General features: G+C 67.3%; 352 protein-coding genes, 4 tRNA genes, 1 pseudogene and 3 riboswitches. Of the genes and pseudogenes, 243 read left to right on the plus strand and 114 right to left on the minus strand.

Annotation, left to right across the window (positions count from 1 at the left end; translation table 11 throughout):
- From PJB24_RS00005 to PJB24_RS00025, 5 genes are all read left to right on the plus strand, one after another.
- Positions 1-737: L-lactate permease (locus tag PJB24_RS00005; RefSeq protein WP_273841344.1), on the plus strand; the 737-nt coding region annotated here is incomplete at its 5' end.
- Positions 738-772: 35 nt separating this feature from the next.
- Positions 773-1,345, plus strand: coding sequence for a DUF4126 domain-containing protein (locus PJB24_RS00010; RefSeq protein ID WP_273841346.1), 573 nt, complete (start codon positions 773-775; stop codon positions 1,343-1,345).
- Positions 1,346-1,386: 41 nt separating this feature from the next.
- Positions 1,387-2,337 carry a 2-phosphoglycerate kinase gene (locus PJB24_RS00015; RefSeq protein WP_273841348.1) on the plus strand — a complete coding sequence of 317 codons (951 nt, stop codon included), beginning with the start codon at positions 1,387-1,389 and terminating at the stop codon, positions 2,335-2,337.
- Between the two features lie 60 nt (positions 2,338-2,397).
- The gene (locus PJB24_RS00020) at positions 2,398-2,745 is read left to right on the plus strand and encodes a YtxH domain-containing protein (RefSeq protein WP_273841351.1); all 348 of its coding nucleotides are present in this window, start codon (positions 2,398-2,400) and stop codon (positions 2,743-2,745) included.
- A 35-nt stretch (positions 2,746-2,780) separates the two neighbouring features.
- The gene (locus tag PJB24_RS00025; RefSeq protein ID WP_273841352.1) at positions 2,781-3,422 is read left to right on the plus strand and encodes a hypothetical protein; all 642 of its coding nucleotides are present in this window, start codon (positions 2,781-2,783) and stop codon (positions 3,420-3,422) included.
- Here the strand turns inward: PJB24_RS00025 and PJB24_RS00030 are convergent.
- A complete protein-coding gene (locus PJB24_RS00030; RefSeq protein WP_273841353.1) occupies positions 3,410-5,296 on the minus strand; it encodes an ATP-binding protein in 1,887 nt (628 codons plus the stop codon). The two genes, PJB24_RS00025 and PJB24_RS00030, sit on opposite strands and share 13 nt — an antisense overlap.
- Before the next feature lie 12 nt (positions 5,297-5,308).
- Positions 5,309-6,016, minus strand: coding sequence for a response regulator transcription factor (locus PJB24_RS00035; RefSeq protein WP_273841355.1), 708 nt, complete (start codon positions 6,014-6,016; stop codon positions 5,309-5,311).
- Between the two features lie 197 nt (positions 6,017-6,213).
- Between PJB24_RS00035 and dnaK the strand changes: the two genes are divergently transcribed.
- The 6 genes from dnaK (at position 6,214) to PJB24_RS00065 (ending at position 11,555) form a co-directional block, all read left to right on the plus strand.
- A complete protein-coding gene (gene dnaK, locus PJB24_RS00040) occupies positions 6,214-8,124 on the plus strand; it encodes a molecular chaperone DnaK (RefSeq protein WP_273841358.1) in 1,911 nt (636 codons plus the stop codon).
- Between the two features lie 62 nt (positions 8,125-8,186).
- The gene (locus PJB24_RS00045) at positions 8,187-8,828 is read left to right on the plus strand and encodes a nucleotide exchange factor GrpE (RefSeq protein WP_273841361.1); all 642 of its coding nucleotides are present in this window, start codon (positions 8,187-8,189) and stop codon (positions 8,826-8,828) included.
- Between the two features lie 12 nt (positions 8,829-8,840).
- On the plus strand, positions 8,841-9,944 hold the full coding sequence (dnaJ, locus tag PJB24_RS00050; RefSeq protein WP_273841364.1) for a molecular chaperone DnaJ: 1,104 nt from the start codon (positions 8,841-8,843) through the stop codon (positions 9,942-9,944).
- Between the two features lie 15 nt (positions 9,945-9,959).
- Positions 9,960-10,361 (plus strand): heat shock protein transcriptional repressor HspR, encoded by a 402-nt coding sequence (locus tag PJB24_RS00055; protein ID WP_273841366.1) that lies wholly within the window; start codon positions 9,960-9,962, stop codon positions 10,359-10,361.
- Positions 10,358-10,843: a B-box zinc finger protein gene (locus PJB24_RS00060; RefSeq protein WP_273841368.1), complete on the plus strand. Its 486-nt coding sequence runs from the start codon at positions 10,358-10,360 to the stop codon at positions 10,841-10,843. The genes PJB24_RS00055 and PJB24_RS00060 overlap by 4 nt, the downstream gene beginning before the upstream one ends.
- 211 nt (positions 10,844-11,054) lie before the next feature.
- Positions 11,055-11,555, plus strand: a complete 501-nt coding sequence (locus tag PJB24_RS00065) for a hypothetical protein (protein WP_273841369.1) — start codon at positions 11,055-11,057, stop codon at positions 11,553-11,555.
- A 7-nt stretch (positions 11,556-11,562) separates the two neighbouring features.
- On the opposite strand, the gene PJB24_RS00070 is transcribed toward PJB24_RS00065, so the two are convergent.
- The 5 genes from PJB24_RS00070 to PJB24_RS00090 all read right to left on the minus strand — a co-directional run bounded on the left by PJB24_RS00070 (position 11,563) and on the right by PJB24_RS00090 (position 17,252).
- Positions 11,563-12,294 (minus strand): hypothetical protein, encoded by a 732-nt coding sequence (locus tag PJB24_RS00070; protein ID WP_273841370.1) that lies wholly within the window; start codon positions 12,292-12,294, stop codon positions 11,563-11,565.
- Positions 12,278-13,105, minus strand: coding sequence for an SAM hydrolase/SAM-dependent halogenase family protein (locus tag PJB24_RS00075; protein ID WP_273841371.1), 828 nt, complete (start codon positions 13,103-13,105; stop codon positions 12,278-12,280). The genes PJB24_RS00070 and PJB24_RS00075 overlap by 17 nt, the downstream gene beginning before the upstream one ends.
- A 28-nt stretch (positions 13,106-13,133) precedes the next feature.
- Entirely contained in the window at positions 13,134-14,099 is a 966-nt protein-coding gene (locus PJB24_RS00080) for a lipid II:glycine glycyltransferase FemX (protein WP_273841372.1), read from the minus strand.
- A 109-nt stretch (positions 14,100-14,208) separates the two neighbouring features.
- Positions 14,209-15,300 (minus strand): type IV pilus twitching motility protein PilT, encoded by a 1,092-nt coding sequence (locus tag PJB24_RS00085; RefSeq protein ID WP_273842026.1) that lies wholly within the window; start codon positions 15,298-15,300, stop codon positions 14,209-14,211.
- A gap of 371 nt (positions 15,301-15,671) precedes the next feature.
- Positions 15,672-17,252, minus strand: a complete 1,581-nt coding sequence (locus tag PJB24_RS00090) for a glycosyltransferase (protein ID WP_273841374.1) — start codon at positions 17,250-17,252, stop codon at positions 15,672-15,674.
- Positions 17,253-17,356: 104 nt separating this feature from the next.
- Between PJB24_RS00090 and PJB24_RS00095 the strand changes: the two genes are divergently transcribed.
- From PJB24_RS00095 to PJB24_RS00110, 4 genes are read left to right on the plus strand one after another with little or no spacing between them, the layout of a single operon-like run.
- On the plus strand, positions 17,357-17,638 hold the full coding sequence (locus PJB24_RS00095; protein WP_273841376.1) for an acylphosphatase: 282 nt from the start codon (positions 17,357-17,359) through the stop codon (positions 17,636-17,638).
- The gene (locus tag PJB24_RS00100) at positions 17,635-18,546 is read left to right on the plus strand and encodes a ribonuclease H family protein (RefSeq protein WP_273841377.1); all 912 of its coding nucleotides are present in this window, start codon (positions 17,635-17,637) and stop codon (positions 18,544-18,546) included. Before PJB24_RS00095 ends, PJB24_RS00100 begins: the two co-directional genes overlap by 4 nt.
- Positions 18,543-19,562 (plus strand): low-specificity L-threonine aldolase, encoded by a 1,020-nt coding sequence (gene ltaE, locus PJB24_RS00105; protein ID WP_273841379.1) that lies wholly within the window; start codon positions 18,543-18,545, stop codon positions 19,560-19,562. Before PJB24_RS00100 ends, ltaE begins: the two co-directional genes overlap by 4 nt.
- Complete coding sequence (locus tag PJB24_RS00110) at positions 19,552-20,016, plus strand: GNAT family N-acetyltransferase (RefSeq protein ID WP_273841381.1); 465 nt, start codon at positions 19,552-19,554, stop codon at positions 20,014-20,016. Before ltaE ends, PJB24_RS00110 begins: the two co-directional genes overlap by 11 nt.
- Here the strand turns inward: PJB24_RS00110 and PJB24_RS00115 are convergent.
- On the minus strand, positions 19,995-20,471 hold the full coding sequence (locus tag PJB24_RS00115; protein WP_273841383.1) for a GNAT family N-acetyltransferase: 477 nt from the start codon (positions 20,469-20,471) through the stop codon (positions 19,995-19,997). The genes PJB24_RS00110 and PJB24_RS00115 overlap by 22 nt on opposite strands.
- A 436-nt stretch (positions 20,472-20,907) precedes the next feature.
- Between PJB24_RS00115 and glmS the strand changes: the two genes are divergently transcribed.
- Entirely contained in the window at positions 20,908-22,746 is a 1,839-nt protein-coding gene (gene glmS / locus PJB24_RS00120; protein WP_273841384.1) for a glutamine--fructose-6-phosphate transaminase (isomerizing), read from the plus strand.
- A gap of 2 nt (positions 22,747-22,748) precedes the next feature.
- Here glmS and PJB24_RS00125 read toward each other — a convergent pair whose 3' ends face one another.
- Positions 22,749-23,642: a diacylglycerol/lipid kinase family protein gene (locus PJB24_RS00125; protein WP_273841386.1), complete on the minus strand. Its 894-nt coding sequence runs from the start codon at positions 23,640-23,642 to the stop codon at positions 22,749-22,751.
- 63 nt (positions 23,643-23,705) lie between these two features.
- Between PJB24_RS00125 and acpS the strand changes: the two genes are divergently transcribed.
- Genes acpS through PJB24_RS00150 form a run of 5 tightly spaced genes read left to right on the plus strand, consistent with a single transcriptional unit; the run spans position 23,706 to position 28,065 of the window.
- Positions 23,706-24,122 carry a holo-ACP synthase gene (gene acpS, locus PJB24_RS00130; protein ID WP_273841388.1) on the plus strand — a complete coding sequence of 139 codons (417 nt, stop codon included), beginning with the start codon at positions 23,706-23,708 and terminating at the stop codon, positions 24,120-24,122.
- A complete protein-coding gene (locus PJB24_RS00135) occupies positions 24,119-25,624 on the plus strand; it encodes an NAD(P)H-hydrate dehydratase (protein ID WP_273841390.1) in 1,506 nt (501 codons plus the stop codon). The genes acpS and PJB24_RS00135 overlap by 4 nt, the downstream gene beginning before the upstream one ends.
- A gap of 50 nt (positions 25,625-25,674) precedes the next feature.
- The gene (locus tag PJB24_RS00140; protein ID WP_273841393.1) at positions 25,675-26,172 is read left to right on the plus strand and encodes a CBS domain-containing protein; all 498 of its coding nucleotides are present in this window, start codon (positions 25,675-25,677) and stop codon (positions 26,170-26,172) included.
- Positions 26,173-26,188: 16 nt separating this feature from the next.
- On the plus strand, positions 26,189-27,424 hold the full coding sequence (locus tag PJB24_RS00145) for a CynX/NimT family MFS transporter (protein ID WP_273841395.1): 1,236 nt from the start codon (positions 26,189-26,191) through the stop codon (positions 27,422-27,424).
- Positions 27,424-28,065 (plus strand): pyroglutamyl-peptidase I, encoded by a 642-nt coding sequence (locus PJB24_RS00150; protein ID WP_273841397.1) that lies wholly within the window; start codon positions 27,424-27,426, stop codon positions 28,063-28,065. Before PJB24_RS00145 ends, PJB24_RS00150 begins: the two co-directional genes overlap by 1 nt.
- Positions 28,066-28,069: 4 nt before the next feature.
- Here the strand turns inward: PJB24_RS00150 and PJB24_RS00155 are convergent, their stop codons facing one another.
- The gene (locus tag PJB24_RS00155; protein WP_273841399.1) at positions 28,070-28,297 is read right to left on the minus strand and encodes a hypothetical protein; all 228 of its coding nucleotides are present in this window, start codon (positions 28,295-28,297) and stop codon (positions 28,070-28,072) included.
- 176 nt (positions 28,298-28,473) lie between these two features.
- Between PJB24_RS00155 and PJB24_RS00160 the strand changes: the two genes are divergently transcribed.
- From PJB24_RS00160 to PJB24_RS00175, 4 genes are read left to right on the plus strand one after another with little or no spacing between them, the layout of a single operon-like run.
- Positions 28,474-30,738, plus strand: a complete 2,265-nt coding sequence (locus tag PJB24_RS00160) for a xanthine dehydrogenase family protein molybdopterin-binding subunit (protein ID WP_273841401.1) — start codon at positions 28,474-28,476, stop codon at positions 30,736-30,738.
- Positions 30,735-31,607 carry an FAD binding domain-containing protein gene (locus tag PJB24_RS00165; RefSeq protein WP_273841403.1) on the plus strand — a complete coding sequence of 291 codons (873 nt, stop codon included), beginning with the start codon at positions 30,735-30,737 and terminating at the stop codon, positions 31,605-31,607. Before PJB24_RS00160 ends, PJB24_RS00165 begins: the two co-directional genes overlap by 4 nt.
- Positions 31,604-32,071, plus strand: a complete 468-nt coding sequence (locus PJB24_RS00170) for a (2Fe-2S)-binding protein (RefSeq protein WP_273841404.1) — start codon at positions 31,604-31,606, stop codon at positions 32,069-32,071. Before PJB24_RS00165 ends, PJB24_RS00170 begins: the two co-directional genes overlap by 4 nt.
- The gene (locus tag PJB24_RS00175) at positions 32,068-33,012 is read left to right on the plus strand and encodes an amidohydrolase family protein (protein ID WP_273841405.1); all 945 of its coding nucleotides are present in this window, start codon (positions 32,068-32,070) and stop codon (positions 33,010-33,012) included. The genes PJB24_RS00170 and PJB24_RS00175 overlap by 4 nt, the downstream gene beginning before the upstream one ends.
- Positions 33,013-33,018: 6 nt before the next feature.
- On the opposite strand, the gene PJB24_RS00180 is transcribed toward PJB24_RS00175, so the two are convergent.
- Together PJB24_RS00180 and PJB24_RS00185 are read right to left on the minus strand one after the other, a co-directional pair.
- Positions 33,019-34,089, minus strand: coding sequence for an AbrB family transcriptional regulator (locus PJB24_RS00180; RefSeq protein WP_273841408.1), 1,071 nt, complete (start codon positions 34,087-34,089; stop codon positions 33,019-33,021).
- A 32-nt stretch (positions 34,090-34,121) separates the two neighbouring features.
- Positions 34,122-35,084, minus strand: coding sequence for an SCO4651 family lipoprotein (locus PJB24_RS00185; RefSeq protein ID WP_475852780.1), 963 nt, complete (start codon positions 35,082-35,084; stop codon positions 34,122-34,124).
- A 182-nt stretch (positions 35,085-35,266) separates the two neighbouring features.
- On the opposite strand from PJB24_RS00185, the gene alr reads away from it, so the two are divergent.
- From alr to rimI, 8 genes are read left to right on the plus strand one after another with little or no spacing between them, the layout of a single operon-like run.
- Positions 35,267-36,364 carry an alanine racemase gene (gene alr, locus PJB24_RS00190; RefSeq protein ID WP_273841412.1) on the plus strand — a complete coding sequence of 366 codons (1,098 nt, stop codon included), beginning with the start codon at positions 35,267-35,269 and terminating at the stop codon, positions 36,362-36,364.
- Positions 36,357-36,698, plus strand: coding sequence for a hypothetical protein (locus tag PJB24_RS00195; protein ID WP_273841413.1), 342 nt, complete (start codon positions 36,357-36,359; stop codon positions 36,696-36,698). Before alr ends, PJB24_RS00195 begins: the two co-directional genes overlap by 8 nt.
- Position 36,699: 1 nt before the next feature.
- Positions 36,700-37,473 carry an HD domain-containing protein gene (locus PJB24_RS00200; RefSeq protein WP_273841414.1) on the plus strand — a complete coding sequence of 258 codons (774 nt, stop codon included), beginning with the start codon at positions 36,700-36,702 and terminating at the stop codon, positions 37,471-37,473.
- A gap of 59 nt (positions 37,474-37,532) precedes the next feature.
- Positions 37,533-37,733, plus strand: coding sequence for a PspC domain-containing protein (locus PJB24_RS00205; protein ID WP_273841415.1), 201 nt, complete (start codon positions 37,533-37,535; stop codon positions 37,731-37,733).
- 10 nt (positions 37,734-37,743) lie between these two features.
- Positions 37,744-38,376, plus strand: a complete 633-nt coding sequence (locus PJB24_RS00210; protein ID WP_273841416.1) for a uracil-DNA glycosylase — start codon at positions 37,744-37,746, stop codon at positions 38,374-38,376.
- On the plus strand, positions 38,370-38,846 hold the full coding sequence (gene tsaE, locus PJB24_RS00215) for a tRNA (adenosine(37)-N6)-threonylcarbamoyltransferase complex ATPase subunit type 1 TsaE (RefSeq protein ID WP_273841418.1): 477 nt from the start codon (positions 38,370-38,372) through the stop codon (positions 38,844-38,846). The genes PJB24_RS00210 and tsaE overlap by 7 nt, the downstream gene beginning before the upstream one ends.
- Complete coding sequence (tsaB, locus tag PJB24_RS00220; protein WP_273841420.1) at positions 38,840-39,526, plus strand: tRNA (adenosine(37)-N6)-threonylcarbamoyltransferase complex dimerization subunit type 1 TsaB; 687 nt, start codon at positions 38,840-38,842, stop codon at positions 39,524-39,526. The genes tsaE and tsaB overlap by 7 nt, the downstream gene beginning before the upstream one ends.
- Complete coding sequence (gene rimI, locus PJB24_RS00225; RefSeq protein WP_273841422.1) at positions 39,523-39,960, plus strand: ribosomal protein S18-alanine N-acetyltransferase; 438 nt, start codon at positions 39,523-39,525, stop codon at positions 39,958-39,960. The genes tsaB and rimI overlap by 4 nt, the downstream gene beginning before the upstream one ends.
- Here rimI and PJB24_RS00230 read toward each other — a convergent pair.
- Positions 39,935-40,183, minus strand: a complete 249-nt coding sequence (locus tag PJB24_RS00230) for a hypothetical protein (protein WP_273841423.1) — start codon at positions 40,181-40,183, stop codon at positions 39,935-39,937. The two genes, rimI and PJB24_RS00230, sit on opposite strands and share 26 nt — an antisense overlap.
- 47 nt (positions 40,184-40,230) lie before the next feature.
- On the opposite strand from PJB24_RS00230, the gene tsaD reads away from it, so the two are divergent.
- A complete protein-coding gene (gene tsaD / locus PJB24_RS00235) occupies positions 40,231-41,220 on the plus strand; it encodes a tRNA (adenosine(37)-N6)-threonylcarbamoyltransferase complex transferase subunit TsaD (RefSeq protein WP_273842028.1) in 990 nt (329 codons plus the stop codon).
- A 211-nt stretch (positions 41,221-41,431) separates the two neighbouring features.
- On the plus strand, positions 41,432-42,772 hold the full coding sequence (locus PJB24_RS00240) for a S53 family peptidase (RefSeq protein WP_273841425.1): 1,341 nt from the start codon (positions 41,432-41,434) through the stop codon (positions 42,770-42,772).
- A 57-nt stretch (positions 42,773-42,829) separates the two neighbouring features.
- Here PJB24_RS00240 and PJB24_RS00245 read toward each other — a convergent pair whose 3' ends face one another.
- Positions 42,830-43,090, minus strand: a complete 261-nt coding sequence (locus PJB24_RS00245) for a hypothetical protein (protein ID WP_273841427.1) — start codon at positions 43,088-43,090, stop codon at positions 42,830-42,832.
- A 123-nt stretch (positions 43,091-43,213) separates the two neighbouring features.
- Here PJB24_RS00245 and groL point away from each other — a divergent pair, with 123 nt between their 5' ends.
- The 10 genes from groL to PJB24_RS00295 all read left to right on the plus strand — a co-directional run bounded on the left by groL (position 43,214) and on the right by PJB24_RS00295 (position 53,375).
- Positions 43,214-44,830: a chaperonin GroEL gene (groL, locus tag PJB24_RS00250; protein WP_273841429.1), complete on the plus strand. Its 1,617-nt coding sequence runs from the start codon at positions 43,214-43,216 to the stop codon at positions 44,828-44,830.
- Between the two features lie 198 nt (positions 44,831-45,028).
- A complete protein-coding gene (locus PJB24_RS00255) occupies positions 45,029-45,508 on the plus strand; it encodes a universal stress protein (RefSeq protein WP_273841431.1) in 480 nt (159 codons plus the stop codon).
- Between the two features lie 31 nt (positions 45,509-45,539).
- Positions 45,540-45,851, plus strand: a complete 312-nt coding sequence (locus PJB24_RS00260; RefSeq protein WP_273841433.1) for a helix-turn-helix domain-containing protein — start codon at positions 45,540-45,542, stop codon at positions 45,849-45,851.
- A gap of 107 nt (positions 45,852-45,958) precedes the next feature.
- A complete protein-coding gene (locus tag PJB24_RS00265; RefSeq protein ID WP_273841435.1) occupies positions 45,959-47,164 on the plus strand; it encodes a 4Fe-4S dicluster-binding protein in 1,206 nt (401 codons plus the stop codon).
- Positions 47,161-48,375: a pyruvate ferredoxin oxidoreductase gene (locus tag PJB24_RS00270; RefSeq protein ID WP_273841437.1), complete on the plus strand. Its 1,215-nt coding sequence runs from the start codon at positions 47,161-47,163 to the stop codon at positions 48,373-48,375. Before PJB24_RS00265 ends, PJB24_RS00270 begins: the two co-directional genes overlap by 4 nt.
- 33 nt (positions 48,376-48,408) lie before the next feature.
- Positions 48,409-49,593 (plus strand): thiamine pyrophosphate-dependent enzyme, encoded by a 1,185-nt coding sequence (locus PJB24_RS00275; protein WP_273842030.1) that lies wholly within the window; start codon positions 48,409-48,411, stop codon positions 49,591-49,593.
- A gap of 124 nt (positions 49,594-49,717) precedes the next feature.
- Positions 49,718-51,283 (plus strand): Nramp family divalent metal transporter, encoded by a 1,566-nt coding sequence (locus PJB24_RS00280; RefSeq protein WP_273841439.1) that lies wholly within the window; start codon positions 49,718-49,720, stop codon positions 51,281-51,283.
- A 5-nt stretch (positions 51,284-51,288) separates the two neighbouring features.
- Complete coding sequence (locus tag PJB24_RS00285; protein WP_420541857.1) at positions 51,289-51,831, plus strand: hypothetical protein; 543 nt, start codon at positions 51,289-51,291, stop codon at positions 51,829-51,831.
- Between the two features lie 156 nt (positions 51,832-51,987).
- On the plus strand, positions 51,988-52,659 hold the full coding sequence (locus PJB24_RS00290; protein WP_273841443.1) for a TerC family protein: 672 nt from the start codon (positions 51,988-51,990) through the stop codon (positions 52,657-52,659).
- Positions 52,659-53,375 (plus strand): YjbE family putative metal transport protein, encoded by a 717-nt coding sequence (locus PJB24_RS00295; protein WP_273841445.1) that lies wholly within the window; start codon positions 52,659-52,661, stop codon positions 53,373-53,375. Before PJB24_RS00290 ends, PJB24_RS00295 begins: the two co-directional genes overlap by 1 nt.
- A gap of 5 nt (positions 53,376-53,380) precedes the next feature.
- Here PJB24_RS00295 and PJB24_RS00300 read toward each other — a convergent pair whose 3' ends face one another.
- Positions 53,381-54,325, minus strand: coding sequence for a quinone oxidoreductase family protein (locus PJB24_RS00300; protein WP_273841447.1), 945 nt, complete (start codon positions 54,323-54,325; stop codon positions 53,381-53,383).
- 229 nt (positions 54,326-54,554) lie between these two features.
- On the opposite strand from PJB24_RS00300, the gene PJB24_RS00305 reads away from it, so the two are divergent.
- Positions 54,555-54,752 carry a hypothetical protein gene (locus PJB24_RS00305; RefSeq protein ID WP_273841449.1) on the plus strand — a complete coding sequence of 66 codons (198 nt, stop codon included), beginning with the start codon at positions 54,555-54,557 and terminating at the stop codon, positions 54,750-54,752.
- Between the two features lie 51 nt (positions 54,753-54,803).
- Here the strand turns inward: PJB24_RS00305 and PJB24_RS00310 are convergent, their stop codons facing one another.
- The 3 genes from PJB24_RS00310 to PJB24_RS00320 are packed head-to-tail and all read right to left on the minus strand — an operon-like array spanning position 54,804 to position 56,336.
- On the minus strand, positions 54,804-55,307 hold the full coding sequence (locus PJB24_RS00310) for a hypothetical protein (protein ID WP_273841451.1): 504 nt from the start codon (positions 55,305-55,307) through the stop codon (positions 54,804-54,806).
- 3 nt (positions 55,308-55,310) lie between these two features.
- Positions 55,311-55,571, minus strand: a complete 261-nt coding sequence (locus PJB24_RS00315; protein ID WP_273841453.1) for a helix-turn-helix domain-containing protein — start codon at positions 55,569-55,571, stop codon at positions 55,311-55,313.
- Between the two features lie 27 nt (positions 55,572-55,598).
- Entirely contained in the window at positions 55,599-56,336 is a 738-nt protein-coding gene (locus tag PJB24_RS00320; protein WP_273841455.1) for a FadR/GntR family transcriptional regulator, read from the minus strand.
- 193 nt (positions 56,337-56,529) lie between these two features.
- On the opposite strand from PJB24_RS00320, the gene PJB24_RS00325 reads away from it, so the two are divergent.
- From PJB24_RS00325 to PJB24_RS00365, 9 genes are all read left to right on the plus strand, one after another.
- Complete coding sequence (locus tag PJB24_RS00325; protein WP_273841457.1) at positions 56,530-57,690, plus strand: GuaB3 family IMP dehydrogenase-related protein; 1,161 nt, start codon at positions 56,530-56,532, stop codon at positions 57,688-57,690.
- Positions 57,691-57,699: 9 nt separating this feature from the next.
- Positions 57,700-59,220 carry a glutamine-hydrolyzing GMP synthase gene (guaA, locus tag PJB24_RS00330; RefSeq protein ID WP_273841459.1) on the plus strand — a complete coding sequence of 507 codons (1,521 nt, stop codon included), beginning with the start codon at positions 57,700-57,702 and terminating at the stop codon, positions 59,218-59,220.
- Positions 59,217-59,768 carry a GrpB family protein gene (locus tag PJB24_RS00335; protein ID WP_273841460.1) on the plus strand — a complete coding sequence of 184 codons (552 nt, stop codon included), beginning with the start codon at positions 59,217-59,219 and terminating at the stop codon, positions 59,766-59,768. The genes guaA and PJB24_RS00335 overlap by 4 nt, the downstream gene beginning before the upstream one ends.
- Complete coding sequence (locus PJB24_RS00340; RefSeq protein WP_273841462.1) at positions 59,761-60,573, plus strand: endonuclease/exonuclease/phosphatase family protein; 813 nt, start codon at positions 59,761-59,763, stop codon at positions 60,571-60,573. The genes PJB24_RS00335 and PJB24_RS00340 overlap by 8 nt, the downstream gene beginning before the upstream one ends.
- Positions 60,574-60,704: 131 nt before the next feature.
- Positions 60,705-61,823 (plus strand): phosphate ABC transporter substrate-binding protein PstS, encoded by a 1,119-nt coding sequence (gene pstS, locus PJB24_RS00345; protein WP_273841464.1) that lies wholly within the window; start codon positions 60,705-60,707, stop codon positions 61,821-61,823.
- Positions 61,824-61,893: 70 nt separating this feature from the next.
- A complete protein-coding gene (pstC, locus tag PJB24_RS00350; RefSeq protein WP_273841466.1) occupies positions 61,894-62,841 on the plus strand; it encodes a phosphate ABC transporter permease subunit PstC in 948 nt (315 codons plus the stop codon).
- Between the two features lie 56 nt (positions 62,842-62,897).
- Entirely contained in the window at positions 62,898-63,707 is an 810-nt protein-coding gene (gene pstA, locus PJB24_RS00355) for a phosphate ABC transporter permease PstA (protein WP_273841468.1), read from the plus strand.
- Between the two features lie 118 nt (positions 63,708-63,825).
- Positions 63,826-64,608 carry a phosphate ABC transporter ATP-binding protein PstB gene (gene pstB, locus PJB24_RS00360; RefSeq protein ID WP_273841470.1) on the plus strand — a complete coding sequence of 261 codons (783 nt, stop codon included), beginning with the start codon at positions 63,826-63,828 and terminating at the stop codon, positions 64,606-64,608.
- Positions 64,609-64,613: 5 nt separating this feature from the next.
- Positions 64,614-65,297, plus strand: coding sequence for a phosphate signaling complex PhoU family protein (locus PJB24_RS00365; RefSeq protein WP_273841472.1), 684 nt, complete (start codon positions 64,614-64,616; stop codon positions 65,295-65,297).
- Here PJB24_RS00365 and PJB24_RS00370 read toward each other — a convergent pair whose 3' ends face one another.
- The 4 genes from PJB24_RS00370 to PJB24_RS00385 are packed head-to-tail and all read right to left on the minus strand — an operon-like array spanning position 65,298 to position 68,972.
- Positions 65,298-66,212: an AEC family transporter gene (locus PJB24_RS00370; RefSeq protein ID WP_273841474.1), complete on the minus strand. Its 915-nt coding sequence runs from the start codon at positions 66,210-66,212 to the stop codon at positions 65,298-65,300. It lies immediately after the preceding gene.
- Between the two features lie 48 nt (positions 66,213-66,260).
- Positions 66,261-66,884, minus strand: coding sequence for a glutathione S-transferase family protein (locus PJB24_RS00375; RefSeq protein ID WP_273841478.1), 624 nt, complete (start codon positions 66,882-66,884; stop codon positions 66,261-66,263).
- Positions 66,884-68,026 (minus strand): CaiB/BaiF CoA transferase family protein, encoded by a 1,143-nt coding sequence (locus PJB24_RS00380; RefSeq protein WP_273841480.1) that lies wholly within the window; start codon positions 68,024-68,026, stop codon positions 66,884-66,886. Before PJB24_RS00380 ends, PJB24_RS00375 begins: the two co-directional genes overlap by 1 nt.
- On the minus strand, positions 68,019-68,972 hold the full coding sequence (locus PJB24_RS00385) for an enoyl-CoA hydratase/isomerase family protein (protein ID WP_273841481.1): 954 nt from the start codon (positions 68,970-68,972) through the stop codon (positions 68,019-68,021). Before PJB24_RS00385 ends, PJB24_RS00380 begins: the two co-directional genes overlap by 8 nt.
- Positions 68,973-69,085: 113 nt before the next feature.
- Here PJB24_RS00385 and PJB24_RS00390 point away from each other — a divergent pair, with 113 nt between their 5' ends.
- The 16 genes from PJB24_RS00390 to PJB24_RS00465 all read left to right on the plus strand — a co-directional run bounded on the left by PJB24_RS00390 (position 69,086) and on the right by PJB24_RS00465 (position 86,703).
- Positions 69,086-69,823, plus strand: coding sequence for a GntR family transcriptional regulator (locus PJB24_RS00390; protein WP_273841484.1), 738 nt, complete (start codon positions 69,086-69,088; stop codon positions 69,821-69,823).
- A gap of 133 nt (positions 69,824-69,956) precedes the next feature.
- Complete coding sequence (locus tag PJB24_RS00395) at positions 69,957-71,054, plus strand: zinc-binding dehydrogenase (protein ID WP_420541858.1); 1,098 nt, start codon at positions 69,957-69,959, stop codon at positions 71,052-71,054.
- Between the two features lie 39 nt (positions 71,055-71,093).
- Positions 71,094-72,449, plus strand: a complete 1,356-nt coding sequence (locus PJB24_RS00400) for an MFS transporter (protein ID WP_273841487.1) — start codon at positions 71,094-71,096, stop codon at positions 72,447-72,449.
- 134 nt (positions 72,450-72,583) lie between these two features.
- A complete protein-coding gene (locus PJB24_RS00405; RefSeq protein WP_273841489.1) occupies positions 72,584-73,042 on the plus strand; it encodes an RrF2 family transcriptional regulator in 459 nt (152 codons plus the stop codon).
- Positions 73,043-73,060: 18 nt separating this feature from the next.
- Positions 73,061-73,711 (plus strand): class I SAM-dependent methyltransferase, encoded by a 651-nt coding sequence (locus PJB24_RS00410; protein ID WP_273841491.1) that lies wholly within the window; start codon positions 73,061-73,063, stop codon positions 73,709-73,711.
- A gap of 44 nt (positions 73,712-73,755) precedes the next feature.
- The gene (gene pcrA, locus PJB24_RS00415) at positions 73,756-75,867 is read left to right on the plus strand and encodes a DNA helicase PcrA (RefSeq protein WP_273841493.1); all 2,112 of its coding nucleotides are present in this window, start codon (positions 73,756-73,758) and stop codon (positions 75,865-75,867) included.
- A gap of 16 nt (positions 75,868-75,883) precedes the next feature.
- A complete protein-coding gene (locus PJB24_RS00420) occupies positions 75,884-77,506 on the plus strand; it encodes a putative manganese-dependent inorganic diphosphatase (protein ID WP_273841494.1) in 1,623 nt (540 codons plus the stop codon).
- 22 nt (positions 77,507-77,528) lie between these two features.
- On the plus strand, positions 77,529-77,810 hold the full coding sequence (gene gatC / locus PJB24_RS00425; protein ID WP_273841496.1) for an Asp-tRNA(Asn)/Glu-tRNA(Gln) amidotransferase subunit GatC: 282 nt from the start codon (positions 77,529-77,531) through the stop codon (positions 77,808-77,810).
- Between the two features lie 10 nt (positions 77,811-77,820).
- Complete coding sequence (gene gatA, locus PJB24_RS00430; protein WP_420541859.1) at positions 77,821-79,260, plus strand: Asp-tRNA(Asn)/Glu-tRNA(Gln) amidotransferase subunit GatA; 1,440 nt, start codon at positions 77,821-77,823, stop codon at positions 79,258-79,260.
- Between the two features lie 63 nt (positions 79,261-79,323).
- Complete coding sequence (gatB, locus tag PJB24_RS00435; RefSeq protein ID WP_273841501.1) at positions 79,324-80,781, plus strand: Asp-tRNA(Asn)/Glu-tRNA(Gln) amidotransferase subunit GatB; 1,458 nt, start codon at positions 79,324-79,326, stop codon at positions 80,779-80,781.
- 8 nt (positions 80,782-80,789) lie between these two features.
- Entirely contained in the window at positions 80,790-81,998 is a 1,209-nt protein-coding gene (locus PJB24_RS00440) for an IlvD/Edd family dehydratase (RefSeq protein ID WP_273841502.1), read from the plus strand.
- Positions 81,991-82,878 carry a dihydropteroate synthase gene (folP, locus tag PJB24_RS00445; RefSeq protein WP_273841504.1) on the plus strand — a complete coding sequence of 296 codons (888 nt, stop codon included), beginning with the start codon at positions 81,991-81,993 and terminating at the stop codon, positions 82,876-82,878. Before PJB24_RS00440 ends, folP begins: the two co-directional genes overlap by 8 nt.
- Positions 82,875-83,654 (plus strand): RibD family protein, encoded by a 780-nt coding sequence (locus PJB24_RS00450; RefSeq protein ID WP_273841507.1) that lies wholly within the window; start codon positions 82,875-82,877, stop codon positions 83,652-83,654. The genes folP and PJB24_RS00450 overlap by 4 nt, the downstream gene beginning before the upstream one ends.
- Positions 83,655-83,745: 91 nt before the next feature.
- Positions 83,746-84,903 (plus strand): pyridoxal-phosphate-dependent aminotransferase family protein, encoded by a 1,158-nt coding sequence (locus PJB24_RS00455; RefSeq protein ID WP_273841509.1) that lies wholly within the window; start codon positions 83,746-83,748, stop codon positions 84,901-84,903.
- On the plus strand, positions 84,900-86,480 hold the full coding sequence (gene serA, locus PJB24_RS00460) for a phosphoglycerate dehydrogenase (protein WP_273841511.1): 1,581 nt from the start codon (positions 84,900-84,902) through the stop codon (positions 86,478-86,480). The genes PJB24_RS00455 and serA overlap by 4 nt, the downstream gene beginning before the upstream one ends.
- A gap of 7 nt (positions 86,481-86,487) precedes the next feature.
- Positions 86,488-86,703, plus strand: coding sequence for a YjzC family protein (locus PJB24_RS00465; protein WP_273841513.1), 216 nt, complete (start codon positions 86,488-86,490; stop codon positions 86,701-86,703).
- Between the two features lie 10 nt (positions 86,704-86,713).
- Here the strand turns inward: PJB24_RS00465 and PJB24_RS00470 are convergent, their stop codons facing one another.
- Entirely contained in the window at positions 86,714-87,217 is a 504-nt protein-coding gene (locus PJB24_RS00470) for a YqhA family protein (RefSeq protein ID WP_273841515.1), read from the minus strand.
- A 60-nt stretch (positions 87,218-87,277) separates the two neighbouring features.
- Here PJB24_RS00470 and PJB24_RS00475 point away from each other — a divergent pair, with 60 nt between their 5' ends.
- Positions 87,278-87,769, plus strand: coding sequence for a hypothetical protein (locus PJB24_RS00475; RefSeq protein WP_273841517.1), 492 nt, complete (start codon positions 87,278-87,280; stop codon positions 87,767-87,769).
- Positions 87,770-87,809: 40 nt separating this feature from the next.
- Here the strand turns inward: PJB24_RS00475 and PJB24_RS00480 are convergent, their stop codons facing one another.
- The 9 genes from PJB24_RS00480 to PJB24_RS00520 form a co-directional block, all read right to left on the minus strand.
- Positions 87,810-88,562: an alpha/beta hydrolase gene (locus tag PJB24_RS00480; protein ID WP_273841519.1), complete on the minus strand. Its 753-nt coding sequence runs from the start codon at positions 88,560-88,562 to the stop codon at positions 87,810-87,812.
- An 11-nt stretch (positions 88,563-88,573) separates the two neighbouring features.
- Entirely contained in the window at positions 88,574-89,728 is a 1,155-nt protein-coding gene (locus tag PJB24_RS00485) for a uroporphyrinogen decarboxylase/cobalamine-independent methonine synthase family protein (RefSeq protein WP_273841522.1), read from the minus strand.
- 4 nt (positions 89,729-89,732) lie between these two features.
- Positions 89,733-90,668 carry a uroporphyrinogen decarboxylase/cobalamine-independent methonine synthase family protein gene (locus tag PJB24_RS00490; protein ID WP_273841524.1) on the minus strand — a complete coding sequence of 312 codons (936 nt, stop codon included), beginning with the start codon at positions 90,666-90,668 and terminating at the stop codon, positions 89,733-89,735.
- Positions 90,669-90,686: 18 nt separating this feature from the next.
- The gene (locus PJB24_RS00495; protein WP_273841526.1) at positions 90,687-92,537 is read right to left on the minus strand and encodes a bifunctional homocysteine S-methyltransferase/methylenetetrahydrofolate reductase; all 1,851 of its coding nucleotides are present in this window, start codon (positions 92,535-92,537) and stop codon (positions 90,687-90,689) included.
- Between the two features lie 57 nt (positions 92,538-92,594).
- Positions 92,595-92,705: riboswitch (SAM riboswitch) on the minus strand.
- A 19-nt stretch (positions 92,706-92,724) separates the two neighbouring features.
- Positions 92,725-93,681 carry a phytoene/squalene synthase family protein gene (locus tag PJB24_RS00500; RefSeq protein ID WP_273841529.1) on the minus strand — a complete coding sequence of 319 codons (957 nt, stop codon included), beginning with the start codon at positions 93,679-93,681 and terminating at the stop codon, positions 92,725-92,727.
- On the minus strand, positions 93,678-95,168 hold the full coding sequence (locus PJB24_RS00505; protein WP_273841532.1) for a phytoene desaturase family protein: 1,491 nt from the start codon (positions 95,166-95,168) through the stop codon (positions 93,678-93,680). The genes PJB24_RS00500 and PJB24_RS00505 overlap by 4 nt, the downstream gene beginning before the upstream one ends.
- Positions 95,169-95,334: 166 nt before the next feature.
- The gene (locus PJB24_RS00510; RefSeq protein WP_273841534.1) at positions 95,335-96,801 is read right to left on the minus strand and encodes an alpha/beta hydrolase family protein; all 1,467 of its coding nucleotides are present in this window, start codon (positions 96,799-96,801) and stop codon (positions 95,335-95,337) included.
- Positions 96,802-96,840: 39 nt separating this feature from the next.
- Entirely contained in the window at positions 96,841-99,405 is a 2,565-nt protein-coding gene (locus PJB24_RS00515; RefSeq protein ID WP_273841536.1) for an ABC transporter permease, read from the minus strand.
- Between the two features lie 5 nt (positions 99,406-99,410).
- Positions 99,411-100,163 carry an ABC transporter ATP-binding protein gene (locus PJB24_RS00520; protein WP_273841538.1) on the minus strand — a complete coding sequence of 251 codons (753 nt, stop codon included), beginning with the start codon at positions 100,161-100,163 and terminating at the stop codon, positions 99,411-99,413.
- Between the two features lie 129 nt (positions 100,164-100,292).
- Here PJB24_RS00520 and rpsF point away from each other — a divergent pair, with 129 nt between their 5' ends.
- The 4 genes from rpsF to dnaB all read left to right on the plus strand — a co-directional run bounded on the left by rpsF (position 100,293) and on the right by dnaB (position 104,095).
- Positions 100,293-100,631 (plus strand): 30S ribosomal protein S6, encoded by a 339-nt coding sequence (gene rpsF, locus PJB24_RS00525; RefSeq protein ID WP_273841540.1) that lies wholly within the window; start codon positions 100,293-100,295, stop codon positions 100,629-100,631.
- 30 nt (positions 100,632-100,661) lie between these two features.
- Entirely contained in the window at positions 100,662-100,910 is a 249-nt protein-coding gene (rpsR, locus tag PJB24_RS00530; protein WP_273841542.1) for a 30S ribosomal protein S18, read from the plus strand.
- A 16-nt stretch (positions 100,911-100,926) separates the two neighbouring features.
- On the plus strand, positions 100,927-101,376 hold the full coding sequence (rplI, locus tag PJB24_RS00535; protein WP_273841544.1) for a 50S ribosomal protein L9: 450 nt from the start codon (positions 100,927-100,929) through the stop codon (positions 101,374-101,376).
- Between the two features lie 70 nt (positions 101,377-101,446).
- A complete protein-coding gene (gene dnaB / locus PJB24_RS00540; RefSeq protein WP_273841546.1) occupies positions 101,447-104,095 on the plus strand; it encodes a replicative DNA helicase in 2,649 nt (882 codons plus the stop codon).
- Between the two features lie 3 nt (positions 104,096-104,098).
- On the opposite strand, the gene fabI is transcribed toward dnaB, so the two are convergent.
- Positions 104,099-104,878, minus strand: coding sequence for an enoyl-ACP reductase FabI (gene fabI, locus PJB24_RS00545; protein WP_273841548.1), 780 nt, complete (start codon positions 104,876-104,878; stop codon positions 104,099-104,101).
- Between the two features lie 152 nt (positions 104,879-105,030).
- Between fabI and PJB24_RS00550 the strand changes: the two genes are divergently transcribed.
- From PJB24_RS00550 to PJB24_RS00600, 11 genes are all read left to right on the plus strand, one after another.
- Entirely contained in the window at positions 105,031-106,593 is a 1,563-nt protein-coding gene (locus PJB24_RS00550; RefSeq protein WP_273841551.1) for a glycosyltransferase family 117 protein, read from the plus strand.
- A gap of 39 nt (positions 106,594-106,632) precedes the next feature.
- Entirely contained in the window at positions 106,633-107,187 is a 555-nt protein-coding gene (locus PJB24_RS00555; RefSeq protein ID WP_273841553.1) for a hypothetical protein, read from the plus strand.
- 89 nt (positions 107,188-107,276) lie between these two features.
- A complete protein-coding gene (locus tag PJB24_RS00560; RefSeq protein WP_273841554.1) occupies positions 107,277-107,966 on the plus strand; it encodes a zinc metallopeptidase in 690 nt (229 codons plus the stop codon).
- A 105-nt stretch (positions 107,967-108,071) separates the two neighbouring features.
- Positions 108,072-108,692 (plus strand): hypothetical protein, encoded by a 621-nt coding sequence (locus PJB24_RS00565; protein ID WP_273841556.1) that lies wholly within the window; start codon positions 108,072-108,074, stop codon positions 108,690-108,692.
- A gap of 103 nt (positions 108,693-108,795) precedes the next feature.
- The gene (locus PJB24_RS00570; protein WP_273841559.1) at positions 108,796-109,524 is read left to right on the plus strand and encodes a Crp/Fnr family transcriptional regulator; all 729 of its coding nucleotides are present in this window, start codon (positions 108,796-108,798) and stop codon (positions 109,522-109,524) included.
- 65 nt (positions 109,525-109,589) lie between these two features.
- Complete coding sequence (locus PJB24_RS00575; protein WP_273841561.1) at positions 109,590-110,204, plus strand: RNA polymerase sigma factor; 615 nt, start codon at positions 109,590-109,592, stop codon at positions 110,202-110,204.
- Positions 110,201-110,722, plus strand: a complete 522-nt coding sequence (locus tag PJB24_RS00580; RefSeq protein ID WP_273841563.1) for an anti-sigma factor family protein — start codon at positions 110,201-110,203, stop codon at positions 110,720-110,722. Before PJB24_RS00575 ends, PJB24_RS00580 begins: the two co-directional genes overlap by 4 nt.
- Positions 110,719-111,735, plus strand: coding sequence for a bactofilin family protein (locus PJB24_RS00585; protein ID WP_273841566.1), 1,017 nt, complete (start codon positions 110,719-110,721; stop codon positions 111,733-111,735). Before PJB24_RS00580 ends, PJB24_RS00585 begins: the two co-directional genes overlap by 4 nt.
- A 77-nt stretch (positions 111,736-111,812) precedes the next feature.
- Positions 111,813-112,772 carry an ABC transporter permease gene (locus tag PJB24_RS00590; RefSeq protein ID WP_273841567.1) on the plus strand — a complete coding sequence of 320 codons (960 nt, stop codon included), beginning with the start codon at positions 111,813-111,815 and terminating at the stop codon, positions 112,770-112,772.
- A gap of 61 nt (positions 112,773-112,833) precedes the next feature.
- The gene (locus tag PJB24_RS00595) at positions 112,834-114,519 is read left to right on the plus strand and encodes an ABC transporter substrate-binding protein (RefSeq protein WP_273841570.1); all 1,686 of its coding nucleotides are present in this window, start codon (positions 112,834-112,836) and stop codon (positions 114,517-114,519) included.
- Between the two features lie 21 nt (positions 114,520-114,540).
- A complete protein-coding gene (locus PJB24_RS00600; protein WP_273841572.1) occupies positions 114,541-115,458 on the plus strand; it encodes an ABC transporter permease in 918 nt (305 codons plus the stop codon).
- A 252-nt stretch (positions 115,459-115,710) separates the two neighbouring features.
- Here the strand turns inward: PJB24_RS00600 and PJB24_RS00605 are convergent, their stop codons facing one another.
- Positions 115,711-116,289, minus strand: coding sequence for a GNAT family N-acetyltransferase (locus PJB24_RS00605; protein WP_273841574.1), 579 nt, complete (start codon positions 116,287-116,289; stop codon positions 115,711-115,713).
- Between the two features lie 59 nt (positions 116,290-116,348).
- Here PJB24_RS00605 and PJB24_RS00610 point away from each other — a divergent pair, with 59 nt between their 5' ends.
- The 9 genes from PJB24_RS00610 to PJB24_RS00650 all read left to right on the plus strand — a co-directional run bounded on the left by PJB24_RS00610 (position 116,349) and on the right by PJB24_RS00650 (position 126,343).
- Entirely contained in the window at positions 116,349-117,080 is a 732-nt protein-coding gene (locus PJB24_RS00610; RefSeq protein ID WP_273841576.1) for a C40 family peptidase, read from the plus strand.
- Positions 117,081-117,866 carry a serine hydrolase gene (locus PJB24_RS00615; protein ID WP_273841578.1) on the plus strand — a complete coding sequence of 262 codons (786 nt, stop codon included), beginning with the start codon at positions 117,081-117,083 and terminating at the stop codon, positions 117,864-117,866.
- 377 nt (positions 117,867-118,243) lie between these two features.
- Positions 118,244-119,134 (plus strand): DUF1028 domain-containing protein, encoded by an 891-nt coding sequence (locus tag PJB24_RS00620; RefSeq protein ID WP_273841580.1) that lies wholly within the window; start codon positions 118,244-118,246, stop codon positions 119,132-119,134.
- 175 nt (positions 119,135-119,309) lie between these two features.
- A complete protein-coding gene (locus PJB24_RS00625; RefSeq protein WP_273841581.1) occupies positions 119,310-120,974 on the plus strand; it encodes a peptide ABC transporter substrate-binding protein in 1,665 nt (554 codons plus the stop codon).
- A gap of 96 nt (positions 120,975-121,070) precedes the next feature.
- On the plus strand, positions 121,071-122,030 hold the full coding sequence (locus tag PJB24_RS00630; RefSeq protein WP_273841582.1) for an ABC transporter permease: 960 nt from the start codon (positions 121,071-121,073) through the stop codon (positions 122,028-122,030).
- 14 nt (positions 122,031-122,044) lie between these two features.
- A complete protein-coding gene (locus PJB24_RS00635; RefSeq protein ID WP_273841584.1) occupies positions 122,045-122,950 on the plus strand; it encodes an ABC transporter permease in 906 nt (301 codons plus the stop codon).
- A 6-nt stretch (positions 122,951-122,956) separates the two neighbouring features.
- Positions 122,957-123,976 (plus strand): ABC transporter ATP-binding protein, encoded by a 1,020-nt coding sequence (locus PJB24_RS00640; RefSeq protein ID WP_273841586.1) that lies wholly within the window; start codon positions 122,957-122,959, stop codon positions 123,974-123,976.
- The gene (locus PJB24_RS00645) at positions 123,973-125,025 is read left to right on the plus strand and encodes an ABC transporter ATP-binding protein (protein WP_273841588.1); all 1,053 of its coding nucleotides are present in this window, start codon (positions 123,973-123,975) and stop codon (positions 125,023-125,025) included. The genes PJB24_RS00640 and PJB24_RS00645 overlap by 4 nt, the downstream gene beginning before the upstream one ends.
- A gap of 49 nt (positions 125,026-125,074) precedes the next feature.
- Positions 125,075-126,343, plus strand: a complete 1,269-nt coding sequence (locus tag PJB24_RS00650) for a S41 family peptidase (RefSeq protein ID WP_273841590.1) — start codon at positions 125,075-125,077, stop codon at positions 126,341-126,343.
- 168 nt (positions 126,344-126,511) lie between these two features.
- Here the strand turns inward: PJB24_RS00650 and PJB24_RS00655 are convergent, their stop codons facing one another.
- Positions 126,512-127,606, minus strand: a complete 1,095-nt coding sequence (locus tag PJB24_RS00655) for a sigma-70 family RNA polymerase sigma factor (protein WP_273841592.1) — start codon at positions 127,604-127,606, stop codon at positions 126,512-126,514.
- A 120-nt stretch (positions 127,607-127,726) separates the two neighbouring features.
- Between PJB24_RS00655 and PJB24_RS00660 the strand changes: the two genes are divergently transcribed.
- The 12 genes from PJB24_RS00660 to pth all read left to right on the plus strand — a co-directional run bounded on the left by PJB24_RS00660 (position 127,727) and on the right by pth (position 138,713).
- Positions 127,727-128,482, plus strand: a complete 756-nt coding sequence (locus tag PJB24_RS00660; protein ID WP_273841594.1) for a YcjF family protein — start codon at positions 127,727-127,729, stop codon at positions 128,480-128,482.
- Between the two features lie 15 nt (positions 128,483-128,497).
- Positions 128,498-129,769 carry a phospholipase D-like domain-containing protein gene (locus tag PJB24_RS00665; RefSeq protein ID WP_273841595.1) on the plus strand — a complete coding sequence of 424 codons (1,272 nt, stop codon included), beginning with the start codon at positions 128,498-128,500 and terminating at the stop codon, positions 129,767-129,769.
- 58 nt (positions 129,770-129,827) lie between these two features.
- Complete coding sequence (locus PJB24_RS00670; RefSeq protein WP_273841597.1) at positions 129,828-131,489, plus strand: single-stranded-DNA-specific exonuclease RecJ; 1,662 nt, start codon at positions 129,828-129,830, stop codon at positions 131,487-131,489.
- 24 nt (positions 131,490-131,513) lie between these two features.
- Entirely contained in the window at positions 131,514-132,449 is a 936-nt protein-coding gene (locus PJB24_RS00675; RefSeq protein ID WP_273841599.1) for an ROK family protein, read from the plus strand.
- Positions 132,450-132,453: 4 nt separating this feature from the next.
- A complete protein-coding gene (rsmI, locus tag PJB24_RS00680) occupies positions 132,454-133,260 on the plus strand; it encodes a 16S rRNA (cytidine(1402)-2'-O)-methyltransferase (RefSeq protein ID WP_273841601.1) in 807 nt (268 codons plus the stop codon).
- 55 nt (positions 133,261-133,315) lie between these two features.
- Positions 133,316-134,077: a TatD family hydrolase gene (locus tag PJB24_RS00685; protein WP_273841604.1), complete on the plus strand. Its 762-nt coding sequence runs from the start codon at positions 133,316-133,318 to the stop codon at positions 134,075-134,077.
- A gap of 3 nt (positions 134,078-134,080) precedes the next feature.
- Positions 134,081-134,851: a 16S rRNA (adenine(1518)-N(6)/adenine(1519)-N(6))-dimethyltransferase RsmA gene (gene rsmA / locus PJB24_RS00690; protein ID WP_273841606.1), complete on the plus strand. Its 771-nt coding sequence runs from the start codon at positions 134,081-134,083 to the stop codon at positions 134,849-134,851.
- Between the two features lie 54 nt (positions 134,852-134,905).
- Positions 134,906-134,979, plus strand: a tRNA-Gln gene (locus PJB24_RS00695).
- A 63-nt stretch (positions 134,980-135,042) separates the two neighbouring features.
- Positions 135,043-136,431, plus strand: coding sequence for a bifunctional UDP-N-acetylglucosamine diphosphorylase/glucosamine-1-phosphate N-acetyltransferase GlmU (glmU, locus tag PJB24_RS00700; protein ID WP_273841608.1), 1,389 nt, complete (start codon positions 135,043-135,045; stop codon positions 136,429-136,431).
- 14 nt (positions 136,432-136,445) lie between these two features.
- Entirely contained in the window at positions 136,446-137,438 is a 993-nt protein-coding gene (locus PJB24_RS00705) for a ribose-phosphate diphosphokinase (protein ID WP_273841610.1), read from the plus strand.
- 27 nt (positions 137,439-137,465) lie between these two features.
- Positions 137,466-138,143: a 50S ribosomal protein L25 gene (locus PJB24_RS00710; RefSeq protein ID WP_273841612.1), complete on the plus strand. Its 678-nt coding sequence runs from the start codon at positions 137,466-137,468 to the stop codon at positions 138,141-138,143.
- A 36-nt stretch (positions 138,144-138,179) separates the two neighbouring features.
- Positions 138,180-138,713 carry an aminoacyl-tRNA hydrolase gene (gene pth, locus PJB24_RS00715; RefSeq protein ID WP_273841615.1) on the plus strand — a complete coding sequence of 178 codons (534 nt, stop codon included), beginning with the start codon at positions 138,180-138,182 and terminating at the stop codon, positions 138,711-138,713.
- A 37-nt stretch (positions 138,714-138,750) separates the two neighbouring features.
- Here pth and PJB24_RS00720 read toward each other — a convergent pair whose 3' ends face one another.
- Positions 138,751-139,695: a GntR family transcriptional regulator gene (locus PJB24_RS00720; protein WP_273841617.1), complete on the minus strand. Its 945-nt coding sequence runs from the start codon at positions 139,693-139,695 to the stop codon at positions 138,751-138,753.
- 108 nt (positions 139,696-139,803) lie between these two features.
- On the opposite strand from PJB24_RS00720, the gene PJB24_RS00725 reads away from it, so the two are divergent.
- Positions 139,804-140,277 (plus strand): GNAT family N-acetyltransferase, encoded by a 474-nt coding sequence (locus tag PJB24_RS00725; RefSeq protein ID WP_273841618.1) that lies wholly within the window; start codon positions 139,804-139,806, stop codon positions 140,275-140,277.
- Positions 140,278-140,283: 6 nt separating this feature from the next.
- On the opposite strand, the gene PJB24_RS00730 is transcribed toward PJB24_RS00725, so the two are convergent.
- Together PJB24_RS00730 and PJB24_RS00735 are read right to left on the minus strand one after the other, a co-directional pair.
- Positions 140,284-141,465, minus strand: a complete 1,182-nt coding sequence (locus tag PJB24_RS00730; RefSeq protein ID WP_273841620.1) for a YbfB/YjiJ family MFS transporter — start codon at positions 141,463-141,465, stop codon at positions 140,284-140,286.
- An 85-nt stretch (positions 141,466-141,550) separates the two neighbouring features.
- Positions 141,551-142,444: a DMT family transporter gene (locus PJB24_RS00735; protein WP_273841621.1), complete on the minus strand. Its 894-nt coding sequence runs from the start codon at positions 142,442-142,444 to the stop codon at positions 141,551-141,553.
- An 82-nt stretch (positions 142,445-142,526) separates the two neighbouring features.
- On the opposite strand from PJB24_RS00735, the gene PJB24_RS00740 reads away from it, so the two are divergent.
- A complete protein-coding gene (locus tag PJB24_RS00740; protein WP_273841623.1) occupies positions 142,527-143,492 on the plus strand; it encodes a LysR family transcriptional regulator in 966 nt (321 codons plus the stop codon).
- Here the strand turns inward: PJB24_RS00740 and PJB24_RS00745 are convergent.
- The gene (locus PJB24_RS00745; protein ID WP_420541852.1) at positions 143,459-144,073 is read right to left on the minus strand and encodes a LysE/ArgO family amino acid transporter; all 615 of its coding nucleotides are present in this window, start codon (positions 144,071-144,073) and stop codon (positions 143,459-143,461) included. The two genes, PJB24_RS00740 and PJB24_RS00745, sit on opposite strands and share 34 nt — an antisense overlap.
- A gap of 180 nt (positions 144,074-144,253) precedes the next feature.
- Here PJB24_RS00745 and mfd point away from each other — a divergent pair, with 180 nt between their 5' ends.
- The 15 genes from mfd to PJB24_RS00820 all read left to right on the plus strand — a co-directional run bounded on the left by mfd (position 144,254) and on the right by PJB24_RS00820 (position 164,851).
- The gene (gene mfd / locus PJB24_RS00750; RefSeq protein WP_273841627.1) at positions 144,254-147,331 is read left to right on the plus strand and encodes a transcription-repair coupling factor; all 3,078 of its coding nucleotides are present in this window, start codon (positions 144,254-144,256) and stop codon (positions 147,329-147,331) included.
- Between the two features lie 79 nt (positions 147,332-147,410).
- Positions 147,411-148,430 carry a peptidyl-prolyl cis-trans isomerase gene (locus PJB24_RS00755; RefSeq protein WP_273841629.1) on the plus strand — a complete coding sequence of 340 codons (1,020 nt, stop codon included), beginning with the start codon at positions 147,411-147,413 and terminating at the stop codon, positions 148,428-148,430.
- Between the two features lie 80 nt (positions 148,431-148,510).
- Positions 148,511-149,803 carry a phosphopyruvate hydratase gene (gene eno, locus PJB24_RS00760; RefSeq protein WP_273841631.1) on the plus strand — a complete coding sequence of 431 codons (1,293 nt, stop codon included), beginning with the start codon at positions 148,511-148,513 and terminating at the stop codon, positions 149,801-149,803.
- 4 nt (positions 149,804-149,807) lie between these two features.
- The gene (gene pyk / locus PJB24_RS00765; protein ID WP_273841633.1) at positions 149,808-151,232 is read left to right on the plus strand and encodes a pyruvate kinase; all 1,425 of its coding nucleotides are present in this window, start codon (positions 149,808-149,810) and stop codon (positions 151,230-151,232) included.
- Positions 151,229-151,528 (plus strand): FtsB family cell division protein, encoded by a 300-nt coding sequence (locus PJB24_RS00770; protein ID WP_273841634.1) that lies wholly within the window; start codon positions 151,229-151,231, stop codon positions 151,526-151,528. Before pyk ends, PJB24_RS00770 begins: the two co-directional genes overlap by 4 nt.
- The gene (locus PJB24_RS00775; protein WP_273841636.1) at positions 151,512-151,949 is read left to right on the plus strand and encodes a DUF501 domain-containing protein; all 438 of its coding nucleotides are present in this window, start codon (positions 151,512-151,514) and stop codon (positions 151,947-151,949) included. Before PJB24_RS00770 ends, PJB24_RS00775 begins: the two co-directional genes overlap by 17 nt.
- Positions 151,950-151,997: 48 nt before the next feature.
- Positions 151,998-152,071 (plus strand) — tRNA-Leu (locus PJB24_RS00780).
- Positions 152,072-152,159: 88 nt separating this feature from the next.
- Positions 152,160-154,694, plus strand: a complete 2,535-nt coding sequence (locus PJB24_RS00785) for a glycoside hydrolase family 2 protein (protein ID WP_273841637.1) — start codon at positions 152,160-152,162, stop codon at positions 154,692-154,694.
- A 161-nt stretch (positions 154,695-154,855) separates the two neighbouring features.
- The gene (locus PJB24_RS00790; RefSeq protein WP_273841639.1) at positions 154,856-155,530 is read left to right on the plus strand and encodes an HD-GYP domain-containing protein; all 675 of its coding nucleotides are present in this window, start codon (positions 154,856-154,858) and stop codon (positions 155,528-155,530) included.
- Entirely contained in the window at positions 155,527-156,435 is a 909-nt protein-coding gene (locus tag PJB24_RS00795) for an alpha/beta hydrolase (protein ID WP_273841641.1), read from the plus strand. Before PJB24_RS00790 ends, PJB24_RS00795 begins: the two co-directional genes overlap by 4 nt.
- Before the next feature lie 16 nt (positions 156,436-156,451).
- Positions 156,452-158,203 (plus strand): bifunctional lysylphosphatidylglycerol flippase/synthetase MprF, encoded by a 1,752-nt coding sequence (locus tag PJB24_RS00800; protein ID WP_273841643.1) that lies wholly within the window; start codon positions 156,452-156,454, stop codon positions 158,201-158,203.
- Between the two features lie 3 nt (positions 158,204-158,206).
- Positions 158,207-159,253 carry a lysylphosphatidylglycerol synthase transmembrane domain-containing protein gene (locus PJB24_RS00805; protein ID WP_273841644.1) on the plus strand — a complete coding sequence of 349 codons (1,047 nt, stop codon included), beginning with the start codon at positions 158,207-158,209 and terminating at the stop codon, positions 159,251-159,253.
- A 243-nt stretch (positions 159,254-159,496) separates the two neighbouring features.
- Positions 159,497-161,203 carry an ABC transporter permease gene (locus tag PJB24_RS00810; RefSeq protein ID WP_420541860.1) on the plus strand — a complete coding sequence of 569 codons (1,707 nt, stop codon included), beginning with the start codon at positions 159,497-159,499 and terminating at the stop codon, positions 161,201-161,203.
- A 9-nt stretch (positions 161,204-161,212) separates the two neighbouring features.
- Positions 161,213-162,544 carry an ABC transporter ATP-binding protein gene (locus tag PJB24_RS00815; RefSeq protein ID WP_273841647.1) on the plus strand — a complete coding sequence of 444 codons (1,332 nt, stop codon included), beginning with the start codon at positions 161,213-161,215 and terminating at the stop codon, positions 162,542-162,544.
- A gap of 183 nt (positions 162,545-162,727) precedes the next feature.
- Positions 162,728-164,851, plus strand: a complete 2,124-nt coding sequence (locus PJB24_RS00820; RefSeq protein ID WP_273841649.1) for a transglycosylase domain-containing protein — start codon at positions 162,728-162,730, stop codon at positions 164,849-164,851.
- Between the two features lie 9 nt (positions 164,852-164,860).
- On the opposite strand, the gene PJB24_RS00825 is transcribed toward PJB24_RS00820, so the two are convergent.
- Positions 164,861-165,328, minus strand: a complete 468-nt coding sequence (locus PJB24_RS00825) for a MarR family winged helix-turn-helix transcriptional regulator (RefSeq protein ID WP_273841652.1) — start codon at positions 165,326-165,328, stop codon at positions 164,861-164,863.
- 154 nt (positions 165,329-165,482) lie between these two features.
- On the opposite strand from PJB24_RS00825, the gene PJB24_RS00830 reads away from it, so the two are divergent.
- Together PJB24_RS00830 and PJB24_RS00835 are read left to right on the plus strand one after the other, a co-directional pair.
- Positions 165,483-165,944 (plus strand): MarR family winged helix-turn-helix transcriptional regulator, encoded by a 462-nt coding sequence (locus tag PJB24_RS00830; protein WP_273841653.1) that lies wholly within the window; start codon positions 165,483-165,485, stop codon positions 165,942-165,944.
- A gap of 61 nt (positions 165,945-166,005) precedes the next feature.
- The gene (locus PJB24_RS00835; protein ID WP_273841655.1) at positions 166,006-167,862 is read left to right on the plus strand and encodes an MDR family MFS transporter; all 1,857 of its coding nucleotides are present in this window, start codon (positions 166,006-166,008) and stop codon (positions 167,860-167,862) included.
- A gap of 45 nt (positions 167,863-167,907) precedes the next feature.
- On the opposite strand, the gene PJB24_RS00840 is transcribed toward PJB24_RS00835, so the two are convergent.
- The 4 genes from PJB24_RS00840 to PJB24_RS00855 form a co-directional block, all read right to left on the minus strand.
- Positions 167,908-168,675, minus strand: coding sequence for an SDR family oxidoreductase (locus tag PJB24_RS00840; RefSeq protein ID WP_273841657.1), 768 nt, complete (start codon positions 168,673-168,675; stop codon positions 167,908-167,910).
- 15 nt (positions 168,676-168,690) lie between these two features.
- Positions 168,691-170,010 (minus strand): amylo-alpha-1,6-glucosidase, encoded by a 1,320-nt coding sequence (locus PJB24_RS00845; protein ID WP_273841660.1) that lies wholly within the window; start codon positions 170,008-170,010, stop codon positions 168,691-168,693.
- Between the two features lie 64 nt (positions 170,011-170,074).
- Positions 170,075-170,875: a PrsW family intramembrane metalloprotease gene (locus tag PJB24_RS00850; protein ID WP_273841662.1), complete on the minus strand. Its 801-nt coding sequence runs from the start codon at positions 170,873-170,875 to the stop codon at positions 170,075-170,077.
- Positions 170,876-170,943: 68 nt separating this feature from the next.
- Positions 170,944-172,056: a lysylphosphatidylglycerol synthase transmembrane domain-containing protein gene (locus PJB24_RS00855; RefSeq protein ID WP_273841664.1), complete on the minus strand. Its 1,113-nt coding sequence runs from the start codon at positions 172,054-172,056 to the stop codon at positions 170,944-170,946.
- 43 nt (positions 172,057-172,099) lie between these two features.
- On the opposite strand from PJB24_RS00855, the gene PJB24_RS00860 reads away from it, so the two are divergent.
- Both PJB24_RS00860 and PJB24_RS00865 read left to right on the plus strand, forming a co-directional pair.
- The gene (locus tag PJB24_RS00860) at positions 172,100-173,365 is read left to right on the plus strand and encodes an ArsB/NhaD family transporter (RefSeq protein ID WP_273841666.1); all 1,266 of its coding nucleotides are present in this window, start codon (positions 172,100-172,102) and stop codon (positions 173,363-173,365) included.
- Positions 173,366-173,377: 12 nt separating this feature from the next.
- A complete protein-coding gene (locus tag PJB24_RS00865) occupies positions 173,378-174,082 on the plus strand; it encodes an adenine nucleotide alpha hydrolase family protein (RefSeq protein WP_273841668.1) in 705 nt (234 codons plus the stop codon).
- A gap of 18 nt (positions 174,083-174,100) precedes the next feature.
- Here the strand turns inward: PJB24_RS00865 and PJB24_RS00870 are convergent, their stop codons facing one another.
- Positions 174,101-174,340: a glutaredoxin domain-containing protein gene (locus tag PJB24_RS00870; protein WP_475852781.1), complete on the minus strand. Its 240-nt coding sequence runs from the start codon at positions 174,338-174,340 to the stop codon at positions 174,101-174,103.
- A 71-nt stretch (positions 174,341-174,411) separates the two neighbouring features.
- On the opposite strand from PJB24_RS00870, the gene PJB24_RS00875 reads away from it, so the two are divergent.
- The 5 genes from PJB24_RS00875 (at position 174,412) to PJB24_RS00895 (ending at position 180,644) form a co-directional block, all read left to right on the plus strand.
- On the plus strand, positions 174,412-175,479 hold the full coding sequence (locus PJB24_RS00875; protein WP_273841672.1) for a magnesium transporter CorA family protein: 1,068 nt from the start codon (positions 174,412-174,414) through the stop codon (positions 175,477-175,479).
- Between the two features lie 53 nt (positions 175,480-175,532).
- Entirely contained in the window at positions 175,533-176,120 is a 588-nt protein-coding gene (gene plsY, locus PJB24_RS00880; RefSeq protein ID WP_273841674.1) for a glycerol-3-phosphate 1-O-acyltransferase PlsY, read from the plus strand.
- Entirely contained in the window at positions 176,113-178,359 is a 2,247-nt protein-coding gene (locus tag PJB24_RS00885) for an HAD-IB family hydrolase (RefSeq protein ID WP_273841676.1), read from the plus strand. The genes plsY and PJB24_RS00885 overlap by 8 nt, the downstream gene beginning before the upstream one ends.
- 4 nt (positions 178,360-178,363) lie before the next feature.
- Positions 178,364-179,569 carry a zinc-dependent alcohol dehydrogenase gene (locus tag PJB24_RS00890; RefSeq protein ID WP_273841678.1) on the plus strand — a complete coding sequence of 402 codons (1,206 nt, stop codon included), beginning with the start codon at positions 178,364-178,366 and terminating at the stop codon, positions 179,567-179,569.
- Positions 179,570-179,708: 139 nt separating this feature from the next.
- Positions 179,709-180,644 (plus strand): cysteine peptidase family C39 domain-containing protein, encoded by a 936-nt coding sequence (locus PJB24_RS00895; RefSeq protein ID WP_273841680.1) that lies wholly within the window; start codon positions 179,709-179,711, stop codon positions 180,642-180,644.
- Here the strand turns inward: PJB24_RS00895 and PJB24_RS00900 are convergent.
- Positions 180,641-181,936 (minus strand): cytosine deaminase, encoded by a 1,296-nt coding sequence (locus PJB24_RS00900; RefSeq protein ID WP_273841681.1) that lies wholly within the window; start codon positions 181,934-181,936, stop codon positions 180,641-180,643. The two genes, PJB24_RS00895 and PJB24_RS00900, sit on opposite strands and share 4 nt — an antisense overlap.
- The gene (locus PJB24_RS00905; RefSeq protein ID WP_273841682.1) at positions 181,933-182,949 is read right to left on the minus strand and encodes an aromatic ring-hydroxylating oxygenase subunit alpha; all 1,017 of its coding nucleotides are present in this window, start codon (positions 182,947-182,949) and stop codon (positions 181,933-181,935) included. The genes PJB24_RS00900 and PJB24_RS00905 overlap by 4 nt, the downstream gene beginning before the upstream one ends.
- A 302-nt stretch (positions 182,950-183,251) precedes the next feature.
- Between PJB24_RS00905 and PJB24_RS00910 the strand changes: the two genes are divergently transcribed.
- The 10 genes from PJB24_RS00910 (at position 183,252) to PJB24_RS00955 (ending at position 192,648) form a co-directional block, all read left to right on the plus strand.
- Positions 183,252-184,640 (plus strand): cytosine permease, encoded by a 1,389-nt coding sequence (locus tag PJB24_RS00910; protein WP_273841684.1) that lies wholly within the window; start codon positions 183,252-183,254, stop codon positions 184,638-184,640.
- Between the two features lie 83 nt (positions 184,641-184,723).
- Complete coding sequence (locus tag PJB24_RS00915) at positions 184,724-185,206, plus strand: GAF domain-containing protein (RefSeq protein ID WP_273841685.1); 483 nt, start codon at positions 184,724-184,726, stop codon at positions 185,204-185,206.
- Entirely contained in the window at positions 185,203-185,934 is a 732-nt protein-coding gene (locus tag PJB24_RS00920; RefSeq protein WP_273841688.1) for an MOSC domain-containing protein, read from the plus strand. The genes PJB24_RS00915 and PJB24_RS00920 overlap by 4 nt, the downstream gene beginning before the upstream one ends.
- Positions 185,935-185,964: 30 nt before the next feature.
- Entirely contained in the window at positions 185,965-187,542 is a 1,578-nt protein-coding gene (gene larAH, locus PJB24_RS00925) for an NPN-dependent hydroxyacid isomerase, LarAH14/15/16 family (protein WP_273841689.1), read from the plus strand.
- A 16-nt stretch (positions 187,543-187,558) separates the two neighbouring features.
- A complete protein-coding gene (locus PJB24_RS00930; protein ID WP_273841691.1) occupies positions 187,559-189,202 on the plus strand; it encodes an acyl-CoA dehydrogenase family protein in 1,644 nt (547 codons plus the stop codon).
- A 285-nt stretch (positions 189,203-189,487) separates the two neighbouring features.
- Positions 189,488-190,672: a glutathione-independent formaldehyde dehydrogenase gene (locus tag PJB24_RS00935; RefSeq protein ID WP_273841693.1), complete on the plus strand. Its 1,185-nt coding sequence runs from the start codon at positions 189,488-189,490 to the stop codon at positions 190,670-190,672.
- Positions 190,673-190,749: 77 nt separating this feature from the next.
- The gene (locus PJB24_RS00940) at positions 190,750-190,935 is read left to right on the plus strand and encodes a hypothetical protein (protein ID WP_273841696.1); all 186 of its coding nucleotides are present in this window, start codon (positions 190,750-190,752) and stop codon (positions 190,933-190,935) included.
- A 4-nt stretch (positions 190,936-190,939) separates the two neighbouring features.
- Positions 190,940-191,425, plus strand: coding sequence for a YbaK/EbsC family protein (locus PJB24_RS00945; RefSeq protein ID WP_273841699.1), 486 nt, complete (start codon positions 190,940-190,942; stop codon positions 191,423-191,425).
- A 61-nt stretch (positions 191,426-191,486) separates the two neighbouring features.
- A complete protein-coding gene (locus PJB24_RS00950) occupies positions 191,487-191,843 on the plus strand; it encodes a hypothetical protein (RefSeq protein WP_273841701.1) in 357 nt (118 codons plus the stop codon).
- Positions 191,844-191,898: 55 nt separating this feature from the next.
- The gene (locus PJB24_RS00955; RefSeq protein WP_420541861.1) at positions 191,899-192,648 is read left to right on the plus strand and encodes an SDR family NAD(P)-dependent oxidoreductase; all 750 of its coding nucleotides are present in this window, start codon (positions 191,899-191,901) and stop codon (positions 192,646-192,648) included.
- On the opposite strand, the gene PJB24_RS00960 is transcribed toward PJB24_RS00955, so the two are convergent.
- A complete protein-coding gene (locus PJB24_RS00960; RefSeq protein ID WP_273841704.1) occupies positions 192,641-195,040 on the minus strand; it encodes a glycoside hydrolase family 31 protein in 2,400 nt (799 codons plus the stop codon). The genes PJB24_RS00955 and PJB24_RS00960 overlap by 8 nt on opposite strands.
- An 11-nt stretch (positions 195,041-195,051) precedes the next feature.
- The gene (locus PJB24_RS00965; RefSeq protein WP_273841706.1) at positions 195,052-196,002 is read right to left on the minus strand and encodes an ornithine cyclodeaminase family protein; all 951 of its coding nucleotides are present in this window, start codon (positions 196,000-196,002) and stop codon (positions 195,052-195,054) included.
- Between the two features lie 39 nt (positions 196,003-196,041).
- Between PJB24_RS00965 and PJB24_RS00970 the strand changes: the two genes are divergently transcribed.
- Genes PJB24_RS00970 through otsB form a run of 11 tightly spaced genes read left to right on the plus strand, consistent with a single transcriptional unit; the run spans position 196,042 to position 205,300 of the window.
- The gene (locus PJB24_RS00970; protein ID WP_273841707.1) at positions 196,042-196,614 is read left to right on the plus strand and encodes an anthranilate synthase component II; all 573 of its coding nucleotides are present in this window, start codon (positions 196,042-196,044) and stop codon (positions 196,612-196,614) included.
- Positions 196,614-197,642, plus strand: a complete 1,029-nt coding sequence (trpD, locus tag PJB24_RS00975) for an anthranilate phosphoribosyltransferase (protein WP_420541853.1) — start codon at positions 196,614-196,616, stop codon at positions 197,640-197,642. The genes PJB24_RS00970 and trpD overlap by 1 nt, the downstream gene beginning before the upstream one ends.
- A complete protein-coding gene (locus PJB24_RS00980; protein ID WP_273841712.1) occupies positions 197,639-198,418 on the plus strand; it encodes an indole-3-glycerol phosphate synthase TrpC in 780 nt (259 codons plus the stop codon). Before trpD ends, PJB24_RS00980 begins: the two co-directional genes overlap by 4 nt.
- The gene (locus PJB24_RS00985) at positions 198,412-199,074 is read left to right on the plus strand and encodes an alpha/beta hydrolase (protein ID WP_273841714.1); all 663 of its coding nucleotides are present in this window, start codon (positions 198,412-198,414) and stop codon (positions 199,072-199,074) included. The genes PJB24_RS00980 and PJB24_RS00985 overlap by 7 nt, the downstream gene beginning before the upstream one ends.
- Before the next feature lie 5 nt (positions 199,075-199,079).
- Positions 199,080-200,057, plus strand: a complete 978-nt coding sequence (locus PJB24_RS00990; RefSeq protein WP_273842033.1) for a ring-cleaving dioxygenase — start codon at positions 199,080-199,082, stop codon at positions 200,055-200,057.
- A gap of 1 nt (position 200,058) precedes the next feature.
- Positions 200,059-200,679 (plus strand): phosphoribosylanthranilate isomerase, encoded by a 621-nt coding sequence (locus PJB24_RS00995; protein WP_273841716.1) that lies wholly within the window; start codon positions 200,059-200,061, stop codon positions 200,677-200,679.
- Positions 200,657-201,868, plus strand: coding sequence for a tryptophan synthase subunit beta (gene trpB / locus PJB24_RS01000; RefSeq protein WP_273841718.1), 1,212 nt, complete (start codon positions 200,657-200,659; stop codon positions 201,866-201,868). Before PJB24_RS00995 ends, trpB begins: the two co-directional genes overlap by 23 nt.
- Positions 201,858-202,655: a tryptophan synthase subunit alpha gene (gene trpA / locus PJB24_RS01005; RefSeq protein ID WP_273841721.1), complete on the plus strand. Its 798-nt coding sequence runs from the start codon at positions 201,858-201,860 to the stop codon at positions 202,653-202,655. The genes trpB and trpA overlap by 11 nt, the downstream gene beginning before the upstream one ends.
- A complete protein-coding gene (gene accD / locus PJB24_RS01010) occupies positions 202,651-203,496 on the plus strand; it encodes an acetyl-CoA carboxylase, carboxyltransferase subunit beta (RefSeq protein ID WP_420541862.1) in 846 nt (281 codons plus the stop codon). Before trpA ends, accD begins: the two co-directional genes overlap by 5 nt.
- Entirely contained in the window at positions 203,493-204,488 is a 996-nt protein-coding gene (locus tag PJB24_RS01015; protein ID WP_273841724.1) for an acetyl-CoA carboxylase carboxyltransferase subunit alpha, read from the plus strand. Before accD ends, PJB24_RS01015 begins: the two co-directional genes overlap by 4 nt.
- Before the next feature lie 2 nt (positions 204,489-204,490).
- On the plus strand, positions 204,491-205,300 hold the full coding sequence (gene otsB, locus PJB24_RS01020; RefSeq protein ID WP_273841726.1) for a trehalose-phosphatase: 810 nt from the start codon (positions 204,491-204,493) through the stop codon (positions 205,298-205,300).
- 36 nt (positions 205,301-205,336) lie between these two features.
- Here the strand turns inward: otsB and PJB24_RS01025 are convergent, their stop codons facing one another.
- The 5 genes from PJB24_RS01025 to thiE are packed head-to-tail and all read right to left on the minus strand — an operon-like array spanning position 205,337 to position 209,084.
- Positions 205,337-205,957, minus strand: a complete 621-nt coding sequence (locus PJB24_RS01025) for a thiaminase II/PqqC family protein (protein ID WP_273841728.1) — start codon at positions 205,955-205,957, stop codon at positions 205,337-205,339.
- A complete protein-coding gene (locus tag PJB24_RS01030) occupies positions 205,954-206,388 on the minus strand; it encodes a M67 family metallopeptidase (protein ID WP_273841729.1) in 435 nt (144 codons plus the stop codon). The genes PJB24_RS01025 and PJB24_RS01030 overlap by 4 nt, the downstream gene beginning before the upstream one ends.
- Positions 206,385-207,506: a glycine oxidase ThiO gene (thiO, locus tag PJB24_RS01035; protein ID WP_273841732.1), complete on the minus strand. Its 1,122-nt coding sequence runs from the start codon at positions 207,504-207,506 to the stop codon at positions 206,385-206,387. Before thiO ends, PJB24_RS01030 begins: the two co-directional genes overlap by 4 nt.
- Before the next feature lies 1 nt (position 207,507).
- Entirely contained in the window at positions 207,508-208,485 is a 978-nt protein-coding gene (gene thiS / locus PJB24_RS01040; RefSeq protein WP_273841734.1) for a sulfur carrier protein ThiS, read from the minus strand.
- Entirely contained in the window at positions 208,482-209,084 is a 603-nt protein-coding gene (gene thiE, locus PJB24_RS01045) for a thiamine phosphate synthase (RefSeq protein WP_273842036.1), read from the minus strand. The genes thiS and thiE overlap by 4 nt, the downstream gene beginning before the upstream one ends.
- 144 nt (positions 209,085-209,228) lie before the next feature.
- Positions 209,229-209,323: riboswitch (TPP riboswitch) on the minus strand.
- Between the two features lie 309 nt (positions 209,324-209,632).
- Between thiE and PJB24_RS01050 the strand changes: the two genes are divergently transcribed.
- Positions 209,633-210,466: a glycosyltransferase family 2 protein gene (locus PJB24_RS01050; RefSeq protein WP_273841736.1), complete on the plus strand. Its 834-nt coding sequence runs from the start codon at positions 209,633-209,635 to the stop codon at positions 210,464-210,466.
- A gap of 46 nt (positions 210,467-210,512) precedes the next feature.
- Here PJB24_RS01050 and PJB24_RS01055 read toward each other — a convergent pair whose 3' ends face one another.
- Complete coding sequence (locus tag PJB24_RS01055) at positions 210,513-211,562, minus strand: 6-phosphofructokinase (RefSeq protein ID WP_273841738.1); 1,050 nt, start codon at positions 211,560-211,562, stop codon at positions 210,513-210,515.
- Between the two features lie 647 nt (positions 211,563-212,209).
- On the opposite strand from PJB24_RS01055, the gene PJB24_RS01060 reads away from it, so the two are divergent.
- The 3 genes from PJB24_RS01060 (at position 212,210) to PJB24_RS01070 (ending at position 214,136) form a co-directional block, all read left to right on the plus strand.
- The gene (locus tag PJB24_RS01060) at positions 212,210-212,632 is read left to right on the plus strand and encodes a RidA family protein (protein ID WP_273841740.1); all 423 of its coding nucleotides are present in this window, start codon (positions 212,210-212,212) and stop codon (positions 212,630-212,632) included.
- A 171-nt stretch (positions 212,633-212,803) separates the two neighbouring features.
- Entirely contained in the window at positions 212,804-213,286 is a 483-nt protein-coding gene (locus PJB24_RS01065) for a low molecular weight protein-tyrosine-phosphatase (protein ID WP_420541854.1), read from the plus strand.
- Entirely contained in the window at positions 213,276-214,136 is an 861-nt protein-coding gene (locus tag PJB24_RS01070; RefSeq protein WP_273841744.1) for a fructosamine kinase family protein, read from the plus strand. The genes PJB24_RS01065 and PJB24_RS01070 overlap by 11 nt, the downstream gene beginning before the upstream one ends.
- Here the strand turns inward: PJB24_RS01070 and PJB24_RS01075 are convergent.
- Positions 214,133-214,618 (minus strand): DUF4126 family protein, encoded by a 486-nt coding sequence (locus tag PJB24_RS01075; protein ID WP_273841746.1) that lies wholly within the window; start codon positions 214,616-214,618, stop codon positions 214,133-214,135. The two genes, PJB24_RS01070 and PJB24_RS01075, sit on opposite strands and share 4 nt — an antisense overlap.
- Entirely contained in the window at positions 214,600-215,679 is a 1,080-nt protein-coding gene (locus tag PJB24_RS01080) for an isocitrate/isopropylmalate family dehydrogenase (protein ID WP_273841748.1), read from the minus strand. Before PJB24_RS01080 ends, PJB24_RS01075 begins: the two co-directional genes overlap by 19 nt.
- Before the next feature lie 139 nt (positions 215,680-215,818).
- Here PJB24_RS01080 and aceB point away from each other — a divergent pair, with 139 nt between their 5' ends.
- From aceB to PJB24_RS01095, 3 genes are all read left to right on the plus strand, one after another.
- Positions 215,819-217,435, plus strand: a complete 1,617-nt coding sequence (aceB, locus tag PJB24_RS01085) for a malate synthase A (protein ID WP_273841749.1) — start codon at positions 215,819-215,821, stop codon at positions 217,433-217,435.
- A gap of 141 nt (positions 217,436-217,576) precedes the next feature.
- Positions 217,577-217,867 carry a Sec-independent protein translocase subunit TatA/TatB gene (locus tag PJB24_RS01090; RefSeq protein ID WP_273841751.1) on the plus strand — a complete coding sequence of 97 codons (291 nt, stop codon included), beginning with the start codon at positions 217,577-217,579 and terminating at the stop codon, positions 217,865-217,867.
- A gap of 159 nt (positions 217,868-218,026) precedes the next feature.
- Positions 218,027-220,201, plus strand: coding sequence for a DUF6077 domain-containing protein (locus tag PJB24_RS01095; protein ID WP_273841753.1), 2,175 nt, complete (start codon positions 218,027-218,029; stop codon positions 220,199-220,201).
- Between the two features lies 1 nt (position 220,202).
- Here the strand turns inward: PJB24_RS01095 and PJB24_RS01100 are convergent, their stop codons facing one another.
- Positions 220,203-221,150, minus strand: coding sequence for an alpha/beta fold hydrolase (locus tag PJB24_RS01100; RefSeq protein ID WP_273841754.1), 948 nt, complete (start codon positions 221,148-221,150; stop codon positions 220,203-220,205).
- A 385-nt stretch (positions 221,151-221,535) separates the two neighbouring features.
- Here PJB24_RS01100 and PJB24_RS01105 point away from each other — a divergent pair, with 385 nt between their 5' ends.
- Positions 221,536-221,739, plus strand: coding sequence for a hypothetical protein (locus PJB24_RS01105; protein WP_273841756.1), 204 nt, complete (start codon positions 221,536-221,538; stop codon positions 221,737-221,739).
- Here the strand turns inward: PJB24_RS01105 and PJB24_RS01110 are convergent.
- Positions 221,703-222,473, minus strand: a complete 771-nt coding sequence (locus PJB24_RS01110) for a beta-ketoacyl-ACP reductase (RefSeq protein ID WP_273841758.1) — start codon at positions 222,471-222,473, stop codon at positions 221,703-221,705. The two genes, PJB24_RS01105 and PJB24_RS01110, sit on opposite strands and share 37 nt — an antisense overlap.
- 161 nt (positions 222,474-222,634) lie before the next feature.
- Entirely contained in the window at positions 222,635-223,381 is a 747-nt protein-coding gene (locus PJB24_RS01115; RefSeq protein WP_273841760.1) for a 3-oxoacyl-ACP reductase family protein, read from the minus strand.
- 202 nt (positions 223,382-223,583) lie between these two features.
- On the opposite strand from PJB24_RS01115, the gene phaQ reads away from it, so the two are divergent.
- From phaQ to PJB24_RS01165, 10 genes are all read left to right on the plus strand, one after another.
- The gene (phaQ, locus tag PJB24_RS01120) at positions 223,584-224,003 is read left to right on the plus strand and encodes a poly-beta-hydroxybutyrate-responsive repressor (protein ID WP_273841762.1); all 420 of its coding nucleotides are present in this window, start codon (positions 223,584-223,586) and stop codon (positions 224,001-224,003) included.
- Positions 224,004-224,048: 45 nt separating this feature from the next.
- Entirely contained in the window at positions 224,049-224,381 is a 333-nt protein-coding gene (locus PJB24_RS01125; RefSeq protein WP_273841763.1) for a hypothetical protein, read from the plus strand.
- Positions 224,382-224,483: 102 nt separating this feature from the next.
- Positions 224,484-224,837 carry a hypothetical protein gene (locus PJB24_RS01130; RefSeq protein WP_273841765.1) on the plus strand — a complete coding sequence of 118 codons (354 nt, stop codon included), beginning with the start codon at positions 224,484-224,486 and terminating at the stop codon, positions 224,835-224,837.
- Positions 224,838-224,882: 45 nt separating this feature from the next.
- Positions 224,883-226,091 carry a thiolase family protein gene (locus PJB24_RS01135; protein WP_273841767.1) on the plus strand — a complete coding sequence of 403 codons (1,209 nt, stop codon included), beginning with the start codon at positions 224,883-224,885 and terminating at the stop codon, positions 226,089-226,091.
- A 32-nt stretch (positions 226,092-226,123) separates the two neighbouring features.
- A complete protein-coding gene (locus PJB24_RS01140) occupies positions 226,124-227,257 on the plus strand; it encodes an ester cyclase (protein WP_273841769.1) in 1,134 nt (377 codons plus the stop codon).
- Between the two features lie 110 nt (positions 227,258-227,367).
- Positions 227,368-228,702 carry an extracellular solute-binding protein gene (locus PJB24_RS01145; RefSeq protein ID WP_273841772.1) on the plus strand — a complete coding sequence of 445 codons (1,335 nt, stop codon included), beginning with the start codon at positions 227,368-227,370 and terminating at the stop codon, positions 228,700-228,702.
- A gap of 18 nt (positions 228,703-228,720) precedes the next feature.
- A complete protein-coding gene (locus PJB24_RS01150; protein ID WP_273841774.1) occupies positions 228,721-229,656 on the plus strand; it encodes a carbohydrate ABC transporter permease in 936 nt (311 codons plus the stop codon).
- Positions 229,656-230,537: a carbohydrate ABC transporter permease gene (locus PJB24_RS01155; RefSeq protein WP_273841776.1), complete on the plus strand. Its 882-nt coding sequence runs from the start codon at positions 229,656-229,658 to the stop codon at positions 230,535-230,537. Before PJB24_RS01150 ends, PJB24_RS01155 begins: the two co-directional genes overlap by 1 nt.
- Before the next feature lie 11 nt (positions 230,538-230,548).
- The gene (locus PJB24_RS01160; protein ID WP_273841778.1) at positions 230,549-231,571 is read left to right on the plus strand and encodes a LacI family DNA-binding transcriptional regulator; all 1,023 of its coding nucleotides are present in this window, start codon (positions 230,549-230,551) and stop codon (positions 231,569-231,571) included.
- A 15-nt stretch (positions 231,572-231,586) separates the two neighbouring features.
- Positions 231,587-233,065: an alpha-N-arabinofuranosidase gene (locus tag PJB24_RS01165; protein WP_273841779.1), complete on the plus strand. Its 1,479-nt coding sequence runs from the start codon at positions 231,587-231,589 to the stop codon at positions 233,063-233,065.
- A 59-nt stretch (positions 233,066-233,124) separates the two neighbouring features.
- On the opposite strand, the gene phaC is transcribed toward PJB24_RS01165, so the two are convergent.
- The 3 genes from phaC to PJB24_RS01180 all read right to left on the minus strand — a co-directional run bounded on the left by phaC (position 233,125) and on the right by PJB24_RS01180 (position 235,549).
- On the minus strand, positions 233,125-234,198 hold the full coding sequence (gene phaC / locus PJB24_RS01170; protein ID WP_273841781.1) for a class III poly(R)-hydroxyalkanoic acid synthase subunit PhaC: 1,074 nt from the start codon (positions 234,196-234,198) through the stop codon (positions 233,125-233,127).
- A gap of 3 nt (positions 234,199-234,201) precedes the next feature.
- Entirely contained in the window at positions 234,202-235,158 is a 957-nt protein-coding gene (locus tag PJB24_RS01175) for an E3 binding domain-containing protein (protein ID WP_273841783.1), read from the minus strand.
- A gap of 88 nt (positions 235,159-235,246) precedes the next feature.
- A complete protein-coding gene (locus PJB24_RS01180; protein ID WP_273841785.1) occupies positions 235,247-235,549 on the minus strand; it encodes a muconolactone Delta-isomerase in 303 nt (100 codons plus the stop codon).
- Positions 235,550-235,699: 150 nt separating this feature from the next.
- Between PJB24_RS01180 and PJB24_RS01185 the strand changes: the two genes are divergently transcribed.
- Positions 235,700-236,995: a hydroxyacid-oxoacid transhydrogenase gene (locus PJB24_RS01185; protein WP_273841787.1), complete on the plus strand. Its 1,296-nt coding sequence runs from the start codon at positions 235,700-235,702 to the stop codon at positions 236,993-236,995.
- Between the two features lie 42 nt (positions 236,996-237,037).
- Positions 237,038-237,829, plus strand: coding sequence for an AttM family quorum-quenching N-acyl homoserine lactonase (attM, locus tag PJB24_RS01190; protein ID WP_273841789.1), 792 nt, complete (start codon positions 237,038-237,040; stop codon positions 237,827-237,829).
- On the opposite strand, the gene PJB24_RS01195 is transcribed toward attM, so the two are convergent.
- From PJB24_RS01195 to PJB24_RS01205, 3 genes are read right to left on the minus strand one after another with little or no spacing between them, the layout of a single operon-like run.
- Positions 237,820-238,518 (minus strand): anti-sigma factor, encoded by a 699-nt coding sequence (locus tag PJB24_RS01195; RefSeq protein WP_273841792.1) that lies wholly within the window; start codon positions 238,516-238,518, stop codon positions 237,820-237,822. The two genes, attM and PJB24_RS01195, sit on opposite strands and share 10 nt — an antisense overlap.
- 2 nt (positions 238,519-238,520) lie before the next feature.
- The gene (locus PJB24_RS01200; protein WP_273841794.1) at positions 238,521-239,120 is read right to left on the minus strand and encodes an RNA polymerase sigma factor; all 600 of its coding nucleotides are present in this window, start codon (positions 239,118-239,120) and stop codon (positions 238,521-238,523) included.
- Positions 239,121-239,129: 9 nt separating this feature from the next.
- Positions 239,130-239,633, minus strand: a complete 504-nt coding sequence (locus tag PJB24_RS01205) for a DoxX family membrane protein (RefSeq protein ID WP_273842040.1) — start codon at positions 239,631-239,633, stop codon at positions 239,130-239,132.
- A gap of 146 nt (positions 239,634-239,779) precedes the next feature.
- Between PJB24_RS01205 and PJB24_RS01210 the strand changes: the two genes are divergently transcribed.
- Positions 239,780-242,629: an FAD-binding and (Fe-S)-binding domain-containing protein gene (locus PJB24_RS01210; RefSeq protein ID WP_273841797.1), complete on the plus strand. Its 2,850-nt coding sequence runs from the start codon at positions 239,780-239,782 to the stop codon at positions 242,627-242,629.
- A gap of 5 nt (positions 242,630-242,634) precedes the next feature.
- Here the strand turns inward: PJB24_RS01210 and PJB24_RS01215 are convergent, their stop codons facing one another.
- Entirely contained in the window at positions 242,635-244,050 is a 1,416-nt protein-coding gene (locus tag PJB24_RS01215) for an HD-GYP domain-containing protein (RefSeq protein ID WP_273841799.1), read from the minus strand.
- 355 nt (positions 244,051-244,405) lie between these two features.
- On the opposite strand from PJB24_RS01215, the pseudogene PJB24_RS01220 reads away from it, so the two are divergent.
- A pseudogene (locus PJB24_RS01220) lies at positions 244,406-244,795 on the plus strand (RidA family protein); the annotation flags it as partial.
- Here the strand turns inward: PJB24_RS01220 and PJB24_RS15855 are convergent.
- A complete protein-coding gene (locus PJB24_RS15855; protein WP_420541855.1) occupies positions 244,795-245,907 on the minus strand; it encodes an FUSC family protein in 1,113 nt (370 codons plus the stop codon). The pseudogene PJB24_RS01220 and the gene PJB24_RS15855 sit on opposite strands and share 1 nt — an antisense overlap.
- A 169-nt stretch (positions 245,908-246,076) precedes the next feature.
- Between PJB24_RS15855 and pdxH the strand changes: the two genes are divergently transcribed.
- From pdxH to PJB24_RS01290, 13 genes are all read left to right on the plus strand, one after another.
- The gene (gene pdxH / locus PJB24_RS01230; protein WP_420541863.1) at positions 246,077-246,700 is read left to right on the plus strand and encodes a pyridoxamine 5'-phosphate oxidase; all 624 of its coding nucleotides are present in this window, start codon (positions 246,077-246,079) and stop codon (positions 246,698-246,700) included.
- A gap of 137 nt (positions 246,701-246,837) precedes the next feature.
- The gene (locus PJB24_RS01235; protein WP_273841805.1) at positions 246,838-247,662 is read left to right on the plus strand and encodes a fumarylacetoacetate hydrolase family protein; all 825 of its coding nucleotides are present in this window, start codon (positions 246,838-246,840) and stop codon (positions 247,660-247,662) included.
- Positions 247,662-249,035 (plus strand): FAD-binding oxidoreductase, encoded by a 1,374-nt coding sequence (locus tag PJB24_RS01240; RefSeq protein WP_273841807.1) that lies wholly within the window; start codon positions 247,662-247,664, stop codon positions 249,033-249,035. The genes PJB24_RS01235 and PJB24_RS01240 overlap by 1 nt, the downstream gene beginning before the upstream one ends.
- Before the next feature lie 9 nt (positions 249,036-249,044).
- Positions 249,045-249,446 carry a cobalamin B12-binding domain-containing protein gene (locus PJB24_RS01245; RefSeq protein ID WP_273841808.1) on the plus strand — a complete coding sequence of 134 codons (402 nt, stop codon included), beginning with the start codon at positions 249,045-249,047 and terminating at the stop codon, positions 249,444-249,446.
- 39 nt (positions 249,447-249,485) lie between these two features.
- Complete coding sequence (locus tag PJB24_RS01250) at positions 249,486-250,259, plus strand: enoyl-CoA hydratase/isomerase family protein (RefSeq protein WP_273841811.1); 774 nt, start codon at positions 249,486-249,488, stop codon at positions 250,257-250,259.
- On the plus strand, positions 250,256-250,705 hold the full coding sequence (locus tag PJB24_RS01255; protein WP_273841813.1) for an acyl-CoA thioesterase: 450 nt from the start codon (positions 250,256-250,258) through the stop codon (positions 250,703-250,705). Before PJB24_RS01250 ends, PJB24_RS01255 begins: the two co-directional genes overlap by 4 nt.
- A 67-nt stretch (positions 250,706-250,772) precedes the next feature.
- A complete protein-coding gene (locus PJB24_RS01260; RefSeq protein WP_273841815.1) occupies positions 250,773-251,036 on the plus strand; it encodes a CBU_0592 family membrane protein in 264 nt (87 codons plus the stop codon).
- A gap of 167 nt (positions 251,037-251,203) precedes the next feature.
- Entirely contained in the window at positions 251,204-252,118 is a 915-nt protein-coding gene (locus PJB24_RS01265; RefSeq protein ID WP_273841817.1) for an RNA polymerase sigma-70 factor, read from the plus strand.
- An 87-nt stretch (positions 252,119-252,205) separates the two neighbouring features.
- Entirely contained in the window at positions 252,206-253,540 is a 1,335-nt protein-coding gene (locus PJB24_RS01270) for a phytoene desaturase family protein (RefSeq protein WP_337958994.1), read from the plus strand.
- 135 nt (positions 253,541-253,675) lie between these two features.
- Positions 253,676-253,825 (plus strand): hypothetical protein, encoded by a 150-nt coding sequence (locus PJB24_RS01275; RefSeq protein WP_273841822.1) that lies wholly within the window; start codon positions 253,676-253,678, stop codon positions 253,823-253,825.
- A gap of 100 nt (positions 253,826-253,925) precedes the next feature.
- A complete protein-coding gene (locus tag PJB24_RS01280) occupies positions 253,926-254,846 on the plus strand; it encodes an NAD-dependent epimerase/dehydratase family protein (RefSeq protein WP_420541864.1) in 921 nt (306 codons plus the stop codon).
- Positions 254,843-255,328 carry a GAF domain-containing protein gene (locus PJB24_RS01285; protein ID WP_273841824.1) on the plus strand — a complete coding sequence of 162 codons (486 nt, stop codon included), beginning with the start codon at positions 254,843-254,845 and terminating at the stop codon, positions 255,326-255,328. The genes PJB24_RS01280 and PJB24_RS01285 overlap by 4 nt, the downstream gene beginning before the upstream one ends.
- Positions 255,325-256,074, plus strand: coding sequence for an SDR family oxidoreductase (locus PJB24_RS01290; protein ID WP_273841825.1), 750 nt, complete (start codon positions 255,325-255,327; stop codon positions 256,072-256,074). The genes PJB24_RS01285 and PJB24_RS01290 overlap by 4 nt, the downstream gene beginning before the upstream one ends.
- A gap of 71 nt (positions 256,075-256,145) precedes the next feature.
- On the opposite strand, the gene PJB24_RS01295 is transcribed toward PJB24_RS01290, so the two are convergent.
- From PJB24_RS01295 to PJB24_RS01305, 3 genes are all read right to left on the minus strand, one after another.
- Positions 256,146-257,288 (minus strand): thiolase family protein, encoded by a 1,143-nt coding sequence (locus PJB24_RS01295; RefSeq protein ID WP_273841827.1) that lies wholly within the window; start codon positions 257,286-257,288, stop codon positions 256,146-256,148.
- Positions 257,289-257,290: 2 nt separating this feature from the next.
- Positions 257,291-259,042: a CocE/NonD family hydrolase gene (locus tag PJB24_RS01300; protein WP_273841829.1), complete on the minus strand. Its 1,752-nt coding sequence runs from the start codon at positions 259,040-259,042 to the stop codon at positions 257,291-257,293.
- Between the two features lie 74 nt (positions 259,043-259,116).
- Positions 259,117-260,742, minus strand: a complete 1,626-nt coding sequence (locus PJB24_RS01305; RefSeq protein ID WP_273841831.1) for a long-chain fatty acid--CoA ligase — start codon at positions 260,740-260,742, stop codon at positions 259,117-259,119.
- Positions 260,743-261,032: 290 nt separating this feature from the next.
- On the opposite strand from PJB24_RS01305, the gene PJB24_RS01310 reads away from it, so the two are divergent.
- Positions 261,033-261,497 carry an RrF2 family transcriptional regulator gene (locus PJB24_RS01310; protein ID WP_273841832.1) on the plus strand — a complete coding sequence of 155 codons (465 nt, stop codon included), beginning with the start codon at positions 261,033-261,035 and terminating at the stop codon, positions 261,495-261,497.
- A gap of 6 nt (positions 261,498-261,503) precedes the next feature.
- Here PJB24_RS01310 and cysC read toward each other — a convergent pair whose 3' ends face one another.
- The 3 genes from cysC to PJB24_RS01325 form a co-directional block, all read right to left on the minus strand.
- Positions 261,504-262,085 (minus strand): adenylyl-sulfate kinase, encoded by a 582-nt coding sequence (gene cysC, locus PJB24_RS01315; protein ID WP_273841834.1) that lies wholly within the window; start codon positions 262,083-262,085, stop codon positions 261,504-261,506.
- Between the two features lie 9 nt (positions 262,086-262,094).
- A complete protein-coding gene (sat, locus tag PJB24_RS01320) occupies positions 262,095-263,276 on the minus strand; it encodes a sulfate adenylyltransferase (RefSeq protein WP_273841836.1) in 1,182 nt (393 codons plus the stop codon).
- A 66-nt stretch (positions 263,277-263,342) separates the two neighbouring features.
- Positions 263,343-264,068, minus strand: coding sequence for a sulfotransferase-like domain-containing protein (locus PJB24_RS01325; protein ID WP_273841837.1), 726 nt, complete (start codon positions 264,066-264,068; stop codon positions 263,343-263,345).
- Positions 264,069-264,219: 151 nt separating this feature from the next.
- On the opposite strand from PJB24_RS01325, the gene PJB24_RS01330 reads away from it, so the two are divergent.
- The 5 genes from PJB24_RS01330 (at position 264,220) to PJB24_RS01350 (ending at position 269,419) form a co-directional block, all read left to right on the plus strand.
- The gene (locus PJB24_RS01330) at positions 264,220-265,101 is read left to right on the plus strand and encodes a sulfite exporter TauE/SafE family protein (protein WP_273841840.1); all 882 of its coding nucleotides are present in this window, start codon (positions 264,220-264,222) and stop codon (positions 265,099-265,101) included.
- Positions 265,102-265,217: 116 nt separating this feature from the next.
- Positions 265,218-265,826: a 2-hydroxychromene-2-carboxylate isomerase gene (locus tag PJB24_RS01335; RefSeq protein WP_273841843.1), complete on the plus strand. Its 609-nt coding sequence runs from the start codon at positions 265,218-265,220 to the stop codon at positions 265,824-265,826.
- Positions 265,819-266,595, plus strand: coding sequence for a 3-hydroxybutyrate dehydrogenase (locus PJB24_RS01340; protein ID WP_273841844.1), 777 nt, complete (start codon positions 265,819-265,821; stop codon positions 266,593-266,595). Before PJB24_RS01335 ends, PJB24_RS01340 begins: the two co-directional genes overlap by 8 nt.
- A 50-nt stretch (positions 266,596-266,645) precedes the next feature.
- Entirely contained in the window at positions 266,646-268,628 is a 1,983-nt protein-coding gene (locus PJB24_RS01345; RefSeq protein WP_273841847.1) for an acetoacetate--CoA ligase, read from the plus strand.
- Complete coding sequence (locus PJB24_RS01350; RefSeq protein WP_273841849.1) at positions 268,625-269,419, plus strand: enoyl-CoA hydratase-related protein; 795 nt, start codon at positions 268,625-268,627, stop codon at positions 269,417-269,419. The genes PJB24_RS01345 and PJB24_RS01350 overlap by 4 nt, the downstream gene beginning before the upstream one ends.
- On the opposite strand, the gene tsaA is transcribed toward PJB24_RS01350, so the two are convergent.
- The 3 genes from tsaA to PJB24_RS01365 all read right to left on the minus strand — a co-directional run bounded on the left by tsaA (position 269,406) and on the right by PJB24_RS01365 (position 272,399).
- The gene (tsaA, locus tag PJB24_RS01355; RefSeq protein WP_273841851.1) at positions 269,406-269,855 is read right to left on the minus strand and encodes a tRNA (N6-threonylcarbamoyladenosine(37)-N6)-methyltransferase TrmO; all 450 of its coding nucleotides are present in this window, start codon (positions 269,853-269,855) and stop codon (positions 269,406-269,408) included. The genes PJB24_RS01350 and tsaA overlap by 14 nt on opposite strands.
- Complete coding sequence (locus tag PJB24_RS01360) at positions 269,845-271,134, minus strand: alpha-hydroxy-acid oxidizing protein (RefSeq protein WP_273841853.1); 1,290 nt, start codon at positions 271,132-271,134, stop codon at positions 269,845-269,847. The genes tsaA and PJB24_RS01360 overlap by 11 nt, the downstream gene beginning before the upstream one ends.
- Positions 271,135-271,415: 281 nt before the next feature.
- Positions 271,416-272,399, minus strand: coding sequence for a phosphotriesterase family protein (locus PJB24_RS01365; RefSeq protein WP_273841856.1), 984 nt, complete (start codon positions 272,397-272,399; stop codon positions 271,416-271,418).
- A gap of 131 nt (positions 272,400-272,530) precedes the next feature.
- On the opposite strand from PJB24_RS01365, the gene PJB24_RS01370 reads away from it, so the two are divergent.
- Complete coding sequence (locus PJB24_RS01370) at positions 272,531-274,198, plus strand: long-chain fatty acid--CoA ligase (RefSeq protein ID WP_273841858.1); 1,668 nt, start codon at positions 272,531-272,533, stop codon at positions 274,196-274,198.
- A 23-nt stretch (positions 274,199-274,221) separates the two neighbouring features.
- On the plus strand, positions 274,222-275,277 hold the full coding sequence (locus PJB24_RS01375) for a zinc-dependent alcohol dehydrogenase (protein WP_273841860.1): 1,056 nt from the start codon (positions 274,222-274,224) through the stop codon (positions 275,275-275,277).
- Here the strand turns inward: PJB24_RS01375 and PJB24_RS01380 are convergent.
- Genes PJB24_RS01380 through PJB24_RS01420 form a run of 9 tightly spaced genes read right to left on the minus strand, consistent with a single transcriptional unit; the run spans position 275,269 to position 284,405 of the window.
- Positions 275,269-276,819, minus strand: a complete 1,551-nt coding sequence (locus PJB24_RS01380) for an APC family permease (protein ID WP_273841862.1) — start codon at positions 276,817-276,819, stop codon at positions 275,269-275,271. The two genes, PJB24_RS01375 and PJB24_RS01380, sit on opposite strands and share 9 nt — an antisense overlap.
- Positions 276,820-276,835: 16 nt before the next feature.
- On the minus strand, positions 276,836-278,308 hold the full coding sequence (locus PJB24_RS01385) for an aldehyde dehydrogenase (RefSeq protein ID WP_273841864.1): 1,473 nt from the start codon (positions 278,306-278,308) through the stop codon (positions 276,836-276,838).
- Positions 278,305-279,114, minus strand: coding sequence for an acetoacetate decarboxylase family protein (locus tag PJB24_RS01390; protein ID WP_273841866.1), 810 nt, complete (start codon positions 279,112-279,114; stop codon positions 278,305-278,307). The genes PJB24_RS01385 and PJB24_RS01390 overlap by 4 nt, the downstream gene beginning before the upstream one ends.
- Positions 279,111-280,040: a VOC family protein gene (locus PJB24_RS01395; RefSeq protein ID WP_273841868.1), complete on the minus strand. Its 930-nt coding sequence runs from the start codon at positions 280,038-280,040 to the stop codon at positions 279,111-279,113. The genes PJB24_RS01390 and PJB24_RS01395 overlap by 4 nt, the downstream gene beginning before the upstream one ends.
- Entirely contained in the window at positions 280,037-281,272 is a 1,236-nt protein-coding gene (locus tag PJB24_RS01400) for a cytochrome P450 (RefSeq protein ID WP_273841871.1), read from the minus strand. Before PJB24_RS01400 ends, PJB24_RS01395 begins: the two co-directional genes overlap by 4 nt.
- Positions 281,273-281,282: 10 nt before the next feature.
- Positions 281,283-282,635 (minus strand): glutamine synthetase family protein, encoded by a 1,353-nt coding sequence (locus PJB24_RS01405; RefSeq protein WP_273841873.1) that lies wholly within the window; start codon positions 282,633-282,635, stop codon positions 281,283-281,285.
- On the minus strand, positions 282,632-283,330 hold the full coding sequence (locus PJB24_RS01410) for a type 1 glutamine amidotransferase (protein WP_273841874.1): 699 nt from the start codon (positions 283,328-283,330) through the stop codon (positions 282,632-282,634). The genes PJB24_RS01405 and PJB24_RS01410 overlap by 4 nt, the downstream gene beginning before the upstream one ends.
- Entirely contained in the window at positions 283,327-283,533 is a 207-nt protein-coding gene (locus PJB24_RS01415; RefSeq protein ID WP_273841875.1) for a ferredoxin, read from the minus strand. The genes PJB24_RS01410 and PJB24_RS01415 overlap by 4 nt, the downstream gene beginning before the upstream one ends.
- Positions 283,512-284,405: a fumarylacetoacetate hydrolase family protein gene (locus PJB24_RS01420; RefSeq protein ID WP_273841876.1), complete on the minus strand. Its 894-nt coding sequence runs from the start codon at positions 284,403-284,405 to the stop codon at positions 283,512-283,514. Before PJB24_RS01420 ends, PJB24_RS01415 begins: the two co-directional genes overlap by 22 nt.
- 104 nt (positions 284,406-284,509) lie before the next feature.
- Here PJB24_RS01420 and PJB24_RS01425 point away from each other — a divergent pair, with 104 nt between their 5' ends.
- Complete coding sequence (locus PJB24_RS01425; RefSeq protein WP_273841878.1) at positions 284,510-285,187, plus strand: GntR family transcriptional regulator; 678 nt, start codon at positions 284,510-284,512, stop codon at positions 285,185-285,187.
- Positions 285,188-285,211: 24 nt separating this feature from the next.
- Here the strand turns inward: PJB24_RS01425 and PJB24_RS01430 are convergent, their stop codons facing one another.
- Together PJB24_RS01430 and PJB24_RS01435 are read right to left on the minus strand one after the other, a co-directional pair.
- A complete protein-coding gene (locus tag PJB24_RS01430) occupies positions 285,212-285,826 on the minus strand; it encodes a class I SAM-dependent methyltransferase (protein WP_273841879.1) in 615 nt (204 codons plus the stop codon).
- The gene (locus tag PJB24_RS01435) at positions 285,823-286,344 is read right to left on the minus strand and encodes a PadR family transcriptional regulator (RefSeq protein ID WP_273841880.1); all 522 of its coding nucleotides are present in this window, start codon (positions 286,342-286,344) and stop codon (positions 285,823-285,825) included. The genes PJB24_RS01430 and PJB24_RS01435 overlap by 4 nt, the downstream gene beginning before the upstream one ends.
- A gap of 100 nt (positions 286,345-286,444) precedes the next feature.
- Positions 286,445-286,636, plus strand: a riboswitch (cobalamin riboswitch).
- Between the two features lie 122 nt (positions 286,637-286,758).
- Here PJB24_RS01435 and PJB24_RS01440 point away from each other — a divergent pair.
- Genes PJB24_RS01440 through PJB24_RS01460 form a run of 5 tightly spaced genes read left to right on the plus strand, consistent with a single transcriptional unit; the run spans position 286,759 to position 291,835 of the window.
- Positions 286,759-287,736, plus strand: a complete 978-nt coding sequence (locus PJB24_RS01440) for an ABC transporter substrate-binding protein (protein ID WP_273841881.1) — start codon at positions 286,759-286,761, stop codon at positions 287,734-287,736.
- A gap of 7 nt (positions 287,737-287,743) precedes the next feature.
- Entirely contained in the window at positions 287,744-288,730 is a 987-nt protein-coding gene (locus tag PJB24_RS01445) for a FecCD family ABC transporter permease (RefSeq protein WP_273841882.1), read from the plus strand.
- Positions 288,714-289,970 carry an ABC transporter ATP-binding protein gene (locus PJB24_RS01450; protein ID WP_273841883.1) on the plus strand — a complete coding sequence of 419 codons (1,257 nt, stop codon included), beginning with the start codon at positions 288,714-288,716 and terminating at the stop codon, positions 289,968-289,970. The genes PJB24_RS01445 and PJB24_RS01450 overlap by 17 nt, the downstream gene beginning before the upstream one ends.
- Positions 289,971-289,979: 9 nt before the next feature.
- Positions 289,980-290,780 carry a 2-phosphosulfolactate phosphatase gene (locus tag PJB24_RS01455; RefSeq protein WP_273841884.1) on the plus strand — a complete coding sequence of 267 codons (801 nt, stop codon included), beginning with the start codon at positions 289,980-289,982 and terminating at the stop codon, positions 290,778-290,780.
- 2 nt (positions 290,781-290,782) lie between these two features.
- The gene (locus PJB24_RS01460) at positions 290,783-291,835 is read left to right on the plus strand and encodes a phosphotransferase family protein (RefSeq protein WP_273841886.1); all 1,053 of its coding nucleotides are present in this window, start codon (positions 290,783-290,785) and stop codon (positions 291,833-291,835) included.
- On the opposite strand, the gene PJB24_RS01465 is transcribed toward PJB24_RS01460, so the two are convergent.
- Positions 291,832-294,573 (minus strand): EAL domain-containing protein, encoded by a 2,742-nt coding sequence (locus PJB24_RS01465; RefSeq protein WP_273841888.1) that lies wholly within the window; start codon positions 294,571-294,573, stop codon positions 291,832-291,834. The two genes, PJB24_RS01460 and PJB24_RS01465, sit on opposite strands and share 4 nt — an antisense overlap.
- Before the next feature lie 136 nt (positions 294,574-294,709).
- Between PJB24_RS01465 and PJB24_RS01470 the strand changes: the two genes are divergently transcribed.
- From PJB24_RS01470 to trmFO, 4 genes are all read left to right on the plus strand, one after another.
- On the plus strand, positions 294,710-295,156 hold the full coding sequence (locus tag PJB24_RS01470; protein ID WP_273841889.1) for a PaaI family thioesterase: 447 nt from the start codon (positions 294,710-294,712) through the stop codon (positions 295,154-295,156).
- A gap of 19 nt (positions 295,157-295,175) precedes the next feature.
- The gene (locus PJB24_RS01475; protein ID WP_273841890.1) at positions 295,176-295,952 is read left to right on the plus strand and encodes an SDR family oxidoreductase; all 777 of its coding nucleotides are present in this window, start codon (positions 295,176-295,178) and stop codon (positions 295,950-295,952) included.
- 8 nt (positions 295,953-295,960) lie between these two features.
- The gene (locus PJB24_RS01480; RefSeq protein ID WP_273841892.1) at positions 295,961-296,371 is read left to right on the plus strand and encodes a hypothetical protein; all 411 of its coding nucleotides are present in this window, start codon (positions 295,961-295,963) and stop codon (positions 296,369-296,371) included.
- 71 nt (positions 296,372-296,442) lie between these two features.
- Entirely contained in the window at positions 296,443-297,759 is a 1,317-nt protein-coding gene (trmFO, locus tag PJB24_RS01485; protein WP_273841894.1) for a methylenetetrahydrofolate--tRNA-(uracil(54)-C(5))-methyltransferase (FADH(2)-oxidizing) TrmFO, read from the plus strand.
- On the opposite strand, the gene PJB24_RS01490 is transcribed toward trmFO, so the two are convergent.
- On the minus strand, positions 297,743-298,897 hold the full coding sequence (locus tag PJB24_RS01490) for a helix-turn-helix transcriptional regulator (RefSeq protein ID WP_273841897.1): 1,155 nt from the start codon (positions 298,895-298,897) through the stop codon (positions 297,743-297,745). The genes trmFO and PJB24_RS01490 overlap by 17 nt on opposite strands.
- Before the next feature lie 419 nt (positions 298,898-299,316).
- Between PJB24_RS01490 and PJB24_RS01495 the strand changes: the two genes are divergently transcribed.
- The 4 genes from PJB24_RS01495 to PJB24_RS01510 all read left to right on the plus strand — a co-directional run bounded on the left by PJB24_RS01495 (position 299,317) and on the right by PJB24_RS01510 (position 302,865).
- Positions 299,317-299,937 carry a DUF1326 domain-containing protein gene (locus PJB24_RS01495; RefSeq protein ID WP_420541856.1) on the plus strand — a complete coding sequence of 207 codons (621 nt, stop codon included), beginning with the start codon at positions 299,317-299,319 and terminating at the stop codon, positions 299,935-299,937.
- Positions 299,938-300,004: 67 nt separating this feature from the next.
- A complete protein-coding gene (locus PJB24_RS01500) occupies positions 300,005-300,808 on the plus strand; it encodes a DUF2182 domain-containing protein (protein ID WP_273841905.1) in 804 nt (267 codons plus the stop codon).
- Positions 300,809-300,849: 41 nt separating this feature from the next.
- Positions 300,850-302,265 carry an FAD-binding oxidoreductase gene (locus PJB24_RS01505; RefSeq protein ID WP_273841909.1) on the plus strand — a complete coding sequence of 472 codons (1,416 nt, stop codon included), beginning with the start codon at positions 300,850-300,852 and terminating at the stop codon, positions 302,263-302,265.
- Between the two features lie 177 nt (positions 302,266-302,442).
- Positions 302,443-302,865: a hypothetical protein gene (locus PJB24_RS01510; RefSeq protein ID WP_273841911.1), complete on the plus strand. Its 423-nt coding sequence runs from the start codon at positions 302,443-302,445 to the stop codon at positions 302,863-302,865.
- 250 nt (positions 302,866-303,115) lie between these two features.
- Here PJB24_RS01510 and PJB24_RS01515 read toward each other — a convergent pair whose 3' ends face one another.
- Together PJB24_RS01515 and PJB24_RS01520 are read right to left on the minus strand one after the other, a co-directional pair.
- On the minus strand, positions 303,116-304,075 hold the full coding sequence (locus tag PJB24_RS01515) for a D-alanine--D-alanine ligase family protein (protein WP_273841913.1): 960 nt from the start codon (positions 304,073-304,075) through the stop codon (positions 303,116-303,118).
- On the minus strand, positions 304,075-305,397 hold the full coding sequence (locus PJB24_RS01520; protein ID WP_273841915.1) for an aminotransferase-like domain-containing protein: 1,323 nt from the start codon (positions 305,395-305,397) through the stop codon (positions 304,075-304,077). Before PJB24_RS01520 ends, PJB24_RS01515 begins: the two co-directional genes overlap by 1 nt.
- A 93-nt stretch (positions 305,398-305,490) precedes the next feature.
- Between PJB24_RS01520 and PJB24_RS01525 the strand changes: the two genes are divergently transcribed.
- From PJB24_RS01525 to fusA, 5 genes are all read left to right on the plus strand, one after another.
- Positions 305,491-306,045 (plus strand): non-canonical purine NTP pyrophosphatase, encoded by a 555-nt coding sequence (locus PJB24_RS01525; protein ID WP_273841918.1) that lies wholly within the window; start codon positions 305,491-305,493, stop codon positions 306,043-306,045.
- An 80-nt stretch (positions 306,046-306,125) separates the two neighbouring features.
- The gene (gene pdhA, locus PJB24_RS01530) at positions 306,126-307,175 is read left to right on the plus strand and encodes a pyruvate dehydrogenase (acetyl-transferring) E1 component subunit alpha (RefSeq protein WP_273841921.1); all 1,050 of its coding nucleotides are present in this window, start codon (positions 306,126-306,128) and stop codon (positions 307,173-307,175) included.
- The gene (locus PJB24_RS01535; protein WP_273841924.1) at positions 307,176-308,168 is read left to right on the plus strand and encodes an alpha-ketoacid dehydrogenase subunit beta; all 993 of its coding nucleotides are present in this window, start codon (positions 307,176-307,178) and stop codon (positions 308,166-308,168) included.
- 10 nt (positions 308,169-308,178) lie between these two features.
- Entirely contained in the window at positions 308,179-309,441 is a 1,263-nt protein-coding gene (locus tag PJB24_RS01540; protein ID WP_273842044.1) for a dihydrolipoamide acetyltransferase family protein, read from the plus strand.
- 156 nt (positions 309,442-309,597) lie between these two features.
- Complete coding sequence (fusA, locus tag PJB24_RS01545; RefSeq protein WP_273841927.1) at positions 309,598-311,643, plus strand: elongation factor G; 2,046 nt, start codon at positions 309,598-309,600, stop codon at positions 311,641-311,643.
- A 57-nt stretch (positions 311,644-311,700) separates the two neighbouring features.
- Here the strand turns inward: fusA and PJB24_RS01550 are convergent, their stop codons facing one another.
- Positions 311,701-312,897: a glucosyl-3-phosphoglycerate synthase gene (locus tag PJB24_RS01550; protein WP_337958995.1), complete on the minus strand. Its 1,197-nt coding sequence runs from the start codon at positions 312,895-312,897 to the stop codon at positions 311,701-311,703.
- Here PJB24_RS01550 and surE point away from each other — a divergent pair.
- Together surE and PJB24_RS01560 are read left to right on the plus strand one after the other, a co-directional pair.
- On the plus strand, positions 312,866-313,702 hold the full coding sequence (gene surE, locus PJB24_RS01555) for a 5'/3'-nucleotidase SurE (RefSeq protein WP_273841931.1): 837 nt from the start codon (positions 312,866-312,868) through the stop codon (positions 313,700-313,702). The two genes, PJB24_RS01550 and surE, sit on opposite strands and share 32 nt — an antisense overlap.
- A complete protein-coding gene (locus PJB24_RS01560; RefSeq protein WP_273841932.1) occupies positions 313,699-314,409 on the plus strand; it encodes an HAD family hydrolase in 711 nt (236 codons plus the stop codon). Before surE ends, PJB24_RS01560 begins: the two co-directional genes overlap by 4 nt.
- Here PJB24_RS01560 and PJB24_RS01565 read toward each other — a convergent pair.
- The gene (locus PJB24_RS01565; protein WP_273841934.1) at positions 314,406-315,515 is read right to left on the minus strand and encodes an aminotransferase class V-fold PLP-dependent enzyme; all 1,110 of its coding nucleotides are present in this window, start codon (positions 315,513-315,515) and stop codon (positions 314,406-314,408) included. The genes PJB24_RS01560 and PJB24_RS01565 overlap by 4 nt on opposite strands.
- 86 nt (positions 315,516-315,601) lie before the next feature.
- On the opposite strand from PJB24_RS01565, the gene PJB24_RS01570 reads away from it, so the two are divergent.
- Complete coding sequence (locus tag PJB24_RS01570; RefSeq protein ID WP_273841937.1) at positions 315,602-317,857, plus strand: transglycosylase domain-containing protein; 2,256 nt, start codon at positions 315,602-315,604, stop codon at positions 317,855-317,857.
- Between the two features lie 38 nt (positions 317,858-317,895).
- On the opposite strand, the gene PJB24_RS01575 is transcribed toward PJB24_RS01570, so the two are convergent.
- Both PJB24_RS01575 and PJB24_RS01580 read right to left on the minus strand, forming a co-directional pair.
- Positions 317,896-318,693, minus strand: coding sequence for an inositol monophosphatase family protein (locus PJB24_RS01575; protein ID WP_273841940.1), 798 nt, complete (start codon positions 318,691-318,693; stop codon positions 317,896-317,898).
- Positions 318,677-319,771 carry a sigma-70 family RNA polymerase sigma factor gene (locus tag PJB24_RS01580; RefSeq protein ID WP_273841943.1) on the minus strand — a complete coding sequence of 365 codons (1,095 nt, stop codon included), beginning with the start codon at positions 319,769-319,771 and terminating at the stop codon, positions 318,677-318,679. Before PJB24_RS01580 ends, PJB24_RS01575 begins: the two co-directional genes overlap by 17 nt.
- Before the next feature lie 225 nt (positions 319,772-319,996).
- Between PJB24_RS01580 and PJB24_RS01585 the strand changes: the two genes are divergently transcribed.
- From PJB24_RS01585 to pyrF, 7 genes are all read left to right on the plus strand, one after another.
- Entirely contained in the window at positions 319,997-321,454 is a 1,458-nt protein-coding gene (locus PJB24_RS01585) for a UDP-N-acetylmuramoyl-L-alanyl-D-glutamate--2,6-diaminopimelate ligase (protein ID WP_273842047.1), read from the plus strand.
- A 4-nt stretch (positions 321,455-321,458) separates the two neighbouring features.
- On the plus strand, positions 321,459-321,719 hold the full coding sequence (locus PJB24_RS01590) for a metal-sensitive transcriptional regulator (RefSeq protein WP_273841944.1): 261 nt from the start codon (positions 321,459-321,461) through the stop codon (positions 321,717-321,719).
- 6 nt (positions 321,720-321,725) lie between these two features.
- Positions 321,726-321,929, plus strand: coding sequence for a hypothetical protein (locus PJB24_RS01595; RefSeq protein ID WP_273841947.1), 204 nt, complete (start codon positions 321,726-321,728; stop codon positions 321,927-321,929).
- 31 nt (positions 321,930-321,960) lie between these two features.
- Positions 321,961-322,248, plus strand: coding sequence for a hypothetical protein (locus PJB24_RS01600; protein ID WP_273841949.1), 288 nt, complete (start codon positions 321,961-321,963; stop codon positions 322,246-322,248).
- Positions 322,241-322,759 (plus strand): orotate phosphoribosyltransferase, encoded by a 519-nt coding sequence (pyrE, locus tag PJB24_RS01605; protein ID WP_273841951.1) that lies wholly within the window; start codon positions 322,241-322,243, stop codon positions 322,757-322,759. The genes PJB24_RS01600 and pyrE overlap by 8 nt, the downstream gene beginning before the upstream one ends.
- A gap of 84 nt (positions 322,760-322,843) precedes the next feature.
- On the plus strand, positions 322,844-323,116 hold the full coding sequence (locus tag PJB24_RS01610; protein ID WP_273841952.1) for an HU family DNA-binding protein: 273 nt from the start codon (positions 322,844-322,846) through the stop codon (positions 323,114-323,116).
- 39 nt (positions 323,117-323,155) lie between these two features.
- Positions 323,156-324,007 (plus strand): orotidine-5'-phosphate decarboxylase, encoded by an 852-nt coding sequence (gene pyrF, locus PJB24_RS01615; protein WP_273841954.1) that lies wholly within the window; start codon positions 323,156-323,158, stop codon positions 324,005-324,007.
- Positions 324,008-324,136: 129 nt separating this feature from the next.
- Here pyrF and PJB24_RS01620 read toward each other — a convergent pair whose 3' ends face one another.
- The gene (locus PJB24_RS01620) at positions 324,137-324,658 is read right to left on the minus strand and encodes a TlpA family protein disulfide reductase (RefSeq protein WP_273841956.1); all 522 of its coding nucleotides are present in this window, start codon (positions 324,656-324,658) and stop codon (positions 324,137-324,139) included.
- Between the two features lie 114 nt (positions 324,659-324,772).
- On the opposite strand from PJB24_RS01620, the gene PJB24_RS01625 reads away from it, so the two are divergent.
- From PJB24_RS01625 to PJB24_RS01650, 6 genes are all read left to right on the plus strand, one after another.
- Positions 324,773-325,918 carry a D-alanyl-D-alanine carboxypeptidase family protein gene (locus PJB24_RS01625; protein ID WP_273841958.1) on the plus strand — a complete coding sequence of 382 codons (1,146 nt, stop codon included), beginning with the start codon at positions 324,773-324,775 and terminating at the stop codon, positions 325,916-325,918.
- A gap of 45 nt (positions 325,919-325,963) precedes the next feature.
- Entirely contained in the window at positions 325,964-326,926 is a 963-nt protein-coding gene (locus tag PJB24_RS01630) for a 1-phosphofructokinase family hexose kinase (RefSeq protein ID WP_273841959.1), read from the plus strand.
- A 73-nt stretch (positions 326,927-326,999) separates the two neighbouring features.
- On the plus strand, positions 327,000-327,311 hold the full coding sequence (trxA, locus tag PJB24_RS01635; RefSeq protein ID WP_273841961.1) for a thioredoxin: 312 nt from the start codon (positions 327,000-327,002) through the stop codon (positions 327,309-327,311).
- A gap of 114 nt (positions 327,312-327,425) precedes the next feature.
- Positions 327,426-327,695: a co-chaperone GroES gene (gene groES / locus PJB24_RS01640; RefSeq protein ID WP_273841963.1), complete on the plus strand. Its 270-nt coding sequence runs from the start codon at positions 327,426-327,428 to the stop codon at positions 327,693-327,695.
- Between the two features lie 129 nt (positions 327,696-327,824).
- Positions 327,825-328,895 (plus strand): N-acetylmuramoyl-L-alanine amidase, encoded by a 1,071-nt coding sequence (locus PJB24_RS01645; protein WP_273841966.1) that lies wholly within the window; start codon positions 327,825-327,827, stop codon positions 328,893-328,895.
- 41 nt (positions 328,896-328,936) lie between these two features.
- A tRNA-Pro gene (locus tag PJB24_RS01650) sits at positions 328,937-329,010 on the plus strand.
- A 13-nt stretch (positions 329,011-329,023) separates the two neighbouring features.
- Here the strand turns inward: PJB24_RS01650 and PJB24_RS01655 are convergent.
- Complete coding sequence (locus PJB24_RS01655) at positions 329,024-330,916, minus strand: ABC-F family ATP-binding cassette domain-containing protein (protein WP_273841967.1); 1,893 nt, start codon at positions 330,914-330,916, stop codon at positions 329,024-329,026.
- Here PJB24_RS01655 and PJB24_RS01660 point away from each other — a divergent pair.
- Together PJB24_RS01660 and PJB24_RS01665 are read left to right on the plus strand one after the other, a co-directional pair.
- On the plus strand, positions 330,915-331,718 hold the full coding sequence (locus tag PJB24_RS01660) for a class I SAM-dependent methyltransferase (RefSeq protein ID WP_273841969.1): 804 nt from the start codon (positions 330,915-330,917) through the stop codon (positions 331,716-331,718). The genes PJB24_RS01655 and PJB24_RS01660 overlap by 2 nt on opposite strands.
- Before the next feature lie 163 nt (positions 331,719-331,881).
- Positions 331,882-332,940, plus strand: a complete 1,059-nt coding sequence (locus tag PJB24_RS01665; protein WP_273841971.1) for a right-handed parallel beta-helix repeat-containing protein — start codon at positions 331,882-331,884, stop codon at positions 332,938-332,940.
- A 37-nt stretch (positions 332,941-332,977) separates the two neighbouring features.
- On the opposite strand, the gene dtd is transcribed toward PJB24_RS01665, so the two are convergent.
- Genes dtd through PJB24_RS01680 form a run of 3 tightly spaced genes read right to left on the minus strand, consistent with a single transcriptional unit; the run spans position 332,978 to position 334,551 of the window.
- Positions 332,978-333,418, minus strand: a complete 441-nt coding sequence (gene dtd / locus PJB24_RS01670) for a D-aminoacyl-tRNA deacylase (RefSeq protein WP_273841974.1) — start codon at positions 333,416-333,418, stop codon at positions 332,978-332,980.
- Positions 333,415-333,813, minus strand: coding sequence for a DUF2203 domain-containing protein (locus PJB24_RS01675; protein ID WP_273841977.1), 399 nt, complete (start codon positions 333,811-333,813; stop codon positions 333,415-333,417). Before PJB24_RS01675 ends, dtd begins: the two co-directional genes overlap by 4 nt.
- Before the next feature lie 6 nt (positions 333,814-333,819).
- A complete protein-coding gene (locus PJB24_RS01680; RefSeq protein WP_273841979.1) occupies positions 333,820-334,551 on the minus strand; it encodes a metallophosphoesterase family protein in 732 nt (243 codons plus the stop codon).
- A gap of 93 nt (positions 334,552-334,644) precedes the next feature.
- Between PJB24_RS01680 and PJB24_RS01685 the strand changes: the two genes are divergently transcribed.
- The 3 genes from PJB24_RS01685 to PJB24_RS01695 all read left to right on the plus strand — a co-directional run bounded on the left by PJB24_RS01685 (position 334,645) and on the right by PJB24_RS01695 (position 335,990).
- Positions 334,645-334,717, plus strand: a tRNA-Arg gene (locus PJB24_RS01685).
- Between the two features lie 119 nt (positions 334,718-334,836).
- Positions 334,837-335,661: an aldo/keto reductase gene (locus PJB24_RS01690; protein WP_273841982.1), complete on the plus strand. Its 825-nt coding sequence runs from the start codon at positions 334,837-334,839 to the stop codon at positions 335,659-335,661.
- Between the two features lie 14 nt (positions 335,662-335,675).
- Positions 335,676-335,990 (plus strand): MTH1187 family thiamine-binding protein, encoded by a 315-nt coding sequence (locus PJB24_RS01695; RefSeq protein ID WP_273841986.1) that lies wholly within the window; start codon positions 335,676-335,678, stop codon positions 335,988-335,990.
- Here the strand turns inward: PJB24_RS01695 and murJ are convergent.
- The 4 genes from murJ to PJB24_RS01715 all read right to left on the minus strand — a co-directional run bounded on the left by murJ (position 335,987) and on the right by PJB24_RS01715 (position 341,095).
- The gene (murJ, locus tag PJB24_RS01700; RefSeq protein ID WP_273841987.1) at positions 335,987-337,570 is read right to left on the minus strand and encodes a murein biosynthesis integral membrane protein MurJ; all 1,584 of its coding nucleotides are present in this window, start codon (positions 337,568-337,570) and stop codon (positions 335,987-335,989) included. The two genes, PJB24_RS01695 and murJ, sit on opposite strands and share 4 nt — an antisense overlap.
- A 38-nt stretch (positions 337,571-337,608) precedes the next feature.
- Positions 337,609-339,102: a xylulokinase gene (gene xylB, locus PJB24_RS01705; RefSeq protein ID WP_273841989.1), complete on the minus strand. Its 1,494-nt coding sequence runs from the start codon at positions 339,100-339,102 to the stop codon at positions 337,609-337,611.
- A 39-nt stretch (positions 339,103-339,141) separates the two neighbouring features.
- Positions 339,142-340,179 carry a zinc-binding dehydrogenase gene (locus PJB24_RS01710; protein ID WP_273841991.1) on the minus strand — a complete coding sequence of 346 codons (1,038 nt, stop codon included), beginning with the start codon at positions 340,177-340,179 and terminating at the stop codon, positions 339,142-339,144.
- Between the two features lie 91 nt (positions 340,180-340,270).
- The gene (locus PJB24_RS01715) at positions 340,271-341,095 is read right to left on the minus strand and encodes an HAD-IIA family hydrolase (RefSeq protein WP_273841993.1); all 825 of its coding nucleotides are present in this window, start codon (positions 341,093-341,095) and stop codon (positions 340,271-340,273) included.
- Positions 341,096-341,314: 219 nt separating this feature from the next.
- Between PJB24_RS01715 and PJB24_RS01720 the strand changes: the two genes are divergently transcribed.
- The 3 genes from PJB24_RS01720 to PJB24_RS01730 all read left to right on the plus strand — a co-directional run bounded on the left by PJB24_RS01720 (position 341,315) and on the right by PJB24_RS01730 (position 347,873).
- Positions 341,315-344,419, plus strand: a complete 3,105-nt coding sequence (locus tag PJB24_RS01720) for an ATP-binding protein (RefSeq protein WP_273841996.1) — start codon at positions 341,315-341,317, stop codon at positions 344,417-344,419.
- Positions 344,420-344,583: 164 nt separating this feature from the next.
- Positions 344,584-346,449 (plus strand): choice-of-anchor Q domain-containing protein, encoded by a 1,866-nt coding sequence (locus PJB24_RS01725; RefSeq protein ID WP_273841999.1) that lies wholly within the window; start codon positions 344,584-344,586, stop codon positions 346,447-346,449.
- Positions 346,450-346,646: 197 nt separating this feature from the next.
- Positions 346,647-347,873, plus strand: coding sequence for a hypothetical protein (locus tag PJB24_RS01730; protein WP_273842001.1), 1,227 nt, complete (start codon positions 346,647-346,649; stop codon positions 347,871-347,873).
- On the opposite strand, the gene PJB24_RS01735 is transcribed toward PJB24_RS01730, so the two are convergent.
- On the minus strand, positions 347,870-348,868 hold the full coding sequence (locus PJB24_RS01735) for a zinc-dependent alcohol dehydrogenase family protein (RefSeq protein WP_273842004.1): 999 nt from the start codon (positions 348,866-348,868) through the stop codon (positions 347,870-347,872). The genes PJB24_RS01730 and PJB24_RS01735 overlap by 4 nt on opposite strands.
- 4 nt (positions 348,869-348,872) lie before the next feature.
- Entirely contained in the window at positions 348,873-349,895 is a 1,023-nt protein-coding gene (locus tag PJB24_RS01740; protein ID WP_273842006.1) for an NAD(P)-dependent alcohol dehydrogenase, read from the minus strand.
- Positions 349,896-350,037: 142 nt separating this feature from the next.
- Here PJB24_RS01740 and PJB24_RS01745 point away from each other — a divergent pair, with 142 nt between their 5' ends.
- Both PJB24_RS01745 and PJB24_RS01750 read left to right on the plus strand, forming a co-directional pair.
- A complete protein-coding gene (locus tag PJB24_RS01745; protein ID WP_273842010.1) occupies positions 350,038-350,829 on the plus strand; it encodes a class I fructose-bisphosphate aldolase in 792 nt (263 codons plus the stop codon).
- Positions 350,830-350,940: 111 nt separating this feature from the next.
- On the plus strand, positions 350,941-351,885 hold the full coding sequence (locus PJB24_RS01750) for a 1-phosphofructokinase family hexose kinase (protein WP_273842012.1): 945 nt from the start codon (positions 350,941-350,943) through the stop codon (positions 351,883-351,885).
- Between the two features lie 4 nt (positions 351,886-351,889).
- On the opposite strand, the gene PJB24_RS01755 is transcribed toward PJB24_RS01750, so the two are convergent.
- The 7 genes from PJB24_RS01755 to PJB24_RS15860 all read right to left on the minus strand — a co-directional run.
- On the minus strand, positions 351,890-352,972 hold the full coding sequence (locus PJB24_RS01755; RefSeq protein ID WP_273842013.1) for a sugar phosphate isomerase/epimerase family protein: 1,083 nt from the start codon (positions 352,970-352,972) through the stop codon (positions 351,890-351,892).
- 46 nt (positions 352,973-353,018) lie between these two features.
- The gene (locus PJB24_RS01760) at positions 353,019-354,425 is read right to left on the minus strand and encodes a glycoside hydrolase family 5 protein (protein ID WP_273842015.1); all 1,407 of its coding nucleotides are present in this window, start codon (positions 354,423-354,425) and stop codon (positions 353,019-353,021) included.
- Positions 354,426-354,454: 29 nt separating this feature from the next.
- Entirely contained in the window at positions 354,455-355,327 is an 873-nt protein-coding gene (locus PJB24_RS01765) for a carbohydrate ABC transporter permease (protein WP_273842017.1), read from the minus strand.
- A 1-nt stretch (position 355,328) separates the two neighbouring features.
- The gene (locus PJB24_RS01770; RefSeq protein WP_273842020.1) at positions 355,329-356,219 is read right to left on the minus strand and encodes a carbohydrate ABC transporter permease; all 891 of its coding nucleotides are present in this window, start codon (positions 356,217-356,219) and stop codon (positions 355,329-355,331) included.
- Positions 356,220-356,226: 7 nt separating this feature from the next.
- A complete protein-coding gene (locus PJB24_RS01775) occupies positions 356,227-357,540 on the minus strand; it encodes an ABC transporter substrate-binding protein (protein WP_273842022.1) in 1,314 nt (437 codons plus the stop codon).
- A gap of 86 nt (positions 357,541-357,626) precedes the next feature.
- Complete coding sequence (locus PJB24_RS01780; protein ID WP_273842024.1) at positions 357,627-358,613, minus strand: ROK family protein; 987 nt, start codon at positions 358,611-358,613, stop codon at positions 357,627-357,629.
- Between the two features lie 19 nt (positions 358,614-358,632).
- Positions 358,633-358,783, minus strand: a 151-nt coding sequence (locus PJB24_RS15860) for an FCD domain-containing protein (protein ID WP_420541865.1), incomplete at its 5' end; no start/stop codon positions are given.

The following is a 358,783-nucleotide window of genomic DNA, read 5'->3' on the forward strand; positions in this document are numbered from 1 at the left end:
GCCTGTATGCGGTGCCCGAGCTTTCGGGGGTGGCGGGAGGGCTCGCGGTGTCGGCGGTGTTTCTCGGGTTGCGTGCCAGGAGGATAGGGAGGACGAGGGTGCCCGTAAGGGAGCTCGCGCCGTACGGGTTTTTGCTCGCCTCGCTCGCCTTTGCGAACGGGGTGGGGCCGGTGCGAGATTTTCTCGGTGGGTCCTTCGTGTTCGAGGGGCCGGGGCCGTGGCTGCTGCTCTCGTCCGCCTTCGCCGCGCTCCTGCTCGGGGTGGGGAGGAGGGCGTTCACCGGTGCCCTCGGGAGGGCTGCCGGCCAGTGGCTTCCGGTGGCCGGGACGATCTTCGCCTTCATTCTCGCCGGGGAGGTCGTCGCCGAGAGCGGGGCGGCGGCGCTGCTCGCGGGGGGTGCGGCGGCGTTGCTGGGCGGGGCTTACGCGGCGGCGAGCCCGCTCGTGGGGGCGCTCGGGGGTTTCCTGACCGGTTCGAACACCGGGTCGAACGCGCTCTTCATGCCGTTTCAGATCGGGGCCGCCCACGGCACGGGCGGACGGGAGGCGCTCGTGGCCGCCCTGCAGAACGTCGCGGGGAGCCAGTCGAACATGCTCGCTCCACAGAGAGTCGTGCTCGCGGCGACGGCGACCGGGTTGCTCGGGCAGGAGGGCAAGGTCGTCCGGATGGTCGCGCCGCCGGTGGCGGTCTCTCTGCTGGTGCTCGTCGCGGTCGGGGTTTTGAGAGTGGTCTTTTGAGGGCCCCGTGTCGTACAGGGGTTATAATGCCCGGCATGAGCGAGATTCTGGCGGTAGGAATAGGGGTCGGGCTCGCGGCGGCGGCCGGGGTCAGGGCTTACATCCCGGTACTCGTCGTCGGGGTTTTCGCCCTCATCGGCACGCTCGCGTTACACCGACCCTTCGGTGTGCTGGACGGAGGGGTGGCGCTCGGTGCACTGGTCGTGCTGGCGCTGCTCGAGGTGGGGCTCGACAAGGCTGGGCGGGCGAGCCGGGTTCTCGACTACGTGCAGTTTCCGGTCCGGATGGCCGCGGGCGCGGTACTGTTCGCGGTCGCGCTCGGGGTGGGCGTGGGTCAGGCGGCCGTTCTGGAGCTCGTCGCGGGGGGTGTCATCGCGGGTATCGTCGCCGCACTGAAGATGGTGTTGCGTCCGGTCGGGGGAGGGACCGGGGTCTCCGCGGGTTTCCTCAGCCTGTGCGAGGATCTCACCGGCCTCATAGGCGGGGTCGTCTCGGTGTTCGTGCCCTACATCGCCCTCGTGCCGGTCGCCTTTCTGTTGTTCTTCTACTATCGTGTGAAGCGCCGGCGGGGGAGGAAGTACCGGGGGCTGCGCATCCTCGGGGACTAGGGGACTGCCGGACGCAACCGCTCTCTCACGCGGGGGTGTCTATGGCGGAGCAGGAGATCACCATCGTCAAGGGGGACCGCAGGGCCGTGTTCTCGCGGGGTATCCTCGCGCAGGTGCTGGCCCAGGCCGGGGCCCGGATGGAGATGGCCTACAGGATCGCGAGCGAGGTAAGGGCCGAGCTTCTCGCCGAGGAGCGCTATCTGGTCGAGGAGGAGGAAGTCCTGGCCCGGGCCCGTGCGAAGCTCCAGATCTACGACGCACTGGTCGTCAGCCGCCTGGACAAGTGGCGCATCCTGAGGGAGACGACGGAGCCGGTCATCGTGCTCATCGGGGGTGCGACCGGGGTGGGTACCAGCACCCTTGCTGCGGACGTGGCGCGCCGGCTGAACATCCAGAGCGTCATCGGGACGGATTCGATCCGTGAGATCCTGCGGCGGGCGATAAGTCCGGATCTGTTGCCCACGCTGCACAAGAGCTCGTACAACGTGGCGCGGGAGGACATACGGGTCCCGGTCGACGACGAGGAGCTCGTACTCTACGGCTACCGCTCGCAGGCCTCCCAGGTCGCCGTCGGGGTCGAGGCGCTGGTCGAGCGGGGGCTCAAGGAGGGGACCAACCTGGTCATAGAGGGGGTGCACCTCGCCCCCGAGATCGTACTGGACAGGTATCGCGATCACCCGAACGTCTGCTCGCTGGTGGTCTACCTCTCGGACCCGGAGGTCCATCGCGACCGCTTCCACATCCGCGCGCTCGGTACCTCGATGCGTCGTCCGGCGGAGGAATACATCGCCCACTTCGAGCAGATACGCAGGATACACGACTACATCCGCGAGAGCGCCCGCCGGGTCGGGACCTACGCGGTTGAAAATATCTCGATAGAGACGACTTCTGATGCGGCCGTCGCGTTCGTGGCGAACAGGATCTCGGGGATGGCCGAGAAGGCCCGCGGCAAGAAGAGCTCCCTCCTGCTCGACGCCGGGGGCCGGGCGTGAGGATACCCCCGGCGCTTGAAGGTACAATACGCGGTGGCGAGCTACAGGAGGTAGCCGGAGATGTTGGACAGAGGGCGGCTCGGGACCTTTGTGCTCGGCACCGTTGCGGGCATCCTCACGGGGGTGTTCATCGCTCCCAGGAGTGGCAGGGAGCTCAGGAACGCCCTTGCCAACCGCGCCGGTGAGGTTCGGGAACGAAGCCGCGAAGGTTATTTCGAGACCCGGGAGAGGATGAGGGAGAGGTTCGCGAGTCCCCTGCCTCACGAGACGGGGGTGAGGGGCGGAGGTGATGGTGAGAGGCGTCTGCCGGACGAGACGGAGCTCTACGAGCGGGTGCGCAGGACGCAGGAACTCATAAGGTCCCGCCTGCGGCAGGAGGGTGCAGACCGCAACGGAAGGGGGCGCTGATCTTGCGTCGGGGTATAAGGCGCGCGTATCTCGCCTTGCCAGCGATCGAGGATCTTGACCCTGAGGACGTACGCTCGGTCCCTGGCCTTGCCGGGGCGATCTCCTACTGGTCCGGGGGCAGTGACGCTGGAGACTGGCTGCGAGCGGTGTTTGAGGAATGGGGTAGGGTCGGGTTCGTCATGAGGAAGGACGGCGAGGTTCAGGGGTTCGTGCTCTACGGTCCCCGCAGCCACCTGCCGCGGGTCGGGGAGTACCGGCTGGGGCATCTGGAGGAGGGACGGGTGTTCCTCGCGTACGCCAAGGGGGATGCGAGGGTGCGGCGTCACCTCATGGTGCACATGTTCAGGGATCTCAGAGGGCGCGGTATCGGGGATATCGACGCGATCGCCAGCGACTTCGGGACCGGCTGGCACCTGCCCACGCGCTTCCTGCTCGGGTGCGGGTGGCGGCCGGTGCGACAAGGCTGGAAGGGAGGGCAGCTCTACACGCTGGTCCGTACGGACCTGGCGAACACCGTGGAGGTCAGGGAGCTCGCCCGGGATCTCCTCGGGCGGGTCAGGATGCCATCGCTGAAGCCCTCGGGCGGCATCATCCCGGGCACGCTCACGCACAGCCGCCCCGCCCGCGAGCATTTCAGCGAGGCGGAACATCCTCCCGAGGGCTGCTACATCGCGTAGCTCGAGGAGCGGGGCAGGGGGGTCTTCGGGAGCTGGACGCTGAAGGTTGAACCTTCTCCGGGCCTGCTCTTCACCGAGATGTTGCCCCCGTGCAGCTCGACGATCTTCTTGCTTATGGCTAGCCCGAGTCCCGTGCCTCCGGTGGCGCGCGAGCGGGTCTTGTCCACCCGGTAGAAGCGTTCGAAGAGCTGTGGGATGTCTTCCTGGGGGATGCCGATGCCGGTGTCGCTCACGTGCACGATCAGGAAATGCTCCTCCTCCTCGACCGAGACGTGCACTCTGTCGCCCGTCTCCGAGTACTTTATGGCGTTGTCGAGCAGGTTCAGGAAGACCTGGTAGATCTTCTGGGCGTCGCACACGCAGGGGTGCGGGGAGTCGTTTTCAATGCTGAGGGAGATGCCGAAGCGCTCGGCCTTGGTCCGCACGCTGTCCAGCGAGTTGTGCAGGATGGCGCTGAGATCGGCCTGCCCCACTTCCAGCGAGTACTGCCAGGAGTCCATCTGGCTCAGGGTGAGAAGCTCCTCGACCATCGAACGGATGCGCTTGAGCTCGCCCTGCGCGAGCTCAAGCGCCCGGTGCTCCATCGGCCCGAGCTTATCCCTGGCCCCCCCCGAGACGAGATCTACCGCGCTCTGGATCGTCGTGAGGGGGGTGCGCAGTTCGTGCGAGACGTCGGAGACGAAATCCGTCTTGGTTCTCTCCAGGAGCCTGCGCTCCGTGATGTCCCGCACGGCGAGGATTATCCCCGACGAGCCTGCCTCCTCCCGGCTCATCTGTGCCGCGTAGGACCAGTAGATCTTGTCCCCGCAGGAGATCTCGCGCACCGCCACGCCGTTGGTCGAGGCTTCGTTTATGCACTGCATGATCTCTCCGGGCAGGCCTACCTCTTTTATGTTTCTGCCCACGTCGGACTTGCGCACGCCGAGCGTCCGGGTGGCCACCCGGTTGGTCATCGTGATGCGGCCGTCCAGGTCGGTAGAGAGGACCGCTTCCGGGGTGGCCTCAAGCACGGCTTCGAGCCGGCTCTTCTGTTCCTGGAGCTCGCCTACGTAGTGTTCGAGTTCCTCGGCCATGTAGTTGAAGGCGCGGGCGACCTCGCCGAGCTCGTCCCGCCGCTCCACCGGTATCCTGGTGTAGCTGCCCGAGGCGAGCTTTATGGCAGCGTCCCGGGTGTCGGAGAGCGGGCGGGTTATCCTGCGCGTGAGCATCAGACTCGCGGCTCCCGAAAACACAATGCTCCCGGCGACGGCCCCCATTATCCCGTAACGCAGGTAGGCGAGGGCCTTGTAGAGTCCGTCCCAGGGCGCCCTGTAGGCCATGACACCGTGCACCCGTCCTGCCGGATCTTCGAGCGGCCAGAGCGCCACGTAGCGGAACCCGTTCTGGACCAGACGCTCTTCCCCCTTGAGTTTTCCCCGCTCTGCTCTGGAGACCAACCCTGGGTTCAGGCCGAGCTCGGCGTAGGCGCGCCGCGGGGGGATGGCGTTGCCGGAGCTGTTGCGGGCCGAGAGCGGCTTGCCATCGGGCCCGATGTACAGCACCAGGAGGCCTGTCGGAGCAGCGATCTTGTCGACCAGCTCATCGGCATAGGAGCCAGGAGGGGGCAGGATGAAGTTGTCGGGCGAGATGGCCCCCGGAACCCGGGGGCGTATCATTTGTATGAGCATCCCCTCAGCCTCCTGGTTGGCGGCCTGAGAGCGCTGGAGCAGGAGCCGGCTCTCCACCTCGATCAGGCGGGCCTTGGCGAAGTAGTAGAAGGAGACCCCTATGATCAGGCTCGCCGCGGCCGATATGCCGACCAGGGCTACGAAGATCCTGGTCCGGAACGACGCGGCCCAGGAGGTCACCCTCCTGAGGATCTTCCAGGGACTCACCGCCAGGACCCCCTACTCACGCCTCTCCGGGGGATGCTTGGCCGCCCGGTAACCCACGCTCGGAACTGTCTGGATTATCTCCGGCCGCGAGGGGTTGTTCTCTATCTTGGAGCGCAACCGCGAGATGTGCACGTCTATGTAGCGGCTCGCCAGGTAGTGCGAGCCGGTGGAGACGGCGTTCGAGATCTGGGTGCGGGTGAACGCCTGCCCGGGACGCCGCATGAGGAGCGCCAGTATCTTGAACTCCGTGGGCGTGAGATCAACCGGTTTGCCGTCCTTGGTCGCCGTGTACCCTTCCAGATCAAGCTCTATGCCACCGTGCCGCAGCACCCCGTCGCGTACCCTGCCTTCCTGCCGGCCGAACCGGCGCAGGATGGCCCGGATGCGCGCCAGAAGCTCCTTGGTGTCGAACGGTTTGGTTATGTAGTCGTCCGCCCCGAGCTCGAGCCCCACGACCTTGTCCACCGACTGGCTCTTGGCCGTCAGCATGATCACCGGCACGTCGCTCTGCTGCCGCAGCTTCTTCAATACCTCAAACCCGCTCATCCTCGGCAGCATGATGTCCAGGATCACCAGGTCGAGCCTCTCCCGCCCCGCTATCTTCAGCGCCTCGGAGCCGTCCTTCGCCGTCAGAACCTCATAGCCCTCCGAGGCGAGCACTATCGAGATCACCTCGAGCAGGGCCTCGTCGTCGTCAACTATCAGAACCCGCTCTTCCAACCCCAGAGCGCCTCCCGCTTCTCCGAATGCTTCGAAAGATCCTCTCCGTCCCAAAGGTAACACCAGACCACTAGATACTACCCCAACATCCCTGCTCACACAGGTGACGATACAAGTGTAAACTTGAATGTATCACGCTAAGATTTTATAATCGTCGCCGACTGAGATCGAGGATATTTCCTGATGGAGGTGCTTGGATGGGCAAGAGCATAGGCATAGACCTTGGAACGACCAACAGCTGCGTGGCGGTACTCGAGGGTGGAGATCCCGTGGTGATTCCCAACGCGGAGGGTGAACGTACGACGCCCTCGGTGGTCGCCTTCGACAAGCGGAGCGGGGAGCGGCTGGTGGGGCAGCTTGCCCGCAGGCAGGCGGTGACCAACCCGGACCGGACGATCTACTCGATAAAGCGCTTCATGGGCAGGCGTTTTTCGGAGGTGAAGGCCGAGATCGAGCGGGTCGGGTATCCGGTGGTCTCCGGCAGCGGCGGGGACGTGCGGGTCAGGATAGGTGAGAAGGAGTACTCGCCGCCCGAGATCTCGGCGATGATCCTGCAGAAGCTCAAGCGGGACGCCGAGGAGTATCTGGGCGAGGAGGTCACCGACGCGGTCATCACGGTGCCTGCGTACTTCGAGGATGCGCAGCGGCAGGCCACCAAGGATGCCGGCCGGATAGCCGGGCTCAACGTCAAGAGGATCATAAACGAGCCGACGGCCGCTGCTCTCGCCTACGGGCTGGACAAGGAGAATGACCAGACGATTTTGGTCTTCGACCTCGGTGGGGGGACGTTCGACGTCTCCATCCTGGAGCTTGGTGACGGGGTCTTCGAGGTCAAGGCCACGAGCGGTAACAACCACCTCGGCGGCGACGACTTCGACGCCAGGGTCGTCGACTGGATGGTACAGGAGTTCAAGAAGGCCGAGGGGATAGACCTCTCACAGGACAAGATGGCGACGCAGCGGCTGGTGGAGGCGGCCGAGAAGGCCAAGAAGGAGCTCTCCTCGACCACCACGACGAACATCAACCTGCCGTTCATCACGGCCGATGCCAACGGCCCCAAGCACCTCGATCTCACGCTCACCCGCGCCAAGTTCAACGACCTGACCGCCGATCTTGTGGAGGCCACCGCTGGTCCGGTTCGCCAGGCGATGGAGGACGCGGGGCTCAGCAAGGGCGACGTCGATCAGGTGATCCTGGTCGGCGGCTCGACCCGCATACCTGCGGTGCAGGAGAAGGTCAGGGAGCTTACGGGGAAGGACCCTCACAAGGGCATAAACCCCGATGAGGTCGTCGCGATAGGCGCGGCCATCCAGGCCGGAGTGCTCGCCGGTGAGGTCAAGGACGTGCTTTTGCTCGACGTCACGCCGCTCTCGTTGGGCATCGAGACCAAGGGCGGGGTGATGACCAAGCTCATTGAGCGCAACACGACCATCCCGACGCGCAAGAGCGAGGTCTTCACCACCGCAGAAGACAACCAGTCCTCCGTCGAGATCAAGGTGTACCAGGGCGAACGCGAGATCGCGGCGCACAACAAGCTCATCGGCAACTTCCAGCTCGTCGGGATACCACCGGCGCCGAGGGGGGTGCCGCAGATAGAGGTGACCTTCGACATCGACGCGAACGGCATCCTCAACGTCAGCGCCAAGGATCTCGGCACGGGCAGGGAGCAGAAGATCACGATAACCGCCTCCAGCGGGCTCTCCGACGAGGAGATCGAGCAGATGGTGCGCGACGCGGAGGCGCACGCCGAGGAGGACCGGCGCCGCCGCGAGGAGGCCGAGGTCCGCAACAACGCGGACAACCTGGTCTACTCGATCGAGCGCAACCTCAAGGAACTCGACGGCAAGATCGACCAGCAGACCAGGGACGAGATCGAGAAAGCCCTCAAGGAGGCCAAGGAGGCGCTCGCCGGGGACGACATAGAGCAGATAAAGCAGAAGCAGGAGGCCCTGCTCACCGCCTCACACAAGCTCTCGCAGGTGCTCTACCAGCAGGCCCAGGAACAGCAGCAGTCCTCAAGCGGCCAGCAGGGTGGCTCCGACGAAGACGTCGTCGAGGACGCAGAGGTCATAGACGAGGAGGACGACGAGGAGAAGCGCAACAGATAGCGTCTGTTATCGCGGGGACGGCGGGTCTGCCGTCCCCCGCGTGCGTGGGAGGAAGGTTGGCTTTGAGCAGCGAAGAGAAAAACGAGAGAGAGAACGAGGTCCGCGAAGAGCCGCCGGCGGGTGGATCCGTGGGCGAGCAGCCCGCTTCCGCCGCGGAGAAGACCCCGCAGCAGGAAGCCGAGGAGGTACCTGCGGCGGACGCCGGGAAGGAGACTCCCGTCGTGGGCGGGGAGGGGCCCGGTGTCAAGGAGGAGATCTGCCGCCTGCAGGAGGAGCTCGAGGCTACGCGGCATGAACGGGACGAGTACCTGGATACCCTGAAGCGCCTCAAGGCCGAGTTCGAGAACAGCCGCAAGCGGCAGGAGCGTGAGCGGGCGAAGATCGTCGAGCTCGCCTCCGAGCGGCTGGTGAGGGAGCTACTGCCCGTTCTTGACAACCTCGAGCGGGCGCTGGAGTCTGAGGGAGACATCCGGGAAGGTGTCCGGGCCACCCGGGACCAGCTGCTGGGGGTCCTCGAGCAGGAGGGGCTCATCCCGGTCGCCTCCGACGGGCAACACTTCGATCCCAGCGTGCACGAGGCCGTCATGAGCCAGCCCTCTGAGGAGCACGAGGAGGGTGTGATAGTCCAGACCTTCCAGCGGGGTTATCTGCTCAACGGCAAGCCGATACGTCCCGCGAAGGTGGTGGTAGCGAGGCGGACCTGAGGTAAGAGGGAGATGGAGACCAAGGACCTCTACAAGATTCTGGGCGTATCCAGGGGAGCGTCGCAGGAGGAGATAAGGCGTGCCTATCGCAGGCTGGCGCGCAGGTACCACCCCGATGCCAATCCGGACGACCCGGAGGCCGAGGAGCGCTTCAAGGAGATACAGCACGCCTACGAGGTCCTCTCCAACCCCGAGAGCCGCCGCCGCTACGATCAGGGCCCGGCCACCTTCTTCGGTGGCGAGCGGTCCGCCGGCAACGGTGGTGGGTTCGGCGGCTTCTCGAACCTTTCGGACATATTCGATACGTTCGGGGACGTCTTCGGACGCGGTGGGAGGGGCCGTCGCTCTGCTTCCCGGGGGGATGACGTGACCGTTAGCGTAAACCTGGGTTTCAGGGAGGCTCTCAGCGGCGTGACGACCCGGGTGAGCGCACCGGTGGAGGAAGAATGCTCCACCTGCGGGGGCACCGGCGCCGCCCCCGGCACCTTCCCCAGAACTTGCCCGGAATGCGGTGGGCGCGGGACCAGCAGCCAGGACCAGGGGTTCTTCGCCTTCTCCTCCACCTGCCGGCGGTGCGGGGGTAGCGGCACAGTTATAGACCGGCCCTGCCCGACCTGCCGCGGCAGCGGGCGGGTGCGGCGCGCCCGCCAGGTGACCGTGCGCATACCGTCCGGGGCGAAGGACGGGATGAAGATCAGGATCCCAGGACGCGGAGGCGCGGGCCGGAACGGCGGGCCCCGCGGCGACCTGTACGTCGTAACCCGGGTGGCCAGCCATCCGGTCTTCGAGCGCCGCGGGGACGACTTCGTCGTGGAGCTACCCGTCAGCTTTACCGAGGCGGCGCTCGGCGCCCAGGTGGAGGTACCGCGCCCAGAGGGCGGCACCCTGCGGCTGAAGATTCCGGCCGGAACCCAGGATGGAAAGCAGTTCCGGGTGCGGGGCGCGGGGGCTCCGCGACCTCGTGGCGAGGGACGCGGGGACATGATCGTGAAGATCCGTGTTGTGGTGCCGGAGAGGCTCAACCGCAGAGAACGTGAGATACTCGAAGCGTTCGCCGACGTCCATGATGAGGACGTGCGTGAGGAACTCTTCCGCAGGGTCGGGGAGGTGCGCTAGGATGGTGATGAGGGTATGGAGATCAGGAAGAAACCGGTGTTCATGATCGGGGTCGCCGCCGAGCTCATCGGCGTACACCCCCAGACCCTGCGCATGTACGAGCAGAAAGGGCTTCTGGTACCGCGCAAGAGCATAAAGAACACCCGTCTCTATTCCCAGGAGGACATAGAGCGCGGCCGCTACATACAGAAGCTGACCCAGGAGATGGGAATGAACCTCGCGGGGGTCAGAATGGTACTGGACCTCGAGCGCAAGATAGAGCGGCTGGAGAAGGAGAACGCCCGTCTCGCCAGAAAGCTTGAGAGACAGCAGCGCGAGCATTTCCTGGCCATCCAGGAGGTCCACCGCAGCTACAAACGGGAGCTCGTCCTCCTTCCCCGAGGTGAGCTGGTCCGGCGCTCGGGCTCGCCTTCATGAGCGAGCCACTTCACTGCTACCGCCACCCCAGGCGTGAAACCCGGGTGACCTGTGCTACCTGCGGCCGGCCCATCTGCACCGAGTGCATGGTCCAGACCGAAGTCGGGATCAAATGCCCCGAAGACGCCCGCTTGCCCCGCCGGGCCCGGGCGGGCGTGATGAAGCCGGGACAGCTGCTGAAGAGCCTGCTCGCTGGTCTTCTGGTCCTGCTCGCGGGACTCGTCGTCGTCGACTTCATAACCGGCATACACTTCGCCAGCCTCTTCCTCTCCTTCATCGCTGGTTCCCTCGCGGGCACCTTCGTCAACAGAGCCGGCGGCCGTAACGGTGGGACCCCAGCCATGCTCATCGCCGGAGGCGCCGTGCTCATCTCCTACCTACCCTACCTCATACCACCCATGCTCGTGGGAAACCCACCTCTCTTCCTTATCCTCTCGGCTGCCATCGCCACCATCTCCGCCGCAGCCGCCGGCAACCACTAGATCAGAGATCCCTTACACTTCCTTCCTGCACGCGAAAGGCTGTTTGCAGGGGAAATACGGATTTCTTCACACCACCTATTCTTAACCTGACCTGGAGATTTACTTATACCTGAACTTAAGGTAAAGCTGCAAAAAATACTTCTAGAAATACTGGCATGCGTGATGGAGGCGTGTTAGGTTGGGGGTCATGATGAGAGGAGAGAAGAGGCGTGTGGAGAGGCTGCTGGACGAGATCGAGGGGACCTTCCGGGAGGCGTCGGTGCTGCCGGTAGGAGGGAGGAAGGCCGTCGTGGACCGGGCTGATCTTCTGTCTCTGCTGGAAGAGCTCAGGGCGGAGCTTCCCGGGGAGGTTGACGGGGCCAGCCTGGTGGACGAGGAGTGCAGGGCCATGATCACTGCTGCCCGGGAGGAGGCCCGGCGGATTCTGGAGGAGGCCCGGCAGGAGGCCCGGGAGCGGGCTCTGGAGACTAAGCTCTACAGGGACGTATTGAGGCGGGCCGAGGACTCCGTACGGGCCGCGCGCGGGTACGCGCGCGAGGTGGCCGGCCAGGCGGACGCCTACCGGGATCGCGTCATGGGGCAGCTGGAGGAGTGGTTCGCTGATTCCGTGGATGCCGCGTCCGGGGCCAGGAGGGAGCTGCAGATGCCCGTGCTGCAGAGGTCTTCCCGGCGTTTCGGAATGGAGAGCTGGCGGAGGGCGAACTCGGCGTAGGCGGGGATCAGCCGGTCGGGTGCCTATCTTCGTCCGGGGAGCGAAGGATCTCCTCCAGGGCCTGCAGTCTGAGGCGCATCTCGTCGAGGGAGGAGACGAGATGGTTGGTTGTCTTCCCGCCCCGTGAAGGATCCTGCATCGAGATGCGGACCACCTGCGCTCTCAGCGCGAAGAGGCGCTCGGATATCCCGGAGATCTCGGTGTCTGCGCGCCTGATCTTTTGCTCGATGTCCCTGAGTTCTGTTTCGGAGGTTCGGCCTTCCAGTTCGCGCAGTGTCTGGGCGGCCCGTTCCCTGGCCAGTGCGACCCCGACCAGGTGGTCTGCGACCTCGTCGAGCCTCGGGGCGGCGTCCCCGAGCAATTCCCTGGTTGTCTCGTCCGATTCTCTTATCGCGGTCATCACCTTCCGGCGGGCACCGAGCGCCTCCTCCACCCTGCGCCGGGTCTCGCCGCGCGGGAGCCAGCTGGCTCTGCGCTCCGGAGTGATCTCCCGACTCCCGGGCGTGGAGGTTCGACCGAGAGCCCGATCGCGGAAGAGAGGGTCCCGGTAGGCCAGGAACACGAGCAGTAGGTAGACCGCGATGGTGAGGGGCAGCATCCACCAGGTGAGGGTGGTGACGAAGATGCCGAGGCCGGTTACGAGCACCACCAGGTTCCAGGCGCGCAGGGCCGCTGCCCTGACTACCCTGCGCTTCTCTCGCGACGAGAATCCCGGTGTGTGTTCAACCTCCTCCGGCATCCTGGCGCTCCAGCAGCCTGACGTGCACCCGTTCACCGGAGCTCAGGGAGAGCGCCTGCGCTGCATTGCCCCTGTTTATGCAGAGGCTGAGGCGCCAGTGTGAGTCCGGGACCAGGACGAGCTCCCCCGGTTTCGCTGCCCCGAAGGTGTTCACGTAGCGCACCTTCATCTCTCCGTCTCCGACGTCCACGCCCAGCAGCGACCCGTAGCCGAAGTCTGCTTCCTCCTGCAACACGGAGAGCCTGGCGTTGCCGAAGCGGTCTATGGAGATGATCCTGGCCTCGAAACCGTCCTTTATGTCCTGGGCCCCGGTCTCCGGAAGCTCCAGGTCCACCAGCTCTGCCGGGGGGATGGAATCCCCAAGCTCGGTGAGACTGATGCCGGAGGCCAGATGGGCGGCCGCGGGAGAAAATATGTCCCTGCCGTGGAAGGTGTTGGAGAGCGGGTGCAGCCTGTAACGGGGGTTGTTGAGCACCACGCACTCCCTGACGCCGCCGAGAAAGCGCGCCGCCGGCAGCAGAAGCCCGTTGTCTGGTCCGACCATGAGTGCGCCGCTACCGGTGGAGAGTGCTATGCCGCGGCGCTCGGTACCCACCCCCGGGTCGATGACGGCCAGATACACCGTATCCGGCGGCATGTAGCGCGTCGCATGCTGCAGAATCTCCGCGCCAGCTTCGATCTCGAAACCGGGTACGTCGTGGGTGAGGTCTATGATGTGGGCCTCGGGGGCGATCGAGGCGATCACACCCTTGCACGAGCCGACGAAGTCGTCTGCTAGCCCGAAGTCCGAGAGGAAGCAGATCGGCCGCATGTAAAGAGTATAAACCGCGGTGCGGGATTCATCCCGCCACTGGTCCCTGGCTCCTGCCCCGCAAGCGCTGCAGGTGGTAGTAGGCATCGAGTGCCGTGTGGGTCAGCCGGGCGCGCAGCGGGTGCAGGGCTCTCTCGTGCGCGCCGACGTAGTGTTTCTCCTCACCCCCGAACTTCTTCTTGAACCTGTAGACCCCGAGCAGGGGGTCGCCCTCGGTCGGGCGGCACGGTCCCCACATGTCGTAGCGGCGAGCGCCGTGCCGGCGAGCGACCGTGAGCGCCTCGAACTGCACGAGGTAGGAGGCGTAGAGCCTCTCCGAAGAGGCGGAGGCGCCGTATAGGTAGTACGCTTCCTCACCGAAGCAGAGGATGATGGCGCCGCAGAGTAGCCTACCCTGGTGGCTGGCGCAGACGAGGGTCGCCGGAAGTTTCTGCATGAAGAGACGGTAGTATTCCCGGGGCCTTATGGCGAATCCCTGTCTCTCAGAGGTCTCCTCCAGAAGGTCGAGAAACCCTTCGAGTTCTCCCGAGGCTCCTCGATGGTTGCTGACCTCGACACCCTCCTTGCGGGCGCGCCTTACCGAGTAGCGGGCGTCCTTGGGCAGGGCCGAGAGCTGGGCATCCTCGTCGGGGAGAACGTCGAGGATGAAAGTGCACCTGGGCTGTACGGAGCTCGCGCTCTTCTCGAATCCTCTGGCCTCAAAGCCCTGCCCCTCTTCCACCCTCGGTTCGACGACGAGGAGCGAGGCATCGGTCTGGCCGAGCAGGTAACCTGCAAGTTCCTCGGCGGCTTGTCCCGCCAAATCCGCAGAGGAGCATACGGGACCGTGTGGGACGTAGGCGAACGAACCTAGCCCGAAAGCCATCCGCCGCAGCAGCACCTGCGCCGCGAAACCCCCATCTTCGTCCAGAAGCCTGAGCGGATCCCATCCTCCGGTGCGCCTGAACTCGCCCCATTCCCAGGACTGGAGTGCACCGCCGCCCAGGTTCTCCACCGCCGCGTTCCAGCGCTCTCGTTGCTCGATCTCTTCGAGGATCTCGGCGTACCTCCTTTCTTCTCTCGTCTGCCCGCATGGGCGATTATCCCGGAGGAGATGGATGTTATCAATGAGCGGTGCCCTGATGTAGGGCGCGCGCCATCAGCTGGAAATCCTGCGGCCGGCTTGATGCCTTCAGCGCTTCCTGGTAGTCGATCTGACCACTTCCCAGCAGCCCGAGCAGGGCCTGGTCGAAGGTCTGCATCCCATAGTAATCGCCCTCCGCGATCGCCTGCGGGATCTGACCGGTCTTGCTCTCGTCCAGAATGAAGTCCCTTATCCTCCCGGTGCCGATCATTATCTCACAGGCCGCGATCCTCCCGGAGCCGTCCGACCTCCTTATGAGCCGCTGTCCGACGATCCCGCGCAGGGTTCCGGCGAGCATCGCCCTTACCTGTCCCCTTTCGTAGGGAGGAAAGAGGTCTATGAGCCGGTTGACCGTCTCCGCCGCGTCGACCGTGTGCAGCGTCGAGAGAACCAGATGCCCGGTCTCCGCCGCCGAGAGTGCTATCTGGGCGGTCTCGGTGTCCCTTATCTCCCCGATCAGTATGATATCCGGGTCCTGTCGCAGCACCCGTCTGAGTGCCCGGGAGAAGGACGCGGTGTCCGAACCGACCTCCCGCTGGTTTATGATGCTCCTGTGGTCCCGGTGGAGGTATTCGATCGGGTCTTCTATGGTTACGATGTGCTTGGCCGTGGTGCGGTTGACGAGGTCGATCATCGCGGCCAGCGTTGTGGACTTGCCACTCCCCGTGGTGCCTGTCACCAGCACGATGCCACGCTCCTCGAGCGCCAGGCGCCTTACGGCTCTGGGTAGCCCCAGATCTTCCAGCCTCGGAACCTCAAATGGTACGAAGCGCATGACCACTGAGACCGAGCCCCTCTGCCTGAACGCGTTGACCCTGAACCTGCCCTTGCCCGCCAGAGCCAGCGAGAAATCCACCTCCCCCTCCCGCTCGAACTCCGGACGCAGCTTCTCCGGCAGGATTCCGTCCAGTATCCTCTCAGTGTCCAGAGGACTGAGCTTCATCTCACCCACGCGCTCGAGGTGCCCGTCCACCCGCCGCACCGGTGGCGACCCGACCTTCAGGTGCAGGTCGCTCGCTCCCCGCGTCACCACTCCCTCTACGAGATCCTCGAACCAGGATGTTCCCTCGATCTTGTCTCCTCTCTCTCCGCGGACTCTACCACCTGCTCTTCTCGGCGCTGGAACCCGGATCCTTTAACCCCACGACTGATGAGCCATGAATCTTTATGAAAGATTTATGTGGGAGCCGTGGCGTGAGATTTTCTCTTGGGTTGAAGATAACGGAGTCGGAGGGAGGGTGTCCCCAACATGTAGGGATCTGGAGGAGGGGCAGGAGGAGTACGATGCTTGCATGTCGGAACGTAAGGTGTTAAGTTGCGCAAAGCATGCCTCCGATCGGTCCGGTCGGAGCGTGCGCTGGTCTCCACCGATTGGGAGGGGTAAGGTGGAGTCCGGAAGCGGCCTGATAGCGGGCCGCGCGCCCGGGGTCTCTGCCGTCTTGTCTACTGTTGCGGCGGGGTTTCTCCGGGCACTTTTCGTCTGGTTCGCAGGTGAGATTCTTGGGGTGTGGCGCGGGGATGGCTGCGCAGGAGTGCCGGGGCTCCAATTGCGTAGGAAGTAAGCCACTGCAGGTCGTCCTCGGTGAAGGGTTCTGTGGAGCGCCTGGATGCGTAGAGAGCGCCCAGCACCTCTCCCCCCTCCACGACGGGCACCGCCAGGGTGTTGGCCCAGCGGGTGTTCGTGCGCGGCTGCGGACGGGTCGGGCCGGTCAGTGCGAGGATAGGGTGTCTCCTGCGGATGGCGAGCTCGATCGTCTCGAGGTCCTCTTCCTGCGGCTCCGGGGTGTGCTCTCCCAGCGGTCTCCTCTCCGGGAAGACGATCAGGCCGGCACGCTCGGCTCGGAGCTCGCGTTTTATCTCCGCGGTAGCCTGCTCCGGTGGAGCCTCCGGGTCGAGTGTCCGCGGGGAAGGAGGCCTGAATATCAACCTCGAGCTCAGGATGAAGTTTACTGCTGTCGCCGCCGCTATCCCGAAGAAGTTGAAGATGACGTAGTAGGGGAAGGCGTCGCTGACGTACTTTATCAGCGGATAGTAGACGGCGAAGTTGGCACCTATACCGATTATCGCGACCGGGTAGGCCAGGGCGCCGCGCAGCAGGAAGTGGATGCGGCTCGAGTGCCGCACGTCGCGCCAGGTGAACGCGTTGTTGAGCAGGAAGTTGCTCAGGATGCTCACACCTACGCCGAACATCCACGCGATCACCTTATCCGCGTGCAGGATCTCTGCGAGCACGATCAGGGTGACCATGTTGACCAGCACGCCCGAGGCACCCACGAGGGCGAACTTCCAGAAGCGTCCGGCTGAGGGCACGTACCAGAACAGGCTCGCGATGTGGGCCAGATAGTCGAACCCCTGGCGAACGGTGGCCTTGGAGACGCCGGCGTTGCGCGCCTGGAACCGGAAGGGGAGCTCCACCACCTTCAGGTCGGGAGCGCACACCAGGATCTCCAGGAGTATCTTGAAACCCTTGGGCCTGAACTGAATGCCGGAGATCGCCTCGTTCCTAAGCAGGAAAAAGCCGGTCATCGGGTCGGTGGTCTTGCGGGCCTCCTTGAAGATCATCCGGGCCAGGAACCTGCTGCCCCAGGAGACCCCCCGTCTCACCGGGCCGGAGAGGCCGGCGTAGTCGCCGCCGGGGGCGTAGCGGCTGGCAACCACCACGTCCGCCCCCGAGGTGCGCGCCACCTCCAGCATCTCCCGGACTTTCTCCGGCGGGTGTTGCAGATCCGCGTCCATGACGCAGGTGTAGACGCTCTCTTCCGCCGCCTCCATCCCGGTTGTAACGGCGGTCGAGAGGCCGCCCTCCCGCTCGTGTTCCTCGCGTCGGATGAGGCGTATCCTGGGGTCATGCCGGGACATCTCGAGGATGATCCCGGGGGTCTCGTCGCTCGAGTCGTCGACGAAGAGCAGCCTGTAGTCTATCCCGGAGAGGTTCTCGTCAAGCCTGCGCGCCAGCTTCCGCACGTTCTCGGCCTCGTCCCTGGTCGGCACCACGAGCGTGAGGAGCGGCTTCCCGTGCGCCACGGTTTCCGGGGGACGTTGTTCAGGGGATCTCATAGCGGCCAATAGGCTAGCATATATATTCTGAGAGGCTTCTGAGAGAGGGTTTGGAACTGGAGGTTCGCCGGTTGACCGAAGACGAACGTATCAGGGCTCACGTACGCGTTTCGGGAAGGGTGCAGGGGGTCTTCTTCCGCGATTCGGCGCGCAGCAAGGCTCGCTCGCTCGGGGTCGGCGGCTGGGTGCGAAACCTCCCCGACGGCAGGGTCGAGGCCGTCTTCGAGGGGGCCCGTGATGCGGTCGAAGAGATGGTCCGCTGGTGCGGCGAGGGACCGCCCCACGCCCGGGTGGAGAACGTCGAGGTCAGCTACGAGGAGCCCCGGGGAGAGCGGGGCTTCGAGGTGCTTTGAACCCCATCCCAAAGGACATAGCGCGCAGGCTCTCGGAGCACTCCATAGAGGTACTCGGGAGCCGGGAGCTTCCCCACGGCACCCAGTACCACCTGCGTCGGGACGGATACACCGCGAACCTCAACGTCTTCAGAACCGGCAGGATCTCGGTCGACGGCAAGCCCTCTCCCCTCAGGGAACAGCTCGAGGGCTGGTGGAGGGCACGTTCCGGAAGTTCACCCCGCCCGGCCGCCGGGATGCCCGAAGAGGATGCCACGCCCCGGCTCGGCATCGACGAGGCGGGCAAGGGCGACTACTTCGGGCCGCTGGTCTGCGCGGGGGTGCGGGTCGCGGGAGAAGGGGCAGCGCGTTCGCTCGCCGGGCTCGGCGTGCGAGACTCCAAGGCGCTCGGCCCGCGCAGGGTCAGGGAGCTCGCGAAGGAGATCGTCGGGCGCCTCGGGCCGAGGGAGGTGTGCGTCGTCGCGCTCTCCCCCCGGGAGTACGAACGCCTGAGGAGCCGCTGCGGCAGCGTGAACCGCCTGCTCGTCGAGCTCGACGGGAGGATAATCCGCGAGCTCGGGGTGGGTGTGGAACTCGTCGTCGTGGACGAGTTCTCGAGGACCCTCAGGGAGGAGCTCGCCTCCTGCATCCCCGGCGGGGTTAGGCTCGAGGTCCGCCCTCGAGCCGAGGACGATGCGGCCGTGGCCGCGGCCTCCGTGCTGGCCCGGGCCAGGCAGCTCGAGGAGCTCGACGCGCTTTCCGAGATGGTCGGCTTCACGCTGCCGCGGGGGGCCTATCAGGTCGTCCCGGCGGCGCGCCGGATCGTCCGGGAGCTGGGGGAGGAGGCGCTCGCCGAGGTGGCGAAGGTCAGCTTCGCCACCACGACGCAGGTGATGGAAGGATCGAAGGAAGAGGGTGAGATGGCGTGATAGACCTGCGCAGCGACACGGTGACCCGGCCCACCCCGCAGATGCGCCGCGCGATGTTCGAGGCCGAGGTGGGGGATGACGTCTACGGCGAGGACCCGACGGTCAGGCGCCTTGAGGAGTACGTCGCCGGCCTGCTCGGCAAGGAGGCCGCCGTCTACGCCCCCTCGGGGACGATGACGAACCAGATCGGGGTGTACGTCAACACCTCCCGCGGGGACGAGGTGCTGGTGCACCAGGACGCCCACGTCTTCAACTACGAGGCGGGGGCTCCGGCGCTCGTCTCCAGCGTGCAGGTGCGCCAGCTTCCGGGGGAGGGTGGTGTGATCTCGCCGGAGACACTCCGCGCCGCCGCCCGCCCGGAGAACGTCCACTTTCCCAGGCAGAGCCTCCTCTGTCTCGAGAACACCCACAACGCCTCCGGCGGCAGGATCTACCCTCTCGACGCCTTCGCTGCGGTCTGCGAGGAGGCCCGCGACCTCGGCCTGCGCGTACACCTCGACGGAGCCCGGCTCTTCAACGCCCAGGCGGCGACCGGCATCCCGGCCCGGGAGTGGGCGGCGCTCTGCGACACCGTTTCGGTGTGCTCCTCGAAGGGGCTCGGCGCACCGGTCGGTTCGCTGCTCGCCGGGGACTCCGGGACCATCGCGGAGGCCCGCCGGGCACGCAAGGCCCTCGGTGGCGGGATGCGGCAGGCCGGGGTGATCGCCGCCGCCTCGCTCTACGCCTTCGAGCACAACATAGACCGCCTCGCCGAGGACCACGAACGCGCCGCCCGGCTCGCCCGGGGACTCTCCTCGGCCGGCTACAGGGTCGTGCCCCCGGAGACGAACATCGTCCTCGTCGAGGTGGGGGATGTCCCCCGCTTCCTCGAGGCGCTCGCGGCCAGGGGGGTGCTCGCCACACCCCGCGACTCCTCGACCGTGCGCATGTGTACCCACCTCGACGTCTCCGACGAGGACGTCGAGCGCGCCGTGGAGGCGGCCGCCGGGATCGCGAGGTTCGGGGTTGCCGGATAGCGGGTTCCGGGCCGTCGAGTGCGGCCCGGGGGAGCTCGGGGAGGTTCTCTCCTTTTTGAGAACATCCCTGTACGGTATGCCACCCCCTCCCGCAGGATTCGTGGACCTGGTGCGCCGGGAGGTGCGGGCGCGCAGCGCCTCGGTCGTCGCGCTCTACGATCGAGTTGGGATCGCCGGGGCGGCCACGGTCCGCTATCGACCCAGCCTCTCGGGGGCCGCGCTCTTCGCCAGCGTGGAGGATCTGTGCGTGAGGCCCGACGTGAGGGACCGGGGGTTGGGCCGCGCCCTCCTTTCGGAAGTCGAGCGCCTGTGCGTCGCCAGGGGAATCTCCTACGTGGAGGTGCAGACGGAAGAGGTCGGGTTCTACCGCTCCTGCGGGTTCGAGGTCGAGCAGGGGGTTCTGGTGCTCTCGCGCGGGCTGCCCGCGCTCTCTCAGAACTCCAGCACCTCGTAGATGGAGACCTCGCGGAAGCCCAGGTTCTCGTAGAACTTGCGCCCGCGGCGGTTCGCCGCAGCCACCTGCAGCGACATGCCGGTGGCGCCCTTCTGCTCCGCCCAGGCGCGGGCCCGTTCGAAGAGCGCCCGGCCGACGCCCAGGCTCCTGTACTCGGGGAGGACGAAGATGTCGTCCACCGCGACCCACGTCCTGGGGCTGAACGCCGGGGACCCTTCCCTGATCTCCCCGGAGATGAAGCCTATGACCCTCTCTTCCGGCTCGGTGACGGCAACGATCAGGAAGGCATTTCGGCTCGCGACCAGGTCGAGCAGGAAACGGCGCATGGTCTTCTCCGATTGAGAGGACGTGGAGTAGACGCTGTCGTAGGCGGTATGCTCCTCCGCGCTCTGCATCCAGAGCCTCGCCGCTTCGATCGCGTCCTCCCTCCTGCCCGGGCGGATCGTGTACCGCAACTTCTCTCTGTCCACGTCCCCAATCGTAGCGCAGCGACCCCGTTTTGGCCGCCTCGTTGTCCGCTCCGCCGAGATGCAGTAGAGTAACGTCCCGTCCGGCGCATGAGAGAGGGGAGGTGATTCAGCCGGGATAGGACGAAAGTCCCGTAAGAGAAAACAGGCGGGATAGGGAGAAGACCGGCCCAGGCCGGATCTCCAGGAGAAAACGTTAGAAGCGCCAGGACTCCTCCAGTCTCCGGGGGAGTTGACGAGGGAGACGTTGATCGAGCTTTCGGCGGATGCGTCTCGGCCCTCGGGGTGGTCGTGAGGGCGGCCACAAAGCCCGGCGGCGACGCCGGGGACAAAAGGCCGTCCGGACCCCGCAAGGTCCGGCCCTGCCCTTCTCCGCCGTCTCGTCTGGTTCGTGGTGTGTCTTCTGACGGGAGGTGGTGTTCTCTTGTGCGGCATAGTCGGTTATGCGGGTGGTAAAAGAAGCGTGGAAGTCCTCATGGAAGGGCTCCGGCGCCTCGAGTACAGAGGCTATGATTCGGCAGGTCTCGCGGTACAGCTCGAGGACGGCGGTTTCGAGGTTCTGCGCCGGGTCGGACCGCTGAGGGAGTTGGAGCGGGCCGTCGCGGAGAGGGATGGCGGTTTTGGTCTGGTGAGGGCTGGTATAGGGCACACACGCTGGGCTACACACGGCCGTCCGAGCGAGCGCAACGCGCACCCACACCTGGGGAACGGGGGCAGGGTCGCCGTGGTGCACAACGGGATAATAGAGAATCACCAGAAGCTCAGGGGTGATCTGGAGCGGAGGGGCTTCGAGTTCCGCTCGGAGACCGACACCGAGGTCGTCGCCCACCTGCTCTCCGAGCGTCTGGAGGCGGGGATGTCTCTGCCGGAGGCTTTCGGCGAGGTGATGGGCTTGCTGGAGGGTACGTTCGCCATAGCCGCCATCAGCGCCGACGAGCCCGGGACGGTGGTCGCGGGGCGGCGCCAGAGCCCGCTGGTGGTCGGGCTCGGGGAGGGGGAGAACTTCCTGGCGAGCGGGGTGCCCGCGCTGCTCGGCTTCACGCACCGCTTCCTCGTCGTGGAGAGCGGTGAGATGGTGGTGATCAGCGGGTCGGAGGTGAGGCTTGCCGGACCCGGGGGAGAACCGGTGGAGAGGGAACCCTTCGAGGTCGAGTGGGATGCCGAGGCGGTCGAGCTCGGAGGGTTTTCGGACTACATGTCCAAGGAAATCCACGAGCAGCCCCGGGCAGTCAGGGCCACCCTCGACGGGCGTCTCGGGGAGGATGGGGTGGTGGACCTCTCGGAAGTCGGGCTTGATCTCTCCGGGGTGAGGCGGGTCGTGGTGGTGGCCTGCGGGACCGCATACCACGCCGGTCTGCTCGGAAAGTACTACATAGAGCGCTACGCGCGGGTTCCGGTGGAGGTGGCGGTGGCGAGCGAGTACCGCTACTCGGATCCCATAGGAGACCCCGGCACGCTCGTCGTGGCGATCTCGCAGAGCGGGGAGACCACCGACACACTGGCCGCCGTCGAGGCCGCTAGGTCGTTCGGGGGGAGGGTGCTCGCGGTGACCAACACGCGGGGATCGCTCATCACCCGCGAGGCCGACGGGGTGCTCCTTACCCGGACCGGACCGGAGATATGCGTCGCCGCGACCAAGACCTTCGTGGCACAGGTGGTGGCGCTCGAACTGCTCGCGATGGAGCTCGCCCGGTGCCGGGGCACCCTTCCGGACGAACGTTTGCAAGAGCTGGCGACGGAGTTGCGCCTCGCGCCGGAGAGGATACAGAACACGCTCGAGCTCGTCTCCTGTAGCCTGGAGCAGGCCGTCTCGCTCTTCGAGGAGGCGCGCTGTTGCCTGTTCCTCGGGCGTGGGATCGCCTACCCGGTCGCGCTCGAGGGGGCGCTGAAGCTCAAGGAGATCTCCTACCTGCCCGCTGAGGGCTATCCCGCGGGCGAGATGAAGCACGGCCCGATAGCACTCATCGACGAGACCTGCCCGGTGGTGGCGCTCTTCGGGGACGGCGTTCACCGCGAGAAGACCCTCTCCAACGTGTATGAGACGATGGCGCGCGGGGCGCGCGTCGTCGCCGTCGCACCGCCCGACGACCGGGAGGCCGCGCAGATGGCCTCTGCGGTGCTGCCGGTAGCGCGGGCGCCGGAGGCCGTTGTCCCGCTCGTGCTCACCGTGCCTCTGCAGATGCTGGCCCACGGGGTCGCCAGGGAGCGTGGGCTGGACGTGGACAAGCCGCGCAACCTGGCAAAGAGCGTCACCGTGGAGTGAGCCTAGCGGAACACGCGCAGCGCTCCGGCCCGGACGTCGAAGGTCATCGGCAGGTTCCCCCAGGGCTCGCCGTCGAGCTGTACCGGGATCACCCTCCCGTCCATGGACTCCGCCCGGGCCCGCGTGATGTCGAAGGAGCGCACGGAGAGGTCCAGCGGCAGGCGGGCCATGAACGGGATCAGGATGTCCGGGCGCAGGAGCGAGGTTATGCGCTCCATGACTACCAGGTCCAGCTCGCCGCTGCGCATCAGATCAGCGCGGGAGGAGACCCGGAACGGCCCCCCGTAGTGGGTCACGTTCGCGAGCACGGCGAGCCTGACCTCCTCGACGACCTTTTCGTAGCCTCCGTCGCGCTCGATGTGCAGCCTGCACGGCGGAAAGTAGCCCGTGAGGTAGAGTCGCACGGCGGTGAGGATGAAGGCCGCCTTACCGAGACGGTGCTTCATCTCTGGATCCACAGCCTGGACCACCCGGGCGTCAAAACCTATGCCGGCCATGCACGCGAACAGGCGGCTGTCGCCGCGCGCGTCCGTGGCCACCCCGAGGTCCATCACAGCGTGCCGGCGCTCTGCGATGCGCTCGCAGGCGGCCTCGGGATCGAGTGGGATGCCGAGTTCCTGGGCGAGCACGTTCGCCGTGCCCAGGGGGATGATGCCGAGCGTGGCGCCGGGTGAGAGGCCGTTGACCACCTCGTTCACCGTTCCGTCTCCCCCGGCGGCGACGACGAGAGTGTCCCCCGCGGCCGCGGCCAGCTCCCGCGCGTGCCCCGGGTATTCCGTGAACCAGAGCTCGACGCTGCCCAGCCGGCTGCGCAGCTGCTCCGCGCAGCGCTCCAGGAGCTTCGGGGAGCCTCGCTGCCCCGAGGTGGGGTTGCCGATTATGATCGCCGGGCCCATGCGCGTAACTATAGCCTCTCGCGACCCTTTTGCCGGGAGGCGGTCTGTCTTAAGATACGCTCCGTGAGCGAGAAAGGAGCACCTACGGACGGTTTCGTCGTACCCGGAATCGGGGTGGATGTTGTTGACGTGGGACGCATGGAGCTCGCTCTCCGGCGCACCCCCAGAATCCGACGCCGCCTGTTCACCGAGGCGGAGATAGCCTACTGCGAGAAGTACCGCTTCGCCGTGCGCCACTACGCTGGCAGGTGGGCGGCCAAGGAGGCGGTGACCAAGGCGCTCGGATGCGGTCTGATCCAGTGGAACGGCGTCGAGGTCGTCCGGCGCCCGCGCCGTCCCCCCTCCGTCAGGCTCTCGGGCAAGATAAAGGAGTTCGCCGATCGGGTCGGGGTCAGGGAGGAGGATCTCTCGATCTCGATAACCCACTCCGAGCTCTCGGCGGTGGCGGTGTGCATCGTGCACGGGAGGGGACCGTCTTGAGACTCTACACCGCAGCCGAGATGTCGCGGGCGGACGAGAACGCGCAGTCCCTCGGCATCCCCGGCGTCGTGCTGATGGAACGGGCGGGCTCGGCGATGGCCCGCCTCGCGCTCGAGAGGTTCTCGCCCGAGAGGGCCCTCGTCGTGGCCGGGGGAGGCAACAACGGCGGGGACGGGTTCGTCGTGGCGCGGGAGCTGCACCGCGCCGGGGTCGAGGTCGTGGTCTGCGCGACGAGAGAGGAATACCGGGGCGACCCGGAGACGAACCTCCGGACGCTGCAAAACCTCGGGGTGCGTTTCTGCGGGAGGGAGGAGCTTGCCGACGAGCTGGCCGCGGCGGACCTCGTGGTCGACGCGCTTTTGGGCACCGGATTCTCCGGGGAGGTGCGCGAGGACGCAGCACGGATCATCCGGGAGATCAACGCCTCCGGGGCGCGTGTGTTCTCGGTGGACGTGCCCTCCGGGGTCGACGGCTCGACGGGAGAGGTGGGCGGCGAGGCGGTGCGGGCCTGGCTGACGGCCTGCGCGCACGCGGTGAAGGTGGGTTGCGTGGTCTCGCCGGGCTGCGATCACGCCGGGGAGGTCGTGGCGGTGGACATCGGCGTCCCGGTCGAAGCGGAGGTAGAGCCCTCCGTCGTCCTGGGCGACCGCGAGGAGCTGCACGGGCTCGTGCCCCGCACCGCGCAGCCGGCGCACAAGTACTCGGCGGGGACGCTGCTCGTCGTCGCCGGCTCCCGTCGGATGACCGGGGCCGCGGTGATGAGCGTCCTCGGGGCACAGCGGGCCGGGTGCGGCATAGTCTTCCTGGTGGTGCCCGCGGGCGCCGCGGCGGCTGTGGACGCGCGCCTCACCGAGGCGATAGTCTCCGGCGCGCCCGAGGACGGGGAGGGGCACCTGACATCGGAGGCGCTCGGGGAGGTGCTCGAGAGGGCCGAGAGGGCCTCGGCGGTCGTCGTGGGGCCGGCGATCGGACGGACCGGGGAGAGCCGCCACCTGGTCGAGGGCATTCTGCGCGAGGTGGAGGTGCCGGTGCTCCTCGACGCCGACGGGGTGACGAGCCTGGCCGGCTCTGACGCCCTCGCCCGCCGTGAGGCTCCGACCGTGATCACGCCGCACGCCGGCGAGCTCGGTCGGATTCTCGATGTGGGGGCGGGGGAGATCTCCGCCCGCCGCCTCCACCACGCGCGGGAGGCGGCGAGGAGGTTCGGATGCTGCGTCCTCCTGAAAGGGAACGACACGATAGTCGCCGAAGGGGAGAGGGTCTCTGTGAACCCCACGGGCAGCGTCGCGCTCGCCACCGCCGGGACCGGGGACGTGCTCTCCGGGGTGATAGGGGCCCTGCTCTCGCGCGGGATGGGCGTCTACGATGCGGCCCGGGTGGGGGCCTGGGCGCACGGCCGGGCCGCGCACCTTTGGCTCGAGGAGACCGGATGGCCCGCCGAGAGCATGGTCGCCACCGATCTCGTACCCCTCCTCCCGCGTGCCCTACGCGAGCTCGTGTAGTATCTCTTGGTGCCGGAGGACGAAGGTTTATCCAGAGAGCGGGGGCGAGCATGGAAGAGCGTGATATCAGGGGCATGAAGGTCGGCGAGGTCATGCACGAGGACTGGCCGACGCTGAAGCCGGACGATACGGTCGAGGACGCCATAAAACTCTTCGCCCGGCGCAACGTCTCCGGGGTGCCGGTCGAGGAAGATGGAAGGCTCGTCGGGGTTGTGACGGAGGGGGACCTCATCTTTCAGGACGCGGACGTGAGGGCTCCCGGTTTCCTCGACATCCTGGGGGGTATGATCCCTCTCGGCAGCTGGTCCGAGTACCGCCGGGAGGCCCTGAAGAGCGCCGGGGTTACCATGGACGAGGTGATGACCCGCGACCCGGTGGTCATCTCCCCGGACGCGACGCTCTCGGAGGCGGCGACGGTGATGGCCGGGCGCAGGATAAAGCTCCTGCCGGTCGTCGAGGGCGATGTCTTGCGCGGTGTGATCACCAGGCGGGACATCCTGCTCCTTCACGTGCTCAACCCCGATCTCTCGGCCGAAGAGGAGGGCTGAGGGGACGGGCGGGCGCTTGAAGGAGCCGGACGGCCCGAGGAGAGGGATCCCCCGCCCGAAGACCACCGGGGTGCTCGCCGTCGCTGGTGTCTTCTTGATCGCCGCGAACATGCGCGCCCCCATAACCGGGGTCGGCCCTTTGCTCGGCGAAATCCGGCGGGATACCGGGCTCTCCAGCGGGGCGGCGGGGTGGCTGACCACGATCCCGCTCCTGGCCTTTTCGGTGCTCTCCCTGGCTTCTCCGGGGCTCGCCCGCAGGCTCGGTCTGGAGCGTTCGCTCTTCGTGGCGGCGGTTCTCCTGGCCGCGGGGCTCGTGGTCCGCTCCCTGCCCGCCGTCCCGACTCTCTTCCTCGGCACGGCGGTCGTGGGGACCGCGATAGCCGTCATAAACGTTTTGCTACCCGGCCTCATCAAGCAGGACTTCCCCCGCAGCGTCGGCGTCATGACCGGGGCGTACACGACGACGATGAGCTTCATGGGGGCGGTCTCCTCCGGCATCAGCGTACCCCTCGCCCAGCGGGGCGGTCTCGGGTGGCGCGGGGCGCTCGGCTGCTGGGTGGTTCTGGCGGCGGCCGCGGCGGTGGTGTGGCTGGTGCGGCTGAGGGACGGACGCCGCGCACCCGAGGGCTCCTCGCGCAGCATCCGCAGCCTGCTGCGAGCGCCGCTCGCCTGGCAGGTGACGATGTTCATGGGGTTGCAGTCGGTGATCTTCTACGTGATGGTGACCTGGCTTCCGGAGATACTCCGCTCCGAGGGGATGGATGCGGCGAGCGCCGGGTGGATGCTCTCGATCTTCCAGCTCGTCGGGCTCCCGGCGACCTTCCTCGTCCCCGCGCTCGCCGGCCGCCGCCCGAGCCAGCGCGGTCCCGTGGCGCTCACCGTCACGCTCTCCGGGCTCGGTTTACTGGGCCTGCTTCTGGCCGGCGGTGTCGCGCCCGCGCTTTGGGTGGTGTTGATGGGGATCGGAGGGGGGTCTTTCATAAGCCTCTCGTACACCTTCTTCTCGCTGCGCGCCCCGGACGCACAGAGCGTCTCCGCTCTCTCCGGCATGGCGCAGTTCTTCGGGTACCTGCTCGCGGCGATCGGTCCGGTTCTCTTCGGATACCTCTACGAGGCGACCGGAGGCTGGACGGTCCCCCTCGTGCTTTTGTTCCTGGTGATCGTCGCCCTGTTCTTCTCGGGGCTCGGGGCGGCGCGCGACGCCCGGATCGCGCCTGCAGACGGCGATCCTGGAGACGGGAGGAAAGGATAGTGGCACGGAAGATACTCGTATCCGGTTTCGAGCCGTACGGCGACCTCGGTCACAACCCCACCCGGGATCTCGCCGAGCAGGCGCCGGGACTCGGGCTCGGGGGCGCGGAGGTATCCTCCATCGTGCTCCCGGTCGAGTACGACCGGTGCGCGGAGATCCTGATCGGGGAGGTGGACCGCCTCCGGCCCGACGCGGTGATCGCCTGCGGGCTCGCCCCCGGCAGAACCGCCGTAACCCCGGAGCGCGTCGGCTTGAACGTCAAGGATACCGCTCCGGGACGCTCACTGCCGGACAACCGCGGGCGGGCGCCGCGGGACGAACCCGTAACCACTGACGGTCCCGACGCTCTCTTCTCGACGCTACCCTGCCGCAGGATCTCGGAGGCGTTGCTCTCCCGAGGGATCCCCTCCTACGTCTCGAACACCGCCGGAACCTACATCTGCAACAACACGCTCTACGCGCTGCTCGATCACGTGAGGAGCGAGGACCTCCCCACCCTGGCCGGTTTCATACACTTCCCGGCCTCGACGGAGCTGGCGCTGGAGAACCCTCTGCTGCCGAGCCTGCCCTTCGAGATGATGCAAGAGGCCCTCGGCGTCGCCATCGAGGTCGTGCTGAGAGCGGGTGTCCCCCGACCCTGACCCGCTACGCTCCGAGCCGGGATGCGGTCCGAAGCTCCTCGGCCGGCTGCACCTCCCTCTCCCTGAAGGCCGTGTGTATCGAGGTGTTGCCGTCTATCTCGACGTAGAGCGCCTCCTCGTGGAGCGTCGTGGGGATGACCCTCACGACCCTCCCCTCGCGGCCGGCGTACCTCCACGTCAGCGGCGCGTCCTCGCGGTAGACCACCACGACGCGGTCTCCTTCTCTCAACATCGCGTGCCATCCTCCCCTTGTTCGCCGCGATACTTGGCCGGATTCTAGACCATCTCCGGCTCCGCCGAAAGGGTGGATCGGGGGGAGATACGGGTATACAAAAGGAGTGTGCCCGCACGGGGTCTGGCTCCCCGCGGGCGGTTTGCGAAGGTGATTTTGCAGAACGGGGGTTCGTTTTGGGTCCGGAGCGGGATGGAGGGGGTTACGTGGGACGCCGGGTCGTCCGGGTCGAGGACGGGCGGCTGGTGCGCGGTGAGGGAACCTACGTCGCGGACATGAGGCCCGAAGGTTGCCTGGAGGCGGCCTTGGTCCGCAGCCACGTCGCGCACGGGCGGCTCGAGGGGGTGGACCTCGACGCCGCGCGGGCGGTGCCGGGGGTCGTCGGGGCATACTCGGCGGAGGATCTGCCCGACCTCCCGGCGGCGCGGCCGCTCTTTCAGTCCGACGTGCTCGAAGGCAGGGAGTGGCCGGCGCTCGCGCGGGAAAGGGTGCGCTTCTTCGGTCAGACCATCGCCGTCGTCCTCGCCGGGGACCGGTACGCGGCCGAGGACGGGGTGGAGGCCGCCGGGGTCGCGATTGAAGAGCTTCCCTGCGTCATCGACCCGACGGAGGCGGCCTCCACCTCGGCGCCGGAGCTCTTCGAGGGGCTCTCCAACGTCGTGGGGGAGTGGGAGGCGGGGGAGCCTGTCGGGGAGGATCTCTGGCGCGAAGCCCCGGTGGTCGTCGAGGCATCCTACCGCGTACCGCCGCTCTCGCACGCCTCGATCGAGGCGCGCGCGATCCTGGCCGAGCCCGGGGAGGGCGGCGCCCTCACGGTGTGGGTTTCGCACCAGGCCCCCCACCGTCTGAGGAGGGACCTCTCCGAGCTGTTCGGTATCCCGCAGGAGAAGGTTCGGGTCGTCGTCCCGGACGTCGGCGGGGCGTTCGGCGGGAAGAGCGAGACCTTCCCGGAGTACCTCGCCGTGGTCCACCTGGCGCTGCGGCTCGGACGTCCGGTGCGCTGGATCGAGGACCGGACGGAGGCGCTGACCGCCGCCGTGCACGGGCGGGGGCAGAACCAGAGGGTCCGGCTCGCCGCCGACCGCGACGGCAGGATGCTCGCGCTCGAGGTCGAGGCCGACGCGAGCACCGGGGCCTACCCGCACTACGGGGTGGCGCCCATCTTCAACATGCTCAGGCTCCTCTCCGGCGTCTACCGCATTCCCCGCATCCATGCCAGGGCGCGCGCCGTCGTGACCAACACCACCCCGACCGCCCCCTACCGCGGCGCGGGCCGGCCCGAGGCCGCCTACGCCGTCGAGCGCACGGTCGATCTCCTCGCCGCCAGGCTCGGGGAGGACCCGGCGGAGGTGAGGCGACTGAACATGATCCACCCCGGAGAACTTCCTCACGAGACGCCGGTCGGGGCCCGCTACGACAGCGGCGACTACCCGGCGGCGCTCGAGAAGGCGCTCGAGGCCGCGGACTACGGGGGCTGGCGCGCCGAGCAGGAGCGCCGCCGGAGGGAGGGCGGGCCTCCGCTCGGCATCGGGATCTGCTGCTACGTGGAGAGCGCCGGGGTGATGGGTGAGTACGGCGCGGTCGAGGTGCGGCCCGACGGGGAGATCCTGGCCCTCTCCGGCGCCTCCTCGACCGGGCAGGGACACGAGACGACCTTCGACCAGGTCGTCGCCTCGGTCCTCGGGGTGGAGGTGGGGAGGATCAGGGTCGTCGAAGCCGACACCGCCGCCGTTCCCCGCGGCGTGGGCTCCTACGCGAGCCGTTCGATGCAGGTCGGAGGGGCGGCGCTCCACCGCGCCTCGCTCCGGCTCATCGAGGAGGCCCGGCGCAGGATGGCCGGCCTCTGCGGCGTCTCCGTCGAGGAGGTCTCCTGCCGGGAGGGTGCCCTGCGTGCCGGGGAGGAGGAGATGGACCTCGTCCGTCTCGCCTCGAGGACCGGGGCGCTGCGGGTGGAGGAGGACTTCGAGCCGCCGCAGTCCTTCCCCTACGGCTGCTACGTCGCCGTGGTCGAGGTCGACCCCGAGCTCGGCGTCGTGCGCGTCCTGCGGCTCGTCGCCGCCGACGACTGCGGGGTCGCCGTCAACCCGCTCGTGGTGGATGGTCAGATCTACGGCTCCCTGATGCAGGGTCTCGGGCAGGCGCTCTACGAGGAGGTGCCCTACGACGCGCGGGGGCGGCCGCTCGTGGACCACGGCCTCCTCGACTACCTGCTTCCGACCTTCTCCGAGCTTCCATCAGTCCGCACGGTCGAGATGGAGACCCCGAACCCGAACACCCCTCTCGGCGCGAAGGGAGTTGGAGAGTCCGGATCCATCGGTGCGCCCCCGGCGGTGGTGAACGCCGTCGCGGACGCCCTCGGCCACCCCGACGGGCTCCAGATGCCACTGACGCCGCAGGCCTGCTGGATGAAGACGGGGGTCCGGGAGGGGGTGGGGAAGTGAAGCCCGCACCTTTCGACTACCTGGTCGCACGCAGCGTGCGGGAGGCCGTATCCGCGCTCGCGGAGCGCCCCTCCCAGGCGCGCGTACTCGCCGGCGGACAGAGCCTGGTGCTGGAGATGAACTACCGGCGCGAACGTCCGGCGCTGCTCGTGGACATAAACCACGTCCCCGGCCTCGATGGGATAGAGGTCGAGGGCGGTGAGCTACGGGTCGGTGCGCTCGCCCGCCACCGCGATTTCGAGGAACCGGTCGCGCGTGACCCCCTGGGCCGGCTGCTCGAGCGGGTGAGCCGCCACATTGCCCACCCCCCGATCCGGGCGCGGGGGACGATGGTCGGAAGCCTGGCCTACGCCCATCCGGCCGCCGAGTGGCCCGCCGTGGCCGTCGCCCTGGACGCCCGCCTGGAGCTGGCCGGCCCGGAGGGCGTGAGGACGGTTCGCGCCGGGGAGTTCTTCCGGGGGCCGTTCGCGACCGCCCGCCGGCCGGAGGAGATGATCACGGGTGTGCGCCTGCCGCTTCTCGGGGAGGGCAGCGGCGTGGGCTTCGTCGAGCTGCGTCGGACCGGGGCGAGCTTCGCGCTCGTGGCGGCGCTCGCCGCGATCACCGTCGAGGGAGGCGTAATCACCTCCTCCCGCGTCGCCCTCGCCGGGGCCGCGGACCGCCCGCTGAGGGTGAGAGGCGTGGAGGAGGCGCTCGCCGGAGATCCGCCGTCGGACGAGACGTTCGCCGGGGCGGAGAGGCGCGCCGCCCTCGAAGCCGACCCGGTCCCGGAGCCTCACGCGGGGGTGGAGTACAGGCGCCACGCCGCCGGGGTGCTGGTGCGCCGGGCGCTCGAACGGGCGGCGGAGGACCTGGAGGTGAACTCGTGAGGATCGAGATGGAGGTGAACGGGGAGAGGCGGGCCCTGGAGGTCGAGCCGCGCCGCACGCTCGCCGACGCTCTGCGGGAGGATCTCGGGCTCACCGGGACCCACCTCGGGTGCGAGCACGGGGTCTGCGGTGCTTGCACCGTGATCGTCGACGGCGAGGCCGTGCGGTCGTGCCTGATGTTCGCCGTACAGGCGGACGGGGGCCGGGTGAGGACCGTCGAGGGACTCGCCTCCGGGGCCGGGCACCCCCTGCAGCGGGCCTTCCGGGCCGAGCACGCCCTGCAGTGCGGCTTCTGCACGCCGGGGTTCCTGATGCTGCTCGCCGCGGCGCTCGAGAGGGATCCCGGCATCGTCCGCGACGAGGAGCGTCTGCGGGAGCTTCTCACCTCGAACCTGTGCCGGTGTACCGGCTACGAAGGCATCCGGAGGGCGGCCCTGCGGGCGGCGGAGGAGATGGGGCGATGAGGGTCATCGCGGTGGAGGAGCACTTCACCACCGGGGAGCTGCTGGAGGCGGACGGCATCGGAGGACCGGGCTATCCGTCGGAGAGGCTCCTCGACCTCGGCGAAAGACGGCTCAAAGACATGGACGCGGGGGGCGTCGACTTGCAGGTTATCTCGCTCGCCGCCCCTGGTGGGCAGCAGCTGGAGGTGAAAAGGGCCGTCCCGCTCGTGCGCCGGGCGAACGAGATGCTCGCTGAGGCGGTCTTTTGCCACCCGGACCGCTTCGCCGGCCTCGCCGCCCTTCCCACCCCGGACCCGGAGGCGGCCTGTGCGGAGCTGGAGCGGGCGGTGCGCGAGCTCGGTTTCAGGGGAGCGGTCGTCAACGGGCACACCCGCGGGCGCTTCCTCGATGCGCCGGAGTTCCGGCCGCTGCTCGAGCTCGCGGCCCACCTGAGGGTCCCGATCTACCTGCATCCGACCCCGCCTCCGGATGTAGTCAGGCGGGCGTACTACTCGGGGATCTCGCCGGAGGTGGACGGTGCGCTCGCGACATCGGCCTGGGGCTGGCACGTGGAGACCGGGCTGCACGCGCTGCGGCTCGTCCTCTCGGGGATCTTCGAGCGGCTGCCGGATCTCAGGGTGGTCGTGGGGCATCTCGGGGAGGCGCTGCCCTTCATGCTGCGGCGGGTCGACGCCCGGCTCTCCCCGGAGGTGATGGGGTTGAAGAGGCAACCCTCCTGGTACCTGAGGCACAACCTCTGGCTCTCGATCAGCGGGTTCTTCTTCGAGGCTCCCTTCCGGACCGCGATGGAGGAGTTCGGTGCCGAGAAGATCCTCTTCTCCGTCGACTACCCGTTCGCGTCGAGCGCCGAGGGATGCCGCTTCCTGGAAGGGCTCGGGTTCGGTCCGCAGGAGTACGCGAAGATCGCGCACCAGAACGCCGGGGAGCTCTTCGGGCTCTGAGCCTGCTCAGCGGGACCCGGATAGTTTCGCCAGCCTGCGGGCGAGCGGTGGCCCGAGCAGCACCACGGCGAAGACGCGGATCATCTGCACCGCGAGGACCAGCGAGACGTCTGCCCCTCCGCCGAGCGCGATGATCGAGACCGAGTCTATCCCGCCGGGGGTGGTCGCCAGGTAGGCGGTGAAGGGATCGGCCGGGGTGAAGGCGGAGAGGGCGAGCCCGAGCCCGGCGCAGACGACCATGAGCAGGACCATCGAGATGAGGACGGCCGGCAGCACGTGCGCCGCGTGCTCGAGCGAATCGCGGTCGAAGAGGATCCCGACGTAGAGCCCGAGCGCGACGTAGGCGGCCTGCGGGACGCCGGGGGGAAGGACGGGGTGGAAGAGCCCGAACTCGCTCGCCAGCACCCCGAGGATCAGCGGGCCTACGAGGGCGCCCGCCGGGAGACGCAGTTTGCGCCCGGCCCAGGTGCCCACCACGGCCGCCAGCGCGCTCAGGGCGTAGTCTGCAGGCGAGGTGCGGGAAGAGAAGCCGGTCGGTATGCCCCCGCCCGGAGAGCCCCCCGAGTCTCCGGGCATCAGGCCGAAGTGGGCGATGAGCGTGGCCGAGAGCACGACCACCACGACCCGGACATACTGCATCAGGGCCACCAGCCGGCTGTCGGCCCCGAGCGAGGGGCTCATCGCCAGCATGCCGGAGGCGGCTCCCGGGAGCGTCCCCAGTGAGGCCGTCTGCCCGTCGAGCGAGGTGAGCCGGGCGAGCACCAGACCCGAGGCCAGGCTCGCGAGCAGGGTGCCGGCGAGCACCAGCGAGACCGGCAGCCAGTCGTCGGCGAGCGTGGGAAGGGACGATGGACGGAAGGTGGAGGCCAGCAGCGTGCCTATGACGGCCTGGGAGAACGTTCTCGTGCCCCGGGGCATCTCGAGGCGCTTCCTGCTCGCCAGCGCGAATGCTATCGCGACGAGCATCGGGCCGACCAGCCAGGCCGCCGGGACGCCGAGGCGCTCCCCGAGGAACCCGGCGCAGGCGGCGGCCGGGAGCAGTGCCATCCAGGTTGCGTGCTGTCGGCGTCCTTCCATCCTCCGGCATCTATCTTTCCATCCTCCGGCATCTACCTGGAGGGAGGAATCCTAACGCGGGTCGTCTCACCCGCGGGCGGAGCTTTGACCCGTGCCGGAATGCCGAAGTCGTAATACTCGAGGGAGATCCTGATGTGGCCCCGTTCGCTGCCGGCTCTCTCCCCCGGCTTCGTACGCGGGATCTCTATCGGGACTGTCGACTCGAAGCGGCGTACCCGGTCCCGGCCGTCCAGCCAGACCGTGACCGGCAGCCTGCGCGAGCCGAGCTCCCGCATCAGCGCCTCGTAGAGCTCTCCGGCTCTGGGGTTTTCCCGCGACATCCTGTCGAGGTCCACGACCATGTGGTAGCGGGTGGTGGGGACACCGCGCACCTCCTGCCGGCCGAACTTGCGTGTCCCGCCGGGGATCACGCCCTCGAGGTAGTCGAGCTGGTGGACGGGGTCGTTGAGCTGGCCGCTGGCGAGCTGCGCCAGATATGCTCCACGTCCCCCGGCGAGCGCCAGGAGGTTGAGGCGCACCCAGTGTGACCGGGGCTCCTGACCTTGCGAGGGGGACTTCTCGTAGATCGTGTAGCCGAGCTGGCGGAGTTCCGCGTGCCCGGCGCCGGGGGTGCTCAACCTCACCCTCGCCCGGTCTCTGGTGAAGCTGACCAGGCCAAAGCCGCGTATCCTTATCATCTTCGAGCCGTGTGTGCCCTTATTCGGGAGGGGAGGGAGGCCGAACTCGGTCTCTTCTATCGCTACCCGGGTGCTGCCCTCACCGGTGGTGGCACGGTATGCCCTCATGGCCAGAGGCTGCCGCGCTTGCCCGGTCTTCTGGGTGGTGCCCCCGGATAGGTGTGAGGATGCGGTGGTGGCTGTGGATGTCCTCCTGCCCGGGGTGCAGCTCGCAGCGGTGAGTACGAGCATGCAGAGCACCAGAAGGAAGGCAGCCTTCCGGAGTGAGGTGCCTTTCGCTGTCGGTGTGCCTGCTGGGAAACCTCTCTTCATGCCCATCCCTCCGTAAGGCCCGGCCTCTCCTTCGGAGAAGGGGGACTCTGTCTCCTGCGGCGACGTTTATACAGAAAAGATATTCTAGCCACTGATCGCCGGGAGGAGGGCTCCGCTGCGGCTTGAGTTGAGAGGTCGCGCACAGTAGACTCGTCCTGCGGGTCTTCTCTTTTTGGCGTGGAGGGTCGATGGAGATGGAGACGCGCCCCGGTCGTGTCTGGGCCGAGATAGACCTCGGGGCCGTGAGGCACAACGTGCGCGCGCTGCTGCACCGGGCGGCCGGTGCCCGTCTTATGGCTGTGGTCAAGGCCGACGCCTACGGTCACGGAGCGTTGCCGGTGGCGCGGGCGGCGCTCGAGGCCGGGGCGGATTCTCTGGCGGTGGCGACGCTCGCCGAGGGTGTCGAGCTGCGTGAGGGGGGCATAAGGGCTCCGGTACTTGTCTTCGGGGACCTCCTCCCGGAGCAGTTGCGCGAAGCCGGGCGGATGAGGTTGGACGTGACGGTCCACTCGCTCGCTGGTGCCAGGTACATGTCCTCGCTGCCGGGCCTGCGGGTGCATCTGAAGGTGAACACGGGAATGAACCGCTGGGGGGTGGAACCCGAGCAGGTGGGCGAGGTATACAGGCTGCTCGGGGGGCGGCTCGCAGGTGTCTACACTCATCTCTCCTGCGCCGATTGGGACTCCGGGTTCACCCTGAAACAGCTGCTGCGCTTCGAGCGGGTGCTGGGGTCTCATCCTTTCGGGAACGTCCTGATCCATGCGGCCAACTCCGCCGGCACCCTCTGGTATACGCGGGCACGCTACGACTGTGTGCGTCCCGGGGGGGCGCTCTACGGGCTGCACCCTCGCGGGGATGCGGGTGACCCCGCCGACGAGGGCCTGCGTCCGGCGCTCAGCCTCAAGAGCTACGTCGCCGGGAAGAGGTTGCTCGCGGCCGGAGAGAGGGTCTCCTACGGGGCTACCTTCAGGGCGGTGCGCCCGATGTGGGTGGCGACCGTGCCGGTCGGGTACGCCGACGGTTACCGGAGGATGCTCTCGGGAAAAGGGGTGGCTCTGATCCGGGGCCGCCGGCGGTGCCTGCTCGGCCGGGTGACGATGGACGCGTGCGTCTTCGAGGCCGACGAAGAGGTGGAGGTGGGCGACGAGGTGGTACTCCTCGGGGAGCAGGGGGAGGAGAGGATCGGGGCCGAGGAGCTCGGGAGGCTCGCCGGCACGATAAACTACGAGGTGGCGACGGGGTTGAATCCCAGGCGGGTCGAGAGGAGATACGTTTCAGGTGTTTAGAGGCTTCTTCAGGGATCTCAGGTGGGGTCCGGCGTTCAGGCGTTCCCTGTGGTTCACGGTGCTGTGGGTCGTCCTGGTCTACATCCTGAGCCGCGTCTTCCCGAAGTCCTTCAGCCTGCACGGGGCCGCCCAGATCTTCATCCTCGCCGTCTACGCCGTGCTCTTCTTCCTGTTGTACGCCGTGCTCTTCGCCTTCTCCGAGAGGCGGCGCAGGGAGCAGACGCACAAGAGGAACAGGAAGGACCTGAAGGAGGGTGAGGAGGGTGTGAACGGCTCTCTCAAAGGCCGCTTCAACCCCAACACCAGCCGCAGGAAGGCCCGGCGACGGCGCTAGGTTGGCCTCCGTCGGGGAACTCCTGGAGGTTCTGACGGAGGAGCCGGAGGGTGTGATCCGGCTCCTGCCGGAGCTCGGCCTCGCCAGGGGGCTAGCGCAGAGCCCCTACCACCACCTGGACACCCTGGATCACATCCTTGAGACAGTACGCCACGTGCGGCGGGAGCTGGAGGAGAGCGTCCTCGGGGCGCGGGTCCCGGCCGAAAGGTTTGAGGCGCTGCTCTTCGCCGCGCTCATGCATGACGTCGCCAAGCCGCTGACCCGCGGTGAGGTGGAGGGGAGGGTCGTCTTCGTCGCCCACGATACCCTGGGGGCGAGGATGGTCGAGGAGATGTGTCTCAGGCTTGGAGCCCCGGCGATGCACTCTGACCTCGCCCGGACGCTCACCTATTTGCACCTGAAGATAGGGTTCATGGAGAACCCGCGTGCCGACTACCCGCCGGAGAGGATAGCCCGGGCCGCGGGACCGTTCTGCGAAGAGCTCGCGGTGCTCTCGTGGGCCGACAGACTCGCCGCGCGCGGGCCGCGCCTGAAGAAGGAGCACGTGGAGCGACACCGCAGGCTGTGCGTCAGGTTCCTGCGGGTGAGCCGCGAACTCGGCCCCCGCTCCGAGCCCGACTACAAGGAGCTCGCCTCCAGGCTCTCATGCCCTCCGGACGCGGTGGTGGGCAGCGCCTCGAGCAGGTTACGCATCCTGCGGGCCGGGGGGATATCCTGCGGGGAAGCCCTGGCGTGCGCAGGATCTTTCGCTGCGCTTCACAAAGGGTGTAGTTGAAGATATCATCGTGGACGTAAGGTACGTCAGTTTCGCGACGAGAAAGGCAGGCCGAGGCGATGGGAATAAGACGCTCGAGCAGGAACCGCTGGATCTTCGGAGTGTGCGGCGGCATAGCCCACAGGTTCGGGTGGAATCCGCTCGTCGTGAGGCTGGTGACCGTCCTGCTGGCGATCTTCATCCCCGGCTTCAGCCTGATCCCGGTCGCCATTCTGTACGTGATCCTCGGCTACCTGCTCCCGGAGAGCGCCGAGTACTAGGCCCGGGGTTATGGATTTCGCCGAGGCGCAGAAGGAGGCGCTTGGTTGCACCCGGTGCGCACTCTCCCAGTCGCGTACCCGGGTCGTCTTCGGCGAAGGTCCGCTCAACGCGGAGCTCTTCATCGTCGGGGAGGCTCCGGGATTCAACGAGGATAGCGAGGGGCGTCCCTTCCAGGGTGCCTCCGGGATGCTCCTCGATCGGTTGCTCGCCTCGGTGGGGATGAGGAGGGATCAGGTATACCTCACCACGCTGGTCAAGTGTCGGCCTCCTGGCACACCTCCCCGCTCCCCGCGACCGTCGGAGGTCAGCAGATGCCGTCCTTATCTGATGGTCCAGATCGCGGCCGTCGACCCCCGGGTGATCGTCGCTCTGGGCGAGCTGGCTACCAGGGTCCTGACCGGGCGTAAAGAACCGCTTTCGCGCATCCGCGGCCGGGCCGTGCCGCTCGACGGGCGCTACGTCTTCCCGACGCTCTCGCTGCGCAAGGCGCTCTACACCCCGGCCGACCGTGCTCTTCTCATCTCCGATTTCGGGAGGATCCCGGAGCTGCTCGCCGCCGAGCGCCCGGCCACCTACGAGACCCTGAACGTACCGCACCCGCCGGGTGACGGCAGGGAGCCCGTGCAGCCGGGCTTGTGGTAGCCGGCGGGTTTCTGGTGCCGATGGAGTGGGAGAAACTCGATGAGGAGGAGCTGAAGAGGCTGGCGGCCAGGGTTGCCGTACTGCTCGAGCCCGGGGACGTCGTGGTGCTCTCCGGGGAGGTTGGCTCGGGCAAGACCACCTTCGTTCGTGCCGCCATGCGCGCCCTCGGCGTGCGCGAGCGGGTGACGAGCCCGACCTACCAGCTCGCCCGCAGCTACGAGGGTGAGATGGCGGGATCCGGTGTGACCCTCAACCACCTCGATCTCTACCGGCTGGAGGAGATAGGAAGCGCCGACGTGCTGGAACTCGAGGACTACCTGGATCCGGGTGCGATAACGTTTATCGAGTGGGCGGATCCCGCGCTCGGCTCGCTCGAGGCCCCCTCTCTCGTCGAGCTCTCACACCAGGGAGAGGGGCTGCGGGGCGTACGGATCACGGGCCCGCTGGAGGAGCGGCTCGGAGGATGCTGACGCTCGCTCTGGACGCCTCGACGGCGGAGGTGAGCGTGGCGCTCGCCCGTCTCGAGGGACACGACAGGGAGGTTCTGGCCGAGGTCTCCTGCTCGGCGCGGGGGGCTTCGGAGATCCTGCTCGCTTCGGTGCACGAGGTGCTCGGGCTTGCGGGAGAGGATCTCGGGGATGTGGGGAGGATCGTGGTCGGTGTGGGGCCGGGGACTTTCACCGGCATCCGCATCGCGGTGGCCACCGCCCGGGCTCTCGCGGGGGCGCTCGGGGCCGAGATCTGCGCGTCCTCCACCCTGGATGCTCTCGCCCACCCGGCTCTCTCCTCGGGCCGGGAGAGGGTGGTGGCGGTGATCGACGCCCGGCGCCGCCAGGTCTTCGCCGAACTCTTCGCGGCCAGCGGGGAGAGTACGGGCGTGCTCTGCGCGAGACCGGGCGAGCTCTCACGGCATCTGCCGCGTGAGGGCGATCTTCTCCTCGTGGGAGACGGGGCCGTGCGCTACCGGGAGGAGCTCTCCTCGCTCGGGCACATACCCGAAGATTCCTCTCCCCTGAACAGGGTCTCTGCCGCGGGGCATCTCGTGGCCGGCGATCTTGAGCCGGTCCCTCCGGAGAAGGTGGTGCCGCTCTACGTGCGCGAGCCGGACGCCGAGGTGCGCAGGGAGCGGAACCCCTGGAGCCGGCCTTGAGCGACCGCAGGATAAGGCGGATGACGCGGGACGATCTTCCGGAGGCGGTGCAGGTCGACGCGGAGTGTCTTTCGCGCCCCTGGAGCACCGCCGTCTGGCGGGAAGAGCTGGAGAGCCCCTTCGGGCTCTACCTGGCGCTGGAGGAGGAAGGGCGCATCGTTGCCCAGATCGGGGTCAAGCGCACCTCGGACGAGCTGCACGTGACCACGCTCGCCGTACGCCCGGAGTGCCGGCGCAGAGGTTACGCCCGGGCTCTGGTCCGGGCGGCGATGGATGCCTTCCCCGAAGTCCGCAGGGTCCACCTCGAGGTGCGTCCCAGCAACTCCCCGGCCCGTTCACTCTACCGCTCGCTCGGCTTCAGGGAAGTCGGGCGGCGGCCCCGCTACTACGGGGACGAGGACGCCCTTCTCATGACCCTCGACCTTTCTTCTTAGCCCGTTGCTCACGCTCCCGACGCCGTTCCTCCCGGCGGCGCTCGAGATCCTCCCTGCCCTCGAAGGGCCTGAGCAGGTAGACGGCCGGGGCGAGGCAGACCAGAAACCCGGCGAAGATGAAGGCCGCGACGCGCAGGTCCCCCGGGCCGCGGGCCAGGTAGAGGGCGAGCTCGAGCAGCAGCACGAGCGCGATGAAGGCGAACATGAGCGAGAATGCTCTCATGGGAGGAGTATATCCTCGCGTGCCGGAGATAAAATAACCCCTTGAGCGTGATACTGGCGATAGAGACATCCTGCGACGACACCTGCGCGGCCGTGGTGGAGGACGACGGGCGCAGGGCCCTCTCGAACGTCGTCCACACCCAGACCGAGCACGCCCGCTACGGCGGGGTCGTGCCGGAGGTCGCCTCGCGGGCTCACCTCGAACGCATCGACGGCGTGGTGGAGAAGGCGCTCGCCGATGCGGGGATGACCCTCGAGGAGATAACCGCCGTCGCGGTTACGGTGCGTCCGGGGCTCATCGGGGCGCTCCTCGTCGGGCTGGCCTCCGCCAAGAGCGTGGCCTATGCCCGCCGGCTGCCTCTCATCCCGGTCAACCACCTCGAGGGTCACGTCGCCGCGGCGTACCTGGAGGACCCGGCGCTCGAGCCGCCGTTCGTCGCGCTCGTCGCCTCCGGAGGGCACACCGCGCTCTACTCGGTCGGGAGGGACCGGAGCATGTCGCTGCTTGGCGAGACGCTGGACGACGCCGCCGGGGAGGCCCTCGACAAGGGGGCGAGGATGCTCGGGCTGGGGTTCCCCGGGGGCCCCGCGCTCTCGAGGGCGGCCGAGGGGGGTGACCCGGAGCGCTACGAGTTTCCGGTGGCCCTCAAGGGCAAAGACGATCTCGACTTCAGCTTCTCCGGCCTCAAGACGAGCCTGCTCTACACGCTGCAGCGCCTGGGGGAGGAGAGGGTGGAAGAGGAGCTGCCCCATCTGGCGGCGAGCTACGAGGCGGCGGTGGTGGAGGCGCTCTCCCGGAAGCTGCTGCGGGCCGCGGAGATGACGGATTCCCGCTCCCTCGTGGTCGCGGGGGGCGTCGCGGCTAACGCCCGGCTGCGCGGTCGTCTCAGGACCGAGTGCGAGAAGAGGGGTATCGGGATCGTCATCCCGGCCCCGGCGCTCTGTACGGACAACGCCGCCATGATCGGGGCCGCCGCGCCCCACTCCCCGAAGATAACTTTCCCCGGTTACCTAGGCCTCAACGCCCGCAGCATCTGAGGCCTCGGGCGTTGCGAGGGGTTTGTTCCCTGCTCTATACTGCTGGCCGGTGGCCAGCGCGGCTGCCTTTCGGTGCGTTCCCTTCTTTGCGGAACGGGGAGGGGGAACGCGCGGTTGGTACGGAGATCCGAACAGAGGGAGGGGGGATGCAGGCGGCTTTGTGGCAGATCGGGTACCTGCCGGTCCACGCTCAAGAAGGAGAATGCAAAACATGAAGGGTAAAAGCTTCCCGAGGCGGGTTTTCGCCTGCCTCATGCTAGCGTTTCTGGCGGCTGTATTGTCCGTCGGCGTCGTCGGAGCCAGGGACGCTGCAGCACGCAGGATGGTCAACGAGCCATGGAGGTACCAGGCTCACCCGCCGAAGAGGTATGCTTTCGCGGCGAACGCTCAGGCTTTCCCGTACACCCCGTCCGAGTGCGTGGCCCGCTACGGGGTGGCCTGCTATTCACCGCAGCAGATCAGACGGGCGTACGACATCCCGTCCTCGCTCGAGGGAAATGGGCAGTCGATCGTCATCTTCGACGCGTATGGGAGTCCCTCCGTAAGACGGGATCTCGAGACCTTCAGCGAGACTTTCGGTCTCCCCAAGCCCGATCTGCACATCTACTATCCTCAGGGCAGACCGAAGTTCGACCCCAGAAACCTCAACCAGCAGGGGTGGGCGCAGGAGATAGCGCTCGACACCCAGTGGGCGCACGCCATAGCGCCGAAGGCCAGGATCAACCTGGTGATAGCCCGCAACAACTCGGATCTGGCGTTCAACTACGCCCAGACCTGGGCGCTGGGGCGTGGTCTGGGACACGTCTGGTCGCAGAGCTACGGTACGCCGGAGGCTGCGATCAAGAGCGTGAACAGCAACGTTCAGCTCAGGCTCTCGCACAACGGTTACGTGAACGCCCGCGCGCAGCACATAAGCGTCTTCGCCTCTGCTGGTGATTCGGGGGCGGGCAACGGTTTCAGAAAACCCAACGCGCTCTACCCGGCCTCCGACCCGCTTGTGACGGCCGTCGGCGGGACCAACCTGTTCGCGGGCGACCGCGGGGTTTACCGGCGGGAGACGGTCTGGAACGACTCGGATCCCGGGCTGTGTCCGTTCGGATGCAGCCAGGGGATCTTCGGGGCGACCGGCGGCGCCGCGAGCCGGGTGTTCAAGAAACCCGCCTACCAGGAAGGTTTTCAGCCCACGCACCACCGCACGACCTCAGATGTGGGCTACGACGCCTCGGTGTACACCAGCGTGTTGGTGTACCTGAGCATCCCCGGCATCCCCGAGGGCTTCTATTTCTTCGGCGGCACCAGCTCCGGGGCTCCGCAGTGGGCCGGCATCGGGGCGCTCGCGAACCAGGCCGCCGGAAGGCCGCTCGGGTTCTTGAACCCCAGGCTCTACGCCCTCGCGAAGAACGGAGCCACCTACCGGGCGAGCTTCCACGACATCACCCGCGGTCAGAATGCCTTCTACGGCGGCGGGTACGCCGCGAAGCGCGGCTACGATCTGCCGACCGGCCTCGGCACGCCGAAGGCTTCCACCCTTATCCGCAACCTCTCGCGCTAGGCTGGCATGAGGGCACGCCGAAAGGGGGCGGGGAATCTCTCGTCCCCTCGGCTTTTATTATTCTGATCTCCCCAGCGCCTGTTCCCTCTCCTCCCCACGCAGGATCACGCTCCGCGCGCACTCCACACAGGTGGCGTGTACGTTCTCGGGGTGGTCCCTCGTGTACAGGAAGACGGCAACCTTCCTGGGCACCACGTAGATTATGTGCTCCGTCGCCTTCGAGCAGCGCTCGCAGAATCGCTCTTGCCGGCCTATCTCCTTCGGCAGCCGGCTCAGGCTCGGGATTCGCTCCGGGCGGAAGATGCTCGCGCCGTTCATCGTCTGTTCATGGATTGAATTCCAACCTTCTGCGGAATATACTTCTGGCGTCGGCACTCTACCCGGTAGAGTGCCAAAGCATGTAGGCTCCGGAGCGTGAGTTTATCAGAGGAGGTACGTGGAGTGGCGCACAAAGAGCTAAAGTTTGACACCGAAGCGAGGAGGGCTCTCGAGGCCGGGGTGAACAAGCTGGCCGACGCGGTCAAGGTGACGCTCGGTCCGAAGGGGCAGTACGTAGTTCTGGACAAGAAGTTCGGCTCGCCGACGATCACCAACGACGGCGTGACGATCGCGCGCGAGATCGAGCTCGAGGACATCTTCGAGAACCAGGCGGCCCAGCTGGTCAAGGAGGTTGCGACCAAGACCAACGACGTCGCCGGTGACGGGACTACCACGGCGACGGTTCTGGCGCAGGTCATCGTGCGCGAGGGCCTGAAGAACGTGGCGGCGGGCGCGAACCCGGTGATCCTCCGGAGCGGGATCGAAAAGGCCGTCGACGCTGCGGTGGAGGCGATAAAGGAGCAGGCCGTGGAGATCTCGGGCAAGGACGAGATCTCGCGTGTCGGCGCGATCTCCGCGCGCAGCGAGGAGGTCGGCAACGTCATCGCCGAGGCGATCGACAAGGTTGGCAAGGACGGGGTGGTCAACGTCGAGGAGGGGCAGACCCTCGGGATGGAGCTGGAGTTCACCGAGGGGATGCAGTTCGACAAGGGCTACCTCTCGCCGTACTTCGTCACCGACCAGGACCGGATGGAGGCGGTCCTGGACGACCCCTACATCCTGATCGCCAACCAGAAGATCAGCAACGTCCAGGATCTCTTGCCGATCCTCAACCAGGTGATGCAGGCGAGCAGGCCGCTTTTGATCATCGCCGAGGACGTCGAGGGTGAGGCGCTCGCGACCCTGATCGTCAACAAGCTGCGCGGGACGTTCAACGCGGCTGCGGTCAAGGCCCCGGGCTTCGGCGACAGGCGCAAGAGGATGCTGGAGGACATCGCCATCCTCACGGGCGGCGAGGTCATCACCGAGGAGCTTGGGCTCAAGCTGGAGAACACCCAGCTCAGCCAGCTCGGCCGTGCCCGCAGGGTCGTCATCACCAAGGACGACACCACCATCGTCGACGGCGCGGGTGACCCCGAGCAGATCAAGGGCCGCATCAACCAGATAAAGAGCGAGATCGAGACGACCGACTCCGACTTCGACCGCGAGAAGCTGCAGGAGCGGCTCGCCAAGCTGGCCGGCGGCGTGGCGGTCATCAAGGTCGGTGCGGCGACCGAGACCGAGCTCAAGGAGAAGAAGCACCGGGTCGAGGATGCGCTCTCGGCTACCCGGGCTGCTCTTGAGGAGGGCATCGTCCCCGGCGGCGGGGTGGCGCTCCTGAAAGCTCAGGAGAAGGTCGAGAAGCTGCTCGACGAGCTCGAGGGCGACGAGCGGACCGGCGCCAGGATCGTCTACCGGGCGCTTGAGGAGCCCATCCGCCAGATCGCGGAGAACGCCGGCGCCGACGGCTCGATCGTGGTCGACAAGGTGCGTGCCCAGAGCGACTCCATCGGGTTCAACGCCCTCACCGGCGAGTACGAGGACCTGGTGAAGGCCGGGATCATCGACCCCGCCATGGTCACCCGCTCGGCGCTGCAGAACGCAGCCTCCATCGGTAGCCTCATCGTCACCACCGACGTGGTCGTCGCCGAGCCCGAGGAGGAGCAGCAGCCCGCCATGCCCGGCGGCGGGATGATGTAACCGGCTGACACAGCCGGATCCTGCAGGGCGGCCCCATCAGGGGCCGCCTTCTTTCTTTGTGCTTCTCTTGACATTCTTCTCACGTGACCCTATCATTCACAGTGGTCATACCTTTGGGAGAAGGAGGATGAGAACCTTCCAGAGTGGCTCTTGTGGGATGTCTACTCTGGGGGCATGACGAGGGGTGGGGGATATCTCTTGTATCGCAGGGTTCTTGTTGCCGTAGACGGATGTGAGTTCAACCACGGGGTTCTGGAACGGGGTGTCGAGCTGGCGGAGCTGCTGGGGGCGGAGGTTCACGTGCTGTGCGTCCAGGAGCCGCCGCCGGCTCTGCAGACCCAGATCCTGGGCGAGACCCCGCGCGAGGTCTTCGAGGAGCACCTGGAGGAGGTCCGGTCGCGGATCCGCGAGGCTCTGGAGGGGTGCGGGGTGCGCGTGGAGAGTCTGGAAGTCTGCGGTGGGAGTCCGGCCGGCGTCATACTGCGCCTCCTAAATGAGGGGAGGTTCGATCTCGTGGTCCTGGGACGTCACGGCAGGGGGCTCAGACACCGTTTCCGCCCCGGCTCCACGACCCACAGGGTACTCGCCTGCGCTCCCTGTCCGGTCCTGGTCCTGCCCTGCATGGATGAGAAGACGATCGGGATGGACCGGAAGGAGGGTGTCGGAGAGAGGGTGTGACCCCGGGATCCGAGAAAGGCGGTGATCAGCGGTGAACCTTTATCTCATCGATGGCGCGAGGTTGCGTAGACTGCGCGAGGAGAGGGGACTCTCGCGTGAAGATCTCTCCCGCGCCACCGGCCCTTACAACCCGGACGGCGTCCGGCTCATAGAGGAGCTCGAACGCCAGCCCAGGGTGCACGTCCTCGAAACCATAGGCCGCAGGATTGCCGCGGCGCTCGGCGTTGGGCTCTCTGAGCTCACCGCCTATCCCGACCCACCCGAGGATGTCCTCCTCGCAGAGAAGCCCACCGCTGCGCCCCTGTTCTCACCCGACTCCCTGCTCCGCCCCCCTCGGAACTGAACCCCCAAAAGATGTTGACCTCGACCGGAAACGATGATAACATTCGCTCCGAAATTTGGTCATACCAAATGGTATTGCCAAAAAGGGAAGGAGAGAGGATGACTGAGGTGGCTGGAAGGGAACCCGGTGCTGCCGCGGAGGCCTTGGAGGGGAGGGCTTCGACGGAGGTACTCGAGGAAGCCAAGAGCGTGGAGTTCACGTATCGCGGGATCTTCCAGAAGACGCTCGCGGCGAACCTGTGCAAGCACGTGGTGATGGCCAACCGCAGGCGTGAGTGGCTGGGTTCCACGATCCAGCGTTACAGCGACTCTCCGGAGCGCAATGGGGTTCCGGCGAAGCAGTTCGCGGTGATCGCGCCGGACGAGGAGCGGTTGCAGGAGCATCTGGCGAAGTACGAGCCGGGTGAGCTTGACGTGATCACGGTGCTCGACGACACGCTGTGCGACGGGGTGGAGTCGTGGGCGTTCTACGGGCGGCAGCCGATAAACCTGCGGCTGCGGCGTGGGGGGACGCTGATCGTCGTGTCGCACCGGTCGGCGGAGGAGTTGCTCCGGGTGATCCCGCGCAAGCCCTGGCCCTGGACGCTGGCGATCCTGCCGGGCACGCCCAGCATGGGCGGGCTCTGGGTCTACCGGGACGACGGGACGGACATGCGGGTGCTCGGGGCTATAGCGAAGGTGAGGCCGGACATCTTCGAGCTCGAGGCCGTCGAGGAGGTGGTCGAGGAGGACGAGAAGCTCGGGGATGAGCATCTTGAGGCTCTGCGCAGCGGTTACGAGGAGGTGAGGGTCTACGAGGTCGCATCCGGCGAAGGCAAGGAGGACGACTACGAGCCGGTGAGGCTGCCCGGCTACCGCGAGATGCGGGAAGCGATAATCGTCGAGGCGTGCAAGCCTGGCGAGCGCAACCCCGACTACAAGACCTCTTCGGACAGGACCATGCGTCCGCTGGTCGATTTCGACGCGTGCATCAAGTGCCGGCAGTGCTGGCTCGACTGCCCGGATGAGGCCTTCGACGTGACCGAGGAGGGATATTTCCCGGTCAACTACGACTACTGCACCGGATGCGGGTTGTGTTCGCAGGTCTGTCCGGTGGAGGACTGCATCGTGATGGTCAACGACCTGGAGTTCATCGAGGAGGGCAACCAGGACGTCTTCCCGAAGTGGAAGGAGGATCCGGAGGGCTACCGCGAGTGGAGGGAGGAGAAGATAGCCAGGGGGAGGGTCAGGCACAGCGGTTACTTCAACACCGACGTTTGGGCTCCGGTGGACGGCGGAACTGCGGAGCGTTCGAGAGAGGAGGAGAGAGGATGACCGTTGCGCGGCCCAGGGGCCGGCAGATCGAGAAGCTGACCACGGGGACTCAGGCGGTGGCGCAGGCCGTCAAGCTGGCCGACGTGGACGTGACGGCCGCGTATCCCATCCGGCCCTACGACGGCGTGATGCAGGCGGTGGCCAAGCTCATCGCCGACGGCGAGCTCGAGTGCGAGTACATCGTGGCCGAGGGGGAGCACTCGCAGTTCGAGATCTGCAAACATGCCTCCGCCGTCGGCAGCCGGGTGTTCGTGGGGTCTTCCGGGGTCGGCTGGATGTATGCGATGGAGTCACTCGCGGTCACACCGTCGCTCCGGCTCCCGGTGGTGGCGATGATCGGCAACCGGGCGCTCGACGACCCCGGGGCGTTCGGGGTCGAGCACAACGACGCGATGGTCGTGCGGGATCTGGGGTGGCTGCTCTTCTGGGTCGAGGATGCGCAGGAGTGCTTCGATGCGACGCTCATGGCCTACCGGGTCGGGGAGGACAGGAGGGTCTCGTTCCCGGTCGGGATCTGCGTCGACGGGGCGTTCATCACCCACTCCCAGACCCTGATCGAGATCCCCGACCAGGAGACCGTCAACGAGTTCCTGCCGCCCTACGACCTGGGGGACCGGCTGCTGCACCCGGACAACCCGATCACGATAGCCCCGCAGGCCAACGAGGACTGGGTCATGGAGATCCGCAAGCAGACCGACGAGGCCGCGAGGAGGGTGAAGGGTGTGATCCGGGAGGCGCACGACGACTTCAGGCGGCTCTTCGGGCGGGGTGGGGACAACCCGTTCTTCGAGGAGTACATGACCGAGGATGCGGAGTACGTGCTCCTCGGGATGGGATCCCTGGGCCTTCCGGCCAAGGTCATGGTGCGCAGGCTGCGCGGGCGCGGCGAGAAGGTCGGCTTCATCCGGCTGAAGTGGTTCAGGCCCTTCCCCGACGAGGAGCTCGCCGAGTCGCTCGGCCGTTTCCGGGCGGTGGGCGTCATAGACCGCGACTACTCCTACGGCTCCCCGCAGCAGGGCGGGGTGCTCTTCACCGATCTGCGGGCCGCGCTCTACGACGCCGAGAGGAGACCCCGGCTGGTCGACTTCATCGGTGGTCTGGGCGGGCGTGAGCTCACCCCCGAGATGATGGACGAGATGGCCGAGATCACCCGACGCGCCGCGCGGGGAGAGGATGTCCCCACCGTAAGCTGGATCGGGGTGCGCGAGTAGAGGCAACGCAGGAAGGAGGTCTTCCCCTTGACCGTGGAGACACCGGGACGGGTTCTCAAGCTCGACCCCATAAGGTCGATAAAGAAAGCACCGGTGGAGGAGTACTTCGAGTCCGGGCACAGGACATGCCAGGGGTGTCTCTCCTCGCTGCCGATGCGGCTGATGGCCAAGGCGGCCGGCCCGCGCACGATCGTGCTCGGCTCGACCGGGTGCATGTACGTGGCCAACACCACCTACATGACCACCCCCTGGGTCGTGCCCTGGATGCACACCCAGCTCGGGGCCGCCGGCTCCGCGGCGGTCGGGACCGCGGCCGGGCTCAAGGCGCTGATGCGCAAGGGCAAGATCAAGGACGAGCCCATAAACGTGATCGCGTTCTGCGGCGACGGCGGCGGGGCCGACATGGGGCTCTCGGCCATAAGCGCCGCGCTCACCGACATCGAGTACAACCTCCTGATCTTCCTCTACGACAACGAGTCCTACGCCAACACCGACATCCAGACCTCGGGGCAGACGCCTTGGGGGGCGGTGACCACCTTCAGCCCGCCCGGAAAGAAGCACCGCATCATGCAGCGTCGGTGGAAGAAGAACGTCCCCGGCATGCTCGCCGCCGGGCACCCCGACACCAGGTACATAGCCTCCGGGACCCCGGCGATGCCGGTCGACATGATGGACAAGGTGCGGGCGGCCCTGCGCGCGGGGGGGCCGACCTACATCCACGTGCTCGACCCGTGCCCGAAGGGCTGGCACTACGACCCCGAGCACTCCGTCGAGCTCGGCAAGCTCGCGCTCGAGACCGGCATCTACCCGCTCTACGAGATCAAGGACGGGGTGCTGGAGTTCACCGGGATAACCAAACAGATAGCCACGGGCCGGCGGCGCCGCAAGCCGGTGCGCGAGTACCTGGAGAAGCAGGGGCGCTTCGCCCACTTCAAGAACCAGGACTACGCCTACTTCCAGAAGAAGGTCGACGAGATGTGGGAGCAGTGGATCATCCCGTGCGTCGTCGCCTTCAGCTACGGCGGGCCCATAAACATAACCGGTTCGGAGCCGAGGGTGAGGAACAAAAACGTCGAGCGGGTGAACGCCTCGTGGACCGGGGAGCCAGGACACGCCCATGAGCAGTACGAGGGTGTCTCCGACGCCCCGAGCGAGCCCTGGCGTGATGACAACCGGCTAGACGAATACCCGAACGCCCTGCCGTCCACCGGGCACTAGGGTGGAGAGATTCTACGGGAGAGGAGGTGATGTCTGGGTAGCGGGGTTGGTAACCGGGAGCGGTGAAAAAACCACGGGGAGGGTGGAGGCTCTCCCCGTCGAGGCAAAGGAGGAGTGAGAAGCGATGCCGGCTGACAGCGACGAGGGCGCTTCTGCCGCCAACTACAGGGAGGGGCGGCTTCACAGCCAGGCTCATCGCGTGGAGGGGACACCCGAGGCGCCAGCGGGGGAGGTGCGAGGAACAGAGGAAAGGTACTGGGACCCCGGACGCGGAGAGCCGATGCCGATCCGGAGGCTCCCGGAGGCACCGGTGGCGTTGCACCTCTTCGGACCGGCGATGGTCCTGGTGGCGCTCGGTGTGGGGCTCGGCGAGACCTTCATGTGGCCACGGCTCGTCATAATCTTCGGGCCGCAGATCCGGTGGCTGTTTTTGATCGGGGTTTCGTTGCAGGCCGTGGTGATGCTCGAGATGGCCCGTTACGCGATGGCGACTGGCGAGAGTATCTTCTTCGGGGCGGCGCGGATAGCCAAGCCGTTCATGTGGTTCTTCTTCGCGGTGGCGATCCTGGTGTACATCTGGCCGGGGCACGTCTCGCTGGGCGCCCAGGCCTTCGAGTACATGACCGGGATAGGATGGCTCGGCACGGCCATAGTGGGGATAATCATCATGGGGGTCATCTACACGGTGGCCAAATACGTCTACAGCATACTCGAGGCCGTGCTCTCCGTCCTGATCGGGCTTCTGGTGATAGGTTCGGTTATAGTCGCCGGGATCGTGGGGACCTGGCACCAGCTGTGGGCCACGCTCTACGGGCTGGTCTCCTTCGGGTACATGCCCAAGGCGGCGATGAGCGCGGCGTGGTTCCCGGTGATCGTCGGTTCTATAGCTTTCGCCGGTCCTTCGGGCATGCAGCAGATGTGGTACACGCTCTGGCTGCGCGACAAGGGCGCGGGTATGGGGGCGCACATCCCCAGGATCAAGGGCCTCATCCACCTGGACGAGGAAGAGGAGACCATGCCCTCGCGGGGGTTCATGTTCGACACCGAGGATCGGGACGAGATGCGCAAGTGGCGCGACTGGAGGCGGTGGGTGAGCTTCGACGCCATCCTGCTTTTCTGGGGCATAACGATGCTCGTGACCATCGTCTTCACGATCCTGGCTCAGGCCGCCGGTCAGATCAACCCCCACGTGATCGGCGTGATCAAGGGCGGTGACGAGACGGCGGCGATCTCGGCCATCGCGGCGGCGTACAAGAGCGCCGGCGGCACGGTGCTCAAGCTCGTCTACCTGGGCTTCATTGCGATCGTCGGCTGGAAGGGGACCTTCGGGATCTTCGACGCCTTCGCCCGCGGCCAGTCGGACATGACCTACTACTTCATCCCGGGAGCGCGCCGCTTCAGCATGAACAAGCTGTACTTCGGCTTCCTCTACGGGGTGATGGCCTTCGGCATACTGGTCCTGCTGTTCGGCCCCGCGGATGGCCCGGCCTCCGTGCTCGACATCCTGGCGTTCCTCTCGACGTTCGCGATGGGTGCCTACTGCATCCTGCTGCTGTTCACCAACAACCTGCTGCTTCCGAAGAGGATCCGCCCGAACATGATCGTCAACGTCATACTGGCGGCCGGGGCGATCTTCTACCTGGGCATGCTGTTCTACAGCCTGTTCCGTTTCGGGGTGGTGGTGGGTTGATCGCGATGCGTCTGCCGACGCGCAGGGCGTGGGAACTCGCCTTCCCCGGCATGGTGGTCGGACTGGTTACGGGACTCATGGTGGGGGGACTGGCCGTCTACGGCGGCCTGTCCCCCGCTCTCGTTGCCCTCGACACGCTCGGTCTCTGCGTGCCGCTGGTGCTGCTCGGCGCCCTCTACGACCGGCTCCTGGCGGCGGGACGGATACGCCTTGCCGGGGTTGCCCCCGCGATGCTGTTCTGGACGCTCGGCTTCCCGGCGGCCCGGGTGGTGCAGCAGCTCGTCCTCTGGGGAGGGACCGGCTTCGGCGGGGGAAGGGTCTTCCCGGACGGGTTCTTGCCCTTTCTCGGCTACCAGGCCCTGCTCGGTGCGGGCTACGGTATAGGCTTCCTGTGGATACACGAGATCCTGGCCTTGTGGTGGTGGCCGAGGATAGCGGAGCACAACCCCGTGGCCATGAGATACGTGCGGCAGCTTGTGGGAAGTGCTGCCGGATCTTCCGGGGACATCAGGCGGCATTCTAGAGGTCGAAGGCGAAACAAGACTTAAGGAAAGGTCTCCTTAGGGAGATCTTCCAGCGGCGCCCGGGAACCTCCACGATCGAGATATGCTGGATGAGCCGGCATTTTGTGTCTTTCTGCACGGGACGCAGGGAAAAGGAGGGTGGTCTAGATAACGGCTTTCGTACCGCTTCTGGCCAGGCTTTTGGGCGTAATCTTCACCGCTGTTATGCTCTCCGGAGACAACGCGGTGGTGATCGCTCTGGCAGCGGGGAGGCTGAAAAGACGAGAACGCAAGAGAGCCATCTTTTGGGGGGCGGCCGGGGCCGTCTTCTTGCTGCTCGTGTTCGCCTCGGTTGTCACCCTGCTGCTGCAGATACCCTACTTCCGCGTCGCGGGGGGCTTTTTGCTCTTCTACATAGCCTGGAAACTCATCCAGGGGGAAGGGGAAGCCGAAAACCCGAAGGTCCAGGGCGGAGAGAGTATCTGGCAGGCCATAAGGATAATAGTGGTGGCCGACGTCTTGATGTCCCTCGACAACGTTCTTGCCCTGATCGGGGTCTCCGGAGGCAACCTCTGGCTGCTCGGGGTGGGGCTGGCCTCCACCGTGCCGGTTGTCTTCTGGGGGAGCCGGCTCCTCATCCGGGTGCTGGAGCGCTGGGGCTGGCTCGTCTACGCCGGGGCCGCGCTGCTCGGGTGGGTGGCAATCGGTATGATCTTCAGCGACGACTCTGTGCAGAGGTTCGCCGCCTCGGTGCGCGGCTTCGAGGACCCGATAGAGGCGGCGATCACCGCCGCCTTCGTGCTCTTCTGCTGGCTGTGGGCCAGAAGCAGGCGATATCCACTGCAGCGGGACGACGACCGTCGGGAGCCGTGATGGCTGGCCCGCGGGTTGCAGTAGAAGACCTCCTCGACGCCTCCGGGCTCCTCGCGGATTGGGGAGTGCTGGCCCGGCTGCCGGGCATACTCCTGGTCAACCTGATCCTCTCGGGAGACAACGCGGTGGTCATCGCTCTCGCAGCGCGAACCCTCAAGGACCGGCAGCGGCGCCGGGCCATCGTGTACGGTTCCGCCGGCGCCGTAGGCCTGAGGATCCTGTTCGCCGGCTTCATCTCCCTGCTCCTCGAGCTCCCCTTCCTGCAGGCGGCGGGCGCGCTGCTTCTGCTCTGGATCGCCTGGAACCTCTCCGGCGACGACCCCGGTGTAAGCGAGGTAAGGGCCGGAAGCAGCGTTCTCGGGGCCGTGAAGATCATAATTCTCGCCGATGCGGTGATGTCCCTCGACAACGTTCTGGCCCTGATCGGGGTCTCCGGGGGCAACCTGTGGCTGCTCGGGGTCGGGGTGGCGATGACCGTGCCGCTCGTGGTCTGGGGCAGCTCCTTCCTTACCTCTCTGCTGGAGCGGTGGACCTGGCTGATCTACGCCGGGACGGGCCTTCTGGTCTGGGTCGCCGCCGGGATGTTCCTGGACGACAGCGCGATCCGGGCCCTCGTCGACGTTCCCGCACGCCTTGAGGATGCCATCGGGCTGGCCGCCGCCGCGTTCTTCGTCGCCTCCAGCTGGCTCGTGCGACGCGGCAGGGGTAGTGCGTGATCTCCTCAGAAGACGATGACCACCCGGCCCCGCAGGCCACCGGCGTCCATCACGCGCTGGGCTTCGGCCGCCTCCTCCGGCGGGTACTCGCCGGCGACGCGCAGCCTCAGCCTGCCCTTCGAGGCGAGACGACGCAGCTCCTCCAGCCAGTCCGTCCGCTCGAGTACCCTGAAGACCATCACCGGCTCCACCCGGATCCCTCGCTCCGGCTGCTCCGGACGCCAGCCGCGAACCGTGATCATGCCTCCACTATCGCGGACGGCCCCAATCGCCCGCTCGTGCAGCAGCGCGGTGTCGAAGAGGCCGTCGGCCCCTTCGGGCGCCACCTCCCGTACCGCCGTGGCGAAGTCCTCCCCGCGCGGGACGACCACGTCCGCCCCGTATGACCTGACCAGATCTTCGTCTTCCGGCCTGGCGTCCGCGATGATCCGCAGGCCCGCCTCCTTTGCGAGCCCGATGACGTAGGAGGCGAGGAGCCCAGCCCCGCCCGTCACCGCGAGCGTCTGCCCGGGTTCGAGCGCGAGGGTCTCGAGCCCCAGCCTGGCCGTGAGCCCGTTCATCGGCAGGGTCGAGGCCTGCTGCAGCGTGGCACCCTCCGGGATCGGCACCACGGAGGCCGCCGGAACCACGATGAACTCCGCCTGCGCCCCGCCCTCGGGTCTTCGCGGGTTGACCGCGGCCATCACCTCCTCCCCGACCTCGAATCGGTCGACCCCCTCTCCTACCGCCTCGACCGTCCCGGCCGCGTCCATCCCCGGCGTCCAGGGCGGAGGGACATCTTCAACGCCCCTCTGCCGGAGCCCGATGTCCGTCGGGTTCACCGCCGCCGCCCGGACCGCGATCCGAACCTCTCCGGGGCCGGGATCGCGTACCTCCCGCCGTACGACCTCGAGTACCTCGGGACCACCGGGCGCCGTGATGCCCACGGCACGCGCTTCCTTCGTGCTCACAGAACCTCCTTCTCCCGATGAACCATGCCGGTCGCTTCCCGGTGCTTTCCTTCCATCCCACTCGGGGAAATTCATCACCGGAACCACACCTCTTCAAGCATGCCAGATGACCTATCCCCAGGATCTATCGCGCTTCAAACTGTTATTTGTGAAGCAATTAACGGCAGTATGGTTGCACGCTGTTACAATCCAGTACTGGTAATACCAATTGGGAGAAAAGGAGGTAAAGATGAACAAGACCGGTTCGCGCCTGGTTCGCTTTTTCGAGAGGTTCTCCCCGAGCGCGCAGATGTTCCGTGGCACGAGCCGTGGGCTCGGGAGGGGGCGGGGGGCGCGGCTCGCGGACGTTCCCGACGAGGAGAGCTCGGAGAAGGCGTACTACGAGCAGGAGTTCAGGGAGCTGGTCCGTCAGTTGAAGAAGGGGTAACCCCCTTTTTCTCTCGGGCGATCGCTGGCGGGGCGCCTTGCCCCGCCTTTTTCAACGTTTTATGGAGGCGATGACTGCCTCTGCCGTTTTGCGGGCGCGGTCCGGGTTGCTCCAGGCGTCGAGACGGCTGGAGACCTCCAGGCGCGTCCAGGGGGAGGTCCACACCACCTGATCTCCGACGGTGAGCCTTAGGGGTTCGTCGAGTTCGCAGGTGCCGAAGTCGCTACCCGGTGGGTATTCGAGTATGTGTTCCCCCGCGCACTCCTCGGCGACGAGGTCCGCGGCGGTTTTATCGGGGGAGATGTGGAAATCGAAGGAGTCGCGGGGTGCGGGCCAGTGGGTTATGACGATGCCGTCTTTCCCGAGGACGCTCACGACCCTCCTGTACCCCCGCAGGTGTTTCGGGAGGGGATGTGGGAGGTCGAGCTCGTGGTCGTGGAGACGGCGGCGCAGTTCGGCGTAGAAGGTCTCGAAGTACTCGGTTATCCGGGAGCGGAGCTCTTCCAGGGTCTCGTCGTCCATCTCTCCGAGCGACACCCTGCGTCCCTCGAGCATGGCTCAGATCTCGTAGCCCAGGTCCTCTGGTCTCAGGTCCGGGTCCACCGGTGGTGGGGGAGAGGGGTGGGTGGTGAGGGTCTGGGCCTCGATGCCGAGGGCCTCCGCCAGGCTCTGCGTGACGCTGTCCTTCACCTCCGTGCGGGGGGTGGCCTCCAGCCCGACAACCACGCCGGGGTTCAGGCATATGGCGTCGGCCAGCTCCTCCCTGGAGAGGGAGGCCCTCTTTCGCGCCTCCTTCAGCAGTGCTCCGTCAACCTTCACCGCCGCACCTCCCGTGACGGATCTGATTCACGTTCGCTCCCCGGGGTCCAGCTTCGGCCTGAAGCTCCTCGCCACGTCCTCTATGTGGCGTGCCATCGCGCGCTGGGCCGCGTCCCTGTCGCGCCGCCTGACCGCCTCGAAGACCTCCCGGTTGCCCTGCAGGGAGTGCTTCGAGCGCTCGCCGTCGGAGAAGGGGCGTTCGTAGGCCTTCTCCAGCAGGTCGTTTATGATCTCGAGTATCTGCTCTATCACCGTGTTGTGGGTCGCCTGGGCCAGGAGGCTGTGGAACTCTGCGTCCTCGTCGGCCGTGGGCTCACCCTTGCGGACCTTCTCCTCCTGGCGGGCGAGGATCTCCTCGAGGGATCTCAGATCTTCCTCGGTCGCCCGGTCGGCGGCCTTTCTCGCTATCTGCGGCTCGAAGAAGAGCCGGGCGTCCATCAGCTCCTCGCGCAGTTGGGCCCTGCTGCGCAGTATCCGGGCTATCGGGGCGACCAGGTGTTCGGTGGTGATCTCGCGCACGAAGTTGCCGCCGCCGTGACGGCTCTCCACCAGCCCAGCGGCCTCCAGCTGCCGGATGGCTTCCCGGATCACCGCCCGCCCGACGTCGAACTGCTCCGCGAGCTTCCGTTCCGGAGGGAGCGGCTGGCCCGGCTTCAGCTCCCCGCTCAGGATCGAGTCGCGGATCCTGGCGGCTATCTCTATGTAGAGCTTGCGGCGCTTGGCGGGTGCGGTAGTCTGGTTCACCCCTTCGACATCTCCGCTCACGTCGGTAATATATCATGCGGTGGTAATGGAGCCCGTTTGCCGTTCTATACTGGTATATAGTCTTCTTGACCCTCCGCAGGTGTCGGGATAGCATGGCGGGGACTTGCGGTACCCAACGGAGAGAAGAGCGGTAGGCCCACGGAACTGCCCCGCCCGTGGGCTTTAGTGTATCCCCGAGCGAAAGGTTGTGCTGATGGACATTGAGATCGGGAAAGGAAAGACCGCGCGCAGGGCCTACGGGCTGGACGAGATCGCGATAGTACCCAGCCGCAGGACGCGCGACCCCGAGGACATAGACATCTCCTGGACGCTCGGCGACCTGCGGCTCGACCTGCCGTGTCTCGCCGCCGCGCTCGACGCGGCGGTCGACCCGAAGACCGCCGGGATCATAGGTTCGCTCGGCGGGCTCGCCGTTTTGAACCTGGAGGGCATCCAGACCCGCTACGAAGATCCGGGCCCGGTCTTCGAGGAGATAGCTAGCCTCCCCGATACCAAGGCCACCCGCGTCATGCAGGAGCTCTACTCGGAGCCGATAAAGGAGGAGCTAATCTTCCGGCGGGTGCAGGAGATAAAGGAGCAGGGCGTGATCGCCGCGGCTTCGCTCACCCCGCAGCGGGTCGAGAAGTACCACCGGGCGGCGATCGAGGCCGGGCTCGACGTGCTCGTCATACAGGGCACGGTCGTCTCGGCCGAGCACGTCTCGAGCCGGGTCGAGCCGCTGAACCTGATGGAGTTCATCCCCTCGGTGGGCGTACCCGTGATCGTCGGCGGGTGTGCGAGCTACTCGACCGCTTTGCACCTGATGCGTACCGGGGCCGTCGGCGTCTTGGTGGGCGTCGGGCCCGGGCGCATCTGCACCACCCGCGGCGTGCTCGGGGTGGGGGTGCCGCAGGCCACCGCGATAGCCGACGCCGCCTCGGCCCGGATGCGGCACTACCTGGAGACCGGCGAGTACGTCAACGTTATCGCCGACGGCGGGATGCGCACCGGCGGCGAGATTGCCAAGGCGATAGCCTGCGGGGCCGACGCGGTGATGCTCGGGAGCGCCTTCGCCAAGGCCGAGGAGGCGCCCGGGAGAGGCTATTCGTGGGGTATGGCGACCTTCCATCCCACCCTGCCGCGCGGCACCCGGATAAAGACCGAGACCGTCGGAACACTCAAGGAGATACTGGTCGGCCCCGCCCACGAGAACGACGGCACCCTGAACCTCATGGGCGCTCTGAGGACCAGCATGGCCACCACCGGCTACCAGAACATCAAGGAGTTCCAGAAGGCCGAGGTGATGGTCGCTCCGTCGCTCGCCACCGAAGGCAAGCTCGAGCAGCGTACCCAGCGGGTCGGGATGGGGAGGTAGGGTCTTCCCTTGATCCTCGTCCTCGACTTCGGTGGTCAGTACGCCCAGCTCATCGCGCGCCGGGTGCGCGAGTGCCGGGTCTTCTCCGAGCTCGTCCCCTACGACACCCCGATCGAGGAGATAAAGCGCAAGGACCCGGAGGGCATAATCCTCTCCGGGGGACCGAGCAGCGTCTACGAAGAGGGGGCCCCGCGGGTGGACCCGGCGCTCTTCGAGCTCGGTGTCCCGATACTCGGGATCTGCTACGGGATGCAGCTCATGGCGCTCGAGATGGGCGGGAAGGTGGGGGCCGTCCAGATCCGGGAGTACGGCCCCTCTGAGATCGAGGTGAGAGATCACCGGGTCCTCTTCGCCGACACCCCGGAGAGACAGCGGGTCTGGATGAGCCACGGGGACGCGGTCTTGAGTGCTCCGGAGGGTTTCGAGGTTACGGCCGGGACCTCCTCCACGCCTGTGGTCGCCTTCGAGGAGACCTCGAAGGGGCGTTACGGGGTGCAGTTCCACCCCGAGGTGCGGCACACCGAGTACGGGATGGAGATCCTCAAGAACTTCCTCTTCGAGGCGTGCGAGTGCCGGGCCGAGTGGACCCCGGTCAACATCATCACCGAGGCGACGGAGAGGATAAGGGAGCAGGTCGGTGACGCGAGGGTCATAGCCGCCCTCTCCGGCGGGGTAGACTCGGCGACCGCGGCGATGCTCGTCTACCGGGCCATCGGCGACAACCTGACCTGCGTCTTCGTCGACCACGGGCTGTTGCGCGAGAACGAGGCCGAACAGGTCATGGAGGCGTTCACGGAGAACTACGAGATACCTCTGATCCACGTGGACGCCACCCGGCGCTTTCTGGACAGGCTCGCCGGCGTCACCGACCCGGAGAAGAAGCGCAAGATCGTCGGCGAGGAGTTCATCCGCACCTTCGAGGAGGAGGCCCGTAGGATAGAGGACGCCAGGTTTCTGGTGCAGGGGACGCTCTACTCGGACGTGATCGAGAGCGGGACCCGCGACGCCGCCCGGATAAAGAGCCACCACAACGTAGGGGGGCTGCCGGAGGTGATGGACCTCGAGCTCGTCGAGCCTTTGCGCAACCTCTTCAAGGACGAGGTCCGGGTGATCGCCGAGGAGCTCGGGATGCCCGAGCGGCTGGTGTGGCGCCAGCCCTTCCCGGGACCGGGGCTCGCGATCCGGATAATAGGCGAGGTCACCGCCGAGAGGCTCGAGATCCTGCGCCGGGCCGACGCCGTTTTGCAGGATGAGATCCGCGCGGCCGGCTACTACCGCAAACTCTGGCAAAGCTTCGCTGTTCTGCCGGCGGTGCAGTCGGTCGGGGTGATGGGCGATGCCCGCACCTACGCCTACCCGATCGTGATCCGGGCCGTAACCTCCGACGATGCGATGACCGCCGACTGGGCCCGTCTGCCCTACGATCTCCTGGAGCGCATCTCGAACCGCATCATAAACGAGGTGCCCGGGGTGAACCGGGTGGCGCTCGACATAACCAGCAAGCCGCCCGGCACGATAGAGTGGGAGTGAGCGGGGATACCCCACTCGGGACAGACCCGGTGGAGGTCGTCCCCTACGACCCGCGCTGGCCGCGGATGTTCGAGGAGGAGCGGCAGCGGATACTGGGCGCGCTCGGCCCTCGCGCCCTGGAGGTGGAGCATATCGGCTCTACCGCAGTCCCCGGTCTCGCCGCGAAGCCCGTCATAGACATCATGGTCGGTGTCGGGACGCTCAATGACGCCCCGGCGTGTATCGGGGCGCTTGAGGCGCTCGGCTACGAGTATGTATCGGAGTTCGAGCGGGAACTCCCTGAGAGGCGCTACTTCCGCCGGTTCGGCCCGGACGGCAGGAGGACGCACCAGATACACCTCGTGGAGCGCCGGAACCTCGGCTGGTGGGAGCGGCACGTGCGGTTCAGGGATTATCTGAGAGCTCACCCGGAGAGCGCCCGCGAGTACGGGGAGCTGAAGATGGAACTCGCCCACCGGTTCTGCCACGACCGTGCCGGCTACATGGACGGCAAGGACGCGTTCATGCGGACGCTCGAGCGGCGGGCGCTGGATGAGGGTGGTGCCTGAGGTCCTCCGGGTGATGACCTTCAACGTCCGCGGCTCGCGGCGCGGGGATGGGGTGAACGCCTGGCGCAACCGCAGCAGGCTCAACGTGGAGGTGATCCGCGACGCCGGTCCGCATCTCATCGGGTTTCAAGAACTTCAGCGCGGGAACCTGGACGTCTACAGGCGGAGGCTCCCCGGTTACGAGTGCGTCCTCGGGACGGGATACGAGAACCACAGGCCCTACGCGTTCAATGCCATCTTCTACGATCCGCGGATGCTGGATCCGCTGGAGAGGGGCGGATTCTGGCTCTCGGAAACCCCCCAGAGGCGTTCCCGCTCCTGGGGCAGCAGCCACGTGCGCTCGGCGAACTGGGTGCGCTTCTGCCTGCCGGATGGGTCGGAGTTCGTACACCTCAACACCCACCTCGACCACAGGAGCGGGAACGCCCGGCTGAAGGGTGCTGAGCTTATCGTGGGGAAGCTCGGGGAAATTGCAGGGGAAGATCCCGTACTCCTCACCGGTGACTTCAACTGCAACCCCGGCTCGAAGACCTACAGGGTATTCATCGCAGCAGGATTTACAGACGCCCACCGCGCGGCCGGCAACCCCACGCAGAATACCTTCCACCGCTTCCGCGGGGAGGACTTCGTCCCGAAAAGACCGGAGGCCGAGGGCAGGCTGGACTGGATACTGATGCGTGGCGGATGGACCCTGCACTCCTGCCACGTCATCCGGCATTCCGACCCACCCCTCTACCCCAGCGACCACTACCCGGTGCTCACCAGGATTTCGCTCCGGTGGGCGGAACGTCACACTCCATGTTAACACAGCTTTAGCGGGCATTTTACGCTCATGAAACCCACGGCCCTCCCTGCTCCCATATCATTCGGCCGCACGCACGGAGAAAGACGATTGAGGGCCTGAGAGACGGGCCGAAGAGAGGAGGCCTCAGGGAGTTGAGACGCGGGAGATTGATGGGCGTGGCGGCGGCCGGGATGGCCCTGTCTCTGGTGTTGGCCGGATGCGGCAACACGGTCGGTAGCAGCGGCAGCTCCGGTGGGGGGTCCGGAAAGGCCTCCGGCGGTGGCAACGCGCAGGCCGCCACGAGCCTGAGCGGAGCCGGCTCGACCTTCGTCGGGCCTTACTACAGCAAGGCGTTCAAGCAGCTCGCGCAGGACAAGGGAATACAGGTCAACTACCAGCTGGTGGGTTCCGGGGCCGGCATACAGGCCCTCATAAACAAGACCGCCGACTTCGCCGACTCCGACGCGCCCATGACCGACCAGGAGATGAAACAGGCTGGCGGAAACCCGCAGCACATCGCGGTGGTCGGTGGGGCCGCAGTCGTGGCGTACAACGTCAAGGGTGTCAAGGGTGGACTCAAGCTCGACGGTCCGACGCTCGCCGACATCTACCTGGGCAGGATCAAAAAATGGAACGACCCGGCGATAAAGAAGCTCAATCCCGGGGTGAACCTGCCGGACGAGAACATAGTCGTCGTGCACCGCTCGGATTCGTCGGGCACCTCGGACATATTCACCACCTACCTCTCCTCGGTGAGCCCCGAGTGGAAGAGCAAGGTCGGGGCCAGCACCACCCCGAACTGGCCGACCGGGGTGGGGGCCAAGGGCAACGACGGGGTAGCCGGGCAGATCTCGCGCACCGAGGGCTCAATAGGCTACGTGGAGCTCGCCTACGCGCTCACCAGCAACATAACCTACGCCTCGGTGAAGAACGAGGCCGGCAATTACGTCAAGCCCGGGCTCGAAACCGCCAGGGCGGCCATTGAGGGAGCCAAAATCCCGCCCGATCTGCGCGTGATAATCTCCGGGACCAGTCCCAAAGCTTCCAACGCCTACCCGATAACCGGGCTCACCTGGATGCTCGTGCGCCAGAAGGAGCAGAATCTCTCCAAGTGCAAGGCGCTCGCGGAGACCGCCTGGTACGTCACCCACCAGGCGCAGAAGCTGGCTCCTGGGCTCGAGTACGTCCAGATCCCGCCCAACATCAAGAAGATAGACGAGCAGAAGATAAAGAGCATGGAGGCGGGCGGCAAGAAGTGCTACGCGGGATGAGGCCTCTGATGGATGGGGAGGGTGCATTTGCTGCACCCTCCTCTGGTTTGTTTCCTGTAGGGGCGGGCAGATGAGCTCCTTTGCCAAGAAGCTGCGACGGGGTAACGCGGGGGATCTCGTCTTCGAGCTGCTCGCTCTCCTCTTCGGGCTCTCGGTGCTCGCGATCACCTTCGGGATCGTCTTCGAGTTGTGGATCAACACCGCTCTCTCGCGGGAGAAGTTCGGGTTCGGGTTTCTGTGGTCGCGCGACTTCAACGTCAACGGCGGCCGGATAGGGGCGCTGACGGTCATCTACGGGACGGTGGTGACCGCAGTAATAGCGATAGTGCTCTCCGGGCTGGTGGGTGTGGGGATCGCGGCTTTCCTGGTGGAGGTCGCGCCGCGTCGCCTCAACCGGGTGGTCGGGTTCGTGGTCGAGCTCCTGGCGGCCATCCCCTCGATCGTCTACGGCTTCTGGGGGATATTCGCGCTCGCGCCCTGGCTCGGGCGCTACGTGGTGCCGATTATAAAGGATCTGCTCGCATGGCTTCCGATTTTCTCCGGTCCCTACGTCAACGCGAGCGTGTTCACGGCGTCGATAGTGCTGGCGATAATGATCCTTCCGACGGTGGCGGCGATCTCGCGGGACGTGATAGAGGCCGTGCCCGACTCCCAGCGAGAGGGGATGCTCGCCCTCGGGGCCACCCGCTGGGAGATGTTCAGCCGGGCGGTTCTGCCTTATGCCAAAAACGGGGTACTCGGTGCGCTGATACTCGGCATGGGTCGGGCTGCGGGAGAGACGATGGCCGTCACGCTCATCATCGGCAACAACGCCCAGCTCTTCACGTCCCTCTTCCAGCAGGGGGCGACGATGGCCAGCGTCATCGCCAACGACTTCGGGGAGGCGCAGGGGTTGTTCCTCTCCGCCCTGCTTGAGATAGGGCTGCTCCTGTTCGCCATCACGTTTTTCATAAACGTTGGGGCGAGGCTTCTGGTGTGGTTCTTCGTCCGTGATCCGAAAGGGGGTGTGAGGGTGTGAGCACACTCGCCTCCACCACGCCCCGCGACAGACGGCGGCGAAGGATGGATCGTGCGATGCTCTGCCTGGCCTATGCCTGCGTGGTCGTCGCCGTGGTTCCGCTCGCGGCGGTGCTCCTCTACGTGATCGTGAAGGGGGCCGGGGCTTGGGACAGGGAGTTCTTCACCGGGTTGCCGACCCTCTTCGGCAGCGGTGGCGGCGTGGCGAACGGGATCGTCGGCACCCTGATCACCGTGGCCCTCGCGAGCGCCATCGGGATCCCCTTCGGCGTGATGGCCGGCATATACCTCTCCGAATACGGGAGGGGCTGGCTCGGGGCGCTGATCCGCTTCGTCGCCGACACGATGACCGGGATACCGTCCATCGTCGCGGGGATCTTTGTCTACGGGCTTGTCGTGCTCAACCTGGGCGGCTACAGCGGGTTCGCCGGGGCCCTCTCGCTGGCCATCCTCATGATCCCCGTCATCGCCCGCTCGACCGAGGGGGTCGTGAGGCTGGTGCCGGACTCGATAAGGGAGGCCTCTCTCGCGCTCGGTGTGCCGAGGTGGAAGACGACGCTGCGGGTCGTGGTCCCCGCGGCGCTCGGAGGGATACTGACCGGTATCCTGCTTTCAGTGGCCCGCGTCGCGGGTGAGACAGCGCCGCTGCTCTTTACCGCCTTTGGCAGCGACTACTTCAACCTGGACCCGTTCAAAGGCCCGATGCCGGAACTTCCGATCCAGATCTACAACGCCGCCCGCTCCGCCTACCCGGGCGTTATACAGGTCGGCTGGGGTGCGGCGCTCCTGCTGGTCCTGATGGTCCTCGTGGCGAACCTCACCGCCAGAGTGATCTTCCGGGGACGTGGAACCGGGGCGGGGTTCTGAGGGGGCGGGAGTCTTTGGCGTCCAACCCAGGAGGTCAGAAGTTTTGGAGAACAGCAGCAACGCCGTTGACAGAAGGACCGCTGCACGCCGTGAGATCCCGGTTGGCAGGGAGGAAAAGATGAGCGCGCCGCCGGTGATGGAGATCCACGACCTCTCGATGTACTATGGCTCCTTTCAGGCTCTAAAGGAGGTGAGCCTGAAGGTGACCCGCAACAGGATCACGGCCCTCATCGGGCCCTCCGGGTGCGGCAAGAGCACCTTCCTGCGCAGCCTCAACCGGATGCACGAGGTCGTGCCGGGAGCCCGCATCGAGGGGCGGGTCCTGCTCGACGGGGAGGACATCTACGCCGAGGGAGTGGACCCGGTGCGCGTGAGGCGCAGGGTGGGGATGGTATTCCAGAAGCCGAATCCGTTCCCCACGATGTCCATCTACGACAACGTGGTCGCCGGCCTCAGGCTCGGGGGGCGGCGCAAGAGGAGCGATCTCGACGAGATCGTGGAGCGCACTCTGCGTCAGGCTGCTTTGTGGGACGAGGTCAAAGACAAGCTCAAAGACAGCGGGACCTCCCTCTCCGGCGGCCAGCAGCAGCGGTTGTGCATCGCCCGCACGCTCGCCGTCGAGCCCGAGGTCATCCTCATGGACGAACCTGCGAGCGCCCTCGACCCCATCTCCACCCAGAAGATAGAGGATGCAATGCAGCAGCTGAAGCGGGACTACACGATCGTGATCGTGACCCACAACATGCAGCAGGCTGCGCGGGCCTCGGACTTCACCGGATTCTTCTTCATCGAGAAGACCGGAGCTCCCGGCTGCCTCTGGGAGTTCGGGGAGACGGAGAAGATCTTCTCCAACCCCGAGCGGCGGGAGACCGAGGACTATGTGACCGGACGTTTCGGATAGCCACCATGCCCAGGGAGATCTTCCAGCGGGAGCTCGACGGCCTCATCGAGGAGGTCATGGAGTTCGGCGACGACGTCTGCGGTTCGCTGGAGCTGATGGTCCGCTCGATGGAGGACCACGACGCGGGACTGGCCCGCCGGGTGGTCGGCTCGGATGCCCGCTACAAGGCCCGGGGTGCCGAGATAGACGCCGAGTGTATGGTCCTGCAGGCGCGTCAGGCTCCGGTGGCGAGGGACCTGCGCCTACTGCACACCCTGCAGGGTGTGACGAACCATCTGGTACGCTCCGGGACGCTCTGCGAGCACATCTGCGCTGCGCTCGTGGAGACCGAGGGGCACGAGCGTGATCTCGAGCTCGAGAGAACGCTCGTTGAGATGGCCGCCCTCACCCGAGACCTCCTGCGTGAAGGGCTCGTTGTCTTCCGGGAACGTGAGGTCGACCGGGCCCGCAACCTGCAGGCGACCGACGACCGGGTGGACCTCCTGTATTCGGAGGCGCTCAACCTCATCGCCAACCCCCCCGAGGACAGGCCTGGCAGCCCGGAATGGCGGATGCGCGCCGCCCTGATCGCCCACTACCTGGAGCGTATCGCCGATCACGGTGTGGACATCGGTGCGGGGACGGTATTCCTCGTCACCGGGGAGCGCATAGAAGAGGCCGTCAACCAGTACCTCCAGCGCAACGATTGATCAGACGCCCATAAAGACGAGCAGAAGCGTCAGGGTGATGAAACTGGCGGCGGTGGAGACGACGACCACGCTGCTCACGAGCTTGGGGCGGACGTCGAACTCTATGGACAGTATGGTGATGTTCACCGCGGTCGGCATACTCCCGAGCACCACCGCGAGCCTGGTGGTGAGCGGGCCCATGCCGAGGAGGTGGGCGATGGCGAAAGCGAGCGGTACGGAGAGTACCAGCCTCATCCCCGCCGCGAGTGCTACCTGCGTGCCTTCGGTGACAACCCTGGTTTCTGCAAGCTGCATGCCCAGTATGACAAGCAGGAGCGGAATCGTGGCTTCTGCGAGCAGGTTCACCCCACGCATGAGATCGGCCGCCGCCCCGGCGGTGGGTACCCCCACTTCCCTGAGCGCGAGCCCTCCGGCCACGGCGTAGATCTGCGGCATCCTGACGAGCCTGCGCAGCCCCTCTCGCCAGCCGCCTCCCCCGGAGCCAGCGATGTACACCGCGAGCGTCTGCGCCAGGACCGACTGGACGACGAAGAAGACGACGGCCTGCTCGAAGCCGCGCTCCCCGAAGGCGAACCGGGCGAGCGGGAGGCCGTAGTTGCCGGCGTTCATGAACATCGTGCACAGCATGACCGCCGTCGTGGTGGCGCGATCCTTACGGGTGGCCTTCTCGGCGAGCCAGCTCACCGCGCCGAGCACGACCACCAGAACCACCATGAAGATGACTATCTTGAACGCCTGCGAGGAACCGGTGCGCATCCTGGCCAGCGAGGAGAAGATGAGGGCCGGGCTCATCAGGTAGATGCTCACGCGGTTGACCGACTGGATGTCCAGGCTCACCAGCCGGCGTAGTGCATAACCCGCCCCCACCACCACGAGGATGGGAAGCAAAACCTGCATGAAGACGCCCGTTATCATGTCCCGACTACATGTTAGTAGCTCGTCTCTTCTCTTTCTCTTGGTTCTTCAGGTGATCGGGACGTCCGAGACCGCCCTGCGGAAGGCTCTTCTCTCGAGCAGCCGCCCGTACCACTCCTCCACCCCGGGAACCTCCGGGCGCTCAATAGGAAGATTGAACCACCGGTGCGCGCTCACCCCGAGCGGGATGTCCGCCGCCGTGAACGAATCTCCGCAGACGTACTCCCTCTCCCGGAGATGCTCGTCCAGCAGGCGCCAGTCCTCCGCGGCCTGCCGGGCGGATTCCTCGATCAGAGCCTCGTCTCGCTCGGCTTCGGGGGTGCGCACGAGCCCGAGGAAGACGGGCCTGAGGTGTGCCCACACGGTGGTCTGCTGCCAGTCCATCCAGCGGTCGGCGTCGGCGGCCTCCTGCGGGTCCCAGGGCCAGAGGATGCCGGAGCCGTAGCGACGGGCGAGGTAGCGTACGATCGCGTTCGACTCCCAGAGGGTGAAGCCGTCCTCCTCGATCGCGGGGACGAGGCCGGTCGGGTTGATCCGGCGGTACTCCGGGGTGTCGGTCCGGCCGAAGGGCCCTCCTGCGTCCACCCGCTCGTACTCGAGGGAGAGCTCCTCGCAGCACCACAGGACTTTCTGCACGTTGATCGAGTTGTTCCTGCCCCACACCCGGAGCATCAGTCCTCCTCCTCGTCCAGCAATGCGTTGTCCTCCCCTAGAAGCGGCGGGGGAGAGGGGGCTCTCCTGCCGGAACGCCCGTAGGAGACGGGGGTGCCGGGGAGCCTTATCTTCCCGAGTTTCGGATGTTCCACGGTGTCTACCAGACCCAGGTATTCGACCTGCGGTGAGGCGTAGACCTCGTCGAGCGTCCTGATGCGCCCGGCCGGGATGCCCGCCTCGTCCAGCCTCTCCATCCACTCCTCGACACCCGCCGAGGCGAAGGCGGGGGCCATCTCCTTCTCCAGCTCTTCCACCCTCCTCACCCGGTCCTCGTTCCTGGCGAAGCGCTCGTCCTCCGGGTCGAGCCCGACGAGGGGGGCGAAGCGCCGCCACAGACCTTCTGAGCCCACGGCGACGTTGATGAGTCCGTCCGCGCATTCGTACGTGCCGTAGGGGGCTATCGTGGGGTGGCGGTTGCCCTCGGGACCGGGGACCTCCCCGGCGATGAGCCAGCGCGTCCCCTGGAAGGCGTGGACCGCGACGATGCCCGCCAAAAGCGAGGTCGTAACCCGCTGCCCCCTGCCGCTCCTCTCGCGCTCGAGGAGCGCCGAGACGACCCCGTAGGCCCCGAACATCCCGGCGAGGATGTCCGCGATGGGGGTGCCGACTTTCGTCGGTGGTCCGCCGACGGGACCGGTGAAGCTCATGAGCCCGCCCTCTCCCTGCACGATCTGGTCGAAGCCGGGCCGGTGCCCCTCAGGACCTCCCTCCCCGAAGCCGGTGATCGAGAGCACCACGAGACGGGGGTTGAGCTTCTCGAGCTCCCCCTGCGAGAGCCCGAGCTTCTGCATGACCCCGGGCCGGAAGTTCTCGACGAGCACGTCCGAGCCCCGGATGAGCTTCTTGAGCTTCTCGAGGTCCCCGGGATCCTTGAGGTCCAGCTCCACCGAGCGCTTGTTGCGGTTGACCGAGAGGAAGTAGGTCGACTCCCCCTCGACGAACGGTGGTCCCCACCCGCGGGTGTCGTCTCCGACCCCCGGGCGCTCGACCTTTGTGACCTCGGCTCCGGCGTCGGCGAGCATCAAGGTGGCGTAGGGCCCGGCGAGCGCCCGGGTGAGGTCTACGACCTTTATCCCGGCGAGCGGGCCCTCCTCAGCCAAAGCGGGGCGCCCTCTTCTCGAGGAAGGCTTTCACGCCTTCCGGAAAGTCCTCCGGGTCGACGTAACCGTAGGCGGCGGGCTCCCTGCCGGACGCCGACCCGGCACGGGCCTTGACCGTCCGGAGCGAGGCCTGGGACTGCTCGCGGATGGTCCGGACCATCTCGAACGCCTCGTGCATCGCCGACTCCCCTTCCGGCACCACCCGGTTGACGAGTCCCCACTCGAGCGCCTCCCGCGCGTCGAGCATCCGCCCGGTGTAGACGAGCTCCTTGGTCCGTGAGGGGCCGATGAGCGAGGTGAGGCGCTTGATGAAGTTGCGGCTCAGCGTGATCCCTAGCCGGGCGATGGGCATCCCGAGCTTCGCGCCGGGCTCGGCGACCCGCAGGTCGCACGCCAGCGCGACCTCAAGCCCGGTGCCGAGCGTGTACCCTTTCAGGCATGCTATCGTCGGGAGGGGACACTCCTCGATCGAGGCCACACACTCCTCCATCTTGTGGAAGATCATCTCGGCCCCCGGGAGCCCGACCTCACCCATCTCCCTGAGGTCGGCCCCCGCCGAGAAGTCCTCGCCCGCACCCCGGATCACGAGCACCCTCACCGAACCGTCGGTCGATACCCGCCGTACCTTCTCGAGCAGAGAGTCCCACATCTGCTGGCTTATCGCGTTGCGCTTCTCCGGACGGCGCAGTGTGATCACCGCCACCCCACCCCCGACGTGGAGCCCGACCGAGCCCGGCCGTTCTTCCCCGCTCTCCTCCCGCTGGTCCTTGCCCCCACGGATCACCGAAACCAGCGCCCGCGCTCCCCGCGGTACATACCCCACGACCCCGGCACTCCGACGCCACGCGCGAGCCCCACCTTTCCTGCGCGTCCTGCCAGGTGAGCCCATCGACCGTAACCCCTCCCCGACTCTCGACTCTTCACGCGTCCTGGCCGCTTCTCCCATCGCCGACTCCTTGTGTGTCGATTGTCGACATCATATAATGATTATTGCACGTGGATGGATCGGGATCAAGGCCGACTTGTCGGGGGCGGTGGATGGCGTAGTATGGAGCTGTTTTGAAGAGGACGGATCGGTTCGGGTCGGGTGGGATCTTCGGGTCTGGGGGGAGTTTTGGCGCCTCGCTACCGGAGCAGGTGGCGGATGCGGTCTCTGACTGGATCGTTGAGGGGGAGCTCGAGCCGGGGAGTCGGCTGCCGGAGACGATGCTCGCGGAGCGGTTCGGGACCAGCCGGGCGCCGGTGCGCGAGGCGATCTACCTGCTCGAGCAGGCGGGGCTCGTGGAGCGGGTGCCGAGGAAGGGGACGGTCGTCCGGGACCATGACGAGGGGGAGGTCCGGGAGATCTACCGGGTACGTTTCGCGCTCGAGGAGTTCGCGCTGGAGAGGATCTGCGGGACCGAGCAGGAGCGGAGGCGGGCGGTCGAGGTTCTCTCCGGGCTTCTGGAGCGCATGCGCGAGGCACGCGACGATCCCCGCCACTACCACGACCTGAACTTCGCCTTCCACAAGGCCCTCATACAGGCCTCCGGCAGCGAACTGCTCGACCGGCTCTACCGGCAGATCGAAGGTCCGCTGCGCGTGTTTTTGCGCCTCTCCTTCCTCGACCCCGAGGTCGTGGCCGCCTCCACACGGGACCATGCAGAGCTGGTCGAGGCCATCCGCGCGGGGGACCTCGAGCGGGCCTCCGGCATACTGCGTGAACACGACGCCCGGGGCATGAAACGGGCCATCGCCCACCTCTACTCCAAGAAGGCCCGCAGCACACACAGCCCCAAAGCATCGAAGGGGTATTGACTCACCCCCCAGACGGTGTGAGAATACACCCAGGTTGTCGACAATCGGCAACCCGGGTGGGATGGCGGCGCCGGAGGCCGTCTGTGAGGTGTAGTCGTGGGGAGAGGGAGGGTTTTCTGCTTTGGGTAAAGAGATGCGGGCCCTTGTACTCGAAGCCCCGGGAGGGGGGCTGCGGTTAGAGGAGGTTCCCGTACCGGAGCCGCGGGACGGGGAGGTTCTGGTGAAGGTCACCTCTTGCGGGGTCTGCCACACGGACCTGCACGTGATCAAGGGTGAGACGGCATTCCCGACGCCCGCGGTGCTCGGGCACGAGATATCCGGCGTCGTGGAGAGGTTCGGATCCGGGGTCGAGGGGATAGAGCCGGGCCGGAGGGTGGTGGCGAGCTTCATCATGCCCTGCGGGAGCTGCCGTTACTGTGTGCGGGGCCGGGATGACGTGTGCGAGAGGTTCTTCTCACTCAACCGGTTGCGCGGGGTGCTCTACGACGGGGAGAGCCGTCTGCGGCGGGCCGATGGGTCGCCGCTGGCCATGTACTCGATGGGCGGGCTCGCCGAGTATGCCGTGGTGCCGGCCACCGACGTCTTTCCTCTGCCGGAGGGGCTACCGGCGGAGGAGTCGGCGATACTCGGATGCGCGGTCTTCACCGCCTACGGGGCGGTCAGGCACGGGGCGGACCTGCGGGCTGGGGAGAGCGTGGCGGTGGTTGCGATGGGTGGGGTGGGGTCGAACATCGTGCACATAGCGAGTGCCTTCGGCGCCTCGCGGGTCATAGCGGTGGACGTAGTGGGGGAGAAGCTTGAGGGGGCCCGGGAGCTCGGTGCCACCGAGACGGTGAACGCCTCGGAGTCGGATCCCGTGGAACGGGTGCGTGAGATCACCGGCGGCGAGGGGGTGGACGTCTCCTTTGAGGCTCTCGGGCGTCCGGAGACCTTCGCGCAGGCCCTGGGGATGATACGCGATGGGGGACGGATGGTCGCCGTCGGGATAGCGCCGGGCGAGAGTACGGCCGCGGTTCCCATAACGCAGCTCGTGCGCAGGAGCCAGCGGATCGTCGGTTCATACGGGGCCCGTACCCGGGCGGATTTTCCCGACATACTCGGGCTCGCCGGGCGGGGCTTCATAAACCCCCAGCGGACGGTCACCCGGAAGTACCAGCTGGAGGAGGCCGCCAGGGCGTACGAAGATCTCGACCGGGGTGAGATCCGGGGCCGGGCGGTGGTCGTCGTCTAGGAAGGAGTTGCGGGATCTCTGGGAAAGGAGGAGTTTATAGTGGATGCACAGAATGTGGATGATGCAAGACCCCAGGTACAGGTAAGGAGGGCTGCGCTCGCGAGCGTCATCGGTACCACGATCGAGTGGTACGACTTCTTCCTGTACGGGACCACGGCGGCGCTCGTCTTCGGGCACGCCTTCTTCCCGGAGCGCAACCCGACCGCGGGGACGCTGGCGGCGTTTGCGACCTTCTTCGTCGGGTTCGCCGCCCGTCCGATAGGGGCGGCCATCTTCGGGCACTTCGGGGATCGCATCGGGCGCAAGGCCACGCTCATAGCGACGCTGCTCGTCATGGGGATCGCCACCTTCCTTATCGGGCTCACGCCCACCTACGGGACGATCGGGGTCTGGGGGGCTATCATCCTGACTGTCCTGCGGGTCTTTCAGGGCATAGGCGTGGGAGGCGAGTGGGGAGGGTCCGTCCTGCTCGCGATGGAGTGGGGCTCACGCAGGCGGCGCGGTCTCATGGGTAGCTGGGCGCAGATGGGCGTGCCCGTGGGGCTCTTTCTCTCGACGGTCGTCTTCAGCGCGACGCTCGCGATAACCGGGCAGGACAACTTTGACAGCTGGGGCTGGCGCATACCATTTCTGCTCTCGATAGCGCTCGTCGGCGTCGGACTCTTCGTCCGGCTCAAGATAGTCGAGACGCCTGCTTTCTCCCGGGTGCTCGAGAGCAGGCAGACGGCTCGGCTGCCGGTAGCGGAGGTCATCAAGAGCAACTGGCGTGAGATCATTCTCTCAGCCCTGATCCGGATGGCCGAGCAGGCGCCTTTCTACATCTTCACCTCGTTCGTTCTCGCCTACGGTACGGGACACCTGCACATGAGCGAGCAGTTCCTGACGAACGCCGTGGCTTTCACGGCTCTTGTGTCCTGCTTTACGGTGCCCCTCTACGGGTGGCTCTCGGACAGGATCGGGCGCAAGAGGATGTACATGATCGGTGCCTTCGGCATCCTGATCTATGCCTTCATCTACATCGCGCTGCTCAATACCACCGTGCCTGTGCTGGTGGGTCTGGCGATAGTCCTCTCGATCCAGCCGCACGACATGCTCTACGGCCCGCAGGCCGCCTTCATCGCGGAGAGCTTCTCGACCAAGCTGCGCTACAGCGGCGCCTCTCTGGGCTACCAGCTCGCCTCGATAATCGCAGGTGGGCCCGCTCCCTTGATCGCCGGGACGCTCCTGGCCTCGACCGGGAGCGGGTACGCCATAGCGGCTTACATCGCGTTCTGCGCGGTGGTGACGATCATCTCCACCTCCTTCATGAAGGACCGTACCGGGGTGGACATCGAAGTCGAACAGGTTGCAGGTCGGCCTGCGGGAGGCGAAGAAGGAGCGCCGAGCCGGGCCTGAGTACGATGCTCCTTCGGGGGACCGGGCACCTGTCCTGGCGCCCGGTCCCGGTCTTCGCAGTGGTACCCGGTAGCATCCGCGTGCATCTGGTATCATCTGCAAAACAGAGCATTTCTCGAGCAGGTGATGTTCCCTTGAGCAGTATCAGGCTCACCAAGAAGAGCAAATATGCAGTCCGGGCGCTCGTCGAGCTCGTCCTGAACGGCTCGGAGAAGGCGCAGGGCGTGTCAGAGGTGGCCCGTGCCCAGCACATCCCGGAGCGTTTCCTGGAGCAGATCTTCGGGGAGCTCCGGCGCGCGAACATCCTCAAGAGCCACCGGGGTGCCCATGGCGGTTTCTGCTTCGCCGTCCCACCCGAGGAGATAACCGTCCTGGACATCGTGGAGATCCTCGACGGCGAGGTCAGGCCCGCCCGCTGCTCGGCCGGGGGCTCCTGCTACATAAAGGACGCCCCGCTGTGCGCCACCAGCCGGGTCTGGGACGAGGCGCGCGTCGCGCTCGAGGAGGTCTTCGGGAAGTACACCATCGCGCAGCTCGCGGCGGCGGAGCGTGAGATCCAGGCTGGCAACCAGCCGGCCTCCGTGGGCGTCTAGGAGGGCTGGCCACCGGGCTTGGAGGAGCTACTCTCTCATCTCGGGGGCAGGACCGGGATAGAGGAGACGGTCGTTGAGACCGGAAACGGTTGCTACCGCGTGTTGCGCCCCGCCTGTGCGGAGGCGCTGCTCGACGATGCGGATTTCGACCGGGACGAGAGGATCCCCTACTGGGCCGAGCTGTGGCCGAGCGCGATCGCGCTCGCCGGATGCCTCGGCGGGATGCAGCTTGCGGGCAGGAGCGTGATCGAGCTCGGTTGCGGGGTCGGGCTCGCGACGGTCGCCGCGCTCGCGAGCGGGGCGGATGTGCTCGCAACCGACTACTACGAGGCCGCCCTCGCCTTCACCCGGGAGAACGCGCTGAGAAACACCGGGCGCGCCCCGCGGGCCATGCTGCTCGACTGGAGGCGGCCCCCGCGGGATCTGCCGCGCTTCGAAGTGGTCATCGCCGCCGACGTCCTCTACGAGCGCGAGAACGCCAGGCTTCTGGCCGGGCTCGTCCCCCGGCTCATCGCGTCCGGCGGAGAGGCAATAATCTCCGACCCCGGGCGCAAGAACTCGGCGTACTTCCTGGAGGAGATGGATCGGGCGGGGTTCGATCGCGAGACGGACACCCTGGAGGTCGAAGGAGCGGAGATCCTGCTGCACCGCTTCCGGCGGGCTCCCTGAGCCGGCCTGCCAAGAGGCCGATACCCATCCTGATATACTTCGCAATGGTGCTTTTGGACTCGCTAAACCCGACGCAGCGCGAAGCAGCGACGCACACGGAGGGACCGCTTCTGATCCTGGCCGGGGCCGGGAGCGGGAAGACCCGGGTGCTCACCCATCGCATAGCCTACATACTCGAGCGCGGGCTGGCCGGGCCGGAGGAGATCCTGGCCATAACCTTCACCAACAAGGCCGCGAGGGAGATGAAGGAAAGGGTCGCGCTCCTCGTCGGGCCCGAATCACGCAGGATGTGGGTCTCGACGTTCCACGCCTTCTGCGCCCGGATCCTGCGGGCCCACGCCGAGAAGCTCGGGTACAAGCGCGAGTTCACCATCTACGATCAGGCGGACAGCGTGAGGCTCGTGAAGCGTTGCATCGTCGAGCTCGGCAAGGACCCCAAGCGGTTCAACCCGCGTGCGTTCGCAGCCCAGATCTCCGCGGCCAAGAACCAGCTCGTGAGCCCCGACGACTTCCTCAAGAGCGCCGAGGGGTACATCGCTGAGAACGTCGCCGAGGTCTACGCGCTCTACCAGGATCGCCTCTACGAGAACGACGCGATGGACTTCGACGACCTCATCATGCAGACGGTGGCGCTCATGGAACTCTTTTCGGACATCCGGGAGCGCTACCAGAGCCGCTTCAGGTACATAAGCGTCGACGAGTACCAGGACACGAACCACGCCCAGTACCGGCTGGTGAACCTCCTCGCCGCCGGGCACCGCAACCTGTGCGTCGTGGGGGACGACGACCAGTCGGTCTACTCCTGGCGCGGGGCGGACATCCGCAACATCCTGGACTTCGAGCGCGACTACCCGGACGCGCGGGTGATAAAGCTCGAGCAGAACTACCGCTCGACGCAGACGATCCTCGACGCGGCTAACGCGGTCATCGCCAACAACGCCTCGCGCAAGCCCAAGCGGCTGTGGACCGACGGTGAAGCCGGGGAGAGGATAAGGGTCTTCTCAGCCCCCGACGAGCACTCCGAGGCCCGCTTCGTCGCCTCGGAGGTGGACCGGCTGCTCACTTCGGGCGTCTCGCCCTCGGAGGTGGCCGTCTTCTACCGCACCAACGCCCAGAGCCGGGCGCTCGAGGACGTGCTGGTGCGCGAGGGGATCCCGTACCAGATCGTGGGCGGGGTGCGCTTCTACGAGCGGGCTGAGGTGAAGGACGCGATGGCCTACCTCGCGGTCATCGCCAACCCGGACGACTCGGTCTCGCTCGAGAGGATCATAAACACCCCCAAGAGGGGTATCGGGCAGACCTCGGTGGCGAAGTTGCAGGAGCACGCCGCGCGGGAGGGGATCACGCTCTACGAGGCGCTCGGCGAGGCGGGCCGGGCCGGGCTCTCCGGCAGGGCTCAGAAGAGCTGCACGGAGCTTCGGGCCCTCTTCGAGGGCTGGCGGACGGCCGCCCGGGAACTCTCCCCCTCGCAGATCATGGAGGCCGTCCTGGAGGAGTCCGGCTACCGCAGGGAGCTCGAGGCCGAAGGCACCGTCGAGGCCGAGTCCCGGCTGGAGAACCTGGAGGAGCTGGTCGGTGCCGCGCGCGCCTACGAGGCTGCAGAGCCGGAGGCCACCCTGGAGGGTTTCCTGCAGGAGCAGGCGCTCTACTCGGAGGTGGACGAGGTCGGGTCTGAAGGACGCGTCACGCTGATGACGCTGCACAACGCCAAAGGGCTCGAGTTCGATCACGTGTTCATCGTCGGGATGGAGGAGGATACCTTCCCGCACGCCCGCTCGATGGACGAGCAGAACCTCGAGGAGGAGAGGAGGCTCTGCTACGTCGGGATCACGCGGGCGAAGCGGACGCTCACGCTCTCCCACGCCAGGTCGCGCACGAGCTGGGGGGAGAGGGAGTACAGGATGCCCTCGCGCTTCATCTCGGAGATCCCGGAAGAGTTCAGGACCGGAGGAGCCCCTGGTTTCGTGGCCCGCCGCGGGAGGAGCGAGCCCGAGCCGGCAGTCGTCACCCCCGGCTACCGGGCCGGTGAGAGGGTCAGGCACGCGAAGTTCGGGCTCGGCGAGGTCGTCGAAGCCCGAGGGGACAGGGTGGTCGTCAGGTTCGGGACCGAGGAGCGGACCTTCGTCCCGGAGATCGCGCCGCTGAGCAAGGCATGAGGAGGAGAGGTACAGGATGGCACACGTCTACGTGACGGGACATCGCAACCCGGACACCGACACGATAGCCTCCGCCATAGGTTACGCGGAGTACAAGAACCTCGTGGACCCCGACAACACCTACGCCGCGGCCAGGCTGGGGGAGCCCAACACGCAGACCCGCTGGGTGCTCGAGAAGAGCGGGGCGGAGCCGCCGAAGCTCCTCAAACACATCATGCTCCGGGTCAAGGACGTGATGAAGACCGACATCGTGGTCGCCAGCCGCGACGATCCTTTACGCAACGTCGGGCTCGCGATGGCGAAGAACGACGTGAGCCAGATCCCGATAGTAGACGAGAAGGGAACGCTCATCGGGATCGTGACCGAGCGGAACCTCGCGAGGATGTACATAAGGGAGTCGCGGGAGGCCTCCACCTTCGCCGGCACCCCCGTCTCGGTCGGCTCGATGGTCGAGGTCCTGGAGGGTGAACTGCTCGCCGGGGAGGACAAGGAGACCTCGGGCAAACTGTGGGTCATCTCTATGAGCGTCGAGTCGATGGGGGCCTCGATGGAACCCGGGGACATCGTCGTAATCGGCGACCGCAGGGAGGCACAGGAGAAGGCGATAGAGCTCGGGGCCGGGGTCATGGTCGTCTCGAACGGCCGCCGGCCAGACGACGAGGTTCTCCGGCTCGCCGAGAAGAAAGGGGTCACGGTCATCCTCTCCCCGCTCGACTCCTACGTCACGAGCCGCATGATCCAGCTCTCCGTCCCCTGTTGGGAGGTGATGAACCCCGACCCGCTCACGGTCTCGCCGGACGACCTCCTCACCGACATCACCCAGCAGGTGATGGAGGTCCACTACCGGGCGGCCGTCGCGGTGGACGAGGAGAGGAGGCCGCTCGGGATCGTCACCCGCACCGATCTCTTGAACCCCGAGCCCCGCAGGGTGCTGCTCGTGGACCACGCCGAGGTCGGCCAGAGCGTACCCGGGGTCGAGAACGCGCAGATCGTCGAGATCCTCGACCACCACCACATCGGGGACATCGAGACGAGCACCCCGATCTCGGCGACCTTCGACCCGGTGGGCTCGACGGCGACCCTGATCGTCGAGCGCTACAGAAGGAGCGGGCTCGAGCCTGAGAGGTCCACCGCGATGATGCTCCTCGCCGCCGTTCTCTCGGATACGGTCATCCTCAACTCCCCGACGACGACCGACCGCGACAGGGAGGTTGTGAAGTACCTGGAGGAGCTGCTCGGGCTCGACGCGGAGAAGTTCGGCATGGAGATGTTCGAGGCTTCCTCGGACGTCTCCGGGCTCTCGGCGGAGCAGATCATCGAACGCGACGCCAAGGAGTACTCCCTCAAGAACGGGGAGCGAATAAGCATCTCCCAGATAGAGACCGTAGGACCGGGGCTGCTCGCGCGCAAGGACGAGCTCGTGGCCGAGCTCGAGAAGAAGCGGGAGAACAACGGCTACCTGCTCTCGGCGCTCATGGTCACCGACATAACCCGGGGCGGGACGGAGCTTCTGTGCGTCGGGGAGCGTTCGATCGTCGAGCGTGCCTTCGACCGGAAGGCCGAGGACGGCGTGATCGACCTGCCGGGCGTGATGAGCCGCAAGAAGCAGGTCGCCCCGAAGCTGCTGGCGGCTTTCTAGAACGAGGCAACGGAGGTTTTGCATGATATCCCGGGATGAGGTGCGCCACGTCGCGGAGCTGGCGCGGCTGGAGCTGACCGACGAGGAGCTGGAGAGGATCGGCGGCCAGCTCGGCGCGATCCTGCAGAGCATAGAGAAGATCGGAGAGCTCGACCTCTCGGGGGTCCCTCCCACGGCGAACCCGCTCAACCTGACCAACGTGCTCAGGCCAGACGAGCCGCAGGAGGAGCTCTCCGTGGAGCAGGCGCTCGCCAACGCGCCGGAGGTCGAGGGCAACCTCTTCGTCGTCCCGAGGATAGACTGAGGTGGAGGGGCTGCTCGAGCTCTCGGCCTTCGAGCTGGCCGGGAAGATAGCGTCGGGAGAGGTCTCGGCCCGGGAGGCGGCCGAGGCCGCCAGCGAGCGCGTGGAGGCCGCAGAACCCGAGGTGCACGCCATGATCACGCCGACGCCGGAGCTCGCTCTGGAGCGGGCGGAGCGGGTGGACGAGAGGAGGGCGCGGGGCGAGGAGCTCGCGCCCTGGGAGGGCGTTCCGATCGCGGTGAAGGACGTGCTCTCCACCCGCGGGGTGCGCACGACCTGCGGTTCGCGGATCCTGGAGAACTTCGAGCCGGTCTACGAGGCGACGGCGCTAGCGCGTCTGGGGGAGCCGGTAGTCGTGGGCAAGGCGAACATGGACGAGTTCGCGATGGGCTCCTCGACCGAGAACTCGGCCTTCGGCCCGACCCGCAACCCGTGGGATCTCTCGCGGGTCCCGGGGGGCTCCTCGGGCGGCTCGGCCGCGGCGGTCGCCGCCGGGGAGGGCTGGTGGGCCCTGGGGACCGACACCGGTGGCTCGGTGCGCCAGCCCGCCGCCCTCTGCGGGATCGTCGGGCTCAAGCCGACCTACGGGCGCGTCTCGCGCTACGGGCTCGTCGCCTTCGCCTCCTCGCTGGATCAGATCGGACCGATGACCCGCGACGTGCGCGACGCGGCGCTGCTCCTCTCGGCGATCGCAGGCCGCGACCCGCGCGACTCGACGAGCGCGAGCGCGGAGGTTCCCGACTACCTGGCGGAGCTCGATCGCGGGGTGGAAGGCCTTCGGGTCGGCATCATCGGCGAGATGATGGGGGAGGGGATAGAGCCAGGGGTGCGCGAGGTCGTCGAGCGGGCGGCGAGGAGCCTCGAAGAGGCTGGGGCCGAGGTCGGCGAGGCGCACCTGCCGCACCAGGAGTACGCGCTCGCGGCCTACTACATCATCGCCCCGGCGGAGGTCTCCTCGAATTTGGCCCGCTTCGACGGGGTGCGCTACGGGATGCGGGTCGAGGCAGAGGGGGTGCACGAGATGTTCCGCAGAACCCGCGGGCGTGGCTTCGGGGACGAGGCCAAGCGGCGCATCATGCTCGGCACCTACGCGCTCTCCTCCGGCTACTACGAGGCGTACTACGCCCAGGCGCAGAAGGTGAGGACCAGGATCATCGAGGACTTCAGGGCGGCCTTCTCCCGCTTCGACGTCCTGCTCTCCCCGACCTCGCCGACGGTCGCCTTCGGGCTCGGCGAGAAGGTGGAGGACCCGCTCGCGATGTACGCGCAGGATATCTGCTCTATCCCGGCGAATCTGGCCGGCATCCCCGCCATCAGCGTCCCGGGGGGACTCTCGGAGGGGCTCCCGGTCGGGGTGCAGCTCATGGGGAACCACTTCGCCGAGGCGACGCTGCTGCGGGCCGCACGCACCGTCGAGGAGGCGTCGGGGTTCAGGTTCGAGATGAGGCCGTAGGGCCGGTGCTAGAATGGCCCGAGGTGAGGTTGCTGGCAGGAAAGTTCGAGGTGTAGCGACGCTTTGGAGGTAAAGGAGAGAGAGGCTTACCAGGCGGTCATCGGGCTCGAGTTCCACGCCCACATCGCCACCCGCACGAAGATGTTCTGCGGCTGTCGGGTCTCCTACGGGGACGAGCCGAACACCCACACCTGCCCGGTGTGCCTGGGGCACCCGGGGGCCCTTCCGGTGGCGAACGAGCGGGCGGTCGAGCTCGGGGTGATGGCGGGGCTCGCGATGGGGTGCGAGGTGGCCCCGCGGGCCGTCTTCGCCCGCAAGAACTACTTCTACCCGGACCTGCCCAAGGGGTATCAGATCTCTCAGTACGAGGAGCCGATCTGCACCGGCGGGCACATAGACGTGCAGACCTCCTCGGGCACCGTGCGGGTGCGCATTCGCCGGCTGCACCTGGAGGAGGACACCGCCAAGAACGTCCACGTCGGCACCAGCGGCAGGATGCACGGCTCCACGGCCTCGCTCATAGACTTCAACCGCAGCGGCACCCCGCTGATGGAGATCGTCACCGAGCCCGACATCCCCTCGGCCGAGGCCGCGCGCGAGACCGCGCTGCGCCTGAGGGACATCCTGCGGGCCGTCGGCGCCTCCGAGGCGGACATGGAGAAGGGGCAGCTCCGCTGCGAGGCGAACGTCTCGATCCGCAACCCCGACGGCTCTCTCGGTACGCGCACCGAGCTGAAGAACATAAACTCGTTCCGCTTCATGGAGCGGGCGATAGAGCGCGAGCTCCGGCGCCAGCGCGAGATCGTCGCCTCCGGCGGGACGGTACGCCAGACCACCATCCACTACGACCCCGAAGACGACGAGGTCTACGAGACCCGCAGCAAGGAGTACGCCGAGGACTACCGCTACTTCCCCGAGCCGGATCTGCTCCCGCTGCAGTTGAGCGAGGAATGGGTCGAGGGGTTGCGCGCCCGGCTGCCCGAGCTGCCCGAGGCGATGCGCGCCCGGTTCATCAAGCAGTACGGGCTCTCCGAAGAGGCCGCGGGCGTGCTCACCGTCGAGAGGGAGCTCGCCGCCTACTACGAGGAGGTCGCTGCGCAGGTCGACCCGAGGCAGGCGGCCAACTGGATCTCGGGTGACCTGAGGGCGCTGCTGAACGAATCGGGGCTTTCGATCTCGGAGTGCAAAATCCTCCCCGGGCACATGGCCGAGCTGATCGGGCTCGTCCAGAGCGGTGATCTCTCGCGCTCGGCGGCCAAGGAGGTGCTCGAAAGGAGCTTCGAGACCGGCGAGCGACCACAGGAGATAGTCGAGCGCGAGGGGCTCGGAACCGTCGGCGGTGACGAGCTCTCCGGGATCGTCGAGCGGGTTATCTCCTCGAACCCCGAGGAAGCGCGGAGGGTGCGCGAGGGGGACAGGAAGGTCGTCGGGTTCCTGATCGGACAGGTCATGCGCGAGACCCGCGGCAACGCCGACGGTGGGAAGGTGCGCGAGATCCTGATGGAGAAGCTCGGATCCTGAGCCCGAAGATGCGCATCGGCGTGCCGGGCCCGGAGGATTCCGGGCTCTCCGAGGCGGTCGCGGAGGCCGGCGGGGAGCCCGTCCCCGTATCGCTGCCCTCATTCTCTCCCCGGGGAGGCGTCGCGCTCCGGCGCGAGTGGGTGGCAGACTCCGTGGAGGTCGCCTGCGAGGCGCTCCGGGTGGAGGCGCTCCTGCTGGAGGCAGCAAGGAGCGAAGATCTGGCGGGGCTTCTGCTCGCGGCGCTGCGCCTGGACGTCCCGGCCGTGCTCGCCTCGCCCCCCTCGACCCCGCTCTCGGCGGCGCTCGCCGCGCTCGGGTTCTGGACTTTCGGGGGCGAGCCGGTCGGGGCGTTGCTCTCGGACCCTCCGCGCTCGCGCGGGCTCGTCGACAGCTTCTCGCTCTCCAACGCACTGCACGCCGGGCTAGCCCTCGGGGGCGGGCCGGAGATGCTGGTGCACCTCGCCGCCTTCGCCAACGAGACAGACTCCTACGGCTTCTCCCAGATGGCGCGCGTGCTCGCCCCGGAGAGACCCGCCATCGCCGACACGAGGTCGAGCTGGTTCCGCGAGCACGGCCTCGGCGGGGTGCTCGCCCTGCTCGACGACATCCACGACGTGAGCACCCTGGGGGGCGACCTGAAGACGCTCCTGCCCGATCCTGCCCCGCACGCTCCGCCGGGGCGCACCTCACCGCGGATACTGTTCGTCTCCGCCCGCGGTTCGGGGACAGAGACCGTCGCGCTGGTGCCGAAGGAGAGGGACGAGGTGCTCGGCTGGTGCAGGACATTCACCTCCGAGGAGGCGGCGGCCGCGGCGGTGCGCGATGGGGAGCTCGAGGAGGGGGACATCCTGGTCGTGCAGGGGTGTGGACCGCACGGAGGGCCCGGTCTCCTGCGGCTGGACGAGCTTGGGCGGGCCATAGAGGAGAGCGGTGAGGAGGTACCGGTCTTCACCGATGGGCTGCCGCCCGAGGGAGCCGGTCCACTCTGGTTCTCGCTCACCACGCCGGAGGCTTCCGAGGAGGGCATGATCGGCCATTTGCAGGACGGCGACTACATACGCTTCGACCTGCGCGAGGAGCGCATCCGCGTCGGGGTGAAGGCCCACGACCTCGAGCTGCGCACCAGCCCGGTCGAGTCCTGGATGACAGGCAGCGGTTACGCCGCGCGCTACTCCCGCTCGGCGCTCCCGCCGCTCGAAGGGGCAGGATTTGATTAGCCGGCGGTTCCTGGAGGGGGGGGCCGGGGTGGACGGGAAGGTGGGGCCCGCACCCGGGGAGAGAGTGCACGGAGAGGCGGGGCGCGCGGCGATCATGGGCATCCTCAACGCCACCCCGGATTCGTTCTACGACAGGGGCCGCTACTACGGGCTCGAGAAAGGGGTCGAGCGGGCGCGCCAGCTCGTCGCCGAAGGGGCGGACATCCTGGACATCGGCGGGGTTAAGGCCGCGGCGGGACCCCCGCTCCCGGTCGAGGAGGAGCTGCGGCGGGTCGTCCCGCTCGTCGAGCGGGTGCGCGAGATCAGCCCGGTCCCCATCTCCATCGACACCTTCACGCCGGAGGTCGCGCGCGAGGCGCTCAAGCGCGGGGCGGACATCATCAACGACACCTCGGGGCTCGCCGACCCGCGCCTGGTGGAGGTGGTGGCGGAGGCCGGGGCGAGGGTCGTCATCATGCACCGGGCGAGCCCGCCGCGGGTCAAGATGCCGCTGCCGCGCTACGGTGACGTGGTCCGGGAGGTCGTCGAGTTCCTGCGCGGCCGGATCGAGGTGGCGCTCGCCGGCGGCATCACCCGGGAGAACATCATCGTCGACCCCGGGCTGGACTTCGACAAGAGCGCCCACCACTCGCTCGAGCTCCTGCGCCGGTTGCCGGAGATAAAGGCGCTGGGATACCCGGTGCTCCTCGCCGTGAGCCGCAAGGACTTCATCGGGGAGGTGCTCGGGGTGCCGGTCGAGGAGCGGCTCGCGGGGACGGCCGCCGTGACCGCGCTCTCGGTCGCTGCGAGGGCCGACATCGTACGGGTGCACGACGTGGGCTTCATGCGTCAGGTGGCGCGCATGGCCGAGGCGATAGTGGGAGCGGGGGGCGATCGGTGAGGGGGCCGGCCCTGCGGCTTTACCCGGCGCCCGGCGGGGAGGTGGACCCCGGGAGCATCTACGCGGACCTCGATCTCCCCGCGGGAGACCCCTACCTGGTCTTCACGATGGTCAGCACCGTCGACGGCAAGGCCGCCCAGGGAGGGAGGGCCAACCCGATCGGGTCCGACCTGGACCATCTGCTCATGCGGCGTATCCGCTCGGCGGTGGACGCGGTGATGAGCGGAGCCGGGACGCTGCGTGCCGAGGGCGTGGACCTCGGCGTGCCGGAGGAGATGGCCCGGAAGAGGGTTTCCTCGGGGCTCCGCGAGCAGCCGCTGCAGGTGATCGTCACGGGCAGCGGCGAGCTGCCGCTCGAGCGCAGGATTTTTCGGGAGGCCGGAGACGACCTCCTCGTCATCGTCTCGGAGGCGACCCCTGAGGAGAAGGTCAGGGAGATCTCACGCCGGACGACCGTCCGCCGCGTGGCGGGGGATCCCGAGCCCGAGGTGCAGGAGGTGGTGGGGCTTCTCCGCCACGAGTTCGGTGTCCGGCGGCTCGCCGTCGAGGGGGGCCCGCGCCTCAACCACTCGCTCGTCGCGGCGGGGCTCGCCGACGAGCTCTTCCTCACTCTCGCGCCGAAGGTGATAGGGGGATCCTCGGTTCCCACCATCGTCGCGGGGGAGGAGTTGCCTGAGGATGAGGTCGCCCGCCTTCGGCTCCTCTCGGCCTACCTGCAGGGCAGCGAGCTCTACCTCCGCTACCGCTTCACGGGGCGAGAAGGAAACAGCTTGTAGAGAGCCTGATCCATTATGTAGCTTTCGGAGGAGGTTGTGTCTAAAATAGCCGTCGAGGAAGTCGCGGCAGAGAGAGGAGCCTTCGAAGACCATGATGAGCAAGTACCGCCTGATGTCACCCGGTCCCACCCCGATCCCGCCGGAGGTCTCCGCGACGGGTGCGCTGCCGATCATCCACCACCGCACCCCGGAGTTCGGTGAGGTCTTCACCCGCGTCGGCGAGAACCTCAAGCGGGTGTTCATGACCAGGAACGACATCTTCGTCTACGCCGCGAGCGGCACCGGGGCGTTCGAGGGGGCGCTGCAGAACCTGTTTTCTCCCGGCGACAAGGTTCTTGTCGTCAACAACGGCAACTTCGGGGAGCGCTGGGCCAAGATGGGACGGGCCTTCGGTCTGGAGGTGACCGAGCTCGTCTACGAGTGGGGGCAGAAGGCGGACAACGCCGAGGTGGCCGACGCCCTCTCCGCGGACCCGGGGATAAAGGCCGCCGTCTGCGTCCTCTCCGAGACCTCGACCGGGACCGTCAACGACATCGAGGGCTTCGCGAAGGCCACCGAGAACGTCGTCACGATCGTCGACGCCGTCTCGGGGCTCGGGGCGTGCGAGCTCAGGACCGACGAGTGGGGCGTCGACGTGGTGGTGGCGGGCAGCCAGAAGGCGCTCATGACCCCGCCGGGGCTCGGGTTCGTGAGCGTCTCCGAGCGGGCGTGGCGGGCACACCAGGAGGCTGCGATGCCGCGCTTCTACTTCGACTGGACCCAGGCGAAGAAGGCCTCCCAGAAGAACCCGCCGCAGACCCCCTGGACTCCCCCGGTGAGCCTGGTGATGCAGCTCGACGTGGCGCTCGGGCAGATCCTGGATGAGGGCCTCGAGAACGTCCTCGAACGTCACGTGCTGCTCGGCCGGGCGGCCCGCGCCGGCGTCAAGGGGATGGGGCTCAGGCTCTTCGGCCCCGACGAGGACATGAACACCGCGGTGACCGCCGCGTGGGTGCCGGATGAAATCGACGGCAAGCGCTTCGTCAACACCCTCTTCCAGGAGCACGGCGTGCAGGTCGCCGGGGGGCAGGGCAAGATGAGCGGCAAGATCTTCCGCATCGGGCACTGCGGCTACTTCGACGCCTACGACATCATCGCGACGATCGCCGCGGCCGAGCTCACGCTTGAGTCCCTCGGGTATCCCGTCGAGCTCGGGAAGGGCGTCGCGGCGGCCCAGCGGGTGTTCTCGAAGAGCGGGGTGGCCGCTTGAGGGTACTGGTAACCGAGAAGATCTCCGAGAGCGGCGTCGAGCTCCTGAAGCGGGAGTTCGACGTCGACGTGGCGCTCGGGCTCTCCCCGCAGGAGCTCTTGGAGAAGATAGGCGGCTACGACGGCCTCATCGTGCGCAGCGCGACGAAGGTTACGGCGGAGGTCATCGAGGCCGCGGGGAACCTCAAGGCGATAGGGCGCGCCGGGATCGGGGTGGACAACATAGACGTCGAGGCCGCGACCAAGCGCGGCATCCTGGTGGCCAACGCCCCGGAGAGCAATACCGTCGCCGCCGCCGAGCACACTTTAGGGATGATGCTCGCGGTCGCCCGGCGCATCCCGGCCGCCGACGCCTCGCTGAGGCGGGGGGAGTGGAACCGGGGGGCGTTCAAGGGGGTCGAGGTCGCCAGGAAGACGCTCGGGCTCATCGGGCTCGGGCACGTCGGTTCGATCGTCGCGCGCGGCGCTTTGGGGATGGGGATGGAGGTCCTCGCCTACGACCCCTACGTCTCCGGGGAGAGGATGCGGGACATGGGCGTCGGGCGGGCGGAGAGCGTGGAGGAGGTGCTCGAGAAGGCGGACTTCGTCTCGCTGCACGTCCCCCGTACACCGCAGACGACCGGCATGATAGACGCGGAGGCGCTCGGTCGGATGAAGAGGAGTGCCTACCTGATAAACGTCGCCCGCGGCGGGATCGTGGACGAGCAGGCACTCTATCAGGCCCTCAAGGAGGGGAAGATAGCCGGGGCCGCGCTCGACGTGTTCACCGAGGAGCCGCCCGCGGGGTCTCCTCTTCTCGAGCTGCCGAACACGGTGCTCACCCCACACCTGGGGGCGAGCACCGCCGAGGCGCAGGACCGGGCCGGCCTCACCGCCGCCGAGCAGGTGGCGGCGGCGCTCAGGGGGGAGGTCCCGGTGCACGCGATCAACGCGCCGGTGCCCTCCGGCGAGGGTGCAGAGTTCGTCTCCCAGTTCTCCGGGCTGTGCGAGACGCTCGGGAGGCTCCTGTATCAGCTCACCGACCATCCGGGCAACCTGCTCAGGATCGAGTACCACGGCGAGGTCGCCCGCTACGACACCCGGCTTCTGGACGTCTCGGCGCAGAAGGGGCTCCTGGAGCCGATGGTCCACGAGCCGCTGAACTTCGTGAACACCCCGATCATCGCCCGCGAGAAGGGGTTCAAGGTGGAGACCTCGCGATCGCCGGAGAGCGCGGACTACACGAGCCTGGTGGTGCTCCGGCTCTCGAACGAGAGGGAGAGCGTGGTGAGCGGGACGCTAGTCGGCCCGCGCATGCGTCCGCGCCTGGTCGGAGTTTTGGGCTTAGACGTGGACATAGAGCCCGAGCGGTACATGCTCTTCATCCGCAACGAGGACGTGCCCGGCATGATCGGCAAGGTCGGGACCGCCCTCGGCGGCCACGGCATCAACATCGGCAACATGGCCGTCGGGCGCGGGGAGCCGGGCTCGCGGGCGGTCATGGCGGTGACCGTGGACGACCCGGTGCCTCAGGAGGTGATAGAGGATCTGCTCAAGATCCCGGGTTTCAAGGAGGCCCGTCCGGTGACGCTCTGGTGAGGTTTTCATGTCTGAGGTCGTAGAGGAGATACTGAAGCGCTACAGGCCCTCAGCCCCCACCTACCGCCCCGGGGAGAAGGCTCCTTTCTCGGGCACCTTCGTCTGCGATCGGGGCACGATGCGGCCCCCGGTCTACGTGCAGCTCTCCCGCGGGGAGGAGTTCCCGGAGGCGGAGGGTATGGGGCACCACACGCTCTGGCGCTCGACGAACATCCAGGCCTGATGGGTGGGCTCTAGCCCCTGCGCCCGATTATATAGAGGGCGAGGCTGACGAGCAGGATGGCCCCGGCCAAGTAGAGCAGTTCGAGGGCGCTGGCGTAGCTGAGGTTCACGGCCTGCTTGAAGAACTCAACCGCGAGTATGACGACGAGGAGTTTTGCTACCTTCTGCTTGAGGTCTTCGAGGCTCTCGATCTTCAACAGGCGGGGGGCAACCTCCGAACGCTCGGCAGCCTCTATCTTCCCCACGAACAGCTCGTAGAGTCCGAAGGCCGCAACGATGAGCACGGAAGCCACAAGGAAGGCGTCGAGCGCCCCCACGATTCCGGCCAGGGCCTTGCCGCGGACGGCAGAGCGGGCTGTAGAGAGCTGGTGCCAGCTTCCGTAGAGGTCCACGAGCCCCATGTATATCGCGCAGAGGGCCATCGCGACGCACGCCACCACCGGGACGATGATCATGAGCCGTGCCGCCCACAGCAGACGCTCGAAGAGATGGCCAGAAGAGCCACGTCGCTTCATGAACCAACTATAGCTTAGCGTATAATGGCCCGCCGGGCATGCTCGAACGTGGAGGTGTAGATGATCTTCTTGCGAGCCGTGCCAGAGGGCTGGTCTTTCCGCAGGTTCGAGGTCCGCGGCGGGGACGGTGCGGTCGTGGGGAGCGTCGATCTCTCGAACTGGCGCGAGAGCGCGGAGATCGAGGTGGGTGGCGGGCGCTACCGGGCCGTCCACGGGGCACTCCGAAAGGATTTCGTGCTCTCGCGCGAGGATGGCGGAGTCGTCCTCGCGGTTGAGAAACCTTCGGCCTTCAGGGACCGCTTCTACTTCGAGCACGACGGTCACTACGAGTTGAGGAAGGAATCGGCCTGGGGGCGCGCCTTCGAGCTCCGGCGCGACGGGACCGGCGCGGTCGGCAGCCTGAGACCCGAGGGGATGTTCAGGCGTTCGTGGACGGCGGAACTGCCCGACGACCTGTCGCCAGAGGTCTGTGTGTTCCTGATCTGGCTGGCCATCTTGCTGGACAGGCGGGCCGCAGCGGGGGGAGCGGCCGCGGTATCCGCAGGGTTTTAGCACCTCTTCCACGTGGCAGGAGTGCTCGGGGGATTCCCGGCTACCTGCCGTGCTCCCGGATGAAGTCCGCCGCAAGCTCCGCTATGCGGGGTGCGTCGTTGTCCAGGGTGGCGACGTGGTAGGAGTCCTCGAGCCGGACCAGCTCCTTGTGCTCGCTGCCGACCTTCTCCAGAAAGTATGGGCCGTTGTCGGGTGGGACGACGTGGTCCTCGGTCGACTGCAGGATGAGCGCCGGGCAGCGCACCTCCGGCAGCAGGTCGTCGGTTGCGCGCATGAGCGCCATGAGCTCCTTCATCGCCGGGACGGGCATCTCGTCGTAGACGAGCTCCTCCACCCCCGCCTTCTTTATGTCCGAGCCCACCCCCGGCAGCGTCGGCGGGGCGTCGGGGGAGAGGACGATCCTGGCAAGCTCGGGGTTTCCGAGGAAGACGCAGCCGTTTATCGGGATCACGCCGCGCACCACCTCGGGGTGCGTCGCGCCGAGGTAGAGCGAGAGCGTCCCGCCCATCGAGAGCCCGCAGACGAAGACCGCACGGGTACGCTCCTCCATCCAGGCCAGGCCTTCCTCAAGCGAAGAGATCCAATCCTGCGCCGTACTTTCTGCCATCTCCGAGACGCTCGTCCCGTGACCGGCGAGCCGCGGTCCCTCGACCGTGAATCCCTCGCGGGCGAGGGCCTCCCCGAGCGGGCGGACGCTCTGGGTCGTTCCGGTGAACCCGTGCGAGACGAGGACGCCGACATCGCCACCCTCGAAGCGGAAGGGCTCCGCACCTTCCATGACCCTTTCGGACATTTGTTCCCTCCTCAGGAGCCGTTTATCGCGCGCTCGGCGAGCCGGGCGCCTTCGACCATGTTGGAGAGCTTCTCGTAGGCCACCTCCCAGGTGCGGGTCCTGAGGCCGCAGTCGGGGTTGACCTCGATGCGCTCCGGGCCGAGGACGTCGGCGGCGTGGAGGATGCGGTCGCGCACGAGCTCCGCAGGCTCGATGAAGTTCGTGTGGATGTCCAGGACCCCTAGCCCGATCCTGCCATCCCAGGCACTCTCGGCGAACTTCTCCAGGATGGCGTAGCCGGGTCTGTCTTCTTGTTTCCTGCCCGGCTCGCGCGAGTCGCGGTTTGCGAACTCGAGCTGCAGCTCGTAGCAGTCCACGAGATCCTCGATATGAGGGAAGAGGCAGGCGTAGTCCGAGAAGCAGATGTGCATGCTCGTCCGGGCGTCTATCCCCTCGCGGGTCGCGTTGAAGGTCTCCACGACGAGCGGGACCTCCTCCGGGCGGGTGGTGGCGGCGGGCTCGTCTATCTGCACCCACCCCGCTCCGGCCTCGACGAGCCCCTCGACGTTGGGCCGTATCACCTCGCGCGCGACGTCGAGCCCGAACGCCCGGCGCGCCTCGGCCCGCCGGCTGGCGGAGGCCCCGAGCATGCTGCCCGCGGCGTAGTACTCGTCGTAGGACCAGTCCAGGATGGTGTAAGCCCCGGTGAAGGGTACCTTGACCACCCTGTCGGTGTGCTCGCGCACGAAGAGGAACTCCTCCAGGTCGTAGGGGGATTCCACCCTCGGGCGCTCGACGACGGCGGCCTTGGTGTAGTACTTGTTGTCGAAGGAGCGGACCGTGCCCCGGCTCTCGAAGCCGCGGGCGTGGCGCGCGACGTGGTCGTACATCTCGCTGCGGCGCTGCTCGCCGTCGTAGACGACGTCGAGACCCGCGCTCTCAAGCAGCCGTATCGCGTACAGCGCGGCGAAGTCCTGTATCTCGGCCCTCTCCTCTTTGGTGAAGCCCTCACCCTTCGCGAGGAGTTCGAACAGGCGCTCCCGCCCCTCGACCCCGAGGCGTTCCCCCCACCGGCGGGCCTCCTCGACGTCTTCGCTCCCGACCGGACGGCCGGAGACGGACTTCACCCGCCAGCCCGGCTTGGCGAGGCTCCCTATCTCGCGGGTGGTGAAGCGGATCTCGCTCATCTTCCTAACGTTCCTCCTTCGTGATCCTCGCGGCCTCTCCGAGGAGGGCCAGCTTCTGGCGGGCGATCTTCTCCGGCACGAACTGCAGGTCCCCGTTCGGGACCAGGTGCAGCTCCGCCCCTTCCTCCAGCTCTCCGAGCAGCTCCGCGGCGAACCGGGCGATCTCCTGCGGCTTCTCCAGGAGCGAGTTGCGGGAGTCTATGACCCCGGCCAAGAGCGTCTTCGGGAACGGGCGCGGCAGCGCCTCGACGTCGGTCGCGTAGAAATCCACCCCGATCGCGGCGACATCGAGCTCCACCAGCTCGCCGAGAACCTCCCCCGCGTCCCCGAACGGGAGCTGCAGCGCGAGCGGCAGGGGGCTCTCGAGGGCGTCCAGCGCCCGGCTCAGGGGGGAGACGTCGACGTTCCCGCCGAAGAGCGCGGCCTCCTGCAGCACGACGAGCGCGCATCCCCTCTGCGCGAGGTGCCTGATCTGGGGCCCTATGACGTTCGCCGCGATCTCCTCGGCCTCGATCCCCCCCGTGGAGAGGGCGGCGAAGGAGTGGGGGGAGGGGAGCGTCGCCACCCATTCCCCGGCGGGGAGCCTGGAGAACGCGAAGTAGGGCTCGCCGAGCGGCTCGGCGAGGCGCACCCTGCCGCCGGCGGGAGAGGGTGCTCGGAAGAACGTGTTGGTGTTCAGGAAACGGGTGAGGGGACCCGGCTCGATACCCTCCGAGGCCTCGGCGAACGGGCGGAAGATGTCCTGCCAGACGAGGAGCCCGTCCGAGACGTAGTCCAGCCCGGCCTCCCGCTGCGCCTCGAGGAGGCGCCCGAGGTCTTCTTCCCTCCTTCTCTCTACCTCTTTCTCCGTCGTCCGCTTCCTCTCCAGATCCCGGGTGGCCTGCACCAGCTCCTCGGAGCGGGCGTAGATCCCGGGCGCGTAGGCTTTCGTCTGCGGCATCTCCTCTCCTTCCCTTTTCTAACTGCGCGAGTGGGGCCTCTGTGCGGCCTCCATGACCGCCGCGGCGAGCTCCGGCGCGCCCGCCGGGGGCATTATGTACGCTCCGGAGACGAGATGCTGCGTCCGGGAGAGGATCTCCTGCGCGACCTCGACCCCGTAGAGCGGGGCATCCTCGGGGGAGAGGTCCGCCAGGCGGCGGCGGATGCGTTCGGGGATGCTGATGCCCGGCACCTCGTGGTGCAAGAACTCCGCCTGCCGGGCGCTCCTCAGCGGCAGGAGCCCGAGGAGGAGCCTCACCCTCTCGTCCCCTATCTCCTCCAGCGCCCGCTCGAGCGCCCCGACCTCGAAGACCGGCTGGGTCCAGAAGGCGTGCGCCCCCGCCTCGAGCTTGCGCCGGAGCCGCTCGACCTCCGAGCGCAGATCCTCCGCCGTCGGGTTGAAGGCCGCCCCGATGAGGAAGCCCGGCGCCCGTCCGACCGAGTTGCCCGCGAGATCCTCCCCCGCGTTCATCCTGGAGAGGATGTGGATCAGGCCGATCGAATCCGTGTCGAAGACGCTCGTGGCTTCGGGGTAGTCCCCGATCTGGGCCGGGTCACCCGTGACGGCGAGGATGTTCTTCACCCCGAGGGCAGCGGCCCCGAGCAGGTCGGCCTGCAGCCCGAGGATGTTGCGGTCGCGGCAGGAGATGTGCGCGACGACCTCTATGCCGGCCTCCTCCTGCACCACCTTCGCCGCCGCCACCGGGTGCATCCTCAGGCGCGCCCGGGCCCCGTCGGAGATGTCTATCGCGTCCGCCCCCCTCTCCTTCAGGAGGCGAGCGGCCTCGACGACGCCGGAGACGTCGTTCCCGCGCGGGAGGTCGACCTCGACGGCGATCGCGAAGCCTTCTTCCAGCCTCTCGGCGAGCCGGGTGGCTGGCCCCGATCTCACCGTCCCGTCGTCGGACCTCTTCGCCGCGGCCTGCGGGCGGGTCGTCCTACGCTCCGGTACGAAGTCTTCGAGCGCCCGGGCTAGGGCGGCTATGTGCTTCGGGGTGGTGCCGCAGCAGCCACCGATGAGGCGGGCCCCGGCGGCGGCGAGGGTCAGCCCGCGGGCGGCGAAGTGCTCGACGTCTTGGGTGTAGCGCACCCGGCCGTCGACGAGCTGCGGCAGTCCGGGGGTGGGGTAGGCGGCGATCGGGCCGGCGACGGCGGACATCTGCTCGACGATCCCGGCCATCCGCTGCGGGCCGACGGTGCAGTTGGCCCCGACGAGGTCCACCCCCCACGAAGAGAGCTCGCGCGCGACCCGCTCGGGGAGTCCTTCGGCGAGCGTCTCCCCGTCCTCGACGAAGGTCTTGGAGGCGATGATGGGAACGCCGAAGGCGCGGATCGCCTCGTAGGCCAGGCGCAGCTCCCGCAGGTCGGTGAAGGTCTCCAGGATCAGGGCGTCCGCCCCTCCTTCGAGGAGCGCCTCGGCCTGCTCGGCGAACGTCTCCCTGGCCTCCTCCGGAGTCAGGCTCCCCACCGGAGCGAGCGGCCTCCCGAGCGGGCCTATCGCGCCGAGTACCAGCACCTCTGTGGAGGTCTCTCCGGCGGCCTCTTTCGCGAGAGCGGCCCCGGAGGTGTTTATCTCGCGCACCCTGTCCTCCAGGGCGTGCTCGGCGAGCTTGAGACGGCTCGCGGCGAACGTGTTCGTCTCTATCGCCCGGGCCCCGGCGCGCACGTACTCCTCGTGCGCCCTTCGGACGAGATCCGGATGTGTGAGGTTCGCCCGGGCGTAGGGATGCCCGTAGCCCACGCCACGTTCCGCCAGAAGGGTCCCCATCGCGCCGTCGCCGACGAGGACCCGACCGTCGAGATACTCTCTGAGGTTCTTATCCAAATCCACCAGCCTCTCTCCGCTCCGTCGATCTTCGCGCGGAGGAGAGGCCGCGGAAAGCTCTGCGGCCCATCTCTCGGAGGCTCCTCCGCGGGAATTGGCACCTGGCGCGGGACTTTCCGCCCGCCGGTTGCCGCGGCTTCACAGGGCCCGTCCCTCCACCGCTCTGGATGGGCTGGCGGGAATTACACCACGATCATGATGGCGTTGCAATCGCCGCGCCGCCGGGCAACGGGAGGCGGGCGACGAGCTCGGAGGGGTTGCGGGCGGCGCAGGAGGCGGCAACGGCGAGCTTGCGGGGGAGCGGGGTGTCGGGCCGGCGGGAGAAGACGTCGTAGCCGGCCTCCTCTATCCGCTCCAGGATCTCCGAATAGAGCCTGCGGGCGACGATGACCGGGAAGCGGCTGCCGCGGGGTATGTAGCGCATCCCCTCGTCGGCGAGGGCGTAGATGCGCCGGGTGCGTCCTATCTCGAAGCGCATGAGCGCCACGAAACGCTCGTCGATCACGCCGCGGGCGAGGTCGTCCTCCGTGTATCCGAAGCGCTCGAGGTCTTCGAGGGGGATGTAGATCCTGCCCCGTTCCCAGTCCTCCCCGATGTCGCGCAGGAAGTTCGAGAGTTGCATCGCCACCCCGAGCGCACCGGCCGGCCGGCGCGCCCGCCCGTCGACCACGCCCATGATGCGGCACATCATGAGCCCGACGACCGCGGCGCTCCCGTAGACGTACTCTTCGAGGGCTTCGTAGGTCGGGTAGCGGGAGATGCTGGTGTCCATCTTCATGCTCTTCATGAAAGATCCCACGTCGGCGGTATCTATGCCGCAGCACCTCGCCGTGTCCGCGAAGGCTCTGATTACGGGATCCCCGGTACCTCCGCCACAGATGGCATCGAGCGTCTCCCGCTCGAGATCCTCCAGCGCGGCGAGCTGCTCCTGTGGGGTGCTTTTGCCGGGGTTGTCCACGATCTCGTCGGCGCAGCGCATGAACGCGTAGAGGGCCTGCACCCGCGGGCGCACCTCCCGCGGGAACAGGCGGGTCGAGACGTAGTAGGTCTTGCTGTAGGCCTTCTGTATCCTGCGGCAGAGTTCGTAGCAGGCGTCCAGGTCGTCGAGGCCGCCGGCGTCCATGCCGTAGCTCTCAGGATCGATCCTCACGAGAGATCCTCCAGGATCTTCTCCGAGGCGAGCCGGGCTCCGATCACGACGAGGGGAACACCGGTCCCGGGGTGGGTGCTCGCGCCGACGAAGTAGAGCCCCTTTGTGCCCTTCGAGGCGATGGGCGGCCGGAAGTAGCCCACCTGCAGGATGCCGTGCCCGAGCCCGAAGGCTGCTCCCATCTCGAGGTTGTACTCCTCACGCCAGTCCCGCGGGGTCCTGACCTCCTCGAAGAGGACGTCCGACCAATGTATCCCGCACCGCTCCTCGAGCAGCGAGTAGACCTTCCCCCGGAATGCCTCACCCTCTCTCTCCCAGTCCACCCGGCCGCCGAGGTGCGGTACGGGGACGAGCACGAAGAGGCTCTCCATCCCCTCCGGGGCCATCGCGGGTTCGGTGCGCGAGGGGACGACCGCGTAGAAAGAGGGATCGTCGGGCAGCACGCCCTCTTCGAAGATCTGCTCGAAGTTCTCCCGGTAGCGACCGGAGAGGTAGAAGTTGTGGTGGAGCATGTGGTCGAGCTTCCTGCCGACGCCGAGGTAGAGCATGAACGCCGAGGCGGTGTACCGGAGTTTCTGCCTGCTCCTCCTGGGCATCCCGAAGTCCCCGTCGGCCCGGCCTCCGAGGAGCTCGCGGTAGACGTAGGGGAGGTCCGCGTTGGCGAGGACGGCATCGGCGTGGATCCCCTCTCCGCCGGCCCTGACCCCGACCGCCCGGCCCTTGCGCACGAGTATCTCCTCGACCGGACACCCGAGGTGGAAGTCGACCCCGAGCTCTCTGGCGAGCGTCTCCATCGCCCGGACCAGCTCGTACATCCCCCCGCGCGGGAACCACAGCCCGTCCTCGGCGATCTCAGTGTAGGGTAGCAGCGAGTAGACCGCCGGGGCCTCGAAGGGGGAGAGCCCCAGGTACATGGTCTGCAGGCTGAACGCCTGACGCAGCTTCTCGGTGCGGAAGAAGCGCGAGACGGAGCGGTAGTAGTTGCCGAGCGCACCCGTCTTTGCGAGAAGCCGCAGGTTGCGCGTGCTGAAGAACTCTCCGGCGCTCTCGAAGTCGCGCTCGACGAACTCGCTGCGCCCGAGCCTGTAACGGTGGCAGGAGGTTTCGAGGAAGCGGTAGAAGCGGGGGGTCACGCCCGGTTCGATGCGCTCCAGCTCGCGGATCATCTCTGGCAAAGTCCGACGCATCGTGATCGAATCACCATCCCCGAAGACGACCCGGTAGCGGGAGTCGAGGGGGAGAAGCTCGACGTAATCTTCGAGGCTCTCCCCGACCGAGCGGAACAGATCCCGGTAGACGTCGGTCATCAGCAGGAGCGAGGGCCCGGTGTCGAAGACGAACCCACCCCCCTCCAGCCGCCCCATGCGCCCGCCACTCCGGAGGTTCTTCTCGAAGACCTCGACCTCGAGCCCGCTCCCCGCGAGCCTTATCGCGGAAGCGAGCCCTCCGACCCCCGCCCCCACGATGAGCACCCTCTTGCCGGACAACCCGCCTCCTACCATGTAAATGTAACTGTTGTTCTCATATCTCGTACGATACTAACAGGGACGCTGGAAGATACGGTAAGCGCCCTTACAGCCGGCCTCCGGCGGTGGCCGGGGCCCTTGCTGTTGCGCCCCAACTGTGAGTACGAGGGAGGGGGAAGCTTGGATCTCAGGAGAGGGATTCCAGGAATCCCATGGCCGAGAGGGTGGCGTGGAGCCGGTCGCGGATCTCCTGGTGGTTCAGGAAGGCCTGGTGGCCGCCCTCGTACCAGGTGATTTCGGGCCTGCCCCAGTGGCGCCACAGACTCTCGGGTTGAGAGGGGGGGACTACCCGGTCGGCGTTGCCGGCGAAGATGGCGAGCCTCTCCGGGGGGAGGCGGGGTTCGAGGGCGAGAGGGGAGATGACGCGGCTCAGCAACGCCAGTTTCCGCTCGTCAAGGCCGGAAGATTTCAAGCAGCTTACCACGGAGCCCGGGGCGTTGTTCCAGAACATGGTCGGATAGTCGGAGGGCGGGTTGCACACCACGACGCAGTCGAGGTCACGTTCGAGGCCGCACAGGAGCGCGGCGACGTATCCTCCGAGCGAGTGGCCGAGGACGCCTACCGCCGGGGCGCCCTCCAGGCGCAGCCGGGATGTCATCCTGCGGATGTCCCAGAGTGCCTGGGAGGCTGCGTGCAGCGTGTCCATCATCTCCCCTGAGAGCACCAGGTCTCCGCTTACGGGCCCAACCCTGCGCGGGCCGTGGGTCGGAAGCACCGGGATGAGGAGGTTGAGCCCCAGCTCGCGGTGCAGGTATCCGGGCCGGAAGAGGGAGAGGTCGAGCCTGGGTGAGCCCATGCGGATGCCTGGTATGCACACGAGCCAGGGACGAGGTCCTCCGGCGTGCCGCAGCATCCAGGCACAGGCCGTGCGGTTGCGTTCGTGGGAGAGCCAGCGTTCGCGGCCCGGCTCCGCGGGGTGCGGCTCGTACCTGCTCTCGAAGGTTATCTGCTCGAAAGAGATGCCCCGGACGCTGCGCTTCCTCAGCCGAATCTCGTTCACCGGTGGTGGTGTCCGGTGGTAGGCGACCGGATGCGAGAGCCACCCCTTCTCGTCGAAGAGCGCGAGCGCCTCATCCACCTCCTCAGAGACCCTCCTGGCCTGCTCCCCGAGCGTCAGCGGCCACGTCGTGAGCATGAGGTAGCACATCGAAGCCTCGTCCTGCGCGGCGCGGGCGGCCGGCTTCAGGCCCATCTGGGGCGCGGGGACCCCCTCGGGCAGCCTCCCGCGCGCGAGCGAGGCGTGGCCGGTCAGGACGAAGTTCAGGGCGGAGGAGACGAGCAGTGCCGCCGCGGCCGGCCCCGCGAGTGCGAAGTAGGGGATGGACAGGGCCGCACCGATCAGGGATCCGAAGGCCGTGAAGTGCCGGATGCGGGCGTCTCCCGGCCAGAGGAGGCCCGAGATGCCGGACGCGAACAAAAGCGCCCCCGGAGGCCATCCCAGGAGCACGCCCCACACTCCCTCCCGCGCGCCGCTCCAGAGCCAGGCACCGCCCAGCACGACCGGCCAGAGGGCGGAGAGGAGCAGGATCAGGTGCCGCCTTCTGGTGCCCTCCCGAAGGTTCTCGCCGTGTTCCTTCTCCCTATCTTGCGACATCAGGGTCGTCCCCGGTGTTTGACAGCAGGACGCAACGAGCTACTCGTACTGTACAGCCTCCACGATGTCCTTTCTCGCCGCCGTCCGGGCCGGAAGGAGCCCGGCGAGCACCCCGATCACGAGCCCCGAGAGGATCGCGTAGAGGGCCGGGAGCGTCGGGTAGTAGAAGGAGATGTCGAAGCCGTTCGCCCCGGTCCCGCGCACGAAGAGGTACCCCAGGAAGGAGCCCAGCGCCACCCCCAGCACGCAGCCGATCACGCTTATCACGACCCCCTCGTCCACGATCAGACGCCCCACCTGCAGCCTGGTGGAGCCGATGGCCCGGAGGATGCCTATCTCCCGCGTGCGCTCGAAGACGCTCATCGAGAGGGTGTTTATCACCCCGAAGGCCGAGACCGCCACCGAGACGCCCATGATCGCGTAGAAGAACGCGTACTGCTGCTCGAAGCTGCGCTCTATCGAGGCCTTCCACTCGGCGTTGGAGTAGAGCGTGAGCTGGGGGTAGTCTTTGATTACCTCTTTTATCCTGTGTGCGATCGCTGCCCGATCGGAGCCGGGAGAGACCTTTATCGCGAGGAAGCCGTCCCCGCCCACACCGAAGTCCCGCTCGATCGTTTTCTTCGAGACGTAGACTCCGGTGCCGCCGCCGAGGATGTCGTTGTCCACTATCCCCGCGACCCTGTAATGCCTGATGCCCCTGGGGCTCGGCACGGAGACCTCGGAGCCGATCGTGAGGTGCTGGGAGCGGGCGAGCTGCTTGCCGATGATCGTCTGGCCGCGCTGGAGCTTAGAGAAAGCCTCCCTGCCCACACCCCTGCCGGAGGCGTAGTTGATCCTGAAGATGTCCGTATAGTTTCTTTCCAGCCCGAAGACGAAGTAGATCCGGCTACCCATACTCTGAACGGTGGAGGAAATACCGGTAGTCTCCTCCACACCGGGGATCCTCTCCACCCGGTGGGCTATCCCGGGTGAGAAGGTGATGCTCGAGTTCTGGGTCGTGGGTTCGATCACGTAGTCGCTGCCGAGGGAGCCTTCCAGGTAGGTCCGGATCGAGCCGAGCACGCTCCCTCCGAGTGTGGCGAAGGTTATGACGAGGGCGATGCCGATCATGAGCGCCGAGGCCGTGAGCGATGTCCTGCCCGGGTTGCGCGTGGCGTTGGCCGAGGCCATCCTCCCCTCTACGCCGAAGAGCAGGCGCAGGATGGGGGAGAGTCCAGCGGCCATCGGCCGGATGAGCGTGGGGACCAGGAGCGAGATGCCCAGGAAGATCGCGATGACTCCTGCCATGCCGGAGGCGTAGACGAGCCCCTGCAGCTGGGCCGAGAGGTGCTTCGCCAGGTAGTAGGTCCAGGGGATGCCCCCTCCGGCGAGGACCACACTGGCGAGGGGCGAGAGCCGGGCGGCGCGGCCGCGCCGCCCCTCCCCGGTGGGAGCGCTGCGGGAGCGCATCGCCTCCACCGGGCTCACCCGGCCCGCGCGCAGCGCCGGGTAGAGTGCGGCGAGCACCGTGATCACTATCCCCACGGCCACCGCCGAGGCGAGCGCGAACGGCGAGACGTCCACCCGCTCTATCTGGAAGTGGAAGGCCCGGCCGAAGAGGTAGGAGAGACCTCGGGCCATCAGGTAACCGAACGCGAGCCCCGTGACAGACCCCGCCAGCCCCAGCGCGGCAGCCTCGATTATGACCGAGCGGGCGATCATCGAACGCGTCGCACCGAGCGCCCGGAGCATCCCGAGCTCCCTGGTCCGCTCCAGGACGGTCATCGAGAGCGCGTTGAAGACCAGAAAAGCTCCGACGAAAAGGGAGGTCCCGGCGAAGAACAGGAGCGCGAGCTCGAAACCCTGGAACTGGCTGTTCGCCTCGCGGGTGCGGGTCGAGGAGAGCTGGGCCGTGAGCCCTCTGCCGAGCGAGGAGTCGAGCTCCTTCCTGAGCCGTTCGACCGGCACCCCCTTCGCCGCCTGCACGGCCACACCCGAGATCCTGTGCGGGTAGCCGAACTCCTTCTGGACGAAGCGCAGCGGGGCCATGCCGAAGGCGATCCCTCCGAAGGAGCCACCCGGCGTCCTGAGCGTACCCACCAGATTCATCCGCACCACGCCGCCCGGCGTCCCCACGCGCACCTTCTGTCCTACCCTGAGCCCCGCGGCCTTCGCGGTGCCGGCGTCGAGCATCAGCTCGGCCCCGCTCCTCGGGTAGCGCCCCCTCGCCAGGCTGAAGCCGGTGGCGAAGGCGGCGCTCTTCGGCTCCACCCCGAACAGGCGCATGCTCTCCACCCGCGGGTGCCCTCCCTTGCCGCCGAGGATGAGCGAGGAGGGTACCGAGAGCCGGGGGGCCGCCGAGCCCACGTCGGGGTTCGAGCGGATCTCGCCGAGCCTGGATTCTTCGAAGGTGCCGTTTCCGCCCTGCGCGGTGACGGTTATCTCCGCCGCACCGTAGGCCTTCGAGTAGAGTTCGGTGAACGTCTTCGACATCGTGTTGGAGAGCGTGATCACGCCGAAGACTATCCCCACGCCGAGGACGATACCTATCGCCGTGAGAGCGGTCCTCTGCGGCCGCGCACCGAGGTTGCGGACGCTCATCTGCGAGAAACGCCTGAGCCTCAAAGGTCTTACTCCTTGGCGGATTCCAGCGTCTTTATCCGCTCCAGGATCTCGTCCTGGGAGAGCCCCCGGGCCTCGCTCACCATGCGTCCGTCGGCCAGGAAGATCACGCGATCTGCGACTCCCGCGGCGCGGGCGTCGTGGGTGACCATGATCGTGGTCTGTCGGTAGCGGCTCACGGACTCCCGCAGGAGCGAGAGTATCTCGCCCCCGGTCCTGGAGTCGAGGTTGCCGGTCGGCTCGTCGGCGAGCACGATGTCCGGATTGCGCAGCAGGGCGCGTGCTATCGCGACCCGCTGCTGCTCGCCGCCGGAGAGCTCGTCGGGGCGGTGCGTCCTGCGGTCCTCAAGCCCCACCAACTCCAGCAGCTCCGAGAGGCGCCCCTCGTACTTGGAGGCCCTCTCGCCCGCGATGAGCGCGGGGAGTAGGATGTTCTCCTCTGCCGAGAGCGTCGGGATGAGGTTGAAGAACTGGAAGACGAAGCCCATCCGCTCCCGCCGCATCAGGGTGAGCTTCCTGTCGGAGAGGCCCGAGAGGTCCTGCCCGCCGACGATCACCCGCCCCGAGGTGGGGTTGTCCAGGCCCCCCAGGATGTGCAGCAGGGTGCTCTTCCCCGAGCCCGAGGCACCCATGATCGCGGTGAACTCGCCGGTCGAGAAGCCCGTCGAGACGCCGTCGAGCGCCCTGACGGCTGTCGGACCCTCGCCGTAGACCTTCACCAGGTCGAGGGCCTCGAGAGCCATGCCGGAGTCCAGCCGCACACGACGAGTATACCCTCGTCGGACGCGAGACGTCTTGTAGCACAGCTGCTACAATAACCCTGACCGAGACCTTCTGCTTCCCGCGCGGAGCGGGAAGCCGCCCTGTAAGACCACAGGAGGTATGAGACTTTGGAGAACGCCTACGAGGTCATGCTCATCGTGATCCCCGAGCTCGACGAGGAGCAGGTCGAGAGCACGGTCGGCCGCTTCCGCACGATCATCGAGCGCACCGGCGGGGAGGTGCTCAACGTCGACCTGTGGGGCAAGAGACGGCTCGCCTACGAGATAGACCACCGCTCCGAGGCCTACTACGCGGTGATACACTTTACGGTCGGCGAGAGGACCCTCGTCGAGCTCAAGCGTATCCTGCGCGTCTCCGACGACGTTCTGCGGCACATGATCGTGAAGCTCCCTCCCGACTACGCGGGATCGCTGCGCGAGGAAGAGAGCGTCGAGGCGGCAGGCTAAAAGTGGATCGCGAGGAGGTAGCATAGAAAAGTGAGCAGCAAGAGCAAGGGATCCGGCGGCGGGCGCTCCGGCAAGAACAAGCCGTGCGTCTTCTGCAAGGAGAACGTCACCTACGTAGACTACAAGGACTACAACACCCTCAGGCGCTTCATCTCCGACCGGGCCAAGATCCGGGCGCGCCGCGTCACGGGGCTGTGCCCCAAGCACCAGCGGGAGACCGCCCGGGCGATAAAGCGGGCCCGGGAGATGGCGCTGCTTCCCTACATCGCCGGACGTTAGAGGGGGCTTCTCTGAGATGCAGGTGATACTCACACAGGACGTCGAGAAGGTCGGGAACCGGGGCGAGATCGTCGACGTGAGCCGCGGCTACGTCCGCAACTTCCTGGTGCCGCGCGGGCTCGCGGAGGTGGCGACCCCCGCGAAGCTCGAGGAGGCCCGCAGGAGGATGCAGGAGGCCGCCGAACGCGAGCGGCGGCTCGCCGAGCGGGCCGTCGAGATCGCCGAGACGCTCAACAAGAGCGTCATCACGATAGAGGCCCGCACCGGCGAGGACGAGCGGCTCTTCGGTTCGATCACCGCGGCGAACATCGCCGAGGCCATAGAGCAGGCGCGCGGCATCCACCTCGACCGCCGCAAGATACGCCTCGAGGAGCCGATAAGGTCGCTCGGGACGCACCAGGTCCCCGTGCAGGTGCACGGGGACGTCGAGGCCAGCGTCAAGGTCATCGTCGTTCCGAAGCTCTAGGGCTTCAACCTCGATCTCAGGATGAGGCGGGCCGCTTGTAAGCGGCCCGTTTTTGATTCATCCTTGGGGCATGGAACGGCGGGGGAGGATAAGGAGCGTCGGTGCCGGGCCGGAGGCGGCCCGCGTACCACCGCACGACCTGGAGGCCGAGCGGGCCGTGATCGGGGCGATGCTCGTCTCGGAGGCTGCGGTCTCCACCGTCGCCGAGAAGCTCGCCGCCGAGGACTTCTACTCGGAGACGCACCGCATCATCTACTCGGCGATGATGCGGCTCTACTCCCGCGGGGACCCCATAGACCAGCTCACGCTCACCAACGAGCTGCGTGGCAGCGGCGAGTTCGACAAGGTCGGCGGACGGGCTTACATCTTCGAGATCGTCGAGAGCGTCCCGACGACGGCGAACGTCTCCCGCTACGCCGACATAGTGCGCTCGAAGGCGATCCTCAGGGCCGTGATAGACGCCTCGAGCCGCATCGCCGAGGACGCCTTCCGGGAACCGGAGGACGTGGGGGAGGCGCTCGATGCCGCCGAGCAACTCATCTACAGCATCTCCAACCGGCGTCTCAAGGAGCAGCTCTCCCCGGTCTCCGAGCTCGCGCCGGGGGCGCTGGAGATGATCCAGCAGCTCTACGAGTCCGAGGGGGAGGTGACCGGGGTCGAGACCGGCTTCGAGGACCTCGACCGCCTGACGACGGGCTTCCACAAGAGCGACCTCATCATCCTCGCCGCCCGGCCCGCGATGGGGAAGTGCGTGAAGTGGGACAACCTGGTCGTAGACCCGGAGAGCGGCGAGAGGTTGACGATCGAGGAGTGCGTTAAGCGCCGGCTGCCCCGCGTATCGAACGTCTCCGAAGCCGGAGAGCTGCAGACTACCGACATCTCGGACTGGATAGACAGCGGCGTGAAGCCGTGCTACCGCGTCGTCACCCGTACCGGTCGCAGCGTCGAGGTCACCGGTCACCACCCGTTTCTGACGGTGAAGGGATGGACGCCGCTGCACGACCTCGAGGTAGGCGACAGCATCGCCGTGCCGCGCGGGTTGCCGGTGTTCGGGAGCGACGAGACGTGGCCCCTGGACCTGGTCCGGTTGCTCGCTTACTTCATCGCCGAGGGTGGACCGACCCGCGAATGTCCGAAGTGGACGAACGCGGATCCCCAGCTCGTAGAGGACTTCCGCCGGTGCATCGGGGAGCAGTTCCCCGACGCGGTCGTGACGAAGGAGCCCCATCGCCCGTACGACTACAAGGTCGTGGGCAATGGAGAGCGGCGAGGGATGAACAGTAATCCCGTCACCGCCTGGCTGAGAGAGCTTGGCCTCATGGGCAAGTATGCCGGGGACAAATCGTTCCCTTCGCTCGTCTGGCGGTGGAGCCGGCGCTACCTGGCCGAGTTCCTGCGCGTGCTGTTCAGTTGCGACGGGACCATCTACGGGTTGGGGAAGCATCCGCGCATCGAGTTCAGCGTCGGCTCCGAACGGCTCGCCCGCGACGTCCACCACGCCCTCCTGCGCTTCGGCATCGTCGCCAAGCTCTGGCGAAAGAAGGAGCGGTGCTGGAGGGTTGAGATCACCGCCCCCGACTCCGTGTTGCGCTACCAGGCGGAGATCGGCTGGATCGGGGAGAAGGCCCTCCGGTTTGCGGGCGGGGCTTTCGCGGAGCGCGAGCTGCCGAAGCGCGTTCCCAACTACGGCCACCCCCCAAGGGAGGTCTGGGAGCTGGTGCGCGAGGCCGCCGCGCGGCGGGGCCTGAGCCTCTCGGAGCTGGGACGGCGCGCTCGAGAGATGGAGAGGCATGGCAGGCGCGCCGGCTACAACCCGCACACCAACAGGAACCTGCCCGCCTATCGGCTGGCGCGGTATGCAGAGGTTCTGAACGATGAAAGACTTGCGCGCATAGCCAGCCCGGATCTCTTTTGGGACGAGATCGTCTCCATAGAGTACGTGGGAGAACACCGGGTCTACGACCTGACCGTGCCCGAAGGGGCCAACTTCGTCGCCCAGGACATCTTCGTGCACAACACCGCCTTCGCGCTGAACGCCATCTGGCACGCCGCCGGGGTGCAGAAGAAGCCGGTCGCGATCTTCTCGCTGGAGATGAGCAAGGAGCAGCTCGTCCAGCGTCTGATCTCCCAGACCACCCGCATAAGGGCGCAGGATCTCAGGAGCGGCAACGTGAAACCCGAGGACTGGCCGAAGCTCGTGCGGGGGGTGGCCGAGGTCTCGGGGGCCCCCATCTGGATAGACGACACCGCCGGCATCTCGCTGATGGAGATGCGGGCCAAGGTCAGGCGCCTCTCCAGCCGCCTGTTGGCCCAGGAAGGACGCCCGCTCGCGCTCGTCGTCGTGGACTACCTCCAGCTCATGGTCGGGCAGAACCGCGAGAACCGCCAGCAGGAGATCGCCGAGATCAGCCGCGGCCTCAAGGTCCTCGCCCGCGACCTGGACGTGCCCGTCCTGGCGATAGCCCAGCTCTCCCGCGCCGTCGAGCAGCGCCACGACAAACGCCCGCTGCTCTCGGATTTGCGCGACTCGGGGGCCATCGAGCAGGACGCCGACCTAGTGATGTTCCTCTACCGCGACGAGTACTACAACCCCGACTCCGACGACAAAGGCATCGCCGAGGTCATCGTCGGCAAGCACCGCAACGGGCCCACCGGCAAGGTTCAGCTCGCCTGGATGGAGCAGTACACCAAGTTCGCCTCGCTCGCGAAGGGGCTCTGAGGGCTACCTTATGTCCGTACCCATCGCGTGGTAGCCGCCGTCGACGTGGACTATCTCGCCCGTCGTCGCCGGCCACCAGTCGGAGAGCAGGCTCACCACCGCCCGGCCCACCGGCTCGGGGTCGTTCGCCTTCCAGCCCAGAGGCGCCCTCTTGTCCCACACTCCCTCTATCTCCGAAAAACCGCTTATGCCACTCGCCGCGAGCGTCTTCAGAGGGCCGGCCGAGACCAGGTTCACCCGGATGCCCCGCTCGCCGAGGTCTCGCGCCAGGTAGCGCGCGGTCGACTCCAGGGCGGCCTTCGCCACCCCCATCCAGTCGTACGCCGGCCACGCCACGCTCGCGTCGAAGTCGAGCCCGACGACCGAGGAGCCTTCGGGCATGATCCCGGCGAGCCCGGCGGCTATCGCCTTTAGCGAGTAAGCCGAGGTCTGGAGCGCCGTCGCGACCGAGGGCCAGCCGGCGTTGAGGAAGTTGCCGCCGAGCGCGTCCTCCGGGGCGAAGGCGATGGCGTGCACCACCCCGTCCACCTCCCCCCAGCACTCCCCCAGCTCGCGGGCGACGTTCTCTATGTCTTCCGGCTTGTTCGCGTCCAGCTCCAGCACCGGGGGCTCCGGGTCCATCCTGCGCGCCGTGCGCCGGGTAAGGCTCGCCGCGCGCCCGAAGCTGGACAGCGCTATCTCGGCCCCCTGCTCCTGGGCTATCCTCGCCACAGTGTAGGCTATCGAGCGCCGGTCGAGCACCCCGGTAACCAGCACCTTCTTGCCCTGCAGTATGCCGCCCATTCTCTTCCTCCTCAAAACATGATCGTTCGTGCTCGGGGGTCTCCCGACCCGGGACAGACAGTCTAGGTGATGCGGCACCCGTGTGCCAAAGGTGCCCTTTCTTGAGGCCTGTTGGTTACAATCATCCACAGATGTAGTTTAGAATCGTCGCCGTGAAGAAGCTGCGCGCAGGGCTCGAGCATTCCTTGGCCGGGAGGGTTGCCCTCCTTCTCGGCGTACTGGTGTTCGTGGTCGCATTCAGCCTCTACCTCGCCACGCTCGCCCCGACCGTGCTGCCGCGTGACGTGAGCGCCGGGCTGGCCGATGCCGGGCTCTTCCAGGTAAGGGTTTACATACTCGGCATCCCGAACCCCACCGGTTATCCGACATACCTGCTCCTGAGCAAGCTCTTCACCTACCTGCCGGTCGGGGATATCGGCTATCGGGTCAACCTGGCTTCGGCTGTCTACGCCGCTGTGGCGGTGCTCCTGTTGTTCTCGATGCTGCGGGTGCTGACGGGGAGGGTCGTTCCCTCCGCCGCCGCCGCGCTGCTTTTCGGAGTCTCGCGCGCCTTCTGGAGCCAGGCGGTCATCGCCGAGGTCTACACGCTCAACGTGATGTTCGTCTGCCTGCTCTGCCTGATGTTCATGCTCTGGAGGGTGCGCCGGCGGGATCGCTACCTGCTGCTCGCCGCGCTATTCATGGGGCTCTCGCTCACCAACCACCTGACGAGCGGGCTGCTCATCCCGGCCGGTCTGGTCTTCGTGGGCCTGACCGACTGGAGGAAGCTGCTCGACTGGCGGCTGGTCCTCAAGTCTGCCGGGCTGTTCGTCGCCGGCCTCCTCCCCTACGTGTACCTGCCGGTCCGGGCTATGGCGCACCCACCGCTGAGCGGCTACCATCTGACCTCTCTGAAGGGGTTCTTCTCCTTTGTGACCGGGAGCAGCTTCCAGGGGCAGATGTTCGTTTACAGCTTCTCCCAGCTCCCCTGGCGGCTGGAGTTCTACCTCGGTCATCTGCTGGACCAGTTCTCTCCGGCCTTCCTGGTGGTGGCCGCGTTCGGGTTCTGGTACATGATCTTCACCGACCGGGCGGCGGCCGCCTTCTTCGGCATCCTGTATGCTGGCTGGCTCGCCTTTGCCCTCGAGTACGCAATTCCGGACGTCTGGGTATATTTCATCCCGACCTACCTGATCGTCTGTGTCTTCGTCGCCTCTGGGCTCGTGGCGCTCTTCGAGGGGGGCGGGTACCTGGTCCGGCGCTGGCGGCTGACCGAGCACCTTTCTGCCGCGCAGCGTCTGGCCGCGGCCGGAGCCATCGGTTTGCTGGCGCTCGCCGCCCCGCTCGCTGGTGTGCACGATACCTATCGGGTGGTTGATCACAGCGACTACTATCAGGCCAGGAAGACCATAAATCTTGTGGCCAGGGGCGTGCCGCGCGGGGCCACGGTTGTCACCAACGGCAGCAGCCTGTGGTACATGAAGCTGGTCGAGCATCGAAGGTCAGACCTGAAGATAGTTTCGCCGTTTTTGAACCCCGAGGAGTGGAGCCAGCAGGCCAAACCCTGGGTAAGGCTCTCCAGGAAGTATCTGCGGGAGGGAGACAGGGTGTACGTGCTCCTGCCCGGGGGACGCGACGATTACTATAGAGGCTACTTCGAGCGGTCCGGCCTGAGGCTGGTCTCGCACGATGGTGGCGTCTTCTACAGGGTCGAGGAGAGCGGCGGAGGAGGCTGAGTCTGGCATGCTGGTGGCAGTACTGAGCCGGAGGTTGGTTTGAGCGACTGGGAAGATCTCGCCGGCTACGTGGCCTCGCTTCCTCCCGAAGAGCAGGCCTCCTTCTCCCGGCACGCCGGGATGGACCTCACCGGCGGGCAGGAAGCTGCCGCGAGGACGCTACGCGCCTACGCCGCCGGGAACCCCGGTGTGAGCCCCTCCTCGTTTCTCTCATCGGTCTGCTCTCAGGCGGCCTTCGCCTGCGATACCGGGATGGCCCGCCGCGCGGGGGAGGCCGCCCTGCAGCTCGCCCAGAGCGGGGAGGATCGTCAGCTCGCCCATGTCGCGCTCGCGCAGCTCCACTTCCAGAACCGGAGGGATAAAGGCGAGCTTGATGCCTTCGAGCGGCACTGTCTGGAGGCCGTACGCCTCGGGCACGCCGGGACCTTCTGCTACGAACGGCTCACCACCCTCTACGAGTACCGGGGACAGACCGGGAAGGCCAGAGAAATCTGCTCCCGGGCCATTGAGGTCCTCGAAGGCGCCGGGGATACATCCTCGGCCGACCGCTTCCGCAGGCGGCTCGAGCGCTTCTCCGCCCGCGGTGGAAGGTGAAACCCTGCGGAGGGAGCGGCGTATATCCGTAGTAGAATAATGCGTAGCAAGAAGTGTGATGTCGTATACCGAAAGGACGGTGAGATGAGGTGGGTGGCTATTTCGGCTACTTCATGGTACTGATCCTGGGGGCTATTATCTCCGGTGGCGCCGCGTTGTGGGTGAGAAGCTCCTACGCGCGTTACTCGGGCCAGAGGAGCATGAGCGGCCTGAGCGGAGCGCAGGTGGCGCGCATGATCCTGGACCGCAACGGGCTATATGACGTCAGGGTCGAGCCCGTCGCAGGACAGCTGACCGACCACTACGACCCGGGGGCCAAGGTTGTCCGGCTCTCCGAGGGCAACTTCACCAAAAGCTCGATCGCGGCGGTCAGCGTAGCGGCGCACGAGTGCGGGCACGCCATCCAGGACGCCAGAGGATACCTGCCGATGAAGTTCAGGAGCGGGATGTTCCCGATAGTGAGCTTCAGCAGCCAGATCTGGCCTCTGGCGTTCTTCGCGGCGATAATCATGGGGGTGGGTACAGCGCTGGGCTCACTGCTCATCCAGATAGCGGTCATACTCTTCTTGGCCGTCCTGGCCTTCCATGTGGTGACGCTGCCGGTGGAGATAAACGCCTCGACCCGCGCCTACGGGCTCTTGAAGAGCTACGGTGTACTCTCCAGCCAGGAGGTGGCTGGGACCCGCCGGGTGCTCACGGCGGCGGCTTTCACCTACATCGCCGCGGCGCTCACGGCGCTTCTGACCTTCCTCTACCTCCTGTTCGTCAGCAGGCAGTAGGGTAGAGAGAGCGAGAGTGAAGCTTTCGGGGGCGGGTCACCGCCCCTTTTCGTTCTCCGGATCTCTGGCCGTTTGAGGCGCGCTGCGATGCTAGAATGCCGCTTGGTGGAAGGTATAGAGCACATAAGCAGGCGCCGCCGCAGGGTACGCGGCCTCGGGGAGCCACACCCCTGGGAGCCGCGTCACATGCGGCTCATGAACGCGCGCTTCGCTGAGGCTGTCGGAGATCCGGCCGGGGCGCGCAACATAACCCTCGGGGTGATAAAGCACCTGTGGAGATCTCCCGTCCCGTTCGTCGGGTTCTATCCCCCGGAGGGCGTGCCGGTAACCGGCAGGCGACCCTACTCTCCGGCGCCGCCGCGTCTGGTGGAAGACGCCGAGTACCTCGCCGGGGTCGAGGAGCACAAGCGGGCCTTCGCCCGACGGTTGCAGGAGACCATGGTCTGCGGCGGGGAACTCTCCGGGTATTTCTGTGCCCCGACCGAGTCCGGCTGGACGATGACCCTGGATCTCGTCGATCGGGTGCTCGACCTCTACGATGCCACTGGAGAGCACAGTCGGCATGAGCTCTCGGGGGATATAGCGCCGTTCGTGTGGGCCTACCGCAACTGCGGGTTCTGTGTGATCTCGATCTACGACAAGGACATACAGGCCCTGCGGGACGACCTGCTCTTCTTCGCCAAGCGCGAAGGGGTGGAGCTCCGGTGGCGCACCAACGCCGCCTGATGCCGTTCGGGGGTCGACGGGTATAATCAGGGTATCCGGCGGGGGCGTGCCCCGCCGGTGTGGCTGGCAACCACAGAGAAAGAAAAGCGGAGACGGAGAGAAAATGCCTTTCAGGCGCAGCACCGGCGGTTTCGCGGCCCTCAGCGCGCCCGAGGGTTTCACACGGCGGGATTTCGAGGAGGCCGGGGTCAGGTTCGTCGAACGCAGCTACCAGGCAAAGGAGACGATCTTCGCCCCTGGAGACCCCGACGACCAGCTCTACTTCCTGCTCGAGGGTACGATAAGGCTCTACCGGCTCTACGACGGCTACAAGGAAGCCACCACGGCCATCCTCAAGGACGGGGGTATCTTCGGAAAGCTGAGCCTCGTGGAGGGGCGCTGGCAAAATGTCTTCGCCGAGGCAGTGACCGACGTGCGGGTGGCTGGGGTGCCGAAGAGTTCGCTGGAGCAGGTGGTGAAGAACAACCCCGAGTTCGCGCTCAAGCTCTTCTCCTCGCTCTCCGAGCGCCTCAGGCAGTCGGACGAGGTGATAGAGCGGCTGCTGCACCGTGAGGTCTCCACCCGGCTGGCCGCGCTCCTGCTCAACCTTTCCGAGAGGCTGGGGAACGGGGACGGGGAAGGAGCGGTGATAGACCTCAGGCTCACCCACCGGGATCTGGCCAACATGATCGCATCCACCCGGGAGGCTGTCTCGAAGGTGATGAGCGAGTTCCAGCGCGAGGGGTACATAAAGGTGCTCAACCGGCGCATTGTGATCGCCGACCGCGCGGCGCTCGAGGAGCAGGCATCGAAGATCTCGGGGCTTCAGGTGGACGGCCAGCAGCCCATATAAGGGTATAAGGGGACGCACGGGGGTGCGAAACCCCGCATACCTGCACGTCGTATACTGAGGATGTCATGGGTTACACCTCCGCAGCGGAACTGGCCAGATGGCGCGAGAGGCTCGGCCGGCTCTCGCTCGACAGGACGAAGCTCGAGGATGACGAGCTGGTCGAGCGTACTCTTGCCGGGGACTTGCGTTCCTACGAGGAGCTGGTCCGGAGGTACGAGAGGCTCGTCTGGAGGGTGCTCTATCCTTACTCCAGGCGTGAGGTATCGGCCGAGGATCTCGTACAGGAGACGTTCTTGAGGGCCTACGACAGGCTCGAATCCTTCAACCCCCAGTACAGGTTCAAGACCTGGCTGCTCGCGATCGCCAACAACCTCGGCGTGGACACGCTCAGGAGAAGGAAAGAGACCATCGAGTTCATCCCGGAGGTGCATTCGGGGCACGAATCCAGCGGGCCCGAGGACGAGGCCGTCGAGGCCGACCGCTCGCGCAGCATCCAGAGGATGGTTGTGGACCTGCCGGAATCCTACAGCGTACCGCTGATCCTGCGCTACGCCGAAGGGCTCAGCTACGCGGAGATCTCCGAGGTTCTCGGAATCTCGGTACCGGCTGTCAAGAGCAGGCTCTTTCGGGCCCGCAACATGCTTGCGAACCGGCTGGAGGAATCCGGAGAGGTCCTGTGAGGTGTCAGGATGGAAGGACCGGATGCGATCCCACGCGTGTCTTCGAGTTTGCGGAGGGTTCGCTAGATCCCCGGGAGGAGAGGGAGGTGCGCGAGCATCTGTCGTGCTGCCCGGAGTGCCGGCGGCTCTACGAGCGGGAGTCTGGGCTGAGCTCTTTCCTCGCGGGGAGCATGGGCCGCTGCGTCCCGGTGGAGAGGAGCTCCATAAGCCGGGGCGTGGTGATGGCCCTGCCCACCCGATCGGCGAAGGTCCGGGCCGCTTGGTGCGCCCTGGCGATCGTGCTGTTCGTCGCCGCACTGCTGGATCTGGAGCGTACGGGGGGGGTAGAACTGGTGGGCGCTTTCGCCGGGGCGTTCAACGAGCTCTCCGGGCTCATTTCGGGGGTTGCGGAGGCCGTGCACACTGGGATCTCGGTAGCCGCTTGGCCGCTTCTTCTGATCCTCGGGGTCGGGACCTTCGTGGACGCCGTCATAGCGGTGGTCGTGGTGGCTGCCGTCCGCCGCTCGCGGCGGGCATGAGGGCGGCACCGACCCTACCGCTCTCGCGTTCCGTTCGCCTTCTGGCATTGCTCGCGTTTGGGCTTTTCGTGCTTGCTCCTGCCCAGCCGGCACGGGCATTCGTGGACCGGGCGATCGGGGATGTGGTGGTGCGCGACGGGCAGACCGTGGACTCGGCCACTACCGCCATAGGCGACGTCACGGTCGAGCCCGGGGCCCGTGTCAGGGGGGACGTAAGCTCCGGGATGGGGAACATACTCGTTGAGGGCCGGGTGGGTGGGAACGTGAACTCCGGCTCCGGGGACGTCCGCATAATGGGGCCGGTCGCCGGTGGGGTCAAGGCCGGAAACGGCAACGTCTACATAGACGCCCCGGTGGGCGGAGATGTAGACGTGGGACATGGGAGCATTCACAACGGCCCCCGCGCCTGGTTCGGCGGGAGCATAATATGTCGCAGCTGCAGCATGCCCGAGGAGAGCCGGCAGATGAGCGCGAGGCCCGAGGTGACGGGGGTGGCCTTCCAGAACAGCGGGCTGCGGGGTACGGATCCCGGAGGGACGGATGGTGGGGGAAGTTTGATCGGCTGGGGGCTTGGGACGCTCGCGTTCGTCGCCTGCAGCGTCCTTCTGACTATGGTGATGCCGCGCCCGCTGGCTTCGGCGGCCAGGAGCATAGAGTGGTATCCGGGGCGTTCGCTACTCGTGGGGGTTGCTTCGGTACCGCTGTTCGTGGTGCTCGGGGTCGTGCTCGCGGTCTCGGTCGTCGGTGGGCCGGTGCTAGTTTTGCTGGTCCCTGCTTACTTCGGGCTCGCGCTCTTCGGGACGGTGGCCACGGCGTACTTCCTCGGGCGCAGGACGCTTTTCGCCACCGGGCGTTACAGGAGCGGCAACGCCGCGGCGGCCATAGTCGGGGCGGTTCTCGTCGCCATCTCGGCGCTGGTGCCGATGGTGGGAACCTTCTTGCTCTGCGGGCTGGTGCTGCTCGGGCTTGGGGCCACTGTGCTGGCGGTGCTTTCCAGGAGGCGCGGTCTATAGGGCGGTATTTTCTTGACTTTCTCCTCCGCCGGGAGTAGTTTCTTGACTGGTTATACAGCGCGCACGGATCATCCGTGATGCCCGCGGCACCGAGCGTGAAGAAAGGAGGCTCCAAGCTGACAGTATCCCCGGATAGGCTAGCGACCTCGCAACAGGAGGCGGGGGGATCGCTACGGGGTATAAAGAGCCGGTCCCCGCGGGAGGAGGCCCTGCGGCGTTTCCTCGCCAGCAAGAGCGCCCTCGTGGGGCTTGCGATATTCCTGATCATGATACTCGTTGCGATCCTCGCGCCCGTGCTGGCGCGATACAATCCCAACATCCAGTTCCGAAACGGCCTTACGGCCACCGGAAGCCCGCTACCACCCTCCGGTAAGTTCTGGCTCGGCACCGACCCCCTCGGGCGCGACCTGTATTCCAGGCTCATCTACGGGGCGCGCACCTCGATGGAGGTCGCCATCCTGGCGAACATAATCTCCACGATAATAGGCGTCGCCATAGGTGCGGTGGCCGGGTTTTTCGGTGGGATCATTGATACGCTGCTCATGCGCTTCACCGACGTGATGATGAGCTTCCCGGTCCTGCTTTTCGCTGCCTTCCTTTCGGTGGCGCTCAAACCGGGTCTCAAGGTCGTCATCTTCGTCATCGGGTTCGTGAGCTGGTTCTACCTCGCCCGGATCGTGCGCGGTGAGATCCTCTCGGTGAAGAACCGCGACTATGTGGACGCGGCGCGAAGTATCGGGGTGAGCCGGTTCCGGATCCTGATCCGGCACCTTCTGCCGCAGGTCTACGGTCAGATCATCGTCTACGTCACGCTCGGGTTCTCGACCACCGTGCTCTACGAAGCGATCCTCTCGTTCCTCGGCATCGGCGTTCAGCCGCCGACCCCGAGCTGGGGGAACCTGATAAGCGACGGTGACCAGTATCTCACCTCGGCTCCCTGGATAGCGGTCTTCCCTGGTCTAGCGGTTGCGATCACGGTCCTCGGGCTCAACCTGCTGGGCGACGGGCTCAGAGATGCGCTAGACCCGAGAAAGTAGTTTTGAAGGAGTGGTGCTGCCGGAGGGTCCGGCGGGACGTGAAGGAAGGAAGGAGGAGATGATGACAAGGAAGAGAGGCGAGGACGAGGCCAACCCGTACACCTCCGGCGGCCGGAGGCGGGTCAGCCGCCGCGATTTCCTGAAGGCGGGGGGAGCGAGCCTAGCCGGGGCCGCCCTGCTCGGGGCCGCCGGATGTGGTGGAGGACAGGGTGGCTCGAGCGGTGGCGGCGGGAGCGCCAGCCGACCCATACAGGTCACTACCCAGCAGGACATCCCGCACACCGATCCGGCTCTGGGTTACGACACGCTCAGCTGGCCGGTGATCCACGCGACCTTCGTGACGCTCATCACCTACAACAAGAGTGGAGAGGGCTTCGTGCCATGGGCCGCGACCGAGGTGCCCAAGCCAGAGAACGGCGGGCACAAGTACGTCTTCAATATACACAAGGGGCTGAAGTTTACCGACGGAGAGCCGGTGAATGCGCAGGCGTTCAAGTACGCGATAGAGCGCGTCCTTGACCCGAAGACCAAGAGCCCGGTAGCGGACTTCTACACCAACATCGTCGGCGGAGCGGCTTACCGCAAGAACCCCAAGGGGGACGTCAAGGGCATCAAGGTGCTCTCTCCTTACAGGATAGAGTTCGACCTGGAGAAGCCCGACCAGACCTTCCTGCAGACCATGGCGATACCACCGGCCTCGGCGGTGCCACAGAAGGCGGTCGAGAAGGCGGGCCCGAACTTCGACACCCACCCGGTCGGGAGCGGACCTTTCATGGTCAAGCAGTTCAGTCACGGATCGAAGCTCATCCTGGTTAAGAACAAGAGCTACAAGAACCCGAGCGGCTCGCCCGAGACCACCGAAGCCAAGTCCAACGAGATAGACATCACCATCGGGATAAGTCCGACGACCGAGATCCAGCGGGTCGAATCGGGCCAGAACGACTACGCTTTCGACTTTCCGTCCGCACAGTACAACCAGGTAAAGAACAACCCCAAGTACAAGAGCTACATCAAGAGCGCGGTCTCGAACACGCTCTGGTACCTCTTCTACAACACCCAGCAGAAGCCCTTCACCGACCCCAAGGTGCGCCTCGCCTTCCAGTATGCGATAGACAAGAAGCGTATCGCCCAGGTTCTCGCGGGGCTGGTCGTACCGACGAACCAGATTCTGCCGCCCCACATGCCGGGCTACGACCCGAGCATAAAGGGCTATCCATACGATCCGGAGAAGGCGAGGTCGCTCCTGAAGGAGGCCGGCTACGGCAACGGCTTCCACATCGAGTTCTGGGACCAGAATACCTCGGACGAGCCGAAGGTGGACCAGGTCATACAGAACAACCTGTCCCAGATAGGGATAAAGATGACGCTGCACAGCATCTCGTTCAGCGAGTGGATCAGCAAGATCGAGTCCGGTTCGGCCCAGGCCGGCGTCGGCGCCTGGAGCCAGGACTTCCCGGACCCCTCCGACTTCCTGGACGTCCTGTTCAACTCGAACCAGATCCCGACCAACAACCAGTCGCACTACTCGAACAAGACCGTCGACAAGGAGCTGGCGCAGGCCCTGATCGAGACGAACCACAAGAAGCGCCTGGCGATGTACCAGAAGATTCAGCGCCAAATCCTGGCAGACAACCCGATAGTGCCGCTCTACAACCAGAAGGCGGTCTACTTCGTCAACCCGAAGCTCAAGGGGACGGACATACACCCGGTCTTCTACCAGATCTACCAGCAGTGGTACCTGACGTGATCGGGGCAGTGGGGGTTTAGGATGGCTGCATACGCGCTGCGCAGGATAGCGTGGGTCGTCTTCACGCTGTTTCTGGTCTCGGTCATAACTTTCCTCATCGCGTTCGTCGTGCCGGTCAACCCGGCGCGGGTCGTAGCCGGCCCGAACGCCCCGCAGTCGGTGGTCAACAGCATCTATCATCAGCTCGGGTTGGACAGGCCGCTCTACGACCAGTACCTGAGCTTCGTGGACCGGGCGGTCCACGGCGACTTCGGGCGCTCCTATCGGACCCAGGAGGAGGTTCTGCCCACGATCCTGCAGCGGTTCCCGTACACGGCCGAGCTGGCGGTGGCCGGGGTGATCGTCGAACTGGTGATAGGCGTGACGACCGGCATCGTCGTCGCCGTCAAGCGGGGGTTTGTCGAGGGAATCTCGAACCTGTTCGTCCTCATCGGGCTGGCGATCCCGCAGTTCTGGCTCGGGATAATTCTGCTCTTCTTCCTGGCGTACAAGATCCCGCTCTTCCCGCTCGGTGGCACGGGGGGCTTGAAGGCGCTCATCCTGCCGGCCCTCACCTTCGGTATAACGGGTGCTGCGTTCTACACCCGGATGACCCGGGCAGGAATGCTCGAGGTCCTGAACGAGGACTACATCCGCACCGCGAAGGCCAAGGGCCTCAGTCAGAGCGCCGTCATCCTCAAGCACGCGTTCCGTAACGCGATGCGGGTCGTGGTGACGATGTTCGGGATGGACCTGGGCTACGCCCTCGGTGGCCTGCTGGTCATAGAGGAGGTCTTCGGCTGGCCGGGGATCGGTACGCTCGCTTGGCAGGCGGTGCAGAACCAGGACATACCCATGATCATGGGGACGGTGCTCTTCGCGAGCTTCCTGATCGTCGCGGCGAACCTGGTCATAGACCTGCTCTACCCGCTCCTCGATCCGCGGGTGGCCTACGACTGAGACGTGTGGCTTCAGGAAAGGGGGCCGGGACTGCCGGTCCCCTTTTTCTTTGTAAGGATAAGATAGAGTAGATACGAGACCCGGAGATTCGATTGAGAAATCCGATTGTGCTTTCCGAGGGGCCGCGGTTTGCTGACGAGTCTAGAGAAGTGGCAGACGAATTACCTGACGGTCTAGGCCGTGTGGGCGGCGATCGTCGTGCTCATCTTCCCGCCGGGTTTCGGGTACGTTTGAGTCACCGCCAGGGTAGTCCTACGAGGTTTCCTGCTCCCCAGGGAGCAGGGAGAAGATCAGGGTGTCCCGCAGGCTGCCGTCCGGGGCCACCTGTGCATTGCGCAGTTCACCTTCGAGCCTGAAGCCGCATCTCCTTATGACCCGGTGGCTACGCTCGTTGCGGGGGTCGCAGCGGACCTCGACGCGGCGTGCTCCGAGGTACTCGAAGGCGAAGGCCGTTATGCCGCGGACCGCCTCGGTGACGTAGCCCTGCCCGGTGAAGCTGCTGCGGCACCAGTACCCGATCTCGAACCTGGGAACCGACCAGTCTATCCGGTGCAGGCCACTCGACCCAACGAGCGTTCCGGTGTCCTTCATGAAAAGGTGCAGGCGCAGGTCGGACCTCTCCAGGAAACGGACCCTCGCCCGCCGCACGCTCTCCTCGGAGTCCTCGACGGTCTCGTGCTCGCGCACCCACGGCATCCAGGGCTCGAGCTCGCGGTAGGACTCCCGCACCGCCGCGTGAAGCTCCGCGCCGTCGCCGGGCATCGGGGAGCGGATCAGGAGCCGCGCTGTTTCGAAGGAATCCGGGAAGTCCCTGAGTATCGGCGGGAGCATACAAAGTATTCTACAGTAGGACTTGACGCGGCTCACGCACCCGGATTTCAATAGATTCTATGTCTAACCTTGTAGCACCCCGGTCTGCCGCCGTACGCGCCGCTCCAGAAGGCGGAGCGGAGATGGTCACGGAGGTCGTCGCCGGGGAGCGGGTGGAGGTTCTCGAGGAGTCCGGCGGCTGGCTGCGGGTGGTCGTGCCGGATCACCGCTCGCACCTGGATCCGCGGGGGTATCCCGGTTGGGTGCGCGATGATGGGTCGCTGGTCGAGAACGGCTCCTGGAGCCCCGACCTCGTGGTCGTGAGGAACAATCGGGCCGGGCTGCCGCTCGGGGCTCTGCTCGGGGAGGATAAGGGGAGGGCGGTGCTCCCGGACGGGAGGCCGGTGGATGTCGAGGCCGGGGTCCTGCGGCGGGTCGGGGACCCGATCGAGATCGGGGGCCACCATCTCTGTCTGCGGCTTCTCGGGCTGCCGTACCGGTGGGGTGGCACCGACTCGACGCGCGGGATGGACTGCTCGGGGCTGGTGCTGCGGGTGATGCAGATCAGAGGCATCGCGGTGCCGCGCGACGCGGAGGATCAGTTCGCGAGCGCACCCTTCAGGAGCGAGGAGGGCTGGGAGCGGGCCCGCGCGGGGGACCTCGTCTTCTTCGGGGAGGGCGGGATAACGCACGTCGGATTCTACCTCGGGGATGGGGATTACGTTTCGGCCAAGGGCGAGGACGGCGGGGTCTCGGTGCGAAAGGTTTCGGAGGATGGGTACGTCGGCTTCGCGCGTTACGGACGGGGATGAGTGAACCTGGGATTGCTCGCTGATCTCGGCGTGGTCCCGGGTTGCAGGGTCGGGCTCTATGCGCTCGGGCTGGAGGGACCGCTCGCCGGCAAGAGCTTCGGTGTTCGTGAGGACGAGGTCTTCCGGAGCGCGAGCCTGATAAAGCTCTTCGTCCTGGCGGCGCTTCTCGCCGAGGTGGAGGGAGGCGGGGTGTCGCTCGAGGAGTCGCTCGAAATCCGCGCGGAAGACCTCGTCGCGTATTCGCCGGAGGTCAGCACGCCGGGTGTTTTTACGGTCAGAGGGCTTGCGTGGGCCATGATCACCGCGAGTGACAACACGGCGGCCAACGCCCTGATCCGGCGCCTCGGCATGGACGTTGTCAACCGCCTCGCCCGTTCCCTGGGCCTGCGGCACACGGTACTCGCGCGTGAGATGATGGACTCTCGGGCTTCGGAGCGCGGGGAGGAGAACCTCACCTCGCCCCGTGACGTCGTGGGGCTCCTCTGCGCGGTGTGGCGCAGCGGGCTACTCTCCGAGCCGCATCGCCGTCTCTTTCTGGAGATGCTCCGTCGGCAGCGCATCGAGCCCCCGCTCCCCGTGCGGCTGCCGGACGGGGCCACGCTGGCCCACAAAACCGGCGATCTCGAGGGGATGGCGGGCGACGCCGGGTTCGTCGTTCTGCCAGGTTACGCCTACGCTCTCTGCGTGATCGCGGAGGGTGATCTCAGGGCCGCCGGGGAGCCGGTGGGACACGCGACCGCGGTCCTGGCGGAACTCTTTCTGCAGGGCCACCGTTCGGGTGCGTGATCATGCCCCGCCTCCGGCGGGTGCGTCTGCGCCGTGCACCTCGTGGGATTTCAGGAGATGCTGATGGCAAAAATCATCCAGAGGTCCGAACATCTCGTCAAAAGGCCACGAAGGCTTTGTTTCCAGGGCTGAAGAGCGGGTCGGTGGCTTTCCCTTAGACTTCCGGCGACGGGAGGCCTCCCGGGTGGAGTCGGTGACCCGGATGGTTGGGTGAGCCGGGTGCGTGACAAGAGGCCGGGATCTCTGAGAAACTTCCTGTCGTTGAAGATGGGACCGACCCGGCGGTCGGCGGGTGTGGAGGTTGGGTCTTTCCAGGATGAGGGCGGAAGCAGTGATCGGCGACAAAGCGATCAGGATACCTGGGAGAGGAGGAATTCATGGACTCTTTCCCGGAGAGGCTGCCCCTCGTAGCCACTTTCTCCATAGTCGGATGCGATGCTGAGAGCGGGGAGCTCGGCGTCGCCGTGCAGTCCAAGTTCCTGGCAGTCGGTGCGGTCGTCCCGTGGGCTAGGGCCGGCGTCGGGGCCGTGGCGACCCAGGCCATGGCCAACACCACCTACGGTCCACGGGGGCTGGAGATGATGTCCGAGGGGAAGAGCGCGCGGGAGACCATCGCCGAGCTGGTGGCCTCCGACCCCGAGAGCGCCCACCGGCAGGTGGGGGTGGTAGACGCGACGGGGCAGAGCGCAACGTTCACCGGGGACGAATGCATGGAGTGGGCTGGCGGGGTCGCCGGGGAGGAATTCGCCGCCCAGGGCAACATCCTCGTCGGCGGTGAGACGGTAGAGGCCATGGCCAGGACTTTCCAGGCTTCGGAGGGACCTCTGGCCGGGAAGTTATTGTCGGCCCTGCGGGCCGGGCAGGAGGCCGGTGGGGACCGGCGGGGCAGACAGTCGGCCGCCCTGCTCGTGGTCTGTGAGGGTGGGGGATACGGCGGGTTCGACGACCGGGCGGTCGATCTGCGGGTCGACGACCATCCGGAGCCCATTGAGGAGCTTGTCCGGCTCTACGGGCTGCACCGGCTCTACTTCGGGAGGAGTTCTCCGGAGGACGTTATCGCGATCGAAGGGGAGGTCCGGGATGAGGTGGTGCGCTGTCTCGCCCGGCTCGGTTACCTGCGGGGGGCAGAGGTCTCCGACGACGATCTCCACCCGGCACTCGAGGCGTTCGTACGCACTGAGAACTTCGAAGAGCGTGAGCAGGAGAGGGGCTACATAGACCGCGCCGTGCTCGGGTTTTTGAGGGAACGTGCTGGCGGGGGGGCATAGAGGTTGCGTATTTTTCACGGGTCGGTATACTGCATTTGCGAAAAGGCGTGCTGCTTTGTGCAGGCGCGGGGGAAAGGGTGTTCTTCAGAGGAACCTGGTTGGTAGAAGAATATCGACACGAGAGCAAAAGCCTTGATGCTGAACGTTCTTCATGTACGCAAGGGAGGAGGAGCACGTGACGAGCAAAAGAAAAAAGGATGCAAAGAAGCCCGGCAATGGAATCAGCCGCCGCGACTTCCTCAAGGTCGGGGGTGCCGGTCTAGCCGGGGTAAGCGTACTGGGCGCCGCCGGATGCGGCGGCGGGGGAAACCAGGGAGGTTCCAGTGGCGGTGGCGGCAGCGCTGGTGGAGGCAAGGCGAAGAAGGGGAGCAACAACCAGCTGATAATCGGCTACGACCAGGAGCCGAACATCCTGAACAACTACGTGACGGGCGGTGATCTGCAGGCCACCCAGGACACCACCGTAGGCATACTGCAGAGCCCGCTCAAGATCATGCCGGATCTGTCCTTCGCGCCCGAGCTCGCCGACGGGATGCCGAAGATCCTCAAGAAGAATCCGCTCACCATCGAGTACAGGCTCAAAGACGGGGTGACCTGGTCCGACGGCAAACCGCTCACCAGCGAGGATGCCCGCTGGACCTTCGAGCAGGTGATGAACAAGAAGAACCACATCATCACCCGCTTCGGGTGGGACAAGATCTCCAAGTTCGAGACCCCGGACAAGCGCACCGTCAGGATGACATTCAAGGAGCCCTTCGCCCCCTGGATGACGCTGCTCGGTGGATCGGAAACCCAGATCCTCCCGAAGCACATCTACCAGAACAAGAACTTCAATACCGCGCTCAACAACTCCATCGTTGGGAGCGGCCCGTACAAGTTCGACACCTGGAAGAAAGGCGAATACTTAAGCTGGGTACGCAACGACAACTACTGGGGTGACAAGCCGGCCATAGAGAAGGTGACCTTTCGCTGGATCCCGGACACAAACACCCTGGTCAATTCGCTCAGCAACGGTGAGGTGCAGTTCATCAACCCTCCGCCCAACATCGGTCTGTTCCAGAAGCTCAAGGCCATAAACGGGGCGAAGGTGCAGAGCAAAGCCGGAACGGTCTGGGAGCACATAGCCTTCAACCTCGAAAAGGTGCCGGATCTGAACCTGAGGAGAGCCATAGCCTACGGTATCGACCGCAAGCAGGTCATAAACAAGCTACTCAAGGGGCAGGTCAACCCGTTGCAGAGCGTGCTGGTTCCCGATCAGAAGCCGTACTACACGTCGGCCTGGCAGGAGTACTCGCATGATCTCGCCAGGGCCAAACAGTACGCGCAGAAAGCCAAGTCCGCCGGTGCGAACATGAACATCACCTTCTCAACCACGGCGGATGACGCCCTGCGTGAGACGCTGCAGCAGATAATCCAGCAGCAGCTCAAGCAGATAGGCATCAACGTGAGCATAAAGAACACCGCCGCCGAGACCTTCTTCGGTCAGTGGACCCCGAAAGGGAACTTCGAGATGGGTGAATGGGCCTGGCTGGCGAGCCCCGACCCCTCGATAACCACGCTCTTCTCGGCCGACCAGATCCCGCCGAACGGGCAGAACTACTACCGCTACAAGAACCAGCAGGTCACCAAGTGGCTGCACGAGTCGGACAAGACGGTTGACGTGAACCAGCGGGCCGCGCTGCTCAGGAAGGCGCAGGATCAGATGGCCAAAGATCTGCCGCTCATACCGATGTACCAGCGGCCGGTCTACATCGCCTACGTGGACAACCTGCAGGGCCCGAAGGTCAACCCGACGCTGGCCGGCGTCTTCTGGAACATCGGCGAGTGGAAGTTCGTCTAGCCAGGATGCGGGATCCGATGGGCCGGATGACCCCGGCCCATCGGGGTCCGGTCGAGCCATCCAGCGGGAGGTGCTAGCCGGAGAATGTATGCTTATGTGATAAGGAGGCTTCTTTTCGGCCTCGTGATCCTCTTTCTGGCGAGCATCACGATCTTCTGGCTGGTGAGCCTCTCCGGGAACCCGCTGACGCAGCTCAAGCTCAGCAATCCCAGGATAAGCCCGCAGGATCTGCAGAGGATAAGCCATCAGTACGGGCTCGACAGGCCGATGGTGGTGCAGTATCTGATCTGGATCCGGGACATCGTGCTGCACGGCAACTTCGGGCTGAGCTTCAAGCAGAACACCTCTGTAAACAACATCATCATACCCAGGATCTGGCCCACGGTGCTGCTGCTGGGCTCGGCGCTCATCGTCTCGGCTCTGATAGGGATACCCTTTGGGATCTACTCGGCGATAAGGCGCTACAGCACCTTCGACAAGGTGGGGACTTTCTTCACCTTCGTGGGCTACAGCATGCCGGACTTCTGGCTCGGGCTCATCCTGCAGCTCCTCCTCGGAGTCTACCTCGCCAGGTGGGCCGGGACGCACGTCTTTGCGATCTCCGGCATACACAGCCCGGGACAGAACGGGGTGGTGGATCTCCTGCAGCATCTGGCCTTGCCCGTGATAACGCTTTCGGTTATCCAAATAGCAAATTACAGTCGCTTCCAGCGCAGCGCGATGCTCGACGTGCTCGACTCGGACTACCTGAGAACCGCGCGGGCCAAGGGGCTCCGGGCGAGATCGGTCTACCTCAAGCACGCCCTGAGGAACGCCCTGATCCCCACGGTGACGATCCTGGCGCTCAACATAGCGTACATCGCTGGTGGGGCGCCGGTGGCGGAGACGATCTTCTCCTGGCCTGGGCTCGGGTTTCTTCTGGTCGACTCGATCTACAAGGGCGACTACAACGTGGCGCGGGCGCTTTTGCTCATCTTTGCGGTGCTCGTGGTGCTCTTCAACCTGATCGCGGACATAGTCTACGCGATGGTCGACCCGCGGGTGAGCTACAGCTGAAGGGGGGTAGTAGGATGATGGAGCAGGGCACCGGTGTCACGGAGCTGAGGCAGCCCGGTGTCACGGGGCAGGCGAAGGCACGCAGCCAGCGCGAGATCATCTGGCGCCGCTTCAGGCGGCACAAGCTGGCCATCGCGGGTGGGGTGGTGCTGATCCTGCTGTACGTGGTGGCCATACTGACGCCGTTCATCGCACCCTACGGCTACGCCGAGATAGACCTGAACGCGCTCGCGCAACCGCCGAGTCTCGACCATCCGATGGGCACCGACCAGATAGGTCGAGACGAGCTCACGCGGGTGCTCTACGGTGGGAGAGTCTCGCTCTTCCTCGGACTCGGGGTGGGGATAATCTCCACGATCTTCGGGGCCGCCCTCGGGATAGTCTCAGGTTTCTACGGCAGGTTCATCGACAGCGGGATCATGGGGCTCACCGACTACGTGCTCACGCTGCCGCTCCTGCCGCTTCTCATCGTCATCGGCAGCATCTTCCAGTTCAGTGCCTTCACGATAACCTGGGTGCTGGCGATCCTTCTGTGGCCCACGCTGGCGCGCATCGTGCGCGGGCAGGTGCTCACGTTGCGCGACCAGGACTTCGTGCAGGCCGCCAGGGCGATCGGCGTCTCCAACGCGAAGATCATGCTGCGGCACATCCTGCCCAACGTGGTCGGCGTGATGGTCGTGCAGGCGACGCTCACCGTCGGGCTCGCGATCCTCTACGAAAGCGCGCTCTCGTTCCTCGGCGTCGGCATCCAGCCGCCGACGCCATCCTGGGGCAACCTGCTGCAGGATGCCCGGACCACGATGACGCAGAACTGGTGGCTCGCGGTCTTCCCCGGTGTGATGATAGTCATAACCGTGCTTGCGGTTAACTTCCTCGGGGATGGGCTGCGGGACGCCCTCGACCCGAAGGCGGTAGAATAAACGATCATGGCTATGCTAGAGGTAAACAACCTGAAGACTTACTTCAACACCCCTGATGGGGTGGTGAAGGCCGTAGACGGAGTAAGCTTCTCGCTCGAGCCGGGGGAGACGCTCGGCATCGTCGGCGAGTCGGGGAGCGGCAAGAGCGTGACGGCGCTCTCGATCATGCAGCTCAACCCCAGGCCGCCGGCGGAGTACCCCGAGGGCGAGATCCTCTTCGAGGGGCGCAACCTGCTCGATCTGCCCGAGAAGGAGATGCAGAAGATCCGGGGCAACGACATCGCGATGATCTTCCAGGATCCGATGTCCAGCCTCAACCCGGTCTTCACGGTGGGCAACCAGATCATGGAGGCCATCCGCATCCACCAGAAAGTCTCCAAGAAGGAGGCCTGGGAGAAGACCGTGCAGGTCCTGAGGGACGTCGGGATACCGAACCCCGAGCAGCGGGCGAAGGACTATCCCCACCAGTTCTCCGGCGGGATGCGCCAGCGGGCGATGATCGCGATGGCGCTCGCGTGCAACCCGAAGGTGCTCATCGCCGACGAGCCGACCACCGCGCTCGACGTCACGATCCAGGCTCAGATCCTGGAGCTGATGGTCGACCTGCAGGAGAAGTACGGCACGGCGATCATCATGATCACGCACGATCTCGGCGTGGTGGCGCAGATCTCGGACAAGATCATGGTGATGTACGCCGGGAGGGCGGTCGAGACGGGCACCACCGAGCAGATCTTCTACGACTCGCTCATGCCCTACACCTGGTCGCTTTTGCGCTCCATCCCGCGCCTGGACACCGCCGGCGAGGTGAGGCTCCTCCCGATAAAGGGCCAGCCGCCGAGCCTGATCTTCCTGCCCGAAGGATGCAATTTCAGCCCGCGCTGCCCGTTCGTCAAGGACGAGTGCTACGAGACCGACCCCAAACTCGAGGAGAAGAAACCCGGGCATCAGGCGGCGTGCATACTCTCGGTGCAGGAGCTGCAGGCCCGCAAGAACAAGGTCGACCAGGAGCTTGGAGTAGAGGGATGAGCGAGAACGCAAGGAAGAACTCCGAGTATCTGCTAGAGGTGAACGACCTGAAGATGCATTTCCCCATCAGGGCGGGCATCTTCAAGCGCACAGTGGGGTACGTGAAGGCCGTCGACGGAGTGAACCTGAAGGTGAAGCGGGGCGAGACGCTCGGGCTCGTCGGCGAGTCCGGCTGCGGGAAGAGCACGCTCGCCCGCTGCATACTCAGGCTTCTCGAGCCCACGGATGGCGAGGTTGTCTTCGAGGGGGAGAACATCCTCCAGTTCGACCGCCGGCGGATGCTGCGCGTCCGCCGGGACATGCAGATCATCTTCCAGGACCCCTACGCCTCGCTCAACCCCAGGATGACCGTCGGCAGCATCATCGCCGAGCCGCTGAAGACGCACAAAGTCGAAGGCGACCACAAGAAACAGGTTCAGGAGCTCCTGGAGATGGTCGGGCTCTCCCCGGAGCACTACAACCGCTACCCGCACGAGTTCTCTGGCGGACAGCGGCAGAGGATAGGCGTGGCCCGCGCCATAGCCCTGCGTCCGAAGCTGATCATCTGCGACGAGCCGGTCAGCGCGCTCGACGTCTCGATCCAGGCCCAGATCATAAACCTTCTCGAGGATCTGCAGAAGGAGCTCGACCTGACCTACATCTTCATCGCCCACGACCTCTCCGTCGTCAAGCACATCTCGGACCGGGTGGCGGTGATGTACCTGGGCCGGGTCGTCGAGACCGGCAGCCGCCGGGATATCTACGACTCACCGCGACACCCCTACACGAGCTCGCTGCTCTCGGCCATACCGATTCCGGACCCGGAGAAGGAGCGCGAGAGGCGGCGCATAGTCCTGACGGGCGACGTCCCCTCTCCGGCGAACCCTCCTTCAGGGTGCACCTTCCACACCCGCTGCCCGCGCGCCCGCGACTACTGCGCGGAGCACGTCCCCACGCTGGAACCGCAGGACAACGAGGAGCATCTCGCCTCCTGCTTCTTCCCGGTCAGGCAGGGCCAGCGGATAGAGGAGAAGGTCGAGAGCACGCCCTACCGGGTGGGAGGGGAGTAGCCGCGCGGGGGCCTCTCCGCCCGCCAACCAGGGAAGATAGAATCAGGGTGTGAGAGGCAAATTCCGGACTGGCTCGCGGCGCCGCCTTCCCGTGCGGTACGTCGTGCTGGTCCTTTTTTTCACCGCCGCGGTGGCTGGCGCCTACCTCTACGGGCGTTCCCAGAGCCCGGCGGGGATGGGCCCCGGGGAGCAGAACAGCGTGAAGCTCTACGCCCAGGCGCTCAACATCGTCCGCAACCACTACGTCGAGCAGAGCGCGATAAAGCCGAAAAAGATGACCTACGCGGCCATCCAGGCGATGCTCAACACGCTCGGCGACAGGGGACACACCCGCTTTCTCACCCCCGAAGAGGTGAAGAGCAACCAACAGGAGCTCTCCGGGAAGTACGTCGGCGTCGGCATCCAGCTCGAGCAGAGGGGCGACCGGGCGGTTATCGTCGCCCCGATAGACGGCTCGCCGGCGGCGAAAGCGGGCATACGACCGGGGGACGTGATCGTGGCCGTGAACGGTGCGAGCGTCCGCGGGGAGGACATCTCGAAGGTGGCGAGGAGAGTTCGGGGGCCGAAGGGGACGACCGTGAGGATCACCGTGAAGCGCGGGGGTGGGTTGCACACCTACGTCCTGCGGCGTGAGGAGGTCAACGTTCCGGCGGCTTCCTGGGCGCTGCTCGGAGACCACGTCGCCGACGTGAGGCTCTCGTCGTTCTCCAGGGACAGCGCTTCACAGCTGAGGAAGGCCGTCCAGGCGGCGAGAGCGGCGGGGGCGAGGCGTTTCATCCTTGACCTGCGGGACAATCCGGGCGGAGAGGTGGACCAGGCGGTGCAGGCGGCGGGCGTCTTTCTAGAACCCGGGCGGGTCGTCTACATCCGCAGGGATTCTTCCGGGGCCCGCCAGAAGATCCGGGTGCCCGACGACGCGCACCCCGTGAAGGCGCCGCTGGCGGTTCTGGTGAATCACGGCACCGCCTCGAGTGCTGAGATACTCGCCGGAGCGCTGCGGGACGACGGTCGGGCGAAGGTGATAGGCACGAGGACGTTCGGCACCGGGACCGTGCTCGCGGAGTACAGCCTGAGCGACGGCTCGGCGATCCTGATCGGTGTGGCCGACTGGCTCACCCCCGACGGCGACTTCATCCGCAAGAGTGGGATCGAGCCGAATGTCGTCGTGAAGCTGGGTAAGGGCGACCGTCAGATCATCCCGGCCCAGCTCAGGCACACCAGCCAGAAAGAGGCGTTGCGGAAGGATCCCCAGCTCGCGCGGGCCTGCGACGAACTGGTTCCCCGGTCCAGGTCGGGGGTGGGCGCGACCTCCCGCTGAATTCGGGTTAGGATTCGGGCTGCAGGAAGCAGACAGCGAAGAGAGGTGGAAGAAGTGGGTAACCTGACGATGTGGATCCTTATAGGGCTGATAATCGTGGCCCTCGTCGCCGTCTTCGTCCTGAACCGCACGCTCACCTCGAGGAGGTGATGCCCGGCGCGCCGGACCTCAGTCGAGGAGGTCTCTGAGCCCCGGCGCGTGAGGGCCGCTCTTTATCTTGGCCAGCGCGGTGAGCTGTATCTGGCGGATCCTCTCGCGCGTCACGTCGAAGCGCTCGCCGACCTCCTCGAGCGTCTTCGGCTGGCCTCCGGTGAGGCCGAAGCGGTACTCAAGCACCTGCCGCTCCCTCTCCGGGAGGCCGTTCAGGGCCTCTCTCATGCGGGCCTTCAGCAGCGAGGACCGCGCGAGGTCGTGCGGCGACTCCGACTCCTCGTCGGCGATGAAGTCCCCGAGCTCGGAGGTGTGATCCTCGCCGACCGGGGTCTCCAGAGAGATCGAACGCCGCGAGACCTGACGGATGTGCTCTATCTCCTCCACGTCTAGGCCCATCGCCCGGGCGATCTCGGAGTCGGTCGGGTCCCGGTTGAGCTCGCTCGCCAGGTTGCGCTGGACGCGGTAGTACTTGTTGATCTTCTCGACCATGTGTACCGGGATGCGGATGGTGCGCCCCTTGTCCGCTATCGCCCGGGTCACGGCCTGCCTGATCCACCAGGTGGCGTACGTGGAGAACTTGTAGCCGCGGCGGTAGTCGAACTTCTCGACCGCCCGCATCAGCCCGATGTTGCCCTCCTGGATCAGGTCGAGCAGCGAGACGCCCCGGCCGGCGTACTTCTTGGCTATCGAGACAACCAGACGCAGGTTCGCCCGCGTCAGATGCGCCTTGGCCTTCTCGTCGCCGCGCTCGATGCGTTTGGCGAGGTAGATCTCCTGCGACTTGGTGAGCAGCGGGGTCTTGCCGATCTCGTCGAGGTACATCTGGACCGTATCACCCGTGTAGCGGCTCTTGAGGTCGCCCTCGAGCACCTCCTCGACGAGCTTGGTGTCCTCGTCCTCTTTGAGCGTCTGGTCGATGAACTCGGAGTCGACGATCTCGACCCCCTGATCCTTCAGGAGGCTGTAGACCTGGTGTATCTCCTCGGTGGAGAGATCCACCTCCTGCAGGAGGTCAAGTACCTCGCTCGATTCAAGCGCCCCGGCCTGCTGGCCGGTCTCGAAGAGTTCTCGAACCTCCTCTATATCCCGCAGATCGCGATGAGGCTGCAAGGTAGAACCCTCTGAACTTCCTTCTCTGGACTGCAACCCGCTTGTTGCTGCTACGTAATATATCTGAAAAAGGCCGAAGATCAATTAATATTGTCCTCGTCAGCGAATGGGAGGGGCGTTTTGTACGGCCTGAGACACATATACCGGGCGTGGGGGGAGTCCCGCCGCGCTGCGAGGGGCGAGGTCAGGCTGGGCGTGTTGGGCGATGAGGAGGCCGCCGCGAGGGTGGCGGGGGCCATCGGAGCCGGACGGAGCGGGCGTGGCGCCGGGGTCGTGATCTCAGTAGACAGAGACGGGGCGGTTGTGATCTCCGGTCCGGCGGTGGAGCGGGAGCAGAGATTCTTGCTCTCCAGTCTCTCGGAGGAATCGGTGCGCCGGGAGCTCGTGCCTCGCGTGGCGCGCGCCGTGGGTGATGACCACCTCGTCTCGCTGGGCCGTTCTTATCCGGGGCTCCGCCGGGCGGTATGCGAGGAGATAGTGCACAAGAACGCCCGCCAGAACGCGGTGGTGGGTGCGATCCCGGTTCCCGGAGCGGACATGCCGGTGATGACCGCCAACCAGGCCCGGATGGTGCTCATGATCGCGGCGGTCCACGGCGAGGAGCTCTCGTTGCAGAGGGCCCGAGAGCTCGCCGGGGTGCTGGCGGCCGGCTTCGGGCTGCGTTCGCTCGCCCGGCAGGCCGTCAAGCTGGTGCCGGTGGGCGGTTGGGCTGCGGCCGGGACGATCGGGTACGCCGGGACGCTCGCGATGGGCCGGGCGGCAATACTCTACTTCGAGCGTGGCAAACGGCAGCCTTCCGAGCGGGAGCGGGACGAGATCTGGCGCCGGGCGAGGCGGGAGGCGGAGGAGATCTCGGCCCGGCTGCGGCGGCGCTGATGGTATGATCCCGGCATGCCTGCTCGCGTGAACCACGCCCTCCAGGATGGCCTCTCCGGGCTGCGCCGGGCGGCGGTGCGCTCGGGGCTCGCGCTTGCCGGTGTACAGGCGGCGACGCTCGCCACTCTCACCTTGATGAGCGAGCTGAGAAAACGCCGGGAGGGGCCGCACGAGGGATTCCCCTGGGAGGAGCAGCCGGAGGTCGAGGTCGAGTCCGGAGGCAGCAGCCTCAAACTCTTCCCCTACGGGGTGAGGCTCTACGAGGAGATGCTCTCGGAGATCGCCTCGGCGCAGGACCACATCTTTCTCGAGACGTTCATCTGGAAGGGGGACGAGCTCGGCAGGCGCTTCGTGGAGGCCCTCGCGCGCAAGGCGCGCGAGGGGGTCGACGTCTACGTGATCTTCGACGGGTTCGCCAACCTGGTCGTACCGGCGAAGTTCAAGCGCTTCCCGAAAGAGATAAAGACCCTGCACTTCCGGCCCTTCGACCACCCGGTGAGCCTCGTGGACCCGCGCAACGTCTTCCGCGACCACCGCAAGATACTCTGCGTGGACGGGCGGGTCGGCTTCGTGGGCGGGTACAACATAGGCGGGCTTTATGCCCGCAGCTGGCGGGATACGCACCTGCGAGTGCGCGGTGAGGAGGTGTGCGAGCTCGAGAACGCCTTCATAGACTTCTGGAACACACACAAGACCGGGGCCCTCCCGCCGATAAAGCCCGGCCGTGAGCGCTCCTGGAGGCCGGAGATCCTGCTCCGTCGCAACGACCCCTACCTGCGCATCTTCCCGATCCGCGCGATGTACCTGGAGGCTATAGACCGGGCCAACCACCACATCTACCTCACCCACGCCTACTTCGTTCCGGACCGGGCTTTCAAAGCCGGCCTGATAGAGGCCGCCTCGCGGGGGGTGGACGTGCAGATCCTTTTGCCCGAGCACTCGAACCACGTCACGGCCGACTGGCTCGCCCGGCGCCACTTCTACGAGCTGCTGGCGGCGGGGGTGAGGATCTTCCGTTACAAGGACCTCATGATCCACACCAAGACCGCGACCATAGACGGGGTGTGGTCGACCGTCGGGACGGCGAACATAGACCGCTTCAGCATGCTCGGCAACTACGAGATCAACCTGGAGATCTACAGCCGCCGCTTCGCCGCCCAGATGGAGCGGATGTTCGAGCTGGACAAGACGAACGCCGAGGAGCTGACGCTGGAGGCCTGGGAGCAGAGGCCGCTGCCGGCGAAGGCCGTCGAGCGCACGCTCGCCTCCCTGAGCCCGCTGGTCTGAGCGCGGCTCTGTATAATCGCTCGAAGAGAAGATCATCGTCGCAGGGGAGGAACCGATCTTGGCGCGCTGGCGTATGCTCGAGCCGGAGGAGGGGCTCGTGGCGGAGCTCGAACGGCTGGAGGGCATCGACGCCCTCTGCGCCCGCGTGCTCGCTAACCGCGGCGTACCTCCGGAAGAGGCGTCCTCCTTCCTCTCGCCCTCGCTCCTGACCGTGCGCAGGCCCGAGGAGGAGCCCTGGATCGCGGCGGCGCGCCGGATCGCCCGGGCGGTGAGGGACCGGGAGCGGATAGGCATCTTCGGGGACTACGACACCGACGGTATCACCTCGGCGGCGCTGCTCTACGAGGCACTCTCGCGCTACACGGAGAACCTGCTCGTCAGGCTCCCGACCCGCCAGACGGGCTACGGGTTGCTCGAGCCCTACGTGAGGGACCTCTTCGCCGAGGGAGTCGACCTCCTCATCACCGCCGACTGCGGCATCTCGAACCGCCGGGAGGTGGAGCTCGCGGCGTCTTTGGGGATGGACGTTATCGTGAGCGACCACCACATCCCGCCCGAAGACCCGCCGGGGGCGGCCGTCGCGGTGCTCGACCCCAAGCTCTGGGACCCGGAGGACCCGCTCGCCGGGGTCGGGGTGGCCTGGAAGCTCGCGTGGGCCGTGGCGAGGGAGCTCGGCGGCCCCGAGGAAGGGCGACGCCTCCTCAAGAGTTCGCTCGACCTGGTCGCGCTCGGGACCGTAGTGGACATAGCGCCGCTCGTCGGAGACAACCGGGCGCTCGCCAGCACCGGGCTGCGCTACCTGAACGAGAGCCTGCGTAAAAGGAGCATCCGGCCCGGGCTGCGGGCCCTGGTGGACGTGGCCGGGGTGAGGGGTGCTCTGAACGAGGAGGATCTCGGCTGGCGCATCGGGCCCAGGATCAACTCCATCGGGAGGATGAAGGATCCCACGCCCGCGCTGAGGCTGATGCTCACCCGCGACCGCGTGGAGGCGGCCCGGATAGCCTCGGAGCTCGATCATCTGAACGCCGAGCGCCAGCGCAGGACGCAGCGGGCGGTCGAGCTCGCGCTCGCGGAGGTCGATCCGGAGCAGGATCTGAAGGTGGTGATCTCGGAGGAGATCGGGGGGATCGCCGGGCTCATAGCGGGGAAGGTGGCCGCGGCGACCGGGCGCCCGGCGGCCGTCCTGAACCGCAGGGCCGACGGCTCCTACGGGGGGTCGGCCCGCGCCGGGGAGACCGACGTGGACCTCTACGGGGCGCTTCTGCGTGTGCGGCACCTGATGGGCGAGTGGGGCGGACACCGCAAGGCCGCCGGCATCTCGGTGAGGCCGGGCAGGCTGGAGGAGTTCTCGCGCGGGGTCAACGCGGCGGTGCGCGCCCAGCACGAGGCCAACCCGGAGATCTTCGAGCCCGCGCTGGAGGTTGAGGCCGAGGTGCCGCTCTCCGCGCTCTCGAACGGTTTCCTGGGGTGGCACGAGCGGCTGGCCCCCTTCGGGAGCGGCAACCACCGGCCGCTCTTCGTGAGCGGCGGGCTCGTGGTCGAGGGGGTCCGGCGGCTCTGGGAGGGGATGTGCCTCCTCAGGGTGAAGGACGGACCGGCGGCGAGGCTCGCCGCCCCGCCCGAGGCGCTGCCCGAGGGACCCTTCGACGCCGCCTACACCGTCTACCGCAGCGCCTACGGCGGGGGGGCCGAGATCGAGATCCTGGACTGGAGGAAGTAGCCCCTGAACGCCGTCGGGGTGGACGTGGGGGGTACCAAGATCGCCGCCGGGGTAATAACCCCACAGGGCGAGGCGCTCAGCCGGGTCCGTTACCCCACCTCCTCTTCAGCGGAGATTCTGCTTTCGACCCTCGTCCGCGCGATAAACGAGGTGCGGGAGGGCTTCGAGGTGGGAGGGGTGTGCCTCTCGGTGCCGGGGTTCGTCTCCGAGCGGGAGAACCGGGTGGTCTACTCCCCGAACCTGCGCGCGGTCGAGGGGATACCCCTCAAGGAGGTGCTCGAGCCCCGGATAGGGCTCCCGCTGACCGTTGAGAACGACGCGAACGCGGCGGCCTGGGGCGAGCTGCGCTTCGGGCTCGATCGCAGGGTCGAGCACCTGGTGATGGTGACGCTCGGCACCGGCATCGGTGGGGGTGTGGTCTCGCACGGCATGCTTTTGCGCGGGGCGCAGGGGGCCGCCGGGGAGCTCGGACACGTGACCGTACTCCCCAGCGGGCCGCGCTGCGCCTGCGGCAACCGCGGTTGCCTGGAGGTGATGGCCTCCGGGACTTCGATCGGGAGGCGCGCGAGGGAGATCGCCGCCAGGTATCCCGGCTCGGCGCTCGCGGAGCTCGCGATGGAGCGTAAGATCTTCGGCGAGGACGTGAGCCGCCTGGCCGCTGCGGGCGACGAGGGAGCGCTGGCGGTGCTCGAGGAGACCGGACGGTGGCTCGGGATAGGGCTCGCATCCTTTGTCAACGTCTTCAACCCGGAGGTCGTCGCCATAGGGGGCGGGGCCGTCGACGCCGGGGAGCCGCTGCTCGGGCCGGCGCGCGAGGAGGTGCGTCTGAGGGCGCGTCCTCCCTCACGCGACCTCGTGGTCGTCAAGGGGGCCACCCTCGGCCCCGAGTCGGGGATGTTCGGGGCGGCGGCGCTCGCCCGCGACCCAAAGACCGGCCGCTACATCCTCGACGAGGCGTAGCGGGATGCCGCTCGTCGTCGTCCCGACCCCGATAGGCAACATGGAGGACATAACGCTGCGCGCCCTGAGGGTCCTGCGCGAGGCGGACGTCATAGCCTGCGAGGACACCCGGCGAACCGGGAGGCTCCTCGCCCGTCACGGCATAGAGAACCGGCTTCTGGCCTACCACGAGCACAACGAAGACCGGCTCGCCCCGAGGCTCTGCCGCGAGGCGCGTGAGAAGACCGTGGCGCTCGTTTCAGACGCCGGGATGCCGCTCGTCTCGGATCCCGGATACCGGCTGGTCCGCTGCTGCATCGAGGCGGGCGTAAGGGTCGAGGCGCTCCCCGGTCCCTCGGCGCTCACCACGGCGCTCGCCGTCTCCGGGCTGCCGGCCGACGTGGTGATCTTCGCCGGTTTCGTACCCCGCAGGGGGAAGGGGCGCGAGGAGCTGCTGGATAAGGTACGCCGGGAGAGGGCGACCTTCGTGCTCTTCGAGTCCCCGAACCGCCTCGCCAGGACGCTCGAGGAGCTGCCCCCGGAGGCCCCGGTCGCCGTCTGCCGGGAGCTCACCAAGCTGCACGAGGAGGTCTTCCGGGGCACGGCGAAGGAGGCCGCGGAGCGCTTCGCCGCGGGTGCGAGGGGCGAGGTCGTGGTCGTGGTGCGGGGTGGGGAGGGGTTGGGGAGGGACGATCTCGAGGAGGCGCTCGCGGACGCCCGGCGGTATGTCTCGCAGGGGGAGAGCCCATCCCGCGCCGCCTCCCGCGCCGCGCGTGGCAGGGGGGTGAGCAGGGGCGAGGTCTACGACCGGCTGGTCCGGAGGGAGGGGTGATGAGCTTCTCTCTGTATAATTCCCTTGCCATGAGAACCGGAGAGACAGGTCCCGGATGCTCGTAGACTCCCACGCGCACCTCCTCATGCTCGACGTCTCCCCCGAAGAGGCCGTGGAGGAGGCCAGGGGTGCCGGGGTCGGGGTGGTGGTGAACATCGGGACCGATGCGGAAGACTCCAGGAAAGGAGTGGCGCTCGCCGCTGCGCTGCCCCACGTCTGCACCACCGTCGGCATCCACCCTCACAACGCACATGCCTACACGGCCTCGGATCTGGAGACCGTGGCGGAGCTCTCCGAGTCGCCGGGGGTCGTCGCCATCGGCGAGGTCGGGCTGGACTACTATCGGGGCCGGGAGACCGGCGAGGCCCAGCGGGCGCTCTTCGAGGACGAGATCTCGCTCGCCAACGACCTCAGGATGCCGCTCGTCATCCACTGCCGCGAGGCCTTCGAGGATGTGATGTCGCTGCTCTCGGGGGCGAGGGTGCCGGTCGTGCTCCACTGCTTCGAGGGGGGACGCAGGGAGGTCGAGGAGGCGAAGGAGCGCGGCTACTACATAGGCCTCACCGGTAACGTCACCTACAAGAACAGCCGGACGGCGGGAGTACTGGGCCTGATCGATGCGGAGCGCCTCCTTTTGGAGACGGACTCCCCGTACCTGAGCCCCCGTCCGGTGCGCGGCAGGAGGAACCGACCGGCCAACGTCGTCCACACCGCCCGGTTCGTCGCGGAGCGACTCGGGGTGCCGGAGGAGGAGATCGCGCGCACCACCACGGCCAACGCCCGGCGTCTGTTCGGGCTGCCCCCGGAGGTCGAATAGCGTTTGACGCGGCCGGAGAGGCCCAAGAAGCACCTCGGGCAGCACTTCCTCAAAGACCCGAACACCGCGCGCATCGTCGCCGGGGGGATCACGCGGGAAGACGTGGTGCTCGAGATCGGGGCCGGCAGGGGCTTTCTCACGGCCTTCCTGGCCGAGAGGGCGCGACTGGTGCACGCGGTGGAGCTGGACCGGGACGTGATCCCGGCGCTCCGCGAAGCCGTGAGGGATCGTGAGAACGTCATCGTCCACCGGGCCGACGCCCTGCGCATGGATTTTTCCTCGCTCCGTCCCCTGCCGAACCGTCTCGCCGCCAACCTGCCGTACAACATCGCCTCCCCGCTCGTCCTCAGGCTGCTCGAGGAGGCGCCCTTCGTCGGGTGGATGCGTTTCATGGTGCAGCTCGAGGTGGCGAGGAGGATGGCCTCCCGACCCGGGAGCAAGGACTACGCGGCCTACGCGGTGCTCATGCAGCTGCTCGGGGAGGTGAGGATCGTCCACCGCGTCCCCCCATCCGTCTTCGAGCCGCCGCCGCGGGTCTGGTCGGCGGTCGTGGAGGTACGGCGCAGGGAAAGACCGGAGGATTACGAGGCGATCAAAGAGTTCGTCCTCGCGGTCTTCTCCAGCCGGCGCAAGCGGCTCGTCAACAACCTGCCGCACGAGGTCCGCGACCGGACCGAGGTGGCCCTGCGGGAGCTCGGCCGTCACCCCGATGTCAGGGCCGAGGAGCTTCAGCCCGAAGAGCTCGCCGCGCTCCACCGGGCGTCGAGCAGCTGACGGCCCGAGGCGCCTTCCGGTATAATCGCTCGCGTTCGGGAGTAGGCCCGGTTTTGGGGCGTAGCCAAGCGGCAAGGCACCGGGTTTTGGTCCCGGGATCGCAGGTTCGAATCCTGCCGCCCCAGCCACACGACGCCGCTTTGCGGGTCTTAGGGCAACGAGGAGAACTTCTTTTGAGCAGCGGAGGCCCCATGTCGCATCGAGGTCCCATCTTCGCCGTGGTCCTGGCGGCGGGCAAGGGAACGAGGATGAAATCCAACCGCGCCAAGGTCCTGCACACCCTGTGCGGGGTTCCGATGGTCAACTACGCGATAGAGGCGATAAGACCACTCTCTCCCGAGAGGCTCCTCGTCGTGGTGGGCCACCAGGCGGAGGAGGTGAAAAAGGTGCTCCCGCCCGACACCGAGCCGGTCCTGCAGCGCGAGCAGCTCGGCACCGGGGATGCGGTGCGGGTCGCGCTCGAGGCGATAGAGGAGAGGGATGGGATTCTGCTCGTCGTCAACGGCGACGGTCCGCTCATCTCCGCGCGCACGCTCGTGGGGCTCGTCGAGCGGCACCGCTCGGCGGGGGTCGGAGCCACGGTGCTGGTCGCGGAGCTGCCCGACCCGGGCGGGCTCGGGCGGGTGATGGAGGACGCCGGCGTGGTGCGGATAGTCGAGGAGCGGGACGCGAGCGAGGAGGAGAGGAAGATAAGGCTCGTCAACCTGGGGCTGTACTCCTTCGAACTCGGGGAGATAAGACGGGCCATCGGCCTCCTCGGCGCGGACAACGAGCAGGGTGAGCTCTACCTGACCGACGCGCTGGAGATCATCGGCCGGCGGGCGCGGGCCGTGACCTACCTTCTGGAGGACCTGGAGGAGGCCAACCTGGTCAACGACCGCTCACACCTGGCCCGGGCGGAGGAGATCCTCCGTCGGCGCATCCTGGACGCCCACATGCGCGAGGGGGTGACGGTGCGCGACCCGGCGAGCACGCACATCGAAGCCGGGGTCGAGATCGGGCGGGACACGGTGATCCTGCCGGGCACCTTCCTCAGGGGCAGGACGAAGGTCGGATCGGACTGCGTGATAGGCCCCTTCTCCGATCTCTCGGACACGACGGTGGGGGACGGGGCGGTCGTCGAGCACTCCGTCGGGCGGGGGGCGGAGATCGGGGACAGGGTGAGCGTCGGGCCCTTCGCCTACCTGCGTCCGGGTACGGTGCTCGAGGAAGGCTCGAAGGTCGGGGCGCACTGCGAGGTGAAGAACAGCCGCGTCGGACGCGGGAGCAAGGTCCCGCACCTCTCGTACGTGGGGGATGCGGAGATCGGGGAGGGCGTCAACCTCGGCGCCGGCACGATAACCGCCAACTACGACGGCAAGAACAAGAACAAGACCAGCATAGAGGACGGGGCCTTCACCGGGGTCAACACGAGTTTGATCGCCCCGGTTACAATAGGGAGAGGCTCCTACCTCGGGGCCGGGAGCGTGGTGAACAAGGACGTGCCGCCGGGCAAGCTCGCCGTAGGTGCTCCGGCCCGCGCGATCCGGGACATCTCCGGGGCGGGTGGCGAGAAGAGTGAGGCTGGCGAGGAGGAATAGGGCAGAGGACGCGCATGGAGAACGGATACCTGACTCAGACCACCGAGAAGCGGCTGATGCTTTTTTCAGGCCGGGGATATCCCGAGCTGGCCGAGCGGATCGCCGAGCGTCTCGACGTACCCCTGGGCGAGGTCGAGCTGGAGACCTTCCCCAACGGGGAGGTCTACGCCCGCTACCTGGAGTCCGTCCGGGGGGCGGACGTCTTCATCATCCAGTCGCTCGGGGACCCGGTCAACGAGAACCTGATGGAGCTTCTGGTGATGATCGACGCGGCGCGACGGGCCTCGGCGAAGCGGATCACGGCCGTCATCCCCTGGTACGCCTACTCCCGCCAGGACCGCAAGACCAAGCCGCGCGAGCCGATCTCCGCGCGGCTGGTGGCGAACCTGATCGCGGCGGCCGGTGCCGAGCGGGTAATGACGATGGACCTGCACGTCGGGCAGATCGAGGGGTTCTTCTCCTTCCCGGTCGACCACCTGACCGCGATGCACACCTTCGTCGACTACTTCGTCGAGGCGGGCTTCAGGGGGGCTGATGACGCCGTGGTCGTGGCCCCGGACACGGGGGAGGTGAAGATGGCCAAGGCTTTCGCCGGGCATCTGGAGCTCCCCTGGGCCATCCTGAGCAAGACCCGGCACGCCGCCCGCCAGTCGGAGGTCACCCACGTGATAGGGGAGGTGGCCGGCAAGCGGGCGATCATGATAGACGACGTGATCGGGACGGCCGGGACGCTGGTCGGGGCGGCGGAGAGGCTCGTGCAGGAGGGGGCGCGGGACATCCGGGCCGCGGCCACCCACGGGGAGTTCTCGGGTTCGGCCTACGAGAAGATAGAGGACTCTCCCATAGAGGAGGTCGTGGTGACCGACACCCTCCCGCCGAAGCGGGGGAAGACCTCGAAAAAGATAAGGCGCCTGACGATCGCCCCGATTTTGGCCAGCACGATACGCAACGTGTTCACCGACGACTCGGTGAGCGCGGTCTTCATGGGCGAGAACCAGCTCTTCTAGAGAACGCGAGAGAAGGAGGTAACTTTCATGCCGGAGAACGTCAGCCTGCGGGCCGAGGAGCGCGAGCGCAGGGGTAAGAACGATGCCCGACGGCTGCGGGCCGCCGGGATGCTGCCCGCCGTACTCTACGGGAACGGGCCTGACGGTGGACGGGTAATGGCCGTACCCGCCAAGATCGTGGACCATACCCTGCACCATCTGGGGGACAACGCCCTCTACGACATAGAGCTGCCGGACAGCGGCCGGGCGACGGCGAGAATCGTCGACGCGCAGCGCGACCCGCTGACAGGGAGGCTGTTGCACGTGGACTTCGCCCCGGTCAACATGACCGAGCGCATCGAGGTGACGGTCCCGCTCGTCGTCTCGGGCGAGGCGCCGGGGGCCAAGGAGGGCGGCGTGCTGCAGCAGGTGCTCTACGAGGTGCAGGTGGAGTCGCTCCCGGGCAACATCCCGCAGGAGCTCGAGATCGACGTCTCGAATCTCGGCATTGGCGAGAACCTGACGCTCGGCGACATCGAGCTGCCGGAAGGTGTCGCCCTGATCTCCGACCCGGATGAGGTCGCGGTTACCGTGACCACGCCGACCGAGGTCACAGAGGAGGAGATGGCACAGGCCGGCATAGTCGAGGAGCAGCCGGAGGAGGCGCGCACCGACGAGGAGGAGGCGCCCTCCGGGGAGGAGCAGGGGGAGACCCCCGCAGAGTAGCTCCGGGGGACCGCACTGGATACCGAAAGATGGGTCGTGGCCGGGCTCGGTAATCCGGGGCGGCGCTACGCGAACACCCGCCACAACGCGGGTTACATGGTGGTGGACGAGCTCGCCGCCCGCCACGGCGGCGCCTGGCGCAGGCGGAAGCGGGCCGAGGAGGCGGAGATCCGTCTGAACGGGGTTTCGGTCGTGCTCGTCAAGCCGACCACCTTCATGAACGATTCTGGGCGTGCGCTCGTCGCCTATTCCGGCGACCGTCTCCTGGTCGTCCACGACGACCTGGACCTGCCCGCGGGCGCCGTGCGGGTGAAGGTTGGGGGGGGCGCTGGCGGTCACAACGGACTGCGCTCGGTGATCGGGAACCTCGGGCCCGAATTCGTCCGCGTGAGGGTCGGGATAGGCCGGCCCCCGGAGGGCGTGGAGGTGATCGACTACGTGCTCGGGCGGATGGACGGAACGGTGAGGGAGGCGGTCCCCCGCGCGACGGACGCCGTCGAGGTGGTGGTGGAGGAGGGGGCCGAGGCGGCCATGAACCGCTTCAACGCCCGCAGCCGGGCCAGCCGGTAACGACCGCCCAGTCGGGCCGCCCCGCGGCGGCTCCATCTCACCGGGATGCTCTCCGGGATGTCTCCCCCCGCAGCATCCTGCCCAGCAGCTCTATGCCACCCCGGCTCAGGGTGCGCCCCTGCAGGATCACCTCCACACCCTTCGGGAGGTCGAGCTCTTCGAGCCGATGCGCCGCCGGGTTGCCGCACACCACCACCCGCGTTCCCTCCCTGACGTCGGCGGAGCTTTCGATCTTGTAGAAGCTCAGGTGGGTGAGCCCCGCACCCTCCAGCGAGCGCAACAGGTTCTCGGCACAGGTCCGCGAGCCACCGACCACGCCCACAATCGTGCCCTCCGGGAGCTCCGCCAGCCTCCTCAGGCTCTCGATTGTGGCGACCGAGAGCAGCGCCACCGTCTCGATGCCGCGCGGCTCCATCACCCTGCCCACCTCGCCGACGTGGTAGAAGGTCGTGACCGCGAGCCGCCACGGCAACTCCTCCAGCGTAGCCACTCTCTCTTCCAGCTCGTCGACCAGCACACCCTCGACCTCGACCGGTAGCCTCTCCTCCAGCTCCGCCGAGAAGCTCGCGAGCTCCGGCTCGTTGCACTCGACGAAGAGCACAGGGACCTTCTCCACCACCGCCGAGACCCCCGCCCGCGCCAGCAGCGCGTATCCCAGATCCTCCGCAGAAACCCCCTGCTCCGCCGCGAGCTCCATCACCCGCTCCAAAAGCTCCTGCCTGCGCATCTCGGCCTCGTCCACCGGCGGCTCGAGCACGTATACCCCGCTCCCCCGCCGGCTCTCCACGTACCCCTCCCGCTCCAGCTCCGAGAACACCCGCGCTACCGTGTTGCGGTTGATCCTCAGATACCCGGCGAGCTCCCGGATGCTCGGCAGCCGCTCCCCGGGACCAAAGCTGCCCGCGAGGATGAGGTGCTTGATCTGCTCCTCCAGCTGTACATGTACCGGTACATGGCTCTTCGAGTCTACCCTCAATCCCATCAAAAGTCCTATTGTCCTAGGCCATAAGGACAATTATAATTGCCCTGCGTATATAGGACGATTTTACCTAGTCGAGGGAGTTCTGCGGTGGTTGAGGAGGTGAGGCAGATGGGTGAGCTGGAGGTCAGGTGGTCGCAGCCGGAGGATCGGGCGAGGATAGCGGATCTGCTGGAGGTCGAGGATCTGCCGCGTTGGCTCGCGTGGAGGGAGCAGTTCCTCGTTGCCGAGCGTGGTGGTGAGATCGTGGGGGCGCTCGAGTACCGGATGGCGCATGGGCAGATCGTACTGGGTATCATGGCCTCTGATCTTTTCGTGGACGAGCGGGCGGTGGCGCGGGCTCTGTACTCCGAAGCGCTCGCGATGGCGTGGGTGGTCGGGGCGCGCCAGGTCCGGGCGCTGCCGACCATGAGGGGAGATTACCCGGCGGAGGCCGGATACCGGAAGTGGAACCGCGTCTGGCGTGGCGGCCCCGTCCGTCCACCACGGCACGACGGGAGCCACGGACGAGAGGGCGGTCTGGTAAGGAGGGTGCTGTACCTGCTCGGGCGCTCTCCCTCCGCAGAGGGATGCGAGGCGGGATGAGGGATCCTAGCCGCGATCCCCGAGCGCCGGGGCTGCCAGGATGAGCCCGCCGGCGAGCGCCGCGCCCGCTGCGGCGAGCAGCGCCGGGGTGAAGGAGTTCCCGAGGGCTGCGGGGAGCAGGGGGCCTACCACCTGCCCGAGCCCGAAGGCCGCGGTGAGCAGCCCGATCACCCGCGAAGAACCTCCGGTCTTGCGGCTGGCGTAGGTGATGACGAGGGCGGTGATGCCCATGAAGGTGCCGCCGAAGAGGACGGCGGATAGCGCGGCAGCCCACTCCGAGCCGGAGAGTACCGGCAGGGCTATCCCTGCGGCCTGCAGCGGGTAGGCGACGCAGAGGGCGCGCAGGTATCCGATTCGGGAGGATACCCCGGCCCAGAGCACCGTGGAGGGTGCGGCAGCCACGCCGACCAGTACCCAGGCCGCAGTCCCGACCCCGTTCAGCCCCGGCGTGTCCTCCACTATCTTGACCAGGAACGTGCCGCTCACGATGTACCCCGCTCCCTCCAGGAAGTAGGAGATCCAGAGCAGGGAGAGCAAACGTCCCAGGCCACGCTCCGCATCCGCTCCGGACGCGCCGGAGACCGGAGCTTCGCCCTCCGGGAGCCACGCCCGGCACACCACCGAAAGCACTGCGGCGAGGACCGCGAGGGAGACCCAGTCGGCTCTCCAGCCCGTTCCCCGGCTCCCTGCACTGCCTATGAACAGGACCAGAAGCCCGGAGAGGGCTATACCGATCCCGACCCCGCTGTAGAGCCACCCCGAGAGGCGGGCGCCGCGCCTGCGCCGGAGCGCCTCCAGGACCGCTCCGGAGGCGAGGACGAAGACCCCCGCGCTGGCCACCCCCGCCAGGAACCTCAGCCCGAGCCAGACCGCGAAGTTGCCGGTGGCCGCCATGAGCCCGGTGGTCAGCGCGGTGGCCGCAAGGCTCGCCCGCAGTGCGGCCCCGTGATGGTGCGCCCGCGGAGGCACCACGGTGAGCAGCGCCGCGCCGGACAGGTACCCCAGGTAATTGCTGGAGGCCAGAAGCCCGCTCTGACCGGTGCTGAGGCCGAAGGCTTTCTGCATGTAGGGCAGGATCGGGGTGTAGGCGAAGCGTCCGATGCCCATCGCCACCACCAGGGCGAGGATCCCGGAAGCGAGCGGACGGAAGGCAGACCCCGGGGCCTGCCCGTCCTTTCTCTCCTGCACTTCCCCTCCTCTGCGAGCGGATACCAGGCTCCCGGCCATTATGGCACCCGCCTCGCGGCACGGGTGTGAACGGTTTGTATCCTTTTCAGGACGCAGTGTCCCGCTGCGAGAGAACCACGAGCCCGCAGAATAAGAGGGCGCCGCCCAGCAGTTCGAGCGGTGTGAGGTGCTCGCCAAGCACGAAGACCCCAAGGAGGGCAGCGGTCAGTGGCTCGGCGAGCGAGAGGGTCGTCGCGGTCGCGACCGGGATCAGTCTGAGTCCCCGGCCGAACAGGAAGTACGCCGCGGCGGTAGCCACGAGTCCCAGATGCAGCGCCACCCCGATTCCTCTGCCCTCTAGGAGCCATCCCGCACCGGAGAGCACCAGCACCGGCGAGAGCAGCACCGCCCCTCCGGTGAAGATGACGGCCATCACCACCTCCGGCGGGATGCGTTCCAGCAGGCCCTTGCTCGCGGTGGCGTAGGCCGCGTAGGAGGCGCCTGCACCTAAAGAGAGCACGATACCCAGGGGATCGACGGAGATGCCGCCGCCGGCGCCGATCAGTAGTGTACATCCGACGACCGCGAGCGCCGTAGCGGTTGCCCACCGGGATGAGAGGCGCTCGCCCCGGACCAGAAAACCTGTGATGCCTCCGAAGATCGGAGCGCTCCCGATGGCGACGATCGTGCCTATAGCCACCCCGGTCCTCGATACACCGCTGAAGAACAGCACCTGGTAGGCTGCCACCCCCGCACACCCCGTTGCCGTTTCGAGGAGGGGCCACCGGTGTCCGCGCAGCGTGCCGCGCCACAGCGTGACCGCCAGCAGCGCCAGGCCCCCCACCGTGACCCTCGCCGCCCCGATGGCCTCCGGTGTGGCCGAGGGCGGGGCGAAGGCCCCGGCCGTCCCGGTCGTACCCCAGAGCACGGCGGCGAGCAGTACCGGGTAGTTTCCGGGAATCGCCCTACCCCGCTCCTCCGCGCCCGTGTTCTTGCTCATGGCTACATTTAGCCATCCGGGAGTAATCGTGTCCAACGAACGTGTTCGATAGAATGGATCGAGGTAAAAGATCGGGTGAGGGATGGTGCAGATCCGGCAGCTTAAGACCTTCCTGGTGGTGGCGAGGACGCTGAGCTTTACCCGGGCGGCCTCCGAGCTGGGCTACGTGCAGTCGAGCGTCACGGCGCAGATACAGGCGCTGGAGAGGGAGCTCGGCGTGCCGCTCTTCGACCGGATGGGCCGGCGGGTTTTCCTGACGGACGCCGGCAAGAGGCTCCTGCCCTACGCGGAGAGGATGCTCGATCTGGAGTCGGAGGCCCGCCTTGCGGTCTCTGGTGATGGGGAGCCGGCGGGGTCGGTCGTCCTGAGCGCCTCGGAGACGCACTGCGCTTACCGCCTGCCGGGGCTGCTGAGCGGTTTCAGGCGGCGCCATCCGCGCGTGGATCTCAAGCTCAAGCCCAGCCCGGTCGGCGCGCTGGATACCGGGCTCCGGCAGAGTCTGGCTTGCGGCGAGGTGGATCTCGCGTTCGTTATGGAGGAACCGCTGCCTCCGGAGGAGCGACTCGAGGTGGAGCCGCTCGTCGCAGAGCCGGCGACGTTCGTCGCGGCCCCCGGCCACGACCTTGCGGGCCGGTCCGGTTTCGGGCCGGAGGATCTCGAGTGTCGGACGGTACTCGTGACCGAGGAGGGCTGCGCCTACCGGAGGGTGTTCGAGAGAGCTCTGTCTGAGGCTGGGGTGCGCCGGGTCACACTGCTCGAGTTCGCCAGCGTCGAGGCGATAAAGCGCTGCGCCGAGGCGGGGGTCGGGGTGGGAATGGTCTCAAGGAGCTCGGTGACGCAAGAGATAGATCGGGGAAGCCTCGAGGAGCTGCCCTGGGAGGGGCCGGGCTGCGGCGTCCTGACCCAGGTGGTCTGGCGGAAGGACAGGTGGATCTCTCCGGCGCTCGGCGCGTTCATCGAGGCTGCGAGGGAGGCCCTTCGCTGCGGAGACGGAGGGGAAGCCCCGGGCTTTTCTCAGGGTCGGAAGAGCAGCTCGTACCCGAGGTAGAGGGCGCTCGCCCACATCACGACCGCCGAAACGCGGTTGAGGACGCCGCGTGTGGCGCCCGTTTTACCCAGCAGCCTTCCGACCAGCGCCAGGAAGAAGAACCACAGCCAGGAGACCGTTATGCTCGCGAAGGTGAAGACCACCCTCGCGGTGCCATGGTAGGCCAGGGAGCTCGTGCCGATGACCCCCACGGTATCCAGGATGGCACCCGGGTTGAGCAGCGACACCGACAGGGCGAACAGCACCTGCTGACGGGTGGACAACCCGACGCCGCGCTCCAAGGCTTCGTCTGAAACGGGACCGGCGCGCCAGTTGGTCCAGCCCAGGTAGAGCAGGAAGAGCACCCCACCTGCCGCCAGCGCGATCTTCACCCAGGGGAGGGAGAGGACGGCGACCGAGACCCCGAGCACAGCTGCGAGGATGAGCGTGGTGTCCGACAGAGAAGCGGTGAGCACCGCGGGCAGAGCACCCAGCAGGCGGGACCGGGTCGCTCCCTGGGCCAAAACGAACATGTTCTGGGGCCCGAGGACGACGATCAGGCCCAGAGCCAGCACGAACCCGTGTACGAAAGGCAAGATCAAGCCCGGAGATGTTACCCATCGGGTCTCAACCTGGCAAGGCCGGGGGAGAGCTGAGCCCCGCGTTGGAAAGCGTGCGCGACGGGTTAAAATTGCCGGGTGAGAAACCCTCTCCGTACGAGATCCGTACAGGCACCACACCGTATCCGAGCCTACCTCGCCGCCACCGCAGAGAGCCCCGTCGTGCTCGTGGCGGGAAGCGAGGAGTCGGCCGAGCGCTACGCCCGCGAGGCGGCGTGTTTCACGCAGGATGCGGTCGTGCACCTGCCCTCGCGCGGGACTATCTACGGGGACGTCTTCGACCCGCCCGCCGCGAACGTCGGCAGGAGACAGCGGGCGCTGCACGCTTTGGGCCGGGCGCGCATCGTCGTGGCCGGACCACTCGCGTTCGCCGAGAGGACCCCGATCTACGAGCCACTTGAGCTCTCCGGCGGCGTGGAGCTGGAGTTCGACGAGGCTCTGGAGAGACTCGCCCGGCTCGGGTACGAGCGGGTGGACAGGATCTCGCGTCCCGGGGAGTTCGCCGTGCGCGGCGGGATCGTGGACCTCTTCCCGAGCACCCGGCGCTCCCCGGTGCGCGTCGAGTGGTGGGGGGACGAGGTGGAGAGCGTGCGGGTCGTCTCCCTGGCGACCCAGCGGGTCGTGAAGGATCTGAAGGCGGTGACGGTCTACGCTGCGCGCGAGGCCGACCTGGCGGCGCTCGCCGCGGAGAGCGGGGAGGAGCTGCCCGAAGAGGTGCTCCGGGGGGTGAGGGTGCCGGGGCTCGACCGGCTGCTCCTCGGCCTCGATCCCGTCTCGCCGCGCGAGCTTTTGCCGGAAGGTGTCGAGATCTGGCGCGAGGAGCCGCAGGAGGCGCTGCCGGAAGACCTGGGCGGTCTGGTGCGCGAGCTCTACGACACGGCGCCCGAGCCGGATCTCGAGTTCACCGGTGCGGAGGATGGTGAGGCGGTCCTGGCGCCGCCGGTGGTGGCGTTCGGGGGCGGGCTGCGAGAGGTCGCCAGGAGGCTCGAGGCGCTCGTCGCGGACGGGCTTGCGGTTTTCATCGCCTGCGGTTCGGGGAGCGAGGTCAAGCGCACCGTCTACGCCTTCGGCGAGATCGGACGCGAGGTGAGAGAGGCCGCCCGCGTGGACGCGAACCTTCCTCCCGGGCTCTACGCCGTACCCGGCGAGGTAGAGGAGGGTTTCGTCTACCCGGAGGACGGAATCGCGGTCGTCAGGCGCGGGGATTTCCTGGGGAGGAGGGTGAAGAGCCGCAGGGGCGGCCGGACGCCGACGAGCTTTGCCGATCTCAAGCCCGGAGATCTCGTTGTGCACGACACGCAGGGTATCGGGCGCTTCGAGGGGCTCGTGGCGCGGGAGGCCCTGGGTGTCACCCGCGACTACATGGAGGTCAGCTACCGGGGCGGGGACAGGCTGTTCGTGCCCTACGAGCAGATGGACCTCTTGCACAAGTACGTGGGCGGCGAAGGGGCGCGGCTGGACCGGCTCGGCGGGAGTTCGTGGGCGCAGGTCACCGAGAGGGTCAGGAAGCGGGTCAAGGCGCTCGCCGGGGAGCTGCTGCGGCTGCACATCGTGCGCGCCTCGGCCGAAGGGTTCGCGTTTCCGGAGGACACGGAGTGGGAGCGGGAGCTCGAGGAGAGCTTCCCCTACCAGGAGACCCCGGACCAGCAGGCCGCGATCGCCGCGGTCAAGGCCGACATGCAGAGGCCGAAGCCGATGGACCGGCTGGTGTGCGGGGACGTGGGCTTCGGGAAGACCGAGGTCGCGGTCAGGGCGGCGTTCAAGGCGGCGCTCGCGGGCAAGCAGACGATGATGCTCGCGCCGACCACCCTGCTCGTCCAGCAGCACGAGCGCACCTTCCGCGAGCGGCTGGAGCGCTTCGCGGTGCGCGTCGAGAGCCTCTCGCGGTTCACATCCCCGGCGGAGAGGAGGCGTATCCTCGAAGGGTTCGCCGCCGGGGAGGTAGACATCCTCATCGGGACGCATGCCCTGCTCGGGGCGGAGGTGAGGCCGAAGGATCTCGGGCTCGTCGTGATCGACGAAGAGCAGCGCTTCGGGGTCGAGCACAAGGAGAGGATCAAACAACTCAAGGCCTCGGTCGACGTACTCACGCTCACGGCCACCCCGATCCCGCGCACGATGCAGATGGCGCTCTCCTCCCTGCGGGACATAAGCGTGATCGAGACGCCGCCTGCGGGGAGGAGGCCCGTGCTCACCCATGTCGGGCCCTACGACGAGGACATCGTGCGGCGGGCGGTAGAGCGCGAGCTCGGACGGGGCGGTCAGGTCTTCTTCGTGCACAACCGCATCGAGACCATAGAGGAGAGGGCCGAGCAGCTGCGCGGGCTGGTCCCCGGAGCGCGTTTCACGGTGGTTCATGGTCGGATGCCCGAGCGGGAGCTCGAGGGCAAGATGCGCTCGTTCCTCGAAGGAGAGGTGGACGTGCTCGTCGCCACGACGATCATCGAGACAGGGCTCGACGTGGGGACGGCGAACACGCTCATCGTCGAGCGGGCGGACGCTCTGGGGCTTGCGCAGCTCTACCACCTGAGGGGAAGGATCGGACGCTCCTCCGAGCAGGCCTACGCCTACCTCTTCGCGCCGCTCGGGGCGACGCGGGAGGCCCAGAGGCGGCTCGAGGCGCTTCTGGACTTCACCGAGCTCGGGAGCGGGTTCGCGGTCGCGATGCGGGACCTCGAGATCCGGGGCGCGGGCAACCTGCTCGGTGCGGAGCAGTCGGGGCACATAGCGGCCGTGGGCTTCGAGATGTACCTGCGGCTTCTGGAGGAGGCCGTCGAGGAGGCCCGGGGGAGGCCCGCAGCGCGGAGAGACGAGGCGCCGGTCGTGGTCGAGGTGCCGCTCGACGCGTACCTGCCGCCGGATTACGTGCAGGACGAGATAGAGCGGGTCTCCCTCTACCAGCGGGCCTCCGGCGCAGGGAGCATCGAGGAGGTCGGGGAGCTCGCCGAAGAGCTCGCCGACCGCTTCGGGGAGCCGCCTGCTCCCGCGCTCAACCTGCTCGGGATCACGCGCGTCAAGCTGCTCGCGAGGAGGGTGGGGGCCAGGTCCGTCTCCTACCGGCAGGGGACGCTCACCATCTCCGGGGTCACGCCCGATGCCAGGGCCGTTTCGGCCCTCGAGCGGACGACCGGAGCAGAGGTGAGCGGTCGGGCCGGGCGCCTGAGCCTGCGCGGGGTGGAGGGAGAACCGCTCGAGGTCGCCGAGCGGGCGCTCGGGGCGCTCGGGCGCACCATGCTATAATCGCGGGCGTTTTGGGATCCAACCAGCTCGAGGTGAGATCTTGCGTTTTCTGAGCGGATCGTGGCGCCAGAGATCTCTGGTGACGTGGGGGTTGATCCTGTTCCTCGCCGCGGTGCTCTCCGGTTGCTCCGCCGCTTCCACGGTCGCCAACGTCGAGACGGGCTCGAGGAAGGTGGCCGTCTTCGACGGCGGTCAGATCACGCAGAGCGAGGTACAGAAGCAAATCGACGCGCTCGCCCGCCAGAGCGGGCTCAAGGAGGCGCCGCAGCCCGGCTCCGCCCAGTACAAGGCCGCCGTCTCGCAGGTCATGCCCCAGCTGGTGGACACCAAGATCGCCGAGGCCTACGCCAGAGAGCACGGGATCTCCGTCTCCAGCGGAGAGGTCCAGAAGGCCCTCGAGAACTTCAAGAAGCAGGCCGGTCAGCAGGCCCGGCAGCAGTTCGGCACCAACCTCAGCGACGAGGAGGCCTTCCGGCAGGTGCTCAAAGGTTACGGGATAAACGAGAGCCAGGCCCGGCAGCAGATCCGGGTGGGGCTTCTCGTACGGAAGGTCGAGGACAGGGTCACGGGGAACGTGAGCCCCTCCGAGAAGCAGATAAAGAGCTACTACGAGAAGAACAGGGCCCAGTTCAAAGTTCCCGAGCGCCGTTGCTTCAGCGCGATAGTCTTCGCCCCGGACAAGAAAAAGCAGAAGGAGCAGGCCGAGAAGGTGAAGGGCAAGCTCGAGAACGGCGGGGACTTCGCGAAGCTCGCGAAGAAGTACTCCCAGGACCCCCGCAGCGCGAAGAAAGGGGGGAAGGTGGGGTGCGTCAGCGAGGGGCAGATCTCCCTCTCCGCGCTGGACAAGGCGATCTTTTCGGCGAAGAAGGGGAAGGTGGCGGGGCCCGTCGAGGTCAAGAACCTCGGCTACTACCTGATCGAGGTGACGAAGATAGAGCCCGGGCACACCACGCCGCTCGAGAAGGTCGCCCCGCAGATAAAGCAGCACCTCGCGCAGCAGGAGCGGGCCAGGGCCTTTCAGCGGTGGCTCGAGCAGCAGAAGAAGTCGCGTGACGTGAAGTACCTGCCGGACTACAGGCCGCAGGGATCGACCTCCTGAAGGCTCTGGCGCTCTGCGTCCTGAAGGCGTAGAGTAGAGGGACGACGAGCCTTACATCCGAGAGACAGGAGGGCAGCTTCATGACGGAGATCGTCTCGGTCCGCGCGCGGGAGATCCTCGACTCCAGAGGGAACCCCACGGTCGAGGTGGAGCTCATCACGGCCAGCGGGTTCGCGGGCCGGGCGGCCGTGCCCTCCGGGGCCTCCACCGGGCAGAACGAGGCGGTGGAGCTGCGGGACGGCGAGAAGGAGCGCTACGGCGGCAAAGGCGTGCGGCGGGCGGTCGAGAACGTCGAGACCGAGCTGGCCGAGGTGGTAGTCGGGATGGACGCCACCGACCAGCGGGCGCTCGACCTCGCGATGATCGAGGCCGACGGCACGCCGAACAAGGGCAGGCTAGGGGCGAACGCGATCCTCGGGGTCTCGATGGCGGCGGCGAAGGCCGCGGCCGAGGCTGCGGACCTGCCGCTCTACCGCTACCTGGGCGGCGCGGGCGCCTCCACGCTCCCGGTTCCCTGCTGCAACATCCTCAACGGCGGGGCGCACGCGGCGAACAACGTGGACTTCCAGGAATGCATGGTCGTCCCGGTCGGCTTCGAGAGCTTCTCGGAGGGCATCCGGGCGGTCTCCGAGATCTACCAGAGCCTCAAGAAGCTCATCGGCGAGAAGGGGCTCGCCGGCGGCATCGGGGACGAGGGGGGCTTCGCCCCGGACCTCTCGAGCAACGGCGAGGCGCTCGCGCTCGTCGCCGAAGCGGTGGAGCGGAGCGGATATTCTCTGGGGGATCAGATCTGCTTCGCCTTGGACCCGGCGGCCTCGGAGTTCTACCGCGACGGCGTCTACGAGCTCGCCGGGGAGGGGAAGAAACTCTCGAGCGGGGAGCTCATCGGCTACTACGAGGAGCTCGCCGGGGAGTATCCGATCATAAGCCTCGAGGACGGGCTCGCCGAGGAGGACTGGAACGGTTGGGCCGAGCTGACGAAGCGGCTCGGCGGCAGGATGCAGCTCGTGGGGGACGACATCTTCGTCACCAACCCGAAGATCCTCGCCCGCGGCATCGAGCGAGGGATAGGGAACTCTATCCTGGTGAAGGTCAACCAGATCGGCACGATAACCGAGACGCTGGAGACGATCGAGCTCGCGCACAAGGCGGGCTACACCACGATGATCAGCCACCGCAGCGGCGAGACCGAGGACACCACCATCGCCGATCTCGCGGTGGCGGTCAACGCCGGGCAGATAAAGAGCGGCGCCCCCGCGCGGAGCGAGCGTGTGGCCAAGTACAACCAGCTCCTCCGCATAGAGGAGTCGCTCGGGGAGGCGGCGATCTACCCGGGACGCACCGCGTTCGAACCCCGCGGAGGCAGGAGCTAGAGAGATGCGGCGCACCAAGATAGTCGCGACTTTAGGGCCCGCGACCTCCTCCGAGGAAGCCATAGAGGCGATCCTGCGCGCCGGCGTCGACGTGGTGCGGTTCAACTTCAGCCACGGGGACCAGGAGATGCACCGGCACAACGCAGAGGTCGTGCGCGGGGTCTCCGCACGGCTCGGACGCAACGTGGCGATCATGCAGGACATCCAGGGCCCGAAGATACGGACGGGGGAGGTCGAGGGGGACACCGAGCTCGTCGAGGGACACCGGGTGGTGATCGCGCCGGGGGATTTCGTCGGGGACGCGAGCCGGCTGCCGACCTCCTACGAGCGGATCGCCGAGGACGTCGAGCCCGGGCACAGGGTGCTCATAGACGACGGCCTGATCGGGCTCGAGGTCGAGGAGATAAAGAACGGCGAGGTCGTCTGCAAGGTGATAGAGGGCGGGCCCGTCTCCTCGCACAAGGGCCTCAACTTCCCGGACTCCTCGCTCTCGATCCACGGCCTCACCGAGAAGGACGTGGAGGATCTGCGCTTCGGGGTCGAGGTGTTGAAGCCCGACTGGATCGCCGCCTCCTTCGTGCGCACTGGCCAGGAGGTGCGCGACATAAAGCGCCTCATAAAGGAGTTCGGCGGCGACGTCCCCGTGATCTCCAAGATAGAGAAGCACGAGGCCATAGACGACATCGAGGAGATCATAGAGGCCTCCGACGGGGTGATGGTCGCGCGGGGGGACCTCGCCGTCGAGCTCTCGGCCGAGCGGGTGCCGATCGAGCAGAAGCGCATCGTCGCCCGCTGCCGGCGGCTGGGACGCCCGGTGATCGTCGCGACCCAGATGCTCGATTCGATGATCCGCAACCCCCGTCCGACCCGCGCCGAGGTCTCCGACGTGGCGAACGCGATCTTCGACCGCACCGACGCGGTGATGCTGAGCGGGGAGACGGCGGTGGGCCGCTACCCGGTGCAGAGCGTGGAGGAGATGGACCGGGTCTGCCGGGCGGCGGAGGCGGCGATCAACTACGGGAGGGACATCGCCGCCTCGGCTTCCTGGGGGCGGGGCGACCGTTACGACGCGGTCACCCACGCGGCCTGCGAGCTGGCCGAGGTGCTCGACGCGGAGGCGATCCTGACCGCCACCCAGAGCGGGCTCTCGTGCATCCGGGCGGCGCGCTTCCGGCCGCCGAACCGCATCCTCGCGGTGAGCCCCGAGGAGAGGACCGTGCGCCGCCTCGCGCTGGTCTGGGGGGTGACGGCCATCCAGGGGGAGCAGGCCGGCTCGCTCGCGGAGCGCTTCCGGGAGGCGATCGAGGCGGCCGAGAGCACGGGGTGCGTGAAGGAGGGGGACGAGATCATCGTGATCGGGGGGACCGCCGGGCCCGTGCCGGGCTCGACCAACACCCTGCAGGTCCACACGGTGGGCGAGGACCGGTGAGACGGCGCGCCCGGCACCGGTACCGTCCGGCGGCCGTGATGCTCTACGCCGTGCTCATCGGGCTGCTCCTGTCGTCCTACGTCTCGCCGCTGCGCCAGATCTTCGTGGACCGCTCGGAGATCTCTTCCCTCCAGCAGAGCCTCGCGCATCTGCGGGAGCGCAACACGCGGCTGACCGATCAGGCGCGGAGCCTCCAGACCCCATCCGGGATAGAACGGGCCGCGCGCGAGCGCTACGGGATGATAAAACCGGGCGAGAAGGTCTACATCCTGCGCGAGCGTGGTGGAGAGAAGTAGCCCGCAGGAAAGGGAGATCGTGGCGCGCCAGCTCGGGCGCGAGCCCCGGCCCTTCCGGGTCGCCGCCCGCTGTCCCTACGGCGCGCCGAGCGTGATCGAGAACGAGACCGGACGCGAGATGCCGACCCGCTTCTGGCTGACCTGCCCCAGTCTGGTGCGGGCCGTCTCCCGGGTGGAGTCCGCCGGAGGGGTCAGGCAGGCCTGGCGGGAGGTCGGTCCCGGGGTGGTGGAGGGGATCCACGAGGAGCACCGCGCCCGCTACGGGAGCCGGGTCGCCGGCGTCGGGGAGGGGGGCGGCGTGAAGTGCCTGCACGCCTTCACCGCGCTCCACCTCGCCGGGGCCATCCCCAACCCAGTCGCGGAGTGGACCCTCGATCGGGTGGACGAACCGTACCCGAAGGACGGGTGTTGCTCGCTCTGAGGCGGCTTTGGCCGCCGGGTTCGTTGCTGGTATATTCTTGAACGACCCGGGGGCGTAGCCCAATCGGCAGAGGCAGCGGACTTAAAATCCGCCCAGTGTGGGTTCGAGTCCCACCGCCCCTACTCCACCCCTTCTTGCCTATCCAGGCGGGCCCGGGGTCTCTGCGGGACGCTAATCGTTTTCTCAGGATCGCGGATTGCAATCCCGGCTATGAAGGCTCCTGAGCTGAAGCGTGGGAGGGTATTGGAGCCGGCGGGTGATCTCCGGGACGGGACGGCTCCCACCGTCTCCCGCAGGGGCTTCCTGAAGCTGGGCCTCACGCTGGCGGGCGTGGTCGGATTTCTCGGGGCCGACGGGAGGATACCTCCACCTGCTCCACATCGAACGGGACGGGCGAACGCGCATGTCTCACCCGCCGTACTCGAGCTGAACGACGGCTGGGAGTACGGGCGGCTCGAGGAGCCCGGGCTCTGGCCTTACCGGGGGCCTTCCCGCTACGAGGAGGCCGTGCTCCCGCACACCGTCGTGCGTCTCTCGTGGTGCGACTGGAGGCCCGAGCGCTGGCAGCACCTGTGGGTCTACCGGCGGGAGGTGATCGCCGACGGGAACGCCCTCGCCGGGCGCGTGTTCGTGGAGTTCGCCGGGATCCTGACCGGGGCCCTGCTCTACGTTAACGGGCGCTTCGCCGGCAGGCATCTCGGGGGATACGTGCCGTTCGAGCGGGAGATCACGCGCTTTCTCAGACCCGGGAAGAACGAGCTCGCCGTGGTCGTCGATGCCCGCTGGGGGCAGAACGTCCCGCCGGACAGGCCCCGGCCCTACGGGCCCGCCTCCATCGACTACTGGCAGCCGGGGGGCATCTACCGGGAGGCGTACCTCAGGGTGTACCCGCAGACGTTCCTGGCGTACCCGTTCGCCCGTCCGGCCGACGTTCTCGACCCGGCGCGCAGGCGTCTAGAGGTCGAGTGCCTGATCGACTCGGCGCAGAGGACGCCTTCTCCCGTGCACGTGAGGGCCGAGCTTCTTCAGGGCGGGAGCGTGATCTCTGAGAGTACCGTCCGACTCCCGGGGTTGGAGCCGGGCCGCAGGAGGGTGCACCTCACGCTCACCTCTCTCGGAGACGTGAAGCTCTGGGACGTGCGGAGCCCGAACCTGTACGACGTCGCCCTCAGCCTGATCCTGGCGGGACGAGTCGTCCACCGCCTCCAGACCCGGACCGGCTTCCGGGAGGCACGCTTCACCAGGGAAGGTTTCTTCCTCAACGGGCACCGCCTGAAGCTCTTCGGTCTCAACAGGCACCAGTTCTATCCCTACGTCGGGGGGGCGATGCCCGCGCGGGTGCAGCGCAGAGACGCCGAGATCCTCAAAAGAGAGCTTGGCTGCAACATGGTCCGCTGCTCGCACTATCCGCAGTCGGAGGCCTTCCTCGACGCCTGCGACGAGCTCGGGCTGCTGGTCTGGGAAGAGGCCCCGGGCTGGGACTACATCGGCGATGCGAGCTGGCGGGGCTACGTACTGCGGGACGTGCGGCGCATGATCCTGCGGGACCGCAACCACCCCTCGATCGTCATCTGGGGGACGCGCCTCAACGAGACGCGCAACGACCCCGCGCTCTACCGCAGGACGCGCGAGATCGCGCGGGATCTCGACGGCTCGCGTCCCACGACCGGCGCGGTCAAGCGCGCCCCCGAGGAGTCCGGGGGGATCAAGGAGAGCCGGAAAGGAAGGGAAGAGGACCCATACTCGACGCGGAGCTTTGCGGAGGATGTCTTCTCCTTCAACGACTACACCAGGAAGTACGTCCGGAGCAGGACGGGGAACTTCCGGCTGCCGGTGCTGAGGCCGCCGAGGGTGGACATGCCCTACCTGGTGAGCGAGGCGATAGGTGCGATAGTCGGTCCGCACTTCTACCGCAGGATCGACACCGGGCGCGTGCAGCAGGAGCAGGCGATACTGCACGCCGCGGTGCACGACCGGGCCGCCTCCGACGAGCGCTACTGCGGGCTGCTGGCGTGGAGCGCATTCGACTACCCCTCGGGCCACGGCTACTCTTTCCGGGGGGTAAAGTGGACCGGCGTCTGCGACGTCTTCCGGGTTCCCAAGCCGGGGGCGGCCTTCTACCGCGCGCAGGTCGATCCTTCGGTGCGCCCCGTGATCGAACCGGCCTTCTACTGGGACTTCGGGCCGTACGCGCCCCCGGGAGGACCCGGCCGGAAGTCCACCATCTGGTCCAACTGCGAGCGGCTGGAGGTCTTCGTCGGGGGGAGGCACTTCGCCTCGCTGCTCCCGGACCGCGCGGACTTTCCCCACCTCGAGCACCCGCCTTTCGTCGTGGACCTCACCGTGGACGGTTCGGGGTACCCCGAGCTCAGGATAGACGGCTACGTCCGGGGCCGGCGTGTCATCACGCGCAGGTTCTCCTCCGACCCTTCGGGGGACCGTCTGCTCCTCAAGCTCGACGACGATCGTCTCCTCGCGGACGGCTCGGACATGACCCGGGCTTACTTTCAGGTGGTGGATCGCTACGGCGCGCCCCGGTACCGCGCCTCTGGCCGGGTCTACCTCCACCTCAGCGGACCCGCGCTGTTGGTCGGAGACAACCCGTTCGACCTCGGAGCCAACGGGGGAACGGGGGCCGTCTGGATCAGGTCGAAAAAGGGTGCTCCGGGACGGGTGCGCCTCGTGGCGAGATGTCCGCTGCTCGGCTCTTCCTCCGCGAGCCTCTACGTCCTCCCGGCCGGGTAGGAAAAGCTTTATCGAATGTTTACCTCCCTCTCAGGAAATTCTAAGGCTGCGTCTGCAGACTCATGGTTCGCCATGCGGGAGAGACCGGACGGACGGGTTCCAGGGCGACTCCCCGGCGGGGAGCCGGGAGGGAGTGCCGCCGGTGTGTCCTGTGGTCCGAGATGAGCGAGAACGTGCTGCAGACGGGTGATTCAATCCGGGCCCCTGGTCCCGCCTGGGGGCTGCGGACCCGGCTGGTTCTGGCGGGGGTCGGCGTAGAGGCCGATGCGGCCGTCGTGGAGCTGGTGGATGCCCTGGAGAGACACAGCGCGCAGACCGCGGAGCACTCCCGCCGCGTGTGCTCGCTCGCGGGCAGGATCGCCCTCGCCATGGACCTCTCCTCCGAAAGAGTCCGCGCCGTGGCTCTCGCGGCCCTCCTGCACGACGTCGGGAAGCTCTTTGTCCCGAAAGACCTGCTCGCCGGGGAGGGGGCGCTGGACGAGCGGGGGTGGGCCCGCATGAGGCTCCACCCGGAGCTCGGCGCGGCGCTGGTGCGCGAGGTTTTGCCAGGGACGGAAGTCCCGGGCGCCGTGCTCTCCCACCACGAGAGGCTCGACGGCAGCGGGTACCCGTCGGGGCTCAGGGAGGGAGAGATCCCGCTCGAGGCCCGGATCGTCGCCGTGGCGGACGCCTACGATGCGCTGGTGGGCGATAGGCCCTACCACCGGCCTCTGGGCTCGAAAGACGCGCTCGACGTGCTGGGTGCTGCGGCGGGCCTCACGCTGGACGGGTGCGTTTTCGACACCCTCTCCGCCCTGATATTGCAGGACGTGCGCCGGGAGGCGGGTTCGCCGTGAAGCGCCGGAGGGTGGCGACGTTCTTCTCCGTGGCCGCCGTGCTGCTCGTACTGGGGGGCGGGGCCTTCGCCGGCTACAACTACTACATGTACCGCACCTTCTGGGGTGACCCCAACGTCAACCACGGCGCATCGGGGACCGTACAGACCCACTACTTCTACTCCAGGGCCCTGGGGGAGACGGTGCGGTATCTCATCTACCTGCCCCCGGGCTACGGGGCTCTGCAAAACCACTTCGAGCACTACCCCGTCGTCTACCTGCTGCACGGCTCCCCCGGCCGCCCCGAGGACTGGGTGAACGTCGGCGGGATCAAAGACAGGATGGATGCCCTGATCTCCGAGGGCAAGGTCCGGCCCATGATCGTGGTCATGCCCCAGGGCAACCCCTCGCAGTTCTCCCCCTCCTCGGAGTACGTGAACGGAGCGGAGGGAGATTGGGCGACGTACATCACCCGGGATCTCGTGCGGCAGATAGACGAGCACTACCGCACGGTGGATGGCCCCGGCGGGCGGGCGATAGCCGGTCTCTCGGAGGGAGGATTCGGAGCCGCCAATTTGGGCCTCAAACACCGCGGCGAGTACGGGGTGATCGGGAGCTTCTCCGGGTATTTCAAGATGTTCCCGAACGACGCCAGGCGTCTCTTCGGGCACCGGGCCCGCGTGGAGGCCCTCCGCAACAGCCCGATGGACTACCTGAGCCATCTGAAGGGAAAGCTCCCCGCCTTCTACCTCTACGCCGGCAGGAGCGACGGCGTGTTCCTCCGCCAGACCGGGCGGTTCGCGCACGAGCTCGAGCGCAGGCACGCGGACCTCTCCTTCCATGTCTACAGTGGCGGACACTCGTGGGCTCTGTGGAGGGCACACCTCTCGGCTTTCCTGATCTTCGCGAGCAGGCATCTGGAGTAGAGGGGGCTTTCTTGCTGTGAGAACGGAGATCGAGAAACGGCCCCTGCGCAAGAGGATCGGCCCTCTGGTGGAGACGCTGTCCGGGCACATCCTGCCGTGCACGGCGAGAAGATGGGCCGTCCGGCTGGTCGCGCTCGCGGCCCTTTACAACGGCGTGCTGGAGATACTCTGGGTCCAGATCGTGCGGGTGCCGGAGAGAAACATCTCCTCCAGCCTGCCCTTCGGTCTGCACTACTGGAACCGGACCCTGAGCCTCGTCTTCGGGCTCGCCCTCGTCTACCTCTCGCTCAACCTCTGGCGACGCAAACGTGTCGCCTGGCAGCTGGCCACCGCCAGCTCGGCCGCGATCATCGTGGGGCACCTGTTCTTCCGGGCGATGAAGCTCTACCGGGGGGTGCCCCACCACGTGCACCATCCGGAGCACTGGTTCGTCGTGCCGGCGTTGACCCTCGCCCTTTTGCTCGCCTTCCGCGGGGAGTTCACGGTCCGCAGCGAGCCGCGCAGCATGAAGCGCGGCCTACTGCTGATGGGGGGGAGCCTGCTGTTCGCGCTCGCCTACGGCACGCTCGGCTTCTGGCTCCTCGACCGGCGGGACTTCGGGACGAACTTCAGGCTCGCCGCGTCGTTCGTGCAGACGCTGCGTGCCTACGCCCTGCTCGGGACCGGACTTCCCAGACCCCGTACGGCGCAGGCGGAGTGGTTCTTGGACTCGCTGGGCTGGACCGGCCTGATGAGCGGCGCGTTCGCCGCCTACAGCCTCTTCAGGCCGCTCTCCTACCGGTACAGGGTCCTTCCGCACGAGCGGGAGAGGGCCGGCAAGCTGCTGCACCGGTACGGGGGGACCTCCCTCGACTACTTCAAGCTTCAGCCGGACAAGTCCTACTTCTTCTCGAAGGACGGCTCCGCTTTCATTGCTTACGGTGTGGCCCGGGGTGTCGCGCTCGTGCTGGGCGATCCCTCGGGCCGTCGGGAAGCCTTCGCGGGGCTCGTAAAGGACTTCCTCGATTTCTGCACCGACAACGGGTGGATGGCGGCGTTCTACGAGGCCGAAGAGCATCTCCTGCCGCTCTACGAGTCTTTCGGGATGCAGGCGGTGCTCATAGGTGAGGAGGCCATCGTGGACCTCGACCGTTTCGGCGAGCGGACGTCGCATCGCAAGTGGTTCCGCTACGTGGTGCGCAGGCTCGAGCGGGAGGGGTACACCTTCGAGCGGGCGGAGCCCCCGCACCGGGGGCCTCTGCTGTCGGAGGTGGAGGAGGTCTCCCGCGCCTGGCTCTCGCTGCCCGGCAGGAGGGAGCGGGGCTTCACGATAGGGTCCTTCTCCCCGGAGTACGTCGGCGGCACGCCGCTCTTTTTGGTCCGGGACCCGGACGGCCGCGTCGTGGCCTTCGCCAACGAGGTCCCCTCCTACAGGGAGGGCGAGGCCACGATAGACCTCATGCGCCACAGGCCGGAGGTGCCCAACGGCACGATGGACTACCTGCTCACGAAGACCATGCTCCACCTGAGGGAGCGGGGATACAGGACCTTCGATCTGGGGCTCGCCCCTCTCTCCGGTACGGGGGGGCGTCCCGGTGCGCCGCTGGAGGAGAGGATCCTCGGGCAGCTCTCCGAGCCTCTCACGCGCTTCTTCTCCTACAAGGGGCTGAAGAACTACAAGGCGAAGTTCGAGCCTCGTTGGGAGAGGCGCTTTCTGGTCTACAGGGGGAGGTTGAGCGGACCGACCAGGGTGGTGCTCGCGCTGGTGATGCTCACCGAGGGTGGATGAGGCATGAGCCGGTGGAAGGTTCTGGCGGGTGTGGCGCTCCTCGCCGTCGCCATCCCGGCGGGGGCCGTCCTGGTCGTACAGGCCCGGGGTGATGTGAGCGGGGTGCTCGTACGGGCCCGGCCCTGGCCGGTCGGCGCGGCGTTGCTGCTCACCGCGGCATCCTACCTCTTCCTCAGCGGATCGTTCGCCGTGCTCGGACGCGTCTTCGGCGTCTCCCTGGCCCGGAGGGAGCTGTTTACGGTAGGGTTCGTCTCCTGCGCGCTCGGTTACCTCACCTCTGCTGGAGGGGCCGCGGGCTACTCGCTCAGGGTGCTCGTGGCGAGGCGCCGCGGCCGGCCGGCGGAGAACATGCTCGCCGCCTCGATGGCCCACTCGGTGATGAACAACCTGATCCTGGTGCTGCTCGTCCCGGCCGGGGGGATCCTGCTGCTCGGCAGCGCCCGCCTTTCGGCGGGGTGGGGGGCGGATGGGAGGGGGGTCGTGCTCTTCGCCGGGATCCTGGCGGCGCTGGCGGCGCTCGTCTCGGTTCGGAGGGTCAGGCTTCCATTGTGGCGTGCGTTGCAGGGGACGTTCGCGGGGGGGTTCCTCGGGCGGCTGTGGGGCGAGATCCGCGGAGGGGTCGCCCTGCTCCGCTCCAGACCGCGCAACGCCCTCGTGCCGCTCGCCCTCTCGGTCGCCGACTGGGGGTGCAGTGCGGGAGCGCTCTGGTTCTGCTTCGACGCGTTGGGGTACCACCTCGCACCCGCCGTCCTCCTCGCCGGCTTCGTCCTCGGGGCGGTGGCCGGCGCCGCCTCGATGGTTCCCGGCGGGCTCGGTGTGCAGGAGGCGTCGATGTCCGCGCTCTTCGCTCTGCTCGGCGTACCTCTGGGCAAGGCGGTTCTCGCCGCGTTGCTGTTCCGGATCGTCTACTACGTGCTGCCGTTCATGGTGAGCCTGCCCCTGTACCGGGGGCTTCTCCGCCGAGAGGCCGTCACCAGGGTGCCGGGTGTCGGGTATATAATCCCCGCCGGAGAAGAAAGCTGCCCGAAAGAGGAGGTGAGCGATCCTTGAGCCACGCGGACGAAGGCCCGAGTAGTAGAGGGTCGCTCGCCTCGCGTCCGATCACCGGGTAGCGGCCCGCTCCCCACCGGAGCGTCATCCCACCCCGGGGAGGGCGTGGTTGGTCGACCATCCTGCTTCCCCGGGGTCCGTGCTCGAAGGATCCTCGCCTCCTGAGTCGATGCGCTCACGGAGAGGAGGTGGAGAGTGTCTCAGAGAGTGCGGACTTTCCCGAGCCGGCAGGCTCTCGGGAGGATGCCCTTCGGGATGGTGGACGTCGTGGTGCTGGCGGGCATCTTCCTGTTGCTGTTCGCGGTGGTGTGGGCCGGACGGGGTATGGTCTCCTCTTTCACCCCCTCGCGGCCGGTGCGGGTGAGCACCGATCCGGCCGAGCTTCCCTACTATGCGCTGCGCAGCGCGATCCGGATGTTCGTGGCCCTGTTTTTCTCGGTCGTGTTCACGCTGGGCTACGGATATCTCGCTGCTAAGAGCCGCAGGGCCGAGAAGGTTCTCGTGCCGGCTCTGGATATCCTGCAGTCGGTGCCCGTGCTGGGCTTCCTCTCTGTGACCGTCACGGGGTTCATAGCGCTCTTCCCCCACAGCATGCTGGGCCTGGAGTGTGCTTCGATCTTCGCCATCTTCACCGCACAGGCCTGGAACATGACGTTCAGCTTCTACCACTCGGTCAGGGCGCTGCCGCGCGAGCTCGACGAGCTGAGCCGGATGCTCAGGCTCACCCGCTGGCAGCGCTTCTGGAAGATCGAGGTGCCGAACTCGATAGTCGGGTTGGTGTGGAACGGGATGATGAGCTTCGGTGGGGCGTGGTTCTTCCTCGCCGCCTCCGAGTCGATCAGCGTGCTCAACCACGACTACCAGCTGCCGGGTGTCGGCTCGTTCGCCGCCGAGGCGATAAGGAGGGGGAACCTGGGTGGGGTGGTCCTCGCGATAGTCACGATGGCCTTCATGGTCGTCGCGATAAACTTCCTGTTCTGGCGCCCGATCACCGCGTGGGCCGAGCGCTTCAAGGTCGAAGAGGCGGAGGCCGCCGAGGTGCAGAGATCCTGGGTGCTGGAGGTGCTGCGGCGTTCGATCTTCGCGTCTCTCGCCGGGTCAGCCTGGGCGGTCGTGACCGAGCCGCTCGGCAGGATGATGCGGATACTGGGGCGCGATGGGGAGTATCCGTCGGGGGGCGGGTTGCCTGGCGGAAGGAAGCTCCCCGGGCGTACAGGGGACTTTATCTTCGCCGCCTTCGTACTCCTCCCGATAGCTTACGGGATCTACCGCATGGCTGACTACGTGCTCAGGGGGGTGGGGCTGGGTGGTCTGGGTGGGGCTTTCCTGCTCGGCGCGTTCACGCTCGGACGGGTTTTCGCCGTGCTCGTTTTCGCGACCCTCGTCTGGGTGCCGGTAGGGGTTTGGATCGGGCTCAACCCCAGAGTGGCACGCCTGGCACAGCCGCTGATACAGGTTCTGGCGAGCTTCCCGGCCAATCTGCTCTTCCCCTTCGCTACGCTGCTCTTCTTGAAGTACGGTATCAGCCTGAACCTCGGCGGCATCCTTCTGATGGCACTGGGTTCGCAGTGGTACATCCTGTTCAACACCATAGCAGGGGCCATGGCCATACCGACCGACCTGCGGGAGGCAGCCGAGGCGAGCGGGCTCAGAAGGTGGAAGAGGTGGCGGTACCTGATCCTCCCGGGCATATTCCCGGCGTACGTGACGGGGGGGATCACGGCGGCCGGAGGGGCCTGGAACGCTTCGATCGTGGCCGAGGTTGTGCGCTACGGTGGCACCACGCTCACCGCCTCCGGCCTCGGGGCTTACATCACCCGGGCGACGGCGACCGGGCAGTGGCCTCAGATCCTCACCGGCGTTGCGGTGATGAGCCTCTACGTTGTGGCCTTCAATCGCCTGCTCTGGCGCAGGCTCTACGCTCTGGCAGAGACCCGTTACTCGCTGTAGGAGGAGAAGATGGCATCCGTCACGACGACGTCCAAAGTTATCATCTCGGTATGCAACCTCAGGAAGGATTTCGAGACACCCTCCGGTGGGAACCTCCCGGTGCTGGAGGGGATAGACCTCGAGTTGCACGAGGGGGAGATCGTGGCCCTCCTCGGGAGGTCCGGGTCTGGTAAGTCTACGCTGCTGCGCTGTATCGCGGGGCTCATACCGCCTTCGGAGGGTAACGTCTTCTACCGGGGCAGGCCCCTCTCCGGCTCCAACCCGGGCACGGCGGTGGTCTTCCAGACCTTCGCGCTCCTGCCCTGGCTCACGGTGCAGCAGAACGTCGAGATCGGACTCGAAGCCCGCGGCGTGCCGCGTGAGGAGAGAAGGAAGAGGGCGCTCAAGGTGATAGACCTGATCGGGCTCGACGGGTTCGAGTCGGCCTACCCCAAGGAGCTCTCGGGGGGGATGCGCCAGCGGGTGGGCTTCGCCCGGGCTCTGGTCGTCGAGCCGGACGTGCTGCTCATGGACGAGCCGTTCAGCGCGCTCGACGTGCTCACCGCCGAGAACCTCAGGACCGAGATCCTCGAGCTGTGGCAGGCCGGTGAATTTCCCGCGAGGTCCATACTGCTCGTCACCCACAACATCGAGGAGGCCCTGCTCTTCGCCGACCGGGTGGTGGTGCTCGGGACCAACCCCGGTCGCATAAAGCACTCTCTGGTGGTCGGCCTGCCGCGTCCGCGCGACCGGCGCTCCGCTGCTTTCGAGGCGCTGCTCGACAGAACCTACGGGGTGATGATGGGGCGTGAGGAGGAGCTGCGCGGGGAGCTGGAGGGTGAGACGGAATCCGGGAGCGAGAAGGGGGTATCCCCCGGCATGATCCCCCACGCGAGCGTCGACGGGTTGTCGGGTTTTCTGGAGATACTGCAGGCCGAGGGCGGGGTGGCGGACCTGGCGGACCTCGCCTCCGACCTCGGCCTCGAGGTCGACGACATGGTGCCCCTCGTCGACGCCTGCCAGCTCCTCGGGTTCGTGAGGACCGAAGGCGGGGAGGTGCACATGACCGAAGTGGGCCACGAGTTCGCATCGGCGGACATCCAAATCTCCAAACGTCTCTTCGCCCGACAGGTGAGGGAGCGGGTGTGGCTCGTGCGGGTGATCGAGAGGGTCATAGGACGAGCTTCCGACGGAGCGCTGCCCGAGGGGCTCTTCCTGGACATTCTGGGCAACCACTTCAGCCCCGAGGAGGCGCGCCGGCAGCTCGAGGTGGCCGTGGACTGGGGCAGATACGCCGAGCTGTACGAGTACGACGCCGCCCGCAGGGAGATCCGCACCCCGAACTTCGACGAGCGGAGATAAGGCCGCCTGTCCCGCCGAGGAACGGGGTTTCACGACCCGAGGCCACGTTTTAGCGACTATTTTACGTGTCGGGCGTAATCATGGTAGGCGAGCGCCCCGGTTCCATGCTCGAGGGAGGTCGAAGCTGCTGCGCCGGTTGTGGAGAATGTCGACGTGAAGGTCTATCGTGGTCGAATGAGGTTCGTGGGCGCCAGGAGGCGCCAGAAGAGGAAAGAGTTCCGCAAGCGCCTCTATCGCAGGCGCAGATGGTTCGGCCTCTTCGTCCTGGGGGCGGTGGTCCTGATCTGTTTCGCCGCGATAAAGGCCGAGGGCACGATAAAGGACGGGCCGATCCCGCCGGGGTTCTTCGCCGCCCATCCTTCCCTCGACCAGAGCAGCGTGATCTACGACTCCTCCGGCCATCCGGTGAGCTACGTCTTCGGGTCCGAGAACAGGATCGTGGTTCCCCTGAGCAAGATGTCGCCGTATCTCCCGGAGGCGCTCATCGCCATAGAGGACAACAACTTCTACGAGTTCCCGGCGATAGATCCCAAAGGGATAGCCCGCGCGATAGTCGTGGACATCACCCACGGGGCGCCGAGGCAGGGGGGCTCGACGCTCACCGAGCAGCTCATGAAGCAGCTCTACATAAAGCAGAACCTGCGGGGACAGAAGGACATCTGGCGGGTTCTGGCCGAGGCGGCGCTCTCGGTCCCCTACGCGATGAGCCACACCAAGCACCAGATCCTGCAGAACTACCTCAACACCGTCTACTTCGGGCATAACGCCTACGGAGCGCAGGCTGCGTCCCTGACTTACTTCGGGGTACCCGCGAACAAGCTGAGCCTGCCGCAGGCGGCCACCCTGGCCGGGTTGGTCAACGCACCGACGTCCCTCGACCCGCTCAAGAACCCGAAGGCCGCCACCCAGAGGCGAAACGCCGTCCTCAAGGCGATGTTCGAGCAGCACATGATCTCCCGCTCCCGCTACGAGAAGTCGGTGAAGACCCCGCTGCAGACTCACCCCTACGATTTCTCGGCCCCCGCTCAGGATGAGGCGTACACCACCGCGGTGAAGAACCTCCTCTTCAGGAAGCTCGGCCAGAAGAAGCTGGAGACCGGAGGCCTCAAGATCTACACCCCGATGAAGGAGAGCTTCCAGAAGAACACCTACGACTCCGCCAAAGCTCTGCTGCCCGACCCTTCGGTGGATCCCTCGGCCGCCTCGGCGGTGGTCCAGCCGGGCACCGGGGCGGTCCTCTCGCTGCAGGGTATCACCCCCGGTGGGTTCGACCTCGCCACCCGAGGATACAGGCAGCCGGGCAGTTCCTTCAAGACCTTCGTGCTCGCCGCCGCGGTGAAGGACGGCATAGACCCGGCCAGGAGCGTGTTCGTCTCGAGGAACCTGCAGTTCTCCTGGAACGGTACCCCGGCGAGCATCCACAACTTCGCCTACAGGCAGCGGGGGCCGATGACGCTGGAGAAGGCGACCGAGATCTCCGACGACTCAGTCTTCGTTCAGCTCGGGCTCCTGGTGGGGCTGGACAACGTGATCCGAACCGCCCACCAGATGGGGATCACCTCGTCCCTCAACCGGGATCCCTCGATGCTCCTCGGCGGGCTGCAAAAGGGGGTGACGGTGCTCGAGATGGCCTCGGCCTACGCGACGCTCGCCGACGGGGGCGTCTACCACTCACCGTACGTCGTGAGCAAGGTCGAACAGAACGGCCGGGTCATCTGGACGCCGCACCACACCTCCCGTCGGGCGCTCACGAAGAACCAGGCCGCCGTCGTGGACTCGGTTCTCGAAGGGGTCATGAAGAACGGCACCCCCAGATGGTTCCACGACGCCGACGCCGAGACCGAGCATACCATCGCCGGTAAGCCCGGCATCTCGAGCAACGACAACGACGCCTACTTCGCGGCCTACACCCCTCAGTACTCGATGGCCGTCTGGGTCGGCTACCCACAGGGGGGCTCGATGGCGAACGTGCCGGGGATAGGCTACGTCTACGGCGAGAGTATCCCGCAGGAGATCATGATCCAGCTCTTCAAGGAAGCCCTCCGGAACGAGCCGAATGTCGGTTTCCCGAAGCCCGACTTCTCCGGGCTGCACGCGATCTACGTGCCCCCGAACGACATCCAGAACCTGGCGGACAACGGCCTGCGCGGCACCAGCATAAACGCCTTCTCACCCCCGCCGGTCCATCCGGCAGGCAGCATTGCCGGCCGGGGAAAGCAGGGGATCCTCCCCGAAGGCAGCGGGGGTACAAGCCTCCTGCGGGGGCTGCACCGGCTCCTCAGGAGCATCCAGAAGAGCCTCCCGTGACCCCCTGCCTCAGCCCACTCGTTTCCAGACGGCGGCGGTGACACTCCGCATGAAGAGCGCCGCAGCCCTGCGCTCCTCTTCGTCCATCCGCCCGGCTATCTCCCGGATCTCCTGCACGAGCGGCCGGAGGTGCCGCCGGGCCTCCGCGACCCCCTGCGGGGTGGCCCGTAGCAGGGAGCTGCGGCGGTCGTTCGGGTTCGGGTGCCTCTCCACGAAGCCGGCCTTTTCCAGACGGTCCACCAGAGCGGTCACGGCCCCGGAGGTCATCGAGAGCCGACGTCCCAGCTCCTTCGGGGTCATCTCCCCCGCACCCAGGTGTTCCAGCGCCGCCACCTCCGAGAGCCCGAGCCCGACCCTCCGGGCCACCGCCGCAGTGTACGAGAGGACCGCCGAGATTTCGTCGCGCAGCAACACCACCAGATCCTCAGGATCGTATCCCGGGTTTCTACCGGCCTCGCTCTCGTGACGGTCGTCCATGGGGGTGTTGTAGCACGCCTCCTCTCCCTTTGTGAACCCTGTATCCGAGTGTGAACCCTGTATCCGAGCCGCAAAAATTTCTGATGCAATGATTGAAATTGCAAGTAAATCTCGTATACTCTCCAGGCTGTTACGGAACGTTACGAGGTGTTCCATGTCCGGGTTTTTGCGGAACGACGAGAAGGAGGCCGGGGTAAGGATCTTCGTTGGCGAGGAGCCGCTTCTGGAGCAGCTTGCGCTGGCCTTCAAGCGGACGCTCGGTGCGATCGAGCGGGAGGGCGGCATCGGTGCGATGAAGCTGTTCGTGCTCTCCGAGATCGGACGTGGGGATGGGGTGAGCCAGGCTGCCATCTGTCAGGAGCACGGGCTCGACCCTTCGCGGGTGACGCGTTTCGCGCAGGCGCTGGAGGGGGAGGGTTTGATCTTTCGGGAGCGCGATCCCGAGGACAACCGGGTGGTCAGGATGTACCTCACCAGCGAGGGGAGGAGGCTGCTCGAGGTGGTACCGGCGCTCGAAGAGGGGCTGGGGCGACGGGTGTCTGGCGCCATGAGCGAGCGGGAGGTAGAGGAGCTACGACGCCTGCTCGGGTTGCTCGCCGAGGCGATGAAGAAGTGATCGGATTTCAGAGGAAGGATTTAGAGATGAAGGGTTTTATGTTCAGAAGAGGGGCGGGAGGATGAGCCGTCTGAAGGAGCCCGGGGTCAGGGCTCAGGTGTTGGCGGTGGCCGGGCTGATGCTCGCGCTCTTTCTGGTGGCGCTAGATCAGACGGTGGTCGGGACGGCGATGCCCAAGATTATCGCCGACCTCAAGGGTTTCGACATGTACGCGTGGGTAACTACCTCGTATCTGCTCGCCTCCACCGCGATGATCCCGGTCATCGGCAAGCTCGGCGACATCTACGGAAGAAAGTGGTTCATCTTCTCCGGGATAGTGGTCTTCCTGGCGGCGAGCGCCCTCTCGGGGGCCTCCTGGGGGATGAACGAGCTGATCGTCTTCCGCGGGCTGCAGGGGCTTGGGGCCGGGATGATCTTCTCGAACATCTTCACTTCGGTCGCGGACATCTTCCCCGACCCGGCCCGCCGCTCCCGCTACCAGGGCGTCTTCTTCAGCGTGTTCGCGCTCTCCAGCGTCATTGGCCCGACTTTAGGCGGTTGGATCACGGACAACCTCTCCTGGCGGTGGGTGTTCTACATCAACCTGCCTCTGGGCATCTTCTCTCTGTTCGTGCTGCCCTTCGTGCTGCCGCAGAGCAGCCAGCGCCGCCGGACAAAGATAGACCTTGCCGGGGCCGCCACGGTGACCGCTGCCGTCGTCGCGCTCCTGCTCGCCCTCTCCTGGGTCGGCCAGGGCTACAACTGGAGCTCCGACCGCGTCGTCGGCGGGCTCGTCGCCTCCGCCCTCCTCTTCGCCGCCTTCGTGCCGCTGGAGCTGCGCGCCGCAGAGCCCGTCATCCCGCTCTCGCTCTTCAAGAGCCGGGTCTTCGCCTCCGCGTCTGCGCTCATGTTCCTCCTGGGCATCGGGATGTTCGCGGTCATCCTCTACACCCCGCTCTTCGTTCAGGGCGTCCTCGGCAAGACCGCGACCGGCTCGGGGACCATCCTCACCCCGCTGGTTTTGACCATGACCGGGATGGGTATCGTCGTCGGCCAGCTCGTCGCGAAGTTCAAGCGCACCAAGCCCTTCATGGTGCTCGGGACCGTGGTGATGGCACTCGGCCTCTACCTGCTCAGCACGCTCGACGTCCACTCTGGCGAGGGGACCGTCGCGCTCTACCTCATCATCACCGGACTCGGGCTCGGCCCGCTCATGCCCACATCCACCCTCTCGGTACAGAGCACGGTGGAGAGGAAGATGCTCGGGGTCGCGACCTCGGCCACCCAGTTCATTCGCTCCATAGGCTCCACCGTCGGTACCGCTGTCGTCGGCTCGATAGTCACCCGCGGCTACGCCGACAAGCTTGCCAGCGACGCCCCGCCGCAGGCTCCGGAACGGCTCGTCAAGGCCCTGCAGAACCCGCAGGCGCTCGTCAGCGAGCAGGCTCGCCGCGCCCTCGCCCGCGCCGTCTCGGCCTTCCCCGGCGGCGAGCAGCTCCTGGCCGCGGTAATACAGACCGCCCGTGCCGCCCTCGCGCATTCGATCCACGAGGGCTTCCTCTTCACGCTGGTCGCTATCCTGCTCGGGTTTATAGCCGCGCTCGCGATGAAGAATATCCACCTCGACGACGCGAGTCTCCCGGGACGCGCACCCGAGATGCAGCAGCCCGACCGGGAGCGGCAACGGGCGATCCTCACCGGCATCACCCTGGAGTACCTCGCCCGCAGGGTCGAGAGCGCCAACGGTGAATCTCCGGGCCTGATCTCGGCCGCCTCCAGGCTCGTCCCCGAGTCTAAAGGCACCGAGAAGGAGCGCGCGGTGATCGCCGCGAGGGAGGTGCTGCGTCCCCTCGCCGTGCAGGTCCTCCTCTCCGGGATGCGCCGGGATGCAGATGACGACGGCACCTCCTCCTTGAGGGAGGAGGCCCGGACCGGATGAAGCGTGCCGGTCAGGCCTCCGGTGTGGCCGCCGGGGGTGGAGGGGCTAGAGGCTTCCGGACTGCCGCATCATCCCGCCGTCGACGAAGTAGGTGCTGCCGGTGACGTAAGAGGCGGCGTCCGAGGCGAGGAAGACCGCGACCGAGGCGACGTCCTCCGGCTGGCCGATTCTCCCGAGCGGTATCTCCTCGAGGAGCTGCTTCATCTGGTCGGGATTCTCTTTCAGGTTCTGGTTTATCGGGGTCTCGATTGCGCCGGGGCCGATGTTGTTCACGGTGATCCCGTACGGGGCGAGCTCGACGGCGATCGTGCGCATGAGCATCTTCAGCCCGCCCTTCGCCGCGCAGTAGGGGGCGTTGGTTGGCATGGTTATCTCCTCGTGGATGCTGGAGACGTTTATGATCCTGCCGCCGCCCCCCTGCGAGACCATCTGCTTCGCCGCCTCCTGGCAGCAGAGCCACACCCCGGTGAGGTTCACCGCGATGACCTTCTCCCAGGTCTCGAGCGGCGTCTCCAGGAACGGCTTCTTCTCCTCGATCCCGGCGTTGTTCACCATTATGTCGAGCCGTCCGAACTCCTCGACCGTCTTGCCGACGAGCTTCTTTATGTCCTCGGGCTTCGAGACGTCGGCCTGCACGGCGATGGCCCGACCGCCGGACTTCTCGATCTCCTCGACGGCCTCCTTCGCTTCGTTGGGGTGGCTGCGGTAATCGACCGTGACCTTCGCGCCCTCCCGTCCGAAGGCCTTCGCGATGGCCTTGCCTATCCCGAGCGAGGAACCCGTCACGATCGCGACCTTGTCCTTGAGCTGCATCTCTTTCGGCTCCTTTCAGCCCTCTTCGTCCATCACGGTATCCAGATAGAGCGCGGCCGTCCACGAGAAGAAGACCGAGCCGTGCCCGCTGCCGTCGAACGGGTCGAAGTACTCGTGGAAGCCGGAGTCCTCGACGAGGTTCGCGATGCTCTCCCGCAGGCGACGTGCCTCTTCGTCGTGCCCGTAGCGCTCGAGCCCGCGCATCAAGAACCAGTTTATGTTTATCCAGACCGGCCCCCGCCAGTACTGCACCGGCGAGAAGCCGAAGCCGTGCACGTCGTAGCAGGGGATCGGGATGACCTTCTCGTTCTCCAGGTCGAAGTAGCCCTTCAGGCTCTCGACCATCCGTCTGGCCTGCTCCTCGTCCGGCACCCCGGCGTAGAGCGGGACGAAGTTCGGGGTGACGTACGCCTGGATCTCGCGCTCCGAGACCAGGTCGTAGTCGAGGTAGATGGCGTGCTCTTCGTCCCAGAGCTTCTCGTTCATCGCCCTTCTGGTCTTCTCGCCGCGTTCCTCCATCGGGGAAGGGTCCTCCCCCAGGATGCGCGCGATCTCGGCGAGATCCTGGTCGGCCCGGTACAGCAGCGCGTTGAAGAGCACGTCCTGCACCAGAAACGGACAGTCTTCCCGGATCTTCGCCTCGTCGTACTCCCGCTCGGCGAAGAACCTGACCAGCCAGGCGAAGCGGTCGTAGGCGCTGCTCGTCGGGCGGTCGGCGGCGGAGACGGTGTGGGTGTCGGCGCGGTGGTAGCGCGGAATTTCCTCCGGCCGCAGGTGCATGCCGAGCATGATCGCGTCCCACAGCGGCGAGTTGTCCATCCCGCTCTCCCACGGGTGGCGGATGTAGACGAGACCCTCGTCCTCCGGGTCACGTTCCCGGTAGAGGTAGTCGTGCCAGCTCCTGAGGTGAGGATACGCCTCTTCGAGGAACCTCCTGCCCTCCTTCTCGTCTTGCGCGTGGCGGTAGGTGTGCAGCACGGCAGTGGCGTGCACCGGCGGCTGGACCACGCCCGAGGTCTTGTGATGCTCGGGTGCGTCCGGGCTCTCCTTGGCGTGCCAGAACCCGGGACCCGGGAAGTAGTTCCCGAACTCGGGGTTGAAGACGATCTGCGGCAGGAGCCCGTTCTTCCACTGCGCGCTGAAGAGGTGGCGCAGCTCGCGCACCGCCCGGGAGGTGTCGTAGCGGGCGTAGCCGAAGGCTATGAGACCGGAATCCCAGGACCACTGGTGCGGGTAGAGCCTCGGCCCCGGCTGCGTGTAGCTGCCGGTCCAGTTGAAATCCAGTATCTTCCTGGCCTGCTCGATCGAGATCCTGCGACTCTTTTCACTCGCCAAAGCGCCCACCTCCGTCTCGTACCAGAAACAGGATAATACCTTCGGGGTGGGGATGCGGGGTCGTTCAGCGGGAGACGCCCTTCTCCCTGCTCGCCTCCCTCACCCGGCGGATGAGAAGGGCCAGGCTTACGAGCGCCACCAAGAGCGCCATAAGCCTGAGGAATGGCCAGCCGGAGAATGCAGGGCCCCCTGCACCGTTGAAGGTGTCCCAGAGGGCGTGCAGGATCACCGCGGCGACGAACGACCCTACCACGCGCCGGTTCATCACCGGGCGGCCCGCCATCAACCGCTCGCGCCAGAGCGAGGAGCACACCAGCCCCGTCCAGGCGGCGTGACCCGCCGGGGAGAGGAGCCCGCGCGCGAGCAGCACCGTGTTCAGCACCGCGATGTTCCCGCCCGATCTCAGGAGCAGCACGAAGGCGTAACCCATCGTCTCGAGCGCGGCGAACCCCATCGCGGTCGCCACCCCGAGGACGATCCCGTCGGCCTCCGAACGGTAACGCCCCACCAGGTAGAAGGCCACCGGGACGACTAGCTTGGCCCCCTCCTCGATCAGCCCGACCCCGAGCAGCGGCAGGAAACCCAGGCTCAGCAGCACCCGGTACTCGAACACGCCGGCGAGGACGGTGCCTAGCACCCCGCCCCACAGAAAGCAGGCGGCGAGCGAGGGGAACGGAACGTCCCAGTCCGGCATTCTCTCGTAGAGGTAGGCGGTGAAGCTCACCGGGACGAGGAAGGCCCCTATCATGATCACCGAAGGGACGTAGTTCGGGTTCCCGGTCCGGACGAGGGCGTTCTCGAGCAAATAGAGCAGTACGATACCGCTCACGAAGATCTGCAGCCACCGGCGCTTCAGGATGTTCAAGTAAGACCCCGCAGCCTCTCGAGGGAAGGTTTGCTCCGTCGCCAAGATAACCGGCGCCGATACCCCGGTCAAGCACGGTGCCGTCGCCTGCGGGATTTCCTCTGCCCCAGGTTCAGCGTGGGATAGAGCACCGCGGCGAGCGGTATCGGGAGCCAGAAGTTCAGGATCCGGTATCCCAGCACCGGGACGACGGCCTCAGATCCCGTGCCGAGCAACGCGAGTGTTCCGAGCATGAGCGTCTCGAAGACCCCGATGCCGCCGGGTGTTATCGGGAGCGAGGCAGCGGTGGTGGCCAGGCCGTAGGAAACAAGCAGCCCGACCGTCCCCGCCCGAACCTCGAAAGCGCGGAACATCAGGATCAGGCAGAGTGCGTCGAAGGCCCAGTATCCGCAGGCCAGCGCCACCAGCCGCCACGCCTCGGCCGGATCCTCGCCGACCTGCCGGAACATCGCCCGGAGCTCTTCCCTCGTACGATCGACGATGCGGGCGGCCCTGAGCCTCGCCGGCTCCCGACCACCACCGAGGCCGGGTATCCTGCGCGAGAGCTCTATGGCCCGCGCCAACGCCTTCTCCGAGACCCCGGGGTTTCTGTACGCCGCGTATCCGCCGCAGAGCAGCACCGCCGCCACGAAGAGCCCTGCGAAAGCGGTGCCGAGGCTCGCCGCCCCATGTTCCCCGTGGGCGAGCATGTAGGCGGCGCTCGCCGCGAAGAGCACTCCCAGGGTGGCATACGAGAGTGCGGTCGCAGCGGCGAGCGCGAGCCCGGCCCGGCGCGGGGGTACGTTCTTCTTCCTCAACCCGCCGTAGGTGACGGTCGCGGCGGCGGCCCCCCCGCCCGGCAGCACCTTGGACGCCCCGAGCCCGGAGAGCGTGAGGCGCAGCATGTACCAGAAACCTATCCCGGACTGCCTCCTGGACCCTGGCGAGGCCCCGATGCCGGCCGCGGTTCCAACCGAGCGCCCGAGGAGCTCCGAGTAGCAGACGTTCCTCAGTATCTCCGAGAGGAAGGCCGCAACCATCGCCGGCGTGTCGGCGTGGAGCACGAGCCGCACCGAGCGCGTGATGCCCGGGAGCTGGGGCAGGAGCAGGTGCAGCGCGAGGCCTACCGAGACCAGGTAGAGTATGTTGCGCAACAGCGAGCGCAGATGTTCCTCCTCGGCCGTGTCATTCAGGGACGCCACAAGATAACAGCATCGGGGCGCCCGTGTGTGTATCATCACTTGCGTGAGCGGGCTCTTCGCCGGATTGATCTTCGTAGTGACGCTCGCCCTGATCCTCACCCGCCCCCACGGCATCGGCGAGGTTTGGTGGGCTGCCGCGGGAGGGGTGGCCGTGCTTGTCTTCGGGCTGGTCTCTCTGCAACAGCTCGAGGACATCCTCGAGACGACCCAGGATGCACTGATCTTCCTGATCGGGCTGATGGCGGTGAGTGCGGTGGCCGAGCGGGCGGGGTTCTTCGAGTGGGTCGCCACCCGGGCCGCCCAGGCAGGGGGTGGGAGCGCGCTCAGGCTCTACGTATTCGTCTTCATGGCTGGCACCCTCGTCACGGCCTTCCTCTCGCTGGACTCGACGGCGATCGTTCTGACCCCCGTCGTCTATGTGATGGTTTCCCGGCTGCGGCTCCCTCCGCTGCCCTTCATGTTCGCCTGCACCTACACCGCGAACACCGCCTCGCTGTTCCTGCCGGTCTCGAACCTGACCAACCTGCTCTTCTACAACGCGCTCGGCCTGGGGTTTTTGCGCTTCTCCCTGGTGATGTTGCTGCCGGCTCTGCTTGCGGTGGTGGCGAACGCGGCGGTGTTCTTCTGGCTCTTCCGGCGGGAGATCAGGGGTTCTTACGGTGCGAAACCGGGCCTGTTCATTCCGCGGGAACCGGCGTTTTTCCGGCTCGCCGCGGCGGGTGTCGCGGTTCTGCTCGCCGGTTTTTTCGTGGCCTCCGCCCTCGGGGTCCCGATCGGGGTGGTCTCGCTGTGCGGTGGGGTGCTGCTGGTGGCCACGGCCCGCTGGCGCGGGTGGGTGGGGCTGCGCGAGGTCGCTGGCTCTGTGTCCTGGGGGCTCGTCGTGCTCGTGGTCGGCCTTTTCGTGGTGGTGCGGGCGGTCGAGAACGCGGGACTTTCTGAGGTGGTGCGGGCCGCCTACACCGCGGCGGGTTCCTGGGGTGGCCCGGCCGGCATCCTCGTCGTCGCCGCCGGGACGGCACTTGGGGCCAACCTGGTCAACAACGTGCCCATGGCGGTGGTCTCGCTCGGGGTGCTCCCGGAGGTCCACCACCCTGCTCTGGCCTACGCCTCGCTGCTCGGGACCAACATCGGCCCCAACCTCACGGTCGTCGGGTCGCTGGCGACCCTGATCTGGTTGTCCATCGTCCGCGGGCGCGGGATGGAGATAACCTCCCGCGAGTATCTCAGGGTGGGGATGGTTGCCACCCCGGTGATCCTGGCGGCCGCATCGCTCGGGCTCTGGATCTCGCTCGGAATCTTCGGTCCTTAGGGGGTGCTCTCTTTGCGCGCGATGGTCTGTATCGAGGTGAGAGACCGGGAGCGGGTGGTGTACGGTTGTTCCCGGTACCTGGCGGGGGTGCGGGAGGTCCTGCTCACGCACGTTCTGGACGAGAGGGCCCTCCGGGGCTACGACCTCGCGTTGCAGGGGCTGCTGGGGAGACGCCAGCCGCGGCCGGACGAGCTGCTCAGGGAGGCGGAGTCCGCCGCGCTGGAGATGCTGGAGGAGGCACGGGCTCTGCTCTCCACCCTCCTCCTGGAAGGGACGGAGATCGAGGGCCTCCTGCTGCACGGCAGGCCGGAACACGAGCTGGTGCGTGCCGCCGCGGCGCGGGAGGTGTCGGCGCTTATCCTGGGCCGCGGGGGCGCCGACGGCGAGTCGGCCGTGGTTTCCGGCAGGATCTCCGGCTGGCGCCGCAACCCCCACGGCGAGATCGATGGTTTATACCTGGAGGACGGAACGGAGGTACGCTTCCCCCCGCACCGGGGAGCACAGATCGAGACCGCCCTGCACGAGGGCGAGAACGTGGAGGTCCGGGGCGAGCGACGCCCCCGACACGTCCACGCCCGCCTGATCACGTCCCTCGACTCCGGGCGTTCCCTCGAGGCCCACCCACCCCCCCAGCACGAGCCACCCAGGCGTCACCTGGGGCACGTGGCACGTTTCGTAACCGACCACGCCGGTTGCGACGTGGTGCTTCTGGGCTGAGTTTGGGAGTGGCCCGGGCTAGAGCCCGAGTTTCTCGCTGATCCTGCGCCGGTCGAACCCTATTATCACCTCGCCGTCTATGACGGTGGTCGGGGTCGCCTGCGAGTTCATCCGAACCATCTCCTGCATCGCGTCGAGGTCGGTACGGATGTTCTTTTCGGTGAACTTCACGCCCTTCTGAGATAGAAACTCCATCTCCTGATGGCAGGCGGGTCAACCCGGCTGGGTGTAGACGATTACCTCATGCTCTTCGGTCATGCGCTTTTCCTCCCTGTCTTGTGTCCACGTGGTGTTACTACCCGGCTCCCGCTTCGGTTACACTCTTGCTCATGCCGGGGAGGCCGGTAAAGAGGGCAGGACGTGGGCACCTGGGGGTCTGGGACCCGACGGGCGGTGAGGCGCGGCGTGGGAGCGGCCTCCCCGTCGAGGCCGGGGAGGAGGAGATCTCCATCCTTGCGCGGGCCGGGGGGCGGGTGTGGGAGGTGGAGGCGGAGGGCCTCGCCGGGACACTCCGCGAGGCGGAGATGGTCTGGATCGACCTGCTCCGGCCCCACGACCGCTCGAGGGCGATCCTGGAAGAGGTGCTCGAGCTCGCTCCGCTCACCGTCGAAGACTGCCTCTCCCCGCTGCGCATGCCCAAGGTCGACTTTTTCGGTGGCGGGGCCTTCGTTGCAGGCTTCGCTGCCCGCCTGGAGGGGGATGGGCCGGTCCGGTTGAGCGCCGTAGAGGTCGACCTGGTCTTCGGCGAGAGCTGGCTGGTCACCGTGCGCGACGGGCCCCTCGAGGAGGTACGCGCACGGATCGGGCAGAGGCTGGCGTCGCCCGCCGGTACCGGAACCCCGGGCGCCGAGCTGGCCTACCGTGCTCTGGACGCGCTCGTGGACGGTCACCTGCCGGCGCTCGTGCGGGTCGCGGCTGCCGCAGAGGAGCTCGAGTCCAGCCTGGACCCCACGCGCGAGCGCGCCTCGCTCGGGGCACTGGAGGCTCTGATCTCGATGAAGCGCGACCTGCAGGCGTTCCGGCGGCTCGCGGTGGCCCAGCAGGAGGTGATCCGACGCCTCGGGCGGAGCTTCCGGGAGCAGCGCGAGTACCTCTCTGACGTCTCGGACAACCAGCGCGAGGCGGTGGACATGGCCGATGCAACCCGCGACTACGTGGACGGGGCGATAGAGGCCTACAGGATGCGCCGCGACGAGCGCAGCGAGCTCGGCATCCGGCGCCTCACCGTGCTCGCCGCCCTGCTCGGCCCGCTGAGCGTCCTCGCCGGATGGTACGGGGTGAATTTCAAGCACCTTCCCGGCCAGGACAACCCCGCCGGCTTCTGGGTCTTCATCGCCGTGCAGCTCGTCTTCGTCCTGGTCTCCGCCCTCTACCTGCGCCGCCGGGGGCTGCTCTAGGAGGCCGCCCGCGCCGCCCTCGCTTCCGCTATACTCTCAGGGCTGTGTCCGGAGTGTTGCTCATCCTGTTCGGGTACCTGCTCGGTTCGATCCCGACTGGCCTTCTGGTCGGGCTGGCCCGCGGCGTCGACGTACGCAAGGTGGGAAGCGGCAACATCGGTACCGCGAACGTCCTCAGGAGCGCCGGCAGGTTCGCCGCCTTCCTGACCCTGCTGGGCGACATGTTCAAGGGACTCGTCCCGGTCGTCGTGGCGCGCGGTCTGAGCGATTCGGAGTGGGTCTGGGCGCTCACCGCCCTCGCCGCCATCGTCGGACACTGCTGGCCGGTCTTCCTCCGCTTCCGCGGAGGAAAGGGGGTCGCGACCGGGGCCGGGAGCGGCCTCGCGCTCGTTCCTCCGGTTGGCCTGGGGGTCTTCGTGCTGTGGTGGATCATCGCGTTCGCCTTCCGCTACACCTCGCTCGCCGCGATCGTCGTCTCGGTGGCGGCGCCGGTGGGGTACCTGATCACGGGTCAGCCCCTGCCGTACCTGGTCTACGCGTTCGTCGGGGCGGCGGTGGTGCTCTGGCGGCACCGGGAGAACGCACGGGCCCTGCTGGAGGGGCGCGAGCGGAGGTTCGGCCAGAGGAGGAGAGGTGGATAGGCCGCTGCGTGAGCTCTACGCGGGGCGCTCGGTGCTTCTGACCGGTGCGACCGGCTTCGTGGGGACGGCCCTCTGCGAGAAGATCCTGCGCTCCCTGCCACAGATAGGCCGGCTCTACGTGCTGGTGCGCCCGGCGCGCGAGAGGAGCGCCCGGGAGCGCTTCGAGCGTGAGGTGCTCGGTTCGGCGGCCTTCGGGGGGTTGCGCGAGCGGCTTGGGGATGGCTTCGAAGGGCTCGTCTCGCAGAAGGTGCGGGTGCTGGAGGGGGACGTGGGCGCCCCCGCGCTCGGCCTCGGGGAGAGTGAAGTCGAGGAGCTCTCCCGCGAGGTGGACGTCGTCATCCACTCGGCGGCCTCGGTCGTCTTCGACGCCCCGCTCGACGCCGCGCTGGCCTCGAACGTGCACGGGACGCTCGGGCTCTTGCGTCTGGCCCGCTCCTGGAAGAAGAAGCCGCTCTTCGTGCACGTCTCGACGGCGTACGTCGCCGGGATGACCGACGCCCTCGTGCCGGAGGAGCTGCCGGGGGAGAGCTCTCCCTCCGGCGCCCCGATCGACGCCCGCCGCGAGGTCGAGGAGATAGAGCGTGTGATAGCCCGAACCGATCGGGATTCCCGCGCTACGAAGCTGCTGCGCGCCTTCGAGGAGGAGGCTCGCCAGAGCCTCGGGATGGTCGGCTCCGAGGAGGAGGTCTCGGAGAGGGTCGAGCAGCTCCGGCGGGCCTGGGTGCGCGACCGGCTCGTTGAGCGCGGCTCTGAGCGGGCGAAGGAGCTCGGCTGGCACGACGTCTACACCTACACCAAGTCGCTCGCCGAGAGGCTGATCCTGCTCGAACGGGGGGATCTGCCGCTCGTCATCGTGCGTCCGGCGATCATCGAGAGCAGCCTCCGCGAGCCCTACCCCGGATGGATCCAGGGCTCCAAGATGGCGGACCCCCTGATCATGGCTTACGCCAAGGGCATCCTGCGCGAGTTCCCCGGTGACCCGGAGAGCATCGTGGATTTGGTGCCGGTGGACCACGTGGTCTGCGCGATCCTCGCCGCCGCGGCGAGACGCCCCGCGAAGCCCGAGGTCTTCCAGGTCGCATCGAGCGAGCGCAACCCGCTGCGCTACCGCGAGATGCACGCCTACGTGAGGGAATACTTCCTCGAGAACCCGCTCAGAGACCCTAGCGGGCGGCCGATCCGGGTCCCCGAGTGGGACTTCCCGGGCAGAAGACGGGTCGAGGCGAAGCTCCGGGCCGAGCTTCTGGGGCTCGGGGTGGCCGGGTCTATCCTCTCCCGGCTGCGGGAGGGGCACGTGGTCTCGGATCTGCGCACCCGGGCCTCGCGCGCCGAGAAACGGGCGAGGATGGTGCTCTACTACAGCAGGATCTACGGCGGCTACGCCACGATGTCCGCACGGTTCTCCACCCGCAACACCCGCGCGCTCCTCGACTCACTCACCCCCGGGGACCGACGCGAGTTCTCCTTCGACATCGACGAGGTCGACTGGCGGCGCTGGATGCAGGAAGCGCACCTGCCCTCCCTGACCGCGAAGCCGGGGCGCCGGGCGAGGCGCCGCACCGCGCCGGAGAGGGCCGGGGAGGTCGCCGCGATCTTCGACGTGGACGGCACGCTCGTGGGCTCCAACGTCGTCTCGTACTTCGCGCACCTCAAGCTGCGCAGCCTGCCTCCGGCCGCGCGCCCGCTGTGGCTGGCATCCTTCCTGCCCCGCATCCCCTACTACTGGGCGCTGGACAGGGTGAGCCGGGCGCACTTCAACCGCGCCTTCTACCGCAACTACCGCGGCTGGAAGCCGTCCGAAGCCCGCCGCCTCGGGCTGGAGAGCTTCGCCGGGTACACGCTGGAGAGAATCTACCCGGAGGCGCTCGAGTGCCTGTGCGAGCACCGCCGGGCCGGGCACCGCATCGTGCTTCTCTCCGGAGCCCTGGACTTCATCCTGGAGCCGCTCGAAGACCTCGCCGACGAGGTGCTCTGCGCCCGTCTGGTCGAGGAGGACGGGGTGTACACCGGCGAGATCTCCGGTGCGCCGGTCGCCGGGGAGGCCCGGGCGCGGATGCTCGCCTCCTTCGCCCGCAAGCGAAACCTGGACCTCTCCCGCTCCTACGCGTATGCGGATTCGATCTCGGATCTCCCGATGCTCGAGACGGTGGGCAACCCGGTCGCCGTGAACCCCGACCGCCGGCTCGCCGCGGTGGCGAAGGAGCGGGGCTGGGAGGTCCGCAACTGGGAGGTTCGCTGAGAGGTTGCGCGCCCTCGTCTACCACAAGTCCGCCCCGCGCTACCTGCTGGTGCGTGCCGCTGCCGGGCGCATCGAGAGGATCGAGACCTCCCGCCTCTCACCGCTGAACCTCGAGGACGTCCCGGAACCCCCGCTCCCCGCGCCGGGGTGGGTGCGCGTGAAGCCCCGCCTCTCGGGTATCTGCGGCTCGGATCTCGCGACCCTCCTCTCGAAGAGCTCGCCCTACTTCTCCCCGCTGACTTCCCCGCCCTTCGTCCTCGGGCACGAGATCGTGGGAGAGGTGGCCGAAGACGCCTCCGGTTTCACCGCCGGAGAGCGCGTCGTCGTCGAGCCGGCGCTCGGCTGCGAGGTGCGCGGGATAGATCCCCCCTGCCGGATGTGCGCCGCCGGGGAGTACGCCCTCTGCACCAACGTGACCGGGGGAGACCTCGCCCCCGGCATCCAGACCGGCTTCTGCCGCGACACCGGGGGCGGGTGGTGCGAGGGGACGCTCGTCGCGCATCCATCCCAGCTGCACCGCGTCCCGGAGGATCTGCCCGACGAGGCGGCGGTCGCCGTAGAGCCCCTGGCCTGCGCGGTGCACGCCGCGCTCCGCGCAGAACCGGGAGAGACCGTCCTCGTCCTCGGGGCGGGGAGCGTCGGGCTGCTGGTCGTCGCCACGCTGCGGCACCTCGGGCGGCCGGGGCGCATCGTCTGCATCGCAAAGCATCCGCGCCAGCGCGAGGAGGCGCTGCGCCTGGGGGCCGACGAGGTCGCATCTCCGGGCGAGCTCTACGGTGAGCTTCCCGCACGGCTCGGCGCGAGGGTCGAAAAACCCGAGCTCGGGAAGCCCGTCGTCCTCGGCGGCGCGGACCGAACCTTCGAGTGCGTCGGGGTTTCCGGGACCGTCGAGGACGCCATCAGGCTCACCCGCCCCGGTGGGGAGGTCGTCTTCGTCGGGATGCCGGGGGCCCGCAGCCGCCTGGACCTCACCCCGCTCTGGCACGGGGAGGTCGGTCTCGCCGGGAGCTACGCCTACGGCTACGAGGAGTACGCGGGAGAGCGGGTGAAGAGCTTCGCGCTCGCGCTGCGCCTCGCCCGGGAGTTGGATCTTCAGAGCCTGGTCGGGCCGCTCTTCCGGATCGAAGCCTACCGGGAGGCCGTAGCCGCCGCCCGCTCCGCCGGCAGGAAGGGGCTGGTCAAGGTCGCCTTCGACCTGCGTCCTATCTGAGGGTCTGGGATTACTGGCCGACGGGAATTTTTCCGGCTTCGATCATCCCCACTATACCAGGATTTTTCAGTAGCCCCGCACGCAGAATCCTTCTGGAGACCGCCGTAGACTCCACTTGCCAGATAGAGAAGGAGAGCGTGTGGGAGTCATCTACACGGGGAATGGGACCTACTGCTACTCGGACAGCCTGCACATGAGCCTGTTGGCCTCCGGAGCGGACAAACGAGAGTTGCCCGGGCCCGGGTTCCTGGAGTGCCTGACGACGATGCCGTTCGGGAACACTTACCTGCGGCTGGAGGAAGGACCGCTGGTCTTCTTCTCCGGCCCCGACCCCGACCGCGGGCTTCGGCGGGCTCTCGGTGCTCTGGGCTGGTCGTGCGACGAGTGGTACGGTGGGAGCGGCGAGGAGGCCCTGGAACGGTTGAGGGAGGCGGTAGAGGCGGGGCCGGTGCTGGCCGGTCCTCTGGACATGGGGTACCTCCCGTACAACCCGGAGGCCGCCTACGTGCGCGGTGTCGACCACTTCGTCGTCGTTCTGGAAGTGATCGGGGACCAGATCCTGCTACACGACCCGGCCGGATATCCCTGCGCCGTGATGGATGCCGCCGAGCTGCTCGAAGCCTGGAGGGCGGATGCCATAGACTACAAGCGTGGCCCGTATACCTTGCGCAGCGGTTTCCGCCGGGTGGAGGAAGTCCGCAGGGAGGAGTCCATCTCCCGGACGCTGCCCCTGGCCTGGGAGAACGTCGAACACGATCCAGGCGGTCCCGTAGCATACGGCGGTCCGCGGGCGCTGCGGATGCTGGCCGGGGACCTGCGCAGGGAGATGCCGCCGGTGCTCGTCGGACACCTGACCCATTTCGCGCTGCCGCTCGCCGCTCGGCGCGGCCTCGACGCCGCCCGTTTCTTGCGGGAGGCTTGCAGGGAGGAAGCTGCCGGAATCCTGGAGGGGCAGGCCCGGCTCTTCGGTGAGGCGCAGTACCTCGCTGTACGGAGGCGCTGGCCCGAGGTGGCCGCCGTCGTCGAGCGGCTTGCCGGGATGGAGGAGGAACTCGCGGGCCTTCTGCGGGGTTAGAGAGAGCCTTCCGGGTTGCGCGAGAAGTCCACGCTCTCCTCTCCGCCGCCGCGGTAGAGCGTGGTGCGGGAGGGCTCGGTTTCGGCCACGATCCTGCCGTCCTTCACCACCCACAGGCGGGCGGGGTCGAGGCGCAGCGCGTCGAACGTGCCCGGCGCGTCGAGGACGACGAAGCTCGCTGGTCTGCCCTCCTCTATGCCGTATCCATCCTCCACCCCCAGAGTGCGGGCGGCGCGGTTCGTGACCAGCTCGAGCATCTCCCCAATCTCCTCCTCGCCGCTCATCTGCAGGACGTGCAGCGCGAGGGAGGCGGCGCCGAGCATGTCGCCGCGCCCGAGCGGGTACCAGGGGTCCATGATCGAGTCGTGCCCCAACGAGACGTTGACACCCCCCTCGAGGAGCTCCTTCACCCGCGCCATCCCGCGCCGCTTCGGGTAGGTGTCGAAGCGGCCCTGCAGGACGGTGTTGTCGAAGGGGTTCGCGACGACGTTGATGCTCGATCTGGCGAGCAGCCGGATCAGCTTGAACGCGTAGGCGTCGTCGTAGGAGTGCATCGCGGTACAGTGGCTCGCGGTGGCCCGGCTCCCGAAGCCGCCCTCGACGGCCTCCCACGCGAGGACCTCGGTGAAGCGGGAGTTCGGGTCGTCTGTCTCGTCGATGTGCAGGTCGAGGGGCCGCGCGTACTTCTTCGCGAGCTCCGAGGCGAGGTGGACGTCCCTCTCGCCGAGCGCGCGGGTCGGCTCGTGGTGGGGGATGCCGCCGACCACGTCCGCCCCGAGCCGCAGCGCCTCCTCCATGAGCGCGGGACCCCCGGGCGTGGCGTAGATCCCGTCCTGCGGGAAGGCGACGAGCTGCAGCTCGACGAGATCGCGCACCTCCTCGCGCAGCTCGATCAGAGCCCTGAGCGCGGTGAGCTCCGGGTCGCAGACGTCGACGTGGCTGCGGATGAAGAGCGTCCCCTGCGCCACCTCCCACTTTATCGCCTCCAGGGCCCGGTGTTTGACGTCGTCTCTGCTCAGGCTCTGCTTGCGCTCACCCCAGATCTCGATCCCTTCGAGCAGCGTCCCGCTGCGGTTGAAGCGCGGCTCTCCGACGGTGAGCACCGCATCGAGGTGGACGTGGCTGTCTATGAAAGGGGGAATCGTGAGTCGACCCCTCGCGTCCAGCTCCCGCTCCGCGTCGAGCTCCAAATCTTCACCGATCCTGATGAAGACACCCCCGTCGATCCCCAGATCCACCAGGCGTCCGTCCGTCAGACGGGCGTTGCGCAGGAGGAGGTCGGCCCGGCTCATAACTGCTGCGGGATGCCGAGTTCCTCAAGCCACTTCTGGTAGGAGATCAGCGGCAGGTCGGCGGGTCGGATGTAGAGCATCATCCGCGAGCTTAAGGGCGGCAGGAGCCAGGGCCGCTGGCTTTCGACGACGGGGCGGTCCTGCTCCTGGATCTCGTCCTGCAGCCGCTCGTAGTCCGGGTCGCGATCCGCCCCCCTGTCGAAGGTACGCGCCTGGTAGGAGAAGACGAGGGTCTCGTCCCACGAGATCGGGGAGGATGCCTGCCAGATCACGTAGGTGCCGGCGGCGCTCTCCTTGACTAGCCGGATGCTCGTGGGGGTCAGGTGGTTGGTGTAGGTGACCTTCTCGAGCGCCGGCCGATCCTCCCCGCTCGCGACTGTGTCGTTGTCGGGCTGGAGCATTGTGTAGGTGGAGAGGAGGCGGCCGTCCTCCCGCCAGACCTCGTGCTCAGGGGGGTCGGGCTGGGATGGGTCACCCAGGATGCCGGGGTGCACCCAGGGGAAGTGGGTATCGTCGAGCGCGGCCATCACCACCCGCGGCACGCTCGCCCGCCACGGTCCGTATGTCCTCAAGGGGCCTTTGTGGAACTCTTCGTCCCTGTACTCGGGGAACGGCGGGATATCGTGCTGCGGTTCGCCGGCCAGGCACACCCAGACGATCCCGTACGCCTCCCGGGTGTGGAAGCGCCTCACCTTCGCCTCGCGAGGTATGGGGCGTCCGCGCCTGGCCGGGATGTCCACGCAACGGCCAGTGCGATCGTAGCTCCAGCCGTGGTAGCGGCAGCGCAGGTGACACCCCTCGACGACGTCCCCGATCGAGAGCGCCGCGCCGAGATGGCGGCACAGATCCTCGAACGCCACCGCCTCTCCTTCGAGGCGGGCGAGGACCAGCCGCCGGTCGAGCAGCCTCACTCCGAGCGGACTCTCTACCAGGTCTGCGGAGCGTGCTACGGGATGCCAGAAGGCCGAGAGGGCGTCGTAATAGGCTTCTATCTTGTCCTCTGGGACTCTCACGGATCCACATGATAGTGCACGGCTCGTCCCGACGGTAGTCTCCGCGCGGGGCATATTCTCGTCTTCTACACCAGGCCTGATCTTGCGGGTGTACGGTGGATGATCTCTGGCCCGCCGTACAAGGCGTGGGGGCCTGGCGTCCTCTACCCTGGATGGCTGATGACCCGCGTGGACCGAGGGTTTAAACTTCACCCGTCGATCGCCCGCCGGAACAACCTGTGCAGGTTTTCGGGGAGTTTTCGGTGGGGAGAGTGTGCGTCGTGCCGCTCCCGCTGGGACGGCCTGTTTTGTGGAGGAACCGCATGGCAGACGTCGTAGAGATTCCAGAAGAAGAAGGCATAGAGACCCACGGCATCGAGCGTGTCTCACCCAAAGCTCGGGTGCACGTCAGGATACTGGACAACTTCACGATGTGGTTCTCGGCGAACCTGGTCCTCTCGACTGTGTCGCTGGGTGCTCTCGCGATACCGCTCTTTGGGCTCGGGTTCTGGGACAGCATCGTGATCATAGTGCTGTTCAACGCGCTCGGGGTGCTGCCGGTCGCGTTCTTTTCCACGCTGGGACCCAAGCTGGGCCTCAGGCAGATGACGATCTCACGATTCTCCTTCGGTTGGGTGGGTGCCGCGATCATGGCATGCTTCAACGTCGCCGCGTGCATCGGCTGGTCGGCGGTGAACGTGATAATCGGCGGGCAGCTCGTCGCCGCGGTCACGCACGATGCGGTTCCCCGCTGGGCGGGGGTACTCATCATCGCTGCGCTGACCACCCTGGTGAGTATCTACGGCTACCGCTACGTCCACCGCTACGAGCGCTACGCCTGGATCCCGATGGCGATAATCTTCCTGATCATCACCGCCGTCGCCGCACCGCACTTCAGGATCGTCCCCACCCCCGCGCTGCATACCGCCGAGATAGCCTCGATGGTCTCCTTCGGGGGTGCGATCTACGGCTTCGCGACCGGCTGGAGCTCCTACGCCGCCGACTACAACGTCAATCAGCCGGAGGATACCCCAGCCCGCCGGGTTTTCGCGATGACCTATCTGGGTGTCTTCCTCGCCTGCGTCCTGCTGGAGACGCTTGGCCTCTTCCTCACGACGGTTCCCGCACTCAAGGGCAAGGAGGGTGGGGAGCTGCTCGCTGGCGCGGTGGCTCCGCTCGGTGGCTTCGGAGACGTGCTCGTCGGGCTTCTGGCCCTGAGCGTCGTCGCGAACAACATCCCCAACGACTACAGCCTTGGGCTCTCGATGCAGGTCATAAGCCGCTCGTTCCAGCGCGTTCCCCGCTGGGTGTGGACGCTCGCCGGCGCCATACTCTACGTCCTCATCGCGCTGCCGGCGTCACAGAGCTTTGGTGCTACGCTCGACGGATTCCTCCTGATCATCGCCTACTGGCTCGGGCCCTGGTCGATAGTGCTCATCCTGGAGCACCTGCTCTTCCGCCGCGGCAGCTACAACGCCGATGACTGGAACCGCCGCTCGCGGCTGCCGCTCGGCTGGGCGGCGCTCTGCGCGATGGCCGTCGGGCTCTTCGGCGCGTTCCTCGGGATGTCGCAGGAGTACTTCGTCGGGCCGGTCGCAGACCTCGTCAACAAACCCTACGGCGTGGACGTGGGCTTCGAGCTTGGCATAGTCCTCGCCGCGGTCGTCTACGTGATCCTGCGCCCGATCGAACTGCGCCGGACGGGTCGCTGAGCGACCCTGCGGGGTTTGCGCCTCCGCCGGGGAAGGGCTAACCTCTGCAGGAGCCTGGAAGCGGCAATTGCAGGAGGTCTCACATGGCTGTGGCAGGGAGCGAAGACCGCGAGCTCAAGGAGAGGATCTCGCACCTCGTCTCCTCCAGCGCGCCAGACCGAGAGGTCCTGGAGGAGGTGGTGCGGCTGCTGCACGAGTCGCACCCGCGCTGGCACTGGACCGGCATCTACCTGCTGAAGGGAGACGAGCTCGTGCTCGGGCCCTGCAGCGCCCCGGCCTCGCACGAGAGGATCGCAGTCGGCGAAGGCGTCTGCGGCACCGCCGTCGCCGAGGGCGAGAACCAGCTCGTCGGCGACGTGCGCGAGGTCGAGAACTATCTGGCCTGCTCGCTGAGCACCCGCTCGGAGATCGTGGTCCTGATCCGCCACGCGGGCCGTATCGTCGGCCAGTTCGACGTCGACAGCGACGAGGTCGGCGCCTTCGGCGAGGAGGACGAGACACTCCTCGAGGATGCCGCCCGCATCGTCGCCCCGCGGGTCGCCGCGCTCGCCGCGAGCGCCGGATGACGGGTTACGCGGCCCGGGTCCTGGGCGTGAACCTCGGGCGCGTGGCCCGTCTGGAGGGGCGTCGAAAGAGCGTGCCGAGCGCGATCTTCAAGGCGCCCGCCCCCGGGGCGGTGTGGCTCAGGCGGGAAGGTTTCGCCGGCGACGAGCAGGCCGACCGCAAGAACCACGGCGGGCCCGAGAAGGCCGCGCTCGTCTACCCCACGGAGCACTACGTACGCTGGCGGAGGATGCTCGGCCGGGAGATCGGCCTCGCCGCCTTCGGCGAGAACCTCTCCACCCGGGGTGTCACCGAGGAGGACGTCCACCTAGGGGACGTCTGCCGGCTCGGGGGGGCGGTGGTGCAGGTGAGCCAGCCGCGACGCCCCTGCTACAAGCCCGCCTGGCGCCACGGTGTCCGGAACATCGCCCTCCTCACCCAGCAGAGCGGGATGACCGGCTTCTACCTGCGGGTCCTGGAGGAGGGAGAGGTGAGAGCCGGCGACGCACTCCTCCTGCTGGACCGTCCGCCGGGGACCGTGAGCGTGGAGGAGGCGAACAGGGTCATGCACCGGGACCGGGACGATGCGGAGGGGATCGAAAACCTTTTGTCCTGCCGCTGGGTACCGACCTCCTGGCGGAGGGACCTCCGCCGCCGGCTCGCCGGGATGGAGGAGGACGCCGCGCGGAGAGGCTCGAAGGGCCCGTCTGAACCAGGACCTTGCCAGCCGGGGACTGCGGCCTCAGAATAAGGTCCGCCCGAGAGAAGACGTGGAGGTGAGATGAGCCGGCCCAGCCAGACGATATACCTGGAGAAGACGAGCCCGCCGATGATGTTCAACGCCGGGGACGGCTTCCACTACGAGAAGCTGCCCGAGGGCACCCGCGTCATCTACGCCCCGGGACCGCTGGAGCCGCTGCCCGACGAGAACGTCGCCATAGAGCGCGCGCTGCTCTCCCCGCTGGAGATGGAGCCTTTGCACGAGCTTCTACACCCCGGCATGAAGCTCACCATCGCCTTCGACGACATCTCGCTGCCCCTGCCGCCGATGCAGCAGCCCGACATAAGGCAGCTCGTCATCGAGAAGGTGCTCGAGAAGGCCTACGCCAGGGGGGTCGAGGACATACACCTGATCGCGGCGCTGGGGCTCCACCGCAGGATGACCCGCAAGGAGCTCGAGCACTGCCTGGGCAAGAAGATAATAAGCGCCTTCTACCCCGAGAGGCTCTACAACTACGACGCCGAAGACCCGGAGGGCAACGTCCCGATAGGGAAGACCGAGAAGGGCGAGGAGGTCGTCGTGAGCCGCCGGGTCGCCGAGAGCGACCTGCTCGTCTACGTCAACATCAACTACATCCCGATGGACGGCGGGCACAAATCGGTGCACACCGGGCTCTCGCCCTACGCCTCGATCCGCCACCACCACAACCCCGAAACCCTGCACCACAGCCGCTCCCTGATGGACCCGCCCAACTCCGCACTGCACGCCTCCGTCGCGCGGATGGGGCGCCTCTTCGAGGAGCACGTCAGGGTCTTCCACATCGAGACGACCCTCAACAACGCAGCCTTCCCGCCCGTCTTCGACTTCATGGAGAAGCCCGAGCACGAGTGGAGCCCCATCACGAAGGCCAACTTCCTGGCCAACCACGCCGCCACGAAGAGGCTGCCGAACGCGATCCCGCACCGCATCTTCCACTCCATAAAAGCCCCCCACCGCATGACGAGCATCCAGGCCGGGGCCACGGAGCCGGTGCACGAGAGGACCCTCGAGAACTGCCACCGCCAGCAGCTCGTCCCCGTCGAGGGGCAGGCCGACGTGCTCTTGATGGGCATACCCTACCTCGGCCCGTACAACGTGAACTCCATCATGAACCCGCTGCTCGTATTCAACATGCTCCTCGGCTACCTCTTCAACCTCTACAGGGGCAAGCCGCTGGTGCGAAAGGGCGGGGTCCTCATCGGCACCCACCCCATGCCGGAGCAGTTCCACAAGATCCACCACCCGGCCTACCTGGACCTCTACAACGAGGCGTTCTCCGAGACCCACGACATCCGCGAGATCGCCCGCCGCTACGAGGAGAAGTACGCGACCGACCCCTGGTACCGCACCCTCTACCGCAACTCCTACGCCTACCACGGCGCCCACCCCTTCACCGTCCTCTACTGGGGCGCCCACGCCCTCGACCATCTGGGGGACGTGATCGTGGTCGGCGCGAACCCGAACGCCGCCTCCCGCATGGGCCTGAGGCGCGCGGACACCATCGCCGAGGCGCTTGAGATGGCGGAGGACACCGTCGGGCCGAGCCCCGAGATCACCTACATGCACCTGCCGCCGCTGTTCATGTGCGAGGTGAGCTGATCCCGGTGGGGTGAGGATGAGCAAGACGCACGAGGTCTTCAACCAGGTCCCACCCCTCGTCGACTACGACGCCTCCGACGACCCGGCGCTGCTCGAGGCGCTGCGCCGCGAGGGTGCAGGAGAGGCGGAGGTGCGCAAGCTGGGCCGGCTCGTCGGATCGGCCCGCATCCAGGAGCTTGTGCGCCTGGCGAGCGAGTACCCGCCAGTCCTCCACACCCACGACCGCTACGGCCACCGCATCGACGAGGTCGAGTACCACCCGGCGTGGCACGAGCTCATGCGCACGGCGGTCTCGCTCGGTCTCTCGGGAGGGCCGTGGCGCGACCCCGTCCCCCGCGCCCACCTCGTGCGCGCGGCGAAGTACCTGGTCTGGGCGACGCAGCCCGAGCAGGGCAACTGCTGCCCCGTGACGATGACCTACGCCGCCGTTCCGGCCCTGCGCTCCGAGCCGGAACTCGCCGGACGCCTCGAGCCCCTCCTCACCTCCCCCGAGTACGAGTTCGGCCTCCGGCCCCCGGAGGAAAAACGCGGCCTCGTCTGTGGGATGGCGATGACCGAGAAGCAGGGCGGCTCCGACGTGCGGGCCAACACCACCCGCGCCGAGCCCGCGGGCGACGGGACCTACCGCCTGACCGGCCACAAGTGGTTCTGCTCGGCGCCGATGAGCGACGTCTTCCTCGTCCTGGCGCAGGCCCCGGGAGGGCTCACCTGCTTCCTCCTGCCGCGCGTCCTGCCCGGCGGGGAGCGCAACCGCATGCACCTGCAGCGGCTCAAGGACAAGCTCGGCAACCGCTCCAACGCCTCCGCCGAGGTCGAGTACGACGGCGCGGTCGCCTGGCGCGTCGGGGAGGAGGGGCGCGGCGTGCGCACCATCATCGAGATGGTCAACGTGACCCGGATGGACTGCGTCATCGGCGCGGCGGGCGGGATGCGCTGGGGGCTGCACCAAGCCGTCCACCACGCCCGCCACCGCAGGGCGTTCGGCCGGCGTCTCGTCGAGCAGCCCCTGATGCGCAACGTGCTCGCTGACCTCGCAGTCGAGTCCGAGGCCGCGACCACGCTCGCTCTGCGGCTCGCCGGGTCGATGGACCGCGCGCTCGGCGGCGACGCCGCCGAGGCGGCGTTCGGGAGGCTCGCCATCCCCGTCTCCAAGTACTGGGTAACCAGGCGCTGGTCCGCCCACGCGGTCGAGTGCCTGGAGTGCCTCGGGGGCAACGGCTACGTGGAGGAGTCCGGGATGCCGCGCCTCTACCGCGAGTCGCCCCTCTACAGCATCTGGGAGGGCTCGGGCAACGTCGCCGCGCTCGACGTGCTGCGCGCCATGACCCGCGAGCCCGCGAGCGTCGAGGCGTTCTCCGCCGAGCTCGAGGCCGCCTCCGGCGCCGACCGCCGGCTGGACGGAGCGGTGCGCGCGCTGCGACGCGAGCTCGCCCGCCCGGAGGAGGTGGAGCTGCGCGCCCGGGGGCTCGTCGAGCGCATGGCGCTCGCGCTGCAGGGGGCCCTCCTCGTCCGGTACTCCCACCCGGCCGTCGCCGACGCCTTCTGCGCCTCCCGGCTCGCCGGGGATTGGGGGCACGCCTTCGGCACCCTCCCGGCCGGGCTTGACCTCGACCCCATCCTGAGCCGCGCCCTTCCCGAGACCGCCGGGCCCGCGCTCTGAGCGTGGCGGGAGGATGGATTCCCGCTATCTGGGAATCCGCGTTGCGTGAGGCTGGCACCCGGAGTAGCATGGTGGAGCCTGAAGGGCTGGGGAAAGGAAGATCTCGACGGACCGGCTGGTGTGTGGACCAGGACACCGCGGGGCGACCGTTTCGCCGGGCGCTGCGCCCGTACGCCACAACGGAGTCCTCGGAAGCTGCGGGGCCTCTGGGCGGGCCCGGTTTCGTCGTGCCCCGGCAACGGGCTGAACAAGCGTGGGAGTCTCTCGGGGAAAAGGAGGTAAGCCGTGAAAGCGGTCGTGTACAAGGGACCCTTCGAGGTCGCCGTGGAGAACGTGGAGGATCCAAGGATACAGGATCCCAACGACGTGATCGTCAGAATCACCTCGACCTGCATCTGCGGGTCGGACCTGCACATGTACGAAGGACGCACGGCAGCCGAGCCGGGGATCGTCTTCGGGCACGAGAACCTGGGCATCGTCGAGGAAGTCGGTCCCGGCGTAGCCTCGCTGCAGGTGGGCGACCGGGTGGTGATGCCGTTCAACGTCGCCTGCGGGTTCTGCCGCAACTGCCAGCGGGGCTACACCGGCTTCTGCCTGACGGTCAACCCCGACCCGGGCTTCGCCGGCGGGGCCTACGGGTACGTCGCGATGGGGCCGTACATGGGCGGGCAGGCCGAGTATCTGCGGGTGCCCTTCGCGGACTTCAACTGTCTCAAGCTCCCGCCCGGCGACGAGCACGAGGCCGACTACGCGCTCCTCGCCGACATCTTCCCGACCGGATACCACGGCACCGAGCTCGCCGACGTTAAGCCCGGTGAGACGGTCGCGGTCTTCGGGGCCGGGCCGGTCGGCCTGATGGCGGCCTACAGTGCGATGATCCGCGGCGCCGATCGGGTCTTCGTCGTCGACCGGGTCAGGGAGCGGCTGGAGAAGGCCGAGCAGATAGGCTGCATCCCGGTCAACTTCGACGAGGTCGACCCGGTCGAGTACATCAAGGATCAGACGCCGGGCAACCGGCTCTCGACCCTCTCGGTCGACAACGAAGCCAACCGCGGGGTTGACAAGGGGATAGACGCCGTCGGGTACCAGGCCCACGCCCGCGGCGGCGAGCGCGAGGAGCCAGCGGTGGTCCTGAACACCCTCATCGAGTGCGTCAGGCCTACCGGCGCGCTGGGCGTCCCCGGCCTCTACGTCCCCTCCGACCCGGGTGCGCCGGACGACGCCGCCAAGCGGGGACAGCTTTTGGTCTCCATCGGGCGGATGTTCGAGAAGGGGCTGCGGATGGGCACCGGGCAGTGCAACGTCAAGCGCTACAACCACTACCTGCGCGATCTGATCACCTCGGGGCGCGCCGAGCCTTCGTTCGTGGTCTCCCACGAGGTGCCGCTGGAGGAAGCCCCCGACGCCTACCAGAAGTTCGACAAGCGCATCGACGGATACACCAAGGTCATCCTCAAGCCCGGCTCGTAGCCGACGCCGCGGAGTGTGTGAAGGGGGCGGCCCCTACGGGCCGCCCCCTCCTTCTGCTATCATTGGCTCTCGTGAAGGTGAGGCTCACGCGGGAGGTGAGGGATCTCGGCGGGAACGTCTACGCCGAGGGATCTCTCGTCGAGGTCAGGGCGGCCAGGGACGGCAAGCTCGAGGTCGTCGGCGCGCACTTCCTGCCCCTCTCCGACGAGGAGTGGGAGCCTCACCTGAGCGAAGAAGATCTCGGGCGGCTTCTCGGGAGCTAGGGTCTTGGCCTACACGGAGAGGGCGAGCGTGGTGAAGGTGCGCGAGGCGCTCGAGGAGCGGGGTGTGGAAGCGGAGCTCGTCGAGCTCGAGGAGACCGCGCGCAGCGCCCGCGAGGCCGCCGCCGCGCTCGGCCGCAGGGTCGAGCAGATCGTGAAGTCTCTGGTCTTCAGGGGGAAGAGAAGCGGCCGGCCCCTGCTCGTCCTCGCCGGTGGGGCGAACCGGGTGGACGAGAAGCGGGTGTCGGCGCTCTTCGGAGAAGAGCTCGAGAAGGCGGACGCCGACTTCGTGCGCGGGGAGACTGGCTTCTCCATCGGCGGTGTGCCGCCGGTCATCCCCGGTGGCCAGCCGCCGACCATCCTCGACGAGGATCTGCTCGAGGAGGACGAAGTATGGGCCGCGGCCGGACACACCCACGTGGTCTTCGGGCTGCATCCGGAGGAGCTCCTCCGGATCACCGGCGCGAAGGCGGCCAGGGTCAGCAGGAGATAGGGCGCGTTTTGCGAAGCCTATCACCTTTGTCTCCCGCACCTTCCTGCTAATATCTCGGGGTATGGAGAAGGCTCCGGAGAACGGGCGGCCCAACCCGCTGCGGGACTGGCTCGCATGGAAGAGGCGCAGCCGGGTGAACAAGACCATGTTCGTCGTCTCGCTCGCGGTCGCCGCCTTCGTAACGGCGGCGTTTGCCTGGGCGATAGCATTCCCCGCCCCCGGGGACTTCGCCCGCTACCTCACGTTCTACTGGATCTGGGGTCTTTGCGCCGTCGGGATAATGACCGGGCTCGTCGAGTACAGGACGCGACCGGTGCGCCGGGGCGGGAACTCCTGGGGCGAGCTTTTCATCCTGTTCTACCTGGGGGCTCTCCTCATCGCCACCCGCGCCATAAACCTCTTCCTGTTCCACGGCTAGCTCCCTTATACTCTCCTCCGACCGGCTGTCAGAATCAGGAGGAGCCTTTGAGATGATGCTCGAGGGGAAGGTCGCCGTGATCACCGGGGCCGGGAGCGGCATAGGGCGGGCCACCGCGCGCAAGTTCGCCGCCGAGGGCGCGAAGGTCGTCGTCGCCGAGCTGGACGAGGAGAGGGGGGAGGCCGCGGCCCGCGACGTGCGGGAGTCCGGCGGCGAGGCCCTCTTCGTTCGCACGGACGTCTCGGAGTTCGACCAGGTCGAGGCCGCTGTCGAGAGGGCGGTAGAGGAGTACGGGACGCTGGACGTCATGTTCAACAACGCCGGCATCGGGCACTACGCCCCGCTTCTGGAGCACGAGCCCGAGCACTACGACCGGGTGGTGAAGGTCAACCAGTACGGTGTCTACCACGGCATCCTCGCCGCCGGCAGGAAGATGGCCGAGCTGGAGAACCCCGGCGTGATCATCAACACCGCCTCCGTCTACGCGTTCCTCGCCTCTCCCGGCGTGATCGGCTACCACGCCTCCAAGGGCGCGATAAAGATGATGACCCAGGCCGCCGCGCTCGAGCTCGCCCGCTACGGCATACGGGTCGTCGCGATCGCCCCGGGCGGGGTGGACACCCCGATCATCCAGGGATACAAGGACATGGGGCTGGACGAGGAGCTCGCCCGCGGTCAGATGCGCCGCAGGATACTGACCCCGGAGCAGATCGCCGACGCCGTCGCCCTGCTCGCCACCGACGAGGCCGACGCGATAAACGGCTCGGTGGTGATGGTCGACGACGGCTACGCGGAGTTCAAGTAGCTTCGATCTCGATTACGGTCTCCCCGGGCCGCTCCCCGAGCTGCACGAGGAGCCTCCCGTCTCCGGTTCGGAACCCCCGCTCCTCGCCGTCCACCCTGACCTCGCGTACCTCCCCCGCGCCGCGCACGTCGAGGAGCACCTCCCGCGGTCCCGGCTCGTAGGAGCCCTCGCGCTCCCCGAGCCGGACGGTCGTGCGCCCGCCGGCGCCCTCGCAGGAGATCCTCCGCCGGGCGTAGACGCCCTCCTCGTAGCCGAAGCCGTCGCCCTCGTCCTCGTAGAGCGTCGTCGAGCCCGATCCGTCGGCCGCGTGGATCAGGAGCGTCAGCGGGTCCTCCGGCGAGCGCTCGCCGGTGTGGCTGATCTCCGGCCCGAGCGGGAGGGGGTGGTTCGCCCTCACGTAGAGCGGCGGCTCGCCGAGCGGGGCGCGGGCGAGGACGTCGGCCGGCCCCTCGATGCGCTCGCCGCTCCAGAGGTGGAACCAGGCGCCCTCCGGCAGGTAGACGTGGCGGTGAGAGGCGCCGCGACGGGTGATGGGGGCAGCGAGCAGGGCGCTCCCGAGCATGAACTCGTCGTCGGTGGTACGGGTGCGCCCGTCCTCGGGGAACTCGAAGAAGAGCGGACGCAGGATCGGCGCGCCGGTGCGGTGGCACTCCTCGAAGAGCGAGTAGAGGTAGGGCAGCAGGCGGTAGCGCAGCTTGATCATCCTGCGGCACACCGACTCGTAGGGCTCGCCGAAGACCCACGGTTCCTGCTCGCGGGTGCCCTTAGCCGAGTGGTTGCGGCAGAACGGCTGCAGCACCCCGAACTCGGTGAAGCGCGCGAGAAGCTCCCCGTCGCAGTCGTCGCCGAAGCCTCCGATGTCCACCCCGGCCCAGGCGACCCCGGAGAGACCCATGTTCTGCAGCTGGGGCATCGCCATCCACAGGTGCTCCCACCACGAGGAGTTGTCCCCGGTCCACTGCAGCGCGTGTCGCTGCACCCCGGCGTAACCCGAGCGGGTGATCACGAACGGGCGCTCCTCCGGGCGCAGCCTCAACAGCCCCTCCCGTGTCGCCCGCGCCATCAGCATCCCGTAGGCGTTGTGGACCTCGCCGTGCTCCCTCGGCCTTCCCCCACCCGGGTGTACGACCTCGGGCGGCATCGTAGACTGGCGGGGGATGCCCAGCGAGGGTTCGTTCATGTCGCACCAGATGCCGGCGACCCCGGCGTCCACGAGCGCCCGGTGTTTCTCGCCCCACCACGCCCTGACCCCGGGGTCGGTGAAGTCCGGGAAGGCGCACACCCCTGGCCAGACGACGTTGCGGTACTCCTCCCCGTCAGGTGCGAGGCAGAAGAAGCCCTTCTCCCGGCCCTCGCGGTAGACCGGGTAGTCCCCGTCGACCTTCACGCCGGGGTCGACGATCGTGACGACGCGGAAGCCGTCCTCCGCCAGGTCGGAGATGAGCTTCTCAGGGGTGGGGAACTTCTCCTCGTCCCAGGTGAAGACCCTGAAGCCGTCCATGTAGTCTATGTCCAGGTAGAGGACGTCGCAGGGGATGTCCCGCTCGCGGAACTCCCGCGCCACCTCGCGCAGCCTGGTCTCGGGCTCGTAGCTCCAGCGGCTCTGCTGGTAGCCCAGAGCCCACAGCGGCGGCATCGGCGTCCTTCCGGTGAGCGCGGTGTAGCGCTCGACGACGTCGCGTGGCGCTGGTCCCGCGAGGACGTAATAGACGAGGTCGCCTCCGTCCGCCTCGTAGGCCACGAGCTCTCCGTCCTCCTTCGCCAGGTCGAGGACGGAGCGGCGCGGGCTGTCCAGGAAGAGGCCGTAGGACCCCCCTCCCCGCAGCGAGAGGTAGAACGGGATCGAAGAGTAGAGGTTGCTGAGCGCCGCGGTGTGCCCGAGCGGCGGGTCGACGTTCCAGAAGATCTGCCGAGAGCCGGTCTTCTCCAGGCCGCCGGTGCGCTCGCCGCAGCCGAAGAAGCGCTCTCCCTCCTCCCGCCGCTTGTACAGCCGGAGCCTGCCGTCCCGGAGGGTGCCCATCCCGAGCCTCGCGTCGTCCGCGGCGAAGGGTCTGCCCGAGTCATCGGCGAAGCCCACCCGCAGCGGATCGAGCGAGACGTGCGCCTCGAGGTCCCCGGCGCGCAGGACGATCCCGCCTTCCGACTCCCGCAGTTCGGTGGCCGGTGGATCGCACGCTCCCTCCACGACGGCCCAGGAGCCGTACTCCACCGGGTGTCCCCCCGGGAACATCCCGACCCGGAAGATGCCGGGGGCTGGCGCGGACACCTCCACCGTCGTATCTCCGCACCGCAGCCGTACGCCGCCCTTCTGGCCATCCGTCATTTCCGCCCGCCCCAGCGGGCGATAGCCCTCCTCGAAGGGCGTCTTGAACCTCTCCGGTTCCTCGAACAAGCCTCCTCCTCTCAGAGATCCACGTCGCGACCGAGGTTTTGCTCCAGCGCCCGGTCGTAGACCAGCCGGGCCGTCGCGACGTCCTCGAGCGCTATCCCCTGGCTGACGAAGAGCGTCACGTCCTCCGGGCCGCGCCGGCCCCGGATGCGTCCGGCGACGACCTCCGAGAGCTCGTGCACGGCCTCCGGGAAGAGGACGCCGGTGTCCAGCGAGGGAAGGAGGCTCCCGGCTTCTAGTCCGATCTCTTCGCGGGAGTCTATGCACACCAGGCTCGAGCGACGGACCGTGTCGCGGTCGATCTCGCTCTTGTACAGGAAGTTCGAGCCGGCGGCGTTGACGTGGGATCCGGGGGAGAGCCACTCGCCGCGCAGCACCGGCTCGCGGGAGGAGGTGATCGTGACCACGATGTCCTGAGCGGCGGGCTCCTCGGCGGAGGAGACCGGCTCGACCTCGAGGCCCGTCCTCTCGCTCATCCTCTCGGCGAACGCCCGGCGCGACTCCCCGGTTCTGCTGTAGACGACGACGCGCTCCAGATCACGCACGCAGGCTATCGCCTCGAGCTGGGCCTCGGCCTGCCAGCCCGCCCCGTAGATGCCGAGCGTCCTGGCGTCCGGCCGGGCGAGGTACCGGGTGGCCACCGCGCTCGCCGCTCCGGTGCGCATCTGCCCCAGCCGGTCGGCCTGGACGATCGCGAGCAGCTCGCCGGTCGAGGCGTCGAAGAGCATCACGTAGAAGCGTGCCCCGGAGCGCGAGATCGAGTAGGCCTTCAGGCCCATCGACCCCATCTCGGGTGCGCCGGCGAACATCACGTTCAGGCCGCTCGAGGGCGTCATCACCCGGCGGCGGGCGTGGTTCGTCGCCAGGCCCCCGGCCTGCTGCCGGAAGGCCTGCTCGACGGACTCTATCACGCTCGGGAAGTCGAGCACGCTCTCGACGTCGGATTCGGTGAGGAGCAGGGTCAAAGCGCCCCTCCTTCCCCACCTGCTAAAATTCTCCTGGCGATGCGGGTTCTCGTCCTGGACAACTACGACTCCTTTACCTACAACCTCGTGCAGTACCTCGGCGAGCTGGGCGCAGGCGAGGTGGTCGTCCGCCGCAACGACGAGATCTCACCCCGCGAAGCCCTGGCCCTCCATCCGGATAGGATAGTAGTCTCGCCGGGACCGTGCACGCCGGACGATGCCGGGATCTCCGTCGATCTCGTGCGGGAGGCGGCCGGAGAGGGCGTGCCGCTGCTCGGGGTCTGCCTCGGGCACCAGGCGATAGGCCGGGCGTTCGGGGCCGAGGTCGTCCGGGGCGAGCCGGTGCACGGCAAGACCTCGCGCATCCTGCACGACGGCGAGGGGGTCTACCGGGGGCTAGAACAGGGCTTCACCGCGACCCGCTACCACTCACTCGTCATCGAGCCCTCCTCGGTGCCGGGGTGCCTCGTGGTGACCTCGCGCACGGAAGACGGCGTGATCATGGGTGTGCGCCACCGGGGATCCCCCGTGGAGGGTGTCCAGTTCCACCCCGAGAGCGTGCTCACCGGGAGCGGCAGAAGACTCCTCTCGAATTTCCTGTTGGACGATTAGTGCTTCGCGATACGTTGCGCACCCTGGCATCAGGCGGCACCCTCTCCGAGGGGGAGGCCGAGCGGGCGCTCGAGACGGTGATGGAGGGGGTGGCCTCCGAGGCGGCGACCGCGGCGCTCCTCACAGCGCTCAGGTTGCGGGGGGAGACTGTCGACGAGATCGTGGGCTTCGCCCGGGCGATGCGCCGTTTCGCCCAGAAGGTAGAGGCCCCGCCGGAGGTGGTGGACACCTGCGGCACCGGTGGGGATGCGAAGGGCACGATCAACGTCTCCACCGCCGCGGCTTTCGTCGCGTGCGGGGCTGGGGTGAAGGTCGCCAAGCACGGCAACCGGGCCGCGACCAGCCGCTCGGGCTCGGCCGACGTGCTGGAGGCCCTGGGGGCGGAGATAGAGCTCTCCCCGGGGCAGGTCTCGCGCTGCATCGCCGAGACCGGCATCGGGTTCATGTTCGCCCGCACCCACCACCCGGCGATGCGATACGTGGCCCCGGTTCGGGCGGAACTGCCGTTCCGCACGGTCTTCAACCTGCTCGGCCCGCTGACCAACCCGGCCGGGGCGAGGCGTCAGCTCGTCGGGGTCTTCAGCCGCGAATACCTGAGGCCGGTCGCCGAGGCGCTGCTCCGGCTCGGGGCCGAGCGGGCGCTGGTGGTGCACGGCTCGGACGGGATGGACGAGATCACGCTGTGCGGCGAGACGTTCGTCGCCGAGGTCGGAGATGACGGGATAAGGGAGTACGAGATCTCGCCGGAGGACTTCGGGATGGAGGTGCGTGGGCCCGACGCCCTTTTGGGCGGCGACGCCCACCTGAACGCCCGCATCCTGCGCGACGTGCTCTCGGGCGAGGAGAGGGGGGCGGCGCGCGAGGTGATCCTGCTCAACGCCGGCGCCGCTATATACGTCGCCGGGCTCTGTCCGGACCTCGCCTCCGGGGTTCGCATCGCGGCCAAGTCGGTCGACGGAAGGGAGGCGCTCTCGGCGCTCGAGAGCTTCGTGCGCACGACCCGCCGCCTCGCCGGGGGTGTCCTGTGAGGGGTAGCGTCCCGAGCATACTCGGAGCCCTCGCGGAGGTGGCGCGCGAGCGTGCCGCGCAGCTCAGGAGGAGCGCGGACCTGGACATCCTCTACGAGGAGGCGCTGCGCTTCGAGAAGAGGCCCTTCGCCGCCGCGCTCGAGGCCCCCGGCGTCTCGGTGATAGCCGAGGTCAAACGGGCCTCGCCCTCTGCCGGGGACATCCGGGAGCTCGACCCGGCCGGGTGGGCGGAGCGCTACGAGCGGGAGGGGGCGAGATGCCTCTCGGTGCTCACCGAGCCTTCGAGGTTCCGGGGTTCGATGCTCGACCTGGACGCGGCGCGCGAGAGGACGGGCCTGCCGGTTTTGCGCAAGGACTTCACGGTGGACGAGGCGCAGGTCATAGAAGCGGCGACCCGCGCGGATGCGGTGCTCCTCATCGTCGCGCTCTTCAGGGACGCGAAGACGCTCTCGCGTTACGTCTCGCTCGCCGGGGAGCTCGGCCTCGCCGCGCTCGTCGAGGTGCACGACGAGCGGGAGGCCTCTCTCGCGCTCGAGGCCGGGGCCGGGATCGTAGGGGTCAACAACCGCGACCTCAGGGACTTCTCGGTGGATCTCGCGACGACCGAGAGGCTCGCCCCGCTGCTCGGGGACGTCGTGCTGGTCGCCGAGAGCGGGGTGAGGGAGGTCGCCGATGCCCGCCGGCTGCGCGACGCCGGGGCGGACGCGGTGCTCGTCGGCGAGGCGGCGGTGCGCGACCCGTCGCTGGTCCGCAGGATCTCCTCGATGCCGTGGTAGGCGAGGGGCCGCACCCAGGCTTCGTCCACCGCTTCATCGGCGGGAGGGGCGGATCCGGCGTGACGCTGCTCCTGCTGCACGGCACCGGGGGGGACGAGAGCGACCTGATCCCGCTCGGCAGAGAGCTCGCGCCCGGCGCCTCGCTGCTCTCGGTGCGGGGGAAGGTGCTCGAGAACGGCCTGCCGCGCTTCTTCCGGAGGCTCGCCGAGGGGGTCTTCGACCAGGAGGATCTTCGCCTGCGCACGCGCGAGCTCGCCGCCTTCGTCGGGGAGGCCTCCCGGGAGTACGGCTTCGACCCTTCCCGGGTCGTCGCAGTCGGCTACTCCAACGGGGCGAACGTCGCCGCGAGCGTCATGTTGAGATGCCCGCAGACCCTGCGCGCCGCGGTGCTGCTGCGCGCGATGGTCCCCTTCGAGCCGCGGGAGTTGCCGGACCTCTCCAGCCGGAGCGTCTTCCTCTCCGCCGGCAGGTTCGACCCGATGATCCCACGCGGGAGTACCTCCCGGCTCGCGGAGATCCTGCGGGAGGCGGGGGCGGAGGTGGAGCTGCGCTGGCAGGAGGCCGGGCACGGGCTTACTCGCGCCGAGATCGAGGAGGCCGGGGTGTGGCTGCGCGATGGGGTAATATCCCGTATCGAGGGCGAGCGAGAGGGGTGAGCGAGATGCAGCTGGGCGGGATACACCACGTGACGGCGGTCACGGCGAACGCCTCCGGGAACGTCGCTTTCTACACCGGCGTTCTCGGGATGCGGCTCGTCAAGAAGACCGTCAACCAGGACGACGTCTCGGCGTACCACCTGTTCTACGCCGACGAGATCGGACGCCCCGGCACCGAGATGACGTTCTTCGACTGGTCCTTCGCCGCCCCGCATCGGCCCGGAGCGGGCCTCGTCTCGGCGACGGCCTTCCGGGTCTCGGGACGGGAGGCGCTCGGGTGGTGGGCCGAACGCCTCGAGGAGCATGGCATCTCCCCCAGTGAGGTGCGCGAGCGGGAGGGACGGGCGGTGCTCCCGTTCACCGACCCCGAGGGGCAGAGCCTGGAGCTGGTCGACGATACGGGGGGCGGCACCGAGCCCGGCGTGCCGTGGGAGAAGAGCCCGGTGGAGGCCTCGCGCGGCATCCGGGGGATCGAGGGGGTGAGCCTCGCGCTCTCTGAGCTCGGGCCGACGCTGGAGCTGATGACCCGGGTCATGGGTTTCCGCAGGGCGGCGGAGCACACGGAGGACTCTCACCGGGTGGTGACGCTCGAGGTCGGTCCCGGAGGGCCGGGGACTGAGGTGCGGCTGGTCGAACGCCCCGATCTCGCGCGCCACCGCAGGGTGGGTGCTGGTGGCGTGCACCACGTGGCCTTCCGGGCTCCGGACGAGGAAGAGCACGCCGCCTGGCGCGAGAGGCTCGCGCGGGCGGGCCTGGGGGTCACCCCGGTCATAGACCGCTACTACTTCCGTTCGATCTACTTCCGCGAGCCCGGTGGGGTCCTCTTCGAGATCGCGACCGACGGCCCCGGCTTCGCGGTGGACGAGGACCCGGATCACCTGGGCGAGCACCTCTCGCTCCCTCCGTTCCTGGAGCCTCATCGCCGGGAGATAGAGGCGGGGCTCGTCCCGCTCGAGACCGCAGTTCGGAAGGGTGCCTCCTGAGATGGTCCTGGTGAAGATCTGCGGGATCACCGGCGTCGAGGACGCGCTGGCCGCCGCCGGAGCGGGCGCGGACGCCGTCGGGTTCGTCTTCGCCGAGAGCCCGCGACGCGTCGGGGTGGAACGGGCGCGGGAGATCTCCTCCGCGCTGCCCGGCGGCATCCTGAAGGTCGGGGTCTTCGTGAACGAGGAGCCGGGGAGGATCCTCGAGATCGCGGAGTCGGTCGGGCTCGACCTCGCGCAGCTCCACGGCGACGAAGGGCCCGGGGAGATCCAGGAGCTCCGCCGGGGCGACCTCGGTGTGATGAAGGCCATCCGGGTGCGCGACGCCGCCTCCCTCGCGGTGATGGGCTCCTGCCCGGCCGACTTCTTCCTGCTCGACGCGTACGACGGGGTGGCGCGGGGAGGGACCGGGAGGACGTTCGACTGGGAGGTGGCCAACGAGGTGAGGGGCTGTGCTAACATCTTCGTCTCAGGGGGGCTCTCGCCGGAGAACGTGCGGGAGGCGGTCGAGCTCTTCCGCCCGTACGGCGTGGACGCCTCGAGCTCACTCGAGGAGAGGCCCGGCAAGAAGAGTGGTGAGCGCATCCGGAGGTTCGTAGGTGCAGCAAAAGGCTGGCGGTGAAGAGGTGAGGGCCGGGTACTTCGGCCCCTACGGCGGCAGGTACGTGCCGGAGACGCTCATCCACGCGCTGGAGGAGCTCGAGGAGGCCTACGAGCGCTACAGGACCGACCCCGAGTTCGTGGAGGAGCTCGACTCCCTCTCCCGGGACTTCGTCGGCCGGCCGACGCCGCTGATGTTCGCCGCCCGGCTCACCAGGACGTGGGGCGGGGCGAACGTGTGGTTCAAGCGCGAGGATCTGGCGCACACCGGGGCGCACAAGATCAACAACGCCCTCGGTCAGATCCTGCTCGCCGATCGGATGGGCAAGAGGAGGATCATCGCGGAGACCGGGGCGGGCCAGCACGGGGTGGCGACGGCGACGGTGGCGGCCATGTACGGCAAGGAGTGCGTCGTCTACATGGGCGAGAAGGACACCGTCCGCCAGCGGCTCAACGTGGTGCGGATGGAGCTTCTGGGGGCGAAGGTCGCGCCGGTCGGGAGCGGGTCGAAGACGCTCAAGGACGCGGTGAACGAGGCGATAAGGGACTGGGTCACGAACGTCGAGGACACCCACTACATCATCGGGAGCGTGGTGGGGCCGGCCCCCTACCCCAGGATCGTGCGTGACTTCCAGGCGGTCATAGGGCGCGAGATAGAGGTGCAGTCGCGCGAGCGCTTCGGATCGGATCCGGACGCCATCGTGGCCTGCGTCGGGGCGGGCTCGAACGCGATCGGTGCGTTCTACCCGTTCATCGGGCGCGAGAACGTGCGGCTCGTAGGCGTCGAGGCGGCGGGGCGTGGCCTCGCCTCTGGGGAGCACGGGGCGTCGCTGGCCGAGGGGCGGCTCGGGGTGCTGCACGGCGCGAAGAGCTACGTGCTGCAGACCGGGGACGGGCAGGTGCGCGAGGCGCACTCGGTCTCGGCCGGTCTCGACTACCCGGCGACCGGACCCGAGCACGCCTACCTCAAGGACGAGGGTCTCGCCGAGTACGTGAGCGCGACCGACGAGGAGTCGCTCGCCGCCTTCGAGCTGTGCTCGAGGGTGGAGGGGATAATCCCGGCCCTGGAGACGGCGCACGCGATACATTACGCCGAGAAAGTGGCGAAGGAGCTCGGACCGGGGAAGAACCTGGTCGTGAACCTCTCGGGCCGCGGCGACAAGGACGTCGAGGAGGCGGCCAAGGCCCTCGCGGAGCGCGATGGACGGTAGCGGGAAGATAAGGGGGGCCTTCAGGAAGGGCAGGGCGGCGCTCATCCCCTACCTGACGGCCGGTTTCCCGACGCTCGAAGGGGCGCGGGAGGTCGGCGAGGCGTACGTCGAGGCCGGGGCGGACATCGTCGAGATCGGGGTGCCCTTCTCCGACCCGCTCGCGGACGGGCCCGTGATACAGGGGACGACCGCCCGCGCGATCGAGGAGGGGGCGAACCTCGACTACTGCCTCGATCTGGCGCGCGGTCTATCCTCGCGCGTGCCGGTCGTTTTTTTGATCTACTACAACGTGATCTTCGCCCGGGGTGTGGGGCGTTTTCTGGAGGAGGCGGCGGACGCCGGGGTGGCGGGGCTCGTGGTCCCGGACCTGCCGGTGGACGAGTTCGGGGACTTCGGCAGGCTCGCTGCAGAGCGAGGGGTGGCGGTGTGTCCGCTCGCGGCCCCGACCTCGACGGACGAGCGTCTGGAGAAGATAGGCAGGGTCGCGACCGGGTTCGTCTACTGCGTCTCGGTCGCCGGGGTGACCGGCGAGCGGGAGAGGCTTCCAGAAGGGGCGCTCGCGCTGTTGCGGAGGGTGAAGGCGAAGAGCGGGGGTGCTCCCGTGGCGCTCGGGTTCGGGATCAGCTCCGCGGAGGCCGCGGCGGAGGCGGCTGCGGAGGCCGACGGGGTCATCATCGGGAGCCGGCTGATGCGGCTCGTCGAGGAGGGCGGGGCGCGTGCGGCCGGGGAGTGGCTGCGCGGGATCCGGGAGGCTCTCGAGCTCGAGAGGGCGGGGGCCGGCGATTAGGCACTGGCTGAGCAAACGGAGGGAGTACTCCCGCAGCGCCCCCGAGACCGAGAGCGGTCTCGGGCAGATAAACGGTGTCTTCACCAAGTGCAGGGGGTGCAAGAAGCCCGTCTACGAGGAGGACCTCAAGAGCCGCTTCAACGTCTGCCCCAACTGCGACTATCACTATCCGATCTCTGCGCCGGAGAGGATAAAGCTGCTCGCCGACCCGGGTAGCTTCACGGAGATGGCCCGGGAGATGCGGGCGGAGAATCTGCTCTCCTTCGAGGGCTACGAGGGGCAGCTCGAGAAGGCGCGGGAGAAGAGCGGGCTCGGTGAGGCGGTGGTCGCCGGGAGGGCCACTATCGGGGGCAGGCCCGTGGCGCTCGCGGTGATGGACTTCAGGTTCATCGGGGGGTCGATGGGGAGCGTCGTCGGGGAGAAGGTCGCCCTGACGATGGAGGCGGCGCTGGAGGAGGATCTCCCGCTCATCATCGTCTCCTCTTCGGGGGGGGCCAGGATGCAGGAGGGGATCTACTCGCTCATGCAGCTCGCCAAGACGAGCGTCGAGCTGGTCCGCTACACGCGGGAGCGCAAGAAGCCCTACGTCTCGGTCATCACCGACCCGACCTTCGGAGGGGTCACGGCCTCTTTCGCCACCGCGGCCGACGTGATCCTCGCCGAGCCCGGCGCCCGGGTGGGGTTCGCCGGGGCGCGGGTGATCGAAGGTGCGACCAAGGAGAGGCTGCCTGAGGGATTCCAGACCGCCGAGTTCCAGCGCGAGCACGGGATGGTCGACAGGATCGTGCACCGGCTCGAGCTCAGGGAGGATGTGAGGCGTCTTCTGGAGCTTCTCGCATGATCCTCGATTTCGAACGCCCGATAAAGGAGCTCGAGGACCGCATCCTGGAGCTGCAGCGGCTCGCCGGGGAGAGTGAGGAGCTGCAGGATGAGATCTCGAACCTGCAGCGAGCGCTCGAGACGGCTAGAAAACGCATCTACCTCAACCTCACCCCCTACCAGCGGGTTCAGATCTCCCGCCATCCCGAACGGCCGAACTTCCGGACCTACGTCGAGGCGCTGACGGAGGACTTCTACGAGCTCTCCGGAGACCGGCACTACGGGGAGGACGTCGCGGTCTCGGGAGGCCTCGCCCGGCTGAAGGAAGGTGGGCGCCGGGTGGTCCTGGTCGGGAACGACAAGGGCAGGGACGTGAAGAGCCGGGTTCGGACCAACTTCGGGATGGCGCACCCGGAGGGATACCGCAAGCTCCGGCGGCTCTACGCGCTCGCCGCCAGGTTCGGGCTCCCGGTCGTCTCGCTCGTGGATACGCCCGGGGCGTTCGCCGGGCGCGGGGCCGAGGAGAGGGGGCAGGCGTGGGCGATCTCGGAGGATCTTCTCGCGCTCGCCCGCTCGCCGGTGCCCGTCGTCTCGGTGATCACGGGCGAGGGAGGCTCGGGTGGCGCTCTCGCGATGTGCCTGGCGGACTACCTGGGGATACTCGAGAACTCTTACCTCTCGGTGATCGCCCCGGAGTCCTGCGCGTCGATCATCTTCCGGGACCCCTCTCGCGCCGAGGAGGCGGCGGAGGCGATGAGGATCACCGCGGAGGATCTCGCGGAGCACGGGATCGTGGACGAGGTGATCCCGGAACCCCTCGGAGGGGCCCACAAGGATCCTGCTCCGGTCGTCGAGGCGGTGGGGGGTGCGATCGGGCGGGCGCTGGAGAGGCTGGAGGGGATCGACCCCGCCGCGCTCTTCGAGATGCGCTACCGGCGCTACCGGGCGATCGGGGCCCCGAAGTCTCTCGAGGCCGGCAGGAACGGGCACCATACATCCCGCGGGCGCGATTAGCGATGGCTGACCGCCCCGTCTCCGGGTTGCCCTGTGCCCTCGAGTACCGGGCAGAGATCGAACGCCGGATGGGGAGACGTCCCCCGGCGGTCTTCCTCGACTACGACGGGACGCTCACCCCGATCGTCGATAACCCCGAAGAGGCCGTGATCTCCGGGAGCATGCGGGAGGTGGTGCGCTCGCTCGCCCGGCGCTGTCAGGTCTGCGTCGTGAGCGGGCGCGACCGCGGCGTCCTGCAGCGCCTGATGGGCCTCGAGGATCTCGTCGTCGCCGGCAGTCACGGCTTCGACATCTGGAGCCCCGAGAGGGGCGAGATCGGCCACGAGGCTTCAGCCGGGTACGAGGAGCTGATCGGGGAGGTGGAGGGCAGGCTGCGCGAGGAGCTCGGGGGGATCGGGGGCGTCGTGATCGAACCCAAGCGGGCCTCCGTCGCGGTCCACTACCGGCACGTCGCAGCTGAGGAGCGTCCCCGGGTGCGGGAGGTGGTCGATGCTCTCCTCGCTTCGCGTCCCGGGGAGCTGAAGGTGACGCCGGGCAAGATGGTCTACGAGGTGCAGCCGAACCTGGAGTGGGACAAGGGGCGGGCGGTGCTGTACCTGATCCAAACCCTCGGCCTCGAGGATTACTTCCCCATCTACCTGGGGGACGACGTGACGGACGAGGATGCCTTCCGGGCGCTCTCGGGGAGGGGGGTGGGGATCTACGTCGGGGAGCCGGACGACCCGGAGGCCACGGGCAGGACGACCGCGGCGGACTACCTGCTGCGCTCGGTGGACGAGGTGGAAAGGTTCCTGGACTCGCTCGCCCGCTAGCGCGCCACCACGCCGGCTTCTATCCCGGGCGTCCCTTCACCCGCTGCGCCCTTCACCGAGCGCCATCTCCCAGAACCTCCGCTCCAGATCGGCCACCTCCAGGAAGAGGGCGTCGGCCCGTTCGTCGGCCTCTCCGGTCGCGAGCGCCCGGTCTGCGGCCTCCTCGAGCGAGGCGACGAAGTCGGCGAACTCCGGGGTGCTCCAGTGCTCGACGAACTCCCGGTACCCGCAGGCCCCGGGGGAAGCGCCCCGCCACGCCTCGAGATAGGCGCGTTCCATCGCCCAGAGCGCGGTGAGCGCGGCCGGGTATGGCTCGTCGGCGAGGGCGCGCAGGAAGCGCAGGTAGGATTCGGTCGCGCGTTCGGGCCGGGCCGAGAGCGTGAGGTTCCTGCGGCGCGCCTGCTCCTCGAACCAACCCAGCTCCTCCTCCAGGGCGGCGATGCCGGACTCGAGGAGGTTTTGATCCCGGCGCGGAGCGCCCGGGAGGAGGCGGCGGAGAAGACCGAGCTCCCCCTCGACGAACATGTGGTCCTGAACGAGCCACCGCTCGAACGCCCCCTCTGGCAGGGTGCCGTCCCTCACACCTTCGAGGAAGGGGTGGCGGGTCGCGCCCTCCCACGCTCTGCTGTGGTTCCCGATGAGATCGCCCGCTTTCATGTCCGTCCTCCTGCGGTCTTCGCCTCTCGTCCGGTCTGGACTATCGAGACCGGTGTGTTCCCCGAGGGCGTTATCCGGAACGCTCTCACCTCGGGCTCCGTATCCGCGAGGGAGACGATCACGTGCGCCACGTCCGGGTAGAGCGCGAGCCGGCGGTCGCGGGGGGAGGGAGCGGCGGGGGTTCTCGGGTGGGAGTGGTAGGTCCCGAGGAGCTCGAGCCCCAGCCGCCGGACCTCGCGCATCGCCGTGAGCTGTGCCTCCGGCTCCATCTCGAACCGTGTCTCGGGGTTGAGGGAGACGTTCGGGATCGGATAGAGCCGCATCACCCTGCCCGCTTGCCCGGCGAGCAGGCCGCAGACCTCGCGCGGGGCATGCCCGCGGGCTTCTTCGAGGATCTCGCGCAGGATGGTCTCCGGCACCACGAGCTTCATCGCCGCTCCTCGAAACGCAGTGGGGAGAAGGGGGAGAGGTCGACCGCGGGTTGTTCCCCGAGCGCGAGCGCCGAGACCGCATCTCCGGTGATTGGGGCGAGGAGGACCCCGTTGCGGTAGTGCCCGGTGGCGATGAGGAGCCCCTCGGGTTCTCCCGCGGGCCCGATCAACGGCCTTCCGTCGGGGGTTCCGGGCCGGAGTCCTCCCCACGCTCCGGCGAAGGGTCTGCGGGCGAGGTGCGGGAGCAACCCGATGGCGGCCCCGGAGAGGCCGGCGACACCGCCGAGCGTGGGGCGGCGGTCGTGCGTGCCCGGCTCTTCGGTCGCCCCCACGATCACGCGGCCGTCCCGCTTGGGGACCAGGTAGCATTCCTCGTCCCACACGTTGGAGGTGATGGGCGGAGTGGTGGTCTCGACGGAGAGGATCTGCCCTTTCACCGGCGCCACCGGGAGCCGCACCCCGAGGGATCGGGTCAGGGGGCCGCTCGCCACCCCTCCGCAGACGACGACGCTCCCCGCTGCGATCTCCCTCCGGACCGTTCGGACGCCGGCGATCCTGTTTCTCTGGCGTATCAGTCCCGAGGCGGGCTCTCCCTCGGCGACCTCGGCTCTGTTGCGGGCAGCCGCGAGCGCGAGAGCGCGCACGAGCCTGGGGGAGTTCACCTGCCCGTCCTCCGGGAGGTAGAGGGCGCCGGAGATTCCGGCGGAGAGCGCGGGCTCGAGCTCGCGTACCTCTGCTCCGTCCAGCCACCGGGCGGAGAGCCCCGCCTCTCTCTGCCAGCGGAGCGTCTCGGAGAGGCTTTCGGCGTGCGCCTCGGAGAGGGCGACCCGCAGCGTCCCCTCCCAGATGTACTCCGCGTCGAGACCCGTCACCTCGTACAGCTCGGCTCCGAGTTTGCGGTGCATCTTCCGGCTCTCGAGGAGAAGGTCGAGGAAGGGGTCCGGACCGCGGGCTTCGGCCTGGGCGGCGAGCATCCCGGCCGCCGCCCCGGAGGCCCCCGACCCGACCGTCTCCGCCTCCAGCAGGACGACTCTTGCCCCGCGCCGGGCGGCGTGGTAGGCGACGGAGCACCCGACCACGCCGCCCCCGACCACGACGACGTCGGCGGATGGGTTCATCTCAGGAGCCGCTCCCGACCGGCACTCCCCGGGTCGGGCTCGAGGGAGCGGCGAGAGGTTTGGCCTCCATCCGTCCCGCGAGGTACGCCAGACGCCCGGCCTCCACCCCGCGGCGCATCGCTTCGGCCATGAGCGGGGGATCTCCGGCCCGGGCGATGGCGGTGTTGACCAGCACGGCGTCGGCGCCGAGCTCCATCGCGAGGGCGGCGTCGGAGGGAACGCCTATCCCGGCGTCCACTACGACCGGGACCGAGACCCGCTCGACTATGCGGCGGATGGAGGCCCAATCGGGCATGCCCTGCCCGCTGCCGATGGGCGAGGCCAGGGGCATCACGGTTGCCGCCCCGGCCTCCTCGAGCCGGAGGGCGGCGACGAGGTCCGGGCTGGTGTAGGGGAGGACGACGAAGCCCTCTTCCACGAGCACCTTCGTGGCCTCGACGGTCGCGGCGGTGTCGGGCCAGAGCGTGCTGGGCTCGCCCACGACCTCCAGCTTGAGCCAGTTGGTGCCGGTGGCCTCGCGGCCGAGGCGGGCGAGCTTGACCGCCTCGGCGACGGTCGTGGCCCCGGCGGTGTTCGGCAGCAGGCGGTAACGGGAGGTGTCGATGTCATGCAGGATCGGACGCTCCCCGGCGTCTATGTAGCGGACGGCGACGGTGACCAGCTCGGTGCCGGACCTCTCGAGCGCCTGTTTCATCGTCTCGGGGTCCGGGTACTTGCCGGTGCCGAGGAAGAGGCGCGAGGAGAGACGCTCCCCGGCGATCACGAGCTCGTCGCTACCTCCCGCGACGGCGTAAACGAGCTCGACCTCGTCACCATCCCGCAGACGCCGGCTCTTCCATTCTTCGCGGTGCACGATCTCGCCGCCCACCGCGACGACGACGGACTCACCGGTGAGGCCCTTGCGGGCGAGCAGGGCTTCGATGGTCGGGTCTTCTTCTTCCTCCATCTCGAAGGGCTTCTGGTTCACCGTGATCCTCATCGGGCTCCTTTCTTCTCGGGTTTCGGGAAGGGATACCTGGGGGCGTGGGGAGAGGTTTCGAGCACCTCCCTGATCTTCTCCGCGGCGGATCGGGGGTCTTCTGCGGCGAGGATGGCGGAGATCACCGCAACCCCGGCGGCGCCCGTCGCCGCGACCTCCCGCGCGTTGGATGCGTCTATCCCTCCGATGGCGAGGACCGGCACCTCCACGGCTTCCACGACCCGCGCGAGCTCCCGCACGCCACGTGGAGGGAGCCCTGGCTTGGAGGAGGTGGGGTAGACGTGCCCGAAGGTGAGGTAGTCTGCCGCGACCTCTGCTCTTCTCGCCTCCTCTACGCCGTGCACCGAGACGCCGAGCAGGAGTCTTCCTCCCACGACGCTTCTGGCCGCCTCTGGCGGGAGGCTCTTGGCAGCCAGGTGGACTCCATCGGCACCCGTCGCGAGCGCTACGTCGGCCCGGTCGTTTATGAGGAGGAGGGCGTCTGTATTGTGTACCGCTGGAGAGACGTCCAGCGCCGTTTCGTAGAGGTGGAGCGCCGGCCCTCCCTTCTCGCGCAGCTGGACGGCGTCGATGCCGCCTTCGAGGGCAGCGACGAGCACGTCCTTCAAAGGCCGGGACGATCTTCTGCGGTCGGTTATGAGGTGTATCTGGAAAAGGTGCTCCAGAACTTGCTGCCTCCCTCGGCGACGGCACGAAAACCGCCAGCCGCTTTTCGGGGAGGCGCGGCGGCAGCGCCAGTTCCGCTGCCCCTATCCACGCTTCCCTCCGCCGGTGCTGACCGGATCAGGTTCCAAGGGTATGCTCTCAGCCCCTGCGCGAGGCACCCCTAGCGTTCACGGGGCAGTTTAGCACGACTGGGCATCTCTTGGCCGGGTTTGATGTATGACTTAAAATTTATGCGATGCGTGAAGCGTCTTCCCCCTGCACGACTTCGGACGGCCGTGGTGCGCCCGGAGCTGTCTTCGCCCCGGGCGGCCCGAAGGTCGTGGACGGGGCTGTGGACGAGCCCGAGGGGAGGGCGCCACCGCACCACCCTCCACCCGTCTTCTGCGAGCGAGCGCTTCTCTCTCGCTGACTTCCCGGCGCAGGGACGTCGCAGGTTCCTGCGCCGCCCGGAGTGGATCTCTCGTGATGGAAGGAGGTGGTGGTGCGCTTTTCTCTCGTTACGCCGACCCTCGGCCGGGAGAAGGAACTCGAACGCCTGCTGGACTCTTTGCTCGAACAGAGCTTCGACGACTTCGAGGTCATCCTCGTAGACCAGAACCCGGACGGGAGGCTGGATCCGCTGGTCTCTCGCTACCGGGATGTCCTGCGCCTGCACCACCTGAGGTCGCCGCGCCGCGGCGCCTCGAGGGCCAGGAATACCGGTCTCGCCCGCTGCCGGGGTGAGATCGTCGCGTTCCCGGACGACGACTGCTGGTACCCGCGCGATCTTTTGGAGAGGGTGGACCGCTTCTTCACCCGGCACCCGGAAGTAGACGCCCTGTGCACCAGGCTCGTCGACGGAGGGGGTGCCTCCTGCATCCTCGACTTCGATACCGAACCCGGTCCGATCGACCGCATCAACGTCTGGAGGCGCAGCATCGAGTCGACGATGTTCCTGCGCCGGGAGAGTACCCGCCGCCTCTGGTTCGACGAGAGCCTGGGCACCGGGTCCGGGACCCCGTGGGGCTCCGGGGAGGGAACGGACTACCTCTTGCAGCTCATGGATCGCGGTGCATCATTGTATTACGACCCTGAGATCATCGTCATGCACGACCCACCGGTACCGCCTTTCGACGAGCGGGCGATGAGGCGCGCGTACACCTACGGGTGTGGTATGGGGAGGGTCTTGAAGAAGCACAAGTACCCCGCCGGGGCGAAGCTGCGGTTGCTCGGTGCGCCGCTCGGGCAGGCGCTCCGCTCCGCGGCCGGCGCGAAGGTCGGCGCGGCCCGCTACCATCTGAGGGTCTTCGGCGGGCGGGCGAGGGGCATGATGTAGGGGCCGGGCGCCGAAGCGCCCGGCCCCTACGTTCCGGAAGCGTTCTCTAGCCGAAGAAGGTGCTCAGGACCTGCTGCAGATCTTCGGGGACGGTCCTGGTCTCGGAGGTTGCCTCCTCGAGCGAGACGGTCACCACGTCGTTTCCGCGCAGGGCGACCATCTTCCCCCACTCACCGTTCTTCACGGCCTCGGCGGCGCGCAGCCCGTAGCGGGTTGAGAGGATGCGGTCGTAGGCGGTCGGGGTGCCGCCGCGCTGCAGGTGCCCCAGGACGACGTGGCGGGTGTCTATCCCGGTGCGCTGTTTCAGCTCCTTGGCGAGGGTCTCCGCGATGCCTCCGAGGCGGACGTGTCCGAACTCGTCGCGCTCGACGTCCTGGGTTATGTACTCCTCGCCGAGTGTCACCCCCTCGGAGACGGCGACGATGCCCCACTTCTCGCCGCGCTCGGCGCGCTTCCTGAACAGGTCCGCGACCGCGTCCATGTCCACCTCGACCTCGGGGATGAGCGTGACGTTCGCTCCGGAAGCGAGGCCTGCGCCGTAGGTGATCCAACCGGCGTGCCGGCCCATCACCTCGACGACGATGATCCGCTCGTGGCTCTTCGCGGTGGTCCTTATGCGGTCTATGGCCTCGGTGGCGATCGAGACGGCGGTGTCGTATCCGAAGGTCGTGTCGGTCGCCGAGAGGTCGTTGTCTATGGTCTTCGGGCACCCAACGACCCTGACCCCGAAGTCCTCGTGCAGCCTCCTCGCCACGCCTAAAGTGTCGTCGCCGCCGATGGCGACCAGGGCGTCTATCCCGAAGCGCTCCATGTTATCGACGACCTTCTTCGCGTCACCCTCGTTCTTGTAGGGGTTGGTGCGCGAGGAGAGGAGGATCGTGCCGCCCTCCTGGAGGATGTAACGCACGTCCTCCACGCCGAGCTTCACGACCGAGTCATCTTCGGGAGCCAGCAGCCCCTTCCATCCGCGCTTGATCCCGACCACCTCGTAGCCGTACTCTCCGGCGCAGCGGGTCGTGACCGCCCGGATCACGCCGTTGAGTCCCGGCGCGTCGCCCCCTCCAGTGAGCATCCCGACCCTGCGAACCTCGCTCATGCCTTCATCCTCCTTGGGATCTACCTCGAACGCGACTTGGAACCCAGTCTAGCAAATATGAACCCCGCAGCAGACGGCAGACGGGCCCGGCGCTCCGTAGGGGGAGGGTTGGAGCGTAGCGCCGGACCCCGGCTTGATGGTCGGCTTCCCCGGTGGGCTTTGGAACAGGCCCTGAAACCACGGGGAGCCTTTTGGAAGTCTATTGTCTGCCAGGGGGTTTGGAAAGGAGGAATTGTCAAGGCCGCCCCTAATCCGTACGAAAGTATGCATCCGGTATTAGGACCAGGTGTGGGGACTCCCTTCGAGACGGGGCGGTTCTCCCCGCTCTGATCTCCTTTGGCCCTGGCGTATTCCTCCGGAGGCCTGGTCGACAGCGCTGCGGCGAATCTGCGGCTTTACCCCACTGTGTGGTTATACGAAGCACCCGAACTGCAATGGTTGTGTCGCAGGCTATGTTTGACAGTTGTCCTGCTGGCTCTGACCCGCGAGGCGGACGAAGTCTTCGCCTGCCGGTAAAGTTGCACGATTCTCCGGTTCACCGTGTCGCCGGCCGCTTGCCTTCCCGCGAGGTATACCTCGATTTGTAGCCCGTTGCTTGCTGTTTGGGTGGTGTGATTGTTAAACTGATCGAAGTGGCCGCCAGACGAGTGACGAGAGAACACCTGACCCCCCCCGATCTTCCGGATTGGAGTGATGCGTTCTCACAGGTCGTGGTCTCGCGGATGGGCTCCATACGAGCGATCCATGTATCGGGCCAGGTCGCCGTCGATGCGGAGAAGAATGTCGTCGGGCGGGGAGATCTGGGGCGGCAGGCGGAGGTGGCGCTGGAAAACCTCGGGAGGGCGCTCGCTGCAGCTGGAGCGACGATGGGCGACGTCGTGAAGCTTGGCATCTACATCAAGGACTACAGCCCGGATCAGGCGGTCATCGTGGGCGATGCCCTGCGGCGCAGATTCGAGCGGGGGCGGATGCCGGCGAGCACGTGGCTGGGTGTATCGACGCTCGCGCTCGATGATCTCCTCATCGAGATCGAGGCGGTGGCGATCACGGACGCGGGAGAAGGGGCGTAGCCCGCGGCACGATCCGCCAAGCGGCCGCACCAGCCCGGTGAGCCGGGGATGTGACGCTGAAAGCGACCCTCATTTGAATGCCTGGAGCATGTCTGGGGGGCTTGATCCCGGGACCTTCCCGGGTGAAAATCCCTTTTCCTGTGGGTATACGTCCACGACCGGGAGGTGTGCTTGGTACGCGTCCTGTTCGTCTGCATGGGCAACATCTGCCGCTCGCCGATTGCCCAGGGGATCTTCGAGGAGATGGTGCGGCGGGAGGGGTTCGAGGGCGAGATCCTCGTGGACTCCGCCGGGGTCGGCCCCTGGCACGTCGGAGAGCCACCCGATCCGCGGGCGCAGGAGGCCGCCCTGCGGCGCGGGGTGGATATAAGCGGGCAGCGGGCGCGTCAGATCTCACCGGAGGACTGCGAGAGCTTCGACTATATCCTCACGATGGACGAGGAGAACTACCGGGCTGTCTCCTCGCTGTGCCCGGATGGGCGGGCCGGAGTCCGGCCCTTCCTGGACTTCGCCGATGTCCCGCAGGCGGAGGTGCCGGACCCGTACTACGGTGGCCCCGAGGGCTTCGAGCACGTCGCGCGCCTCCTCGAGGAGGCTGCCGGAGGACTGCTGGAGGAGATCCGCCGCAAGCACCTGGAGAGCAATGTCCGATAGGCTGCTCTCGGAAGGCGTGGAGGGGGCGCTGGGGGAGCGCCTGGTCTCCGCCCGGCCGCTGGGCGGGGGCTGCATCGGCGAGGTCTACAAAGTGGAGCTCTCCGACGGCACCCCGCTCGTGGCCAAGGTGGATAGGGAGGGCGGGGCCCAGCTGGAGTGCGAGGCGTACATGCTGCGCTATCTGCGCGAGCGGAGCAGCCTCCCGGTGCCGGAGGTGCTGCACTGCTCGGAGCATCTTTTGCTGATGGAGTTCGTGGAGGGGGAGAGCCGCTTCTCCCCGGCCGCAGAGCGCCACGCCGCCGGGCTTCTGGCGGCGCTGCACGACATCGGAGGGGCGGCCTACGGCCACGAGCGGGACACCCTGATCGGGAGCCTCCCCCAGCCGAATCCCTGGACGGAGAGCTGGGTGGACTTCTTCCGGGAACACAGGTTGCTGTACATGGCGCGGGTTGCCCGCGAGGCGGGGCAGCTCCCGGCGGAGGATGCGCGCCGGGTCGGGCGGCTCGCGGAGCGGTTAGATGATCTCATCGGCGCGCCGCAGTCTCCCGGCCTCATCCACGGGGACGTGTGGAGCGCCAACGTGCTGGCGAAAGGAGATCGCATAGCCGCCTTCCTTGACCCGGCCATCTATCACGCCGACCCCGAGGTGGAGCTCGCGTTCATCTCTCTCTTCGATTCCTTCGGGGAGGCGTTCTTCGAGCGGTACTCCGGGATCCGCCCCATAAAGGAAGGCTTCTTCGAAGTCCGACGCGACCTCTACAACCTCTACCCGTTGCTGGTGCACGTGTACTTCTTCGGCGGCGGGTACCTCGCCGCCGTCCGGCGCACCCTGGGTCGCTTCGGGGTCTAACGCCGCAGCAGAAACGCCGCGCCGCAGGCGAGCGTGAGCGCGTCCTCCGTGAGGGCCACCGGGAGGTCCGGGAGTCCGCCTCTGGCGGCGAGGCCGCGCAGGTGGTAGCCGGCGTTGGCGGCGGCCGCGGCCACCGCCGCTCCGAAGAGTGCCCCCGCCCATGTACGGTGTCCGATCTCCCGGAAGACGAGCCCCCCGGCCAGCGCCCCGGAGAGCATCCTGCCGGTGAGCGCGGGTGGGCTGGTGCGGGCCGGGACGGAGGGGAGTTTGTCTGCGACCAGCTCACCGGCCAGGGCGACGGAGAGCAGGGTGGCGGCCCCCGGGCTCCCGAGGAGCCGCAGCGGCAGGCTCCCCGGCATGGAGAGCCGCTTCCGGGAGGCCGCCCGGGAGAGGAAAAACGGGGCGGCGGAGGACCTCAGGCCGCCCGCCGCGGCGAGCAGCGCCGCGTCCGCGAGCGCGCCGTTCACGCCAGCGTGCTCCACACCTCGAGCTTGTTCTTCACGTGCCGGATCACCTCGTCGGTGAACTCCGTGGTGTGCGCCGAGCCGCCGAGGTCGGCGGTCTTCGTGCCGTCGAGGATCGTCTCGAAGGTGGCCTCGTAGATCGCGCGGGAGACGCGGCTCGCGTGTTCGGAGCCGACGAAGGTCAGAAGCGCCGCACCGGCCAGGATCATCGCCATCGGGTTGGCGATGTTCTTGCCTTCGAGGGCAGGGGCCGTACCGTGCGGGGCCTCGGACATCACGATCTCCGGGTTCTCGTCGTCGTCGAGCGAGATCAGGAGCGATTCAGCCCCGGCTATCGAGCCGAACATCTGCAGCACCAGATCCGAGAGGCAGTCGCCGTCGCGGTTGAGGGCAGGGATCACCATCGGCTCTCCGTAGCTGGAGAGCAGCAGGGCGTAGGTGGCGTCGATGAGCTGCGGCTCGTAGCGGACGTCACGGTTCTTCTCGGCCGCCCGGTCGAGCTCCTCTTTGAACATCCCCTCGTAGACCGGCGAGACGGTCCACTTCGGCCCGCCGAAGACCTTGGCGTGCATCCTCCTGGCCTGGATGAAGGCGAACTCGGCCACCCCCCGGCAGACCTTGCGGCTTATCCGCTCGGTGCGGTAGGCCACCTCCTCGAGCCCCTCACCCTCCCGGCGCTCCTCGGCCCCGTAGGCGTCGTCCACCGCCATCCGGACCACCGAGATGGGGGCGTGGACGCCCGGCAGCGGGTTGACGCCGGGGATGCGCCGGCCGGTGCGTACGATCACCGTCCCGTTTATATCCTTGCGCAGGATGGCGTTCGGAGAACCCACGTCCCCCGCTCCCTCGGGCGTTATCGTCGCGGCCTTCATGCCCAGCCCCGCCCTCTTCATGGCCTCCGCGGCCTCGTGCACCACCCCGTTCTTCGTCCTGCGCCGGTTCTCGAGGGACAGATCGAAGCGCAAAAACTCGAGGTCCAGCCGCGTGACCGAAGGGTCGAGTACCCGTAGCGCCTCCTCGAGCAGCTCCTGCCCCGTCTGATCTCCTTCCATCACGACTATCGCTCTTCTCTCGCTCATCTCTCACCTCTCAGATACCAGCTTCGCTCTTTTGGTGTGAGTATAAGGGCTCGCCGGTGGCCTTACCTCCGTGAGCATCCGGTGTTGCTTCCTGGTAAAGTAATTCCGTAGTACGACAGAACGATCGGGAAGGAGCGTCATGGCAGAGGGTAGCAGCGGGTTGCCGGAGGGTGTGGAGTTCACCGCGCCCGTTCCGCGGGAGTACGAGAGCGTGCTCACGCCGGAGGCGGTCTCCTTCGTCGCAAAGCTCGCCCGGGAGTTCACCGGCCGGGTCCACGAGCTTCTCAGGGAGAGGCAGGAGCGCCAGGAGAGGATAAACGCCGGGGAGATGCCGGATTTCCTCCCGGAGACCAGGCACATCCGCGAGGGGGACTGGAAGATAGCGCCGGTTCCGGAGGATCTGCAGGATCGGCGGGTCGAGATAACCGGTCCTCCGGACCGCAAGATGCTCATAAACGCGCTCAACTCCGGCGCCTCGACCTACATGACCGACCTCGAGGACGCCAACTGCCCGACCTGGCACAACATGATCGAGAGCCAGTACAACATCCGGGATGCGATAAACCGCACCATCACCTACGACGACCCCAACACAGGCCGTCACTACGAGCTGGGTGAAGAGCTGGCGACGCTGCTGGTGCGGCCGCGCGGCTGGCACCTCTTCGAGAAGCACATGCTCGTCGACGGCAGGCAGGTGCCGGCCGGGATCTTCGACTTCGGGCTCTACCTCTTCCACAACCACAGGGCGCTGCTGGAGGATCTGGGCACGGGGCCGTATTTCTACCTGCCCAAGTTCGAGAGCCACCACGACGCCAGGCTCTGGAACGACGTCTTCCTGATGGCGCAGGACGAGCTCGGAATCCCGCGCGGCACGATCAAGGCGACCGTGCTCATCGAGACGATCCTCGCCACCTTCGAGATGCACGAGATCCTCTACGAGCTCAGGGAGCACGCCGCGGGCCTGAACTGCGGCCGCTGGGACTACATCTTCAGCTACATCAAGAAGTTCCGCGAGCACGACATGCTCCTGCCCGACCGGGCCCAGGTGACGATGACCGTGCCCTTCATGCGCGCCTACACCCAGCTCACGATCCAGACCTGCCACAGGCGCGGGGCGCATGCGATCGGGGGGATGGCGGCCCAGATCCCGGTGAAGGGCGACCCGGAGCAGAACGAGCGGGCCTTCGCCGCGGTGCGCGCAGACAAGGAGCGTGAGGCGAAGGATGGGCACGACGGTACATGGGTGGCGCATCCGGGGCTCGTGCAGACTGCGAAAGAGGTCTTCGACCGCTACATGCCCCAGCCCAACCAGATCGAGACCAAAAAACGCGAGGACGTGCAGGTGAGTGCCGCCGACCTGCTGGAGAAGCCGGAGGGCACGATCACCGAGGGGGGCTTCCGCAACAACGTGAGCGTCGGGCTGCAGTACCTCGGGGCCTGGCTCGCCGGACGCGGGGCGGTCCCGGTCTTCAACCTCATGGAGGATACCGCGACCGCCGAGATCTCGCGGGCGCAGGTCTGGCAGTGGATCCACCACCCCAAGGGCGTCCTCGAGGATGGCACAGAGGTGACCAGAGAGCTCTTCCACCGGGTCGTCGAGGAGGAGCTCACCAAGATCAGGGACGACATCTACGGTCCCGAGCGCTTCGAGCGCGACTTCGAGTTCGGAAAGGCCCGGGAGCTCTTCGAGCGGATCTCGACCCAGGACGACTTCGTCGAGTTCCTCACCCTCCCCGGCTACGAATACCTGGAGTAGGGTCTCGAAGGAGGGACCCATCCCCGGGGACGGGTCCCTCCCCAAGATAAATCGCCGGGGAGGTGATCCAGAAGTGTCCTGCGGCGGTACAATGAGGTATGATACCCGTAGAGAGCGTGAGAGAGGAAAGGATGCGCTTCGATGTTCGCGGGGCTTGAACAACCTACACATCTGCTGATCCTCCTCGTCATCCTGCTGCTCATCTTCGGCGGCCGGAAGATCCCCGAGCTGGCCAAGGGCCTCGGGCAGGGGGTGAGAGAGTTCAGGCAGGGCATGAACTCCGCCGAGAGTGAGGACGAGGAGAAGGAGAAGCCCAAGGCGGTGCGGGCGGCCGAGGAGGGCGTGAAGGCTGCGCGTGAGGAGCTCAGAGATGAGCGCGAGGAAGAATCCGGTGGGCGCCCGCGCGATCCCGAACACTCCGAGAAACGCTAGCCCCACCTGAAGAACTAAGAAGGATTCAGAGCGCGAAAGTCCCCCGACTCTGATACACTGACCGGCGGCCCGGGAACCTATCGCGGGTCGCCGGTTTTTCGTTGTCATATCCTGGTGTGGAGTCCCGGAGGAGAGCCATCTCTGTTACGCGGGGGAGCTTTGATCGGTAAGAGGCTACGTCGACTTCGGATCGATCTCGGGGGCAGAGGTAGACGGGGCGCGTATCCTGCGTCCTTCGAGGTGTGGGTCGTGATCGCGGCGATCGTGGCCGCAGCCGTCGATGTTTTCCTGCGGGGGGGCGCCGGGCCGGTCTCCATGGTCCGATTCGCCGCTGCCGGGGTGCTGTTCTCGGTGCCCGGGGCGCTGCTGACCCGCTGGTGCCTGCGGGAGGCCTTCGGCGGGGCGGCGGCCGTTCCCGTTGCTTTCTGCATCAGCTCTGGGCTCTTCGCCCTCATAGGTGTCCCCATGCTCATCACCCACCAGACGATAGGTTTTTACGTAGCCTGTTGCGCTCTTCTGGTAGCCGCGTTCCTCGCCGCCGCGCTTTTGAGGGTGCTGCGGGGCGTGAGGGAGACTTCGCCGGGGGATGGAGGGTCTCGCATCAGCGTCCTCTGGTTTCCGTACCTCGTGCTGGGGTGCGGGCTGGCGTACGTATCGACGCTCAAGGTGCCGCAGCTCAACGATGACATCTGGAACTACCTGGGCTACGTCCGGGAGCATCTGAGCGGCGGTCCTCTGGGACTCTACGACCCATACTTTGGGCGGAAGCTCGACGTCCTCTCCCGGGTGAAGATAAACGGCTGGCTGCTGGAACAGGCCGGTCTGGCATGGATTTCGGGGGACGATCCCATCGTCATGGTGCTCAAATATCTGGCACCCTGTCTGATTCTGGTGGCCCTGCTCGCCTTCTATGGCTTGGCACGCAACCTGTTCGGCAGCTCCTCCGCGGCGTTGTTCGCCAGCTGCCTGTACATGCTCTTCTTCGCCTCTCACCTGGGGGCATCTCAGCTCACCTACGGGGGCGAGTTCATCGCCCGCATCGCAGAGGACAAGTTCGCGACCCGCTTCCTCTTTCTGCCCGTGGCGCTCAGCGCCGCCCTTGCCTTCGTCGAGAGCAGGAAGAGGCGGTATCTCGTCTTCTTCGGGTTCCTCTGCTGGGTCATGGTGGCGGTTCACCCGATAGGTCTCGCGATGCTCGGGTTGTGTATGGCCGGGTTCGGAGCCGCACACCTGCTCGGGAACCTCCGCAGCCGTTCCTCCTGGACCTCGGTGGTCATGCTGGGGGTGGCGACGGTGAGCGTGGTAGCGTTCCCGCTCATCTATCTGCCCCTCACCGGGCACTCACCCTGGTCGGTGGCGGTGTCGGCCGACATCAACGGGACGCCGCCGGAGGTTCTGAACAACATGGTCTTCCTCTGGGATGCGAAGAAAAGGATCCTGGTCGTCGGGAAAGACCTCTACATCATGCACCCGGCGCTCGCCCTCACCCCGGCGATTCTGGCCGGTTACGTAATAGGAGTGCCTTTTCTGCTCTGGAAGGTGCGCCGGGGGAGTGTTCCGGCGCAGATGATTCTGGGCGCGCTCGCGCTGCTCACCGTGGTGCTCTACGTGCCGTGGGTGGCGACCTTTTTCGTGGACTACATCATCGGGCCGGGTCAGCTCTACCGGCTGGCCTGGCCGGTGCCGCTCCTGGCCTTCCTGGCCATGGGCTGGGCGCTCTGGGATCTGATGGGCCGGGTGCAGAGCGTGCTCTCGAGGGTGGAGAGCGTGCGTGGCTACCTGGGACTGATGCCGCTCGCCGTCGTGGTGGCGCTCACGCTCTGCCTCGCTCCGGCCTCGGTGGCCGGGGCGAAGGGCGTCTGGGCGACGAACCGGGTGCCGCTGAGCTGGGGGTTCGGCTATGATCCCGTCTTCCGCTGGATGCAACATAATATCCGTCACCGAAGCGTGATCATGGCTCCGGACCCGGAGAACATCGTGATACCCGCCTACTCGGACAGGCTCAACGTGGTGAGCCTGAGAGGTTATCCGATCATCAGCCATCTCGATGGCCTGCGCCGCCTGACGCACGGCAGGATACGCGTCCCGCGACGCGACTGGGACGACTACGACTTCTACCACGGCACCACCGTGGCGCATGCCATGGCGATCCTGCGCCGCTACGGCGTAGACTACGTCCTGGTTTACTCCGGCTCCGGCCTCGACGGTCAGCTCTCGCGGATGAAGGGGTTCACGAGAGTAAGTACGCCGAGCGAACGCTACACGCTCTACCGGGTCGACCTCGACGAGATCGACTCCGGAAGCCGGCAGGAAGGGTTCGGCCGCTCTTCCTGACTTACTCCCGCGTCAGGAACTCTTCTACCTCGCGGTTGAAGGCCTCCGCGCGTTCGTCGTGTGGCATCAACGCGGCATCGCGGAAGAAACGCGGTTCGGAGCGCGGGTTGCGCAGCAGGAAATCGTGAATGAGTCCTGCCGGGAGCGCCCGTGCCTCCTGCCCCCAGCAGATGAGGATGCGCTGCCTCAACCTGGGGAAGTACGGCCCTGCGTCCTGGTTGAGCCGGCCGGAGATAAAGGCCGCCGCAGCATACCTCGCCCCCCGCCGGTGGCTCGCCGCGTAGTAGCTCTCCACTACCTCCGGGCTCACGAGTTCCGGGTCGTGATAGACGCTCCTGCCGAGGTAGAAGCGCAGCGCCCGGCGGCTGGTCAGGGCGTGGTATACGCCTTCCCCGACCACCGGGAGAGTGAGCCAGGCTTCGATCGAGCGCCCGAGCCTCCCCGATGGCCGCGCGAGCGCGGCGTAGCCGGTGGGGCAGACGAACACGAGCCTGCCGAAGAGGCGCGGGCTCCTCACCGCCGCGGGCATAATGAGCGCGCACGAGAGGGAGCTCGCGACGAGATGGGCCGGACGTCCGATCACCTCCCGCACGAAGTCTTCTAGCTGTGCGGTGAAGTCTTCGGGTGTGTACCGGCGTCGGGGTTTGTCTGAGCGACCGTAACCGAGGAAATCCGGGGCGTAGACCCTGAACCGGCGCGCGAGCGGGAACATATTGCGGCGGAACTCGAAGGATGAAGCACCCACCTGCGGGCTGTGGACGAGCACGAGAGGAGGGGCATCCTCCTCACCCGCCACGGAATACACCACCTTGCCTTCCCGCCAGTGGTAGATGCGCTCCTCCCCAACGGTGTGGGCGGCCGCGTCTTCCCCCGCGTTCCTGAGCCTGTGGTTGATCATCTTGATCCCTCCCGCCATCAGCCCGGCTGCCAGCAGCATTCTACTTCTCATCTCACACGGACCTCCCGGAGTCTTCTAACTATCATCTTGCGAAAGCTTAGCGTGCAAGAGGGGGTAAGGCGTCGGTCGGGATCCTTTCACCCGGCTCCTCAGCCCCCGACCTCGAGTTTCGGGCAGCCGGTTCGGGATTGCGCTTCAGTCTGCAGGGATGCCGGGGAAACGGGTGGTACTCATTTTCCATGATGTCGGGACAGCCCGTGTGGCGGAGAGGATCAACCGGGTGTTGCGTGCCCGTTATCCCTCCTCCAGGAAAGGTCGTGGTGCCCAGCGTCGTGGATCTCGGCCTGGGGTCCCTTGCGTCTACTGGACAGCCGTGAACTTCGCTCTGCGAGGGGCGTCCTCTGCACTGCCTCCCGGCGCCGACCCCTCAGAGTACTTGATCATGCTGCCCGACTGGGATGTGATGGTGAGCCAGCGCTACGGCGTCAGGAGAGCAGCCCGCCTGGCGACCGTGGCAGTGGTGGATGCCGGCTCACACCTCGCGGGCATCTCTCAGAGAGAGTATCCCGTCTCAGCCACCCTCGACTTCTTCCGGAGAGAGGATCAGACGACAGAGCTCGAAGGCCCCCCCGCGACGTAGATCGTCTCCCCGCTTATGTAGGAGGCCTCGTCGGAGACCAGGAAGGCCACCACGTTGGCTATGTCCTCGACCCGGCCGAACCTGCGCAGCGGTATGCTCCTCGCGAAGCGCTCCTTCATCTCCTCCATCGTCATGCCGACCCTCTCCGCCGCCGCCCGGGTCATCTCTGTCTCGATCCAGCCGGGCGCAACCGCGTTGACGTTGATGTTGAACCGTCCCAGCTCCAGCGCCAGCGTGCGTGTCAGGCCCTGCAGGCCGGCCTTCGCCGCCGAGTAGTTCGCCTGACCCCGGTTCCCGAGCGCCACGACCGATGAGGTCATCACGATCTTGCCGTACTCCTGCTCGACCATGTACTTCTGCGCAGCCTTCGAGCACAGAAAACTGCCCTTGAGGTGGATGTCGAGCACGGTGTCCCAGTCCTCCTCGCTCATCTTGAACGAGAGGTTGTCCCGGATCACACCTGCGTTGTTCACCAGGATGTCCACCGTCCCGAACCTCTCGGCCACCTTCTCGAAGGCTTCTTCGACCTGATCTGCGCGCGATACGTCACACGCCACCGCCATCGCCTCCGAGCCGAGCTTCTCGATCTCCTCCACCGTCTCCTGGCACGCTTCGGCCGAAAGGTCGAAGACCGCCACCTTCGCACCATCTTTGGCAAGGCGCTTGGCCTCGGCCGCCCCTATCCCGCGCGCAGCACCGGTGACGACCGCAACACGACCCTCCAGGTTTCCCACGAAGATCACCTCTTCTATCGAGCCTGCATCAGACGGGTACCAGACCGCCCAGACGGTCAGGTGCCTCTGAATAAATTATATACGTGCGGAAAATATATACCGCAAGAAGATATGACCAAAAGGGTCATATGTAGCGAGGGGTCGGCGGGAGCCGGCGGGATCTACATGTAGATCCCGCCGTTTATGTTGAGGGTCTGGCCGGTTATGTAGTCTCCGTCGACGATGAGGTATCGGACGGCGCGGGCGACCTCTTCGGGTTTCCCGACGCGGCCGAGGGGTATGCGGGGGAGAATCTTCTCCTTCACCACGTTCTCCGGGACGCCGGCGAACATGTCGGTCTCTATGAAGCCCGGGCACACGGCGTTGACGGTGATGTTGTAGCGGGCGAGCTCGAGGGCCGCGGTCTTGGTGAAGCCGATGATGCCCGCCTTGGCGGCTGCGTAGTTCGCCTGCCCGAAGTTGCCCATCTGCCCGACGAAGGAGCTTATGTTTATGATCTTGCCGGAAGACTTCTCGATGAAGTGAGGAAGCGCCGCCTTGACCGTGTAGTAGCAGCTGTTGAGATCCACCTGGACGACCCTGTCCCACTCCTCGACGCTCAGCTTCTTCATCGTCTTGTCTATGTTGATGCCCGCGTTGTTGACCAGGATGTCTATCCCGCCGAAGGCTTCGAGCGACTCGGAGATGAGACGCGCCGCCTGCCCGGCCTCCGAGACGTCGGCCTGGATGGCCACCGCCTCCATCCCCTCCGACTTCAGCTTCTCGACCAGCTCCTCCGCAGGTCCCCGACTGCGCGAGTAGTTGACCACCACCCTCGCCCCACCGGACGCCAGCTCCTCCGCTATCGCCCTGCCGAGCCCCCTCCCCGCCCCGGTCACTACCGCTACCGATCCCCTGAGCTCGCTCACCTCCACAACCCCTTTCTCTCTCCGCCGTGTAGCCAGTCTAACAGCCGGGTAAAATCTGATTCAAAATATGTGAGCGGCATATATATGGACCATGGAAGCTCACCTCCATAAATCACACCAACCACGATCCATGAAAGTGCGCCCACATGCTTGACATTTCTGAATATATGTGTAAACTGCACACAGCATGGAAGAGAGGAAGATGAACGAGCGAGAGGAGCGAAGAGGACCGGATCCGAGGAAGGCTGAGGCGAGGCCGCGCAACTGGCTGGTACCCGTGATCCTGCTTTCGCTGCGGGACTGGAACTCCTACGGGTACGAGCTTATGGAGCGGGCGGCGAAGTTCGGGTTCGAGGCGATGAACCCGGGCACCCTGTACCGGACGCTGAGGCAGATGGAGAAGGACGGGATCGTCAAGTCCACCTGGGAGACTTCGGAGGGGGGGCCGGCGCGGAGGATGTATTCGATCACGGACGCCGGCAGGGCCTATCTGGATTTCTGGGCGAAGTCTCTCGAGCAGTACCAGAAGACGATGGACACCTTCTTCAGGATATACACGGGCCAGCCGATGCGTTCCGAGGAGGAAGACGAAGAAGAGGGTCGCGGGGGTAGAGAACGTTGAGTAGCACCACGGACGGGCGTAGAGAGAAGAAAGGAGCTTGAAAAGATGGCGAACAGGAACAGGACGAATGAGGCTGCTCAGAAGCTGGCCGAGGGGATACGTGACTCCTACCAGGCCATGCTCGATCATGCCGTCGGCATCCAGGAACGGAACGTGCGCTTCATGCAGGGGATGGTCGACGACGCGATAAAGGAGCTCCGCTACCAGGCCGAGAGCAACCGGGCCTTCACCCAGGAGCTCGCGGAGCGTGCCGAGCGTCAGCGCGAGGCTTTCCAGCAGCTCGTCGAGGAGGGAGTGGAGGCCTATCTGGACCTCCTGTATGCACCCTTCACCTACTACCGGGAGGGGCTCGAGGCCGTCAGCCGGGTGGCCAGGTAGGCTGGCGCCAAGGGGGCATTTCTGCGGGGGCCGGGTCGCAAGCCCCGGCCCCCGTTAGTATGTTATGCTGCATGAGGAGGAGAGAGGCAAAGGAGGTCTTCCATGGACGACCGCCAGATGCGGGAGCAGATGGAGAAGGTCAACGCGGCTGCCGAGAAGTTCGCCGAGGCGATAATGGAGTCGTACAAGACGGTCTCCGGGCGCTCCATAGAGGCTCAGGAAAGGGGGGCGGAGCTGACGCGGAAGTTCTTCGAGAGCGTGATGCAGGAGCTGCAGAGTCAGGCCGAGGGCACCCGTTCGACCACGGAGGCGCTGCTGGAACAGTCCCAGAGGCAGCGCGAAGCTCTGCAGGAGCTTTCGCAGGAATCCATAAGCGCGTACATGAACTTCCTCAACTCGATGTTCTCCTACTACCAGAACGCGTTCGAGGACATGCAGCGGCGCAGCGGGCGCTAGGGTGTATCCTTCCTGAAAAGGAGTGAGAGCAGAGGAGGAGCCGCCTTGAGCTTTGGGAACAACGGAACGGAGATAGTGGTCTCCACCCCCCTGAGGACGGCGATCGGGACGTTCGGCGGGGCCCTCAAGGACGTGCCGGCGACCGAGCTTGGGGCCACGGTGGCCCGGGAGGTCATCTCCCGCTCGGGCGTGGAGGGGGAACGGGTGGATCAGGTAATCATCGGCAACATCCTCTCGGCGGGGCAGGGGATGAACCCGGGGCGGCAGGTCGGGATCAAAGCCGGCCTCCCGGTGAGCGTGCCCGGCATGACGCTCAACCGGATGTGCGGATCCGGTCTGCAGGCGATCGTCTCTGCGGCGCAGGAGGTGGCGCTCGGAGACGCGGAGGTGGTGCTCGCCGGCGGGATCGAGAGCATGGACCAGGCACCGTTTTTGCTCCCGAAGGCCCGCTACGGCTACCGGATGGGGATGCCGGGCGGGGAGATCCTGGACCACATGGTCTACGATGGGCTGTGGGACGTCTTCAACGACTACCACATGGGCATGACCGCCGAGAACGTGGCCGAGAAGTACGGCGTCTCGCGCGAGGACCAGGACGCCTACGCGGCGCGCAGTCACCAGCGGGCGGCCCGGGCGATTCAGGAGGGATACTTCGAAGATCAGATCGTGCCGGTCGAGGTGAAGCAGAAGCGTGAGACGGTGCGGTTCACCACCGACGAGCACGTCCGTCCGAACGCGAGCGTCGAGAGCCTCGCCCGGCTCAAGCCGGTCTTCAAACGTGACGGGGGCACCGTTACGGCGGGCAACGCGAGCGGCATCAACGACGGGGCTGCGATGATGCTGGTTACCACCAGTGCCAAGGCGGAGGAGCTTGGCCTGCCGGTGGCGGGGAGGCTCGTCTCGGCTGCCGTTGCGGGCGTGGACCCGGCGCTGATGGGGACTGGCATGATCCCGGCTTCCCGGATGGCCCTCAAGAAGGCCGGACTGTCGGTCGAGGACATGGATATCGTCGAGGCGAACGAGGCCTTCGCCTCTATCGCGGTCACCGTCGGCCGTGAGCTCGGGGTTCCGGAGGAGAGGTTGAACCCCCTAGGGGGCGCCGTTGCCCTGGGACACCCGATAGGCGCCACCGGGGCGATCCTCACCGTCAAGATCCTGCACGAGCTCAGACGTAGTGGGGGCCGTTACGGGCTGGTGACGCTTTGCATCGGCGGTGGGATGGGTATCGCGGCGGTCTTCGAGCGCATCTCTTAGGGCTCCTGCGTGGGGGGCTGATCCTGCGCGTTTTGTCCCTGGCAGACAGGGGAGATCGGATAGGGAGGCTGGCGGAGGAATTCCTCCGCCAGCCTCCCGTCGTACGGGTCGCTGGAGTGGCCGCGGCCCTCATCGGTGTCCTGGGGCTGTTCGAGAGCCTGACCAACCTCTTCGTGCAGCTCTACGGCCCCTACCAGCAGCTCTATGGCCTGTACGACCTGCCGTACTTCGTCGCTGAGCCGGTGCGAAGCTTCATGACGCCGCTCGCTCTGTCCGGGGTCTGCGCCCTGGTAAACCGGGGGAGAGGCCGCGTGGCTGCGCTCTCCGGCCTCGTGCTGTCCCTCCTCACCTGCATCGTGCCCCCCGCCTACATCCTGCGCGAGTGGCTCCACTACAGGGACCAGGTCCTGTGGCTCGGCCTTCTGGACGGTAGGGTAAGGACCATGTTTTACCTCTGGTTCTGGGGCCCGCCGGTCGCGGCCATCCTCGCGGGGCTGGCTGCACTGAACGCCCGCAGGAGCCTGGGCCCGGCGCGGCTGGTCCTGCTTCCGGCGGGAGCGGTGAGCTTGCCTTTCGTCAGCCTACTGCTCTTCCGCTGGTACCTCGACGATTCCTCCGGACCCGGCGGCCAGGGACCATGGTCCCAGGTAGTACTCAGCTCGCCCTCCATACTCGCCGCCCTTTGCTGGCTCTGCTTCGGGGCCGCGCTCTACGGTGCATTGCCTCGCGAGAGGAGGTGCCTCCAGGCGGAACGCCGGAGAAAGGAGGAGGCAAACCTCCGCCGGGCCCGGCAGTTCTACGAGCGGGCGTTCGCCCTCAAAGACCTCTCCGTCCTCGACGACATACTCGATCCCGAAGTCTCCGACGAGGTACACCGTCTCAAGGGCCGACGAAACTTCGAACGGAGCATCCTCGACCTCCACGCGAGCTTCCCGGACCTCCACGTCTCCATAGAGGAGCAGAGCGCCCACGATGATACGGTCGATACCCATCTGCTGTTCTCCGGAACCGACCGCGGCGGGGTCCTCTGGTACCCGCCTACCGGCCGCAGCGCATCCTTCAGGGCCTCCTTCCAGGACCATTTCAGGGACGGCAGGCTCGTCCGGCACGCAGGCTGGGTGGATATGCAGAACCTGCGCCATCAGCTCGGCCTCCCCGAGACCTGAGCCTCCTCCCACGTCCCGTGCTTGATCTCCACCTCTGCCGGTGTTAGCCTTTCCATATCTTAGGCGAACGTTCGCCTAAACCGGGTGGGGTGTGGAAGGAGGGATGTGGTATGAGCGGAGAGGGTCGGTCTTTCCTTGGGCGGTCCGTCAGCAGGCGTACGTTTCTGGGCGGGGCTGCTGTTACGGCGATTGGGCTCGCGGCGAGCTCGTGCGGGCCTGCGGCGGCCGGAGGTGGGGGGCGGGCGCGGAGCATCGACTACTGGAACCTGTTCGGGGGTGGGGACGGGGTCCGGATGGTACAGATGGAGAACCAGTTCAGGAGGAGCCATCCGGGGACAAAGCTCAACGCGGTGACGCTTTCGTGGGGCAACCCCTACTACACCAAGCTCTCGATGGCGATAGCCGGGGGGAGTCCCCCGGACGTTGCGGTCATGCACCTTGCCAAGATAGGGGCATACGCCCCGGCCGGGCTTCTGGAGGAGCTTCGTCCGGAGGAGCTCTCGCGGTACGGGATCGGGCCGGAGAAGTTCCTGCCGCAGGTTCTCGATTTCGCGAAGTACGACGGCAGGATCTACGCGGTCCCGCTCGACACCCACCCCTTCGTCCAGTACTACAACCGGGACATCTGCAGGAAGGCGGGGGTCCTCGATCCGGGTGGCAGCCTGGTGCCGATGGACAGCCCGGGACGGGTCATGAAGGTGCTCGAGAGGGTCAAGAAGGTCACCGGACAGTGGGGGGTCTCCTTCTATCCCAACGACTCGGCGGGGCCGTGGCGGCTCTTTCTCACGCTCTACGGGCAGATGAAGAAGGGGGCACCGATACTCTCGCACGATGCGAAGAGGGTGGTCATGGACGACGCGAAGGCCGAGCAGGCGCTCGGGTTCATGGCCGGGCTCGCGCTCAGGTACAGGGTGATGCCCATCAACATGGACTACGGAGGTTCGGTTGCGCTCTTCCAGAACGGTCAGGCCGGGCTCTACTGGAACGGGGAGTGGGAGGTGACGACCTTCCAGGCTGCGAAGATGAACTTCAACATGGTGCCCTTCCCGAAGGTCTACACCTACAAGGCGGCGCAGGCCGACCACCACTCGTTCATCATCCCGAAAGGGGTGGACCCGGCGCACAAGAGGACCGCGCTCGAGTTCATCAGCTTCATGCTCAAAGACAGCTACGTGTGGGCCCAGGGCGGCCACATCCCGGCCTACCAGCCCGTCGTGCAGAGCGAGAAGTACCGGCACCTCGAGCCGCAGAGCAACTACGCCGGGGTGGCGAAGTACGTCGTCACCGATCCGATCGCCTGGTTCAGCGGGTCGGGGTCGGACATGGAGGCGCACGCCTCGGGGATCTTCCAGGCGGTGATGGCCGGCAGGATGTCGCCCCGGCAGGGGGTCAGGCAGTTCCGGGCGTACCTGCAGCAAGAAGTCTCGCTGCCCAAACCGTACTGAGAAGGAGGAACGAGAAGGATGGAAGCAGGACAGGAGGTGGCGCGGGCCCCGGCGGTGCCGGTCGCCAAGACCGGGGGAGGGGGCCGGTGGCGCAGGAACCTGACCGGATGGGGGTTCATGCTGCCGTTCATGGCGGCGTACGCGCTGTTTCTCATCTGGCCGGTCATATTGATGTTCAAGTACAGCTTCACCAACAAGAGCCTGGTCGGGACCGGGGGCTCGCAGTTTCTGGGGTTTCAGAACTACGGGCGGATCTTCGGGGACCCGGCCTTCTGGCAGTCGCTGTGGCACACGGTGTGGTTCACCATACTCTCGACACCGCCCTTGGTGATCCTGGCGCTCGTCTTCGCGATGCTCACCAACCGGGTGGGGCGGGGGCAGGGGATCTTCCGGTTTTCGTTCTTCGCGCCGTTCGTGCTGCCGGTCTCGGTGGTGTGCCTCATCTGGATCTGGATGTACGAGCCCGGCTTCGGCCTCATCGACGGCGTCCTCGGCGGCATTCTGGGCAACGTCGCCTGGCTCGGGGACCCGAACGTCGCGATGATCTCGATAGTCATAACCACCATATGGTGGACTTTGGGGTTCAACTTCGTGCTGTATCTCGCGGGTTTGCAGGAGATACCGCGCGAGCTGTACGATGCGGCGGCGGTCGACGGGGCGGGTGCCTGGGCGCAGGCGCGTTGGATCACGCTGCCCCTGCTCAAGCGGACCACACTGCTGGTGCTCGCGCTGCAGATACTCGCCTCGCTCAAGATCTTCGACCAGGTCTACATAATGACCTACGGGGGGCCGAACTTCACCACCCGGCCCATAATAGAGTACTTCTACGACCAGGGCTTCACCGCCTACCAGATCGGCTACGCCTCGGCCGTCTCGGTGGTCTACTTCGTGATCATCCTGGCCGCCTCGGTGGCCTGGTTCCTGTTCAGCCGCAGAAGGGAGGAGACCGTCTGATGGAAGCGGAAGCACCGCGGGGTCTGGCCCGCGTACCGCAAAAGGGGCCCGTCCCAGGCCGGCGGGGCAGGGCGGGGACGATCGTCACCTACGCAGTTCTCTCCGTGCTCGCCGCGGCGTGGCTGTTACCGCTCGCCTGGGCGGTGGACACCGCGCTCAAGCCCGAGAGCGAGACGACGAAGACCCCGATCACCTGGGCGTCTTCGCACTTCAACCTGAACGCCTTCAGGCAGGTGATAGAAGCCGGGGATATCCTGCGCTGGTACGCCAACAGCGCGCTCGTCTCGATAGTCGTCACGGTCTTCGTCGTGCTGCTGGCGAGCCTCGCCGCCTACGCGCTCTCGCGCATCCCCTTCCGCGGCCGGACGGTGCTCTTCTGGGTCGTGCTCGCCGGGCTGATGATCCCGCCGCAGGTCTTGATCGTGCCGCTGTTCTCGGAGATGCAGGCGGTCGGGTTCGTCAACACCTACCAGGGGATCATCCTGCCGCAGCTCCCCTCGGCGCTCGCCGTCTTCATCCTCAAGGTGTTCTTCGACGGTATCCCGCGCGAGCTGGAGGAGAGCGCGCTCGTCGACGGGGCGAGCCGGCTCAGGATCTACTGGCAGATCTGGATGCCGCTCGCCAGACCCGCGCTCGCGGCGGTCGCGATCTTCACGTTCGTCGGCTCGTGGAACTACTTCATCTGGCCCCTGATCGTGGTGACGAGCACTGACATGATGACGATCCCGCTCGGGCTCTCCACCGTGCAGAGCGCCTTCGGCATCCACTACGCCCAGATCATGGCCTCCGCCGTCCTGGGCGGTCTGCCGCTGCTCGTCGCGTTCATCTTCTTCCAGCGTCAGATCGTCGAAGGCATAGCGAACACCGGGCTCAAAGGCTAGAGGGAGTACGGTTGCCTGGCGTATCTCTACGGGACGTGGCCGCGCTCGCGGGGGTGAGCTTTCAGACCGCGAGCAAGGTCTTGAACGGCAAGGGTACGGTCTCGAAGCAGACCGAGGAGAGAATACTCGAGGCGGCGAGAGAGCTCGGGTACGTGCCGAACGCCCTCGCGCGCAACCTGGTCACGCAGAGCACCTCGACGATCGGGATCTTGGCGAGCAACCTGAGCGACTACGTGCTGGCGCAGTTCGTCGTCGGTGCCGAGCGGGAGGCGCGCAAAATGGGTCGGGGTGTGCTCATCTGCAGCCTGGACGAGGAGGGCTCCGACGCCGCCCGCTGCCTGCGGATGCTCGTCGAGCACCGGGTCGGGGGTATCCTCGCCGCCGCTCCGCAGCTCGAGGAAGACGAGGAGGTCGGCAGGATGCTGCGCGAATGGGAGATCCCGGCGGTGAGCATCCACCACGTCCCCGGCGGAGGGGTCTCGCTCGTGGGCTCCGATCATGCCAGGACCGCCTATCTGGCTACCGGACACCTCATCGACCACGGACACCGCAGGATTGCCACCGTCGCCGGCTCCCCGGGGCGTCGGGTGACGAAGGCGCGACTCAAGGGGTATGAGCGGGCGCTCGAGGAGGCGGGGATCACCCCGGACCCGTCGCTGGTCGAGTTTGGAGACTGGGAACCCGAGGGCGGATACCGGGCCGCACTCCGGCTGCTCGAGCGTGCACCGGATGTGACCGCGATCTTCGTCCAGAGCGACCTGATGGCCTTCGGCGTGCTGCATGCGCTCTACGATCGGGGGCTGTCCGTCCCCGGAGATTGCGCCCTCTTGGGCTGCGACGACATCCCGATGGCCGCGCACGCCCTGCCCCCGCTCACGACCGTGCGCGTACCCTTCTACGAGACGGGCGGGGCGGCGGTCAGGCTGCTTCTGGAGGAGGCCGCAGAGAGAAACGGCCGGCGCGAGCAGCGAATCCTGCTCCCGGTGGAGCTGGTGCGCCGGCGCACGTGCGGGTGTGAGACCGTCACCGACTGAAAGGAGCGTTCTCTTTTGGCGCAGATCAAGATAGACCTCGACCGCAGGCTGGGTGAGCTGGACCGCCGGATCTTCGGCGGGTTCATCGAGCACCTGGGGCGCTGCATCTACGGCGGCGTCTTCGACGAGGGCTCGCCCCTGAGCGACGAGCGGGGCTACCGTACCGACGTGATCGAAGCGCTCGCGCCCCTGCGCATGCCCACCCTGCGCTGGCCGGGGGGCAACTTCGTCTCCGGTTACCACTGGACCGACGGGATCGGCCCGCGTGAGAAGCGCCCCAACAGGATGGAGCTGGCCTGGCACGCCGAGGAGCCCAACCGCTTCGGGACCGACGAGTTCATCGAGTACTGCCGCACTTTAGGGACCGAGCCCTACATCTGCGTGAACATGGGGACGGGCACGATGGACGAGGCGGCCGCATGGGTCGAGTACTGCAACGGTACCGGCGACACCTACTGGGCGAACCTGCGGCGCGCGTACGGCCACGAGGAACCGTACAACGTCCGCTACTGGGGGCTCGGCAACGAGATGTACGGCGAGTGGCAGATAGGCGCGCTCTCGGCCGAGGACTACGTGAAGCGGGCGCGCGAGTTCGCCAAGGTCATGAAGCGGGTCGACCCGGAGATAGAGCTCGTGAGCTGCGGTCTGAACGGCTGGAGCGAGTGGGACCGCATCGTGATAGACGGACTGGTGAGCCAGGTAAACTACCACAGCGTCCACCTCTACACCGGCAGCGACGACCACTGGTCGAACGTCCTCGCCCCGCACCAGGCCGAGCGGGCGCTCACGACCGCCCGCGCCCTCATAGAGCGGGCCCGCTACGAGCAGGGCGTCGAGCACCCGGTGTACGTCGCCTACGACGAGTGGAACGTCTGGTTCCGGGAGCGGGCCGAGGACAGCGGGCTCGAGGAGCGCTACACCCTCTCCGACGCGCTCGCCGTCGCGACCTACCTCAACGTCTTCGCCCGCCACTGCGAGACGGTCAAGATCGCGAACCTCGCCCAGATGGTGAACGTCATAGCCCCGATCTTCACGAACGAGAACGGGCTCTTCCTGCAGACGATCTACCACCCCCTGCGACTCTACGCCGAAAACCTGGGCGGAGCCGTGCTCGACGTTCACCTGGAGTGCGAGACCTACGACCTTGCGGGCCGCGAGTCCTCGCCCTGGCCGCATCGGGTCGCCGACCGCGGGCCCTTCAGGGTTCTCGACGCCGCCGCGACCCTCGACCCGTCCTCGGGTGATCTCGTCCTCGCCGTCGTGAACCGCGACCCCGACAGGAGCGTCGAGGCCTCGGTGCGCCTCGCCGACGGGAGCTTCGGAGGGAACGCCACGGCCCGGGAGGTGACGGGGGATGACCCCGGGGCGACGAACGACTTCGGCCGCGAGCGGGTCGGCGTGACCGAGAGGAGCGTCAAGGCGAGGGGCGGCGCCTTCGAGCACGAGTTCCCGGCCTGCTCGGTGAGCGTACTGCGGGTGCCGGTGGGGAGGTAGACGAAACGAAGGGCGGGGACCGCGCGGCCCCCGCCCTCCAGGTGCTCTCATTCCCCGATCTACGCCGGATCTGAGTGGTCGGCGAGCCACCCCCTCACCTTCGGCCAGAGGGTCTTCTTGGCGTTGCGCCCGGTGAGGAGCCCGACGTGCCCGGCGTCGAGCACGTAGAACTCCTTGTCCCGGCTCGAGACGAGGTCCATGATCGCCTCGGCCTGCGGGACGGTGCAGATGTGGTCTTTCTTGCCCGCGATGCTCAGGAGCGGCACGTCGATGCGGGAGAGGTCGACCCGTCGGCCGCGCAGCGAGATCTCACCCTTCACCAGCCTGTTCTGCTGGTAGAACTCGTGGATCCACTGCCTGAAGGCCTCGCCCGGGAACGGGGGGCCGTCGTTGACCCACTTGTTCATCGCGAGCCAGGTCTCCATCGACTTGTCCTCGAAGATGCGCTGCCACATGTTGACGTAGGTGCCGACGTAGTTGGTTATGGGCTTCATCATCCGGTTGCCGGTGTCGATCATCTCACCGGGGATGTTCCCGAAGGCGTCGGCGAGGAGGTCTGCGTCGAGGTACCTCTCGTCGGTGAAGAGCGCGTAGAGACCGAGGTTCTCTTTGCTGAAGTCTATCGGGGCGGTCAGCAGCAGCAGGTTCTTGAGCGTCTCCGGAAAGAGCGCGGCGTACATCGCGCTCATCGTGCCGCCCATGCAGTACCCGAAGAGGGTGAAATCCTCCGTCCCGGCGTTGCGCATGACCTTCCTCGCCGCGCGCGGGATGTAGTCGAGGACGTAGTCCTCGAAGGTCATCTCGGCGTCCTCGTCGCCCGGGGTGCCCCAGTCGATCATGTACACGTCGAAGCCCTCGTTCGAGAGGTACTCGACGAGGCTGTTGCCCGGGATGAGGTCGAGGACGTAGGGGCGGTTTATGAGCGCGTAGACGATCATGACCGGCGTGCGGTACTTATTATCGGCCCCGGTCTGATAGTGGTAGAGCTTCGCCTTGTTCTTGGTCCAGATCGTCTCCTTGGGGGTGCGGCCGGTATCCGCCCTGGCACCCTCCAGCGCGATGCTCGCCCCCTCGCCGTACTTGCGCAGAAACTCCTGCGGGCTGGAGGGTATGGCGCTTCTCTGGTCGCTCACCTTCTACCTCTCCCCTTTCTGGCGTACGTCTTCGACCGTGATCTGACCGTCCGCCCCCGTCCCTTCTACCTCGCTGAGGTCGATCCCGAGCTCCTCGGCCTTGCGCCGGGCGGCGGCGGTGGCCTTTATCTCCTTACCGCCCGAGCCGTTCCGGGGCTCCTCCGTGCGGGATTCGCCCACGGAGGCGAGCAGACGGTCGAGCTTGGCCTCGAGCCGGTCGATGCGTTCCTCGAGCGAGCGCACCTCCCCGGCGGTGGCGGGCTCGGCGTAGCCGTACTCGAACTCCTCGAAGGCCTCCTCGATCCGGTCTACCTTGTCCTCCAGCGCGACGACGAGCCCGGCCACCCGCGCCACGTCGGAGCGGGTCGGGATCTGCAACGTGCGCAGATACTCCTCGGATGCCTTGCGGAAGATCCTGTAGAACCTGGCGTAGTTCTGCAGGAACTGGCTGGAGGGTCCGAGAACCTCCTCCTTCTCTATCGCCTCCTGCACGAACTCGGAGAGCGGTCCGCTCACGGCGTTGTACCACTGCACCGCGAAGCGCAGCGGATCGGTGGGGAGCCCCCCCTCGGCCTGCCGCAACATGTTCTCCCGGGCCTTCTCCATCACCTCGGCCCACCGCGGCGCCAGGCTCATCATGCTCATCCACGACTCGGCGGCCTCCTGCCAGGAGCGCATCGCGGCCTCGAACCACCGCTGCATCTGCTGCGGATCGGTCGTCGCCTCGACCGCCCGCGCCGCCGTCTCGGCCATCTCGGCCCCGTCGGAAGGCCCCCACGCGAGGTTCTCCCTCACCTTCTCCATGCTCTCGAACCACTGCCGGTAGAGACCCCACGGATCCGCATAGGGCTCCCTGCCCCCCGAGAGCATCTCAGACCACGCCTTGGTCCCGGTCTCGTACCACTTCATCCAGAGCTCCGCCGGGTCCGGCGCCGACCGGTCCCTTTTCTCCTCAGCCAACTGAAACAACCCTCCTGATGCGAGGATGCAACTGCAGAAACATTATACTATGCGGAGAATTTATGTGCAGTTGGCATATATGATGGCATCAGCTCCATCTGCGGCGGACGTCGTCGGCGAAGGCGGAGTATTCGCGGACGGGGAGGATTTCGGCTATCTCGAGGTAGTGTGCCATGGGCAGGCCGGCCATGATGATCTGGTCGAGTTCGTCGTGGGATTCGACGTCGAGGATGCCGAGGACGCGGCGCTGGCCGGAGACCTTGTAGAGGGCGACGACCTTTCCGGCGTCGACGGCACCTTTCGCGGCGTCGGCTTCTCTCTCCCACAGCTCCCAGAGCTGCTCCAGCGAGAGCTCCTTGGGGTTGACCCGGAAGTCCACGAAGACCAGCATGGCGGTTTCTCCTCTCTTTCCCTGTGGTGGGTCGTAATTTTCCTTCTCAGCGGGTGGATTGTCAATCGGTGCGAATGGTTTCGCGGCGGGGGTTGTGCGCTGGTAAGATGATCACCCAGGAGTAGATGAGGGAGAGGAGGTTCTCGCAGGATGACTGATCGAGGTGGTGGCACGTCTTCCGGCAACGAGACCGTCTTTACGATGGAGGCCACGCCGCTGAAGTACGGGCCCGGCGCGGCCGAAGAGGTCGGCTGGGAAGTGAAGCGTCTGGGGATGAGCCGGGTGATGCTCGTCTCCGACCCGGGGGTGGTGAAGGTCGGGATCACGGGGCGTATCCGGGAGCTGATCGAGGCGGAAGGCGTAGAGGTCGAGGTCTTCGACCGGGCGCACGTGGAGCCGACGGCGGCCTCCTTCCAGGAGGCGGCGGACTTCGCCGTCGAGGGAGACTTCGACGGGTTCGTGGCGGTCGGGGGCGGGACGAGCATCGACACCGCCAAGGTCGCCGACCTCGTCTCGACGCACCCGGCTCCGATCATGGACTACGTCAACCCGCCGGTGGGCGGGGGCAGGAAGCCGCCCTCGCCGCTCAAACCGCTGCTGGCGGTCCCGACGACGGCCGGCACCGGGGCGGAGGCGACCACGGTGGCCGTCCTGGACATCCCGGAGCAGAAGGTCAAGACCGGCATCTCGCACCAGTACCTGCGTCCGGCGCGCGGGGTGGTGGATCCGCTCCTGACGATGAGCCTGCCGTCGGAGGTCACCTCTTCGTGCGGGCTCGACGTGGTCTGCCATGCCGCCGAGTCGTATCTATCCAGGCCCTACGACGCCCGGCCGAAGCCCAAGAGCCCCGACGACCGGCCGCCGTACCAGGGGGCGAACCCGATCGCGGACATGTGGTCCGCCAAGGCGCTCGAGTACGGCGGGAAGTACCTCAGGCGCGCCGTCGAGAACGGCGAGGACGTCGAGGCCCGCGGGGCCATGATGCTCGGGGCGTCGCTCGCCGGCGTCGGGTTCGGTTCCGCCGGGGTGCACATCCCGCACGCCTGCGCGTATCCCATAGCCGGGCTCAAGCACACCTACCGGCCGCCGGGCTACGAGGTCGACCACCCGTTCGTCCCGCACGGCTGGTCGGTGATCGTCACCGCCCCGGCCTCCTTCCGGTTCACCTACCCGGCCGCCCCCGAGCGGCACCGCTACGTCGCGGAGCTCCTCGCCGGCCGTCCGATAGAGAAGGCCGACGAGAACACGCTGCCCGAGATCCTCATCCAGTTGATGCAGGACGTGGGGGCGCCAAGCGGCGTGCGCGAGCTCGGCTACACCGAGGAGGACATCCCGGAGCTGGTCGAGGGGGCCATGAAGCAGCAGCGGCTGCTCGTCGGCTCGCCGCGCGAGGTCACCGAAGAGGATCTCGCGAACATCATCCGCGAGTCGATGGAGAACTGGTAAGGGAAGGTTTTCGGGGCCGGTGCCCCACGGAAAGGAGGAGAGATGGCGGACGATCTCAGGCTGTACTTCTTCGAGTGCGGGAGCCTCAAGACGCAGGTGCAGTACATAAAGATGAACCAGGGGCTCGGCGATCCCTACGAGATCCCGGTGCCCTTCTTCCTCATCACCCATCCCCGGGGGAACGTCCTCTTCGACGGCGGCAACGCGCTTGAGGTGGCCCGCGACGCCCGGGCGCACTGGGGCGTGGTCGTGGACGCCTACCAGCCGGTGATGAGCGAGGACGACTTCGTGGTGAACCAGCTCCAGCGACTGGACATCGACCCGGCATCGGTGCGCTACGTCGTGCAGTCTCATTTGCACCTCGACCACTCCGGCGCGATAGGCCACTTCCCGAACGCCGAGTACGTCGTGCAGCGGCGGGAGCTTGAGTACGCCTACACCCCCGACTGGTTCCAGAAGACCGCCTACATCCGTCCGGACTTCGACAAAGACGTCAGGTGGCTCTTCCTCGACGGTCCGAACGACGACGGCTACGACCTCTTCGGGGACGGCACGATAAAGACGCTCTTCACACCGGGGCACGCGCCGGGGCACACCTCGCTCATCGTCACCCTCGAGGGCGAGGGCCCGATGATGCTCACCGCCGACGCCTGCTACACGATGGACCACTACGAGGAGAAGGCGCTGCCCGGTCTGATCCACTCGGCCGCCGACGTGGCCTACTCGGTGCGCAAGATACACCGTGAGGTGGACCGGCTCGGGGCGACCGTCGTGACGGGGCACGACCCGGACGCCTGGCCCAAGTTCAGGAAGGCGCCGGAGTACTACTCCTGATTGCCTCCGCGGGTCATCCTGCCCCTCAGCACGACATCACCAGCCGGGCGTCCACCGTCTCTGACGGTGATGACGACGGCGTCGTAGTTTAGGGTTCGAGAGGGGACGTTGAGCCAGACCACGGTCCTGCCGGGGCCGGCCTCGAAGGTGCCCGCGCTCGTGCGCCCGTCCTTCGAGACGAGCCACGCCTGGTAGACCCGCCAGCCGGAGCCCGGGTCCCCCAGATGGTACAGCCGGAGCTCCATACGGCGGTTGCCCCGGTCTGCCGGGTAGAGCTTCGCCACGCCCCAGTAGCCCCGGTGCGCGAGCGTCGCACGGTAGGCGGAGACCGGCTCGAGGCGCACGACCGCCACCGGGGTGGAGGAACCGCGCTGGGCCAGAAGCAGCCATCCGAGCGCCGCGATCGCGAGCACGAGTACGGCCGGGAGGACGAGCCACCTCCGGGAGACGAACCCCCGGCGCGGTGTATCCCCCGTCGCTCGCGAGATCGTCCGGGCCCTGAGGTCCGGTGGGGGGTCGGGGTAAGCCGGGAGCGAACGGAGCACGCCGACGGTCTCTCCGAGCTCCTCGAGCTCCCTGCGGCAGCGGGGGCAGCCGGAGACGTGTCGCATGACCTCCTCTCGCTCTTCACGATCGAGGCCCCCCACGGCGAGTGCCCCGAGGTTCCTGCGGGCTTCTTCACAGCCCATCTCTAGAGCACCTCCCGCGAGATGCCGGCCAGGCCGAGCCCGGCCCGCAGTTTCCTGAGCGCCCTGAGGGTGCGGCTCTTGACGGTGCCGAGCGGAAGCCCGGTTCTCTCCGAGATCTCACGCTGGGTGAGGCCTTCGAAGTAGGCGAGCCTGAGCACCTCGCGGTGCGGTTCGTCCAGCTCCTCGAGCGCCACGAGCACCCTCCATGTGAGCCAGGAGTCGTCGACTATCTCCTGGGGGCCTGAAGAGGTGTCACGCACCTCGGAGATGTCCTCTCCGGCGGCCGTGGCCGGGCTGCGGGACTGCCTGCGGTACATGTCCGCTGCCACGCTGCGGGTGATGCGGTAGAGCCAGGTGGAGAAACTCGAGCGCGAGGGATCGAACGTCCCGGCCGAACGCCACACCTTGAGGAAGACCTCCTGCACCAGCTCCTCGGCCGACTGGCCGCTGCCGAGCAGCTTGATCCCCGAACCGTAGACCGTGCGGCCGTAACGGTCGTAGAGCGTCGAGAGAGCCTCGCCGGGTGATTCCCCGGATGTCAGACGTCGCACCAGCTCTTCGTCGGTCTGGTCGCTCCGTCTGCTGGGGTGGCGCAACGCCACACCGGCCTTCTACCTGGCGGTGGCGCGTCGGGAGCCCGCCCGGCGGTTGGTCAGGAGCGGGGCCAGGAGTTTGCTCTTCCTGAAGAGACGCCCGTCCACCGAGAGCGACTTCGCCGCCGGGCTCAGCAGCACGAAGAGCGAGAGCAGCGCCATGATCAGGTCGATCGTAAAAAACTGCGGGGGAGCGAGGCCTTCCCCGAACCCGAGGCCACCCTGAGAGACGATGAGCATCCCGCTGAACGCGATGCTCCAGAGCGCAGCCAGGTTGGTCAGGAGGCCGAGGACGAGCAGCGCCCCGAAGACGAGCTCCCCCGCGCGGGTGAGGTTGGCGAAGAGCTCGGCGTTCGGGATGACGTGCTGGCGCATGAACTGCTGGAAGAAGAGAGGAGCCTGGGCCACGTAACCCCCGGAGCGCAGCGTGGCGGCGAACTGCTGCGGGAAGTGGGGGTTGGCCAGCTTCTCCGCCGCCCCATCGAGCCAGGTCGCCCCGATGAGCATCCTCACCCACGCCATCCCGTTCAACGGTCTACCTCCGCGTCGCCTGCGCGCCGTTACATTCAACCATCACCCCGACGCCGGGGCCACAACGTTATACGCGCCCCGACGATCCGCGGTTCCCGATGGGTGAGATCGCGCCCCCGCAGTATTACACTTAGGACATGATCAGGACACAGCCCGAAGCCGCCCGCCTGCACGAGCTCCTGGACGGCAACCTGGAAGGTTCCCTGCACACCGACGACGCCTCGCGCGCCCTGTGGTCGACCGACGCTTCGATCTATCTCAGAAGGCCAGTCGCCGTGGTCGCCGCCCGCTCCGAGGAGGACATAAAGCACACGCTCGCCGCGGCGAGGGAGCTGGGTCTGCCGGTCACCCCGCGCGGGACGGGGACTTCGCTCGCCGGGCAGGCCACCTCGCCCGGCATCGCCCTCGACGTCTCGGCGATGGACCGGGTGCTCGACCTGGATATCGAGGGGCGCCGGTGCGTGGTCGAGCCGGGCGTCATCCAGGGTGACCTCAACCGCCTCGTCGAGCCGCACGGGCTCGTCTTCGGGGCCGACACCTCGACCTCGGACGTGGCTACTTTGGGCGGGATGGTCGGGAACAACTCGGCCGGGATGCGTTCGATCGTCTACGGGACGACCGCCGACCAGATCCTCTCTCTGAGGTGCATCCTGGCGGGCGGCGAGACGGTCGAGCTCCGGCCGCTCCCTCGTGGGGAGGCGGAGAGGAGGGCGCGTGGCGAGGGGGCCGAGGCCCGCCTTCTGCGCAACGCGCTCGAGATCGGAGGCCGCTACGGCGAGGAGATCCGGCGTCGCTACCCGAAGCTCGTCCGCAGGGTCTCGGGCTACGGGCTCGACGCGCTCCTCGACCCCGACACGATCGACCTCACCCGCCTCGTCTGCGGCTCGGAGGGGACCCTTGCGGTGCTCAGCCAGGCCGAGTTCACGCTGCGGGAGCTCCCCCCGGCGCGCGGCATCGCCTCCTTCGAGTTCGGTTCCCTCTCCGAGATGGCCCGGGCGACGGTGCGCTTCCTCGAGGAATCACCTTCCGCGATAGAGCTCCTCGACGACGTCGCGATAGAGCGCGCCCGCCGCGCCCCGGCCTACCGGGAGGCGACGAGCTTCGTCCGGGGCACGCCGAAGGCGATCCTGCTCGTCGAGTGGAGCGGGACCGAAGAGGAGCTCGACGAGCGCTTCGCCCGGCTGGAGGGGCTCGCCCGGGAGGTCGGGGCCTCGGAGGTCGTCCCGCTGCGCGGCAGGGAGGAGATGGCGCGCACGGTGAAGCTCCGCAAGTCCACGCTGCCGCTCCTCCTGGGTACCACCGACCGGGAGAAGCCGGTCGCCTTCGTCGAGGACGCCGCCGTGCCGCCCGGGCGCTTCGAGGAGTTCGTCGTCCGCTTCGAGGAGATAGTACGCCGCAACGGCACCTGGGCCTGCTTCTACGGGCACGCGAGCGTGGGCACGCTGCACGTCCGCCCGGCGCTCGACACCTCCGACCCCGAGGGGGTGCGCAGGATGCGCCGCATCGCCGAGGAGGTCGCGGACCTGGTCGCCGAGTGCGGCGGGTCCATCTCCGGTGAGCACGGCGACGGGCTCTCGCGCTCCGAGTTTCTGGAGAAGATGTACGGGCGCACACTCCTCGACGCCTTCCGGGAGGTGAAGCGGACCTTCGACCCGGAGGGCCTGCTCAACCCCGGCGTGATCGTCGACCCCCAGCCGATGGACCGCAACCTGCGCATCGGCCCCGGGCACCGCCGCCTGCCCGTGAGGACGGGTTTGGACTTCTCGAAGCAGGGGGACTTCGCGCGGGCCGTCGAGCTGTGCAACGGCTCGGGCTTCTGCCGCAAGAAGAGCGGCGGGACGATGTGCCCCTCGTACATGGCGACCCATCAGGAGAAGGACACCACCCGTGCCCGGGCGAACATGCTCCGCTCGGTCCTCGACAGGACGCTCCCGCCTGGGGAGCTTACCGGGGAGAGGATGCGCGAGGTGATGGACCTCTGCGTCGGGTGCAAGGCGTGCAAGAGCGAGTGCCCCTCGCAGGTGGACGTGGCCTCGATGAAGACCGAGGTCCTCTACCAGATGGGCAAAGAGCACGGCTTCTCGTTGCGTCAGAGGGCCGCCGGCAACATCCGCCGCGCGCTCGCCGCCGCCTCCCTCGCCCCCGGCCTCTACAACGCCGTGGCCGGAACCGGTCTCGCCCGCCGCCTCTCCGCCCTCTTCGGGATAGACCCGCGCCGCCCGCTGCCCGGGGTCGCGCGCAGGAGGTTCTCGCAGATCCTCCCGGAGCTCCCGCAGGGTGAGGGGCCGGCGGAGGTCGTGCTCTTCAACGACACCTGGAACGAGTACCAGCGGCCCACGATCGGCGAGGGAGCGGTGCGCCTGTTCGCGGCCGCCGGGGCGCGGGTGACGGTGCCGCGCATCGCCTGTTGCGGGCGCCCGATGCTCTCCGAAGGGCTCGTCGAGGAGGCGCGCCGGAACGCGATCCACAACGTCAACGTCCTCTACCCCTTCGTCGAGCGCGGGCTACCCATCGTGGGGCTCGAGCCGAGCTGCATCCTCACCATCCGCGACGACTACGAGAAGCTGTTGCCGCACGACGGGCGGGTGAGGGAGATCGCCGCGGCCACCCGCCTCTTCGAGGAGGCGCTCCTGGAGCTCGAGCCCGAGCTACCGCTCGCGGAGGGTTCGACGGTCCTGCTGCACGGCCACTGCCACCAGAAGGCGCTCGTCGGGACCGGGCCGACCGAGCGGGCGCTCTCGCTCGCACCCGGCACCGAGGTCACGGTCGTCGACTCCGGCTGCTGCGGGATGGCCGGGCTCTTCGGGTACGAGAGAGGCCACTACGAGGTATCGATGAAGATGGGGGAGAGGGTGCTCTTCCCGGCGGTGAGGGGGTCGGATGGTGTCGTCGTCGCGCCGGGGACCTCGTGCCGGGAGCAGATCCTGGGTGGCACCGGACGCCGGGCGCTGCACCCCGCCGAGTACCTGGTCTCCCTGCTGCGCTGAGACAGTTACTCAGCGGACTCTACGGCGCGCAGGTGTGGGAACCCCTCCGCCCGCCCGCGGATATCCGGCTCCGTACCGGCGACGAATCTCTCGCCGGAGGCAGAGGCGTATTCTTCTCCCTTTTGGTCCATGAGACGCAGCAGCGTTCGGACCACCAGTCCGTCATAGACCCTGCCGGCCTCTTGCGCGAGCTTCCTGCGAGCCTCCTCCGGCAGCAGCGGTCCCCGGTATGCGGTCCCGACCATCATCTCTGCGTAGGAAGCAGCGGTGGCGAGTATCTTCACCTCGAGCGGGAGCCACTCCCCCCGCAGCCCATCCGGATATCCCCTGCCATCCACCCTCTCGTGGTGCCAGCGGACCCACCGGGCCACGTCATCGAAGCCTTCGATCCCGGCGAGTATCCTCTCGCCGTGCGCCGGGTGGCTCTCCAGGTGCTCCCTGCCACGGCGGTTGAGCCTCTCCGGAGGCGCGAGGAGCACCTCCTCAGGCACCGAGACGAGCCCCACGTCCTGCAGCAGTGCCGCCAGCTCTAGCTTTTGGATGGTCCTGGAATCAAGCCGGAACTCCCTTGCCAGGTCCCCGACGTAGACGGCGGAGGCGGCCGCGCGGCGCGAGGTGTGCCCGTCTTTCTCGCCGACGCTCTCGACCAGCCTGCTCGCGAACTTCACAGGAGAGGAGAGCGCATCGGCGTTCTCCTTCTCCAGCGCCTCGACCCTCTCACCGAGCTCCTGTATCTGATCCCGCCACCCCTTGATCAGGTGCAGCGAGATGATCGCCGCCGTGGCCCCGCCGAAGAGCACCAGCGCCGCCGCCGGTCCGAAGGTTGCAACGGTGCAGGAGGTCGCTATGACGGTCAGTACGACCGTCAGGTCAGAGGGAGTGCAGGGCAGGATGCAATCTCGTAGCGTCTCCATCACCGGCGTCCCGTACTTGAAGCGGAGCAGCAGGCAGTTTATCAGCGCATCGAGAACGTGGTAGATGAGACCTGCCGCCAGGATCGCGTATACCGAAGAGAGGTCGAAGCGCGAGATGAGGAGCAACGGTTCGGTGAAGAGCCGGAAGGCGAGTCCTCCGGCCGAGAGGATCAGGACATAGGTGGCAGCTGTGTAGACGCTGCGCAGATGCTCCCGGTAAAACATGGCCGGCACAGCGACCAGGAGCGCCCATACCGGACCCAGGAGGGCGAGCGCCGTGATGATAGCCACCTCGACTATCTCGACGGTGACCCTGCCGAACTTCACGGGGAAGCGCCGGGTGAGGGCGCATACTACCGAGAGTATGCAGCTTACCACCAGCGCGGTCCAGTTGAAGTCCAGCCCGAAATGACCCACCCATGACGCGAGGACCGCCAGCGCGGTGATGGACAGCCCGTAGATGTAGGTCAGGGTGAGCTGGGAGCGTGGCAGACCAGAAACCGTCATCCCCACCCGTCCTAAAATGATTTTGCTCTCATAATCCCTAAGGATTTTAGAGCACAACGGATGTAATACGCAACACTACGTGCAGGCGGAAGCTCTGCTCCAGGACTTATGCGGTTGTTACCAGGCGTTCTTCTTGAGCTCCGGCACTTTTCTCACCCCCTTTCTATTCCTGGCTTGCTTCAATTAGACTTGGCTCACCGCGACAACACCGCTTGCCAGGCGTTGTTCTTAAGTTTCGGCATCTTTCGCACCCCCTCTCATGCTCTCTCTGTCTACACGGTGCATTTTAAGCGGGAAGCGGGCTATTGTGCTATTGAAGACGATTAGATCGCAGATGAATCGAGGCGGAGAGATGATGGAGCGAAAGAACATATCGAGCGGGACCCGGTGGGAGGAGCAGGTGGGTTACTCGCGGGCGGTGCGCGTCGGGCCGTTCGTGTACGTCTCGGGCACGACCGCCACGGACGAGGAAGGAGAGGTCGTCGGCCCTGAGGATGCCTACACCCAGACGGTCCGGGCGCTGAAGAACGTCGAGGCAGCGCTGGAGGGGGCGGGGGCGCGTCTGGCGGACGTGGTACGGACGCGGATGTTCGTCACGGATATGGGTCTGTGGGAGGAGGTGGGCCGGGCGCACCGGGAAGTCTTCGGCGAGGTGCGCCCGGCGGCCACGATGGTAGAGGTAGGTCGGCTCATATCATCGGAGATGCTCGTCGAGGTGGAGGCCGAGGCGATCGTCGTGGAGGGTCAGCCCACCTCCGAGGCACGTCCCGCCGCCTCCTCCAGCGCCCGGAGTGCCTCCTCCTGGTTCATCCCCGTGCTGCGCAGCAGGTCCACGGCGGAGGAGCGGATCTGCCCTACCAGCACGCTTATGGCCAGGTTGTGACGCTCTTTGAGGATCCTGGTGGCTTTGGTCGCGGCTTCGAGGGCGTAGCGGCGGGCCTCGTCCGGCGGGCCGGGCTCGTCGAGGAAGTGCTCCAGGGCCCGTACGGACTGGGCCAGGTCGAGCACCGCGTCGGGGAGCAGAGGCGGGATCTCGTCTCCGCGGCGCAGGGCGTTGGTCGCGCCGCGGGCCAGGACGCGGGTGTTTATCACCGCGAGCTCTATGCGGGTCGCGGCGGTAGCGTAGAGCCGCAGGTGGTGCAGCGCCCGGCGGCGGGTCGGTGAGAGGCGGGCGGTGTCGCTGCCCGCGGCGAGCGCCTCGTCGAGGCCACGTATCTGGTCGTCCAGCCAGCGGGATCGTGTGAGCGCCTTCTCCGCGCGCTCCCGGTCGCCCTCGGCCAGGGCCGTGGCGATCTCGCGCAGGACCGAGACCAGCTCGTCGAAGATCGGGTGCGCCCGGCGCTCGACCATACGCTCCGGGTCCACGGGGAGCAGGTAGTGGATCGCGAGCGCCACCGCGCCGCCGACCAGCGCGTCGACCAGCCGGCTCGGGGTGAAGCCCGACTGCGGCGGCTGCAGCACGACGACCAAGATCGCGGAGATCGCGGCCTGGTTGACCAGGATGTTCCTCTCTCCGAAGAACATCGCCGCCACCATCGCCAGGGCGACGACCACCCCGATCTGGGCCGCCCCGACCCCGATGGCGAGCACCAGGAGGTCCGCGACCACGAGCCCCACGGCGACGCCGAGCGTGAGCTCCACCGCCCGACGGCCGCGCTGTCCGAGCGTGATCCCCAGGGAGACCACCGCCGCCACCGGGGCGAAGAACGCCTGGGTGTTGCCGAGGATGTAGGTTGCGATGAAGTAGGAGATGCTCGCCGCCGCGGCCGTCTGGATGACCGGCCAGCCGTTCACCCTCAGGCGCAGGATCCCCCTTTCGAGGAGGCGTCTGAGGCGGGATAAGATTCTCCTCTCCATCTTGAGTCGATCGGGCTCCGCGTTCTCGTGCTGGTGCAGGGCAAAGAATATACAACAGATGGGACATGCGCGGGAAGGAGCGGCTGCGTATAGAATACGGCCCAGCCTGAAGTGATGGGGGTTGGTATGAGGATGGGTATCTGTGTCCGGTAGGGTGGACGTGTCCAGGATGCGCCGGGAGTACACCCGCGCCGGTCTCTCCGAAGACGGCCTCGCCCCGGACCCGGTGGAGCAGTTCGGCCGTTGGTTCGAGGAGGCGCTGGCCGCGGACCTCTACGAGCCTAACGCGATGACGCTCGCGACCGCCACCCGCAACGGCCGGCCCTCCGCCCGCACCGTCCTGCTCAAAGGCTTCGACGAGCGAGGTTTCGTCTTCTACACCAGCTACGCCGGACGCAAGGCGCGCGAGCTCGCGGAGAACCCGCGCGCCGCGCTCCTCTTCTACTGGGGAGAGCTCGAGCGACAGGTGCGGGTCGAGGGCATCGTCGAGCGCCTCCCCGACGAGGAGTCCGACGCCTACTTCGCGAGTCGTCCGCGTGGGAACCGCCTGGGAGCCTGGGCCTCCGAGCAGAGCCGGCCCATAGAGAGCCGGGAGGCGCTCGATCTGCGGGTGCGAGAGCTGGAGGAGCGCTACGCCGGGCGGGAGGAGATCCCCCGCCCCCCTTTCTGGGGCGGCTACCGGGTCGTCCACGAGGCCGTGGAGTTCTGGCAGGGGCGTGAGAGCCGCCTGCACGACCGCCTGCTCTACATGCGGGAAGGGGGCGGCTGGAAGGTCGTGCGCCTGCAGCCCTGAGCTGGAGGGGCGGGCGCTCCGGACATCCTCCTTCTTGTCTGGATCTCGTACCACTGGATGAACCAGACCGCTCGGGGACGGGCGGGTTTGTTGCTAAGATAGCCCGCGTAGAGTATGGCAGAAGGAAGGGAGGCTTCTTGAAGCTCGTAACCTACTCCATCGATGGAGGTGGGCCGAAAATCGGGTACGTGGAAGACGGCAGGGTTGTGCCGCTCGGCGGCTCCAGTATGGTCGAGTACATCGAGCACGGCCGGGGCGCGGAGAGACAGCCGGGCGGGGAGAGTCTGGCGCTCGATGAGGTACGGTTGCACGCCCCGGTGCCCGATCCGCAGAAGGTCATCGCGATCGGGCTCAACTACGAGGACCACGCCGCCGAGACCGGAGCGGAGATACCGAAGAAGCCGATCGTCTTTGCAAAGTACCCGAACACGATCATCGGTCCCGGAGAGACGATCGTCGTCCCGCCGATAACCCAGCAGCCCGACTACGAGGCGGAGCTCGCCGTGGTCATAGGTCGGCGGGCGAAGAACGTCCGGACGGAGGAGGCGCTGGAGTACGTCTTCGGCTACATGAACTCCAACGACGTCTCGGCGCGCGACCTGCAGTTCTCCGAGGGTGGGCAGTGGAGCCGGAGCAAGTCGCTCGACACCTTCGCCCCGATAGGACCCTATCTCGTCACCCGCGACGAGGTTCCCGACCCGCAGTCACTCGCGATCCGCTGTCTGCTCAACGGCGAGGTCGTGCAGGAGAGCAACACCTCGAAGATGATCTTCTCCGTCGCCGAGCTCATCGCTTTTCTGAGCGAGGGGATGACGCTCGTCCCGGGGGATATCATCATGACCGGCACGCCCCCGGGCGTCGGGATGGCGCGGGAGCCGCAGCTGTGGCTCAAGGACGGTGACGAGGTCACCGTCGAGATAGAGGGCCTCGGCAGCCTCACCAATCCGGTCAAAGTGCTCTGATGGACCTCGCCGCCGCGCTGCGGCAGATCCTGCCCCCAGAACGCGTCCGTACCGACCCGGAGACGATCGAGCACCACGGGCGGGCGATCTTCACCTACCACGAGCCTCGACCGCCGGAGGTCGTCGTCTTCCCGGAGAGCCGGGAGGAGGTCGTCTCCGTCTTACGCTTCGCGAACGAGCACCGCGTCCCGGTCACCCCCTTCGGCCAGGGAAGCAGCCTGGAGGGGCACACCATCCCGCTCGAAGGCGGGATCAGCCTGGATCTCGGCAGGATGGACCGCATCCTCGAGATCCGGCCGGAGGACATGGTCGCCCGGGTGGAGCCCGGCGTGCGGCGCCTGGCGCTCGAGGCGGTCCTCAGTGGCTACGGACTCTTCTTCCCGCCCGACCCGGGATGGGACGCGACCATCGGCGGGATGGCGGCGACCAACGCGAGCGGGACCAACGCGCTGCGCTACGGCGCGATGCGCGAGCGGGTGCTCGGGCTCGAGGTGGTGCTGGCCGACGGGAGGGTGATCAGGACCGGCGGGCTCGCGGTGAAGTCCTCCGCCGGCTACAACCTGACGCCGCTCTTCGTCGGCTCGGAGGGGACCCTGGGCGTCTTCACCGAGATCACGCTCAGGCTCCAGCCCCTCCTGGAGAGCGCGGTCGCCGCACGGGTGACCTTCCACGGGGTAGAGGACGCCGGGGAGGCCGCCGTCGCCGTGGTCCGCTCCGTGGTGGGGGCGACGCGGGTGGAGCTGGTCGACGCCCGCACCGTGGAGGCGGTCAACGTCTACAAGGGGACCTCCTACGAGGTCGCACCGACGCTCTTTCTGGAGTTTGCGGGCAGCGTCGAGGGGGCTGAGGCCGACGCCCGGCGTGCGGAGGAGATCTGCCGCCGGGCGGGATGTCTGGCCTTCGAGGCCGAGCGTGACGAGGCGGCGCGCGGGCGGCTGTGGGAGGCGCGGCACGAGGCGGCGCTCGCGGTGGCGGAGCTCTATCCCGGCAGGCTCCCGATGACCACGGATGTGTGCGTACCCATCTCCGAGCTTGCTGGTGCTCTGCGCCACGCCCGACAGGCCATCGCCTCACGGGGGATGGACGGCGTGATCCTGGGGCACGTCGGCGACGGGAACTACCACGCCATCTTCCCCGTCGACCCCTCCGATCCGGAGGAGAAGGAGCGGGCCCGCCGGGTCGTCGGGGAGATCGTGGATTACGCCCTCGAGCGCGGCGGCACCTGCACCGGCGAGCACGGCGTCGGGTACGGCAAGATCGACCACCTGCGACGCGAGCACCCCGACACCGTGCCGCTCATGGCGCAGATCAAACGCCTGCTCGACCCCGCGGGAATCCTCAACCCCGGGAAAGTCGTCCCGCCGGCGGGGTAGAATAGAAGCATGGAACGCACGATAAGGGTGGTGGTGGCGAAAGTCGGCCTCGACGGGCACGACCGGGGCGCCAAGATCATAGCCCGCGCCCTGCGCGACGCCGGGATGGAGGTCATCTACACGGGATTGCACCAGACCCCCGAGCAGGTGGTCGAGACCGCCATACAGGAGGACGTGGACGCGATAGGAATCTCGATCCTCTCCGGGGCGCATATGACGCTCGTCCCGCGGGTGGTGGAGCTCCTGCGCGAGCAGGGCGCCGACGACATCCTGGTCTTCTGCGGCGGCACCATACCCAAAGACGACATCCCCAGGCTCAAGGAGCTCGGGGTGGGCGAGGTCTTCACCCCCGGCACCCCGACGTCGAAGGCCGTGGAGTACGTCCGGCGAGCCGTCCCGGCGCGGGACTAGGGTTTTCCTGCAGGCAAGATACCCGGAGGAGGGAAGCTTTTGGACTACGTCAGGGTGGAGGAGGAGGGTGGTATCGCCGTTCTTACCGTGGACCGGCAGGACAAACTCAACGCCCTCAACCCGCAGGTCGTGGAGGAGATAGGGCAGGCGCTGCTCGACCTCGGGAACAAGGAGGTGCGGGCGATAATCGTGACGGGGGCGGGGGAGAGGGCTTTCGTCGCCGGGGCGGACATCGCCGCGATGAGCGAGATGGACCCGATCGAGGCGAAGCATTTCGCGGAGACGAGCAACGCCGCGATGGCGCTTTTGGACCGCAGCCCGATCCCGACGATCGCCGCCGTGAACGGATTTGCGCTCGGCGGCGGGTGCGAGATAGCGCTCGCCTGCGACATCCGCGTCGCCTCGGAGAACGCCGTCTTCGGCTTCCCGGAGGTCTCTTTGGGCATCATCCCCGGCATGGGCGGCACCCAGCGCCTGCCGCGCCTCATCGGACCCGGCCTGGCCAAGGAGCTCATCCTCACCGGACGACGCATAAGCGCCGCCGGGGCGAAGAAGATCGGGCTCGTGAACAGGGTCGTGCCGCAGGGAGAGGCACTGGATGCTGCCCGCTCCATCGCCTCCGAGATCGCCGGCAACGGCCCGCTCGCCGTCCGGCACGCGAAGGCCGCGGCGAACAAGGCGCAGGAGGTGGACCTCATAAGCGGGCTCGACTACGAGTCCGACCAGTTCGCGCTCCTCTTCTCCACCCGGGACGCGAAGGAGGGGATGAAGGCCTTCGTCGAGAAGCGCGAGGCCTCCTTCGAGGGCCGGTGATAAAGGAGGTCATCCTCCGGGCCCGCTACTCGGAGACCGACGCCCAGGGAATAGTCAACAACGCCTCCTACCTCTCGTACTTCGAGGTCGGCCGGGTGGAGTGGCTGCGCTCCGCAGGTGTTTCCTACCGGGAGATAGAACGCTCCGGGTACGGCTTCGTCGTGGTCGAGGCGCACGTAAACTACAGGAGGCCCGCCTTCTTCGACGACGAGCTTACGCTGCGCACCGGTCTCTCGGAGGTCGGCAGGGCTTCGATGCGCTTCGACTACACCCTGCTGCGCGACGGTGAGACGCTCGTCACCGGCTACACCCGCCATGGGTGTATAGACCTCACCACCGGCCGGCCGGTGCGGGTGCCGAAGGAGATCGCCCGGCTCGCAGCGCTCCGGGAGGATGGCGCAGGGGCCCGCCGGCGAAGGGAAAGGTCCGGTGGTTCGAAAGGGTGACGGGCGTCGGAGCCAGTCCGATGGTCCACACGGCCGCGAGGGAATCCGGGTCCGGTGCAGGAGGGGGTTGTCCATAACCGCCATACAGCTCGTTTCCGTGGTCGGGTCCCTTCTCATCCTCGCCGCCTACGCGGCGAACCTGCTCGGGGTGCTGTCGGCGAGCGGGGTGAAGTACTCGCTGCTCAACCTGATCGGCTCGGGCATCCTCTCCGCCATAGCGGTGATCGAAGACCAGTGGGGCTTTTTGCTCCTGGAGGGGGCCTGGACCCTGATCAGCGCGGGAGCGCTCGCGCGCCTGACCTTCCGCCGCATCCGCGGGGAGGACGGCTGAACCCATCCCGGACGTGTCACGGAGCGGACTGCTGGCTCGTCTTCTCGTGTGGAGGCACCTTCGGAGGAATACGAGGGAGGCTGGCATGAGGGTGTCGGCTTCGACGCGGGTGCAGTACGCCTGTACCATCACGAGCGGGAAGGGCAGCGTCCGGGCGGGAGGCCGCGGTGAAGGGTGACGAGACATCCGTCGCGAAGGGCTTCGAGGAGCATCGGCCCCTGCTGTTTTCCATCGCCTACCGGATGCTCGGCAGCGCGACGGACGCCGAGGACGTCCTGCAGGAGGCCTACCTGCGCTGGCGAGAGGCCTCGACCGGTGAGATTCGCTCCCCGCAGGCTTATCTCTCGACGGTGGTCACCCGGCTGTGCATCGACCACCTCAGGCGCCTCAAGGCGCGACGCGAGGACTACACCGGCCCCTGGCTGCCCGAGCCGATAGCGACCGAGGCGGACGCCGCCGGGGATGCGGAGCTCGCCGAGTCGCTCTCGATGGCGATGCTCGTCGTCCTGGAGACGCTCTCGCCGCTGGAGAGGGCGGTGTTCGTGCTGCGCGAGGCGTTCGGATTTCCCTACGCCGAGATCGCCGGGATGGTCGACCGCAGCGAGGCGGCGGTCAGGCAGCTCGCCCGCCGGGCGCGCGAGCACGTCCGCGCGCGCCGCCCCCGCTTCGAGGCGGACCCGGAGGCGCGGCTCCGGGCGACAGAGCGTTTTCTCGAGGCGGTGGCGGGTGGGGATCTGGAGGCCCTCATGGAGGTACTCGCCCCCGACGTGGTGCTGATCGCCGACGGGGGTGGGAAGGCCCGCGCCCCCAGACGCCCCCTCTACGGGGCGGGGAAGGTGGCCCGCTTCCTGCGCTCCATCTCCACGCGGGAGAAGATGGCCCTCTTCCTGCGCTCGGTCTCCGGGGAGCCTGCCTCCGGGGTCGAGGTCGGGATCGCGTGGATCAACGGAGCCCCGGGAGTCGTCGCGACCTCGGGAGGACGGACGGTCTCGGCCGTGGTCCTCGACGTGTCGGGCGGCAGGATCCGGACCATCCACCTGGTGGCGAATCCGGACAAGCTGGCCCGCGTGCGCGGGACCTGAAGATCCCTCCCCATGTCACGCCCGCGCGGGGCTGTGCGTCTCTGGAGATGTAGAGGTTCGAGATCCACGCAAGGAGCGTACGTAGACATGGAAAAGAGAACCGATCGGACAGACGTCGTGGTGGTCGGCGGAGGCATGGCGGGCCTTGCCGCCGCCTGCTATCTGGCACGAGAAGGGGTGGGGGTGACGCTTGTCGAGAAGGCCTCCGCGCCGGGAGGTCGGGCCGCCACCCGGAGCTTCGACGGCTTCTATTTGAACCGCGGCATACACGCCATCTACACCGGCGGGGCGGCCTCCCGGGTCCTGGCGGAGCTCGGCGTCACCTACGCCTACGGCACTCCGCCCAAAGAGACCTTTGTGCGGCGGGAGGGGGTACTGCACACATTCCCCGCCGACCCTCTGGGGATCTTGCGTACCAGCCTCTTCGGCGCGAGAGACAGGGTGGACCTCGTCCGCTTCTTCGCAACGCTCTCCCTGGCCAGGCCGGGTGAGGCGGCGCACGTGAGCGTGCAGGAGTGGCTCGACCGCCGCGTTCGCCGCCCGCGGGTGCGCCGGCTGTTGGAGGGGCTCGCCCGCACGCTGGTCTACAGCAGCGCGCTGGACCTCGTGAGCGCCGAGGTTTTCGTTGACAGGCTCCGGCGCTCGCTCAGGCACCCCGTGCACTACGTCGAGGGTGGCTGGCAGACCCTGGTGGACGGGCTGCGGGAGGTCGCTGAGAGGAACGGGGCGTGCATCCTGGTCGGCACCCGTGCCCTGGGCGTCGAGCACCACGAGGGGCTCGTGCGCGGCGTGCGCCTGAAGGACGGGAGCCTCATCCCCGCCTCCGCCGTCATCGTCGCCACCAGGCCCCACGACGCCCTCGGGCTGGTAGACGGAGACACTAATCCAGCCCTGCGCCGAATCGTGGATGGTTTGCTTCCGGGCCGGCTCGCCTGCCTCGACGTCGCCCTGAGCCGCCTGCCCTCCTCCCGCTACACGGTGGTCCAGGACCTCGACCGTCCGCAGTTCATGAGCGTCCAGTCGGCCTACGCACAGCTCGCCCCCGAGGGAGGGGCCGTGATCCACGCTTTCAAGCAGCTCGATCCAAGGGGCCTCGACGACCCGCGCCAGGACGAGCGTGATCTCGAAGGTCTTCTCGACGCGGCGCAACCCGGATGGCGCGAGGTGCTCGTGAGGCGCCAGTACCTGCCGCGCATAGAGGCCGTGGGCGCGCTCCCCACCGCCGCCCGGGGCGGCTTCGCCGGCAGGCCGGGAACGGAAGTGCCGGGCTTCACCAACCTCTACCTGGCCGGCGACTGGGTGGGCCCGGAGGGCTTTCTGCTGGACGCCAGCATGGCCAGCGCCCGCCGGGCGGCGGAGCTGGTGCTCCGGAGGGCACCGTCTTCCGGAAAGTCGACCGCAGGCTCCCGGGTTTCGGGGTGATCTGGAAGAGGTTACACCGCGGTAGGAGGGCCGGCTGGTACAGGAACATCGAGGTACGCCCGGCGCTCGAGGTGAGTACCGGACGGGAGCGCTACGCGCCGGAGCACCGGGTTCTCTCCGCCGAGGAAGGGTACGTTGGCTCTCACGGAATACACCGTCCGTCATCCGCTGGCGGCGAGGGTGCTGGCCGCAGCGCTCGGCTCTCGGGCGATCCACCCGGTCAAGGCGCGACGAAGGCTCGCCCGCTCTGCGACGCTGGTCGCCTTCCGGCCTCAGGACCGATAAGGAGACTGGGGTGGGCGGCATGGAGCCCCGATGTCACAGGAGCCGGGGTAATCTCGTCTTCAGGCTGAGAGTTGATACTGGAGTCAGGGAGGTGACGGTCGTGCGGGTGTTCGTGGCAGGCGGGAGCGGGGTCATCGGAAGGCGGCTGGTTGAGCAGCTCGTGGTCCGGGGCCACCAGGTGACGGCCACGACGACGGATCCGGACAAGTTGGCCCTGCTGGAGCGGCTGGGCGCGGAGGCGGTCGTGATGGATGGGCTGGATGCGGCGTCGGTGGGCGAGGCGGTGGCCACGGCCCGTCCGGATGCAATCGTGCACCAGATGACCTCGATCTCCGCCAGGCCCGATATGAAGCACTTCGACCGCTGGTTCGCCACCACCAACCGGCTGCGCACCGCAGGGACCGACCACCTGCTGGCCGCGGCCGAGGCGACCGGCGTATCCAGCTTCGTCGCGCAGAGCTACGCCGGCTGGAACGGCATCCGCGAGGGTGGATGGGTCAAGACCGAGGAGGACCCGCTGGAGCTGATGAAGGGGACGGCGGCGCAGGCGGGGATGGAGGCGATCCGCTACCTCGAGGACGCGGTCGTCGAGGCCGGTGGCGCGGTCCTGCGGTACGGCTGGCTCTACGGGCCGGGCGCCAGCGACACCCTGGTCGAGGCCGTGCGCAGGCGGCAGTTCCCGCTCATCGGGGGCGGCACCGGCTACAACTCTTGGGTGCATCTCGACGACGCGGCGAGCGCCACCGTCCTGGCCGTGGAGCAGCAGGCGAAGGGGGTGTTCAACGTCGTGGACGACGAGCCCGCTCCGGCCAGCGAGTGGCTGCCCTATCTGGCGGCGTGCGCGGGCGCGAAGCCGCCGCTTCGGATCCCCGGATGGCTGGCCCGCCCGCTGGCCGGTGAGGTGGCGGTGACGATAATGACCGAGGGGCGCGGCTTCTCCAACGCCAGGGTCAGACGGGAGCTCGGCTGGGAGCCGCGTTACCCCTCGTGGCGGCAGGGCTTCAGGGAGGGGTTGGCGTGAGTCGGCCGGGGGGTTCGAGCGGGATCCTGGAGCGGATGTGCGACGCCGTCCCGGCTGGGGCGGGGATCGAAGACGTGGCCGCCGGGCTCGCGGACCTCGTCCGCCGCGAGAGTGGGCGCCGGTGGGTCGGCGTCTACCGCGTCGGCGGCGGCGAGGTGGTGAACCTCGCCTGGAGCGGCCCCGCCGCACCCGCGCACCCGAGTTTCCCGAGCGGCCAGGGGCTCACCGGCGCCGCCCTCGCCTCGCGCGACACCGTCTGCTCGAACGACGCTGCAGCCGACCCGCGCTGCCTGACCAACCAGCCGACGACGGGCTCCGGGCTCGTCGTCCCCGTGATCATTGCCGGCGAGGTAGTCGGGACGCTGGATGTCGAGGATCCGCAGACCAGCGCCTTCGGCGCTACGGATGAGGCGTTCTTCGAGGAGATCGCCACGGCCCTGAGCCCGCTCTATCGCCGCGCCGGGTCGGAAGCCGGGCGATGAGGATCGCGGTGGCCGGTGGGACGGGCCTGGTCGGGCGCCACGTGGTGGAGCACGCCGGGCGGCGGGGCCACGAGGTCGTCGTGCTGAGCCGCTCCCGCGGCGTCGACGTCTGCACCGGAGAGGGGCTCGCGAGCGCGCTGGAGGACGTCGAGGCCGTCGTCGACGTCACGAACGCCGGCACCACCGGGGAGCGTGCGGCGACCGCCTTCTTCACCGCAGTGGCAGCCAACCTTCAGCGCATCGGCGCTGAGAGTGGGGTTCGACACATCGTCACCCTCTCGATCGTGGGCATCGACCGGGTCCGGACCGACTACTACGCGGCGAAGCTCGCCCACGAGCGGGTGGCCACAGAAGGGCCTGTTCCGAGTACGATCCTCCGCGCGACCCAGTTCCACGAGTTCGCGGGGCAGATGATCTCACGGACGCGCGAGGGCTCGCACGCCTGGGTGCCCGACCTGCGCGTGCAGACTGTCGCCGCCCGCACGGTCGCCCGCGTCCTCGTCGAGCACGCGGAGGGCGCTCCGGCCGGCCGCGCTGCTGACCTTGCAGGTCCGGAGCAGGCGGATCTCGTCACGCTCGCCCGCAGGCTCGTCGAGCGCCGGGGCGAGGCGATCGAGATCCACCCGGCCGGGAGCACCACCGGTGCGCCCCCGGGAGCGCTCCTGCCCGGAGACGGCGCACGCATCGAGGGGCCGACGTTCGAGGAGTGGCTCGAGAGCGAGGACGCGGCGGCGCTGCCGCTCTGATCCACATCCGCCCCTGCGTCTGGCAGGTGCGACGGTCGCCTCACCCGGTCGATGTGGTGCTCAGGATTGGTTTAGAGCCGCTCGATGACGGTCGCGGTGGACATGCCGTGCCCGATGCACATCACCTGCAGACCGAGCTGCCCGTCGGTGGCCTCGAGCCCGTAGAGCAGCTTCGCCAGGAGCCCGCCGCCGGTCGCGCCGAGCGGGTGGCCGTGGGCGATCGCGCCGCCCCACGGGTTGACCTTCTCCATGTCCGGCTCGAGCTCGGCGGCCCAGGCGAGTACCACGGTGGCGAAGGCCTCGTTTATCTCGATCCAGTCGAGGTCTAGGATCGAGATACCGGCCTTCTTGAGCGCGAGCCGCGTCGCCGGGATGACCCCGGTGAGTTGCATGGTGGGATCGCTCCCGACCGCGACCCGCGCCAGGAAGCGCGCCCGGGGCTTGAGCTCCGCCGCCTCAGCGGTCTCGCGGGCGGCGACGAGCACGGCGGAGGCTCCGTCGGAGATCTGGGAGGAGTTCCCCGCCGTGACGATCCCGTCCTCGCGGAAGACCGGCGCAAGCTGCGCCATCTTCTGCGGGTCCACGCTGTGGCGGACGCCCTCGTCGGCGGTGAGCTCGACCTCGTTCCCCTCCGCATCGAGGCCTCTGGTGGGCAGGATCTCGGGATGCTCGCCCCTCGCTGCGGCCCGCCGGTGGCTCTCGGCGGACAAAGAGTCGGCGTCGTTGCGGGTTATGCCCCACGCCTCCGCGATCCTCTCTGCGCTCTCGCCCTGGTGGACGAGTTCCTTCCTGGACAGAAGTTCCGGGTCGAGCTTCTCGAAGCCGCCGCCGATGTCGCTGAACATCGGGACGCGGGTCATGCTCTCGACGCCGCAGGCGACGACGAAGCGGGCGTCACCGGCGGCGATGGCCTGGGCGGCGAAGTGGACGGCCTGCTGGCTCGAGCCGCACATGCGGTTGAGGGTCACGGCGGGTACCTCGTCCGGAAGTCCGGCGAGCATCACCGCGAGACGGCCCACGTTCGCTCCCTGCTCGCCGGCCTGGGTGACGCAGCCGCAGATCACGTCGTCGATCTCCTCCGGCGCGAGCCCGGAGCGCCTGACGAGGCCTCTCAGGGCGTGGGCCAGGAGCGAGGTGGGCCTCGTCTCCCGTAAGGTCCCGTCGCGCCTTCCGAACGGGGTGCGTACCGCCTCGACTATCACCGGCTCTGGCATTCTCATCCCTCCACCGTGGTGAGCGTAAGGCTGCTCGGGTGATCGGGGTCGTGGAAGATCCTCTGGTGGGCCACCTCGGTGCGCGAGGAGCGGGCGCCGCTCTCGCCGGTGTTCAGGTTGCGGTCCCAGCGCGGGAAGCTGCTGGAGGTCACCTCGAGCCGGATCCTGTGCCCGGCCCGGAAGGTGTTGCCGGTCGCCCAGAGGTCTATCCTGTACTCGTAGACCTCGCCGGGTTTTATGGGCGAGGGGGCGGTGGGGGAGATCACACCCGGCTCCGGGTAGCTCTCGCGGGCGCTCGCCCGGATGATGCCGTCGGCTATCCCGATCGCACGCCCGTCGGGGTGCACGTCCACCAGCCGGGCGACGAAGTCGGTGTCCGGGGCCGAGGAGGCGGCGAAGAGCCTCACCCAGACCGGCCCGAGCACGGTGTAATCGTGCTCCAGCGGCCGGCTCGTGTAGCACAGGACGTCCGGGCGCTCCTCGTTGGGGGACTGGTCGCGGGCCCCGGCCCGGTAGATCTGGGGCATGAGTATGCTCCCGCCGAGGGTGGGGACCGGGTCTTTGGGGTCGTAGTCGTAGGCGTCGGGCTCCCCGGAGGGCGCCTCCCGGGTGAGCGAGCCGCCGCCCGAGAGGTGCCAGACCTCCTCACGCGCCCCTGGCGGGGGCCACTCCTCGTAGCCGCGCCAGCGGTTCTCGCCCATCACGAAGACCTCGACCGGCGGGCGGTCGGCGAGAGCTTCTTCCCTGCCTTTCAGCGTCGCGTCGAAGAAGCGCAGGTGGTAGTCGGCGAGGTCCCCCCGGTAGTTGAGAAGGATACCCGAGCTCCCGATGCCGAAGTCCAGCTCCCCGAGTGTGCTCCCGAAGTTGCCGTGCGTCCAGGGACCGACGAGCAGGCGCGGCGGCGCCGTGCCGCGCCGCTCCGCCACCTCCTTCATCGCCGCGTACTGGCGCAGAGTCTCGCCGAGGAAGATGTCGTACCAGCCGCCGATGTGCAGCGTGACCGCCGAGACGTTACCGTACCTGCCGTCGATGTTCAGCTGCTCCCACCACCCGTCGTCCACGCCACGCTCGAAGCCCTCCCGGACGAACGGGGTGAGGCCGTCCGGGTCCGGCAGCTTCGTGAGCGGCAGCACGTCGTATCCGCCGCCGGCCTGGAGGGTGTCTATCGCGGCGACGAGCTCCGGGAGCTTACGCCCGAGCTGCTGCGGGTCGTCGCGGTAGCGCCGGAAGAGGATGTCCGGGGCTATGGTCGTGACGGCCCAGGAGTAGATGGTCCCGAGCTCGTAGGCCCCGCCGCGCATCTGGGCGCCGTTGAGGTGGTTCCCCCAGGTGATACCGGGGACCATGCTCAGGAGGGAGGGCGGCTTCGTCACCGCGGCCTGCCACTGGGTCTTGCCGTAGTAGGAGAGCCCGAACATCCCGACCCGGCCGTCTGCGCCCGGGAGCCGCGCGGCCCACTCGACGGTGTCGTGGCCGTCCTCGTACTCGCTGGCGAAAGGCTCGAATTCCCCGCCGGAGGCGAAGCGCCCCCGCACGTCCTGCACGACGACGATGTAGCCGCTCCCGTCGGCGCGTACCGGGTCGAGGAAGGTGGTGTAGGAGGGGATGTCCTTCCCGTAGGGCAGACGGGTCAGGAGGACCGGGTAGGGCCCGCCTTCGGCCGGACGGTAGACGTTTGAGAAGAGCGTCGTCCCGTCGCGCATCGTGGCCGGGACGTTCTTCTGAACGACGACTTCCCGGGTCTGCGGTGGCATGGATCCCCTCCTTCTCAAGGAGCGCGCGGCTCCGTTCTTCCTCGGGGATATCTTACGCCCGGATGGAGCGTTTTCTACTGGCTCTTCGCCACCGAGTAGTCCTTGAACTGCTCGCGCAGCGCCATCTTCAGGAACTTGCCGGTCGCCGTGTGCGGTATCGCCTCGACGAACTCCACCGCGTCCGGGAGCTGCCACTTCGGGAAATGCGGTGCGATGTGGGAGATTATCTCCTCCGCGGTCGCGCTCCGGCCCTCCTTGAGGACGACCACCGCGAGCGGGCGCTCCTGCCACTTCGGGTCCGGGATGGCGATCACGGCGGCCTCCGCGACGGCGTCGTGCGACATGATCGCGTTCTCGAGCGCCACCGAGCTGATCCACTCGCCACCGCTCTTTATCAGGTCTTTGGAGCGGTCCTGGATCTCGATGTAGCCGTTCTCGTCTATGGTGACGATGTCGCCGGTGCGGAACCAGCCATCCTCGGTGAACTTGTCTTTCCCCTCTTCGGTGTTGAAGTAGCTGCTCGCGACCCACGGCCCCCTGACCTCGAGCTCGCCCATGGTCTTCCCGTCCCAGGGGACGAGGTCCACCGCCCCACGCGCCCGGAACTCGATGAACGCCGCCGGAGGGCCCTGCTTCGCCCTGATCCGGTACTTCTCGTCCTCGGACAGGTCGTCCATCCAGCTGCGCAGGTTGCACACCGAGCCGACCGGGTCCATCTCGGTCATCCCCCAGGCGTGCACGACGTTGAGGCCGTGACGCTCCTGATAAGCCCGGATCATGCCCTCCGGCGCCGCCGAGCCGCCGATGACGATGGCGCGCATCGCCGAGAGGTCGTGGGCCCCGGGGCTCGCGTCCAGCTCGCGCAGGACCCCGAGGAAGACCGTGGGCACCCCGGCGGTGATCGTCACCCGCTCCTGCTCGAAATCCTCCAGCAGGCTCTTCGGGTCGAGGTGCGGCCCCGGCAGGACCTGCTTGGCCCCGACGAGCGTCGAGACGAACGGGATGCCCCAGGCGTTGACGTGGAACATCGGGACGACCGGGAGCACCGAGTCGCGCTCGGCTATCCCGAGCATGTCGCTCATCCCGAGCGAGATGGAGTGCAGGCAGATGGAGCGGTGCGAGTAGAGCACCCCCTTGGGCCTCCCGGTGGTCCCCGAGGTGTAGCACATCGCCGCCGCATCCCACTCGTCCGGCTCGGGGTAGGAGAAGGCACCCTCGTCGGCCTCCTCGACGAGCCGCTCGTAGTCGAGCATGCCCTCCGGAGCCCCGCCGCCGTGGGTGAAGACGATCGTGTGGTCCAGCTCGACCCGGTCCCTGAAGCCGTCGAGGAGGTCCAGTAGCGTCTCGTCGACCATGAGCACCCGGTCTTCCGCGTGCTTGATTATGTAGGCGATGTCGTCCGCCGAGAGGCGCGGGTTTATCGTGTGCAGGACACCCTCCGCGCACGGGATGCCGAAGTAGGCCTCCAGGTGCTGGTAGGTGTTCCACCCGAGCGTCGCCACCCGGTCACCGGGACGCACCCCGAGCGCTCTGAGCGCCACGGAGAGCTTCTTCGTCCGCCGGACGAAATCCCGGTAGGTGTAGCGGTGGAAGCTTTTGTCCGGACACCGGGTGACTATTTCCTTCGGGCCGTAGAGGGCTTCGGCCCGCCGGAGCATGGCCGGGAGCGTGAGCTGGTACTCCATCGTGAGGCCTCTCACCGCATCTTCCTCCTGATCCTTGCGTGCCGGTCCCGCCGTGGGACGGCCCCTTTCCCTCACAAAACGGTCGTGTTCGATGTTAACATTCACCATGATCCGGGACAACGTATGGGATGCTCGAAGCCCGTGCTGCCCGGGTGAGATCTGCCACGGAGAGGAAGGGCGATGGAGTCGGAGCTCGTACAGTTCATTGTGCTTCTGGTGTTGTTCGCGGTGATCCTCGTCGGGGCCTACTGGTTCGTGTACCTCCCCGGAGGGAACAACCACCGGCGCGGTAGTTAGGGGGGAGGGTGCAGGTCTCGGCGAAGACGGACTACGCGCTGCGGGCCGCCGTCGAGCTGGCGCGGGCCGCGATGTCCTCCGAGGGCCCGGTCAAGGGCGAGCGGCTCGCGGAGGAACAGGACATCCCGCGCAAGTTTCTGGAAAATATCCTGCTCGACCTCAAGCGCGCCGGGATAGTGAGAACCCAGCGCGGAGCCTCCGGGGGCTACTGGCTCGCCGTGCCACCCGAAGAGGTGCGGCTTGCCGACGTGATCCGGGCGGTCGAGGGGCCTCTGGCCAACGTGCGGGGTGAGTGGCCGGAGGAGGTCGAGTACGGCGGGGCAGCCCGGCCGTTGCAGCGGGTCTGGATCGCGGTGCGCGCCAACCTGCGCGCCGTGCTCGAGAAGGTGACGCTCGCGGACGTGGTAAGAGGGGAGCTGCCCGAGCACGTCGTCAGTCTTACCGAGGACCCGGAGGCCTGGGTCCACCACTGAGCCCCCTTACCTGAGGCTGTCCTCCTCGATCTCCGCCGGGGTCTTCAGATAACCCAGGAACTCCAGCTTCTCGATGACCTTCCGCGCGCTCTCCTGCGGGCTCTCCTGGTCGGTCCTGAGGTGCAGCTCCGGGGCGGCCGGCGGCTCGTAGGGGTCCGAAACGCCGGTGAACTGCTCGATCTCGCCGTTGAAAGCCTTCTTGTAGAGGCCCTTGACGTCGCGTTCGGCGCAGACCTCCAGCGGAGCATCCACGAAGACCTCGACGAAGTCGATGATCCTGCGCCGCACCTGGTCGCGCGCCTCCTTGTACGGCGAGATGGCGCTCACGATCACCGCCACCCCGTTGCGCGTCAGCAGGTTCGCCACGAACCCGATCCTGAGCACGTTCACGTTGCGGTCCTCGCGGCTGAAGCCGAGCCCTTTGGAGAGGTTGGTCCGGACGATGTCGCCGTCCAGAACCTCGACTTTGCGTCCCCTCTCCCTGAGCTCGCGCTCGACTATCTCGGAGATGGTGGTCTTCCCGGCCCCCGAGAGCCCGGTGAACCAGAGCGTGAACCCGCGCTCCTCGCCCGGCAGGTACCTGTACATGTTCCCTCCTCAGCTCTCTCTGCGTTCTCTCATGCCTTCTATCAGAACCTCGACGACCTCGGGTCTGGAGAACTCCGGCGGCGGGTACTCCCCGCGCCCGAGCATCTCGCGCACCCTGGTGCCGGAGAAGAAGACGTGTGATTCGGCGTCGTGCGGGCAGGTCTTGGTGGTGGCCATCCCGCCGCAGTTGAGGCAGAAGAAGGCGTGCTCGAAGAAGAGCGGCGTGATCCCGAGCTCGTCCTCCTCGAATTCGTCGAAGATGGCCTGCGCGTCGTAGGTGCCGTAGTAGCTTCCGACCCCGGCGTGGTCGCGCCCGACGATGAAGTGGGTGCAGCCGTAGTTCTTGCGGCAGATGGCATGGAAGATGGCCTCCCTCGGGCCGGCGTAGCGCATCGCCGCCGGGAAGACCGCGAGCACCGTGCGGTCTTTGGGGTAGTAGCGCTCGAGCAGCACCTCGTAGGAGCGCATCCGCACGTCCGCCGGGATGTCGTCCGACTTGGTCTCGCCCACCAGCGGGTTCAGGAGCAACCCGTCGACGGTCTCGAGTGCGCTCTTCTGGATGTACTCGTGCGCCCGGTGGACGGGGTTTCTGGTCTGGAAACCGACGATGCGCCGCCAGCCTTTCTCGCGGAAGATCTCCCTGAGCTCCGCGGGTTCGTGGTAGTAACCGGGGAAAGGCCGCGGCGTGGGCTCTTCGACGAGCAGCGTGACCTGACCCCCCACCAGCAGCTCCCCCTGCCGGAAGAGGCTGGCCACTCCGGGGTGCTTCTCTTCGGTGGTCTTGTAGACCTCTTTCGCCTCCCGCTCCCTGTCGTAGGGGTATACCTCCTCGACCGCCATAGTGGCCACGACGTGGCCGTCCTGGGCGGTGAGGGCGATCTCCCCGCCCTCGCGCACGCCTTCGAGCTCCTCACGGTCCGCCGCGAGCGTCACCGGCATGCTCCACGCGAGCCCACCGGCGAGGCGCATGCCCTCGACGACGCTCTCGTAGTCCTCGCGGTTCATGAAGCCCTCGAGGGGCGAGAAGACGCCCGTCGAGATCATCTCCAGGTCGGAGAGCGCTCTCGGCCCGAGCCTGAGGCGGGGCAGCCGTCGCGCCTCCTCCAGCCGCTCCTCCCGCTCGTCCTCTGTCGCCCGTCGGTCGACGAGCATCCCGCCGTGTGGCGCGATGGGATCCTTTTCGGTCAGCAAACTATTCTTCCTCCATCGGAAATCGATGCATGAGAGGTCAAACTTACCATGTATCCGCGGCCGGTTCTACGCCGCGCTCCTTATGACGTTTGCGGCGAGCTGGTAGTAATAGGGCAGGCAGTGCTCGTAGACCTCCTGCAGACCGGCGGATAGCTCCGGGTCGCGGCGTTCTACGGGCTCTATCCCGGTGCTTTTCTGCGCCCGCTCGTGCCACTCCTCCCACCGCTCCCACTCCGGGACTTCCGCGGGCCGCCACGAGAGGGCGCCGGGGTCGAAGGGGACGCCTACCCGCTCGCAGTAGGCGGCGAGGATCCCCTCCGGATCCTCGCTGAAGCTCATCGCGTCGACGACGACGGGGCTCTGTCCGGTGCGCTCGACGAGCCTGAAGAGCCGGTAGGCCTGCTCGTAGCCGGTCTCCTCCAGCGTGAAGTCCGGCCACATCTTCCTCAGCGAGGAGATCACGTACTTCGGCTCCCGCACTATGAAGGTGTTGACGAAACGCGAGACGAACTCCTCGTCCATGAACCCCCGTAAGTGGTAGGCCATGTCCTTCACGAAGACCCGCCTCTCGCGCGGGCGCAGGATCTCCTCCAGCACCCTCCCGTAGTTGTACTCGGGCCTGGGGGGCTCGTCTTTGTAGCGGTCGCTGCGACGCTCCTCGCTGTAGTAGTAGGAGGCGGAGAAGGGTTCGTGGAAGACCTCGAAGTCCTCCCTCTCCACGAAGACCCTCTCGAAGGCGGTGGATATGGACCTCGGCACCGCCCACAGCGCTATCGGTTTTTGATCTTCCATTCGTAACCTCCTGACTCTCTCGCTATATATTCCCATCCCTCCCGCCGGATGTCGGCCACCCGGCCCCTTGACGCCCGTCCCGGAACCACTTAAGATTTTTCCACTTTGTAAGTTAAAAAAGTAATACAGGCAGAGAAAGGAGAGATATTTCGTGAGGAGGCTGCTGCTGCTCGGCATAGCGGGTTTGTTCGCGCAGCTCGTGGACGGGTCGTTGGGGATGTCCTACGGGGTCTCTTCGACGACCTTGCTGCTCGCCTTCGGGGTGGCGCCGGCTCTGGCTTCAGCGAGCGTACACATCTCGGAGGTGGCGACGACGTTCGCCTCGGGGGTCTCGCACACGCGTTTCGGCAACGTGGACTGGTCGAAGGTGATCTGGATGGCCTTACCCGGGGCGGTCGGGGCGTTTCTCGGGGCCGTTGCGATCAGCTACATCGCGGTTGAGGTGGCCGAGCCCGTGGTGGCGGTCTTCCTTTTCCTGCTCGGGGTCTACATTCTGGCGCGCTTCGGTTTCAGGAGGAAGGACCGGGTGGTCGAGGTGAGGCCCATAGCGAGGAGGTTTCTGGTTCCGCTCGGGTTCGTCGCCGGGTTTCTGGATGCGGCCGGGGGTGGGGGATGGGGTCCTATCGGCTCCTCGACGCTGCTCTCCTCGGGTCGGATGGAGCCGCGCAAGGTCGTCGGGACGGTCGACACGAGCGAGTTCATCGTGACGGTAGCCGGCGCCTTCGGGTTTTTGCTCTCGCTGAGCCTCTCCGAGATCCCCTGGCAGGTGGTCGGGGCGCTGCTCGTCGGTGGGATCGTGGCGGCCCCGATCGCGGCGTGGCTGGTGCGGCTTTTGCCGGCGCGGGTGATGGGGGTTCTGGTCGCCGGGATCATACTGGTCACCAACGCCCAGACGTTCCTCGATGCGGTCGGGCTCGGAAGCCTGGTATCGAACGTCATCTACGCCGCGATCGTCGTCGTGTGCCTCGCGGCGATAGGCTTCGCCATCTGGACGCTGCGGGAGCAGAAGAAGGCAGAGGGCGAGCCGGCCTGAGGGCGGGAGATCACCGTCCGGGGCCGCGTCGAGCGGCCCCTTTCTTTTGCTTTTTGACGGCGCTCTGTGCCCTGGTGTAACTTTGAGCCAGAAGTCTCCGGCGGAAAGGGGATGCTTTGGCGCACGGCAGGGTGGAGTTCTACTACGACCTCGTGAGCCCGTACTCCTACCTGGCGTACGGTCGGGTGGGGCGCATCTGCGAGAAACACGGGGCGGATCTCGTCTTGAAGCCGGTGCTGCTCGGGGCTCTGCACAAGGCCGCCGGGATAAAGGCCCCGGTGGAGAGCCCGATGAAGGCCCGCTACCAGGAGCGGGACATCCGGCGCTGGGCCCGCCGCTACGGGCTGCCGCTGCGGTTCCCGGACCCCTTCCCGTTCCGCACGCTCAAGACGATGCGCGCGGCGGTCTACTGCGAGAGCCTCGGGAAACTTCCGGATTTCACCCGCGAGGCGTTCACGCTCTACTGGGAGGAGGGTGGGGCCCCCAAAGGGTTCGAGGAGGCCTGCGAGGACGGCCCGCTCGCGGAGGTGGCGCGCAGGATCGGGGTAGAGCCGGAGGAGCTTCTCGCCGGGGCCTCCGCGCAGGAGGCGAAGGACGCCCTCCGGGCGGCGACCGAAAAGGCGCTCGGGCGCGGGGTCTTCGCCGCCCCGACCTTCTTCGTCGGGGACGAGATGTTCTGGGGCAACGACCGGCTGGATTTCGTCGAGGAGGCGCTGGATGGCTGAGGAGTTCGGGGTTCGTTCGGTCGAGGTGGATCTCGGCGGGAAGAGGGCGCTCGTCACGGGGGGTGCGAGCGGGATCGGGAGGGCGTGCGCCGGCCGGCTCGCTCAGGCCGGGGCGAGGGTCGCGGTGCTGGACCTCGACGGCGAGGGGGCGCGGAAGGTCGCGCGCGAGATCGGCGGGGAGGCCATCGAGGCCGACCTCTCGGACCTCGAGGCCGTCGGAGAGCTCGGTATATCCGCCGACATCGTCGTCAACAACGCCGGGCTGCAGCACGTCGCTCCGGTCGAGGAGTTCCCGCCGGAGATGTTCACGAAGATCATCCGGATCATGCTCGAGGCACCGTTTCTGCTCGTCAGGCAGGCGCTGCCCGGGATGTACGAGCGGGGGTGGGGCAGGGTCGTAAACATCTCCAGCGTCCACGGGCTCGTCGCTTCCGAGTACAAGAGCGCCTACGTCGCGGCCAAGCACGGGCTGGAGGGTTTCTCGAAGGTGCTCGCGCTCGAGGGCGGCCCGAAGGGCGTGACCTCCAACTGCATCTGCCCGGCGTACGTCAGGACGCCGCTGGTGGAGGGTCAGATCTCGGACCAGGCCCGCCGCCACGGGATCCCGGAGAGCGAGGTGATAGAGAAGATAATGCTCGCCGAGCCCGCGATAAAGCGCCTCGTCGAGCCCGAGGAGGTCGCCGAGATGGTCCTCTACCTCTGCTCACCCGCCGCCTCTTTCATAAACGGCGCCTCGCTCACGATAGACGGCGGCTCGACCGCCCGCTAGGCTGGTAGGATAGCCGCAGAGAGAGGAGAGCCGAGGGAAAGGAACGTCCGATGCAGACCGTCACCGAGGGCACGCTGCTCTGGGAGCCTTCCGAAGAGTTCAGAGAGAGGGCCAACCTGACCCGCTACATGCGCTGGCTGCGAGAGGAACGCGGGCTCTCTTTCGAGGATTACCACGAGCTGTGGAGGTGGTCGGTGGAGAGCCTGGAGGATTTCTGGGGGAGCCTGTGGGAGTACTGCGGGGTCCTCCACGACGGCTCCTACGAGAAGGTCCTCGCCGAACGCACCATGCCCGGCGCCCGCTGGTTCGAGGGGACCCGACTCAACTACGCCGAGCACATCTTCCGCAAGGGCTCTCCGCAGAGGAGCGCGCTGGTCCATGCTTCGGAGCTCAGGCCCCTCGGCCAGGAGAGCTGGGGGGAGCTCGAGAGCCGGGTCGCCTCCCTCGCCGCGGGCCTGAGGGAGCTCGGGGTCGGGCGGGGGGATAGGGTCGTCGCCTACCTCCCGAACATCCCCGAGGCGATCGAGGCGTTCCTCGCGTGTGCTTCGATCGGGGCGATCTGGTCCAGCTGCTCGCCGGACTTCGGTGTCGGGAGCGTCGTGGACCGCTTCCGGCAGATAGAGCCGAAGGTGCTCCTGGCGGTCGACGGCTACCGCTACGGCGGGCGCGACTACGACCGGATGGAGGTCGTGGCGAGGATAGAGCGTGAGATCCCGAGCCTCGAGAAGACCGTCCTTCTACCCTACCTGAGCGAGAGGCCGGACGTCGCCCTTCTCGGGAACGCGATGGGCTGGGAGGAGCTCCTCGCCTCCGGCGAGGGCGCCCCGCTCACCTTCGAGCGCGTCCCGTTCGACCACCCCCTGTGGGTACTCTACTCCTCCGGGACGACGGGGCTGCCGAAGGCGATCGTGCAGGGACACGGCGGGATACTGCTGGAGCATCTCAAGCAGATCGAACTGCAGATGGACCTCGGAGAGGACGATCGCTTCTTCTGGTTCACGACGACCGGATGGATGATGTGGAACATCGTCGTGGCGGGCCTCCTCTCCGGGGCGGCGGCGCTCCTGTACGACGGCAACCCCGGATACCCGGACATGTACGCCCTCTGGCGCTTCGCCGGGGAGACCGGGATGACCCACTTCGGGACCAGCGCCGCGTACATCACCGCGTGCATGAAGGCGGGGATAGAGCCGGGACGCGAGCTCGGGCTCCCGCGCCTGAGGGCGATAGGCTCGACCGGCTCGCCGCTGCCGCCCGAGGGGTTCGCCTGGGCCTACGAGCACGTCAGGCGCGACCACTGGCTCTTCTCGACCAGCGGCGGCACCGATTTGTGCACCGCGTTCGTCGGGGGCTGCCCGCTCCTTCCCGTGCGGGCCGGCGAGCTGCAGTGCCGCGCTTTGGGGGCGAAGGTCGAGGCCTTCGACGAGGAGGGCAACCCGCTCGTGGACGAGGTGGGGGAGCTCGTCATCACCGAGCCGATGCCCTCGATGCCGCTGTATCTTTGGGGGGACGAGAGCGGCGAGCGTTACCGGGAGAGCTACTTCTCGATGTACCCCGGGGTGTGGCGGCACGGCGACTGGATCAAGATAAAGAAGAGCGGCTCGTGCGTCATCTACGGCAGGAGCGACTCCACGATAAACCGCGGCGGCGTCAGGATGGGGACCGCCGAGATCTACTCGGCCGTCGAGAGTGTCCCGGAGGTTCTCGACTCGCTCGTCGTCGACGTCCAGCGTCCCGACGGGACCGCCTACATGCCGCTCTTCGTGGTGCTCCGCGAGGGTGTGGACCTCACCGCGGAGATCGAAGCCGAGATAAAGCGGCGCATAAGGGAGTACTGCTCGCCCCGGCACGTCCCGGACGAGATCCTCTCGGTCCCCGAGATCCCGAAGACCCTCAACGGCAAGCGGCTCGAGGTGCCGGTCAAGAGGATCCTCTCCGGGACCCCGCCGGAGAAGGCGGCGAGCCGCGACGCCCTGGCGAACCCGCGCTCTCTGGACGTGTTCGTGGAGCTCGCGAGGAGGGAGGAGAGTTGAGCTACGAGACGGTCATCTTCGAGAGGCGGGGTGCGGTCGCCGAGATCGCGCTGAACCGCCCCCGGGCGCTGAACGCCTTCGACGCCACCATGCACCGCGAGCTCTACGACGCGCTCGGCCGTGCCGCGGAGGACGAGGAGGCGCGGGCCCTGCTCCTGCGCGGGGAGGGGCGGGCCTTCTCCTCCGGCGCCGACCTGAAGGACGAGGGCGTGCGCGGCGAGGACGGCTCGCTCGCGGACCTCGGGGACTACCTGCGACGCACCTACTCCCGCACCGTTCTGCTACTTGCCTCGATGGAGAAGCCGGTCGTCGCGGCGCTCGGCGGCGTCGTCTACGGGGCGGGCGTCGGGATCGCGCTCTCCTGCGACCTGAGGGTCGCCGCCGAGGACGCCCGCATCTCGGTCGCCTTCGTCAACATCGGGCTCATGCCCGACGCCGGGACGACCTTCTTCCTGCCGCGGGTCGTGGGGCTGGGGCGGGCTATGGAGCTGAGCCTGCTCGGCGACGAGATCGGGGCGGAGGAGGCGGCCCGCATCGGGCTCGTCAACCGCGTCGTCCCGGCGGAGAGGCTGCTCGAGGAAGCCCGCTCCCTCTCGGAGAGGCTCGCCGCGATGCCGACCCGCGCCCTCGGCGAGACCCGCCGGGCGCTTCGGCGGAGCTTCGAGAGCGGCCTGGAGGAGGCGCTGGAGCGGGAGGCGGAGGGACAGTCGCGCTGCGGGCGTACCCGCGACTTCGAGGAGGGCGTGCAGGCGTTCTTCGAGAGACGGGATCCCCGCTTCACCGGGCGCTAGAGTCGGAGTTGTCGGCCGGGACGCCCCTCTCCGAGCACCTCCTCGCCGGCTTGATGTCCAGGATCGGGGTGCCGTCCAGCGCCTCGAGGTCGCGCACGAGGATCCTTCCGCCCTGGATCTCGACAACTTCGACCGGGTGCAGCCCGATAGGGTTCGGCCTGTCCGGGGAGCGGGTGCAGAACACACCGCGCTCGCCCCCGGAAGGATCCCCGCGGGGTCGCACCCGCAGCACGTCCCGGCTGGCGCGGTCGAGCCAGCTGAGAACGAGGATCTCGTCCCCCTCCCTGATTCCTTCGAGCCCCGGCACCGCCCACCCCTCGAGCAAGATCCAGGCGTCCGGCGCCCCCTCGCAGCCCTGCTTCGGCGCCGACGCCCTGTCGGTGAGCGGCGACTTTACCCACCCGATCGGGACCGGGTCTATCTCCTTACCGTCCATCCATGCCCTCCATCGTCTCCTGCCCGGTCCTCTCCTCCAGGAGGATGTCCGGGCCCACCTCCTCCAGGCCCGCCACCCCCGAGAGGGCCAGCGTGAGTTCGAGCTCGGCCATCATGTGGTCGATGACCGCCCCGACACCCTCGGCCCCGGCCAGCGCCAGGCCGTAGACGTAAGGACGTCCTATCCCGACCGCCCGGGCGCCGAGCGCGAGGGCCTTGACCACGTCTGCTCCGGTGCGTACCCCGCCGTCCATGAGGACCGGCACCCTGCCGCCCACCGCCCGGGCCACCTGCGGGAGCGCCTCCAGGGAGGAGATCGCCCCGTCCACCTGCCTCCCGCCGTGGTTGGAGACGACGATCCCGTCGACCCCCAGCTCTACGGCCCTCGCGGCGTCTTCGGGGTGGAGGATGCCTTTGAGGAGCAGCGGCAGCGCCGTCGCCTCCCGCACCCGCCGCACATCGTCCCAGGAGAGCTCGGGGAAGGAGTAGGTCGCGACGAAGCGCTGCACCGCCCGTCGCCCTCGCCCCAGGCTCCCACCGCCCAGCCGGCGCAGGGCGAGCATGGTCTTCAGCAGCGAGGGGGAAGGCCGTATCCGGGGTGATGGGCCCTCCTGGGAGTCCTCCAGCGAACCCATGAACTCCGGGTCCGTCACGTACTGGGCCAGCCCCCGCCCCTCGAGGAACGGCAGGTGACCGAGGTCCAGATCCCGGGGCCGCCAGCCGAGCTGGACCGTGTCCACCGTCAGGACCACGCCGGCGCATCCCGCGGATTCCGCCCGGCGCAGGAAGCTCTCCACCACCCGCCGCTCCGTGGGGTGGTAGAGCTGGAAGAAACGCGGGGTGTCGGGGCCCACCGCGTCCATCACCCCCGCCGCGGCCTCGATAGGACGGGAGCTCTGGTTCGAGAAGATCACCGGGACGCCACGCCCGGCGGCGGCCCGGGCGACGGCGAGGTCGGCGTCGGGGTGCGCCAGCTCCAGCACCCCGATCGGGCAGAGGAACAGCGGCGCGGCCCACCGCCGCCCGAAGAGCCCCACCTCCAGAGATGGGGGCCCGGCCCCGCGCAGCATCCGGGGACGCAGCGCGTAGCGGTCGAAGGCCGCCCGGTTGCGGGCCATCGTCCTCTCGAGCCCCGCCCCGCCCGCCACGTACGCCCACGCCCTGCGCGACATCCTCCGCCTCGCCGCCCGCTCCAGAGCATCCGGGTGGGTGGGGACCACGGGCTTCTTCCCGAGGAGACCCTCCAGGTAGATCTTCTGCTGGATCCTGCGTCCGATCATGGCTTTCCACCCGGGAGGCATTCTAAACCCCGCGGCGGGTATGATGTCTCCCCATCGAGACACCACATGCGGCACCCGGTCTTTGCCCCCGTTCACCTCGATTTGTAGGATTCCGGTGATCACCTCGCGGCCGCTGTGCGCGTCTGCACGAAACGTTCGTCCCGGGCGGATCTTTTCCTTTTACGGTTGTGGGAGGTCGGCTCGTGTCCCATCCCGAACTGAGGGTGGCGGACCGTGCGACGAGTGAGGGCGGGGCTCGAAACCGGCCGGGCGGCCTTTTCTTACTCGGGATCGAAGAGCCGCCTCGGGTTCTCCTCGAAGATGGTCTTTATCTGTTCGTCGGTTATGCCGGCCTTCTTCATGCGGGGGACGATGTTCTCGAAGAGGTGGGTGATGTGCCAGTTCGCGACGAGCTCCTGCACCTCCTCGGGGAAGCTCAGGGGGCGTCCGAGCCAGTGGTTGACGGTGTCGTGGGAGAGGAGGATGCTGTCGGTGTGGCCGAGGCCCAAAAGCCCCACGACGCACGCCAGGCGCATCTCGTCCGGCGGCATCCCTACGAGCCCCTGCAGCCCGAAGCGGTCGAAGGCGATGTTGACCCCGTGTTCGAGGGTGGCGAGGTGGTAGGAGATGTCGGTGTTGCCGTCCATGTGTCCGATCTGGATGCGCCGGGGGTCCGCCCCTTCGGAGACGAGCAACTCTGCCTGATCCGGGGCGGCGGTCCCCTCCTGGGTGTGGGTTATGATCGGCACCCCCGTCTCCCGCTGCACCCGGGCCCCGGCGCGGAAGAACATAGCCTCGTAGTCGGTGATGCGGTCTTTGCTCGAGGCGAGCTTGATGACCCCGGCCTTTATCCCGGTGTCTGCGATGCCCCCGGTGACCTCGCGCAGCATCATCTCGTAGATCTCGCCCTCGGCCACGCCGAACGACTGGCGGAACTTGAAGTACGCCGGGGCTCCCTCGCCCTCGTAGTAGTAGCCGGTGGAGCAGACGATGTTGATGCCGCTCCTCTCCGAGATCTCGCGCAGGAGCTCCGGGTCCCGCCCGCAGTCGTTGGGGGTGGCGTCTATCACGGTGGAGACGCCGTGGGATTTGACCCTCTCAGCGACCTCGAGACCGACCCTGAGCGCCTCCTCCCGGTCGTAGGGGCCGAAGGTGACGTCCCCCTGGTAACCCGGGTAGCCGAAGACGAAATGCTCGTGCACGAGCGTCCTCCCGAGGTCGTCGGACGAGACGGGGCCGGTGACGGTGTTGACGGTCGCTGCCAAGGTTCCTCCTCTCCTCTTCCCTCGCCGGTCATTGTTGCACCGGGAGCCGGGATGCGGCAAGTTGTCCCCGGACCGCCCGGGGGCTAACATCCCTTGCACAGGGGAATCCTGCGGGGAAAGGGAGGTTTGCGATGATCGAGAGGCACTACGAGTTCTGGCCGAGGCGGCTGCCGCGCTCGCTCTCGCTGCCCGAGACGGGCGTCTTCCACAACCTCGCGGTCTCCGCCGCCCGCTACCCGGAGAAGCCGGCGATCGTCTACTACGGCACGGAGATCCCCTACCGGCGCCTGCTCGCCGAGGCGGAGGGGGTGGCCTCGTTCCTGCAGCGCGAGGCGGGGGTGGCCAGGGGCGATCGGGTGATGCTCTACCTGCAGAACAGCCCGCAGTTCTTCGCGGCTTTCTACGGGGCTCTGCGCGCCGGGGCCGCGGTCGTGCCGGTAAACCCGATGCTCACGACCGGCGAGCTCGAGCACTACGTCGCCGACAGCGGGGCGAAGGTCGCCTTCTGCGGGCAGGAGCTCTACGGGCGGCTCGCCCCACTCCTCGGGCGGGAGAACCTCGAACACGCCGTCGTCGCGGCCTACTCGGACTACCTGCAGGAGGAGACGGACCTGCCGCTCCCGCCGGAGGTCGAGGCGGGGTGTGAGGTGCCGGAGGGGGCCGTGCCATGGGGCGAGGTTCTCGCCGCGGGTGGATCTCCCGGGCCGCTCGAGACCGGGCCGGAGGACATGGCGCTCCTGCCGTACACCTCCGGGACGACGGGCGCGCCGAAGGGGTGTATCCACACCAACCGCACGCTGCAGGCGACGCTCGTGGGGGCGGCGGTATGGAACACCGTGACGCAGGAGGCGGTCGCGCTGTGCACGCTGCCGCTCTTCCACGTCACCGGGATGCAGCACAGCATGAACGCCCCGGTCTACGCCGGGGGTACGGTCGTGCTCATGACCCGGTGGGACAGGGAGGTCGCCGCCGGGCTCATCGAGCGCCACCGGGTGACCCACTGGACGAACATCTCGACGATGGTCGTGGACTTCCTGGCGAGCCCCCGCATCGCCGAACGCGACCTCTCCTCGCTCGTGTTGGTCGGGGGCGGAGGGGCGGCGCTCCCGGAGGCGGTGGGGGAGAGGCTCTACGAGCTCACCGGGCTGCGCTACGCCGAGGGCTACGGGCTCTCCGAGACCATCTCCCAGACCCACATAAACCCGCCGGACAGGCCCAAGCTGCAGTGCCTCGGCATCCCGTCCTTCGACGTGGACGCCCGGGTGGTCGACCCGGAGACCCTGGAGGAGCTCGGGCCCGGGAAGGAGGGCGAGATCGTGGTCTGTGGTCCGCAGGTCTTCCGGGGTTACTGGAGGAGGCCCGAGGAGGACGAGAAGGTCTTCTTCTGGCGGGAGGGCAAGCGCTTCTTCCGCACCGGCGACCTCGGATACTACGACGAAGAGGGCTACTTCTTCATGGTCGACCGGATCAAGCGCATGATCAACGCCGGCGGCTACAAGGTGTGGCCCGCCGAGGTGGAGTCGGTCCTCTACCGGCATCCCGCGGTGCAGGAAGTCTGCGTCATCCGCTCTCCCGACCCCCGGCGCGGCGAGACGGTCAAGGCCGTCGTCGTGCCGAAGGAGGAGGCGCGCGCCGGCATCACCGCCGAAGAGATAATAGAGTGGGCGAAGGAGAGGATGGCCGCCTACAAATACCCGCGGCTGGTCGAGTTCGCCGACGAGCTGCCCAAGAGCGGCTCCGGCAAGATCCTCTGGCGCGTCTTGCAGGAGCGGGAGGAGAAGGCGGCCGGAGGCCGGTAGAGTAAGAGGGGAGGATGGTGAGGATGGATCTTCCGTCCACGATGAAGGCGGCGCGCTTCTACGAAGTCGGGAGGCCGCTCGAGGTCGAGGAGGTTCCGGTGCCAGAGATCCGGGAGGACGAGGTGCTGGTGCGGGTGCGGGCCGCCGGGATCTGCGGCTCGGACGTGCACATCGTCTTCGAGGGCATCACGCCGACCGCCTTCACCCCGATAACCCTGGGGCACGAGCCCGCCGGGGTCGTCGCCGCGGTGGGCTCGCGGGTCGAAGGCTGGGAGCCGGGGGAGAGGGTCTCGGTCACGCCGTTCTATTTCTGCGGCGCCTGTCCCAACTGTCTCGCCGGGCACGCCGAGGTCTGCAGGGAGAGGAAGGTCGTCGGGATACACGCCGACGGGGCCCTGGCCGAGTACATGGCCGTCCCGGCGCGCAACCTGATCCCGCTGCCCGACGGCGTCCCGTTCGAGGTCGGGGCGATCGTCACCGACGCGGTCGCGACCCCCTTCCACGCGCTCGCCGACCGGGCCGCGCTCTCACCCGGCGAGACCGTCGCGATCTTCGGAGCCGGAGGGCTCGGGCTGCACGCCGTACAGCTCGCCAGGCTCTGCGGGGCGCGGAAGATCTTCGTCGTCGACGTGCGCGAGGAGCAGCTCGAGCGCGCCCGCCGGGCCGGGGCGGACGTGACCGTGAACCCCGGCGAGACCTCCCCCGTCGAGGAGATCCTGGATGAGACCGGAGGTGTCGGGGTCGACGTCGCGGCCGAGTTCATCGGGCTCGGGGAGACGATCGCGCAGGCCGTAGAGTGCGTCGTCTCCGGGGGGAGGGTCGTGGTCTGCGGGCTCGGGGCCGAGCCCATCAAGATCCTCCCCCCGACGGTCTTCGTGCGGAAGCAGATCTCCTTCCTCGGCTCCTACGGGTTCACCAAGCGCAACATCGGGCGGCTGCTCGAGCTCGTCTCGGCCGGGAGGCTCGACCTGGAGCGCTCCATCACCCACACCTTCCCGCTCGAGGAGGTGAACACCGCGCTCAGGTACCTGCACGAGAAGATAGAGGATCCGATCCGGATAGCCGTAACCCTACCCTGACACCTGACCCTGCGGCACCGCCTCCTCGCTCTCGGGCTCCATCGGCCCTGCTCCCTCGCCGATCCCGGCGTAGACGTCCGGGCGGCGCGAGCGGAGGAACGCGCCCACCAGGAGCCCCGCCAGGCCGCCGCCGAAGAGGATCACCGGCAGGATCACGGTGAGCGGGCTGAGCGGCGCCGTCGTGGAGCTGGTGATGAGCACGTTGAAGTTCGCGACGCCGAGGACGAGCAGCGCGACGAGCAGCACGCCCGCGACGGTGGGTGCTATCGTGGTGGTCCAGCGGCCGAGTTCGGCCTCCGGGTTGCGCCGGAAGTAGCTCGCGACCGCGAACGAGGTCACGGACATCAGCAGCAGCACCCCCAGGGCCCCGAGGTTGGTCAGCCAGGTGAAGAGGGTGAGCAGCGGGTTGAGCCCGAGGATGGCGAAGATCCCGAAGACCACCACCGCGAGCAGCGACTGGGAGATCGAGGCGATCCAGGGCGATCCCGTCCGCGGGTGCACCCGCCCGAAGAGGCGCGGCAGGACCCCCTCGCGCCCGAGCGCGAAGATGTAGCGGGCGACCGCGTTGTGGAACGAGAGGTTGGCGGCGAAGATGCTGGTGATGAAGAGCAGCGAGGCCGCATCGCCCCACGCCACCCCGAGCCGCTCCTGCCCGGCGATGAAGAGCACGGTCGTCGGATCCGGGGTCCCGGCGGTCGCGTAGCCGGCCTTGAGCATCGCCTTCGGGTCTACCATCGTGTCCGGGCCGGCGGCGACCCCGACCATCCAGCTCGAGAGGGCGTAGAAAAGGGCGATGAAGCTCACCCCGATCAGGGTCGCCCGCGCGACGGTCTTGCGCGGGTTGCGGCACTCCTCGGAGTAGATCGCCGCCGACTCGAAACCCATGAACGAGGCGACGCTGAAGGTGAGCGTCGCCCCGGCCGCCGCGCCGAAGGCGACGAGCGGGTTGAAGCCGATCGTGGTGAGGCCCTCGGGGCCCGGCTTGGCCAGGACCGCGAGGTCGAAGAGCGCCACGGCGAGCACCTCGAGGGTGAGCAGCACCGCGAGCACCCGGGCGTTGAGGTCTATCTGCAGCACCCCGAGGACGGCGATTACGGCCCATCCCACCAGGACCCAGACCCACCACGGCTCGTTTATCCCGAGCCGGCCGGACATGAACGCCCCGAAGGCAACCCCGAAGAGACCGTAGATCCCGATCTGCATCGCGTTGTACGCGATGAGCGCGACGAAGGCCGCACCCACGCCCCCGACCTTGCCGAGCCCGCGCGAGACGTAGGAGTAGAACGCCCCGGCGTTGGCGACGTGGCGGCTCATCGCTGCGTAGCCTATCGAGAAGATGCCGAGCACGATGCCCAGGGGTATGAACATGAACGGGACGGCCTTGTTGCCGGTCACCAGGTAGGTCGTGGCCTGACCCCCGGCGACCGCCGTGAGCGGGGCCGAGGCCGCCACGATCATGAACACCAGATGCCCGACCCCGAGCGAGCGTCGCTGGAGCCGCGTTCCTCCGGAGGGGGCGGACCCCCCTGTCGTCTGCGCCATCAGCTTTCTCCTCCTCTCACCTTGTGCTCCCTTCCTGGATCTGCAGCGTCTTCAGGTCCGAGTAGAAGTCGAGGGCGTAGTCGCCACCCTCGCGTCCGATGCCGGAGATGCCCATCCCCCCGAACGGGGCGGTCAGGTCGCGCACCAGGAAGGTGTTGACCCACACGACCCCGGCCCGGACCATCCGGCCCACCCTGTCGGCCCGCCCGAGCGAGGAGGTGTAGATCACGGCGGAGAGCCCGTACTCGGTGGAGTTGGCGAGCGAGACCGCCTCTGCCTCGTCCTCGAACTCCTGTATCGTGAGCACGGGGCCGAAGACCTCCCGCTGGACGATCTCGGCGTCGTTGGATTTCGGGCGGATGAGGGTCGGCTCGTAGAAGAGCGGTCCCACCTCCGAGCGGCGCCCGCCGCGCAGCACCTCGTGCCCCTCGGCGCGGGCGCGTTCGACGAAGCCCTCGACCCGTTTCAGGTGGTCGGGGTGGATGAGCGGCGAGATGGTCGTCCTCTCGTCGCGCGGGTCTCCGAGGACGTGCTCGTCGGCGAAGCGGTCGAACAGCTCCAGGAACTCCCGGGCGACCGAGCGCTGCACCAGGAGCCTGGTCCCGGCCAGGCAGACCTGCCCGGCGTCGTCGTACTGCCCGGCGGCCTTCCTGGCCGCGGCCTCGAGGTCGGCGTCTTCGAAGACGATGAGCGGTCCCTTGCCGCCCATCTCGGCGGTGAACGGCACCAGGTTCCTGGCGGCGGCCTGCCCGATGAGGCGCCCGGTCTCCGGAGAGCCGGTGAACGAGACGCGCCGCACCATCGGGTGCGCCACCAGCGCCGCCCCGGCCTCCTCGCCCATCCCCTGCAGGACGTTGAAGACGCCGGGCGGGAAGCCGGCCTCCTCGGTGAGGTCCGCGAGGAGGCTGGCCGAGAGCGGGGCCCACTCGGCGGGCTTGAGGATCACGGTGCAGCCGGCGGCGAGCGCCGGGGCGACCTTCCAGGTCGAGAGCATGAACGGTGCGTTCCAGGGGGTTATCGTCGCCGCGGGCCCGGCGGGCATCCTCTGCACCCGGTTCCAGGTCCCCTGCGAGCGCCAGTCGCGCTCCTCGTAGGAGGCGGCGAGCCCGGCGTAGGCGCGGAAGTTGCGCGCCCCGCGGTGGATGACCCGCGCCCGCAGCGAGCGCAACAGCATCGCCATGTCCTCGCACTCGACCGCCGCGAGGGACTCGACGTTCTCGTCTATGAGGTCGGCGAGGCGCCTCATGTAGGTGCCCCGCCCCTCGGGCCCCAGGGAAGCCCACCGCGGGAAGGCTTCTTTCGCCGCGCGTACAGCCCGGTCGGCCTCCTCCTCGCCGCCGCGGGAGACGTAGGCGATGGGCTCGCAGCTCATCGGCGAGATCACCTCGAAGCGCTCCCGGCTCGGCACCCTCTCGCCGCCGATGTAGTGGTCGGTCGAGACCTCGACCCCGGCCACCTTCGCGGTGTTCTCGTGCGTTCCTGCGCTCATCTCTGCTGGATCTCCTTGACGGTCTCGAGGTCGTCCACGGTGTAGCCGAGCGTCATCCGGTATCCCCGCCCGACTTTCACCGGGGCGAGGATGTGGTGCTCCTCGCCCTCGGCCGGGTAGAGCTCGAGCGTGGCCTCGCCCTCGACGGCCGTAGAGGAGGCCCGGTCCCGGCTCAGGAGCTTCACCAGCTCGTGCACCTGCGGGTCGTCGTGGCGGCCGCGGGCGAGGCGGGGGAAGTGCCGGACGTTGACGATGGGGGGCGCGTTGTGGCGCGGGCCCTCCTCCGAGGGGCCCTCCACCGTGAGGGTCATGCGTGAGATCATGCGTCCCCGCGCCGAGCAGGTCGCTCCGTAGCGGGCGCCCTCCCCGAGTCCCGGGTCGGCGGCCACCCCCCCGAGCCCGAAGGTGCGGGTCATCCAGATCGACCCGAGCTTCTTGGGGAACCCCTGGATCCAACCGCGCACGAGCGCGAAGTCCTGGTCCACCCAGATGAAGGGGCAGGTGGTGACCTCCTCGCCGTCGAGCAGGGCGTTCACGACGAGGAAGAACTCCCTGTACTGGGCGCGCACCGGGTCCAGAAGCTCCTCGCCCTCCCCGGAGCACGACTGCCAGTCGGCGAAGACCGCCGCGCACCGGCCCGCGTCGGGGTGTGGATCGAGGCCCTCCGGGAGGACCGAGCGGGCGGCGTCGGGGTCGGCCCAGTAGTCCACGACGAGGAGGTCTCCGACGTAGTGCCAGGGCGGGTGGGGGACGAGGCTCGCCCTGCCGGTGCTGGTGCGGGGGATCGAGTAACCTTTCAGGCTCAAGTGGAGACCTCCTCGGGTAGCGGATATCCCAACATCTCCAGGCTCTCGCGCTCGGAGGCTATCGCGGCCTCGTCGAAGCGGAAGTACGAGCGGGGTGGGAGCTGGCCCCAGGTGTTGGACGAGAAGCGGTCGTCGGGCCAGCGGCGGACCTCGTGGTCGTCCTCGAGCTGCTCCATGTCGCAGTAGAGCTCGACGAAGCACTCCTCCTCGACGATGCGCACGTAGGAGGCGATGTTGCCCCCGATGCCGTGCCGGACGGGGCCCCAGGCCACCCACCTGCCGCGGCGGCCCAGGTGGTCGAGCGCGGCGCGCATCTGCCCGATGTCGACGACGTCGAAGGCGAGGTGGTGGAAGTGGGAGTACCCCTTGTCCACGAGCGCCATCACGTGGTGGTCGCGCCCTATGTGCAGCCAGACCCCGCCGTCGCCGAGCCAGTCGGTCACCTTCATCCCGAGCACCCGCGTGTAGAACTCGAGCTGCTCCCGGATGTTCGCGGTGAGGAAGTTGACGTGCCCGAGCCGGCGCGGGTGGCCGGGGGCGGGGTTGGCGAGCGGCCGGGCCTGCGGGGTGAAGCGCATCCTCTCGTCCTCCCGCCGGTATCCGAGGAGCCGCACCCGGTTGCCCTCGGCATCTTCGACCTCGAGCGCGCCCTCCTTCTCCTCCCAGCCGACGCCGCACTCCTCGAGGTGGCGTCGGGCGTCGTCGAGGGTGCACGAGCGGGAGAGCTCGTAGGCGACGTGCCCGAGGCCGCCCTTCTCCGAGTAGACGAGCTCGACGGAGAAGGGCTCGTCGTCGCAGGCCAGGCGTACCCTGTCCGCGCTCCTCTCGCGCTCGGCGAGCCCGAACTCCACGCTCCAGCGCGGGGCGGCCTCGGCGACGTCCCGGGTCAGGAGGCTGACGTGGGCTATGCGGCGCAGCGAGATCATGCGGCCTCCACCCGGACGGGCATGCGCTTTATGCCGTTGAAGAAGTTGGAGCGCAGCCGGTCGACCTTCCCGGCGAGCTCGACCGAGCGCAGCCGCGGGATGAGTTCCTCGAAGGTCACCCGGACCTCCATCCGGGCCAGGTGCGCCCCCAGGCAGAAGTGGACGCCCCCGGGGCCGAAGGTCATGTGCCGGTTGGGGTTTCGCCCGACGTCGAAGGTGTTCGGGTTCTCGAAGACGGCCTCGTCGCGGTTGCCGGAGGTGAACCAGGTCGTCACCTTCGCCCCGGCGGGGATCCTCGTCCCGGCGAGCTCGGTCTCCCGGGTCGTGGTCCTGCGGAAGTGGTGCACCGGGGTCGCCCAGCGCAGCATCTCCTCGGCCGCCGAGGGGTAGAGCGAGGGGTCGCGCCTGAGGCGCTCGAGCTGGTCGGGGTTCTCGATCAGGGCCAGCAGGCCGTGGGTTATCGTGTGGCGGGTCGTCTCGTTGCCGGCGGTGGCCAGAAGCACGAAGTTGACGTCGTACTCGCGTGGGGTGAGCCCGCCGAAGGCCATCTGGGTGATGATGTCGTCCTTGGGGTTCCTGCGGCGCTCGGCGGCGAGGGCGCGTCCGATCCTGAAGAGCTCGAGCGCGGCCGGGCTCGAGAACGGCAGCAGCCGGTGCTCGGGCCTCTCCGGCGGCCGGGCGAACTCCGGGTCCTGGTTGCCGAGCAGGTGGTCGCCGATCTCGATGATGTAGCGCCGCTCCTCCTGCGGGACCCCGAGGATGTCCGCGAAGACGCGCATCGGGATCTCCGAGGAGATCTCGCGCACGAAGTCGAACTCGCCCTTCGGCAGCGCGCCCTCTATCACCTCGCGGGCGACCTGGCGTACCTGATCCTCCCACCCCCGAACCGACTTCGGGGTGAACTTGCCCTTGATGAGCGCCCGGATCTCGTTGTGCCGGGGCGGGTCGAGGTCGATCATGGACTTGCGGGCTTCGATCTGGTCTGGTTCCAGGTCTTCGAGGGAGGTGCCGCCTATCTCCGAGGAGTAGACGTCCCAGCGGCGGTGGACCTCCCGGATGTCCCAGTAGCGGGTCACGGCCCAGAAGCCGGGGCCGTCGGGTTCGGGGTTGAAGTGCACCGGGTCCTCCCGGCGCAGGATCTCGAACCACTCGTGGGGCACCCGCTCGACGAAGGCGTCCGGGTTGGAGAGGTCTATTTCCTCCAGGCTTGCGGTCCTGGTGGCGTCGGTCATCTCCTCCTCCTTAGAGATGGTGCAGGTACTCGTCTATCTCCCAGTCCGAGACCCAGGTGCGGTGACGTTCGGCCTCGAAACGCTTGACCGCGAGGAAGGTCTCGACGATCTCCGTGCCGAGCCCCTCCACCAGCACCTCGTCTCTCTCCAGCGCCTCGAGCGCTTCTTCCAGCGTCTCCGGCAGTGGGTCTCCGGCCTCCGGTCCCGCGGCGTGGTAGGCGTCGCCGCCGACCGGCGGCGGGGGCTCGAGGCCCCTGCGCACGCCGTCGAGGCCCGAGAAGAGCACCGCGGCTATCGCCAGGTAGGGGTTGGCGCTCCCGTCCCCGACCCTCACCTCGACCCGGGTCGCCCGGCCGCGCTCGGCCGGGATGCGGACGAAGGCGGTGCGGTTGTCCCAGCCCCAGTTGGCGTGGGTGGGGGCGAGCGAGTCGGGCACCAGCCTGCGGTAGGCGTTCACCGTTGGGTTCAGAAACGCCATCGCGCCGCAGGCGTGGGCGAGGATGCCGGCGACGAAGCTCCGCATCACGCCGGAGACCCCGTCCGGGTCGTCCTCCTGCGCGAAGGCGTTCTCGCCCTCCCGCTCGGCCGAGAGGTGCAGGTGGAACCCCGAGCCACCCTGGTCGTTGAAAGGCTTGCCCATGAAGGTCGCGACGAGCCCGCAGGAGGCGGCGACGTCCTTCACGGCGCTCTTCAGCCGGAAGGCCCGGTCCGCGGCGGCGAGCGCCGGGCCGTGGTGCAGGTTGATCTCGTACTGTGAGTTCATGAATTCGTGGTTGGCGGCGAAGGCGCCGAGGCCCATCTTCGAGAGGTCTTCGGCGAGCCGGCGGACGACGCCCCTCGGGTCGGCCTGCGGGCCCGCGGTGTAGACCATGCTCAGGTTGTCCACGTAGCGGCGCACTCCGTTCTTCGCCTGAGGGTCGGGCACGCACAGGAAGAACTCGAGCTCGGGCCCGACCACCGGGGAGAGCCCTATCTCCTCGAAGGCGGCCACGGCCCGGCGCAGCGCCCCCCGCGGGTCGGCCGGACGCCGCGAGTTCTGGCTCACGGGCTCGAGGTCGGCGATGCAGCAGGCCACACCGGGCTCCCAGGGCAGTGGGGTGAGCGTCGAGAGGTCGGGGTAGGCAATCATGTCCGGATAGCCCTCCTCGCCGCCCACGACCGGTACGTGGCGCAGGTCGGTGCCCATGACCGCCGAGCAGAAGGCGAGCCCGTGCTCGGTCGCCCGACCGAACTCCGCGACCGGTACGTCCTTGCCCCGCGCCACCCCGTGCAGGTCCGGGTAGATCACCCGCACGGAGGTGACCGATCCGTCGAGGAGTATCTCGGTGGTCTTCTCTTCCGTCCTCTGCTCCTGAGGTGTCATGCTCTGTGGCTCCTTTCTCTCACCGCCCGCTCGAAGAACGCGTCGAAGAGCCTGAAGGCGGCTTCTTTGGCGGCGTGTTCTTTCTCCGGCGGGGCTTCGAGCAGCGCGAGAGGGTCTTCCACCCCGTAGCGGGAGAGCCTGCCGGAGGAGAGGTCCTTGCGGGCCCATCCTGCGACCACCTCGACGGTGCTCTCCGGGTGGAACTGGACCCCGAGGTGGGGACCGAACCTGAAAGCCTGCACCGAGCGTCTGGTGCGCGCCAGCTCCTCTGCCCCGGGCGGGGTCTCGAAGCCTTCGAAATGCCACTCGAGCCAGGGGCCCGGCGGGATCTCTTCGGGGTCTTTGGTCTCTACCTCGCACCAGCCGAGCTCGGGCTCGGGCAGGGGACCGACCTCGCCGCCGAGGACGCTCGCGAGCACCTGACCGCCGAAGCACAGCCCGAGGACCGGTACCTCCTCCTCGACGCACCTGCGGACGAGATCGAGTTCTGCGGCCACGGCGGGTTGTTCTTCTGCGTCGCGTGGGCTGTACTGCGAGCCCAGCGAGGCGACGAAGAGGTGGCGCCGGGGGTCGGGGGGCTCGCCGTCGAGCCAGGAGCGGCTCACCTCGAAGGGGATGCCCCTCTCGTGCAGCCACCCGGCGAGGAGCGCCGGCGGGGTTCTCTCGGCGTGCTGCCTTATGAGAACGGGCTTCACCGCACCACCTCGACCTTTATCGCGGTGGTGGGGCATGCCTCCTCGGCCTCGCGGGCCTTCTCTTCCAGCGAGATCTCCGCCTCCGGCCTCCAGCGCAGCACGTCGTCCTCGCCGAGGGTGAAGATCTCCGGCGCGATCCTGGCGCACTCGCCGCAGCTCTGGCACAGGTCGAGATCCACCTCTACTTCGAGCTTCCCGTCCATCCCCGCTCTCCTTCCCGCACCATACGTTCGGCGTCTTCCTCGGGGACCGCGAGCGCGACGTGCAGCGTCTGGGCGGAGACCTGCGGCCGCTCGCCGGGGCCGTGGGAGAGGTCGACGTCCCACTCCTCGACCGTGCTGGAGAGCCTCCCTATGCCCTCTATCTCGACCTCGACGACGTCCCCGGGCTGCATGGGGCGCGAGTTGGCCGGGGTGCCGGTGAGGACGACGTCCCCGGGCTCGAGCGTGATGAGCCGGCACAGGTCGGCGAGCTGGTAGGCGACGCCGAAGATCATGTCGTCCGAGGTGGCTTCCTGCACGACCTCGCCGTTGAGGTACGTCCTGAGCGTGAAGTCCTCCGGGTCGAACTCCCCGGCCGGAACGACCGCGGGCCCGAGCGGCAGGAATCCGTCCTGCCCCTTGACCCGCAGCATCGAGCCGCGGTCGGCGTGCCGGAAGTCGTGCAGGCTGACGTCGTTGGCGCAGGTGTACCCCGCCACGTACGAGAGAGCCTCCTCTTCGGGGACGCCGTGCATCCTGCGCCCGACGACGACCGCGAGCTCCCCCTCGTAGTTGAGAAACCCCGTCCCCTTCGGACGCCTCAATACACCCCGGTGCCCGCCGAGGGAGCTGGGGGGCTTGAGGAAGTACGAGGGATGATCCGGCACCCTGGCCCCGTACTCCTCGACCCGGCTGCGGTAGGTGAGGTGCGGCGCGATTATCTTCGAGGGCTCGGCAGGCGCGAGATAGATAGCCTCCTCCTCGGAGATCCTGCCGCCGTCCTCCAGCGCGATCACACCTCCAGGCTCCAAAAGACCCCAGACGGGCCCGCCCTCGACCAGAACCCTCACCCTCGGTCCCCGCGAAAGATCCAAACCTTCCTCCTTCCTGAATCATGGATAATGTATCCAAAAGAAGGGAGATTGTCAATGGAGTTTTCAGCTTGAATAAAATATCCACACAATTTAAGATCGCATGCATGTCGAACGTGAGGAGTGCTGCGGGTGGAGGGCCCATAGACGCGTCTTCGGTCGCGGACCGGGCGTACGAGCGGATCAGGGAGTACGTGCTCGGGGGGGAGGCCGAGCCGGGGACGAGGCTGGGTCAGGTCGAGCTGGCGGAGAGGTTCGGCATCTCGCGGACGCCGGTGAGGGAGGCGTTGAGGAGGCTGGCGGACGAGGGGCTGGTGGAGTTTCAGCCGAACCGGGGATATCGGGTGGCGGATCTCGGGCTCGAGGCGGTTTTGCGGCGGCTGGAGGTGAGGACGCTGCTCGAGCCGGGGATAGCACGGCTCGCGGCCGGTCGCAGGAACGGCAGGGACATAGACCTCCTGTACGGGGCTATAGAGCGGGAGGCGGACGCCGCCGACGGGGTGGAGGCGCACGACGCGAGCCGCCAGTTCCACATGCATCTCGCGCGGGCGACAGGCAACGAGGAGCTGGTAAGGGTTTTGGGTTCGCTCTGGATCGTGGAGGTGGGGCGCAGGCTCCTCTCGCGGCGGATGCTCACCTCTGACTGGAAGGAAGAGGACGTCGCGGAGCACCGCCAGATAGCCTCCGCCGTCGCCGAGGGGCGTGCGGAGGACGCCGGGAGGCTCATGCTCGAGCACATAGAGCGGGCGGTGGGCCACTGGAAGTACGAGTGGCAGAAGGGGTGAGCGGGCAGCGGCGCGGCCCGGACGCTATGGCTTGCCCGCCGGAACCGCCGAGACCACGGGGAGGCCGAGGGGACCTTTGAGGACCGTATCCCGGCGGCCGGGAGTAAGGCCGGCCGGGCGTAGCATGCGAGAGGCCGCGGCGGGCGTACGGAACTTACCGTGCAGCTTCATCGGGAGGAGCATCACCCGCAGCCAGGAAGCGGCGAAGATGTCCACCAGGACGAGAGAGCCTCCCGGCGCCAGGACCCTTCCTATCTCCTGGAGCCCTTTCTGCTGGTCCTCCCAGTGGTGGAACGAGACGGTGCTGAGGACGAGGTCGAACTCTCCATCATCGAACGGCAGGTGCTCGACCGGAGCGCAGACGAGGCTCGCCGGTGTCCCACCCTCCCTGGCCGCCTCGATCATGCCGGCCGCGGCGTCCACCCCGACGAGCCGGGCGTCGGGGAAGCGCCCCGACGCCCGGCGCAGCAGGGCCCCCGTTCCGCAGCCCACGTCGAGCACGCGGTGTGGCCGCGGCGCCATACGGGAGGCGAGCCGCAGGGTCGCCTCGTGTACCGGCTCGAAGAAGCTGGCCTGCAGCCCGCTCTTTTCGTAGGTCGGCGCCCACCGGTCGAAACGCCCGACGTCCCGGTCTCTCACGCGCCCTCCACCTCCCTCTCCAGCTCCGAGATCCAGGCCAGCTCGTGCTCGATGGTGCTGCGGTGGAACGAGACCACCTTCGCCGCGTAAGGACTGCGCCCGTCCCCGATGCGCGACTCCATCTCGACGGAGCGTTCCAGATGCTCCTCGAGGAACTCCCGCCTCGCCCGCAGGATGCTCCTCCTCTCTTCGGGCTCCAGCAGCTCGAAGAGCGCCACCCTCACCATGAACTCCGCGTCGTTTCGCGCCAGCTCGGGCGGAAACTCCCGGAGCATCTCGCCCAGAGCCTCCCGCCCCAGCCCCGTCGCCCGGTAGACGTGCCTGTCCGGCCTGCCCTCCTGACGCACGACCTCCTTCTCCACCGCCCCCATCTCCTCCAGCCGCCGCAACGCCGGGTAGAGCTGGTTGTTGTTGAGCGCGAACTCCCGCCCCAGCACCCGGCCCACCCCCCGCTTTATCTCGTACCCGTGCAGCGGTCGTTCGATCACGCTGCTCAGGATCAGGATATCCGTGTACACCGCTCACTCCTTTATGGATTAATCTAACCTAGGTTAATGTAACCTATTGGACTGGACCGGTCAATGGACGTGCGCGGTGGGGTGGTTTCGGTTATGCTTTTCGAAAGAGGGTGCGTCTGGTGCGAGGGAAGCCGGTGAGAATCCGGCGCGGTCCCGCCACTGTGAGCGGCGATGCGACACTCCGCCTGGGGGCTCTGCCCGGTCACTGGGTCCTTTTCGGGGCCTGGGAAGGCTGCGGGGGAGGCGCTTTGGAGCCGCGAGCCAGGAGACCTGCCGGGCGCTTAGGTCGCAGGCTCTTCGAGGAAGGAGTTCGGGCGTGGTGATTTTCTGGTCGCTTCCCGCCGGGCCCTAGAGGGCTTCTCTCTCGGGCTGGATTTCCGAGTTCGTTTCGAGGTGGGGAGGTGATTCTCTGGCATGTTCGTTAGGATGGGTTACGTCCTGCGCGTCGTGGTGGCGTTCGCCGTGGTGGTTTTCGCGCTCGCCGGGTGCGGGGCGGGCGGGGTTTCTGGAGGGGGTTCTTCCGGGGGCGCCACGCAGGCCCGCGGCGGTGCTTCGGGGTACCCGGTCACGGTGACCGACTCGCTCGGGAGGAAGGTCACGATAGAGAAGAAGCCCGAGCGTATCGCCTCGATGGCCCCGAGCATCACCGAGACGCTCTTCGCGATCGGGGCGGGGAAGAGGGTCGTGGGGGTGACCACCGCCGACGACTACCCGCCGCAGGTCGAGCACATCGCGAAGATCGGGGACTACAAAGGGGTCAACGCCGAGAAGGTCGCCTCGCTCAAGACCGACGTGCTCTTCATGTCGTTTGCGACGACCAGGCAGCAGGCGGCCGACCTGGAGAAGAAGACCGGGGCGAAGGTCGTCGTGATCAACCCGGAGAGCGTCCGGGGGGCGATAGCCTCGATCGGGACGGTCGGGGAGGTCGTCGGGGACGAGAAGAAGGCCCGCGAGGTCCAGCGGCACATGCGCCGCGAGCTCTCGCAGGTGAGGAAGGAGGTCAGGGGGCTGTCTCATCCCACGGTCTTCTACGAGGTCTACCCCAAGCCACTCCAGACGGCCGGTCCGGGCAGCTTCATAGACGACGAGATAAAGCTCGCCGGCGGGAAGAACGTCGCCGCCGGGGCGAAGAGCGCCTACCCGCAGTACTCGCTCGAGGAGCTCGTGAAGCAGAACCCGGACTACTACCTGATCGGCAGCTCCTCCGGCGATACGCCCAAGAAGGTCGCGAGCCGTCCCGGTTTCGAGGCGCTCAAGGCCGTGCGTGAGGGGCACGTCGAAGTCATAAACGACAACCTCACGACCCGTCCGGGGCCGAGGATAGTCGAGGGGGTGAAGCAGATCGCGGAGGCGATACACCCCGGTGCCTTCAAAGTCCACAGCAAGAGATAGCCTCTGGGTGGGGGCCTCCGCCGCCGCGCTGGTGTTGGTGGCGGTGCTCTCGCTCGGCGTGGGACCGGCCTGGCTCTCCCCCGGCGAGGTCGTGCGGACGCTCCTCGGGGGCGGGGACGAAGTCTCGCGGGCGATAGTCCTGCAGATCCGGCTGCCCCGCATAGCCCTCGGGATGCTCGTCGGAGGGGCGCTCGGGGTGAGCGGGGCCGCGATGCAGGGGCTCTTCCGCAACCCCATGGCCGACCCGTACGTGGTGGGGGTCTCGCCGGGGGCCGCGCTCGGGGCGGTGCTCGCGATAGCCTCCGGGGCCTCCTTCGGGGCGGCCGGGCTCTCCGCGGTCCCGCCCGCCGCCTTCTGCGGGGGGCTCGCGGCGGCGTTCGCCGTGGTCGGGCTCTCGCGGCGCGGCGGGCGGTTTCCCATCGCCGATCTGCTGCTCGTCGGGCTCGCGGTCGGGGCCTTCGCCGCTGCGGTCTACTCGTTCGTCATCCTGACCTTCGCCGACCAGAGGATCTCCTCGGTGCTGTTCTGGCTGCTGGGGTCTCTGGCGCCTGCCGACTGGCGGAGGGTGGTGGACGCGCTGCCGTACCTCGTCGTCTCTTCGGCTGGGCTCCTGGCCCTCTCGCGCAGGCTCGACATACTGTCGCTCGGGGAGGAGCAGGCCACCTACCTCGGGGTCGGGGTCGAGCGGGTGAAGCTGCTCGCGATAGGGTTCGCCGCGCTCGGCGCCTCGGCGGCGGTCGCGGTCAGCGGCGTGATCGGCTTCATCGGGCTCATCGTGCCGCACGCCGGCAGGATACTGGCCGGCCCGCGTCACGCCCTGCTGTTGCCGGTCTCGGGGCTGTGGGGGGCGGCTTTCCTCGTCGCCGCCGACGACGCGGCGCGCACCGCGATCCCCGCGATCGAGATCCCGGTCGGGATCATAACCGCCCTGTGCGGGGCGCCTTTCTTCGTGTATCTGCTCTCCAGGAGCCGCAGGCGTGGCCGGCTCTGGTGAGATCGTCTTCGAGGTGCGGGGCGTGCGCGTCGCCTACGGCGCGCACGAGGCGCTCTCGGGGGTGAGCCTGGAAGTGGGAGAGGGGGAGATGCTCGCCGTAGTCGGGCCGAACGGCAGCGGCAAGAGCACCCTGATCCGGACGCTCGCCCGGGCCCTGCGGCCGCGGGAGGGGGTGGTGCTGCTCGACGGCAGGGAGGTCGGGGGTTGGGATGCGAGGCTCTTCGCCCGCCGGGTCGCGGTCGTACCGCAGGAGGGGGCGCCGGCCTTCGACTACACGGTGCGCGAGGTGGTCGAGATGGGGCGCGCCCCCTACGAAGGATGGCTCTTCCCCTCGGACCCCGGCGCGCCAGGGGCGGTCGGGCGGGCCATGGAGGACGTCGGGGTGTGGGATCTCGCGCACCGCAGGATGACCGAGCTCTCGGGCGGGGAGCGTCAGCTCGTCGCCCTCGCCCGGGCGCTCGCCCAGGAGCCCGAGGTGCTGCTGCTCGACGAGCCGACCAACCACCTCGACATCCGGCACCAGCTCGCCTTCATGCGGGTCGTGGAGTGCCTGGGCCGCGCCGGGGCGACCGTGGTCCTAGTCGCCCACGATCTCAACCTCGCCGCCCGGCACGCCTCGAGGGTCGTCGTCATGCGTGGCGGTGAGGTCTTCGCCGCCGGTGTCCCGAGCGCCGCGCTGCGCCCCGAGGTGATCCGGGAGGTCTTCGGGGCACAGGCGGAGGTCTTGGTCTCCCCGGCGACGGGGGATCTCATCGTGCAGAGTACCGCTTCCGGGCGGGTCACCGGGGGCGGGATACCGGAGGTGCACGTGATCTGCGGCAGAGGTGCCGGCGCTCTTCTGATGCGCCGGCTCAGCGAGGAAGGGGTGGGGTTCTCCGCCGGCGTGCTCCCTCCTGGAGACCTCGACCACGCCGTCGCCCGCGCCCTCGGGGCGGAGATCGTCGAGGCGGAGCCCTTCGCCCCCATCCCCGGCGAGGTGCTGCGGCGCAACGCGGAGGCTGCTCGCTCGGCACATCTCGTCGCCGTCTGCGGTTCCCCTCCGGGCGGCCGAGTCGTGCTCGGGGCGGCGTTCGAGGCGCTGGAGGAAGGGATCCCGGTCGCCGTGGTGGACCATCACGGAGGCGGGGGCGCCGCGCCAGATGATCTGCTCGAGGCCGGCGCGTTCGAGGCGGGGCTGGAGGACTTGATCCGGGAGCTGCGCGGCGGGATCGGCGCGCGGGGTGGCCGGGGGGAGGGCTAGTAGAATGTCTTGGGTGGTGAGTTCGAAGCAGAGAGCGAGGAACGCACCTTGAGGCGGCTCGGCGTGCTGATGAGCCGCAAGGAGATCGTACCCGAGCGTCTGCCGGGGAGGGTGGCGGTCGTCATAGACGTCTTCATGGCGACTACCACGCTGCTCACCATCCTCGAGAACGGTGCCCGGCGCGTCTTCCCGGTCGGGAGCCTGCAGGAGGGCGAGGAGGTCTACGCCCGGGTGGGACCGGAGGCTCTGCGCGGCGGGGAGCAGGGCGCCGAGCGGGTCGAGGGGTACGACTTCGGCCCGCTGCCCGAGGAGTACTCGCCGGAGAAGGTCGCCGGCAGGGACGTCGTCTTCCTCACGACCAACGGGACGAGGGCCATCTCCGAGGTCGCCGCCGCGGATATCGTCCTCGTCTCCTGCCTGCGCAACGCGCCCGCCACGGCGCGCTACCTCGAATCCTCGGGGGCGGAGGCGGTGTACCTGGTGTGCGCCGGCTCCGGGGGACGGTTCGACCTCGAAGATTTCCTCGGGGCCTCGGCGATAGTCTCGCGGCTCGGCGTGGAGGAATGGAACCTCAACGACGCCGCGATCCTGGCGCGGGAATGGGCCGGCAGGCTCGAAGACCCGGTGGAGGTGCTCGCCCGCTCGCGCGCCGGCCGGTGGTTCGTCGAGCACGACCGGATCGAGACGCTGCGCTTCGCGGCGGACGTCGGGGCGAGCGAGGCCGTCCTCGAGGTGAGGGACGGCACGCTGCGCAGGGTCGAGGAGCTGGGCGGAGGTTCCCGGGCGGCTGAGGACGAGCAGGGGGTCTGAAATTGGTTGAAACCATAAAAGTGCGCGAGGGCGAGGATTTCGACAGGAAGGCCGTCGAGGAGTACCTGCGGCGGCACATCGAGGGGCTGCCGGAGGGCAGCCTCGAGGTCGAGCAGTTCCCCTCCGGGGCCTCGAATTTGACGTATCTTCTCAGGATAGGCTCCTGGGAGGGCGTGCTCAGGCGGCCGCCTCTCGGTCCCGTACCGCCCAAGGCGCACGACATGGAGCGCGAGTCGAGGCTGCTCATGCGCCTCAACCCCGTCTATCCCCTTGCCCCGAAGCCCTACTTCTACTGTGAGGACCGATCCGTCATCGGCGCGCCCTTCTACGTAATGGAGCGCAGGCGCGGCATCGTCATAGACGACTCCTTCCCGGAAGGGATGGAGCCCACGCCGGAGCTCTGCCGGGGCATCTCCGAGACGCTCTGCGACACGCTGGTCGGGCTGCACGCCGTCGACTACCAGGCGGCGGGGCTCGGAGACCTCGGGCACCCGGAGGGCTTCCTGGAGCGGCAGGTGAAGGGTTGGATCTCCCGCTACGAGCGGGCGAAGACCGGGGAGATACCCGAGGTCGAGCCCCTGACCCGCTGGATAGCCTCCGACATCCCCGAGAGCCCCCCGCCGACGATCATCCACAACGACTACAAGCTCAACAACCTCATCCTGGACCCCGAAGATCCCACCGAAGTCCGCGCCGTGCTCGACTGGGAGATGGCCACGGTGGGGGACCCACTCTTCGACCTCGCCGTCTCCCTCTCCTACTACGTCGAGAAGGACGATCCGCCCGAGATGAAGCGGGTCCTCCCGACGGTGACCGACGCGCCCGGCTTCATGACCCGGGAGGAGTTCATGCAGCGCTACGCCGAGAAGAGCGGGCGCGACCTCTCCCGGATGCACTGGTACCGGGTCTTCGGCTACTTCAAGCTCGCGGTCATCCTGCAGCAGATCTACGTCCGCTGGGTCCGCGGCCAGACGAAGGACGAGCGGTTCGCAACCTTCGGCGAACGGGTCGAGAACCTCGTCCGCTACGCCTACTCGCTCTCACGCTCCTCCTAGTCCTGCGCCGGACCGGGAGCCGGGGTCACCCTGCCGTCCAGGAGCAGGGTAGAGACGGCGTCGGCCGAAAGCGGCCTGGAGAGGTGGTTGCCCTGCACCAGCTCGCATCCCATGCCGCGCAGCCGTGCGAGCTGGTGCGGGGTCTCCACGCCTTCCGCTACGAGATTCCTGCCTAGCGCCTGCACCAGCCCGATGATGCCGGAGATCAGGATGGCATCCTCCGGGTTCCATTCGAGCCCCTCGACGAACGTATGGTCTACCTTGATCGTGTCTATGGGGAAGCGCCTCAGGTGGGAGAGCGGGGAGTGGCCGGTGCCGAAGTCGTCCAGGGCGAGACCGACACCCAGGGCCCTGATCTTGCTGATTCTGTCTATCATCTCCGGGGAGTCTTCGACCAGGACTTTCTCCGTGATCTCTAACACGATGCCACCTCCCTCCAGCCCGTTACGCTCCAGCAGATCCTCCAGGTATCCGACGAAGCCTCTCGAGCGGATCTGTGCCCCCGAGACGTTGATGAAGACCGGTGCGGGATGCTCTTCGCCGCGCATTCTCTGCCACGCGGCGGCCTGCTGGCACGCCTCCTCCAGGACCCGTCGGTCGATCTCCAGGATCAGGCCGGATTCTTCGGCCGCCGGCAGGAAATACCCGGGTAGCAGGGTGCCGCGCTCGGGATGATCCCAGCGCAAGAGGGCTTCGATGCCCCGGATCCGGCCGTCTCTAAGGTCGATGATCGGCTGGTAGAGCAGCCTGAACTCCTCCAGCTCGACCGCCCGCTTCAGCTCCTCACAGAGGTGCAGGAGCTCGAGCGCCCTGCGGTTCATCTCCGGTTCGAAGATCGCATAGTCCCTGCCCTCCTTCTTCGCCCGGTACATCGCGGTGTCCGCCTCCCTCAGCAGGTCGGGGGGTGCGTCCTCCGGGGAGGAACTCAGCGTTATGCCGATGCTTGCCCCGACGAAGACCTCGCGCCCGGCGATGATGAACGGGTCGCGCATCTCCCGGGAGATCCTCTCCGCGACCTGCACCGCCTGTTCCTCGTTCTCTATGCTCTCCAGCAGCACCGCGAATTCGTCCCCGCCGAGCCGGGCCACTGTGTCCGAGGGGCGTATGCAGCCGGCCAGGCGGGTCGCCGAGGCGACCAGGAGTTTGTCCCCTTCCTCGTGCCCCAGGGTGTCGTTGATCAGCTTGAAGCCGTCGAGGTCGAGGAAGAGGATGCCCAGGTGCTCTCCCTTCCTCCTGGATCTGGAGAGCGCCCTCTCGAGGCGTTCCAGGAACCGGGTCCGGTTCGGCAGGGAGGTGAGGATGTCGTGGTAGGCGAGGTGGGTGAGACGATCCTCTAGCACCTTGCGCTCGGTGACGTCGCGCAGCACCAGCTGTATGGCTGCCTTTCCCTTGTAGGAGACGCTCATCGCGGCGGCTTCGACCTCGAGGGTCTTGCCGTCGAGCCGGAGGATGCGGTAGGTATAGAGCCCTCTCCGGTTCCGGTCACGATATCCCTGGGCCATCCGGGCCGCGGCGACCTCCCGGTAGTCCGGGTGGACGAACTCCAGTACCTCGTGTCCCACGATCTGGTTCGGGCTGGAGGCGTGCATGAGCCTGAGACCCGCCCCGTTCACGTACTCCACTTTGCCCTCGCTGTGCACGACGACGGCGTCCGGGCAGAGCTCGACGAGCCGCCGGTAGCGCTCTTCGCTCTCGGCGAGCCGCTGCTCCGCCAACCGGTGCTCGGTTATATCCCGGGCGACGAGCAGGCTGCCCGAAGGTTCTAGGCCGCGCTCCGGCAGGGGCCACCGGGAGACCGCGTAGTGACCGCCCTGTGTCTCCACCTCCCGGCTCTCCCCCGGTTCCACTTCCGCCCATTCCGGCAGACTCTCCCACAGCGACTTGCCGAAGGTGTTCGCCCCGGCCAGAGCTGGCAGCTTCCTGGCCGCGGGATTCGTGTCGACGATGCGACCCTGTGGGTCGAGGACTATCACGGCCTCCCCCATGTTTTCGAGGATCACCTCACGGGCGACCGGGATGACGTCGAGGAAGCGGAAGCGCGAGACGGCCCAGGACAGGAACAGACCGCCGGCCGAGAAGGCAACCGGCGTGGTGTCGAAGTTGCGCAGCAGACCCGAACCGGCGACATAGAGCAGGTTGCCGGCCCACGGGCACAGGAAGCCGAGCAGCAGGGTGACGCTCTGCTTGCGGTAGAGGCCACCGCGCAGGAGTGGGAAGAACGAGACGAAGCCGAGGAGGATCAGGACGTAGGAGTAGATCCAGTACACCCAGAAGGCGGCCCCGTGCTCGACCACGAGCATCCTGACCCCGTCGAGGTTGCCGATGCGGAGGCTGCGCCAGATGAGGTGGTGCTGCTCGTTGGTCACGACGAGGCCGAAGGTCACGAGCGGTGGGATGGAGAGCAGTGACCAGGACGAAAAAGACGACCGTGCTGTCCGCCCGGTGTATCGGGCGGCGAACACGTACATCGCGAGTGGGATCGTGCAGATCGAGAGATATTCCAGCTTGGCCCAGAAGATCTTGGCCTCGAGCGAGTAGGAGGCTATCTCCATCGCGTAGCTCAGTCCCCACCAGACTGCGGCGATCATCATGAGAGTGAGCGCCTTCACCCCCGGCACCCGGCGTCTGGGCAGCACGTAGAGCGCCGCCGCGGCGGAGATACACGAGGAGAGGAAGAGTACGGTCTCGAAGGGGGAGTACTGCAATGCAAGCAGAGGCAAAAGTTCGTTTTCAGACATGCCACAGTATATCTCCGGCCGGAACCAGCGGCCACCGCGAGGGCGCTGCTCGGAAGAAATATAATGAACCCTCCGGCGCGATGCCGCCGGTGTGAGAGAACAGAGGTTCTGCCGTCTCGTCTGCGGGAGGATAACATTGGAAGAGGTCGGTCACGCTCTGGAAGGTGAGCAGCTCTCGCAGCTCGCCCGCTACTTCGAGGAGGGTGTTACCTTCTCGAGATATATGGGGTGCAGAGTCGAGTCGGTGGAGCCGGGCCGCTCGGTGATATACCTCGACGTGAAAGACATCCATCTCAACGGCAATGGCACGCTGCACGGCGGGGTCTACTCCTCGCTCATGGACAACGCGATGGGGCTTGCGGTCTCGGCTCTGGCCGGCTTCAGGACCGCGACGATCGCGCTGAACGTCAGCTTCCTCGGCGCGGTGCGCGAGGGGCGCATAACCTGCAGCTGCGAGGTGGTGCACCGTTCGCGCCGGCTGGCTACCGCCGAGGCTAAGGTCTACGACGGGGGCGGGGAGCTGGTCGCCCTGGGCACCGGCACCTTCCGGATCTTCGAGAAGCGCGGCAACCCCATCGTCTAAAGAGAGGAGGAGGTGCTCTGTGGGTGCTCTGGATCTCTTCCGCCTGGACGGGAAGACCGCCCTCGTCACCGGAGGGGGACGGGGGCTCGGGCGCCAGATGGCCGAGGCCCTCTCCGAGGCGGGAGCGAACGTCGTGATCTGCTCGCGCAGGATGGAGCAGCTCGAGGAGGCCCGGCGGGAGATGGAGAAGGCCGGGGGCAGGGTGCTCGCCCTCGCCTGCGACGTGACCGAGCCGGAGGACGTGGAGAGGGTGGTCTCGGCGGCCTTCGAGGAGTTCGGCGGCGTGGACGTCCTGGTCAACAACTCCGGGGCGACCTGGGGGGCGCCGGCGGTCGAGATGCCGCTGGAGAAGTTCGACCACGTCCTGCGGGTCAACGTGCGGGGGACGTTCCTGATGTCTCAGGCGGTCGGGCGGCGCATGATCGAACGCGGGAGCGGGGGCGTGATCGTCAACGTCTCCTCGGTCGCGGGACTCGTCGGCGGAAACCCCGAGTACATGCATACCGTCGGCTACAGCTCCTCCAAGGGCGCGGTCATCTCGATGACCCGCGATCTCGCGACCGCCTGGGCACGCCACGGCATCCGGGTCAACGCCGTAGCCCCCGGCTGGTTCCCGACGAAGATGTCCCGCGGGCTGATGGAGATGTTCGGAGAGCGGATGCTCGCCGACATCCCGATGGGGCGCTTCGGAGAGCCGGACGACATAAAGGGCGTGGTCGTGTTCCTGGCCTCCTCGGCCTCCTCGTACATGACGGGCCAGACGGTCGTCGTGGACGGCGGGGCTACGGCCTGGTAAGGGGTGCCTTGAGGGATCGCTACATAAACAACCTGCGGGTCGCGGTCGGTTCGAGCGGCGTGCCCTACGGCTACACCGTCACGATCTGGACCTCGGGGGGACTCCTGATCCACGCGCACCACCTGCCGGGTCTGATCGATGCGCTGCTCTTCATGGCCGGGGCGGTGCTCGGCTACGTCTTGGCTGGGTTGGTGGCCTTCGGGAGGCTCGGGGCGTGGCCCAGGCAGGAACCTGGGACGCTGGCGGTGTGGGGGAACATGCACCTCCTCTCCATCGGAGCCGCGATCGTACTCTCGTACCCGGTATCGCACGGCATCCACGACGTCTTCGCATGGCCCGCGACCGGTTTCGTCGCCACCGCCGTCTACCTCCTGGTGCTGGGGCTGGAGTACAGCGCGGCAGAGGTGCGGGAGCGCTAGAGCCGGTAGACGGAGACCTCTCCGGGCGTAGAATATCCTCTCGTGGTGGCTTTCTGGCTGGAGGTGGTTTGGTGCCCGATGTAACGGTCATAGGCGGCGGGCTCGCCGGGAGCGAGGCGGCCTGGCAGGCGGCCGAGGCCGGCTGCCGGGTGGAGCTCTGGGAGATGCGCCCCGTGAAGCAGACCCCGGCCCACCACACCGGCCTCTTCGCCGAGCTGGTCTGCTCCAACTCGATGGGCAACCTCTCTTTGAGCACGGCCTCCGGCCTCCTGAAGGAGGAACTCCGCAGGCTCGGCTCGGTGGTGCTGCGCTGCGCCGACGCCAGCAGCGTCCCGGCCGGCGGTGCACTCGGGCTCGCCCGGGAGGACTTCTCCCGGGCCGTCACCGAGGCCGTCGAGGGGCACCCGAACATAGAGGTGGTGCGCGAGGAGGCCACCGAAATACCCGATGGACCCGCCGTGATAGCGACCGGGCCCCTCACCTCCGACGCGCTGGCAGAGAAGATCACCGCGCTCTCCGGCGAGAGGCTCTACTTCTACGACGCGGCGAGCCCGATCCTCTTCCGCGACTCTCTGGACGACGAGAAGATCTACCTGGCCTCCCGCTACGGCAAGGGGGAGGCGGCCTATCTCAACTGCCCGATGGACGAGGAGGAGTACTACGCCTTCGTCGAGGCCCTGACCACCGCCGAGCTCGCCCCGATAAAGGACTTCGAGGAGAACATGTACTTCGAGGGGTGCCTGCCGGTGGAGGTGATCGCCTCCCGCGGCCCGGACACTCTGCGCTTCGGCCCGATGAAGCCGGTGGGGCTGCCGGACCCGAGGACCGGAGAGGAGCCCTTCGCGGTGGTGCAGCTGCGGCAGGACGACGCCGAAGGGCACCTGTTCAACATGGTCGGCTTCCAGACGCGCCTGAAGTGGGGAGAGCAGAAGCGGGTCTTCCGCATGATCCCGGGCCTCGAGAACGCGGAGTTCGCCCGGATGGGCGTGATGCACCGCAACACCTACATAAAGGCGAACCACACGCTGGAGGCCACCATGCGCCTCCGCACCGGGGAGCCGCTGTTCTTCGCCGGGCAGCTCACCGGGGTCGAAGGCTACGTGGAGTCGACCGCGATGGGCTACATCGCCGGCGTGAACGCCGCCCGGGTGGCCCGCGGTGAGGAGCCGATAGAGCTGCCCCGGGAGACCATGATAGGGGCGCTGGCCCACTACATCACGACCAAGGACGGGACGCTGCAGCCGATAAACTCCAACTGGGGGCTCGTCCCCCCGGCCCCGAAGAAGGAGAACGGGCGCCGCCTCGGCAGGCAGGAGCGCCGGGAGCGGCAGGCCCAAATGGCGCTCGCGGCCCTCGACGAGTTCCTCGGCGTCAGGGCGGCCGGGTAGGAGAGGCGTTCTCTTCCGGCGGGAAGCTGCTGAAGAAGAGCCGCTTGAGCAGCTCCCGCCGGCTCCTCACGCCGACCTTCTCGAAGATATGGGAGAGGTGCCCCTGCACCGTCGACTCTGAGATGTAGAGCGCGCGGGAGATCTGACGCGTCGAGTAGGCGCGCAGCACGAGGTTGGCTATCTCCCTCTCCCTTCCGCTCAGCCCGTAGGCGGCGACGTTGATCCTGGAGAGCTCCCTCGGCCCGCTCGGGGCGGCCACCACTACCGTCTGGGCCACGGCCCCGTCTTGATCCTCGCCGATCGAAGCCTGCAGCGAGATCCACCGCCCCGAACGCCCCCGCACGTGTAGATGCGGAATCGTAACCTCGTCCTCCCCGGTGCGCGGGGCAAGCGTGCGGCGGAGCATGCCGGTGAGTATCCAGACCGCCTCCGGCAGGTTGCTGCCATCTTCTCTGCAAGGCTGAGGCATCCCCAGCTCTTCCAGCCACCGGTCCATCCCCCCTGCTCTCTGCACCACTCGGCCGCGATGGTCCAGGACGAGAACCCCGATGGGCTCCCCTCCCGATGTCCTGCCTGCCTCGGAACGCAGCGCCGCCACGCGCAGACCGGCAGTGAGATGCGGCAGGACACGCTCTATGAAGGTGACCTCCTTCCCCGAGAAATCAGGATCACCCTCTTCCCGCACCAGACACAACCCACCCCAGGACTCGCCATCCTTCGCCATCACGGCCCGTATCTCGTAGCCGAACCCCCGGGGCTGGTTGAACTCCCGGTGTCTGAGTGACCTCTCCAGCCTTCCCTCCGTGCCGTCGGAGAGGCGGGCCGTGGTGAGTCCGTTTCTCGCCATCCAGCCATACTCGTTCACGTCGTCCTCGAAGTAGATGTACTCGAAGAAGAAGCGCGCATCCTCTCTGCTGCCCATCTCCTTGTTGAAGACCATCGGGCCAGCAGGCAACCCGCTCAGCGGGTCTATCATGCTCGTCGCATAACCCTCGAAGGGCACCACCTCTCGCAGCAAACCGACCGTCTCCCGGAGGAGCTCCTCCGGCGCCCTCTGCGTGTGTGCCACGCGCTTTATCCCGGCGAGGACCCGCTCCCTGACGAGGCCGTTCGCCATGGTCTGTGCCCCGATGCTCATCTTACCCCCGGTCATCCTGGGAAACGACAGGACCGATCTCCTCCGGGAGATTGATACTTGTGTTGTGAGGCATTCTAACAGGATATTAGTGCGGGGAGAATCCCCCGAATGGGGGATTAATTTTTGTTCGTGGCCTGAAAACAGCAGGTTTCTGCTATGTTCCCGGTCCTCTCCGGCGGTTAGATTGGAAGTCGGGTGGCCGGAAGAAAAGAGCGTCCAGTGATCGGATGGATGGGGTGTAGTCACCTGGGACCTGACCACAGCCGACTGCGCGGAGGCTTTCGGATGGAGCTTCGAATGAGATGGCAAGCCCGGCGAGCACACCTCCTTTGACCGGAACGATCCGGGATAGGAGGTAGAGAAGAGGAGCATCGATGGGAGGGAAAACCGGTGGAATTCGAGAGTGAAAGGAGGAGAAAGTGGCTTATCAACTAGAAGGACGATTGCTTGAGGTCTGCAACTGCAACGTGCTCTGTCCCTGCTGGATCGGTGAGGACCCCGACAACGGCACCTGCGACTCGGTGTTGGCTTATCACTTCGATAAAGGGACGATAGACGGCGTGGACGTCTCGGGACGGACCTTCGCCGCGCTTGCCTACCTCCCCGGCAACGTGCTCGATGGCAATTGGAGGGTTGTCGCATTCGTAGACGATGAGGCTACAGACGAGCAGCAGGAGGCTCTTCTGAACGTCTTCACCGGCAGGCTCGGCGGACCGCTGGCCGATCTCGTGCAGCTGATCGGTGAGGTGGTCGCGGTGGAGCGGGCACCCATCACCTTCACCGTCGAAAAAGGGAGGGGGACGCTCAGGGTTGGTTCGGGGGTGAACCTCATAGTTGAGGCGGAGATGGCTTCCTACATGGGAGCCACCGAGAAGCCGACCACCCTGCAGGAGACGATCTTCTCCACCATCCCCGGCTCTCCCGCCTACGTGAGCAAGGCCACCAGGTACCGGCGCAACTCCTCCGCCTACGGCCTGCAGGACATAGACATCCAGGACAACAACGCCATCCAGGGTCACTTCCATTTCGAGGCGGCCTGAGAGGGCATCCGGGGCGGAGCTCGAAGGACGGCTCCGCCCCACTCATCGAGAGAGGTGATCTCCTGCCATGTGGACAGCACCGCGCGGCTTACATAACCGGGTCTTTACCGTCCTTGTGGCGGCGCTCATCGTACTGGCCTGGCTCGCGCTATGGCTCTGGAGCGCCTCCCCCTACGCTCCCTACCTGAACCACGAGGAACTGGGCCACCTCGTCCTCGGCGGCATAGGGGGACGATTCGTGCTCGAGTACGCCCTGCTTCTGGCTCTCTTCGTCTCCGGCTGGATGCTGATGATAGTCGCCATGATGCTCCCCACCAGCCTGCCGCTGGTGCTGCTCTTCGAGCGCTTTACCCACCAGCGTTCCGACCATCTACTGCTCATCGCCCTGCTCCTCTGTGGCTACATAAGCGTCTGGACGCTCTTCGGTGCTCTGGCCTTCTTCAACGACCTCTTCATCCACGAAGCGGTCGAGCACACATCCTGGCTCGAAGCCAACTCCTGGGTCATAGGGGCGGGTACCCTGATGCTCGCGGGCGTCTACCAGTTCGCACCCCTGAAGTACAGATGCCTGGAGAGGTGCCGTTCCCCTCTCAGCTTCATCGCGGAGCACTGGCGGGGCCGGCGCGAGGCGCCCCATGCATTTTTACTCGGGGTCCATCACGGGCTCTTCTGTCTGGGGTGCTGCTGGTCTTTGATGCTGGTGATGTTCGCGGTAGGCGCAGGAAACCTGTTGTGGATGGTCCTTTTGGGAGCGGTGATGGGAGTGGAGAAGAACGTGAGTTGGGGCAGGAGGATCAGTGCCCCTGTGGGAGTGGCGCTCATCTGCTGGGCGGCGGCGATCAGCCTGGGTTGGGGCGCGGCATTGCAGTGAGCCGGTGGTAAGTGAACGAAAGAGAGAAGGAGAGCGGATCTATGGCGGAACAAGAGAACACCGTGGCCCGGACGCCCGCGGAGGAGGTCGTTCGGGAATTTGCCGGACGTTTCCGGGGCGAGGTGATCCTGCCGCGCGATGACGGTTACGAGTCGGCCCGAAAAGTCTTCAACGGCATGATCGACCGGCGCCCGGCCATGGTGGTCCGCTGCACCGGTGTTGCCGACGTGGTTGCCGCCGTCCTCTTCGCCCGGGCGGAAGGGCTCGAGGTGGCGGTCCGCGGCGGCGGACACTCGGTCCCCGGCTACGGGACCTGCGACGGCGGCATGGTCATCGACCTCTCGGCGATGAAGGGGATGCGGGTGGACCCGGGGGCCAGGACGGCCCACGCCCAGGCCGGTCTTACCTGGGGCGAGTTCGACCGCGAGACGCAGCTCTTCGGGCTCGCCGTGACGGGCGGGAGGGTCTCCGGCACCGGGATCGCCGGGCTCACCCTGGGCGGTGGAAGCGGCTGGCTGGAGCGCAGCCTCGGCTTCACGGCGGACAACCTCCTCTCGGTGGAGATGGTCACCGCCGAGGGCGCTTTCGTCCGGGCGAGCGAGACCGAGAACGTGGAGCTCTTCTGGGGCTTGCGCGGAGGCGGGGGCAACTTCGGCATCGCGACCTCCTTCGAGTTCAGGCTGCATCCGGTCGGGCCGATCGTACTCGGCGGGATGCTGCTCTACCCCGCGGAGCGGGCCCCCGATCTCCTGCGCTTCTACCGCGACTTCGTCGAGACGGCTCCGGAGGAGCTTGGTGGGGGGTGCGCGTTTATCACCGCCCCTCCGGAGCCGTTCATCCCCGAGCGGGTGCAGGGGACGAAGCTCCTCGCCGTCATCGTCTGCCACGCGGGACCCATTGAGGAAGGGGAAGAGGCGATCCGGCCGCTGCGCGAGGCCTTCCCGCCGGCGATGGACATGGTCCAGCCGATGCCCTACACGGTGGTCCAGACGCTGCTCGACGCTGCCAACCCTCCCGGGATGCAGCACTACTGGAAGGCAGGCTTCATGAACGGGCTGCCGGACGAGGCCATAGACATCGCCGTCGAGAGCGCGCTGCGGATGACCTCGCCGCTGACGGCGCTGGCGCTCTTCCCGATGGGCGGTGCGATCTCCCGCGTGGCGGAGGAGGATACGCCGCTCGGGCCGCGGAGTGCCCTCTACAACTACCACGCGCTCGCGCAGTGGGCCGACCCGGCCGGGTTCGAGCAGCATGCGGGCTGGGCCAGGGAGCTCGACGCGGCGCTCCGGCCCTGGACCGACGAGCGCATCTACCTCAACTTCATCGGCGACGAGGGAGAGGAGCGCGTACGCACCGGCTACGGTCCCGAGAAGTACCGGCGTCTCGCCGCCCTCAAGCGCGAGTACGACCCGGACAACTTCTTCCACCTCAACCAGAACATAAAACCGATGGCATAAGGAGATCGCGGGGGATAGATGGAGAGAAGGTGGGAAACAGACCATTGCTGGAAACCCACACCCTGCGCGAACCCGGAGAGGAGGCCCCTGGCAGATCGTTCACAGGAGCAGCTCGACCGGAGGATATATCGATCGTACTGCTTCGACCGCGCGGGTACCTTACGGACAAGGAGGAGTATGAGCCCGCAGAAGAAGCTGATCCTCGCCCTGGCCGCGGCGCTCCTGGCTGCGACGCTCGTCGCGGGGAGCGCCCTGGCCCTGACGACGAGCACCACCTTCAAGATGGTTCGTTCCAGCGGAGCGGTTACGGCTGGTTGCCTCAAAGGCGCAAACGGCACCGTCTCCATCCACTCTTTGGGGCCCGTTGAGGTGATGAACGTCTCGCTGAACAGGCTGCCGCCAAACAGGGAGTTCGACCTTTTCGTAACCCAGCTCCCGAACACACCCTTCGGAGTGTCGTGGTACCAGGGAGACCTCAGGACCAACGCCAGAGGGCACGCCATGGGACGCTTCATCGGGCGCTTCAGCGTGGAGACTTTCGCGGTGGCGCCGGGAAGCGGGCCGGCGCCCGGACCACACAAGGCCCGGGCCGTTCCCTGACGCCTCTAGCAATCCGGCTTTTGCCCCGGTACACACCTTTCATCTCGGAGTGTGGTTCAACTCGGCGAGGGCGGCGGCCAGAGCGGGCTGTCCGAATACGGTTACGCCATTCAACGGGGTACACCGGGCTGGTGTACAGGCGCTCTCTACCCGCAACTTCGGCGATTTGAACGGTCCCCTGCGCAGGATCAACTAGAAAAATGGGGGCTGCCTTCTGCTGAGGGCGGGCAAACCTGCTCGCCCTCTTCGTCTAAAGTTTCGCCGGCGTCTCCCGGTATAGCGCTGCGTCCAGGATCGTCGCGACCAGCTCGTCGAAGTCCAGCCCGGCGGCCTCCGCCGCCAGCGGCAGCGTCGAGGTCTCGGTGAAGCCAGGGATCGTCTTCACGTCGAGCACCCACGGGATTTCGCCCTCGAGGACCAGATCCACCCGCGCGAAGGACGAGCATCCCAGCGTCCGGTAGGCCGTTAGCGCCGTCTCCTCCACCCGCGCCGCGTCCTCCGGCGGGATCTCGGCGGGTATCGCGAAGTCGGTCGCGCCGGGGGTGTACTTCGCCTGGAAGTCGTAGTAGGCGCCCTCGGGCGGTCGGATCTCGACGAGCCCGAGCGCCCGAGGCGGCTCGCCCGGCGGCTCCAGGATCGGCACCGCCATCTCCGTCCCCTCCACCCAGCGCTCGAGCAGGATCTTGGTGTCGTAGCCGAACGCCTCGTAGACGGCGTCCGGGAGTGCCTCCGCGCCCTCGACCCGGCTGAGGCCCAGCCCCGAGCCCTCTCTGCAGGGCTTGACCGCGAGCGGGTAACCCAGGCCGGAGGAGGCGGGCTCCAGCGCCGCCGCCGCGCCCATCTCGCGCATCGCCCTTCGGGTGAAGGTGCGGAAGGGCGGCGTCGGGAGCCCGGCGGAGAGCAGCAGCCGTTTGGCGTAGTCCTTGTCCGAGCAGCGGACGCTCGCGTGCGGCCCGCTGCCGGTGTAGGGGATGCCGAGCGCCTCGAGCAGCGCCTGCACCGTCCCATCCTCCCCGCCGATGCCGTGCAGGCACACGAAGGCCGCGTCCGGGGCCAGCTCCACGAGCGTCTCGGTCAGGCGCTCTTCGAGGTCCAGCTCGTGCACCTCGTGGCCCAGACGCTCGAGGGCGTGGGCCACCCGCCTGCCGGTGGCCAAAGAGACGTCGCGCTCCATCGAGCGACCGCCGCGCAGGACTACGAGGCGGGCCACTATCCATCCTCCCGGCCCGCCGCCTGACGGGAGCGGTCGGCGCTCTTCTCACGGGGCGGGCCCTTCGCGCCCTTCTCGAGCGCGCTTTTGAGATCCATGCGGTCTCTAATGACCTCCGAGAGCAGCTCTATGCCGCGTCTTATCCTCTCGGGTTCGACGAAGGAGAAGTTGAGCCGCATGCAGTTGCGGCCCGAGCCGTCGGCGTAGAAGCCCTCTCCGGGTACGTAGGCGACGCCGCCCGCGACCGCCCGCGGCAGCATCGCGCTCGCGTCCAGGTAGGAGGGGAGCGTGACCCACACGAAGAGTCCCCCCTTCGGGTGGGTCCAGTGGACCTCTTTTGGCATGTATTCCGCCAGGGAGTCGAGCATCGTCCTCAGGCGTTCGCGGTAGATCTCTATCTGCCGCCGAACGTAGCCCTTCCAGTCGCCCTCCCGGAAGTAAGTCGAGATGAGCATCTGCGAGAGGTTCGAGGAGCACAGGTCCGCGCCCTGCTTACCCACGTTCATCTTGTGGATTATCCCCGGCTGGGCGTGCACCCATCCGAGCCTCACGCCGGGGGCGAAGATCTTGGAGAAGGTCCCCAGGTAGATGACCCGCCCGACCTCGCCGTCCTCCTCCTGTTCGATCGCCGCGAGCGAGGGCAGGGGGTCTCCCTCAAAACGCAGCATGCCGTAGGGGTTGTCCTCGACGATGACCAGGTCAAACTCGCGCGCCAGTTCGAGCAGCTCCCGGCGCCTCGCCTCGTTCATCGTCACGCCCGCGGGGTTGTGGAAGTTGGGGACCGTATAGATGAACTTCGGCCGGATGCCGCGCCTTCTCGCGTCTTCCAGGATCTCCCGGGCCTTCGAGACGATCATGCCCGAGCGGTCCATCGGCACGTGCACGACCTGCGGGCCGTAAGAGGCGAAGGCGTTCAGAGCCCCCACGTAGGTCGGTCCCTCGCAGAGGATCATGTCCCCCTCGTCGAGGAAGGCCTTGCCGATCAGGTCGAGCGCCTGCTGGGCCCCGGTGGTTACGAAGACGTTCTCCTGGCGGGCCGGTATGCCCTCCTCGGCCATCACCTCGACGATGACGTCCTTGGTGCTCTCTATCCCGCCGGTCGGGCCATACTGCAGCGCCAGCGCCGAGTCGTGGCTGATGGAGGAGAAGAGCTCTCGCAGGGCCTCCTCGCCGAAGGCCCTGGTGTCCGGGAAACCTCCGGCGAGCGAGATTATCCCGGGGCGCGAGGAGCCGTCCATCAGGTCGCGCACCGCGCTGGACTTCATCCCCTTCACCCGCCGGGCGTAGAGGAAATCGAAGCGGTCGAGGTCTACGAGCGGCACCGCATCACCTTCTTCCCACTATCGCAGGGACTGACAGCTGCGCACACGGCGCGACTCTACCACAGCGTCCTTCTCAATTGTAGACTTCGGAGCATGGACCCGATCTTCGTCACATCCAACCCGGACAAACGCCGGGAGGTGGAGGGCATCCTCGGCAGGAAGCTGCTCTCCGCCTCGCCGGAGGTTCACGAGATCCAACACCTCGACCTCGCCGAGGTGGCCCGCGCGAAGGCGGTCTCGGCCCGCGATGCCCTCGGCGACCCGCCGGAGCCCGTCATTGTGGAGGACTCCGGCATCGTCTTCCGCGCCTGGAACGGACTCCCGGGCGCGTTCAGCCGCTGGTTTCTGGAGGCGGTGGGGGTGGAGGGGATGCTCGGGATGCTCTCCGGTGAGCGCGACCGCCGGGCGCTCGCCGTCTGCGTGGTCGCCGTCTCGATGAGGGGGGAGGGGATCAGGACCTTCCGCGGCGAGGTCCGGGGAGAGGTGGCTGACGCCCCGCGGGGTGCCGGCGGCTTCGGGTGGGACCCCATCTTCGTCCCCGAAGGTTCCTCCCTGACCTACGCCGAGATGGGGGAGGTGAAGCACGAGGACTCCCACCGCGCGAGGGCTTTCAGGGAGGCGGGCCGATGGCTCTCCGGAGGCTCGTAGTGCCGCGTATTTCGGGCTTTTGAAGTCTGGTATTCTTTGGTTGGAGAGCAGAGAAACCATTCTCAACGGGAAGGGGCCTTATGCCGGCTAAGGACGAACGCTCGGAGAACGGTGAGGTAGGAGCCCGCGGCGAGGGGGCCGTGGCGACAACCCCGGAGAATCTGGCCGAGCTATACCAGAAGATGGTCCTGATCCGGGCCTTCGAGGACGCCTGTCAGAGGGCCTTCCGTCAGGGCAAGATCGGCGGGTATCTGCACGTCTACACGGGCGAGGAGGCCGTGGCGACCGGCTTCCTCGACGCCTACCGCGAGGGCGACAGGGTGATAACCGCCTACCGCGACCACCCGCACGCCCTGCTCCTGGGGGCTTCGCCCGGCGAGGTCATGGCCGAGCTCTACGGCAGGCGGACCGGGCTCGTGAAGGGCAAGGGCGGGTCGATGCACCTCTTCGACGTCGAGCGCGGTCTCATGGGCGGCTACGGGATCGTCGGGGGGCACATCCCGGTCGGGGTCGGGCTCGCCTACGCCCTCAGGTACCAGAACACCGACCACATCGTCCAGCTCTTCCTCGGCGACGGGGCGATCAACCAGGGCGCTTTCCACGAGGCGGCGAACCTGGCCGGTCTCTGGGGCAGGGACGAGATGTGCCCCTGTCTGTTCATAGTCGAGAACAACCAGTACGGCATGGGCACCTCGGTCGAGCGGGCCACCGCGATGACCGACCTGGCGGCCAAGTTCGACGCCTACGCGATCGAGCACGAGAAGGTCGACGGGATGGACCTCCTCGCCGTCCTCGAGTGCGCCCACCGGGCCGCCGAGCGGGTGCGCGAGAGCGGAAGGCCCTACGCGGTCGAGGCCATCACCTACAGGATCGCGCCGCACGGGGCGGCCGACTTCCTCGAGAAGTACCGCACCAAGGAGGAGGTCGAGAAGTGGCGCGAGCGAGACCCGATAGGCATAGTCGAGAAGCGGCTGCTGGATTCGGGTGATATCGACGAGGAGAGGATAGAGGAGATAAAGCAGGAGGCCAAACGAGAGGTGGAGGAGGCGGTGAGGTTCGCCGAAGAGAGCGAGGAGCCTCCCGCCGAGGAGCTCTACACCGACGTCTACGCTGGGGAGGGGGAGGAGTAGATGGCCGAGACCAAGACCTACCGGGAGGCCCTCAGGGAGGCGATGGTCCACGAGATGGACCGGGACGAGAGCGTCATCCTGATGGGCGAGGACATCGGCGTCTACGGCGGGACCCACCTCATCACCGACGGGCTCTACGACAAGTACGGTCCCCGGCGGGTCATAGACACCCCCATCTCCGAGAACGGCTTCACCGGGGCGGCGGTCGGGATGGCGATGATGGGGATGCGGCCCATCGTGGAGATGATGACCTGGAACTTCTCGTTCCTGGCGGCCGATCAGATCATCCAGAACGCCGCCAAGGTGCGCTACTTCTCCGGCGGGCAGGTCAAGGTGCCGCTCGTGATCCGGGGTCCCAACGGAGGGGGCGTCCAGCTCTCCGCCCAGCACACCCACTCGCTGGAGAGCTTCTACGGGCACTTCCCGGGCCTGAAGGTCGTCGCCCCGGTGACCCCGAACGACGCCAAGGGGATGATGCTCACCGCCATCCGGGACGACAACTGCGTGATCTTCCTGGAGGCTGGAGCGCTCTACGGGACCAAGGGCGAGGTCGAGGAGGGCGACAACGCCGTGCCGTTCGGCAAGGCCAGAATCGCCCGCGAGGGCTCGGACGTGACGCTCATCGCCTACGGGCGGCAGGTCAACCTGTGCCTGCGGGCGGCCGAGACGCTCGAAGAGGAGGACGGCGTGGACGCGGAGGTGATAGACCTCCGCTCGCTACGCCCCTTCGACGAGGATGCCATAGTCGAGTCGGTTAAGAAAACGCACCGGGCCGTGGCGGTCGAGGAGCAGTGGCGCTGGTTCGGGGTGGCGAGCGAGGTCGCGGCGATCATCCAGGAGAAGGCCTTCGACTACCTGGACGCCCCCGTGGAGCGGGTGAGCGGGGCCGAGACCCCCGCACCCTACGCGCGCAACCTGGAGCTTCTGGCCTTCCCGAGCGAGAAGGCAGTCGCGAACGCCGCCCGGCGGGCTCTCTACATGGAGGAGAAGTAAGTTGCCGGAAGTGATCATGCCCAAGATGGGCGACGCCATGGAGGAAGGCACCCTCCTCCGCTGGCTCAAGAGCCAGGGGGACGAGGTGGAGGCCGGGGAGCCGATAGCCGAGATCGAGACCGACAAGGTCACGATGGAGCTCGAGGCCGAGGACTCGGGCACCCTGGCCGAGCTCTACGCCGAGGAGGGGCAGGACGTCCCCGTCGGCGAGGCGATAGCCTTCATCGCCGGCGAGGGTGAGGAGGTGCCCGAGCGCGGCGGTGGGGAGGAGCGGGAGGAGACCCCGGCCGAGGAGGGTGGATCGGGCGGAGAACCCGAGACCGCCACGGCCACCCGCGAGGAGGAGCGCCCCGCCCCCTCCACCCAGCGCACCGACGGGCACTTCCGCGCCTCGCCGATCGTGCGGCGCCTGGCGCGCGAGAACAACCTCGACCTCTCCAAGATAAAGGGCACCGGCCCCCAGGGGCGCATCGTCGAGCGCGACGTGCGGGCGGCCCTGGAGAGGGGAGGAGCGGAGGCGGCTGAGGAGCGGGAGGAGGCCGCTCCACGCCCGGCCCCGGCGCCGGAGCCCACCGGCGAGCCGGGCACCGAGCTCGTGCAGCCGAGCCGGATGCAGAGGATCATCGGCGAGCGGATGCAGCAGGCCAAGCGCGAGATACCCCACTTCTACGCGACGATCGAGGCGGACGTCGGGGAGCTCGCGCAGCTGCGGCGCGACCTCAACGAGAGGCTCGCCGACGAGGGGATAAAGCTCTCGGTGAACGACTTCGTGATGAAGGCGTGCGCGCTGGCGCTGAGGAAGTTCCCGACGCTCAACGCCCTGTGGACCAGCGACGGGATAGAGGTGCACGAGAGGGTCGACCTCGCGATGGCCGTCGCGCTCGAGTCCGGGCTCATCACCCCGGTCATAAGGGATGCGGCGAACAAGACCCTCTCTGCGATCTCCGCGGAGGCCAAGGACCTGGCCTCCCGGGCGCGCGACGGGAAGCTGAAGCCCGAGGAGTACCAGGGCGGCACCTTCACCGTCTCGAACATGGGCATGTTCGGGGTGGAGAGCTTCTCGGCGATCATAAACCCGCCGCAGGCCGCAATCGTCGCGGTCTCGAGCATCATCCGGCGCCCCGGCTTCGACGAGGAGGGGAACGTAGTGCCGGTGGACTCCATGAAGCTCACGCTCTCCGCCGACCACCGCATCGTCAACGGGGCCGAGGGGGCACAGTACATGGCCGAGGTCAAGCGGCTTCTGGAGAACCCGATGCTGCTCGTGGTCTGAGGGCGGAAGGCTGGCGGTACGAGCGAAGTGGGCCCGGTGCACCGGGCCCACTTCGCCTTCTTCTCTCTGCGCCATCGCTCCGGCTGGGTTATTCTAAGCACAAGCCGCCCGGGAGGTTCCGGGCGGGAGTTTCGGCTCTTTTGGAAAGGAGGAGCTGTGGCGCCAGAACCATCGACCATCCGCAACGTCTGCCTCATCGGGCACCGGGGGAGCGGCAAGACGTCTCTGGCGGAAGGCATGATCTCGCTCGCATCCGGCAGGGGGTCCGTATCGAGGGGGGTCCTCGACCACACCGAGGAGGAGTCCGAGCATGGGATGACCCTCGGCATGAACGTGGCCACCCTCGAGTGGAAGGGGCGCCAGGTCAATGTCCTCGACACCCCGGGCGACGGGGGGTTCATCGGGGACGCGTTCGTCGCCCAGCGGGCGGCGGACTGCGCCATCCTGGTCGTGCACGCCCAGGACCCGATCCAGGTGGTGACCGAGCGCGTCTGGCGGCGGGGCGAGAAGGAGGACATCCCGCACATCATCGTGGTCAACCACCTCGACCGCGAGCGGACCGACTTCGGGGAGGTGCTGGAGCGGCTCCGGGAGAGGTTCGGCCAGCACGTCGTACCGATGAACCTCCCCATCGGGCGCGAGGGGGACTTCCGCGGCGTCTACGGCCTGCTCAGCCAGACGGCCTACGTGGACGGCGGGCAGAGCCAGGAGATCCCCGAGGGGATGGAGGAGGAGGTCGAGCGGGCGCGGCTTCAGATCCTCGAGACGATCGCCGAGAGCGACGACAGCCTGCTCGAGAAGTACCTCGAGGGGGAGGAGCTCTCGACCGAGGAGATGTTCGAGGGCCTCAGGCGCGGGATCGCCGACGGTGTCATCATCCCGGTCCTGGCGGCGAGCGCGGAGCGCATGATCGGGGTGGACCGGTTGCTCGACATGATCGCCGGGAGCGCCCCGAGTCCGCTCGACCGCTCGCGCTGGGTGGACGGGGAGGGGCGCGAATTCTTCTGCGACCCCGAGGGGCCCTTCGCCGCCTACGTCTTCAAAACCTACGTCGACCCGTTCTCCGGGCGGCTGAGCGTGATGCGGGTGGTGAGCGGGCGCTGTCGTTCGGACGAGGCGCTCGTGAACCCCCGCACCGGGTCGAACGAACGCCTCGGCGGGATCTCGCACCTGGTGGGCAAGGAACGCGTCGGGGTGGACGAGGCCGTCGCCGGGGACATCATCGCGGTCGCCAAGCTGAAGGACACGGCCACCTTCGACACCCTCTGCCGCCCGGAGGCACCGGTGCGCTTCCCGGCGGTCGAGCTGCCGGAGCCGACGGCGGCGTTCGCCGTACGGGCGAAGGCCCGCGGCGAGGAGGAGAAGGTCTTCGACGCGATCCGCCGGATCGTCGACGAGGATCCCTCGCTCCGCCTCGAGCGGTCGGAGGATACCGGGGAGGACATCTTCTCCGGGCTCACCCAGATGCACGTGGAGATAGCGATCGAGCGCATAGGACGCCGTTATGGAGTCGAGGTCGAGGCTGAAGAGCCGAGGGTGCCCCTCAAGGAGACTATCTCCACGAGTTCGAAAGCGCAGGGTCGCTACAAGAAGCAGACCGGCGGCCGGGGCCAGTACGGCGACTGCCACATCGAGATCTCCCCGCTGCCCCGCGGCGCGGGCTTCGAGTTCGTCGACGAGATCGTCGGCGGCGCCATCCCCCGGCAGTTCATCCCCGCCGTCGAGAAGGGGGTGCTTGAGGCGATGCGCGAGGGACCGATCGCCGGCTACCCGGTCGTCGACGTGCGCGTCCGGCTCTACGACGGGAGCTACCACTCGGTCGACTCCTCGGAGATGGCGTTCAAGATGGCCGGCTCCATAGCGTTCAAGAACGCCGTCGAGAACGCCCGTCCCGTCCTCTTGGAGCCCTATGTCAAGGTCGAGATCCTCGCCCCGACCGAGCTCGTCGGGGACATCATGGGGGACCTCTCCGGGCGGCGCGGGCGGCCGATGGGGATGGACCCGCGGGGTGAGCGCCAGCTCATCCAGGCCGAGGTCCCGCAGATAGAGATGCGCACCTACGCTAGGGACCTCCGCTCGATCAGCGGCGGACGGGCCAACTTCCACGTCGAGTTCTCCCACTACGAGGAGGTCCCCCAGAACATGGTCGAGAAAGTCCTCGCGGCCAACGAGCGCGAGGAGGCCGGGCAGAAGGTCGGCTGACAGAGAGGGGGCCTTCCCGGAACGGGAAGGCCCCCTCCTCCTGTCTTTTGCGCTCGTCTAAACCCGCATCACCTTCGCCATCGGCGGGCGCTCGACCAGCTCCTCGACGTGCTCCTGCAGCCTGAGCCCGTCGGGGGTCGCGACCGCGTGCAGGTAGTCGGAGAACTGGTAGAGCGATCCGGGCAGGCCCGGGTCCTGCTGCTGCACCAGGCGTCCCTCCTCGCGCAGCCTGCGGGCGACGGCCCGCAGCACGGCGTAGGACATCCGGGAGAGGTCGCGCAGGGGCTGGTGGCGGTTCTGCCGGGTGCCGAGGTCCACCTGCGCCATCGCACCGAGCCCGACCTGTTTGAAGACGTCTATCATGATCCCGGTCTCGACCGCGTATCCGGTGAGGAACGGGATGGAGTTGAACAGCTCGCGGTCCGCGACGAACTCGCCCGCGAGCGGCTGCACGAAGCCCGTTAGCTCCGGGTAGAACAGGTTGAACAGCGGCTTGGTCGTGAGCTCGGTCACCCTCCCGCCGCCGTCCTCCTCGACGGTCTCGCCGCTTCTGAACGGCCGGCGGTAGGCCGCCTTCACGTAGCGCACCTGCGGGACGAAAAGGATCGGCCCGAGGATGCCGTAGACGAACTGCGGCTTGAAGTCGCGGGTATCCGCGTCCACGTACATGACCAGATCCCCGCGCGCGACGGCGAGCGAGCGCCACATCGCGTCCCCCTTGCCGTGCGCACCGCCCAGGTAGGACATCAGCTCGTTCTCGGAGTAGACCTCCGCGCCGTGCCGGGAGGCGACCTCCGCCGTGCCGTCCTCCGAGTCGGCGTCCACGACCATGATCTGGTCCACGATGGGGGAGGACGCCTCCTCGTTGACCGCGTGGATCTCCTCGATTATCTCACCGACGGTGTCGGCCACGTTGCGCGAAGGCAGGACGAGGCTCACCGTCAGGCCGAGCTCACGTTTGCGTTTTGCCAGCTCTTGCAGGTCCGAAAACTGCCGGTAGTCATATGAACGATGCTTAAACCACTCAGCAGCGTTTACGGACTCTATACGCCTGTTGTCAACCCTGATATCGCCCATGGGGATAGATGCTAACCCGATTTCATGCACTTGTCTAGCAAGCATGGGTGAAGCGCTGGTAGAGAGTGTGGGGTGGTAGAATCGATGCTCTTCCAGAGATGTAGAGAGGTTTTTATCCATACGGGATGCAGAACGGCTGGTTGATATGCGCATAGTGCTCACCAACGACGACGGCATAGACGCTCCGGGGCTTCTGGCGGCCCGCCGGGCGCTGGAGGAGATCGGGGAGGTGCTCACCGTGGCTCCGGACCGCAACCGGTCCGGGGTGGCCCGGGCGATCTCCTTCGGGCGTTCGCTCAGGGTGGAGGAGCACGAGATGGCGGACGGCAGGATCGGCTATGCCTGCAGCGGGACACCGGTCGACTGCGTCCGTCTGGTGGCGCTCGGGCTCATGGAATTCAGGCCGGATATCGTGATCTCCGGGATAAACCACGGCGAGAACCTGGGCGACGACATAACGTATTCCGGCACGGTGGCGGCGGCCTTCGAGGGGATCATGATCGGGGTGCCCGGGATAGCGGTCTCGCTGTGCACCGAGCGACCCTGGCACGAGAGCGCCGAGGAGGATCCTCGCTCCGAGCCGCACGAGCTGCACTTCGAACCGGTCGCCTCGTTCACGGCGCGCCTGGCGAAGGTCGCGCTGCGGGGGCTGCCGCCGGGGCGCATCCTGAGCGTGAACGCACCCAACCTGCCGGCGGAAGAGATAAGGGGGGCCGAGGTGACGCGGCTGGGGCGCAGGTTCTACAAGGACGAGCTGATTAGGGTCGAGGACGATCAGGGGCGGGTGGCCTACGACATCTACAACCACCCTCCCGGCCACCACGACGAGCAGGGAACCGACTTCGCCGCAATAAGCCTCGGCAAGATCAGCGTGACCCCGGTCCACCTGCAGCTGACCGACGAGGCGGCCATGGAGGAGATCTCGGCCTGGAACCTGGATGCTCTTTTGCCGGAAAGCGAGGGGAAAGGAAGCCGCAGGTGATCGAAGCCGCCCTCTTCGACTTCGACGGGACGCTCGTGGACACGACCGAGCTGATCTACCACTCGATGCGCCACGCGGTGCGGGAGGTGATGGGTCTGGAGCCGCCGCGGGAGGTGCTGCTCGCGAACGTGGGCCAGCCCCTGCCGCGCCAGATGGAGCTTCTGGTCGAGACCGTCGCCGATGGCCGCCCGGACCGGGAGCGCCTCGCTGACCGGCTGCTGGAGGTCTACGTCCGGGACAACACCGCCAACCACGACGCCCTGATCCGGGAGTTCCCCGGCGTGGTCGGGGCTCTCTCGCGTCTGCAGGACGCGGGGATGAAGGTGGCCGTGGTCACCTCCAAGAGCAGAGCCTCGGTGGAGATGGCCTTGAGGGCCATCCCCTCGCTCGGCGGTGTGACCGACGTTTTCGTCACGATGGAGGACACCGCCGAGCACAAGCCGCACCCGGCCCCTCTCCTCAAGGGACTCGAGCTCCTGGGCGGCGTCCCGCCGGAGAGGGCCGTCTACGTGGGCGACTCACCGCACGACGTCGCCGCCGCGCACGCCGCCCGGATGAGGTGCATCGCGGTGAGCTGGGGCGCGTTCTCCGAGGATGTCCTGAAGGAGGCGGGCCCCGAGTACCTGGTCCCCGACGTGGGCTCCGCCGCCGAGGTGATACTGAAGCTGCGGGAGGCGCGGCAGGCGGGTACGGGGCGGATCGCCTAGAGCCGCGAGACCGCCTTCGCGAGCCGTTCCAGCTCCTCTCCGGTATTGAACAGGTGCACGCTCGCCCGCACGTAGGGGTACGGGTCGGGGATGAAGCGGAGCACGAAGCCCCGCTCGAGCAGCCGCTCGTTCACCTCCTCCGCGGTGAGGCCCTCGACCTCGAAGCTCACAAGCCCCGAGGGGGGAGGCGTGGGGGTGCGCAGGCGTACCCGCGGGATCTCCTCCAGCATCGAAGCCAGGAGCCCGGCCCTGCGGCGGATCTCCTCCGGGCCCGCCTCTCCGCGGTCGGCGGCCTCGCGCGCGGCCCGGGCGAAGCCCGCGGCCAGCGCCGGGCTCGTCGTCGAGGATTCGAACCTGCAGGCGTCCTCCCTCAGTTCGTAGTGCCCCTCGTAGTCGAAGGGACCGGCGAGCGAGGCGTAGCCGAGGTTCGTACTGTAGGCCTTGCAGCCCGGACGGACGTAGAGCCCGCCCATCCCCTCCGGGCCGAGCAGCCACTTGTGGCCGGTGAAGGCGTACATGTCGGCCCCGGTCGCCGGCGCGTCGACGGCTATGTTGCCGACCGACTGCGCGCCGTCCACGACGGTCAGCACCCCGTGCTCGCGCGCCGCGGTGCAGATCTCCTCGAGCGGCCAGACCGCCCCGGTGGTCCAGTCCACGTGCGAGAGGGCGACGAGCCGGGTGCGGGGCGTGATGGCCCGCGCCACCTTCTCCGCGGTAATTGGAGGGGAGAGTAGCTTCACCTTCACCCCGTAGCGGGACCCGAGGTGGTAGAGCGGGACCAGACACCCCGGGTGCTCCGTCGCGGTCGAGATCACCTCATCGCCCTCCGACCAGTCCATCGAGTGGACGGCGAGGTTGATCCCGTGGGTGGTGCTCTGGGTGAGGGCTATATCCTGCGGGTTCGCCCCGAGAAGGCGGGCTGTGGCCTCGCGCGCCTCGTCCAGCGATTCCCTCTGGCGGGCGTAGAGTCCCGAACCCTCCGCGTAGGCCGGCCCGTAGCAGAGATCCTCCGCCCTGCGGGAGGCCTCGATCACGCTGAGGGGCGGGGGGCCGCTGCCGCCCGAGTTCAGGTAGACGACCTCGCCGGATTTCAGGGCCGGGAACATCTCTCGGGGGAGATCTGGCTTCGTGATCGCGGGCTCCTTTCCTCTCTTTCGGGGCGCCTCTGCCTCTTTTGTATAATAGCCTTTCCATGCTCGGTGGCGGATTCACGCGGCGCAGACGCATTAGGAGGGAGCGGGGCAGGTTCTGGCGCAGGGTCAGGACGCTCGTCGTCCTCTTCTGCTGCGCCTGCGTGCTCGGGGTGGCGGCCTTCACCGCGGCCTTCGCCTACGCGTATTTCAGGGTCGCCAGGAGCCTGCCGCGGCTGAGCGACTACAGGTCGATACAGCTCGCCCAGACCTCGACCGTCTACGATGAAGACGGGCATGTCGTGGACGAGCTCTACGGGGCCCAGAACCGCTACGTGGTTCCGCTCGACAGGATGAGCCCGCACCTCCGGCGGGCCGTCGTCGCCATAGAGGATCACCGCTTCTACGAGCATGGAGGGCTGGACTTCGAGGCCATAGCCCGGGCCGCCGAGGCGGATATCGCCACCCTCTCGATAAGGGAGGGTGGCTCGACGATAACCCAGCAGCTCATAAAGAACACCTACATCTCACCGAAGGAACGGTACGTGCCGAGCTTCCAGCGCAAGATAGACGAGGCGGCGCTGGCCTGGCAGTACGACAAGAAGCACTCCAAACGCGAGATCCTCGAAGAATACCTCAACACCGTTTACTTCGGGGAGAACGCCTACGGGGCGGAGGCCGCCGCGCGCACCTACTTCGACGAACACGCGAGCCAGCTCACCCTCCCGCAGGCCGCTCTGCTCGCCGGGATCATAAACCTCCCCACCACCTACGACCCATACATACACCCCAAGGAGGCCCTCAAGAGACGCAACGTCGTACTGGACAAGATGCTGCAGTACGGCTACATAACCAGAAAGCAGCATGACAGGGCCGTAAAGCAGCCGATAGAGCTCCGGCGAGGGACTGTAAGGCCGAGAAAAGACGACCAGTACTTCCTCGACGCCGTGCGCCGGGAGCTCACCCGGAGGTTCGGACAGAAGATGATCTACGGTGGCGGGCTCAAGATCTACACCACACTTGACCCCTACCTCCAGAAGGCGGCCACCGGCGCGGTGAACGAGACCCTGAACCCTTCGGCCGGCGACCCTTCGGCGGCTCTGGTCTCCGTCGACCCGTCGACCGGCGCGGTCCGGGCGCTGGTTGGCGGCAGCGACTACAGCAAGGTCAAGTTCAACCTGGCGACCCAGGCGCACCGGCAGCCGGGGAGCTCGTTCAAGGTCTTCGATCTCGCTGCCGCGATCCATCAGGGGATCTCCCCGAAGACCATGTACGTCTCCAAGAACCTCGACATCCCCATGCCGCGCGGCTCGAAACAGCCCTACTATCACGTCGAGAACTATGGCGGCATCCAGCGCGGACCGATAACCATCGAGAAGGCCGCCGAGCAGTCGGACAACACGGTCTTCGTCCAGCTCGCGCTCGACGTGGGGATGAAGAACGTCGTCGCGATGGCCCACGCGATGGGGATAACCAGCAAGCTCGACACATATCCCTCGGCTGCGATCGGCGGGCTCACCTACGGAGTGACGCCGCTCGAGATGGCATCGGCCTACTCGACGCTTGCCAACCACGGGGTGCACATGAAACCATACCTGATCCAGAAAGTCACCCGCGAGGAGAACGGGCGACAGGTCGTCCTCTACCGGCACAAGCCCAAGAGCAACCGGGCGCTCTCGCGCGACGAGGCGGCGGCGGTGACTCAGGTTCTCGAGAAGGTCGTGCAGAAGGGCACCCCGAGCTACTACCACAACCTGGACGCCGAGATCGGACGCCCCTCGGCGGGCAAGACCGGGACGACCGAAAACTTCGTCGACGCGTGGTACGTCGGCTACATCCCGCAGCTCTCCACGAGCGTCTGGGTGGGTTACCCCAAGGAGCGCAAGCCAATGGTCAACATAGATGGTCTCTCGGTGGTGAACGGCGAGAACTTCCCGCTGGACATCTGGTCGCGCTACATGCAGCTCGCCGTGCAGCGCTTCCCGCAGGTCGTACCCTTCGATACCCCGAGCCCGTCCTTCCACCTCGAGATAAAGAGGAACGGGCGTGCCTACGTGCCCCCGCCGCCTAAGCCGAAGAAGAAACAGAACACGCCGGGAGGGGAGAGTGCTCCATCGACCACGTCCCGGGTGGGGGGGACGACTATCGCAGCCCCTGGAACCGCGGGCTCGCCATCTTCCGGGAGCCCCCAGACGGTGGTTGCCTCACCACAGCAGAACGTCCCCGGCGCCGTGCGGCGTCAGGCGCCGGCCTCCGGACGTGCAGGCAGCTTCTTCGGTAAAAACGGTATTTTCGGTGGGAGCCTCTTCGGGCGCTAGGGGGTTCTTCTCTTTTCCCCGCTTTCCCCGGGCGTCCCCTAGGAGGAGTGCAGGATTTGCAGTGTCTCCTCATGCAGCAGGCCGTTGGTAGCCAAAAGCCCCTCCGAGTCGAAGGTCCAGCTTTTGCCATCGAGATCCGTGGCCTTCCCCCCGGCCTCGGAGACCAGCAGCGCGGTCGGGGCGTAGTCCCAGAGGGTATTCCGGGTGCCGATGGAGACGTCCAGGTGTCCGGCGGCGAGCCAGGCGCCGCGGATGCCGGCGCTGCCCAGGGCCCTTATCTGCCAGCAGGCGTCGAAGACCCTCTGCAGGCCATCCCTGTACGGCCCCCGCTTGACCGGCAGGGAGAGGTCGACGCCGACGAACGCGTACTCCAGGGAGCTCGCCCCTCCGACCGAGAGGCACACCCTCCTGTCCCCGAAGTCGCAGAATGCGCCCCCGCCGAGGCTCGCGTGGTAGAGCCTTCCGAGGAGCGGGGCGGCGACGGCGGTGTGTGTGACCCGGCCGTCCTCCACCACCGAGACGCAGCAGCAGAAGAGCGGATTGGCGCGGGAGAAGTTGGCGGTCCCATCGAGCGGGTCCAGGAGCCAGCCCCGACCCCGATCGGGGATTCCACCGCCGCGCTCCTCCGAGAGGATGGCATCCTCCGGGTAGCGTTCCTCGATGCGCGAGACCAGCAGCTTCTCGCACATGAGGTCCACCTCGGTCACCAGGTCTTTCGGGGCTTTTTCCCGTACCTCGCCCGGACGCTCGTAGCGGGAGAGCTGGAGCTCTCCCGCCTGTCGGGCTATCTCGCAGACGAACTCGTGCAGCCCGGGGCCGCTACCTGAGGTACTCACGCAGGTTCTGGGTGCGGCGCTGCTCGCGCAGCAGGTTGAGGGTCTTCATCTGGATCTGACGCACCCGCTCGCGCGTGATGTCGAACTCGCGCCCGACCTCCTCCAGCGTGCGCGGCCTGTCGTCCTTCATGCCGAAGCGCAACTCGATGATCTGCCGCTCCCGCTCCGGGAGCTCGTTGAGGGCCTCACGCAGCTGTGCCTTCAGGAGCGACTCACTGACCGCGTCGGTGGGGGCCGTGCAGCTCTGGTCCTCGAGGAAGTCGCCGAGCTCCGAGGAGTCCTCCTCTCCCACCGGCGTCTCCAGGCTTATCGCCTTCTGGCTTATCTCCTGCAGCCGGAGGATCTCCTCGACCTCCACCCCGAGCTCCCTGGCTATCTCCTCGTCGGTTGGCTCGCGCCCCAGCGCCTGGGTCATCCTGCGGTGGGTGCGGTGGTACTTGTTGACCTTCTCGACCATGTGCACCGGGATGCGGATGGTGCGCCCCTTGTCCGCGATCGCCCGCGTGATGGCCTGCCTGATCCACCAGGTGGCGTACGTGGAGAACTTGTAGCCTTTTGTGTGGTCGAACTTCTCCGCCGCCCGGATGAGCCCCAGATTGCCTTCCTGGATGAGGTCGAGGAAAGATACCCCCCGGTTGCGGTACTTCTTGGCTATCGAGACGACCAGGCGCAGGTTCGCCTCGACCAGCTTGTCCTTGGATTTTTTACAGCCTCGCGCGATACCCTTGGCCAGCCTTATCTCGTCCGCGTGCGTGAGCAGCGGTACCCGCCCTATCTCCGCCAGGTACATCCGGATCGAATCCCCCGTGGCGACCGCCTGCGACAGCTGCGCCGCCAGGTTGTCGCCGGGGCTTTTGATATCCGCATCCCGACCCTCGGGAGAATCGTCCTCACCCTCTACTACGGCTATCGACTCCTCCTCGAGCGTCGCGTATAGCTCCTCGACCTCGGACGCCGAGAGGTCGCCTTCGTGAAGTAAGTCGGCGATCTCCTCCGTGCTGACAAACCCTTGACTCCTGCCGCGGCTTAGGAGTTCGTCGGTTCTCTCATTCAGCATGGTGGCGTTCTCGGTCGTCATCCATCTCCTCTCCTGTCTCGGGGCCGCCAAGCTGCCACGGCCACTTTGACTGCCCGAAGAAGCATCCATGGATCGCTGTTACATTTCTGTAACACAACTCGATTAGGTTAACACAGCGCACCGGCGCAGTCACCTCATGAGGCGATTTTTGTCCGGCGGGCCAGAGACCGGGTTCCACGGAGTGAAATGGATGTGTCGGGTCGTACTCCTGCTAAACTACCGGCGATGTTCGTGGAGAGTGGACGTCTGGCCCGCATACTGGGCACGAGTATACCCGAGGGCGTGCGGGGCGTGGAGGGGGTGACGCACGACTCCCGGCGGGTGAGGGAGGGGTATGCGTTCGTGGCGGTTCCGGGTTTCAAGCAGGACGGGCTGAGGTACGCGCCGGAGGCGCTGCGGCGGGGGGCCGTACTCGTCGTGGCCGAGCGAGATCTGGAGGGGGCGCCGGTGGCGGTGGTGTCGGATGCGCGGGAGGCGCTCGCCGCTCTGGCGTGTGCGGTCTGCGGGGATCCTTCGCGCGGGCTCGAGGTGTACGGCATAACCGGGACCAACGGCAAGACGACGACCTCCTACATGCTGCATGAGATCCTGGCGGCACGTTTCGGGGAGGGTGCGTGCGGGCTCATGGGGACTGCAGGGATCGTTGTGGGGGGTGAGGAGCTCTACACCGGGCGCACGACTCCGGAGGCGCCTGAGGTGCAGGGGACGCTCGCCGAGATGGTCCGGCGGGGGGTCAGGCGGGTCGTCATGGAGGTCTCTTCGCACGGGATCGCGCTCAAGAGGGTTTTGGGGACGCGGTTTTCTGGTGCGATTTTCACCAACCTCAGCCGGGATCATCTCGACCTGCATGGCACGATGGAGGAGTACTACAGGACCAAGCGCAGGCTCTTCTTCTGGGCTGAGGGGCCCAGGGTCGTCGGCGTCTCGGACGGGTGGGGCAGGCGTCTGGCCTCGGAGATCGAGGGCGCGAAGACCTTCGGGGTGGATCCTGATGCCGACTACCGGGTCGGGGAGGTGCGTGAGGAGAGCGGAGGGAGCTCGTTCGTTCTGCGCGGGCCGCGGGGGGAAGGGAGGCTCAGGATCCCGCTCCCCGGCGGCTACAACGTGCTCAACGCGGCCGGGGCCGCGGCTTTTGCGCTCGAGATCGGGGTCGGGTTCGAGACGGTGGCGCGGGCGCTCGAAGGGATGCGCCAGGTTCCGGGCAGGCTCGAGCGGATCCCCGGCTCCCGGGGCTTCGAGGTCGTCGTGGACTATGCGCACACCGAGGTGGGGCTGGAGGAGCTGCTCGGGACGGTGCGCCCGATGGCCCGTGGCCGGGTGATCTGCGTCTTCGGGGCCGCGGGCGAGCGCGACAGGGCGAAGCGGCCGCTCATGGGCGAGGTCGCCTCCAGGCTCGCCGACTGGAGCGTGATCACCACCGACGACGCCTATTCGGAGGATCCGCGCAGGATAGCCGGGGAGGTTGCGGCCGGGGCGGATCCGGGGCGGACGGAGATCGTGCTCGACCGCCGGGAGGCGATACGCCGGGCGCTCGAGATGGCCCGGCCGGGGGACGTCGTCGTGGTGGCGGGCAAGGGGCACGAGCGGGTGCAGCACCTCCCTGGGGGCGACGTGCCCTTCCACGATGCGACCGTGGTGCGTGAACTTCTGGCTGAGATGGACGGGCGCGAGGAGGCAGAATAGCGGCATGCGTAGGGAGGCGAAGGACGAGGTGCTCCGACGTCTGAAGAGCGTCGAGGGGCACGTGCGGGGGGTGGAGAAGATGGTCGAAGATGGAGAGGCCGGCTATGCCGAGATCGTGCAGCAGACCAACGCCATCTTCTCGGCCATCAGGAGGATAAACACGCTCCTGCTCAAGGATTTCGTCGAGGAGCGCGCCGGTCAGGAGGGGGCTTCTGAGGAGCTCATCTCGGACCTCGTGAAGGCCATAGACCGGGTGACCAGGTAGCGTACGGTGGGGCCGAGAGGTCTGCTCTCCCTGTTCGCGGCGCTCGTCCCGCTGCTCGTCGCGCTCGCCGGGGCCGCCTCCTTCTTCCTGCTCCGGGCCGGTTACGGTGTACTCGTGGGTGGGCTGGTCCCGTTTGCCGGGCTCATGGTGGCGGTCGTCGTGCTGGGCGTCATGTTCGCACGGGTGGCCGGAAGGGGAGGTGGAGACTAGGGCTGTTGGCTGTTGTATAGTCTTGCGGGTCATGAATCGGGATAGAGAAGAGACACGCAGCGGAGAACTGGAGGACAAGATCTCCCGCCTCGAGCGCCTCGCCGACAGGCTCGAAGAGGCCTCCGCCGAGGAGGTCTCGGGGGTTCTGGATCGCGCCCTCGGGCTTTTGCAGGAGGTCGGAGCCGAAATAGAGGAGAGGCTCGGGGAGCTGGAGGAGGGTGAGCGAGAGGTTGGCAGCGTCCTGGAGGGAATAGACCTTGGCTCAATCGATGAGGCCCTGCGGGAGCTCGAGCGCCGCCCGGAGGACGGTGGTGGCTGACCTCGCTGCGCGGGTGAGGGAGGCTGCGCTGCTGGAGGGGGATTTCGTCCTCTCCAGCGGCAGGAGGAGCCGCTTTTACGTGGACAAGTACCTCTTCTCAACCGAGCCCGGGTTGCTCGGGGAGATCTCGCGGGAGCTGGCCGGCAGGATCCCGGGCGGCGTCGACAGGCTCGCCGGGGTGGAGCTGGGGGCCGTGCCGCTGGTGGTCGCCGTCTCGCTGCAGAGCGGGCTGCCCTACGTCATCGTCCGTCGTTCGGGCAAAAGTTACGGGACTGCCAGGGAGATCGAGGGCCGCCTTCAGGAGGGGGAGAGCGTCGTCCTGCTCGAGGACGTGGTGACGACCGGAGCACAGGCTCTCGCCGCGGCGGAGAGGCTGTGCGCGCTGGGATGTCGGGTGGAGAGGATCGTCGCGGTGCTCGATCGCAGGGAACGTCCCGAAGAGAGGCTCGGGCGCTTCCATTTCGAGGCTCTGCTCCGGATGGGAGATCTCGGGGTAGACACGCCGGTTTGAGGCTGGTATGTCTCTCTGGTATAGTCCGCAAGATGTAGTTGCTGGTAGCAAGAGGAAGTGACGAGGAGAGGGAGGAACCAGCGCATGAACAAGACCCAGCTCATCCAGGAGATCGCAGAGCGGGCCAACGGCTCTCGCAGCGAGGCCCAGAGGTTCTTCGACGCCTTCACCGAGGTGATCACCTCCGAGCTCAAGAAGGGTTCCGAGGTTCAGATCACCGGTTTCGGGAAGTTCTACGTGCAGGAGCGGGCGGCCCGACAGGGGATAAACCCGCAGACACAGCAGAAGATCAACATCCCCGCCTCCAAGGTACCGAAGTTCACCGCCGGCAACGCTCTCAAGGAGGCGATCAAGTAGCATCATCCGGCGCTGGTCGCGCCGCCCCGTGAGGGGGCTTTGGAAGCCCTGATCGAATCCGCCCGAAGCAGGGGTAGCCCGCTCGTAGTCGGCCTCGACCCCATGCCCGGCAGGCTGCCAGCCTCGCTGCTCGCCCGCGGAGAGGCCGAGGTGGAGCTTGTCGGGAGGTTCTGTCTCGGGGTTCTCGAATCCGTCTCGGAGGAAGTTGCAGCTGTCAAGCTGCAGGCCGCCTGCTACGAGCGCCTCGGGCCTGAGGGCATGAGCCTCTACCACCGGCTCATAGAGGCTGCTGCGGATCTAGGGCTTCCGGTCATAGCCGATGTCAAGCGCGGCGACATAGGTGAGGTCGCCGCCGCCTACGCCGAGGCCCACCTGGAGGTCTACGGCGCCTCCTGCGTGACCGTGAACCCCTACATGGGTGAGGATGCCGTAGTGCCGTTCTTGGAGAAGGTGCGGGAGCTCGGGCGCGGAGGCGGAGTATTCGTGCTCGTCGCGACCTCCAACCCCTCGGCCTCCGGCGTACAGTCTTCGACGACCCCCCCGCTCTTCGAAGTTTCGGCCCGGCTGGTGAAGAGGCTGGGGGTAGAACAGGGGGGATATCCTGATGCCGGGGCCGTCGTCGGGGCTACACGGCCGGAGGTCGGTAAGAGGGTGCGCGAGCTCCTGCCGGGACACCTCTTCCTGGTTCCGGGGTATGGCGCCCAGGGCGGCGGGGTGCGGGAGGTTGTGCCGTTGCTGAACGAGAGGGGGGCGGGGGTGCTCGTCAACAGTAGCCGCGGCGTGCTCTACGCCTATGAGAGAGGCGCGGAACCGGACTGGAGGAGGGCCTCGCGTGCGGCGGCCAGGCTGGCGAAGGAGGCCCTGCTGTCCGGCGGTGTGGGGGTGGGTTAGGCCGTAAAGATGTCGACCAGAGCCGCGATCGTCACCGCTATCGTGAGTACTGCAACGATCGCACCGAGGATCTGGACCGCCGTCTCCCTTGACATTCCTTGCGGACCTCCCTTGTAGTAGTTTCGCCTGTCAGCTCTTCTCTGGGCCGTGTCTTACGGCTTTACCGGAGAGTATCTCCTTAAGGCTACGGGCGAGGAGCTTTGAGTTCGCCTCGTAGTAGCCGTTCTGCACGAGCACTATTCTACCGTCGTGGATGAGGAACAGCCTCGGGACCCGCTTGACGTTGTAGATTGCCGAGAGCCGGCCGCCCCTGTCGGTCAGGACGGTATAGGGGGTTCTTCCGGAGTCCGGTGCCTGACCTATGTACACCGCCACGAAGGAGACCCGGGATCCGTCGAACCGGCGGGCGAGCCGGGTGAAGCTCCGGCGCGCCTGCGAGAATTGGGAATCCAGCGAGTCCCAGAAGACCAGGACGTAGGTGCCCCGGCTGGTGAGCCTGAACGGCCTGCCCGAGGCGCTCTCTGCCGTGAAGGTCGGGGCCTTTTGCCCGGCGTCCGGGGCGGGCTGCGGCAGCGTGAGCGTGCCGGTGGCCGCCTCCGCACCGGCGAAGAGCCGGTAGAGGATCGCCACCGCCACCACCACTACGGTCACGGCGATAAAGCGTCTCATGCCGGGCGGATGTAAGGCTCGGGGAAGCAGCGCATGACGCCGCGATTATACTTGTCTGCCGGAGTCTCTGTCGCCGGACGGCCTAAAGAGCGGGAGGTGCTTGAGAAAGGCTTGGGCAGGCGGTCCTCAATCTTATTCTTTATTGTCGTGGTTCTCCTGGTGGGGAGCGCGACCGTCGCGCACGCCGCCGTCCGGCAGCCGGCGGTCCACGCGAAGGCCTGGGTTCTCGTCGATCTGCGGAGCGGGCGTTATCTCGCTGGCAGAGACCAGAACCTCAGGCTCCCGATGGCCTCGACGACCAAGATCATGGACGCCCTCGTCGCGCTCAGGGCGGGTCATCTCAACCGGAAAGTGACCGTTTCCAGGCGAGCCGCCGCGTACGCGAAGGCTCCGTACAGCAACGCCGGACTTGCTGCGGGGGAGAGGCTCACGGAGAGGGAGCTGCTCGAGGCCGCGCTCATACCTTCCGCCGATGATGCCGCCTTCGCTCTCGCGCAGGCGCTCGGTGGTGGTAGTGCCAGGAGGTTCGTAGACGAGATGAACGTGGAGGCGGGGAGGCTCGGGCTGCGCGAGACGCACTTCGAGAACCCGATAGGGCTGGACCAGAAGGGTCACTACACCAGCGCCCGTGATCTGGCGAAGATGACCCGGGTCGCCTGGCGCTATCCGCTCTTCCGCAGGATCGTGGGTACGGCGCGCACCACGCTGCGGGTTGGGGGCAGGGAGATACCGCTCGTCAACACCAACGAGCTCCTCTTCGATTACCCGGGGGCCGAAGGCGTCAAGACCGGCACCACGCCGAAGGCCGGAGAGTGCCTGGTCGCCGCGGCGCGACGCGGCGACGAGTCGTACCTCGTCGTGTTACTCGACGACGACGAGCGCTTTACGGATGCGGTCCGGCTGCTCGACTACGCCTTCGCGCGCTACGACCGACGGGTTCTCGTGCGCGCCGGCTCTTCGTACGCCAGCGTGAAGGTCCCGTACCGCAGGGGAGAGAAGGTGAAGCTCTTCGCCGGGCACGACGTCTCCTACACGGTGGATGAGTCGGACAGGATCGTGCGCAGGATACACGTGCGCAAGATCCTCCCCAATGCCGCACACCGGGGCGAGAAGCTCGGTGAGATCGCGGTCGAAGTCGACGGCAGGACGGTGGGCAGCAGCCCGCTCGTGGCCGGGCGGGGGTATGCCGCAGCGCACTGGTGGCAGAAGTTATGGTATACAGTTCAGGGGATCTTCGGATAGGGATGAGGCCTGTTCTGGAAGAGAGATGAAGGGTGCAGGTGCGCCATGATCCTGACCGTGAACTTGAATGCCGCCGTGGACCGCACGCTCATCGTGCCCAACCTGACTCTCGGGCACCGGCACAGGGCCCAGGAGGAGATCGCTCTCGCCGGTGGCAAGGGGATAAACGTCGCTCGGGGTCTGAGGCGGCTCGGGGTACCGGTGCTGGTCACAGGGTTTGCCGGCGGACGCAACGGGGACACCATCCGCGACGGCCTCTCCGAGGCGGCGATCCCCTTCGACCTGGTCGAGATAGCCGGCAACTCCCGCACCTCCACCGCGCTCATCGATCCGACGGGTGGCACGCAGACCGAGATAAACGAGCACGGCCCTTCGATAAGGCCCGAGGAGGCCCGGGAGTTCGTCCGGCGCTTCGAGCACCTCATGGAGTACGCAACGGCTGTCGTTTTCGCAGGGAGCCTGCCGCGTGATCTCGAGGCCGGCTATCTCGTCGAGCTGTTGCATCGGGCGAGGGATCGCGGCCTCTACACGGTGGTCGATTCCACGCCGACCGTGCTTCAGGCTGCCCTCAAGGCGACCCCGGCGCTCGTCAGCCCCAACCAGGGGGAGGCGGAGAGCGTCGTCGGCTTCGACTTCATAGAGGAAGAGGATTTCCCGAGGGGGCTCGCGCGACTTCTGGAGCTGGGCGCGAGAGCTGCGTGCATAACCTCTCCCGACGGCCACTCGTACGCCCGGTTCGCTGGGACCGTGCTCTGCGCCCGGGCTCCGAAGGTTGAGTCGCTCTCGACCATCGGTAGCGGAGACGCCTATCTCGCCGGACTTCTGGCCGGGCTTTTGCACCGCAGGCTGCCCGAGGCCGAGGCTGTAAAACTGGCCGCCGGGTGCGCGGCGGCAAACGCGGAGACCCTGGGGGCGGGGATGTTCGACCCGCGTCGAGCCGAAGAGCTCGCCGATGAGGTGCGCGTCGAGGCGATCGAGAGCAGCTTCGAGACGGGAGGGGTGCGGTAGGGAGGCCAGCAGTGGCGTGCTAGAATCCTCTCGCCCTGTGGGATAACGAAGGACAGGAGGTGCCACGCAGAGCATGGCCGTTAAGGAGATAACCGACGCGACCTTCGAAGAGGAAGTTATGCAGAGTGACAGGCCCGTCATAGTGGACTTCTGGGCACCCTGGTGCGTGCCCTGCCAACATGTATCGCCGATCCTGGAAGAGCTCTCCGAGAGCCGCGACGACGTACGCTTCGTCAAGGTGAACATCGATGACAACCCGAATGCGGTCATGAGCTACAACGTCTTGAGCATCCCTACGATCATACGTTTCGAGGGGGGGCAGGCGACGAAGAAGGTCATAGGGGCGCTGCCGAAGAAGCAGCTCTCCGAACAGCTCGGGCTGTGATTGAACAGCGCGATCGCTGCGGCTAAAATTTTCCCCTGAAAGGACCGGGGGCCGGGGTCTCTGGAGTCGGCCTCCGCGGGTGATAAGCCTCAGAGATGCAGAAGGAGGTAAGAGATGAAGTTCAAACCGCTAGGTGAGCGTGCCCTGGTCAAGCTCGTCGAGCGCGAGGAGAAGACCGAATCCGGCATCGTTCTTCCCGACACGGCCAAGGAGAAGCCGCAGACCGCCGAGGTGGTGGCCGTCGGCGAGTTCGAGGACGGGGTAAAGGTCAACCCCGGAGACGTGGTCGTCTTCGCCAAGTACTCCGGCACCGAGATCAAACTCGACGGCGAGGAGTACATGATCCTGGATGCCGACGACATCCTCGGGGTGGTGGAGGACTGAGAGAAGGCGAAGAGCCGCCCTTCCGGGCGGTCTTCCGGGGGCCGGGCATCTTCCGCGCCGGGGTGCCCGGCCCCTTTCTCGTCAGGAGAACTCGTCGGCTCGCTACAGGGGGGAGGCTGGATCAGGGCCGTGCAGGTGCTGCGCAGGGGAGATCGAGGCCGGGAGGTGGTGGACCTTCAGACCCGGCTCAACGCTCTCGGGTATGATCTCGGCAACCGGGGCATAGACGGGGTCTTCCGGGAGGAGACCGAGCTCGCGGTCAAGTCCTTCCAGCGTGAGGTGGGCATAGAGGCCGACGGCGTCGTCGGCCGGCTCACCTGGCGGGAGCTGGTTGAGGCCGGGTACCGCCCCGGGAGCCGCCTGCTGTATCTGCGTCAGCCGCCTCTCAGGGGTGCGGACGTCGCCGAGCTGCAGCGGATGCTCAACGATCTGGGTTTCGACCCCGGGGCGGTAAACGGCCTCTTCGACCAGCGCACGGCCCGGGCCGTGCTCGATTTCCAGAGAAACGCCGGGCTGGAGGTGGACGGGGTGGTCGATGAGGCGGTCTTCCGGGTCTTGAGGGTCTACGCGAGCCAGACGCTCGGTACCTACCAGATCCCCGACAAGAACGACGGATACTTCCCGGACGACCTGTTCGATGGCGTGATCGTGGTGGACGCCGCCCACGGTGGGGAGGATGCCGGGTACGTGTGTCCGGATGGGTTCTCGGAGGCGGAGCTGAACCTGGCCGTGGCTCGGGAGCTCGCCCGGATCCTCCCGGCGCGGGAGGTGATCCTGACCCGCAGCGAGGACGTCTACGTCTCCCCGGAGGACCGGGCGTATCTGGCGAATTCCTCGGGGGCGAAGATGGTTCTCTCCATCCACCACGCCCACCACCGCACCCCTTCGGCCCGTGGTACGGCCACGTTCTACTTCGAGCGGATGGGCTATCGCTCCCACCGGGGCAGGATGGCCGCGACCTACGTCCAGCGCGGGATCTGCCGGGCCCTCGGCACCTGCGACATCGGGGAGTTCGGCCGCTCCTACGACATCCTGCGCGAGACGAACATCCCGGCGGTCATGGTCGAGCCGCTCTTTCTCACGAACCCGGGGGAGCTGGAGATGGCCCGCGATCCTTCCTACCCGGAGACCCTCGCCCGGGCGATGACCGAGGCCCTCGAGCTCTACGCCAGCCGGGACAGGAAGTTCATCGCCGTCTGAGGCTGAAAGGGTGGTTTTCGCTGGTATAATACCTGCTCAGTCGGGACGTAGCGCAGCCTGGTAGCGCGCCTCGTTCGGGACGAGGAGGTCGGAGGTTCAAATCCTCTCGTCCCGACTTCTTTTTGCTTTTATATCCCCGCCTCTTCGGCTTCGACCATGAGCTCCTCCCAGTCCGCGTAGAGCCCTTCGAGCGTGCTCTTGAGCTGGCGGTGCTCGGTAACGAGCCGGCGCGAGCGCTCGCCGTCGGCGTAGAGTTCTGAGGTGGCGAGCTCCTTCTCCAGGCGGTTTATGCGGCGCTCGGTGGCGTCTATCTCGCCCTCGACGGCGACGAGCCGGGTGGCGAGGACGTTCTGCTTCCGGTCCATGCCCGGGCGCAGGCGCCGGCGGGTCTTCTTCGAGGAGTCCTTCGCGTCGAGGCGGCGGTGGGAGAGGTAGTAGCCGTAGCCGCCGGGGTAGCTCCGGAGGGTGCGGCCCTCGAGCTCGACGATGCGGGTCGCGATCCTGCGCAGGAAGTAGCGGTCGTGCGAGACGAAGAGGATCGTCCCCCGGTAGTCGAGCAGCGCCTCCTCCAGGGCTTCGCGGGCGGGGATGTCGAGGTCGTTGGTCGGCTCGTCGAGGAGCAGGAAGTTGGCGTCGCTCGCGACGATCTCGGCGAGGGAGAGCAGGCTCTTCTGCCCGCCGGAGAGGACCGCGACCTTCCTGAAGACGTCGTCGCCGGAGAAGAGGAAGGCGCCGAGCAGGTCGCGGGCGTCCGCCGGGTCGAGGCCGGTGGCGTCCCGCAGCTCGTCGAGCACGGTCTTCCCCGGGTCGAGCCGGGCGAGCTGCTGGTCCTGGTAGGCCGGGATGACGTTGTGCCCGAGGCGTACGGTGCCCGAGAGCGGCTCGAGCTCGCCCGAGGCGAGGCGCATGATCGTGCTCTTGCCGGTCCCGTTGGGGCCGAGGAGCGCCACCCGCTCGCCGCGCTCGACGACGAGGTCGATCTCTTCGAGGAGCATCTCCTGTTCATCCTCGTGCCGGTAGCGCACGTCCTCCATCTCCAGGACGACGCGTCCGGCGCGCACCCTCTCGCCCCCGAGGTCGAGGTGAACCTTCTTCTGGCGGGTGGAGGGGACCTCTATCTTCTCCATCCTCTCCAGGAGCTTCTGCTTGCTCTTGGCCTGGCTCGCCTTGCGGGCCTTGGACCGGTTCTTTTCGATGAAGCGCTCAAGCTGCGCCCTTCTCTCCTCGTTGGCCCTGGCCTTGCGGGCGAGCTGTTCGGTTCGGGCCCGCTTCTGGGCGACGTACTCCGAGTAGCCGCCGGTGTAGCGCGTGATCCTGCCGTCCTCGAGCTCGAGGATGGAGGTTACGACGTTGTCCAGGAAGTAGCGGTCGTGGGAGACGACGAGCACGGCCGAGCGGGTGTTCTTGATGAATCCCTCGAGCCACTCTATCGCCCCGAGGTCGAGGTGGTTGGTCGGCTCGTCGAGCAGGATGAGGTCCGGCTCGGAGAGCAGGAGGCGTGCGAGGGCGATGCGGCTCTGCTCCCCACCGGAGAAGGATCCGGCCGGGCGCTTCCAGTCCGCCGGCTCGAAGCCGAGCGAGGAGAGCGCCGAGGCCGCCCGCGCCCGGTACTCGTAGCCCCCGTCGCGCTCGAACTCGGCCTGCAGTCGTCCGTAGCGCTCGAGCAGGGCCTCGGAGGGGTCTTCGGAGATCAAACGCTCCAGCTCCGCGAGCTCTTCTTCGCGGCGGATCAGGGGCTCGAAGGCCGAGAGCATCTCTTCCTCGACGGGCCTTCGCCCGCGCTCGCCGGCGTAGAGCTGTTGCGGGGTCATCCCCACGACGGCCCCGCCGACGAGCTCGACGCTCCCCGCGTCGGGCTCCTCCCGGCCGCCGAGGATGTTCAGGAGCGTCGTCTTGCCGGCGCCGTTGCGCCCGACGAGGCCGACCTTCTCCCCGGACTCCACGGCGAGGGAGGCCCCGGAGAGGACCTTCACCTCGCCGCCGTGGTACTTTACGAGATCCCTTGCGACAATCACCTTCATGCCGCAGAGATTATACAAAGGCGACCCGCTCTCCCCGGACGAGCGCGACGAGCTGGAGTGCGATCTGATCTCTTTCTGCGACCGCGAGCTGGACCTGCTCGGGGACGTCGGGGGCTTCCGCGTCCTCTACGCGGGAGGGGCGTCCCCGCTCTGGATCGAAGGCCTCGCCCGGCGCGTCGGATCCGGCGGGAGCCTCACCGCGCTCGAGGCGGACCCTGAGAGGATCGAGGCGGCCCGCACCCTGCTCCCGCAGGCGGAAGTCCCCTGCCCCGTGCGCCTCGTCCGTGGGGACGTCTTCGACCCGCCCTTTGCCGGAGAGACCTTCGACCTCGTCTACTCCGCCGGGCTCTTCCACGAGCTCGACGTGGGGAGAAGACCGGCCAGCGAGGCCCTCCGCGCCCTCGCCCGCGTGACGCGCCCCGGCGGGCGGGTCGCGACGAGCGACTTCGTGGACACAGTGCCCGCGACACAGCTCGAGGACGAGAACCTCCAGCGCCTCGCCGCCCGCGAGCGCTCGGGCGCCGTGCTCTACGGCATCGGCCCGCCCGGGCGTCTGATCTCGCTGCACGAGGCCGTCCTCTCGCGCGTTCGCTGGCGGATCTCGCCGCCTTTCCGCATCCGGCACCTCGAGAAGCTCGTCCTGCAGGAGCTTTGCGACCCCACCGGCCCCTACCCGACCCTCGCCCGCTCTCACCCCGGGCGGATCGAAGCCCTCCGCCGGCGTATCCTGCGCGAGGGGTACATCCGACCGGCCACCCTCTACGTCGAGGGTGCCGTCTCGACGGAAATTTGTAAAAAATAGACCATATGGGGGATGTGCCGCGCCCGTGCCTCCTGCAACATCGGTTCCAGGAAGGCCGGGGAAAGGCTTCGGGCGGAAGGAGGTGAGGGAGGCTATCGTTGGGCTCGTATTTTCGGGTCGCTGTCCCCCGGCTGCTCTGACTACAAGGGAAAGGAAAGGGTATATGAGAGGTCGCGTAAGGCTCTTTAGCCTCTCGCTTCTCGTCGTGTCGCTGGCATTCGCTGCCGTGGCGGGCGTCGTGCTGGCCAAGAGCACCGCACGTTCCGGGACGGTGTTCGTCGGTCCCGGGCGGTCGATCCAGGCCGCGGTCAACCACGCCCGGCCGGGCACGACCATCATCGTGCGCGGCACCCACCGCGAGAGCGTGGTTATCCGCAAGGATGGGCTGCGGCTGTTGGGTCGGCACGCCGTGATAAGACCGCCCGCCAGGCCGGGTCCGTGCGGCTCCGTAGGTCTCTGCGTCCTCGGGGACGTGAACCCGGCTACCGGACAGGTCGCGGGCTACGTGAGCGGCGTCGGCATCTTTGGTTTCACGGTCCGCGATTTCGATGAGTTCGGGATCTTCGCCCTCGGCGCCAGGGACGCCACGTTCATGCACAACCGCGCCGTGGACAACGGCGAGTACGGCATCGCGGCGTTCGACTCGACCGGGACGCGGATGATCTCCAACATCACGAGCGGCTCCACCGGGGAGGCCGGGCTCTACGTCGGCGACTCGCCGCACGCGAACGCGACGGTGGTGGGCAACGATTCCTACGGCAACGAGTTCGGGATCCTGGTCCGCCACGCCACCCACGGCAGGATCGCGGGAAACAATTTCCACGACAACTGCCTGGGTGCGCTCTTCCTGGCCGACGAGCCGGGACCGGCCGGCGCGTTCAGGATGGCGGGGAACATGGTGCGTGACAACACGCGCTCGTGTCCGGCGCACGAGGAGATACCGGACATCTCCGGGGTCGGCGTTGCGATCCTCGGCGCGCACGACGTGAGCCTCGCCGGCAACTCGATCACCGGCAACGTCGCCTCGGGTCCGAGCATCTTCAAGGGTGGGGTCGTCGTGGTGCGTGGTCTCGGCGGGACGCCGCCGAAGGACAACTCCGTCGTCGGCAACACGATAGTGCGCAACGGGCCGGATATCTTCTGGGATGGCTCTGGGTCGGGCAACCGGTTCGTCGGCAACCGGTGCAACACCAGCGTTCCGGGGGGTCTGTGCAGGAGGTAGGTTTATCTGGAGGAGAGCCGCCGCCCGGCGGCTCTCCTCATCGGTCGAGGACTATGGTGACGGGACCGTCGTTCACGAGCGCGACCTCCATCACCGCGCCGAAGACGCCTCTCTTCACCGTCCCCACCCCCTCCTCACGCAGCTTCTCGCAGAAGTATTCGAAGAGCGGCTCGGCCTCCTCCGGCCGGGCCGCCCGCACGAAGCTCGGCCTCTTTCCCCGGCTGGTGTCGGTGAGCAGGGTGAACTGGGAGACGGCGAGGATCTCGCCGCCAGTGTCCCTCACGCTCAGGTTCATCTTTCCCGCCTCGTCGCCGAAGATGCGCAGACCCGCTATCTTCCCCGCGAGCCAGTCGGCCTGGGGTTCTCCGTCCCCTTCGGCGACCCCCACCAGCAGGAGCAGGCCGCGTCCGATCTCTGCGACCTTCTCCCCGCCGACCGAGACCGAGGCCTCCCTGACCCGCTGCAGGACTACCCTCACAGCTCCGAGATGGGCCTGCGGCCCCGGTAGCCATCCTCGACCTCGTGCCAGTAGCGCACGCTCTCCTCTCTGGGGTGCCAGCAGAGGAAGACCAGCTCTCCGCCTCGCTCGCAGGGAAAGTCCATGATCCCCGCGTCGAGGTCCTTGAGCATGACGCCCAGCTCCCGGATCCGCTCCATGCTCCTGTAGAGCCCGTGGGCCTCCGCCAGGTACTCCGAGGCGGCCCTGCTCCCGCTGTCGGCTGGGGCGTTCTCCAGCACCTCCTCCACCTGGAGGTTCCTGTCGCGCATCGCGTCCCGGTGTCTCGCGACCTCGGCGAAGAGCTCCCTGAGCCTGGGCAGGAGCCCGTTCGCCTCCTCCACGGTGAACAGTCTGGTGAAGCGGTCCTCACCCATCCTGCCCTAACGGCCGACGGCGAGCCTCTCCGCCAGCGCCTCCGGGAGCCCGGCCCTGCGGATCCTCTCCTGCGCGCCTTCGATGTCGTACTCGACGAACCGGTAGGTGACGCACGGACCTCCCTCCCCCTCCTCCACGAGCACGTACGAGGCGAAGGTGTCCCCGTCGCGCGGCTGGCCGACGGAGCCCGGGTTGACCAGGTAGGGACCGTGCGATCCCAGGTCCAGCCACTTCTCGCCGGAGACAGATCCGTTCGGGGCCGGGGCTATCGCCTTGACGTGGGTGTGGCCGAAGAAACACACCTCCACCTCCGGGTGGTCCCGGCGCAGTATCTCCAGGTTCTCGCCCGCCGTGACCCCGTTGAGGATGTACTCGTCGGGGTCGCGGATCGAACCGTGCACGAACATGGCGTCGTGGTGCCGCATCGTCCTCGGCCGTGAGAGGAGGAAAGCGGCGTTGTCTTCCCTCAGCTGGCCCCGGGTCCAGACTACCGCTGCGGCCGCGACCGGGTTGAACCAGGCGAGGTCCGTGCTCAGGTCGGTCACCGCGAGGTCGTGGTTGCCGGTGATGAGCGGCATCCCGGCCTCGCGCACGATGTCGCAGCACTCGTTGGGGCTCGCCCCGTAGCCTATGACGTCCCCGAGGCAGAAGACCCGCTCCACACCCTCGGGCATGTCGTCCAGCACGGCCTCGAGCGCCTCCAGGTTGGCGTGGATGTCCGAGATCACCGCGTACATGACCCGATCCGGGCTAGTTTACCCGTTTAGCGGCCGCTTAACAAAGCGATTGAAGAAGAAAGTCTCTCCTGATAGCATATCTAGCTGGTTCGTGGGCCTGTAGCTCAGGGGATAGAGCAACGGTTTCCGGGGCCGTGTGTCGCAGGTTCGAATCCTGCCAGGCCCGCTTCTCCCGGTATCTTTGTTCACCCTTCGCTCCGAGACCCCTGTTATCCGCCCGGGTTCTGCGGGTAAGAGATCGTGGGACGCCGACCGGTGATATCTGATGGGAGGTTTTCGAGCGGTATGCAGAAGGTGAAGGCGAACGGAGCGGAGATACCTGTCCTCGGTTTCGGAACCTACCGGCTTCCGGAAGGGGACGCCGAACGGATGGTCTCGCACGCGCTCGGCGTCGGCTACAGGCACGTCGACACCGCGCAGATGTACGGCAACGAGGCCGGTGTCGGCCGGGCGCTGGAATCTTCGGGGGTCGGCAGGGAGGAGTTCTTCCTCACCACCAAGGTCTGGCCGGACCGCTTCAGGCACGACGACCTGCTGAACTCGGTGGACGAGAGCCTCCGGAGATTGCGCACGGAGTACGTGGACCTCCTGCTCCTGCACTGGCCCAACCCCGAGGTGCCGCTCGAGGAGACGATCGGGGCCCTGAACGAGGTGCGATCCGCGGGGAAGACGCGGCACATCGGGGTCAGCAACTTCACGACGAAGCTCGTCGAGCGGGCCGTCTCCCTGAGCGAGGCGCCGCTCGTCACCGACCAGGTCGAGTACCATCCGTATCTGGACCAGTCGAAGCTGTTCGGGAAGCTGCGCTCCGAGGGGATGGCGCTCACGGCCTACAGCCCGCTCGCGAAGGGGCGGGTGCAGGAGGACGAGACGCTGCGCGAGATCGGAAGCTCCCACGGCAAGAGCCCGGGGCAGGTGGCGCTGCGGTGGCTGATCCAGCAGGAGGGGGTCGTCGCCATCCCGAAGACCTCGAACCCGGGGCGGGCCGAGGAGAACTTCGACATCTTCGACTTCGAGCTCTCGCAGGAGGAGATGGAGAGGATCTCGTTCCTCGCCCGTCCCGACGGGCGGATCACCAGCCCGGCCGGGCTCGCGCCCGAGTGGGACTAGCAGGGAGGTAGGGGATGGTGATAGCCGAGGTGAGCGTGGTCCCGGTCGGGACCGAAAGGACCGGCGTGAGCGAGTACGTCGCCGCCGCGGTGAGCGCCTTCGAGTCCTCCGGGCTCAGGTGTACGCTGGAGGCGATGGGAACGACCGTCGAGGCAGAGAGCCGGGAGGAGTTCTACCGGGCGCTGGACCGGGCGCAGGAGGCGGTCTTCGAGGCCGGGGCGCGGAGGATCTACACGGTGGTGAAGATGGACGAGCGCCGCGACGAGACCGACCGTTCCCCGGAGGAGATGGTACGCGCGGTGCGCGAGCGGCAGGGAAGGGCTTCCTAGCCCTCCCCTGCCGCGACCTTTCTCCGGAGGAGCGAGCGGGCGTATCGCAGCTCCTCGGTCCGGAGCAGGGCCGCCACCGCCAGGTAGACGGCGAGCGAGACGCCGCCGACCCCGACGAGGACGGCGGCGTGCCCGAGGAGCCCCTGGCCCGGCCCGGTCAGGGCGAGCCCCGCGCGGGCCGTGACGTACATGCCCGCCGCTGAGAGGACGATGCGCGAGAAGGAGCTCAGCATCCCCCTGCCGCCCAGGCGTTTCAGGACCCGGCGCATCGCCAGGAGCAGGGCGAGGGCCAGGATGGTGTAGGAGATAGAGAAGGCCAGCGCGACCCCGACGAGCCCGAACCACCTCAGGAGGAGGTGTCCGAGCACGACGTACAGGGCGAGGAGCCCGGCGTTGAGGGTCGCCGGGGCGCGGGTGTTCTGCCGCGAGTAGAACGAGCGGACGAGCACGAAGTAGGCCGCGTAACCGAGCAGCCCGACCGCGTACGCGGCGAGCAAAACCGAGACCGAGAGCGTATCCCGGGCTGTGAAGTTGCCGTGTTCGTAGAGCAAGCCGACGATGGGGCGGGAGAGCGCGATCATGCCTACCGCGGCCGGAGCGAGGACGAAGGTCATCGTCCTCAGGCCGAAGGAGAGGGTCGATCGGAACGACGCCGCGTCCCGGCGGGCGTAGCTCTCGGAGAGCTCGGGCATCAGGGCGGTCGCCATGGAGACGGTGAAGATGCCGTAGGGGAGCTGAAAGATCATGAACGCGTACCAGAGGTCCGAGACGCCGCCCGCCGCCGACCCGAAGTAGTTCGCCGCGACCTGCACCCCCACCGAGCAGACGACGAAGACGAGCATCGGCCCGGCGAGCCTGGCGGCGGACGCGAGCGAGGGGTGACCGAACACCGGGCGCGGGCGGTAGCCGAGCCGCAGGACGGCCGGGAGCATCGCGAGCGCCATCGCCGTCACCCCGAGCGTGGTCCCGAAGGCGAGCACCCGCAGCGCGAGGGAGGGATGTGCCCCGGAGAGCAGGGCGTATCCCCCGAAGGAGGCGATGACGATCAGGTTGTTCAGGACCGGGGTGAACGCCGGGAGGAAGAAGCGCCGGTGGGCGTTGAGGATGCCCATCTCGAGCGCCGCGACGCCGTAGAAGAAGATCTGGGCGGCGAAGACCCGGAAGAGGAGCACCGCGAGCTCCGTCGTCCTCTCGGCCTCGGCGGGGGAGAGGGAGCCGGACGCCTTCCAGTCGGTTATGAGGCCGACGAGCACGGGGGCGAAGACGATCCCGAGCAGGGTGATGAGCGCCAGGAAGGGGACGACCAGCGTGGCGAGGGCGTTCGCCAGCAGCCGGGCGTCGCGCTCCCCGTGGCGCGAGAGCCGCTCGACCAGGAGTGGGATGAAGATGGAGGAGAGTATCCCGCCCATGAACAGCTCGTAGATCTGGTTCGGCAGCGAGTTGGAGTAGGTGTAGGCCTCCGCGACGACCGTGCCGCTCCCGACGACCGCGGCCTGGGTGAACGTCCTCACGTAGCCGGTGATGCGCGAGAGGGCCGTCGCGGCCGACATCGAGAGCACCGATCTCAGGATGGCTGCCATGCGCCCGATGTTAGCAGAGAGGGAGCCGCCGGCGAAGCTCAGCCGCCTCCCGCGAGCTGCGTGAGGGCGTGCATCGCCTCCCGGTTCGCCTCGTAGAGGGTGCGGTAGATCCGGTAGTACTCCGTGTAGAGCCTCGCCCGCTCCGGATCAGGACGTGTGACCTCCCCGCGCAGCCTCACGCGCGAGACGGCCTCCGCGACGTCCCCGTAGGCCCCGGAGGCCACCCCGGCCAGGAGCGCGGCCCCATACGCCGGCCCCTCGTCTGAGGTGGTGCGTACGATCTCCTCCCCGTAGATGTCCGCCTGCAGGCTCCTCCACAGCGGGCTGCGCGCCCCACCGCCGGTCGCCCGGATCTCCTCCACCCCCACCCCGAGGGAGCGCAGGATCTCCAGCGAGTCCCGCAGGCTGAAGACGACCCCCTCCATCAGCGCCCGGGTCATGTGCTCCACGCCGTGGCGGATCGTGAGCCCGACGAAGGCCCCGCGCGCCCCCGGGTCGAGGTGCGGGGTTCTCTCGCCGGAGAGGTAGGGCAGGAACAGGAGCCCCTCGGCGCCGGGCTCCACCCCCGATGCGGCCTCGACGAGCTCGTCGAAGTCCCTGCCCAGCTTTTCCCTCCACCAAGAGAGCGAACCTCCCGCGGAGAGGGTCACCCCCATCAGGTGGTAGGCACCGGGGACGGCGTGGCAGAAGGCGTGCACCCGCCCGGACGGGTCGGGTGTGAAGGTACCGGTGTGGGCGAAGAGGACCCCGCTCGTCCCGACCGACGAGCTCAGGATGCCCTCGCGCACCACCCCGACCCCGACGGCCGCGGCCGCGTTGTCCCCGCCCCCGGCGGCGACGGGGATGCCGGCGGGGAGGTTCGTCTGCTCCGCGGCTTCCCTCCGCAGCGTGCCGGTCTTCTCCGGGCCCTCGAAGACCTCCGGGAGCCAGGAGAGATCTATCTCGAGGGCATCGAGGATCTCTTCCGACCAGTCGCGCCGCTTCACGTCCAGAAGCAGGGTTCCTGAGGCGTCGGAGGCGTCGGTCGCGTACTCGCCGGTGAGCATGAGCCGGATGTAGTCCTTGGGCAGCAGGATGCGGGAGAGCCTCGCGTAGTTCTCCGGCTCCTCCTCACGCAGCCAGAGGATCTTCGGGGCCTGAAAGCCGGTGAGGGCGGGGTTGCCTGAGATCGCGATGAGCCGCTCCACCCCGACGTGCTCTGAGATCTCGCGGCACTGTCTCGCGGTTCTCTGGTCGTTCCACAGCAGGGCGGGACGGATGACGTGGTCGGCGCCGTCCAGAAACACCGAGCCGTGCATCTGGCCGGTTGGCCCGATCCCCAGGATCTCGTCCTCGACCCGCGCGGCGAGGGCACGCAGCGCATCTGTGGTCGCGTGCCACCAGTCCCCAGGGTCCTGCTCGCTCCATCCGGGACGGGGGCTCGCGAGCGGGTAGCCGGAACCCGCCTCGGCCACCACCTCTCCGGAGTCCGCATCTACCGCCAGCGCCCGCACGCCGCCGGTGCCGACGTCAACACCGATCAGAACACCCAAGGTGTCAGAGCCTCCTTCTTCAGGTTCGTCCCCGGCATTCTACGGCACGATGGCGACCTTTATCCCCTCACCGCTCGCGGATCTCTCTATGGCCTCCTTCGCCTCCGCGAGCGGGAAGCGGTGGGTCACCATCCCGTCGACCCGCACCCGACCGCTCTCGATCAGGCGCAGCGCGCTCTCGAAGTCCACCCGCCGGGAGTTGGAAGAGCCGGTGACCTCGAGCTCGTTGTAGTGGATCAGGTTCGCCTCGACCTCCGAGAGCCCCCTGCCGGCGAGCCCGGCGAAGACGTTGACCCTCCCTCCGGGCCGCGCGAGGCGCAGCGCGTCGTTCACCAGCTCGGGGATGCCGATGCAGACGATCACCGAGTCCGCCCCGAAGCCGTCGGTTGCCTGCGAGACCACCTCTTCGAGCTCTTCCCTGGTCGGGTCCACGGTGACGTGCGCCCCGAGGTCGGCGGCGAAGCGGCGGCGGGCTTCGGAGGGTTCGCTGACGATGACGGTGCGTGCCCCGGCGAGGAGGGCGAGCTGCAGGTGGAGCATGCCGATCGGACCGCTGCCGAGGATGACGACGACGTCGTCCACGCCTATCCGCGAGCGGCGGTGCCCGTTCACGCAGCAGGCGAGGGGTTCGGCGAGCGAGAGGTGCTCCGGAGGGACGTCCTCGCTCGCGGGGAAGAGGTTGCCCGCGGCGACGGCCTCGGCCGGGATGCGCACGTACTCGGCGAGCCCGCCGTCGGTGTCGTAGCCGAAGATGCGCGGCGAGAGGCAGGCGTTCTCCATCCCCCGCCTGCAGCAGGCGCAGCGGCCGCAGGAGATCACCGGGGCGAGGGCGGCGGGCTGCCCCTCCTCGTAGCCCCTGACGTTCCTCCCGACGCGCGCTATGTGGCCTGCGATCTCGTGCCCTATCACCGTGCCGGGCTTGACGCCTCGCTTCTTCTCGCCGCGCAGGATCCTCACGTCCGTCCCGCACACGGTGTTGGCCCCCACCTCGAGCAGTACCTCGTCGGGGCCTATCTCGGGGTTCTCCACCTCTCTGACTTCGAGCCTGCCCGGTCCTTCGAAGACCGCCGCGATCATTCTCTCTTTCCTCCCTTCTGCCGCCGTTTCGCCATCCGAAGCGCTCCCTGCCTTATGGGGTCCATCCCCGCACTGCATCACGCCCGGGCGGTCAGCCACCGGGGAGCAGCCGGTCTATCCTGTCGAGGACGTAGGTCGGGCGTTCGTGTTCCAGCGCCCGCTGCACGTCCTCGATGCCGCTGTCGCCGGTCAGGACGAGGGCGGAGTCCATGCCCGCGTCGGTGGCCATCTTTATGTCGGTGTAGAGCCTGTCCCCGACCACCAGGCATTCTCCCTGCTCGAGCCCCAGGGCGTCGAGCGCGGCCTCGAGCATCACCCTCGAAGGCTTGCCGGCGTTCAGCGTACACCTGGCCCCGGTCGACGCCTCTATCGCGGCGACGATGGCCGCGGCGTCCGGCTCGCCCCTCCCTCCCGGCAATGGACAGTAGCGGTCAGGGTTGGTGGTGACGAGCTCCGCCCGACCGTGGTACCAGATCGCATCGAAGGCTATCCTGAGCTTGCGGTAGTCGAAGGTGCGGTCGTAGGAGGCGACGACGACCTCTATCTCTTCGGGGTTCTCGGAGAGGTGAACCCCGGCTTCGCGCAACGCCCGCCGGAGCGGCTCCTCGGCTATGGGGAAGACGGCCGCTCCGGGGCGGTTCTCGACCAGCCAGCGGGTCATGGTCACGACGGTGTTCACTATCTCACGCTCCGGCGTCGGCAGCCCGAGGCGGGTGAGCTTCCCGGCGTACATCGCCGGGTCCCTGGTGGGGTTGTTCGAGAGGAAGACGAGGCGCCTCCCGAGCTCCCTGAGCCTCTCGACCAGCTCCTTTGCCCCCGGGAGCAGCTCGTCGCCGAGGTAGATCGTCCCGTCGAGGTCGAAGATGTAGCCTTCGTAGAGCTTCTCCGGCGGGTGCGGCGAGACCCCTGCGCTCACCCGCTCACCCCTTACGGATGGCTGTCGTTCGTGATCGCACTCCTTCAGGAGGATACAGCCTCAGGCGGTGAAAGTGTAGTAGGCGCCCGGCGAGGAAGAAGAATATGCCGTATGGGGGAGGCGCCTGGTCCGGCAGGGATATATGATGCACTTGTCGCGCGATAAGGGGTGTGCATGGTCCTCCAACGCCATCGGCCGGGGAAGGGAGCCGGTAGAGAGGTGCCCATCCTGATCCGGCTTCTCGGCGGGTTCGAAGTCGTCGTCGGCGGGCAGACCGTCGATGACGCAGCCTGGCGGCTGCGCAAGGCGGCGAACCTCGTCAAGCTGCTCGCGCTCGCGTCGGGGCACCGGCTGCACCGGGATCAGGTGACGGAGGTCCTCTGGACGGAGCTTGACGTGAGATCCCAGGCCAACAACTTCCACCGCGCCCTGCACTTCGCCCGCCGGGCGCTCGGGAGCGCCGGTGGGCGATCTTACCGGTCTCTGCAGTTGCGAGGAGGGGTGGTCTCACTGTGTCCGGACGGTTCGCTGCGGGTCGATGTCGAGGCGTTCGAGGGTGCTGCCGCCGTCGCCCGCCGCCTCCGGGAGCCCGCTGCCTACCGCCCGGCGCTCGACCTCTATGCGGGGGATCTCCTGCCGGAAGACCGCTACGAAGCCTGGACGGAGGAGAGGCGGGATGCTCTGCGCCGGCTGCGGGTCGAGCTGCTGCTGGAACTCGCTGCGCTGCACGAGGAGCGTGCGGAGTACGGCGACCAGATCGGGGTGCTCGAACTGGTGCTCCGCGAGGTGCCATACGAGGAGGAGGCCCACGCGGGGCTCATGCGTGCGTACGCGGCGGAGGGACGGCGCGGTGAGGCGCTCCTCCAGTATGAACGGCTCAGGCGGGTGCTCGCGGAGGGCCCCGGTATGTCTCCAGAGCCCACGACCCGGCTGCTCTACGAGAGGATAAGGTCCGGCGGGATGCCCGCTCCGTTGCTGCACGGCCGACCCCGGGGATCGCAGGGTGGTAATCGTGCGGCTCCCGTGCTGCACAACCTGCCGGCCCCTCTGACCAGCTTCATCGGCCGTGAGGCGGAAGTGCGGGAGATCGAGCGCCTCCTCGCGATGAGCCGCCTCCTGACCCTGACGGGGGCCGGTGGTTCGGGTAAGACGCGGCTCGCGCTGGAGGTGGCCCGGCGGGTGGCTACCCTCTACCCGGATGGGGTGTGGATGGTGGAGCTGGCCTCACTCTCCCGCCCTGCTTTCGTCGTGCAGGCGGTGGCGACGGCGCTTGGCGTGTCGGAGCGGGCTGGCCGTCCGGTGGAAGGGTTGCTCGAAGAACACCTGCGCGGTAAAGCCGTCCTCATCCTGCTGGACAACTGCGAGCATCTGGTGGAGGAGGCGGCCCGCCTGTCGAATGTCCTGCTCCGTGCCGGGGCGCGGACCAGGATTCTGGCGACCAGCCGGGAACCTCTGGGTATCCCCGGAGAGACTGTCTGGTCGGTGCCCACCCTCTCCCTGCCCCCGGCCGGTGAGGACGTAACCGTGGGGGAGCTCATGATCTCGGAGGCCGCACAGCTCTTCGTCGAACGTGCTCGCTCCCGGTTGACCTCCTTTGAACCAACTCAGCACAACGCCCCCGCCGTAGCGAAGATCTGCCGCCAGCTCGACGGCCTGCCGCTCGCCATCGAGCTCGCCGCCGCCCGGGTGGGGTCGCTCCCGCTGGAGAAGGTCGTCGGGCGGCTCGAGCATAGCCTCGAGGTTCTCCCCTCCGGGGGGGACCGGGCCGCCGACCTGCGCCACCGCACGCTGCGGGCGACGCTGGACTGGAGCCACGAGATGCTCGACGGGGATGAACGGACGCTGTTCCGGCGGCTCTCGGTCTTCGCCGGGCCCTTCCCGCTGGAGGCGGCGGAGCTGACGTGCGGGGGCGGAGGGCCGGAAGTGCTTGAGGTGCTCCCGCGGTTGGTGGACCGCTCGCTGGTCCTTATGCGGCGCGACGCCACGCTCCGCTACAGGATGCTCGAGCCGGTGAGACGTTACGCCGCCGGGAAGCTCCGGGAGAGCGGGGAGGAGGAGCGGATACGCGATCTACACGCCCGCTATTACCTCGCCCTGGCCGAGAGGGCGGAGTCCGGGCTGATCAGTGCGGGGCAGGCCGCATGGATCGGGCGGTTGGAAGGAGAGTACGGAAACCTGCGGGCCGCCCTCGGCTGGTGCCTGGACGGGGGGGACACGGAACGTGCCGCGATGGGCCTGCGGATGGCGGTCGCGCTGGACCGTTTCTGGGACACCCATGGTCCGGGTGAGGGGCGCCGGTGGATGGAGAGGGGGCTCGCCGGGTGCTCTCCTCCGGCCGCCTTGCGGGCCGGGGCGCTGGTAGAAGCCGGGTTCATCGCCGTCTACCAGCTCGACTCCCGGGCGATGGGGATGCTCGAGGAGGCTCTAGGGATCTACAGAGAGCTCGGCGATGAGGTCGGACAGGCGCTCGCGATCAACTACCTGGCGCACGCCGCGGGGATCCTGGGCAACCTCGGGCGGGTGGAGACGCTGCGTGTGGAGGCGGAGGGGTTGCTCGAGCGTACGGAGGATCCCCGCGCCGCCGCCCACCTGTTGCTCACGCTTGGGATGCTCGCCACGCTCGATGCGGACCACGCGCAGGTTCTGGCCAGGACCGGAGAGAGCCTCGCGCTGTTCCGGGAGGTGGGGGACCTCCGCAGCTGCGCCCAGTGCCTCACGATCATGGGCCTCAACGCGCTCGCCCGGCGAGACGCCGGGCATGCTGCCCGGATCTTCCGGGATGATGTCCTGCTCCTGCGGGACCTCGGGGACAAGGTCGGCACCGTGGTCGGACTGCTCGGGCTGGCCGGGGTGGCTGCCCTGGAGGGGCGCCACGTTCGTTCGGCGCGCCTCTTCGGGGCCGCGGGCGCCCTGGGGGAGTCCATCGGCCATCCCCCCGTCCCCCTCGTCCGGACGCACTACGACTACGAGGGCTACATCGCCGCGGTGCGGGAGGCTCTCGGCCATCCGGCCTTCGAGGCGGCTTACGCCGAGGGGAGGAGTATGTCCCCGGATCGGGCCATCGAGTACGGGCTCTCCGCGGAGGAGCCCGCTCCTTCGGAGGATCTCCTCACCCCCCGCCAGCGGGAGGTGGCGCTCCTGGTCGCCCAGGGCCTTGCGAACCGTCAGATCGCCTCGGAGCTCGGGATCTCCGAGAACACCGTCGCCAACCACGTCGCCGCGATCATCCGCAGGCTTGACGTGCCCTCCAGGTCTGGGATAGCCGCCTGGGTGGCCGGGCAGAACCCGCGTGAAACGAAAATGGCCAGAAATACCCACGCCTGAACAGCTCCAGGTAAGAGCCTGGTAAGGGATGTTCGCTAACGTTCCGGTCAAGTGGCGGAACTCGCGTCGAGGCGGGTCAGGTGCGGTGCCTGCCCTCTGTCCCACGTGGTGTGGGATACGGGTGGTCGCAGAGCCCGTTCTGAAGGAAGCAGAGGATAGAATCGATGATTTGGAGCAGAGAGAATCCGGTAGCGGGCCACGGAGCCCTCCTTTTGTTGCTCTTCGTGGTCGGGGTGGTGACGGTGGCGTTCTCCGCGCCGGCCTTCGCCGACACCTACACGGTGAGCCGGACGGACGATCCCACCCCGGGCGGCTGCCAGCAGGGGGATTGCTCGCTCAGGGAGGCCGTGATCGCGGCGAACGGGCACCCGGGAACGGATGAGATCGACCTGCCCGGCGGCACCTACACGCTCGCGATCCCCGGCACCGGCGGCGCCTCGCAGGGCGATCTCGACGTCACCGAGAGCCTCGTCATCGACGACACCGGCCAGGGCACGGCCGTTGTCAACGGCAACGGGGCCGCGACCCACGACCGGGTCTTCGAGGTCGTGGGAGGGGTGCTCGAGCTGCACGGGATCACGGTTGAAGGGGGCGTCGCACCCGTCGACGCGGACGGGGTGGCCCGCGGCGGCGGCATCCGGGTCGACTCCTCGGCCGGGGGTCTCTACATGTTCGGCGGCAGCGTCATCGGGAATTCGGTGCCGGGGACGGGCCACGTCGGCGGCGGCATCTACAACGAGAGCCACGCCGTGCTGCAGCGGGTCGAGGTCTCGGGCAACACCGCGACCGGCCCGCCCAACGGACTCGGCGGCTTCGGCGGCGGGATCTACACGTTCAGCCCGGGGCTGACCGAGGTCTACAACTCCAGGTTCTTCGACAACCAGGCGTTCGCCGGCGCGGCCATGGCCGCGTCCACCGCCTCCGGGAGCAGCACGAGCGTGATCGTCGTGGGCTCTCAGCTGGGCCGCAACGTCGCAAGCTCATTCGGCGGCGGCGCTTACCTCACGGGCAGCCAGCAGGGCCCAGGGAGCTATCGCTTCACCAACACGACGATCAACGGCAACACGGCCGGTGAGCTGGGCGGCGCCATACGCGTCCGCGACGCGGTGCTCGTGCTCAAGAACGACACGATCACCGCCAACAACTCCGGTGACGGCGGCGGGATCGCGGCCCAGGACGACGGTCAGGGCATAACCTCTGCCACGCTGGCCGACACGATCCTGGCCGGCAACCACGACACCGACGCCTCGGGGCTGGGCACGTTCAACGACTGTCTGGACCAGAACCTGAACAACGGCGGCGTGGTGCGCTCGTCGGGCTACAACCTCGTCGGCGAGAACGGCAACCCGACCAGCACCTGCATCAACGACCCGGCGAGCGGCGACCAGCTCGGCACACCTGCCTCACCGATCAACCCGCTGCTCGACCCGTCCGACCACTTCAACGGCGGCCCCTTCATCCGCGTCTTCACCTACGCCTTGCTGCCCGGCAGCCCAGCCATCAACCATGGAGATCCCGCCTCCGGCGGCTGTGAGCCGGTCGACCAGCGCGGCGTCCCCCGGGCTCTCGGCGGCCGCTGCGACATCGGCGCCTACGAACTCGTCAGGGTCCACGGCACCGTGGTCAACCGCGTCGGCACTTTTGGGGCTGACAGCTCCACCAAACCCGAGCTTGCGCCGACGGCCGGCGCGGACGGGTTCCTGGGCCTCGACGGAGACGACTCGCTGCGTGGTGCCGGCGGCAACGACGCCCTCTCCGGCGGCAGGGGCAACGACACCATCTTTGGAGGCCGGGGCGCGGACTTCCTAGGCGGTGGCAGGGGCAACGACACCCTGAACGGCGGCCCGGGAGGCGACGTACTGAGCGGCGGTCCGGGGACCGATCACCTGAACGGCGGTGACGGAAACGACGACATCAACGCCCGCGACCACCACCGCGACGTCATCACCTGCGGCAAGGGTACCGATCATGTGTCCGCCGACCGCGTGGACAAGGTCGCGAGCAGCTGCGAGAAGGTGAAGCGCATTTGACCACTTTACAAGAAGGGGGCAGGACTGGCGAGAGGTATCGGAGCGAGCAGGGGATCGGGACGCGGAACCCTCATCCTGAGCTTCCTGGTTTCTATCGGGGCGGTGGTGGAGCTCGCCGCCCCGCCCCCAGACTCACGCCCGGACGCAGGTCGTAGGGAAAGATGAAAGTCGATCGGAGGCATAGAAAGCGGGTAGATATGAAAAAGACAGCGGCAACCATGCTCGGCGCGCTCACCGCGGCCGTTATCGTGGGGTCTTTGATGGTGGATGCGGGCCCGGCCAGAGCTTCCTTTCCCGGCCATAACGGCAGGATCGTCTTCGCTCAATGTTCACCGGGATACTGCCAGCTCTTCACCGTGAGGCCCGACGGCTCAGGCCCCAGGCAGCTTACGGCCACGACCTCCGGATACGACTACTGGCCGGCCTACTCCGCCAGGGGTGGCAGGATCGTCTACGATCACGAAGACACAGGCGGCGAGGCTGATATCTACTCGATCTCCGCAAAAGGTGGAGCGCCCAGGCAGATCACCAACACCCCCACCGTGGCGGAGTTTGGCCCTTCGCTCTCCCCCGACGGAAAGCGGATCGCCTACTATGCCTACGACGGGAACGACTACGAGATCTACACCATCCCTGCAAAGGGTGGTGTGCCCACCCGGATCACGGACAACAGCGTAAGCGACTACCATCCTGTCTTCTCCCCCAATGGCAAGAAGATAGCCTACGACAGCTACGATGGGACCAACTCCCAGATCTACACGGTTTCTGCTTCCGGAGGTACTCCCCATCTGCTAACCAGCGGTAAGTACGTCTATTATCCTTCCTGGTCGCCGGATGGCAGGAGGATCGCCTACAGTGCCTCGGACGCCAACCTCCGCTCCCAGATCTACACGATAGCTGCCTCGGGCGGGGTGCCCACCCAGATAACCTATAACACGAGCGGCAGCTACGATCCCGCCTACTCTCCAAACGGCAGGAGGATCGCTTACCGGGGCTACGACAGCAGCAACAACGCTCAGATCTACACGATCTCCGCTGCAGGAGGCGTGCCAACCCAGATCACCGCTGGCACCAGCTACAACGGAGATCCCGACTGGCAGCCCAACTTCTCGCCCGCGGTAACGAAGCCTTCTCCAAAGCCCGGCAGGTCAGTGCGCGACCGCACACCCACAATCGCGGCGGCCGTGCGCGACGGGCAGCAGTACCTCGGGAAGAAGAACATAAGTCTCAAGCTGGATGGGCGCAAGGTCACCACCTTCTCCTACGATCGCTCGACCGGGCGGCTCAGCTTCACCCCCAAGAACAACCTCTCCTTCGGTACCCACCGCGTGAGGATTGGTGCCGGAGACGAGTTCGGACTGACGACCTCGCGCTCGTGGAGCTTCGAGGTGGTGCGCAGCCAGCGTGCTCGAGGCCGGGCTTAAGCGGTGCCGGGCGTGACGCAGACCTTGAGCCCGGCGCCTGCCCGGTGCGCCTCCCACGCCTCGTCGAAGCGGTCGAGCGGCAGCCGGTGGGTTATGACCTTCCGCCAGTCGATGTGGCCGGAGGCGAGCAGGGCGAGCGAGCGCTCCATCGTGAACGGGTTGGTGTAGGTGCCGCGGATGGTGAGCTCCCGACGGAAGATGTCGTAGGGGCGGATGGACACCTCGGCCTGGGGCGGAGCCACCCCGACCCAGACGATCGTACCTCCCGCTCTGGCTGATTCCACCGCCTGGCGCATCGTCTCCGGATGCCCGACGCACTCCAGCACGACGCCGAAGTCTCCCTGTCCGTCCAGCTCTTCGGGGGAGATGGGCGTGGCCCCGAACTCCCGGACGCGTTCGCGGCGGGCGGGGTCCGGCTCGCTCACGAGTACCCCGGATGAGCCGGCGGCGACGAGCAGCGCGGCGGCGAGCACCCCGATTGGACCCGCCCCGAGGACCAGAGCCCTCTCGCCCGGTAGTATCCCCGAGAGATCGACCGCGTGCAGAACGCACGCCAGAGGCTCGGTGAGCGCGGCGGCCTCGGGGGGCAGGCCTTCCGGCACCCGGTAGAGCTGGGAGGCCGGGACGGTCACCGTCTCCGAGAGCCCGCCGTCGCGGGTCACGCCTATCGCCTGCGGGTGCTCGCAGAGGTGGGGGCGACCGCCCTGGCAGTGGGGGCAGGAACGGCACGGGATGTTCGGGTCCACCACCACCCGATCTCCGGTGGAGACGTTCTCCACGCCCTCACCGACCTGCGCGACGGTGCCGCAGAACTCGTGCCCGAGCACGACGCGGGGGCGGGCGAGCGGGTACTCACCAGAGGCTATGTGCAGATCGGTGCCGCACAGCCCGCACGCCTCGACCGCCAGACGCACCTCTCCGGAGCCGGGCGGCGGCGCTTCATGAGGGGTGCGCTCGATACCCTGCGCCCCGTTCCAGACGATGCTCGTACCCATCTCTCTAAGCCCCCGGTCTCACGACCGGCTTGACGTTCGCCGGGTCCCTGCGTGGAGCCTGAAGAGCGGCCTCTGTCTCCGCGAGGCCGTAGTGGCCGGTCACGATCGCCTCCACGTCCACCCTCCCCGTCGCGGCGAGCTCTATCGCCGCCGGGTAGGTGTTCGCATAGCGGAAGGTGCCGGTCAGCCAGATCTCACGGTTCTGGATCAAAGCGAGCGGCACCGTAGCCTCCTCTCCCGGACCCATCCCCACGACCACGGCGGTCCCGGCGGGCCTCAGGCAGCGGATGCCGCCGGCGAGAGCCCGCTCGTTGCCGGAGCATTCGATCAGGGCGTCGGCCTCGAGCCCGCTCCCTGCGAGCGGCTCATCAGAGACGTTTATGGCGCGGGTCGCCCCGGTCTTCTTCGCCAGCTCGAGCCGCTCGGGGACGACGTCGGTGATGGTGACTTCGGTCGCGCCGTTGGCCAGGGCGACCTGCATCGCCAGGAGCCCTATCGGACCGGCCCCGGTGATGAGGACGTGGTCTCCGGCCTCGACGCCTGCCTTGCGGCACGCCCAGATCCCGACCGAGAGCGGCTCCATCAGAGCCCCGGCGTCATCGGAGAGGGAGTCGGGCAGCCTGAAGGCGAAGTCCTCGTGGATCGTGACGTAGCTGGCGAACGCCCCGTCGATGGGCGGGGTGGCGAAGAAGCGGACGTTCGGGCACAGGTTGTAGCGCCCGGCGCGGCATTCCCGGCAGGTCCCGTCGGGCACCCCCGGCTCCAGCGCGACCCGCTCCCCGATCTCGTGTTTTGTCACCCCTTCACCCAGGCCGACGATTACACCGGATGACTCGTGCCCCAGGACCAGGGGTTTCTCCACCACGTGCGAGCCTATCCTGCCGTGCTCGTAGTAGTGGATGTCCGAGCCGCAGACCCCTACGGATCTTATCTCGACCAGGACCTCCTTCGGTCCCGGCTCGGGCATCGGCCGCTCCTCCAGCCGTACGTCGTGGGGAGCGTACATCACGACGGCCTGGTTGTTCATTCCCTGTCACGCTCCTTTCTTCATTGGCTGCTCATATCAGGATAAGCCTTCGGCAGGTGGACGAACGAGGGGCGTCTACCTGACCGATGTGAGGTGGGTGTAAGATAGCCCTGCTGATGGGCCAAAGATCCAGGGAGGTGTTTTGAACGGAGCGGAGATGAGGCTGGGCAGGCTGTTCGACCGGCAGAGCGGCAACGCGTTCGTCGCCGCCTTCGACCACGGGCTCACGCTCAGGGTGTCGCCGGAGAACCCCGTCGGTGTGGTCGAGAGGATCGTCTCCACCTGCGAGCCCGAAGGGGTCCTGCTCTCGCCGGGGATGTTGAAACGAACCACCCACCTCTTCGCCCACCGCGGCGCCCCGGTCCCGCTCGTGCGATGCGACTTCGCGCTCCTGGACGACGACCTCAAGGCGAGCGGGGAGAGCTACCGCGTGATCTGTAGCCCGGAGGAGGCTGCCTCTCTGGGGGCCGGATGTGCGGTGATGTTCCTGATCCTAGGTGTCGAAGAAGGCGACCTCTTCGCCGAGAACGCCGCCGCCGTGGCCGAGGCTGCCACCGCCTCCCACCGGGTGGGTGTCCCGCTCATGGTCGAGGCCACCCTCTGGGGCTCCCGGATAGATGATAAGCGTGATCCCGAGCTCCTCGCCTTTGCCTGCCGGATAGCCGCCGAGCTCGGGGCCGACGTCATAAAGACAGAGTACACCGGGAGCGTGGAGACGATGCGGCGGGTCGTAGAGGGCTGCCCGGTCCCCATCCTGACGCTCGGCGGGCCAAAGACCGACTCCGGGGATGCGCTCATCGAGGCGACCCGCGGCGCGATCCTGGCCGGTGCCCGCGGGGTCGTCTACGGCAGGAACATCTGGCAGGCCGACGACCCGCGGAAGGTCTCCTCCGCGGTCCGCGAGGCCGTACACGGCGTCTACGCCGGGAGGTAGCGTCTTGGAGGTGCTCGCGGTCGGGCGCGAGAGGCTCGCCCGCGCCTGTAAGCCCTGCATCGCCCTCGCCGGGGCGATAGAGCCCCTGTGGCCACGTCTGGCGGGCGAGGTGTGATCCTCTTCTGCGGCGGGACCCCGGCGATGCAGCGCACGCTGCGCCTCCGCTCCCTCGTACCCGGCGCGGTCAACCGTGCCTACGAGGTCCGCGTCACCGCCTCCGGGAAGGTCTCGAACGCGGCCCGCATCGCCACGACCCTCGGCGGCGACGCTCTTGCCCTGACCTTCCTGGGCGGTGATCCCGGGCGCTTCGTCTCCGATGCTCTCGCGAAGAACGGCGTGTGTTGCGAGCCGGTCTGGGTGGAGGAGGCGCCGACCCGCACCTGCGTCACGCTCGTGCCGGACGAGGGGCCGGTGACCGAACTCGTCGAGGAGGCTCCGCGCGTCCCGGAGGGGGCCGCACGCGAGCTGGAGGAATCGGTGGCCGCCCGTCTCCCTGACGCTTCTGCTCTCTGCCTGATCGGGACGATGCCCCCAGGTGTACCGGAGGACATCTACGCCCGGCTCGTGTGCGAAGCGAGAGAACGCGGCGTCCCCATCCTCCTCGACGCGCAGAAAGACCTGCTCACACGCGCCCTCCGGGAGCGACCATTCCTCGCCAAACCGAACCTGGATGAGGCGGCATCGGCGCTCGGCCTCTCGCGCACGGACGACCCCCTGCGGGACGCCGGGGAGGCGGCGCGGGCTCTGCTCTCGGCCGGGGCGGTGTGGGCGCTGGTGACGGTGGGGGAGAGGGGGGCCGTGCTCGCCGGACCCGAAGGTAGACTCTGGCGCATCCGGCCCCCCCGCATCGAGGCCGTAAACCCCATCGGCTCCGGCGACGCCCTCGCCGCCGGGCTCCTGCTCTCCATGACGCGCGGGGCCACCGTCCCCGAAGCCGCGGCCTACGGGACCGCCTGCGCCGCCGCCAACGCCCTCACGCTCACCGCCGGGGTGGTGCATCCCGACGACGTGAAAAGGCTGCTGCCGCAGGTTCGTATCGAAGAGTTGCGACGATGAGACGCTAGGTCGTTTTCTGCTCTCCTGAGCGTAGCTCGCGGTGGCGCCTTGCGACCTCCTCTTCGAAGGAGCGATCCAGGCCCAAAGAGGCGTAGACCGCCTTCTGGGCGGAGAGGGCGTCGGCGTTAAGCTTGGCCTCCTTGAGCGCGGCGCGGTCTATCTTCTTCGCCAGCTCCCAGATGAACTCCCAGTGCAGGATGGCGCGGCGGACGGCGGCCACCTGGTCTTCGGTGTAGGGGTAGAGGTCGAAGCCGACCCGCTCTCCGTTCTCGCCGTAGCCCACGTCCTGCAGGGTCTGGGCGAGCTCGAGGGTCTGCATGAAGAAGTTGGTGCCGACCACGTTGTCGTCGTCGAAGGAACCCCAGCCGTCGTTTCCGTGCTGGTGGCCGAGCTTGTTCTCCGAGGCGAGAAGGGCTGCGTACTCGGCCAGATTCTCTCCGTTCATGATCAGGTGCTGCCAGTCCATGTTCACGAGCAGGTTCTGGGTGTCGACTCCTAAAGCCTTCACCTTCTGGATGGTGAAGAGCGTCATCCCGATGTTCTGCATCAGGATCTTCATCGCCGGCTCAGAGTTCTTGTGTTCGAGGAAGACCTTGATGCCCCGCTCGTTGGCGTGGTCCGTGAGCTCTGCGACTGCCTCGATGAACGCCCGCCAGGTCTCGGCGTAGGGCCGCTGGAAGGGGTAGTTGTACCCCTCGGCGCCGGGCCAGATGATGAAGTTCGCCCCCACCTCAGAAGCGAGGTCTATCCCGCGCTTCAGGGTGTCTATGCCCTTGCGGCGCAGCGAGGGGTCGGGGTTTATGAAGGCGCCCAGAGAGTAGGTGGGGTCGGTGTGCAGCCCGGCGGCCACGGCCGGCAGGTCCATGCCGTGGTCCTCGAGGATGCCGGTCACCTCCTCTGCGTTATCCTCGTTGATCTCGCCGGGGTAGTGGTATTCCAGCCCGTCGAGGATGTCCGAGAGCCCCTCGCAGACCCTTTTTGTCTTCTCCTGCATCGACTCCCTGGCAGCCTCGGGGTGGTAGCCCGGGGGGACGAAGCGGGTAACCGCCGGGCCGAACGCCCAGATCCCCACGCTGTTCTTGAGCATGCCTTGGCTCCTTTCCATCTCGGAGGGTTTTCCCGGTTTGTTGTCCCTATTGTCCCGCAGCGGGGAGCTTCGCGTGGCGGGAGAGTATCTCCGCGAGCCGGGTACGCTGCACGCAGTTCTCGAAGCGGAACGACTGCATCATTTCGTCTATCTCCTCTTCGGAGATGCCTCGGAAGCGCCCGGCGAACTCCGGGACCAGCGGCTCGGAGATGAGGATGTGGCGCACGAGCTGCTCTATGTCTCGCTGGGTGCCGAAGGGGAAAGGGGAGTAGTCCGGGAACTCCCGCTCGAAGAGGCGTTCGATCGGCTCCATCACGTCCCGGATGTGCTCGTCGGTCGTGCCCCAGGAGTCGGCGCCGAGGCGGATCTTCTTCTCCAGGACGGGCCTTATGCGCTCCAGGTAGGGGGAGTCCGGGGCGGCGTAGACGACGCCCTGCAGCCCGATGTCCTTGTAGAGCCAGATCGACCAGCTCACCTCGTGGCGGTCGTAGATCTCGAGCTGGTCCTCGAGCACCCGGTAGCGCGACTCGTGGCTCTCGGGGTCCCACTGCGGGTAGACGGGCCCGAACTCGCCCACCCAGATATGGGTCCCGTGCTCGAGCATGTAGCTGCTCCTTCTCAGGAAGGTCTCCTCGAGCACCTTCCTGTCCACGTACTCGCCGCGGGAGACGCCGGGGTAGGGACCGCCGTCGACGAAGCCCGGCAGCGCGTAGTCGTGGTTGGTGTAGATTACGCCCTCCCAAGGCTCATCGAACATGTGGAAATCCTGCGAGTAGCGGTTGCCCTCCAGGAAGATCAGGTGGTTCGGGTCCGCCGAGCGGATCGTCTCGTAGAGCCTCCGGTAGACCGGAAGGATCATCTCTTCCGTGGGATCCGCCGGTTCGTTGATCGGGTTGTAGCCCGCGACCCACCGGTTGTCCCTGTAGCGGTCGGCGATGACCTCCCACAGGTGCGCCGCCCTGTCCTGGAAGTGCCGGTGCTTCCAGAAGAAGGCCTTGTGGGTCGGGTTGTCCGAGTGCCAGTGCTGGTTCTGGTAGCCGGGTAACGCGTGCAGGTCGATGATCGTGTAGATGTTGTGCCGGGCGCAGAGGTCTATCACCCGGTCGAGGTGCCTGAAGCCCTCCTCCTTTATCTCGAAGGGGGCCAGGTCGTCCTCGAAGTGGCGGTAGTTGATGGGTATCCTCAGGCAGTTGAGGCCGAGCGAGGCGATGAAGCGGGCGTCCTCCTCCTCGAAGAAATACTGCAGGAAGCGGTCGAAGAAGAGCTCGTACTTCTCTTCCCCGATTACCCCGCGGATCGCCTCGCGCTGCGCCTCCTCGTTCGCCGGGTAGCCGGTGATGAAGTTCTCCATGTTCATCCAGCCGCCAAGCCCGAACCCGCGCAGCAGGACGGGGTTGCCCTCCCCGTCGAGTATCTGCGAGCCGCGGGTGGACAGGAAATCACCGTTTGCCACTCTTTGCCTCCTTCCAGCCGTTTTGGGATCTACTTGCCGAAGCCCGCGGTGAGCCCGCCGAGCAGCTGGCGGCGTGCGACCACGTAGAGCACAATGATCGGCAGCACCGAGAGGAAGACCGCCGCCATGAGCCCCGGCACGTTCACGCCGTACTGACCCTGGAACTGCTGCAGCGCCAGCGGCAGGGTCTGGACGTTGGAGCTCTGCGTCAGGATGAGGGGGAAGAGGAAGTTGTTCCACACCTGAAGCGCGTTGTAGATGACTACCGTGATGAGGGCGGGACGGGAGAGGGGGAAGACCAGGCTCCGCAGTATGCGGAAGTGCCCGCTGCCGTCGAGGACCATCGAGTCGTAGAGCTCGTTCGGGATGTCGCGGATGAAGTTCACCAGGATCAGGACCGTAAGCGGTATCCCGAAGGCGACCTGCGGAGGGATCAGACCGTAGAGCGTATCGTAGAGCCCGATGTGGACGATGAGCACGTAGATCGGGATGATCGCCGCCTGCAACGGGATCGCGAGCCCCAGAAGAAACACCCTGAAGGTGAACTGGACCACCCTGCTCCTGATCCTAGCTATCGCGTAGGCCGCGAGCAGCGAGACCGCCACGATGAGCACCACGCTTATCACCGTGACGAAGGCGCTGTTCAGGAAGTAGAGGCCTATCCCGTTCTGGATGACGCCCAGGTAGTTCTCTATCGTCGGGTTCGAGGGTGGCAGCCACAGGCTCCCGCTCAAGAACCCCGCCTGGGTCCTGAGGCTGGTGATGAACATGTAGTAGACGGGGTAGAACGCTATGACGAACCACACCAGCCCCAGGACGAGCGGGATGGGGTTGGGGAGCATGCGCCTCAACCGCGCCGGTTTTGCCGCCTCCCTCCGGGCCGTGCTCTGCCCTACGGCCATCCTAGAGACCCTCCGCTTGGCTCTCCATCCTGCCGAAGCCGGTGAGGCGGATCATGATCAGCGAAAGGAGCACGCCGACCACGGCCAGGATCACGGCGATCGCGCTCCCGTAGCCTATCTGGGCGTCCTGGAAGGCGGTTATGTACATCTGCAGCGGGAGCGTGCGGGTGGCATAGCCGGGCCCGCCTCCGGTCATTACGTAGATCACGTCGAAATAGGTGAGAGACCCGGTGAGGATCAGGATGGTCGAGGTCACGACCGTGTACTTGAGCTGCGGCAGCGTTATGTAGAAGAACTGCTGCAACGTCCCGGCCCCGTCGATGCGCGCCGCCTCGTAGAGGACCTGAGGGATCTGACGGGTCCCGGCCTGGTAGAGCAGCGTGTGGAACGGGATGAACTGCCAGGCGATGACGGCTATCACGGCGTAGAGCGCTATGTTCGGGTTGCCGAGCCAGTCGTTGGTCAGGGAAGAGGCGCCTATGGCCTTAAGGAACGAGTTCAGCGCCCCGTTCGCCGAGAGCATCGAGGAGGCCCAGATGAGTCCTATCGCCACCGCCGAGAAGAGCAGCGGCAGGAAGTAGAAGACCCCGAGCAGCGCCCGGTAGCGCTGCCTGCCGGCGAGGAACACCCCGAGCAGCAGGCTGATAGGGGTCTGCACGATCCAGGAGAGGACCATCACCTGCACCGTGAGAAAGATCGAATGCAGCGTCACCGAGTCGGTGAAGGCTTTCGCCCAGTTGCCAAAGCCCACCCAGTGCGGGGTGGATATGCCGTTCCAGTCCAAAAGGCTGATGTAGACCGCGGCGATCATCGGCCCCAGGGCGAAAACCACGAAGAACGCGACCGCCGGCAGGAGCATCAGCGAGATTGACCAGCTCAGTCTTCTGGACATACTCCTCCTACAACCCCATGGCTTTGTTCATGTTCTTCGAGAACTGCTGCGGGGTGATCTTCTTCAAGAACAGCAGATCCAGGTTGGTGAGCAGAGCCTGTGCCGCTTGCGCCGGGAGCGCCTGGTCCCACGAGAGATCGTAATAGGGGGCGTTCTGCGCCAGGTCGTAGACGAAGAGCAGCCAGTCGGAATCTTTCTGCTGCTTGAGTTTGGACTGGATGCCCTTTACCGGCGGCACCAGCCCGATCTTGATCAGCCCGTTTATCTCGAAGTCGTTCATTATCCCCTTGTCGAGGAAGGTCGTGGCCGCCTTCTTGGCTTTGGAGGCCTGGGTGACCGAGTAGTAGTTCGTGAGGTTGCCGGCGACGTTTTGGGGGTTACCCTTGCCGCCCTCTACCTTCGGGAACGGAAACCATCCCAGCTTGCCGCTCTTGATGAACTGCGGGGCGTTGGAGAGTATCGCCTGGTAGTCCCAGGCCCCCATGAGCTGCATGGCGGCTTTGCCGGTGTAAAGAAGCTGGGTGGACTGGCCCGTGTCGTAGTTCAGGGAAGCGAAGTTCGAGGGGAACGCCTTCATGGAGACGAGCTGCTGGATCATGGTGTTGGCCTTTATGAAGGCCGGGTCCGACCACGCCTTGGGCTTCTTGTCCAGCACGTTCTGGAAGGGTTTGGGGCCGCCGACCCTGTTGACCAGGTACTCCTCGTACATGAGATCGGGCCACTTGTTCTGCCCGGCGAGCGTGATCGGGGTTACGCCCTTCTGGCTTAAGGTCTTTACTATGCTGAGAAGCTCCGACCAGGTCTTCGGCGGTTTGAGGTTGTATTTGCCGAAGATCTCCTTGTTGTAGTAGAAGAGCACCGGCTGGGTTCCCAGCATCGGGACACCGTAGACCTTGCCGTTGAAGGTGACCGGGCGCATAACCGAGGAGAAGAACTTTTTGGTGTCCACAGAATTTGGAGGCAGGGGGTACACCTTGCCCGCATCCACGTAGGACTTGAGGATGCCGCCGCCCCACCCGAAGAAGATGTCCGGCGGGTTGCCGGCGCCCATGGCGGTCCTGAGCTTGTTCTTGTACGGGTCGTTCTGGAAGAACTGCACCGAGACCGAGATGTCCTTGTGGGTGGAGTCGAAGTGTGCCACCGTGTCCTTGATGAGCTTCTGCTGGTCGCCGGTGCTGATGTCCCAGATGGTTGCGCTCTTGCTCCCCCCGGAACCGGCGGCCTTCTGCTGGCCGGTTCCGAAGCTGCACCCCGCCGCCAGGGTGGCCACCGACACCACACCACCCGCCGCCAGAAAGTCGCGCCGCGTGAGCCTCTTCATCTTCCTCTACTCCTTTCCTGATTTACGAAGGTGACGATCGACCTTGCAGGAATGGTCGCCTTTCAACCTTCCCCCGAGTCTGCCGTTTACGTGACCACCTGTTCTGCAGCAGACGGCTCCACCCGCGTGACGGAGACGGCGAAGAGCTCCCTCAAGACCAGAGCGGCCGCCCCTATTGCCCCGGCATCCTCCCCCAGAGTTCCTCTCACAACTCTCACCCTGTTCGCCACATGCTCCAGGGCATGCTTGCTGACCATCTCCCGGGCTGGCTCGAGCAGCAGTTCCCCGGCTTCCGCCGTAGAGCCTCCAACCACAACCAGCTCCGGATCGAAGGCGTTCACCGCGTTTGCTATCCCCACACCCAGATACCGCCCGCTCTCCCTGATCACCTCCTGTGCGAGGGTATCGCCTTCGAGGGCTGCATTGACCACGTCCTGGGCTCTCACCTCTTCTGGGGCCTTCCCCCCAAGCTCCTCCCTCCCGGAGAGCTTCATGAGCTTTCTCGCCCTCCTGGCTATCGCAGCCCTCCCCACGAACGCCTCGAGACACCCGTACCTGCCACACCCACACCTCGGACCATCGGGGTCTATCATGGTGTGGCCTATCTCCCCGGCTCCTCCGCGCGCCCCCCGCCTCAAATCCCCATCCATGATGATCGCCCCGCCAACACCCCTGTGGCAGATCACATAGAGCATCTCACCGACCCCCTGCCCCACCCCGAAAAGATGCTCGCCTATGGCCCGGGCATTGGCATCGTTGTCCACCAGCACCGGCAGCCCATACTCCTTCTCGAGTCGCCCCCCCACATCGAGCTCACCCCACCCCGGAAAACTCGGTGGGCTGAAGCGCGCCCCAGAAAAACCCACGACAGGAGCAGGCACAGCAACCCCTATCCCCAGGGTGATGCCAGGCTCTGCAGCAAACCGCTCACTCATCTCCTCCAGAGCCAGCCGCAGCTGCCCATAAGTAGCCTCAGGCCCCTCAGCCATGCGCGAAGGCACAGACATCCTGTGCCTCACCTGTGCCCTCAGGTTGGTCACCACAGCGGTGAGCGTCCTGGTACCGACCTCCACCCCGATCGCATACCTCGCATCATCGACCAGCTCCAGAAGCCTCGGAGGCCTCCCCTATCACCCGGTGGAAGTCCAGGTTCAAACGGGCAAGCTCTCTCGGGTTGCTCTGGCTGGCGGCCGCCCGTCGCATATCGTCGAGCACCCCCTTCAGAGCCTCGAGCTGTTCTTCC

Origin of the sequence: Rubrobacter calidifluminis, from assembly GCF_028617075.1 — a bacterium.
Lineage (GTDB): Bacteria > Actinomycetota > Rubrobacteria > Rubrobacterales > Rubrobacteraceae > Rubrobacter_E > Rubrobacter_E calidifluminis.

What these genes read in the sequence shown, in the direction of transcription:
- PJB24_RS00385 (WP_273841481.1), bottom strand. Translation starts at nt 68,972, where the DNA reads ATGGGAGAAGCGGCCAGGACGCGTGAAGAGTCGAGAGTCGGGGAGGGG.
- PJB24_RS00285 (WP_420541857.1), top strand. Translation starts at nt 51,289, where the DNA reads ATGCGTCTGCCGACGCGCAGGGCGTGGGAACTCGCCTTCCCCGGCATG.
- PJB24_RS01245 (WP_273841808.1), top strand. Translation starts at nt 249,045, where the DNA reads ATGGAACGCACGATAAGGGTGGTGGTGGCGAAAGTCGGCCTCGACGGG.
- PJB24_RS00205 (WP_273841415.1), top strand. Translation starts at nt 37,533, where the DNA reads ATGGGAATAAGACGCTCGAGCAGGAACCGCTGGATCTTCGGAGTGTGC.
- PJB24_RS00370 (WP_273841474.1), bottom strand. Translation starts at nt 66,212, where the DNA reads ATGATAACGGGCGTCTTCATGCAGGTTTTGCTTCCCATCCTCGTGGTG.
- PJB24_RS00640 (WP_273841586.1), top strand. Translation starts at nt 122,957, where the DNA reads ATGGCTATGCTAGAGGTAAACAACCTGAAGACTTACTTCAACACCCCT.
- PJB24_RS00240 (WP_273841425.1), top strand. Translation starts at nt 41,432, where the DNA reads ATGAAGGGTAAAAGCTTCCCGAGGCGGGTTTTCGCCTGCCTCATGCTA.
- PJB24_RS00295 (WP_273841445.1), top strand. Translation starts at nt 52,659, where the DNA reads ATGGCTGGCCCGCGGGTTGCAGTAGAAGACCTCCTCGACGCCTCCGGG.
- PJB24_RS00570 (WP_273841559.1), top strand. Translation starts at nt 108,796, where the DNA reads ATGCCTTTCAGGCGCAGCACCGGCGGTTTCGCGGCCCTCAGCGCGCCC.
- pyk (WP_273841633.1), top strand. Translation starts at nt 149,808, where the DNA reads ATGCGGCGCACCAAGATAGTCGCGACTTTAGGGCCCGCGACCTCCTCC.
- PJB24_RS01025 (WP_273841728.1), bottom strand. Translation starts at nt 205,957, where the DNA reads ATGAAAGCGGGCGATCTCATCGGGAACCACAGCAGAGCGTGGGAGGGC.
- PJB24_RS00180 (WP_273841408.1), bottom strand. Translation starts at nt 34,089, where the DNA reads ATGGAAGGACGCCGACAGCACGCAACCTGGATGGCACTGCTCCCGGCC.
- PJB24_RS00725 (WP_273841618.1), top strand. Translation starts at nt 139,804, where the DNA reads ATGGGTGAGCTGGAGGTCAGGTGGTCGCAGCCGGAGGATCGGGCGAGG.
- glmU (WP_273841608.1), top strand. Translation starts at nt 135,043, where the DNA reads ATGTCGCATCGAGGTCCCATCTTCGCCGTGGTCCTGGCGGCGGGCAAG.
- PJB24_RS00815 (WP_273841647.1), top strand. Translation starts at nt 161,213, where the DNA reads ATGGCATCCGTCACGACGACGTCCAAAGTTATCATCTCGGTATGCAAC.
- PJB24_RS01240 (WP_273841807.1), top strand. Translation starts at nt 247,662, where the DNA reads ATGGACCTCGCCGCCGCGCTGCGGCAGATCCTGCCCCCAGAACGCGTC.
- pdhA (WP_273841921.1), top strand. Translation starts at nt 306,126, where the DNA reads ATGCCGGCTAAGGACGAACGCTCGGAGAACGGTGAGGTAGGAGCCCGC.
- PJB24_RS01535 (WP_273841924.1), top strand. Translation starts at nt 307,176, where the DNA reads ATGGCCGAGACCAAGACCTACCGGGAGGCCCTCAGGGAGGCGATGGTC.
- PJB24_RS00440 (WP_273841502.1), top strand. Translation starts at nt 80,790, where the DNA reads ATGCGCATCGGCGTGCCGGGCCCGGAGGATTCCGGGCTCTCCGAGGCG.
- PJB24_RS01325 (WP_273841837.1), bottom strand. Translation starts at nt 264,068, where the DNA reads ATGGAAGATCAAAAACCGATAGCGCTGTGGGCGGTGCCGAGGTCCATA.
- PJB24_RS01600 (WP_273841949.1), top strand. Translation starts at nt 321,961, where the DNA reads ATGAATCGGGATAGAGAAGAGACACGCAGCGGAGAACTGGAGGACAAG.
- PJB24_RS01395 (WP_273841868.1), bottom strand. Translation starts at nt 280,040, where the DNA reads ATGATCTCGCTGCGCCGCATAGCCCACGTCAGCCTCCTGACCCGGGAC.
- dnaK (WP_273841358.1), top strand. Translation starts at nt 6,214, where the DNA reads ATGGGCAAGAGCATAGGCATAGACCTTGGAACGACCAACAGCTGCGTG.
- PJB24_RS00140 (WP_273841393.1), top strand. Translation starts at nt 25,675, where the DNA reads ATGGAAGAGCGTGATATCAGGGGCATGAAGGTCGGCGAGGTCATGCAC.
- PJB24_RS01660 (WP_273841969.1), top strand. Translation starts at nt 330,915, where the DNA reads ATGCCGCAGAGATTATACAAAGGCGACCCGCTCTCCCCGGACGAGCGC.
- PJB24_RS01185 (WP_273841787.1), top strand. Translation starts at nt 235,700, where the DNA reads ATGACTGATCGAGGTGGTGGCACGTCTTCCGGCAACGAGACCGTCTTT.
- tsaA (WP_273841851.1), bottom strand. Translation starts at nt 269,855, where the DNA reads ATGGACGGTAAGGAGATAGACCCGGTCCCGATCGGGTGGGTAAAGTCG.
- PJB24_RS01015 (WP_273841724.1), top strand. Translation starts at nt 203,493, where the DNA reads ATGATCCTCGATTTCGAACGCCCGATAAAGGAGCTCGAGGACCGCATC.
- PJB24_RS01505 (WP_273841909.1), top strand. Translation starts at nt 300,850, where the DNA reads ATGGCGGAACAAGAGAACACCGTGGCCCGGACGCCCGCGGAGGAGGTC.
- pdxH (WP_420541863.1), top strand. Translation starts at nt 246,077, where the DNA reads ATGCGCCGGGAGTACACCCGCGCCGGTCTCTCCGAAGACGGCCTCGCC.
- PJB24_RS00930 (WP_273841691.1), top strand. Translation starts at nt 187,559, where the DNA reads ATGAGCAAGACGCACGAGGTCTTCAACCAGGTCCCACCCCTCGTCGAC.
- PJB24_RS00950 (WP_273841701.1), top strand. Translation starts at nt 191,487, where the DNA reads ATGGAGAAGGCTCCGGAGAACGGGCGGCCCAACCCGCTGCGGGACTGG.
- PJB24_RS00910 (WP_273841684.1), top strand. Translation starts at nt 183,252, where the DNA reads ATGGCAGACGTCGTAGAGATTCCAGAAGAAGAAGGCATAGAGACCCAC.
- PJB24_RS00900 (WP_273841681.1), bottom strand. Translation starts at nt 181,936, where the DNA reads ATGAGCCGGGCCGACCTCCTCCTGCGCAACGCCCGTCTGACGGACGGA.
- PJB24_RS01055 (WP_273841738.1), bottom strand. Translation starts at nt 211,562, where the DNA reads ATGAGCGAGGTTCGCAGGGTCGGGATGCTCACTGGAGGGGGCGACGCG.
- attM (WP_273841789.1), top strand. Translation starts at nt 237,038, where the DNA reads ATGGCGGACGATCTCAGGCTGTACTTCTTCGAGTGCGGGAGCCTCAAG.
- PJB24_RS00970 (WP_273841707.1), top strand. Translation starts at nt 196,042, where the DNA reads ATGCGGGTTCTCGTCCTGGACAACTACGACTCCTTTACCTACAACCTC.
- PJB24_RS00015 (WP_273841348.1), top strand. Translation starts at nt 1,387, where the DNA reads ATGGCGGAGCAGGAGATCACCATCGTCAAGGGGGACCGCAGGGCCGTG.
- PJB24_RS00830 (WP_273841653.1), top strand. Translation starts at nt 165,483, where the DNA reads ATGTCCGGGTTTTTGCGGAACGACGAGAAGGAGGCCGGGGTAAGGATC.
- PJB24_RS00685 (WP_273841604.1), top strand. Translation starts at nt 133,316, where the DNA reads ATGCTCGTAGACTCCCACGCGCACCTCCTCATGCTCGACGTCTCCCCC.
- PJB24_RS00010 (WP_273841346.1), top strand. Translation starts at nt 773, where the DNA reads ATGAGCGAGATTCTGGCGGTAGGAATAGGGGTCGGGCTCGCGGCGGCG.
- PJB24_RS01675 (WP_273841977.1), bottom strand. Translation starts at nt 333,813, where the DNA reads ATGGGTGAGGACCGCTTCACCAGACTGTTCACCGTGGAGGAGGCGAAC.
- PJB24_RS01725 (WP_273841999.1), top strand. Translation starts at nt 344,584, where the DNA reads ATGATTTGGAGCAGAGAGAATCCGGTAGCGGGCCACGGAGCCCTCCTT.
- PJB24_RS00990 (WP_273842033.1), top strand. Translation starts at nt 199,080, where the DNA reads ATGCAGCTGGGCGGGATACACCACGTGACGGCGGTCACGGCGAACGCC.
- PJB24_RS01270 (WP_337958994.1), top strand. Translation starts at nt 252,206, where the DNA reads ATGGAAAAGAGAACCGATCGGACAGACGTCGTGGTGGTCGGCGGAGGC.
- aceB (WP_273841749.1), top strand. Translation starts at nt 215,819, where the DNA reads ATGGCAGAGGGTAGCAGCGGGTTGCCGGAGGGTGTGGAGTTCACCGCG.
- thiO (WP_273841732.1), bottom strand. Translation starts at nt 207,506, where the DNA reads ATGAACCCATCCGCCGACGTCGTCGTGGTCGGGGGCGGCGTGGTCGGG.
- dnaB (WP_273841546.1), top strand. Translation starts at nt 101,447, where the DNA reads ATGGAACGGCGGGGGAGGATAAGGAGCGTCGGTGCCGGGCCGGAGGCG.
- murJ (WP_273841987.1), bottom strand. Translation starts at nt 337,570, where the DNA reads ATGGCAGCCATCCTGAGATCGGTGCTCTCGATGTCGGCCGCGACGGCC.
- PJB24_RS01205 (WP_273842040.1), bottom strand. Translation starts at nt 239,633, where the DNA reads ATGGCGTGGGTGAGGATGCTCATCGGGGCGACCTGGCTCGATGGGGCG.
- PJB24_RS01145 (WP_273841772.1), top strand. Translation starts at nt 227,368, where the DNA reads ATGAGCGGAGAGGGTCGGTCTTTCCTTGGGCGGTCCGTCAGCAGGCGT.
- PJB24_RS00600 (WP_273841572.1), top strand. Translation starts at nt 114,541, where the DNA reads ATGGCTGCATACGCGCTGCGCAGGATAGCGTGGGTCGTCTTCACGCTG.
- PJB24_RS00270 (WP_273841437.1), top strand. Translation starts at nt 47,161, where the DNA reads ATGACCGTTGCGCGGCCCAGGGGCCGGCAGATCGAGAAGCTGACCACG.
- PJB24_RS00175 (WP_273841405.1), top strand. Translation starts at nt 32,068, where the DNA reads ATGAGGGTCATCGCGGTGGAGGAGCACTTCACCACCGGGGAGCTGCTG.
- cysC (WP_273841834.1), bottom strand. Translation starts at nt 262,085, where the DNA reads ATGTACAGGTACCTGCCGGGCGAGGAGCGCGGGTTCACGCTCTGGTTC.
- PJB24_RS01740 (WP_273842006.1), bottom strand. Translation starts at nt 349,895, where the DNA reads ATGAACAACCAGGCCGTCGTGATGTACGCTCCCCACGACGTACGGCTG.
- PJB24_RS00735 (WP_273841621.1), bottom strand. Translation starts at nt 142,444, where the DNA reads ATGAGCAAGAACACGGGCGCGGAGGAGCGGGGTAGGGCGATTCCCGGA.
- trpA (WP_273841721.1), top strand. Translation starts at nt 201,858, where the DNA reads ATGGACGGTAGCGGGAAGATAAGGGGGGCCTTCAGGAAGGGCAGGGCG.
- PJB24_RS00995 (WP_273841716.1), top strand. Translation starts at nt 200,059, where the DNA reads ATGGTCCTGGTGAAGATCTGCGGGATCACCGGCGTCGAGGACGCGCTG.
- PJB24_RS01360 (WP_273841853.1), bottom strand. Translation starts at nt 271,134, where the DNA reads ATGATCGGACGCAGGATCCAGCAGAAGATCTACCTGGAGGGTCTCCTC.
- PJB24_RS00020 (WP_273841351.1), top strand. Translation starts at nt 2,398, where the DNA reads ATGTTGGACAGAGGGCGGCTCGGGACCTTTGTGCTCGGCACCGTTGCG.
- PJB24_RS00245 (WP_273841427.1), bottom strand. Translation starts at nt 43,090, where the DNA reads ATGAACGGCGCGAGCATCTTCCGCCCGGAGCGAATCCCGAGCCTGAGC.
- PJB24_RS01665 (WP_273841971.1), top strand. Translation starts at nt 331,882, where the DNA reads ATGAGAGGTCGCGTAAGGCTCTTTAGCCTCTCGCTTCTCGTCGTGTCG.
- PJB24_RS00155 (WP_273841399.1), bottom strand. Translation starts at nt 28,297, where the DNA reads ATGTTGAGAGAAGGAGACCGCGTCGTGGTGGTCTACCGCGAGGACGCG.
- PJB24_RS00395 (WP_420541858.1), top strand. Translation starts at nt 69,957, where the DNA reads ATGCGGGCCCTTGTACTCGAAGCCCCGGGAGGGGGGCTGCGGTTAGAG.
- phaQ (WP_273841762.1), top strand. Translation starts at nt 223,584, where the DNA reads ATGAACGAGCGAGAGGAGCGAAGAGGACCGGATCCGAGGAAGGCTGAG.
- PJB24_RS00510 (WP_273841534.1), bottom strand. Translation starts at nt 96,801, where the DNA reads ATGTCGCAAGATAGGGAGAAGGAACACGGCGAGAACCTTCGGGAGGGC.
- pstC (WP_273841466.1), top strand. Translation starts at nt 61,894, where the DNA reads ATGAGCTCCTTTGCCAAGAAGCTGCGACGGGGTAACGCGGGGGATCTC.
- PJB24_RS00585 (WP_273841566.1), top strand. Translation starts at nt 110,719, where the DNA reads ATGAGGGCGGCACCGACCCTACCGCTCTCGCGTTCCGTTCGCCTTCTG.
- PJB24_RS01550 (WP_337958995.1), bottom strand. Translation starts at nt 312,897, where the DNA reads ATGCCGTCGTCGTTGGTGAGCACTATGCGCATATCAACCAGCCGTTCT.
- PJB24_RS00075 (WP_273841371.1), bottom strand. Translation starts at nt 13,105, where the DNA reads ATGCGGCCGATCTGCTTCCTCTCGGACTTCGGGCTAGCAGACGACTTC.
- PJB24_RS01090 (WP_273841751.1), top strand. Translation starts at nt 217,577, where the DNA reads ATGTTCGCGGGGCTTGAACAACCTACACATCTGCTGATCCTCCTCGTC.
- PJB24_RS00475 (WP_273841517.1), top strand. Translation starts at nt 87,278, where the DNA reads ATGATCTTCTTGCGAGCCGTGCCAGAGGGCTGGTCTTTCCGCAGGTTC.
- PJB24_RS00790 (WP_273841639.1), top strand. Translation starts at nt 154,856, where the DNA reads ATGAGCGAGAACGTGCTGCAGACGGGTGATTCAATCCGGGCCCCTGGT.
- PJB24_RS01080 (WP_273841748.1), bottom strand. Translation starts at nt 215,679, where the DNA reads ATGAGCGAGAGAAGAGCGATAGTCGTGATGGAAGGAGATCAGACGGGG.
- PJB24_RS00635 (WP_273841584.1), top strand. Translation starts at nt 122,045, where the DNA reads ATGATGGAGCAGGGCACCGGTGTCACGGAGCTGAGGCAGCCCGGTGTC.
- PJB24_RS01210 (WP_273841797.1), top strand. Translation starts at nt 239,780, where the DNA reads ATGATCAGGACACAGCCCGAAGCCGCCCGCCTGCACGAGCTCCTGGAC.
- PJB24_RS00070 (WP_273841370.1), bottom strand. Translation starts at nt 12,294, where the DNA reads ATGCCGGAGGAGGTTGAACACACACCGGGATTCTCGTCGCGAGAGAAG.
- PJB24_RS00305 (WP_273841449.1), top strand. Translation starts at nt 54,555, where the DNA reads ATGAACAAGACCGGTTCGCGCCTGGTTCGCTTTTTCGAGAGGTTCTCC.
- PJB24_RS00740 (WP_273841623.1), top strand. Translation starts at nt 142,527, where the DNA reads ATGGTGCAGATCCGGCAGCTTAAGACCTTCCTGGTGGTGGCGAGGACG.
- PJB24_RS00480 (WP_273841519.1), bottom strand. Translation starts at nt 88,562, where the DNA reads ATGTCCGAAAGGGTCATGGAAGGTGCGGAGCCCTTCCGCTTCGAGGGT.
- PJB24_RS01610 (WP_273841952.1), top strand. Translation starts at nt 322,844, where the DNA reads ATGAACAAGACCCAGCTCATCCAGGAGATCGCAGAGCGGGCCAACGGC.
- pcrA (WP_273841493.1), top strand. Translation starts at nt 73,756, where the DNA reads ATGGTGCTTTTGGACTCGCTAAACCCGACGCAGCGCGAAGCAGCGACG.
- PJB24_RS01490 (WP_273841897.1), bottom strand. Translation starts at nt 298,897, where the DNA reads ATGAGCATCGGGGCACAGACCATGGCGAACGGCCTCGTCAGGGAGCGG.
- PJB24_RS01695 (WP_273841986.1), top strand. Translation starts at nt 335,676, where the DNA reads ATGGTGATAGCCGAGGTGAGCGTGGTCCCGGTCGGGACCGAAAGGACC.
- PJB24_RS01425 (WP_273841878.1), top strand. Translation starts at nt 284,510, where the DNA reads ATGTCGAACGTGAGGAGTGCTGCGGGTGGAGGGCCCATAGACGCGTCT.
- rplI (WP_273841544.1), top strand. Translation starts at nt 100,927, where the DNA reads ATGCAGGTGATACTCACACAGGACGTCGAGAAGGTCGGGAACCGGGGC.
- PJB24_RS00420 (WP_273841494.1), top strand. Translation starts at nt 75,884, where the DNA reads ATGGCACACGTCTACGTGACGGGACATCGCAACCCGGACACCGACACG.
- PJB24_RS01655 (WP_273841967.1), bottom strand. Translation starts at nt 330,916, where the DNA reads ATGAAGGTGATTGTCGCAAGGGATCTCGTAAAGTACCACGGCGGCGAG.
- PJB24_RS01510 (WP_273841911.1), top strand. Translation starts at nt 302,443, where the DNA reads ATGAGCCCGCAGAAGAAGCTGATCCTCGCCCTGGCCGCGGCGCTCCTG.
- PJB24_RS01500 (WP_273841905.1), top strand. Translation starts at nt 300,005, where the DNA reads ATGTGGACAGCACCGCGCGGCTTACATAACCGGGTCTTTACCGTCCTT.
- PJB24_RS00920 (WP_273841688.1), top strand. Translation starts at nt 185,203, where the DNA reads ATGACGGGTTACGCGGCCCGGGTCCTGGGCGTGAACCTCGGGCGCGTG.
- PJB24_RS00125 (WP_273841386.1), bottom strand. Translation starts at nt 23,642, where the DNA reads ATGGGCCCGGCGATCATAATCGGCAACCCCACCTCGGGGCAGCGAGGC.
- PJB24_RS00455 (WP_273841509.1), top strand. Translation starts at nt 83,746, where the DNA reads ATGATGAGCAAGTACCGCCTGATGTCACCCGGTCCCACCCCGATCCCG.
- PJB24_RS01440 (WP_273841881.1), top strand. Translation starts at nt 286,759, where the DNA reads ATGTTCGTTAGGATGGGTTACGTCCTGCGCGTCGTGGTGGCGTTCGCC.
- gatC (WP_273841496.1), top strand. Translation starts at nt 77,529, where the DNA reads ATGATATCCCGGGATGAGGTGCGCCACGTCGCGGAGCTGGCGCGGCTG.
- trxA (WP_273841961.1), top strand. Translation starts at nt 327,000, where the DNA reads ATGGCCGTTAAGGAGATAACCGACGCGACCTTCGAAGAGGAAGTTATG.
- PJB24_RS01775 (WP_273842022.1), bottom strand. Translation starts at nt 357,540, where the DNA reads ATGAAGAGGCTCACGCGGCGCGACTTTCTGGCGGCGGGTGGTGTGGTG.
- PJB24_RS01710 (WP_273841991.1), bottom strand. Translation starts at nt 340,179, where the DNA reads ATGATCGCGGCGGTCTTCGAAGGACCGGGCAGGCTCGAAGTCAGAGAG.
- PJB24_RS01345 (WP_273841847.1), top strand. Translation starts at nt 266,646, where the DNA reads ATGCAGACCGTCACCGAGGGCACGCTGCTCTGGGAGCCTTCCGAAGAG.
- PJB24_RS01215 (WP_273841799.1), bottom strand. Translation starts at nt 244,050, where the DNA reads ATGACGGTTTCTGGTCTGCCACGCTCCCAGCTCACCCTGACCTACATC.
- PJB24_RS00185 (WP_475852780.1), bottom strand. Translation starts at nt 35,084, where the DNA reads ATGGGCATGAAGAGAGGTTTCCCAGCAGGCACACCGACAGCGAAAGGC.
- surE (WP_273841931.1), top strand. Translation starts at nt 312,866, where the DNA reads ATGCGCATAGTGCTCACCAACGACGACGGCATAGACGCTCCGGGGCTT.
- PJB24_RS01765 (WP_273842017.1), bottom strand. Translation starts at nt 355,327, where the DNA reads ATGGCCGTAGGGCAGAGCACGGCCCGGAGGGAGGCGGCAAAACCGGCG.
- PJB24_RS00620 (WP_273841580.1), top strand. Translation starts at nt 118,244, where the DNA reads ATGGACTCTTTCCCGGAGAGGCTGCCCCTCGTAGCCACTTTCTCCATA.
- PJB24_RS01590 (WP_273841944.1), top strand. Translation starts at nt 321,459, where the DNA reads ATGCGTAGGGAGGCGAAGGACGAGGTGCTCCGACGTCTGAAGAGCGTC.
- PJB24_RS00310 (WP_273841451.1), bottom strand. Translation starts at nt 55,307, where the DNA reads ATGCTCGAGGGACGCAGGGTGTCGCTCGGAGAGATGGACGACGAGACC.
- PJB24_RS00605 (WP_273841574.1), bottom strand. Translation starts at nt 116,289, where the DNA reads ATGCTCCCGCCGATACTCAGGGACTTCCCGGATTCCTTCGAAACAGCG.
- PJB24_RS00705 (WP_273841610.1), top strand. Translation starts at nt 136,446, where the DNA reads ATGGAGAACGGATACCTGACTCAGACCACCGAGAAGCGGCTGATGCTT.
- PJB24_RS00825 (WP_273841652.1), bottom strand. Translation starts at nt 165,328, where the DNA reads ATGGACGACCGTCACGAGAGCGAGGCCGGTAGAAACCCGGGATACGAT.
- PJB24_RS01385 (WP_273841864.1), bottom strand. Translation starts at nt 278,308, where the DNA reads ATGAGCGCAGGAACGCACGAGAACACCGCGAAGGTGGCCGGGGTCGAG.
- PJB24_RS00665 (WP_273841595.1), top strand. Translation starts at nt 128,498, where the DNA reads ATGCCTGCTCGCGTGAACCACGCCCTCCAGGATGGCCTCTCCGGGCTG.
- PJB24_RS01380 (WP_273841862.1), bottom strand. Translation starts at nt 276,819, where the DNA reads ATGGCGCAGACGACAGGGGGGTCCGCCCCCTCCGGAGGAACGCGGCTC.
- PJB24_RS01525 (WP_273841918.1), top strand. Translation starts at nt 305,491, where the DNA reads ATGGACCCGATCTTCGTCACATCCAACCCGGACAAACGCCGGGAGGTG.
- PJB24_RS01125 (WP_273841763.1), top strand. Translation starts at nt 224,049, where the DNA reads ATGGCGAACAGGAACAGGACGAATGAGGCTGCTCAGAAGCTGGCCGAG.
- groES (WP_273841963.1), top strand. Translation starts at nt 327,426, where the DNA reads ATGAAGTTCAAACCGCTAGGTGAGCGTGCCCTGGTCAAGCTCGTCGAG.
- PJB24_RS00915 (WP_273841685.1), top strand. Translation starts at nt 184,724, where the DNA reads ATGGCTGTGGCAGGGAGCGAAGACCGCGAGCTCAAGGAGAGGATCTCG.
- PJB24_RS00490 (WP_273841524.1), bottom strand. Translation starts at nt 90,668, where the DNA reads ATGCCGCAGACGAAAGCCTACGCGCCCGGGATCTACGCCCGCTCCGAG.
- fabI (WP_273841548.1), bottom strand. Translation starts at nt 104,878, where the DNA reads ATGGGCGGCATACTGCAGGGCAAGAAGGTGCTGGTTACCGGGGTGCTC.
- PJB24_RS00805 (WP_273841644.1), top strand. Translation starts at nt 158,207, where the DNA reads ATGAGCCGGTGGAAGGTTCTGGCGGGTGTGGCGCTCCTCGCCGTCGCC.
- pstA (WP_273841468.1), top strand. Translation starts at nt 62,898, where the DNA reads ATGCTCTGCCTGGCCTATGCCTGCGTGGTCGTCGCCGTGGTTCCGCTC.
- PJB24_RS01580 (WP_273841943.1), bottom strand. Translation starts at nt 319,771, where the DNA reads ATGACGACCGAGAACGCCACCATGCTGAATGAGAGAACCGACGAACTC.
- PJB24_RS00590 (WP_273841567.1), top strand. Translation starts at nt 111,813, where the DNA reads ATGCCCGCGGCACCGAGCGTGAAGAAAGGAGGCTCCAAGCTGACAGTA.
- PJB24_RS01730 (WP_273842001.1), top strand. Translation starts at nt 346,647, where the DNA reads ATGAAAAAGACAGCGGCAACCATGCTCGGCGCGCTCACCGCGGCCGTT.
- PJB24_RS01755 (WP_273842013.1), bottom strand. Translation starts at nt 352,972, where the DNA reads ATGCTCAAGAACAGCGTGGGGATCTGGGCGTTCGGCCCGGCGGTTACC.
- PJB24_RS01465 (WP_273841888.1), bottom strand. Translation starts at nt 294,573, where the DNA reads ATGTCTGAAAACGAACTTTTGCCTCTGCTTGCATTGCAGTACTCCCCC.
- PJB24_RS00785 (WP_273841637.1), top strand. Translation starts at nt 152,160, where the DNA reads ATGAAGGCTCCTGAGCTGAAGCGTGGGAGGGTATTGGAGCCGGCGGGT.
- alr (WP_273841412.1), top strand. Translation starts at nt 35,267, where the DNA reads ATGGAGATGGAGACGCGCCCCGGTCGTGTCTGGGCCGAGATAGACCTC.
- PJB24_RS00280 (WP_273841439.1), top strand. Translation starts at nt 49,718, where the DNA reads ATGCCGGCTGACAGCGACGAGGGCGCTTCTGCCGCCAACTACAGGGAG.
- PJB24_RS00325 (WP_273841457.1), top strand. Translation starts at nt 56,530, where the DNA reads ATGGACATTGAGATCGGGAAAGGAAAGACCGCGCGCAGGGCCTACGGG.
- PJB24_RS00610 (WP_273841576.1), top strand. Translation starts at nt 116,349, where the DNA reads ATGTCTAACCTTGTAGCACCCCGGTCTGCCGCCGTACGCGCCGCTCCA.
- PJB24_RS01690 (WP_273841982.1), top strand. Translation starts at nt 334,837, where the DNA reads ATGCAGAAGGTGAAGGCGAACGGAGCGGAGATACCTGTCCTCGGTTTC.
- PJB24_RS01180 (WP_273841785.1), bottom strand. Translation starts at nt 235,549, where the DNA reads ATGCTGGTCTTCGTGGACTTCCGGGTCAACCCCAAGGAGCTCTCGCTG.
- PJB24_RS01030 (WP_273841729.1), bottom strand. Translation starts at nt 206,388, where the DNA reads ATGAAGCTCGTGGTGCCGGAGACCATCCTGCGCGAGATCCTCGAAGAA.
- PJB24_RS01630 (WP_273841959.1), top strand. Translation starts at nt 325,964, where the DNA reads ATGATCCTGACCGTGAACTTGAATGCCGCCGTGGACCGCACGCTCATC.
- PJB24_RS00645 (WP_273841588.1), top strand. Translation starts at nt 123,973, where the DNA reads ATGAGCGAGAACGCAAGGAAGAACTCCGAGTATCTGCTAGAGGTGAAC.
- PJB24_RS00210 (WP_273841416.1), top strand. Translation starts at nt 37,744, where the DNA reads ATGGATTTCGCCGAGGCGCAGAAGGAGGCGCTTGGTTGCACCCGGTGC.
- PJB24_RS01585 (WP_273842047.1), top strand. Translation starts at nt 319,997, where the DNA reads ATGTTCGTGGAGAGTGGACGTCTGGCCCGCATACTGGGCACGAGTATA.
- PJB24_RS01150 (WP_273841774.1), top strand. Translation starts at nt 228,721, where the DNA reads ATGGAAGCAGGACAGGAGGTGGCGCGGGCCCCGGCGGTGCCGGTCGCC.
- PJB24_RS00485 (WP_273841522.1), bottom strand. Translation starts at nt 89,728, where the DNA reads ATGAGCGAGATCCGCTTCACCACCCGCGAGATAGGGAGCCTCGCCAAG.
- PJB24_RS00375 (WP_273841478.1), bottom strand. Translation starts at nt 66,884, where the DNA reads ATGCTCCGGGTGTGGGGCAGGAACAACTCGATCAACGTGCAGAAAGTC.
- PJB24_RS01155 (WP_273841776.1), top strand. Translation starts at nt 229,656, where the DNA reads ATGGAAGCGGAAGCACCGCGGGGTCTGGCCCGCGTACCGCAAAAGGGG.
- PJB24_RS00955 (WP_420541861.1), top strand. Translation starts at nt 191,899, where the DNA reads ATGCTCGAGGGGAAGGTCGCCGTGATCACCGGGGCCGGGAGCGGCATA.
- PJB24_RS01400 (WP_273841871.1), bottom strand. Translation starts at nt 281,272, where the DNA reads ATGACCGACGCCACCAGGACCGCAAGCCTGGAGGAAATAGACCTCTCC.
- PJB24_RS00230 (WP_273841423.1), bottom strand. Translation starts at nt 40,183, where the DNA reads ATGAGAGCATTCTCGCTCATGTTCGCCTTCATCGCGCTCGTGCTGCTG.
- dnaJ (WP_273841364.1), top strand. Translation starts at nt 8,841, where the DNA reads ATGGAGACCAAGGACCTCTACAAGATTCTGGGCGTATCCAGGGGAGCG.
- PJB24_RS01340 (WP_273841844.1), top strand. Translation starts at nt 265,819, where the DNA reads ATGGCTGAGGAGTTCGGGGTTCGTTCGGTCGAGGTGGATCTCGGCGGG.
- tsaB (WP_273841420.1), top strand. Translation starts at nt 38,840, where the DNA reads ATGCTGACGCTCGCTCTGGACGCCTCGACGGCGGAGGTGAGCGTGGCG.
- PJB24_RS00365 (WP_273841472.1), top strand. Translation starts at nt 64,614, where the DNA reads ATGCCCAGGGAGATCTTCCAGCGGGAGCTCGACGGCCTCATCGAGGAG.
- PJB24_RS00055 (WP_273841366.1), top strand. Translation starts at nt 9,960, where the DNA reads ATGGAGATCAGGAAGAAACCGGTGTTCATGATCGGGGTCGCCGCCGAG.
- thiS (WP_273841734.1), bottom strand. Translation starts at nt 208,485, where the DNA reads ATGAGGATCACGGTGAACCAGAAGCCCTTCGAGATGGAGGAAGAAGAA.
- PJB24_RS01195 (WP_273841792.1), bottom strand. Translation starts at nt 238,518, where the DNA reads ATGGGCTGTGAAGAAGCCCGCAGGAACCTCGGGGCACTCGCCGTGGGG.
- PJB24_RS00465 (WP_273841513.1), top strand. Translation starts at nt 86,488, where the DNA reads ATGTCTGAGGTCGTAGAGGAGATACTGAAGCGCTACAGGCCCTCAGCC.
- PJB24_RS01370 (WP_273841858.1), top strand. Translation starts at nt 272,531, where the DNA reads ATGATCGAGAGGCACTACGAGTTCTGGCCGAGGCGGCTGCCGCGCTCG.
- PJB24_RS00840 (WP_273841657.1), bottom strand. Translation starts at nt 168,675, where the DNA reads ATGCAGCTCAAGGACAAGGTCGCGATCGTGACGGGTTCCTCGCTCGGG.
- PJB24_RS01770 (WP_273842020.1), bottom strand. Translation starts at nt 356,219, where the DNA reads ATGTCCAGAAGACTGAGCTGGTCAATCTCGCTGATGCTCCTGCCGGCG.
- rsmI (WP_273841601.1), top strand. Translation starts at nt 132,454, where the DNA reads ATGCCGCTCGTCGTCGTCCCGACCCCGATAGGCAACATGGAGGACATA.
- pstB (WP_273841470.1), top strand. Translation starts at nt 63,826, where the DNA reads ATGAGCGCGCCGCCGGTGATGGAGATCCACGACCTCTCGATGTACTAT.
- PJB24_RS00060 (WP_273841368.1), top strand. Translation starts at nt 10,358, where the DNA reads ATGAGCGAGCCACTTCACTGCTACCGCCACCCCAGGCGTGAAACCCGG.
- PJB24_RS01100 (WP_273841754.1), bottom strand. Translation starts at nt 221,150, where the DNA reads ATGAGAAGTAGAATGCTGCTGGCAGCCGGGCTGATGGCGGGAGGGATC.
- PJB24_RS01300 (WP_273841829.1), bottom strand. Translation starts at nt 259,042, where the DNA reads ATGCCACCGCAGACCCGGGAAGTCGTCGTTCAGAAGAACGTCCCGGCC.
- PJB24_RS01295 (WP_273841827.1), bottom strand. Translation starts at nt 257,288, where the DNA reads ATGCCAGAGCCGGTGATAGTCGAGGCGGTACGCACCCCGTTCGGAAGG.
- PJB24_RS01405 (WP_273841873.1), bottom strand. Translation starts at nt 282,635, where the DNA reads ATGACACCTCAGGAGCAGAGGACGGAAGAGAAGACCACCGAGATACTC.
- PJB24_RS01290 (WP_273841825.1), top strand. Translation starts at nt 255,325, where the DNA reads ATGAGGATCGCGGTGGCCGGTGGGACGGGCCTGGTCGGGCGCCACGTG.
- PJB24_RS01415 (WP_273841875.1), bottom strand. Translation starts at nt 283,533, where the DNA reads ATGGACGGGAAGCTCGAAGTAGAGGTGGATCTCGACCTGTGCCAGAGC.
- larAH (WP_273841689.1), top strand. Translation starts at nt 185,965, where the DNA reads ATGAGCCGGCCCAGCCAGACGATATACCTGGAGAAGACGAGCCCGCCG.
- PJB24_RS01570 (WP_273841937.1), top strand. Translation starts at nt 315,602, where the DNA reads ATGCTCGGTGGCGGATTCACGCGGCGCAGACGCATTAGGAGGGAGCGG.
- PJB24_RS01130 (WP_273841765.1), top strand. Translation starts at nt 224,484, where the DNA reads ATGGACGACCGCCAGATGCGGGAGCAGATGGAGAAGGTCAACGCGGCT.
- PJB24_RS00875 (WP_273841672.1), top strand. Translation starts at nt 174,412, where the DNA reads ATGCCGGGGAGGCCGGTAAAGAGGGCAGGACGTGGGCACCTGGGGGTC.
- PJB24_RS15855 (WP_420541855.1), bottom strand. Translation starts at nt 245,907, where the DNA reads ATGGAGAGGAGAATCTTATCCCGCCTCAGACGCCTCCTCGAAAGGGGG.
- PJB24_RS00595 (WP_273841570.1), top strand. Translation starts at nt 112,834, where the DNA reads ATGACAAGGAAGAGAGGCGAGGACGAGGCCAACCCGTACACCTCCGGC.
- PJB24_RS01070 (WP_273841744.1), top strand. Translation starts at nt 213,276, where the DNA reads ATGTCCGATAGGCTGCTCTCGGAAGGCGTGGAGGGGGCGCTGGGGGAG.
- PJB24_RS00835 (WP_273841655.1), top strand. Translation starts at nt 166,006, where the DNA reads ATGAGCCGTCTGAAGGAGCCCGGGGTCAGGGCTCAGGTGTTGGCGGTG.
- PJB24_RS00810 (WP_420541860.1), top strand. Translation starts at nt 159,497, where the DNA reads ATGCCCTTCGGGATGGTGGACGTCGTGGTGCTGGCGGGCATCTTCCTG.
- eno (WP_273841631.1), top strand. Translation starts at nt 148,511, where the DNA reads ATGACGGAGATCGTCTCGGTCCGCGCGCGGGAGATCCTCGACTCCAGA.
- PJB24_RS01735 (WP_273842004.1), bottom strand. Translation starts at nt 348,868, where the DNA reads ATGGGTACGAGCATCGTCTGGAACGGGGCGCAGGGTATCGAGCGCACC.
- otsB (WP_273841726.1), top strand. Translation starts at nt 204,491, where the DNA reads ATGGCTGACCGCCCCGTCTCCGGGTTGCCCTGTGCCCTCGAGTACCGG.
- PJB24_RS00575 (WP_273841561.1), top strand. Translation starts at nt 109,590, where the DNA reads ATGGGTTACACCTCCGCAGCGGAACTGGCCAGATGGCGCGAGAGGCTC.
- PJB24_RS00710 (WP_273841612.1), top strand. Translation starts at nt 137,466, where the DNA reads ATGCCGGAGAACGTCAGCCTGCGGGCCGAGGAGCGCGAGCGCAGGGGT.
- PJB24_RS00720 (WP_273841617.1), bottom strand. Translation starts at nt 139,695, where the DNA reads ATGGGATTGAGGGTAGACTCGAAGAGCCATGTACCGGTACATGTACAG.
- PJB24_RS01680 (WP_273841979.1), bottom strand. Translation starts at nt 334,551, where the DNA reads ATGTACGCGGTGATCTCGGACATCCACGCCAACCTGGAGGCGCTCGAG.
- PJB24_RS01565 (WP_273841934.1), bottom strand. Translation starts at nt 315,515, where the DNA reads ATGTTCCCGGCCCTGAAATCCGGCGAGGTCGTCTACCTGAACTCGGGC.
- PJB24_RS01375 (WP_273841860.1), top strand. Translation starts at nt 274,222, where the DNA reads ATGGATCTTCCGTCCACGATGAAGGCGGCGCGCTTCTACGAAGTCGGG.
- PJB24_RS00470 (WP_273841515.1), bottom strand. Translation starts at nt 87,217, where the DNA reads ATGAAGCGACGTGGCTCTTCTGGCCATCTCTTCGAGCGTCTGCTGTGG.